General features: G+C 53.3%; 453 protein-coding genes, 4 tRNA genes, 5 pseudogenes and 2 CRISPR repeat arrays (1 of these 464 running past the window's edge). Of the genes and pseudogenes, 263 read left to right on the forward strand and 199 right to left on the reverse strand.

The annotated features are described in order from the left end of the window. On the reverse strand, positions 1-760 hold the 5' portion of the coding sequence (locus tag RHJ31_RS08915) for a circularly permuted type 2 ATP-grasp protein (protein ID WP_399375628.1). The gene continues 677 nt to the left of window position 1, outside the view; 760 of the gene's 1437 nt are visible here — the first part of the coding sequence; its start codon is at positions 758-760; the stop codon falls past the left edge of the window. A 25-nt stretch (positions 761-785) separates the two neighbouring features. Then, positions 786-1013 carry a hypothetical protein gene (locus RHJ31_RS08920; protein ID WP_206199549.1) on the reverse strand — a complete coding sequence of 76 codons (228 nt, stop codon included), beginning with the start codon at positions 1011-1013 and terminating at the stop codon, positions 786-788. A gap of 258 nt (positions 1014-1271) precedes the next feature. On the opposite strand from RHJ31_RS08920, the gene ffh reads away from it, so the two are divergent. After that, a complete protein-coding gene (gene ffh / locus RHJ31_RS08925; RefSeq protein ID WP_302676361.1) occupies positions 1272-2681 on the forward strand; it encodes a signal recognition particle protein in 1410 nt (469 codons plus the stop codon). 12 nt (positions 2682-2693) lie between these two features. Here the strand turns inward: ffh and RHJ31_RS08930 are convergent, their stop codons facing one another. The 3 genes from RHJ31_RS08930 to RHJ31_RS08940 form a co-directional block, all read right to left on the reverse strand. Continuing rightward, positions 2694-4283, reverse strand: coding sequence for a glycoside hydrolase family 57 protein (locus tag RHJ31_RS08930; RefSeq protein WP_149818172.1), 1590 nt, complete (start codon positions 4281-4283; stop codon positions 2694-2696). A gap of 219 nt (positions 4284-4502) precedes the next feature. Then, positions 4503-5441, reverse strand: coding sequence for a cobalamin-binding protein (locus RHJ31_RS08935; RefSeq protein WP_302676362.1), 939 nt, complete (start codon positions 5439-5441; stop codon positions 4503-4505). Between the two features lie 11 nt (positions 5442-5452). Further along, a tRNA-Phe gene (locus tag RHJ31_RS08940) sits at positions 5453-5525 on the reverse strand. Positions 5526-5694: 169 nt separating this feature from the next. Between RHJ31_RS08940 and RHJ31_RS08945 the strand changes: the two genes are divergently transcribed. From RHJ31_RS08945 to RHJ31_RS08955, 3 genes and pseudogenes are all read left to right on the forward strand, one after another. Beyond that, positions 5695-7329, forward strand: coding sequence for an alpha-D-glucose phosphate-specific phosphoglucomutase (locus tag RHJ31_RS08945; RefSeq protein WP_302676363.1), 1635 nt, complete (start codon positions 5695-5697; stop codon positions 7327-7329). 5 nt (positions 7330-7334) lie between these two features. Further along, positions 7335-8648 carry an exonuclease subunit SbcD gene (gene sbcD / locus RHJ31_RS08950; RefSeq protein ID WP_302676364.1) on the forward strand — a complete coding sequence of 438 codons (1314 nt, stop codon included), beginning with the start codon at positions 7335-7337 and terminating at the stop codon, positions 8646-8648. A gap of 85 nt (positions 8649-8733) precedes the next feature. After that, positions 8734-9372: pseudogene (locus RHJ31_RS08955) on the forward strand (Uma2 family endonuclease). Positions 9373-9614: 242 nt separating this feature from the next. Here the strand turns inward: RHJ31_RS08955 and RHJ31_RS08960 are convergent. The 3 genes from RHJ31_RS08960 to RHJ31_RS08970 form a co-directional block, all read right to left on the reverse strand. Beyond that, positions 9615-12035 (reverse strand): CHAT domain-containing protein, encoded by a 2421-nt coding sequence (locus RHJ31_RS08960; protein ID WP_302676365.1) that lies wholly within the window; start codon positions 12033-12035, stop codon positions 9615-9617. A 30-nt stretch (positions 12036-12065) separates the two neighbouring features. Then, a complete protein-coding gene (locus RHJ31_RS08965) occupies positions 12066-13400 on the reverse strand; it encodes a DUF1822 family protein (protein ID WP_302676366.1) in 1335 nt (444 codons plus the stop codon). Positions 13401-13502: 102 nt separating this feature from the next. Continuing rightward, positions 13503-14660 (reverse strand): sigma-70 family RNA polymerase sigma factor, encoded by a 1158-nt coding sequence (locus RHJ31_RS08970; RefSeq protein ID WP_302676367.1) that lies wholly within the window; start codon positions 14658-14660, stop codon positions 13503-13505. 290 nt (positions 14661-14950) lie between these two features. On the opposite strand from RHJ31_RS08970, the gene RHJ31_RS08975 reads away from it, so the two are divergent. Further along, positions 14951-15838, forward strand: coding sequence for an MBL fold metallo-hydrolase (locus RHJ31_RS08975; RefSeq protein WP_206199539.1), 888 nt, complete (start codon positions 14951-14953; stop codon positions 15836-15838). A 4-nt stretch (positions 15839-15842) separates the two neighbouring features. Further along, positions 15843-16547, forward strand: a complete 705-nt coding sequence (locus RHJ31_RS08980; RefSeq protein WP_302676368.1) for a triacylglycerol lipase — start codon at positions 15843-15845, stop codon at positions 16545-16547. On the opposite strand, the gene trmB is transcribed toward RHJ31_RS08980, so the two are convergent. Next, positions 16544-17185 (reverse strand): tRNA (guanosine(46)-N7)-methyltransferase TrmB, encoded by a 642-nt coding sequence (gene trmB, locus RHJ31_RS08985; protein WP_302676369.1) that lies wholly within the window; start codon positions 17183-17185, stop codon positions 16544-16546. The two genes, RHJ31_RS08980 and trmB, sit on opposite strands and share 4 nt — an antisense overlap. 154 nt (positions 17186-17339) lie before the next feature. Further along, positions 17340-18785: an ammonium transporter gene (locus tag RHJ31_RS08990; RefSeq protein WP_302676370.1), complete on the reverse strand. Its 1446-nt coding sequence runs from the start codon at positions 18783-18785 to the stop codon at positions 17340-17342. Between the two features lie 261 nt (positions 18786-19046). Here RHJ31_RS08990 and RHJ31_RS08995 point away from each other — a divergent pair, with 261 nt between their 5' ends. Then, complete coding sequence (locus RHJ31_RS08995) at positions 19047-19910, forward strand: Tab2/Atab2 family RNA-binding protein (RefSeq protein WP_206199536.1); 864 nt, start codon at positions 19047-19049, stop codon at positions 19908-19910. Positions 19911-19923: 13 nt separating this feature from the next. Here the strand turns inward: RHJ31_RS08995 and dapB are convergent, their stop codons facing one another. Further along, positions 19924-20739 (reverse strand): 4-hydroxy-tetrahydrodipicolinate reductase, encoded by an 816-nt coding sequence (gene dapB, locus RHJ31_RS09000; RefSeq protein ID WP_206199535.1) that lies wholly within the window; start codon positions 20737-20739, stop codon positions 19924-19926. Positions 20740-20830: 91 nt separating this feature from the next. Between dapB and RHJ31_RS09005 the strand changes: the two genes are divergently transcribed. After that, positions 20831-21250 (forward strand): cupin domain-containing protein, encoded by a 420-nt coding sequence (locus tag RHJ31_RS09005; protein ID WP_302676371.1) that lies wholly within the window; start codon positions 20831-20833, stop codon positions 21248-21250. Between the two features lie 8 nt (positions 21251-21258). Here the strand turns inward: RHJ31_RS09005 and RHJ31_RS09010 are convergent, their stop codons facing one another. Then, complete coding sequence (locus tag RHJ31_RS09010; RefSeq protein WP_206199533.1) at positions 21259-21552, reverse strand: hypothetical protein; 294 nt, start codon at positions 21550-21552, stop codon at positions 21259-21261. A 643-nt stretch (positions 21553-22195) separates the two neighbouring features. Here RHJ31_RS09010 and RHJ31_RS09015 point away from each other — a divergent pair. The 9 genes from RHJ31_RS09015 to RHJ31_RS09055 all read left to right on the forward strand — a co-directional run bounded on the left by RHJ31_RS09015 (position 22196) and on the right by RHJ31_RS09055 (position 30385). Beyond that, the gene (locus RHJ31_RS09015) at positions 22196-22750 is read left to right on the forward strand and encodes a protoglobin domain-containing protein (RefSeq protein WP_206199532.1); all 555 of its coding nucleotides are present in this window, start codon (positions 22196-22198) and stop codon (positions 22748-22750) included. A gap of 54 nt (positions 22751-22804) precedes the next feature. Then, complete coding sequence (locus RHJ31_RS09020; protein ID WP_206199531.1) at positions 22805-23200, forward strand: roadblock/LC7 domain-containing protein; 396 nt, start codon at positions 22805-22807, stop codon at positions 23198-23200. Between the two features lie 46 nt (positions 23201-23246). Then, positions 23247-23813, forward strand: coding sequence for an ATP/GTP-binding protein (locus tag RHJ31_RS09025; protein WP_302676372.1), 567 nt, complete (start codon positions 23247-23249; stop codon positions 23811-23813). A gap of 37 nt (positions 23814-23850) precedes the next feature. Next, positions 23851-24705, forward strand: coding sequence for a DUF4388 domain-containing protein (locus tag RHJ31_RS09030; RefSeq protein WP_206199529.1), 855 nt, complete (start codon positions 23851-23853; stop codon positions 24703-24705). Between the two features lie 14 nt (positions 24706-24719). Then, a complete protein-coding gene (locus tag RHJ31_RS09035) occupies positions 24720-25133 on the forward strand; it encodes a hemerythrin family protein (RefSeq protein ID WP_310445792.1) in 414 nt (137 codons plus the stop codon). A 6-nt stretch (positions 25134-25139) separates the two neighbouring features. Continuing rightward, entirely contained in the window at positions 25140-25364 is a 225-nt protein-coding gene (locus RHJ31_RS09040) for a DUF167 domain-containing protein (protein ID WP_302676374.1), read from the forward strand. A gap of 40 nt (positions 25365-25404) precedes the next feature. Beyond that, positions 25405-27996, forward strand: coding sequence for a M1 family metallopeptidase (locus tag RHJ31_RS09045; protein WP_302676375.1), 2592 nt, complete (start codon positions 25405-25407; stop codon positions 27994-27996). A gap of 143 nt (positions 27997-28139) precedes the next feature. Further along, entirely contained in the window at positions 28140-29147 is a 1008-nt protein-coding gene (gene trpS, locus RHJ31_RS09050) for a tryptophan--tRNA ligase (protein WP_302676376.1), read from the forward strand. Continuing rightward, positions 29144-30385, forward strand: coding sequence for a zinc ribbon domain-containing protein (locus tag RHJ31_RS09055; RefSeq protein WP_302676377.1), 1242 nt, complete (start codon positions 29144-29146; stop codon positions 30383-30385). The genes trpS and RHJ31_RS09055 overlap by 4 nt, the downstream gene beginning before the upstream one ends. Here RHJ31_RS09055 and RHJ31_RS09060 read toward each other — a convergent pair. Continuing rightward, complete coding sequence (locus RHJ31_RS09060) at positions 30382-30999, reverse strand: hypothetical protein (RefSeq protein WP_302676378.1); 618 nt, start codon at positions 30997-30999, stop codon at positions 30382-30384. The genes RHJ31_RS09055 and RHJ31_RS09060 overlap by 4 nt on opposite strands. Positions 31000-31537: 538 nt before the next feature. Between RHJ31_RS09060 and RHJ31_RS09065 the strand changes: the two genes are divergently transcribed. The 6 genes from RHJ31_RS09065 (at position 31538) to RHJ31_RS09090 (ending at position 36218) form a co-directional block, all read left to right on the forward strand. Beyond that, the gene (locus RHJ31_RS09065) at positions 31538-33661 is read left to right on the forward strand and encodes a bifunctional diguanylate cyclase/phosphodiesterase (protein ID WP_302676379.1); all 2124 of its coding nucleotides are present in this window, start codon (positions 31538-31540) and stop codon (positions 33659-33661) included. A 157-nt stretch (positions 33662-33818) separates the two neighbouring features. Beyond that, positions 33819-34058 (forward strand): hypothetical protein, encoded by a 240-nt coding sequence (locus RHJ31_RS09070; protein ID WP_302676380.1) that lies wholly within the window; start codon positions 33819-33821, stop codon positions 34056-34058. Between the two features lie 3 nt (positions 34059-34061). Next, a complete protein-coding gene (locus tag RHJ31_RS09075) occupies positions 34062-34778 on the forward strand; it encodes an ABC transporter ATP-binding protein (protein WP_302676381.1) in 717 nt (238 codons plus the stop codon). 18 nt (positions 34779-34796) lie between these two features. Then, positions 34797-34869, forward strand: a tRNA-Arg gene (locus tag RHJ31_RS09080). A 19-nt stretch (positions 34870-34888) separates the two neighbouring features. Further along, positions 34889-35464 (forward strand): hypothetical protein, encoded by a 576-nt coding sequence (locus RHJ31_RS09085; RefSeq protein ID WP_302676382.1) that lies wholly within the window; start codon positions 34889-34891, stop codon positions 35462-35464. A gap of 40 nt (positions 35465-35504) precedes the next feature. Continuing rightward, a complete protein-coding gene (locus tag RHJ31_RS09090; RefSeq protein WP_206199519.1) occupies positions 35505-36218 on the forward strand; it encodes a DUF4079 domain-containing protein in 714 nt (237 codons plus the stop codon). On the opposite strand, the gene RHJ31_RS09095 is transcribed toward RHJ31_RS09090, so the two are convergent. The 3 genes from RHJ31_RS09095 to RHJ31_RS09105 are packed head-to-tail and all read right to left on the reverse strand — an operon-like array spanning position 36215 to position 39518. Beyond that, entirely contained in the window at positions 36215-36820 is a 606-nt protein-coding gene (locus RHJ31_RS09095) for a heme-copper oxidase subunit III (RefSeq protein WP_206199518.1), read from the reverse strand. The two genes, RHJ31_RS09090 and RHJ31_RS09095, sit on opposite strands and share 4 nt — an antisense overlap. 19 nt (positions 36821-36839) lie before the next feature. Then, the gene (gene ctaD / locus RHJ31_RS09100) at positions 36840-38498 is read right to left on the reverse strand and encodes a cytochrome c oxidase subunit I (protein ID WP_302676383.1); all 1659 of its coding nucleotides are present in this window, start codon (positions 38496-38498) and stop codon (positions 36840-36842) included. Between the two features lie 33 nt (positions 38499-38531). Further along, on the reverse strand, positions 38532-39518 hold the full coding sequence (locus RHJ31_RS09105) for a cytochrome c oxidase subunit II (protein WP_302676384.1): 987 nt from the start codon (positions 39516-39518) through the stop codon (positions 38532-38534). Positions 39519-39793: 275 nt separating this feature from the next. Here RHJ31_RS09105 and RHJ31_RS09110 point away from each other — a divergent pair, with 275 nt between their 5' ends. The 9 genes from RHJ31_RS09110 to RHJ31_RS09150 all read left to right on the forward strand — a co-directional run bounded on the left by RHJ31_RS09110 (position 39794) and on the right by RHJ31_RS09150 (position 47110). Further along, positions 39794-40708: a phosphodiester glycosidase family protein gene (locus RHJ31_RS09110; protein WP_310445794.1), complete on the forward strand. Its 915-nt coding sequence runs from the start codon at positions 39794-39796 to the stop codon at positions 40706-40708. Between the two features lie 88 nt (positions 40709-40796). Continuing rightward, positions 40797-40922, forward strand: coding sequence for a photosystem II reaction center X protein (locus RHJ31_RS09115; protein ID WP_190278187.1), 126 nt, complete (start codon positions 40797-40799; stop codon positions 40920-40922). A gap of 103 nt (positions 40923-41025) precedes the next feature. Continuing rightward, positions 41026-41868: a Ycf66 family protein gene (locus RHJ31_RS09120; protein ID WP_302676386.1), complete on the forward strand. Its 843-nt coding sequence runs from the start codon at positions 41026-41028 to the stop codon at positions 41866-41868. A gap of 33 nt (positions 41869-41901) precedes the next feature. Further along, positions 41902-42690, forward strand: coding sequence for a nuclear transport factor 2 family protein (locus RHJ31_RS09125; RefSeq protein WP_302676387.1), 789 nt, complete (start codon positions 41902-41904; stop codon positions 42688-42690). Beyond that, a complete protein-coding gene (gene minC / locus RHJ31_RS09130; protein ID WP_302676388.1) occupies positions 42687-43475 on the forward strand; it encodes a septum site-determining protein MinC in 789 nt (262 codons plus the stop codon). Before RHJ31_RS09125 ends, minC begins: the two co-directional genes overlap by 4 nt. A 38-nt stretch (positions 43476-43513) precedes the next feature. Further along, complete coding sequence (gene minD, locus RHJ31_RS09135) at positions 43514-44317, forward strand: septum site-determining protein MinD (protein ID WP_206199512.1); 804 nt, start codon at positions 43514-43516, stop codon at positions 44315-44317. Beyond that, entirely contained in the window at positions 44314-44634 is a 321-nt protein-coding gene (gene minE, locus RHJ31_RS09140; protein WP_206199511.1) for a cell division topological specificity factor MinE, read from the forward strand. Before minD ends, minE begins: the two co-directional genes overlap by 4 nt. After that, complete coding sequence (gene cruG, locus RHJ31_RS09145) at positions 44631-45839, forward strand: 2'-O-glycosyltransferase CruG (RefSeq protein ID WP_302676389.1); 1209 nt, start codon at positions 44631-44633, stop codon at positions 45837-45839. The genes minE and cruG overlap by 4 nt, the downstream gene beginning before the upstream one ends. A gap of 47 nt (positions 45840-45886) precedes the next feature. After that, a complete protein-coding gene (locus RHJ31_RS09150) occupies positions 45887-47110 on the forward strand; it encodes a methionine gamma-lyase family protein (protein ID WP_302676390.1) in 1224 nt (407 codons plus the stop codon). Here RHJ31_RS09150 and RHJ31_RS09155 read toward each other — a convergent pair. Then, complete coding sequence (locus RHJ31_RS09155; protein WP_302676391.1) at positions 47098-48381, reverse strand: glycosyltransferase; 1284 nt, start codon at positions 48379-48381, stop codon at positions 47098-47100. The genes RHJ31_RS09150 and RHJ31_RS09155 overlap by 13 nt on opposite strands. Before the next feature lie 75 nt (positions 48382-48456). Here RHJ31_RS09155 and RHJ31_RS09160 point away from each other — a divergent pair, with 75 nt between their 5' ends. After that, positions 48457-48753 (forward strand): TM2 domain-containing protein, encoded by a 297-nt coding sequence (locus RHJ31_RS09160; RefSeq protein WP_302676392.1) that lies wholly within the window; start codon positions 48457-48459, stop codon positions 48751-48753. On the opposite strand, the gene RHJ31_RS09165 is transcribed toward RHJ31_RS09160, so the two are convergent. Together RHJ31_RS09165 and RHJ31_RS09170 are read right to left on the reverse strand one after the other, a co-directional pair. Beyond that, on the reverse strand, positions 48750-49178 hold the full coding sequence (locus tag RHJ31_RS09165; protein WP_302676393.1) for a hypothetical protein: 429 nt from the start codon (positions 49176-49178) through the stop codon (positions 48750-48752). The genes RHJ31_RS09160 and RHJ31_RS09165 overlap by 4 nt on opposite strands. 33 nt (positions 49179-49211) lie before the next feature. Beyond that, entirely contained in the window at positions 49212-49544 is a 333-nt protein-coding gene (locus RHJ31_RS09170; RefSeq protein WP_206199507.1) for a DUF760 domain-containing protein, read from the reverse strand. Between the two features lie 138 nt (positions 49545-49682). Between RHJ31_RS09170 and ebsA the strand changes: the two genes are divergently transcribed. Further along, positions 49683-50057 (forward strand): type IV pilus biogenesis protein EbsA, encoded by a 375-nt coding sequence (gene ebsA / locus RHJ31_RS09175; RefSeq protein WP_206199506.1) that lies wholly within the window; start codon positions 49683-49685, stop codon positions 50055-50057. A gap of 45 nt (positions 50058-50102) precedes the next feature. Continuing rightward, on the forward strand, positions 50103-51170 hold the full coding sequence (locus RHJ31_RS09180) for a phosphotransacetylase family protein (protein WP_302676394.1): 1068 nt from the start codon (positions 50103-50105) through the stop codon (positions 51168-51170). Here the strand turns inward: RHJ31_RS09180 and RHJ31_RS09185 are convergent. The 3 genes from RHJ31_RS09185 to corA form a co-directional block, all read right to left on the reverse strand. Further along, positions 51167-52234: an esterase-like activity of phytase family protein gene (locus RHJ31_RS09185; protein ID WP_302676395.1), complete on the reverse strand. Its 1068-nt coding sequence runs from the start codon at positions 52232-52234 to the stop codon at positions 51167-51169. The two genes, RHJ31_RS09180 and RHJ31_RS09185, sit on opposite strands and share 4 nt — an antisense overlap. 9 nt (positions 52235-52243) lie before the next feature. Continuing rightward, a complete protein-coding gene (locus RHJ31_RS09190; RefSeq protein WP_302676396.1) occupies positions 52244-53146 on the reverse strand; it encodes a Tic22 family protein in 903 nt (300 codons plus the stop codon). A gap of 220 nt (positions 53147-53366) precedes the next feature. Further along, positions 53367-54557 carry a magnesium/cobalt transporter CorA gene (corA, locus tag RHJ31_RS09195; protein ID WP_302676397.1) on the reverse strand — a complete coding sequence of 397 codons (1191 nt, stop codon included), beginning with the start codon at positions 54555-54557 and terminating at the stop codon, positions 53367-53369. Between the two features lie 156 nt (positions 54558-54713). On the opposite strand from corA, the gene RHJ31_RS09200 reads away from it, so the two are divergent. Beyond that, positions 54714-55592 (forward strand): 4-hydroxybenzoate solanesyltransferase, encoded by an 879-nt coding sequence (locus RHJ31_RS09200; protein ID WP_302676398.1) that lies wholly within the window; start codon positions 54714-54716, stop codon positions 55590-55592. On the opposite strand, the gene RHJ31_RS09205 is transcribed toward RHJ31_RS09200, so the two are convergent. From RHJ31_RS09205 to RHJ31_RS09220, 4 genes are all read right to left on the reverse strand, one after another. Next, on the reverse strand, positions 55582-56316 hold the full coding sequence (locus RHJ31_RS09205; protein ID WP_149818073.1) for a 2-phosphosulfolactate phosphatase family protein: 735 nt from the start codon (positions 56314-56316) through the stop codon (positions 55582-55584). The two genes, RHJ31_RS09200 and RHJ31_RS09205, sit on opposite strands and share 11 nt — an antisense overlap. 19 nt (positions 56317-56335) lie before the next feature. Continuing rightward, on the reverse strand, positions 56336-57022 hold the full coding sequence (gene psb32 / locus RHJ31_RS09210; RefSeq protein ID WP_302676399.1) for a photosystem II repair protein Psb32: 687 nt from the start codon (positions 57020-57022) through the stop codon (positions 56336-56338). A gap of 101 nt (positions 57023-57123) precedes the next feature. Next, positions 57124-58209: a CHAT domain-containing protein gene (locus RHJ31_RS09215; protein ID WP_302676400.1), complete on the reverse strand. Its 1086-nt coding sequence runs from the start codon at positions 58207-58209 to the stop codon at positions 57124-57126. A gap of 252 nt (positions 58210-58461) precedes the next feature. Continuing rightward, positions 58462-60534, reverse strand: a complete 2073-nt coding sequence (locus RHJ31_RS09220) for a glycosyltransferase (RefSeq protein WP_302676401.1) — start codon at positions 60532-60534, stop codon at positions 58462-58464. A gap of 160 nt (positions 60535-60694) precedes the next feature. Here RHJ31_RS09220 and RHJ31_RS09225 point away from each other — a divergent pair, with 160 nt between their 5' ends. Further along, positions 60695-61393, forward strand: coding sequence for a DUF1997 domain-containing protein (locus RHJ31_RS09225; protein WP_302676402.1), 699 nt, complete (start codon positions 60695-60697; stop codon positions 61391-61393). On the opposite strand, the gene RHJ31_RS09230 is transcribed toward RHJ31_RS09225, so the two are convergent. Continuing rightward, on the reverse strand, positions 61338-61964 hold the full coding sequence (locus tag RHJ31_RS09230; protein WP_302676403.1) for a bifunctional 4-hydroxy-2-oxoglutarate aldolase/2-dehydro-3-deoxy-phosphogluconate aldolase: 627 nt from the start codon (positions 61962-61964) through the stop codon (positions 61338-61340). The genes RHJ31_RS09225 and RHJ31_RS09230 overlap by 56 nt on opposite strands. 104 nt (positions 61965-62068) lie before the next feature. On the opposite strand from RHJ31_RS09230, the gene smpB reads away from it, so the two are divergent. Then, on the forward strand, positions 62069-62527 hold the full coding sequence (gene smpB / locus RHJ31_RS09235) for an SsrA-binding protein SmpB (protein WP_302677807.1): 459 nt from the start codon (positions 62069-62071) through the stop codon (positions 62525-62527). A 2-nt stretch (positions 62528-62529) separates the two neighbouring features. Here the strand turns inward: smpB and RHJ31_RS09240 are convergent, their stop codons facing one another. Beyond that, the gene (locus tag RHJ31_RS09240) at positions 62530-63156 is read right to left on the reverse strand and encodes a DUF3747 domain-containing protein (protein ID WP_302676404.1); all 627 of its coding nucleotides are present in this window, start codon (positions 63154-63156) and stop codon (positions 62530-62532) included. A gap of 121 nt (positions 63157-63277) precedes the next feature. Further along, positions 63278-66784, reverse strand: coding sequence for a chromosome segregation protein SMC (smc, locus tag RHJ31_RS09245; protein WP_302676405.1), 3507 nt, complete (start codon positions 66782-66784; stop codon positions 63278-63280). Between the two features lie 113 nt (positions 66785-66897). Here smc and trxB point away from each other — a divergent pair, with 113 nt between their 5' ends. Both trxB and RHJ31_RS09255 read left to right on the forward strand, forming a co-directional pair. Then, positions 66898-68259 (forward strand): thioredoxin-disulfide reductase, encoded by a 1362-nt coding sequence (trxB, locus tag RHJ31_RS09250; protein WP_302676406.1) that lies wholly within the window; start codon positions 66898-66900, stop codon positions 68257-68259. A 19-nt stretch (positions 68260-68278) separates the two neighbouring features. Then, positions 68279-69034 (forward strand): sulfite exporter TauE/SafE family protein, encoded by a 756-nt coding sequence (locus RHJ31_RS09255; RefSeq protein ID WP_302676407.1) that lies wholly within the window; start codon positions 68279-68281, stop codon positions 69032-69034. A gap of 45 nt (positions 69035-69079) precedes the next feature. On the opposite strand, the gene RHJ31_RS09260 is transcribed toward RHJ31_RS09255, so the two are convergent. The 3 genes from RHJ31_RS09260 to RHJ31_RS09270 all read right to left on the reverse strand — a co-directional run bounded on the left by RHJ31_RS09260 (position 69080) and on the right by RHJ31_RS09270 (position 70694). Beyond that, positions 69080-69151, reverse strand: a tRNA-Thr gene (locus tag RHJ31_RS09260). A gap of 66 nt (positions 69152-69217) precedes the next feature. Continuing rightward, positions 69218-70000, reverse strand: coding sequence for an ABC transporter permease (locus RHJ31_RS09265; protein WP_206199492.1), 783 nt, complete (start codon positions 69998-70000; stop codon positions 69218-69220). 94 nt (positions 70001-70094) lie between these two features. After that, positions 70095-70694, reverse strand: coding sequence for a Uma2 family endonuclease (locus tag RHJ31_RS09270; protein WP_302676408.1), 600 nt, complete (start codon positions 70692-70694; stop codon positions 70095-70097). A gap of 138 nt (positions 70695-70832) precedes the next feature. On the opposite strand from RHJ31_RS09270, the gene RHJ31_RS09275 reads away from it, so the two are divergent. Next, positions 70833-73070 (forward strand): cation-translocating P-type ATPase, encoded by a 2238-nt coding sequence (locus RHJ31_RS09275; protein ID WP_302676409.1) that lies wholly within the window; start codon positions 70833-70835, stop codon positions 73068-73070. Here RHJ31_RS09275 and RHJ31_RS09280 read toward each other — a convergent pair. The 5 genes from RHJ31_RS09280 to RHJ31_RS09300 form a co-directional block, all read right to left on the reverse strand. Next, positions 73047-73565, reverse strand: a complete 519-nt coding sequence (locus tag RHJ31_RS09280) for a hypothetical protein (RefSeq protein WP_302676410.1) — start codon at positions 73563-73565, stop codon at positions 73047-73049. The two genes, RHJ31_RS09275 and RHJ31_RS09280, sit on opposite strands and share 24 nt — an antisense overlap. 110 nt (positions 73566-73675) lie before the next feature. After that, positions 73676-74461 carry a hypothetical protein gene (locus tag RHJ31_RS09285; RefSeq protein ID WP_302676411.1) on the reverse strand — a complete coding sequence of 262 codons (786 nt, stop codon included), beginning with the start codon at positions 74459-74461 and terminating at the stop codon, positions 73676-73678. A gap of 71 nt (positions 74462-74532) precedes the next feature. Further along, on the reverse strand, positions 74533-75315 hold the full coding sequence (gene crtG / locus RHJ31_RS09290) for a 2,2'-beta-hydroxylase CrtG (RefSeq protein ID WP_302676412.1): 783 nt from the start codon (positions 75313-75315) through the stop codon (positions 74533-74535). A 24-nt stretch (positions 75316-75339) separates the two neighbouring features. Beyond that, complete coding sequence (locus RHJ31_RS09295) at positions 75340-75513, reverse strand: hypothetical protein (protein ID WP_149818048.1); 174 nt, start codon at positions 75511-75513, stop codon at positions 75340-75342. A 3-nt stretch (positions 75514-75516) separates the two neighbouring features. Beyond that, on the reverse strand, positions 75517-75699 hold the full coding sequence (locus RHJ31_RS09300) for a 50S ribosomal protein L32 (RefSeq protein WP_024124949.1): 183 nt from the start codon (positions 75697-75699) through the stop codon (positions 75517-75519). Between the two features lie 210 nt (positions 75700-75909). Between RHJ31_RS09300 and RHJ31_RS09305 the strand changes: the two genes are divergently transcribed. From RHJ31_RS09305 to RHJ31_RS09360, 12 genes are all read left to right on the forward strand, one after another. Next, entirely contained in the window at positions 75910-76914 is a 1005-nt protein-coding gene (locus tag RHJ31_RS09305; protein ID WP_149818046.1) for a phosphoribulokinase, read from the forward strand. A 26-nt stretch (positions 76915-76940) separates the two neighbouring features. Then, complete coding sequence (locus tag RHJ31_RS09310) at positions 76941-78440, forward strand: DUF3352 domain-containing protein (RefSeq protein ID WP_302676413.1); 1500 nt, start codon at positions 76941-76943, stop codon at positions 78438-78440. A gap of 102 nt (positions 78441-78542) precedes the next feature. Beyond that, on the forward strand, positions 78543-81578 hold the full coding sequence (gene ppc / locus RHJ31_RS09315) for a phosphoenolpyruvate carboxylase (protein ID WP_302676414.1): 3036 nt from the start codon (positions 78543-78545) through the stop codon (positions 81576-81578). A gap of 6 nt (positions 81579-81584) precedes the next feature. Next, positions 81585-82172 (forward strand): Uma2 family endonuclease, encoded by a 588-nt coding sequence (locus RHJ31_RS09320; RefSeq protein WP_206199485.1) that lies wholly within the window; start codon positions 81585-81587, stop codon positions 82170-82172. A gap of 81 nt (positions 82173-82253) precedes the next feature. Beyond that, positions 82254-83513: a bifunctional glutamate N-acetyltransferase/amino-acid acetyltransferase ArgJ gene (gene argJ / locus RHJ31_RS09325; protein WP_302676415.1), complete on the forward strand. Its 1260-nt coding sequence runs from the start codon at positions 82254-82256 to the stop codon at positions 83511-83513. A gap of 50 nt (positions 83514-83563) precedes the next feature. Continuing rightward, the gene (locus tag RHJ31_RS09330) at positions 83564-84253 is read left to right on the forward strand and encodes a response regulator transcription factor (RefSeq protein WP_302676416.1); all 690 of its coding nucleotides are present in this window, start codon (positions 83564-83566) and stop codon (positions 84251-84253) included. Next, positions 84207-85610, forward strand: coding sequence for a cell wall metabolism sensor histidine kinase WalK (locus tag RHJ31_RS09335; protein WP_302676417.1), 1404 nt, complete (start codon positions 84207-84209; stop codon positions 85608-85610). The genes RHJ31_RS09330 and RHJ31_RS09335 overlap by 47 nt, the downstream gene beginning before the upstream one ends. Positions 85611-85748: 138 nt before the next feature. After that, the gene (locus tag RHJ31_RS09340; RefSeq protein ID WP_302676418.1) at positions 85749-85970 is read left to right on the forward strand and encodes a hypothetical protein; all 222 of its coding nucleotides are present in this window, start codon (positions 85749-85751) and stop codon (positions 85968-85970) included. A gap of 128 nt (positions 85971-86098) precedes the next feature. After that, positions 86099-86773, forward strand: coding sequence for a Fe2+-dependent dioxygenase (locus RHJ31_RS09345; RefSeq protein ID WP_302676419.1), 675 nt, complete (start codon positions 86099-86101; stop codon positions 86771-86773). Positions 86774-86824: 51 nt separating this feature from the next. After that, positions 86825-87373 (forward strand): PepSY domain-containing protein, encoded by a 549-nt coding sequence (locus RHJ31_RS09350; protein ID WP_206199480.1) that lies wholly within the window; start codon positions 86825-86827, stop codon positions 87371-87373. 333 nt (positions 87374-87706) lie between these two features. Next, entirely contained in the window at positions 87707-88219 is a 513-nt protein-coding gene (gene fldA / locus RHJ31_RS09355; protein ID WP_206199479.1) for a flavodoxin FldA, read from the forward strand. 87 nt (positions 88220-88306) lie between these two features. Beyond that, positions 88307-88930 carry a Crp/Fnr family transcriptional regulator gene (locus RHJ31_RS09360; protein WP_302676420.1) on the forward strand — a complete coding sequence of 208 codons (624 nt, stop codon included), beginning with the start codon at positions 88307-88309 and terminating at the stop codon, positions 88928-88930. On the opposite strand, the gene sufD is transcribed toward RHJ31_RS09360, so the two are convergent. After that, entirely contained in the window at positions 88927-90213 is a 1287-nt protein-coding gene (gene sufD, locus RHJ31_RS09365) for a Fe-S cluster assembly protein SufD (protein ID WP_302676421.1), read from the reverse strand. The two genes, RHJ31_RS09360 and sufD, sit on opposite strands and share 4 nt — an antisense overlap. Continuing rightward, on the reverse strand, positions 90210-90992 hold the full coding sequence (sufC, locus tag RHJ31_RS09370; RefSeq protein ID WP_286626523.1) for a Fe-S cluster assembly ATPase SufC: 783 nt from the start codon (positions 90990-90992) through the stop codon (positions 90210-90212). Before sufC ends, sufD begins: the two co-directional genes overlap by 4 nt. An 85-nt stretch (positions 90993-91077) precedes the next feature. On the opposite strand from sufC, the gene RHJ31_RS09375 reads away from it, so the two are divergent. Continuing rightward, the gene (locus RHJ31_RS09375; protein ID WP_310445864.1) at positions 91078-92796 is read left to right on the forward strand and encodes an aldehyde dehydrogenase family protein; all 1719 of its coding nucleotides are present in this window, start codon (positions 91078-91080) and stop codon (positions 92794-92796) included. Positions 92797-92798: 2 nt separating this feature from the next. Here the strand turns inward: RHJ31_RS09375 and RHJ31_RS09380 are convergent, their stop codons facing one another. Genes RHJ31_RS09380 through crtR form a run of 3 tightly spaced genes read right to left on the reverse strand, consistent with a single transcriptional unit; the run spans position 92799 to position 95951 of the window. After that, positions 92799-94037 (reverse strand): endo-1,4-beta-xylanase, encoded by a 1239-nt coding sequence (locus RHJ31_RS09380; protein ID WP_302676423.1) that lies wholly within the window; start codon positions 94035-94037, stop codon positions 92799-92801. Between the two features lie 55 nt (positions 94038-94092). Further along, the gene (locus RHJ31_RS09385) at positions 94093-95052 is read right to left on the reverse strand and encodes an ABC transporter ATP-binding protein (protein ID WP_302676424.1); all 960 of its coding nucleotides are present in this window, start codon (positions 95050-95052) and stop codon (positions 94093-94095) included. Positions 95053-95066: 14 nt separating this feature from the next. After that, positions 95067-95951, reverse strand: a complete 885-nt coding sequence (gene crtR / locus RHJ31_RS09390; RefSeq protein ID WP_399375704.1) for a beta-carotene hydroxylase — start codon at positions 95949-95951, stop codon at positions 95067-95069. A gap of 154 nt (positions 95952-96105) precedes the next feature. On the opposite strand from crtR, the gene recN reads away from it, so the two are divergent. The 8 genes from recN to RHJ31_RS09430 all read left to right on the forward strand — a co-directional run bounded on the left by recN (position 96106) and on the right by RHJ31_RS09430 (position 103945). Next, positions 96106-97824, forward strand: a complete 1719-nt coding sequence (gene recN, locus RHJ31_RS09395; protein ID WP_302676426.1) for a DNA repair protein RecN — start codon at positions 96106-96108, stop codon at positions 97822-97824. Positions 97825-97891: 67 nt separating this feature from the next. Then, positions 97892-98257: a resolvase gene (locus RHJ31_RS09400; RefSeq protein ID WP_206199471.1), complete on the forward strand. Its 366-nt coding sequence runs from the start codon at positions 97892-97894 to the stop codon at positions 98255-98257. Positions 98258-98298: 41 nt separating this feature from the next. Further along, on the forward strand, positions 98299-99567 hold the full coding sequence (gene hisS, locus RHJ31_RS09405) for a histidine--tRNA ligase (RefSeq protein WP_302676427.1): 1269 nt from the start codon (positions 98299-98301) through the stop codon (positions 99565-99567). Beyond that, a complete protein-coding gene (locus RHJ31_RS09410) occupies positions 99564-100259 on the forward strand; it encodes a sirohydrochlorin chelatase (RefSeq protein WP_302676428.1) in 696 nt (231 codons plus the stop codon). The genes hisS and RHJ31_RS09410 overlap by 4 nt, the downstream gene beginning before the upstream one ends. Then, a complete protein-coding gene (csaB, locus tag RHJ31_RS09415; RefSeq protein ID WP_302676429.1) occupies positions 100256-101275 on the forward strand; it encodes a polysaccharide pyruvyl transferase CsaB in 1020 nt (339 codons plus the stop codon). Before RHJ31_RS09410 ends, csaB begins: the two co-directional genes overlap by 4 nt. A gap of 63 nt (positions 101276-101338) precedes the next feature. After that, positions 101339-101908, forward strand: coding sequence for a hypothetical protein (locus tag RHJ31_RS09420; RefSeq protein WP_206199467.1), 570 nt, complete (start codon positions 101339-101341; stop codon positions 101906-101908). A gap of 142 nt (positions 101909-102050) precedes the next feature. Then, positions 102051-102974 carry a heme A synthase gene (locus RHJ31_RS09425; RefSeq protein WP_302676430.1) on the forward strand — a complete coding sequence of 308 codons (924 nt, stop codon included), beginning with the start codon at positions 102051-102053 and terminating at the stop codon, positions 102972-102974. Positions 102975-102991: 17 nt separating this feature from the next. Beyond that, positions 102992-103945 carry a heme o synthase gene (locus RHJ31_RS09430; RefSeq protein WP_302677808.1) on the forward strand — a complete coding sequence of 318 codons (954 nt, stop codon included), beginning with the start codon at positions 102992-102994 and terminating at the stop codon, positions 103943-103945. On the opposite strand, the gene RHJ31_RS09435 is transcribed toward RHJ31_RS09430, so the two are convergent. Then, the gene (locus RHJ31_RS09435; protein WP_302676431.1) at positions 103942-104832 is read right to left on the reverse strand and encodes an alpha/beta fold hydrolase; all 891 of its coding nucleotides are present in this window, start codon (positions 104830-104832) and stop codon (positions 103942-103944) included. The two genes, RHJ31_RS09430 and RHJ31_RS09435, sit on opposite strands and share 4 nt — an antisense overlap. A 67-nt stretch (positions 104833-104899) precedes the next feature. Here RHJ31_RS09435 and RHJ31_RS09440 point away from each other — a divergent pair, with 67 nt between their 5' ends. After that, positions 104900-105676 carry an SDR family oxidoreductase gene (locus RHJ31_RS09440; RefSeq protein WP_302676432.1) on the forward strand — a complete coding sequence of 259 codons (777 nt, stop codon included), beginning with the start codon at positions 104900-104902 and terminating at the stop codon, positions 105674-105676. Here the strand turns inward: RHJ31_RS09440 and RHJ31_RS09445 are convergent. Then, positions 105644-107050, reverse strand: coding sequence for a type II CAAX prenyl endopeptidase Rce1 family protein (locus tag RHJ31_RS09445; RefSeq protein WP_302676433.1), 1407 nt, complete (start codon positions 107048-107050; stop codon positions 105644-105646). The two genes, RHJ31_RS09440 and RHJ31_RS09445, sit on opposite strands and share 33 nt — an antisense overlap. Positions 107051-107179: 129 nt before the next feature. On the opposite strand from RHJ31_RS09445, the gene RHJ31_RS09450 reads away from it, so the two are divergent. The 3 genes from RHJ31_RS09450 (at position 107180) to RHJ31_RS09460 (ending at position 112262) form a co-directional block, all read left to right on the forward strand. Continuing rightward, complete coding sequence (locus tag RHJ31_RS09450) at positions 107180-107692, forward strand: inorganic diphosphatase (RefSeq protein ID WP_149821614.1); 513 nt, start codon at positions 107180-107182, stop codon at positions 107690-107692. A 307-nt stretch (positions 107693-107999) separates the two neighbouring features. Next, on the forward strand, positions 108000-110663 hold the full coding sequence (gene topA / locus RHJ31_RS09455; protein WP_302676434.1) for a type I DNA topoisomerase: 2664 nt from the start codon (positions 108000-108002) through the stop codon (positions 110661-110663). After that, positions 110664-112262, forward strand: a complete 1599-nt coding sequence (locus tag RHJ31_RS09460) for a radical SAM protein (protein WP_302676435.1) — start codon at positions 110664-110666, stop codon at positions 112260-112262. 114 nt (positions 112263-112376) lie between these two features. Here the strand turns inward: RHJ31_RS09460 and RHJ31_RS09465 are convergent, their stop codons facing one another. From RHJ31_RS09465 to RHJ31_RS09475, 3 genes are all read right to left on the reverse strand, one after another. Next, positions 112377-112670 (reverse strand): transposase, encoded by a 294-nt coding sequence (locus RHJ31_RS09465; protein ID WP_302676436.1) that lies wholly within the window; start codon positions 112668-112670, stop codon positions 112377-112379. A 244-nt stretch (positions 112671-112914) separates the two neighbouring features. Continuing rightward, the gene (locus RHJ31_RS09470; protein WP_206201544.1) at positions 112915-113409 is read right to left on the reverse strand and encodes a hypothetical protein; all 495 of its coding nucleotides are present in this window, start codon (positions 113407-113409) and stop codon (positions 112915-112917) included. 3 nt (positions 113410-113412) lie between these two features. Beyond that, the gene (locus tag RHJ31_RS09475; protein WP_149817974.1) at positions 113413-113607 is read right to left on the reverse strand and encodes a hypothetical protein; all 195 of its coding nucleotides are present in this window, start codon (positions 113605-113607) and stop codon (positions 113413-113415) included. A gap of 74 nt (positions 113608-113681) precedes the next feature. On the opposite strand from RHJ31_RS09475, the gene RHJ31_RS09480 reads away from it, so the two are divergent. Further along, positions 113682-114833 carry a trypsin-like peptidase domain-containing protein gene (locus tag RHJ31_RS09480; protein ID WP_302676437.1) on the forward strand — a complete coding sequence of 384 codons (1152 nt, stop codon included), beginning with the start codon at positions 113682-113684 and terminating at the stop codon, positions 114831-114833. 1 nt (position 114834) lies between these two features. On the opposite strand, the gene RHJ31_RS09485 is transcribed toward RHJ31_RS09480, so the two are convergent. Together RHJ31_RS09485 and RHJ31_RS09490 are read right to left on the reverse strand one after the other, a co-directional pair. Beyond that, complete coding sequence (locus tag RHJ31_RS09485; protein WP_302676438.1) at positions 114835-115104, reverse strand: hypothetical protein; 270 nt, start codon at positions 115102-115104, stop codon at positions 114835-114837. 14 nt (positions 115105-115118) lie between these two features. After that, the gene (locus tag RHJ31_RS09490; protein WP_302676439.1) at positions 115119-116132 is read right to left on the reverse strand and encodes a zinc-dependent alcohol dehydrogenase family protein; all 1014 of its coding nucleotides are present in this window, start codon (positions 116130-116132) and stop codon (positions 115119-115121) included. A 167-nt stretch (positions 116133-116299) separates the two neighbouring features. Beyond that, a CRISPR array of direct repeats spans positions 116300-118410; the repeat unit is 36 nt; unit sequence GTTTCCATTAATTCGGCTGGGAAAGAATCCCAGCAC. Between the two features lie 114 nt (positions 118411-118524). Between RHJ31_RS09490 and RHJ31_RS09495 the strand changes: the two genes are divergently transcribed. Both RHJ31_RS09495 and RHJ31_RS09500 read left to right on the forward strand, forming a co-directional pair. Then, positions 118525-118749: a hypothetical protein gene (locus RHJ31_RS09495; RefSeq protein ID WP_302676440.1), complete on the forward strand. Its 225-nt coding sequence runs from the start codon at positions 118525-118527 to the stop codon at positions 118747-118749. Positions 118750-118782: 33 nt separating this feature from the next. Continuing rightward, on the forward strand, positions 118783-119505 hold the full coding sequence (locus tag RHJ31_RS09500; protein ID WP_302676441.1) for an ABC transporter ATP-binding protein: 723 nt from the start codon (positions 118783-118785) through the stop codon (positions 119503-119505). On the opposite strand, the gene gmk is transcribed toward RHJ31_RS09500, so the two are convergent. Next, the gene (gene gmk, locus RHJ31_RS09505; protein ID WP_149817966.1) at positions 119502-120077 is read right to left on the reverse strand and encodes a guanylate kinase; all 576 of its coding nucleotides are present in this window, start codon (positions 120075-120077) and stop codon (positions 119502-119504) included. The genes RHJ31_RS09500 and gmk overlap by 4 nt on opposite strands. A 76-nt stretch (positions 120078-120153) precedes the next feature. On the opposite strand from gmk, the gene RHJ31_RS09510 reads away from it, so the two are divergent. The 4 genes and pseudogenes from RHJ31_RS09510 (at position 120154) to RHJ31_RS09525 (ending at position 122589) form a co-directional block, all read left to right on the forward strand. Next, the gene (locus RHJ31_RS09510; protein WP_206201539.1) at positions 120154-120648 is read left to right on the forward strand and encodes a biopolymer transporter ExbD; all 495 of its coding nucleotides are present in this window, start codon (positions 120154-120156) and stop codon (positions 120646-120648) included. Positions 120649-120657: 9 nt separating this feature from the next. Beyond that, positions 120658-121581: a GTPase Era gene (gene era / locus RHJ31_RS09515; RefSeq protein ID WP_302676442.1), complete on the forward strand. Its 924-nt coding sequence runs from the start codon at positions 120658-120660 to the stop codon at positions 121579-121581. 4 nt (positions 121582-121585) lie between these two features. Further along, positions 121586-121699, forward strand: a pseudogene (locus tag RHJ31_RS09520) (GTP-binding protein); the annotation flags it as partial. An 89-nt stretch (positions 121700-121788) separates the two neighbouring features. Then, a complete protein-coding gene (locus tag RHJ31_RS09525) occupies positions 121789-122589 on the forward strand; it encodes a DUF928 domain-containing protein (RefSeq protein ID WP_310445796.1) in 801 nt (266 codons plus the stop codon). On the opposite strand, the gene RHJ31_RS09530 is transcribed toward RHJ31_RS09525, so the two are convergent. From RHJ31_RS09530 to RHJ31_RS09555, 6 genes are read right to left on the reverse strand one after another with little or no spacing between them, the layout of a single operon-like run. Beyond that, entirely contained in the window at positions 122586-123842 is a 1257-nt protein-coding gene (locus tag RHJ31_RS09530) for an exonuclease SbcCD subunit D (RefSeq protein ID WP_399375706.1), read from the reverse strand. The two genes, RHJ31_RS09525 and RHJ31_RS09530, sit on opposite strands and share 4 nt — an antisense overlap. A gap of 13 nt (positions 123843-123855) precedes the next feature. Further along, positions 123856-125310 carry a CIA30 family protein gene (locus RHJ31_RS09535; RefSeq protein WP_302676445.1) on the reverse strand — a complete coding sequence of 485 codons (1455 nt, stop codon included), beginning with the start codon at positions 125308-125310 and terminating at the stop codon, positions 123856-123858. Continuing rightward, positions 125300-125878, reverse strand: coding sequence for a tRNA (adenosine(37)-N6)-threonylcarbamoyltransferase complex dimerization subunit type 1 TsaB (gene tsaB / locus RHJ31_RS09540; protein WP_302676446.1), 579 nt, complete (start codon positions 125876-125878; stop codon positions 125300-125302). The genes RHJ31_RS09535 and tsaB overlap by 11 nt, the downstream gene beginning before the upstream one ends. Positions 125879-125918: 40 nt before the next feature. Then, the gene (gene psb34 / locus RHJ31_RS09545) at positions 125919-126089 is read right to left on the reverse strand and encodes a photosystem II assembly protein Psb34 (RefSeq protein ID WP_206201533.1); all 171 of its coding nucleotides are present in this window, start codon (positions 126087-126089) and stop codon (positions 125919-125921) included. 52 nt (positions 126090-126141) lie between these two features. Continuing rightward, positions 126142-127296 (reverse strand): bacteriohopanetetrol glucosamine biosynthesis glycosyltransferase HpnI, encoded by a 1155-nt coding sequence (gene hpnI / locus RHJ31_RS09550; protein ID WP_206201532.1) that lies wholly within the window; start codon positions 127294-127296, stop codon positions 126142-126144. Further along, positions 127293-128126 carry a thiazole synthase gene (locus tag RHJ31_RS09555; protein WP_206201531.1) on the reverse strand — a complete coding sequence of 278 codons (834 nt, stop codon included), beginning with the start codon at positions 128124-128126 and terminating at the stop codon, positions 127293-127295. The genes hpnI and RHJ31_RS09555 overlap by 4 nt, the downstream gene beginning before the upstream one ends. Positions 128127-128260: 134 nt before the next feature. Between RHJ31_RS09555 and RHJ31_RS09560 the strand changes: the two genes are divergently transcribed. Beyond that, a complete protein-coding gene (locus RHJ31_RS09560; protein WP_302676447.1) occupies positions 128261-128713 on the forward strand; it encodes a hypothetical protein in 453 nt (150 codons plus the stop codon). A 47-nt stretch (positions 128714-128760) separates the two neighbouring features. Further along, a complete protein-coding gene (gene ribH / locus RHJ31_RS09565) occupies positions 128761-129297 on the forward strand; it encodes a 6,7-dimethyl-8-ribityllumazine synthase (RefSeq protein ID WP_149817945.1) in 537 nt (178 codons plus the stop codon). A 33-nt stretch (positions 129298-129330) separates the two neighbouring features. On the opposite strand, the gene RHJ31_RS09570 is transcribed toward ribH, so the two are convergent. Beyond that, positions 129331-134274, reverse strand: coding sequence for a CHAT domain-containing protein (locus tag RHJ31_RS09570; RefSeq protein WP_302676448.1), 4944 nt, complete (start codon positions 134272-134274; stop codon positions 129331-129333). Between the two features lie 189 nt (positions 134275-134463). Between RHJ31_RS09570 and RHJ31_RS09575 the strand changes: the two genes are divergently transcribed. Beyond that, a complete protein-coding gene (locus RHJ31_RS09575; protein WP_302676449.1) occupies positions 134464-135480 on the forward strand; it encodes an aspartate-semialdehyde dehydrogenase in 1017 nt (338 codons plus the stop codon). An 11-nt stretch (positions 135481-135491) separates the two neighbouring features. Here the strand turns inward: RHJ31_RS09575 and RHJ31_RS09580 are convergent, their stop codons facing one another. The 6 genes from RHJ31_RS09580 to RHJ31_RS09605 form a co-directional block, all read right to left on the reverse strand. After that, positions 135492-135644, reverse strand: coding sequence for a hypothetical protein (locus tag RHJ31_RS09580; protein ID WP_206201526.1), 153 nt, complete (start codon positions 135642-135644; stop codon positions 135492-135494). Positions 135645-135947: 303 nt separating this feature from the next. Next, positions 135948-136748 carry a DUF1838 domain-containing protein gene (locus RHJ31_RS09585; protein ID WP_206201525.1) on the reverse strand — a complete coding sequence of 267 codons (801 nt, stop codon included), beginning with the start codon at positions 136746-136748 and terminating at the stop codon, positions 135948-135950. A gap of 2 nt (positions 136749-136750) precedes the next feature. Next, entirely contained in the window at positions 136751-137428 is a 678-nt protein-coding gene (locus tag RHJ31_RS09590) for a hypothetical protein (protein WP_206201524.1), read from the reverse strand. Between the two features lie 4 nt (positions 137429-137432). Next, positions 137433-138605: an AI-2E family transporter gene (locus RHJ31_RS09595; protein ID WP_225901677.1), complete on the reverse strand. Its 1173-nt coding sequence runs from the start codon at positions 138603-138605 to the stop codon at positions 137433-137435. After that, the gene (gene murD / locus RHJ31_RS09600) at positions 138602-139966 is read right to left on the reverse strand and encodes a UDP-N-acetylmuramoyl-L-alanine--D-glutamate ligase (RefSeq protein ID WP_206201522.1); all 1365 of its coding nucleotides are present in this window, start codon (positions 139964-139966) and stop codon (positions 138602-138604) included. Before murD ends, RHJ31_RS09595 begins: the two co-directional genes overlap by 4 nt. 2 nt (positions 139967-139968) lie before the next feature. Then, positions 139969-140094, reverse strand: a complete 126-nt coding sequence (locus RHJ31_RS09605; protein ID WP_302676450.1) for a hypothetical protein — start codon at positions 140092-140094, stop codon at positions 139969-139971. A gap of 15 nt (positions 140095-140109) precedes the next feature. On the opposite strand from RHJ31_RS09605, the gene RHJ31_RS09610 reads away from it, so the two are divergent. Beyond that, positions 140110-140544 (forward strand): hypothetical protein, encoded by a 435-nt coding sequence (locus RHJ31_RS09610; RefSeq protein WP_302676451.1) that lies wholly within the window; start codon positions 140110-140112, stop codon positions 140542-140544. Positions 140545-140547: 3 nt separating this feature from the next. On the opposite strand, the gene RHJ31_RS09615 is transcribed toward RHJ31_RS09610, so the two are convergent. The 7 genes from RHJ31_RS09615 to tgt form a co-directional block, all read right to left on the reverse strand. Beyond that, positions 140548-141015 carry an SH3 domain-containing protein gene (locus RHJ31_RS09615; protein ID WP_302676452.1) on the reverse strand — a complete coding sequence of 156 codons (468 nt, stop codon included), beginning with the start codon at positions 141013-141015 and terminating at the stop codon, positions 140548-140550. Positions 141016-141018: 3 nt separating this feature from the next. Continuing rightward, positions 141019-142518 carry an AAA family ATPase gene (locus RHJ31_RS09620; RefSeq protein WP_302676453.1) on the reverse strand — a complete coding sequence of 500 codons (1500 nt, stop codon included), beginning with the start codon at positions 142516-142518 and terminating at the stop codon, positions 141019-141021. Further along, complete coding sequence (locus RHJ31_RS09625; RefSeq protein WP_302676454.1) at positions 142515-143012, reverse strand: DUF177 domain-containing protein; 498 nt, start codon at positions 143010-143012, stop codon at positions 142515-142517. Before RHJ31_RS09625 ends, RHJ31_RS09620 begins: the two co-directional genes overlap by 4 nt. A gap of 1 nt (position 143013) precedes the next feature. After that, positions 143014-143445, reverse strand: a complete 432-nt coding sequence (locus tag RHJ31_RS09630; RefSeq protein WP_206201518.1) for a BLUF domain-containing protein — start codon at positions 143443-143445, stop codon at positions 143014-143016. Between the two features lie 86 nt (positions 143446-143531). Then, positions 143532-144503, reverse strand: a complete 972-nt coding sequence (locus RHJ31_RS09635; protein ID WP_149817921.1) for a bifunctional 2-polyprenyl-6-hydroxyphenol methylase/3-demethylubiquinol 3-O-methyltransferase UbiG — start codon at positions 144501-144503, stop codon at positions 143532-143534. 3 nt (positions 144504-144506) lie between these two features. Beyond that, entirely contained in the window at positions 144507-144980 is a 474-nt protein-coding gene (locus RHJ31_RS09640; protein ID WP_302676455.1) for a DUF2752 domain-containing protein, read from the reverse strand. After that, positions 144964-146100, reverse strand: coding sequence for a tRNA guanosine(34) transglycosylase Tgt (gene tgt, locus RHJ31_RS09645; RefSeq protein ID WP_302676456.1), 1137 nt, complete (start codon positions 146098-146100; stop codon positions 144964-144966). The genes RHJ31_RS09640 and tgt overlap by 17 nt, the downstream gene beginning before the upstream one ends. 367 nt (positions 146101-146467) lie before the next feature. Between tgt and rplC the strand changes: the two genes are divergently transcribed. The 32 genes from rplC to aguB are packed head-to-tail and all read left to right on the forward strand — an operon-like array spanning position 146468 to position 163466. Continuing rightward, a complete protein-coding gene (gene rplC, locus RHJ31_RS09650; protein WP_206201515.1) occupies positions 146468-147106 on the forward strand; it encodes a 50S ribosomal protein L3 in 639 nt (212 codons plus the stop codon). A 16-nt stretch (positions 147107-147122) separates the two neighbouring features. Further along, positions 147123-147755 (forward strand): 50S ribosomal protein L4, encoded by a 633-nt coding sequence (rplD, locus tag RHJ31_RS09655; protein ID WP_302676457.1) that lies wholly within the window; start codon positions 147123-147125, stop codon positions 147753-147755. Next, positions 147748-148050 (forward strand): 50S ribosomal protein L23, encoded by a 303-nt coding sequence (locus RHJ31_RS09660; RefSeq protein ID WP_206201513.1) that lies wholly within the window; start codon positions 147748-147750, stop codon positions 148048-148050. Before rplD ends, RHJ31_RS09660 begins: the two co-directional genes overlap by 8 nt. 11 nt (positions 148051-148061) lie before the next feature. Continuing rightward, positions 148062-148928, forward strand: coding sequence for a 50S ribosomal protein L2 (rplB, locus tag RHJ31_RS09665; protein ID WP_302676458.1), 867 nt, complete (start codon positions 148062-148064; stop codon positions 148926-148928). A 22-nt stretch (positions 148929-148950) separates the two neighbouring features. Beyond that, on the forward strand, positions 148951-149229 hold the full coding sequence (gene rpsS / locus RHJ31_RS09670) for a 30S ribosomal protein S19 (protein WP_011055940.1): 279 nt from the start codon (positions 148951-148953) through the stop codon (positions 149227-149229). A gap of 30 nt (positions 149230-149259) precedes the next feature. Next, positions 149260-149628 (forward strand): 50S ribosomal protein L22, encoded by a 369-nt coding sequence (rplV, locus tag RHJ31_RS09675; protein ID WP_011055941.1) that lies wholly within the window; start codon positions 149260-149262, stop codon positions 149626-149628. A 12-nt stretch (positions 149629-149640) separates the two neighbouring features. Next, complete coding sequence (gene rpsC / locus RHJ31_RS09680) at positions 149641-150357, forward strand: 30S ribosomal protein S3 (protein ID WP_149817906.1); 717 nt, start codon at positions 149641-149643, stop codon at positions 150355-150357. 14 nt (positions 150358-150371) lie between these two features. Beyond that, positions 150372-150803, forward strand: a complete 432-nt coding sequence (gene rplP / locus RHJ31_RS09685; protein WP_149817904.1) for a 50S ribosomal protein L16 — start codon at positions 150372-150374, stop codon at positions 150801-150803. A gap of 2 nt (positions 150804-150805) precedes the next feature. Then, positions 150806-151018: a 50S ribosomal protein L29 gene (rpmC, locus tag RHJ31_RS09690; RefSeq protein ID WP_206201511.1), complete on the forward strand. Its 213-nt coding sequence runs from the start codon at positions 150806-150808 to the stop codon at positions 151016-151018. Beyond that, entirely contained in the window at positions 151018-151266 is a 249-nt protein-coding gene (gene rpsQ / locus RHJ31_RS09695) for a 30S ribosomal protein S17 (protein ID WP_011055945.1), read from the forward strand. Before rpmC ends, rpsQ begins: the two co-directional genes overlap by 1 nt. 12 nt (positions 151267-151278) lie before the next feature. Further along, entirely contained in the window at positions 151279-151647 is a 369-nt protein-coding gene (gene rplN, locus RHJ31_RS09700; RefSeq protein WP_149817900.1) for a 50S ribosomal protein L14, read from the forward strand. After that, positions 151647-152000, forward strand: a complete 354-nt coding sequence (gene rplX, locus RHJ31_RS09705; RefSeq protein WP_225901675.1) for a 50S ribosomal protein L24 — start codon at positions 151647-151649, stop codon at positions 151998-152000. Before rplN ends, rplX begins: the two co-directional genes overlap by 1 nt. A 57-nt stretch (positions 152001-152057) precedes the next feature. Further along, positions 152058-152603 carry a 50S ribosomal protein L5 gene (gene rplE, locus RHJ31_RS09710; RefSeq protein WP_206201510.1) on the forward strand — a complete coding sequence of 182 codons (546 nt, stop codon included), beginning with the start codon at positions 152058-152060 and terminating at the stop codon, positions 152601-152603. 29 nt (positions 152604-152632) lie between these two features. Beyond that, a complete protein-coding gene (rpsH, locus tag RHJ31_RS09715) occupies positions 152633-153034 on the forward strand; it encodes a 30S ribosomal protein S8 (protein ID WP_149817898.1) in 402 nt (133 codons plus the stop codon). A gap of 18 nt (positions 153035-153052) precedes the next feature. After that, positions 153053-153616 (forward strand): 50S ribosomal protein L6, encoded by a 564-nt coding sequence (gene rplF / locus RHJ31_RS09720; RefSeq protein WP_206201509.1) that lies wholly within the window; start codon positions 153053-153055, stop codon positions 153614-153616. Further along, positions 153617-153979 carry a 50S ribosomal protein L18 gene (gene rplR / locus RHJ31_RS09725; RefSeq protein WP_302676459.1) on the forward strand — a complete coding sequence of 121 codons (363 nt, stop codon included), beginning with the start codon at positions 153617-153619 and terminating at the stop codon, positions 153977-153979. A gap of 11 nt (positions 153980-153990) precedes the next feature. Continuing rightward, a complete protein-coding gene (rpsE, locus tag RHJ31_RS09730) occupies positions 153991-154515 on the forward strand; it encodes a 30S ribosomal protein S5 (RefSeq protein ID WP_011055952.1) in 525 nt (174 codons plus the stop codon). A 13-nt stretch (positions 154516-154528) separates the two neighbouring features. Further along, the gene (rplO, locus tag RHJ31_RS09735) at positions 154529-154993 is read left to right on the forward strand and encodes a 50S ribosomal protein L15 (protein ID WP_206201507.1); all 465 of its coding nucleotides are present in this window, start codon (positions 154529-154531) and stop codon (positions 154991-154993) included. Positions 154994-155005: 12 nt separating this feature from the next. After that, entirely contained in the window at positions 155006-156316 is a 1311-nt protein-coding gene (gene secY, locus RHJ31_RS09740) for a preprotein translocase subunit SecY (protein ID WP_206201506.1), read from the forward strand. Then, positions 156316-156903, forward strand: coding sequence for an adenylate kinase (locus RHJ31_RS09745; protein ID WP_302676460.1), 588 nt, complete (start codon positions 156316-156318; stop codon positions 156901-156903). Before secY ends, RHJ31_RS09745 begins: the two co-directional genes overlap by 1 nt. Continuing rightward, positions 156896-157120, forward strand: coding sequence for a translation initiation factor IF-1 (gene infA / locus RHJ31_RS09750; protein WP_011055956.1), 225 nt, complete (start codon positions 156896-156898; stop codon positions 157118-157120). The genes RHJ31_RS09745 and infA overlap by 8 nt, the downstream gene beginning before the upstream one ends. A 60-nt stretch (positions 157121-157180) precedes the next feature. Further along, positions 157181-157294: a 50S ribosomal protein L36 gene (gene rpmJ, locus RHJ31_RS09755; RefSeq protein WP_011055957.1), complete on the forward strand. Its 114-nt coding sequence runs from the start codon at positions 157181-157183 to the stop codon at positions 157292-157294. A 33-nt stretch (positions 157295-157327) separates the two neighbouring features. Further along, a complete protein-coding gene (gene rpsM / locus RHJ31_RS09760; RefSeq protein ID WP_024125578.1) occupies positions 157328-157708 on the forward strand; it encodes a 30S ribosomal protein S13 in 381 nt (126 codons plus the stop codon). Positions 157709-157750: 42 nt separating this feature from the next. After that, the gene (gene rpsK, locus RHJ31_RS09765) at positions 157751-158143 is read left to right on the forward strand and encodes a 30S ribosomal protein S11 (RefSeq protein ID WP_011055959.1); all 393 of its coding nucleotides are present in this window, start codon (positions 157751-157753) and stop codon (positions 158141-158143) included. A gap of 29 nt (positions 158144-158172) precedes the next feature. Continuing rightward, entirely contained in the window at positions 158173-159138 is a 966-nt protein-coding gene (locus RHJ31_RS09770) for a DNA-directed RNA polymerase subunit alpha (protein WP_302676461.1), read from the forward strand. A 22-nt stretch (positions 159139-159160) separates the two neighbouring features. Beyond that, positions 159161-159511 (forward strand): 50S ribosomal protein L17, encoded by a 351-nt coding sequence (gene rplQ / locus RHJ31_RS09775; protein WP_206201503.1) that lies wholly within the window; start codon positions 159161-159163, stop codon positions 159509-159511. A 6-nt stretch (positions 159512-159517) separates the two neighbouring features. Further along, a complete protein-coding gene (gene truA / locus RHJ31_RS09780) occupies positions 159518-160372 on the forward strand; it encodes a tRNA pseudouridine(38-40) synthase TruA (protein ID WP_302676462.1) in 855 nt (284 codons plus the stop codon). A gap of 16 nt (positions 160373-160388) precedes the next feature. Beyond that, the gene (rplM, locus tag RHJ31_RS09785) at positions 160389-160847 is read left to right on the forward strand and encodes a 50S ribosomal protein L13 (RefSeq protein WP_206201501.1); all 459 of its coding nucleotides are present in this window, start codon (positions 160389-160391) and stop codon (positions 160845-160847) included. 1 nt (position 160848) lies between these two features. Beyond that, positions 160849-161262, forward strand: coding sequence for a 30S ribosomal protein S9 (gene rpsI, locus RHJ31_RS09790; RefSeq protein WP_149817876.1), 414 nt, complete (start codon positions 160849-160851; stop codon positions 161260-161262). Positions 161263-161301: 39 nt separating this feature from the next. Further along, positions 161302-161577 (forward strand): 50S ribosomal protein L31, encoded by a 276-nt coding sequence (gene rpmE / locus RHJ31_RS09795; protein ID WP_149817874.1) that lies wholly within the window; start codon positions 161302-161304, stop codon positions 161575-161577. Between the two features lie 9 nt (positions 161578-161586). Next, the gene (locus RHJ31_RS09800; RefSeq protein ID WP_302676463.1) at positions 161587-162612 is read left to right on the forward strand and encodes an agmatine deiminase family protein; all 1026 of its coding nucleotides are present in this window, start codon (positions 161587-161589) and stop codon (positions 162610-162612) included. Beyond that, a complete protein-coding gene (gene aguB, locus RHJ31_RS09805) occupies positions 162609-163466 on the forward strand; it encodes an N-carbamoylputrescine amidase (protein ID WP_302676464.1) in 858 nt (285 codons plus the stop codon). Before RHJ31_RS09800 ends, aguB begins: the two co-directional genes overlap by 4 nt. Here the strand turns inward: aguB and RHJ31_RS09810 are convergent. Beyond that, positions 163463-164797 (reverse strand): MFS transporter, encoded by a 1335-nt coding sequence (locus tag RHJ31_RS09810; protein WP_302676465.1) that lies wholly within the window; start codon positions 164795-164797, stop codon positions 163463-163465. The two genes, aguB and RHJ31_RS09810, sit on opposite strands and share 4 nt — an antisense overlap. 259 nt (positions 164798-165056) lie before the next feature. On the opposite strand from RHJ31_RS09810, the gene RHJ31_RS09815 reads away from it, so the two are divergent. After that, on the forward strand, positions 165057-165272 hold the full coding sequence (locus tag RHJ31_RS09815) for a spore coat U domain-containing protein (RefSeq protein ID WP_302676466.1): 216 nt from the start codon (positions 165057-165059) through the stop codon (positions 165270-165272). Here RHJ31_RS09815 and RHJ31_RS09820 read toward each other — a convergent pair. Next, positions 165269-165640: a ferredoxin-thioredoxin reductase catalytic domain-containing protein gene (locus RHJ31_RS09820; RefSeq protein ID WP_206201496.1), complete on the reverse strand. Its 372-nt coding sequence runs from the start codon at positions 165638-165640 to the stop codon at positions 165269-165271. The two genes, RHJ31_RS09815 and RHJ31_RS09820, sit on opposite strands and share 4 nt — an antisense overlap. A 77-nt stretch (positions 165641-165717) precedes the next feature. Further along, positions 165718-165790, reverse strand: a tRNA-Ile gene (locus RHJ31_RS09825). A gap of 125 nt (positions 165791-165915) precedes the next feature. Here RHJ31_RS09825 and RHJ31_RS09830 point away from each other — a divergent pair. After that, positions 165916-167067 carry a cysteine desulfurase family protein gene (locus RHJ31_RS09830; protein ID WP_206201495.1) on the forward strand — a complete coding sequence of 384 codons (1152 nt, stop codon included), beginning with the start codon at positions 165916-165918 and terminating at the stop codon, positions 167065-167067. A 3-nt stretch (positions 167068-167070) separates the two neighbouring features. Here the strand turns inward: RHJ31_RS09830 and RHJ31_RS09835 are convergent, their stop codons facing one another. Next, positions 167071-168057, reverse strand: coding sequence for a transposase (locus RHJ31_RS09835; protein ID WP_310445798.1), 987 nt, complete (start codon positions 168055-168057; stop codon positions 167071-167073). A gap of 431 nt (positions 168058-168488) precedes the next feature. Continuing rightward, a complete protein-coding gene (locus RHJ31_RS09840) occupies positions 168489-169013 on the reverse strand; it encodes an alpha/beta hydrolase (RefSeq protein WP_206201492.1) in 525 nt (174 codons plus the stop codon). Positions 169014-169142: 129 nt separating this feature from the next. On the opposite strand from RHJ31_RS09840, the gene rlmD reads away from it, so the two are divergent. After that, the gene (gene rlmD / locus RHJ31_RS09845; protein ID WP_302676467.1) at positions 169143-170492 is read left to right on the forward strand and encodes a 23S rRNA (uracil(1939)-C(5))-methyltransferase RlmD; all 1350 of its coding nucleotides are present in this window, start codon (positions 169143-169145) and stop codon (positions 170490-170492) included. Here the strand turns inward: rlmD and RHJ31_RS09850 are convergent. From RHJ31_RS09850 to RHJ31_RS09875, 6 genes are all read right to left on the reverse strand, one after another. Beyond that, the gene (locus RHJ31_RS09850; RefSeq protein WP_302676468.1) at positions 170475-171137 is read right to left on the reverse strand and encodes a hypothetical protein; all 663 of its coding nucleotides are present in this window, start codon (positions 171135-171137) and stop codon (positions 170475-170477) included. The genes rlmD and RHJ31_RS09850 overlap by 18 nt on opposite strands. Positions 171138-171158: 21 nt before the next feature. Beyond that, positions 171159-173117 (reverse strand): ribulose bisphosphate carboxylase small subunit, encoded by a 1959-nt coding sequence (locus RHJ31_RS09855; RefSeq protein WP_302676469.1) that lies wholly within the window; start codon positions 173115-173117, stop codon positions 171159-171161. An 18-nt stretch (positions 173118-173135) separates the two neighbouring features. Further along, a complete protein-coding gene (locus RHJ31_RS09860) occupies positions 173136-173435 on the reverse strand; it encodes a EutN/CcmL family microcompartment protein (RefSeq protein WP_149817455.1) in 300 nt (99 codons plus the stop codon). Beyond that, a complete protein-coding gene (locus RHJ31_RS09865; protein WP_011056790.1) occupies positions 173435-173776 on the reverse strand; it encodes a carbon dioxide-concentrating mechanism protein CcmK in 342 nt (113 codons plus the stop codon). The genes RHJ31_RS09860 and RHJ31_RS09865 overlap by 1 nt, the downstream gene beginning before the upstream one ends. 87 nt (positions 173777-173863) lie before the next feature. Further along, entirely contained in the window at positions 173864-174172 is a 309-nt protein-coding gene (locus RHJ31_RS09870) for a carbon dioxide-concentrating mechanism protein CcmK (protein WP_011056791.1), read from the reverse strand. Between the two features lie 410 nt (positions 174173-174582). Continuing rightward, complete coding sequence (locus RHJ31_RS09875; RefSeq protein ID WP_302676470.1) at positions 174583-176784, reverse strand: argonaute PAZ domain-containing protein; 2202 nt, start codon at positions 176782-176784, stop codon at positions 174583-174585. Positions 176785-176882: 98 nt separating this feature from the next. Between RHJ31_RS09875 and RHJ31_RS09880 the strand changes: the two genes are divergently transcribed. Further along, positions 176883-178013 (forward strand): hypothetical protein, encoded by a 1131-nt coding sequence (locus RHJ31_RS09880; RefSeq protein ID WP_302676471.1) that lies wholly within the window; start codon positions 176883-176885, stop codon positions 178011-178013. Here RHJ31_RS09880 and RHJ31_RS09885 read toward each other — a convergent pair. Continuing rightward, complete coding sequence (locus RHJ31_RS09885; protein WP_302676472.1) at positions 177949-179883, reverse strand: AarF/ABC1/UbiB kinase family protein; 1935 nt, start codon at positions 179881-179883, stop codon at positions 177949-177951. The two genes, RHJ31_RS09880 and RHJ31_RS09885, sit on opposite strands and share 65 nt — an antisense overlap. A gap of 62 nt (positions 179884-179945) precedes the next feature. Here RHJ31_RS09885 and rfbD point away from each other — a divergent pair, with 62 nt between their 5' ends. Beyond that, positions 179946-180839: a dTDP-4-dehydrorhamnose reductase gene (gene rfbD / locus RHJ31_RS09890; RefSeq protein ID WP_302676473.1), complete on the forward strand. Its 894-nt coding sequence runs from the start codon at positions 179946-179948 to the stop codon at positions 180837-180839. Here the strand turns inward: rfbD and mfd are convergent. Next, positions 180836-184264: a transcription-repair coupling factor gene (mfd, locus tag RHJ31_RS09895; protein WP_302676474.1), complete on the reverse strand. Its 3429-nt coding sequence runs from the start codon at positions 184262-184264 to the stop codon at positions 180836-180838. The two genes, rfbD and mfd, sit on opposite strands and share 4 nt — an antisense overlap. A gap of 311 nt (positions 184265-184575) precedes the next feature. Here mfd and tatC point away from each other — a divergent pair, with 311 nt between their 5' ends. Both tatC and RHJ31_RS09905 read left to right on the forward strand, forming a co-directional pair. Then, positions 184576-185394, forward strand: a complete 819-nt coding sequence (tatC, locus tag RHJ31_RS09900) for a twin-arginine translocase subunit TatC (RefSeq protein WP_302676475.1) — start codon at positions 184576-184578, stop codon at positions 185392-185394. A gap of 195 nt (positions 185395-185589) precedes the next feature. Next, positions 185590-185925, forward strand: a complete 336-nt coding sequence (locus RHJ31_RS09905; protein ID WP_024125880.1) for a carbon dioxide-concentrating mechanism protein CcmK — start codon at positions 185590-185592, stop codon at positions 185923-185925. Between the two features lie 144 nt (positions 185926-186069). On the opposite strand, the gene RHJ31_RS09910 is transcribed toward RHJ31_RS09905, so the two are convergent. The 4 genes from RHJ31_RS09910 to RHJ31_RS09925 all read right to left on the reverse strand — a co-directional run bounded on the left by RHJ31_RS09910 (position 186070) and on the right by RHJ31_RS09925 (position 187996). Next, positions 186070-186273 carry a phycobilisome linker polypeptide gene (locus RHJ31_RS09910; RefSeq protein WP_206201483.1) on the reverse strand — a complete coding sequence of 68 codons (204 nt, stop codon included), beginning with the start codon at positions 186271-186273 and terminating at the stop codon, positions 186070-186072. A 142-nt stretch (positions 186274-186415) separates the two neighbouring features. Then, positions 186416-186901 (reverse strand): allophycocyanin subunit beta, encoded by a 486-nt coding sequence (apcB, locus tag RHJ31_RS09915; RefSeq protein WP_149817471.1) that lies wholly within the window; start codon positions 186899-186901, stop codon positions 186416-186418. Positions 186902-186960: 59 nt separating this feature from the next. After that, the gene (apcA, locus tag RHJ31_RS09920; RefSeq protein ID WP_149817474.1) at positions 186961-187446 is read right to left on the reverse strand and encodes an allophycocyanin subunit alpha; all 486 of its coding nucleotides are present in this window, start codon (positions 187444-187446) and stop codon (positions 186961-186963) included. Between the two features lie 229 nt (positions 187447-187675). Then, positions 187676-187996 carry a DUF3067 family protein gene (locus RHJ31_RS09925; protein ID WP_149817476.1) on the reverse strand — a complete coding sequence of 107 codons (321 nt, stop codon included), beginning with the start codon at positions 187994-187996 and terminating at the stop codon, positions 187676-187678. A 114-nt stretch (positions 187997-188110) separates the two neighbouring features. Between RHJ31_RS09925 and petC the strand changes: the two genes are divergently transcribed. The 10 genes from petC (at position 188111) to RHJ31_RS09975 (ending at position 197274) form a co-directional block, all read left to right on the forward strand. Further along, positions 188111-188653 (forward strand): cytochrome b6-f complex iron-sulfur subunit, encoded by a 543-nt coding sequence (gene petC, locus RHJ31_RS09930; protein ID WP_149817478.1) that lies wholly within the window; start codon positions 188111-188113, stop codon positions 188651-188653. Between the two features lie 19 nt (positions 188654-188672). Continuing rightward, positions 188673-189608, forward strand: a complete 936-nt coding sequence (gene petA, locus RHJ31_RS09935) for a cytochrome f (RefSeq protein ID WP_149817480.1) — start codon at positions 188673-188675, stop codon at positions 189606-189608. Positions 189609-189630: 22 nt separating this feature from the next. After that, positions 189631-191040: a tRNA uridine-5-carboxymethylaminomethyl(34) synthesis GTPase MnmE gene (mnmE, locus tag RHJ31_RS09940; protein ID WP_149817482.1), complete on the forward strand. Its 1410-nt coding sequence runs from the start codon at positions 189631-189633 to the stop codon at positions 191038-191040. Positions 191041-191043: 3 nt separating this feature from the next. Next, on the forward strand, positions 191044-192780 hold the full coding sequence (locus tag RHJ31_RS09945; protein WP_149817484.1) for an ABC transporter ATP-binding protein: 1737 nt from the start codon (positions 191044-191046) through the stop codon (positions 192778-192780). Positions 192781-192899: 119 nt separating this feature from the next. Then, positions 192900-193664: a MinD/ParA family protein gene (locus RHJ31_RS09950; RefSeq protein ID WP_149817487.1), complete on the forward strand. Its 765-nt coding sequence runs from the start codon at positions 192900-192902 to the stop codon at positions 193662-193664. A 93-nt stretch (positions 193665-193757) separates the two neighbouring features. After that, positions 193758-194075 carry a hypothetical protein gene (locus RHJ31_RS09955; RefSeq protein ID WP_302676476.1) on the forward strand — a complete coding sequence of 106 codons (318 nt, stop codon included), beginning with the start codon at positions 193758-193760 and terminating at the stop codon, positions 194073-194075. 129 nt (positions 194076-194204) lie between these two features. After that, positions 194205-194903, forward strand: coding sequence for a triose-phosphate isomerase (gene tpiA, locus RHJ31_RS09960; RefSeq protein ID WP_399375708.1), 699 nt, complete (start codon positions 194205-194207; stop codon positions 194901-194903). Positions 194904-195174: 271 nt separating this feature from the next. Continuing rightward, positions 195175-195771, forward strand: coding sequence for a tetratricopeptide repeat protein (locus RHJ31_RS09965; RefSeq protein ID WP_302676478.1), 597 nt, complete (start codon positions 195175-195177; stop codon positions 195769-195771). Positions 195772-195841: 70 nt separating this feature from the next. Beyond that, positions 195842-196096: a hypothetical protein gene (locus tag RHJ31_RS09970; protein WP_302676479.1), complete on the forward strand. Its 255-nt coding sequence runs from the start codon at positions 195842-195844 to the stop codon at positions 196094-196096. Positions 196097-196101: 5 nt separating this feature from the next. Continuing rightward, positions 196102-197274 carry a murein transglycosylase A gene (locus RHJ31_RS09975; protein ID WP_206201476.1) on the forward strand — a complete coding sequence of 391 codons (1173 nt, stop codon included), beginning with the start codon at positions 196102-196104 and terminating at the stop codon, positions 197272-197274. Here RHJ31_RS09975 and RHJ31_RS09980 read toward each other — a convergent pair whose 3' ends face one another. From RHJ31_RS09980 to RHJ31_RS09990, 3 genes are read right to left on the reverse strand one after another with little or no spacing between them, the layout of a single operon-like run. Next, a complete protein-coding gene (locus RHJ31_RS09980) occupies positions 197275-198324 on the reverse strand; it encodes a zinc-binding dehydrogenase (RefSeq protein WP_302676480.1) in 1050 nt (349 codons plus the stop codon). 13 nt (positions 198325-198337) lie between these two features. Continuing rightward, positions 198338-199456: a phospho-N-acetylmuramoyl-pentapeptide-transferase gene (gene mraY, locus RHJ31_RS09985; RefSeq protein WP_302676481.1), complete on the reverse strand. Its 1119-nt coding sequence runs from the start codon at positions 199454-199456 to the stop codon at positions 198338-198340. 46 nt (positions 199457-199502) lie between these two features. Continuing rightward, positions 199503-199748: a DUF3134 domain-containing protein gene (locus tag RHJ31_RS09990; RefSeq protein WP_149817500.1), complete on the reverse strand. Its 246-nt coding sequence runs from the start codon at positions 199746-199748 to the stop codon at positions 199503-199505. Positions 199749-199926: 178 nt separating this feature from the next. Here RHJ31_RS09990 and RHJ31_RS09995 point away from each other — a divergent pair, with 178 nt between their 5' ends. Further along, entirely contained in the window at positions 199927-200250 is a 324-nt protein-coding gene (locus RHJ31_RS09995) for a hypothetical protein (RefSeq protein ID WP_206201473.1), read from the forward strand. A 32-nt stretch (positions 200251-200282) separates the two neighbouring features. Here the strand turns inward: RHJ31_RS09995 and metK are convergent, their stop codons facing one another. Continuing rightward, entirely contained in the window at positions 200283-201533 is a 1251-nt protein-coding gene (metK, locus tag RHJ31_RS10000) for a methionine adenosyltransferase (RefSeq protein ID WP_206201472.1), read from the reverse strand. Positions 201534-201717: 184 nt separating this feature from the next. Here metK and RHJ31_RS10005 point away from each other — a divergent pair, with 184 nt between their 5' ends. After that, a complete protein-coding gene (locus RHJ31_RS10005; protein ID WP_206201471.1) occupies positions 201718-202617 on the forward strand; it encodes a CoB--CoM heterodisulfide reductase iron-sulfur subunit B family protein in 900 nt (299 codons plus the stop codon). Here the strand turns inward: RHJ31_RS10005 and RHJ31_RS10010 are convergent. Further along, on the reverse strand, positions 202614-203171 hold the full coding sequence (locus tag RHJ31_RS10010) for a 5-formyltetrahydrofolate cyclo-ligase (protein ID WP_206201470.1): 558 nt from the start codon (positions 203169-203171) through the stop codon (positions 202614-202616). The two genes, RHJ31_RS10005 and RHJ31_RS10010, sit on opposite strands and share 4 nt — an antisense overlap. A gap of 67 nt (positions 203172-203238) precedes the next feature. Here RHJ31_RS10010 and ureA point away from each other — a divergent pair. From ureA to RHJ31_RS10030, 4 genes and pseudogenes are all read left to right on the forward strand, one after another. Continuing rightward, positions 203239-203542: pseudogene (gene ureA / locus RHJ31_RS10015) on the forward strand (urease subunit gamma). 174 nt (positions 203543-203716) lie between these two features. Beyond that, positions 203717-205015 carry a threonine synthase gene (gene thrC / locus RHJ31_RS10020; protein WP_302676483.1) on the forward strand — a complete coding sequence of 433 codons (1299 nt, stop codon included), beginning with the start codon at positions 203717-203719 and terminating at the stop codon, positions 205013-205015. Positions 205016-205065: 50 nt separating this feature from the next. Continuing rightward, positions 205066-205341, forward strand: coding sequence for a MoaD/ThiS family protein (locus RHJ31_RS10025; RefSeq protein WP_302676484.1), 276 nt, complete (start codon positions 205066-205068; stop codon positions 205339-205341). A 232-nt stretch (positions 205342-205573) separates the two neighbouring features. After that, on the forward strand, positions 205574-207814 hold the full coding sequence (locus tag RHJ31_RS10030; protein WP_302676485.1) for a DUF3488 and DUF4129 domain-containing transglutaminase family protein: 2241 nt from the start codon (positions 205574-205576) through the stop codon (positions 207812-207814). On the opposite strand, the gene RHJ31_RS10035 is transcribed toward RHJ31_RS10030, so the two are convergent. Next, positions 207811-209148, reverse strand: a complete 1338-nt coding sequence (locus RHJ31_RS10035) for a hemolysin family protein (protein WP_302676486.1) — start codon at positions 209146-209148, stop codon at positions 207811-207813. The genes RHJ31_RS10030 and RHJ31_RS10035 overlap by 4 nt on opposite strands. A 306-nt stretch (positions 209149-209454) precedes the next feature. On the opposite strand from RHJ31_RS10035, the gene RHJ31_RS10040 reads away from it, so the two are divergent. Continuing rightward, the gene (locus tag RHJ31_RS10040) at positions 209455-210507 is read left to right on the forward strand and encodes a TrkA family potassium uptake protein (RefSeq protein ID WP_302676487.1); all 1053 of its coding nucleotides are present in this window, start codon (positions 209455-209457) and stop codon (positions 210505-210507) included. On the opposite strand, the gene RHJ31_RS10045 is transcribed toward RHJ31_RS10040, so the two are convergent. From RHJ31_RS10045 to RHJ31_RS10100, 12 genes are all read right to left on the reverse strand, one after another. Then, entirely contained in the window at positions 210489-211667 is a 1179-nt protein-coding gene (locus RHJ31_RS10045) for a glycosyltransferase (protein ID WP_302676488.1), read from the reverse strand. The two genes, RHJ31_RS10040 and RHJ31_RS10045, sit on opposite strands and share 19 nt — an antisense overlap. Further along, a complete protein-coding gene (gene rsgA / locus RHJ31_RS10050) occupies positions 211667-212713 on the reverse strand; it encodes a small ribosomal subunit biogenesis GTPase RsgA (protein ID WP_302676489.1) in 1047 nt (348 codons plus the stop codon). Before rsgA ends, RHJ31_RS10045 begins: the two co-directional genes overlap by 1 nt. Continuing rightward, complete coding sequence (locus tag RHJ31_RS10055; RefSeq protein WP_149817527.1) at positions 212710-212931, reverse strand: sulfurtransferase TusA family protein; 222 nt, start codon at positions 212929-212931, stop codon at positions 212710-212712. Before RHJ31_RS10055 ends, rsgA begins: the two co-directional genes overlap by 4 nt. A 24-nt stretch (positions 212932-212955) precedes the next feature. Further along, on the reverse strand, positions 212956-213723 hold the full coding sequence (locus RHJ31_RS10060; RefSeq protein WP_302677811.1) for a carboxylesterase: 768 nt from the start codon (positions 213721-213723) through the stop codon (positions 212956-212958). 122 nt (positions 213724-213845) lie between these two features. Beyond that, entirely contained in the window at positions 213846-216101 is a 2256-nt protein-coding gene (pflB, locus tag RHJ31_RS10065; protein ID WP_302676490.1) for a formate C-acetyltransferase, read from the reverse strand. 301 nt (positions 216102-216402) lie between these two features. Next, positions 216403-217440 (reverse strand): tRNA dihydrouridine synthase DusB, encoded by a 1038-nt coding sequence (gene dusB, locus RHJ31_RS10070; RefSeq protein ID WP_302676491.1) that lies wholly within the window; start codon positions 217438-217440, stop codon positions 216403-216405. A gap of 15 nt (positions 217441-217455) precedes the next feature. Then, entirely contained in the window at positions 217456-218418 is a 963-nt protein-coding gene (locus RHJ31_RS10075; RefSeq protein ID WP_302676492.1) for a glycosyltransferase family 2 protein, read from the reverse strand. Next, a complete protein-coding gene (locus RHJ31_RS10080; RefSeq protein WP_302676493.1) occupies positions 218408-219343 on the reverse strand; it encodes a glycosyltransferase in 936 nt (311 codons plus the stop codon). Before RHJ31_RS10080 ends, RHJ31_RS10075 begins: the two co-directional genes overlap by 11 nt. Before the next feature lie 19 nt (positions 219344-219362). Next, entirely contained in the window at positions 219363-220244 is an 882-nt protein-coding gene (locus tag RHJ31_RS10085) for an alpha-1,2-fucosyltransferase (protein WP_302676494.1), read from the reverse strand. Then, complete coding sequence (locus RHJ31_RS10090; RefSeq protein ID WP_302676495.1) at positions 220241-221323, reverse strand: glycosyltransferase family 10 domain-containing protein; 1083 nt, start codon at positions 221321-221323, stop codon at positions 220241-220243. Before RHJ31_RS10090 ends, RHJ31_RS10085 begins: the two co-directional genes overlap by 4 nt. After that, positions 221293-221949, reverse strand: coding sequence for an FkbM family methyltransferase (locus RHJ31_RS10095; protein WP_206201459.1), 657 nt, complete (start codon positions 221947-221949; stop codon positions 221293-221295). Before RHJ31_RS10095 ends, RHJ31_RS10090 begins: the two co-directional genes overlap by 31 nt. A 75-nt stretch (positions 221950-222024) precedes the next feature. Beyond that, the gene (locus tag RHJ31_RS10100; protein WP_315862952.1) at positions 222025-222807 is read right to left on the reverse strand and encodes a TIGR00297 family protein; all 783 of its coding nucleotides are present in this window, start codon (positions 222805-222807) and stop codon (positions 222025-222027) included. A gap of 22 nt (positions 222808-222829) precedes the next feature. On the opposite strand from RHJ31_RS10100, the gene RHJ31_RS10105 reads away from it, so the two are divergent. Together RHJ31_RS10105 and ftsZ are read left to right on the forward strand one after the other, a co-directional pair. Beyond that, entirely contained in the window at positions 222830-223675 is an 846-nt protein-coding gene (locus RHJ31_RS10105; protein ID WP_302676498.1) for a metal ABC transporter permease, read from the forward strand. Between the two features lie 73 nt (positions 223676-223748). Further along, positions 223749-225011 (forward strand): cell division protein FtsZ, encoded by a 1263-nt coding sequence (gene ftsZ, locus RHJ31_RS10110; protein ID WP_302676499.1) that lies wholly within the window; start codon positions 223749-223751, stop codon positions 225009-225011. A gap of 43 nt (positions 225012-225054) precedes the next feature. Here the strand turns inward: ftsZ and RHJ31_RS10115 are convergent, their stop codons facing one another. Continuing rightward, positions 225055-225921: an SDR family oxidoreductase gene (locus tag RHJ31_RS10115; protein WP_302676500.1), complete on the reverse strand. Its 867-nt coding sequence runs from the start codon at positions 225919-225921 to the stop codon at positions 225055-225057. 6 nt (positions 225922-225927) lie between these two features. Then, on the reverse strand, positions 225928-226761 hold the full coding sequence (locus RHJ31_RS10120) for a fatty acid desaturase (RefSeq protein WP_302677812.1): 834 nt from the start codon (positions 226759-226761) through the stop codon (positions 225928-225930). A 318-nt stretch (positions 226762-227079) separates the two neighbouring features. Here RHJ31_RS10120 and RHJ31_RS10125 point away from each other — a divergent pair, with 318 nt between their 5' ends. Next, the gene (locus RHJ31_RS10125) at positions 227080-227277 is read left to right on the forward strand and encodes a DUF2949 domain-containing protein (protein WP_190278154.1); all 198 of its coding nucleotides are present in this window, start codon (positions 227080-227082) and stop codon (positions 227275-227277) included. Between the two features lie 29 nt (positions 227278-227306). Here the strand turns inward: RHJ31_RS10125 and RHJ31_RS10130 are convergent, their stop codons facing one another. Beyond that, complete coding sequence (locus tag RHJ31_RS10130) at positions 227307-227762, reverse strand: hypothetical protein (protein WP_302676501.1); 456 nt, start codon at positions 227760-227762, stop codon at positions 227307-227309. 322 nt (positions 227763-228084) lie between these two features. Here RHJ31_RS10130 and RHJ31_RS10135 point away from each other — a divergent pair, with 322 nt between their 5' ends. Then, entirely contained in the window at positions 228085-228429 is a 345-nt protein-coding gene (locus RHJ31_RS10135; RefSeq protein ID WP_149817557.1) for a carboxymuconolactone decarboxylase family protein, read from the forward strand. A 10-nt stretch (positions 228430-228439) separates the two neighbouring features. Here RHJ31_RS10135 and RHJ31_RS10140 read toward each other — a convergent pair whose 3' ends face one another. After that, entirely contained in the window at positions 228440-229792 is a 1353-nt protein-coding gene (locus RHJ31_RS10140; protein WP_149817559.1) for an AAA-associated domain-containing protein, read from the reverse strand. Positions 229793-229979: 187 nt separating this feature from the next. Here RHJ31_RS10140 and RHJ31_RS10145 point away from each other — a divergent pair, with 187 nt between their 5' ends. From RHJ31_RS10145 to msrA, 5 genes are all read left to right on the forward strand, one after another. Further along, positions 229980-230333 (forward strand): hypothetical protein, encoded by a 354-nt coding sequence (locus tag RHJ31_RS10145; protein ID WP_302676502.1) that lies wholly within the window; start codon positions 229980-229982, stop codon positions 230331-230333. A gap of 106 nt (positions 230334-230439) precedes the next feature. Then, positions 230440-230916: a DUF2214 family protein gene (locus RHJ31_RS10150; RefSeq protein ID WP_190278294.1), complete on the forward strand. Its 477-nt coding sequence runs from the start codon at positions 230440-230442 to the stop codon at positions 230914-230916. Between the two features lie 60 nt (positions 230917-230976). Next, entirely contained in the window at positions 230977-232947 is a 1971-nt protein-coding gene (gene acs / locus RHJ31_RS10155; protein WP_302676504.1) for an acetate--CoA ligase, read from the forward strand. 37 nt (positions 232948-232984) lie between these two features. Continuing rightward, positions 232985-233554, forward strand: coding sequence for a DUF4340 domain-containing protein (locus RHJ31_RS10160; RefSeq protein WP_302676505.1), 570 nt, complete (start codon positions 232985-232987; stop codon positions 233552-233554). Positions 233555-233634: 80 nt separating this feature from the next. Then, positions 233635-234294: a peptide-methionine (S)-S-oxide reductase MsrA gene (gene msrA, locus RHJ31_RS10165; protein ID WP_302676506.1), complete on the forward strand. Its 660-nt coding sequence runs from the start codon at positions 233635-233637 to the stop codon at positions 234292-234294. On the opposite strand, the gene RHJ31_RS10170 is transcribed toward msrA, so the two are convergent. The 3 genes from RHJ31_RS10170 to RHJ31_RS10180 form a co-directional block, all read right to left on the reverse strand. Beyond that, entirely contained in the window at positions 234291-234809 is a 519-nt protein-coding gene (locus tag RHJ31_RS10170) for a pentapeptide repeat-containing protein (protein ID WP_206201450.1), read from the reverse strand. The two genes, msrA and RHJ31_RS10170, sit on opposite strands and share 4 nt — an antisense overlap. Positions 234810-234882: 73 nt before the next feature. Continuing rightward, positions 234883-235440 carry a DUF4126 domain-containing protein gene (locus tag RHJ31_RS10175; protein ID WP_149817571.1) on the reverse strand — a complete coding sequence of 186 codons (558 nt, stop codon included), beginning with the start codon at positions 235438-235440 and terminating at the stop codon, positions 234883-234885. Then, positions 235434-235988, reverse strand: coding sequence for a shikimate kinase (locus RHJ31_RS10180; protein ID WP_302676507.1), 555 nt, complete (start codon positions 235986-235988; stop codon positions 235434-235436). The genes RHJ31_RS10175 and RHJ31_RS10180 overlap by 7 nt, the downstream gene beginning before the upstream one ends. A 69-nt stretch (positions 235989-236057) precedes the next feature. Between RHJ31_RS10180 and RHJ31_RS10185 the strand changes: the two genes are divergently transcribed. The 4 genes from RHJ31_RS10185 to RHJ31_RS10200 all read left to right on the forward strand — a co-directional run bounded on the left by RHJ31_RS10185 (position 236058) and on the right by RHJ31_RS10200 (position 240404). After that, positions 236058-236702, forward strand: coding sequence for a J domain-containing protein (locus RHJ31_RS10185; protein WP_302676508.1), 645 nt, complete (start codon positions 236058-236060; stop codon positions 236700-236702). A 49-nt stretch (positions 236703-236751) separates the two neighbouring features. Continuing rightward, entirely contained in the window at positions 236752-237270 is a 519-nt protein-coding gene (gene ilvN / locus RHJ31_RS10190; protein ID WP_149817577.1) for an acetolactate synthase small subunit, read from the forward strand. After that, positions 237271-238470, forward strand: coding sequence for an ABC transporter substrate-binding protein (locus RHJ31_RS10195; protein WP_302676509.1), 1200 nt, complete (start codon positions 237271-237273; stop codon positions 238468-238470). Positions 238471-238682: 212 nt separating this feature from the next. Continuing rightward, complete coding sequence (locus tag RHJ31_RS10200) at positions 238683-240404, forward strand: hypothetical protein (RefSeq protein WP_302676510.1); 1722 nt, start codon at positions 238683-238685, stop codon at positions 240402-240404. Between the two features lie 21 nt (positions 240405-240425). Here RHJ31_RS10200 and der read toward each other — a convergent pair whose 3' ends face one another. Further along, positions 240426-241775 carry a ribosome biogenesis GTPase Der gene (gene der, locus RHJ31_RS10205; protein ID WP_302676511.1) on the reverse strand — a complete coding sequence of 450 codons (1350 nt, stop codon included), beginning with the start codon at positions 241773-241775 and terminating at the stop codon, positions 240426-240428. A 43-nt stretch (positions 241776-241818) separates the two neighbouring features. Then, positions 241819-241932, reverse strand: coding sequence for a cytochrome b6-f complex subunit V (gene petG / locus RHJ31_RS10210; RefSeq protein WP_302676512.1), 114 nt, complete (start codon positions 241930-241932; stop codon positions 241819-241821). Positions 241933-242051: 119 nt separating this feature from the next. Here petG and RHJ31_RS10215 point away from each other — a divergent pair, with 119 nt between their 5' ends. The 3 genes from RHJ31_RS10215 (at position 242052) to grxD (ending at position 245853) form a co-directional block, all read left to right on the forward strand. Further along, entirely contained in the window at positions 242052-245147 is a 3096-nt protein-coding gene (locus RHJ31_RS10215) for a response regulator (protein ID WP_302676513.1), read from the forward strand. A 69-nt stretch (positions 245148-245216) separates the two neighbouring features. Beyond that, complete coding sequence (locus RHJ31_RS10220; RefSeq protein WP_149817589.1) at positions 245217-245468, forward strand: BolA family protein; 252 nt, start codon at positions 245217-245219, stop codon at positions 245466-245468. Between the two features lie 61 nt (positions 245469-245529). Next, the gene (gene grxD / locus RHJ31_RS10225) at positions 245530-245853 is read left to right on the forward strand and encodes a Grx4 family monothiol glutaredoxin (protein ID WP_181496364.1); all 324 of its coding nucleotides are present in this window, start codon (positions 245530-245532) and stop codon (positions 245851-245853) included. Between the two features lie 102 nt (positions 245854-245955). Here the strand turns inward: grxD and RHJ31_RS10230 are convergent, their stop codons facing one another. Then, positions 245956-246393, reverse strand: a complete 438-nt coding sequence (locus RHJ31_RS10230; RefSeq protein WP_206201444.1) for an Hsp20/alpha crystallin family protein — start codon at positions 246391-246393, stop codon at positions 245956-245958. A 232-nt stretch (positions 246394-246625) separates the two neighbouring features. Next, on the reverse strand, positions 246626-247300 hold the full coding sequence (locus tag RHJ31_RS10235; RefSeq protein ID WP_302676514.1) for an MBL fold metallo-hydrolase: 675 nt from the start codon (positions 247298-247300) through the stop codon (positions 246626-246628). Between RHJ31_RS10235 and RHJ31_RS10240 the strand changes: the two genes are divergently transcribed. Continuing rightward, a complete protein-coding gene (locus RHJ31_RS10240; RefSeq protein WP_302676515.1) occupies positions 247299-248756 on the forward strand; it encodes a site-2 protease family protein in 1458 nt (485 codons plus the stop codon). The two genes, RHJ31_RS10235 and RHJ31_RS10240, sit on opposite strands and share 2 nt — an antisense overlap. On the opposite strand, the gene RHJ31_RS10245 is transcribed toward RHJ31_RS10240, so the two are convergent. Further along, positions 248730-249134: a hypothetical protein gene (locus tag RHJ31_RS10245; RefSeq protein WP_149817595.1), complete on the reverse strand. Its 405-nt coding sequence runs from the start codon at positions 249132-249134 to the stop codon at positions 248730-248732. The genes RHJ31_RS10240 and RHJ31_RS10245 overlap by 27 nt on opposite strands. Before the next feature lie 142 nt (positions 249135-249276). Between RHJ31_RS10245 and RHJ31_RS10250 the strand changes: the two genes are divergently transcribed. The 5 genes from RHJ31_RS10250 to RHJ31_RS10270 are packed head-to-tail and all read left to right on the forward strand — an operon-like array spanning position 249277 to position 252850. After that, positions 249277-250239: a DUF362 domain-containing protein gene (locus tag RHJ31_RS10250; protein ID WP_302676516.1), complete on the forward strand. Its 963-nt coding sequence runs from the start codon at positions 249277-249279 to the stop codon at positions 250237-250239. A gap of 58 nt (positions 250240-250297) precedes the next feature. Then, on the forward strand, positions 250298-251734 hold the full coding sequence (lpdA, locus tag RHJ31_RS10255; protein WP_302676517.1) for a dihydrolipoyl dehydrogenase: 1437 nt from the start codon (positions 250298-250300) through the stop codon (positions 251732-251734). A 40-nt stretch (positions 251735-251774) separates the two neighbouring features. Next, positions 251775-252128 (forward strand): iron-sulfur cluster assembly accessory protein, encoded by a 354-nt coding sequence (locus RHJ31_RS10260; protein WP_206201439.1) that lies wholly within the window; start codon positions 251775-251777, stop codon positions 252126-252128. A gap of 12 nt (positions 252129-252140) precedes the next feature. Further along, entirely contained in the window at positions 252141-252578 is a 438-nt protein-coding gene (locus tag RHJ31_RS10265) for a M48 family metallopeptidase (RefSeq protein ID WP_302676518.1), read from the forward strand. A gap of 2 nt (positions 252579-252580) precedes the next feature. Then, positions 252581-252850 carry a hypothetical protein gene (locus RHJ31_RS10270; protein WP_206201438.1) on the forward strand — a complete coding sequence of 90 codons (270 nt, stop codon included), beginning with the start codon at positions 252581-252583 and terminating at the stop codon, positions 252848-252850. A gap of 3 nt (positions 252851-252853) precedes the next feature. Here RHJ31_RS10270 and RHJ31_RS10275 read toward each other — a convergent pair whose 3' ends face one another. From RHJ31_RS10275 to aat, 4 genes are all read right to left on the reverse strand, one after another. Next, the gene (locus tag RHJ31_RS10275; protein WP_302676519.1) at positions 252854-253114 is read right to left on the reverse strand and encodes a YkvA family protein; all 261 of its coding nucleotides are present in this window, start codon (positions 253112-253114) and stop codon (positions 252854-252856) included. A gap of 77 nt (positions 253115-253191) precedes the next feature. Then, complete coding sequence (locus RHJ31_RS10280) at positions 253192-253710, reverse strand: hypothetical protein (RefSeq protein ID WP_024125793.1); 519 nt, start codon at positions 253708-253710, stop codon at positions 253192-253194. 74 nt (positions 253711-253784) lie between these two features. Beyond that, positions 253785-254501, reverse strand: a complete 717-nt coding sequence (locus RHJ31_RS10285) for a YgcG family protein (protein WP_302676520.1) — start codon at positions 254499-254501, stop codon at positions 253785-253787. Positions 254502-254708: 207 nt separating this feature from the next. Next, the gene (gene aat / locus RHJ31_RS10290; RefSeq protein WP_206201435.1) at positions 254709-255299 is read right to left on the reverse strand and encodes a leucyl/phenylalanyl-tRNA--protein transferase; all 591 of its coding nucleotides are present in this window, start codon (positions 255297-255299) and stop codon (positions 254709-254711) included. 48 nt (positions 255300-255347) lie between these two features. Between aat and RHJ31_RS10295 the strand changes: the two genes are divergently transcribed. The 9 genes from RHJ31_RS10295 to RHJ31_RS10335 all read left to right on the forward strand — a co-directional run bounded on the left by RHJ31_RS10295 (position 255348) and on the right by RHJ31_RS10335 (position 263435). After that, on the forward strand, positions 255348-255875 hold the full coding sequence (locus RHJ31_RS10295) for a pentapeptide repeat-containing protein (RefSeq protein WP_225901668.1): 528 nt from the start codon (positions 255348-255350) through the stop codon (positions 255873-255875). Between the two features lie 120 nt (positions 255876-255995). Then, a complete protein-coding gene (locus RHJ31_RS10300) occupies positions 255996-256988 on the forward strand; it encodes an NAD(P)H-binding protein (protein WP_149817603.1) in 993 nt (330 codons plus the stop codon). Positions 256989-256996: 8 nt separating this feature from the next. Further along, positions 256997-257917 carry an NAD(+) kinase gene (locus RHJ31_RS10305; RefSeq protein WP_206201433.1) on the forward strand — a complete coding sequence of 307 codons (921 nt, stop codon included), beginning with the start codon at positions 256997-256999 and terminating at the stop codon, positions 257915-257917. Positions 257918-257935: 18 nt separating this feature from the next. Then, positions 257936-260008 (forward strand): NAD-dependent DNA ligase LigA, encoded by a 2073-nt coding sequence (ligA, locus tag RHJ31_RS10310; RefSeq protein ID WP_310445867.1) that lies wholly within the window; start codon positions 257936-257938, stop codon positions 260006-260008. A gap of 158 nt (positions 260009-260166) precedes the next feature. Further along, positions 260167-260853: a V4R domain-containing protein gene (locus RHJ31_RS10315; protein WP_302676523.1), complete on the forward strand. Its 687-nt coding sequence runs from the start codon at positions 260167-260169 to the stop codon at positions 260851-260853. A 45-nt stretch (positions 260854-260898) separates the two neighbouring features. After that, a complete protein-coding gene (locus tag RHJ31_RS10320; RefSeq protein ID WP_302676524.1) occupies positions 260899-261372 on the forward strand; it encodes an allophycocyanin in 474 nt (157 codons plus the stop codon). Positions 261373-261393: 21 nt separating this feature from the next. After that, positions 261394-261864, forward strand: a complete 471-nt coding sequence (locus RHJ31_RS10325; protein WP_302676525.1) for an allophycocyanin — start codon at positions 261394-261396, stop codon at positions 261862-261864. A 148-nt stretch (positions 261865-262012) separates the two neighbouring features. Further along, a complete protein-coding gene (locus tag RHJ31_RS10330) occupies positions 262013-262900 on the forward strand; it encodes a PRC-barrel domain-containing protein (RefSeq protein ID WP_297050936.1) in 888 nt (295 codons plus the stop codon). Positions 262901-262916: 16 nt separating this feature from the next. After that, the gene (locus RHJ31_RS10335; protein ID WP_302676526.1) at positions 262917-263435 is read left to right on the forward strand and encodes a DUF721 domain-containing protein; all 519 of its coding nucleotides are present in this window, start codon (positions 262917-262919) and stop codon (positions 263433-263435) included. On the opposite strand, the gene cysE is transcribed toward RHJ31_RS10335, so the two are convergent. From cysE to RHJ31_RS10350, 3 genes are all read right to left on the reverse strand, one after another. Next, a complete protein-coding gene (gene cysE, locus RHJ31_RS10340; RefSeq protein ID WP_149817618.1) occupies positions 263432-264172 on the reverse strand; it encodes a serine O-acetyltransferase in 741 nt (246 codons plus the stop codon). The genes RHJ31_RS10335 and cysE overlap by 4 nt on opposite strands. 75 nt (positions 264173-264247) lie before the next feature. Further along, positions 264248-265858 carry a citramalate synthase gene (gene cimA / locus RHJ31_RS10345; RefSeq protein ID WP_302676527.1) on the reverse strand — a complete coding sequence of 537 codons (1611 nt, stop codon included), beginning with the start codon at positions 265856-265858 and terminating at the stop codon, positions 264248-264250. Continuing rightward, on the reverse strand, positions 265855-266409 hold the full coding sequence (locus RHJ31_RS10350) for a late competence development ComFB family protein (protein WP_302677813.1): 555 nt from the start codon (positions 266407-266409) through the stop codon (positions 265855-265857). Before RHJ31_RS10350 ends, cimA begins: the two co-directional genes overlap by 4 nt. Positions 266410-266696: 287 nt before the next feature. On the opposite strand from RHJ31_RS10350, the gene RHJ31_RS10355 reads away from it, so the two are divergent. Continuing rightward, positions 266697-266954, forward strand: a complete 258-nt coding sequence (locus RHJ31_RS10355; protein ID WP_310828424.1) for a hypothetical protein — start codon at positions 266697-266699, stop codon at positions 266952-266954. A gap of 51 nt (positions 266955-267005) precedes the next feature. Further along, the gene (locus RHJ31_RS10360; RefSeq protein WP_302676529.1) at positions 267006-267884 is read left to right on the forward strand and encodes an FHA domain-containing protein; all 879 of its coding nucleotides are present in this window, start codon (positions 267006-267008) and stop codon (positions 267882-267884) included. On the opposite strand, the gene scpB is transcribed toward RHJ31_RS10360, so the two are convergent. From scpB to RHJ31_RS10390, 6 genes are all read right to left on the reverse strand, one after another. Further along, positions 267856-268365, reverse strand: coding sequence for an SMC-Scp complex subunit ScpB (scpB, locus tag RHJ31_RS10365; protein WP_302676530.1), 510 nt, complete (start codon positions 268363-268365; stop codon positions 267856-267858). The two genes, RHJ31_RS10360 and scpB, sit on opposite strands and share 29 nt — an antisense overlap. 2 nt (positions 268366-268367) lie before the next feature. Then, positions 268368-269357, reverse strand: coding sequence for a beta-ketoacyl-ACP synthase III (locus tag RHJ31_RS10370; protein ID WP_302676531.1), 990 nt, complete (start codon positions 269355-269357; stop codon positions 268368-268370). Continuing rightward, positions 269357-270382 (reverse strand): phosphate acyltransferase PlsX, encoded by a 1026-nt coding sequence (plsX, locus tag RHJ31_RS10375; protein ID WP_206201423.1) that lies wholly within the window; start codon positions 270380-270382, stop codon positions 269357-269359. Before plsX ends, RHJ31_RS10370 begins: the two co-directional genes overlap by 1 nt. 117 nt (positions 270383-270499) lie before the next feature. Then, on the reverse strand, positions 270500-271033 hold the full coding sequence (locus RHJ31_RS10380; RefSeq protein ID WP_302676532.1) for a gamma carbonic anhydrase family protein: 534 nt from the start codon (positions 271031-271033) through the stop codon (positions 270500-270502). A 65-nt stretch (positions 271034-271098) separates the two neighbouring features. Next, positions 271099-271773 (reverse strand): DUF4335 domain-containing protein, encoded by a 675-nt coding sequence (locus tag RHJ31_RS10385; protein ID WP_302676533.1) that lies wholly within the window; start codon positions 271771-271773, stop codon positions 271099-271101. Next, positions 271773-272381: a DUF3038 domain-containing protein gene (locus RHJ31_RS10390; protein WP_302676534.1), complete on the reverse strand. Its 609-nt coding sequence runs from the start codon at positions 272379-272381 to the stop codon at positions 271773-271775. The genes RHJ31_RS10385 and RHJ31_RS10390 overlap by 1 nt, the downstream gene beginning before the upstream one ends. 195 nt (positions 272382-272576) lie before the next feature. Here RHJ31_RS10390 and RHJ31_RS10395 point away from each other — a divergent pair, with 195 nt between their 5' ends. Both RHJ31_RS10395 and RHJ31_RS10400 read left to right on the forward strand, forming a co-directional pair. Beyond that, the gene (locus tag RHJ31_RS10395) at positions 272577-273014 is read left to right on the forward strand and encodes a hypothetical protein (RefSeq protein WP_206201420.1); all 438 of its coding nucleotides are present in this window, start codon (positions 272577-272579) and stop codon (positions 273012-273014) included. Positions 273015-273039: 25 nt separating this feature from the next. Beyond that, positions 273040-273501, forward strand: a complete 462-nt coding sequence (locus tag RHJ31_RS10400) for a YbjN domain-containing protein (protein ID WP_206201419.1) — start codon at positions 273040-273042, stop codon at positions 273499-273501. On the opposite strand, the gene RHJ31_RS10405 is transcribed toward RHJ31_RS10400, so the two are convergent. After that, positions 273491-274207, reverse strand: a complete 717-nt coding sequence (locus tag RHJ31_RS10405) for a pyridoxine 5'-phosphate synthase (protein WP_302676535.1) — start codon at positions 274205-274207, stop codon at positions 273491-273493. The two genes, RHJ31_RS10400 and RHJ31_RS10405, sit on opposite strands and share 11 nt — an antisense overlap. Positions 274208-274353: 146 nt before the next feature. Here RHJ31_RS10405 and rodA point away from each other — a divergent pair, with 146 nt between their 5' ends. Next, positions 274354-275622, forward strand: coding sequence for a rod shape-determining protein RodA (rodA, locus tag RHJ31_RS10410; protein WP_206201417.1), 1269 nt, complete (start codon positions 274354-274356; stop codon positions 275620-275622). 8 nt (positions 275623-275630) lie between these two features. Here rodA and RHJ31_RS10415 read toward each other — a convergent pair whose 3' ends face one another. Continuing rightward, positions 275631-276827: a pentapeptide repeat-containing protein gene (locus tag RHJ31_RS10415; protein WP_302676536.1), complete on the reverse strand. Its 1197-nt coding sequence runs from the start codon at positions 276825-276827 to the stop codon at positions 275631-275633. A gap of 140 nt (positions 276828-276967) precedes the next feature. Between RHJ31_RS10415 and RHJ31_RS10420 the strand changes: the two genes are divergently transcribed. From RHJ31_RS10420 to RHJ31_RS10430, 3 genes are all read left to right on the forward strand, one after another. Beyond that, a complete protein-coding gene (locus RHJ31_RS10420) occupies positions 276968-277099 on the forward strand; it encodes a photosystem II protein Y (RefSeq protein ID WP_149817644.1) in 132 nt (43 codons plus the stop codon). Positions 277100-277251: 152 nt separating this feature from the next. Continuing rightward, positions 277252-277944: a HEAT repeat domain-containing protein gene (locus RHJ31_RS10425; RefSeq protein WP_206201415.1), complete on the forward strand. Its 693-nt coding sequence runs from the start codon at positions 277252-277254 to the stop codon at positions 277942-277944. 85 nt (positions 277945-278029) lie between these two features. Continuing rightward, positions 278030-278536, forward strand: coding sequence for a hypothetical protein (locus RHJ31_RS10430; protein WP_302676537.1), 507 nt, complete (start codon positions 278030-278032; stop codon positions 278534-278536). 58 nt (positions 278537-278594) lie between these two features. On the opposite strand, the gene hpf is transcribed toward RHJ31_RS10430, so the two are convergent. After that, positions 278595-279212 carry a ribosome hibernation-promoting factor, HPF/YfiA family gene (gene hpf / locus RHJ31_RS10435; protein WP_302676538.1) on the reverse strand — a complete coding sequence of 206 codons (618 nt, stop codon included), beginning with the start codon at positions 279210-279212 and terminating at the stop codon, positions 278595-278597. A gap of 160 nt (positions 279213-279372) precedes the next feature. On the opposite strand from hpf, the gene lipB reads away from it, so the two are divergent. The 3 genes from lipB to RHJ31_RS10450 all read left to right on the forward strand — a co-directional run bounded on the left by lipB (position 279373) and on the right by RHJ31_RS10450 (position 281747). Beyond that, complete coding sequence (gene lipB / locus RHJ31_RS10440) at positions 279373-280053, forward strand: lipoyl(octanoyl) transferase LipB (protein ID WP_206201412.1); 681 nt, start codon at positions 279373-279375, stop codon at positions 280051-280053. Between the two features lie 220 nt (positions 280054-280273). Beyond that, positions 280274-281257, forward strand: a complete 984-nt coding sequence (locus RHJ31_RS10445; RefSeq protein WP_315862953.1) for an RNA polymerase sigma factor, RpoD/SigA family — start codon at positions 280274-280276, stop codon at positions 281255-281257. Continuing rightward, the gene (locus RHJ31_RS10450) at positions 281238-281747 is read left to right on the forward strand and encodes a cupin domain-containing protein (protein ID WP_302676539.1); all 510 of its coding nucleotides are present in this window, start codon (positions 281238-281240) and stop codon (positions 281745-281747) included. The genes RHJ31_RS10445 and RHJ31_RS10450 overlap by 20 nt, the downstream gene beginning before the upstream one ends. Here the strand turns inward: RHJ31_RS10450 and RHJ31_RS10455 are convergent. Then, positions 281744-283528 (reverse strand): mechanosensitive ion channel domain-containing protein, encoded by a 1785-nt coding sequence (locus tag RHJ31_RS10455; protein ID WP_302676540.1) that lies wholly within the window; start codon positions 283526-283528, stop codon positions 281744-281746. The genes RHJ31_RS10450 and RHJ31_RS10455 overlap by 4 nt on opposite strands. After that, a complete protein-coding gene (locus RHJ31_RS10460; protein ID WP_302676541.1) occupies positions 283525-283992 on the reverse strand; it encodes an ankyrin repeat domain-containing protein in 468 nt (155 codons plus the stop codon). Before RHJ31_RS10460 ends, RHJ31_RS10455 begins: the two co-directional genes overlap by 4 nt. A gap of 94 nt (positions 283993-284086) precedes the next feature. Here RHJ31_RS10460 and petN point away from each other — a divergent pair, with 94 nt between their 5' ends. From petN to dcd, 5 genes are all read left to right on the forward strand, one after another. Then, positions 284087-284176, forward strand: coding sequence for a cytochrome b6-f complex subunit PetN (gene petN / locus RHJ31_RS10465; protein WP_011056671.1), 90 nt, complete (start codon positions 284087-284089; stop codon positions 284174-284176). Between the two features lie 18 nt (positions 284177-284194). Beyond that, positions 284195-284350, forward strand: coding sequence for a hypothetical protein (locus RHJ31_RS10470; RefSeq protein WP_149817663.1), 156 nt, complete (start codon positions 284195-284197; stop codon positions 284348-284350). After that, positions 284350-286104, forward strand: a complete 1755-nt coding sequence (gene argS, locus RHJ31_RS10475) for an arginine--tRNA ligase (protein ID WP_302676542.1) — start codon at positions 284350-284352, stop codon at positions 286102-286104. Before RHJ31_RS10470 ends, argS begins: the two co-directional genes overlap by 1 nt. Positions 286105-286230: 126 nt before the next feature. Beyond that, positions 286231-286494: a hypothetical protein gene (locus tag RHJ31_RS10480; protein ID WP_302676543.1), complete on the forward strand. Its 264-nt coding sequence runs from the start codon at positions 286231-286233 to the stop codon at positions 286492-286494. An 84-nt stretch (positions 286495-286578) separates the two neighbouring features. Next, positions 286579-287160, forward strand: coding sequence for a dCTP deaminase (dcd, locus tag RHJ31_RS10485; protein WP_181496856.1), 582 nt, complete (start codon positions 286579-286581; stop codon positions 287158-287160). Here the strand turns inward: dcd and RHJ31_RS10490 are convergent. From RHJ31_RS10490 to RHJ31_RS10505, 4 genes are read right to left on the reverse strand one after another with little or no spacing between them, the layout of a single operon-like run. Beyond that, the gene (locus RHJ31_RS10490; protein ID WP_302676544.1) at positions 287127-288203 is read right to left on the reverse strand and encodes an Era-like GTP-binding protein; all 1077 of its coding nucleotides are present in this window, start codon (positions 288201-288203) and stop codon (positions 287127-287129) included. The genes dcd and RHJ31_RS10490 overlap by 34 nt on opposite strands. Then, the gene (locus tag RHJ31_RS10495) at positions 288196-288348 is read right to left on the reverse strand and encodes a hypothetical protein (protein ID WP_190278162.1); all 153 of its coding nucleotides are present in this window, start codon (positions 288346-288348) and stop codon (positions 288196-288198) included. The genes RHJ31_RS10490 and RHJ31_RS10495 overlap by 8 nt, the downstream gene beginning before the upstream one ends. Before the next feature lie 3 nt (positions 288349-288351). Beyond that, positions 288352-288813: a pentapeptide repeat-containing protein gene (locus RHJ31_RS10500; RefSeq protein WP_206201404.1), complete on the reverse strand. Its 462-nt coding sequence runs from the start codon at positions 288811-288813 to the stop codon at positions 288352-288354. A gap of 38 nt (positions 288814-288851) precedes the next feature. After that, positions 288852-290030, reverse strand: coding sequence for a peptidylprolyl isomerase (locus tag RHJ31_RS10505; protein ID WP_302676545.1), 1179 nt, complete (start codon positions 290028-290030; stop codon positions 288852-288854). A 60-nt stretch (positions 290031-290090) separates the two neighbouring features. Here RHJ31_RS10505 and RHJ31_RS10510 point away from each other — a divergent pair, with 60 nt between their 5' ends. Beyond that, complete coding sequence (locus tag RHJ31_RS10510) at positions 290091-291041, forward strand: metal ABC transporter substrate-binding protein (RefSeq protein WP_302676546.1); 951 nt, start codon at positions 290091-290093, stop codon at positions 291039-291041. Beyond that, a complete protein-coding gene (locus RHJ31_RS10515) occupies positions 291038-291784 on the forward strand; it encodes a metal ABC transporter ATP-binding protein (RefSeq protein ID WP_302676547.1) in 747 nt (248 codons plus the stop codon). Before RHJ31_RS10510 ends, RHJ31_RS10515 begins: the two co-directional genes overlap by 4 nt. Here RHJ31_RS10515 and speY read toward each other — a convergent pair. Further along, complete coding sequence (gene speY / locus RHJ31_RS10520; protein WP_286649814.1) at positions 291781-292944, reverse strand: homospermidine biosynthesis protein; 1164 nt, start codon at positions 292942-292944, stop codon at positions 291781-291783. The genes RHJ31_RS10515 and speY overlap by 4 nt on opposite strands. Positions 292945-293147: 203 nt before the next feature. Then, entirely contained in the window at positions 293148-293279 is a 132-nt protein-coding gene (locus RHJ31_RS10525) for a hypothetical protein (RefSeq protein WP_255451698.1), read from the reverse strand. 63 nt (positions 293280-293342) lie between these two features. Here RHJ31_RS10525 and RHJ31_RS10530 point away from each other — a divergent pair, with 63 nt between their 5' ends. Further along, complete coding sequence (locus tag RHJ31_RS10530; protein ID WP_302676548.1) at positions 293343-293519, forward strand: hypothetical protein; 177 nt, start codon at positions 293343-293345, stop codon at positions 293517-293519. An 18-nt stretch (positions 293520-293537) separates the two neighbouring features. Here the strand turns inward: RHJ31_RS10530 and RHJ31_RS10535 are convergent, their stop codons facing one another. The 3 genes from RHJ31_RS10535 to RHJ31_RS10545 form a co-directional block, all read right to left on the reverse strand. Next, complete coding sequence (locus tag RHJ31_RS10535; RefSeq protein ID WP_302676549.1) at positions 293538-295355, reverse strand: HMA2 domain-containing protein; 1818 nt, start codon at positions 295353-295355, stop codon at positions 293538-293540. Between the two features lie 21 nt (positions 295356-295376). Then, the gene (locus RHJ31_RS10540) at positions 295377-295631 is read right to left on the reverse strand and encodes a hypothetical protein (RefSeq protein WP_206201399.1); all 255 of its coding nucleotides are present in this window, start codon (positions 295629-295631) and stop codon (positions 295377-295379) included. A 62-nt stretch (positions 295632-295693) separates the two neighbouring features. Next, on the reverse strand, positions 295694-296395 hold the full coding sequence (locus RHJ31_RS10545; protein WP_302676550.1) for a hypothetical protein: 702 nt from the start codon (positions 296393-296395) through the stop codon (positions 295694-295696). Positions 296396-296567: 172 nt separating this feature from the next. Here RHJ31_RS10545 and RHJ31_RS10550 point away from each other — a divergent pair, with 172 nt between their 5' ends. The 5 genes from RHJ31_RS10550 (at position 296568) to RHJ31_RS10570 (ending at position 300504) form a co-directional block, all read left to right on the forward strand. Further along, the gene (locus RHJ31_RS10550) at positions 296568-297302 is read left to right on the forward strand and encodes a glutathione peroxidase (RefSeq protein WP_206201397.1); all 735 of its coding nucleotides are present in this window, start codon (positions 296568-296570) and stop codon (positions 297300-297302) included. Between the two features lie 76 nt (positions 297303-297378). After that, positions 297379-299052 (forward strand): mechanosensitive ion channel family protein, encoded by a 1674-nt coding sequence (locus tag RHJ31_RS10555; RefSeq protein WP_302676551.1) that lies wholly within the window; start codon positions 297379-297381, stop codon positions 299050-299052. Positions 299053-299101: 49 nt separating this feature from the next. After that, positions 299102-299596, forward strand: coding sequence for a hypothetical protein (locus RHJ31_RS10560; protein WP_302676552.1), 495 nt, complete (start codon positions 299102-299104; stop codon positions 299594-299596). 168 nt (positions 299597-299764) lie between these two features. Continuing rightward, on the forward strand, positions 299765-300139 hold the full coding sequence (locus tag RHJ31_RS10565; protein WP_302676553.1) for a hypothetical protein: 375 nt from the start codon (positions 299765-299767) through the stop codon (positions 300137-300139). Next, complete coding sequence (locus tag RHJ31_RS10570; protein ID WP_302676554.1) at positions 300136-300504, forward strand: YccF domain-containing protein; 369 nt, start codon at positions 300136-300138, stop codon at positions 300502-300504. The genes RHJ31_RS10565 and RHJ31_RS10570 overlap by 4 nt, the downstream gene beginning before the upstream one ends. 51 nt (positions 300505-300555) lie before the next feature. Here RHJ31_RS10570 and psaX read toward each other — a convergent pair whose 3' ends face one another. Next, on the reverse strand, positions 300556-300666 hold the full coding sequence (gene psaX, locus RHJ31_RS10575; protein WP_081711791.1) for a photosystem I protein PsaX: 111 nt from the start codon (positions 300664-300666) through the stop codon (positions 300556-300558). A 207-nt stretch (positions 300667-300873) separates the two neighbouring features. Here psaX and trxA point away from each other — a divergent pair, with 207 nt between their 5' ends. From trxA to RHJ31_RS10590, 3 genes are read left to right on the forward strand one after another with little or no spacing between them, the layout of a single operon-like run. Next, complete coding sequence (gene trxA, locus RHJ31_RS10580) at positions 300874-301197, forward strand: thioredoxin (RefSeq protein WP_149817697.1); 324 nt, start codon at positions 300874-300876, stop codon at positions 301195-301197. Positions 301198-301218: 21 nt separating this feature from the next. Further along, positions 301219-301440, forward strand: coding sequence for a sulfur carrier protein ThiS (gene thiS, locus RHJ31_RS10585; protein ID WP_206201394.1), 222 nt, complete (start codon positions 301219-301221; stop codon positions 301438-301440). Then, positions 301440-303188, forward strand: coding sequence for an ABC transporter substrate-binding protein (locus RHJ31_RS10590; protein ID WP_302676555.1), 1749 nt, complete (start codon positions 301440-301442; stop codon positions 303186-303188). Before thiS ends, RHJ31_RS10590 begins: the two co-directional genes overlap by 1 nt. Here RHJ31_RS10590 and mazG read toward each other — a convergent pair. Beyond that, a complete protein-coding gene (mazG, locus tag RHJ31_RS10595; RefSeq protein ID WP_310445804.1) occupies positions 303185-304306 on the reverse strand; it encodes a nucleoside triphosphate pyrophosphohydrolase in 1122 nt (373 codons plus the stop codon). The genes RHJ31_RS10590 and mazG overlap by 4 nt on opposite strands. A 139-nt stretch (positions 304307-304445) precedes the next feature. On the opposite strand from mazG, the gene hslO reads away from it, so the two are divergent. Then, positions 304446-305345, forward strand: a complete 900-nt coding sequence (gene hslO, locus RHJ31_RS10600) for an Hsp33 family molecular chaperone HslO (protein WP_302676556.1) — start codon at positions 304446-304448, stop codon at positions 305343-305345. 26 nt (positions 305346-305371) lie between these two features. After that, the gene (locus RHJ31_RS10605; RefSeq protein ID WP_206201391.1) at positions 305372-306745 is read left to right on the forward strand and encodes a 1-acyl-sn-glycerol-3-phosphate acyltransferase; all 1374 of its coding nucleotides are present in this window, start codon (positions 305372-305374) and stop codon (positions 306743-306745) included. A 6-nt stretch (positions 306746-306751) separates the two neighbouring features. Here RHJ31_RS10605 and RHJ31_RS10610 read toward each other — a convergent pair whose 3' ends face one another. From RHJ31_RS10610 to RHJ31_RS10635, 6 genes are all read right to left on the reverse strand, one after another. Further along, positions 306752-307438, reverse strand: a complete 687-nt coding sequence (locus RHJ31_RS10610) for a 1-acyl-sn-glycerol-3-phosphate acyltransferase (RefSeq protein ID WP_206201390.1) — start codon at positions 307436-307438, stop codon at positions 306752-306754. A gap of 122 nt (positions 307439-307560) precedes the next feature. Further along, complete coding sequence (locus RHJ31_RS10615; protein ID WP_302676557.1) at positions 307561-308127, reverse strand: DUF2808 domain-containing protein; 567 nt, start codon at positions 308125-308127, stop codon at positions 307561-307563. A gap of 150 nt (positions 308128-308277) precedes the next feature. After that, positions 308278-308559 (reverse strand): hypothetical protein, encoded by a 282-nt coding sequence (locus RHJ31_RS10620; RefSeq protein WP_206201388.1) that lies wholly within the window; start codon positions 308557-308559, stop codon positions 308278-308280. Between the two features lie 65 nt (positions 308560-308624). Beyond that, positions 308625-309410, reverse strand: coding sequence for an HAD family hydrolase (locus RHJ31_RS10625; protein ID WP_206201387.1), 786 nt, complete (start codon positions 309408-309410; stop codon positions 308625-308627). Positions 309411-309445: 35 nt separating this feature from the next. Continuing rightward, positions 309446-310144, reverse strand: coding sequence for an FxLYD domain-containing protein (locus RHJ31_RS10630; RefSeq protein ID WP_302676558.1), 699 nt, complete (start codon positions 310142-310144; stop codon positions 309446-309448). 120 nt (positions 310145-310264) lie between these two features. Continuing rightward, entirely contained in the window at positions 310265-311716 is a 1452-nt protein-coding gene (locus tag RHJ31_RS10635; protein WP_302676559.1) for an ATP-dependent DNA helicase RecQ, read from the reverse strand. 175 nt (positions 311717-311891) lie between these two features. Between RHJ31_RS10635 and RHJ31_RS10640 the strand changes: the two genes are divergently transcribed. Both RHJ31_RS10640 and RHJ31_RS10645 read left to right on the forward strand, forming a co-directional pair. After that, the gene (locus tag RHJ31_RS10640; protein WP_302676560.1) at positions 311892-312365 is read left to right on the forward strand and encodes a hypothetical protein; all 474 of its coding nucleotides are present in this window, start codon (positions 311892-311894) and stop codon (positions 312363-312365) included. A gap of 396 nt (positions 312366-312761) precedes the next feature. Further along, positions 312762-313292 carry an NYN domain-containing protein gene (locus RHJ31_RS10645; RefSeq protein WP_302676561.1) on the forward strand — a complete coding sequence of 177 codons (531 nt, stop codon included), beginning with the start codon at positions 312762-312764 and terminating at the stop codon, positions 313290-313292. A 57-nt stretch (positions 313293-313349) separates the two neighbouring features. On the opposite strand, the gene petD is transcribed toward RHJ31_RS10645, so the two are convergent. Then, positions 313350-313835, reverse strand: a complete 486-nt coding sequence (gene petD, locus RHJ31_RS10650; RefSeq protein ID WP_011056640.1) for a cytochrome b6-f complex subunit IV — start codon at positions 313833-313835, stop codon at positions 313350-313352. 106 nt (positions 313836-313941) lie between these two features. Next, a complete protein-coding gene (gene petB / locus RHJ31_RS10655; protein ID WP_011056639.1) occupies positions 313942-314589 on the reverse strand; it encodes a cytochrome b6 in 648 nt (215 codons plus the stop codon). 207 nt (positions 314590-314796) lie between these two features. Here petB and RHJ31_RS10660 point away from each other — a divergent pair, with 207 nt between their 5' ends. From RHJ31_RS10660 to nusB, 9 genes are all read left to right on the forward strand, one after another. Further along, positions 314797-315153, forward strand: a complete 357-nt coding sequence (locus RHJ31_RS10660) for a hypothetical protein (RefSeq protein WP_302676562.1) — start codon at positions 314797-314799, stop codon at positions 315151-315153. A gap of 142 nt (positions 315154-315295) precedes the next feature. Beyond that, positions 315296-316582, forward strand: a complete 1287-nt coding sequence (locus tag RHJ31_RS10665; protein ID WP_206201382.1) for an ABC transporter substrate-binding protein — start codon at positions 315296-315298, stop codon at positions 316580-316582. A gap of 2 nt (positions 316583-316584) precedes the next feature. Next, a complete protein-coding gene (locus RHJ31_RS10670; protein ID WP_206201381.1) occupies positions 316585-317076 on the forward strand; it encodes a YajQ family cyclic di-GMP-binding protein in 492 nt (163 codons plus the stop codon). A 13-nt stretch (positions 317077-317089) separates the two neighbouring features. Then, positions 317090-317629, forward strand: a complete 540-nt coding sequence (locus RHJ31_RS10675; protein WP_206201380.1) for a DUF2854 domain-containing protein — start codon at positions 317090-317092, stop codon at positions 317627-317629. A gap of 169 nt (positions 317630-317798) precedes the next feature. Further along, complete coding sequence (dnaK, locus tag RHJ31_RS10680; RefSeq protein ID WP_302676563.1) at positions 317799-319754, forward strand: molecular chaperone DnaK; 1956 nt, start codon at positions 317799-317801, stop codon at positions 319752-319754. Between the two features lie 17 nt (positions 319755-319771). Beyond that, on the forward strand, positions 319772-320905 hold the full coding sequence (gene dnaJ, locus RHJ31_RS10685) for a molecular chaperone DnaJ (protein WP_302676564.1): 1134 nt from the start codon (positions 319772-319774) through the stop codon (positions 320903-320905). A gap of 43 nt (positions 320906-320948) precedes the next feature. Next, complete coding sequence (locus RHJ31_RS10690) at positions 320949-322058, forward strand: M48 family metallopeptidase (protein WP_302676565.1); 1110 nt, start codon at positions 320949-320951, stop codon at positions 322056-322058. A 33-nt stretch (positions 322059-322091) separates the two neighbouring features. Further along, positions 322092-322763 carry a DUF502 domain-containing protein gene (locus tag RHJ31_RS10695; RefSeq protein WP_302676566.1) on the forward strand — a complete coding sequence of 224 codons (672 nt, stop codon included), beginning with the start codon at positions 322092-322094 and terminating at the stop codon, positions 322761-322763. A gap of 24 nt (positions 322764-322787) precedes the next feature. Further along, a complete protein-coding gene (nusB, locus tag RHJ31_RS10700; RefSeq protein ID WP_302676567.1) occupies positions 322788-323426 on the forward strand; it encodes a transcription antitermination factor NusB in 639 nt (212 codons plus the stop codon). Here the strand turns inward: nusB and RHJ31_RS10705 are convergent. Further along, a complete protein-coding gene (locus tag RHJ31_RS10705; protein ID WP_302676568.1) occupies positions 323405-323839 on the reverse strand; it encodes a hypothetical protein in 435 nt (144 codons plus the stop codon). The two genes, nusB and RHJ31_RS10705, sit on opposite strands and share 22 nt — an antisense overlap. A gap of 257 nt (positions 323840-324096) precedes the next feature. Here RHJ31_RS10705 and RHJ31_RS10710 point away from each other — a divergent pair, with 257 nt between their 5' ends. Beyond that, positions 324097-324330: a hypothetical protein gene (locus RHJ31_RS10710; protein WP_206201373.1), complete on the forward strand. Its 234-nt coding sequence runs from the start codon at positions 324097-324099 to the stop codon at positions 324328-324330. Here RHJ31_RS10710 and aroB read toward each other — a convergent pair. From aroB to RHJ31_RS10730, 4 genes are all read right to left on the reverse strand, one after another. Beyond that, positions 324327-325433, reverse strand: a complete 1107-nt coding sequence (aroB, locus tag RHJ31_RS10715) for a 3-dehydroquinate synthase (protein WP_302676569.1) — start codon at positions 325431-325433, stop codon at positions 324327-324329. The genes RHJ31_RS10710 and aroB overlap by 4 nt on opposite strands. A gap of 46 nt (positions 325434-325479) precedes the next feature. Continuing rightward, positions 325480-326745, reverse strand: a complete 1266-nt coding sequence (locus tag RHJ31_RS10720) for an AmpG family muropeptide MFS transporter (protein WP_302676570.1) — start codon at positions 326743-326745, stop codon at positions 325480-325482. Between the two features lie 56 nt (positions 326746-326801). Further along, on the reverse strand, positions 326802-329402 hold the full coding sequence (locus RHJ31_RS10725; RefSeq protein ID WP_302676571.1) for a glycogen/starch/alpha-glucan phosphorylase: 2601 nt from the start codon (positions 329400-329402) through the stop codon (positions 326802-326804). 163 nt (positions 329403-329565) lie between these two features. Further along, a complete protein-coding gene (locus RHJ31_RS10730) occupies positions 329566-329997 on the reverse strand; it encodes a hypothetical protein (protein WP_302676572.1) in 432 nt (143 codons plus the stop codon). Between the two features lie 129 nt (positions 329998-330126). On the opposite strand from RHJ31_RS10730, the gene murA reads away from it, so the two are divergent. Continuing rightward, positions 330127-331446, forward strand: coding sequence for a UDP-N-acetylglucosamine 1-carboxyvinyltransferase (gene murA, locus RHJ31_RS10735; RefSeq protein ID WP_302676573.1), 1320 nt, complete (start codon positions 330127-330129; stop codon positions 331444-331446). Here the strand turns inward: murA and RHJ31_RS10740 are convergent. Genes RHJ31_RS10740 through RHJ31_RS10755 form a run of 4 tightly spaced genes read right to left on the reverse strand, consistent with a single transcriptional unit; the run spans position 331402 to position 336372 of the window. Beyond that, on the reverse strand, positions 331402-331977 hold the full coding sequence (locus RHJ31_RS10740; RefSeq protein WP_302676574.1) for a hypothetical protein: 576 nt from the start codon (positions 331975-331977) through the stop codon (positions 331402-331404). The genes murA and RHJ31_RS10740 overlap by 45 nt on opposite strands. Continuing rightward, positions 331974-332603: a methyltransferase domain-containing protein gene (locus RHJ31_RS10745; protein ID WP_302676575.1), complete on the reverse strand. Its 630-nt coding sequence runs from the start codon at positions 332601-332603 to the stop codon at positions 331974-331976. The genes RHJ31_RS10740 and RHJ31_RS10745 overlap by 4 nt, the downstream gene beginning before the upstream one ends. Further along, on the reverse strand, positions 332600-334408 hold the full coding sequence (locus RHJ31_RS10750; RefSeq protein WP_302676576.1) for a proline--tRNA ligase: 1809 nt from the start codon (positions 334406-334408) through the stop codon (positions 332600-332602). Before RHJ31_RS10750 ends, RHJ31_RS10745 begins: the two co-directional genes overlap by 4 nt. A 53-nt stretch (positions 334409-334461) precedes the next feature. Beyond that, positions 334462-336372: a hypothetical protein gene (locus tag RHJ31_RS10755; protein ID WP_302676577.1), complete on the reverse strand. Its 1911-nt coding sequence runs from the start codon at positions 336370-336372 to the stop codon at positions 334462-334464. 245 nt (positions 336373-336617) lie between these two features. Here RHJ31_RS10755 and RHJ31_RS10760 point away from each other — a divergent pair, with 245 nt between their 5' ends. From RHJ31_RS10760 to RHJ31_RS10780, 5 genes are all read left to right on the forward strand, one after another. Further along, a complete protein-coding gene (locus tag RHJ31_RS10760; RefSeq protein WP_399375709.1) occupies positions 336618-337556 on the forward strand; it encodes a DMT family transporter in 939 nt (312 codons plus the stop codon). 62 nt (positions 337557-337618) lie between these two features. After that, positions 337619-338404 (forward strand): 3',5'-cyclic-AMP phosphodiesterase, encoded by a 786-nt coding sequence (gene cpdA / locus RHJ31_RS10765; RefSeq protein ID WP_302676579.1) that lies wholly within the window; start codon positions 337619-337621, stop codon positions 338402-338404. Positions 338405-338473: 69 nt separating this feature from the next. Beyond that, positions 338474-340159 carry a B12-binding domain-containing radical SAM protein gene (locus tag RHJ31_RS10770; RefSeq protein WP_302676580.1) on the forward strand — a complete coding sequence of 562 codons (1686 nt, stop codon included), beginning with the start codon at positions 338474-338476 and terminating at the stop codon, positions 340157-340159. A gap of 117 nt (positions 340160-340276) precedes the next feature. Continuing rightward, the gene (locus RHJ31_RS10775; protein WP_206201360.1) at positions 340277-340621 is read left to right on the forward strand and encodes a helix-turn-helix transcriptional regulator; all 345 of its coding nucleotides are present in this window, start codon (positions 340277-340279) and stop codon (positions 340619-340621) included. Between the two features lie 79 nt (positions 340622-340700). Continuing rightward, complete coding sequence (locus tag RHJ31_RS10780; RefSeq protein WP_302676581.1) at positions 340701-342332, forward strand: CTP synthase; 1632 nt, start codon at positions 340701-340703, stop codon at positions 342330-342332. Here the strand turns inward: RHJ31_RS10780 and RHJ31_RS10785 are convergent. Then, positions 342315-342563: a FeoA family protein gene (locus RHJ31_RS10785; protein WP_310445869.1), complete on the reverse strand. Its 249-nt coding sequence runs from the start codon at positions 342561-342563 to the stop codon at positions 342315-342317. The two genes, RHJ31_RS10780 and RHJ31_RS10785, sit on opposite strands and share 18 nt — an antisense overlap. 8 nt (positions 342564-342571) lie before the next feature. Beyond that, positions 342572-344749 carry a CHASE2 domain-containing serine/threonine-protein kinase gene (locus RHJ31_RS10790; RefSeq protein WP_302676583.1) on the reverse strand — a complete coding sequence of 726 codons (2178 nt, stop codon included), beginning with the start codon at positions 344747-344749 and terminating at the stop codon, positions 342572-342574. 387 nt (positions 344750-345136) lie between these two features. Between RHJ31_RS10790 and RHJ31_RS10795 the strand changes: the two genes are divergently transcribed. The 7 genes from RHJ31_RS10795 to RHJ31_RS10825 all read left to right on the forward strand — a co-directional run bounded on the left by RHJ31_RS10795 (position 345137) and on the right by RHJ31_RS10825 (position 350581). Continuing rightward, positions 345137-346177: a LysR family transcriptional regulator gene (locus RHJ31_RS10795; protein ID WP_302676584.1), complete on the forward strand. Its 1041-nt coding sequence runs from the start codon at positions 345137-345139 to the stop codon at positions 346175-346177. A gap of 106 nt (positions 346178-346283) precedes the next feature. Next, entirely contained in the window at positions 346284-346553 is a 270-nt protein-coding gene (gene rpsO, locus RHJ31_RS10800; RefSeq protein WP_206201355.1) for a 30S ribosomal protein S15, read from the forward strand. A gap of 5 nt (positions 346554-346558) precedes the next feature. After that, positions 346559-347023: a PAM68 family protein gene (locus tag RHJ31_RS10805; protein WP_206201354.1), complete on the forward strand. Its 465-nt coding sequence runs from the start codon at positions 346559-346561 to the stop codon at positions 347021-347023. Between the two features lie 151 nt (positions 347024-347174). Continuing rightward, positions 347175-347732 carry a methanogen output domain 1-containing protein gene (locus tag RHJ31_RS10810; protein WP_302676585.1) on the forward strand — a complete coding sequence of 186 codons (558 nt, stop codon included), beginning with the start codon at positions 347175-347177 and terminating at the stop codon, positions 347730-347732. A 34-nt stretch (positions 347733-347766) separates the two neighbouring features. Next, the gene (locus RHJ31_RS10815; protein WP_302676586.1) at positions 347767-348789 is read left to right on the forward strand and encodes a sensor domain-containing diguanylate cyclase; all 1023 of its coding nucleotides are present in this window, start codon (positions 347767-347769) and stop codon (positions 348787-348789) included. A 147-nt stretch (positions 348790-348936) separates the two neighbouring features. Further along, positions 348937-350097 (forward strand): ferredoxin--NADP reductase, encoded by a 1161-nt coding sequence (gene petH, locus RHJ31_RS10820; protein WP_302676587.1) that lies wholly within the window; start codon positions 348937-348939, stop codon positions 350095-350097. 175 nt (positions 350098-350272) lie between these two features. Beyond that, the gene (locus tag RHJ31_RS10825; protein ID WP_226971987.1) at positions 350273-350581 is read left to right on the forward strand and encodes a hypothetical protein; all 309 of its coding nucleotides are present in this window, start codon (positions 350273-350275) and stop codon (positions 350579-350581) included. On the opposite strand, the gene RHJ31_RS10830 is transcribed toward RHJ31_RS10825, so the two are convergent. Further along, positions 350578-351954, reverse strand: a complete 1377-nt coding sequence (locus RHJ31_RS10830; protein ID WP_302676588.1) for an isochorismate synthase MenF — start codon at positions 351952-351954, stop codon at positions 350578-350580. The two genes, RHJ31_RS10825 and RHJ31_RS10830, sit on opposite strands and share 4 nt — an antisense overlap. Before the next feature lie 128 nt (positions 351955-352082). On the opposite strand from RHJ31_RS10830, the gene msrB reads away from it, so the two are divergent. From msrB to RHJ31_RS10870, 8 genes are all read left to right on the forward strand, one after another. Continuing rightward, positions 352083-352487 carry a peptide-methionine (R)-S-oxide reductase MsrB gene (gene msrB / locus RHJ31_RS10835; RefSeq protein ID WP_206201348.1) on the forward strand — a complete coding sequence of 135 codons (405 nt, stop codon included), beginning with the start codon at positions 352083-352085 and terminating at the stop codon, positions 352485-352487. Then, positions 352487-354667 carry a GAF domain-containing protein gene (locus RHJ31_RS10840; protein ID WP_302676589.1) on the forward strand — a complete coding sequence of 727 codons (2181 nt, stop codon included), beginning with the start codon at positions 352487-352489 and terminating at the stop codon, positions 354665-354667. The genes msrB and RHJ31_RS10840 overlap by 1 nt, the downstream gene beginning before the upstream one ends. A gap of 284 nt (positions 354668-354951) precedes the next feature. Beyond that, positions 354952-355521: a cell division protein SepF gene (locus RHJ31_RS10845; protein ID WP_206201346.1), complete on the forward strand. Its 570-nt coding sequence runs from the start codon at positions 354952-354954 to the stop codon at positions 355519-355521. Next, on the forward strand, positions 355496-356317 hold the full coding sequence (gene proC / locus RHJ31_RS10850) for a pyrroline-5-carboxylate reductase (protein WP_302676590.1): 822 nt from the start codon (positions 355496-355498) through the stop codon (positions 356315-356317). The genes RHJ31_RS10845 and proC overlap by 26 nt, the downstream gene beginning before the upstream one ends. 6 nt (positions 356318-356323) lie before the next feature. Then, entirely contained in the window at positions 356324-356764 is a 441-nt protein-coding gene (locus tag RHJ31_RS10855; protein ID WP_302676591.1) for a hypothetical protein, read from the forward strand. Beyond that, entirely contained in the window at positions 356761-357651 is an 891-nt protein-coding gene (dapA, locus tag RHJ31_RS10860; RefSeq protein ID WP_302676592.1) for a 4-hydroxy-tetrahydrodipicolinate synthase, read from the forward strand. Before RHJ31_RS10855 ends, dapA begins: the two co-directional genes overlap by 4 nt. A gap of 58 nt (positions 357652-357709) precedes the next feature. After that, positions 357710-359455 (forward strand): ribonuclease J, encoded by a 1746-nt coding sequence (locus tag RHJ31_RS10865; RefSeq protein ID WP_302676593.1) that lies wholly within the window; start codon positions 357710-357712, stop codon positions 359453-359455. Positions 359456-359727: 272 nt separating this feature from the next. Beyond that, a complete protein-coding gene (locus RHJ31_RS10870) occupies positions 359728-369318 on the forward strand; it encodes a hypothetical protein (RefSeq protein WP_302676594.1) in 9591 nt (3196 codons plus the stop codon). Positions 369319-369323: 5 nt separating this feature from the next. Here RHJ31_RS10870 and RHJ31_RS10875 read toward each other — a convergent pair whose 3' ends face one another. Next, positions 369324-370610 (reverse strand): AMP-binding protein, encoded by a 1287-nt coding sequence (locus RHJ31_RS10875; RefSeq protein WP_302676595.1) that lies wholly within the window; start codon positions 370608-370610, stop codon positions 369324-369326. Positions 370611-370660: 50 nt separating this feature from the next. Here RHJ31_RS10875 and rsfS point away from each other — a divergent pair, with 50 nt between their 5' ends. The 6 genes from rsfS (at position 370661) to RHJ31_RS10905 (ending at position 386793) form a co-directional block, all read left to right on the forward strand. Further along, positions 370661-371080 carry a ribosome silencing factor gene (gene rsfS, locus RHJ31_RS10880; protein WP_206201339.1) on the forward strand — a complete coding sequence of 140 codons (420 nt, stop codon included), beginning with the start codon at positions 370661-370663 and terminating at the stop codon, positions 371078-371080. Positions 371081-371083: 3 nt separating this feature from the next. After that, positions 371084-372961 (forward strand): GTPase family protein, encoded by a 1878-nt coding sequence (locus RHJ31_RS10885; protein WP_302676596.1) that lies wholly within the window; start codon positions 371084-371086, stop codon positions 372959-372961. A 45-nt stretch (positions 372962-373006) separates the two neighbouring features. Continuing rightward, positions 373007-375832 (forward strand): cation-translocating P-type ATPase, encoded by a 2826-nt coding sequence (locus RHJ31_RS10890; protein WP_310445872.1) that lies wholly within the window; start codon positions 373007-373009, stop codon positions 375830-375832. Positions 375833-375959: 127 nt separating this feature from the next. Further along, positions 375960-377636, forward strand: a complete 1677-nt coding sequence (locus RHJ31_RS10895) for a ShlB/FhaC/HecB family hemolysin secretion/activation protein (protein WP_302676598.1) — start codon at positions 375960-375962, stop codon at positions 377634-377636. A 322-nt stretch (positions 377637-377958) separates the two neighbouring features. Further along, entirely contained in the window at positions 377959-386259 is an 8301-nt protein-coding gene (locus tag RHJ31_RS10900; protein ID WP_310828433.1) for a filamentous hemagglutinin N-terminal domain-containing protein, read from the forward strand. 291 nt (positions 386260-386550) lie between these two features. Further along, positions 386551-386793 (forward strand): hypothetical protein, encoded by a 243-nt coding sequence (locus RHJ31_RS10905; protein WP_302676600.1) that lies wholly within the window; start codon positions 386551-386553, stop codon positions 386791-386793. On the opposite strand, the gene thrC (RHJ31_RS10910) is transcribed toward RHJ31_RS10905, so the two are convergent. Continuing rightward, a complete protein-coding gene (gene thrC / locus RHJ31_RS10910) occupies positions 386790-387878 on the reverse strand; it encodes a threonine synthase (RefSeq protein ID WP_302676601.1) in 1089 nt (362 codons plus the stop codon). The two genes, RHJ31_RS10905 and thrC (RHJ31_RS10910), sit on opposite strands and share 4 nt — an antisense overlap. Before the next feature lie 115 nt (positions 387879-387993). On the opposite strand from thrC (RHJ31_RS10910), the gene RHJ31_RS10915 reads away from it, so the two are divergent. Further along, complete coding sequence (locus tag RHJ31_RS10915; protein WP_302676602.1) at positions 387994-388608, forward strand: histidine phosphatase family protein; 615 nt, start codon at positions 387994-387996, stop codon at positions 388606-388608. 52 nt (positions 388609-388660) lie between these two features. On the opposite strand, the gene cas5 is transcribed toward RHJ31_RS10915, so the two are convergent. From cas5 to RHJ31_RS10965, 10 genes are all read right to left on the reverse strand, one after another. Further along, entirely contained in the window at positions 388661-389326 is a 666-nt protein-coding gene (cas5, locus tag RHJ31_RS10920) for a CRISPR-associated protein Cas5 (protein WP_302676603.1), read from the reverse strand. Further along, entirely contained in the window at positions 389326-390201 is an 876-nt protein-coding gene (gene cas7i, locus RHJ31_RS10925; protein ID WP_302676604.1) for a type I-B CRISPR-associated protein Cas7/Cst2/DevR, read from the reverse strand. Before cas7i ends, cas5 begins: the two co-directional genes overlap by 1 nt. 29 nt (positions 390202-390230) lie before the next feature. After that, the gene (cas8a1, locus tag RHJ31_RS10930; RefSeq protein WP_302676605.1) at positions 390231-391748 is read right to left on the reverse strand and encodes a type I-MYXAN CRISPR-associated Cas8a1/Cmx1; all 1518 of its coding nucleotides are present in this window, start codon (positions 391746-391748) and stop codon (positions 390231-390233) included. Positions 391749-391762: 14 nt separating this feature from the next. Continuing rightward, complete coding sequence (gene cas3 / locus RHJ31_RS10935) at positions 391763-393958, reverse strand: CRISPR-associated helicase Cas3' (RefSeq protein ID WP_302676606.1); 2196 nt, start codon at positions 393956-393958, stop codon at positions 391763-391765. Positions 393959-394046: 88 nt separating this feature from the next. Continuing rightward, entirely contained in the window at positions 394047-394715 is a 669-nt protein-coding gene (gene cas6 / locus RHJ31_RS10940) for a type I-MYXAN CRISPR-associated protein Cas6/Cmx6 (protein ID WP_302676607.1), read from the reverse strand. 221 nt (positions 394716-394936) lie between these two features. Then, positions 394937-396832: direct repeats of the CRISPR family, unit length 36 nt; unit sequence GTGCTCAACGCCTTACGGCATCAAAGGTAGAGGCAC. A gap of 252 nt (positions 396833-397084) precedes the next feature. Then, positions 397085-397378 (reverse strand): CRISPR-associated endonuclease Cas2, encoded by a 294-nt coding sequence (gene cas2 / locus RHJ31_RS10945; RefSeq protein ID WP_149817829.1) that lies wholly within the window; start codon positions 397376-397378, stop codon positions 397085-397087. 3 nt (positions 397379-397381) lie between these two features. Next, positions 397382-399040 carry a type I-MYXAN CRISPR-associated endonuclease Cas4/Cas1 gene (locus RHJ31_RS10950; RefSeq protein WP_302676608.1) on the reverse strand — a complete coding sequence of 553 codons (1659 nt, stop codon included), beginning with the start codon at positions 399038-399040 and terminating at the stop codon, positions 397382-397384. 46 nt (positions 399041-399086) lie between these two features. Next, on the reverse strand, positions 399087-399659 hold the full coding sequence (locus tag RHJ31_RS10955; protein ID WP_149817833.1) for a Uma2 family endonuclease: 573 nt from the start codon (positions 399657-399659) through the stop codon (positions 399087-399089). 20 nt (positions 399660-399679) lie between these two features. After that, entirely contained in the window at positions 399680-400291 is a 612-nt protein-coding gene (locus tag RHJ31_RS10960; protein WP_302676609.1) for a hypothetical protein, read from the reverse strand. A gap of 12 nt (positions 400292-400303) precedes the next feature. Then, on the reverse strand, positions 400304-402058 hold the full coding sequence (locus tag RHJ31_RS10965; RefSeq protein ID WP_302676610.1) for an RDD family protein: 1755 nt from the start codon (positions 402056-402058) through the stop codon (positions 400304-400306). 211 nt (positions 402059-402269) lie between these two features. Here RHJ31_RS10965 and RHJ31_RS10970 point away from each other — a divergent pair, with 211 nt between their 5' ends. Both RHJ31_RS10970 and leuD read left to right on the forward strand, forming a co-directional pair. Continuing rightward, positions 402270-403322, forward strand: a complete 1053-nt coding sequence (locus RHJ31_RS10970) for an adenosine deaminase (protein ID WP_302676611.1) — start codon at positions 402270-402272, stop codon at positions 403320-403322. Between the two features lie 9 nt (positions 403323-403331). Next, the gene (leuD, locus tag RHJ31_RS10975) at positions 403332-403922 is read left to right on the forward strand and encodes a 3-isopropylmalate dehydratase small subunit (protein WP_302676612.1); all 591 of its coding nucleotides are present in this window, start codon (positions 403332-403334) and stop codon (positions 403920-403922) included. Here leuD and RHJ31_RS10980 read toward each other — a convergent pair. Next, positions 403915-404871: a glycosyltransferase family 2 protein gene (locus tag RHJ31_RS10980; RefSeq protein ID WP_302676613.1), complete on the reverse strand. Its 957-nt coding sequence runs from the start codon at positions 404869-404871 to the stop codon at positions 403915-403917. The genes leuD and RHJ31_RS10980 overlap by 8 nt on opposite strands. 90 nt (positions 404872-404961) lie before the next feature. Here RHJ31_RS10980 and RHJ31_RS10985 point away from each other — a divergent pair, with 90 nt between their 5' ends. Further along, positions 404962-405924: an SPOR domain-containing protein gene (locus tag RHJ31_RS10985; protein ID WP_302676614.1), complete on the forward strand. Its 963-nt coding sequence runs from the start codon at positions 404962-404964 to the stop codon at positions 405922-405924. Here the strand turns inward: RHJ31_RS10985 and RHJ31_RS10990 are convergent. Genes RHJ31_RS10990 through RHJ31_RS11000 form a run of 3 tightly spaced genes read right to left on the reverse strand, consistent with a single transcriptional unit; the run spans position 405921 to position 407854 of the window. Continuing rightward, positions 405921-407396 carry a right-handed parallel beta-helix repeat-containing protein gene (locus RHJ31_RS10990; RefSeq protein WP_310445807.1) on the reverse strand — a complete coding sequence of 492 codons (1476 nt, stop codon included), beginning with the start codon at positions 407394-407396 and terminating at the stop codon, positions 405921-405923. The two genes, RHJ31_RS10985 and RHJ31_RS10990, sit on opposite strands and share 4 nt — an antisense overlap. A gap of 47 nt (positions 407397-407443) precedes the next feature. Beyond that, positions 407444-407641: a lipopolysaccharide assembly protein LapA domain-containing protein gene (locus RHJ31_RS10995; protein ID WP_206201320.1), complete on the reverse strand. Its 198-nt coding sequence runs from the start codon at positions 407639-407641 to the stop codon at positions 407444-407446. Then, positions 407642-407854 (reverse strand): hypothetical protein, encoded by a 213-nt coding sequence (locus tag RHJ31_RS11000; RefSeq protein ID WP_206201319.1) that lies wholly within the window; start codon positions 407852-407854, stop codon positions 407642-407644. Positions 407855-408115: 261 nt separating this feature from the next. On the opposite strand from RHJ31_RS11000, the gene RHJ31_RS11005 reads away from it, so the two are divergent. From RHJ31_RS11005 to RHJ31_RS11025, 5 genes are all read left to right on the forward strand, one after another. Next, entirely contained in the window at positions 408116-410140 is a 2025-nt protein-coding gene (locus RHJ31_RS11005) for a GspE/PulE family protein (protein ID WP_302676616.1), read from the forward strand. Between the two features lie 67 nt (positions 410141-410207). After that, complete coding sequence (locus RHJ31_RS11010; RefSeq protein ID WP_206201317.1) at positions 410208-411305, forward strand: type IV pilus twitching motility protein PilT; 1098 nt, start codon at positions 410208-410210, stop codon at positions 411303-411305. A gap of 36 nt (positions 411306-411341) precedes the next feature. Continuing rightward, positions 411342-412562 (forward strand): type II secretion system F family protein, encoded by a 1221-nt coding sequence (locus RHJ31_RS11015; RefSeq protein ID WP_206201316.1) that lies wholly within the window; start codon positions 411342-411344, stop codon positions 412560-412562. Positions 412563-412570: 8 nt separating this feature from the next. Continuing rightward, on the forward strand, positions 412571-413044 hold the full coding sequence (locus RHJ31_RS11020; protein ID WP_206201315.1) for a J domain-containing protein: 474 nt from the start codon (positions 412571-412573) through the stop codon (positions 413042-413044). Next, on the forward strand, positions 413041-413313 hold the full coding sequence (locus tag RHJ31_RS11025) for a DUF3143 domain-containing protein (protein WP_302676617.1): 273 nt from the start codon (positions 413041-413043) through the stop codon (positions 413311-413313). The genes RHJ31_RS11020 and RHJ31_RS11025 overlap by 4 nt, the downstream gene beginning before the upstream one ends. Here RHJ31_RS11025 and RHJ31_RS11030 read toward each other — a convergent pair. Continuing rightward, positions 413310-413663 carry a hypothetical protein gene (locus RHJ31_RS11030; protein ID WP_206201314.1) on the reverse strand — a complete coding sequence of 118 codons (354 nt, stop codon included), beginning with the start codon at positions 413661-413663 and terminating at the stop codon, positions 413310-413312. The genes RHJ31_RS11025 and RHJ31_RS11030 overlap by 4 nt on opposite strands. Before the next feature lie 549 nt (positions 413664-414212). Here RHJ31_RS11030 and RHJ31_RS11035 point away from each other — a divergent pair. Together RHJ31_RS11035 and RHJ31_RS13275 are read left to right on the forward strand one after the other, a co-directional pair. Continuing rightward, positions 414213-415017: pseudogene (locus RHJ31_RS11035) on the forward strand (IS630 family transposase). 280 nt (positions 415018-415297) lie between these two features. Next, positions 415298-415468, forward strand: a pseudogene (locus tag RHJ31_RS13275) (hypothetical protein); the annotation flags it as partial. Positions 415469-415513: 45 nt separating this feature from the next. Here RHJ31_RS13275 and mreD read toward each other — a convergent pair. From mreD to RHJ31_RS11060, 5 genes are all read right to left on the reverse strand, one after another. Next, positions 415514-416041 carry a rod shape-determining protein MreD gene (gene mreD / locus RHJ31_RS11040; RefSeq protein ID WP_302676618.1) on the reverse strand — a complete coding sequence of 176 codons (528 nt, stop codon included), beginning with the start codon at positions 416039-416041 and terminating at the stop codon, positions 415514-415516. Then, complete coding sequence (gene mreC / locus RHJ31_RS11045) at positions 416007-416771, reverse strand: rod shape-determining protein MreC (protein ID WP_302676619.1); 765 nt, start codon at positions 416769-416771, stop codon at positions 416007-416009. The genes mreD and mreC overlap by 35 nt, the downstream gene beginning before the upstream one ends. Positions 416772-416783: 12 nt before the next feature. Beyond that, positions 416784-417824, reverse strand: a complete 1041-nt coding sequence (locus tag RHJ31_RS11050) for a rod shape-determining protein (protein WP_302676620.1) — start codon at positions 417822-417824, stop codon at positions 416784-416786. Between the two features lie 188 nt (positions 417825-418012). After that, on the reverse strand, positions 418013-418372 hold the full coding sequence (locus RHJ31_RS11055; RefSeq protein ID WP_302676621.1) for a YtxH domain-containing protein: 360 nt from the start codon (positions 418370-418372) through the stop codon (positions 418013-418015). Continuing rightward, positions 418369-418683: a hypothetical protein gene (locus RHJ31_RS11060; protein WP_302676622.1), complete on the reverse strand. Its 315-nt coding sequence runs from the start codon at positions 418681-418683 to the stop codon at positions 418369-418371. The genes RHJ31_RS11055 and RHJ31_RS11060 overlap by 4 nt, the downstream gene beginning before the upstream one ends. Before the next feature lie 232 nt (positions 418684-418915). On the opposite strand from RHJ31_RS11060, the gene RHJ31_RS11065 reads away from it, so the two are divergent. From RHJ31_RS11065 to RHJ31_RS11080, 4 genes are read left to right on the forward strand one after another with little or no spacing between them, the layout of a single operon-like run. Next, entirely contained in the window at positions 418916-421024 is a 2109-nt protein-coding gene (locus tag RHJ31_RS11065) for a transglycosylase SLT domain-containing protein (RefSeq protein WP_302676623.1), read from the forward strand. A gap of 41 nt (positions 421025-421065) precedes the next feature. Then, positions 421066-421788: a M15 family metallopeptidase gene (locus RHJ31_RS11070; protein ID WP_302676624.1), complete on the forward strand. Its 723-nt coding sequence runs from the start codon at positions 421066-421068 to the stop codon at positions 421786-421788. After that, positions 421785-422489 (forward strand): 3-oxoacyl-ACP reductase FabG, encoded by a 705-nt coding sequence (fabG, locus tag RHJ31_RS11075; protein ID WP_302676625.1) that lies wholly within the window; start codon positions 421785-421787, stop codon positions 422487-422489. The genes RHJ31_RS11070 and fabG overlap by 4 nt, the downstream gene beginning before the upstream one ends. Positions 422490-422500: 11 nt before the next feature. After that, complete coding sequence (locus RHJ31_RS11080; protein WP_190278145.1) at positions 422501-422662, forward strand: hypothetical protein; 162 nt, start codon at positions 422501-422503, stop codon at positions 422660-422662. Here the strand turns inward: RHJ31_RS11080 and RHJ31_RS11085 are convergent. The 4 genes from RHJ31_RS11085 to RHJ31_RS11100 are packed head-to-tail and all read right to left on the reverse strand — an operon-like array spanning position 422649 to position 427850. Beyond that, positions 422649-423848, reverse strand: coding sequence for an LL-diaminopimelate aminotransferase (locus RHJ31_RS11085; RefSeq protein WP_206201305.1), 1200 nt, complete (start codon positions 423846-423848; stop codon positions 422649-422651). The genes RHJ31_RS11080 and RHJ31_RS11085 overlap by 14 nt on opposite strands. Then, entirely contained in the window at positions 423845-425230 is a 1386-nt protein-coding gene (ftsY, locus tag RHJ31_RS11090) for a signal recognition particle-docking protein FtsY (RefSeq protein ID WP_206201304.1), read from the reverse strand. The genes RHJ31_RS11085 and ftsY overlap by 4 nt, the downstream gene beginning before the upstream one ends. 28 nt (positions 425231-425258) lie before the next feature. Beyond that, positions 425259-426119, reverse strand: coding sequence for a 3'(2'),5'-bisphosphate nucleotidase CysQ (locus RHJ31_RS11095; RefSeq protein ID WP_302676626.1), 861 nt, complete (start codon positions 426117-426119; stop codon positions 425259-425261). Continuing rightward, positions 426120-427850, reverse strand: a complete 1731-nt coding sequence (locus RHJ31_RS11100; protein ID WP_302676627.1) for an ABC transporter ATP-binding protein — start codon at positions 427848-427850, stop codon at positions 426120-426122. It lies immediately after the preceding gene. Positions 427851-427907: 57 nt separating this feature from the next. Here RHJ31_RS11100 and RHJ31_RS11105 point away from each other — a divergent pair, with 57 nt between their 5' ends. After that, positions 427908-429170: a PAS domain-containing sensor histidine kinase gene (locus RHJ31_RS11105; RefSeq protein ID WP_302676628.1), complete on the forward strand. Its 1263-nt coding sequence runs from the start codon at positions 427908-427910 to the stop codon at positions 429168-429170. On the opposite strand, the gene RHJ31_RS11110 is transcribed toward RHJ31_RS11105, so the two are convergent. Further along, on the reverse strand, positions 429165-431483 hold the full coding sequence (locus RHJ31_RS11110; protein WP_302676629.1) for a diguanylate cyclase domain-containing protein: 2319 nt from the start codon (positions 431481-431483) through the stop codon (positions 429165-429167). The genes RHJ31_RS11105 and RHJ31_RS11110 overlap by 6 nt on opposite strands. Positions 431484-431926: 443 nt before the next feature. On the opposite strand from RHJ31_RS11110, the gene RHJ31_RS11115 reads away from it, so the two are divergent. From RHJ31_RS11115 to RHJ31_RS11140, 6 genes are all read left to right on the forward strand, one after another. Beyond that, on the forward strand, positions 431927-433798 hold the full coding sequence (locus RHJ31_RS11115; protein ID WP_302676630.1) for a PP2C family serine/threonine-protein phosphatase: 1872 nt from the start codon (positions 431927-431929) through the stop codon (positions 433796-433798). Further along, positions 433798-434862, forward strand: coding sequence for a tRNA preQ1(34) S-adenosylmethionine ribosyltransferase-isomerase QueA (gene queA, locus RHJ31_RS11120; protein WP_302676631.1), 1065 nt, complete (start codon positions 433798-433800; stop codon positions 434860-434862). The genes RHJ31_RS11115 and queA overlap by 1 nt, the downstream gene beginning before the upstream one ends. 444 nt (positions 434863-435306) lie before the next feature. Then, the gene (locus tag RHJ31_RS11125; RefSeq protein WP_206201297.1) at positions 435307-435504 is read left to right on the forward strand and encodes a hypothetical protein; all 198 of its coding nucleotides are present in this window, start codon (positions 435307-435309) and stop codon (positions 435502-435504) included. Between the two features lie 60 nt (positions 435505-435564). Continuing rightward, the gene (locus tag RHJ31_RS11130) at positions 435565-436377 is read left to right on the forward strand and encodes a carbon-nitrogen hydrolase family protein (RefSeq protein ID WP_302676632.1); all 813 of its coding nucleotides are present in this window, start codon (positions 435565-435567) and stop codon (positions 436375-436377) included. Positions 436378-436497: 120 nt separating this feature from the next. Next, complete coding sequence (locus RHJ31_RS11135; protein ID WP_206201295.1) at positions 436498-436695, forward strand: hypothetical protein; 198 nt, start codon at positions 436498-436500, stop codon at positions 436693-436695. Positions 436696-436868: 173 nt separating this feature from the next. After that, entirely contained in the window at positions 436869-437735 is an 867-nt protein-coding gene (locus RHJ31_RS11140) for an alpha/beta fold hydrolase (RefSeq protein WP_302676633.1), read from the forward strand. Positions 437736-437747: 12 nt separating this feature from the next. On the opposite strand, the gene RHJ31_RS11145 is transcribed toward RHJ31_RS11140, so the two are convergent. Next, positions 437748-438281, reverse strand: a complete 534-nt coding sequence (locus RHJ31_RS11145) for a P-loop NTPase family protein (protein WP_302676634.1) — start codon at positions 438279-438281, stop codon at positions 437748-437750. Positions 438282-438444: 163 nt separating this feature from the next. Here RHJ31_RS11145 and RHJ31_RS11150 point away from each other — a divergent pair, with 163 nt between their 5' ends. From RHJ31_RS11150 to RHJ31_RS11170, 5 genes are all read left to right on the forward strand, one after another. Beyond that, on the forward strand, positions 438445-439092 hold the full coding sequence (locus RHJ31_RS11150; RefSeq protein ID WP_302676635.1) for a DUF3386 domain-containing protein: 648 nt from the start codon (positions 438445-438447) through the stop codon (positions 439090-439092). 2 nt (positions 439093-439094) lie between these two features. Next, positions 439095-440303: a ribonuclease Z gene (locus tag RHJ31_RS11155; RefSeq protein WP_310445808.1), complete on the forward strand. Its 1209-nt coding sequence runs from the start codon at positions 439095-439097 to the stop codon at positions 440301-440303. A 135-nt stretch (positions 440304-440438) separates the two neighbouring features. After that, the gene (locus RHJ31_RS11160; protein ID WP_149817400.1) at positions 440439-440669 is read left to right on the forward strand and encodes a hypothetical protein; all 231 of its coding nucleotides are present in this window, start codon (positions 440439-440441) and stop codon (positions 440667-440669) included. A gap of 54 nt (positions 440670-440723) precedes the next feature. Next, complete coding sequence (locus tag RHJ31_RS11165; protein ID WP_302676636.1) at positions 440724-441893, forward strand: cysteine desulfurase family protein; 1170 nt, start codon at positions 440724-440726, stop codon at positions 441891-441893. A 9-nt stretch (positions 441894-441902) separates the two neighbouring features. Next, complete coding sequence (locus RHJ31_RS11170; protein ID WP_302676637.1) at positions 441903-442352, forward strand: hypothetical protein; 450 nt, start codon at positions 441903-441905, stop codon at positions 442350-442352. Here RHJ31_RS11170 and RHJ31_RS11175 read toward each other — a convergent pair. Continuing rightward, a complete protein-coding gene (locus RHJ31_RS11175; RefSeq protein ID WP_302676638.1) occupies positions 442349-446071 on the reverse strand; it encodes an EAL domain-containing protein in 3723 nt (1240 codons plus the stop codon). The two genes, RHJ31_RS11170 and RHJ31_RS11175, sit on opposite strands and share 4 nt — an antisense overlap. A 712-nt stretch (positions 446072-446783) precedes the next feature. Here RHJ31_RS11175 and RHJ31_RS11180 point away from each other — a divergent pair. From RHJ31_RS11180 to RHJ31_RS11195, 4 genes are read left to right on the forward strand one after another with little or no spacing between them, the layout of a single operon-like run. Then, positions 446784-446939: a hypothetical protein gene (locus RHJ31_RS11180; protein ID WP_206201287.1), complete on the forward strand. Its 156-nt coding sequence runs from the start codon at positions 446784-446786 to the stop codon at positions 446937-446939. A gap of 44 nt (positions 446940-446983) precedes the next feature. Further along, complete coding sequence (locus RHJ31_RS11185; protein ID WP_302676639.1) at positions 446984-447232, forward strand: hypothetical protein; 249 nt, start codon at positions 446984-446986, stop codon at positions 447230-447232. 13 nt (positions 447233-447245) lie between these two features. Further along, the gene (gene mgtE / locus RHJ31_RS11190) at positions 447246-448622 is read left to right on the forward strand and encodes a magnesium transporter (protein ID WP_302676640.1); all 1377 of its coding nucleotides are present in this window, start codon (positions 447246-447248) and stop codon (positions 448620-448622) included. A gap of 3 nt (positions 448623-448625) precedes the next feature. Further along, complete coding sequence (locus RHJ31_RS11195) at positions 448626-449327, forward strand: MgtC/SapB family protein (RefSeq protein WP_206201285.1); 702 nt, start codon at positions 448626-448628, stop codon at positions 449325-449327. Positions 449328-449332: 5 nt separating this feature from the next. Here the strand turns inward: RHJ31_RS11195 and RHJ31_RS11200 are convergent, their stop codons facing one another. The 4 genes from RHJ31_RS11200 to RHJ31_RS11215 form a co-directional block, all read right to left on the reverse strand. Beyond that, positions 449333-449734 carry a hypothetical protein gene (locus RHJ31_RS11200; RefSeq protein WP_206201284.1) on the reverse strand — a complete coding sequence of 134 codons (402 nt, stop codon included), beginning with the start codon at positions 449732-449734 and terminating at the stop codon, positions 449333-449335. A gap of 139 nt (positions 449735-449873) precedes the next feature. Then, the gene (leuC, locus tag RHJ31_RS11205) at positions 449874-451277 is read right to left on the reverse strand and encodes a 3-isopropylmalate dehydratase large subunit (protein WP_302676641.1); all 1404 of its coding nucleotides are present in this window, start codon (positions 451275-451277) and stop codon (positions 449874-449876) included. Between the two features lie 145 nt (positions 451278-451422). Next, complete coding sequence (locus RHJ31_RS11210; RefSeq protein WP_302676642.1) at positions 451423-452088, reverse strand: hypothetical protein; 666 nt, start codon at positions 452086-452088, stop codon at positions 451423-451425. Positions 452089-452105: 17 nt separating this feature from the next. Next, positions 452106-453107 (reverse strand): DNA methyltransferase, encoded by a 1002-nt coding sequence (locus tag RHJ31_RS11215; RefSeq protein ID WP_310454353.1) that lies wholly within the window; start codon positions 453105-453107, stop codon positions 452106-452108. Between the last annotated feature and the right edge of the window lie 29 nt (positions 453108-453136).

Consider the following 453136-nt stretch of genomic DNA (forward strand, 5'->3'; position numbering starts at 1 on the left):
GCCCTTCCACGAGCGTTACCCCCATTTGCTGAGCAAGGAAGGAATGCTCAAAATAGGCGGAATTGTACATCCCCGGCGTCAGTACCACCACGGTCGCATCCGGTAGGCCGGGGGGCGCAAGGTTCAGCAGCGTTTCTAGGAGATGGCTGGGGTACTCGTCCACAGGTTGAATGTGCAGTTCTTTGAAGACAAGGGGAAACGTGCTTTTCATCACGCGGCGGTTTTCCAGCACATAGGAGACCCCCGAAGGGCAGCGCAGGTTATCTTCTAGGACATAGAAGGTGCCATCGCGATCGCGCACTAAGTCGGTACCCGTAATATGGCACCAAATGCCCCCCGGCGGCTTCAGGTCATGGCAGGGACGCAGATAGCCCTTGGCTGACTCAATGAGTTCCCGTGGGATGACACCATCCTTAATAATTTTTTGCTCACCATAGACATCAGCAATAAATGTATTGAGCGCCGCAATCCGTTGCTTGAGACCCCGTTCAAGGGCTTGCCACTCTTGGGCGGGAATGACCCGCGGCAGAATATCAAAGGGCATGATCCGCTCGGTGCCCTCGGCAGCACCATAGACCGTGAATGTGACGCCAATATTAAACATCACCTGTTGGGCGGTTTTTTGGCGCTGTTGCAGTTCTCCCGCTGGCAGCGATCGCACCCGTTGTAACAGCGGTTCAATAAAAGGTCGTGGTTGGCCTTTGGCTAGAAACCACTCGTCGTAAAAGTCTTCCGGATCGTAGTTCTCAAATTCCAGCATTGATATTCCTTGGTGGCGATTTCCCTCAATGGTCTTGCTCGAGAGGAGTCGGCAAATCTGACACCGCCACTAAATGAAACCCCATTTGACAGCGAAAGTGTTGACATCCCGCTTCAGCAGTACTCCCTAGAGGCGCCCCACAACGGAGCTGACCCTCCTGCCAGCGGGGTTTGCCTTGGCGATCAGCAAACAAGCAGGATTGACACACAGACTGTGACGGTAAAATCTGATTTTGGGTGAGGATCACAAGCATTGGACACCTCCCGCCGATCAGAGCCTTTAATAGGCCGTCTTTATAGAACCTGATAAAAATAAAGACTCTAACCCCAATGTTTTTATCTTACCGTGAAAGCCTAGCGGATACGGTTGACGACCACTGCTAACTTTGCTACAAATTGCAACTCGCAGCCCCTTGCTTAAATCGGCAGCCAAGACGGTATGGGGAAGACGGTTTGCTACGATAGATACTCTAAGATCAATGAAATTCTTGTTGCCCCTTGAGCTGTAATCCATGTTTGACGCCCTTGCTGAACGCCTTGAATCTGCTTGGAAAACCCTACGGGGTCAAGACAAAATTACCGAAAACAATATCCAAGAAGCTCTTAGGGAAGTGCGCCGTGCCCTGTTAGAGGCCGATGTCAACCTCCAAGTCGCTAAAGACTTTATTGAAAATGTGCGTCAGCGGGCGATCGGTGCTGAGGTCATTGCCGGGGTTCGTCCCGATCAGCAATTTATCAAAATTGTTTACGATGCCCTTGTTGAGGTCATGGGGGAATCCCACAGTCCCCTTGCTCACGTGGAGCCACCCCCCACGATTATTCTCATGGCCGGTTTACAGGGAACGGGGAAAACCACCGCCACAGCAAAGCTCGCCCTGCACCTGCGCAAAGAACGCCGCAGCACCCTCTTGGTGGCCACCGATGTCTATCGTCCCGCTGCGATTGATCAGTTGATTACCCTTGGCAAACAAATTGACGTGCCCGTGTTTGAGATGGGTACAGAAGTTAGCCCCGTGGAAATTGCTCGCCAAGGGGTGGCCAAAGCCAAGGAACTCGGTGTGGATACCGTGATTATTGACACAGCGGGGCGCCTACAAATTGATGCCGAGATGATGGCAGAACTGGCGGCCATTAAAGATGCGGTACAACCCCACGAAACCCTCTTAGTAGTAGATGCGATGACGGGGCAAGAGGCGGCCAACCTCACCCGTGCCTTCCATGAGCAGGTGGGGATTACGGGAGCCATTCTCACCAAACTGGATGGGGATACACGCGGCGGTGCAGCTCTCTCGGTGCGTCAAGTCTCCGGACAACCGATTAAGTTTATTGGTGTTGGTGAAAAAGTCGAGGCTCTCCAACCTTTCTATCCCGATCGCTTGGCCTCTCGCATCTTGGGGATGGGGGATGTCCTCACCCTTGTCGAAAAAGCCCAAGAGGAAGTGGACTTGGCCGATGCCGAAAAAATGTCCCGCAAAATCCTCGAAGCCCAGTTTGACTTTGATGACTTCCTCAAGCAACTGCGCCTACTAAAAAATATGGGTTCCCTTGCGGGAATTATGAAGCTCATCCCCGGCATGAATAAAATTTCAACGGAGCAACTCCAGCAGGGCGAAGTACAACTCAAACGGGCGGAAGCCATGATTAACTCCATGACCCGCGAAGAGCGTCGCAATCCTGAACTTCTCGCTAGCTCCCCCAGTCGCCGTGAACGGGTTGCCAAAGGTTCTGGTTATCAAGTAGCCGATGTAACAAAGTTGGTCAGCGATTTCCAGCGGATGCGATCCCTGATGCAGCAGATGGGTCAAGGGGGCTTTCCGGGAATGGGTATGCCGGGTATGAACCCAATGGGTCGAGGGGGTCGTGCTCAGGCTCCCAAAAAGCCCAAGAAGCAAAAGAAACGCAAAGGCTTTGGCGTTCTTTAACCACTGCCCCGACTACAAGGGGCGATAGACCCGATAGTTAATGTGGGGAAAGATATTGTCAATGGCTTCCACTTTTTCCAGCCAACCCGCATCAATTTTTTGTGCCTTGATGTCATCATAGAGCTTGTGGAAGCGCATCAAGTGGCTACGGGTGCGGCGAACCGCATAGGGTACCATCGTTCCCGTCCGCATAATAAAAGCCCAGTCTGAGGATTGGGCAAGGAGTAATTCCCGTGCCGCTTGGTTGAGGGCACGCCAACTCAGTTCATCCCACGGCTCCCCCTTGGCCAGTTCAATCATCCGTTCAGCGGCCTTATGGAGGTGGGGGTAAATCCAAGCATTGGTGTCATTCAGCCAGTATTCATGGAACCCCTTGTAGCCCCAACTGGACTGGGACGGACGGCACACCTGCTGGGTGGGATGGGCGCGCAGATAGTCTGCCAAGTGGGTCATGGCAAAGGTGTCTTGGTCAAACCAGACCTTGCGGAAGAGAAAGTCAAGGAACCAAGGCCCTTCATACCACCAGTGACCATAAAGTTCCGCATCGTAGGGAGAGACCACAATTGGCGGACGCTGCATTAGGTGGTGCAGGTAGCGAATTTGATTTTCGCGGTTAAACATGAAATTGGCAGCGTGCTCAGCCGCCTTTTCCCGTGCCCAATAGGGGTCGTAGAGTTGCTTGTCCCCTAAACCAAGACCGCGCCCGGTAATTTTGTGGTACTTAATCCCCGTATTTTTGCGTTGGCCATTGGGCATGATGTAGGGCTTGATGTATTCGTACTCTGCTTCCCACCCCAAGTCCTTGTAGAACTCACGGTATTCAGGCGCCCCCGGATAGCCCACCTCCGATGACCACACCTGCTGTGAGGATTCATGATCACGGCCAAAGGCAGCCACCCCAGTTTCGGTGAAAATAGGCGCATAGGTGCCAAAGCGAGGCCGCGGACGGGCATAGAGAATACCATGGCCATCAGTAATGAAATAGCGCAAACCCGCATCGGCCAGCATTCGCTCTAGGCCTTCGTAATAGGCGCATTCTGGCAGCCAAATGCCCTTGGGCGGGCGGCCAAAGGTTTGTTCATAGTGCTCACAGGCCACTTGCAGTTGTGCCCACACCGCTTGGGGATACATTTTCATGAGGGGTAGGTAGCCGTGGGTGGCACCACAGGTAATGATTTCAAGGTTATTGGTGTCTTGAAACTGCTTAAAGGCCTTGACGAGGTCGCGATCGTAGTTTTCCCATGTCTGCCGTACGCGGTTGAATTCTTGGGCATAGTGCTCGGCAAGGTAGCGGATGTGGCCATTGTAGGTATTGCGCTCTACCTCTAGTTCTGCCAGTTCCTCTAGTTTTGCCAAGTGCTGATCGTAGCGTTCCTGAAGTAGCGGATCCCGCAGCATTGAAATTAATGGCGGCGTCATACTCATTGTGATTTTGAAGTCCACGCCGTCACGCTTTAGCCCCTCAAACATCCAGATCAGGGGCACATAGGTTTCGGTAATTGCCTCAAAGAGCCACTCTTCTTCTAAAACGTAGTCACTCTCGGGGTGGCGGACAAAGGGGAGGTGAGCATGCAAAACCAGCGCTAAATAACCAATTGCCATAGGAAGCTTGCCTATTTATGTATTTGGGACAACGGCAGGGGATCAATGAGATCAGTTGAGTTTCCCTCATCTTAGGCGAAATAGCCAAATCTGCAACGGGTAATTTTTATCTTTTCTTCAGATTTATCGTTGGTGCCATCCTCCTGTGATTGATGGCGCGTACAGCCGCCCTTTGCTGAAATAGGGGATAGGAAATCAAATCCTTGCCGGCACTGGCTTTCACAGCTGTGAGCGTGTGCCATCCTTGGAAAAAGGGCTGTAGGGTTGCCAACCCATGCCTTGAAATTTTGGTTCTTGGGGTGGGTGGAGAATCTCGACAAGAATTTCAAGGGAATCCACTAAGCGGGGGCCGGGGCGGTTGAAATAGGCGTTGCCATCAACAATGTACAGTTGACCTGTTTGCAGGGCACGCAATTGCTGCCACTGGGGATAAGTGTGCAAGGCTTGGTCAAGTTCTTGACGGCTGCGTTCGAGGTCAAAGCCACAGGGCATGACAATGATCACCTCCGGGTCGATCGCCAGAAGTGTTGACCACTCAATGTAGGGGGAATGTTTTCCTGCTGTACCGAGGACATTTTCACCCCCCGCGAGGGCAATCAATTCCGGTACCCAATTGCCACTGGCCATGAGGGGGTCAATCCATTCAATGGTCGCGACTTGCCGCCGCGGGCGATCGCTCACCCCTGCTTGACAGGCATAAATTCTGGTGTGTAGCGAATTCAGTAGGGGGTCGGGAGAGACACCGAGGGCAAGACCCACCCGCCGAATATCCTGCCAGACATCCTCAAGGCAATGGGGTTGGAGGGAAATTAACTGCGGTGGTGGCTCAAAGAGTCTGGCGATCGCCCCCTGCACCTCTGCCAAGGTTACAGCACAAACATCGCATTGATCTTGGGTAATGATGTGGGTCGGTTTTAGCGCTTGCAGGGTCGCCAGTTCCAAGTCATAAATGCCCAGAGCTGATCGCAGGAGGTCTTGAACCGCCCGATCAATTGCTAAACTTGACTGCTGTGCATCTAACCTTGCCCGTGTACAAACAGGCAATGTCTTCACCTCTGGCGGATAGTCACATTCGTGGCTACGCCCCACAAGAAACGGTGTCAATCCTAGGGCAGCAACAATTTCTGTGGCACTCGGTAGGAGCGAAACGAGGCGCATCTTGTCGGCGATGCCAGGAGCCAGAATTGAACTGGCGACACGAGGATTTTCAGTCCTCTGCTCTACCAACTGAGCTATCCCGGCTTGAAAGTGTTTTATGATTTTAGCAAGCGTCTAGGTGCGATGACAAGTCTCTCAGAAAATCAATTAGGGCAAAGGCATACTCTCGCATACTATATGGAAAGGTCTTGACCACGATTCTGGAGCCGACTAAGCTGCCCTTATAGTGACAGTCCCCTTGTGGAGCCTCCTAATGGGTATTCAAGTTGTTGCCACCACTCCCTTCAAGGATCAAAAACCCGGCACCTCTGGGTTGCGTAAGGCGGTACCTGTTTTCCAGCAGCCCCACTATCTAGAAAACTTTATCCAAGCGATTTTTGACACCATTGAGGCACCGCAGGGGCAAACGCTTGTTTTAGGGGGTGATGGCCGTTACTTCAATGCTGAGGCGATCCAAGTCATCCTCAAAATGGCTGCAGCCAATGGCTTTGCACGGGTCAAGGTGGGGCAAAATGGCATTCTCTCAACGCCAGCCGCCTCCTGTGTGATCCGCAAGTATGGGGCGATCGGTGGCATTATTCTCTCAGCCAGTCACAACCCCGCAGGGCCACAGGGAGATTTTGGCGTTAAGTTCAATATTGCCAATGGCGGGCCTGCGCCAGAGAAAGTTACCAACGCGATCTATGAGCGGAGCCTTGCCCTCACCAGCTACAAAATCTACACAGCCCCCGATGTGAATCTGCACACCCTTGGGGAGTTTCCCTTGGGTGAAATGATTGTTGAAGTCATTGACCCCGTCGCCGATTATCAAACATTGCTGGAGACTCTTTTTGACTTTGATCGTATTGCTGAGGTCATTCGCACCGGGAAGCTGCGCCTTGTCTTTGATGCCATGCACGCGGTTACGGGACCTTATGCCCATCGGATCATTGAAAAACGCCTAGGGGCACCCCAAGGCACGGTGCAAAATGGTGTGCCGCTACCGGACTTTGGTGGTGGTCATCCCGACCCCAATTTGGTCTATGCCCATGACTTGGTGCAGCAACTCTTTGGCGAGCAGGCTCCTGATTTTGGTGCGGCCTCCGATGGCGATGGCGATCGCAACATGATTTTAGGGGCTAATTGTTTTGTTACCCCTAGCGACAGCCTTGCGATTTTGGCGGCCAATGCCACCCTGGTGCCCGGCTACAAAGACGGCTTAGCGGGGATTGCCCGTTCCATGCCCACGAGTCAGGCGGCCGATCGCGTGGCAGCCAAGCTGGGGATTGACTGTTATGAAACCCCCACGGGCTGGAAGTTTTTTGGCAACCTCCTCGATGCCGGTAAAGTCACCCTCTGCGGCGAGGAAAGCTTTGGTACCGGATCAAACCATGTACGCGAGAAAGATGGCCTCTGGGCTGTGCTTTTTTGGTTGAATATCTTGGCCGTCCGCCAAACCTCCGTGGCCGAGATTGTCAAAGCCCATTGGCAAACCTATGGCCGCAACTACTACTCCCGCCATGACTACGAAGGCATTGAGAGCGATCGCGCCCACACCCTGATGAGCCAACTGGAGCAAAAACTGCCCAGCTTCGTGGGTCAGACCTTGGGTGCCTACACCGTGGCCACTGCCGATAACTTTAGCTACACCGATCCAGTGGATCACAGCGTCAGCCAAAATCAAGGGATTCGGCTGATTTTTGAGGATGGCAGTCGCATTGTCTATCGCCTATCGGGAACGGGAACCCAAGGGGCAACACTACGGGTCTATTTGGAGCGCTTTGAACCCAATCCTGCCCAGCAGCACCTCGATGCCCAAGTAGCACTCGCCGATTTAATTCAACTGGCCAATGAAGTGGCGAATATCCAAGGCTTAACGGGGCGCGATCGCCCCACGGTCATCACCTGATCGCTATGAAAATTCTCCATGTGTCCGATATTCACCTGGGCAGTGGCCTCAGTCATGGCCACATTAACCCGGCCACCGGCTTGAATACGCGCCTTGAGGATTTTATTGCTGCTCTGGCCACCTGTATTGACCGTGCCCTCAGTGAACCCGTTGATCTGGTGCTCTTTGGCGGTGATGCCTTTCCCGATGCCACGCCACCCCCTCTCGTCCATGAAGCCTTTGCCAGCCAATTTCGCCGCTTGGCCGATGCCCGCATTCCCACGGTTTTGCTGGTGGGCAACCACGATCAGCACGCCCAAGGACAGGGGGGCGCGAGCCTCAGTCTTTATCGCACCCTTGGGGTGCCCGGTTTTATCGTGGGCGATCGCTTGGCTACCCATCGCATTGAAACTCGCCGGGGTAGTGTTCAAGTCATTACCCTCCCTTGGTTAACGCGATCTACGCTCCTCACTCGGCCAGAAACCAGTGGCCTTTCCCTTGCCCAGGTGCATCAACTGCTCCTAGAGCGGCTGCGCCTTGCCCTTGAGGGGGAAATTCGCCAACTTGATCCGGCCTTGCCCACTGTCTTACTGGCTCATGCCATGGTGGACACCGCCCAGTACGGCTCTGAACGCTATTTGAGTGCCGGCAAAGGTTTTACGATTCCCCTGAGTTTTTTGGCGCGCCCCTGTTTTGACTATGTTGCCCTTGGCCATGTGCATCGCCATCAAGTCCTGTGTCACGATCCACCCGTGGTCTATCCCGGCAGCATTGAGCGGGTGGATTTTGGTGAAGAGGGGGAAGAAAAAGGGTACGTACTTGTGAATTTGCAGAAGGGAAAGGCACAATTTCAGTTTTGCCCCCTGCCCACCCGCCCTTTTCGTACCATTCGCGTTGATTTAACCGCAGTGGAAACAGACCCCCAAGCAGTGCTGTTGCAGGCGATCGCCAGCGGGGAGATCAGCGGGGCTGTGGTGCGGGTCATGTATCAACTGCGCCCCGATCAAATTCCCCTGATCAACCTCCATGAACTGCAAAAAGCGCTTGAACGTGCCCACAGCGTCAGCCTTCTGCCTCAACTGGTGAATAGCCAGCCCATTGCCCGCCTGCCAGAAGTTGTCCTCGAACAGTGCCTTGACCCCAGCCATGCCCTGCAACTCTATCTGGATCATCACCCTGACCTTGAACCGCTGCATCAAGATCTGCTAGCGGCACTCCAAACCCTTAATGGCCACTCTGAAGAAGAGAGTCAAGACACTCCAGAGATGCCGCGATCGCCTGAAGGGCGCGCTGCGCAAACGCCCGAACCTGTGATTCAGCAACTGAAATTGCTCTCCTAGCCTGAAGTTAAGCTTTGACTCAAGTCCGGTAGGCTAGGCTGGAGTTAGGCATTAAAAATTGTGTTTGCATTTGCGAGATTCAGCCATGACTCAGACTCCCGTTAGAAAGGTTACCTTTGCGGAGTTCCTTGATTATGATGCGGCAGATCATCGCATTGAATTAGAAAATGGCGAAATTATTACCATGCCAACCGGTAGCCCCCTACATATCGCAATTATCCGATTTTTATTCACCACGCTTGAAAACGAAATTAAGGCGAATCATTTACCCTTCGAAATTTTCCCCGGTGGCATTGGCGTGCGCACTGGCCTGCGAACATCACGGGAACCAGACTGATGCATTTTGCACCGCGAAGACTGGGACGCTCTGCGCAAACAAAATCCGCTTTCGGCGATCGTCGAACCCCCACCGCTTTTAGTGGTAGAAGTGGTTAGTCCGGCCAATGGGAATCGCGATCGCCCAAAGGGCGCGCTTCGCGATCGCGACTATCACACAAAACGTCGAGAGTATGCCGAAATGGGCATTCCTGAATATTGGATCGTTGACCCTGAAGAACAAAAGATGGTGCTTTGCGTTGTAGTCGGTCAATCTTATCAGCTCACCGAATTGCAAGGACAATCCCTAATTCGATCAACGCTACTCCCGCAATTGGTGTTGAGGGCTGAGCAACTCTTCAACCTTGAGCACCCCCCCAAAGCAGTGGTAACTTTTCTCAGAGGTTAGGGCGAAAGCCCATGGCTTGGAATCTGAGGGAGACAGGGCAAGAGGGTGCTCGGCATCTTGGGCAAACTTTTTCTTCTAGCTTGTTGACATTTTTTCTCATCTGCCTTAGGCTAAGTTTTAGTGTTCTCCTCTCTGAGGAATCGGCAGGCGGGGTCAGTCATTGCGACGACCCCATTTTTTCTTTAGTCGCTACGGTTGATCCTCAGAAAGCGCTCGATCTCCCGCCCCTTCGGGGAAGTTAACTATTGCCAAAGATTTGCAAATTCTTGGTAGGGAATATGGCGGCTACAGTACCACAGCACGGTATAGGGAGCCATCAGGTAGGGTTCTTCTTGCGCCTTAAAAACCGCAATTTTCTGGCAAACCCACGGGATGACTGTAGTTGAGATGTAGGGAGTTAGGGGCTGCTGCAATTCATCGAGAGCCGCTAGGCCATAGTAAAAGCCGAGAATATCTTGGGTTTCCTGCGCCTTGACCAAGAGCGATCGCAGGGTCGCCAACACAAGGGGATGCTCAGGGGAAATGCGGTGAAGGGCCCGCACCGCCGCCATCAATGTTTCCAGATCGTAGGCCTGCTGCTCAATGATTAACTCAAGGGTGTCAATGGCTTGGGGATGATTGGGACTAACAATGCCAAGGGCGCCGGCAAGGGCAATCTGATGGGACTGCACCGTGGCCAAGCCCAAATAGCGCTCTAGCCGGTCAACAACCTCCCACTGCCGCACCCCCGCTTGGTGTAAACAGCGACTGGCAAGGATCACATCCTCTAGGTATGAGGAGTTACGAAAAATTTCTAGGGCAACATTGCTAGCTTCAACCGCCCAACGGCCTTTTGCCGTAATCAGAACAGAGGCGATCGCCAGTTTCAGGCGGCTAGACTGTTGGGGATAATGGAGCAGCCGCTGTAAAAACTGCTGTAGGCGCTCTCCCGTGGTGCTGTCCCAAACGCTCCTGACCAGCTTGGCATCTAGCTCCTTGAGAAATTGCTGACACTCCGCTAATAGCTCTTCGCGCACTTGGGGCTTGGTGTCTTGGCGTAAGGTATCCTCTAAAACTTGAAACGCTGTACTGAGGTGGCTGACATTGGGATATTGCTGGACAATCAAAAAAGCGGCACGAACACGGGGGAGTTCCCGCTGCTCAACAACTAGGGACTCAAGATAAGGCAGTAGCTCTTGACTAGAAACCCGTGGCAGACATTGGCGAGCCTCCGCCCCAAGGGCAGGAAAGAAAAAGGCCAGCTCCGGTTGCTGGGGAAAGCCGCCAGTGGTTTGTTGGACACCACAGACCCAGTGGCTCATATTGGCAAGGGCGTGTTGGTAGTTTTGCTGCGGCGTTTGGTGATTCACTCCCTTGGGCATGACCGTTACCCAGCGACCCGGATCATCTTGCAGCGCTTGGGGTCTCAGTTGCGCCAGCTCCAATTGCCAGCGACACCAGTAGAGGAAGTTGGGGAATTCAGACGCTTTTGACCAGGGGCGATCGCCAAGCGGGACAGTCGCAGGACTGGCGTCAGATCGCCGTAGGTGATGCCAGTGGGGGCAGCGCGCTTGGGGATGGCGGCAAATTAAGGGCAGCGCTGATGTGCCCGGCAGATGATCATCGCAGCGACTCAGTTCGCGTAATTGCGATCGCGCTTGAGCTACAGCGGCATAGAGATCTGCACCGCCGTGAAAGTTCTGTAAAAAGTACTTCAAAAACAACTCAGCGGCAATATTCGGAACCGCTTCGCGCATCACGATCGCGTGGGGCAAACCCAACTGAATCAAAAACTGTCCTAGGGGAATACTGTTGCAGGAATTAAAGATCGCCAGTTTTAGCCCCTGCGCCACTGCACGTTCAAGCGTGCGATAAAGTTCGCGAATCTCTAATGGTTTCTCGTGATTGTTGATAATAATGCCATAGCCCTGACTGTGCCCGGCAAAAAAGAGAATGTCCCAGGGCTGGCACCACAGGGAATAGAGTTCACTTAATTGGGGCGATCGCAGGCAGTGGAGTTCGACATTGGGTAACGCCCTGAGAGCCTCAAGATCCCCCTTGAGATCAAGGTCGCCACTCGCGCCAAAAATTGCCAGAATCCGTACTCGCTCATGGTGCGCTGTCGAAGACTTCAGGGACTGATACACCATTGGTGAAAACACCACATCCAGATTGCTGTGTTGGCGAATCGGTGTCCAGTCGTGCCATGGATAGTGCCACAGTTCAACAAAATCTGTCTGCACAGAAATGCGGTGAATCTCGTTCATCGGCGGCGGCAAGATAAAGTTGCCTAGGCCAAAAAATGAAGTCTGCTCCTTAGAAAGTGAAGTTTGCTCATTGATCTGTTCCTCGCAGAGATAACTGATGCGCGTATTGTGCAACCACGTGCCAAGGGTAGTCACAAGGTCAGTGTAGTTTTGCCGTACCTCTTTAAGGAGGGTGGGTTGCTGAGTACCAATGTTCGTAATCTGGTTACCGCTAGCCCCCAGACGAGTATTCTTCGCATAGCCGTGATAGGCGTCGCGCCACTGCCGATACCGGTGCGGAAGGTGAGGCATTGCTGGAAACTCTACAGGATACACCCCATAGGCATCCACTTGGCTTTCTGTCCCCAATAATAGGCGACCCTTGAAGGAATGCTGCTCAAGGCAACCCCCGTAGATTTCGAGACAGACGTGTTTCATCGCAGCGGCAATCAAAAAGAGCCAATGCAGCTAGACAACAAAAGTTTCCGTGATCTTAGCATCTCCATAGGCCAATGTGATGCCAAAAGTTTCGCCAATTTGTCCCCAAAACTTGTACTGCACCGCTTGATCCTGCTGCCGACTAGTGACTTGGGCAAAGGTATTGCCATTGGCCTCAGTAATCATCAAAACCAAGTCTGGGGGCAACGTTTCACCTACCTTGAGGGCAGTGACGCGCACAAGAATATTGGCAGACATCGTATCTCGCGGCAGTACGGCCATGACCAAGCCGAAGGACTGTCCGCCGAGGGCAAGACCCAAGTCCACGGTACGAGTTTTCCACACCCCTGCTTCTGGGGCAGTGGCATCTTTAGCGTGGAGATATTCTGCCGCCATCCAGCGCAATCCTTCATCGGCAGTGGTGGCAATCAGGTCTTTGAGGAGGGCAACCGCTTGGCGACAATCCTCCGTTTCCAAGGCTTGGCGTAATTGAGCTTGAGCTTGCATGGCTTCTAAGGTGTCATTGGAGCGCAATGCCCACTCTGGCGATGTCCAGCCCAGCTTCCAACTGATGTAGGGATTGAGCATCGCGCCCTCCGCCAGCAACTCCTGCGCCTCTTGCCACACTTGACCCAACAGGTTGCTCACGCCCTTGGTCTTGGCATAAAGCCAGAGACTCAGCCGCTGCGGATGACAGGCCAAAAAGAGATCAAGGCGATGGCGAGGTTGCCCAATGATGTGCAGCCATTCCTCTAGGGGCAACACCAAGCGGGGCAAGAGCATCTCACCACTGGCAATTTGCTGAAGCGTGGCTGTGGGAATCGCAGTTGCGGCAGGTGATGGAACAGGGATGTGATGGCAGGCCGGCAAGGCAGCGAGGAGGGGCACATCTTCGATCATGTCCTCGCGATCGAGGGTGTAGGTACGACTGAAGGCGTCAACAGCAGCACGATTCACACTGCTAGTCGGTGCATAGCCCCAGAGTCTGACCTGCGCTTCTTCGGCAAAGACTTGGACGCCTAGGATGTAATCGGGTTTCCAAGCAGCAATGTGCAACCATTCCTGAGGAATGCGGCACTCGTCAAGCTCTATAGAAGTATCAGGCACAATCAACACTTGACCAATGGCGGTCGTCAAGAGGGTGCCGTTGACAAACTCCCAGAAGATGGGCAGTTCGACGGTGGAGAGGAAGGGGTCGGCACTGATGCCCATTGCTGCAAACCAGTTACGCACGGCTACATAGGCCATCGCATTCATTCGCACACTGCCACGACGGTAAGCGCGGGCAGCCGCTGTGATCTGCTCAATCCACTGGCGATCGCCACAATTTGTTAAGTCAATGTGAACGTGTTCTGTGTGCGCCATCGGTGGCGCACCTATAGCAGTGAGAAACGACAGTGATAGCGATGTCATGGTTCCTTACCTAAGTACAACAACTCCCAAAAGTTCATACCGTTTACAAAACAGTCAAAATGCACCCTCATAACGACAGTGTTCTGCCATACCTACCTGATCACACCGCTGACAAGACCCTGCTAACACTTTATAACCCTCCTTCAACCACAGGTTGACAGCCACTGTTGCCTCCTTAAGGCGTTCAGGATGCGTGGGTTGGTTAAGGCCGGCGAGTACCGCTTTCGCCAAATGACCACGAATCCGCTCTAGGGCACGAGACACTTGATATTGTTTTGCAAAGCCTAAGTGCTGGGCAATTTGTTGTTGGCTGACCTGCTCGCAATAGTACAGACAAAACACCTGACGACTAGTGTCATCCAGTGCTGCAATCGCATTTTTCATCATTTCAAAGACCCGTTTAAGGGTTTCCTGTTCTTCCTGTTTCAGGGTTGCTTCCCAAGGCGTATTTCCTCCTTCTAGGGTGTCCCAAAACCTTTGCTCAGCAGGATTCACCACCTGTGGTTGGCGATAAGCTCGCAAGGCAGCGATCGCTGTGCGGAGCAGGGTTTCAACTTCGCTAGGGGTTACAGCGGGAAGATCAGGACAACATTGACGATAGGTTTTAGCCACCTGAGCCAGCAGTGCCTGATCGGGAGCAGTGGTCTGATCCGCCAACTCCTGCCACAATTCGACAAGGGCACAGATTTGACGAACTCGATCTTCTGTGTATCCTTGGTTCCCCAAGGCTGAGGAGAGAGAACGCAGACCACTGTGTTTGAGTAGACCCCAATCTGATTTCCGAACCCCCACCAGCGCAGCATACACACCGTCATAGATACGGCGATAGGCATAGGTGGATAGCCGCGTACCCCGCTCGGGCTTAAATTTGCTCAATAACTTGAGGGGATCATTAGTGAGACAGCAAGCCTGCTGAAAACAGTCACTGACCTGATGCATCCCGCCCAGTTTCTCCCGCAGGGTCATGGCTACAGACCAACTAGTTTCTTGGAGATAGCAAAATAGACCCCGCCGCCAGTACTGGGCATCATCATGGTTCGGCTGACGCTGTAATTGTTGGAGGAGGAAGACAGCCGTCGGCTCTGGCTCCTCGAGGTTGTACCCCGCTGCTGTGAAGTAGGCCTGTAGTTGGCGATCTCGATACCAGCGCGGGCGATCGGAACCGTCAAATCGGAGCAAAGCAATGAGTTTATCGCAGGGTTGGCGTGTCATCAATCGTTCTCACTAGATATCAATCAAAGGACAACCGTACGGAGAAACGTGACTGCCTGCTTTATTCACTCCTCATTATTCATCCATCCTCCTGTTACAACCCTCTATTCATTTATCCAATGGCGTTTTTACAAATATGCACTCGCCTTGCAGATTTTAGAAAAAATTTTTCACCAACCCTGGTGGCGGCTAGCCGCCACTCTATCAACTCCTAGCGTCACAGGGGGAGGATGATCCATATCACAAGTCAAGCGTGTTTTCTGTGGCACACTACGATCAAGATTTGCGATATGCCCATGTTTAACCCACTCACCATTCGGTTTTGGGGCGTGCGCGGCAGTATTCCCTGTCCCGGTTCCCACACTGTCCGCTATGGCGGTAACACTCCCTGCGTGGAAATTCAAGCTAATGGTCAACGCATCATTTTTGACGGCGGTACGGGTTTACGGGTTCTGGGGGAGCACTTAATGAGTCAACATCCGGTGGCGGCACATTTATTCTTTACCCATACCCACTGGGATCATATTCAGGGTTTTCCCTTCTTTCAGCCCGCCTTTGTACCGGGGAATCAGTTCCATATCTACGCAGTGCCGGGGAAAAATGGTCAGGGCATTGAACGACGACTGAATGATCAAATGCTGCACCCCAACTTTCCTGTCCCGTTGCAGATTATGGGGGGAGATTTGCGTTTTTATGACTTGGAGGCGGGCGAACAGGTACACCTAGGCGGCGGTGTGGTGGTGAGTAATGAAGCCCTGAATCATCCGGGTGGGGGGGTGGGCTACCGTGTGAGTTGGCAGGGTATCCATGTGGCCTATATCACAGACACGGAGCATTTGCCTGATCAGTTGCATCCGGGGGCGTTTGCCTTGGCCGATCGCGCCGATGTGATGATCTACGATGCCACCTATACCGATGAAGAATACTATCACCCGCAGCAGAGCAAGGTGGGGTGGGGGCATTCCACATGGCAGGAGGCGGTTAAGCTTGCCCAAGCCGCCCAGGTCAAGCAACTGATTTTGTTTCACCATGACCCTAGCCATGATGATGACTGTCTAGATCGCATTGGTGAGTTGGCACGGGCACGATTTCCGCAGACGCTGCTGGCTCGCGAGGGGCTAATGATTTCCGTCTATCCAAATGTGATACACTTCCCGGCGACGCCTCAAGCAAGTTAGTCCTGTGTTGCCTGTCGTTCTTTTACCAGGGTATTTAGCGGCTGCCCCTGACTATTACCCACTGCGGGATTATCTGCGGCAATTGGGGTTTGTGGCGGAGGTGGTGCCCCTCAGGGTACGCTCGTGGTTTCCCACGTTGGGGGGGCGATCGGTGGCGCCAATTTTACAGGCCTTGGATACCACCATTCAGCATGTTCTGAATGCAACAGGGGCGTCCGCCGTGCATCTCATTGGCCACTCAGCGGGGGGCTGGATTAGCCGCATTTACCTAGGGGATCAACCCTATGATGGCCAAGTTTGGGCGGGTCACAAATGGGTGCACACGCTAATCACGTTGGGTACTCCCCATCGGAGTCAGGAGCGTTGGACGCGCCGCAATCTTGACTTTGTGAACACCACGTACCCCGGTGCCTATTACCCGCAAGTTCGCTATGTGTGTCTGGCGGGCAAGGCTATCTATGGCACACCACGCGGTTCGTTTGCCAATTGGTTTACGTATCAAAGCTATAAACTCACCTGTGGCGAGGGTGCCTGTTGGGGAGATGGGGTGACACCAGTGGCAGCAGCCCACCTTGAGGGGGCAGAGAATCTGGTCTATGAAGATGTGCTCCATGCGCCTCGCAGCCGCTTGCGCGATCGCCCCGATGCCCCTTGGTACGGCTCCCCAGCAATTGTCGCTACTTGGCAGCAGTATTTGAAAGCCAGTTAGAGGGCACACCGCTCAAATTGCCAGCGGTAAACGGGTAATCCTTGACTGAGGACACATTTTTCCCGTTCTGTCGCGACGGGCCAAGGACTCTGGGGTAACCAATCGGTACAGGTTGAGCTAAAGGCGGCATGGGCACGAAACTGTTGCACCATTGATTCAGCCACCTCAAAGACATCTGACTGAAGGACAACACGCCCACCAGCGGGCAGGAGTTCGGCAAGGGTGGCCACCAGTTCAGGGGTGACGACGCGGCGTTTATGGTGACGGCGCTTGAACCACGGATCTGGAAACTGAATCGTGACGGTGTGCAGGGGGAGTCCGCCGAGGATTTTGCCCAAGTGGACATTGGCATTGCCCCAAAGGTAGTGGAGGTTCCGAAGTTGCTGGCGATCGCGCCGTTCATTGGCCGTCACCACCAGCGGGTAGCGAATTTCCAAACCCAGAAAATTTTGCTCTGGATACAGTGCTGCCATTTCTAACAAGAACGTCCCCTTGGCACAGCCAATATCGAGATGCAGGGGCTGCGAGGGCTGCTTGTAAATCGTTGACCAATCGGGAACAGCAATGTCCTGCTGGAACTTTTGACTGAGAGGGTTAACGTGTTGTCGCACCCGTACCGCCATGGCGCGATCGCTCATCCAAAACTCCCTAATGTACTGCCGCTATAGCGTAGCGTATATCACTGCAAAGTTAGAAAAAAACTGCCCTCAAACGCTGAGGACAGCAAAAACCACCTAGGGCAATGGGATCGTTCAGCGGCGTGGTACGACCCCAAACTTATTGGCAGGCGAGTTACTCCTTCAAGAAACCGCTGTAGGCTTCCATGCCATGCTCGCCGATGTCCAAGCCTTTGAGTTCCTCTTCTTCGGAAACACGAATGCCAAGCGTTTGTTTCAGAGCCAGCCAAAAGATACTGGTCAGCAGTACAGTAAAGCCACCGACTGTCAAAATACCGATAATCTGAGCAATCAACTGAGTCACTCCGTGGCCGGTGAGCAAGCCTAACTCTTTGTCAAACAAGCCAACAGCTAAGGTACCCCAAGTGCCGCAGACCAAGTGGACAGAGGTGGCACCAACGGGGTCATCAATTTTGATGCGGTCAAAGAAAAGGACAGAATAGACCACAATCACACCGCCAATGGCACCAATGATCACGGCACTCCAGTAAGACACACCTGCACAGGGTGCTGTAATGGACACTAATCCCGCCAGAATACCGTTGATAATCATGGAGAGGTCAGGTTTACCAATGGCTAGCCAAGCGGTAATTGTTGCCGCAACCCCACTGGCTGCCGCCGCCAAGTTTGTTGTAACTGCGATGTAGGGTACAGCTTCATTTGCGGCCAGTTCAGAACCAGGGTTAAAACCAAACCAGCCGATCCAGAGGATCAAACACCCCAGCATGGCAAAGCCCATGTTGTGGCCGGGCAACGCCCGAGGCGTACCATCTGCGGCATACTTGCCAAGCCGTGGTCCTAGGAACGCAGCGCCCATCAGTGCCGACCAACCGCCTACGGCATGAACCACCGTTGAACCGGCAAAATCCTTAAAGGCAATATCTGGGCCAAGGAAACCAATGTTGCTGAGAAGGCCACCCCCCCAAACCCAGTGACCCGTAATGGGGTAAGAGATACCAGTGAGCAGGAGGCTGAAAATCAAAAAGTCAACAAACTTGATCCGCTCGGCCACTGCCCCAGAAACAATGGTGGCTGCGGTTCCTGCAAAGGCAGCTTGGAACAGAAAGGCCACAGCGATGGGTAAGCCCTCCGGAAAGGGATCAAGACCGTAGGTTTCGGGGTTTTCACTACTGAGGAAAAAGCCCCCCAGGCCAATAAAAGCATTGCCCTCGGTACCAAACATGAAAGAGAATCCGATCGCCCAGTAGGCAAGGGTGGCCAAGGCAAAAACAATGAGGTTCTTAGAAAGAATGTTGACAGCATTTTTCTGGCGGCAGAAGCCAGTTTCCAACATGCCGAAGCCAGCATTCATGAAAATCACCAGAATGGCTGCAATGAGTACCCAAATGGTGTTGAGTACGCCTTGAACGTCTTCAGGAGTGAGGGGTTTATCCTGTGCCTGAGCAGCCACTCCCCAAACAGCCACAATGATTAAAGCTAGGGGAATGCAGGCGACAAGGGCTGGCGATCGCCAGCGGAAATTGGGCTGCCGGTCAAGGTTGCGTAACGGGCGCTTTTGCCGTCTCGCACGTTTCAGTTTTAACTTGGACATCGCTTTCATTCTCAACGATTATGGAGTAGAGTTGCACATGAGTTCAGCGGAGGAGAAATCGCAGTTGCGGCACCATCGCGCCAGAAAGTGATCTGGCTGTTGTTTGGCTGGAGCTGAGCAAAGCATTGACCCGCAATTAACCTTTGATTGCACCAGTTCTCACAGTGGAAAATCTGTATCGGGTTATACATTTACCTTGACGGCCAAAACCGCCTATCCTAGGAAAGGCAAATAGCTTCAAGTTTGCGGGTAACGTTCCTCTAGGTGTGAATGGATACGATCTGGGAGTTGGATTTTTATTCCCGTCCCCTTGTGGATGAAAACAACAAAAAAATCTGGGAATTGCTGATTTGCGATCGCCAGCAACAATTTCAGTTCAGCAAAACTTGTGCCGGAGCTGAAGCCAATGCCCGCTGGTTAGAAGCTGCCCTCAAAGAAGCCATGGATCAATGGCGGCAGCAACTGGGACTGGCAAACAGTGCTCAACCCGATCGGGTACGTTTTTTCCGCCGAGCCATGACCAGCATTATTACGCGGGGGGGAGAAGCGGCAGGATTAGTGATGGTGCCCAGTCGGCGCACGTTTGCCCTCTATGATTGGCTGCGCGATCGCGCCACAAACCTCTATCCAACCCTACCCAACTACCAAGCCGATCTGGCAACGCCACCCCAGTTGATCCTCCCTGCGCCTCAACCTTTACCACCAGCCCTGAGGGGCGATCGCTGGCAATTCAGTGGTCTTCCTCTGGGGGAAATTAAAACGGCTGGTGAATGGGAACTGCCCTTTGGTGAGGTACCCCCACTGCCCTTTTTGACCCTCAGTGACGATACGCTACTGCCGGGGTTAATTATCTATTCGCAGCGCGCACTGCCCTTGGCGGGTTGGCTGTCGGGATTAGAGCCGGCCTATTTGAGTTTTGAGGAAGAACCTCAGCCGTTGCTAGTGTTGGAAACGGGAGCCAGCGATCGCTGGGTACTCATCAGTGGCCGCAATCCCCAGATTCAGAAAGAACTGGCCGCCTTTAGGGACGCCTGTACCCAAAGCCAAGGCTTGCATTTCATTGCCGTGAAGGAAAGACCAGAACAGGAGACCCTGCAAGGCTTTTGGTTGTTGCAGCAAACACCCGAAGTCTAAAGTTAAAGCGAAATTAGAGCAGCTTCTCTAGGCCATAGATCAAGCGCTTGAGCTGCCGCACTTTGCGAATCGCCAGCAATACCCCCGGCATATAGCACTGGCGATCGCTGGTGTCATGGCGCAACGTATAAATTTGCCCCGGTGCGCCAAAAATCACCTCCTGATGGGCAATCAGTCCCGGCAAGCGCACACTGTGGATGCGAATCTCCCCCTCCGTACACGCCCCGCGGGCACCCCTGAGATGTTCCGACTCCTGCACTTGCGGTGGGTTAAAGGTTTTGCCCAATTCTGCTAAACGCTGCGCGGTTTGAATGGCGGTACCACTAGGAGCATCAGCCTTTTGGTTGTGGTGCAGTTCAATGATCTCCACATGGTCAAAATACTGGCTCGCCCGGATGGCCGCCTCCTGCAGTAACACCATACCAATGGAGAAGTTGGGAGCAATCACCCCCCCCATATCGGCTTTGTCAGCAAACTCGGCCAGATCTTCAATTTGTTCTGGACTCAAGCCCGTTGTTCCGACCACAGGATAGATACCGTAGGCGATCGCCATGCGCACATTTTCGTAGACGGCTGTGGGATGGGTAAAATCCACCATCACCACCCCTTGTTTTTCTTGGGCAGCGGCGACACACACCTCTTGCAAGCTGCCACTAATTGGAATGCCCAGCGCCCCTAGCCCCAGGACTTCACCAATATCCTCCCCCACCTGCTTGCGATCAACAGCAGCATAGAGGGCAGTGTCGGCAGCCTGTTGTACGGCTTTAACGACCTCGCGTCCCATTTTGCCGAGAGCACCGACAACAATGACCGGAATGGGTGTACTCATTCAAAACTCCGAACCGCGGCCATTGGCTAGGATAGCGCGATCGCTTGGCGATACAATAAGCCAATGCTGAGTATTTTGTCCTAAAGGTACGATGTTAGTTTTTTCTTTTCCTGAGTTGGTTGAGCGCTGTCAAACGTGGACACCAAAGCGGCCAGGCTACGCCGTTTGTCCTTTGGATCACCACAATCCGGAATTAGCCTCTAGTCTCTATCGCATTGAACCCGGACAAGCCAACTATCCCCACTATCACCATCGAGGCGATGACATCTTTCTGATTGTGTCGGGAGTTGGTGAACTCATTACCTGCCCGATGACGCCTCCTGCGAGTTCTGTGGCAGCAACCGCCTTGATCCGTACCCCCGTGGAAACCGGCTCCTATGTCCATGTGGATGCCCAATGTCTCCATTGGCTGCGGAATCTTTCTGCCGATCAGCCGTTGTATTACCTTAACATTGCGCCCCTATCCCACGAGGGCGATCGCGTCGATGTCACCATTGAGGGCTGGAGCTAAGAAAACAGTTATTCACCCTTAAACTTACTGGCTGCTTCCTCAAAGGCCTTGCTCAACTCATCCCACGCACTCTGGAACCCTGCTTTGAGGGACTCCCAAGCATCATCGCCCGCTTCTTTGAGGGCAGCCAATTGCTGAGTAATCTCATCGCGTTTGGCCTTGAGGGCTTCAATTTTAGCTTCAATATCTGCCTTGACATCTTCACCCGCTTGATCCGCCTTTGCCTTGAGTTGGTCAAGCTGGGCACCGAGTTGTTGCAGCTTCGTTTCCATTTCGCCTTGGTAGGTCAAGCGATCGGACATACAACTATCCTCCCTTGCTCAAGATAAATACCTACGATGACTCAAAGCATCCTAGATGGATAACAATGCAAGGGTGGCATACTCCGTGCCATGGGATCAAGGCATTGGGGATATTTTGTAAAAGTTACTTTCATTTCCACACAAAGCGAATTAAAAAACTAAAGAATAATTAAAAAATGTATCTAATCATTTTATTTTGTGTAGTGTGTCGAGAAATACAGTCAAAGAACTACAGAGAAATCTATACTTTTCATTAGAAAGTCAGGGGAATACTCTGCATTAACCGCAGCCTGTTTCTGCAACGCAGAGTGATAAGTAAGCTAACTTCACACTTTTTAGAATGAGGAGCAACTTTGTATTTCTGTGTTGAGTCCCTGTGAAATCGGCTAAATCTGAGTTGAGGTTGCATGTCGTGGAGTGAGGAAGCGCTTTTCAAGCATCTAATGCAGAGGTCTGTACCAGCAGTGCTTGGATTTTTAAGGGGGAATCTTTAATTGTTTCTAAAATTTTCAGCTTTTCCGAATATTGTTTGTTAGCTTGCAGGAGTAAGTGCCTGACTTGATTCTAATCACTGAATCACGGACGCCCAGTCAATTCACCTGATCTAGTAATTAAAGTTATTCAGTGTTTCGAGGCGAAAGAGATGACAATTGAGCCAGTCAATTTTATGGCAACGATGGTACGGCGAGTCCAGTTGACCGATGCAGACAAATCCCTGTTGGCGGAGGCCGCGCCGTGGGGAAAGGAAATTGCCCCCCAAATGGCCGACATTTTTTATGACTACCTAGGGCGGGATGAAGAGATGAATGCCATTCTCAACGCCACAGAAGGACGCATTCATCGCCTCCATCAAACCTTCATCGACTGGTTCCATGAAATGTTCACAGGGATGGATGGTTGGGGCAAGGCCTACGCTGAGCGACGCTGGAAAATTGGTCTGGTTCACGTGCGCATTGGCATTGGGCCACAGCATGTGGTACCCGCGATGGCAATTGTTGTCAACGCCGTGCGGCAAAAGTTAAGGGAAGCCAACAAATCCGAGGCCCTCAGTGATGCCCTAGGCAAAATTTGCATGATTGATCTTGCCTTTATTGAACAGGCCTACTTCGAGGTGTCTTCCCAAGCGGTTCTTAAGGAAACCGGTTGGACCCAGGCACTGTTTCAACGGCTAATTGCCACAGGGGCTGCTGCCATGTAGGTCACCTAGCAGTCATTGTTCAAAAAGTTCCCATATCTTTACGAGGATTAGATTATGCCAATTAATGCCGCAAAACTTGAAGCTACACTGCAAAACTTTGTTGCCAATGCCAGTAATGTCCAAGGAGCCGCCCTTGTGTCTCCCGATGGTCTGACGCTGGCGGCAACCTTGCCGGGGGGAATGGATGATGAACGGGTGGCAGCGATGTCAGCGGCCATGCTGTCGTTGGGGGAACGTATTGGACGAGAGCTAAGCCGAGGTAAAATCGAGCGCATCCTTGTAGAGGGTGCCAGTGGGTATGGCATTCTCACCAGTTGCACCGAAGATGCGGTTTTCCTTGTGCTGGCGGATGCCTCTGCCAAATTGGGCATTATCAACCTTGAAATTAAAAATGTTCTGGCTGAATTGCAAACCCAACTTATGGGTATGGGGCAAGCCGTGAATGTTTAGACCAGCCTGATTCCTCTGTGTTTTGCCGTAATTGAGGTGCCAACCCATGGAAATTATGCGCATTGTCATCACAGGACCAGTGGGCGCAGGCAAATCCACCTTCATCCGTACCATCAGCGAAATTGAGGTGGTGGATACCGATCGCAAGGCAACGGATGAAATTGCTGCTTTCAAGGAAAAGACAACGGTAGCGATGGATTTTGGGCGGCTGCAGTTTGGTCCTAATGTTGCCCTGCATCTGTATGGCACGCCTGGTCAAGAACGCTTTGACTTTATGTGGGATATTCTTATTCGCAAAGCCCATGCGTTTATCCTGCTGGTCAGTTCTCACCGTCCCCAAGATTTTCGAGCGGCACGGCGGATTTTGGCCTTCATGCGCCATCGCACAAAGATTCCAATGCTAGTGGGTCTGAGCCATGCCGATAATCCCAATGCGTGGCCTGCTGAAGAGATCGCGATCGCCCTTGGCTACTTGAGTCCCCACCGTCGCCCACCCATGGTGCCTGTGAATGCTTTAGATCAGTCCTCTGTTGCCGCTGCCATGATGGCACTCATTCAAGCCTATGCCAGTGCCCAATCCTCGCAATTAAACCGCAGTGCTCTAGCCACGTAACTGAACGCAGAATCACTCAACTTATTAGGGGGAATCTATGAAAATCACCGGTTATCTATCAGAGTTTTCACTGGGGGAAATTTTCCGTTTTCTGGAGCAGGGGCAAAAAACGGGTTGCCTTTCCATTAAGCCCGTGGAAATGGCGGGGATGATGCCGCTGATTCCCCAAATGCAGGAGTACTATATCTTCTTTCGCTTGGGTCAAATTGTAGCCGCAACAACGACCTTGGATCACCAAGGATTGCAACGGCTCATTGAGCAGCGGGGCTGGCTGCGCCCAACTACCATTCAACGCCTCTTACCCTTTTGTTCCCTAACCGGATCCCTTGGACTGTGCTTGAAAACCCAAGGTGCCCTTGAGCCAGAACAGCTGCGGCTATTGTTCAAGCAACAGGTACTGACACCGATTCCTCACCTCTTTAGTCTCAATGAGGGCTGGTTTAAGTTCGATGCCAACCATCCACTGCCTTTTGGCGAAATGACGGGACTGAGTGCCTCACCCATGGAAATTTCCTTGGCGGGTCTACGACTGCTGCGGGATTGGACAGCCCTAATGGACAAGCTGCCCTTGCCGAGTTCAACCATTGCCAGCACGATTGAAGGACAGCCCCCCTACCGCCTCAATCATCATGAGTGGCAAGTGTGGGAGTACGCCAACGGTACCAAAACCCTCCAAGAAATCAGTGAAGCGTTGAACTTACCCATTCTAGAGGTGCAAAAAATTTGTTTTCGCCTAATAGTGGTGGGGATTGCCGAGGAAATTGCTGGCATTGCTGCTCCCGCCGCCAGCCCTAGGGAACCAGAACTCATTGAAACAACAGAAATTAGCTCCTCCTTTCTAGAGGGAATCTTTACGTTTCTGAAAACAAAAACCCACCCGCAATCGGTCTAGGGGGATAAAAAACAATGCAACGCTTCGCGTGGACAGAGCAGCTGCAGACCGGCGTGCCCATGATTGATATACAGCACAAGGAACTCGTCTGTGCTGTCAATGATCTGGCGGATGCCATTGAACAGGGTCGGGGAAGTGCTGCGATTAAACAGCTAATTGCTTTCATGAAGTATTATGCAGAGTGGCACTTCGGGAATGAAGAAAGCTGTGCTGAAAAATACCAGTGCCCCCTAGCAGAAGTTAACCGCTGCGCCCATAAACAGTTCATCGAGATGATTGAAGAGCTGCAGCAGCAGTACCGCGACAGCCAAGCGGATGCGGCGATCGCCACCCGGATCCATGGTAAGTTAGCAGACTGGTTAGTGAATCACATTATGAAAATTGACAAGCAAATTGGGCAGCACATCTGTGCCCATGCTTCAGGCTAGGAGGGCATGAAGAAATACCATCTGGTGGTCAAACCCAATGCAAGAACGTCTTCTGTTTCCGTGAATTCTGACGGCCAGCTAGTGGTGGCGGTGCGTGCCCCAGCTACTGAGGGCAGAGCCAATGAGGAACTCATTGCTGTCTTGGCGGCCTATTTTCAGGTACCCAAGTCCCGTATTCAGCTGACTAAGGGTCATACCAGTCGCTATAAGGTGGTTGAACTCCTCGATTGATGCCCCTTAGACTAAGAGCAAGTGCGGCTCAACATAACCTATGACTCTTGATGTCACTCCAGCCAAATCCTTTGTCCTCAGCGGTGCACGTCCCCACTACAGTCCCGATCGAGTGGGGCAGGTGGAACATATCTGCTTGGACTTGACCCTAGATTTAGAGACCCAGGCATGCTGGGGACAGTGTCATATCCATCTACGACCATTGCACTCCCAAGTGCGCCAGCTGCGCCTCAATGCCGTGGGGCAACAGATCCAGAGTGTGACTGTGCAGCACCAACCCCAAGCCTTCCACTACGATGGTGAATTTCTGGATATTTCTCTTGATGCGAGCTTGGGGATTCACCCAGATCAGGTGCTGGTGATCACCATTGACTACCGTCTGCAGAAACCCCAGCGGGGATTGTACTTTGTTGCCACTGATCCCCCCCAAGCTTGGACTCAAGGGGAAGATGAGGACTCCCGCTATTGGTTTCCCTGCTTTGATTCTCCTGGGCAGCTGGCGACGTCAGAGGTACGAGCGCGGGTGCGCCAACCCTTACAGGCCATTTCCAATGGGGAATTGCGTGCCTGCTACAGCGAGGGAGAGTGGCAAATCTTTCACTGGTATCAACCCCAGGTCCATCCCACTTATCTGATGACCCTAGCGGTGGGGGATTTTGCGGTTTTTGATGACCAGTGGCAGGGCAAGCCCGTCACCTACTACGTTGCTAAGGATCGCGCTGCCGATGCCCGCCGCACCTTGGGCAAAACGCCAAAGATGATGGACTTTTTCAGCCGCATCTACGGCTATCCCTATCCCTACCCCAAATATGCCCAAGTCTGTGTGGCCGATTTTATCTTTGGCGGCATGGAAAATACCTCGACAACCCTATTGACAGACCGCTGTCTGTTGGATGAGCGAGCCGCCGCTGAAGATTTTCGCAGTGAAAGTTTAGTGGCCCATGAGTTGGCACACCAGTGGTTTGGCGATCTGGTGGTGATCAAGCACTGGTCTCACGCTTGGATCAAGGAGGGCATGGCCTCCTATGCCGAGGTGCTCTGGTTTGAGGAGGAATATGGCGCTGATTTTGCCGCCTATTATCGCCTTGGGGAATTGCGTAACTACCTCAGTGAGGATAGCGATCGCTACCGCCGCCCCATTGTCACCCATGTCTATCGCGAAGCCATTGAACTCTACGATCGCCACCTCTACGAAAAAGGCGCCTGTGTCTATCACATGATCCGCCAGGAACTCGGAGAAGAGTTATTCTGGAAAGCCATTCAAACCTTTGTCCGCACCTACGCCCACCAAGCTGTGGAAACGGTGGATCTGCTGCGGGCGATTGAAATGGCCACTGGGCGCAACCTACTTCCCCTCTTTGACCAATACGTTTTTCGTGGGGGACATCCCGACTTCCATGTGAGCTATCGCTGGGAGGTAGCCGATCAACTAGCCGTTCTCACCGTCAAGCAGCAGCAGGTGACCGATGGGGTCACGCCCCTAGAGCGCAACCTTTTTGATCTGCGGATTCCTGTTGGCATCGGTACGGTGGATGATCAGGGGCAGGTGACGGTCAAAACCATTCCCCTGCGCATTCATGAGCCAGAGCACACCTTCTATCTACCCCTACCGCAGCAACCCACCTTTGTGAGTTTTGATGCCGGCAACCATACCCTCAAAACCGTTACCCTAGAGTACCCCCTCCCTGAACTCAAAGCCCAACTGCAGTACGACCCCGATGTTTTGGGGCGGGTTCAAGCTGCCATTGCCCTAGGCAAAAAAGGAAACCTAGAAGTTGTGCAAACCTTGGCGGCGGCGCTGCAACGGGAACCCTTTTGGGGAGTGCGGCGTGAAATTGCCAAAGTGCTGGGCACGATTCAACTGGATCAAAGCTTAGAGGCGCTCAAGCTGGCACTAGCCGATGATCACCCCCATGTTCGTGCCGCCGCAGTGGAGGCCATTGCTGGGTTTAAGTCCGCCAAAGCCTACGAACTTCTCAAGCCCATTGCCAAGCACGGCGACCCCAGCTATAGCGTTGAAGCTGCCGCCCTGAAGGGAATTGGTGTGATTGCCGCTGCCAAACCGCAACCGAAACCCAAGCTCGAAAAAGTGCTGAAACGACTGCGGAAGGCTTTGGAAAAACGACAAGGCTGGAATGAGGTGGTACGCTGTGGGGCGATCGCTGGCTTGGGGCAACTCAAGGAGTCTCCAGAGGCGGTGAATTTGGTTCTTGACTACACCGCTATTGATGTCCCGCAACCCCTACGCTTGGCCGCCATTCGTACCCTTGGCACCATTGGCGATCGCCACCATCCCCAACTGAAGCAAATTCTGGAACGGCTAGAGCAACTCAGCCACGAGACCTTTTTCTTTACCCAGATGGCCGTTGTCCAAGCCCTGAGTCAAGTTGACCATCCCCAAGTTCTAGGCCTGCTGCAGCAGCTGGGCGATCGCACCACCGACGGCCGTATCAAACGATCAGTTGATGAAGGAATCGCCAAAGTTCAGAAAGCCCTTGGCAGCGATGACCGCCTCAAGACCCTTGAGACCACCCTCAACGAGTTACAAAAGGAAAATCAAACCCTAAAAAGCCGCCTTGAAGAGTTAGAAGCACGCACTAAAGCGACCCAGCAGGACTCAGCGCTAAGTTAGGGATAACGACACCCAGACCCCTGCGGGCATTGGGCAAGCCCAGATGACCCTGCCATGGGATAGGGGCTTTCATCGTTTAAGCCGTGTTCCATCCATAGGAAAAGGGCTGTAGCATAGTAGGAACACAATTAGAGGAGGTTGGGGTGACCAAAAAACGGGTGCTTTCGGGAGTCCAGCCCACAGGTAGCTTGCACTTGGGGAATTATCTCGGAGCAATTCGCAACTGGGTGGCGGGGCAAGCCGAGTATGAAAACTACTTTTGTGTGGTGGATTTACATGCCATTACCGTCCCCCACGATCCCGCAGAACTGGCGGCTAATACCTATACTGTTGCTGCTCTGTACTTGGCCTGTGGCATTGACCCAGCCCACGCTACCATCTTTGTCCAATCCCACGTCAGCGCCCATGCCGAACTCACTTGGTTACTGAACTGCATTACCCCCCTCAACTGGCTGGAGGACATGATCCAGTTCAAAGAAAAGGCGATCAAACAGGGGGAAAATGTCGCGGCAGGACTCTTGGACTATCCTGTGTTGATGGCAGCGGATATTTTGCTCTACGATGCCGATCTAGTTCCTGTGGGGGAAGATCAAAAGCAACACTTGGAACTGACCCGCGATATTGCCGCTCGTGTGAACTACCTCTTTGCCCGCAATCAGCCGCCAATTCTCAAGCTACCGGAACCCTTGATTGCCAAGGCGGGAGCACGGGTGATGAGTCTCACTGACGGCACCAAGAAAATGTCGAAGTCGGATCCCTCGGAACTGAGTCGCATTAACCTTTTGGACTCGCCGGATGAGGTTCGCAAGAAGATCAAGCGCTGCAAAACTGACCCGATTCGTGGCTTGACCTTTGACGATCCCGATCGCCCCGAAGCCAATAACCTGCTGAGTCTCTATCAAGTACTCACGGGAAAAACGAAAGAGGCAGTGGCAGCAGAATGTGCCGATATGGGCTGGGGACAGTTTAAGCCCCTACTCACCGATGCGGTGATTGCTACCCTAGAACCGATTCAGCAGCGATACCAAGAGATTATGGCAGACCCCAGCTATCTCAAGGATTTGCTCAAAAAAGGCCAAGAACAGGCCGCCCGTGTGGCCAATGCAACCCTAGAGCGGGTAAAACTTGCCTTTGGGTTTACGCTGCCATGAATATCACAAGCGGGTTGAGGCGACTCTGGCGGGGATTTTGGCGGCGATCGCGCCTTGTCAATGACGAACCCCTGAATTGGGTCAGTCTCATTGTCATTATCTTGGTGGATATTTTTATCCTCATTAATGTCTTTAGTGGCCTCAGCGAAATTAGCAATTGGCCTTTGAGTCCCAGTCAAGCCCAGCCCTGTTATGCTCCTTGGCAAGCCTATCGCCAAGACACCGCTAGGGAGCGCGACATTCGTTTTCTAGAGCAGCAGATTAGCCTTGACCCCCCGCCCCAGACGGCTGTGGAGCGCCTACAACAAAGCAGCAAGGGCAAATTGGGAACCATCTCCGCCATTTGCTTCACCTATGCAGAGTATCAAGATGCCGTCAACCACCCCACCAATCAAGCCCGACTTAAGCAACGACAGCAGAAACAGGCACAAATTCAAACCCTCGAGGCCACCAATGCCCGCATTCGTCAAGAGTATGACTCGACACTATTAGAGCAGCTTGCGGGGCAACCCCCGGATCAATCGATCAACTTGGTGGAAGCCGCCAAGGCCAAAGCCACCCTTGAGGCCAACAACCGCCAAATTGCCGCTCTCAAAAATGAGATGGCGGCCCTTGAACAGGCGATTCTCCAAGAAGCCGATAGCCAAGCCTTCTTGAAATTTTTAGCCGAGGACGCCACCTTTGCCCAGCTTGAGAACCAATATCAGCGCTCTCAGTTTTGGTATCCCAGTCTCCAATTTGTTTTACAAGCCCTCTTTCTATTACCGCTGATTGCGATCGCCCTAGTGGTGCATCGTTTTGCCGATCGCCACCGCCATGGCCTGCTTGCCCTCATGAGTTGGCACCTACTGGTGATCCTCTTGATTCCTTTGGTGCTGAAGATTTTTGAACTATTGCAGGTGGGAGCCCTCTTTGAGTGGCTGGCTAATGTCATTCTTGCTCTCTTTGGCGGTCTGCTTTTTTTGGTCAGCTACCTCTATATCTTGCTGATTCCAGCGGTGGGGTTTGGCATGATTAAAGTGGCGCAAGCTCTTTTCCTCAATCCACAGCGACAGGCGGCAGGGCGAGTCCAAAAACTCCGCTGTGTCCGTTGTGGCAAACGACTGCGGGATCTCGATCAGCACTGTCCCCACTGTGGTTATTTGCAGTGGATGCCCTGTCCCAATTGTCAGCAGCCCACCTATCGCCACTTACCCTATTGTCGGCATTGCGGTGCATCGACCCGTTCTTCTGGCTAGTCCTTGCTGGGGCGGTTGAGCCAGTCGGCACACTCACGCTGTAGCCCCTGCAATGTCATATTGGGTACCCGCTCAGCAGCAAAAGCCTCGGCCTCAATTGGAATGTCTTCGGGGTTATAGCCACTCTTGCGGTAGAGATCCGCAACGATACCGGGGCTGACGCGAATGCCCACGGGCACCAAGGAATCCAAATCTCGTTTGGCGGCAAAGCAGGCTTGAACGACGTGCCAGCCCTCGTGGCGCAGCGTTTCGATAAAAATTGGCCAATGGGCAAGGGCGCGGGGACGCAAGATCAAGCGATCGCGACTAAAACTATAGGAGCCGTAATTATCATCTTGGCGTTGACGGATATAGAGGGTCGTGCCCGTACGCAAAATGGTGCGAATCAACTGATAGGCTTCCACCTCAGCACTGTTTTGCAGCCGAAAACGGGCAGGATCGCGGCGCGGATAATAAACCAGATCAAAGAGAAGCTGAATATCCTCATCGGAACCGTCAATGGGGATCAAATCCCGCTGGGCGAGACCCGGGGATGGGGAAACTACAAGGGCGATCGCCAGCGTCAATGTCGATAAAGAAACCCGCAGCCAGCTTTGAAGTTGTTTTTGCAGCACAATGATCAACCCCCTGCCTTTGGGGAATGCTGCTCCTAACCTAGCAATTTTGATAGCAGTCTAAACGTGTTCTCTATCACGATCTCACAGCGATCCCCACCCCTTTTCACAGTGACGGGATCACGGTCAGAAAAACCTCAAAACCGCTCTTTGAGGGATGAAGCGCCATCGCTGCTCCAATAGTTTAGAAAAGGGCTGTATGATGGACTTAGGAAGAAGCAACAAATAATATTCCTTGATAAGTTTTTGTATAGTTTGTGATTTTAATGTGTTGAATGATGACTTAGCAATGATTGAGAAACTCCTTGTTTTATCCGCTGTTGATGACTGCCCTTTAGAATCACTAGCGACCCTTGAAGTCGTCGCAGAAGACTCTGCGCAAAAATATCCTCAAAAAAAATGCTTATTGCCATCCATCAACATATTACTGATCGAAAACATCCCCCAATCGGGTGAAATTTTATATCCCCATCTCGCCGAGATTGATTACATTTGCTATCAAGTTCACACCTGTCCGTATTCTCATTTAACCCCCGGGGTGGTTGCTCAGGCCAAGCCCAATCTCCTTGTCCTCATTGCTCAAGGGGATCACGTTCTTAAAGCAGTGCAAACACTCCAGCAACGCTATCCACACTTACCCTTAGTTGTGATTGATCCCAGCGATCGTCCGGATCTGGCCACGCAGATCCTCCACAGTGGTGCTCAGGACTACTTGAGCTTTCAGGAACTCAGCCCCAACTTGCTGGCGCGCAGTATCCGCCATGCCATCGATCGCCATCAGGTGGAACAGCAACTCCTACGCCAAGCCCAGTACGATCGCCTGCTGGTACAAATTACCCAGCACATTCACCAATCCCTTGATCTGGCCACGATTCTCGAAGCTGCCGTCAAGGATGTGCGAGAACTCTTGGGCTGCGATCGCGTGCTCATTTATCGCTTCCTCGAGGATTGGCGCGGCATTATGGACGTTGAAGCGGTGATGCCTCCTTGGTTGTCAGCCCTTGGGGATGTCGTGGGGGATTCCTGCTTTACGGAACGCTATGTAGAGGCCTACAAACGCGGTCGCATTCATGTCGTGAACAATTTAGACACCACCCCTCTCGTTCCCTGCTATCGCGATCTGCTGGCACATTATCAGGTCAAGGCCAATCTGGTGGTACCGATTGTTGTCGAAGGGCGGCTGTGGGGGTTGCTCATCTGTCATCAATGCGCCCATCCCCGCGACTGGCAAGACAGTGAGATTGAACTGATTAAGCAAATTTCGACCCAGTTGGCGATCGCCATCCTGCAGGCAGAACTCTATCAAAAGGCGCAAGCGGAAATTCAAGAGCGCAAAGCAATCGAAGCCCAACTCCTCTACCAAGCCCGCCATGACCGCCTCACCCATTTACCCAATCGCTGGTTCTTTGAGGAACAGTTGCGCCTTACCCTCAGCTATGCAGCCGAGCACCCCAAGTACCACTATGCTGTTCTCTGCTTGGATATCGATCGCTTCAAGACCCTCAATGACAGTCTAGGACACGGCACAGGGGATTTATTCCTCCAAGCCTTTGCTCAGCGGCTGACGCGTTGTGTGAGTCCTCAGGACGTAGTGGCACGCCTAGGGGGAGATGAATTTGCGGTCTTGCTCAATGATATTGAGGGGATAGAACATGCCCAAGCCCTTGTCCACCAACTGCAGGATCGCCTCAACCATCCCTTTGAAATCGATCACTACACCCTGTACAGCACGGTGAGTATCGGTCTTGTGATGGGTAACCCCCATTACACCAGTAGCGAGGAACTGCTGCGGGATGCTGACATGGCCATGTACCAAGCTAAAACCAAGGGACACAATCGCATTGATGTCTTTGATCCCGTGATGCTGCAACAGGTGCGCGATCGCTTGTACTTAGAAGTGGAACTGCGGCAAGCGATTGAACGGGGGGACTTTGTCCTCCACTATCAGCCCATCGTCAAGCTCCGGAGCCAATCTCTCAAAGGTTTTGAGGCACTCCTGCGCTGGCAAAAGGGGGATACGCTGATTTCCCCCAAAGTTTTTATTCCTGTCGCTGAAGAAACGGGGCTGATTTTTGAACTCTCCCGCTGGGTCTTGCACAATGCCTGTGAACAGTTGCAGCAGTGGCAACAGCGTTATCCCAAGCTTCAGTCGGTGGGCTTTACGATGAGTATCAATCTGTCCGCCAACCAATTTTCGTTGCCTACCCTTGTAGCTGAGATTCAACAAACCCTTGAGCATTACCATTTAGCAGGGCACTTTCTAAAGATAGAAATTACTGAAAGTACCTTGATGCAGCACTTGGATTCTGCCCGCGAAATTCTTGCCGAGCTGAAGGCGATGGGGGTGCGCATTAACATTGATGACTTTGGCACTGGGTATTCCTCCCTGAGCTATTTACGCAATCTGCCTCTCGATGGCATTAAAATTGACCGCTCCTTCATTTCCCAAATAGATCGCAGCCAAGAAGATCTAGAGGTGGTTCACACGATTTTGGTGCTGGCGCGCAACCTCCACCTCGATTGCATTGCCGAGGGCATTGAAAACACAACTCAACTGCAGCTGTTGCGATCGCTGCGCTGTCCCTCTGGCCAAGGCTATCTTTTTGCCCCACCGCTGACTACGGACAAGGCTGAGGTGTATCTACAGGAACACATCCTTTAACAACACCAGCACCTTCAAGTCAAGTTCAATCGAAAAATGAATAATAAATTGACTTGCCATCATTGCCCAAGGGAAAGAAAACAAAAGTCCGCACCACCACTGGCAATGGGTGTGCCGATAGGATTTAGGATAGTGGCAGTGCTCTTGGATTTCTCAGATGGCCAGCTTATTTGACCAAAACTTTCGCTATACCGATCGCGCCCGCGCCATCTTCAAAGACCTGCAACGCAACCTCCATCCTATCTATATGGAGCTACTGGAAGAAGGGTTCTTTTCTCGGGAAATTAGCGCCCTCGTCACCAGTGCTGCTGCCCAAACCGAAAATGCCGCTATTGCTGAATGGGAAGAGGCGCGGGGTAGCTCCCCCAATACGGAGGAATCACAGACCACGGCCTAGGGGATGACTTCTCAAGCGCGCATCTTGGAAATTGAGTCCCTGAGTGTCCACTACGGTGGCATTTGCGCTCTGCGCGAGGTGAGTCTGGCCATTGCAGCCGGCGAGTGCATTACCCTTGTGGGTGCCAATGGTGCTGGCAAAACCACCCTGCTGCGTGCCATCTCTAGACTCGTTCCCAGTGAAGGTACCATTCGCTTTGCCGGTCAATCGATTGCAGGGCGATCGCCCCATGAATTAGTGAGGCTGGGCATTGCCCATTGTCCAGAGGGGCGTCAGGTTCTCGCCCGCCAAACCGTACGCGACAATCTTCTTCTCGGTGCCTACTGTCGTCGAGATGAGGCGCAGATTGCACAAGACCTCGAAGAACAACTCAAGCGCTTTCCTAGACTACGGGAGCGGCAATACCAACTGGCGGGAACCCTCAGTGGCGGTGAGCAACAAATGCTGGCGATCGCCCGTGCCCTGATGAGTCGTCCTCGCTTACTGCTCCTTGATGAACCCAGTTTAGGCTTAGCGCCCAATTTAGTGCGGGAAATTTTTGCCATCTTGGCACAACTGCGGCAACAGGGGATGACAATGCTACTGGTCGAGCAAAATGCTCACCTAGCCTTACAATTGGGCGATCGCGGTTATGTGCTTGAAGCGGGTCAAGTGACCCTCAGCGGTCGTGCAGCAGATCTCCTGAATGATCCACGGGTTCAGCAAGCCTACCTTGGTTAATGCTATGATGAGAAAGCTGGACGTGTGGCTCAGTGGATAGAGCATCAGATTCCGGTTCTGAGGGTCGGGGGTTCGAATCCCTCCACGTCCGTTAATCAAGCATCAGCATCATGACTGAACCCGTTACCCGTTCCGAATTGAGCCAAGTTTTAGATGCTATCCAAGGGATGCAGGCCGATATGCAGTCAATGCAGGCTGCCATCCAAGCCATGGATAAAAAGCTGGATATTCACATCGCCACGAGTAACGAGAAATTCCAAAGGCTTGAGGACAAAATTGATACTGTCGAGGCCAAACTTGAACAGCGTATCAATGCTGTGGAGGCTAAGCTAGAGCAGCGCATCAACGCCGTCGAAGCCAAACTAGAGCAGCGCATCAATGCTGTCGAAGCTAAGCTGGAACAACAGATGAAGGCTGTGGAGGCCAAACTGGAGCAGCGTATCAATGCTGTCGAAGCTAAGCTGGAGCAACAGATGAAGGCTGTGGAGGCCAAACTGGAGCAGCGTATCAATTCCATAGAAGTACAGTTAGGGCAGCGGATTGATACGGTAGAGTCCACCTTGCAGGATATTTCTAAGCGACAAGCGGGCACAGATGCCCGGCTTTGGGGATTCCTAGTGACCCTTCTGGTGGCCACAGTTGGCTTACTGACAAAAGTGCTGTTCTTTGATTTGCCCCGCCCCTAGATTCGTTACCCTAAAACTGGCCTTATCGTTCTTAGCCAGTATGTTTCTCAACCTCAAAGACATCATTTTGCTGTTGCATCCCATCTTGGCCTGCACATTTGTCTTTCCGGTCATTGGCATCACCACATTCTTTGCTCTGCAAACGCGGCAGCGTCGTCTCAAAGACACCACCATCCCACCCACAGTGGGCACCCTGCATGTCAAATTGGGCAATCTTTTAGCAGCCGGCGTGGTTGGCATCACATTGGTGGCCTTGGCCTATTCAGTGGTGTTTGGATTTCAGGGCTTCTTGATGCAGGCGGAGAATCAGACACTGCAACCGCTCTCTGTTGTCCTCGTGGCACTGATGTTTGTTGTCACCATTGCAGCAACGGCGCTGCTGTATCGTGCTCAATCGAAGCTATGGCGTGCTGTTTTTGCCACCCTCTCAGGGATGGGGGTGACCATTCTAGCTTTTCAACCGGGGGTCTTTCGCCGTGATGACGAGTGGTGGGTTTCCCACTTTTACTTTGGCTTGGCGGCGGTGATGCTGATGATTTTTTCTGTAGCCATTGTGCGGGAGATTTACCAAGATCGATCGCTCAGGTGGCGGCGGATTCACATTGGCTTGAATTCCCTTGCCCTTGTTCTTTTTCTCTTGCAGGGAATTACGGGTACCCGTGACCTCTTGGAAATTCCCTTGAGTTGGCAAGCACCTGTGGTCTATCAGTGCAACTTTGATCCGCGATCGCCCCAATTCAAGACCTGCCCCTAAAAGCGAGTCAGGATATACAGCAGGGTGAAGAGGATAATCCAGATCACATCCACAAAGTGCCAGTAGATCTCTGCCATGGTGACCCCCGTATGCTTGTGGGCACTGTAATGGCCGGGACGGCGCGATCGCCAGATCACCCCCAAAATCAGCAAAATCCCCACAAAGACATGGAGGCCATGGAAGCCCGTCATCACATAAAAGCAGTTGGCAAAGACATTTGTGCGCAGGCCGTAGCCGAGGGTGAGGTACTCATAAACTTGACCGCCCAAGAACACTGCCCCCATGGCCGCCGTGATCCAGTACCATTGGCGCATGCCGCGAACGTCATCCTTTTTGATGGCAACATCGCCGTAGTGGATGACAAAGCTACTGGAAATAAGGATGATGGTGTTGATGGTGGGCACAAGAAGTTCCACCTCAGTGCCTTCGGGCGGCCATTGCTCATTCATGCCCCGCAGAAGTAAATAGGCCGCAAAGAGGCCACCAAACATTAGGGATTCAGAAATCAAAAAGACCAGCAACCCTAAAACCCGAAAATCAGGGTGCTCATGGGCATGATCAACGGCTATGGCCGTCGCTTGAGAGTCAACAGTACCTTGCATGGCTTGCTCCTAAAGCGTCCTACTCTTCCTCGTCCTCATCCTCATCAGTGCTTTCCTTGCGCTGCTCAATGCCGTAGTCGTAGGGACCTTTGGTGACCACAGGCAGCACTTCCCAGTTTTCAATCAGCGGCGGTGAACTGGTCGTCCACTCTAAGCTAAGACCGCCCCAAGGGTTATCGCCGGCAATTTTGCCCTTATTCCAGCTCCAAATGATGTTAATCAGGAAAGGAATAATTGAGAAAGCTAGGACAAAGGCACCAATCGTACAGATGAGATTAATTGGCTCAAACTGGGGATCGTACATGGCCACGCGGCGGGGCATCCCTTTAAGACCCAACTCATGCATCGGCAAAAAGGTCAAGTTCGTGCCAATAAAGGTCAGCACAAAGTGGAGAATCCCTAAGCGCTCATCGAGAAGCCGTCCTGTCATTTTGGGGAACCAGTGGTAAATCCCCGCATAGAGACCAAACACAGAACCACCAAAGAGCACGTAGTGGAAGTGTGCCACCACATAGTAGGTGTCGTGGACGTGAATATCCACGGGGGCAGTCCCCAAGGTCACACCACTGAGGCCACCAAGGACAAACATTGACAGTAGGCCAATGGCAAAGAGCATGGCACTGTTGAGGCGAATCTTGCCCCCCCAGAGGGTGGCGACCCAACTAAAGATTTTTACTCCTGTCGGCACCGCCACAATCAGTGTCGAAATCGTGAAGAACATCCGCATCCAAGGGGGCGTACCACTGGTGAACATATGGTGTACCCAGACAAAGAGACCCACGCAGCAGATGGCCAAACTGGAGTAGGCGATCGCCTGATAGCCAAAGATCGGCTTACGGGCATGAACCGGAATCACCTCAGACATAATGCCAAAGATCGGCAAAATCATCAGGTACACCGCCGGGTGAGAGTAAAACCAGAAAAGGTGCTGGTAAATGACAACGTTCCCACCGGCATCGGGTTTGTAAAACGAGGTGCCAAAGTTAATATCAAACAGCAGCAAAATCAGCCCCGCCGCCAGCACGGGAGTTGACACTAGAGCCAGCAGAGAGGTGGCTAGCATGGCCCAGCAAAAGAGGGGCAATTGATCCCAGCGCATACTAGGCACTTTCATCTTCCAGATGGTGACGATGAAATTCACCGATCCCATGATCGAGGAGGTACCCACAAGGACGATCGCCAGAATCCACATACTCTGGGCAGTAGTGGCCGTGATCGTACTCAAGGGCGGATAGGAGGTCCAACCCGCTTGGGCACCGCCAAACAGGAAACTGGCCAAGAGTAATGCCCCCGCCGGCGGGTTCAGCCAAAAGGCTAAGGCATTCAAGCGGGGAAAGGCCATGTCCCGCGCCCCAATCATCAGGGGCACCAAGTAATTGCCAAAGCCACCAATGGCCGCTGGCACCACCCAAAAGAAAATCATAATGGTGCCGTGGTTGGTCATGAAAGCATTGTAGAGATTGGGATTGAGAAAATCTGAATCTGCCGTTGCCAGCTCCGTGCGCATGGCCACCGCCATCAGTCCGCCAATCAAGTAAAAGATAAAGGCGGTGACCAAATATTGAATGCCAATTACCTTGTGATCAACATTAAAGGTGAAATAGTCGTACCACTTCCACGCCTTGGGATGCTCAGGCAGCGACAAGGGGGTATCTAGCGGCAGTTGTGCTTGCGCCATAACTCTCTCAAGAATGCAACAGTAGGAAGAAAACTAAAGCTTTGACGGAGAATGGTGGTGGGTCATTGCTTCTACTTGCGCCACTAATTGGGGGGTGACGCCCATCTCCTCGACATGGCGATCGCTCAGGGAGGGGATCACGGGAGTCGTTGCGATCGCTTGGTTTTGACTGCGCCACGCTTCAAAATCCTCTGGAGTATGCACGATCACCTGCGTGCGCATGGCACCGTGGTAGCCACCACAGAGTTCAGCACAGACGACGGGGTATGTCCCGACCTTGGTAGCCTTAAAGCGCAGTTCAGTGGGCACACCCGGAATCGCATCCTGCTTCAAGCGAAACTGCGGCACCCAAAAGGAATGGATCACATCCCGTGCGGAGAGGTTCAATTGGACATCCTTGCCCACTGGGATATGCAATTCGCCGGAGACAATGCCACTGTCGGGGTAGGTGAAAATCCATGCATACTGCATACCCGCCACATCCACCACTACGTCTGGGGCTTTGCCTTGAACATCGGGGCTCGCACCAATGCCAATTTCAGGGGTTGGCGCTGCTGCTAAAAGGGCAGTTGCATCGCTGGTGGTTTTTGAGGGGGCTTCGGCAACAACCGCCACTGCTGGTTTAGGGGTGTGCATGGAGTGCATAGCATGATCCCCCGGATTCAGTCCCCCCATGCGCTGGAAAATATCCACGCTGTAGATACCAAGGAAAATCACAATCAGGGCAGGAATAGCCGTCCAGAAGGCCTCTAGGGGTAAGTTGCCCTCTACGGGTAGACCATCCCCTTCCTCACCGGCACGGCGGCGATAGCGAATCACAAAGAGGATGATCGCACCCTGTACCACCAAAAAGAGAGCGGTACCAATTGTGAGCATAATGTCAAAGAAGTTATCCACCAAGGGAGCCTGCTCAGAGGCCTGTTCCGGCAGGAGGCCATGGTGATGACCAACCCAGAAGCTAATCAGGGTAACAACAATGCCAGCGGTCAGTGTCCAAATTGAAGCGGGTATTTGTTCCATGGTGCCAAAGCGTCCAGAAAATCCCACCCTGATCCTAGGCAGATTCCCCAAGGATGTGGGTTAAAAGAACCTAAAGATTTATGTTGATTTATTCACTATCCTTAAAGCAGCTTGGGGACAGAATCATCTGTTTTTGCGTCCTAGGTTAGAGATAGCCCACCGAAACTGAAGGCTGTGCTGGAGGAAAATAGATGCTGAGTGTGTTGCCTTGGGTTGGCCTCTCATTAGCCACTCTTCAGTACTCGACCCATAGAGTGGATCAAACGCAGGTATATATGGTGGCTGCGCCGATGGCAGATTATCGGGTGGTCATGACAGAACCTGCCCCCAATGGCCAAGATACCTATTTAGAAACGACAGCGGCTTTTGCGCGGCGGACGGGAGCTGTGGCAGCGATGAATACGAATTTCTTCCGCTGGTTAAATGCGAATTCCCTGCGTTCCTTTCAGGACTATCAGAAATGGGTTATGGGGGAATTAAAGCCTGAGGGTATTGACTATGGGGCACTACGGCAGACCTGCTTAAGCGGTCGAGGCACGATTCCAGCGGGGGTTCTCGGAGCCTACATCGTGAATGGTCAGGTGGTGCGTCCCTATGAGGGGGGCTATTCAGGGGTGGTGAATTTTCCTGCCCAAGGAGGGATCGAGTTTTATCGCGGTAGGTTGCCAGAGCAACCCTTTAATGTGGTGAGTGGCTCGCAGCAGCTTTTAGAGGGCGGCAGGAAGCTACCTGTGGATGACAGCGATCGCACTTCTCCTAAGGCGATTCTCGGCAGACGGGGCAATGAATATATTTTCGTTGTCAGCGATGGGCGGGGCAATGGTGGTTCGCCGGGGGTCTCCTTTCCACAGCTTCAGGCGTTTTTACTGGAGCAGGGCGTCACTGATGCAACGGCGGTGGATGGTGGCGAATCGACGACGTTGGTGGTGCAGGGACAAGTAAAAAATCATCCCCGCGATCGCTATTGCGAACTGGCGCGTTGGCTACCCGCTCCCACCCTCACGTTTATTCCTCCTAGAGAAGAGGCTCGCGAAGCGGCGATGGCCATGGGGCGATCGCTCAGACCGGTCGGGGCAAATATCGGCTTAGTCCCACGAGAGCAACCCCGAGGCGTCCTTTCCTTTGCGTTTTGGGAACGCCTTCAGCAGCGGCTACTGACGCGACTCCGAGCTTGGCGACACTGGGTCTGATAGCAGCGAAGCCAGATTTTGTTAAAATCCTAGTGTTCACTTTGACCTGCAAGCAACAGCCATGATTCATTCTGCGTACCCTCTACTGTTGACCATTACCCCTTCTCTTAAAGGTTTCTTTATTGGGCTATTGTCCGGCGCGGTGGTGCTGGGTTTAACCTTCGCTGCTTTGATCACCATTAGTCAAATTGATAAAGTGCAGCGTTCTTCATAGGCAGCCAAGCGGCTGGTGGGCTTTGCAATCATCGCTAAAATAGAGTCATGGCCATAGCGCTGTGACTCTGTGTTTTATTTTGCCCCTTCAATCAACCGGTTAAATGACGTATCTTTCCTTTTCCCCCCTCCTTGGTCAAATTGTTAATGTCGGGCTTGGGCCTGCTGGCATTTTGGGCATTGGCCTAGCGGTTGCGGGGGCGCTCCTCTATTTTCTGCGCTCGATTCAGCCAGAGTTAGCGCGAGATCACGATATTTTCTTCGCCGCAGTGGCTCTTCTGTGCGGTGGGATTCTCTTTTTCCAAGGGTGGCGCCTCGATCCAATTCTGCTCTTTGGCCAGTTTCTACTAACAGGCACCGCTGCCTTTTTTGCCTACGAGAGTATTCGGCTACGACGGGTGGCCACCGAGCAGGCGCGGCGAAATACCCCGATTGTGGATGAAGAGCGACCCGTGAGCCGTAGCTACACCTATCGAGCGGAGCTGGAGGAACTCGAACCCTACGAGGATGAAGAGGAAGAGGAGGAGGATTACCCACCCCTGCGGCGAATTCGGGGCAGTCGTGAGGTGTCGCGATCGCGCTATGAAGACGAGGATGTAGAGGATACCCCCCCGGTCGGACGTTTACCCTCACGCCGCAGTAGCCCACCCCCTAGCCGCCCCAGTGTTCGGCGTCCCCCTTCAAGGCGTCCGCGACCGACCCCACCACCGGCAGATGAGATTGTCGATGAACCCTATCGTCCACCAACACCGACAACCCGCCGGCCAACCCGCCGACCGCCGCCGCCGATTACGGAAACTGCGGAAGTGAGCGATCGCCCTGTGCGACGGCGACCCCCCCGCCCCCGTCCGGAAGGCACAACGGATGGCAGTGAATATGTGCCCTATCAACCCTTGGATCGTCCTCCCACTGACGAGCAAGATAACTCCGCCAATTTTGATGAATAGACCTTAATGGCAAACGAGTCGCAAAGGCAGTGAATGATGCGTCGCTCTTTTTTGGTTTCAGTTCTTGGCTTGGCAGTGATCTGTGGGGGGATACAGGAGCAGACTTGGGCGGCTCCCCTTGCGCAAGCCACTCCAGCTGCTCTGCCAGAATCGTTGCAATCCCTCCTTAACGGGTTGGATACAGCAGCCAGTCAAAAGAATCTAGAGGCAGTGCTAGCCTTTTATGACCCTGAGTTCAAAACAGGGGACGGCCTCACCCTTGAAATCTTGCGCAAACAACTGCCGACGTTTTGGCAACCCTACCGTGACATCCGCTACCGCACGACGGTGAACCGTTGGCAACAGCAGGGAAATGAGTGGATTCTAGAGATTAGTACAACCATTGAGGGAACCGGCGGCACGAGCGATCGCCCGCAAAACATTCGTGGCAACCTGCAAGCCACCCAAGTCATCCGCAACGGCAAAATCATCCGCCAAGACATTACCAGCGAAAAAACTACGATCACGATTGGTGCGACACCGCCTACGGTGCAATTCTCCCTCCCCCAAGCCGTGCGTGCGGGTGAAGAATTTAGCCTTGATGCGATTGTGCAAGAACCTATTGGCAATGCCATTCTCCTCGGCGCCGCCAGCGATCAGCCCATCAACGCCCAAACCTACGCCAATCCTAGCCCCGTCAAATTGGAACTCCTCTCTGCGGGCGGGATTTTTAAGGTGGGACGTGCGCCTCAAGAAGCCGGTAATCGCTGGGTCTCTGTGGCCTTAATTCGCGATACGGGCATGGTTCTGATTACACAGCGACTGCGAGTGGAAAAACCATGAGTGAGTCTGAGTCAACCCCCGTAGAGGAACCTGCTGAGAGCCCTGCGGTAACTCTTGAGGTGGAGCAAAGCACACCCATTGTCAGCGGCCTTGCTTTAGAACACTGTGGAGGGCGCTACCGACTCACGTTGCCGGCCGATTTAGACTGGATTGACCTGTGGCCGCAGTTGCAACTTTACCTTGTCGGTCAAGAACACCTCTGGTCAGAGACCTTACCCGTAGATTGTGCCTGCGGACAGCGGCTTTTAGATCAGTCACAGCTTCAACAGTTGGCCGAGGCTCTCAGCGAGCATCAGTTGCAACTGGACAAGATTATTACCGAACGCCGCCAGACGGCGATCGCTGCCGCTACCCTTGGCTACAGTGTCCAGCAGGGGGAACTGCCACCCTTAATTGCAAAAGAGACTGAGGGGGACTCAGACCCCATGGCCAACCCCCTTTACTTGAAAACAACCCTGCGATCAGGCATGGAAATTCACCATGACGCCACTGTGGTGATTGTTGGCGATGTCAATGCAGGAGCCAGTATCATTGCTGCCGGCGATATTATCGTCTGGGGGCGATTACGCGGTATCGCCCACGCCGGTGCCAAGGGCAATCGGGGGGCACGGATTATGACCCTTGAAATGGCAGCCACACAGTTACGGATTGCTGATCTGTTGGCACGTACCCCAGAGCCGCCAAACCCGCCTTATCCAGAGGTGGCCTACGCCACAGACCAAGGGATTCAGATTGCCCCCGCCGATACTTGGGGGCGAGCCTTCGCCGTATCCGAGGCACCTTGAGATAATCTATTCTAGTAAGCCAATTCCTAGGGAGTTCAATGGGGCGCACGATTGTCATTACCTCGGGCAAAGGGGGCGTGGGGAAAACAACCGCCAGTGCCAATATTGGTGTGGCTTTGGCCAAATTGGGGCGATCGGTGGTGCTCATTGACGCCGACTTTGGCTTGCGTAACCTTGACCTACTACTCGGCTTGGAAAATCGCGTGGTTTACACCGCCATTGATGTGCTGACTGGGCAGTGTCGCTTGGATCAAGCCCTTGTGCGCGATAAACGCCTGAATAGGCTGGTGTTGCTGCCCGCAGCCCAAAGCCGCAATAAGGATGCCATTACCCCAGAACAGATGCGACAGTTGGCCTCAGCCCTGAGCAAGCACTATGATTACGTGCTCATTGATTGTCCAGCGGGGATCGAGGCGGGATTTCGCAATGCCATTGCCCCTGCGCAGGAAGCCTTGGTGGTGACCACGCCAGAAATTGCCGCTGTACGGGATGCCGATCGCGTGATTGGCCTGCTGGAGGCCTACCGCATTCGCAATAGCCATCTCATTTTGAATCGCTTACGCCCAGCAATGGTGGCTGCCAACGATATGATGTCCGTCGAAGATGTCCAAGAAATTCTTTCCATTCCCCTGATTGGCATTGTCCCCGAGGATGAGAAGGTGATTGTTTCCACCAACAAAGGGGAACCCTTGGTCTTGGCAGAGTCGCTGTCCCTAGCGGGGCAGGCCTTTATGAATATTGCCCGTCGCTTGGAGGGGGAAAAGGTTGAGTTTCTTGATTTAGAGGCGGCAAGCGGTGGACTCTTTGGTCGCATTCGACGCTTGTTTGGGGCAAAGGGATGATCAGTGAACTTTTAGAGCGGCTGTTTACCCGTACTCCCCCCAGTCGCACCACTGCCAAGGAGCGTTTAAAGTTAGTTCTTGCCCACGATCGCACGGCCCTGACACCGCAAATTTTGGACAATCTGCGGCGCGATATTTTAGAGGTGGTCTCCCGCTATGTGGAGCTAGAAACGGAGGGGCTAGCGGTTTCCCTAGAGTCGGATCAGCGGACAACGGCTTTGATTGCCAATTTACCGATTAAACGGCTGAAACTGTCTCCAGAGGATGTTCCGCCCCCCGAAAATTCGCCAGCAGAGGACGAGGCAGAAGAAAATTGAGTACCGTTGCAGTTGGCATAGCAGCGATCGCCAGCGCCGCGATCCTGGCACAGGCACCTTGGGCGGCTGTTTTAATCGCCCGTTTAGGGCTAGGTTGGCGACGACCGACTCCCTTAACCCCCCAGCCCTCCCACCCAGAGAACTTAGCCAAAGTCTCAATTGTTGTCCCCACCCTCAATGAGGCACAGCGGTTGCAACCCTGTTTAGAGGGCTTAATGCGTCAAGGCTACGAGGTGCGGGAAATTCTGATTGTTGATAGTCATTCCCAAGATGGCACGGCTGAAATCGTGCACGCGGCACAACACCGCGATCCGCGTCTGCGACTGGAGTTTGATCCCCCCTTACCGCCGGGGTGGGTGGGGCGGCCTTGGGCTTTACATACGGGCTTTTGTCGTGCCCATCCCGATAGTGAGTGGATTTTGGGCATTGATGCGGATACCCAACCGCAACCCGGCCTTGTGGCTAGTCTTTTGGCGACAGCAGAGCAGGAGCAACTGGATCTGATTTCTCTCTCGCCTCGCTTTATCCTCAAGACCGGCGGTGAATGGTGGCTGCAACCGGCGTTGCTCTTGACGCTGATCTACCGCTTTGGCGCAGCGCGCGCTGTGGAAACTCAGCCGGAGCGGATTCTGGCCAATGGTCAGTGCCTACTCATTCGGCGATCGCGCCTCGAGGCAATGGGCGGCTACCAAGTTGCCGCTTCCTCCTTTTGTGATGATGTAACGTTAGTGCGGGCGGCAGCAGCTAGGGGAGCACGGGTGGCCTTTCGCGATGGCTCCAAGGTGCTCAAGGTGCGGATGTATGAGGGCATGGCGGAGACATGGCGAGAATGGGGGCGATCGCTGGATCTCAAGGATGCCACCCCCGCCGCCCAGCTCTGGGGCGATGCCTATTTCCTCTGGGCAGTACAGGGATTACCGTTGCCCCTGTTGATTTTGGGCTTGATGGCACTGGCAATGACTACTCCCAGCCTTCCTTTAGAGATGGCGACACTGCTCAATGGCTTGCTGGTGCTGATCCGCTGCGGCATGACACTGGCGATCGCCCCTGTCTATGATTGGCAGACGGGTCAAGGGCACTGGCTCTTTTGGCTGTCTCCCCTTGCGGATCCCCTCGCCGCCCTGCGAATTACCCTCTCCTCTTGGCAACGCCCTAAGCAGTGGCGAGGACGCATTTATCCTGCCAAGACTCAGACTTTGGTTTAAGTCTTTATCTTTATGACACTTGCCGTTGCTCAATGATTAGTCTCGACGTGAAAACTCCACTTGTAACTGCTGCCCAAGAGGCACTTGCCCCAACGTTTAACGAAATTGATGGCCGCGTTAAGGAAAATTTGGATCGGGTTCTAGGGGCGTTTCGGCAGCAGCGGCTGGGGGTGCATCACTTCAGTAGCATGACGGGCTATGGTCATGGCGACCTAGGGCGTGAGGTGCTGGATCGCGTTTTTGCGCAGGTGATGGGGGCTGAGGCGGCCTTGGTGCGGGTGCAATTTGTTTCTGGTACCCACGCGATCGCCACCGCCCTGTTTGGTGTGCTCCGCCCTGGGGATGAACTGATTTCCCTTGCGGGTGCCCCCTACGACACCCTAGAAGAGGTGATTGGCCTGCGGGGTCGCGGCCAAGGTTCCCTCAAGGACTTTGGGATTCACTATCGGGAGATTCCCCTCCTGAGTACGGGCGAACCGGATTGGGGGGCGATCGCCACCTGTGTCCAACCTCAAACCCGCATGGTGCTCATTCAACGCTCCTGTGGCTATACATGGCGGCCGAGCCTCAGCCTTGAGGACATTGGCAAAATGATCCAACTGATCAAGGGGCAAAATCCCAATGTGGTTTGTTTTGTGGATAATTGCTACGGCGAATTTGTCGAGACCCAAGAACCGCCCCATGTTGGCGCCGATTTGATTGCGGGTTCTCTGATTAAAAATCCCGGCGGCACGATCGCCACCGCGGGGGGCTACTTAGCAGGACGCGCTGATCTCATTGAGCAAGCCAGTTATCGCCTTACGGCACCGGGGATTGGCCACGAAGGGGGTGCCACATTTGATCAACATCGTCTGCTCTTTCAAGGGCTGTTCTTAGCACCGCAAATGGTCGGCGAAGCCCTCAAGTGCGCCCATCTCTTGGCCTATGTCTTTGACCAATTGGGTTATCCCGTCAACCCCGCCCCCCTTGCCCCCCGCCGCGATGTCATTCAAGCGATCCAATTGGGCAGTCCTGAAAAGCTGATTGCCTTTTGCCGTACGTTGCAACGTTACTCCCCGGTGGGTTCCTATCTTGATCCTATACCTGCGCCCATGCCCGGCTATGCCGATGATCTAGTGATGGCTGGGGGCACGTTTATTGACGGCAGCACGTCGGAACTGTCTGCCGATGGCCCTTTGCGTCCACCCTATATTGTCTTTTGTCAGGGGGGAACCCACTGGACCCATATGGCCTTGATTTTAGAGGCTCTCCTAGAGGATCAGGCTTTTTGAGGCCAGCCGTAGACTTGAGCAACCGCTTCCCATTGGCACAAAATGCTCTGCTCAAAGGCGTCCTGCCACGTGGGGCACGTTGCTTGGGTGATCTGGTGTGCCTGTGTTCCCATCCGCTGGCGATAGGGGGCATCGTCTAACAGCGGGGTAATGGCGGCTGCCCACTCTTGGGGGTCGCGACTGTAAACCACCACCCCATCCTCCCCTGAGGTTTGGACATATTTGCGCCCGCCATCAAACCCAGAAATGACGACGGGTAATCCTGCCGCCCGTGCTTCCACCACTACATTGGGCCCTGTTTCCGACTCTGAGGGAAAGACGAATAGATCACTGCTGGCATAAATTGCCCCTAATTTTTCTTGGGGTACCTTGCCTGTGAGGGTGACGCGATCGCCCAAAAGGTCTTTGACAAGGGTAGCCTGTGCCCCTTCGCCAACAATCAACACATGGAATGCCTTTCCTTGATTGGTTAACACTTGAGCTGCCTGCGCCAACAGGAGCACATTTTTACTGGCATCTACCCGACCGACAAAAAGCGCGATCGGCACCTCTGGCAGGTGATACTCCTCCCGTAGCCATTGGGGATTGCGAAATCGCGGATGAAAGCGATCGCGATCGATGCCCCGCTGAAACCACGCCACCCGCTCAGGGGGCAAAAACGTGAGCAGCCAATCGGCATCCTGCTGCCGCGAGACCAAGACGCGATCGCTAGCACGCATAAAACCCGCTAATTTACGTTCGGCTCGGTAACCAAACCACTGATCCACTTGTAATTTCTCCAGCCATAGCCACCGCCAAAATTCTCGCCCCCAACTGCGGCCACTCATGCGCCAAATAATTTCCCGCGAATAGGTGCGGGTCAATAAGGGCAAATCCGTGTGAATCGAACTGAGGAGAGGACGATGGTACTGGCGACAAAAGCGGCGCACCGTTTGAGCAAAGCTAAAAGTATCCGTAATGTGAAACACCTGATGTTGGGGTAAATAACGGCGCAATCCCCAATGCAAGGGAGCTACATCGGTCACGCCTGCCCCTTGGCGCATAATTTCCAGTGAGTGCGTGCTGAACTGGGGCGGTAGCAATTGGTAGCGAACATTGGCTGCTACCTCTAGGGTTTGCTGTTTGGCACCAAGGAAGTAAATGGTCAGGTCAACGCGGTCTGGGTAGTGGCTGGCAGCTGCCGCAAAACGTTCCCAACATTTGACGTGTCCCCCGGCATTGGGTTGCCATTCTAGGCAAATAAAGACAGCAACAGATAGTGGTTGTGGCAATCCAGACTCCTCAAGGTTGCGTTTTGCTAAAGATTAACTGAATATCGCATTTAGAGTCATTCACAGTGAGCAATCATGGGCTACCGTAATCGCGCGATCGCCATTCTCTTAGCCTTGGCCGGCATCTTTCTCCCCGGACTCCATAAGTTTTATTTGCGCCAACCCCTGTGGGGTGGTGTTTACCTCATGCTGGGGCTACTCTTTTCGACAGTGCCCTACGGTTCTTTGGGGAGCATTGCTCACATTGCCTGTGTGATTGAGGCCGTGTGGTATTTGTTTCAGGGAGCCGATGCCTTTGATGCCGCCTTCAATCCTGAGATTAGTGCCGTCGTTCCGAAGCTCCCCGCGTCTCGTCTTGAGGAAGCGAATTAATACCGCCAGTAGCGACGACCCTGCCAAAAAATCCCCACGGCTGTGCCAATCAGGAACACCTCTGTGAGTGGAAAAAATAGGGGGCGCAGTCCCAAGGTGCCGCTAAAAAAGCTCAAGAACACACTGGCCATTAGGACACACAGAAATAACGCCCAGAGGGTGCCGCTATAGATCGGCGCTGGGTTAAACCACACCTCCAAAGAGATCACTGCCACCATTCCAAGGCCAATGCTCAGACCAAGGCGGACTAACAGACCCAAAGGAGGCTGAAGTAGGATGATCAACGCCTCGCCGACAGATGCGATGGCACCGGCAATATAGTAAAGCCCCGTATCAAACAGCGCTGCAAGCAGGGCAACAAGAAGACCTGTGGGCACCAGCGATCGCCAAGGCAGTGCCTTAAACTGTTGCCAAGGATCGGACACAAGCAAGACTCACAATAAGTATGTGGGTAGAACCTAGGGCATAGGTAGATCGCCGAGGCTCATTTCCAGTTCCATGCGCTGTTCTATCTGGCGCAGAAAATACCCCGTCATCATGGCTGAGGCCAATAACCCCGCAAGGTTGTCGCGATCGGTGGCAATTTGGACATTAAAATCCTCGGAGGGAAGGCCGCCCACGAGACCTTGGACATTCTGGCTGATAATTTGGCGAATTTCTGGACTGACGGAACGGGCAATACGGGTCAAAACTTCTGGCGATTGGCTTTGCAGGTACTTCAGGAGCAGATTGGGCTGCCCATCATCCGTAGAAGACTGGTAGAAATTAGCGTTTCCGGGATCAAAAACCATAGGCAGTGCTCGTTAGTTATGTTAACTATATGTTACCAAACCAAAATGCGCTACTAGAGCGAAGACTCCCGTGCTACCTGCTCTACCTGTAGAATAGACCTCAGCACTCGGTGAGACTGAATACACAAGGATTCTTGCATGACCGCCCTCGATCAGCTTCAGCCTGCCAACCCCCGGGAAGTCAATATCTTTGCCCCCTATATGCGTGCTGAGAAACGTCCGCTGCTGCCCTTGGGCATCGCCCTCTACCGTTTGGGGAAGTTGGAGGGACAACGGGGGATTGAAGGCGGTAACAATGTTGATTTTATTGCCACATGGACAATCGCCAATTTGCCGGCGGATTTATCCCGTTGTACGGTGACCTTTGATAATTCGCCTGATCTCCAGTACGAAATGTCCATCACCACGTTTGAACTGGTGGATCATCTCATTGATGTAATTATTAACTATAAAAAACATCGTATTGCCGATTTTTCCAAAGCGTTTTATCGTAAGCTGTTACGGCTTGACTAGGGATAGCGTGTTCAGGGTTGGGGTTGTGGGAGGAGTAACTAAACGGTGGCGAAGCATTTATTAATTGGTTCCATTGTGCCCTATAGCGGTAAGTCGGCAACGGTTTTAGGCTTGGCCAAGCTCTGTCGCGATCGCCATCTGCGCATTGCCTATGGTAAGCCCTTGGGCACCTACCAACCCGCTACCGAGAGTGAAGACACTGAAGCCGATGTCAGTTTTTTACAGCAAACCCTTAACCTAGAGAATGTGCGACCCACATTGCTCACGCTGACGCCAGAAGTGATCAAGGCACGGCTCATGGGCACAGATCAGCAGGATTATCGCCAAGCCCTAGCAGCCTATCACACTATCAATAGTGAAGACTTGGTGCTCCTCGAAGGGCCAGCCACCTTAGCCGAGGGGCGGCTGTTTGATTTGGGGTTAGCTCAGATGGCAGCGGTGTTGGATGCACCCATTTTACTGGTGGTGCGCTACGAGTCCCCCTTGGTGGTGGAATCGCTCCTCCTCGCCAAGTCGGAATTGGGCGATCGCCTATTGGGGGTGATCATCAACGATATTCCCCAACCTGAAGCCCAACCCTTGCCTGCCATTCGCCAATATCTCGAGGCACACCAAATTCCAGTTTTTGGTATGTTGCCCCGCAGTCAGTTGCTGCGCAGTGTCAGTGTCAGGGAATTGGTACGCCAGTTAAATGCGGAAGTGTTGTGCCGCCCGGATCGCTTGGATTTGCTGGTAGAAGAACTCACCATTGGGGCAATGAACGTCAGTGCTGCCTTGAAGTATTTCCGTAAAGCAAACAATATGGCGGTGATTACCGGGGGCGATCGCACCGATATTCAATGGGCGGCCTTGGAGACCTCCACCCACTGTCTGATCCTCACGGGGCATTTGCCGCCTTCCCCTGCGATTCTTGCCCGTGCCGAAGAGTTGGAAATTCCCATTCTCTCGGTGGACTTAGACACCCTAACAGCCGTGGAAATTGTGGATCGTGCCTTTGGTCAGGTGCGCCTCCATGAAATCGCTAAAGTCAAATGCGTCGAACAAATGATGCAGGAGCATCTGGAGGGCGATCGCCTGTTAGCACAACTGGGACTCTTGACCGTTGAGGCCTAGCGCTGGAAGGTTAAGGCAAAAATCAGAACTTGGGTCGGCGTCTTGCCATCAAAGTTGTTGTCGCCAATGATGTAGAGCGATCGCGCCCCATCAGCTAAGGGGGGACCCAAGCTCATCCCCTCCAAATTGGTCAAGGGAATCCCCAGCGTCTTGAAATCCAAAATTAGCCGTTTCTGCACAGGGCGGAGAGTGCGCAGATCAACCGGTAACGTAGCCATGCCAAGGGTATCTGTTGCCCCCGCTAGGGATACTTCAAAAAGCTTAATGCCATGCCCCACCCCCGGACTATAGCTGCGCTCCAAGCTCAGAAAATGGCCACCATTGTCAAGGGCGAGTAGCTCCACAAGGCCATTAAACACGGCCTCTGAGGCATCCAAGGGATAGAGATGCTCCGCCACCAACACAGGGGCAACATCCCCCCGCAGGTAATGGAGCAGGCGGCAGTAAATGGGGATATTGGGGCGGACATCTTGGGCAAGGGCCGATTCAACGCCGACAAACAGGCGATCGCCCGCCGGCGAAAGCGTCAGTGCCTCAAAACCAAGATTATTGCGAATGCCCTGCTGACCATTGGGGAGATAGTACTTGGGCATAGGGAGAGCTGCAATGGTTCGTCCATTCGCGCGCTCAAACTCTTTGATCCAAGGGGGGCTAGCCGTGGCCGTTACCCCTTCACTGCTAATTACAAGGTGCCCCTCAGGCGTCAGCGCAATCCCCTCAGTGTCGGCAGTGTTGGGCGGATACACCTCACCATTCGTCTGCTGCAGAAAGGTTACGTCCTTGGGGGTAATGGTTTCGGGAGTGATTTCGAGGGTGTAAAACCGAGGTTGCTGGCGATCGTCACTAATGGCATAGAACTGCTGTTGACGCGGATCGTAGATCAAACCCGACAGCCCCCCCACCTCGGTATTCTGCCACTGGCTGCCAACAGCTAATTGCACTTCGCCACGAAATTCCACCCCGACGTTCAGAAACAGGCGCTCCTCTGCTCGCACTTGAGGGAGGGCACATCCCCACAGGAAGCCAAGGAGCAGAATTGCCGTTAGCAGGTGTCGCCAGGGCATGGGTGTGTCTTAGCGGTTGCGGTTTGTGCCTTGACCGCCCCCCTGTTGATTTGGGCGCTGGGGAGACGCGGGTTGATTCGCTTGATTCGGTCGCTGGGCATTATTGCCACCGCTCTGTTGCACGGCAAACTGAATTGCCTCAGGGGTTTGTACCAGTTGAATTTGACCCGCCACAGGATCGTTGGTGCTCAACATGGTTGCCACCAAATTATCCAGCATGACGACGCGAATCCCGGTATCCTTGGCCAGTTCAGGACGCTGCTGGCGGGCTTGATCCACTTCCCGTTGGAGTTGGGTTTTATCAAAGTAAAAGGGAATAAACCGCTGGGTGCGGGTCTGGCCGTTTTCGCGCATTTGGGCTTCAATGGCAATGGGGTTGCCTGTTTTGCTATCTGCTAGGAAAAAGAGGGGGGTACCGCCCATGAACGGCCTACCATCCTTGGTGAGAATTTTGCCATCGCGTTCCACTAGATCGCCACTTTGTTTGAGCAGATTCACCGCTGCTTCCAGTTGCGGTCTGGAGGGGATAATGTCCACACCAATGGCAGGATTTTTTTGGCTTTCGAGGGCAATTTTCACCGCCCCACTGAGAGCGGCTGCCGAGACCCGCGCCACGCGACCCACCTCCGGCTGCTGGGTTTTAATGGTGTTCAGGGCAGTTTGGGCATCCTGCTGATTGACAAAGAAGGTAAAAACTTGAATTTTCTTGCTTTGATCTTGGGGATTGGGCATCTCAAAGGTCAGCGGTTCCCCCTTATCATTGGTGATCATAAAAATGGGCACATTGTTGAGGATGCGCAACACTTGTTCTTCGGGCAAGGCAGTGGCAATGTCATAGCGGCTGATGGCGGGTGCTAGCCATAGGCTACTCACTAACCCTGCCAAAACACCCAAGTGTGCCAATCTTTTCATACAGTCTCCTAATTCATGCTTGATTGCAGTCGGTTAACTCTCCCAATCCCATTCTTCACGTGTGGAGAGAGGGGCGATCGCCCTGTAGTACCTAACTCACACCAAAACTTATGCACGTAACAAGTGAGTATTTTTACATATGAAGTACTCCCTTTGCTTTCCCACCCTAAGCCAATTTGACGCAAGGGACAAGAGGCAAGTTTCTAAACTCTATGGGGAACTAGCGTTCAGTATCTAGGGAGCCTATACTGGTGCTGCTTTGGAACCAGCCCTTGCGCCAGAAAAAGAAAAATAAACTGCCCGCCACGGTAAGCATGACCGCCCAGCAGGCTGGATAGCCCCAATACCACTCCAGTTCAGGCATATTCCAAGGGGAGGTATCGGGATCAAAGTTCATGCCATAGATACCGACAATAAAGGTCAGCGGTATGAAAATGGTCGAAATGATCGTCAGAATTTTCATAATTTCGTTCATTTTATTGCCAACGGAAGAAAGATACACATCCATCAAACTGGCCGCCAGTTCACGGTAGGTTTCCACCATATCTAGCACTTGAATGGCATGGTCATAGCAATCTCGTAGGTAGATGCGCACTTCCTCGGAGAGAAGGGGGCTGGGATCGCGAATCATGGCATTGATGGCATCCCGTTGTGGCCAAATGGCACGGCGCAGCGCCAGTAATTCGCGGCGCACTTGGTGGACTTCTTCGAGAATGGCGCGACTAGGACGGGTAACTACGGCATCTTCTAATTCCTCAATACGCTCGCCGTAGTCTTCTAGAACCGGGTAGAAGCCATCAATAATGGCATCCAAAAGGGCATAGGCTAAATAATCGGGGCCATAGCGACGAATGATGCCGCGACTGGTGCGAATCCGCTGCCGAACCATGTCAAAACAATCCCGTTCAGGTTCTTCTTGTACTGTGAGCAAGAAATGCGGCCCCAAGACAAAGCTCACTTGTTCAGTATAAAAGCCGTGTTCATTGTCCTTGGGGGTGACCATGCGGGTAATCAGCACAAGGTAATCGTCATGATCCTCAACTTTGGGGCGCTGGGGGACATTGACAATATCTTCAAGGACAATGGGGTGCAGGTGAAAAACTTGGCCAAGTCGCCGCATCACGTCTTCATCGCCAATCCCTTGAACATCTATCCAACTGACGGAGGGACTGCTGAGGTAGGGGCCACATTCTTCCGGCGTTTCTAAAACGCGACGGCTGGCCTGATCCGGCTGATAGTCAATGAGAATAATTGTCGGCGGTGGCGCATCGGCCTCAATACTGAGGGTACCGGGCATGGCGCCGGGTTCATCAAAGAAGTAATCTTCGAGATAGTTATCTTCTTCCTCGGCGGGGGGTGTGGGGTCTGGCGGGGCAGCACTACGGAAAAAGTGAAAGGGTTTTCTGGCCATAAAGGGGGAAATCGACGGAGTGCAAACGGGCTAACTAGAAACCTAGGGCAAATGGGGCGGCAACGTCCCAAAATCGCCTGAAAAGTTAAGATTTTTAAGTGTAGTGGCATTCACGGTGGGAGCGGTGTGGTGAATTCTCAAGTTTCGAGAACCTCAGTGCCAACTTGGGTGGCCATTGCCCAACTGTTGCGGTGGCATAAGCCTGCGGGTCGTTTGATTCTCCTCATTCCGGCGCTTTGGTCGTTAACTTTGGCGAGTGAGGGCTTGCCGTCGTTGCAGTTGCTGCTGATGATCACGGTGGGGGCGATCGCCACCAGTGCGGCGGGCTGCATTGTCAATGACTGCTGGGACCGCAATATTGACCCCCATGTGCAGCGGACTCAAAACCGCCCCCTAGCCAGTCGCCGCCTCTCCCTCAGTGTGGCCTTGGGCTTGATGGTGATTGCCTTCCTCTGTGCTTGGGGATTGACGTTTTACCTCACTCCCTTGGGGTATTGGCTGGCGGTGGCCGCAGTGCCGGTGATTCTGCTCTATCCCTTGGCGAAGCGAGTCTTTCCCATTCCGCAACTCGTTTTGGCAGTGGCTTGGGGGTTTGCTGTCCTCATTCCTTGGGCAGCGGTACAGGGACGCTTAACCTTGACCACCGCGTGGTTGTGGGCGGCAGTGGTGATGTGGACATTGGCCTTTGATACGGTGTATGCTATGCCCGATCGCTCTGACGATCGCCGACTGGGGGTAAATTCCAGTGCCTTATTTTTCGGTGCCTATGCGCCCTTGGCGATCGCGCTATTTTATGGGCTGACGGTGGTGTTCCTGATCATTGTTGGCTGGAGTGCGGGACTCACTTGGCGATTTTGGCTGGCCTTGGCCGTGACCACCTACTTTTGGCTGCGGCAATCTCTACAAATTTATACCCACGAACGCCGTGACACCCAAACCACAACGCTCCCCATTCAGACCTATGGTCGTTACTTCAATGAAAATGTCTGGTTGGGCTTTTTGCTCTGGGTGGGGATGTGGTGCCCTAGGCCTTAGTCAAGAGCTTGGGGGAAACCTGCCACGGCACAATGGCCAGAATATCCACTTGGGCACAATATTTGAGATCGGCTTCATTGCCAAGGTTGAGCAGGCGCTGCCCGTGGCTGGAATGGTGAAAGAGGGTCAATAGATCATCTTGGTAGTAGCGGTACAAAGCAGTGGCAGCAATAGTTTCGTCATTACCCGCAAGGGCTTCGAGGGGGGCATCCTGCTGACCCCAGAGGTGATGAATCAGCGCGCCAGCACAGACGGTATCTTCGAGGGAATAGCTACCTTCCCAGCCCGAACCAACAATCCAGATGGTTTCCGGTTGATGTTTTTGGACAAACTCGGCAACGGCAGCACGGTTGACAAGGGCGGCGGCAAGAACGAGGGGACTGGCTTGAATTCGCTCAAGGGAACGGGTGCCATTGGTGGTGCTCATAAAGAGGCGACATCCTTTTACCCGCTCTGGCAAGCATTCAGCAGGAGAGTTGCCCATGTCAAAGCCAGCAACTTTTTTTCCACCCCGTTCACCAACGCGAATCCGCTTGGCTGCCGGCCACTGCTGACTCACTTGTTCTAGCTCTGCTAGATCACTAAAGACTTGAACGGCTTCTGCACCAGCGGCAAGGGCAGTGGCGATCGTAGTGGTTGCCCGCAGGACATCAACAGCAATGGCACAATCGGGTTGCCAGTCGGCTGGTACACGCTCTGGTGTGTGGTAAGTATAGATTTTCATAAATGGAAGGAGAGCTTGGCTACGATGATCCTTGATACATAAAGTATGTCACCATTGGGATCACTGTAGCGGCGATTAGCAGGGCAACGACGATAATTGTGGCGGAGCGATCGTCGGTTTCCTCTTTGCTCTTGTAGGTTTTCTCGACAACCACTTCGCGTACTACGGGCGGGCCTGGATCCGGTTCGCCTTTGAGGACTTTCGCAAGGCGATCGACGGTGTCAAGGACTGATTGATTGTAGTTGCCATCCCGTAGGGGCACCCGCATCGTTTCTTGGACAATACTTTCGGCAGTTTCAGGATTCAAGCGTTCGGCCACGGCCTCGCCATAGTGAATCGCTGTGCCATTGGTAACGGTATCGAGGGCAATGATCACCTGATTGGCTTGGGACTCAGGATCGGGAAACCACTGGTTAAAGAGGTCATCCACAAAGCTCTGGGGGGTTTCACCATAGTCGAGGCGGTGCAGTGTAACTACATGAACATTGATGCCCGTTGCCTCGGAGAGGTCTTGGAGCGATCGCCCGACACTGCCTTGGGTGACGGCACTAAGCACATTACCTTCGTCAACGACCCCGGCCGCTGTTTCCGGCAAAGGGATATCGATCGCGCTGGTTGCCCAGACGGGGGTGACCCACAACGTACTAGCGAGTAGTGCCAGCAAAAGATAGCGAATGCCGTTTTTCCAAGCCACTTGCCAATCCATCTGTGCTTAATCCTGTATCTCTCAATGCAATTTTCTCAGATGTTGCTTGCAAAAATAAATTTTCTTCTAACAAATCTTAAAACGATGGCCAGAAAATTGCTTTACCAAGGAGCGTCCACGAGTGTAAAGCCTGCCCAAAAATAAGGTGCTTGGAATCTTGAATATCTCAGAAGGTGTAATTGAGCCTTTTGCAGAGCAGCAACTTTACTAGCAGTGTGGTGCAGATGGCTATAGAAGTGTTCCATGAGTTCTAGGGTACCCGCATCACTCACTTGCCAGAGGCTAGCGACGGCACTTTTGGCACCCGATTGAAGGGCAAGACCCGCAGAGCCTAACTCCGCGCGATCGTCTCCCAGAGCGGTTTGACAGGTACTCAAAACCAGCAGTTCGAGAGGGGGTTGCTCTAGATTCAGTTGGGGGAGGTTTTGCAGCGTGACTGTTTCACTGCCCCACAGTTGAATAAAGGACTCTTGGGCTTGACCGGGGCGAAACAAGGCATGGGTAGCCAGATGAACGATGGAATAGTTACCCTGCTGCCGTTGTTGCGTTAGGTTGGCAACAGTAAAGTCACGATTGAGGAAGGTGGATCCGCCCCAGAGTTGTTGGATGGCACTTAATTCTTGGGGGACTGCCGGCAGTGGACTGAGGCGATCGAATTCTGAAGCCCCCATTGCCAAGACCGTGGCATTTTTGAGGGGAGCATAGTCAGTTTTGATCAGGTTAAACGCTGGAATTAAGGCAACACCGTACTTTTCTAAAAGCTGCTCACTACTGCCAAAGGAGGCAGATAAAAACTGTTGGCGTGGATCCGCCACTGAGCGGCGAAAGTCTTGAACCGTAGCCATCAGATCAGCTTGCGACACTGCTGGCACAGTCAGCAACAGTGGCTCTCCCTGTAGAGAGGTAACTAAGAGCTTAATCTCGTTGGCCGTTGGTGCCAAGTGCAAAAGAGCTGTGTGCCAACCCGTACGCTTGGACATTTGCCTGAGAATGCGCTGAATGGCAGAGGGATTGAGTCGCCGACTAGTAAATTGATTTTGAAAATAAACTTCATATTCCCGTTGCCAAGTGGCCTCGCGACCTGTGAGAAATTCCCCTGCACCAGCGGGTAAGGCACTTTGAGCAATGGACTGAAGAGACAGCACCAACACCAGAGCAATACAGATTCGGAGGAGGTATCGGTGCATCTTTAGTGTTCCAAGAAAGTGTTGTCGTTCTAGCCAAGCTATATCTTAGCCAATGCACCATTCAAGTGTTTTTTTCAGAGGAGAGACAGTGACTGCCAATGCAGAATTCAACACTGGACGATAGACATTGAGCCAGCGAGTAATGGTGGACTCGTTGCGATGGAGCAACTAGGCAATTTGTGGACGGCTTTTGGATGGATAGTCCCCTCGTTTAAGACCTATAAGCTTAATGTTACAAAGAGCTAGCAAAAATCATTTTTCCTTGGCATAGCTGTAGGCTCGATGCCACGCTTTTGCCTGACTAGGGCGGGTGATCCGCATCCAGTGACGACTCAGGGGAGGCGAGATGAGAGTGTGCAGAAGCAGCCACAGGGTTTGTAATTCACTGGGGGCTTTTTGCCATTGCCAACGGTTGGGTTCACAAAAAAGTAAGGTGACCAATTGGCGGTATTGAGCCAAGGTCAGGGGGTCAAAGTAAATCTCTAGGGTCGTTGGATTGGGCATATCAACAACTTGGCCGCTGAGGTCAATGCCTGACTCCAAAAGCCGACAGGTGAGGGGTACACCCATTGCGGAGGGGGGGAGGGGTTGATGCAGATGCACGATCGCCCCCCCTTCAGAAAGGCGAATTGTCGTGCCCCACAGGGCAGTGGTTTGATCCCAAGCGAGATGGAGTTCAACGGTTTGCTGGACATTGAGCCAATCATAGGGATCGGGGCGGGGGCGTTCGATGAGGCTGTAGAGGGCAAGGGCGAGAATTACCAGATTGTAGAGGTTCCAGACCCATGCCAGTAGTAGTCCCTTGGTGTGTAATGCCTGCCAATTTAATACAGCGGCCGCCACAGAGAGAAGAAAAAGCACGAGGAGCGGTGCCGCTAGGTGCCACTGAAAATGGTAGCGATCGCGATAACTCCCCTTGGGAGTCACCCAAAAGCCGCGACCAAAGGGACGCAACAACGTGTCAATCACTGTCAATGTCAACGGCACACACTGAAGCACAGCATAAATATCAGATACCAAGGCAGAGCGACTTTGGCCATTGAGCCAGCGGAACGTACTCAACAGCAGCCAGTAGTAGGGCACAAAATAGTAGAGCCACTGCCCCAGGGTGGTTTCAAGGGGGACGACACCCCAAAAGGCGGCAATCAAGGGCAACAGCAGCAATAGCAACCGCATGGGACTATGGAACCATTGCGTGATCCCCTCTAGGTGGGCAAGGCGCTGAAGCCCAGTGAGATTGGGTACCCGCAGTGGACTTGCCGCAATGAATAATCCTTGGAGGGTGCCCCGTGCCCAGCGTTGACGTTGACGAATATGCGCCGTCATTTCCTCTGCACACAAGCCCGCACTGAGACTTTCATTCAGGTAAATCAACCGATGACCTGCTGCCGCCAATTGAATTCCTGTGTAGTAGTCCTCGCTGAGGGATTCAGTAACAAAGCCGCCAATGGCCTCGAGGGCCGATCGCCGCACCACAAAGGAACTGCCGTAGCACAGCGCTGTTTCAATGCCATCCCGCAGGACTTGATAATGACGGGAAAAGATTTCCACCTCTTGGGGTAGGTGATCCTCGAGGCCAAGGTTACGGGCAATGGGATCGGGATTGTAAAAGCTCTGGTAGGTTTGGACAAGGCCGATATCAGGGGTCTGAAAAAAGCCCACAGTGCGGGTGAGAAAATTTCGAGTGGGAACAAAGTCAGCATCAAAGACCGCAATCAGTTCACCCTTGGTCTGCGTAAGGGCATGGTTCAGGTTGCCCGCTTTGGCATGGCGATTGTCTGGACGGCTGAGGTACTCACAACCCAGTTCACAGGCCAATTCCCGTAGGGCAGGGCGACGGGTATCGTCAAGAACATAGATACGTTTGTGGGGATAGTCGAGGGTTTGGCAACTGACAATCGTGCGTCGCAAAATCGTCAGGGGTTCATTGTAGGTCGGAATAAAAATATCCACCCAAGGCTGATAGTGGCCACTTTTGACCGCAAGGGCAGCAGCATCCGCTTCAGGACGACGATTTTTGATGTGCAAGAGGAGGTAGAGTTGCAGGCCATAGCCCGCCATCATAAAACCTTCAATCGCCAGTAGGAGTAGGCTAAAGGTGGCCTCTAGGGGAGTGCGTAGATTGAGGGTAGCCAGCGATCGCCACAGCAGATAATGCAGCATCACGGCCATTAAACTGCCAACGACAATGACCCGCGCCCACTGCTGCTGCACTTTCCCCCAGCGCAAAACAATACTGCTGAGAAGCACCATCAAGCACAATGGCCAAAAAATCCACGGCTTGTCCAAGTGTTCAATGGCGAGCCAAGGAGGGACAGGGGGCATCGCTGGAGCCTCAAGCAACTGAATAGTAATGTAACGAAATGTAAACCAACCATTGGACAGGGACAATATTTCCAAGGTTCCCCGCAGTAGCGATCGATCGCCCCCAGCCGTATGTCAGGATCAAAATCACCAAATGCTGATCTAATGCTGATCTAATACTATGACCGATGCCCAAGAGGGGACAAAGCTACCCCCCTTTATTTTTCACAACCAATTCCAAGGCTGGATGGAAGTCTATGCGCCCGTTCAACGCTACGAGAGCTATTTGAACAATCACCAAGAATGGTTTCACCGCTGCGCCCATCCCATGAAAACAGAACCTGTGGGCAAGCATGGCTACATTCTCACCATTGGCCGCTATGGTTCCCATGGCTATGAAGTGGAACCCAAAATTGGACTGCACCTACTGCCCCAAGAGCAGGGGGTCTATCGCATTGAAACAATTCCTGTGCCCGAACAGCCGTTTTTGAACTATGAGGTGAATTTTCAAGCGGCCATGGCCTTGGTACCGATGCGAGCCACCCCTGAGACGGATAGCGACCTGTTGGCGCTGAATGTCATTGATTACACGCGGGTGAATTGGGAACTGGATTTGCGGGTGGAAATGTACTTTCCGCGGTTTATCTACCGTTTGCCCCATGGCCTGATTCAAGGGACAGGCAATCGCGTCTTGGCTCAAATTGTCCGCCAAGTGTCCTACCGCCTCACGGCAAAGGTGCAGGATGATTTCCACAAAACCATTGGCCTCGATTTGGGCAAACGCTGGCGCCGCAAACGATTCCATGCTGAGCGGGTGCGCACCCTTACCCCTGCGTCAGTGCCTGATACGCCTGACGAGCCTGGTTCACCTGCTGCTTGAGCATTGTGACATCCGTACCCAGTTGACTGCCCATACCAATGGCGATCGCCCCTGCTTTCCAGAGGGGTACCACATCCCCCCAACCAATACCGCCACAGGGAATGAGGGGAATCTCGGCAAACAGGGGTCGCACAGCCTGCAGATAGCTCGCCCCGCCTACGGCCACGATTGGAAAAACCTTCACTGCCGTTGCCCCCGCCCGCCACGCCTGGAGAATTTCTGTGGGCGTTAATGCCCCCAAAATCAGAGGACAATTGGCCGCCTTTGCGAGGGGCACCACCTCTAGGGCTGTATGGGGGGTCACTAAAAATTGTGCGCCAGCAGCGATCGCTCCTTTAACCATTTCTGGGTTTTGCAGGCTCGCAGCGCCAATGGTGCAGTGGGGAGCGTCTTGACGGAGTTGTTGCAAGACGCCAGCAGCATCGGGGGTTGTCCAAGTCACCTCTAGGCAGGTGAAGCCCGCTTGAATACAGACTTGAGCGTGGGCGATCGCTGCAGTAGGATGAGCAGCACGCACCACTGCAATCAAAGGCAGGCCTTGCAAAAACGCTAACTGCTGCGGCTTGGGCATAGCGTCATAACCATTGAGCAGGGGGGTGGGAGGGCAGTGATAAGATGAAAACTCCGCCTACCCCTAAACTACGGTATATTGGCAATACCCTTGCGGAGTTTTTGATGGGCGATAGCATCAAAGTCCTGAGTGAAAATCGCCAAGCGCGCTTCCAATACGAAATTCTGGAAACCTATGAATGTGGTCTCGTGTTACTTGGCACTGAGGTCAAATCCATTCGGGCTGGAAAGGTGAATTTACGGGATGGCTTTGCCCGCATCCGCAATGGTGAAGTTTGGTTGATGAATGTGCACATTTCGCCCCATGAGAGCACTAACCAATCCTACAACCATGACCCCCTGCGCGATCGCAAGCTCCTTCTCCACAAACAGGAAATTCGCAAGCTAGTGGGCAAGGTGGAACAAAAGGGGCTAACCCTTGTGCCCCTGAAGCTTTACCTAAAAAATGGGCGGGTCAAGGTTTCCCTAGGGCTAGCCCGTGGTAAGAAGCTCCACGACAAACGCCAAGACCTCAAGCAGCGCCAAGATAAACGGGAGATGGAGCGGGCAATGAAGCAGCGGTAAACCTAGCTTTGGGGAGTGGGTATGGGATCAATGTTGGTTTCCGTGCCGATGGGCGTTGCAGGGGCAGGGATACTCCCGGTTGCTGCTTCCCAAGAGTCATTGGTGAAATACACATGACCCAGCACTTGCCCCTCATAGGTGCGCCGCGTTAGCCGCCAAGTGGGTTCCAGATGAAACTTGAGAAATTGCCCTTCCTGCATACCGTGGGTGCGGCCAATGACCATACGTGGGCCACCGCGATTGCTGCTGCCAACAAGGAGTAACTCGCCATCCCCCTGTTCAATGCGCAGACCATACTGCAACCCTAAATCCTGTTGCGCCACCCGAATCGAGTAGCCATTGCTATCCGTAGCCCGCCCACAAATGCCCGTAAAGTCAAACGTCGTCAACAGTGGGTCAATCACCACGGGGTTGCTGCCCGACTCACTCCAGCAGGGACGAGTATCCTTAATTTGCTCCACCACTAAGAGGCGATAGCCACCGCGGGCAAGGGGCACGGCCATCACGACATAGCGGCTTTGATCCACTTCCGTTTGTGTAAACATGCTGGCTTGGGCAGGCCGAGGGGCAATTGTTCCCAAACAGGCCACCGTCAATAAGCTCAGGCCAAATTTTTGCCAGTATTTCATAGGGACACTCCTCAGCAGAACTCGGAGGTTTTGACAGTTAAATGGATTCTACTGTTCCTCTACGATCCACGCCGATCAACTATCGAAAATCTAGGAATTATTTTTCAGCCACCGTTAGGCATCAATGGTGAGCGGTCAAATCGAGGCCAATCACTTGGGTATGTTGACCCCGCGCTTGGGTGACGCCAATCGTGCGCTGAGCCGCTTCAATCATTGGTCGCCGCAGACTGACAACAATAAACTGCGCCTCTTGGCTCTGCTGCTGAATCATTTTGGCAAGGCGCTCAACATTGGCACCATCGAGAAACATATCCACCTCATCAAAGGCATAGAAGGGGGAAGGGCGATAGCGTTGTAGGGCAAAGATAAAACTGAGGGCCGTGAGGGATTTTTCACCCCCCGACATTGAGGCCAAGCGTTGTACGGGTTTCCCCTTAGGATGCGCCACCAGATTCAGACCCCCGGCAAAGGGATCCTCAGGACTTTCCAGTTGCAGATAGCCATCGCCATCGGAGAGGGTGGCAAAAATGGTTTGGAAGTTGGCATTGACGGCATCAAAAGCTTCACGGAAGGACTGGTGGCGCAGGGTGGTGAAGTTCTCAATCCGCAGTAGGATCTCCGTGCGCTCCGCTTCTAGAACGGCGAGCTTCTCCTGTAGCTCATTAAGCCGCCCTTGTGTCTCCTCAAATTCCTGAATCGCCAACATATTGACGGGTTCCATGGCACGCAGCCGTTTTTCGAGGGCTTGGCACTGCTGTTGAATGTCGCTGAGGGAGAGATTGGCGGGCACTTCCGGCCATGGCTGGGGTAAAGGGGGTGCCTCGATGGTGCTGAATTCCTGAAGTTGGGCTTGCAGCGTGGTGAGGGTGTCGCTGGCTTTTTGGTATTGCCATTCCAGTTGTTGGTAGTCCTTTTGCTGCTGTCGTAGTTGGTAGTCTTGGCGATCGCGATCGCCCTTGAGGTGGCTAAGGCGGGCGTCCAATTCCCTCAGGGCAGTTTGCGTGCTTTGAATTTGCGTCGCTAAGTCCCCAAGCGTCTGATCGAGGGCTTGCTGCTGATAAAGCGTCTCCTGTTGGGCTTGGCGCAGTCGCTGAATCTCCTGTTCTGTTTGTTTTAGGTCTCGTGCTAGTTGCTCGAGTTGACGGTGGCGATCGCCCAAGACTTGATCCACCGCTTGCAGGGCAGCCACATGATCCGCGTGGATTTTTTCCTGTGCCTGAATTTGTTCCTGAAGCTGCTGCCACTGCTGATGGCTGGGATTGGCTTCAAGGGCATTGAGGGTAAGGCGTTCGGCGGCGAGTTCTGCTTCGAGTTCAGGAAGACGAGCCTCTAGGTGCGCGAGTTCAGTCTCTGCGGCGGTTAACTCTTGGCTAAGGTGCTGCTGTTGGCGCGCTAAGTCTGCTTGCTGGCGGTTGAGGTGCTGCTGTTGTTGCTGAAGTTGCTCCCATTGCCGCTGGCGATCGCGATGGCTTTGGCGGGCGTCACTCAGGGCTTGGCTCAGCTCATTCACTCTCCCCTGTTTTTGCGTGCGCTCTTGAATGAGGCGATCTAACAGGCGTTCCAGTTCCCCAAGGCGATCGCGCACCTGTTGGACTTCTGCCGATTCTTGGGGGGTGGCTCCCTGACCAAAACGGAGGGTATTTGTCCGATTATAGCTACCCCCGGTCATTGCCCCTGAGGGTTCTAGCAAGTCTCCCTCTAGGGTGACCATCCGATATTGCCCTAGGTAGGGTCGCGCCGCCTCAAGGCTCTCAAAGACCAGCGTACTGCCAAACACGTAGGCAAAAATGGGGGCATATTGCGGCTCAAAGGTCACAAGATTCAAGGCATAGTCAATACAGCCTGCCAAGGAGATAAGGGGTAGGGTCTTGGGACGTGCCATCTTGTTCAGGGGCAAAAATGTCGCTCTACCAGCCCGTTCCCGCTTCAGGATGGCGATCGCTGCTGCCGCCACACTGTCATCCGCCACAACGATATTGCCTAGGCGTGCCCCGGCCGCAATTTCCAAGGCCAGTTGATAGCGGGGTTCCACTTGACCGAGCTGTGCCACCAGCCCAAACACGCCGGGGAGATCAGCACTTAAAATGAGCCGCGCCGCAAAACTCCCTTGGCTTTCCTGAACCGCCTGTTGCCGTGCTTCCAGTTGATCCAGTTCTCGCTGCTTTTGGCGCTGTTCTCGCTCAAGGCGTTGATAGGTTTCTTCTGTTAAGCTCAATTGTTGCTGCGCTGTGGCCAGTTGTTGGGCGAGGTTTTGTAGTTGCTGCTCCTCTTGTTGGACTGCTGCTGCAGCTTTTGTGAGCGCGTCTTGCAATTCCAATTGTTGAGCTTCTAAGCTGGTGGCCGCTTGGTGCAATTCCCCCTGCCGTTCCCGCAATTGTTGCGATCGCTCCTGAAGGCGAGAGAGTTCACTGCGACTCGGTTCCAGTTCGTGGATCAGGGCATCAATCCGCTGCCGTCGCTGACTGTGCTCCTGAAACCAAGCTTGGGCTGCCGTATTCAACTCCTGAGCTTGCTGCCGTAGGGCGTCGAGGGTGGCTTGGCTGGTGGCAACCGCTGTCACTAAGGGGGGGCGATCGCCCTGTTGCTGTTCTAACTCTTGAGTAAGTTGCTGTTGCTGCAACCGTTGACTGTGGTACTGGGCTTGCCGTTGCTGGAGTTGTTCTGCCAACTGTACCTGCTGCTGTTGGTAGGCCGTTTGCTGGCGTTGACACTGCCGCTGTTGGGCGTGGAGATCCGCCAACGCTGCTTGCAGGCGGAGGTACGTTTCTTCGCCGAGGGCTTTCACCTGTTGATTGAGTTGTTCTAGGGTAACCGTTGCCGCTGCCATCTCCCGTGCCTTTTGTTGCAGTTGCTCTTGGCGTTGGGCTTGTTCTTTTTGTAGCGTCTGAATCTGTGTTTGTAGTTGCACCTTTTGCGCTTTGTGGGCTTGCCATTGGCGCACCAGCAGCCATTGCTCTCGCTCTTGCAGTTCTAGCCGTAGGGCTTGATATTTTTCCGCTTGCAGGCGATCCCGTTGCAGGCGATCGCGCTGTTGAATCAATTCCTGCTCAACAATGCGAAAGCGTTCTTCGCGCTCCTTGACTGTATCTAATTTTTCGCGAGCTTGGGCAATCTTGCGGTCAAAATCCGCCACCCCCGCCAATTCGTCAATAATTTCCCGCCGTGCCTTGGCATTCATAGAAATGATACTGGTGACATCCCCCTGCAAGACCACGTTATACCCTTGGGGATAGATACAAAATGCCTGCAACTGGTCGTGCAGTTCATTGAGGGTACAGGGTTGATCATTCACCGCGTAGGTCGAGGTATAGGTGCCCTGCTTGGTTACCCGCAGTCGCCGCGTCACCCGCCATTCCGTTTCAGCATCTAGTGCAAAGGTCACCGTGACTCGCGTTTCGACAACACTCTGGCCACGCCGCGTTTGGCTATGGTTCACCAAATCTGGCAATCGTTCTGCCCGCATCCCCTTAGACCCCGCAAGGCCGAGGGCAAAAAGCAACGCATCCAAGAGGTTCGACTTCCCTGAACCATTGGGGCCTGAAATGACCGTAAACCCCGGCAGCAGCGGAATCACGGTTGTGCCGCCAAAGGACTTAAAATTCGTGAGTTCTAACTGCTTGATGTACACAGCCAAGGAGCGTGCCTAACCGTTTCATTATGCCCAAAGATGCTTCCCTTGTTTGCCACGGAAAATCAAGCTAAAATCAAATAACTCATAGTCGTTTCGAGTTTGTTTTAGCCATGACACCGCCACGGATTGAAAACGTTGTCATTATTGGTTCTGGCCCTGCGGGCTACACAGCAGCCATCTATGCCGCTCGCGCCAACCTCAAGCCCTTTATGTTTGAAGGCTATCAAATTGGGGGGCTGCCGGGGGGACAACTCATGACCACCACCGAAGTGGAAAACTTTCCCGGCTTTCCGGAAGGCATTCAAGGGCCGCAACTGATGGCACGGATGAAGGCGCAAGCAGAGCGCTGGGGCACAGAAATGGTCACTGAAGATGTGATTCAGGTGGATTTTAGTCAACGCCCCTTTCTCATTAGCTCAGCCGAGCGGCAGGTCTATGCCCACAGCGTCATTATCTGTACGGGTGCCACGGCCAAACGACTCCATCTCCCCGGCGAAGAGCAGTATTGGACTAAGGGGGTCTCCGCCTGTGCCATTTGTGATGGGGCAACGCCGATTTTCAAGGATGTGGAGTTGGCGGTGATTGGCGGCGGTGATAGTGCAGCGGAGGAAGCAGTGTATCTCACTAAATATGGCTCCCACGTCCATCTTCTTGTGCGTAGTGACAAAATGCGCGCCAGTAAGGCGATGCAGGATCGGGTCTTTGCCAATCCTAAAATTACGGTTCACTGGCAAACTGAAGCACGGGAAATCCTTGGCGATGGCAATTTAATGACGGGTCTGCGGATTATTAACAAAGCCACGGGGGAAGAATCTGTGCTGCCGGTGCGCGGCCTATTCTACGCCATTGGTCACACCCCCAATACGCAACTGTTCAAAGATTTTCTGGAATTGGATAGTGTGGGCTATATCGTCACCCACCATGGGACACAAACGAATGTGGCAGGCGTCTTTGCCGCAGGGGATGTTCAAGACCATGAATACCGCCAAGCAGTAACAGCGGCAGGCAGTGGTTGTATGGCCGCCCTTGATGCCGAACGCTGGCTCTCGGCGCGGGGGCTAATTCAGGAGTTCCACCAAACGGAAACCGAGACCAAACCCGCAGAAACGGCGAAGCCTACGACATCTCCAGAACAGGCGTTTGATCCCAATGCCATTAAGCATCGGGGTAGCTATGCCTTGCGCAAGCTTTTCCACGAGAGCGATCGCCTGCTGCTGGTGAAATATGTCTCGCCCACCTGTGGCCCGTGCCACACCCTCAAGCCCATTTTGGATCGACTGGTCGAGGAGTTTGACGGCAAAGTACAGCTCATTGAAATTGACATTACTGAAGATAGCGCGATCGCCGAGCAAGCAGGGGTTACCAGTACACCCACGATTCAACTCTTCAAGAACAAAGAACTCCTAGAAGTGATCGTGGGGATGAAACCCAAGAGTCAGTACCGCGAGACCATCCAACGCTACCTTGCTTAGGCTCTAGCTAGTCAGGGGCATGATCAGCGGGATCGGACTGCTGACCGTTGCAGGTCTGGCGGCGGGCTTTGTCAATGCCATTGCCGGTGGGGGAACACTGATTAGTTTCCCGGCCTTGGTGGCGATCGGCTTGCCGCCAGTGGTTGCCAATCTCACGAGCACGGTGGCTTTGGTACCCGGTTACTTGGGGGCGACAGTGGCGCAACGGCAGGATCTGAAGGGTCAGCAACGGCGCCTTGGTTGGCTCTTTCCCAGTGCGGTGGCCGGGGGCATCACAGGGGCAATGTTACTGTTGCACACCAACGAGGCACTCTTTAATGCCTTGATTCCCTATTTGCTGCTTTTGGCCGCCGTCCTCTTGGGGATTCAGGGGCAGGTGCGGGCTTGGTTACTGCGGCGAATCAGTGCGCCAGCCGTATCTGAAGTGGGAGCTATTCCCCTTGTGTTTCTAGCGGCGGTCTATGGCGGCTATTTTGGCGCGGGGGTGAGTGTGATTCTACTCGCCGTGCTGGGCATTGTTCTCGGGGAAAGCTTGACGCGCCTCAATGGCTTGAAGCACATTTTGGCCTTTGGAATCAATGTTGCTGCTGCCGCATTTTTTGTTGTATCGGGGGAGGTGGTGTGGCCCGTTGCCTTGGGGATGGCGATCGCTACCATTGTTGGCGGACTTTTGGGGGGTAAATTTGCCCGTGCGGTTAACCCGCTGCTGTTACGCCGTACAGTGGTTCTTTTGGCCGTCGTACTGGCACTCATTTACTGGCAGCGACAGCGATAAATGCCCCCACCGCAGATGGGAAATTCCCTGAGGTTGGTCAAACAAAGCCCGTGACGAGGATTGAACTCGTGGCCTCACCCTTACCAAGGGTGTGCTCTACCACTGAGCTACACGGGCAAAAATTCCCAGAGCTTTATCATAGCCCATTGGGGGAACAATTGCACAGTTGGCTGCGAGTTTTTGCTAAAAATTGCGACGAGAGAAAATCCAAGTGGCGATCGCCAGCAGTGCTACCGTATAAATCACGCCATAGAAGGCATTGGCCACGAGTTCCGGTACAGAGGGCAGCATGCCATAGACCGCTGTATTCTTAAAATCCAAGCGGGATAAATCGGGAAAGATCAGATAGAGAAACTGCATCAGTTGCCGTACGGCATCACTCTCCATCTTTTGGCTGAGGATCACCAAGTTTTGACTAAAGTGCCCCATAAAGTACAGTGCCACCGTTAACAGCGTGGCAATCAGGGAACTGGTGAAACTGCCAAAGAGCAAAGCGGCTGCCGTCAAGAGGGCGAGTTGCAGCGCAATGTAGAAAGAGGTCACCATCAAAGGTCCTGCGGGATAGGCAAACTGATTCAAGCTCATCAGAATAAACAGAATCAGCGTCATCAGTGCTACCAGTACCAGCAGAACCGCCGATAGACCCAAATGTTTGCCAATAATAAATTCCGCGCGACTGATGGGTTTCGCCAACATCACTAAGATCGTGCGCTTTTCTATCTCTTTATTGAGCAGACCACCCCCGACAAAGGCAGCAATCAGCAAGCCAAAGAGGGAAATTCCTGCCATCCCCACATCAAGGCTAATTTTGTCTTGGGTGCCTGCTGACACCTGTCCCAAAATCACAACCGCCAAGGCGAGGCCAATGGCAAAAACAGCAGTGACGTAAAGAACCCGCTCCCGCAGGGTTTCATTGAAAACATTACGGCTAATTGTCCAGAGGCGACTCACCGTTAACGGCAACATGTCTGGTACCCCTTGAATTTACTCTCCTCTCAAAGAATACCCAATTTTGCTTTTTCGATAGCCTCGGCGTTCATAGGGAGAGCCGCTTGCTGTTTCACGGAGCAGTGGTATCTACGGCGGGGGCAGAGAGGTCAACGTCTTCATAAAACTGTTCAATAGGCACTTTGAGGTCAATGCTCCTCAACTCAACGCGATCGCCCGCGCGGTAGCAGCGCAGCAGCCAATCCCCCCCTTCATTTTTCTGGTAAATGTCGATCGCCATTTCCTCTGAGCTAGCGAGCACATAATCCACGAGGTTGGGGTTACGACGGTAGAGATCAAACTTTTTGCCGCGATCGTAGGCTTCGGTGGCGGGTGAGAGCACTTCCACAATCAGACAGGGATAAGTGATGAAAAAGGGACTCTGGCGATCGCGATCGTCACAGGTGACACTCAGATCGGGATAGGTAAAATTCGATGTCTCAAAAATATTCACGCGACAATCAGAAGTATAGGTTTTGCAGCCTTTACCCCGTAAGTGGGATTTAATAATTAACAAAAAGTTACCAGCAATATCGCTGTGGTTTCTTGTACCACCCGCCATCGCATACACGTAACCATCAATCAACTCATGTCTTTCTAACTGCTGCTCTTCCCACGCGAAGTATTCTTCTGGTGTGAAATAGCAATCGCCCGTCTCCTTGGCAGTCACCATTCTCTGTATTTCTCGTGAAAACCTCACTTCTTTAGGATAGCTCGCCCTTTCCCTGACATCGCAAAGCCAACGTGCCACAATAGGCGGTGGGGACGCAGTTAGGAGATTGAACGTAGTTCTTTTTGGAGAGGGTGCGACGTGTCCCTAAGTTCAAGTCTTGATTCCCACACCCCTGAGGTAGCCATCCTGCGGGTGAGCGGCTTGCGTTGTGCTGGCTGCGTGCGATCGCTGGAAAATCAGTTAAAAGAGCAGCCGGGCGTAGATGCTGCGGCAGTCAATCTGGTCACGGGAACCGCCGTTGTCACCTATTCCCCCGCTGAGACGACCCCCAGCGCCATTGTCGAGAGCCTAAACCAAGGTCGCTTTCAAGCCACCCTCGCAGAAGCCAATGCCCTTTTGGAACTGCCCACGGCCTCTGAGGAAACCTCTTTGCCAAGGTTGGCGATCGCCCTTGTGCTCCTTGTTCTCTCCAGTGTCGGCCACGGGATTGATCTGCTGCCGGGGCACTGGCCCATGTTAGAGGCAATGATCTGGCATTGGGGGCTAGCAACCATTGCCCTTGTCCTACCGGGGTGGGAGATTCTGCGGGAAGGAATGATGGGCCTGTTCCAACGTCGCCCGAATATGAATACGCTGGTGGCTCTGGGCGCCTTGGGGGCTTACCTCACGAGTACGGTGGCGTGGCTCTGGCCGGCCTTGGGCTGGGCGTGTTTCTTTGATGAACCGGTGATGATCCTTGGCTTTATTTTGCTGGGGCGATCGCTGGAGCAACGGGTACGTCAACAGGCACAACGGGACTTGCGATCCCTCCTTGCGCTTCAGCCACAACAGGCGCTATGGCAACCCAGTTTGACCGCTAGCGATCGCTGGCCCATTCCCGTCAGTCGTATCCAAGTCGGGGACTGGCTGTGGGTAGATGCTGGAGAACCCTTTCCTGCCGATGGCACGATTGTGACCGGGGAAACCCTGGTGGATGAATCCATGCTCACAGGGGAATCTCTACCGGTGGCCAAGGGGGTGGGGGCATCCGTTCTGGCGGGCAGTCGCAATGTTGGTGCTGCCGTTACCCTACGGGTGGAACGCTGTGGTCGTGCCTCATTTTTGGGGCAGATTCTAGACCTCGTGGTGCAGGCACAAAATCGCAAAGCACCGGTGCAGCAAATGGCGGATGGGGTGGCCGGCTATTTTGGCTATGGGGTGCTAGCCTTGGCGGCAGCAACGGCTCTCTTTTGGAGCGCGATCGCCCCCCATTTCTTCCCAGAAATCACCAATAGCACACCCCTATTGCCCTTAAAGCTAGCCTTGAGTGTTCTGGTGATTGCCTGTCCCTGTGCCCTTGGCCTTGCCACCCCGATCGCGCTGCTTGTGGGCACCAGTCACGCCGCTGCCAAAGGCTTAATTATTCGAGGTGGTGATGTTCTTGAGCGCAGTCAGACGTTGGACACAATTGTGTTTGATAAGACGGGGACACTGACGACGGGTGAACTGGCAGTGGCCGAGATCAAGCTCTATGGCGATCACTCCTCTCAAGAGGTGCTGTATCTGCTAGCCAGTTTAGAGCGCGAGAGTCGCCATCCCCTTGCAGTGGCGATTCAGAAGGCGTGGGTTGCGACCGGCCAGACAACAGAGCTAGCAACGGTGACAGAGGTGGAAACTGCCCTCGGACTGGGGATCAGCGGTTGGATTGAGGGGCATTACTATCAGGCGGGTCGCCTCAGTTGGCTGCGTGATCAGGGGGTTGACTGCCCTTCCCTAGAAGTGGAAACCCATGTGGCCTTGGCCTGCGATCGCCAGTTGATTGCCGTTGTGACCTTTCGCGATCGCCTGCGCCCGGAGGCAGTGAGCACTGTTCAAGCCCTGCAAGCCCAAGGCTATGCGATCCATGTGCTGACGGGAGACACGGCCAAAGCCGCACAGCAACTCCTAGAACCACTAGGCTTACCCGCAACCCATCTTCACACAGACCTCCAACCGCAACAAAAGCTGGCTCTTATTGAAGGTTGGCAAGCCCAAGGCAAAACCGTGGCCATGGTCGGGGATGGCATGAATGATGCGCCAGCTCTAACGGCAGCTCAGGTGGGGATTAGCCTTGGTACGGGTACAGAGGTGGCCATTGAAGCAGCGGATATTATCCTCACCCGCAATCATCTAGAGGATGTGCTCGCTGTGCTAAGCCTTAGCCGCACCACCTTCCGCAAAATTCAGCAGAATCTTCTTTGGGCAGTAGCCTACAATATCGTCGGTTTACCCCTTGCAGCCGGTGTTGGATTACCCCTATGGGGCCTTAGTCTCACCCCCGGAATTGCTGCCGCTTGTATGGCTGTGAGTTCGATTGCCGTTGTCCTGAATTCCCTAAGCCTCAGTCGAGCAAACTAGCTCGCGAATCTGTTGGGCATTGGCGCGGGTCAGCCGTTTCTTGTGGGGCAGGACAACCACCGCAGGTCCCCGTTTGCATTCCCCCATACAGCCCGTCGCCTTCAGGGCAATGGGGAGCTGTTGTGCCTCTAGTTCTTGCCAGAGTTCCTTGGCACCCCGCCGACAGCAGGAGGATTTTTGACAAATGAGCACCTTACAGGGCTGAGAACGCTTTGCCGCTGCGGGTTGAGCCGTTGCTAAAAATTCTAAATGACTGGCCTTGTATTGCTTGACCCAGCCATCGTACTTATCGCTGATCATTCCCTCTAACCGCAGGCGATCGCCCACCTTGGGGGGGTGCGCTAACTCACGGCGCAGGGACTTTTCTAGCTTAATCCAGACCGTTCCTGTGGCGGTTTTTAGAATCACGACTTTGGGTCGCCCCTTCTTATAAAAGACCTCTTCGACAGTGCCCTCAAGGGAAAATGTCGGCAAATCAATAACACCCAGACCCATGAACGTCAAACCTTGTTAGAAATTTTTCTCAACAAATTGAGTCTAGCATACAAGGGACGGTCTTGGGGGCATCCCAGATCGTTGTGAGATTCACCTGTGGAAAAATAATCTTAGCTGGAGAGAATCCGCTCCCACTCTGCCAGTAGGTTATCAATACTAGCGTCCGTCGGGTTACTCTCAAGGTGGGTGCCCACTTCCTCAACGCTATTGGGAAAGAGTTCTTCGAGAGTGGGTTGAACGGTGGGGGGTTCCTCTGAAGCGAGATCGGGCATTAAGTAAATTTGGCGAATATCCGGCGGCAGATACTCCGCGATGCGTACTAGCCCCTCTTCTAAATGCTGGTTGAGTTCCTCAAGGCTGTAGGTTTCCCCTTGAACTTCTAAATAGGCGCGCACGCGCTCAAGGTTCCAGTGAAAGGTTTGGGTGGTCACTAGCACGAGGCGGCTCAGGGGACTCAAGTAGGCAAGGCTGGCTTCTAAGTAGCACCAAAGGGGCGGTGGCGCATCCTGCAGGACATAGGTAATGTGCTCAATGCCGGGGAGTTCCTCTTGAATCAGGGTAGCGGTGCGGTTGACAATCCAATTGCGCAGGGAGCGAGCTTCCTCATCGCCAATTTTCACCCCTTCAGGAGTAAATTCCAAACGGTCAAGGCTAAAAAATAGCCCATGCCACACCTTAGCAAACAGATAGTCCACTTGTACGGGCGATCGCCCGTGGTGTTGCAGCACACTATAGACAAGGGCAGCATAGCGACAATAAAGGGCAACAAAGTAGCAGCCGCGATCGCGCTCCTCCTGAAAGGCCTTGATCAGTGCTTCATCAGACCAAGTGAGTAGCGGCTGAATTAAAGGATGTTGCCGCTCCGCCATCATCGGAAAGGAAAGTGCCTTGACCATCTCACTGCCACTGAACTAGACGAACTGTCCTACGCCTTGGCCAATTGGCCTATGCAGAATTCATTCTTTCTTCAGCCTTGGGTGCGATCGCGAAACAGGGGAAGGTAATCGCGGCTCTCTGTCCCCAGCCAGCGATCCCAAAAGGTGAAATAGAGGCCATAGTTACAGCGAAACTGACTATGGTGCAAACTGTGGTGGGTGGCGCCAATCAACCACTGTCCCAACCAATGCTCGGCAAAGCCACGGGGATAAATCTCTAAATTCAGATGGTTGATCACACTGGAGACCGTCATCAGGCTGAGCTGAATCACGATCGCGTAGGGGTGCAGCGGCACAAGCACAATAATCAGCGGCAGGAAAATGGCCTGTAGGAGCGCTTCCCACGGGTGAAAGGAAAAGGCCGTCCAGGGCGAGGCCACAATGCTATGGTGATGCACCCGATGGACACGGCGATAAATTTTCGGTTGGTGCATCCAGCGATGGAGCCAATAGTAGTAGGTTTCGTGGAGCAGCAGCACAAGGCCAATACTCAAGGGAAAGTAAATGTAGTCCCAAAGGGAATTTAACTCTAGATAAACCGCTGTCCAGCCCCGCTGCCACATCACTGCGGCGATCGCCCCCGCCAACGCAAAAATAGCCGCTGTCACCAACGACCAGCCAAACTCCTGCCAAAACTGTCCCCGCTGGTAGGGGCGCAAATTGACCCGCCGTTTCCTCAGGGGCGTCCAGCGAGCCACCACATATACAAGCGAAAAAAAGCCGGCCACCAGCACGAGGCGGCTGACCACCATCAAAAACATGACCCCAACCATAATGCCAAAGAGGCGGGGGTCACTGAGGTTGTAGGGAATCATGCAAAAAAGTGCTAAATGCGTCCCCTAGACCCAGCCCAACCAGTGGAGCAAGCCCTCTCCTGTCCAATATTCCCATAACAAAAGAGCCACAAGACCAACCATAGCAGCACGACCATTGATCCGCTCAGCAAAAGTATTGAAGCCGTACTTGGGGGTTTCCAGTTTTGGGGTGCGGCTTGGCTCCGTGGGAGTGGCCATGGATTACTCCTGTTCGTCTTCGTTTTCTTCTTCAGCTTCAGGGAAGTAGAAGCCTTGGGCGCGCTCGGTCAAAATAGACTTGCCAATGGAAAGGGCACGTTGCGCTTGAAGGGCAGCTTGGCGCTTCCAGACCGCACGACGCATACTGCGCTTGGACTTCGAGGTTTTCTTCTTGGGGCAGGCCATGATGATCCCTAGGACTAACTTTCGCAATCTACTAGTGTATCCCAAACGCTTCCCTAGGGCAACCACCGCTCCCCCCTATGGAGGGCAATGTTCCTCTTTTTGACCAAAAAACTATCACAGAGGGACACCACCCTTGTAATATCAGTAAGGGAATACTGAACCACCCCATCAGGGGATGTCCACTTCTACGAGCAAAGGGAATCGTCAGCTATGAGCAGTAAGCCAGACCGTGTGGTTCTCATCGGCGTTGCTGGAGACTCCGGCTGTGGTAAATCAACGTTTTTGCGCCGACTGGCCGATCTGTTTGGCGAAGAGTTTATGACTGTGATTTGCTTGGATGACTATCACAGTCTGGATCGCAAGCAGCGGAAAGAAACGGGGATTACGGCTCTTGATCCCCGCGCCAACAACTTTGATCTGATGTATGAGCAGATCAAGGCTCTCAAAAATGGCGAATCAATCATGAAACCCATCTACAACCACGAAACGGGGACGATTGACCCGCCAGAGAGGGTTGATCCCAACCACGTGATTGTGATTGAAGGGCTGCATCCTCTTTACGATGAACGGGTGCGATCGCTGATTGACTTTAGTGTCTATCTCGACATCAGCGACGATGTAAAAATTGCTTGGAAGATCAAGCGCGACATGGCCGAGCGGGGTCATAGCTACGAAGACGTGATTGCCTCCATCAATGCCCGTCGCCCCGACTTCATGGCCTATATCGATCCCCAAAAGCAGTACGCTGACGTGGTCTTGCAAATTCTGCCGACCCAGTTGGTCAAAGAAGAGAAAGTCGGCAATATCCTGCGGGTACGGATGCTGCAACGGGAAGGCATCCCCGGCTTTGAGCCAGTCTATCTTTTTGATGAAGGCTCCACGATTACTTGGATTCCCTGCGGTCGTAAGCTCACCTGCTCTTATCCGGGCATCCGCCTCAGCTACGGGCCTGATGAATACTATGGTCACCCCGTTTCGGTGTTAGAAGTGGACGGTCGCTTTGAAAAACTCGATGAACTGATCTACATCGAAAGCCACCTGAGCAATACCTCCACCAAGCACTATGGTGAAATGACGGAACTGCTGCTAAAGCACCGTGACTATCCGGGTTCCGATAATGGTTCGGGTCTGTTCCAAGTGCTGACGGGGCTGAAAATGCGGGCGACCTATGAGCGCTTGACCTCGCGGGATGTGGCCACTGTCACCAACCGCTAATTTGGCCTGCCACATTGAGGGCACTGATGCAACCGCACCATCGATCGCTATGGTCATCGTTTTTGGTCTTTATCCTCTGCTGGTTGGTTCTCACCTGTGGCCAGCCAGCCTTCGCTGCCGATAGCGATGACCTGATCTTTGTCCCCCGCCAAGCCCAGAGTGTCCTCAAGCTCAATCAACGTCCCAGTAGCGATCCGCTGCGTTTTTTGTGGGAGCGTTTTGGGGTATCCCAACTGGCTGATTGGGGTTGGTCGTGGTCTGAGGTTAGTACTTGGGTGGGAGAGGGGGTGACGGTTGCCCAGTTCCCCTGTTCTGAAGTGTGTCCATCCCCGCGGCAGTTGTGGGTTCTGCCCCTGAAGCGGCCAGATGCAGCAACGGCTTTCTTAGAGACCTACTGGCAGAGCCATCCTTTTGAGGCGCAAGTCTATCAAAATATCCCCCTCCAAGTGGGTAAGGACTTGGTGACGGCACGACTGGGCGATCGCCTGCTCCTCGCTGCCGATGTGGAGACCATGATCGCTAGCTTGGGGTCAGCGGTGACTGGGGATGGTAATCTGGCGGGTTTGAGCTTTTATCAAGCGGCGCGATCTCAATTAGACGCTCAACCTACGGCCCTCTACTATGCCAACCTGCAATCCCTAAGTCGTGAGGATCGTGAACTGGCACCCACCTACGATCGCCTGCTGTTGGCCGTGAAGGCGCAAAACAACGAGCTGCATCTGGAAACGCTGCTGCACCGCACCAGTGATCCGACATTGGCTGCTGATCCCCTTGACCTTGAGTTCCGCCGTGCCCAAGAACCGCTGCCGACGGTGGTGGTTGCGGGTTCCCACTTGCCAGAGGGCTATAGCCAACTCACCAAGGCTTTGGCAGACTACCGCTTTGGCAGAACGCCCCAAGGAGATGAGATTGCCAGCCAACTGCTGCGGGATTTGACGGCAGAGATACCGCTGGACGTGACGAGGCAAATTTTTCCCTTGGCCAGCGATCGCTTTAGCCTTGCCCTTTGGCACCAAGGCGATGAACAGTGGCAATGGTGGTGGCAGACGCGCAATACCCCAGAGGCGGCAACTGTGCTGCAACAATTGGATGATCTTGCCCGCGCCAATGGCTATGAGGTGAATCGCTTGGTCTTGAATAAAGAACCCGTCACTGCTTGGGTGAAATTAATTCTTGACCCGCAGACCAGTGAAGGCTTGGTCTCTGATGTGGCCGCGGCCTATGAGCAACGGGGCGATCGCCTGATCTTGGCCTCCTCCCTATCGGTACTGTTCCCTAGCCAGCATAAGAAGGTGTCTTGGTTGCCAGAGAACCTCCTGCGACAGCGGCAAGGGATTCATGGGTTGGTCTATGCCCGTTGGCCAGAGCTATTTGCCCCCTTGAGCCAGCGTTGGCCGTTACTTCAGTATCTTAATGGCATCAGTGCTGGCTGGCTGGAACGTCTGCAAAGCATGACTTTGGTGAATTATGGCGTGCGCGATCGCTTGCAACACCTAGAACTGATTCTCAGCAGCAAAAAAGATTAGAACTGTTAACAAATCCTTAATACGCCTGTTATCAATTGTTGTACTGCCCTGGCTCAGGATTGGGTAAAGTAGGGAGTATTATGTTTGCAGACTGGGGTAAATATGACATCAGTCCTCGATGCGACCAATCGCGATCGCTTGATTGAAAGTGAAAGTTTAGCAGCCCGCACCCTACAGGCACGTTTGCGACTGGTGGAAGAGGTCTTGGTAGATGTCTTGGCGGCAGAATCCGGTCAAGAATTGGTTGATCTATTGCGGCGCTTGGGTGCTCTCTCTTCGCCAGAAGGCCATGCGCTCCATGCCCCAGAAGGGGAACTGCTGAAGGTCATTGAATCCCTCGAACTCAATCAAGCGATCAGAGCAGCGCGTGCTTTTAACCTCTACTTTCAAATTATCAACATTGTCGAGCAGCACTACGAGCAACAATACAATCGCGAACGAGCTGCCCAAGAGGGACTGTGCCGCCGCAGTGTCATGAGTGAAACGATTTCCGGTGTCAGTGGTGAAGGCTTTCCCTTGCCCCATAATGCTGCCAATGCAACGGATGTGCGCAGTGGACCGAGTGAACGCCTAGAGCATAGTCTCTACGAAGCCATTCCCGCCACTCAGCAGTATGGTTCCTTTGCTTGGCTTTTTCCGCGGCTGCATACACTGAATGTACCGCCGCGCCATATTCAAAAGCTGCTGGATCAACTCGACATTAAGCTGGTTTTCACCGCTCACCCGACGGAAATTGTGCGGCAAACGATTCGCGATAAGCAGCGGCGGGTTGCCCGCTTACTCGAGCAACTGGATGTGCTAGAGGGGGCTTCTCCGCACCTGACAGACTGGAATGCCCAAACCCTGCGAGCGCAACTAATGGAGGAAATTCGCCTCTGGTGGCGCACCGATGAACTGCACCAATTTAAGCCGGAAGTCCTCGATGAGGTGGAATACACGCTCCACTACTTCAAAGAGGTCATTTTTGCCGTTATTCCCAAGCTCTATCGCCGCCTTGAGCAATCGCTCCATGAAACGTTTCCCTATTTGCAGCCCCCGCGGCACAATTTCTGTCGCTTTGGCTCTTGGGTGGGGGGCGATCGCGATGGCAATCCCTACGTGACACCGGAAGTGACGTGGCAAACCGCCTGTTACCAGCGCAACCTAGTTCTTGAGGAATATATTAAGTCCGTTGAGCGGTTGATTAATCTGCTGAGTTTGTCCCTGCACTGGTGTGATGTGCTGCCGGATTTACTGGATTCCCTTGAGCAGGATCAACGGCAACTCCCTAGCGTCTATGACCAGTATGCCGTGCGCTATCGGCAGGAACCCTACCGTCTGAAACTCACCTATGTGCTCAAACGGCTGCAAAATACCCGCGATCGCAACCGAGCGCTGCAAACCTACTGTATTCGCCGCCATGAGGCCGAAGATCTCAACAGCGGTCAATTTTATCGCCATGGTCAAGATTTTTTAGCGGAGCTGCTGCTAATTCAGCGCAACCTCAAGGAAACGGGACTGGCCTGCCGCGAACTGGATGATTTGATTTGCCAAGTCGAGGTTTTTGGCTTTAATTTGGCAGCCTTGGATATTCGCCAAGAAAGCACCTGTCACGCTGAGGCGCTTAATGAAATTACCGCCTATTTGGGCATTCTCCCCTGTCCCTATACGGAATTGTCGGAAACGGAACGCACTCGCTGGCTCCTCAGTGAACTCTCAACCCGTCGCCCCTTGATTCCGGGGGAACTCCCCTTTAGCGATCGCACCAATGAAATCATTGAAACGTTCCGTATGGTGCGACAACTCCAACAAGAGTTTGGCACTGATCTGTGCAATACCTACATCATCAGCATGAGCCACGAGGTCAGCGATCTGTTGGAGGTGCTCCTCTTTGCCAAGGAGGCGGGGCTATTCGACCCAGCCACCGGGACAAGTACCCTTCAGGCCATTCCCTTGTTTGAAACCGTTGAGGATCTCAAGCACGCCCCAGCGGTGTTGACGGAATTATTTTCTCTCCCCTTTTGCCACAGCTATCTAGGCAGTCATAGCACTCCCTTTTTACAGGAAGTGATGCTGGGGTATTCCGACAGCAACAAAGATTCGGGCTTCCTCAGTAGCAACTGGGAAATTTATAAGGCACAGCAACGGCTGCAAAAAATTGCTGAGAATTTTGGCTTCCAACTGCGGATTTTCCACGGCCGGGGTGGCTCAGTGGGGCGAGGGGGTGGGCCTGCCTACGCAGCCATTTTGGCACAGCCAGAGCAAACGATCAAAGGACGAATCAAGATTACGGAGCAGGGCGAGGTGCTGGCCTCTAAATACTCATTGCCGGAATTGGCGCTCTTTAACCTCGAAACAGTGGCGACAGCGGTGATCCAAGCGAGTTTGCTGCGCAGTAGTATTGATGAAATTGAGCCTTGGCACGAGATTATGGAGGAGTTGGCCACGCGATCGCGCCAATGCTATCGCCATCTCATCTATGAGCAGCCAGAATTCATTGAATTCTTTAACGAAGTCACCCCGATTCAGGAAATTAGTCAACTGCAAATTAGCTCCCGACCCACGCGGCGGGGGGGCAAGAAAACCTTTGAGAGCTTGCGGGCTATCCCCTGGGTCTTTAGTTGGACGCAAACCCGTTTCCTGCTGCCGGCTTGGTATGGTGTGGGCACTGCCCTGAAGGAATTCCTTGCGGAAAAACCCGCTGAGCATCTCTCCCTGTTGCGCTACTTCTACTACAAATGGCCCTTTTTCCGCATGGTGATCTCCAAAGTTGAGATGACCCTTGCCAAAGTGGATCTAGAGATTGCCCGCTACTATGTCCAAGAACTCAGCCAACCCCAAAACCGTGAAGCCTTTTTCCGCCTCTACGATCAGATTGCTCAGGAACATCGCCTGACCACGGAACTGGTGCTCACGATTACTGGCCATGAGCGGCTACTCGATGGCGATCCGGCGCTCCAGCGATCGGTGCAACTGCGCAATCGCACCATTGTTCCCTTGGGGTTCCTGCAAGTATCTCTCCTGAAACGGCTACGCCAGCACAACAGCCAAACCACCTCTGGGGCGATTCTCCGCTCCCGCTATGGCCGGGGTGAGTTGCTGCGGGGCGCTCTCTTGACGATCAATGGTGTGGCGGCAGGTATGCGCAATACGGGCTAAACAATCATGAACCCGACGACTCGCACATTAACACCATCCCCGCTGCACTTCCGCATTGAGGACTATCACCGTTTAGCTGAACTCGGCTTTTTGGGCGAGGATGATCCCATCGAATTAGTGCGGGGGGAACTGATTAAGATGGCGGCTAAGGGGACAGCCCACGAAACCTGTATCACCCGACTCCTGCGGGTCTTAATGCCAATGGTGGGTGAGCGGGCAACCCTACGCTGTCAATCGCCGATTGTAATTGCAGATCACAGTGAACCTGAGCCAGACATTACCCTTGTTGACAATCGGGAGGATGATTACGCCACGGCGCATCCGACAGCAGCGGCAGTGCAATTGCTAATTGAGGTGGCGGACTCTTCCCTAGAGTACGATCGCACTGTGAAATTGATGCTCTATGCCGAGGCAGGGATTCCCCACTACTGGCTTTTTAACTTGGTGGATCGCACTCTCGAAGCCTATAGTGAACCAGCGCAAATTACACCGACAACCTTTGGGTATTTGAATCGGCGAATTGTGCCCGCGACGGGAGCGATCGCCCTGCCGATCACTGAACAACGGCTCCCCTTGAGTCGTATTTTCCCCTAGACTTCTGCAAAAACCGTTAATAGTGGCTGTTTTGGGAAAGACCCTTGATATAATCGCAACGATTCTCTTATTGACGACGCTATGAGCCACTGGCAACAGATTACGGGTGGTGTGACTGCCGCCAAAGGCTATCGAGCTGCGGGCATTGCGGCAGGACTCAAAGCTTCAGGGGCACTGGATTTGGCCTTGATTGTTTCCGATGTGCCGGCGATCGCCGCTGGGGTATTTACGACGAACCACATGTGTGCGGCACCTGTCACCTACTGTCGTCAGCGGTTACAAACGAAGGGAACAGCGCAGGCGATTTTGTGTAATTCCGGTCAGGCCAATGCGGCTACGGGAGAACAGGGCTGGCAGGCGGTTTTCGCCCAAGCAGATATGGTGGCAACGGCCTTGGGGGTAAGTCCAGAGATGGTGCTCGTGGCTTCGACGGGGGTCATTGGTCAACCCATTCCTCTTGAGAAAATGCGCCAAGCTCTACCGGCACTGACAGCGAACTTGAGTGATGCAGGTGGAGATGCCGCGGCGCGGGCAATTATGACCACAGATTTGGTGCCCAAGCAAATTGCCCTCGAAGCCGAGTGGGAGGGGCAGCCCATTCGCATTGGCGGCATGGCCAAGGGGTCAGGAATGATTCACCCCAATATGGCGACGATGCTGGCCTTTATTACCTGTGATGCTGCTGTGTCGCCCCCTCTGTGGCAGGAGATGCTGCAACGTGCCTGCGATCGCTCCTTCAATCAAATTACCGTTGATGGCGATACCAGCACCAATGACAGTGTGATTGCTTTGGCCAATGGACAATCGCGCACCCCTGCGATTACGGCGCCGGGCGCAGCAGCCAGCCGCCTTGAGGAAATGTTAACGGCGGTCTGTGTCCATTTAGCCAAGGCGATCGCCCGTGATGGCGAGGGGGCGACCTGTCTCATTGAAGTTCAGGTGAGTGGTGCCAGTGATGATGCCGCTGCCCGTCAAGTGGCCAGAACCATTGCGGGTTCAATGCTCGTCAAATCAGCCATCTATGGACGGGATCCCAACTGGGGACGCATTGCCGCCGCTGCTGGCCGCGCTGGGGTGCCCTTTGATGCCAGTAATCTGGCCATTTCCCTTGGGGGAATTGCCATGATGCGCCAAGGTCAACCCTTACCCTTCGATCGCGCCGCTGCCAATGCCTACTTAGTCAATCAAGCCGCCGCTAGTAGCGATCCCAGTGGCCAGCAGTCCCTCGAACATCCGGTGGTGATTGAAGTCAGTATTGGTCATGGCAGTGGTCGAGGTGTCGCTTGGGGCTGTGATCTCAGCTATGATTACGTTAAAATTAATGCCGAGTACACCACCTAGTCCTACAGCTGGGCAACGAACACAGGGGTGTCCCCACGCCGCCGGCCTTAATGAAAATTTTAATTGTTGAAGACGATCAAACCATCGCCAACTTAATTGCCGAATCCCTAGCCCATCAGCGCTACACCCCTGAAGTGGTACATGATGCCGAATCAGCTCTTGAGTATTTAGAGGCCACTGCCTTTGACCTACTGATTTTAGATCTGGGCTTACCGCGCATGGACGGCCTAAGACTGTGCCAAATCCTTCGCCAGAGAGCCTACCAGCTGCCTATTTTGATCCTAACGGCTCGAGACACCAGTACTGACAAAGTCATGGGTCTTGATGCCGGCGCCGACGATTATCTGGTCAAACCCTTTGATCTGGCCGAACTGTTGGCTAGGGTGCGTGCCCTACTGAGGCGTCAGTCGTTACCATTTTCCTCTGTTCTTAGGTGGGGCGCCCTCACCCTATATCTAGACAAAGCCAAAGTCACCTATAACAACCAAGAGCTCCAGCTGACCCCCAAAGAGTATGCCATTTTGGAGGTGTTGTTGCGTAACGGCAGTCGCATCCTTAGCCGCTCAGCAATTATCGATCATGCGTGGTCATTGGAGGAAGTGCCAGGGGAAGAAGCCGTTAAAGTACACTTAAAGAGACTGCGGCATAAACTGAACGCAGGCGGGGCTCCTCCTAATTTTATTGAAACTGTCTATGGTTTTGGCTATCGGCTTAATCCCAACTTTGAATCGCCGACTTAGCAATCTGCGGCATCGCCTATTTTTTATATACTTTTTGGTGATTACTGGAATTTTATCTATCTCCTCATTCTCAATTTACTCTCTGATTGTTTATCACCGCTACAATCAACTCGACGATCATCTAAAAGAAGTAGGCACCCAGTCTGCAAATATTTTGGAAATCCTGCAGCACGAGTATGAAGAGTTAAAGAAAGAACCAAAATATAAAGGGTATGTTCCTAAAAATGTTTCAGGAGACTTGCAACCAATTACAGTTTCTCAATTAATGGGCAAGTATTATTTTGAGTCTGTCTATGAAGTCATGACAAACTTCCCCAGTCATTTTTCTCAGAGTGTTCAATGGTATGACAAGGATAAGAAATTAATTGTTTATGAAGGCAGAAGGATGGATCAAGTGAGTATACCCAATCATCTTTCTGACGCTGGAACAATTGTCAAAGAAGATCAATATCGCTATTTCTTTCTGCCGGTATATGCCAGAGCAAACAAAATGGAGCCTCATCGCCAAGCCATTGGCTATGTCTGTGTCATAGAATCAACCGCTGAGTTAGATCGGGAGCTAGAATACTTAAAATCTATCTTTCTATTGAATATCCTCGGCATTAGTATGATTACGCTTTTGGCAGCATTTTGGTTAACTAATCAAAGTCTTCAACCGATTCTCATTTCACTCAATCAATTAAAACAATTCACTGCAGATGCCTCCCATCAATTGCGACATCCCCTAACGGCAATTCAATCTTCGATTTCCTTGCTAGAGCAATACTCCAAGAATCTTGAACCATCCCAATCAAATAAATTCAAAGTAATTTTATCCGCCTGTTACCAGATGAATACCTTGATCAATCAGCTATTGCTCCTAGCGCGTATGGATCATCATAAACTTGATCAGAGTCAATGGGTCAATGTTGACTTGGATGAGCTATTGGAGTCACTCGTTGAGCTACAGTACGATCGCGCTAAGAAAAAACAGATTCATCTGACCTATCACTGTGATACCAATGCCTATGTCTATGGCAATCCTGAACAAATTTATGAGATTTTTAGCAATCTTTTGGATAATGCGCTTCACTATACCCCTAGCCATGGGGCTGTAACCATTGACCTCAAAAAAAGGGGGGCGTTTGCGATTGTTGAGGTTCAGGATACTGGCATCGGTATTCCTCCCGAAGACATCTGCCGAGTGTTTAATCGCTTTTGGCGTTCTCAGGAGGCACAGTTGTACCATGCCCAAGGCTCAGGGCTAGGTTTAGCAGTGGTGAAGGCGCTTGTTGAGCACTATGGGGGCACGGTAGACGTCCAGAGTCAGCGGCATCAGGGAACCACCTTTACAGTCAAGCTCCCCGCACGCTCCTAAGTACAGCAACCTTCCCTAGATTGTTACTTTTCTTGAGCACAATCATGGGGTAAAAGCCCATTGAACAAGGAGCAACCTATGAATAGTTACGGTTCAAAAGCCCTCTGCCTATTTGTCTCCCTAGGATTGGCAAGCACAATGGCGAGTTGCAGCAATCCCAGTGCCGGTACTGAAGAGGGAGGGGTGTCCTATGAGTTCCCAGCGCCGGCTGCCAGTGCTTCTGCTGTCGCTGCTACGAAAAACCGAACCATTGGCTCCAGCATTTACCTGATGGCCGAAGGAGGTGAATGGGGCGAAGGCGAGGAAGGTGGAGAGGGTCGTTATCGACGCCGACGCGGGTGGTCCTATTCCCATTCGTAAAGTTAGAGCAGGAAGTCCGAATTCCGAGGTGAGGAATCTACAGCCTTCAGGCCGGGGAGGATGTTAACCTTGTTTTTCCTCCCCCCAAGTTGTTGTCTTTATGGGTCAGCCCCTAGGAAAGCAAGCCAATGCTACTGCAAGTCCATCAAGTCTTAACCTCTGAAGAACTGCATCGCCTAAATGCCATCCTTGAGTCAGGGGTCTTTGTAGATGGCAAATTGACTGCCGGGCTCTATGCAAGAACGGTTAAAGACAATCAACAATTGGCGCAAGACAGTGAGGCGTATGCGCTGGCTTCAGAAATCGTGCTTGCAGCCTTAACAAGAAATCATCTCTTCCAAGCCTATGTACAACCTAAGGTCATCCGTCCCATCCTTTTTAGCCGCTACGAACCCGGCATGGTCTATGGCAGCCATATGGATAATGCCCTAATGGGTAGCGGTGAGCAGTTGAGTCGCTCTGATGTGTCCCTCACCCTCTTTCTGAGTGATCCTTGTACCTATGAAGGGGGAGCCTTGGTTCTCGATACCAGTTTGGGCGAACAGTCCTTTAGGTTGCCTGCGGGCTCAATGATTGCGTATCCAGCCATCTTTTTGCATCGAGTGGAACCGCTGAGTCAGGGTGTTCGCCTTGTAGCAGTCACATGGGTGCAAAGTTTAATTCGCGATCCCTTGGAACGAGAACTGCTGTTTGAACTGGATACTGTTCGCCGCAGCATTTTTGAAAAACAGGGGAAAACCATTGAGTTTGACCTGCTCTGCAAGGTGCACGCCAATTTACTGCGCAAATGGGCAGATGTTTAAGCCAAGGTATTCCTTTCAGGAATCTACTGAGTTGAATGGAGACGGGCGAGAATGAAAATACGTCAACTGCATCGTCAAGTCGCGATCGCGCTGTGGCTGCCCTTGGGGTTAACGATGTGGACAGGCTTGGCCTATCGGTTGGGTCGCAGTTGGCTAGGACTATCCAAAGACTTTGGCAAATTGATGATGACAATCCATACGGGCGCCTTTTTGGGGGAGTCCTTCAGTTTGCTCTATGTGCTCTGCTTGGGCTTAGGGGTGGTCGTACTGACCGTCAGTGGTTTTAGGTTAATCAATCCCAGACGACTCAAGCAGTACCACCGGCTGGCTCAGCCAAGCAGCAGCCTGAGACTCATTCATCAGTATGGAGCTATTGTTGTCTTGCTGCCGCTTTTGGTGAGTGCCATCACAGGAGTTGCTTACCACTTGAGTCAACAGTGGCTGCATTTGCCAAAACAGCAGCTGGCTGTCTTACTCCAGATCCATGAAGGAGCCTATTTGGGTGTTGCCTTCAAGCCTCTCTACATCTTGGCGCTCAGTGGCGTCTTGCTCCTGATGTTTTTAACGGGCTGGAAAATGCGCGGTAAGCGCTTCGGGTGATCTCGCCAGCAGCACCGCCTAGATGGTGGGGATCGCTTACTCAGATTCCTAAGAACCTTCTGCCCTTGGTTGGCCTCTTGACCATAGCTGCTTCAGTACAAGGGAGCTTTGATTGCCAACTACGACGACTCCATTGAGGGCACAATCGGTGCTGAACAGAGGCTCGAAATTTTTGGACGATCAACAGCGAGTCCTCTAAAACAGGTTTCCAGTTGAAATAAATTTGCAATAATAAATAGGGGAGCACGACAGTGTTCACAGGCTCCTCAATCCTGCCGATCGCCCCAGAACATCCTAGGAGAACGCCAGCAAAAATTTACGAGGATGTTATCGATGGCAACAATTGGCTTATTTTATGGAACCCAAACTGGCAACACCCAGATGATTGCAGAGAAAATCCAGTCCGCCTTTGCCAATGCTGCGGTGGTAGAACTGCATGATATAGCATCAGCGAGTCCCTCTGACTTTGAGGCCTACGATCGTCTGATTATCGGCTGTCCAACGTGGAATGTGGGCGAACTACAGGCCGACTGGGAGGGCTTTTACGAGGAGCTAGACAGCATTGATTTCACTGGCAAACAAGTGGCCTACTTTGGCGCAGGAGATCAAGTGGGCTATGCTGACAACTTTGGCGATGCCATTGGTATTCTTGAGGCAAAAATTAGTGAACGGGGTGGTGAGACGGTAGGATACTGGTCGACGGCGGGGTATGAATTCAATGCCTCCCAAGCGCTGCGGGGAGATCGGTTTGTGGGTCTACTCATTGATGAAGACAACCAGTCCGATCTTACGGATCAACGCGTTCAGCAGTGGGTCGCACAACTCAAGCAAGAGTTTGGTCTCTAGACGGTTTTGGGGCAACTCAGTGAATGCAGGGTTGCCTCTCTCTTGAAGAATTTTGATAATGATAATCGTTCGTTTTTGGGTATGGGAATGATGTCCGTCCCCCTCTATACGCCCATTGCTCCAGCCACAACTGCGGCGAAAGCCTACCCAGCTTTTGAGCTAGGCCGCAATGCATCCCTCGTGCTGCGGGAGCGTGTTTGGCTGATTGAAACAGGGATTATTGAGATCAACCTCGTCGACAGCGACGGCAACCTCTGTTTTATTGGGTTAGGGACGGCGGGAATGGCCGTTTGTGGCTCCCCTGATCTTTGCTATGAAATACAGGCGCTGAGCCCAAGTCGCCTCCTCTCATTTACGGCCGCTGAGGTACACGCATCTGCCCACTTGCCACGACTCATCTGCGAGGGGCAACAGTATCGGCAGTACTACAGTGATCTGTTACTGAAGGCCGGTCATTATCCCACTGCTGTGCAGCGATTGTATGAAGTTTTAGTGGTTTTGGGGCAAATGATTGGGGTCAGCACCCCCGCGGGTGTTCGCCTCCCTGTGCGGCTCACCCATGCCCAACTGTCCCGCTACACAGGCATTACTCGGGTAACCGTAACCCGCTTGCTCCACCAACTGCGTCAGCAACAGCAGCTCCGCTGGGGGCGCGATCGCCACCTGATTCTTCTTGGCCAAGATTCATGCTGGCCAAAGAACAGGGGTTAGTGTAGCTTAGCCAAGAGCGCCGCTTCCACTTCCTGCTGCAGGGGCTCGGGTTGAAGATCCGCCAGTTGTTCAAGGGCAAAGGCCTTGACCAGCAAATCATGCGCTTGGCTCACCTCTAGACCCCGACTGCGCAGATAGAACAGATCCTCGCTGGCCAGTTGACTCACCGTGGCACCATGGGAGCACTTGACGTTGTCGGCAACAATCTCCAATTGAGGCTTGGTATCAATACGCGCTTTGTCCGAAAGCAGCAGGGTGCGGTTCAGTTGACTGGCATCGGTTAGTTGGGCAACCTGTGGCACAACAATACGGCCATTAAAAATGCCGTGGGCGCGATCGCCAAGAATGCACTTGTGAATCTGTTCACTGCCGCTATGGGGAGCATTAAAGAACACTGCCGAGTGGGTGTCCATAATTTGGCTATCCATGGCGATCGCCAGTCCCTTCAGGATTGTCTGGCTGCCACTGCCTTGGATCTGCACCTGCCAATTGTGGCGGCTCAAGCATCCCCCCAAATCAACGGCGTGCCCCTCGTAGTCACTGTCTTGGGCTTGGCACACCGCTGTACAGCCAATGTGAATCGCCGTTGGTGATTGGTGTTGAATCCGCACATGGCGCAGGCGGGCACTGGCGCCTAGGGAGAGTTCCGTCACACTGTTGGTGAACTGTTGATCGCCCGTGAGGGACAAAAAGCGTTCAATCAGCGTAGCTTGACCTTGGGCAGCCACTTCAACTGTGAGGCGTGGCGACACCACACTCCGCTGCTGCCGACTACTGACAAAGAACACCTCCACGGGTTCAGGGAGAGCCCCCGATAGACGCAGACAAACCCGATCCGCGAGCATGGCAGCGTTGAGGTCACTGAAGACCTCTGGGGGCGCGATCGCGGGAGCAAGGGGCGGCAACTGCTCCACCCCCACGGCGTTCAATCGCGACAACTCGGCAGAGAAATAGCCATCAATTAGAACAATTTGGGCAACCGTTGCAAAATTACGCTCGCAGAGTAAATGCCGTACCTCAGCCACAATTTCTGGGGAAGGGGGGGCAATAGCCCCTTGGAACGAGCGCGTCCGTAGAATGGATAAATCGGTAAATCGCCAGTCTTCGTCGCGGGGGCTGGGCAAGGTTTGCTCATGGAGGCGATCGCGGGCCGCTTGCCGCAGGGATTCTAACTCAGCATGGCGCGGGGGCGGTGCGCAGTTCAATAGATCATTGAGCTCATTCGTGCGACTGGCCTTGGGCAGATCCGCTTGATCGGAATTGGCGTTGACTGTAATGGTCATGATACAGCCCCCTCCTCTTCGCGAACCCAGTCATAGCCCCGTGCTTCCAGTTCTAGGGCCAATTCCTTCGACCCTGTGAGGATAATCCGACCCCCCTCCATCACATGGACATAATCCGGCACGATGTAGTCCAGCAGCCGTTGATAGTGGGTAATCAGGAGAATGCAGTTATCGGGACGAGTCAGTTGGTTGACCCCATTGGCGACAATGCGCAGGGCATCGATATCAAGCCCAGAGTCGGTTTCATCGAGAATGGCTAGAGTCGGCTCCAGCAGAGCCATTTGCAGAATTTCGTTGCGCTTTTTCTCGCCGCCAGAGAAGCCCTCATTCACCCCGCGATTGAGGAAGCCTTCATCCAACTTCACCAGTTCAATTTTCTGTCGCACGAGATCATCAAAGTCAAAGGCATCCAGTTCCTCGAGACCTTGATGCTTGCGCTTGGCGTTGTAGGCCACCCGCAAAAAGTCGAGATTGCTCACCCCCGGAATTTCAAGGGGGTATTGAAACGCCAAAAAGACGCCTTCACGGGCACGCTCTTCAGGAGGCAAGTCCAAGAGATTCTTGCCTTTGTAGAGCACTTCGCCACCAGTTACGGTGTAGTCGGGATGACCCGCGAGAATTTTGGAGAACGTGCTTTTGCCGGAGCCATTGGGCCCCATGATGGCGTGAATTTCCCCAGCGCGAATCGTCAAGTTCAGGCCTTTGAGAATGGGGGTGTCCTCCACACTGGCCGTTAACTCTCGAACTTCTAAAATGACTTCGCTGTCGGGACGAATCACGCCTTACCTCCCTTGCATCGTTCATAATTTTTTAATGTAGCGCAGCGGGCGGGCGATCGCGATTGAGTTTCTTGGCAGAGGAGTATTGACGACAACAGTACACCGGCACCGCTGTCAAACCATGCCCACAGGAGAAAATCAACCACCTTTTATGACACTCTCAACAACCACCATTCCCGAACTGGAACGCCTCCATCAGCAGGCCAGCCGCTGGCAATGCCTCCCACCGCGAGAGCGCATGGGCTATCTCCAAGCCATGAAAACCCTTGCCCGTCGCCATGCTTCAGAATGGGTGACCTTGGCCTGTCAAATCAAAGGCATTGATCCCCAAGGGGTTTGGGCAGGGGAAGAGTGGACAACAGGTCCTTTGGGACTCATCCTCAAGCTGGATCACTATCTCTATGCCCTGCGTCACGAAGCCGCCCCCCCAGTGCCCCGCTGGCGAACCGCCCCCACCGGTCAGGCGATCGCTGACATTCTGCCGCGCAATTGGCAAGAGCGTTTACTTTGGTTTGGGGTGAAAGCCGAAGTTTGGCTCCAACCCGATCAACCCCCAAGTCAGGGCAGTGCTTACCGTAACCCACCGCCGCCGGGGGTCGCTGTGGTGCTGGGGGCGGGCAATATCACATCATTGTGCTTGGCGGATGTCCTCTATCAACTGGTGGCGGCCAATCGAGTGGCACTACTGAAGATGAATCCCCTCTTGGCGCCCTTGACGGAGTGTTTTCGCAAGATTTGTGCGCCCTTAATTGAGGCGGGTTTCCTTGAGATTGTGGAAGGAGATGCCGCCCTAGGGGAAGCCCTCTGCCATCATCCATTGACGCAGCACATTCACATTACTGGGTCCCACCACACCTACAATCGCCTTGTTTGGGGAGAAACGGCAGCCGAGCAGGCCATTCGCAAAGCTCGCCAACAACGGAAGCTAACCAAACCCGTGACAGCAGAATTGGGAAATGTCACTCCCCTGCTGATCGTTCCCGGCGAATGGACAGCAGCAGAACTGACCTACCAAGCCCGCCAAGTGTCCAGTGCCCTTGTCCATAACGCCAGCTTTAACTGCATTGGGGCGCAAATCCTCGTCACGGCTGCGGGATGGCCGCAGCGAGAGGCATTCCTCAACACCCTGAAGGCACAACTGCAAGCGATTCCGCCTCGCCCTGCCTATTATCCAAGGGCGATCGCCCGCTATGAGTCGTTTCTGGCGGATTATCCCCAAGCCACAGTGCTGAGTCCCGCTGTCGAAGGCACGATTCCCTGGACCCTGATTGAAGGCCTCACCCCCACGGCCAATCCCCGCATTTTCCAAGAGGAGGTCTTCTGTGGTCTGTTGGCAGAGGTGCAATTGCCCGTTAGCGATGCCGCCGCCTACCTCACCACTGCCGTGCCCTTTGTCAATGAGCGGCTCTGGGGTACCCTCGGCTGTAGTCTAATCGTTGATCCGCGTACTGAGGCCAGCTATGCAGACGTGCTGGAACAGGCGATCGCCCAATTGCGCTATGGTTCTATTGCCATCAATGCATGGGTTTCCTTGGCCTATGGGTTGGGCTGTACCCCTTGGGGAGCCTTTCCTGGACATACACCAGCGGCCATTGGTTCTGGGGTGGGCGTGGTTCACAATAGCTTCCTGTTTGACTATCCCGAAAAAGCCGTGGTTCGTGTTCCCTTCCAGTTACCGGTCACGCCCCCTTGGTTCTATGGCCATCGCAGCCTACCCCAACTGGCGCAGGCGGTCATGGACATTTACGCTGGCGGCAATCCCTTGGGTTGGCTGTCCCTCTTGATGGCGGCGATGCGGGGCTAGGCTCATAGCCGAACGGTGACGGTTTTCCCCCCTTGAGGCAGTGTCAACTCCTGTGTGCGGGTTTGGCCTTGGGCTGTCACTGTTAGGCGATAGCGACCAAGATAGCCGCGTCCTTGCCATTGGCCTTGGGCATTGGTTTGACCCGTCACCCTTGTCCACCAGTCCTCAAAAAGGAGTTTGCGGTAGGCGATCGCCGCTGGCTTGGCGGAAAAGTCTTGGCGATAGAGTCCGGCTTGGGGACGCCAATGGTTCCCCGCCCAAAAGCCCCAAAGCAAAATTTCCTTGACTGCGGGGTGGGCAAAACCAATGCGGTAAATTTGGCGCAGGGTCTGGGCCTGCTGTTGTTCGTCCGCCAAACTCACACTCACTTCGGTAATTTTCAAGGGCAGATTGAACTGGGCGAGGGTATCGAGGGCACGCTGCATTTTGGCCTCATCCAAGGGATATTCCAGATGGGCTTGAATACCGATCCCGCCAAGGGGAACCCCTTGCGCCAAGAGACGACGAATCTGCTCAACATAGTCATTCAGGCGATCGCCCTCAATGATGCCGTAGTCGTTGACATAGAGAATCGCCTCAGGATTGCCCTCACGGCACCATGCAAACATCTCTTTGACAATGCCCTCACCCAAGCGACTGCGGAAAAAATTGCCATGGAGCATCTCATTGTTGACATCAAATTCGTTGATCCGACCGCGATAGTGGCGACACACGGCAATGGCATGGTTTTTCACCGCTGCGCGCAATTGCTCTGGTGGCAGTGTTTTCAGCCATGGGGGATTAAACTGCTCTACTTCCCAAAAAAGGGTATGCCCCCGCATTGGCCAGCCTTGGGCCTGCACCCAGCTGAAAATGGTGTCAGCCATGGTAAAGTCCAGCTTGCCCTGCTCTGGCTCCAATTGATACCACTTGAGGGCATTTTCATGAACCGCCGCATTGAAGTTTGCCTGAGCCGTTTGTTTGTACCAAGGCGCAGCCGCGGGTGGCGTGGGGCGAAACATCTCCGTATCGAGGGCAACGCCAAAGGGAAAGGCATGGCTTTGCTGCAGCAGTTGGATGCGGGCATGGGGAATCGGACGGCCTTGGCCATTCTCAACAACGACGGTGAGGGGCGCCTGTCGCAATTGCTCAATTTGCTGGCTGAGGGCATCAGTGGCCACAGAAGAGGCAGAGGTACCACAGGCAACCACCAAAAGAGCGGCCAAGCAACTCAACCAGAGAAAACGGCGCCAGTTCAGCATGAATCAACCCTTAGATCACTAGAGCTTCAGACGGATTGTCGCTATCCTAAGCTCCCTAATGGGTCACTTGAATCCCCTGTTGACGCAGTTGTTCGACAAAAAACTCTTCGAGGGTGGGGCGCGCAAGGCGCAGTTGGAGGATGTTGCCGCCCATCTCTTCAACGAGGGTGAGGAAGCGTTGGAGGGGAATTTTGATCACGCCTTGCCAGCGATCGCCCTGAATTTCTAAGGAATAGAGCCATTCCTGAAGGCCATCCACATGACCGCCTTTGCCCACCACGTGATAGGCTTCGCTACTGCCAAGGAGTTCATCTACACCGCCTGCGCAAATCAGTTCTCCTTGCGCCAAAATGCCAATGCGATCGCAAATGGCCTCGACATCCGCCAGCACATGGCTATTAAAGAAGATCGTCTTGCCCTGCTGTTTTAGGGAAAGAATGATCTCGCGAATTTGGTAGCGGCCAAGGGGGTCGAGACCCGACATGGGTTCGTCCAAAAAGACCACTTCGGGATCGTTAATCAGGGCTTGCGCCAATCCTACCCGCTGCACCATCCCCTTCGAGTAGCGGCGCATTTGCTTTTTGCGGGCATCCTTGAGGTTGAGGCCCACCATTTCCAACAGCAGAGGAATGCGTTCCTTGCGGGTGGCAGCACTGAGGCCAAAGAGTCCCGCCGTAAACTCTAGAAACTCCCAAGCGGTTAAATAGTCGTAAAAGTAGGGATTTTCCGGCAGGTAGCCAATCCGCTGTCGCACAGCGCGATCGCCCAAGGGATGTCCCAAGAGCGTACCCTGCCCTGCACTGGGCTGCACTAGACCCAAGAGAATCTTCAGCAGGGTGGTTTTACCGGCACCATTGGGTCCCAGCAGGCCAAAAGTTTCCCCTTGGTGCACTTGCAGCGAGACAGACTTGAGGGGCGTGAGCACCGTCCGCAGCCAAAATCCGCTACGGTAGGACTTTTGTAAGTTCTCAACCGCCACCACAGGGGGGCGATCGCCCGCAGCGTCAGCCAGCATACCCGAGATTCACCTCAGGAAGAACGAGGGCGATGGAAATGCAAACCCACCAAAGCATCATAGAGAAAGGGCAAGAAATTCCCTGGTTCCAATATACCAAGGGTTTGTTTGCAGCCGTGGGCATCGAGGAGCGGTTTAACGGCGTAGTAGGCCGGCTGCACTTTGTACCAAGGGATATTCGGCCAGAGATGGTGGATGAGGTGATAGTTTTGACCAAAAATGAGGATGTTTAGGAGGCGGCTGGGATAGACGCGGGCATTGTGCCAGCGATCGCGCTCGGTATGGGGACGATGGGGAAAATAGTCAAAAAATAGCCCCAACATCAGACCCACCACCCCAGCGGGCAAAAACCAATAGTTGAGCACGTAGTCTAAATAACCATTAAGCGCCGCAAAGGTGACAATGCCCACCAGCGTCAAGCGGCTGAGAAACCACTCCAGAAGCTCATAGTTGCGCCAAAGCCGCCGCTTAAAAAAGAAAATCTCATGGTAGAAAAAGCGGGGCGCGATTAGCCACAGGGGACCCCCTTTGGAAACATAATGGTCGGGATCGTTTTCGGGATCATTGACATGGGCATGGTGCTGCATGTGCACCCGCGTAAAGACAGGGAAAACAAAGCCTAACATCAGGGCACTGCCATGACCCATAATTGCATTCATGATGCGGTTACTGTGGGCAACATTGTGGGAGGCATCGTGGATTACTGTGCCCATGAGGTGCAAGGCCAGCATATTGGCCACAAATGAGACCCAGCCCGGCCAGTGACCCTGAAAGTAGCCCCAAGTGGATAGAATGGCGATCGCAAATGCGGCAAAAAACATCACTAAAGTGGGATTAAAGCCCACTGGTGGACCTAAAAATTCCTTGGGAACCGTGGCCGGGATCGCTGCCTCCGTGATCATCCGCGCGGTCGCTCCTCACATTGTTGCAAAATGTTACCTTCATACTATGTAGGCTAATCAGCGGTACAAAATCAAGTCGCACGATCCCAAAAGTGGGTCACCGCCCTTTGCTCAAGGATGGCCCTAGAACCGTTGCTCTAGTGGAGCCACAATGCTACAAACGCTGCGGATTCAGAACTTTGCCCTCGTTGCGGAGCTAGAGGTGACCTTTCAGCGGGGGTTGAATGTCCTCACGGGGGAAACGGGGGCAGGCAAGTCGATTCTCCTCGATGCCATTGATGCTCTCCTTGGGGGGAAGCTCTCGGCGCGGCAATTGCGATCGGGGACAGAGCAGGGCTGTATCGAAGCTATTTTCACCCTGACCCCCCCAGTGAGAGACTGGCTGGCCACCCTAGAAATTGATGCTGAAGGGGATGAGGTGATCTGTAGCCGCGAGTTTAGTCTCAAGGGGGAAACCTTTCGCAGTCGCAGCCGGGTCAATGGTGTGCTAGTGAATCGCCAGCAACTTCAGGAATTGCGGCGGCACCTTGTGCGCCTGACAGCTCAAGGACAGGCAGTGCAACTGGCCAGCGCTTCTCAACAGCGGGATTGGCTCGATCGCTATGGGGGCGAGGCCTTAATGAGCCAGCGGCAGCGGGTGGCAGACGCCTACCGAGTATGGCAACAACGGCAACGGGAATTGCAGGATTTTGCCGCTCAGGAACAGCAACGGCTCCAGCGACTCGACTTACTGCACTTTCAACTGCAAGAACTGCTGCCGGCTGCCCTAGACGACCCTGAAGAACTGACCCAATTGCAACAGGATTACCAACGCCTCAGCCATGTGCAGGAACTGCAAAGCCAAAGCCAACAGGCCTATTACCTCCTCTACGAAGGGGAACCCAGTGTGGTGACGTTGCTGGCGCAAGCCCAAGGGGCACTGCAATCCATTGTCGACTGGGATCCAGCGCTTCAGCCGATGAGCGAATTGTTAGAGGGGGCGATCGCCCACACCGAAGAAGCCGCCCGCCAACTGCGCAGTTATGCTGATCGCCTCGATGCGGATCCAGCTACGCTCGATGCCCTAGGTCAGCGCATTCACCAATTACAACGCCTGTGTCGCAAGTATGGCTCTGATTTGGCCAGTGTTATTGCCTATCGCGATCGCATCCAAGCAGAATTAGCAGCCCTGAGTCAACAATCCATCAGCCAAGAGCGCCTAGTGGCAGAAGTTGCCCAACTGCGGCAGGCCCTTGAACAAGCCAGTGCTGAACTTCACGAATTACGACTAAGGGCGGCAGAACGCCTCGAACAAGACCTCCTTACCCACCTTTGCCCCCTTGGACTTCCCCAAGCCCGTTTTACTGTGCAGTTGACGACCACCGAAGCCAGTAGTAGCGGCAGTGATGAGATTACCTTTCTCTGGAGCGCCAACCCCGGTCAACCCCTGCAACCCCTTGGGGAGGTGGCCTCTGGCGGTGAAATGAGCCGATTTTTACTGGCGTTGGAGACCTGCTTGACGACACAGCAAACACCGAAAACGTTGATTTTTGATGAAATTGATGTCGGGGTCTCTGGCCGCGTCGCGGGGGCGATCGCCGAGAGTTTAAGCCGATTGGGGCAAACCCATCAGGTGTTGTGCGTTACCCATCAATCCTTGATTGCGGCAGCGGCTGATCATCACTATTTGGTGCAAAAGGACATTGATCCCAGTACCGCCACAACGGTAATTCGTGTGCAATACTTAACCAGTGAGGCACGTGTCCAAGCCCTTGCGGATTTAGCGGGGGGCGATCGCTCGGCAATGGCACTCTCATTTGCCAGTGGCCTATTGGCACAGCAACAACGCCCCTTTCCGCCTAACGCCAAAGGAATTAGCATGAAAACCTAACGATTTGATGTCCATATCCTTACAGTAAAATAAGTTTGATAGCAACATTACCGTTTGGCCGTTCTCAATGCAGCGTTCTTCCTATCCTGCCGGGGGGGATGAGTTAATGACCATTGATCAAGTGCAGCAAACTCTCCGCCGCTCCCGTGCGTCTATTTATCGTTATGTCAACACCAATCATGAAACCATGAATCCCCCCTTTGATCCCCAACGCCTCAATCCAGAGCATCGCAAAAGCCGTCGTGAACCACTGCTGTTTCACCCCAATGAAGTGGCTCGTTTTGCCCGTGACGTGATGGGCATTACTACCCTCCAAGTGGAATTAAAAACCACGCCCCCCAATCCGACAGATGATCTCCTCAAGGAAATTCTCGGGGAATTAAAGCACATTCGCGAGGTTCTAGAGCGGGTGGAGAAGTTACTAGGAAGCTAGGCAGGTATAATACGTCTGTTTCATTTGCGCATTGACCACACATGGGTTTGCAAGCACCACGGGGAACTCGCGATATTTTGCCCGCTGAGCGGGTCTATTGGCAGTATTTAGAAACCATTGCTCGCCAGATTTTAGATCGCGCTGCCTACCGCGAAATTTGCACTCCCATTTTTGAGCAAACCCCTCTGTTTGAGCGGGGCATTGGCGAAGCCACCGATATTGTCAGTAAGGAAATGTACACCTTTAGCGATCGCGCTCAACGGTCGCTGACGCTGCGGCCAGAGGGCACGGCGGGGGTGGTGCGCGCCTATATTGAACATGGTTTGCACAGCCAAGGGGGCGTCCAACGCCTGTGGTACCTAGGGCCCATGTTTCGCTACGAGCGGCCACAGTCCGGTCGCTATCGCCAGTTTCACCAGTTGGGGGTGGAAGTTTTAGGCAGTGCCGATCCCCGTGCCGATGCCGAAGTCATTGCTGTGGCTTTAGATATTTTGCAGGCCTTGGGACTGAAGGAGTTAACCCTGATGCTCAACTCCGTGGGCGATCGCGAGGATCGCAGTGCCTATCGCCAAGCCTTGGTGGATTACCTCACCCCCTACAAAGCAGAGTTAGACCCCGATTCCCAAGAACGCCTCCACCGCAACCCCCTGCGCATTCTGGATAGCAAAGATCCTCACACCCAAACGATCGTGAAGGAAGCGCCGCGGCTGTTGGATTATCTCAGTCCGCGATCGCGCGACCATTTTGAGCAGGTGCAATCCCTCTTGCAGGATCTGGGCATCCGCTACCAGATAAATCCTGCCCTTGTCCGCGGCCTTGACTACTATACCCATACCGCCTTTGAATTTCAGGATTTGAGTTTGGGCAATGAGGGAACCGTCTGTGGAGGGGGGCGCTACGATCACCTTGTCGAGGAATTAGGGGGACCTGCCACCCCCGCCATTGGTTGGGCGATGGGACTGGAACGGTTGATTTTACTCCTGCGCGATCGCCCCTTACCACCACGGTCTGACCCCTATCTCTACATGGTGACTCGCGGGGAAGCTGCCGAACGCCAAGGCCTGATTTTGGCACAGCAATTGCGGCATCAAGGCTATACCGTAGAAATGGATCTCAGCGGCAGTGCCTTTGGTAAACAGGTGAAACGCGCCGATCGCGTCGGTGCCACCGTTTGTTTGGTGATTGGCGAGAGCGAAGCGGCCGATGGCACAGTACAGGTGAAGTGGCTGGCCTCTGGGGAACAGGTCTTGGTACCGCAACAGGAACTGTTGAGCGAAACTTGGCGATCGCGCTTTTCTGCCCCATCATGATGGCCTATTTTCTCATTAGCCACGGCAGTCCTGCCCCCGAGCCACAGGCGGCAATGGCCTTTTTGTGTCAGCAACTCACCCGCCTAGGAATGGTGGGCTGGGGCACCCTTGAGGAAGAACCACTACCTAACAAGATTCAGGAATTCAGTGGCCAAGCGCAACGTCAAGGCGCTCAGCGGGTAGTCATCCTACCCCTGTTTTTACTACCGGGCAACCATGTGGTGGTGGATCTGCCGCAGGCGATCGCGAGTACTGAGTCGCCTTTACCTTTAGAACTATTGACCTTCTTAGGGGGGCAGCCCCCGTTTCAAGCGTGGTTACGGCAGGCGATCGCCGATGCAGCCGCCGATATTCTCCTTGGCCACGGCAGTCGTCGGCCTGAAGTTCACCCTTGGTTTGAGGAACTGTGTCAGACCTGTGGTGTGCGTCCAGCGCTGCTGACCGAAGTGGGAAGTTTAGACCATGCCCTTGAGACGCGGATGGCTCAGGGGTATACCAGTAGCAAAATTTATGGCTACTTTCTCTTTGGCGGTAAAACCGTTGATCAGGTTCACAGCCAACTGGCGACATTGCAAGTCAGGTATCCCCACCACGCTGTTTCCTTGGTGCCAGCCATTCAACCCACCTCCGCCTTGATCAACGTTCTTCAAGACATTCTTCAGGCAGTGCCGCTAGTGGAGCCTGTCGCATGAGTCAAGTCTTTCTCTGTGGCTACTACGGCTATGGCAATACCGGGGATGAAGCCCTCTTGGCAACGCTCCTCGAACAGTTGCCGCCCCACGTTTCACCGGTTGTCCTCAGCGGCAATCCTACAGCCACAGCAGCCCGCTATGGCGTTGCTACCTGCGATCGCCGCCAGTGGCCAAAGGTGCTGCGCACCCTACAACAGAGCCAAGCCTTCATTTGGGGTGGTGGGAGCCTCATTCAGGATGTCACCAGTTGGCGCAGCCCCCTCTATTACCTTGGTTTGATGACCCTTGCACAGAGCTTTGGCTGTCGCACTATTGCTTGGGCACAGGGGATTGGCCCTCTGCGATCGCCCCTCTATCGTTGGTGGACACGGGCCCTTCTGCGGCGTTGTCTTGCAGTCACGGTGCGCGATTCCGGGTCAGCGGCTCTCTTGCGGCAGTGGGGCATTCCCCATCAACAGGGTGCCGATCCCGTGTGGCTGATGTCAGCCCGTCCTGTTCTACCTCCCAAGGACAAGGCGCCCATTGCTGTGTGTTTACGTCCCCATCGACACCTCACGGGCGATCGCTGGCAGCTTCTGAAAATGGCCTTGCGGCAGTGGCAGGCAGAGACGGGGGTACCGCTTTTGCTGTTGCCCTTTCAGCCCCAACAGGATTTGCCCTTGGCTGAGGATCTCTATGGGGCATTAGTCCCTGAGCAGACGCAACTCGTGTCCTGTGAGGATCCCCGCGAGATGAAGGGACTGTTGGCGACAACGGCGGGGGCGATCGCCATGCGCCTCCATGCCCTGATCATGGCGGCTAGTGTGGGTTGTCGCTGTTTTGCCCTCAGTTATGATCCCAAGGTGAGTTACCTCATGGCCGATACGGGTATGGCGGGGGTTGAACTAGCAGCATTGCCCCCTGACCCCACTGCCTTGATCCACCAATGGCAACACACCTTCACAGCCCCCGTGCCCGACTATCAACCCTACCTGCAATCGGCTGCGGTTCACAAGGCAGTACTGAATCTCCTCTAGGCCAGCCCTTCAGCAAGGATAGGATAAGATCAACTCGATGCGTCGTTTTATTGCGGCAACCCCATGAGCGAATTCCACCGCCGCTATCCCACCGGCAGCATTGTCAGTGATTTATTGCAAATCCATGACGGCCTCTTTATTGTCAAAACCACCCTCCTTGTGGGCGACACGATTCTAGCCACGGGGATGGCTGCTGCCCCCACCCTAGAACAGGCGGAAGATAGTGCTCGCCAGCGTGCCCTGCAACTTCTCGGTATTCACCTCCCTGTGCAAACGGAGGCGGAACTGATTCCCCGCACCCCCGCAGTCCTCGAGGCAGCTCCTTGGTCAGAGGCCAGCAATACTGATCTGCTCTTGGAACCCACCACTCCTGCCAATTCCCGCCGCAGTAAGCCAGCGGTCAAACCGGCTAGCGAGAAGCCCCCCCCTAAGCGCGAACCCGTGGATTTAGCGGATGAAATTGCCCAAACTACCGTGGAAATGAAACGCTTGGGATGGACAGAAGCCCAAGGGCGGGCTTGTTTGCTGCAACGCTATGGCAAGCGATCGCGCCAGCAACTGAGCGATGAAGAACTCTTGGATTTTCTCCACTTTTTGCAGCGTCAACCCAGTGCCGGAGAGCCATCGTTTTAGACCTTCAAACTCGGCAATCAAATGCAAGAAAAATTTATACTCTAGCGAAAACTTAAAGAAAAGCTATAGATTTTCACGCTAGCCCTGATCCCCCCCTTAGCTTCTTTACCATGAAGAAGTTGTTGCTGTCGAGGAAAAATCCGTGCTGGGGCCTTTTCATGTCTCACCCTTGACCCTAGGCAGTGATCCCAGTGCCCGTCGCCAGTGGATTTTTGGCCTCGTGCTGCTGATGACGGTCTTTACCCTCTTTTTGATGGCGGTGGGCAGTGCCACACGGGTGATGGATGCCGGTTTAGCCTGTCCCGATTGGCCGTTGTGCTTTGGCACGCTGGTACCGCAAATGGATTTGCAGATCTTCCTAGAGTGGTTTCATCGCCTGCTGGCCACCAGTTTAGGGCTGATGGCGATCGCCTTTGTAGGATTGAGTGTGGCTTGGCGGCAAGCTCTGCCCCCTTGGGTGCCCTCTGCTGCTGCGGCGGCACTGTGCCTTGTGATTGTGCAGGGGATTCTCGGTGGCCTGACGGTGACTGAGTTGCTGCGCTTTGAAATTGTTACCGCTCACTTGGGCACAGGACTGCTCTTCTTTTGCCTTTTGGCAGCCATCACCGTTGGTTTAGCTCCCTTTCGGGGTACGGGGAGCGCCCGTTGGTTGCGGATTGCCGCAGTGATTGCCGCGCTATGTGTCTATGGCCAAAGTTTGTTAGGGGGCTTGGTGTCTTCGCAGTGGGCAGTGCAGCAGTGCCTCTATGGCGATCGCCTGTGTGTAGTCCTCAATAGCCATCTGATCGGTGTTGTCCCAGCCACCCTGAGCGTTTTAGGGGTGGTGATTGTTGCTTGGCGTAGCCCAGCTTTGGCTCCCCTCTTGCGGCAACTGAGTTTCTCGCTTCTGCCGGTGGTGGTTCTGCAAGTGGCCTTGGGCTGGAGCACCCTACAACTAAAGCTACAGGTGCCGGCACTCACCGTTGCCCATCAAATGATTGGCGCCACCCTCTTGGGGGTGTTGGTTGCCATTTCCACATTGGCATGGCGCGATCGCCAAGCTGGTTCCCTGAAGCATGAATTTTGAACGATCTTGAGGCTCGCATGACATTCCTAGCCAGACTTTCCTCCTCAACGGGGGATCTCTCGACAAAATTAGTGGACTATGTCCAACTCACCAAACCGCGCTTAATTCTGCTCTTTTTGATTACAACTGCGGCAGCAATGGAAGTGGCCAGCCAAGGTCGGGTGGCTCCCCAATTGCTCCTGATAACCCTTGTCAGTGGTGCCTGTGCAGCGGCGGCAGCGAATACGATCAACTGTCTCTATGACCGCGATATTGATGCCATTATGGAGCGGACGTGCCATCGCCCTTTGCCAGCGGGTCGGGTGGCTCCTTGGGAAGCGGTGTTTCTAGCAGTGCTCTTGGCAACAACGGCCTTTAGCCTCTTGGCGGTCTTTGCCAATCTCCTGAGTGCCTGCCTTGCTATGGCCGGAATTGCGGTGTATGTGGGAGTCTATACCCACTGGCTGAAGCGGTCTTCGCCGCAAAATATCGTGATTGGCGGTGCGGCTGGGGCGATTCCCCCCTTGGTGGGTTGGGCAGCGGTGACGGGAGAACTGAGTTGGGCGGCTTGGGTGCTGTTTGCCATTATCTTTATCTGGACGCCGCCCCATTTTTGGCCGTTGGCGATGCTGATTCAAGAGGACTATGCCCGTGTGCGGGTGCCGATGCTGCCGGTGGTTAACGGCGATCGCGTCACGGCACGGCAGATTTTTCTCTACACCTTGGCACTGGTGCCCACCAGTCTGCTGTTAATCTACCCCTGTGGTGTCGTGGGCTGGGGCTATGGTGTGGTGGCGATCGCCCTTGGTAGTTGGTTTATTTACCGCGCGTGGCAGTTGACCCAAGCCCCAGAGGACAAAGAACAGGCACGCAGCCTCTTTAAGTTCTCGATTCTCTATATGATGCTGCTGTGTGCTGCCATGGTCGGCGATCGTATTCTCTTGCCCCAGTTGCCAGAAAGCCTCGATGCCCTTGCTTGCCTCTTGAGTTAGGCGTGTCCCAACTGTTGCAACCACTCAATGAGGATCGGGTTCACCAGCTCCGGGCGATCGTCATGGGGGCAGTGGCCAGTATTGGGCAGTCGCTCAATGCGAATCGGCAAGCGATCTTGGTGGGCTGCAAAGTGCTGAGTCCCCGACACCGGCGTCCAAGGATCCACCTCACCCCAGAGCACCAGAATCGGCACTTGAATTTCTGGCAGCAAATCCACAATTTTCGGTCCCGGCGGTGCTGAAATCACACGGGCAAACACTTCCTTGGCGCCGGCATCCATGGCGGGTCGATGCAGTAGTTCCACCAATTCATCGGTAATGGCGTCGGGATTGGCATAGACTTGGGTCAGGGTTTTGCGGATGCGCTCCGGCTGCCGAATCTGGTTAAAGATCAAATGACCAATGCCGGGAGAGGCAACCAAGGTGCGAAAGATGGCCGTAAAGAGGCTTTGCATCCAATTCAGTTCATTGGGACGGTGGTTGAGTCCCCCGGCACAGTTGAGAACACTCACCGCACGGCAGGTGTGGCCATAGCGAGCCGCCATCATCAGACACAGCAGACCACCAATGGAATTCCCTACCCAAACCACGGGTTCCCCAATGTGGGCTTGCCAAAAGTCTGCCAGTAGCTCGGCCCACAGATCCAAACTGTAGGTTAAATCCGGCTTTGCCGAAGCACCAAAACCCAGTAAATCAAGGGCATAAACACGGTAACCTGCGGCGGTGAGGGCAGGGATATTTTTGCGCCAGTGACCAATAGAGGCACCAAAACCATGAACCAACACCACTGGGGCACCACTGCCATTGACGCTGTAGCGAATGCGATGGCCGCGCCAAGTCCAATCTGCGGTGGGAAAAGCTGCGGTGGCTGAAAGCGTAGAGGTCATTCTGCCCATTCCTGAAATGTATTACTTTTAGAATAGCGATCTTTAAGTTTCGTAACAATTTTATTTTATGGCAACCGCACTGATTACGGGGGCAACGGGGGGATTAGGGCAGGCCTTTGCCCAAGCCTTGGCCGATCGCCAGCACGCTTTGATTCTCACTGGTCGCCACCTCGACACCCTAGAAAAGCTAAAGACGCAGCTCAGCACCCAAGTACCGGTTGTAGGTATTCCCCAAGACCTTAGCGAACCCAATGCGGCGCTCCGCCTCTATGAACAGATTCAATCCCTAGGACTAACGGTGGATGTATTGGTCAATAATGCTGGTTTTGGCGATTATGGGGCCTTTGACGAGCGCGATCGCCAGCAATTGACAGCCATGCTCCAAGTGAACATCACAGCGCTAGTAGAACTCACCCATCTCGTGCTCCAAGAAATGCGCCCCCGTCGTCAAGGCACGATTATCAACGTTAGCTCCATTGCTGCCTTTCAGCCCCTGCCCTATCTCGCCGTCTATGCCGCCAGCAAAGCCTTTGTTCGCCACTTCAGCGAAGCTCTGTGGGCAGAAGTCAAACCCTTGGGTATTCGGGTACTTGCCGTCTGTCCCGGACCCACTGCCACCAACTTCTTTGAGCGTGCCGATATGACCCGCAACTCGGCTCTCATTGCCCGGCAGGACACTCCCGAACAGGTGGTTGCCGAAACCCTTGCGGCGTTGCAAACCGATGTGGCCACGGTCATTCCCGGTCAGCCCGCCAATCGCTTCCTTGCCCTTGCTGGTCGGTTGGTGCCCCGCCAGTGGTTGGTGCAGCAGTTAGAACCCCGCTTCCGTCCCGCCGCTCAATAGGAGCAAGCCCAAAAAGGAGCCACTGTTCCAGATGCTGTGGAGAATCATGGCTGCACCGATATTTTGCGATCGCCAGTAGATGTAGCTGAGCACGGTTCCCAAAACCGTCAAGGGCAATAGATCGGCTAAATTCAGGTGGGCAATGGCAAAGAGGAGTCCCGTTACCCCCATGGCAGTGCCGAGGGGCAAATAGGATTGCACCGAACGAAAGAAGAATCCCCGAAAGAGAATCTCCTCAAAGAAGGGCGCCATCACTGCCACCATGACATAGAGTAGGGCAAAGGTGGTGTAATCGCGGCTTTGTAAAATAATTTCCAGTAGGGGATTGCCGCCCCCTTGATTTTTCAGCAGGGCTTGACTAATCAGGGAACTGACCACGACTAAGGGCAGTGCCGCCAAATAACCGCCGACCCCCCAACGCAAGGCACCCCCTAACCCCCCTTGCCAACATAACCAATCCGCAGGGCGCTTACCAAAGGGACGCAGAAAGTACCACAGCCAGCCCAAGCCAGCAACCATCATCATCCCGTAGCTCATTAAGGCATACAGCGTTTGAGCCATCGCAGAGCGCAGCGGCAGTCCCATGCCAATCAGGGAGCGCACCAAGGGCATGAGTACCAAGCTAATGGCAAAAAAGAGAGTAAACCAGATTACCATGCCTTCCCAGAGGGTTTCCCAGCCCCATGTCACAGGGGTCAGGGGTGGCAGAGTGTTCCCGTGCTGGCGGCGGCGCAGGTGTTGATAGATCCAGACAATCCAAAGAACAATCCCAATCAAACTTCCTAGCAGAGGAGTCGTGCCAATCAGGGCAAGGCGATAGAAGGCTGCTTGGGCGCGATTTTGTTCTGCACGGGTCAAGGTCATCAGGGCGTCGGATCGCTGTTGCAGTTCATAGAGGCGTTCGAGGGCGCGATCGCGAAACCAGCCTTGGAGTGTATTTTTAATCAATGGTTCGGCATCTGGCAGCAATTGCGGGGGATCGGTCCACAATCCCATCAGCACTTCTGCGGTACTGCGGGTTGCCCCTTGAGCCTCATTAATGAGGAGTTGCCATGTGTTGAGGGCGCGATCGCGCTGCCCTGCTTCAGCATAGAGCAGTCCCAACTGCAGACGCAGAGGCTGATTTTGCGGTGTGGGGGTTGCCAGCACCGCTTCGTAGGCTTGGATGGCAGCTTCTAAATTGCCCACTAGGCGATCGCGGGTTGTGGCATCTCCCAGACCCTGCCATTCTCGGGCTTGTAATGACAAATTGGTCTGAAATAGGTTAATTTGCCCTTGGGTTTGGGGTTCTAAATAACTGCCCAGCAACGACACCGTCATGAGGGCAGCGACCACGACACTGAGGGCTGCAAGCACCAACCGCTTTAGAGACATAGGGCAAAGCTGACAAGGGACTCCCCAAAACCTTAGCGGAAAGCGACCCAAGGGATCAATTCAGTGCTTGCTTCAATGTCCCGATCTCGATTAAATGGAGACTTGTTGCGTGGACATGATTCTATGGGTATTGATCTGAGCCGTATTCCTGCCCAACCCAAGCCGGGTGTTGTCAATGTGCTGGTGGAAATTGCGGGGGGCAGTCGGAATAAATATGAGTTTGACAAGGAAATGAACGTCTTTGCCCTCGATCGCGTGCTCTATTCGGCGGTGACCTATCCCTATGATTATGGGTTCATTCCCAATACACTGGCGGATGATGGCGATCCCCTCGATGGTCTAGTGATCATGGATGAGCCGACGTTTCCGGGGTGTGTGATTCCTGCCCGTCCCATTGGCATGCTGGAGATGATTGACAGTGGCGATCGCGACGAGAAAATTCTCTGTGTGCCTGTTGATGATCCTCGCTATGCTGAGGTGACGTCCCTCAAGGACATTGCGCCCCACCGCCTCGAAGAAATCGCTGAGTTCTTCCGTACCTACAAGAATCTGCAAAAGAAAGTGACTGAAATTCTTGGCTGGCAGGATGTGGATGCGGTGCAGCCCCTTGTTGAAAAATGCATCAAGGCCTACAAGGGCTAGTATCTTACCAGCACAGGCTCTAAAAAGAGGCGGGTTCGCTCCTGTTGCGGACGACGAAACAGTTCTTGGGGCGATCCTTCCTCAATAATTTGGCCATCGGCAAGAAAGACAACGCGGCAAGAGACTTCACGGGCAAAAAAACCGTTATGCTGACTAAACAGATTCTCCGCATCGCCTATTGGTTAGGCTAGGGTTATCAATATAAGAAGTGCTTCTCCTTGCTCCCCATGATACGGTGGGAGAACACAATTCTATGATCGATCGCTAAACTTGAGAGTGCCGAAAAACCCATCCCGCAGCATCTGCTATGTCCACCCTTGTCATCGTTGAATCTCCGACAAAAGCCCGTACCATTCGCAAATTTCTGCCCCCGGACTATCGCGTTGAAGCCTCGATGGGTCATGTTCGTGATCTGCCCCGCAGCGCTGCTGATGTGCCCCCTGAACTCAAGGGGGAGGAGTGGGCAACCCTAGGGGTGAATGTCGCTGCTGGCTTTGAACCCCTCTACATTGTCCCCAAAGACAAGCAAAAAGTTGTCAAAGACCTGAAAACGGCCCTGAAAACTGCTGATGAACTCCTGCTCGCGACCGATGAAGACCGCGAAGGGGAAAGTATTAGTTGGCACTTGCTGCAACTGTTGGAGCCGAAGGTGCCCGTGCGGCGCATGGTCTTCCATGAAATTACGGAAGAGGCCATCCAAGAAGCCCTGCGCAATTGCCGCGATGTCAATCAACAACTGGTGCGTGCCCAAGAAACGCGGCGTATCCTCGATCGCCTGGTGGGCTATACCCTGTCGCCCCTGCTGTGGCGGAAAATTGCTCCCCATCTGTCGGCGGGGCGGGTGCAGTCGGTGGCAGTGCGTCTATTGGTGCAACGGGAGCGGGAACGGCTGGCCTTCCGCAAGGGGCAATTTTGGGATCTCAAGGCCACGCTGGATCAACGGGGAACCCTCTTTCCAGCCCGTTTGGTGAGTGTCGGCGGTCAACGCTTGGCCACGGGCAATGATTTTGATCCTGCTACAGGACAGGTGCGCAACCCTGAGGCGGTCTTGCTTTTGGATGAGGCGGCGGCCAATGCCCTGCGCGATCGCCTGCTGACGGAAACATGGACGGTCACTGAACAGGAGGAGCGCCAACAAACCCGCAAACCGGCTCCCCCCTTTACCACCTCGACGCTGCAACAGGAAGCCAACCGCAAACTGCACCTCTCGGCCCAGGAGACGATGCGCATTGCCCAAAAGCTCTATGAAGAGGGCTATATCACCTATATGCGCACGGACTCGGTGCATCTGTCGGAACAGGCGATCGCTGCTGCCCGCAATTGTGTGGAAGCCATGTATGGCAAAGCCTTTTTGTCGCCCCAGCCGCGCCAATACACCACCAAAACCAAGGGCGCCCAAGAAGCCCACGAAGCGATTCGCCCTGCGGGTAGTCAGTTTCGCACCCCCCAAGAAACTGGCCTTAAGGATCGGGAACTGGAACTCTACGAACTGATCTGGAAGCGCACAGTGGCCTCACAAATGGCCGATGCCCGCGTCACCCTGCTAACGGTCTCGATTACGGCAGGGGATGCCCTCTTCCGTGCCCACGGTAAACGCATTGATTTTCCCGGCTTTTTCCGTGCCTATGTGGAAGGGTCGGATGATCCCGATGCCGCCCTTGAAAGCCAAGAGGTGATGCTGCCCCTGATGCAGGTGGGGGATATTCTCCGCTGCCAAGCCCTTGAAAGTGTCGGTCACGAAACCCAGCCGCCGCCACGCTACACCGAAGCCAGCCTGGTCAAAGCTCTCGAGCAAGCCGGCATTGGGCGTCCCAGCACCTACGCCACCATCATCAGCACGATCCAAGACCGCGAGTATGCCATTCGGCGGGGCAATGCCCTTGAACCCACCTTTACTGCCTTTGCGGTTACGGCACTGCTGGAGAAATACTTCCCCGACTTAGTGGACATTAACTTCACGGCGCGGATGGAGCAAACCCTTGATGATATTTCCACGGGGGAGGTGCAGTGGCAGCCCTACCTTGAATCCTTCTACTTGGGTGAAAATGGCCTTGAGCAGCAGGTCAAAGAGCGGGAGCGCACAATTGAGTCCACAGAAGCCCGGGCGATCGCCCTGCCAGAACTGAATGCCGAAGTGGTGGTGGGTCGCTTTGGTCCTTTTGTCGTCTATCAAAATGGTAATGGCAGCGAACCCATTAAAGCCTCCTTGCCCCAAGATGCCACTCCCGGTAGCCTCACCCGCGAACAAGTGGAGCAATTAATTCGCCAAAAACTAGAGGGTCCCGACAAGCTGGGCGTGCATCCTGAGACCGGGGAACCGATCTTCTTACTCACGGGACGCTTTGGCCCCTATGTACAGTTGGGGGAAGCCACAGCGGCCAATCCAAAACCCAAACGAGCTTCTCTACCCAAGGGGGTCAGTCCCGACGAAGTTACCCTAGACTTGGCGATTACGCTGTTGTCGCTGCCCCGCACATTGGGAGTTCATCCCGAAACGGGCAAGCTGATTCAGGCCAATCAAGGTCGCTTTGGCCCCTACATTGTCCATGACCCTGACGGTGAGAAGGACTATCGTTCCCTCAAGGGGGAGGATGATGTCTATACGATTACCCTAGAGCGTGCCCTAGAGCTACTGGCAACCCCAAAATCCAGTCGTGGCCGTGCCAAGAAGCAGGTGCTCGCGGTGTTGGGGACTCACCCAGAGGATGGCGAGCCAGTGCAAGTCTTTGATGGTCCCTATGGTCTTTATGTCAACCACGGTAAGGTGAATGCCTCACTACCGGAGGGGGTGAGTCCAGAGACCATGACCCTTGAGCAAGCCCTGCCCCTCTTGGCGGAGAAAGCACCGAAGAAAACCCGCCGCAGCGCAACAGCCACTGCCCCGAAACCAAAATCAACCACCAAAAAGACCAGTACAAAGACGGCCACCAAGACCGCAAAAACCAGCCGCCGTAAGTCAACGGAAACCTAGGTGAATTCCCCCTTTACTGCTGAAACCCTCCTTTTTGAGCGATCCCGCCCGCGGCCAGAGGCACTGCGGGTCATCTATGGCTTTCCCAATACCTACAGCGTTGGCATTACCAGCTTAGGGTATCAACTAGTGTGGGCACAACTGGCCAGCCGTCCTGATGTGGCCGTGAGTCGCCTCTTTACCGATGTGCAGGAGCCACTGCCTCAGGATCCGCAGTTGGTGGGCTTTTCCTTCTCGTGGGAGTTGGACTACGGCAATCTATTGGCCCTCTTGGAGCAGTTGGGCATTCCCATTTGGCAGCGCGATCGCCACGATCGCCATCCTTTGGTCTTTGGCGGTGGTCCAGTGCTGACGGCCAATCCCGAACCCTTTGCCGACTTTTTCGATGTGATTTTACTGGGGGATGCCGAACCCCTCCTTGAGCCGTTTTTGACGACCATGGCACAGGTGCGCGCTGCCCCGCGATCGCAACAGTTGGAAGCCCTTGCCCAAGTGTCCGGCCTCTATGTCCCCAGTCTTTATGCCGTCAGTTATGCCAGTGCCACAGGCCCGATTCAAGGAATTGAACCCCGAAAGCCCACGGTACCCGCCACAGTGACCAAACAAGTCCATCGCGGCAATACCCTTGCTGCCTCAACGGTGGTCACCCCCCTCGCCGCTTGGGAAAAGATTTACATGGTGGAGGTGGTGCGCAGTTGTCCAGAGCTATGTCGCTTTTGTTTGGCCAGTTATTTGACCTTGCCCTTTCGCACGCCCAGTCTCGAAACACTGATTCCTGCCATTGAGCGGGGGCTAGCGGTCACCGATCGCCTAGGGCTTTTGGGTGCCTCGATTACCCAGCATCCCGAATTTCCCGCCTTGATTGAGCATCTAGGCCAACCACAATTTGACCATGTGCGGGTGAGTTTAGCGTCTGTGCGCACAAATACGGTCACTGCATCCCTTGCCCAACTCTTGAGTCAACGGGGCAGTCAATCCCTGACGATCGCCATCGAAACGGGGTCTGAGCGTCTGCGCCAAGTGATCAACAAAAAGCTTGAGACTGAGGAGATTCTTGCTGCTGCCAGCCATGCCCAAGCCGGTGGCCTCAAGGGGCTAAAGTTTTATGGCATGGTGGGACTGCCCACAGAAACCGATGCCGATGTCGAAGCCACGGTAGAGCTTTTTCGTCAATTGAAAAAAACAGCGCCGCGCCTGCGACTCACCCTTGGCTGTAGTACCTTTGTGCCCAAGGCCCATACTCCTTTTCAGTGGTGGGGCGTGCAACCCGTGGCCGAAAAACGTCTTAAGTTCCTGAAAAAAGAATTGGCCAAATTGGGGATTGAGTTTCGTCCTGAATCCTATAATGACTCGCTGATTCAAGCTTTAATTTCGCGGGGCGATCGCCGGCTTGCTCCCCTGCTTGAGCAGGTACGCCACTATGGCACCTCCTTGGGCAGTTATCGCCGGGCGTTTAAGGAACTGCGCGGACAGTTGCCCGACTTTGAAGCCTACGTCACTGCCCATTGGCCAGAGGAGACGATCTTACCGTGGCAGCATCTCCAGAGTGGCCTGCCCACTCAAACCCTGCAAAAGCATCTGAAGCGCGCGATCGCCTAGGCCGGTCTGCGCTGATACCCCTCTTTAGTGACTTTAGGCGGATGAAAAGACACGTTGTTGGTTCCACTGATGCACAAGTGGGCAAATATAGTTATTCCAATAAAGAATAAGACATTATCCAGCACAACAATTGCGAATCACCTCATCAATCGAACTGTTTGACCCTGCATACATCCGCGCTCGTTTCAGCGCACTAAAGTCGTGCTCAATCACATTCAAATCAGGAGAGTATTTCGGTAAAAATAACACCTCGTGACCCGCCGCTTTCACCACTGCCTGAATCGCCCCTTTCGGATGAATCGGTGCATTATTCATAATCAACAACGAAGGTCTCTTTAATGCCGGCAAACAGTATTGACTCAGCCAGCTCACAAACCCTACCGCATTCAAGTATCCGCAAAACAGCATTGGGGCGATGAAGTCTTTCTGGTGTCTATACCGTCCTGCGACTCAACTCTCTCTTTTCTGACGCTTCCCCGCTCGCTCTCCATCAATTCGTTCGCCTTGCGCTGACCACCCATACTCACACTCCACTCGAAAGTCAAACCCCGTTTCATCGATAGACACCACCGTTTCCTTGCCGTGGCTCTCTACCCATGTGTTCCTAAATTCCGATACTGAAAGCCCCCGACTTTAGTCGGTGGGAAGTTTACTATAGCCAAGCTGCCAAGAGTGTGACCACGCCCAAGCCCGTGAGGGCAAGCCAGATGAAGGCATTCGGTAAAGGCGTAGCAGGGGGCGGTGGTTCTTGGGGTTTTGGGGTGGCAGCCGATGGCTTTTTCGGGGAACGGCTGTAGGGGGACGTGTAGGCGCGATCGCCCACATGGGATAGGTCGGGAATTTCGCTGTACCATTCCGGACGGCGTTTGAGTTGGGGAGCCTCCAAAATCGCCAGCAAGCGACGACTTTCCTGCCGCGTGTGATGATCTGGGTGTCGTTGGAGTTGACGGCAGAGGCTGACGGCAGCCCCTTGATCGCCAGCAGCACTATAGGCCGTGACTAACCAGAGGCTAATTTCCCCCGATCGCACCGCATTTCCCTCCGCCAGCGCCGCCGCCTGTCCTAAAAGGGCAATCGATTGTTGGTAGTTTCCCCGCTCGAAGGCCTGTTGCCCTTGCTGAAAGAGGGCAGCGACTGCATCCGTCATGGCCTATGAGCTGACCCCCACGTCTTCGACCACAATAAGCCCCTTTTTGAGCAGCGCTTGCAGGTCAGCATTGTGGGTTTTGCAGTTGCGCCAGCGCCGCTCATCGACATTTTCATTGCGACCGGGCTGCAGGGTCACAGGTCCAAAGAAACTATCAAAGGTCATGGGCTGTTCGAGGTAGCTAATCACAGTCAGCATGCCAGCAGAGGTTCGACAAACTCACTATTTTCAGGATAAGGCTAGAGTGGATCTGCTGCCGAGTTGAGTTGAGTATGGTTCGCACGCGGTTGAGTCTCGTTGGGATGGCGATCGCCCTTGTGGCACTGACGGGCTGTCCATTGCGTTTGCCCGATCGCAACTCCCCCACCCCTAATACGGAGGCGTCTCTGCCTCCCCTTGCCCCCACGGAGCGACCCAATGCGGGGGAGAATTTCATTGCCAAGGTGGTTGCTGAGGCAGGGCCAGCGGTGGTGAGCATTGATACCCTACGACTGCCCCGCAGTCAAGAGGATAGTTTTCTCAATCCTTTTCCAATACCAGATGTGCCGCTGCGCCAAGGTCAAGGCTCTGGGTTTATATTTACCCCCGATGGCAAGATTATGACCAATGCCCATGTGGTGGAGGGGGCTACTGCCGTGCGAGTCACGCTCCCCGATGGTCGCCAATATGACGGCAAGGTGGTGGGTGCTGATTCCCTGACGGATGTGGCTGTTATTCAAATTGATGCCGAAAATTTACCCACCGTACAGCTGGGGAATTCGGATACCCTTGTCCCGGGCGAGTGGGCGATCGCCATCGGTAACCCCTTGGGGCTAAGTAACACCGTAACCGCCGGCATTATTAGTGCAACGGGGCGTGCCAGTAATGAAATTGGCGCTGCCGATAAGCGGGTGAGCTTCATTCAAACGGATGCGGCGATTAATCCGGGCAATTCCGGCGGCCCCCTTCTGAATGCTGCTGGTCAAGTGGTGGGCGTCAATACCGCCGTGATTTCCCAAGCGCAGGGTCTGGGTTTTGCCATTCCCATCAATACGGCCTATCGCATTGCTGAACAGATTATTACTACGGGGCGCGCCCAGCACCTCTATCTGGGGATTCGCATGGTGCAATTGACGCCAGAAGTGGCTGCCCAAATCCGTCAAGATCAGCCCAACTGGACACTGAATCAAACCCAAGGGACGCTAATCGTTGGTATTGCCCCCAATTCGCCGGCGGCTAAAGCGGGTCTGCAAGTGGGAGATTGGATTGCCAAAATTAACGATCTCAATCAACCCACCCCGCAACAGGTGCAAAGCGTGGTTGAGCAAACAAAGCTAGGGCAGACCATTACCTTAGAGATTCAACGGGGCGATCGCCGGCAAACCGTGAGCCTGCAACCGGAGCCAATGCCACCAGAATTGTATCCCTCTTCGCAGCCAGAATAAGTTAGCGTCGAGGCTCCGACAGTACTGCTTCCCCCGTGAACCACCGGCCACAATAACTGAGGCGCCCATTAAAGATGCGGCAGGTGCGATAGAAGTTGTTCTGCAACAGCACCGTTTCCCCTGTGAACCAACGGCCACAATAGCTAAGGCGTCCGTTAAAAATGCGGCAAACCCGATAAACATCACTGCGGGGCGTTTGGCTGAGCCATGTCGGCACCCCTTGAGCCTGTTCCAGCCCGATGAGAAGGGCGGCAAGAATCTGAGCAACCATCAGAAAATCCCCAATTATGGGACGAGTACCACCTTACCCTGCACCAAGCGTTGGCTGAGATAGCGATGGGCATCCGCCGCTGCACCGAGGGGAAAGGTTTTATCAACAACAACCTCTAGTTCGCCGCGATCCACAAGGGTGGCCACCTGCTCAAGGATTTTGCCCTGATGGGCAAGGGCATCACTCAACCCCATGAGTTGCGGCGTCAGCATCAGGGTAAGTTGAATCAGCAGGTTGCGTTGGCGGGCAATTTTCCACGGCGTATCGGCGGCGGGTTCCAAGAGGGTGGCGAGGGTGCCATAGGGACGCACCGCTTTGAAGGTGTCGCTAAAGGTGGTACCACCAACGGTATCAAGGGCAAAATCAACTCCTTTGCCCTCTGTCCAGTCCAAGACTGCCTGTACCCAATCACTGGTGGTGTAGTTAATGGCAAGGGTGGCTCCGAGACGTTCAGCAAAACGGGCTTTGGCTGCGGAACTAATCGTTGTGGCAACTGTTGCCCCCGATCGCCGCGCCAGTTGAATAGCGAGATGCCCCACCCCGCCCGCCCCGGCATGGATGAGAACGGTTTTTGCGGTGGAGAGGACATTCAAAGGTGGGACTGCCCCGCGATCGCCCAAGGCTTCCCAGGCCGTAATCACTGCTAGGGGCAAGGCAGCGGCCTGAATAAAGGAAAGGGTTTTGGGCTTGTGGGCAACGGCAACTTCAGGAACAACGGTGTATTCGGCATAGCAGCCGCCGCGATCGCCCAAGCCCCCATAGCAAAAATAAACTTCATCCCCTACGCGAAACCGCTGCACCGCTGCACCCACAGCCACGACCACCCCTGCGCCATCACAGCCGAGAATGGCGGGCTGGCGATCGGGAAAAAATGTTCCCCGCTGTCGCAGCTTTGTATCAATGGGGTTCACACTGGCCGCCCGCAGTTGAATTTTCACCTCATTGGCAGCTTGAATCTGCGGCTCAGGCATCTCCCGCAGCGCTAAAACATCGGGGTCACCAAATTCTGTGATGGCAACGGCTTTCATTGTTGCTGCGTTTCCGTTGACTCCGCTGGGTGCACGACTTAACACCAATTTTGACACACTGCCCGCCCTAAAGGTCAGGGATGCTTGTTACTGGTTCCGCGACCTTGCTTGCCACCTCAGGTTCAGGCACTGATCTCCCCCCCTGAAGCCCCCTTTTAGGAGGAAGTGTTTCCATTAATTCAGCTGGGAAAGAATCCCAGCACACAACGGCAGGCTAGCGATCGTGGTGCGCTACAAGTTTCCATTAATTCGGCTGGGAAAGAATCCCAGCACATTCGTGACAAGTTCTTTCCTGAAGAAGACCCCCCTTTCCATTAATTCGGCTGGGAAAGAATCCCAGCACACAGCGGCAAATTTCTACTTTACCCGACTGCTCCCTTTCCATTAATTCGGCTGGGAAAGAATCCCAGCACTTCTAAGTTCGCGGCGGCCTACCCCGAACGCTGGACCTTTCCATTAATTCGGCTGGGAAAGAATCCCAGCACATTATGTCGCGATGACAGATGGTAAGACCATCCGTGTTTCCATTAATTCGGCTGGGAAAGAATCCCAGCACCTCCCACTCGGGAGAAATTAATTTATCTCTCTGAATGTTTCCATTAATTCGGCTGGGAAAGAATCCCAGCACGATCCATTTGTGCTTTAACCATCCGTTGGACAGTACGTTTCCATTAATTCGGCTGGGAAAGAATCCCAGCACCTATTTCACGACTGCGCTTTTGATCGCAGTCACCAAGTTTCCATTAATTCGGCTGGGAAAGAATCCCAGCACAAACTAATGACTGTAACCACTGTGCACCGCTTTGTGGTTGTTTCCATTAATTCGGCTGGGAAAGAATCCCAGCACTGATTGCCCTCCCTTTTTGTGAACACAGATTTTGTTTCCATTAATTCGGCTGGGAAAGAATCCCAGCACGTTATACGACCGACTAAAAGGTCGGCAAATAAGAAGGTTTCCATTAATTCGGCTGGGAAAGAATCCCAGCACTGGCGGAGTTTTTAATAGATTATTCAAACAGTTTATTTGTTTCCATTAATTCGGCTGGGAAAGAATCCCAGCACGGATTTTTTATTGCTGTTGTTTTGTTGTTTTGTTGTTTCCATTAATTCGGCTGGGAAAGAATCCCAGCACTGGCATGCGCTGAGCGAGAGTTTTTAGCGGGGTAGTTTCCATTAATTCGGCTGGGAAAGAATCCCAGCACTTAAGTTAGGAGTTTAGCTATGCCTGAACAACCTAGTTTCCATTAATTCGGCTGGGAAAGAATCCCAGCACACAACCAACTAAAACAAGGAGGATCGTATGCTAGAGTTTCCATTAATTCGGCTGGGAAAGAATCCCAGCACAAAAATATTTGGAATATTCTAGAGTTCGCTCAGTAGTTTCCATTAATTCGGCTGGGAAAGAATCCCAGCACTTGCTGTTTTGGCAATTTTTTCAAATCGCGCGGAGTTTCCATTAATTCGGCTGGGAAAGAATCCCAGCACGTGAACAGCCGTGTTTAATCTTTTTTGATGAACTAAAGTTTCCATTAATTCGGCTGGGAAAGAATCCCAGCACAGACAACCGAACCATGTAATCTATGTAAGGGCGCTCGAGTTTCCATTAATTCGGCTGGGAAAGAATCCCAGCACCAACACTTTGGGTTCGGGCGGGGATTTTCCCCGATTGTTTCCATTAATTCGGCTGGGAAAGAATCCCAGCACGCCTTTGAGTTGGAGGGTTTACTTTTAAGCCCTCTGAGTTTCCATTAATTCGGCTGGGAAAGAATCCCAGCACTTTTAAGTCATAAACGGTGTTAACGGCTGTCCGTTTCCATTAATTCGGCTGGGAAAGAATCCCAGCACGGAGGGAATACGGATGCGCGGAGTGGCAATCGTGTTTCCATTAATTCGGCTGGGAAAGAATCCCAGCACTTCTTCGTATGATCTTTACTTTCTATATCGCTCAGAAGTTTCCATTAATTCGGCTGGGAAAGAATCCCAGCACTCCAACCCTATTGCACCTGCTTGCTTTTTATTGTAATAGTTTCCATTAATTCGGCTGGGAAAGAATCCCAGCACAGCAAGCAAAAGCAATACCTAGAGCACAATCACAGTCGTTTCCATTAATTCGGCTGGGAAAGAATCCCAGCACCCGCCAACGAACTCGATTATTCCGTATTGTGGTTTCGTTTCCATTAATTCGGCTGGGAAAGAATCCCAGCACGCACAAGTTTTGACTCAGCTGATTGGGCGTTGTTAGGTTTCCATTAATTCGGCTGGGAAAGAATCCCAGCACGGCACCCTCCTAGAAGGTGCTCTACGACTACTATAGCACAGGTCATTTTCAAGCACCTAGACGGGATCATTTTTTTGTTTTTGTAAAATTTTTAGATCCGTAGGGTCACAGGACGTGAAAGTCACTCTGGAACTGAATTTCGGGAAAATTCAAGCACCTCCAAATCTGTTAGAAATTGCTCAAAGCATTGTGGAGACTGGGTTTGAGAAAATTGCTGAGCTGAGAGGATATTTTTGTCCAGAGGTGCTTGATCAAACCCTCAAGAATCTCAATTCACAACAGCAATCCCTTGCCTTCAGGAGCAAAATTAGGGACACAGGGCGAAACCTCTATACTTAGGATGTTGAACCTCTGGCGATGTGTTTTTGAATCATGAGCTTGCTCCAAGTGTTTGATGTCTATGCCGGCTATATTCCCGATGTGGATATTTTGCGGGGGGTAAACTTTCGCCTCGAAGCGGGAGAACTGGTAGCGGTGATTGGTCCTAATGGGGCTGGAAAATCAACCTTGGCAAAAACGATCGCTGGGTTACTGACGCCCCGCCTCGGCACAATTACCCTCGCCGGCGAAGATATTACCTACTTACGTCCCAACCAAATTGTCAAAAAGGGAATTGGCTACGTGCCGCAAATTGCCAATGTCTTTCGCACCCTGACGGTTGAAGAAAATCTGGAGATGGGTGCCTTTACGAAAAGCGGCAACCTCAAAGCCCTCAAAGAGCGAGTCTATGACACCTTTCCCCGCTTGGCCGAGCGCCGACAACAACGGGCGGGTACCCTTTCGGGGGGAGAACGGCAAATGCTGGCCATGGGACGCGCCATGATGTTGGATCCGCAAATTATGGTCTTGGATGAACCCTCCGCGGCTCTTTCCCCAGCTCTTGTCAATGATGTCTTTGCCAAAATCAAGGAGATTAATGCCCAAGGGACGGCCATTATTTTGGTGGAGCAAAATGCCCGCAAAGCCCTTGCCATGAGCGATCGCGGGTATGTCTTGGAAATGGGCAAAGATCGCTATGAGGGATTGGGCAGCGAACTACTCAATGACCCTAAAGTGGGGGAACTCTACCTCGGAATTGTGCGGGCAGAGCCTTAGGGCACAGGGCTAAAAATTGCTGTTTCGAGAGCAATCAGGCTTTTTTCCAAATCATCATTGACAATTTGAACATCAAATTCTGGGGCCGCAGCAATTTCGGTTTCCGCTTGAGCTAAACGGCGGGCAATGGCCTCCTCACTATCTTGGCCACGGCTACGCAGACGGTGTTCAAGTTCCGCTAAAGATGGCGGCAGAATAAAAATGTGACGCGCTTGAGGATAGGATTGGCGAACTTGGCGTGCCCCTTGCAGTTCAATTTCAAGGATGACGGTTTTTCCTTGGGCAATGAGTTGCAGCAACGGATCGCGTGGAGTGCCGTAGTAGTGGCCGGCAAACTCTGCCCATTCCAAGAGTTGCCCAGCAGCAATCATTCCCTTAAATTCTTCTACAGAGACAAAATAGTAATCCACCCCTTCAACCTCCGTGGGGCGTGGCGGACGGGTCGTTGCCGAAACCGAAAGTGCCAGTTCGGGATGTCGCTGTCGCAGTTGCCGTAGGAGCGTCCCTTTGCCGACCCCACTAGGGCCAGTAATCACAATGAGTTGTCCGGGCTGGGGCGTTGCACTGGTCATAACTGCACGGGTGGGAAACTTTTTGATCCTACTCTGTTTGCTCAGAGTTTTATCATTAAGGCAGCGTGGTTGAGGAATGGCCGTGAAGATTCATTTGCCCAGTGAGAGTGAAAATGCTCGCATTGAAATGCTGCCGCTGATTGATGTGGTCTTTTGTATCCTCACGTTCTTTATTTTGGCGGCGGTGAGTCTGACGCGGCAGCAGGCGATTACCTTGAATTTGCCCCAAGCCAGCACCAGTCAAGCGCAGTCGCAAAAGATGCTGGTGGTGAGCATTGATCCGGCGGGGCAACTTTTTGTGGATAAAGACCCCGTCAACCGCAGTGAACTCTATGAACGCTTGGCCACCTACTTGAAAACGAATCCCCAAGGAATGGTGATTTTGCGGGCATCACAGGTGGTGAGCTACAACGAAGTCATCCAAGTCTTAGATCTCCTGCGATCGCTCGGGGGCAATCGTGTGGCCTTGGCCACGCAACCCGTCGAACAACCGGTGCTGAGTACGCAGACCCGCCCTAACCCCCTCCCCTCGCCACCAGCCAACGATCAACCCACGCCTTCGAATCCATAGGCAGTTACGGTGGAACCCATTTCCAGTATTCCTGTTGCCCCGGACGGCTTTCGCTCTGGCTTTGTCGCCTTAGTGGGTCGTCCCAACGTGGGCAAGTCCACCCTCTTTAACCATCTGCTGGGGCAAAAGGTGGCCATTACCTCTCCCGTAGCGCAAACCACGCGCAATCGCTTGCGGGGCATCCTGACCACGGCAACGGCGCAATTGATCTTTGTGGATACCCCTGGCATCCATAAGCCCCACCATCGCCTTGGGGAAGTGCTGGTGCATAATGCCAAGGGCGTTCTCAATCGGGTGGATGCCATTGTCTTTGTGGTGGATGCGGCAAGTGCCCCCGGTGGGGGCGATCGCTACGTAGCAGAATTACTGGCTAAAGTAAAATCCCCTGTGCTTTTGGCCATCAATAAAATTGACCTGCTGCCAGAAGGGGAGCGTCCACAGCGGCAACAGGACTATCAAACCCTTGGCCCTTGGCCAGCCTATCCCTGCTCGGCGCTCACGGGAGAGGGAGTTGGTGTATTGCAATCGGCGATTGAAGCGCAGTTGCCCCTTGGCCCCTATTACTATCCGCCAGAGATGGTCACCGATCAGCCGGAGCGCTTCATCATGGCGGAATTGATCCGTGAGCAAATTTTGCACCACACCCGCGAGGAAGTCCCCCATTCGGTGGCCGTGACGATTGAACAGGTGCAGCAAGATCGCAACCTGACTCGTGTCCACGCCGTGATTTATGTGGAGCGTCCAACCCAAAAGGCGATTATTATCGGCCAAGGGGGTCAGTTGCTCAAACAAATGGGCACCGCTGCCCGCCAAGAAATTGAAACCCTCATTGGTGGCAAGATTTACTTAGAACTGTTTGTCAAGGTACGCCCCCGCTGGCGACAGGATCGGTTGCGCTTGGCGGAGTTGGGCTATCGCATTGAGAAGGATTAAGCCGATGAATCCAGCCTTGCGAGTGGGTGTGGCAGGGCCTGTGGGGTCAGGTAAAACCGCCCTTGTGGATGCCCTTTGTCAAGCTTTGGGCGATCGCGATCGCCTAGTAGTCATGACTGAAGCCAAAAGAGAGAGTTGATCAACATCACCGGCACGGCAACAATTTGCCCCTTAGAATCGTCCTATCGGTGTCGTCAGGTAGGAAGTATGATGAGCTACGCAGGGGTGAGGGGTGCGACGCTCGGAGCAACGGGGTTAGTGGCCATGGCTACTCGATTGAGGATCCGCCCCCTTGCCGTTCCCCTCAGTTTGGCAGTGGTCATGATTGGGGCGATCGCCCATGCCTCTTGGGCAAGTTATCGTCCACCCGCTAATATTGGCCGCCCCGGTAACCGTGAGGGAGCTGCAACGCGGATTGCCCGTCCCATGCTACTGCGGGAAAGTACTGGTGGCATCGAAAGCTGTCTAACTGAGCCAAAACAAACTGTGGTTGCCCTCGTGCCCAAGGATAACAATGGCCTTAGCAGCACCCCCACCCCTACCCTCTATAGCTTCATTCCCGCCAACAAGGGGGCAACCCTAACCCTGACGCTGCGGGATCCCCAAGGCACAGAAGTCTATCGCCAAGAGCGTCTTGCCCCCACGGAAGCGGGTATTATTGGTTGGCCTGTGGAGAATGTTGCCCTCAAAAATGGTGTGGATTACCAGTGGCAACTCACCCTCACCTGTACCAATGGCACCACAGCCGTCAAAACCGTCAGTTGGTTTCGACCGATGCCCTTATCGCCAAGCCAACAGCAGCGAATCGTGCAAGCTAAAGATGTGGCGGATGCCTTTGCCATGGCGGGCTACTGGTACGACACCCTCAATCAACTGGCCAAACAACGCCTAGCGCAGCCGGGGAATGCCCAACTTCAGCAAAAATGGCAAGCCCTGTTGCAGTCTGCCGCTGTCCAGTTGGCGAATGTGGCGAATCAACCCCTCATCCCCTTACCACCCCAGCCCTAACTCTCTAGGGAAAGGTCTGCCAGCCACTGGTAAAGGTCAGGAATATTGGCGTTGGGTTGCAGCAGATCTTCTTTGATGTGCATCAGCACCTTGGCCAAGGGTTCGGCGCGATCGCGATACTCAGCAACACTGGCCAGCAGATCCGTAAATACCTGTTCTTCAATCTGGGCGCGGGGGGGTGGTTCAGCCGTCGCATCACGGTAGGTTTGATAGGCCACAGGGGTTGCGGCAAACCCCAATCGAAAAATGAACGCATTGGCTGCCTCCTGCAATTCCCCTTGGAGCGATCGCACAGACAAATCGCCCCGCTCAAACCCCACTTCGCCTTTTAGGGTGACTTCGACAATCGCCTCTGCCATGTCTGCCCGATGCCGCTGCACCAGTTGCTGGAGTTGGCTTTCTACATGGCTCACGGTGTCACTGGGGGTGAGGGTAAGGGTGTAGCGATGGATAGGACGCTGCCAATAGTCCCGCTTGAGTTCCGCTTGGGGTGACCCCTTCTCAAGGGTGACCAACAGCACCCCCCGCGGATTTTGCTGCTGATTTTCCTGAATCGAATTGGCCTCGACGGAGCCGGGATTAAAGATCCAATCCTCAACGGCGTAGTGGCGATGGATATGCCCTAGGGCGAGGTAATCTACACCTGCTTGGCGCAGAGGTAAGAGTTCGTTGTAGCGCAATGCCCCTTGGTAACGGGAGACTTGCCCCTCAAGGCCGTGGTGAAAGAGCAAAATCGTCGCACCAGCAGCGGGCGGTAGTGCCTGAATTTGACTGGCCAGCTGTTGGATGGCACGGGGGGCACTGGCACCATACCACTGGGAACCAATGACGCGCACGCCACAGGGGAGATCCATATAGCCACCCCGCGCTGCCTCGGCGTCCCACGGCTGTAATTGGCCACTTTCGTCAGGTTCTAGGAGATAGAGATAGTCTTTTTCACAAAGGTAGCGGAGCCAGTTGGACTTGACACCGTAGGGGCAGTTATCGTGGTTACCCTCGATCGCCAGCACGGGAATCCCCGCCGATCGCACCTTGTCGAGGACGTATTCCGCTTGATTGAGAATGCCGGGGGTAATCATCCGCTCCTCAAAGAGATCGCCAGCAATCAGGACAAAATCCACCTGTGCCTCGATGGCGTAGGTTTGCAGGGCACTGTCAAAGGCGGTGAAAAAATCAAACGTGCGATTGGGATTCTCTTGGCGGTACTTGTTAAAGCCAAGGTGAACATCGGCAACATGGAGAAAACGCACCATTTCGCACTGTCTCCTAGGGGCGATCGCTAGGGATTTGGGCAAGGCGTGCTGCCCAATTGGGATAGGCCTCGGCGGTTTGATCTGTGGCCACCACTTCTACGGTGCGATAGCAGGCCACGGGCAAATTCAGTAAGCTGACCAGAAACGCCGCTAAATCTTCGCGACTCAGAGAACCCGTCAGGCGATCGCCCTGATCAAGGCGCAGCTCTTTGCCAGCGGGCTGATCCGTCAGACCGCAGGGACGGACAATGGTGTAGGGGAGGCCACTTTGGCGCAGCATATTTTCTGCCGCCAGTTTCCAAGTGAGGATGCCCCCCAATTGGTCGTTGTATTGAACCGCTAGGGGCTGCTCCTTCAGGTCAAGATCGGGTTGTTGCGGACGGGTCACCCCCGCAGAACTCACCTGAATCATGCGGGGCAAGGGCAACCCCCCATAGGCTTGAATCGACTCAATCTCAAGGCTGAGGGTGCCGGGGCGGAAGTGGGGGTTGAGGGCACCGTCATACTCAAATTTGCTGAGCATCAGTTGCAGCGAGTAAATTTGCCCCACATTCAGAGGCGGCGCATTGGTGGCGGTGCGGGCCCGAAACACCGGAATAAAGTGGCTAAAGGGCAATTCAACCGTGATCCACTGATCGGCCACCGTATCAAAGGACATGGCATAGCCGACGCCATCCCAAGCGGGGTCACTGCGTAGGAAAAATTTATAGCGCTGCCCATCGCCGCGAACCCGGAGTTGAATGCCCGTGTAGCCTTGGAGATTGAGGGCTGGGGTGAGGTTGCGGGTGCGAATCGAGACAAACCCCCCAGAATTTTCCGTAGAAACCAGCCCCGTGAAGAGGGCACTGTGATCCTTGAGGTAAAACTGGCTGGCACTGACGCCGCCCATGACCACATCATCGAGGGCACCCCAAACTTCCTTCAGGGGGGGCGTGGGATAGCGATAGTCAAAGAGGGGATAGGTGTTGGGTTGACTTTGAAAATAGGGTTGGGCACGTTCCAACAAATGCCGCATGCCCTCAAATTCAACCGCCTCTGGACTCGCACCGACAATTTCAAGGCCGGGGGGTGGCGCGTTGGGATTGGGCTGTACCTTTGCCCCAACACAGTTGATCACCGCCCGACTGCCCTGCAAGAGATCGGCAGGCAAGGGTTGAGTCACGTCGGCAACAACAATGTCTAAAAAAGGGTCTGAGGGAAGTACACTCTCCGCCTTGGCGCGATCGCGCACCCCTGCCCGCACCGCATAGCCTTGACTCAAGAGGGTTTTCACCACCGCTTGACCGGTTCGACCCGTTGCCCCCATCACCACAACAAGACCACTGCCCCGATAGGCGGGCGGCTTAAAGAGATCCGGTAAAAGGGGTGACAGCACAGGGCGCAGAGGTTCTAGGGTTCCCACAAAGGGAAGGGCTTGAAAAAAGCGCAGTGTATCGAGAAAGCGACTAAGTTCCCAGTTATTTGCCATAGAAGGGCACCACGCTTGACCAATGGGGGAGTTTCTCCCCTGCCCTTAGTGTATCGTGCCACTGTTGGGCTGCCCATGTGAGTAGAGCGCGGCCATAGTCGGTGGGGTTAGGGGGACTCAGGCATTTGTAGGGGTGAGGCCAAGTGGCCAAAAGCGTTTCTGCTTCGTGGTCTGCCAGCAGGCGATCGCCCCAAAGAGAGTTAAGACTGCCCCCCTGATAACGGTAAATGCCAAGGTATTGATGCCCCTGTTGGGCACGACGGGACACCACCCCATCCTGTTCTATGAGTTCATCACGATAGTGCCACGCCATTGTGCCAAGGCTAGACAGACCCAAAAGGGGAACTTCCAGTTGCTGGGCTAGGATGCGGGCAGTCACGACCCCCAAGCGCGTTCCCGTAAAGCTGCCCGGGCCACAGCCAATAGCGATCGCCCCTAGTTCACCCCAAGTGTAGCGACCCATCAGTTCCCCAAGGCAAGGGTGAAGTTGGCTGGCCAGTTCTCGACCCAAGGGCCATGTTTTCACCTCTAGCAGTTGATCTGCCTCTAAATCATAGAGACCGGCCACCAGTGGGGCATCGCTGGTATCAAAACCAAGACAAAGCAGCTTAGCTCACTCCGACGGCGATCGCCACCAAGCCAGCCACTAAGAGCAATCCGCCCGCAACCAACAGGGCTGCCCGTACTTTTTGCTGCGGTGTCCAAGGCTGTGCTTGATAGACCTTAGGCTCAATGGCAAAGTTGTTGAGGCGACCGCCCTCATCGGTGGTATAGCGCATCGAAACAAACCTCAATTCAGCGTTACAGTGCAGCTATTCTAACAAGCGAACTTTACGAGTCTTGAGAATCCTTAACAATTTCTTGCAATTGACCGTGGCGATAGACCCGCAACCAGCGACCGCGCCAGTAGATGCGATTGCCAAAACAGCCCCCCAGCCAAATCAGGAAGCTCATCACATCCCGCAGGGGCAATAGCCAGAGCCACAACAGTAGCCGAGGGGTACCCATCAAGACCATGCTCATGATCGCCTGCAACCAGCGAAGGCCCTGAACCCCCAGAAAGACGCTGAGAGTCCATGGGGTTGGAAATAGTCCCCACAGCAGGGCACTATAGACGGTGCCAAACATAAACACCATGCCAAAATACTGATTGCCGCGATTGGCACGAATGCTGCGACACCAGCGCAGTTCCCGTTGCACCGCCTTCAAAAAGGACTCATCAGCGCAGTCATTGTCAAGAATATAGGACGATAACTCCACGCGATACCCAGCACGCCACGCTGCATACCCCAGTTGGTAGTCCTCACCAATGCGATTGAGTGCAATCTCAAAACCACCAATTTTTTCTAGGACTTCCCGCCGCAGCAGCACGGTTGGCCCAATGGCAAAGCGCAGCCCGCGATCAAGGAAGCGGGCAACAAGCACACTGGGGATAAAGTCAAGGCATCGCCCCATGGCCAGAAACGCAGCTCCTAAGCGGCGCGGATGGTGATCAATGTAACCACAGGTCACGACCCCCACTTGGGGATCCGCCAAGGGTTGCACCAAAGTGGCTAAGTAATGGGGTCTAACGCGCACATCACTATCGGTTTCAACAATTACCCCATAGCGCGCATGGGTAAACAATTGGGCGACATTGCTGGCCTTACGGTTCAGCCCGCAAATCCGCTGACAAAGATACCAGCGAGCCCGGTGGGGATAGGTCTGGCAAATGGCCTTTAACACCGGTATGGCTGGATCACTGGGGTCTTGAACCCCAAAGAGGACTTCGTAGACGGGGTAATCTTGCTCGCACAGTGAAGACCAGTTTTGCCAAGCCCTTGCTTCTAAGCCGCAGACAGGAACCAAGATCGAGACCGCCGGCAAGGACTCTAGGCGAGTCGTCCGCTGGGGGGTGAAAAATTGATAGGTGAGGGCAGCGGCAACAATGTAGAACAGGCTTCCCGTGAGGCTCAGCAGGCTCAGGAGAATGAGGGCAACCATCATGGTGCTGTCGCGATCGTCCCCGTCAGGGGGGAACTGGCACTGGCATAGGCTTTGACGGGAATTCGACCCGCTAAGTAGGCAAGACGACCCGCCGTGGTTGCCAGCGCCATGGCTTTGGCCATTGCCGGCGCATTGCCCGCTTGGGCGATCGCGGTATTAATCAAGAGTGCATCTGCCCCTAACTCCATCGCGGCGGCCGCCTCACTGGGCGTGCCAATGCCCGCATCAACCACAACGGGAACACTGGCTTGATCAATAATGATTTGAATATTGGCGGCATTACGCAGACCTTGCCCCGACCCAATGGGGGAGGCCAACGGCATCACAGTAACACAGCCCACTTCCTCAAGGCGTTTGGCCAGCAGGGGATCTGCATTGATGTAGGGAAGAACCGCAAATCCTTCTTTGACCAGTTGTTCTGCAGCTGCCAGTGTGCCAAAGGGATCGGGCAGCAAGTATTTCGGGTCGGGAATCACCTCTAGCTTGACAAAGTTGTTGTCCTCTTGACCCAAGAGCTTGGCCATTTCGCGGCCTAAACGGGCAACGCGAATCGCCTCTTCAGCGGTTTGACAGCCAGCGGTGTTGGGCAGCAGCCAGATTTTACGCCAGTCAAGGGCATCCACAAGTCCTTCGTGACCAGGGGCATTGGTTTGAACGCGACGTACGGCTACCGTAACAATTTCACAGCCACTCGCGGCAACACTGGCCTGGAGATCCGCAATGGAACGATATTTGCCCGTACCGGTCATCAGGCGTGAACGAAACTGCCGCCCAGCGATTGTTAGCGGGGCATCTTCAATTAGCAGCTCAGGAGGAGGCGCAGTCACCATGATGCACTTGTGAAGTGAACAGCACTAGAGTTTGCCTTTCTACCATATCAGGGTTACGCTCTCTGCTGCTGCGACCTTGGAAAACTTGTGGCATCATAGAGGCACCATAACCTTGGGAGTGCAACAGTTGGTGCATGGCACATATTGGCAACAATGCCGCCATTCAGGCTGCCGATCGCCTGCTACGTCAATATGGGTTTGATTTGGATGGCTCCTCAGTTGAGGTCATCCTAGATCGCTGGTTGCGCCATTTTCCTCCCCGCTGGATTCGTCTTGCCCTCATTGAAGCCCTCTATCTGGGGCGCTATAAAGCTATTTCCGTAGAGCAAATTTTAGAGCTATGGCAACGGCGTGAGCAACCGATTTATCACTTCAACAGTGAGTTTGAAGCCATTATCTGCCAGTCATTGCCCATTAGTGTGCCGGAGCCTGCTTCCTCGCGACCTTCACAGACCCCTAGCAATACAAAAATTAGTGAATTTCACCCTGATTTAGCGTCTGACCCATTTGTTACCAAGTTAACTAGTATTGTGCAGCAGTGGCAGTCCCAAGACTTCCTCGTGGAGCAGGGCGATCGCTCCTCCTAGGCCGTTGCAGGTTATACTCTTTTGGGTAAGATTTGGCACCGCCACCTATGGCTGTTTTTGAAGGCACCTATCACGTTCTGGGAACACCTCGCTTTGGCATTGTGATTTCCCGCTTCAATGACCTGATTACCACCAAGCTGCTAGAGGGTTGCCAAGATTGTCTGCGCCGCCATGGCGTTGATCCCAATCCCCACGGTTCTCAGGTGGACTATGCTTGGGTTCCCGGTAGCTTTGAAATTCCCCTTGTGGCGGCTCAACTGGCGGCCAGTCGTCGCTATGCTGCCATTATTTGTCTAGGGGCAGTCATCCGTGGCCAAACCCCCCACTTTGACTATGTGGCTGCTGAAGTCACCAAAGGGATTGCCACGGCTTCTATGCAAACGGGTGTGCCGATTATCTACGGCATTCTTACCACCGACACGATGCAACAGGCCCTTGAGCGCGCTGGCATTAAAAGCAATAAAGGTTGGGAATATGCCCTCAATGCCCTCGAAATGGCAAACCTGATGCAAACCCTTCCCAGCAGCATCAATCCACCCACAGCCAAACTCAGCCCCAGTACCCCTGTTCTCGCTGATGGGTAATCCAAATGGTGAAGCAGAAATTGCTTCCTAGGGCTACCAAGGGCTGCCAATCATCGTAAATCCTGCCCAAAAATAGGGATGGGAAAGTTGACGCCCACCCCCAGTTTGAACTTCTTGGGGCAAAGGAATTGAAAGCCCTCCCCGCACCCCAGCACTGCGTAGGTGGTTCTCTTCAATCACAACCTGCTGATGGATCAGGGCAAGCTGCGCCTGTCGCAAGGCCTCTGCTTTAATCGGAGCAGTTCTCAACTGTCCATAAAATGCCGTCATCAAAGCCAGTGTCCCTTCATCACTGACATACCAAAGGCTAGCAACCGAACTCTTTACACCCGCTTGGAGTGACAGTCCAGCAAACCCAAGTTCTGCATTGGTATCTCCTACCGCTGTACGACAGGCACTCAGCGTCATTAGCTCTGTGGGTGGCCGGAATAACCGCAACTGCCGCACTTGAGCCATTGAAAGCTGGCTATCCCAAAACTGAATATAGGAATTTTGTGGCTTACCCACATTAAATTCACCATGGGTCGCTAAGTGTAGGATAGGGTAGAGACTGCGCCGCCGCTGGGTTTGCAAGTTTGAGACCGTAAAAGCTTCATTGAGGAATACTTGCCCTCGTCCTACCAGTTGCGTAATGGTTTGCAGCTCGATGGGAACCGCTGGCAAAGGACTTTGCTTTGTGAACTGAGAGGCACCCATTGCCAGTACAGAAGCATTTTGCAACGGCTGGTAGCGGGTATCCACCAAGTTGATACTGGGAATGAGACCCAGATTATAGCGTTCTACTAGAAACTGACCATTACGACCGATTGGACTATCGCTGACCGTCGAGGAAATAAGATTTGACCCCGTGTGCAGAGCAGCGATCGGCACACTCCGCAACCCCTGATCAAGGGCAAAAACCAGTGTATTAATGCCTCGTGCTTGCAATTCAGCATCAACGCCGCCCATGATCCATTGGTAGAGCTGCTGCGCAAAGGGTAGATAGGATTCACTATTGGTTTTCGTTGGGTCTCGCACCTCACGATTAAAAGCAGCAATGACGCGACGCACTGCTTCTTGGGGCACTCGAAGGGGTTGGTAAATGGGTTCCCCTTCCGGTGTGATGATGAGAATATCCAACTGTTCAGGTCGCCAAAAGACATAGCTCAGGGCAGGTTTTTGACCTGTTTCTTCAGCCATACGCCCCAATAATTCCTTGATTTGCTCAATGTCAAGGAACTGTAGTCCCTCTTGACTAGGAGTGCTGAAAAATTCACCAAAGTACTCACTAAACTCAAAGGAATAAAGCTGCTGAAGCAGTTTGATCGCACTGTTGTAGTCTCCCTGATCAAAAGCAGTACTGATTTGCTGACGAATGATCTCAACTCCGGGGAAGTAAATGACTTGAGCGGTATTCTGGGGCAGTTGAGTGCCTTGTATCTCCTCTCCCAATAAAATCCGACCCAGATTCTCTTGAGTTTGGGGTTCTGGAGGTGTTGGCGGTGTGGACGGCTCCGTGGGCGGGGTTGGCGGTGTGGACGGCTCCGTGGGTGGTGTTGGTGGTGCTTGAGAAACCCGATAGAGAAACCCAGAACCAGAAAATAGGGCAAGCTCAGGATAGGTGGTGTTGAATTGCTCTGAACCTGTGAGGCCGCCGTTGATATTGAGATTCGGGTCAGTCGAATAAACTAGCCAGCGACCATTGGGGGTACTAAAGACACTAGAGCCATAGTTGTTAATAAAGTTATTTTCGGCAGCAAGGACAATCGCATCCCCAGTCCCAACGGCAGAAATTGGCGCATTGAGAACAATATCGCCTGTTAGTGTTTGTAGGAAAATGTTGCGCCCTGTAATGCCTGTTGGGTTAACATTGCCAACGGTAAGGGTACTGTTATTGACAAATTGCAAATCACTTGCACTGTTCAACTCAGCAGCTAGGATCCCCACTTGGTTATTGGGGTTGGTTAGGATTGCACTGCCATTTTGTAAAGTTAAACCCAAGTTGCCTGCTCGAATCGGTGCACTTTGCGTTAGGTTCCCACTGTTTAAGCTGAGGATTAGGGTATTGCCGTTGGTATTGATGCCAGTGGTGAGGCCATTGACACCATTGTTGAAACTAACGATACCTAGGGCACCTTGATTACTCAAGTTCACATTTCCACTGACATTGCCTGAGAGTGTCTGAAACCCATTGTTGACATTGTTGAGGGTGAAAGTCCCCTGTCCAAGAAGTTGCAGCGTTCCCGCAGAAATGACATGGCTGCCCTGAGTAACGCCGCCACCGCTATTGAGTGTGAGATTGCGACCATTGAGATTCGTCGTGCCAGAGCCATTGAACTGAATACCTAGGGAACTTACGCCGGGGGTTTGCAGCGCAAGATTGTAGTTGAGGCTGAAGGGACGAACATCAATGAGACCAGTACCATTAGGGTGACCAATGGTCACCAAAGAAAATCCACCCGTGATTTGGTTGAGGAGAAACTGATCAATGATTAAGTTACCCGTTGCACCATCGCCAATGCCGACGGGAGTATGCGCATCAATCGGTTGAAAGACAAGGCGGCCTGCCCCGGCACTATGGATATCTAGCAGAGAGGGAAAATCACCCGAGACTTCAATCCCCCCCTGAGCTGCTAATGTGAGCATGCCATCTTGAACAGCTAATGTCAGGAGGGCGTCAGAGACTTCCATGACCAGACCAAAATTGCCGTCAGTGCCGCGACCTTCGATGAGAATCTTCCCATTTCCAGCCGTTCTGACCTCGGCAGAGTACTCTGTGTCAGTTGCTGCCCTAAAGCCAAGACCAGCACCGAATTCACCCCCTGTACCTCTCAGGATAATGTCACCACTTTGACTGGTAATACTTGTGAAGCTACTCAGAATACCTCCTTGGTTGAAGGCAAAGCCCGTACCACCAGTACCCGTCAGGGTAATATTTCCAGTTGTGGTTCGAATTCCTGACTCTTCAAGATGGATGCCAACGTTGGAAACTCCTTCGGAGACGTTGCCCCCAGTACCCGTTAAGGTCAGATTGCCAGCTTCGGCGCTGATGGAGGAGTTTTGAATCGAGATACCATCCACAGGGCTATAAACACTAGAACTACCTGTCCCTAGAATGGTGATCTCTCCAGACCCTGAGGTGAGGATTGAACTCCCACCGATCAGCACCCCTTCTTGGCCATTAGTTGTTGCACCGCTGCCATGAATCCTAATATGGCCGCCACCTGCATTGAGAGTAGAGTTTCCGATATTAACCCCAGCAGTGCTGACACCGATCGCTGGACTGGTGAAGGGATTAGAGCCACCCCCCAAAATAATATTGCCACCATTGGTAATGAGTGTAACTGAGTCTAATCTAATTGCTCCTGCACCACTGTTATCGGCATCAGCATGGAGAATGATATTCAGTCGGCCTGCTTCTGAGCGAATGTCATCGGCAACAAGAATGTTATTTGCAGCTTGCAAGGTTAGGGAGGCATCGCCGCCGCCTATTTTGGTAATCGAGGCAAGTACAGAAATATCCCCTGCTTGGGTTCCAGTATCACCAGTTGTGATGATGACGCTAGTGCCGAGATTCAGAGCAGCTTCAATGGCAGTATTCACAACAAAAGCATCATCAGTGGTGGGGGTAAAGACATCAGGATTGCTCCCAGAGAAACTCCCGCCACTCGTAGGGGAGTTATCAATGGTGACATTTCGTGGATCAAGGAGCCATGTACCGGGCTGACCCTTGACTGCACTGGCATCTACTGTTCCCCGAACGCTGAGTAATTCTTGCCCAGAGGTTTCCACAAAGCCGCCATTACCGCTAAGTTGCCCGCCGCGTGCGCTGATCGTGCCGGCAAATTGCGTGCTGTTGTCTGCCCATGCAATGACAGTGCCACCATTGCCTTGATTGAAGGCATCCGCTGCAATCACACTGCCGCTGTTGATAAAGAGATTCTGGGCATTGAAACTGCTATGCAAGCGGTTAGTGCCAGTGGTGCCCCCTAGGTAATCGCCCCCCAAGAGAATCGTGCCACCCCCGAGTTGACCAGAGGCGGTTAAGTTGGCATTGATGAGGGCGATATTTTGACCAGTGATCGTGATTTGGCCACCCATACCGATGGGATTGGCGACGGAAAGGCTGCCACTGATGACGGCGGTGTTCGTTGTGGTGGGAATTTTGTTGGGGTCATGGACAAGGCGAATTGTGCCGTCGGGGTTTTGAATGACGCTGTTGACAGGTTGTGAACCATTGCCAGTGAGTAAGCTGGGTAAGTCCACGGCAGCGATCGCTCCCCCAGTCGGTAGTCGCTCTTGAGGAATCTCAAGACTGAGCAGCATTCCCTCTTGGGAGACGCGCACCATTCCTGTTTCAGGTACAGCCGCAATGTAGATATTTCCTGCGGGGGCTGCGAGTGTACCCGTATTGATCACTTGGTGCGCCATCAGGCTCAGGGTTTGACCACGACCCACCCTCAGCTCACCTTCATTGATGATGAGGCCTTTACTCAGAAATTCAAAACCTGTGGGCTGACCATTGAGGGATTGATAGAGATTCTGGCCATTGACATCAAAGATCCCTCCCTCAAACAGCACCCGTTGAGCGGTAGAAGCATGGAAGGCAGCGGGGAGATTCAAACGGGCATTGGGGCCAAAGACAATTCCCGCAGGGTTGAGCAGATAAAGGTTACTGTTGCCACCCGTAATTTGAATCAAGCCATTGATGTAACTGGCGTTGCCACCATTGACGCCCGCGAGAATGTTGCGAATTTGCGGATTAGAGAGAAAGTTGGCAACTTGGCCGTTACCGACATTGAAGTTGTGGAAGAGGTGAAAGAGATTCTGACCATTCCCCGATAGGCGGCCACCACCAATATCAATCTGTTGACCATTTTGGATGACGGTGGTTCCAGTGCCATTGGTGGCTGGGGTAATTTGGCTGTAAACGTTGCCACTCAACAGTCCCCAAAAGACTAAGGTGATGGAAAATAGGTACTGTTGGAGAGTTTTCATGATCCCAGCCTCCAGATGATTTATCGAGTCCTGCCGCTGGCGACTCTTGTGGGGGAGTGCAGAGGCTGTGGTGGAAATTGGCTATAGCCATTATAGATATGGCAGTAAAATTTCCAAAATGCTACGCTTTCTTAATTTCTCAATCCCCGACGATCGTAAAATGAGCTTATCTTCCTAGGAGTAATAACGTTGGCACAGGGATTACGGGTTGGCATTTTAGGAGCGACAGGTGCGGTTGGCACGGAAATTTTGGCCATTTTGGCGGAACGGTCGTTTCCAGTGGCAGAGTTACGTCTGTTGGCTTCGCCCCGCTCCGCCGGTCAAACCCTCTCCTTTGGGGAAACAGTGCTGCCTGTGCAGGCGGTGAGTGAGGAGACCCTCAAGGGACTGGATTTGATTTTGGCTTCGGCGGGGGCAAGTGTGTCACGGCAGTGGCTACCAATTGCGGTTCAGGAAGGAGCGATCGCCATTGATAATTCCAGTGCCTATCGCATGGATCCCAACGTCCCCTTAGTGGTGCCCGAAGTCAACCCTGAAGATCTAAAAACCCACCAAGGCATCATTGCCAATCCCAACTGCACGACGATTTTGATGACGGTTGCGCTATGGCCCTTGCATCAGGTGCGACCGATTCGGCGAATTGTAGCGGCCACCTATCAGTCTGCCAGTGGGGCGGGGGCAAAGGCCATGCAAGAACTCAAGGATCAAGCCCTCGATATTCTCAAGGGGCAACCACCACGCACAGAGGCCTTTCCCTATCCCTTGGCCTTTAACCTCTTTCCCCACAATTCTCCCCTCAATGAGCAGGGCTACTGCCAAGAGGAGATGAAGATGGTCAATGAAACCCGCAAAATTTTCCATGCCCCAGAGTTGCGGCTAACGGCCACCTGTGTTCGTGTTCCTGTGCTGCGTGCCCATTCGGAAGCGTTGAATGTTGAGTTCTTTGAGCCTTTTCCGCTGCAAGAGGCGCGCGATCGCCTGCAACAGGCCGCAGGCGTCCAGTTTGTTGAAGATTGGCAGCGCAATTATTTCCCCATGCCCCTAGAGGCCACAGGTAAAGACCCAGTGGTAGTGGGGCGGCTGCGCCAAGATATTTCTGAACCCAATGCCCTTGAACTGTGGCTGTGTGGCGATCAAATTCGCAAGGGGGCAGCCTTGAATGCAGTGCAAATTGCTGAATCTCTGATTGCCCAAGGACTCCTCTAAGCCCAAAGAGCTTACCACGGTTGACTGAGTACATTGAGAATGTCCTGCCGTGCCAATACCCGCGCACAGTTGCGCCACTGATCGGGATCGTCGCTGACATGGCGTTCATAGCGCAATTCAAAAGCATTGCGGGCTTCTTGGCGTAGGTGGAGGTACTTGTCCATGAGGTCTGCGAGTTCCTCGATGTTGTCAATCCATTCGTCCTCAAGGGTGTCGGGCAGACTACCAAAGAGCTAGAGTTGAATCTCTCCCACGACGACGTGTATCAGTAGCATCCCCAATGAGTAAGCCAGCGAGCAATTTTGGCGCTCCCATTTCTCTGGAGGGAGATCACTTTCGCGTCGAAATTCCCAGTCAACGCATGCTCCGCCAACAACCCCCCGTTCACCCCGTCCTGTAGAACCACAGTTTACCGAGTTGCCGCTTTTTAGCCTGCCCCCACAGGAATAGGGACAGGTTGGTATTCATCAAGTCACTGGAAACAGTGCACCCTCCAAATAGGCTTCAAAGTGCTCCTGAAAATACAGCCAAGAGGTCATATCAGCACCCTCGCGGTATTCAGTGGGGGCTTCACGGTATTGGGGCAGTCGCTCTAATTGGTCTTGTAGGAGGGAGGGCAAGTCTTCGACGGTCAGGGCTTTGCAGCCAGTCGCACTGTAGATGAGATAACCGGGGCGATCGCCCATCTTCATCCAAGGCAACCAAGGCCCAATCCGACTCCAACACAAATGGACATCGGCAATCGTCTCCGTATCTTGTTGTAAATCGGCTGTCGCCACCGTTAGCTTAAAGAGTTCTGCCGCTTGGTAGATCGGCTGGGGGCTGTAGGCCTGAAACCGTTCCTCACCCGCAAGGGGATTGTCATAGTAGGGAAATAGATCAAACTGAAACGTAGTGGTTCGCTCACTGACTTGGGCAGGCACCTCACGGCGAAATAGCCCCTGCACGGGATCATTAGCAACGGGAATCACGGGAACCACGTCCTCTGTCCAAGGATTGTGCCAGCGATCGCACAGGGATTGCTTTTCTGGATCCAGATAAAACGTCAATTCACGGGAGAGAAAATACCACCCGCCCTCGGGATGGGGCAAACAGCGAGCGGCACTCATGCCAACAATGTTGAAGAGGTGACGGCGACGCTCTTGGGGAACAAAACTATACACCGCTCCCTGCCACGCCATAAACGTGGTCTTGCCCGTCAAATCTGCCCGTACCCGCACCCAATCGCGAGCACTCAACCATTTTTGAACAAATTCAGCGGCGGGCATGGCTACTCCACAGGAATATGGGCAGCCTGCAATTGCACATCCTGATTCGGATAGCTGGCAAGGCGCAGGGTCAAGGTTTTTGCATTGTCAAGGAGGCTTTTGGGAATCAAAATTGTGCCTTTGACCAGATCACTACCGGGGGGTAATTCCGTGGGTAGGCCTTCGGTGAGAGCACTCAAAAGGGTACCTTTATCATTTTTGATTTCAAGAAAGGTGTAGATAAACTGCACCCCTTGGCTACTGTCGTTTTTCAAGCTGACGTGCAGGGCTAAATCTTGGCCAATGGTATCCACATGGCTAATTTCTAGGCGCACCCCCTTATCCTCAGCAACAATGGGCAGTGTCCGACTCGTCGCCGGTTCCGCTGCTGGGGGGTCATTGGCAGTGGTGGGGGCAGGCACAATCTCGCGATCGCTGGCACCTTCAGTCATTTCGGCAATGCGGGCTTTGGTTTGGGCAATGATCTGTGCCTCGTCAAGAATGGGCGATCGCTCCCCTTGGGTTTGATCATTGGCATTCACGGCACTGCCCAGAATCGGATTCACGACGGGTTGGGACACACCGCGCAATGACTCTCGCCCCAAATGGTAGCCAATAAAAGCCGTGACTAGGGTAATGGCAGCTGTGGTACTGATCAGCACAAGGGAGGTGAGAACTCCGGGTTGAAGGGCACGTAGCATCGTTCTACTCCACTGAGGATGGTTTCATTGACGAAGAGACAGGGGGCAAGGGGGGTGGATTATTGGGCAACGCGACCGTCTCCTCCACATCCTCGGCATTGAGGCGCGATCGCACACTCACCAAGAACGTTTTAATCACTACCGCGATCGGAACCGCAATGAGAACCCCGACTAACCCCGAAGCCCTAGCCCCAGTCAGGATCGCCAAGAAAACCCAGACTGGATTTAAGCCCGTAAAGCTACCGATGATCCGAGGGGCAACCACATTCTCCAAAAACTGCTGATAGAGAAACGCAAATCCCGCCACCTTGAGGGACAACCACACATCCTGAAGGGCGACGAGCAAACTAATTGAAATAATCCCCACCGTACCGCCAAAGGGCACCAAGGCCATCACGCCAATAATGACACCAAAGAGCAGTCCATAGGGCACCTTGAGGAAAATGAAAATCGTCGTCAAGCCAATCCCCATGCACAGCCCCAGCACCAACTGACCAATGAAATAACTCTCAAAACTGCGGCGTATCGTTTCTGAAACCGTGGGGCGGAGCGTATCTGGCAACCAACTGAGGAGGCCATCCCACAATTCATCCCCATGCTGCAGCAAATAAAACGTGAGCACAACGGTCAAAATCAGATTAATGAGCACATCCACCGCACTGCTGAGGGTGCCCAAGATTAAATTCAAAGCCTCACGGGCCAAGCTTTGGAGTTGATCCTTGAGTTTTTCCAAGAGTTGGTTGGCAAGGGCATCCACATCCACCGTTACCGGCAGGTTGAGGGAGTCCACCCACTGGCCAAATTCCAAGAGTCGCCGTTGGCTGGAGTTAAACCATTCGGGCAAGCGGGCAATGAGCTGTTGTGCCTGATTAAAGACATTGGGTACCACCACCAAGCCAATAATGGCAATCAGTACCAAGGCCAGCAGAAAGACGAAAATGGCTGAGGGGCCTCGCGGATTTCCCTGCTCCTCCATCCAGCGCACCGGATAGTTCAGCAAAAAGGCAAACAGGGAAGCCAGCACCAGAACCGCCACCAGCGGCCCAAAAAACTTGAGAATGGTCGCAAAGGCCCAGAAATTCAGTGTCAGGATCGGCCCTGCCAAGCCAATAATCAGAAACCGACTGGCAATGGAGAGGCGATTCCACCAGTGACCCGAGGCCGCAGATTGGCTCATAGCTCTAAGCACAGTTGACGAAAGTGATCACCACGTTCTTCAAAATTCTGGTACTGGTCAAAGCTGGCACAGGCAGGGGAAAAGAGAACGGTTTTGATCGGGTACTGGGTCACCAGTTCAGCAGCCGCCGCCACTGCCCGATCCAGTGTCTCCATGATCTCATAATTTGTAAAGCCCGTGGCTTCTAAGCGCTGCGCAAACTGCGGTGCTGCTTCACCAATCAAGAGCACCCAAGCGGCTTTCTCCTGAATCAGCTTGAGCCAAGCGCGATCGTCCCCCTTTTTGGCCTGTCCACCGGCAATGAGAATCACTGGCCCTGTCACAGAACGCAGCCCAATTTCGGCGGCGTCATAATTGGTGGCCTTACTGTCGTTGATCCACTCCACCTGTCGCCATTGGCGAATCCGCTCTAGACGATGGGGCACACCGGCAAACCCTGCCACCGCTTTGGCAATTGTTTCGGCAGGAATACCGGCTAAATGAGCCGTTGCCACGGCTAGAAGAAAGTTTTGCTGATTGTGTTGACCCGGCATTTGCAGGACATGGGTGGGCAGCAGGGGTTGATCTTGAAACCACACTTGATCCTTAGCAATATAGATGCCCTGTTCAATCCCCTTGGGTAGGGCTGCCGCCCCTTGGGTACTGATCCACCAAGCTTGCGGCCAACGATTCACCATGTGCTGACGCAGGTAGGGATCATCCCCATTGAGGATCGCCTGTTTCGCACCATTCATGAGGTGAGCTTTGGTTTCGACATAAGCGTCGAGGGTGCCGTGGCGTTCCAAGTGATCTGGTGTGAGGGTTGTCCAAAGGGCAAATTGGGGTTGCAGGGGGGGGCTAGACTCTAATTGATAGCTACTGATCTCAGCAATCACCCAATCAAGGGCGCTAGCGGTCAAAGCCACTTCGCAAATACTATTGCCGATATTGCCACAGGCGGGAGCATTGTACCCCGCTGCTTGAAAAATGGCGGCAGTGAGTGCGGTGGTGGTTGTTTTGCCATTGGTGCCCGTAATACATACCCACGGCAGATGGGCGAGGGTCTGCCAAGCAATTTCCACTTCCCCCCGAACGGGGATGCCCGCTTGGCGAGCGGCAATCAGAGCAGGAGACTGCCAAGGGACACCGGGACTAATGACAATTTCCGCTGGGACACGCAGACCCACACTGGCGAGGGTTTGTAAATCAAAGTCGTAGTTGAGTTGAACAGCAATGCCTTCGGCTTCTAGGAGTTGCTGCTGCGATTGTAGGGCAGGGGTTTGACGACTATCACTCACCTCCACTTGCCAGCCTTGACGTTTCAGTAAACGGGCAGCAGCGATGCCAGAGCGACCAAGACCAATCACATGAACAGTTGGCATAGTTAAGTGGGGTGAATCCAATCCAGCAGGTACAGACTCGGGGCAGCGGTCACTAAGGTGGTATCCTCAAGGCCAATGAGGCCGATCGCTCCCGCTAAATGTTGCGTCTTAGACTCTATTATTGTCACACCGGGTAGAGAACAATGCCTAGCTTACGCACAATTTGGCTCTGCGGTCTGCTGTTGACGACTAGTGTCGGGTTTTTGTCTTTTGAAGGCAAGCCCGCGATCGCCCGCCGTCGCGAAGCACCCAAAGTGGTGCGCGTCACCGATGTCCAATTGCAGAGCGAGAATATTGCGGGTGTCTGGTACCACCGCCTGACGGGGCGCGTGCGCAATGAAACGGCTACACCAGCGCGCAATGTCCAGATTTACTATGAAATCTACGATCCAGTCAGTCAACGGTTGCTCGAAGCTGGCGCCACCCAGTTGCGCAATCGCGTGATTAATAGCGAAGGGGAGGCGGAGTTTCTGGCAACTCCCAATGCGGGGGGGCGGGTGAAAATCACGCTCGTGGAATGGCTGAGTGGCGATCGCGAATACCGTTCGTTTCAGCAAATGCAGGAATTTTCCCAATAGCGCCTACTGGGGTGTCTCACTGGAGGTGGGGGATTGAGCTGTTGTTTCCTGCACACCAAAGGCCAGTACCCAGCCTTCAAGATTGTTGGCGGTGCGAATCTTCAGCCATTCCCCATCCTCACTGCGCTCTAGGATCGTCACCACTTCATCAAAGGCCACACCCCCCAGAGCATTTGCCTCGCGACTGGGGCGATCGCGCAACCGTAAACCATCGCCATAGATCACCCGCCCTTCAGAGTTTGGCTGCGGTGAGGGGGTCGGGGTTGGTTCAGGAGGGGGTGAGGGGGAATTCGGTGACGACTCTGGTGGCGTAGGCGGTGGCGAATTTTGTGCTTCGACCTCGGGGCGGGGGGGTGGCCAGAGCAAGTTAAAGACGAGGGGTGTAATGATAGCAGTGGCCACAAGGGTAATCAGACCTAAACCCAAAAAGGTTCCTAGGAGCCATTGCAGCACACGCACCACTGGTTTCATGATCTAACGCCCTGTGGGGGGAGACAGGATTCGTGAGGCAAACCGTGCCCGCCCGGAGGCCGCCCATTCTTGTAATTGGTGCACTTGCTCACGGGCGGTGCGTGCCAAGGGGATAATCTCACTGGCCGCGTGCAGCAGATCTTCGGTGGTAAAGTCGCGGTCTTGGCTAAAGGCAAGGTGCATTGCCTCAATGATACACTGCTCAATTTCAGCCCCAGAAAAGTCAATGGTTTCGTAGGCCAACCGCTCTAAATCATAGTTTTGCAGGCGATCGCGCCGCACACGACTGAGGTGCACTTCAAAAATCGCTCGCCGCTCATCCACATTGGGTAGTCCGACAAAAAAGATTTCATCAAAGCGACCTTTACGCAGCAGTTCCGGGGGCAAGACCTGCACATTGTTGGCAGTGGCCACAACAAAAACAGCAGAGGTTTTCTCCGCTAGCCAAGTGATAATCGTGCCAAAAACACGGCTACTGGTACCGCCATCCCCTCGGCCATCAATGCCCGCAAAGGCTTTATCCATCTCATCAATCCAGAGGACGCAGGGGGCTAGGGCTTCAGCAATTTGAATCATCTCGCGGGTACGTGCTTCGGATTCCCCCACGAGGCCGCCAAAGAGTCGCCCCACATCCAATCGCAACAGCGGCAAGTGCCATTGGTGGGCGATCGCCTTTGCCACTAGGGATTTACCGGTGCCCTGAATTCCCACTAGCAGCACCCCCCGCGGATAGGGCAGCCCATAGCGCCGTGCCCGCTCGGAAAAAGCACCGCCGCGCCGCAGCAACCACTCCTTGAGGTTATCAAGACCACCAATGTCGGCAATCGTTTCTTGGGTGGGGTAAAATTCGAGAATTTGGGTTTGCCGCAGGATCTGCCGTTTCTCCTCCAAGACCAGATCCACATGGCTGCCGTCCAGCACACCGTGCAAAGCAATGATCCGACCAATGACGCGGCGAATCCGCTCTAGGGTCAAGCCCTGACAGGCGCGGATCAACTCATCGAGAATGGGTTCTGCGGGAATGTTGCCGAGGCTTTGACAGAGCTTCACCAGTTCAAGGCGAATTTCCTCCCGTTGGGGCAAAGGGAACTCCACAACGGTAATCACATCCCGCAGTTCCGGGGGCAACTGCACCGTCGGAGCCAGCAGGATCAGGTTTTTGGGCTGGGACTTGAGTTGCCGCGCGAGGTTACGCAGTTTGCGAGAGACCGCTACATCCTCAATAAAGCGGTGAAAATCCCGCAGCAGAATCATGGCCGCTGCCGGTCGCGGCAGTCTTTCGACGAATTCAAGGGCACTGAGGGGATTGCGCTTGGCGACCCCCAGATCATTGGGATTGCCCTGATACCCCTCCACAAAATCCCAAATGTAGATGGGGCGCTGATTCAGGCGATCGCTAATTGTGTGCAGTGTTGCCTCAAGGCGTTCTTCCTCTGTTGTGGCCACATACAACAGGGGATAGCGTGCCCGCAGCAACAGTTCAAGGTCAGACTGAGCACTCACGGCGATGGTTCCGAACGCTCCAGAACCGATTGTAGTTGCGCAAGCATTGCCCAGCGGTGATCAATGGGGGGTTCCGCAGGGACAGGGGGGTGAATACCGCCACAATTGGGGTCACAGTATTGGGGGTAGGGCAGGGCAAGGCAGAGTTGCTGGTAGAGCCAGTCTGCAAGATCAATGCGACCGTTGGCGGGCAAGGTTTCCACCAGATCATCGTCGGGCTGACTGGCTGGGGTTTCTGCAAGCCAAATGAGTTCCGTAGTGGTACACACCAAGCGATGGTTATAGTACTGCAAACAGCGATCGCAAGAGAGGGTGACAATTGTCTGCACACTGGCGCTGACTTCTAAGTAGGTGTGGCGGTGACTGGCAGTCACCATTCCTTGCACGGGAGTCAACGTTGCCAAGTCTGGAAAATCGGTATCCACCCGCCACTCATAGGTCTGGGCGGGCAGCCGCAGTAGATCGGGAATACTTAGCCAGTGGGCATCGCTCACACTAAGTTCCTTGGCTCATTTCATAGAGTTCTTTGAGGAAGTGAAAACATTGCTCAGCCGTCATTGAGGTGGGCTGAAAGGTTGCTGCTGGTGAGTATTTTAACCGCAGGTACCGAATTTTATCACTGTCCATCTCGCCCAACTGCACCAGACGCATTGACCAATTGATGAAGGTGCGCTCTGCGATCGCTTTGAATTCAATAATCTCAGCGCTGTGGTGGCGGGGATCCTTGAGGATGCGGGCGTAGGTTTCACTCACTTTCTGGCGATCGCCCTCTAGGGTTTGCAGAAACATGCCGTTGCCGTAGCACAGTATTCCCGTAATGCCATCGCGGAGATTGTTCACCTCTGACTTGGCCATAATATCCCGCAGGTCTGGGTAGGACAGGCCATCTGTGGCACAACTGAGATAAAGCAAGCGATGTAATCTCATGGGTCTCCGGTTCTCGATCGCACACAACCGATTTCAATATCCCATGAAAGGGACCCTTGCTAAAGACGACTCCCGTGATCTTTACTTTAAGTTTCGCGAACGCCTCTGACCACTGCGCTAGTGCCAGCGCTTGATTTGACAAATCCGGCAAAAGTAACCTTAGCGCCGTGACGTTCAAACATAGCAGCAACATCTTTTATTCTTTGGGGATTGTCATACTCCGGCGAGAACATATCAAAGGTGTCTAAAATTGCCCATTCACGGCGTTTTTGCTGATCCACAGTACTAGGAATTGTTCGTAGATCAACAATTGGTAAAAATCGAGTCAGTACGCCTAGTTTAACTTTCACTAAAAAATCAAATAACGTAATTAAACCATCAATATTCTTCTCAATTAAATTCAACAGAGCTTGGTGTGACATCTTTTTTGTCAAGGGTCTTAAAAGATATTTTGCGTGTATTTTTGTCCAAAAACCTTTAATCGGATAGAAATCAACCACAATCTCAGCACCGATTTTTGCGTATTTAATCAGATTTTTTACAGATTCTTCAAAGTCAGGTGTATGTTGTAGAACCCCAAAACAAAACACCTTATCAAAAGAGGCTTCAGGCAAAGGGATGTCATAGATGCTCGCCTGAAATAGGTGTAATCTTCCGCCAGCAATATCAGAATTATTTTGCCAATTTGCCTCAACCGCCTCTGAATAATCAAAACTCCAAAGATAAGCAGACGTTTTTTCTAGGATAACCCGTGTAAATCTACCTGCACCAGAACCGGCTTCTAAAATACTTTTGCCAGCAAGCTCCTCAGGCTGCCAGTTTGTTGTTGCAAAGAATCGAGTTTCAGATTGTTTTTGATCTGTATCATCTATTTGTGTTTTTGAGAACTTATTCCATTGCAGACCAAAACTTTGGGTGTAGTTTTGGCTTGAATCTACAAATCTAGGAATCTGATTAACAATTGGATAAACAGAACCCGTCTCACTATAGTACGCAGTATGATCCTTTCTAAGTGGTGCTTTCGTCTTGGGATCAACGTAATGAATGGAGATAGTCATTGATTAACTCCTCAGAAAGATGTTTTTTAGGGGATTGATATAAAATTCCCCGGTGTGAAATAGGCTGTACAGCCGCAAACCATAGTAGCCAAGATAAATCACCCCTAGCCACCACCAGTTTTGAATGCGTTCATTGATGTAGCGAAAGGGGGTGTGCTGCAATCGCCGGCCAGTTTTCAGCTCTAGGCCTATAAAAACCGCCATCACCGTAAATGCGAGAAAGAGCACAGGGCCAAAGAGATGCATTCTCAGGGCATCTTCAACATTGCCGCGAGCGATCGCCATAAAGGAACGGGTCAGACCGCAGCCTGGACAGGGAATACCCGTTGTTGCTCGAAAAAGACAAAGTAAAAAAGGCGGCGTCCCCGTATGGTTAAAGAGTGCCGCTCCCACTAAAGGTGCTGTGGTCAGTCCCAAAAAGCCCCAGCGGCTCAAGCGTTCCTGTTTCGATAAAACGGCATCAGAGAAGCGCAGCATCCGGTTCCTCGGCATTCACCAACAGTCGCTGCTCCCATTCTGCCGCAAACGCCACAAATCGCTCCTCTAAAATGGCTTGGCGTGCTGCTTGGGTGAACCGAATCAGTTCCGTCACATTATGAATCGAGAGTAAGGTGTAGGCCAGTAGCTCCTTGGCACGCACTAAATGACTTAGGTAGGCTCGGCTAAAGGTGGTGCAGGTATAGCAGGGACAGGTGGGATCCAAGGGTTCATAATCGCGGCGAAAGCGAGCATTTTTTAGGTTCCAGCGCTGCCCTTGGACAATGGCACAGCCGTGGCGGGCCAAGCGGGTGGGAATCACACAGTCAAAGAGATCGACCCCGGCAGCGATCGCCCGCAACATTTCTAAGTGAGTTCCCACCCCCATCAAATAACGTGGCTTATGGGCAGGCAAGAGGGGAGCCGTCACCGCCACAATTTCATGCATGGCACTGTTGGGTTCCCCCACACTCACGCCACCAATGGCATAGCCCGGCAGGTCATAGGGCAGCATCGCCGCAGCACATTCTCGCCGCAGATCGGCATACACTCCCCCCTGCACAATGGCAAAGAGGGCTTGATCGGATCGTTGCTTTGCAGCAATGCAGCGCTCTAGCCAATGCAGGGTGCGTTGCGTCGCTTGGATCACTGCCTGCCGGCTTGCAGGATAGGGGGGGCACTCATCAAAGGCCATGATCACATCTGCCCCCAAGGCCTCTTGAATGGCGATCGCCCGCTCGGGTGACAGTTCAATGATTTGACCATCGTGGGGTGAACGAAACACCACCCCCTGATCGGAAATTTGCCGCATTTCGCTGAGGCTAAAGACCTGAAACCCCCCCGAATCCGTGAGAATTGGCCCTGACCAGCCCATAAAACGGTGCAGCCCCCCCGCTGCGGCCACAATGTCTTCCCCCGGTTGCAGGTGCAAATGGTAGGTGTTGGCCAAAACCATTTGAGCGCCCGCCGCCTTGAGGTGTTCTGGGGTGAGGGTTTTCACATTCGCTAAAGTACCCACGGGCATAAAACGCGGCGTTGCCACTGCGCCATGGGGGGTGTGAAACAGGCCTGCCCGCGCTTGGGTATGGGCACAGTCCTGCTGGCAGACAAATTCAAACACGCTGCTGGATCCACAAGAAGGCGTAAAAAATGTTACCAAATGCCTAGACAAACCCACAATCGCTGATCTATGATTAAAACTTGTGACCAAAAACGGATACTGAGTGGGCGCGATCGCCTCAACCCCCTTAAGTCCTTGGTTCCACTGATCCAGGGGTGGCAGCGTGTTCGCAACTTGCAATCATAGCCTTGCCATCTTTACCTGCGCCTGTCCTTGATCAACGATGGATGCGCCTTGAGCGTCATCGTCTTGACCGTGTAACTGCTGGGTCAATCCACCATTCCTAACTGTAGGAATCTGCCGAGGTGTAGCCTACGGGCTGCCTCTCGCTGTTTTGTTGTGATTCGTATTTTTAAGGAACGCGATCGTGACAGTTGGTATTTTAGGGACAAAGTTGGGCATGACCCAAATCTTTGACGAGGCGGGTCGATCTGTCCCCATTACGGTGGTACAAGCGGGGCCGTGTCCGATCACACAAATCAAAACCCCCCAAACCGACGGCTACACGGCCATTCAAGTGGCCTACGGCGAAGTGCGGCAGAAAAACCTGAGTCGCCCCGAGCGCGGCCACCTCAACAAATCGCAAACGCCCCCCATGCGTCATCTGCGGGAATTTCGCCTCGAAGATGCCTCTGCCTATCAATTGGGTCAGGCCATCACCGTTGATATTTTTAGTCCGGGGCAGCTTGTGGATGTCCACGGCACCAGCATTGGCCGAGGCTTTGCGGGCTATCAAAAACGCCACAATTTTAAGCGCGGTCCAATGGCGCATGGCTCGAAAAACCACCGTCTGCCCGGTTCCACTGGGGCAGGAACCACCCCGGGTCGGGTTTTCCCCGGCAAGCGGATGGCCGGTCGCATGGGCAATACGGCAGTCACCATTCGCAAATTGCAGGTGGTGCGCGTTGATCCTGAGCGCAACTTAATCCTGATCAAAGGGGCACTACCGGGTAAACCGGGGGCACTGGTGAGCATTACCCCCGCCAAGGTTGTCGGTCGCAAATAAGGGCTGGAGAGTAGTTATGGTTGCATGTGTGGTTAAAGACTGGCAGGGTGCCGACAGTGGTGAAGCCACCCTTGATCTAACGACGGCAAAACCTGAAACCGCCAGTCATATTGTTCATCGTGCCCTTGTGCGGCAGTTAGCCAATGCTCGGCAGGGAACCGTTTCCACCAAAACCCGTGCCGAAGTGCGCGGCGGCGGTCGCAAACCTTGGCGGCAAAAAGGAACAGGGCGTGCCCGTGCTGGTTCGATTCGTTCTCCCCTCTGGCGGGGGGGCGGTGTGATCTTTGGTCCTAAGCCCCGCGACTACAGCCAAAAAATGAATCGTAAGGAGCGGCGGCTTGCCCTGCGCACAGCCCTGATGAGCCGCGTTGAAGACTTGATTGTGGTTCAAGACTTTGCCGATCACTTGCCCCGTCCCAAAACCAAGGAACTGGTGACGGCGCTGCAACGCTGGGGCATTGAGCCAGAGCAAAAGGTGCTGCTACTGGTGGAAGACATTGCCGAAATGGTGGCACTCTCGGCGCGAAATGTGCCCACCCTGAAACTCCTGCGTGCCGATCAATTGAATGTTTTTGATTTACTCTATGCCGATCGCATTGTTGCCACCACTGGCGCGATCGCCAAAATTCAGGAGGTGTACGGTGACTAAAGTCCAACCCCGCGCTCTTGCGGATCTCATCAAGCGCCCCATCATCACAGAGAAGGCCACGATTTTATTGGAAAACAATCAATACAGCTTCGATGTGGACCGGCGCGCCACCAAACCGCAAATCAAGGCTGCGATTGAAGAACTCTTTAACGTCAAAGTTACAGCAGTGAATACCTATCATCTGCCCCCTAAAGAGCGCCGTGTGGGTCGGTTTGTTGGTCATCGTCCTCGCTACAAGCGGGCGATCGTCACCCTTGCCCCCGACAGCAAGATCGTTCTCTTCCCCGAAGTTTAACGGAGTAGATCATGGGCATTCGCGTTTACCGACCCTACACCCCCGGCGTTCGCCAAAAAACTGTTTCTGACTTTGCTGAAATTACCACCGACAAGCCCGAAAAGTCGCTGACCCGTGGCTTCAAGCGCGACAAAGGCCGCAATAATCGCGGTGTCATTACCAGTCGGCGGCGGGGGGGTGGCCACAAGCGTCGCTATCGTATTGTGGATTTTCGCCGCAGTAGCAAGCTCAATGTCCCCGCCAAAGTGGCAACCGTGGAGTACGATCCCAACCGCAATGCTCGCATTGCCCTGCTCCACTATCGCGATGGCGAGAAACGCTACATCATCCATCCTCGAGATTTGACCCCCGGCACCGAGGTTATTGCCAGTCCCGATGCCCCTATTGAAGTGGGTAACTCCCTTCCTCTGGGCAAAATTCCCTTGGGTACCAGTGTGCACAATGTGGAAATTATCCCCGGTCGCGGTGCGCAAATGGTGCGAGCTGCTGGTGCGATGGCACAAGTAGTGGCCAAAGAAGGGGATATGGTCACCCTCAAGCTTCCCTCGGGTGAAGTGCGGCTCTTCCGCAAGGAGTGCTATGCCACCATTGGCCAAGTGGGGAATGTTGAAGCCAACAACATCAGCTTAGGGAAAGCGGGTCGCAATCGCTGGAAAGGTCGTCGTCCGAAGGTGCGCGGTTCGGTGATGAATCCGGTGGATCACCCCCACGGTGGGGGTGAAGGACGCGCCCCCATTGGTCGTCCTGGGCCTGTCACGCCTTGGGGTAAACCCACCCTTGGCTACAAAACTCGCAAGAAGAAAAAACTCAGCGATGCTCTCATCGTGCGGCGTCGTAAGAAGTCTTCCAAGCGGGGTCGCGGTGGTCGTCAGTCTTAGGTTTTTGCGGAGAAGTTAGGTTATGGGACGTTCATTAAAAAAAGGCCCCTTTGTGGCGGATCATCTCTTACGCAAGATTGAAGCCCTCAATGAGCGCAATGCCAAGGAAGTGATCAAAACGTGGTCGCGTGCCTCAACGATTGTGCCAGAAATGATTGGCCACACGATTGCCGTCCACAACGGCAAGCAGCACGTGCCCGTGTACATCACTGAGCAGATGGTGGGTCACAAACTGGGGGAATTTGCCCCCACCCGCAACTTCCGCAGTCATGTTAAGGGCGATAAAAAAGCCCGCCATTGATTCTCTTGTTCGCGTCTGGGATAGCCGTCTATGGTTTCTACCTCTTCTCCTACTGCCCGTGCCTGCGCCAAGTATGTCCGCATGTCGCCCCACAAGGTGCGGCGGGTACTGGATCAACTGCGGGGTCGCACCTACCGCGATGCCCTGATTATGCTGCGCTTTATGCCCTATCGTGCCTGTGAGCCGATTACAAAGGTCTTGCGATCGGCGGCGGCCAATGCCACCCACAATTTAGGCTTGGATCCCGCCACCTTGGTAATTAGTCAAGCCTATGCCGATCAAGGGCCTTGCCTGAAGCGATTTCGCCCTCGCGCCCAGGGCCGCGCTTACCAAATTCGCAAGCCCACCTGCCACATCACGATTGCTGTGGCGCCCCAAAACACTGCTGACGAATCGTAGAAGGATACCACCGTGGGACAGAAGATTCACCCAATTGGCTTTCGCCTCGGCATTACACAAGAACATCGCTCCCGCTGGTACGCCGATAGCGATCGCTATCCTGAGCTATTACAGGAGGATCACCGCATCCGCACGTTTATTAACAAGCAACTGGCCAACGCTGGCATTGCGGAAGTGCGCATTGAGCGCAAAGCGGATCAAGTGGAGTTGCAAATTCGCACCGCTCGTCCCGGCGTCGTCGTTGGTAAAGGCGGCCAAGGGATTGAGGAACTGCGCAAGCAACTGCGGCAGATGCTCCCTAGCAACCGCACGATCAAAGTGAACGTGGTGGAAGTCAACCGTGTCGATGCTGAGGCCAGCCTCTTGGCGGAATACATCACCCAGCAACTAGAGCGACGGGTGGCCTTCCGACGCGCCGTGCGCCAAGCCATTCAGCGGGCACAGCGAGCAGGCATTGAGGGGATCAAAGTCCAAGTGGCGGGTCGCCTGAATGGGGCGGAAATTGCCCGTACCGAGTGGACACGGGAGGGTCGCGTTCCTCTGCATACCCTACGGGCAGACATTGACTATGCTTACCGCACCGCCCGCACAATCTACGGCATTTTGGGCGTGAAAGTGTGGATCTTTAAAGGTGAGGTACTGCCGGGACAAACCGAAGCCGTAACACGGGAACCCAGTCGCCGCAGTCCCCAACGCCGCCTACCCCAATTTGAAAATCGCTCTAACTAACAGGGAAGCCAGCGATGTTAAGTCCAAAGCGTACAAAATTTCGCAAACAGCAGCGGGGTCGCATGACGGGGGTTGCCAGTCGCGGTAACTCTATCCACTTTGGCGACTATGCCCTTCAAGCCCTTGAACCCGCTTGGATCACCTCACGGCAAATTGAGGCTGGCCGTCGTGCCATGACCCGCTATATCCGCCGCGGTGGCAAAATCTGGATTCGCATTTTCCCCGATAAGCCCGTGACAATGCGGCCTGCCGAAACGCGGATGGGGTCAGGGAAAGGCTCACCGGAATACTGGGTGGCAGTGGTCAAACCCGGTCGCATTATGTATGAAATTGCCGGTGTGCCGGAGGCGGTTGCCCGCGAAGCCATGCGCCTTGCTGCCTACAAAATGCCGATCAAGACCCGTTTTCTGGTGCGCAATCAAGAAGAGGAACAACAGGAGGGTTAAGAATGGCACTGACAAAAATGAAAGACCTGCGGGAACTGAGTGATCAAGAGGTGAGCGATCGCATTGCCGCCATTAAAAAAGAACTCTTTGATCTCCGCTTCAAAAAAGCCACCCGCCAAGAGGTCAAGCCCCATCAATTTAAGCATCTGCGCCACGAGTTGGCACAGCTTTTAACCCTTGAGAATGAACGTCGCCGCAGTGGAGGCCAAGACTAATGGCAGTTAAAGAACGTGTTGGCGTCGTCGTCAGCGACAAAATGCAAAAAACCGTCGTCGTTGCCGTCGAAAACCGCGCCCCCCACCCCAAGTACGGCAAAATTGTCGTCAAAACCCGCCGCTACAAAGCCCATGATGAAAATAACGAAGCCAAAGTGGGCGATCGCGTGCGCATTCGGGAAACCCGTCCCCTGAGTCGCACCAAGCGTTGGGTCATTGCCGAGATTCTCAGTCCTCGCACTGCCTAAGGAGAGCCAGCCATGATTCAACAGGAAACCTATCTCAACGTTGCCGACAATAGCGGCGCCAAAAAGCTCCTCTGCATCCGTGTGCTCGGCGGCGGTAACCGTCGCTACGGCAGTGTCGGCGATGTGATCATTGCCACCGTCAAAGATGCCACCCCCAATATGGCAGTGAAAAAATCCGATGTGGTTCGCGCTGTCATTGTGCGCACCCGCAAAACCATCCGCCGTGAAAGTGGCATGAGCATTCGCTTTGATGACAATGCCGCTGTTTTGATCAACCAAGAGGGTAACCCTCGTGGTACCCGTGTCTTTGGTCCTGTGGCTCGTGAACTGCGGGATAAAAACTTTACGAAAATTGTTTCATTGGCACCGGAGGTACTCTAATGGCGGCCAAGAAAGCAAACAAAAAGCCAGTGCGCTATCGCATGCACGTGAAAAAAGGGGACACGGTTCAAGTCATCGCTGGCAGCGACAAAGCTAAAGTCGGCGAAGTCCTTGCGGTCTTCCCCAAAACCAGTCAGGTGATTGTCAAAGGGGTGAACCTGAAAACCAAACATGTGAAGCCCCGCCAAGAGGGAGAATCCGGCCAAATCATCACCAAGGAGGCTCCCATCTACAGTTGTAAAGTGATGCTCTACTCCACCAAGCACAACGTGGCCAGCCGCATCTGTTACACCTACACCGAAGATGGCCGTAAGGTGCGGATGCTCAAGAAAACTGGCGAAATCATTGATTAGGTCTAACCCGTTTTCCCTCTCTGACCCAGCCCAGAGAATGCCCCTAGGAGAAGCCCCATGTCCCAACGCCTCAAAGATCACTACAACAAAACCGTTGTGCCGCAGCTCATGCAGCAGTTTCAGTACAAAAACATTCACCAAGTCCCCAAGATTGTCAAAATAACCGTCAACCGCGGTCTGGGGGAAGCGGCGCAAAATGCCAAAGCCCTTGAAGCCACCATTGCCGAAATTGCCACGATTACGGGACAAAAGCCCGTGGTCACCCGCGCCAAGAAGGCGATCGCTGGCTTCAAAATTCGCAAAGGCATGCCCGTTGGTGTGGCCGTGACGCTGCGATCCGATCGCATGTATGCCTTTTTGGATCGCTTGATTAACTTGGCACTGCCACGGATCCGTGACTTTCGCGGTGTCAACCCCAAAAGCTTTGATGGCCGGGGCAACTACACCCTAGGTTTGCGCGAGCAACTGATTTTCCCCGAAGTCAACTACGACGACATTGATCAAATTCGCGGCATGGATGTCTCAATCATCACCACTGCCAATACTGATGAAGAAGGACGCGCCCTGCTCAAAGCAATGGGCATGCCGTTCCGTGAGAACTAACGCCGGAGGCAGATTTTTAAGGAGCAACTATGGCAGTAAATGACACGATTGGCGATATGCTAACTCGCATCCGCAACGCAAACCTTGCGCGTCATCAAACCACCACCATTCCGGCCACGCGCATGACCCGCAGTATTGCGCAGGTGCTGAAAGCGGAAGGGTTTATTCGCGATTTTGAAGAGCAAGGGGACGGCATCAAACGGCATCTTGTGGTTTCCCTAAAATATCGCGGCAAGCAGCGCCAGCCGATTATTACTGCGCTCAAGCGGGTGAGCAAACCCGGTCTGCGCGTCTATGCCAATTCCCGTGAGTTGCCCCGGGTGCTCGGTGGCATCGGCATTGCCATCATCTCCACCTCTAGCGGCATCATGACTGATCGCGAGGCACGGAAGCAGGGCATTGGCGGCGAAGTACTCTGTTACGTTTGGTAAGCTCGGAGGAAGTCCCACATGTCTCGTATTGGCAAGCGTCCCATCCCCCTGCCAAAGAATGTCACCCTCACCCTAGACGGGCAGCAGGTCACGGTCAAAGGCCCCAAGGGTCAACTCAGTCGGGTTTTGCCGCCCGAGGTGAATGTTGCCCAAGAGGGCGAAAATATTGTTGTCAAACGCCGCGATGATTCTCGACCTGCTAAAGAACGCCACGGCCTCTGCCGCACGCTATTGGCCAACATGGTGGAAGGCGTCTCCCAAGGGTTTACGAAAAAGCTGGAAATTCAAGGGGTTGGTTACCGCGCCCAACTCCAAGGCAAAACCCTTGTTCTCAGTATGGGCTACAGCCACCCCGTTGAGATTGTGCCACCCGAGGGCATTACCCTAGAAATTGAGGACAACCAAGGTAAAAAAGTGCAGCAGGGCACGATTGTCCTTGTCAGTGGCATTGATAAAGAACTAGTCGGCAACACCTCTGCCCGTATTCGCGCCGTACGTCCCCCTGAACCCTACAAGGGCAAGGGCATTCGCTATATGGGTGAATTTGTGCGTCGTAAAGTTGGTAAGACAGGGAAGAAATAGATGAAACAAACTCGTACTGCGGCTCGCCAAAGTCGGCATCAGCGCATTCGCCGCAAAGTCAAAGGTACCAGCGATCGCCCCCGCCTCGCTGTCTTTCGTTCCCATCAGCATATCTATGCTCAGGTGATTGATGACACCCGGCACCATACCCTTGTGGCCGCTTCCAGTGTTGAGCCAGAACTGCGGCAAAAGCTGGGGGATGGCAGCACCTGTGCCGCCTCTATTGAAGTGGGGCGACTAATTGCAGAGCGTGCCAAAGCCGCTGGCATTGAGCGCGTTGTCTTTGATCGCGGTGGCAATATCTACCATGGTCGTGTCAAGGCCTTGGCGGATGCCGCCCGTGAAGCTGGACTAGACTTTTAGAGGATGACCCGATGGCAAATCGTCGTAAAAACCCCCGCAAAGTTGAAAAAGAAACCGACTGGCAAGAGCGGGTCGTCCAGATCCGCCGCGTCTCCAAAGTAGTCAAAGGCGGTAAGAAACTGAGCTTCCGCGCCATTGTGGTTGTTGGCAACGAGCGTGGCCAAGTGGGTGTGGGCGTCGGTAAAGCTGCCGATGTCATTGGTGCGGTGCGCAAAGGTGTGGCCGATGGCAAAAAGCACCTGATTGATGTCCCGATCACCAAATCCAACTCTATTCCCCACCCCACTTTTGGCGAAGGCGGTGCTGCCCGCGTCATGATTCGCCCCGCTGCACCGGGAACCGGGGTAATTGCTGGTGGCTCTGTGCGCACCGTTCTGGAACTAGCAGGGGTACGCAACGTGCTGGCCAAACAACTAGGCTCCAGCAACCCCCTCAACAATGCCCGCGCCGCCCTCGAAGCCCTTGCGGCCTTGCGCACCTTCCAAGAAGTTGCCGAGGAGCGGGAAATCCCCATTGAAAACCTCTATAGCAAATAGGTAGGAGTTGTCCATGCGGTTTCAAGATCTGCACCCCCAAGCGGGATCGCGACGACGCAAACGGCGGATTGGTCGGGGCATTGCCGCAGGTCAAGGGGCAAGTGGTGGCTTTGGGATGCGCGGGCAAAAATCCCGTTCGGGTCGCCCCACCCGTCCCGGCTTTGAAGGCGGTCAAAACCCCCTCTACCGTCGTCTCCCCAAACTCAAGCACTTTCCCCTCGTCAACCGGAAGGTTTACACTACGATCAACGTGGGTCGTCTCAATACCCTACCCGCCAATAGTGTAGTGACGGTTGAGTCTCTCCTTGAGACTGGCATTCTCACCACCGCCAAATATCCCCTCAAAGTGCTGGGGGATGGTGAGCTAAACGTCAAGCTGGAGGTTCATGCCGCTGCCTTTAGTGGCAGTGCCCGCAGCAAGATTGAAGCCGCTGGTGGGGTATGTGTGGAGACCTCCGTTGCTGCCGACAGTGAATAGAGGAACCCCAATATGATTGTGAATCGCGGCAAGGCACCCACTGCCCAAGAAACCTTTATGCAGATGGCTCAAGCGGCTGGTCTACGGGGGCGACTCCTGATCACCATTGGGCTATTGATCTTGGTACGGCTGGGGATTTATCTACCCATTCCAGGGATCGATCGCGCCGTTTTTGCCCAGAGCGTCCAAGATAATGCCGTGATTCGCTTCCTCGACATCTTTTCAGGCGGTGGCCTCTCTGCCCTTGGGATTTTTGCCCTCGGCATTCTGCCCTATATTAACGCCTCCATCATCATGCAATTGCTGACTGCTGCTCTCCCCTCCTTGGAGCGGCTGCAAAAGGATGAGGGAGAAGCCGGCCGCCGCAAAATTTCCCAAATTACTCGCTACGTGGCTGTGGGCTGGGCAGTTCTGCAAAGTTTTGGCATTGCCATTTTTGTGAGTTCCATTCCCGGTGCGGCTTTGCATCCGGGGGCGTGGTTTGTTGCTGAAATTGTCCTTGGCCTGACCGCTGGCTCAATGGTGGTGATGTGGATTTCGGAATTGATTACTGAGCGGGGCGTGGGTAATGGAGCCTCACTCTTGATCTTTTTGAGCATTGTTGCCTACTTGCCTGCCTCAGTGGGTCAGACGATCGCCCTCGCCGAAAGTGGGGGCAATATTGGCGGCATCGTTATTTTGGTGGCTGTCTTTTTGGCCATGATTGTCGGCATTGTCTTTGTGCAAGAGGGGACTCGCCGCATCCCCATTGTTTCGGCACGTCGCCAAGTGGGGCGCAAACTCTACCGCGAGCAAACCAGTTACCTGCCCCTGCGCTTAAACCAAGGGGGGGTGATGCCAATTATCTTTGCCTCAGCGGTACTCATTCTCCCTTCCACCTTGGCGCAGTTTACCCGCAACGAACTCGTGGCACGACTGGCCAGCTATGTTTCCCCCGCAGGCCCTACCCCATGGGCATATGTGATTTTCTACTTGCTCTTGATTCTTTTCTTTAGCTACTTTTACGCTTCTTTGATTGTCAACCCTGTGGATATGTCCCAAAACCTGAAAAAGATGGGCGCTAGTATTCCGGGAATTCGACCGGGGAAAGCCACCTCTGATTACCTAGAGCGGGTTCTCAACCGCCTGACATTCCTAGGGGCGATCTTTTTGGGTCTGGTGGCGATTATTCCCACGGCAGTCGAAAGTGCAACCAAAGTAACAACATTTCAAGGGCTGGGGGCGACCTCCCTGTTGATCTTGGTGGGGGTGGCCATTGACACCTCAAAACAGATTCAAACCTATGTGATTTCACAACGTTATGAGGGGATGGTGAAGCAGTAATGCGCTTAATTTTGTTTGGCGGCCCTGGTTCGGGCAAAGGGACACAGGCAGCAATTCTGACCACACTTTTGGGGATTCCCCATATTTCTACAGGGGATATTCTGCGGGCAGAGCGAGCTGCGGGCACCCCCCTCGGTCAACAGGCTCAAAGCTACATGGATCGCGGTGAACTGGTACCGGATCAGGTGATTGTGGATATGGTGGCCAATCGCTTGCAACAGCCAGATACGGCTGCGGGTTGGCTTTTGGACGGTTTTCCCCGCAATGTGGTACAAGCAGCAGTCTTTGAGGAGATGCTCAAAAGCATTCACCAAGACTATGATTACTTGCTCTTCTTAGATGTGCCTGCTGCGATTCTCCAGGAACGCGCCCTCAATCGTGCCAAGCAAGCGGCCAATGGTCAGCAGCGCTCCGATGATACCCCTGAAACCATCCTCAAGCGGGTACAGGTCTATGAGCGGGAAACCCTACCGATGATTCAACAGTACATGAGTCATCCCAAGTTTGTGCACATTGATGGAACACGTACGATCGAAGAGGTAACTGCTGCCATTCAAGCACGTATTGGGGAGGTGAACCGTGTCTAAACAGGATGCTATTGAAATTGAAGGGACAGTGACCGAGTCATTGCCCAACGCCATGTTTCGGGTGGATCTGGACAATGGCTTTAATGTCCTTGCCCATATTTCCGGTAAGATTCGCCGCAACTACATCAAAATTTTGCCGGGCGATCGCGTGAAGGTGGAATTGACCCCCTATGACCTGACCAAAGGGCGGATTACCTATCGCCTGCGCAAAAAGTAGTTTGATCTTTGTTGGCCACTCTGCTAAGATATAAAATTTGCGACTACATGAGCAACTGATATGAAAGTAAGAGCATCGGTACGGCGTATTTGTGAAAAATGCCGCGTCATTCGGCGACGTGGTCGGGTCATGGTGATCTGCACCAATCCGAAGCACAAGCAGCGCCAAGGGTAACCCACTGTTGTTGCACACATAGGAACTAGATTCATGGCTCGTATTGCTGGTGTTGATTTACCCCGCGACAAACGCATTGAAATTGCCCTCACCTACATCTATGGCATCGGCTTGACCCGCTCCAAGGAAATTTTGGCAAAAACGGGTGTTAACCCAGATACCCGCACTCGCGATTTGACGGATGCCGATATTGCGGCACTGCGGGCTGCGATTGACGAGTACCAAGTGGAAGGGGATCTGCGCCGTCTCGAGGCCATGAATATCAAGCGGCTCATGGACATTGGCTGCTACCGCGGGCGGCGGCATCGCCTTGGATTGCCGGTTCGGGGTCAGCGCACCCGTACCAATGCTCGCACCCGTCGTGGTGGTCGCCGCACTGTGGCGGGTAAGAAAAAACCCGCTGCTAAGAAATAAATTTTTCCGCTCCTGCTACCTGATTCACGGTTTGGATAGATTATGGCACCCTCTGCAAAACGCTCTGGCCCTCGTAAGCAAAAGCGCAATGTCCCCAGTGGCGTTGCCCACATTCAGTCCACATTTAATAACACGATTGTCTCAATTACCGACCCCAATGGTGAGGTGATTGCTTGGGCCTCTGCTGGCTCCAGTGGTTTCAAAGGTGCCAAAAAAGGCACACCCTTTGCAGCTCAAACTGCTGCTGATAATGCAGCTCGCCGTGCCATTGATCAGGGAATGCGGCAAATTGAGGTCATGGTGAGTGGTCCCGGTTCCGGTCGCGAGACAGCGATTCGGGCATTGCAAGCCGCAGGTCTAGAAATTACCCTCATTCGGGATGTGACCCCCATTCCCCACAATGGTTGCCGTCCTCCCAAACGGCGGCGGGTTTAGGTTGGTTTGGGTCACTTGGGAGCACAGCTATGGCATATCAAATTGAATGTTTGGAAACACGGGTTGAGGAGGATCAAGGGCAGTACGGCCAATTTGCGCTGCACCCCCTCGCCCCCGGTCAAGGGATTACGGTGGGGAATGCCCTGCGGCGGGTTCTTCTTGCCAACTTACCCGGTAGTGCCGTGACAGCGGTGCGCATTGCCGGTGTGAATCATGAGTTTTCAACAATTCCTGGTGTGCGCGAAGATGTCATGGACATTTTGCTGCAAATGAAGCAGTTGGTGATTCGCAGCCACACCTCAGAACCCCAAATGGGTCGCCTTTTTGCCCAAGCCCCTGAGAATGAGCCATTGACGGTTACTGCTGGTATGGTGCAACTTGGCTCTGAAGTGGAGGTGGTCAACCCCAACCACTATATTGCCACGCTGATGCCGGGGGCAACCTTGGAGATGGAATTCAAGATTGAACGGGATCGCGGCTATCGCTCGGTGGAGCGGGTACGGGACGATCGCCTTGCCTTGGACTATCTGCAATTGGATGCGGTCTTTATGCCCGTGCGGCGGGTCAACTATACCGTTGATTCGGTGCGCAGTGCGGGTGCAGAGGGCGATCGCCAGCTCCAAGACTATCTAAAGCTGGAAATCTGGACGAATGGCAGCTTGACCCCCCAAGATGCCCTCAATCAGGCGGCAACGATTCTCGTCGATCTCTTTAGCCCCTTGAAGGAAGTGCCCCTGCACACCTCTGAGGCCACCACCACCGATGAGCATGACGAAACGGGACAAATTCCCATTGAGCAACTCAATTTGTCGGTGCGTGCCTACAACTGTCTCAAGCGTGCCCAAGTCAATACGGTCGCTGACCTCCTTGAGTATTCCCAAGAAGAGCTACTGGAGATCAAAAACTTCGGTCAAAAGTCTGCCGAGGAAGTGATCGAAGCACTGCAAAAACACTTGGGAATTACGCTACCGCCCCAAAAAGCTGCCCGTAACTAGAGAGATTGAATGAGGTTTGTCTATGCGTCACCAACGTCGGGTTCCCCAGCTAGGACTGCCAGCCGATCAACGAAAAGCACTGCTGCGGGCACTGACCACTGAATTGATTCGCCATGGCCGCATTACCACCACCAAAGCGCGGGCAAAGGCGGTACGCGCAGAGGCGGAGCGGATGATCACCTTGGCAAAGGATGGCTCCTTGGCGGCACGGCGGCGTGCTCTTGGCTATCTCTACGATAAGCAACTGGTGCATGCTCTGTTTGCCCAAGCTCCAGAGCGCTATGGCGATCGCAAGGGTGGCTATACCCGCATTATCCGCAGTGTGCGGCGGCGAGGTGATAATGCCGAATTGGCGGTCATTGAACTGGTGTAGCAGGCAATGATGACGGCGATCGCACCTCCTCAGAGCGGCCAACGCTTGGCACTGCTTATTCAGTACCAGGGCACCCATTTCCACGGCTGGCAACGGCAGGTGGGACAGCGCACAGTACAGGAGGTGATTGAGCAGGCGATCGCCAGTGTTGTCAATCATCCCGTCTCTGTTGTCGCAGCGGGTCGCACCGATACAGGGGTTCATGCCGCTGGTCAAGTGGCTCACGTTACGATCAACTCGCCCATTCCCGTTCATCGTTGGCCGGGGATTCTCAATGCTCGCTTGCCCGCCGATGTAGTGATTCGTGCGGCAGCGGTGGTGCCCGATCACTGGCATGCCCGTTTCTCGGCACTGTGGCGTCGCTATCGCTATACCCTCTATACCGATCCTTGCCCCAATATCTTTCTGCGTCCTTGGACATGGCACTACTACTATGCCCCTTTGGATGTGGAAAAAATGGCAGCGGTTCTCCAGCCATTGATCGGGCGGCATCACCTCAGTGCTTTTCACCGTTCTGGCTCGAATCGTGCCCATTCTTGGGTGGAGGTGCAGGCGGTGAGCTGCCAGCGGCGCGGTGCCCTCGTGGAAATTGAGGTGCAAGCTTCGGGGTTTCTCTACGGCATGATGCGCCTGTTGGTGGGACTCTTGGTACAGGTGGGGCAAGGCCAGCGATCGCCCGCCAGTTTTACGGAAATTTGGCAGCAGGAGCAACGCCACCTCGTCAAGTATGCTGCCCCCCCTGTAGGCCTTTGTCTATTGGGGGTGGGTTATCCTGAATCGCCTTTCCCCCTTGCCCTGTGCACCGAGGCGATGCCCCAGTTTCAGTTAGCCTCCATTACCCCTGAATTGTCCATTGCATAGAATCATGGAGTTTGTGATGACCAGTACCGTAAAGACACCACTGCCCGCCGTGGATGACCTTGCTCCCCAGTGGTATGTCATTGATGCCGCTGATCAACGCTTGGGTCGGCTAGCCGCAGCAATTGCCCGTATTCTCAGGGGTAAAAACAAAGCCATTTACACCCCCCACATGGACACGGGTGATTTTGTGATTGTCATCAATGCCGAGAAAGTCACCGTCACCGGCAGAAAACGCTCCCAAAAACTCTACCGTCGTCACTCGGGACGCCCCGGCGGCATGAAAATTGAAACCTTTGATCAACTGCAAGCCCGCATTCCCGAGCGGATTATTGAGCATGCTGTCAAAGGGATGCTGCCGAAAAATTCCCTTGGCCGTAAACTCTTTACCAAGCTGAAAGTTTATGCTGGGCCAGAGCATCCCCACCAAGCGCAAAAACCCCAGCCTTTGACCATTAACACGATTCCGGGAGCCTAACATGCAGATTGCTGATCAGTCTAAGCGGGTAGTTTATTTGGGAACCGGTCGCCGTAAGTCGGCGGTGGCACGGGTGCGCCTGATCCCCGGTAGCGGTCAACTGTTGATCAATGGCCGCAATGGGGCTGACTACCTGCAAAACAACCCCACCTATCTCAACTTGGTGAAAGCCCCCCTTGAAACCCTTGGCCTTGAAAGTAGCTATGATATTTATGTCAATGCCACGGGGGGTGGTTTGACGGGGCAAGCAGATGCCATTCGTTTAGGGATTGCCCGCGCCCTGTGTCAACTGGACATCGAAAACCGCAAGCCGCTGAAAACGGAAGGCTATCTCACCCGCGATCCCCGTGCCAAGGAGCGGCGTAAATACGGTCTGCGCAAAGCCCGCAAAGCCCCCCAATACTCAAAACGCTAAGATTTTTGTTTTTTACTTCTCGTTTGTGGTGAGACGCCTATGCCAAAACCGAACATTCATCCCCAGTGGTATCCCGAAGCCAAAGTCTATTGTGACGGTGAAGTAGTGATGACCGTGGGTTCCACGAAACCCGAACTGCACGTGGATATCTGGTCAGGCAACCATCCCTTCTTCACGGGTACTCAGAAAATCGTTGACGCTGAAGGGCGGGTGGAACGCTTCCGCCGGAAATACAGCGGTGCCAAACCCCAGCAAACTGCTAAAGGGAAAAAAGCTGCCGCTAAACCTGCACCCAAAACCAACAAAAAGGGCTAATCGCTCTTCATGTCCCCCTTTTTTCAGCCGGCTGAGTGGCTGCCCCATCGCGCCTGTTGGTTAGCTTTCCCCAGTCACGAGGATTTGTGGGGAGAACTATTACCGCAGGTGCGTTTAGAATTTACTGCCCTGTGTCGCGCGATCGCTGACCCCGATCCCGTAACAGGTCAGTGCCGCGGGGAGCAACTGAAGATTCTGGTGCTGGATGAGGCGGGAGAAGCCACCGCTCGTTCTTATCTCGGGGATCTGAATCCACAGTTTTATCAACTCCCCTTTGGTGACATTTGGCTGCGGGATACCGCTCCTGTGGGCTTAATCAATGAGGCAGGGGAGCGTCGACTCCTCTGTTTGCCCTTTAATGGTTGGGGCAAGAAGTATCAACTTCCCGGCGATAGTGACTTGGCTGTGCGCCTTGCTCTAGCCATCGGCCTCCCCTATGGGGCGGTGCCGTTATTTTTGGAGGGGGGAGCGATCGAAGTGGATGGCGAAGGAACCTGCCTTACCACCCGCCAGTGTCTCCTCAACCCCAACCGCAATCCCTATTTAGACAGCGCAGAAGTGGAAGCCCGCCTCAAGCCCGCCCTTGGCGTGAGCAAAATCCTCTGGATTGAATCGGGACTGGCCAACGATCACACCGATGGTCACATCGATACGCTGGTGCGTTTTGTGGCTCCGGCAACTGTGGTTTGTATGCTGCCCGACAGCCCTGAGGATCCGAACTACGATGTCCTGCTGACGATTTATGAGCAGTTGCAAACGCTAACGGATGCCAAGGGGCGCTCCCTAGAGGTAATCCCAGTGCCTTCGCCGGGGCGGGTGACGAGTCGCAAGGGGGAGATTTTACCCGCTAGCTACGTGAATTTTTATATCGCCAATACCACCGTTGTCGTCCCCACCTATGGTGTCGAAGCGGATGCCAAAGCGGTTGAGGCGATCGCCAAGCTCTTTCCCAGTCGCAAAACTGTTGGCCTTCCCGCACGGACGATTTTAGAAGGGGGAGGCGCCTTCCATTGCATTACTCAGCAGGAACTATGAGAACACTGACCGTTGCTGCCATCCAAGCTCAACTGACCGATGATGTTGAGACCAATATTCTGCACCTCAGTGATCTAGTGCGGCAGGCGCATCAGCAGGGGGCACAGGTCATTGTCCTGCCAGAGCTATTTGAAGGTCACTATTTTTGTAAGGAAGAGCGGGAGAGTCACTTTCAGCGGGCACACCCCGTGAAAAACCACCCAACAATTGCTCACTTTGAGGCCTTGGCGCGGGAACTGGCGGTGGTGATTCCAGTGTCCTTTTTTGAAAAGGCGGGCACCGTCTATTACAACAGTGTGGCCATGATTGATGCGGGGGGTGTCAACCTCGGTGTCTATCGCAAAAGTCATATTCCCGATGGCCCCGGCTATGAGGAAAAGTTTTACTTCCGCCCCGGCAATACAGGCTTTCGAGTCTGGCGTACCCGCTACGGCAAAATCGGTGTCGGCATCTGCTGGGATCAGTGGTTTCCAGAGGCTGCACGGGTGATGACCCTGATGGGAGCAGAAGTGCTCGTGTATCCCACTGCTATTGGTAGTGAACCCCACGATCCCACACTGGACACCAAAGACCCGTGGCAGCGGGTGATGGTTGGTCATGCAGTGGCAAATGTGATTCCAGTGGTGGCAGCCAACCGTGTGGGTGATGAGGGGGGGCAACTATTCTATGGCAGTTCATTTATTGCTAATCCAAGGGGAGATCTGGTGGCCGAGGCTGATCGCACCCAAGAAGCAGTGCTTGTCCATAAATTTGATTTAGAGGAAATTGAGCACCTACGGGCGGCCTATGGCTTCTTTCGCGATCGCCGACCCGGCCTCTACAAAGCCCTGTTGACTGCGGATGGTGTTAGTTAATTGCCGTGGCTTGGCTGGAGATGAAAGTGTAGGTGCTGATGAGCCTGTAGCCGATGGCAATGATCATGCTCGCTGTCGTGCTCATGGGGATGAGTGTGCCAAAAACCAGCGGGGAGATGCCGCAACTGCCACGGTCGGGTCAACACCACAAAAGCGATGAAAAGCACCATGCTACTGAGGCCAGTATAGAAAAAATGTTGGGCTGGAAACTGACTGCCGAACCATCCCGCTAGGGGATAGGCCAAGACCCACCAAAGATGACTCCAAGCAAACTGAGCGCCATAAACCCGACCCTGCAAGTCCACGGCCACTCTCTCAGCAATTACCGTCTGCATAGGCACATTGACGAGGGTTTTACCGATACCCGCGATCGCCCACAACAGAGCGAGGGTAGGGACATTGGCACCATAGGCAGCCAGCAACGGCAGCACCGTCAGTATCCCCCCTAGGGCCATCACCACCACTGCACTCATCCTGCGACAGGAAGAACCCCAAATCACCGCAGCCAAAGTAGCACCCCCACCAAATGCCGCCATGATTGAGCCGTAGGCCTGACTTCCTGCCTGTAGCGTGCCCTGAACATAGCCGACGGTATTCACCAAAATTTCCGCGCCAGCGATCGCCGCCACCAATTGCAGTAGTAATCCATAGCGAATTGCTGCATCCCACCAAAGGCACTGACTACCAACACTTAGCTCCTCAAGAAATCCGCTACGGGGGGGGACTGATCCTGCTCTAGGTACGATCAAAGCAGTGGGCAGCCCAGCAATCAACACCGCTGCAACCAAAAAGGTCAAAGCATCCAAAAAGAACACTGAACGGGTACTGCATAACGCCGCAATACTACCTGCGAGGGCTGGGCCTAAAACACTCAGGAGTTGGTACGTGGCATTCGAGAGGGCGATCGCCGGTGGGCACTCCTCAGCAGTCGTAATCAAGGGTAATGTGGCCGTGTAGGTTGGGGTAAAAAGGGCGTGAAAGCCACTCAGCAAAGCCACTACGAGATACAGTTGCCAGCCCTCAGTAACAAACGGCAAGAACGACACCAAAACCATCCGCACAAGATGGGTAGTCACCATCAATCCCTTGCGATCCAATCGATCTGCTAAGACACCAGCAATAGGAGCCAATAGCACAAAAATGGTGACCCGCAGAGTTAAGGCAGTTGAGAGCCACAGTCCTGAATTCTCTCCTGCTAACTCAAAAGCAAGGAGTGCTAAGCCGAGCCATGTGAACGCATCCCCAATCAGATTGATCGTTTGCGCCGTATAGAGACCGGCAAAGGCTCGATTCCGTAGGCACTGCAACAGGGGAGGAAGTTGAAAGGTCATGGTGGCCACCTCAAAACCCACACGTTTACTATATCCCCCCTAGGGGGATGTCTGCCAAGGGAAATCACGGATGAACTATGATTGGCGTAGGTTGTTCTTAAATACCTGTGAGTGGTGCAGCCACATCTCAGTATCCTGCTCGCGATCGCCAGCGGCCTAGCTCTACCGACAGTTACTTTTGCAAACTGCACCATTAACAGCGTGACTGGCCTAAACCTTGGCGCCTACTGGCAATGCCGATCCTTTTATCCCTCGACAAATGACCTCTGGCAGGGAGCGCCTTGACTACAACCTTTACATTGATGCCGCTCGCACCCAAATCTGGGGGGATGGTACCGGTGGGAGCAGTTTGCGTACCTTAGTGCCTGTGAATCATGCCCCTACAACCCTTGAAATTTTTGGTCGCATCCCCACCCGGCAGTTTGTGCCTGCGGGCATCTACAGCAATACGATTGTAGTGACACTGGAATACTAAGAGACCGTAAAGCGATTGGTTTCCTCGCGAATTTGTTCAAAGGAAATCTCCTGAGCTGTACCCGCAAAGGGATGATCCGGAGTTAAAAAGAGAAGGCAGTGACACTCCCGCCGTTCGCGCATGGGCACACAGGGGCAGTTCCAGTAGGCCGCTTCTACCTCTGCTTCTTTGTCTTCATAGTGGCGGCAGGGACACAGGGGAGAGCCATAGTCGTCTTTATGCTTGGCCAATCCTTCCAGAACAACCGCCGTTGTCCCCAAATCTGAGCAAAAGTAGGTTCCTGTGCGCTTAGCATAGGTTTCCGCAAACTTGCGCATGGCTTCAAGATTTTTGTCGGAGGCCTGTTGCGGTTTATAGGTGCTACTCATGGCAAAATTTGCGACACGAAACTTCTTTCAGTTTAGCGGAAGGCGATCGCTGGATTGGCGTTGACTGGATTAAAAGATCCAGGGTGCTGGAGTTGAACCAGCCTATGGCGAATTATGAGTTCGCTGCCTCATCCGCTCGGCCAACCCTGGGAAAATGCCTATCACTTTTCAATATAGTCCCACTTGGCGCTTTCTACCGCCAGATGGTCTGAATGGCCATTGAGTGCGGGGTTCCTTGCTAGGCTAAAGGAGAAGGGGTTTCAAGAAGACTGGGGATGAAGCCAATTTACTTAGATGGACTGGCAACCACACCGGTGGATCCCCAAGTACTGGCAGCCATGTTGCCCTATTTTAGCGATCGCCCCGGCAATGCCAGTAATCGTGCCCATGCCTATGGTTGGGAGGCCGCCGCCGCCATTGATCTTGCCCGTGAAACGATTGCCGCAGCTATCCATGCCCATCCCGAAGAAATCATTTTCACCAGTGGTGCCACTGAAGCAGACAACTTGGCAATCAAGGGGGTGGCTGAAGCCTACTACAGTCGCGGTCGCCATATCATTACCGTGCAGACAGAACACAATGCAGTGCTCGCTCCCTGTCGCTATTTGGAGTCCCTTGGCTTTCGGGTGACCTATCTAGGGGTGAATGAGAAAGGGTTCATTGATCTGGCTGAGTTAGAGCAAGCCTTTACCCATGAGACCATCTTGGTATCCGTGATGGCTGCCAATAATGAAATTGGGGTGCTCCAACCCTTGGCCGAGATTGGTCGCCGCTGTCGCGATCGCGGGGTACTCTTCCACACCGATGCCGCTCAAGCCTTGGGCAAAATTCCCTTGGATGTTCAGGCGCTTCAGGTGGATCTCATGTCCCTGACTGCCCATAAACTCTACGGACCAAAGGGCATTGGTGCCCTCTATGTGCGGCGCGATCGCCCCCGCGTCCAACTTGCGCCTCAACTTCATGGTGGCAGTCAAGAACAGGGCTGGCGATCCGGAACCTTGGCCACCCCCCTCATTGTCGGCTTTGGGGTAGCAGTACGACTCGCTCAGGAACGTCAAGCCACGGATATTCCCCATCTGCGGCACCTGAAAGAACGGCTGTGGCAGGGCTTAGCCTCCCTTGGAGACATTTATCTCAATGGTGATTGGCAACAGAGTTTACCCAACTGTCTCAATGTCAGTATTGGTGGGGTTGAGGGCAATGCCCTCCTACAGTCGATTTATCCCCATGTTGCCCTCTCAACGGGGGCAGCCTGTAGTAGCGACAAACCAACACCGTCTCACGTTCTTCTTGCCTTGGGGCGATCGCCCACCCTTGCTCATGCTTCGCTGCGATTTGGTTTATTACGTACCACCACAGAGACCGAGATTGATTTAGCGCTTCAGCAGATTCACCACAGCATTCAACAACTACGCCACCAGAGTTGACGCTCATCCCGGTAACGCTATGCCTAACGGCAGGCTTAGGCCAACGCGTATAGCAGGAGATTCCCCGTTCACAGAGTCTTGACTAGATGACCCGAAAGTCATCCCCGCCAGAACCTCTCCAGGGGCATTTTCAAGACGGTGCGCCCCACCGCCTATCAATCGATTCCGCAACACGAATGCAGCGGCAATATCCCTAGGCATTGAACAGCCACAGGGGCACTCATGCCAACGGATTGATAGCGTTTTGCGGACTGCTTCGCCACAGTTGGGACACTCTTGAGAGGTGCTCGCTGCTTTCTCCTTGACAACCACCTTGCCACGCTTGCAGGTCACCCAAGGCAACACCGAGTTCAGGAATGGCCCATGACCCGCATCCAGCATGTGCTTGCCCAGCGTCCCACGACTGAGGCCAATCAGATTCAAGTCCTCCACCACAATCACGTCAGCCCCGTCGCAAAGTTGGTGAGCGACCTTGAAGTGAAAGTCCCTGCGGGTGCGGGTAATCTGTTCATGCAGCTTCGCCACCTTGCGTTGAATCTTCTTCCAGTTGGCTGATCCAACTTTTTTTCGCTTCAGTCTGCGTTGCAGCAATTGAAGCTTGCGTTGCATCTCTACGAAAAACTTGGGTCGTGCTAGTTGAAGTCCGTCCGAGGTGGAGAGAAAGTCTTCCAAGCCAACATCGAGGCCAACCACATGACCCCCCAATGGCGGCTCTGGGATGGCAATATCAGCCTGAAACGTGAGCAGCAGGTAATAACCAGAGGCGCGTTTGATCACCCTCGCTTGCTTAGCGGTAAACCCCTCTGGGTAAGGGCGAGACTGACGAATAGCCACCCAGCCCAGACTCGGTAACTTGACTCGTCCGGGTGCCAATGGTTGCTTGCCGAGTTGCGGAAAAACGTATGACCGCATCTGGCTAGGTTTCTTGAACCGTGGGAACCCAGCTCCCAACTTCTGCCGCCGCTCAAACGCTTGGTCTAGCCGCTTCAAGACTTGCTGATGCTTGGGCGTTAACCAACGCTAAATCAGGGTTGAGCTGCTTTGCTTGGGTCAACCGTTGACACTGCACGTTGAAGCTGGGGTAAGGGGCATCCGCACTTGGCGACACACTTCTAGATCGTGGTCGATCTGCTTGGCCTGCTGCTGGGTTAGTTTTAGCCTGTACTCGTACGTCAGGGTGAGCATGAGTGGACTATAGCTATTAGTCGCGCCCGATGTTCGGTGCTAGCTCAATATATCCAGCAACAAGCTGAGATTGAGTGACTGCTCCCTATGGTCGCCTATCACCTCACTACCACCTAACCGCTTTGCGGTATAGACGGAGTACTACGGCAAATTTTGGTAGATTGCTAAAAAATGCAGGAGCCTCTTTGCCCCTGCACTGGAATCGTTAATTTTAACTCTTCGTCAATCGTCTAGCGCTATGGGCGCAGTTTCCCGAGCATGCTCATAATGCCATCTTGTTTCTTGAGCATTTGGTTGAGCTTGCGCAAATCAAGGTTGATGGTTTCAGCAGGATAGTTTTTCAAAAACGACATCATGCTCAACCCTTCCGGAGAAGCAGCGGCAGTGAGCATGGCACCACGGAGAGCCACTTCACCGGCTTTATCGCGGCGAATCGTGACCTGAGAAAATTGTTTGAGTAAATCTTTGCCAATGGGACTACTCAAAATTTTATTGGTTTGCACAACATTAAAGGGCAGCCGCATACCCAAGAATTCAAGGAGCTTGGCTTGGTCATCTTTGGAAACCATCCGCATCAATGCTCGCAATTCTCCCGTAGCTTCTTGAGTGGACACAAATTCCTCTAGCTCCGACATCGGGAAGGAGCGCTGAAAAGGACCATAGGTGAGGGAGACAAAGTTAGCTGCTTTGGCAGGGGTGGTGAAAAGGGCACCCACGGGTAGTGCCAGTGCCAGTAACCAAGGCGAAAGACGCTTCAGCATAGGGGATCGACTCCAAAATCACTTCAGTACAAACGTCGGATTGCACCGCTAGCAGTATAGCAGCGAAAATAGAGCTTGCTGGCTCTCCTTAACTTATCCCTAACGTTTAGTAGGCTTAGACGTAAATTGATGAGCGTTTGGCAGCAGGGCGCCACCATTGAGCTAACAATTGACTCCTTGAACCACACGGGGGAGGGGGTAGGACGCTGGCAGGATCGGGTGGTTTTTGTGGCGGATACGGTTCCGGGCGATCGCCTGCGGGTGCGACTGACCCATGTCAAGCGGCAATATGCCCACGGCAAGGTCTTGGAGGTGGTGCAACCCTCAGAGCAGCGGGTGCGGCCAAGCTGTATTGTGGCGGATAAATGTGGCGGCTGTCAGTGGCAGCGGGTGGCCTATGGGGCACAATTGGCGGCCAAAGAACAACTGGTGAAGGACGCGATCGCTCGCATTGCTCATCTGAAACCGCAAATTTTCCTACCGATTTTGGCTGCCCCTAACCCCTTTGGCTATCGCAATAAAGTGACGTACCCCCTCGGTCGCCGCCATGGTACCGTGGTTGCGGGCTATTACCAAAAAGGCTCCCATCACCTAGTAAACCTGAATCAATGTCCCGTGCAAGATCCGCGCTTCAATCCGCTCTTGGCTGCCCTGAAGCAAGCGTTACAACCTTGGCCGATATACAACGAGCAGACCCATGAACCGGGGTTGCGCCACTTGGGCTTGCGCATTGGTCAGCGTACCGGGGAGCAGCTCATTACCCTCGTGCTTGCGGGGGCATTACCCGCTGGCTTGCAGGCAGAGGCAGAAGGTTGGTTACAGCAGTTTCAAGGGGTGGTGGGGGTCTGTGTCAACTTCAATGATCAAGTGGGCAATCGCATCTTTGGTGACGAGACCCAGGTATTGGCGGGGCGATCGTACCTTTGGGAAGAGATGGCAGGGGTGAGGTTTCAGATTGCTTCGACCACCTTTTTTCAAGTCAACACGGCGCAAGCGGAGCAACTGGTTAGCACCCTGCGAGAGTGGATTGCCCCAACAGGTCACGAACGACTGGTCGATCTCTACTGTGGAGTCGGGACACTGAGCCTACCCCTTGCCGGCGCTGTCGCTGAAGTGATTGGTGTGGAAGTGCATCCTGCTTCGGTACAACAGGCGATCGCCAACGCCCAACACAATGGTATTAACAATGCTCGTTTTTTCTGTGCCAGAGCAGAAGAGTGGCTACCCCAGTCCGATCAGGCCGTGGATGTGCTAATTCTTGATCCACCGCGCAAAGGGTGCGATCGCCCCGTTCTTGAGGCGATTCTCCGCCACTGTCCGCCGCGCATTCTCTATGTCAGTTGTCACCCTGCCACCTTGGCACGGGATTTGGCTCACCTCTGCGCTACCGGTGCCTATCAACTAACCAAAATTCAGCCCCTCGATATGTTTCCGCAAACAGCCCATGTTGAAACGGTTGCTTTACTGACTACTTCCTAAGGCATGATTCTCCCCAGTGGGTTGGATTGGCTCTACGCGAAACATTTTGGCAAACATCTTGCTAACGTAGGCTTGGCCATAGACCACGCTGGTCTTAGGTGTTGGCGAAGTGCTTGTCTCTGGTGGCACGGCGGTTGGACTTTCCTGATGGCTAGAGGGAGAGGCTGTAGACTCCTGCTGCTCTGGCGTGGAATTCTCTGCAATATCGGCAGTTGTTGATGGCTCTTGCCAAGGATCCTCAGAGGAAACGGCACTCTCTTGGAGGGGACTCGTTTCTGTGGGGGGCTGCCAACGGCGACTACTATCACCAAGAAGCGAACCAGCGGCCACCACAGCACCAGCCGGAATCGTTGTTTGCATCACGGTGGTACTGGCGCCAATACAGGCATGGGGTTCAACGGTCACTGCCCCAATCAGCAGCACACCCGCGCCAATGTTGACCCCTTCGCCAATCTCAATGGTGCCGCCGTGGGCATGAATGACGCTGCCCATACCAATACAGACACCTGCGGCAATGCGAATTGAAGCCCCTGCTTCTGCCCAAAGCAACACCCCGGGTGCCAAAACGGCTTGGGGATCCACCACCACATCACCAACAATGCGAACCGCAGGTGAAGGGGGCAGGGCTAAAGGCGGCAGGGGCATTGGGGCACCTCACAGGGAGGGCTACTTAGCAGCCTGTTGGAGCAGGATTTCGGCCACCCGCTGCTTACCGGCAGGATTAATGCCAATCAGCCGCACGTACTCGCCACTGTATTCTTGGAGGCAAGCCTGAATCGCAGCAAGGGCTTCATTGAGATTTTTGGCCTCAATGCGGGGGCCACTTTGCCAAGAGTTGGTGCGGTAGCGACGGGCATCCACGTGTTCTAGGCCGAGGGTATAGCCCTGTTGTAGCAGTTGCCGTACTTGTTCAACCACCTCTTGACTGAGGTTGTGGCTGCTAGTGCTCCCTTGACTAGAGGCGGTTGGGCGCGGTGCGAACCCTTGACCACGGGTGCTACTGCCATTGCTGGCGGCTTTACCATTGGGGCGGTGAATAATCGTTTCCAATACCCGCTGTTTGGCTTGGGGATTGACACCTACGAGGCGGACATAGTCCCGCTGGTGCTCGGCAAGGAAGGCACTGAGGTCATTGAGCTGCTGCGCTGAGGTAATTTTGATGCCGCTTTGCCAAGAACTGGTACGGAAGCGACGCTGGTCGGCATACTCGGTGGTGACTTGGCAGCCCTGGCGCAACAGGTCTTGAATTTGGTTCAGGAGATCGGCACTGAGAACAGTTTCATTGCTGGCCGAACTGACGGAGACAGGGCTAGTAGCCGCTGGGGTTGCTGCTTTTGTGGCGATCGCCACCGCGCCATCGGGCCGCTGAATAATTTGCTCAAGGACGCGCCGCTTTTGCTTTTGATCAATACCAATCAAGCGCACATATTCCCCTGCATGTTCTTGGAGGCAGGCTTCAAGGGCGGCGAGCACTTCCCGTTCCTGCTTTGCTTGAATCGGAGCACAACTGGTCCAAGAGCTGGTGCGATAGCGGCGGGCATCGGCGTGCTCTGTGCCAATTTGATAGCCCTGCTGGAGCAACTGCCGCACCTGAGCCACAACAGAAGCATCGAGGGAACCCACTGGGGCTGCACTCACGGTTGCGCTGGGACGATAGCTACTAGAACTAGTCACAGCAGCTTGACCGGGGCGTTGAATAATTTCCTCGAAAACGCGACGCTTGGCTTTGGGATCAACACCGATCAGGCGCACATACTCGCCCTCGTGTTCCTTGAGGAGTTGGGCGATCGCCGCCATCACTTGAGACTCCTGCCGTCCCGTCAACGTCGGGCAACTCTGCCAAGAGCTCGTACGATACCGCCGCGCATCGGCATATTCCAAGCTGATTTGGTATCCCTGCTGCAACAATTGGCGGACATGAGTCCCATAATCTGCGGTCATAGTGTTCTTTTCCCCGGTGAGCGTTTCAACGTGTAGGATGGGTGGGTCTTCTTGACGCTGGAGTTCATTCCGAATCGGGGCAATACAGGCAATATTCTCAGCACACTGGTACCCCGATAGCAGTGCTTCATTAATGCCAACCACGTGCTGGGCAAAGTGAATATCCGACTCTTCCACATTGGGCAGGCGATCGGCTTGCTGCTGCGTCGTGATCACCATTCCTGAAGGCACATATTTTCCCGGTGGAATCTCCACATCCTGAATGAGGACATGCATCATCACCACACAGCCTGCGCCAATCCGAGCATTAAAGACCGTCGAACGAAAGCCAATGAAACAGCCATCGCCAATGTAGGCAGGGCCGTGGATCAGCGCCATGTGGGTAATTGAGGCATTATCACCAATCCAGACAGAATACTCTTGGCCATCATCGCCAATCACCCGTCCCTGCTGGAGGCCGTGGATGACAACGCCATCTTGGATGTTGGTGCGGGAGCCAATGTGGAAGGGCGTTCCTTCATCGGCACGAATGGACGTGCCGGGTGCGATGTGAACATAATCTTTGATGCGGACATCGCCGATGAGGTTACTAAAGGAGTGGACGTAAGCCGTGGGGGCAATCTCTGGCTCCGCTAAATCCCTAGACCACGGCGTCGGAGGTGCCGCATAGCTTTGAACCGCCATAGGGAGAAGTCTCCAATGCTAATACTGGGTACGTTTGCTGTAGAGCAAATAATTATCCCGACTTACGGTGTCAATAATGGCGACAACGGCTGCGTCAATGGGTTTGTCGGTGCCATTGATAATACAGCGGGCGGCACTGCCTCGGCTTACCAATACCCACTCATCCTGTCCTGCACCCACCGTATCTGCAGCCACTTCGTAGTCGGGTAAAAATTCGCCGTCCTCACCCAAATATTGCAAGACGAGAAACTTGACTCCCGTTAAGGTGTCTTCTTTTTGAGTACTGGTAACGGTGCCGCACACTCGCGCGATTTTCACTATGGGCGACCCATCGGGCGAATACCACTAACGCTTTCGCGGAATTGTTCCACCGCTTCAGTGTAGCGAATGGGCAGGACGTATTCGAGGTTTTCGTGGGGACGTGCAATGATGTGGGTGGAGAGCACTTGACCCCCATTCACACGCTTCACGTTTTCGACCCCCGCCGCCACCGAAGCCTGCACTTCAGAGACATCACCACGGACAATCACGGTGACCCGACCACTGCCGATTTTCTCGTAGCCCACAAGGGTAACGCGAGCGGCTTTCACCATTGCGTCTGCGGCTTCCACCACTGCGGGGAAACCAAGGGTTTCAATCATACCGACGGCAATTGCCATTGTAATAACTCCTAAACGTCAGACAAGTTAAGAACTAGAGGATCGATAAGCGATGCAACTGAAAACTCCACCCAACTGCCAAACCCCTTAGTTTCGGAATTGCTCCACTGCCTCGGTATAGCGAATGGGCAATACGTACTCAAGGTTTTCGTGGGGACGAGCAATGATGTGCGTAGACAGTACCTCGCCGCCATTGACACGTTTGGCAGAATCGACCCCGGCAGCCACTGAGGCTTGCACCTCGGAGACATCACCCCGCACAATCACGGTGACCCGACCACTCCCAATTTTCTCGTAGCCCACAAGGGTGACCCGAGCGGCTTTTACCATTGCGTCTGCTGCTTCGACGACGGCGGGGAATCCGCGCGTTTCAATCATTCCCACAGCAATTGGCATGAGTAAGCTCTCCTAATTAGAATAAGGGTAAGCAGTACAAAAGCTAGAGTTGCAATCAGAGCGATCGCTACAGAAAATAATGACGGGATAGCCGATTGTTATCGTAACGTTAATCACCGTCCTCATTATTTCTAAAACAAGCATAGGGTCAGGGGTTTCTTTTGACAATATAATGATTGATAATATTTTCTAGTTTCTCGTATTATCAAACCTAATTTTAAGCCCTTGACCCCTATTTCAGCTCAAGGCAGGTGAGTATGAATCAGTTAATCCATAGAATTTTATCTAAAACTGGTTACCTTCTCATAGATTGATTGCTCGATTAAGAGGGTTCTGCCGCTGTTTGGGCAGACTGCATAAGGTATTTCAATGTTGCCCTGTATTTTGCTAGATTAAAATCTATTGTTCTATCAAACAGCAATTAACTTTTCTCGATCAATATTCTGTAAAACGCTGATTTGACCGATGCGCTGAAACTCTTTGCTACTTTTATCGGCGAGGTGCAGTACCCAAGGCAGTCGACAAGAGCGAAATCCGCTAGCAGGATGCAATTGAGTCAAATGATAGGTCTGTAAAGCTAGTAGCTCTAAAGGGGTCTTGCCATGGGTATGCACAACGCGCAACGGTCTAGCACTGCCAATCGTTCCATCCTTTGTCTTGATTGCCTCGCTGGTTTGTAAAATAAATAATTTACTTTTAGGATCAACAATCATAGTACCCACTTCAGCGTCACTATAGGTTATTTTGCTATTGCCTGAATTGAGTTCACGTCCCATTCTGCCTGAGCCACTTTTACGGACACTGAGAATATCGACAGCAATATTTTTTTTATTTAGTTCTTCGATTGTCTGTTCAAATTCCCCTTTTTGAATAAGGCCATCACGCATCAGTAGTATCTTTTTAGGGTAGGAATCAAAATTGTCTTGGAATTTAAGCACTAGCTTAGACACAACTTGCCAAATTGCTTGGCCAGAGATAGTTTCTCCCCGTTGCACATCTGGTAACTCCCAACCCAAGCTTTGACCATTGGCTAAAACTGCAAAAGCAGAAGTGCCATAGTACAGTCTTCCATTTGTACCTGCATCAAAACCAATAATTAAGTCAGCAGCTTCGGGATGGTCTAATGGTTTTAGGTAGACAGGCTGCCACTTGGCTTTACACAGCAGCCCTAGGCAAACATTGAGAGATTTATAATCATTTACATTAACTGGCACCATAAACTGAGTTGCTATACCTGCTTTTAATGCTTGATTTCGCAATTTCTGTTTTTCTTCATTGGGTGACCAGGGCATCACCACTAGAACAGTTTTAATTCCTCGATCAGCCCATTGCTGCCAGAATCTTTGTTGATCCAGATCATCTTTTGGATATTCGCTTTTGGTAAAAAAGTAGTCTATTTGTATCTGGGTGCCACTACTTTCTGCTATTTGCAGTAAGCATTTGCGTACTTCTTCTGGATATTCAGCTTTATCATCAGAAAGATTAAGGCAGCCAAATTTCGTTTCGCCAATTTTTGCACAGCCAAAGGAGCTAATTTCAGCTGTTTTGTTAATTTCTTTATTATTACGAGCTAATAGTTTTGCGCGAGGCATGACAAACCCGTTAACTTTGAGCAGCTCTGGTTGACGACTAAGATTATAGATGTGTTCGAAAATGCGTTCGGCTGTTTTTTGGGATGCCGACAAACGCAGGTTAATATTTTTCCTAATGCAGTCAAACACACCTTGAATTTCACTTTTTTCTCTTTTTTCTCTGACTTGTTCAGCAATTTGTGCCAAAATTTCTACTGTGAGAATTGGTGATAGTCTTTGAGATAGATGATATACTGGCTTAGCTTTATAGTCACTAGTTTTTCTAACAATTACAACGCGTGACTCATTGATCTCTTGTTCAGATGCGTCTTTTTGACGGTGGTAAGCTGCTAAACTGATTCCGAGTTCTTTTATTTCTACGTCATTTGGACTTTTATTCGAAAAATTTTCAAGAATCCAAACTTTTTTATCTTCGTAAGTATTTCTGACGTACTTGATCTGAATATCGGGATATTTTTTGAGCCACCATTCAAGTGTAAATGGAGTATAAAAGCGATGATGAATATCAATTTCCAAGTATAATTTTCCATCTGGCTCAATTCTAACGTTGATTGATCCACCTTTATGTACTTCCCAGCCATCCCCCCTTTTTTCTATCCCTTCTTCAGCAGTATTCCACCAAATCAATCCGACTTCGTAATCTTTTTCAATTCTGGCTTTCTTAAGTTTTTCTTTTAATTTGCACTCTAGGATTTTGCGTTCAAAGGATTCCAGTGCCTGCCTTTCGTGATCTTTTTGACAACTCAGCTCTCTACATCCTATTTGCTGTAACTGCCAACCCTGAGTTTGCATCTTACTAGTATCAATAGGCTGCCTTGTAATAATGCGGTTCCCTAGTCGAACAGCAGTTACACCTAGTTTGTAGCAAACGCTGGAAAGGGCTTTTTGCTCGCTACCTTCCTCTGGCACTTGAGTAAATTGGCATTGGTATTCATAAAATGTGAGATCCTGTTGAGTCAGATTTTTCACAAAAAAACGATTGAGTATAACTTCAACTTCTCGAAATTGGGCGAACATCATTCACAGAGAATGCAAATGTGGATGATTATAGCAAGTCTTGTTACAAATTTAAGCAGCCGAGATACAATTGTCATGAATATCGGTGTGGAGGATCTGGGGTGCTGCGGCTACCAATGCAACCCATTTGGCAAAGGGTTTCCCAGTGGCCAGTGTGGGAGCCAACACGGGTGGCGATCGCTAGTTCAATTCTGCTGCACGCTGTGATTCTTTCCTTTGTGCGGGTGCCCGAACCCACACCGCCAGAGTTGGCCAGTGATCAACTGGTGCCCTTGGTCAGCCTTTCTCCGGAACTCGAAGCGGATTTACCTTCGATTGAACCGCTCTTGCCCACGGAACTGCCGCCCCTTGCCACGATCACACCACCGCCTCTACCGTTTACAGGCATTGAGCCACCCCCCCTCTCCTTTGCCCCCTTGGCACCCCTGCCGCCTTTGCCGCCACTGACGGAACTGCCGCCCCTGCCCAATCCAGTACCGCTGCAACCTTTGCCGCCGCTATGGCAATTGCCCCCGCCCGCCCGCCCCTTACCCGTTATCCCGACAACCCCGAATGAAGAGGTGGCCGTTGCGCCGGAACTCGTCTCACCGACGCCTACGCCTGAACCCACCCCTGAAGAACCCCTAGCAACCACAGAAGGCGAAGCGGCAGCAGCGTTATCGCGGTGGTTGAATCAAACGCGATTGACCCTCAATACAACGAATCTACAAGTGAATTTAGCCCAGCGGATCACGGACTTTTATCCCCAAGAGGCCTGTGGGGATCGCCTGCAGGGGGAAACAACCGTTGCTGTGGTGGTCACTCCCCAAGGGCAATTGCTGCCTGCCAATGCCGCCCCCGAAACGGGTTTGCTCACCCGCAATCCCCAGATTATTCGCAGCAGTGGTTCTGCACTCCTCGATCAAGCCGCCCTAGAACGGGTACGTCAGCAATCCTTTGAGGCCACAGGGCAGTACCAAGCCCTAGCGCTCACCTTTGCTTTTGAGTATCGCCCCGAAGTGTGCCGAGGTCAGCAACCGGCTGCCACCCCAAGACCACAGCCTGCCATGCCAGCACCGGCAACGCTACCACCAACACCAAAACCAGAGGCTAGACCATCCCCTGCGAGTGAAGCCTCACCAGCACCCACCCCCACTGAAGAAGCACCACCGCCCGTATCCCCAGAACCTAGCGAGACAAACTCGTCGTCTGAAGCGCCGGCTGCGAGTCCGCCAGCAACATCTCCCGAATAAAGCGGGCGATCGCCCGTTGCAGGAGGCCGTTGACAATACGCTGACCCATTTGCTGTACCTCTGGGCGCACAATAATCCGCAGAATTGCAGGGATGACTTTGCCCCAGTCAAAGCCGGGGGTATCCTGCAAAATGCTGAAAATGCGGCGCAAATGCTCTAGGGCATTGGCTTCACTGACGATATTAGAACTTGCCGTTGCTGGTACGGGACGGGTGACGAGGGGTAAGAGTTGCACCAAGTTCCATTGCCCTATGGTTGTCCGTGCCCACGTGTCAAGGCTCTTGACAATTTCATCCGCTAGGCGATCGCGATACTCCACTCCCCGCTCCGAAAAGAGAAAATCTAAAGCCTGCTCCAGCACCACATTAAAGTCATAGTCACGGCTCTCGCGGGCATTGCGCAGCAGATTTTCTAGGCGCGTCCAGCGAAATTGACCATCCTTGAGGAGCAGGTTCGTGAGACTTGTGCGCAGCTCTGGGGCAGGATCCGTGAGCAGTCGTTTGGCAATGTAAGGATAGGCGGCACTGAGTACCTTAAAGTTGGGGTCAACGCCCATGGCAATCCCTTCCATGGTCAGGAGCGATCGCACGATCAAGGCATAATAGGCAGGCACCTGAAAGGGATACTCGTACATCACCTCTGACAGGCGATCGAAAATGCGTTGGATATTTAGTTCCGAGACACTCGCCCCCAAGGCATCCTCAAAGACCAAGGCCAGCGCCGGAATAATTGGTTCCAGATCTGTATCGGGGGTTAGGAACCCTAAATGAACATAGTCGTAGGCAAGGCTTTCGTACTCACGGTTAACAATGTGGACAATGGCATTCAGCAAGCCATAGCGCTGCTCTGGGGCAATCTCACTCATCATGCCAAAGTCGAGATAGGCCAATTTGCCGCTAGGCATGGCCAGCAGATTCCCTGGATGGGGATCAGCATGGAAAAACCCATGTTCGAGCAACTGCCGCAGGGAGCACTGCACCCCCACATACACCATGTAGCGCGGATCAATCCCCAAGGCTTGAATTTGCTGCGGTTGGTTGAGTTTGACCCCCGTCACCCACTCCATGGTGAGCACCCGCCGCCGCGTATAATTCCAGTAAATCTTGGGAATATAGACATCGGTGAGGTGGCCATAGAGACGGGCAAAGCGTTCGGCATTCCGTCCCTCTTGGGTATAATCCATTTCCTCAAAGAGGCGACCAGCAAATTCATCGAGAATGGCCACTAAATCACTGCGAATCTCCTTGATCAGGCGTTTTGCCCAATAGGCCACCCCCCGCAGAATGTAAATGTCCAAGGTGATACTTTCTGCCAAGCCGGGACGCTGGACTTTGACAGCCACCTCTTCGCCACTGTGGAGTTTGCCGCGATACACCTGTCCCAAGGAGGCAGCCGCAATGGGATGATCACTCAGTTCAGCAAAAAGCTCACTGGGGGGGGCGCCCAGTTCCTCCTCAATAAACTGAAAGGCCACTTCATTGGGGAAGGGTGGCAACTGATCTTGGAGTTTTGTTAATTCTTCCAAATAGACCGCTGGCAAGAGATCCGGACGAGTGGAGAGGGCTTGCCCCACTTTGATATAGGCTGGTCCAAGGCGGGTGAGGGTTTCCCGCAGGGCGATCGCTCGCTGGTGTTGATTTTGTTTACTTTGGCCTGTGACCCTGTCCCACCAACGGTTAAAGAGCAGCCAAAACACTGGCCAGAGAATCCGCAACCAGCGACTGAAGACCAGTAAAGGTCGCTGCCGGTAGTAGGCACCAATGGCCACGGGATCATAGGGTTGAAAGGTCTCCGGATCATTGGGAAGGGTTTCAGCCGCGATCGCAATCTCTTGGGGCGCGGAATCACTGGGGACAATTGCCGTATTCATGGGCAGTCGCGCAAACTCTTAAAGTATTTTAACAATCAGTTCATCATCAGGGAGGGCGGAAAATGCGGCTAGTGATTTTGGGGGCAACGGGGCAGGTGGGCTGGCAATTGGTGCAGCAGGCTCCCCAAGGGGTAGAAGTCATTCCCATTGCTCGCCAAGGCACTGCCGTAACACTGGACTTGGAAGATTTAGAGGCCATTCCCAACCTAGTAAAAACCCTTTGCCCCGATGTGGTCATCAATGCGGCGGCCTATACTGCCGTGGATCAGGCGGAACAGGAACCGGAACGGGCACAACGGATTAATGGCACAGCTGTGGGTCTTTTGGCAGAAACGATGGCCTCTTTGGGAGGGCTGTTGATTCACTACTCAACGGATTATGTGTTTGCTGGTACGCAGTCGCGACCCTATCGCGAAACGGATGCCACTGCCCCCCTCAATGCCTATGGCTATAGTAAGTGGCTAGGAGAGCAGGCGATCGCCACCCATCACCCCGCCCACCTGATCTTGCGCACCAGTTGGGTGTATGACCTGCGGGGTAAGAACTTTTTGCGCACCATGGTTCGCCTTGCTCAAACCCGTCCTGTGGTTCGGGTCGTTGCCGATCAAATCGGTACGCCCACGGCTGCCCCCTTCATTGCCCAAGTCACCTATCAACTGCTGGAACGCTGGCAGGCGGATTCCTCCTTGAGCGGTCTCTATCACCTGACGCCCCGCGGCAGTACCAGTTGGTATGGCTTTGCGGTAAAAATTTTTGATCACCTGCGTGCCAAGGGCTATGCAACTGCCACCCTAGAGGCGATTCCCAGCAGTGAGTATCCGACACCGGCCAAGCGACCCGCCTTTTCCACCCTCAACTGCGAGAAGTTGGAGGCGGTTTTGGGGACTCCCCTCCCCCCTTGGGAAGCGGTTCTTCAGCCCCTTTTAGACCAACTAGATCCGCAATCCGTGCTTTAGGGGGTTGTTGCAACGGTTGTTTTCATTTGGCTGAACCAGTCGATGAGTTGCGCCAGTTGTTTCTCCACCGGTTGCGTCCCTAGACCCCGCACGGTAATTTTGCCCTGACTATAGACAAACCGACTTTGGAGATGGGTGGGCAGTTGCTCTAGGAGCAGTTTCCATGCTGGCTCCGCCATCGGGGTTTCAAGGATGACGTGCTGCTTCCCTTCGGGACGAATGCGGCTAATGCCACACTGCCGTGCCAGTTGCTTGAGTTCCACAACCCGCAGCAGTTGCTGAACTGATTTGGGCAATGCCCCATAGCGATCGCTCCACTCTGCCGCCAATTGCATCAAGTCTTCTTTTGTCGTTGCAGCGGACACCGCGCGGTAGGCGGCCATCTTTTGCTCCAAATCGGGCATATAGTCGGCGGGAATAAAGGCAGTGACATTGAGATCCACTTGGGTATCGTCAACGGTGGGAATCTCTTGGCCACGAATTTCAGCGATCGCCTCCTCGAGCAGTTCCACATACAAATCAAAGCCAACACTGTCCAGTTGACCGTGCTGCTCCGCCCCTAGGAGATTGCCCACACCGCGAATTTCCATGTCTCGCATTGCCAGTTGGTAGCCCGATCCCAGTTGGGTAAACTCCTGAATTGCCCGCAGTCGTTGGCGTGCCGCTTCAGTCAGCACCTCTTGGCGGGGGTAAAATAACCACGCATGGGCTTGAATGCCCGCTCGGCCAACCCGACCCCGCAGTTGATAAAGCTGTGCCAAGCCAAACCGCTGCGCATCCTCCACCAAAATCGTATTGACGCGGGGAATATCCAAGCCGGACTCAATGATGGTCGTACAGACAAGGATATCGGCCTCGCCATTGCTAAACCCCAACATCGTCGATTCCAGCTCCCCTTCGGGCATCTGACCATGGGCAATGAGAATGCGGGCACTGGGCACCATCCCTTGCAGCTTTGCCGCCACCTCCTCAATCCCCTCAACCCGCGGCACGACATAGAAAACTTGACCCCCCCGATCCAGTTCTTGGCGAATCGCGCTGCGCACCGTTTCTGGGTCATAGGGGGCAAGGTGGGTTTGAATCGGGCGCCGCGAGGGGGGTGGTGTGGTGATTAGGCTCATCTCCCGAACCCCCGACAGAGCCATATAGAGGGTGCGGGGAATTGGCGTTGCACTGAGGGTGAGCACATCCACTTGGATTTTGAGGGCTTTGATTTTCTCCTTTTGGTTGACGCCAAAGCGTTGTTCCTCATCCACCACCAGTAGCCCCAAGTCCCGAAATTTAACGGTTTTGCTCAGGAGTTGATGGGTGCCCACGACAACATCCATTTCGCCGGTTTTGAGTTTTTGTAGGATGTCTTGGCGCTCCCGCTCACTGCGAAAGCGGTTGAGGAGTCCCACTTGAATGGGATAGGGGGCAAAGCGTTCCTTGAGGGTGTGGTAATGCTGCTGCGTCAGAATCGTTGTGGGTGCAAGAACCACCACCTGTTTGCCTGCCATCACGGCTTTGAAAATAGCGCGAATGGCCACTTCGGTTTTGCCAAAGCCAACATCACCGCAGACCAGCCGATCCATGGGGCGATCGCTCTCCATATCGGCCTTAACCTCTTGGATGGCCTTGAGTTGATCCGGAGTGGGCTGATAGGGAAACGAGTCCTCCATTTCCTGCTGCCACGGTGTATCTGGAGGGAAGGCAAAGCCCTGTTGTTGGGCACGTTGGGCATAGAGTTGCAGCAGATCCACCGCTACTTTTTTAATGGCCTTGCGCACCCGGGCTTTGGTACGTTCCCAAGTGTTGCCCGTTAACTTATTGAGTTGGGGAATGCCATCGCTCTGTTTGCGGTAGCGGGAGAGACTATTCAGTTGATCGGCAGCAACGCGGAGAATGCCATCGGCATATTGCAGGGCGAGATACTCGCGGGTTTCGTTGTTAATCGTTAGCGTTTCTAGGCGCAGGAACTGACCAATGCCGTGTTGGCGATGGACGACGTAGTCCCCCGGCTGAAGCTTGTTGAGATCCACCTGTTTGGCAGCAGCGCGGCGGCGTTTGCGCACATAGCCAAGGTTGACTAGGTTGTGCTGGCCAAAGAACTCGCGATCGCTCACCAGCACCGTGCGGAACGTAGGCAAAATAAAGCCACTAATTTCCGCTAGACCACTGGCCTTGAGGGCAATGGGCAGTCGCTGCTGTTGCAGCTTATCAATGGCCGGAAAGTCCTTGGGATTGGGCACAAACTGGGCGGGGCAATCATGCTCCTGCAACAGGGCTACAGAGCGACTCGGCTGCGCAGAGACCAACCACACGGTGTACCCCTTGTCCCGTTCCTCCCGCAGGGTTGCCGCCAAGCGACCAAATTGGTGGGGAATTGCTGGAACCGCCCGTGCTGATAAATTGAGACCGAGTCCCTCACTGGCCAGTTCGTAGAGGTGCACCCGTTGAAACCGCTCGAGGGCTTGGGCATTGGCTGACCACGGACGATGAATGGGGGGGGGTGGCGTTTCAAGGCTTTGCCAGTAGGCTTGACTGTGCTCATACCAGCGATCGCCATGGGCAGCACAGAGGGGCGGCTCATCCACGGCAATGAGGGTTTGGGCAGGCAAATAATCCAAGAGCGAAGCCGGTTGCGGAAAAGCCACCCCCAGATAGCGCCGCAATCCCTCTTGATCCTCCGAAATGAGATGGGCGTGATCTGCTGCCCGCAGGGCTTGGGCAATCAGGGGAGTAAAACTAATGGGCGTCAGGGTTACCTGCGCAAGGGCATCAAGGCGATCGCCCTCGGTGTGTAGGGAGCGTTGACTGGCCGGATCAAACTCGCGAATGGAGTCAATCTCATCGCCAAACCACTGCAAGCGCACCGGTAGCTCCGCCGAGACGGGGAAAATATCCACAATGTCGCCGCGCCGACTCCACTGGCCTTCCGTTTCCACGAGAGAAACCCGCTCATAACCAAGGGCTGCCAAGGCGGTGGCCACTTCCCCTAGGGAGTGCTCTTGACCCACCTCTAAAGTTAGACAGGCGGCACGAAACTGCTCTGGTGGGGGTAAATGGGGTTGCAGTGCCCGTTCGGTGGTGACAATTGCAATATTGGGGCGATCGCTCTCGACTAGAACTTGCAGTTGCCCCCAGACCATCTCCGCTTCCAAGTCAAAGGGGTCATAGGGAGAGGCCTCCGATGTCGGGTAAAAGAGCACCGCCTCCCAACCCATGAGTTCCAATTGCGCCGCCCAGCGTCCCCCCTCCTCTAAGGTGGAAGTAATCACACACAGCGATTGCTGACTCTGCTGCGCCAATGTGGTGGCCACAAAGCCCTTGACAAGGCGGGGCATCCCCGTGAGGATCAGTTCCCGTTGGTGTTGTAATTTGCTGAGCAGTTCAGCCGTCAGCGGCAGCTTACCCCAACTGCGGGGAATTGCCATTAAGGACATAGACGAGTGTCAGTGCAGGTGATCAAGATTGCAGAATTGAATTGCGACCCCTTGGGGCAGCGCTAACGCATTATAATTCTTACGCTCTCCTATCATTGTAAAAAGCAGGACAAGGATTCAGAAAACTCTAGTTAAAGCGCTTTTCGACAATTAGGGGGTAAAGAAGGGGGATGCTCCTGTTTGGTAGCTGCTTTGGCTGTTTTCAGTGTGTGCCATCCCTGTAAAAAGAGCTACATCACTGCTGAAGAGAGGGTGGAACCCCGTCGGCACTTCCTTCATAATTGTGAAAGAGTAGGAATTGCAGAGATTGAATGACACGATCGCCCAATATTGATAGTCCGGCTCCAGAATCCTCAGCGATTGTTGACAGCACCCTTGAGGCAAGCGACCCCATTGACCCTGAGGATGAACTGCCCAATGAAGTGGAAATGTCCCTCTGGGATCACCTTGAGGAGTTGCGACAGCGGCTCTTTGTTGTCCTCGGCACTGTTGCTGTCACCATTGTTCTCTGCTTTACCCAAGTCCGCTGGATCATTCAGTTCCTTGAAAAACCAGCCCATGGTGCGAAATTCCTGCAACTAAGTCCGGGGGAGTACTTTTTTGTCTCCTGTAAAGCGGCGGCCTACAGTGGCATCCTCCTAGCGACGCCGATGATTCTCTACCAAGCCATCCGTTTTATCCTGCCGGGATTGACACGACGTGAGCAACGCTTGCTGGCACCGGTGGTTTTTGGTTCATCCATTCTCTTTATTGCCGGTTTGGCCTTTGCCTATACCCTCTTGGCACCCGCAGCCCTTGGCTTTTTCATTAACTATGGGGCAGATGTGGTTGAGCAACTGTGGTCGATCGATCGCTATGTGGATTTTATTTTGCTATTGCTCCTTGCTACCGGCCTTGCCTTCCAAGTCCCGATTCTCCAGTTGGTACTCATTGCCCTCGGCATTGTTTCCATCCCGCAAATGCTCAGCCAATGGCGCTACGTGGTGATTATTGCCGTAGCCGTGGCAGCGGTTTTGACCCCCTCCATTGATCCGATTACTCAAGGACTGTTGGCGGGTGCTCTGCTTGCCCTCTACTTTACGGGGGTTGGCTTGGCCAAGCTGATGGGGGTGGGGCGTTCTGAGGCTTAAACTTGCAATACCCTCAAAAAAGACTCAATCAGAAAAGATGATTTTGGCGATAAAAATCAATTATCGCGATCGCCCCTCGAACTTATCAAGGCTCTCAATAGAGATGATATGCTGATGTTGCCAAATTAGTGCATCCCTTCGCGATCGCAAGAATGGCATTACTTTAACAAATTTTTGTGTTTAGGAGCGGTCTTCATGCCCATTGCCCTTGGGATGGTAGAAGTACTGGGTCATCCCCCTGCCTTAGCCGTTGCCGATGTCATGGTGAAAGCGGCGCGTGTTACCCTTGTGGGCTATGAAGTGGTCAGTGGTGCTCGCCTGACGATTATTGTGCGCGGCGACGTTTCTGAAGTGCAAATTGCGGTTGCAGCGGGTGTGGAAGCCGCCAAGAAAATTCCAGCTCAAAGTCCTAAGGAAAAAACGCTCTATCTGTCGTCAACGGTGATCCCGCGCCCCCACGAGAATTTAGAGGCCGTTTTCCCGAAAATGCGGTTCCAATATGGCGATGGCTGGGAGCGTTTTCTCGTTTAGCAGCCTTGGGAAAAGTTCTCTAAAGCTTCTCTAATGAGCAAAGCTCCACCGCCCAGATAATTGCCTCAGAAGGGAGCACCCCCCCAATCAACTATCTCAACAGTGAAGCCTCAAAATCGCTAGGAAACAGTTTTAGAGGGGTACCTAGGCTAGACCAGTGTTGACCCCCGGCTTACCCGTAAACAGTTCCACTTTCACAATTTTGCCACCCATTTTTTGGATGCGTTGTTGCTCGCGGAACCAGTTTTCGTAGGGCACCAGTTTTGTGAAATAGGTGTTTTGCAGTTCGCGCTGGGTGCGAATACGGGTTTGACTCGGCACACAGGCGGTAATTTTGAAGATGCGCATGGGATGGGACTCCAAATCTGTGTAGGGTGATTACACGTCTGGGAGCTAAAGGCCAGACTCAGACTGTTTAAGCACAATTGCCATGACAGGCTGACACTCTAACCCCTAACTCCCAGACAGATGTGCGACTGGAGAGCTGTACTTAGCTTAAGCCAGAGCAGATGTAGTCAAAGTAGATGCCCATTTCTTTGCCGGCATCGGCACCCACCAAGCTGGCGGTGACTTCTTTCATAGCTTGGATGGCTTGCACAGTGGCAGCGATGGGCACGCCCAAGGAGTTGTAGGTTTCTTTCAACCCATTGAGCACCCGCTCATCGAGGATGGAAGGATCCCCAGCCAGCATGGCATAGGTGGCATAGCGCAGGTAGTAGTCGAGGTCGCGGATACAGGCCGCATAGCGACGGGTGGTGTACATGTTGCCACCGGGACGGGTGATGTCAGAGTAGAGCAGAGATTTGGCCACTGCTTCTTTGACGATATTGGCGGCATTGGCGCTGATCACGGTCGCAGCCCGCACCCGCAGTTCGCCAGTTGCGAAGTAAGCTTTCAGCTTCTCCATGGCGGCGGTGTCGAGGTATTTGCCTTGCACGTCAGAGGCGTTGATGACAGCGGTAATCGCGTCTTGCATAGTTCTTTTTCCTCAAAAACTGATTTGGATGATGGATCAATGAAGGATGCTGAGGCGACCTACTGCATGGCGCCAATCACGAAGTCAAAGTAAGAACCGGCTTCAGCGGCATCTTCTGCAGACAGCAGCGAGGAAGCAACGTTCTTCATGGCGCGGATCCCTTCGGCCACGGCAGGAATGGGGGTGCCGAGGGAGTTGTACATTTCACGCACACCCACCAAACCAATTTCTTCGATGGGGGTGACATCACCCGCAACAATACCGTAGGTCACAAGCCGCAGGTAGTAGTCGAGGTCACGCAGGCAGGTGGCGGTCATTTCTTCACCGTAGGCATTGCCACCGGGGGAGACCACATCAGGCCGTTTTTGGAAGAGTTGATCGCCCGCTTGCTTGACAATCCGCTCGCGGTTTTCGGTCAGGGTTTGGGCAATGCGCAGACGGCGCTCGCCGGTGCTGACAAAGCTTTTAATGCGATCCAGTTCACCGGGGCTGAGGTAACGGGCCTCGGCATCTGCATTCACGATCGATTTCGTGACGACGCTCATTGAGTTCCTCCAAAGTTGGAATTGTAAAACAAGGGTCTTGATAATGTGGCATTTGCCATTGGAATGTTACGATTCACCGCACTCCTGTAGGAGAGATAGGTACGGCGATGGACCCGACGGGCTGACGTAACCTTCCGCAAACATTCTCAGGCATAGGGGGGACATCTCCCACATCATCGCAATCCTTTTTAACATTCTTAACATTTTTTCAAAAATCTGCTAAGGGCAGCTATTCCAGCCATTCGATAATGCGGGTGCCAAGGTTGAGGGGAATATTCACCGCTTTGCCGAGGCGGGGTTTCTCACGGGTGGTCTCAATAAAGGTGCAAACTTGCTGGGCACAGCCCCAGTCATTGAGGTGCTGGGCGATCGCCCCAAGGTGGGCGGCATAATCTTCAGGCGTATCGGGATAGGAGGCCTGCTCGAGGTAACGCCACATCACTTGCAAAAAGATGCGATCGCCCACGCGGCGAAACTGAAGGTCAAAGGAGCGCCCCCATTTGCGCAGGAGCAAGGCATGGAGTTCATCACCAGTGAGGGGCGTCAGCATTGGCAAGAATTTCAGCCCTTGCGGCTAGGACGGCTCGGACAGTGTGATAATAGTTAACAAACGTAATTATTTTACGGCTGTTCGTTTCGATTCCTTAGTAAATAAGCGTAAACCATGGCTCAAGTTTCTGGAATGTCTGATGTGCCCGATATGGGGCGGCGACAGTTTATGAACCTGCTGACGTTTGGTACCATTACCGGTACAGCGTTGGGCGCTCTGTACCCTGTCGTCAAGTATTTCATTCCGCCCTCCAGTGGCGGCACGGGTGGTGGTGTGGTTGCCAAGGATGCATTAGGCAACGATATTAAGGTTTCCGACTACCTGACGAAGCACCTGCCGGGCGATCGCTCCCTTGCTCAAGGGATTAAAGGGGATCCCACCTACGTGATTGTTACTGAGGATCACCAAATTGCCAATTACGGCTTGAATGCCGTCTGCACTCACCTTGGCTGCGTGGTGCCTTGGAATGTCAGTGAAAACAAGTTCATTTGCCCCTGCCACGGCTCTCAATACGACAGCACGGGTAAAGTGGTGCGTGGCCCTGCTCCCCTCTCCTTGGCACTGGTGAATGCCACGGTTACCGAAGATGACAAACTGGTGTTTACCCCTTGGACGGAAACCGATTTCCGCACGGGCAAAGAACCTTGGTGGACGTAAAAAGAAATTAGGGAGTGGTATGAAACGCTTTTTCAAATCGTTGACGCTGGCGATCGCCCTTGCCGCCAGTGTGCTTCTTTGGTCACCGCAAGCACAGGCCTATCCATTTTATGCGCAGCAGGGCTATGACAGTCCTCGCGAAGCGACCGGGCGAATTGTCTGTGCCAACTGTCACCTCGCCGCCAAACCCACCCAAGTGGAAGTGCCCCAAGCCGTCACCCCCGATTCCGTTTTTGAAGCCGTGGTGAAAATTCCCTACGACACCCGTGTGCAACAGGTGTTGGGGGATGGCTCTAAGGGCGGTCTGAATGTCGGTGCAGTTCTCATGCTGCCCGAGGGTTTCAAAATTGCTCCTCCCGATCGCATTCCCGAGGAGTTACAAGCCAAAACCAGCGGCATTTACTACCAGCCCTACAGTGAGGACAAGCAAAACATTATTCTGGTGGGGCCCTTACCGGGTGAGCAGTATCAGGAAATTGTTTTCCCCGTCCTCGCCCCCAACCCTGCCACGGATAAATCGATCCACTTCGGTAAATACTCCGTTCACGCCGGGGGCAACCGCGGTCGCGGCCAAGTCTATCCCAATGGTGAAAAGAGCAACAATAACGTCTTTACTGCACCGATCGCGGGCACGATTACCAGTATTACCGCTAACCCCGATGGCAGTACTGCGGTGGTGATCACCCCCGAGAGTGGTGAAGCAGTGACAGAGACCATTCCCGCTGGCCCTGACCTCATTGTCAGTGAAGGCCAAACGGTGGCAGCGGGTGAAGCCCTCACCAACAATCCCAATGTGGGTGGTTTTGGGCAAAAGGATACGGAAATTGTCCTGCAGGATCCCAACCGCATTAAGTGGCTGTTGGTCTTCTTTGCCGCCATTACCCTCTCGCAAATTCTGCTGGTTCTGAAGAAGAAACAAGTGGAGAAAGTGCAAGCCGCCGAGATGAGTCTCTAAAGGAGTCCTATCACCCACGGTAGTGCAATCCCTCCATGACACGATTGTGGCGATCGCCACGGCTATTGTGCCCCAGCAAGGGAGTATTGGCATTGTCCGTCTCTCAGGCGCCAAAGCAGTCGCGATCGCCCAGTCTTTATTTGAAGCCCCCGGCAAGCAGCCTTGGGAATCCCATCGCATTCTCTATGGCTATGTCCGCGACCCCCAAACCAGAGAACGGGTCGATGAAGCCCTCCTGCTGTTAATGCTGGCGCCCCGCTCCTACACCCGCGAAGATGTGGTGGAATTCCACTGTCATGGTGGCCTCATCCCTGTCCAGCGCGTGCTGCAACTGTGTGTCGCCGCAGGGGCACGCCTCGCCGAGCCGGGGGAATTTACGCTGCGCGCCTTCCTCAACGGTCGCCTTGATCTCACCCAAGCCGAGAGTGTGGCCGAACTGGTGGCTGCCCAATCCACAACCGCCGCTCAAATTGCTTTGGCGGGTCTGACAGGAAAATTCGCCCGCCCCCTCAAGCAGATTCGTCAGACCTGTTTATCCCTCTTGGCGGAAATTGAAGCGCGACTCGATTTTACGGACGAGCTACCCCCCCTTGACCCCGCAGCCATTGCTGAGGACATTCGTCAGTTGCAACACCAAGTAGCAGCGTTTTTGGCCACGGCAGAACGGGGAGCACTGATCCGCACTGGGCTAAAAGTGGCCATTGTGGGTCGCCCCAATGTCGGTAAGTCGAGTCTGCTCAATGCTTGGAGCCGTAGCGATCGCGCCATTGTTACAGATTTACCCGGCACCACCCGCGATATTGTCGAGTCCCAATTGGTTGTCGGTGGCATTCCAATCCAAGTCCTTGATACGGCCGGCATTCGCGAGACCGATAACTTGGTGGAACAAATTGGCGTCCAGCGATCGCGCCAAGCCGCAGCCAGTGCTGATCTCATCCTCCTTGTCATTGATGCCAGTCAAGGGTGGACAGCCGCCGATCAGGAGATTTACGACCAACTCGAGCTGCAGCAGCGGCGGCAGCAAGCGCCTCAGTCCGTCTTGGTGGTTTTGAATAAAGCTGATCTCCTCAGCGAAACCGTAGAGGTTCAGGATATTCCATTGCCCATTGCCCCCATTCCCACTGTGCTGCTCTCGGCCCTCAGTCAAAGGGGAATTGAGTCTCTCGAGGACGCCATTTTAGACCTTGTTCAAGGCCAAGGGGTTACCGCCGCCAACCTAGACTTTGCCATCAACCAACGTCAAGCCGCGCTCTTGGAGCAGGTTCACCAATCCCTGAATCATGTGCTTGCGGCCATTGATGCCCAACTCCCCCTTGATTTTTGGACAATTGACCTGCATGCTGCCGCTCGTGCCCTTGGTACCCTAACCGGGGAAGAGGTGACTGAGTCTGTGCTAGAACAAATCTTTAGCCGTTTTTGCATTGGAAAATAGCCCATGCTTTGGAATACCAGCTACCGGCCGTTACTTGCTTATATCCTTCCCTATCGGCGACGGTTGCTGGTCGCTTTTTTGTGTACCCTCGGCTACGTCTCGACCATGCCGGCGATCGCCTACCTGATTGGCCAAGCGGCGAAGCTCATCGGGGCAGGGGATTTGATAGGCCTGATTCAATGGTGTGCAGCCTCCTCGCTGCTGTTTGTCGGTCGTAGTTTTTGCCAATTTGGCCAAGATGTCCTAATGTCCGATATTTCCCTACGGATTGTCTATGACATTCGGGTGCGGCTGTACCGTCATCTGCATCGTTTGGGGGTGGACTATTTTGAAAAGGCAGCGACCGGCGATCTCACCTACCGCCTCACTGAGGATGTGGATCGCATTGGCGTCATGGTCAATAGCAGTTTTCATCGCCTCATCCCCTCAACTTTAACCACAGTTGCGGTCATTGGTTATATGTTCTACCTCAACTGGCAACTGACATTGGGGACGATGATCATTGCGCCGCTGATGACGTTTCTCATCGCTTGGTTTGGCAATCGGTTGTTGCGACAGTCGCGCCTGAGTCAAGCCCGCATTGCCGATTTAGCCTCCCACCTCACGGAGATTTTTTCGGGGATTCGTCTGATTAAGGCGTTTGCGGCTGAGGACTATGCCGTAGAGCAGTTTGAACAGCAGGCTGATATGAACCGTCGTGCTCGCTACCGTGCCGAACGCATTAAGTCAATGCAATACCCGGTGGTGGGGTTTCTTGAGGCCCTGAGCATTATGCTGCTCTTTATCTTGGGGGCGTGGCAAATCAATGCCGGTCATCTCACAGGGCCGCAGTTCCTCAGCTTTGTTGCCGCAGTAGCGCTACTGATGGAACCCATTAATATGATTTCTGCTGATTACAATGAACTCAAAATGGCACAGGCGTCGGTGGAGCGTAGCTTTGGCCTGTTGGCTCTCGAACCCACGATCAAGGAAATGAGCCATGCGCAGCCCCTACCCCCCATTTCTGGCAAAGTGCAATACCTAGATGTGTGCTTTGGCTATGATCCAGAGCGTCCCGTGCTCAAGGACTTTAATCTCTTGGCGGAGCCGGGCGAGGTGATTGCTCTTGTAGGACATTCAGGAGCAGGTAAATCCACCATTGTTAACCTCTTGCCCCGGTTTTATGACCCCCAAGCGGGAAAAGTGTTGATTGACGGCATTGATATTAAAACGGTGACGCTGAAAAGCCTGCGGCGGCAAATCGGTATTGTTCCCCAAGAAACAATTCTTTTTTCAGGGACGATCGCCCACAACATTGCTTTTGGTTATGCTGAACCCGATTGGGAGCGACTGATTGAGGCAGCCAAAATCGCCAATGCCCATGACTTTATTACTCAGTGTCCCGATGGCTATCAGACATGGGTCGGGGAAAGGGGGATTAATCTCTCTGGGGGTCAACGCCAACGACTGGCGATCGCCCGTGCAGTTTATGCCGATCCACGGATCTTAATTTTGGATGAGGCCACCTCTGCTTTGGACTCTGAATCGGAAGCCTTGGTGCAAAGTGCTTTGGAGAAAGCAATGAAGGGGCGCACCGTCTTTATTATTGCCCACCGTTTAGCCACGGTTCGTCGCGCCGATCGCATTCTTGTCTTGGAGCAAGGTCAGATCATTGAAAGTGGCAGCCACGAAGAACTGCTTGCCCGGCCTTCCCGCTATGCCCAGTTCTATACTCAGCAGTACTTCCAAGAGACAGAGTAACCCCTTCTCTAGATGGGGGAGTCCTTTGGCTCTAGCTGTAACTTGAATGGCTATGGGCTGTTTCCTCAACAGCAGGATGTGAAAATAGACGTTGAATTCTTAAATTAGCGAGGACAGCCATGGGTAGCATTATTTCTGTGCATTCTTTTCGTGGTGGCACAGGCAAGTCAAATACAACGGCAAACCTGGGCTGTACCTTGGCAACCTTGGGCTATCGGGTGGCGATCGTGGACACGGATATTCAATCCCCCGGTATCCATGTGCTCTTTGGCCTTGAGTCAGAAGATACGGAACATGCCCTGAATGACTACCTGTGGGGACGCTGTGAAATTACTGATGTGGCGCGGGATGTCAGCCATCTGATTACGGCTCACGGCCAGCAAGCCAAAGGAGCAATCTATCTCATTCCCTCTAGCCTCAAAACCAGTGAAATTACCCGTGTGCTGCGGGAAGGCTACGATGTCGGCTTGCTCAATGATGGTTTTCAGCAGTTGCTCCAAGGGCTGAATCTCGACTTTTTGCTCATTGATACCCACCCAGGGCTGAATGAGGAAACGCTGCTCTCGATTACAGTCTCCGATGCCTTGGTGCTGATTCTGCGACCCGATCGCCAAGACTTTCAAGGAACAGCGGTCACGGTTGATGTGGCGCGGCAGCTGGATGTGCCCAAAATGGTGATGGTGGTGAACAAAGTCCCCAGCGCCTTTAATAAGGACTCCCTCAAGCAGCAGGTGGAAACGACCTATGGTGTGCCCGTTGCGGGTATCTTGCCTGTTTGTGAAGAAATGTTTCAACTGGGGAGCAGCGATATTTTCTGTTTACGCTACCCTGAGCATCCCTACAGTCTCGTTGTCAGGAGTGTTGTGCAGCATCTGTTGGATTAGGGTAGCCTAGGAGTAAGGAGACTGACTGAATTTTGATCCTTTTGATCCTTCTCGAGTGCCACTGCCAGTCACTGCCATTGAGGAACATTGCCAATGATAGACAGTCAAAATGCTAGCAGTGGTTGCGGTGGGGGTCTCAATCCAGCAGATTTGTTGGTTTTGCCCGATCGCCAGCGATCGCTCTTGACACTGATGATGCGCCAGCCAACGCCCTTCACCGTGTCAGAATTGGCTGAGCAGTTGCAGTGGTCTGCGGAAGAGGTCAGTGCCACCCTCGCAGAGGTTTGCCAACTCGGCTATGTGACAGTTGACAACGACACCTACCAAGTCAAACTTGGACGGCGAACCCCGCGCGTGCAACCCAAGCGTCAATCTCCCCGAATTGCGGCGGTTTGGGACAAGCTGGGTTAAGTCTGATCTACTTCCTCAGTTAAACCTCTAATTATATGAGGCAACTCGTGTGGTACGCTTAATTACGCTAAGTTTCGCAGAGGAAAGTCAGGACGAGTGCGCCCAAAAGTTCTTGCTGGCAACTGGAAAATGCACAAAACCCAACAGGAAGCGGTGGCCTTCCTACAGGAGTTCTTAGGGAAATTGGTGGACACCCCCAGCGATCGCGAGGTGGTGCTCTGTGTTCCCTACACCTGTTTAAGTGTATTGTCCAAGAGTCTGCACGGAACGCGGGTGAAGCTGGGTGCCCAAAATGTCCACTGGGCGGATCAAGGGGCGTTTACAGGGGAAATTTCGCCACCGATGCTGGTGGAGTTGGGCGTGCGCTACGTGATTGTTGGCCACAGTGAGCGGCGGCAGTATTTTGGGGAAACGGATACTACGGTCAACCAACGGCTCAAGGCTGCCCAACACTATGGCCTGACCCCCATTCTCTGTGTCGGTGAAACAAAAGCCCAACGGGATGCTGGGGAAACTGAAAACCACATCTTTCAGCAGTTGGCGCTGGACTTGGTGGATGTGGATCAGAGCAATTTGGTGATTGCCTACGAACCCATTTGGGCGATCGGTACGGGCGATACCTGTGAAGAAGCGGAAGCCAACCGTGTCATTGGCCTGATTCGTAGCAAATTGCAGAATCCCGATGTTCCCATTCAGTACGGCGGCTCGGTCAATGCCAACAACATTGATGCGATCATGGCGCAGCCAGAAATTGATGGGGTGCTAGTGGGTGGCGCTAGTTTGCAGCCGGAGAGTTTTGGGCGTATCGTTAATTACAAGCTCCTTTGAACATGGCTTTGAGTTCGGCGCCACTGCCCTAGGTCACATCTGATCCAAGAGCTCGCGCACTGCCCTCTGCGCAGAAAAACCTAAAGATATCAACATACAGCCCTTTCCCAAGCATGGCATGCACTACCACTCCAGAGCGCAATGCTGTGTATGTAGCCAAGAAAAGGGTCGGAGCGAGCGACTTATTACAACTGTTATCGTTTGCTGGGCGATTTCTTCATTTTCTTTTAGGATCGAAGTAAGGCTGAGCGATGCCGAAAGGAGGCCGACGATGCGCCAACAACTCTTCAGTGCTTTGACAGTTTTAGCTGCTTTTGTTGGTCTCAGCAGTGCTGCTGTGGCACAGCCCATGGCGATCGCCACCCTCACACCTCCTGAACTTCAGGAACTGCAACGCCTTGTGCCCCGCAGTGCCGAGGACTACTACAACGTGGGATTAATGCACCAAGGTACGGGTGATCTGGCCGCTGCCATTCATGCCTTTAGCCAAGCAATCAGACTCAACCCCAGTGCTGACTACTACTTTGCGCGCGGCCTAGCCTACTATGACCAAGGGGATATGCAGCGGGCGATCGCGGACTTTAGCACTGCGCTGCGCAACGATCCCCAGTTTATTGCCGCCTACTACAACCGCGGCATGGCCTATCTGGCTCTGCAAAACTACACAGCGGCGATTGCCGACTTTGATGCTGCCCTAGCACGGGATCCGCAATTTGTTGCTGCCTACTATAGTCGGGGCATGGCTCACTTCGATAGTGGCAATGTGGAATTGGCGCAACGGGACTATGAGCGTGCTCGCGCTCTCAACCCAGCGATGACAGCCCAGTACTACGATCGCGCCCCCCGTCCCCTCACTGGCGGTCCCTAGTGCCTGAAGCCACCAATTCCAGTGATAATAGAGAAATAATGTGCAGCAGTAAGGATGAGCGATCGCGCCTATGCCCAGAACCCCTTCTGAATTTGCGGTGCATTTATTTCTGGATGGCGGTCACCGTGAGGAGGTGCGCTTCCCCACCATTCAAGACTTCCAGAAGTGGTACAGCAACGAGTTAGTGGCCAAAGCAGATTCCAACGACTTTATTTCCGTTCCCATTAAAAACATTCAAGGGGAATACATGGTGGTGCGCCCCTCGAAAGTCTTTGCGATTCGGATAGAACCCGTGTTTGCCTCTAGTGTGGATCGCTTTGCCTAACGTCTATGGCAGGTTTATTCGCAGGATGGGTTCAGGGGGTCGTGATCCTCGCAACAAGCGCGATCGCCACAGCACCAACGGTTGCTCCCTTAACGCGCCAAAGCCAACTGCCCCCAAGGGTTGCCCTAGATACGGCCCTCTGGCAATCCCCCAGGGAACGAGCACGACTGCTGCAGGCCATTGATCATAGTTTGCGTTACCTGCGCACCGATAAAGCGCGCCGCGACTACGCCGCCTACACTGCTCCCGGTCAACCCGGCGCCGCCCTTGGCCCCAATCTCCATCAGCGAGTGATCCGCTCCCTCGAACGCTTTCGCCATCTGGTACAAACCCGTCGCTCTGCGGCAGAACTGCAAGCATCTGTCAAGCGAGAATTTGTCTTTTATCAATCCATTGGCACCGATGGCCAAGGGCGAGTGGATTTCACGGGCTATTATGCACCGACGTATCGTGCCAGCTTAGTGCCCACCGCAGAATACCGCTATCCCCTATTTCGTCGCCCCCCCAATTTTGAGCAGTGGCGAGAGCCGCACCCAACCCGCTTGGAACTGGAAGGGGCGGATGGTCAGCAGTGGCGCAATGGGCCTTTGCGGGGTCTGGAACTGGTCTATTTGCGCGATCGCCTAGAGGCCTTTCTGGTTCACGTCCAAGGGTCGGCTGAGCTGCAACTGCCCGATGGTCGCCGCTTTACGGTGGGCTATGCCGGTAAGACCAATCACCCCTACACGAGTATTGGCCAAGAACTCATTCGCGATGGCAAAATTCCCCGTGAGGAACTGACGCTACCGCGCCTCATGGCTTACTTTGAGGCCAACCCCGCTGAGTTAGATCGCTATTTACCTCGCAATGCCAGCTTTGTCTTTTTTGAACATACCCAAGGGCGCCCCCCCACGGGCAGTCTCTCAACGCCGGTGATTCCAGAGCGTTCGATCGCCACTGATAAGTCCCTGATGCCTCCGGGTGCCTTGGCGGTGATCAACACGAAAATTCCCCTCAAAGCCCAAGGCCAATGGCAGCAAACCCCCGTCAGCCGTTTTGTTTTGGATCAGGATACGGGGAGTGCCATTCGCGGGCCGGGTCGTGTCGATATTTTCATGGGCACGGGGGAGGTGGCCAAAGCGCGGGCGGGTCTGATCAATACACCGGGGCAGTTGTACTATTTGCTCCTGCGGGAATAGCTAGGGCTGCAGCGCTACTTTAATCACTTGGCGCGCCTTCATTGCTTGCAAGACGTTTTCAATCTCCGTGAGGGGGGCTTGGCCACTAATCAGTTTCTCAAAGGACAATGTGCCGCTGGCAATCAGTTGCAAGGCTTGGCGGACAAATGTGGGTGTGTTGTGAAAGACCCCCTTGAGGGTGAGTTCTTCGTAGTGCAGGCGTTCGGTATCAACGCGGATCGAAGTTTCGCGGGGGCAGCCACCAAAGAGGTTAATGGTGGCACCGGGGCGACCACAGGCGATCGCCGTTTCCCAGACTTCAGGTACGCCAGTGGCTTCAATGACAATATCGGCACCCCGTCCTTGGGTCCAGTCTTTAACCACAGCAGGAATATCGCTGCACTGGTGATGATTTACTATCTGCTCTGCCCCGAATGTGCGGGCGATCGCCAGCCGCTGATCGGAACCGCCAAAGGCGAGAACCCGTGCTCCCTGCTGTGCCAGAACCCCCATAAACATCAGGCCAATGGCTCCATCCCCCAGCACCACAATTTGCGGCGGACTTGGCCACGTTTCAACCATTGCGGGGTCAAAGCCAGAGCGAGCCACACCGTGGAGAACACAGGCGAGGGGTTCGGTGAGGGCAGCTAAAGCAAAGGAGAGGGACGCCGGAATAGGCAGCAGATTCTGGCGGACAATGCTGGCGGGAATTTTTAGGTACTCGGCAAACGTACCATTGTTAAACTCCAGATGGGGACAGAGAGAAAAGGCTTGGCGTTGGCAGTAAAAACACTGGCCACAGGGGGCAGAATTATTCGCTACCACGCGATCGCCCACCTGCCAGCCGGTCACCCCAGCCCCAAGGGCAACAATTTCCCCGGCCGCTTCATGGCCAAAGAGAATCGGTGGCGTTAGCATCCGTGCATGACCGCCGCGCCGCCATACCTTCAAATCGGTACCACAGGTAGTGGCAGCCTGAACACGAATCACCACTTCTCCGGGACCGGGCGTGGGATCGGCGACGGTTTCAATGCGGACATCTTCTTTGCCGTAGAGTACTGCTGCTTTCATTGCACTTCCCCCATCAAGCCAACCATTGCAGGAGGCCACAGAGCAGTCCCAAGAGGGCAACCACCCCATAAAACGTACTCACCACCCGCAGTTCTGACCAGCCCCCCAATTCAAAGTGATGGTGTAGAGGGGCCATCCGCAGCAGCCGTTTGCCCACGCCATCGGGACCTTTGGTTGCTTTGTAGTAGAGCACTTGGGCAATGACTGAGAGAGACTCCACAAAGAAAAGACCACTGACAATCAACAGTTCCCAGAGGTGATGACTGGCCAAGCCAATGCCCGCAAGGAGTGCCCCAAGGGCTAGGGAACCCGTATCCCCCATAAACACCCGTGCCGGATGGTGATTGTGCCAGAGAAAGCCGAGGCAGGCACCACTCATGACCACTGCCAGAATTTGCAAATCGGGATGGGCGGTCAGAATCATGCCTAAAGCGAGGAGGGCGATCGCCGCCGTGCCCGCGGCAAGACCATCGAGACCATCGGTGAGATTGAGGGCATTCCCTTCCGCCATCGGCACAAAAATCGCCAAGGGAATAAACGCCATCCCTAAAGGCCAAACCCACCCCCAAGGCGCGGTCACCACCGTTGCCGTTGGATCACTGCCCACCAGCCAAGCACAAAAAAGAGCTGCCCCAATCCCCTCAAGGAGGAGCCGCAGCCGCGCCGATAACCCTTTGTTGGATTTGCGCCGCAGAACTTGCCAGTCATCCCACCAGCCAATGGCAGCATACCAGAGAACAAGGAGGGCGATCGCCCCCACCGTTGCGGATACTTTCCCCTGCGCAACTCCAGTCCACAGGAGGGCTAGACCTAACCCCGTCGGCACAAAAAAGATTCCCCCCATTGTCGGTGTGCCCGATTTTTGCAGGTGAGATTGTGGGCCATCTTCGCGAATAATCTGCCCAGTTTTCAACCGCCGCAACAGGGGCACCACCGCCCTCCCTAGCACTGCAACGATGGCAAAGCTCACCAACCAAGGCAGTGTCAAGGTTTTCAACGGCTGTTGCCAGTGGTTTGCTCCGGTATCGTAGGCAATGCTAGCCATGAGCAGGCCAATAGCGAGAAGGCCAAAAAGTCGCTGTCCTGTCAGCCAACGGGGTTCAATGGCAGCCGTGGTTTTGGTGGAGGGCATGGGGATAGCTCTAGCACATCACTCCGATAATAGGGGGATTGGTGCCCTACTCCTCAAGCCCTAGGTCATCTTCTTCGTCGTAATCGCCCAAGGAGTCACCAACAAATTCCTCAATTTCACCCATATCATCGAGGGTGCTATCCACGATCGGGTCTGTCTCATTGGCATCACGGGCAATTAATCGACCCGTTTGCTGTAACCATTCCAAAATGGAGCGATCGGAACGACCCGCAGCGGTTAAGTTCTTTTGGGAAATGGGTTCTTCGTACAAAGAGGGGTTGTATAGGGTCATAGGGCTAAGGTGAACGGTGTTGTAGTAGTCCAATCCTCTACTTTAACGTTTGCCCCTAGGAATGTAAATCTGCGTTTTGTGGCGATCGCCCAAAGTGGCACATTCTCTGGAACCTGCCTAGACTAGAGAAGTCCCTAAAGAATGGGCATGAAACTTTGATACACGAAGGATAGAAACAATGTCTTTACTCAAAAAATCATCCATCTCTTTGACGGTTTTAAGTGCGGTGTCCCTCGGCGGGGGGGCGATCGCTGCTCCCTACCCCCCAGAAGTGGTTTCCCGATTTACCAGTGAATGTACGACTGCCCTGCAACAACAGGTGCCGCAAATGGCGCAATACGGCAATGCCTACTGTACCTGTGTGATCAATGAACTGCAATCCTCGCTCACCTTGGCAGAATTTCAGGCGATCGGTGAAGATGTACAGACCAATGTCAATCCCGAAGTGCGCCAGATGCTCACCAACACGGCACAAACCTGCCTGCAACGAGTCACCCAGTAGTGCAGGGGGGAGAAATCCCCCCCAATATGTTCCTAGACTGCGCTTAGAAATTGAGCGGCAGCGGCTTGCAGATCGGCGACTTTATCGAGTTTTTCCCAAGGTAGGTCGAGGTCATGACGCCCAAAGTGACCGTAGGCAGCCACATCTTGGTAGAAGCGACCACCGCGCTCCTGGGGCAAGTGGCGCAGACCAAAGGTTTGGATAATGGCAGCGGGGCGCAGATCAAAGTGGGTTGTAATTAACTCCAGCAGTTGCTCTGGGGCAAGTTTACCCGTGCCAAAGGTATCCACAAAGAGGCTCATGGGGCGAGCCACACCAATGGCATAGCTAATCTGTAACTCGCATTTGTCGGCTAGGCCTGCGGCCACAATGTTTTTGGCAATGTAACGAGCCATGTAGGCAGCACTGCGATCGACCTTGGTGGGGTCTTTCCCGGAAAAGGCACCGCCCCCGTGACGGGCATAACCACCGTAGGTATCCACCACCAGTTTGCGTCCTGTGAGTCCCGAATCCCCCTGAGGACCACCAATGACAAATTTGCCCGTGGGGTTGACGAGAAAGCGGGTCTTGTCATCGGGTTTAATTGCCAGATCCGCAAAGACAGGGTTGACGACGGCTTCCCATAGATCGGCTTTAATCTTTTCTTGAACGGCGGCTTCGTCGCTGATGTCACCAATGGTGGCCGTGTGTTGGGTGGAAATCAGGATGGTATCAATGCCCACCGGCTGGCCATCTTCGTAGATGACAGTGACTTGAGTTTTGCCATCGGGACGCAGATAAGGAAGTTGACCCGTTTTGCGGACAGCAGCCAAGCGACGCGCCATGCGGTGAGCCAAGCTAATGGGCAGGGGCATATACTCAGGGGTTTCATTGCAGGCATAGCCAAACATAATGCCCTGATCACCGGCGCCAACGCGATCTAATTCGGCATCACTGAGACGTTCCCGTGCTTCTTGAGCCGTGTCCACCCCTCGGGCAATATCGGGGGATTGCTCATCAAGGGCAACGATAACGGCACAGCTATTGGCGGCAAAGCCATTTTCAGCATCAGTGTAGCCAATTTCACGGATTTTCTGCCGTGCTAGGTTGACGTAGTTGACCTGTGCTTTGGTGGTAATTTCCCCAGTAATCAGCACCAGACCCGTATTCACGACGACCTCAGCGGCAACGCGACTTTGGGGGTCTTGGGTGAGCAGCGCATCCAGAATGGCATCGGCAATTTGGTCGCAAATCTTATCGGGGTGGCCTTCGGTGACGGACTCCGAACTAAATAAGTAACGCAAGATAACACTCCTATGGCATGGGTTGTTGAAAGAACTGCAAGAAATTGGTTTATGGTAACACGGACTTTTGACTAAAAAACAAGGATTGGTTTCTAAATCCTAGGATTATACCTGAGCAGTAGGACACACGAGTGATTGTGATGATTGGCTAGACTAGGGGCAGATTTTAGGCGTTTCAAGTTGTATGTCTGCTTTACGCTATGCCTATTATCCCGGTTGTGTGGCTCAAGGGGCCTGTCGGGAATTAGACCTCTCAACGCGGGCGATCGCCCCCCTGTTGAATATCGAGCTCGTGGAACTGAAGGAAGCCAGTTGTTGTGGCTCAGGCACGTTTAAGGAGAATTCGTGGCTGCTAGAAGATACCGTCAATGCCCGCAACATTGCCCTTGCCGAACAGTTGGCTTTGCCCCTGTTGACCCATTGCAGCACCTGTCAGGGGGTGATTGGCCATGTGGATGAACGCCTCAAGACCTTTCAGCGCGATCGCCCGGCGTACGTGGCAGAAATTAACCAAGTGTTGACGCAACAGGGCTGCGCTCCTTACCAAGGCACCACAGAAGTGAAGCATTTGCTCTGGGCGATTATCGGCGATGTGGGCATTGACGAGTTGCGCGATCGCGTCCGTCGTCCCCTCAAGGGACTGCGCTGTGCGGCCTTTTATGGCTGCTATCTGCTGCGTGCCCAAGAGAGGCTGCCCTTTGATCACCCAATTCACCCCACCTCAATGGAACAGGTGTTTGAGGCAGTTGGGGCTACCCCCATCGAGTATGAGGGACGTACCCAGTGCTGTGGTTGGCCCATTTCCAGCTATGCGACGGCGGCCAGTTTTGCCATGGCGGCACAACGACTCCAGAGCGCGATCGCCCATGGCGCGGATTGCATTGTCACCCCCTGTCCCCTCTGTCATTTGAATCTGGATGCTCGCCAACCAGAAATTGCCCAGCAGGTGGGAGTTACCCTCAATTTGCCGATTCTCCATCTGCCGCAACTGGTGGGTCTAGCCCTTGGCCTGCGTCCTGAGGAACTGGGTTTGAGAAAACACGTGGTTTCAATGCAACCGGTGTTGGCAAAACTGGGGCTTTAGCTGATTGCCAAGAGGCCTGATTCAGTGCAGATAGCTTGCAGTGGCTGATCCCACGGGTCACGGGGCAATTCTGCTAGAAGGGCTGACTCAAAGACAATTCCCCAGCGACACACGTGCTGCCAATCGGGGTGGGCAAAGAGGCGATCAAAAAAACCGGCGCCATAGCCGAGACGGTAGCCTTGGCGATCGCAGGCAACGGCAGGCACTAGGCAGAGATCAACACACGCTGGATCAATCGGGGGCGCTTCGGGGGGCGGTTGCCAAAGGCCATAGCGTCCTTGCTGGAGAGTGTCTTGGTTGCCATTAAAACAATGCCACCGCAAATCCTGACCCACGACACGGGGCAAGCCCCACTGTTTCGGGAGTGACCAGAGGAAGCGCAAGTCGGGTTCGCGGCGATGGGGCACATAGGTCAACACTGTGGTTGCCTGTTGAAACTGGGGATGATCAAGCAAGTGCTGACAAATGCGCTGACTGCGATCTTGCCACTCGCGATCGCTCAGGTGCTGCCGCCATTCAAGATAGTGTTGTCGCAGTTTGACTTTATCGCTCATTGATTTTCTGGGCACCAAAGCTACAAGTCAAGATAGAGGCCAAAGTGAGTGTTTAGCCTGAGGAACGATGCAACTGTCCCCCCAAGAATAAAGACAAGCTCCTGATTTTTACCGCCGCTCTTGTGGCCGAACGTCGTAAAGCACGGGGTCTCAAGCTCAATTATCCCGAAGCAGTGGCCTATATTTCTGCTGCCATTTTGGAAGGGGCGCGGGAGGGGCGCACAGTTGCTGATTTGATGAACTATGGCACAACGCTGCTCAGCCGTGACGATGTCATGGAGGGGGTGCCGGAAATGCCCACAGAAGTACAAGTCGAAGCAACATTTCCCGATGGCACGAAGCGGGTGACCGTGCATACACCCATTCGCTGAAGCCTCAAAAAGCCCTAGGATAGCGCCAACCGCTGATTAGCAGCACATCTCCAAGGAAAACGGAGAGAATTTTTATGGCCATTCAAATCCCGATAAAAATAGTCGGATATATTTGACAGGGCGATCGCCCCCTGCTAGGATGGTCAACAACTTGTCTGAGGCAGGCTGAGACCCATGACCGCAACGTTGACCTCTACCACCGAAACCGCCTATTTTACCCACCTCAAATGCAAAGAGTGTGGCGCCGAGTACGAACCCCAAGCCATTCATGTCTGCGAATACTGTTTTGGCCCCCTAGAGGTGAAGTACGATTTAGAGCGCTTGGCAGCAGATGTGACGCGCAGCACGATTGAGGCGGGGCCAAAGTCCATTTGGCGTTACCGTCCCTTTTTGCCTGTGACATCGGCCAACCCCATTGATGTGGGCACAGGGATGACTCCCCTCCTCAAAGCCCAGCGGCTGGCTCGGCGACTCGGACTCAAGCATTTGTACATCAAAAACGATGCCGTGAATATGCCCACCTTGAGCTTCAAGGATCGGGTGGTATCGGTGGCGTTGACGCGGGCGCGGGAATTGGGTTTTACGACCGTCTCCTGTGCCAGTACCGGCAATTTGGCGAATTCAACGGCGGCGATCGCGGCTCATGCAGGGCTAGATTGCTGTGTCTTTATTCCAGCGGATCTGGAAGCGGGTAAGGTCTTGGGGACGCTCATCTATGGGCCAACGGTAATGGCCGTTGAGGGCAACTACGACCAAGTGAATCGCCTGTGCTCGGAAGTGGCGAATACCCACGGGTGGGGGTTTGTCAATATCAATTTGCGCCCCTACTATTCGGAAGGGTCAAAGACGCTCGGTTATGAGGTGATTGAACAGTTGGGCTGGCAGCTTCCTGACCACATTGTGGCTCCCTTGGCTTCTGGCTCTCTGTTCACGAAAATTTACAAGGGCTTCCGCGAATTTGTGGAAGTGGGTCTGGTGGCGGATAAACCCGTGCGCTGTAGTGGTGCCCAAGCAGTGGGCTGCTCCCCCATTGCCCAAGCCTATGCCGAGGGGCGGGATTTTGTGGCACCCGTGAAGCCCAACACCATTGCTAAGTCCATTGCCATTGGTAACCCCGCCGATGGGGTCTATGCCCTAGAGATTGCCCGCAAAACCAATGGGGCGATCGCTGCGGCCACCGATGAAGAAATTGTGGCAGGCATTAAGCTGCTGGCGGAAACGGAAGGTATTTTCACGGAAACCGCTGGCGGTACCACAATTGCCGTTCTTAAAAAATTGGTGGAATCGGGCAAAATTGACCCCGAAGAGGTGACGGTGGTCTATATCACCGGCAACGGCCTGAAAACCCAAGAGGCAGTGCAAAACGACATTGGTCAACCCCTGACGATCCAACCCAAGTTGGCTAGCTTTGAGCGTGCCTTAGAGCGATCGCGCACCCTCGAACGGTTGGATTGGCAACCGGTATTGGTCTAGTCGGTTTTCCCGACGCTGTGTTGAAGTTTATGGATGGTTTGTAGAGGTCTATGGCTATTACTGTTTTGATTCCGACGCCCTTGCAAAAGCTCACCCGCGATCAAGCAACGGTGGAGTGTCAAGCCCAATCGATCGCTGAGCTTCTGGAAAAGCTAGAGCAGGACTGCCCCGGCATTAAAGGGCGCCTCTGCGATGAAAGTGGCCAACTGCGGCGATTCGTCAATTTCTACGTCAACAATGAGGATATTCGCTTCCTCAATGGCATTGAAACGCCCCTCAAGGATGGCGACGAAGTCAGCATCATTCCCGCGATCGCTGGCGGCTAAGCAAGAGGAATTTGCTCCTGTTGAGAGGATTGAACCCTGATTTTAGCCCTGGGGGAAGGGAGAGACCCAAAAGCGATTGGAGTTCCTCTTCGGTGTAGATTTGCGCCGTCAGGGGCTGATTTTTAAGCCATGCTGCAAGCCGCTGATAGAGGACGCGATCGCCGCCAAGGCATCCACCGCTTCTGGGGAAGAGATTTGTTAGGATCAGGGCACTGTTTGCCGCTGCTGTTCGATGGTTCAGTCTTGGTTACAGCCCATTGCCAATTCCCCGATGCTAGCTCCCGCCAAGGATGTTGAGGATTCCCTACTGCTGCGCCTAGGGGTCTTGGGCATGGTGATTGTTGGCCTAGTGGCAACCGATGTGGCGGCGGATACTGCCAATAGTCTCTGGGCAGTTCCCCTCTCCATTGCGGGCTTTAGTTGGAGTTGGTGGGCACGGCGACAAAGAAATGTGGTGGCAAAGCTGGCGATCGCCGTTGGGATGTTGACGGCATTAGCGGTCTTTTTGGCGCGGTTGGCAGCACTGAACCAGGATTCACGGATTTTGCTGACGGAACTCTTGATTCAACTGCAAGTGCTCCATAGCTTTGACCTGCCCCGCCGCAAAGATTTGGGCTACTCAATGGTCATTGCCCTGATTTTAATTAGTGTGGCGGCCACCCTCAGTCAAACCATGACCTTTGGGGTTTTTCTGGTCATCTTTCTGGCGATCGCCCTACCCGTACTCGTCCTTGACTACCGCTCGCGCCTTGGCCTACTCTCCACCACCCTGAAATCGCTACGCTTGCCTTGGCGGCAATGGGTCGGCCTCTTTGCCCTGATTCTTGGCTTGGGGATGGTGGTCTTTGTGCTGCTGCCGCGCTTCCCCGGCTATCAAATTCGCACCTTGCCTGTCAGTGCTGAAATTCAAGTGGCAGGGGAGTTTGACCAAACCCGGGTGATCAATCCGGGCTATGTCAGTGGCCGTGGTGGTGGTGGTGTTGGCGAGGAACTGGCCAATCAAACCTTTGACCCGAACTTTTACTATGGCTTTGGCTCTGAGATTGATCAGACCTTTGGCGGGAGCATGACGCCTAGGGAGTTAATGCGGGTGCGATCGCAAGCCCCCGGCTTTTGGCGCGTCCTTGCCTTTGATGAATATACGGGGCGGGGTTGGCGCATTAGTCGCAACGATAAGGCAGAAGTGCTGCGGCGTTCCCCTTGGAGTTTTCGCTATCTGCTGCCACAGCAACTCTCCCAAATGCCGACGCGGGAAGTGATTCAGACCTATACCATTGTCTCTGAGTTTAGTAACCTGATTCCCCATCTCTACGAACCCCGCGAACTCTATTTTCCCACCCGTGAAATTGCCCGTGACCCCGAGGGTGGCCTGCGGGCGCCGGTGCCCTTGCCCGAGGGGCTGACCTATTCTGTGATTTCCCAAGTGCCCGTGCGCGATCGCTCCCTGTTGCGCAGAGCGCCAAAATTAAATCACACCGTAGGCTATCAGTTTTACCTTGAAGTCCCCCCTGACCTGAAACCACGGCTGCAAGCGCTGGCCAAAGACCTCCTTGCCAAGGCCGATCGCTCGATTCCCGAACCCTACGAGCAAGCTCTCTACCTCACCCAAGCCCTGAAGCAATCCTATGCCCTGAAAACCGACATTCCCGAACTAGGCACAGATCAAGACTTGGTGGCCGCCTTTCTGTTTGAGTGGCAGGGGGGCTATCCCGATCACTTTTCCACGGCGTTGACGCTGTTACTGCGCAGTATTGGCATTCCCACGCGCTTGGTCACCGGTTTAGGAACGGGGGAATTTAACCCCTTCACGGGCTTGTATGTGGTTCGCAATACCGATGCCTATGCCCTGACGGAAGCCTACTTTCCCAATTTGGGCTGGTTTCTCTTTGATCCAATTCCGGGGCACGATCTCTATCCAGCCACCCTAGAGGTAGATCAGACCTTTAGCGTCCTCCAGCAGTTTTGGCAGTGGGTCACGGGATGGTTGCCGACCCCGGTGACGGGATTTTTTGGCATTATCTTTGCTACCCTCGAAACTGCTTTGCAAAAATTCTTTGATCTGTTTAGCCAAGGGCTGGGGGGGATTGTCCAAGGGATTTTGATTCTCTTTGGTGGCGTCATTGTGGTCTGGGGTTTGTGGTACGCTCTCCAGACGTGGCGATATCGTCAACGCCTGCAAAAACTGCCGCCGATCGCCCGCCTCTATGTACAAATGCTCGATGGTCTCGCCCAGCAGGGATTACCGAAGCGACCCAATCAAACTCCGTGGGAATACGCGCGATCGCTGCAAACCGCTGGCCGTCTTGATGCCGTCAGTCAGCGAGCCATTGAAACCCTGACGCAGGCCTATGTGGCTTGGCGCTATGGTGGTGATCAGCCCCCCTTGCCACCCCTGAAACGCGCCCTGAATCAACTGCGACAACAACGCTGGCGATCGCTGCAACGCACGGTAGCGGATCTGCGCCGTCGTTAATCCTTGTCCTTGGGGCTGTCATCGGCGAGGACATCATCGCTCACTAGTTCGGTCACCAGCACCTTATCCACGCGGTTGCCATCCATATCCACCACTTCAAAGCGCAGGCCATCGGTTTCAATGTAATCTCCCGACTGGGGAATACGCCCAAATAGCGTAATGATTAGCCCGCCAAGGGTGTGGTAGTTGGCCGTGTCCTCCTCAGGTAAACTTTCCCGCCGCAGCAATTCCTTGAGTTCATAGGTCGAGAGCAACCCATCCAATAGCCACGAGCCATCCTCCCGCTGAATAATTTGCGGTTCCTCCCCCTCGTCGTGGCGCAGTGTGCCAATAATCGCCTCCGTGAGATCATTGAGCGTCACCAGTCCTTCGATGCCCCCGTATTCATCGGTAATCAGGGCAATGTGTTGACTCGACTGACGAAAGAGTTCAAGGACATCAAGTGCCGGTAGGCCTTCGGGAACAAAGAGCGCTGGTTGCAAAAGCTGGCGCAGGTCAATCTCTTGCTGGGTGAGACGAGCGGCCAAAAAGTCCTTGGCTGAAATAATTCCCAAGCAGTGATCAATGGTCTCTTCGGCCACGGGAAACCGCGAATGGGAACTGGCCAGAATTTCTGTTTCTATTTCTTCAAGCGAGGATTCAATATCCAGCCACACAATATCGGTGCGGGGGGTCATGATCGACTGAATCGGGCGATCGCCCAAGTTAAAAATCCGCGCCACCATGTCCTGCTCTGCCACCTCAAAGAGACCCGCCTGTGCCCCCTGTTCAATCAGGACTTTAATTTCATCCTCTGTAACCGTTTGGTCAGCAATGGTGGTAATGCCCAATACTTGCAGGATGGTGTCTGTGGAGACGCTGAGTAAATGCACAATCGGAGCCGCTAATTTCGTCAGCCATGTCATGGGTTTGGCAATGTTGCAGGCGATCGCCTCGGGGTACGTCATGGCAATGCGCTTGGGCACCAGCTCCCCAATCACTAGGGAGAGATAGGTAATGCCCGTCACCACAAAGGCAATACTCAAAGGCTGGCTGTATTGACCCAACCATGGCACGGGACTGAGGGCAGCCTGTAACCGCTGGGCAAGGGTGGCACCGCCCACGGCACCACTGAGAATCCCAATCAGGGTAATCCCAATTTGTATAGCCGAGAGAAAATTATTCGGGGAGTTGGCAAGTTTCAGAGCCACCTTCGCCTTGCGTTGACCCCGTTTTGCCAGTTGCTCAAGACGAACCTTGCGTGCAGAGACCACTGCGATTTCAGCACCAGCAAAAATGCCATTGGCGATGATGAGCAGCAGCACAAGTAAAATTTCTAAGGCAGCGGCAGACATTGCAGCTATTCTTCTAGGGGGAACCCCAGATATACAGTCTGAGTCGGCATTGTGGGTCGTCAGGCTTATTCAAGAGACTGCTCCTTTACTGCCGATGTTGTTTCTATCATGCTGAATAAATCGCCCCTCTGCCAGTGATATCGACCTGTTGAGGGGATGTGATTGGGTCATTAAGCAGTTTTGGCTGTTTCGAGGGGGTTCCATCCTTAGGGAAAAGAGTTGTATAGCAGTCAGGATACTGGAATCTGGGAGACTCTACAAGGGGGCGGAATCTTAGAATAGACGTGATGTTTCCCTCGCCAACCAATGCACGAGCGACTTCAACGCTTCCTTACCCTAGGGGCGATCGCGATTCTGGTGCTGTTAATTGTGGCTTTCCTCTGGAGCGAAGAGGCACTTCAGTCGCCGAGCCGCGCTTGGGAGACCCTCAGTAATGCAGTGATTACCTTGGTGGGGGAGTATCCCGATCGCCCGCGCACCCTGCTAGGGCAAGTCCTGCAGCTCGTGCTACTGCTTTTTGGCACCTTTGCCTTTGGTGCCCTGATTGGCAAATTTTCCGCCTACTTTGTCACCCAAGCTCTTAGCCAAACCCTACCCATGAAACCCTTTAGCAACCACATTATTATTTGCAACTGGAATGCCAAGGCGCCCCTTGTGCTCCGCCAACTGATTGCCGCCAACGCCTACCATCCCCGTGACATTGTGCTTTTATGTGCTGAACCGATTGCACTGGATCCTGAATTCCAAGGGCGCCCGGATGTCTTTGTAGTGCAAGGGGATCCTACCCACCATGGCACCCTAGAGCGCCTCAATGCCCCCCAAGCCAAAGCCATTATTCTGCTTGCCGATGCCGACATGGAAGCTCCCGATGAAAAAAATGCCCTCATTGCCCTTGCGGTAAAGCATCTAGAGAAAACCCCTGGCCAAGAGCAGGATATTCATGTGGTGGCCGAATTGGTGAATAGCGATCGCCAGCGCCACCTCAAGGAAGCGGGGGTGGATGAAGTGATTTTGAGTCAGGACTATAGTTCTGGGATTCTGGCTCAAAGTGCCCTCTTTCGCCAAATGTCCGAGGTCTATCGGCAACTCCTGACCTATTCTGATCACACCAATGAGTTTTACTTCATTGAGCCAGGGCACTATCCCACTACCCTCTGTGGCCTCTCCTTTGCTGCCCTCAGTGCTTGGATGAGTGAGTACAGTAGCCGCCATCCAGAGAACCCGCTGCTCCTGATCGGGATTCGCCGCCAAAATCAGCAGGTGTTGCTCAACCCTCGTCCCTCAGACTTTCAGAGTCTTGACCCCACTGACACGCTGATTGTCATGGCCTATCGCCCCATCTATGACTTGCGGGGATAAACCCGTCCTTTCCAAGCACCGCCCCGACCTTGCCAGTGGCGCCGCGCCGAATCCAGTGTCATCAGCGTATAGAGGAAGGCAATCACAGGCAGTGTCAACGCCCAAGCCCTATTGAGGCCATAGAAACGCACCGTTGGCCCGTAGGCGATCGCCATGCTCCCCCAAGTGAGTCCCGCCATGACGGCTAAGGGCAGCGACTGACCGATCAGACCGATAGCAAGGGCAAGGGGCGCCCACAAATACACCAGTGTCATGCCAATCACGGTTCCCACCAGCAAGAGCGGTGAATAGGACAACTGCGTATAGGCAGTGCGAGCCACCATCTGCCAAATACTGCTGAGGGTATTGTAGGCCCGCAAACTCACTGTTGTCGGTGTTAATCCCAGCCAAATGCGGTAGCCTGCGCGCTTTACCGCTGCTGCCAAGGAACAATCATCAATTAGGGCATCGCGAATACAGGCAATGCCTCCTATCTTGTCCAGGGCCAGAGGATCAATCAAAATACACCCCCCCGCTGCAGCCGCCGTTGATCGCTGTGGATCGTTGACCCAGCGGAAGGGATAGAGCTTGGCAAAGAAAAAGACAAAGGCGGGAATCAGCAATTTTTCCCAAATACTTTGGCAGCGCAGTTTCACCATCAGCGAGACAAGGGCACAGTTTTGCTGACGGGCGTGGGCGACCAATTGGCGCAAATTTTGGCGATCGTGGGCAATATCGGCATCTGTGAGCAGCAAGTAATCGGGATCAAACGCTCGGGCGGCCTCAATGCCTTGGGACAGCGCCCAGAGCTTACCTGACCAGCCGGGGGGGAGCGGTGTGCCTTCAATCACCGTTAGGCGATCGCCCTTGCCCAGTGCCAAAGCCGTTTGGCGAGCAATGTCCCCTGTGCCATCGTTACTTTGATCGTCCACCAAGATCAGATGTAGGGTTCCAGCATAGTCCTGTTCGAGGAGCGATCGCACACTGGTGCCAATCACCGCCGCCTCATTGCGAGCTGGAATGACAACCACCACCCTTGGCCAAGCCCTGAGGTCTCCCCCCTGTAGCCGCTGGTCCGGGCGCCAAAACTGTCCCCAAAACAGCAGCAAAACCAGCCAGATCACAAGGGAAAGGGCTGTTACACTCAACAGGATGAGAGTTAACACAAGGGGCATCGTCATCACAGTTCGCTATCGAGGACTTCTTCAGCCATAGGATTGAGGTGCTGATGCTGCTGTCGGCGCGATCGGCGGCGATATTTTTTCGGATCCAAGAGGGGTTCAAGGCGCTGCTGCCCTTGGCGGTCACTCTTGGCCTTCACTGGGGGTGCCTTCCCTAAGGATGGCTCTGAACTGGCCATTGTTTCTAGCTCATGCAAATACTCAATGTAGAGGAGGTAGCGCTCCCAATCACCGCGTACACAGCAGCCCGGTTCCTGATCGTGACGACAGTTATCAAAGAGACACCGATCCTTGCTCAGCCGTTGGCGAATCTCCGGAAAAGCCGCCGCCAATTGCTGGGGGTCTTGGGGCAGTTCCGGCTGATTAAAGCCCGGTGTATCGGCAATCCAGCCCCCCGCTGGCAGAGGAAAGAGTTCCACATGGCGAGTGGTGTGCCGCCCCCGGTGCCAGTGATCCGAGACCGCACCGACGCGAATATCTTCCCGAGGTGTCAGATGGCGGATCAAGCTACTTTTGCCTACCCCCGACGGGCCACAGACAACTGTAATCTTATCGGCGAGGTGGGGATGCAGATGTTGCCAGTCGCTTCCTTGGGTGAGACTGAGGACATGGCAGTGATAGCCCCATTGATGCAGGCGATCGCGCCACTGCTGTTGCTCTTGCGCAGAAACTAAATCCGCTTTGGTGAAAAGCACCTGAATCTCGACATTCAATCCCTCGGCGGTCAAGAGAAAGCGGCTAATTTGATGGACATCAGCAGGAGGGTCAGCCAAGGCAAAAAGGAGCAACACTTGATCGACATTGGCGATCGCTGGGCGTGGCAATTGATTGCGGCGGGGCAAAATCTCAGCGATCGCTCCGCGGTGTCCTTGCCAGTCGAGATGGCTCACCACCACCCAATCCCCCACACACACCTGTTGCCCCATCTTCTTGAGGCGGGCGCGGCGTACACACAGTAACTCCTCAATACCATTGGCGGCTTCCCGCAGGCGGACACGGTAGTAATTGGCCTGAACAGCCCGCACCAAGCCCACCAGATCACTCATGCCGGACGCTGCACCTGAAGGGCAAAATAGTCCTGCCGTGGCTCAATCCCAAGGACATCGTAGCCCGCCATGCGCAAACTATCGGGCACCTGCTCAATGGGTTCTCCTGCATCCAACCACACCTCAAGGGGCTGCTGGGGGGGCAACTGTTGCAGTCGCAGTTTTGTGCGCACAAAGTTCAAAGGACAGGGCGTTCCCCGTAGATCCAATGTTTCCATGGCAGGGCAAGTAACCAACTGCAACTATCTTCCCAAAAAGGCGACCACCTTGGCGAATACCTGTTCTCGCTCGACATCAAGGGGGAGCAAGTGATCCGACTCCTTGAACCAGTGCAATTCCTTTTCGGGGCTGCCTAGCTGTTCATAAATCCTCTGTGCCCCTTGGGGGTCAACGACCGTGTCAGCAAGGCTTTGCAGAATCAGTGCTGGCGTTGTGATCAGCGGCAGTTCCCGCTCCACTTGGGCAATCAGCTCAAGGGCACTGCGCACCGCTTGCAGGTTGAAACTTTTGAAAAAGCAGGCGGCTTCTGCTGCTTGGCGTAGGGGGCGATCGCGGATTGGTAGGCTGCGCCGAGGCACAAAGGGAATCCACTGGCCAACGGACTGCACAAGCCTCTCTGGAGCGACGGGACAAAACCAAGGCCGATAGATGCGCAAAAAGGGGGCAAGGAGTACAAGAGAATCAACGGCATACTCATAGGCAAGATGCAGGGCTAGCGTTCCCCCAGTGGAAAAGCCCACCACGGCAACCGTGCGATGGCTGTCTCGTAAGGTCTTAAAGGCTGTCACTACTGCCTCATACCACTGCGGCCATGTCGAGGCGGGCATTTGGGCACTGGGGCGATCGTGCCCCGGATAGAGGATGCCCTGAACCGTCCAGCCTGCTTTGTAGAGAACCTCTCCCAAAAGTTGCAGTTCATAAACCCCACCCCCCAAGCCATGGAGTAACAAGCAGGCGCGACGATCGCCCGCAGCATGGCTATAGAAAAAGGGAAGATTAACGAGATTCACCAATGTACGCAAACACCACACGCTAGCACCATAAAAAATCTACCCCGATCGCCAGAGCAACCGAGGTAGAGGACGCGACGTTCATCTAGGCGGCAGTTCGCCTAAAGAGCCTAAAGATGAGCCTAAAAGCGTTCATGGAAGGTGCGGTTAATCACATCCAACTGTTGTTCGCGGGTGAGTTTGATAAAGTTCACCGCATAGCCCGACACCCGGATGGTGAGTTGGGGGTACAGTTCAGGGTGATCCATGGCATCCAACAACATTTCGCGGTTAAGCACGTTGACGTTGAGGTGGAAGCCTTGGTCGTGGATGTAGCCATCCAGCAGATTCACCAAGTTGCTGATTCGATCCTCCCGTGTCTTGCCAAGGGCACTGGGCACGATGGAGAACGTGTTGGAGATGCCATCTTGGGCATGGACATAGGGCAACTTGGCCACGGATGCCAGTGAGGCGATCGCCCCTTTCGTATCGCGACCGTGCATGGGGTTGGCGCCCGGCGCAAAGGGTTCACCGGCTTTGCGGCCATCGGGAGTATTGCCGGTTTTCTTGCCATAGACGACGTTGGAGGTAATCGTCAGGATTGACTGCGTAGGCACGGCATTGCGGTAGGTTTTGTGTTTGCGGATTTCATTCATGAAGGTTTCCACGACCCACACCGCGAGACTATCCACGCGATCGTCGTTGTTGCCGTACTTCGGAAAATCACCCTTAATCTCGTAGTCCACCGCCAACCCTTCGGCATTGCGGATCACTTTCACCTCGGCGTACTTAATGGCCGAGAGGGCATCCGCCACCACCGATAGACCCGCCACACCACAGGCCATGGTGCGAAAGACATCGCGATCGTGGAGCGCCATCTCCAGCCCCTCGTAGCAGTACTTATCGTGCATGTAGTGGATGACGTTGAGGGTATTGACATACACCTTCGCCAACCAAGCCATCATCTGTTCAAAGCGCGGCAGCACTTCTTCCCACTTCAGGGTGTCGCCTGTAATCGGCGCAAACATCGGTGCCACTTGCTGGCCAGAGACTTCATCCCGACCGCCATTGATTGCGTAGAGGAGGGCTTTGGCTAAATTCACCCGTGCCCCAAAGAATTGCATTTGTTTGCCGACCCGCATCGCCGAGACACAGCAGGCGATCGCGTAGTCATCGCCCCAGTAGGGACGCATCAAGTCATCGTTTTCGTATTGGATCGAACTGGTGTCAATGGAAACTTGGGCGCAGAAGCGTTTGAAGGCCTCTGGCAAGTTTTCCGACCACAGCACCGTCAAGTTGGGTTCGGGGGCAGGCCCAAGGGTATAGAGCGTATTCAGAATACGGAAGCTGGTTTTCGTCACCAATGGGCGACCATCAAGACCCATGCCACCAATGGATTCCGTGACCCATGTGGGATCGCCAGAGAAGAGTTCATTGTATTCCGGCGTCCGCAGGAAGCGCACCATCCGCAGTTTCATCACAAAGTGGTCAATCCATTCTTGGATCTCAGCTTCTGTGGCTGTGCCGTGGCGCAAATCCCGTTCAAAGTAAATGTCGAGGAAGGTGGAGACCCGCCCAAGGGACATGGCGGCGCCGTTTTGTTCTTTGACAGCCGCAAGGTAGCCAAAATAGAGCCACTGAATCGCCTCTTTGCCATTGGCCGCTGGCCGCGAAATATCAAAGCCATAGCTGGCGGCCATTTCCTTGAGTTCATTGAGGGCTTTGATTTGCTCTGAAAGTTCTTCCCGTAGGCGGATGGTTTCTTCGTCCATGACATCCACTTCTAGGGAAGCCTGCTGTGCCTGTTTGTCGGCAATCAAGCGATCTACCCCATAGAGAGCCACGCGGCGATAGTCACCAATAATCCGACCGCGGCCATAGGCATCCGGCAGTCCCGTAATGATCCCCGATTTACGACAGCGGCGCATTTCGGGTGTGTAGGCATCAAAGACGCCATCGTTATGGGTTTTGCGATATTTGGTGAAGATTTCCTTCGTGTGCGGATCCAATTCGTAGCCGTAGGCCTTGAGGGAGGTTTCAACAACGCGAATGCCACCAAAGGGCATAATCGCCCGTTTCAGGGGCTGATCGGTTTGCAGGCCAACGATTTGCTCCAACTCGCGATCAATGTAGCCCGGTGCGTGGGCTGTAATCGAAGAGGGGACACTGGTATCGGCATCGAGCACCCCTTTTTCGCGCTCTAGTGCCATCAGGTCGCGCACTTTTGCCCATAGTTGTTGGGTGCGATCGCTAGCGCCTGTGAGGAAGGAGGCATCCCCAGCGTAGGGGGTATAGTTGCGTTGAATAAAGTCGCGCACATCAATGCGATCGACCCAATCACCACCCGTAAATTCTCGCCATGCCGCTTCGGGCAATTCTGTGTAGCGTGTACAGTTCATAATCAATGTTCCTCATCAAGTGTGCAGCAATTTCTCGCGATCGCCCTTCACCAATAGCGATCGCCCCTTCAAACCAGCAAGAACCTGCTAACTGCAAATGCTAGAAAATACGCAAGAGATTAAGCGATTGCGATCAAACAAGAAATGCAAATGAACTTTTTGTAGGCCAAGCCTCATCACTCTTTTTTGGCCTGCTCACACCTACACTTTCATTATAACCCGTGGGTTCTAGGGACTTTTTTTACGAAATTTTTGCGGAATTGTTGCGCAACACAAATCTTTTTTTCATTTGTTTAGGTATTTAGGCCGCGATCGCCTCGGTGTCTGAACTTACCTGCAAGCGCTCAATTGCTGCATCCAGCAGGGCTAAACCAGCCTCTAGGGTTTCAATGCGACACAATTCACTGCGCAGTTCTGCGGCATCAGCAAAGCCCTTGGCGTACCACGTCAAATGTTTACGCGCTTGGCGAATCCCCCGTTCCCCCTTGTATTCCCAGAGGGCAATGAGATGATCCCGCGCACAGTGCAGACGTTCAACCACCGTTGGCGCAGGCCGCAATTCCCCGCTTTTCAAAAAGTGATCAATTTCCCCCACCAAGAAGGGATAACCCATCGTTCCTCGCGAGCACATCACCCCATCCGCCCCAGTTTGCTCTAGGCAGCGCACCGCCGCTTCCACCGAGAAAATATCGCCATTGGCAATCACGGGAATACTGACGCGCTCCTTCACCCGCGCAATCCACTCCCAGCGAGCTGGGCCATTAAAGCCTTGGGCACGGGTTCGCCCATGAACCGTAATCATTGCCGCGCCAGCATCTTCCATCGCCTTGGCAAAGTCAAGGATATTAATCTCCTGATCGCTCCAACCAATGCGGGTTTTGACCGTAACCGGCACAGGCACCGCCTTGGAGACCGTCCGCACAATTGTTGCTGCCGTTTGCACATCCCGCAGCAGCGAAGAACCACCGCCATTCTTCGTAATTTTATTCACGGGGCAGCCCATATTGATATCTACCGTATCCGCCCCTTCAGCTACCGCCTTTATCGCTGCTTCCGCTAGAAAATCAGGGCGGCAGTCAAAAAGCTGAATACTAATGGGGTGCTCATTGGCATCCACTTCCATGATCCGGGGCAATGTTTTCAGATAGTGCAACCCCGAAGCACTGACCATCTCCGTGTACATCATTGAGTCGGGGGCATAACGGCGCACCAATCGCCGAAACACCAAATCAGTTACCCCGGCCAACGGGGACTGCAAGACCCGACTATTGACCGTAACAGAGCCAATCTGCAATGGCGTTGCCAAACGGGCTTTTAGCTCTGGAGACAGGGTTAACATAACTCCCACGAAAGCTCAATGCTGCTGCTGCGGTGTTTGCTCTTGATAGGCTGAGTAGACTGCCCGCACATTATACCAGTTCAAAAAGATACGAGCCACTTCCAAGGCATCTTGAGGGCGACCGATATTAATCAGCCATTGCAACAGGGGCGCCAGTGTTTTTTCATTGAGAATGCCGCCGAGGGATAGGATGGCCCAAAGGAAATAGTGAAAGGGCGTCATTTGAATCATGAGCTTCACTTCCCAAATGGGATGCTTTTTATAGAACAAGACCCCCATTCGTCCCCTTTCAATCTCTTTCTGAATCAGGGTGGGCACTTGACTGAGGGAAAAGGGGGGATGCCAGTGGTAGCCAACGGCTGCGGGGCACTTCAGCAATCGCAAACCCAATTTCTTGAGGCGCACCCCTAGTTCTAAATCTTCCCAGCCATAGAGTTGAAACTGGGTATCAAAGAGGCCTGCTTTTTCCAACCAATGGCGGGCGATCGCCACATTTCCCGTTGCAAAATAGGCGGCTGAAAAATCAACAATTTTATAGGGTTCTGAGGTTGGCTCTTCAAAATTACAGGTATTAATCACACGACCATAGGAAAAAGCAGGAACCTGAGCAATATCCTCAATGCCAAGACGTTCTTTTTCTTGAGTTAAGCACTTCCCATGGGCTTCTAAAAACGTTTCCGTCACCACCAAGTCACTATCAATAAAGATAATCCAGTCACCCTTGGCCACCTGCAGACCTAAGTTACGAGCCGCTGCTGGACCCAGATGTTCCTGTTGAAACCAGCGGACACAGGGAAACGCTTCACGATGTGCCTCAAGCCACTCAATGGTGTTGTCTGTTGAGCCATCGTCAACAATAATGACCTCATAGCCCTCAATGCCTAAGTCTGGATTCCACGTTTGATGGGCGATCGCGCGAACACACTTTTCTAGAATGGGCAAGCGATTATAGGTAGGAATTACGACACTAAAAAACATGATCACTCCAGAAATGTGGTCTTGAGCTACTCAACCAGCTTGTTCTATCTAAAACCCAACTATGGAGACGGTGGGAACAAAGGCGTGGGAATGCATGGTGGAGAATTTTTTCTGCTTCTGTTCCTTTATAACATTGCTTTAACTGCCGCAGGAGTTGGAATGTTTTCCACAAATCTTTCTCTGCTTCTTGAGCCTCAGTTGCTGAAATTCCTAGCTTGGCACTTAGGAGTTGTTGCCAGTGGCGCGAACGAATCCGTTGACTATTTTGAGCTTGCTGCCGACGATAAAGGCTGGAGGTTTGTTTGCGATGCACTCGGTACTGCAGAAGCACCTCTGGCACATTCCCCATCTTGAACCCTGCCGCCCATGCCCGCTGCCAGAGATCATAATCTTCCACCAGTGACCACTCAAAGGAGTACCTCAGTTCTTTGAAAACACTGGAGTGACCCATTACAGATGGATGGGCAAAAGGTACACCAAATAACAATTCAATTTCGCAACCTTCATGGGAAGGAGGATAGTGCCAAGAACCAATCGCTGCCCCAATGAGCTGAACAGATGAGCCACAAAGATGTAGTTTATTTTTTTCTAAAAATTCAAGTTGACTTTCTAACCTGTTAGGTAAAGTCAAATCATCTGCATCCATTCTAGCGATATACTGACCCTTAGCAAGTTCAATTGCTTGATTCAGTGTATAAATCAAACCTTGATTATCCCGACGAATTAAATGAATACGAGCATCAAGTTTTGCATAATTTGATAAAATTTCAAAGGAATTATCTGAAGAACCATCATCAATAACAATGAGTTCAAAATCATTAAAGGATTGATCAAGAATAGAATTTATAGCTAATTCAATATATTGGTCAGAATTAAAAACTGGTAAAATAACTGAAATAGTCGGACTATTGTGTATATTCATCATTAACAATAACTAAATCATCTCAAATTCTAATCCAAGTCTTTGGAATTAAATCCGAGTCATCTTTATCAGATGTGGCGAACCATTTTTGAGGAGCAATTACAATTTTTTCAGGGCTATTATTTAGCCAAGCTCCCCACCAACTAAATGTACTGTTGGCAATAATATGATGATGACATAGACTCATTAATCGCATATCATTATAGCTCTCCTGACCAGTATTATTTTCCACATAGTAAACAGGGTGCGAGATCTCTAAGTTTGATTTTGCCCATTCAATTTCATCTGAGAAAATGAAAAATACAGGATCAGCGACAAGGGTAGTGATATATTCAACTGCTCTGTGATAGTAATCAAGGCTACAGACACCATGAACTTTGTGTGTTGTTAAATTAGAAATATAATCCCCATGTCGGATGTGAAGACTGACCGAATGACACTGGGTAATTTTTTTCGCCCATCTAGAATTTATTTCTGACAAGGGTTGCCTAAACTTGAAATCTTCCCGTAGAAGGTCAGCAATTTCACTAAAGTATTTTTCTGATTGCCAGTAGCCCTGAAGGTAGGCAATGTCGGGGACAGAATGAATTTTCTCCCAATAGTGATAGTGAGGTTCAAGAATTAGTCGTCCCTTACATAGTGCTGAAAGTCTAAGGTTGGCGATCGCTCTCCTGATTGTTGGCACCCCCCACCAACCCAAAACAGACTTCAAATCTTCAAGAGAAGCAATCGGAGCCTCACAGCAAAATACACGATGTAGCTCAAACCCTTGATGAAGCTGGTAACTTGCAAAATCGGAAATATCTAAACGCAAGGGTACTCCCTTAGTCATAGACAAAGCCCTTCCTACAGCATACTGGAACATCTGATTGCCAAGGCCACCGATAAGATTGACAAAGATCATCGTTCCGAGTGTTTATGACTAGCGTTGACTTGATCCAAAATGCCGTGAACAATCGTCTGCACAAAGTGAGCAATAGAAAACCGCTGTGCTTGAGGAGAGTGCAGAAAATTCCAAATCGCTTGCTGGTAGCCCTTATAGATCTCTTCTGGCATCGTCTTGAGAAAGTTGTATAAAGAGTCGTAGGAAGAAAACTCTCTACGGTCAATAAAACAAGCCTTAGGAATGTAGTCGGTAATGTCTGGTGCCCCCCAGTAGATCGGCACGTTCCCGGCGCAAAAGGCATCAAAAATTTTCTCTGTGATGTAACCACGAAAAATCGCGTTCTCATAGACAATCGAGAAGCGGGACTGTCGTAATACTTCACTCTTTGTGGGCACAATGCCCCGCCAAGACGGAAATGGGGGCAATGGTCTGTGAATCCACCTTTTTTCTAAGGCGTGAATGATATCTCCTACCACGGGCTGTTGGGCTGAATGATTCCAACCGTGACCATAAAGGGCAAAGTCCTGTGGTGCATGACGTTCAAACCAGCGAATAGCTCTGACCCGCTCGCGGTAGAGATCTTGAGAGGGAGCCCACCAAGCCAAAGCCTTATTACTGTTGATTAAAACAACCAACTGAGGACGTTGCCCATAGCCATCTACACCACCTGTTATCTTGAACGGGTGAGGCAGTTGAATTTGCTGAGCCTGCTTGATAGCTAGATCAGGGTTCCAAGTAAACACACTTTGATAGCGACGCAATAAGAACCGCTGCCCATTGGCTGGATAGATCAAGGGATGTTCAGCGAGAATTACAAACTTTGGAGACTTAGAGCGGGGAGCTTGAACATTAAGATGGAGTTCAAAATCGGGGTCATGACAGCATTCATCAAGGCCAACAAGTTCAACGCCTTGAGCACGAAACCCCTCCCGCAGGGCAACCCAAGGCTGTGTTAGCCCGTCTGGAGATCCATTCGGATCAAAAAATACGGCTGTGGGAATATCAGGATAGACAAAAAGACCAGTTAATCTTTGCTTTGTCATTGCATGATTTTCTAGGTTAAAACTCAAATGCTCTTTAAGCGCCAGCTTTCCCAAACAAATTCATAATTCCACATTTCAATATGAGTTCTTGTTAGCTGAGAGCGTAAATTCTGACGCTTTTCCTCTGCGTTCTCAACAAAATTATGAAACTGAATCTGAAGATATTTTATCTTTTCTATTAAATCAGAATCGATGAGCTTTTTCACTAAATTATACTCTCCTCCTTCAATGTTAATTTTCATCAAATCTACTTTTTCGATACCAAGCTCCTTGAAAACAGTAGCACAGTTTCGTAGTTGGGCTATTTCCTCTGATGTTTTTGAATTTCTTTTATAAAAACTTGACGAGTCCTCAGCTATGTGAATTTGAGAAATTTTATCGGCGTCAGACAGTCCATAATTCAGGGCAATAATCTTTGCATTACCAGTAAACCGTTGCTTACAAATATGATAGAAGACTGAAACCGGTTCAAAAACAAATACTCGACAATTGAATTTCTCATGAATGAGAGCAGTAAAGTCTCCTTTATATCCCCCCACATCTAGGACAATGCTCTCTGCATCAAGTGGATAATCAAGCCGCAAGGTACTATCGCCTTTATCTCGAAACCAGCGACGAACCTCTCTTTGAAATGAGTTTTGAATTAGCAATGAGTCAAGCCAGTCTAAAACTTTGTTCATACCTGAAAAATTTGATAAATGTCAATAAATCAAACGAGGTAAATCCCTAGGTCACTAACAGCCCGCTTACAACGCTTACGAAGCGATAAAAACGGCTACCATTGCCACCAAAGCCCCCACCGTTGTGTTGATGCCGTTAACGATTTCATTACTCAGCCAAGTGTAGCGTTCCTGAAGGGTGGCTCCCACGAGACTCTCCACAAGGTTGGCTAGGAAAGCAGCAAGGAGACAAATGGGGAGGGCGATCGCCCCCATCAAGCCCACACTCCAGCCTAGCACAGCAATCACGGTGGCACCAATTAGACCGGCCAGTGTTCCCTCTAAACTCACCGCTCCCTCTGTCCCTCGGGGCACCGGTTGTAATGTGGTGATGAGAAAGGTGCGCTGGCCATAGGCTTTGCCCACTTCACTAGCACAGGTATCTGAGAGCTTGGTGCTAAAACTGGCCACAAACCCCACCAAAAATAACTCCCGCCATTGGGGTAGCAGGAGAGCAAGGAGTGCACAGAGGGTGCCTGTAAAGGCTGATCCCCAGACATTCTCTGGGCCGCGCGCCCCGGCGCGTTTTTCAGCAATGCCTGCGGCCTCTTTTTCGGCCATGCCGATGCGGGTGACGGCTGAACCGACAAGGAAATAAACCATGACAATCAGATAGCCCTGCCAGCCTAAGGTGCCCCAAATCAGCACGCCGAGGAGCCACGCATGGAAGAGACCTGCTAGAGTGAGTAATTTTTGCCGTGCAAGGAGGGCGATCGCCCCAAGGACGGTATTGAGCAAAATACCTATCCACCAAGGGTTCAGCAAAAGGATGCCATCCACGAGAACCGCACTCCGACTGTACTGGCAGCACCTTATCATACTTTTCAGGCATAGAGGACAAATGATGATCACTTGGCTATTGGAGCCACTGCAACATGCATTTATGGTTAAGGCGCTGGGGGTAAGCACCCTTGTGGGTTGTGTGTGTGCGGTATTGTCCTGTTTTTTAACCCTAAAGGGCTGGGCCTTGATGGGGGATGCGGTGTCCCATGCGGTCTTGCCCGGTGTGGTCTTGGCCTACTGGCTGGGGCTGCCCTTTGCTTTGGGGGCTTTTGTCTTTGGTCTGATGGCCGTGACCCTCATTGGCTTTATTCAACAGCAGACACGGGTGAAGGAGGATACAGTCATTGGCTTGGTGTTTACGGGCTTTTTTGCCTTGGGGTTAGTGCTGCTCTCGAAGACCGCCAGTAGTGTTGACCTGATGCATATTCTCTTTGGGAATGTCTTGGGGATTAGCGATCGCGACCTCTGGCAAACAGTGATTGTGAGCCTCATGACACTGATCACGATCGCCCTACTGCATCGGGATTTGATTCTCTTTTGCTTTGACCCGACCCATGCCCGCACCATTGGCTTAAATACAACCCTGCTCTACTATCTCCTGCTGGCGCTGCTGTCCCTCACCACCGTGGCTGCCCTGCAAACCGTGGGCATTATTCTCGTCGTGGCGATGCTAATTACACCGGGGGCAACGGCCTATTTGCTGAGCGATCGCTTTGGCATCATGGTACTCATTGCCTTGGCGGTGGGTGGCCTTGGCAGTTTATTGGGAACCTACATCAGTTACTATCTCGATGCGTCAACAGGTGGCTGTATTGTTGTCCTGCAAACAGTGATTTTTTTGCTGGCGATGATTTTTGCCCCCAAGCACGGTCTGTTGGCCAAAGCCCGCTCTCCCCTGAGTTAGGTTTAAGGATTATTTTGTGGGGTGTTGCCGATGCCTTTGCTAGAGTTCATGATATAGTTGCCCCATATTTATCATGGGTGAAGACAGTTGCGTTATGGAGTCAGATCAACAGTGGCCTACGGAACCTGTTCCCTCTGAAGTCCCCGCCTCCTTTGTTTCGGGAGAGGTAGGCATTGCATCTGGCGACAATGGCCATGGCGCACCAACCGATGTGTTAAGGAGTTATGACAGCTTGGTGGAAACTTCAGCAGCGCGCATCAAAGTGATTGGTGTCGGTGGGGGCGGTGGCAACGCAGTCAACCGCATGATTGCCAGTAATGTGGCGGGTGTTGAATTTTGGTGCGTCAATACTGATGCGCAGGCGATCGCCCAATCCCAGGCCCACCGCTGCCTGCAAATTGGCCAGAAACTCACCCGTGGTCTCGGCGCTGGTGGTAACCCCGCCATTGGTCAAAAAGCGGCTGAAGAATCCCGCGAAGACCTTGCTGCGGCACTCAAGGATGCCGATTTGATTTTCATTACCTGCGGCATGGGGGGTGGTACCGGCACTGGCGCTGCCCCAATTGTGGCTGAAGTGGCCAAGGAACAGGGCGCCCTAACTGTTGCAGTCGTCACCCGTCCCTTTACCTTTGAGGGTCGCCGTCGAGCGAGCCAAGCGGATGAAGGAATCGAAGCCCTGCAAAGTCGTGTTGACACCCTCATCGTGATCCCCAATGACAAGATTCTCTCAGTGATTTCGGAGCAAACATCGGTTCAGGATGCGTTTCGAGTGGCCGATGATGTCCTGCGCCAAGGGGTTCAGGGGATTTCCGACATTATTAACCTGCCGGGGCTGATTAACGTTGATTTCGCCGATATTCGTTCGGTGATGGCTGATGCCGGTTCTGCCATGATGGGTATTGGTATTGCCTCTGGCAAGTCACGAGCTACGGAAGCTGCCGTCAGTGCAATTTCTTCGCCCCTACTGGAGGGGTCGATTGAGGGTGCCAAGGGCGTTGTCTTCAATATTACGGGGGGCACAGATCTCACCCTCCATGAGGTCAATGCCGCTGCCGAGGTGATCTACAATGTGGCCGATGCTAACGCCAATATCATTTTCGGTGCGGTGATTGATCCCCAAATGCAAGGGGAAGTTCAAGTCACCGTTATTGCCACTGGCTTTAGTGGTGAACCCATTAGCCGCACCCGTGCCACAACCAAAACGACACCCCTAACGAACCGCCCCCTAACGACGGCATCGCCTCCCCCGGAAGCCCCCGCAACACAACCAGAGGTTGAAGCCAAGCCGAAGTTAGACATTCCTGAGTTTCTCCAGCGACGGCGACCGAATCCTTAGGTATTATAAGGTGCCTATTTCTCACAGGGGATGGCAGGCCGTCTCAAAGACCTAATTCGCGGGCGATCGCTAGTAACCCCTCGCGGTAGGAAGGATAGCGGAGCTGAACGCCTAAAACCCGCTTGATTTTGTCATTGCGCACGCGGCGGGATTCGCGCCAAAAGGACTGGGCCATTGGACTCAGATTGGCTGCCTCTAACGGGATGGCTGGTGGGGCTGGGCGACCCAAAAGACGATAAGCCTCGAGTAGAACAGGGAGCGACTCTGAGGGTTGATCATCACTGAGGTTATAGATTTCCTGCGGCGTGGGTTGTGCCAGCGATCGCTCAAGGGTTTGGACAATATCCACCACATGAATACGGCAGAAGTAGTGCCCCGGTTTATCAATGAGTTGCACATCCCCCTTGAGAATACGAGCAATGGGATTGCGTCCTTCTCCGGGGCCATAGATGCCGGGGAGTCGAAAGATATGGGTGGGCAGATTGGAGTTGAGAAAGGTTTGCTCAATGCTGACGCGGTGTTGTGAACGCAAATTTTGGGGATTGACGGGTGTGGTTTCATCTACCCAGCCCCCTTGGCGATCGCCATAGACCCCCGTTGTCGAAAGGTAGCCAAACCAGTGCAGATTCAGTTTCTCTAACTGCGGCAACAGTGCCAGCGCAACCGCATCCTCCCCTTGGCGATCGGGAGGAATACTATTGAGGATGTGGGTTACCCCCTCAAGGGCGGCTGGTGCTAAGGGAACTGGCTCCCCCTGCTGCTCCCATGTAAAGGGAAAACAAGGAACAGTGCTGAGTTCTGGCGGCGGCTCTCCCCGACGGTTGGTCATGACCACATCAATGCCTTGGGCTTGGAGCGATCGCGCCAACCACGTTCCCGTATAACCGCAACCGAGAATGAGAACCCGCATTGCGCTCTATTCTTGGGAAGAGGCTGCTGGTGCTTCTACCAAACGCACCTTCGTAGCCAAACCCAGCAATTGCAACAAGCGAATGGTGAGCCACGTCAGATCCAGTTCCCACCACTGCAACCCATGGCGTGCCGAATATTGATAAGCATGGTGATTGTTATGCCAACCCTCGCCAAAGGTTAACAGGGCGACCCACCAGCAATTCGTTGAGTGATCCGTGGTTTCAAACGTGCGATAGCCAAAGGCATGGGTGGCACTATTCACCAGCCAAGTGGTGTGATAGACCGTTACAAGACGCACAAAAATTCCCCAAACCACAAATGGCCAACCGCCCCAGAGGTAAAGAACAATGGCCAAGACCACCTGAATTGGTAGAAAGTACTTGTCAAAAAACTGATACACCGGATCATCCGCAATATCTTTGGTGAAACGGGGAATCTCTGCCTCCGCTGGCACCTCACGAAACATCCATTCAATATGGCTCCACCAAAAGCCCTTACGGGAATCGTGGTGATCATTGGGTTGATCGGAGTACAGATGGTGATGGCGGTGCAGCCCAACCCACCAAATCGGCCCCCCTTGCATTGAGAGTGTGCCGCAAAAGACCAAGAAATACTCTAACCACTTGGGCACTTGGAAGCTGCGATGGGTAACGAGGCGGTGCCAACCAAGGGTAATACCAATGCCAGCAGTCAACCAGTGAAGTACAAGCGCCAGCAGGACTGCCTTCCAACTAAACATGCCGGGTAAAAACGCAAGAAGAGCACCGAGGTGCACAAAAATAATAAAGGTCGCCGTAGGCCAGGCAATGGGGGGTTTGGCAACGGTGGCTTGGGTCATGAACACATCCGTAAAACAACTGATTTGGCTGCTGTTCTCTCTAGGCTGGGCTTGAACAACACCCATCAGACTTTAGTATAACGAGCTACGGTTGAGTATCTTTACTTAGGGTGTTTTTCCCAAGACCAATGATTCGGCAATCCCCCTATAAATTCCCTCTGGTGGGGGAAGTCTCTGGGGAGAGTGTCCCCGAAAATAGCAGGCATCATACCAAATAGCAGGCTGATTATTTCACTTTCTGTGGTTTTGTAACGAAATGTTGCATTTTCTCAGATTAATCCCTAGGATAGAGGGTAAGGTGTGGTAGTTATAGGAATCATGAAAACGCCACGTTGGACACGACTCATTGACTTCCTACAGCGGGAGATGGCACTGCCCACCGCTGCCATTGACTTCGGCCTCAAGCACTGCGATGAGCAGGTGAATCTGTTGCCCGTTGTTCTCTGGCAGTATGGCTTGGTGAGCCTTGAGCAGCTTGACCGCATCTTTGACTGGCTAGAAACCAGTCACTCCTAGTGGCGCTCTCAGAATTCCTTTATTTAGGCTTAATGAATCACGGTTTCCTTAGCAACAAAGTCATAGCTCTGGGAAATCCCTAATTGCTGAGGCAGAGAGATGGGACTTTGCCAGCCCACGGGTTGAATTGACAACAGGGGTGAGGGACTCTTGAACGTTCCCCAGAGATGAACCTTCTTACCGAGTAGCTCGGGCGGAACGGTAATTTTGTAACTGCAACCATGACTACCAGCAGGGGACAAAGTAGCGGTGGCACCCCCCACTGGAAAGCCGCCGGGAGGATGCAGTGTGGCATTAATCACAATCTCATTGCAGGAGATAGAAGGAGATTTATTGATCTTGCCGATAATCGTAGGGCGCACCCGTACATTACTTGGGGGTTGCAATTGCACGGTCTGGGTGGCAGCTAGAGGTACAGCACGGCTCACAGCGGGGCTGAGGGCAACGGCGAGGCAGGCGAGGAGTAAACCTTTTTGATTCAGCATTTGGGTGTCCTTTGTGTGAATGGAGAGAACAGTTTTGTCTAGCCCCTATGGGGTGAATACTCTTATCCTAGGTGGGCTGACTAAGAACATCCGTGGCGTTTCTCACCCGCAACCGATGATGCTCATCACCAAGGGCGGTGACCGTCGAACATGTTTAGCCTGCACTCCCCCATCCTCGCGTCACAGGTGGGGGTTAAGGCGCGGTAATGTAGCGAAGCGGAGTTGCCAATAGACCAATGAAGAAGAAAAAACGTTGAAGTTTCGGGCGGGTAGCCTGCTTCAGCGGCGATGATAGGCGTAACACGATTGTTTGAGAACAGCGATGTACACCGAGCAAATTAACCACATCAAATCCTACACGGCAAAGCTAACGGCAGCGATGCCCGATGCCATGAAGGCCTTTTATAGCTTGAGTCGGGCCTCGTCAACCCCCGGTGCTCTTGATACCAAAACCAAAGAGTTGATTGCCCTAGCCATTGGGGTTGCCAAACACTGTGACGGCTGCATTGCCTTCCACACCCGTGCTGCTTTGCATGCAGGCGCAACCCCTGAAGAAATCATGGAAACCCTCATGGTGACTGTAGCCATGGATGGCGGCCCTGCCTTGATGTATGCCACCCATGTGATGGAGGCGCTAGAGGAGTTTACCCAAGCGCAGACCCATTAGGACATTCCCCTCAGACTGCTGTCGTTTCAAGGGGCAATGGCTCCTCGGGTTCACTGACTTCAAGGAAAATTTCTTTGGCCGGTTCGTCGTAGCTAAAGAGTTCGGCGTAGCGTCCCCAGTCAATGGCGGTATTGAGCTGGCGGTCGGCCTCCTGCGGCGTAAAGTGCCGCTCTAAAATATCCAGCACCAAACTTTCGGGAATGCGGTGGTTTTGCTTGGCCATTAGGAAAGTGTGGATTTGCTGCACAAGGCGAATATGCTTGAGGAGTTGTTGGCGAATAATCAGCTTGCGCTGGTCAATGTCCCCCTGAATAAAGGCATTGCCAATCGGGGTCACGCTGATGTCTCCCTCCTTGAGTTCCACCAGTTCCATCATCTGGGCGGCTTCGACAATGGGCAGAATATCATCTAGCTCCAGTTGCAGCTCTTGGGCAATGCGGTAGAGGTCTTCTTTGCGGTGTTCTAGGAGTTCCAATAGACCGGCGATCGAGCCAATGCGCACATGGGGGAGCAGCGGATAACGCGGTTCTTGACTCGTGGGCAGGGTAGCTGGCTTGGGTTCCAGTTGCTCCAATTCATCCACATGGGGATTGGTGAGAATTTTATAGATGCGATCCACGGTGGCTTGAAACTCAGGGTTCTTGCGATCGCGATAGTGGGGCAATGTCACTGGAAAGTCAGCGCGGACGCGACCGGGGTTGCTCCCCAAAACAATAATGCGATCGGCGAGAATGACCGCCTCTTCAATGTGGTGGGTGACAATCAAAATACTCTGGGTAGGAATTTTATGCTCTAGCCACAGATCGAGAAGTTCAAAGCGCAGGTTCTCTGCTGTCAGCACATCCAAGGCGGAAAATGGCTCATCCATACACAGGAGTTCCGGCTCCACCGCCAAAGCACGGGCAAATCCCACCCGCTGCCGCATTCCCCCCGACAGTTCCTTGGGGTAGGCGTTTTCAAAGCCATCCAAGCCAATAATGTCAATCATCCGCAGTGCCTTGCGGCGGCGCGATCGCGGGCCTTCTCCTAGAGCCTTTAGCCCCAATTCCACATTTTCTAAAACCGTTAGCCACGGATAGAGCGCCGAACTTTGAAAGACAATCGCAGCCCCCGGATTCAGGCCCTGCATTGGCTGCTCGCGGTACAAGACCTGCCCAGACGTAGGCGCAACCAAACCCGTAATAATGCGCATCAGGGTTGACTTACCGGATCCCGATGGCCCTAGGAGCGCAACAATTTCCCCCGTGCGCAATTCAAGGTTAATATTTTCCATAATGCTAATAACCTGACCGTTGGGCTGACGGTAGGCCTTACCCACATCCAGTAAGCGGACGAGCGATTCCCCTTTGGTTTTGGCGTGCATGGTCCTGCATCCTGTGGCATTTCCACCGTTAACCTACCATGAGGATTCAGGTCTTGGAAAACCTCGGGGACAAAAATTGCTACTAGGGTTGGCGATCGCCCCTCATTTGCGGAATTTCTGATAACCCCCCTGGGGATTTTATTGTAAACTGATCAGCGGTTTCTTCACAAAAGGTAACAATTCCGCTATGGGACTCTTTGATGGCCTTTTCCGTCGGGGCAAGCAAGCTGACGCCCAACCCAGCAAAGACTTTTTTCTCGATCCCGATGCAGCCAAGACCTACGGCAACATTGAGTACATGCGTACCGCCAAGGTCGTGAAAAAAACGTTCCCTGCAACCGGCGGTGCCAAAGAAGAGGTAGAAGTGGTGGAGTTGGTCTCCGCCATCGAAAGGGTAAATCCAGAGGCAGAAAACAAAGGTAAACCCGAACCCAGTGTCAGTGATGTGGTAACGCCCCCAGTGGAAGAACAGGAACGCCGTCGCAGTGATCCCAGCTTAGACCGCTTTCGCTCCATGGCCAAAGATCTACGCCGTGGCTAAAGCCTAAAAACTTGTGGGGGTTGGCACTTGCGCATCCCAAGGCTGCCCCCTAGGATGAATACAGCCCTTTTTGCAAAGTCTCTCACTCGCCAAGGAACGCTATCGGATGAACACCCTCTGGAGCAGTGCCGCGATCGCCTATCTGCACTACCTCAGCTTTATGGTGGCTTTTGCTGCCCTTGTGGTGGAGCACCTCACCCTGCGCAAGGATATAGACCTTAAACAGGCTTGGCGATTAGTGATTACGGATGCCCTCTATGGCATTGCTGCGGTGACTGTTCTTGTCACGGGCATTTTACGGGTTCTCTATTTTGGCAAAGGCACTGAATATTATTTGGCCAACCCCATCTTTCACCTCAAGGTGGGCTTATTTATTTTGGTGGGGCTATTGTCGCTGTATCCAACGATCTCTTTTCTACTGTGGATTAAACCGCTGCGGGAAGAGAAGGCTCCCACCCTCGAGTTACCAACGGTGCAGCGTTTGACTTGGGTGATTCGGGCTGAACTGGCCTTTCTCAGTGCCATTCCCTTTTTGGCAGCGATGATGGCGCGGGGGATTGGTTTGGATTGGATTCAACGGTAATACTCTTCAGCAGGGGAGCGATCGCCCCTATGATAGATCTTGCTGCCACGGATAAAACGGATGAGTCATCCCACGATTGAATCCATTCTTCAGGAAAACCGCCTTTTTTATCCCCCCGCTGATTTTGTGGCCAAGGCGCGGATCAATTCCCTTGAGGCCTACAATGCCCTTTACGAAAAGGCCAAAGCCGATCCCGCTGCCTTTTGGGGCGAATTGGCGCAACAGGAATTAGAGTGGTTTCAACCTTGGGATCAGGTGCTGGATTGGCAGCCCCCCAATGCCAAGTGGTTTGTCAATGGCAAAATCAACCTCACCTACAACTGCTTAGATCGCCACCTCAAGACTTGGCGCAAGAATAAAGCAGCCTTGATCTGGGAAGGAGAACCCGGTGATAGCCGCACCCTCACCTATGCCCAACTGCACCGCGAAGTCTGCCAATTTGCCAATGTCCTCAAGCAACTGGGGGTGAAAAAGGGCGATCGCGTCGGTATCTATATGCCGATGATTCCAGAGGCAGCCATTGCCATGTTGGCCTGTGCGCGGATCGGCGCCCCCCACTCAGTGGTCTTTGGGGGGTTTAGTGCCGAAGCTTTGCGCGATCGCCTCATTGATGCCCAAGCCAAGCTGGTGGTTACGGCTGACGGTGGCTGGCGCAAAGATGCCATTGTGCCCCTCAAGGATCAAGTGGATAAAGCCCTAGCCAATCAGGCAGTTCCCACCGTTGAAAATGTCTTAGTGGTGCAGCGCACGCAGCAGCCAGTGACCATGGTGCCCGGTCGCGATCACTGGTGGCATGATCTGCAAAAGGGGGTCAGCGCTGACTGTCCTGCCGAACCCATGGACAGCGAAGATTTACTCTTTATTCTCTACACCTCTGGCTCCACCGGCAAACCCAAAGGCGTTGTCCACACCACAGCGGGTTACAACCTCTACACCCACATCACCACTCAATGGGTCTTTGACCTCCAAGATACCGATGTCTATTGGTGTACCGCTGATGTTGGCTGGATTACGGGTCACAGCTACATTGTCTATGGGCCGCTGTCCAATGGGGCAACCACCCTCATGTATGAAGGGGCACCCCGCGCTTCCAATCCCGGTTGCTTCTGGGATGTGATTGAGAAGTATGGGGTGACTATTTTCTATACCGCTCCCACGGCTATTCGTGCCTTCATTAAAATGGGCGAACACTTGCCCCGCGCACGGAACCTCTCTTCTTTGCGCCTCTTGGGAACCGTGGGTGAACCGATTAACCCCGAAGCATGGATGTGGTACTACCGGGTCATTGGCGGTGAACGCTGCCCCATTGTCGATACATGGTGGCAGACAGAAACTGGGGGGCACATGATTACACCGCTACCGGGGGCAATTCCCATGAAACCCGGTTCTGCCACCAAGCCCTTTCCGGGGATTCTGGCTGATGTCGTCGATCTTGAGGGCAACCCCGTGGGGGTCAATGAGGGTGGGTATCTGGTCATTCGTCACCCTTGGCCAGGAATGATGCGCACGGTGTATGGCGATCCCGATCGCTTCCGCCGCACCTATTGGGAACACATTCCCCCTCGTGATGGCCAATACGTTTACTTTGCTGGCGATGGTGCCCGCAAGGATGAAGATGGCTACTTTTGGGTGATGGGACGGGTTGACGATGTGATCAATGTCTCCGGTCACCGCTTGGGCACGATGGAAATTGAATCGGCATTGGTCTCTCACCCTGCTGTTGCTGAAGCAGCCGTTGTTGGTAAACCCGACGAGGTCAAAGGGGAAGAAATCGTTGCCTTTGTGATTCTTGACGGGTCGGCTACCCCCAGCGATGCCCTCCAACAGGAATTAAAGCAGCACGTTGTCAATGAAATTGGTGCCTTGGCACGGCCGGCGGAGATTCGCTTTACCGATGCCCTGCCCAAAACGCGATCGGGCAAAATCATGCGGCGGCTCCTGCGTTCCCTTGCAGCTGGCCAAGAGGTATCTGGGGATACTTCAACATTGGAAGATCGGTCAGTGCTGGATAAGTTGCGCCAGGGGGCTTGAGAGTCTCCCCTATCAATGAGTCTATAATTGATAGGCTATGGCAAGTGGCATCCGCACAAAAACACTCGTTCTTTTAACAACGGCGGCCATTTTAGGGGGCGGTCTCTTTCTATTTGAGCAACAACTACCCACGCCCAACAGCAGTCATACGCAAACTCCAAAACCCCTCTTTAACTTTCAAGAGGCGGATGTTGTGGCCTTGAAAATTATTGCCCCTGATTACAGCCTAAACCTGAAAAAGTTGGCTACAGGTAACTGGGTGATTGATCGGGCAAAGCAAACCCCCGCAGAAGAGGGCACGGTTGTCTTTTTATTAAACTTATTGGTCATGGGTCAGCGCGATCGCTCTCTCGATGTACCTACTGAACGTGCCGGGGATTATGGCCTTGCTCCCCCCATGGCCACTGTGGATATCACCCTTAAAGATGGCCAGCAGCACCGTTTACACTTGGGAGACACCACCTTTGACGGCCTCAAGCTCTACGCGGAAATTGACCCGCCAGCGGAACCGCGCGAAAAAATGACGGTGACCCTCGTGCCCCTTGATCTTAAAAATGCCCTCCAGCGCCCCCTACAGGAATGGGAGCGTCAGCAAGCAGCAAACTAGAACGCTGTGACTTCTGGCACGACTCCCCAAAAGCTCGTCAGAATATAAAAGCGTAGTGAACTACCGAGTGAACATCAGCCATGGGATTCTTCGGATTCAAAAAGTTGACAATGCCTAGCCCCAGTGCCGCTCTACCCGGCCGAGCAGAACCCATGCCCGTGCCAGAGGCTCATCTTGTGAATGGTCATCCCCTCACCCCTCCCTATCCCGAAGGCATGGAGTTAGCCATGTTTGGTATGGGCTGTTTTTGGGGGGCTGAGCGCAAGTTTTGGCAGGTGCCGGGGGTCTATGTCACCGCTGTGGGCTATGCTGGCGGCTATACCCCCAATCCCACCTATCAAGAGGTGTGTACGGGCATGACAGGTCACAACGAGGTGGTGCGCGTGGTCTTTGACCCCCAGAAGGTGACCTATGAGGAATTGCTCAAGGTCTTTTGGGAAAACCATGACCCCACCCAAGGTATGCGCCAAGGCAACGATGTGGGGACGCAGTATCGCTCCGGTATTTACTACTATTCCCCTGAGCAAAAAGCCCTTGCCGAGGCCAGTCGCGATCGCTACCAAGCAGCCCTAAAAGCCGCCGGTTATGGCACGATCACCACTGAAATTCTACCAGCGCCCGAATTTTACTTTGCCGAACCCTACCACCAGCAATATCTCCATCGCAATGTCAATGGCTACTGCGGCCTTGGGGGCACAAAGGTGCCCTACGAACTGATGAGCGCTACCCCTAGCGCCTAGTGGAGATTGAGGCGATAGGGCATACGGGGACGGTAAGCATCGCTAAAGTTGGTCTGACTAACCGTGGCATTGTTTAACCGTGCCCACTGCATATTGGCTTGCTCAAAAGTGGCACCGTTGAGATTGGCGCGGCGAAAATCCCCATAGCGGACATCGGCTCCCGTTAAGTTGCTGTTGTTGAAATTGGCACGGCGGGCACGACTATGGCGCAAAATCGCACGGCTCAGGTTAGCACCACTGAGATTGGCCTGTTCTAGGTTAGTTCGTTCTAAATAAGCGGCGGTGAGGTTGGCATTACTCAGATTTGCCCCGACCAAATTGGCCACCATGAGGTTAGTATCCTGGAGGTTGGCGCCCTGAAGATTGGCGCCGCGCAAATTTGCCCCTGCTAAGTTATAGCCCCGTAAATCGACATTCCGCAGATCACAGCCGGGACAAGCATTGGTTTGCACCAGTTGCTGCATGGGGGAGGGCATGGCAAAAGCAGCACCGCTGGTAAGCGCTGCACTAATCATTGCTGTTGCGATGAACGCTTGCTGGTTCACATCCACATCCTCCTGCCACGCTAGAGAGACTTTAGCACAAGTCCTAGGAATTTAGCCGTTGGCGGCGGGAGCGCTGATGTCGTTGTTGCCAATCCTTAGCACTGCGAACGGCCAACCACAGCAGGAGTAAGGCAATTAACCCGCCCTGCTTGGGTGCCCTGAGGGCAAATAAAATTAACAGCATACACAGGATATCCTGCCCGACAATCACCCAGCGGGGTAACTTCCCCAGCCGATAAAACCAACCCACCTGCACCAATTGCAACACAAAGGCAAAAAGACCACTCAGGGTACCAATGAGCCACTGGGGTGTCTCTGTTGCTGTTGCCACGGTCATGCCAAGGAGGGCACCCACAAGGGGGCTAAAGCACAGTTGTACAAGGATAATCAGGCGGTAGCCCCAGACATTGCGGGACAGGAAGATCTCCAGAAACGACCAAGCGGCTAACACACCAACCACGCCATAGGGGGAAAAATGGCGCAGTAAAGGCACCTGTGACCACAGTTGTTCCCCCTGCAATAGACCAATCAACAGGAGGGGCAGTGCCAGTCGTAGCCCGCCGGCCGCTGCTGCTGAAAGAATCGCTAGAACTTCTAGCATGATGGCTCTATGGGTTTCAAGATATTGGGGAGGGTTTCCCACAGGCGATCGCACACCGTTTCTGGGGTATCCTCAGCCGTAATCGCCAGTTCTAAATCCGCCTGCGCATAGAGGTATTGACGCGCTTGCAGCAGTTCACTCAAGCGTTCCTCAAGGGGCTGATCCTGCAACAGGGGACGTTGCTGATCTTGGCGCAGGCGCTGACAGAGCACCGCAAGGGGGACATGAAGCCAGACCACAATGCCATGGCGCAAATAACTCCAGTTCATCGGGTTGAGGACAATGCCGCCACCGGTGGCCACGACCAAATGATGGTAACTAGAGACTTGTGCTAAGACCTGTTGTTCCAACTCCCGAAAAGCAGCCTCCCCCTCTTGGGCAAAAATTTCGCGAATGGGTCGTTGGCGAAACTCTGTAATCACCGCATCTGTATCCACAAACCTGTAGCCCAAGCGTTGCGCCAAGATGCGACCCGTGGTGGTTTTACCGGCACCCATCATGCCCACCAGATAGATATTGACTCCTCCAAGGCGTTCTTGCAGTTCCATAGATAACCATTTCTCGACACCGCCAAATCAGCACTTTAACCTAAATATGGAGGTCTTCTCACCATTTCGATGTCCCAGCCCAATCCCTACGTGACACTACAGGTGGCAGTAACGGCTACCCAAGCCGAGATTAAGGCCGCTTATCGCCGCTTAGTCAAGCAGTATCACCCCGACTACCATCCTAGCGATCGCTCCAGCCATGAGCGGATGGCCGCCATTAACGCCGCCTATGAAATCTTGGGGGATGAGCAGTGTCGGCAGGCCTATGATGCCCAGCACCGTATCCAGCAAACAACTGCTCAGCCTGATGTGCAGCGTTCCCAAGCTGCCGATCGCGAGCTAGAGCAATGGCTGACCCTCACCTACAACCCCGTGAGTCGGATTATTGAGGCGGTCTTGCGATCGCTCCCCCACCAGATTGATGCCCTTGCGGCTGATCCCTTTGATGATAACCTCATGGCTCATTTCCTTACCTACTTGCAGGACTGTCGTCGCGCCCTCACCCGCGCCCGCTATACGTTCCAAGCCCAACCCAACCCCGCTGCTGTGGCCAAGGTGGCAGCCCACCTCTATTACTGTTTGAATCAACTGGTGGATGGTCTCGATGAGCTAGAGCAATTTAGCCACAGTTACGACGATCGCTATTTGCACACTGGGCAGGAACTCTTTCGCATTGCCCAGCGCCTCTTCGCAGAGTGTCAGCTTGTCCGCTAAACTAGAGAGAATCAGCATCCCAGCATGGCAGCAAGATTCAATCCCAGTTATGAAACATACCCTATCGGTTTTAGTGGAAGATGAGGCGGGTGTGCTCACTCGCATTGCCGGTTTATTTGCGCGGCGTGGCTTTAACATTGAGAGCTTAGCGGTAGGCCCTGCGGAGCAAATTGGCATCTCCCGCATTACGATGGTGGTGCCCGGCGACGATGCCATCATTGAGCAATTGACCAAGCAACTCTACAAGCTGATCAATGTCCTCAAGGTGCAGGATATTACCACGATTCCCTGTGTGGAACGGGAACTGATGCTTCTGAAGGTGAATGCCACCGCCAGCACCCGCTCTGAAATCTTGGAACTGGTACAGATCTTCCGTGCCAAGGTGGTGGATGTGTCCGATGATTCCCTGACTATTGAGGTGTCTGGTGACCCCGGCAAGATGGTGGCCATTGTCCAAATGCTGAATAAATTTGGCATTCGCGAAATTGCCCGCACCGGTAAAATTGCCCTTGTGCGTGAGTCGGGGGTGAATACGGAATACCTGAAGTCCTTGGAGGCACGGGTCTAATTGGCGGGGAAGTATCGCTGGTTATTACTTGCACTAGGGGCGATCGCCCTCAGTAGCTGTACCGCAACGGAGTCTCCCTCAGTAAGCAACAATGCATTACCCCTTGGGGTTGCCCTCGCTCAAACCGGTAATGCCGCTCTCTACGGCCAAGAGGCTCTACAGGGGGTGCAAGTCGCCGGGGAGTTTTTCAACCAAGCCGGCCAGATCAAGGGGCAGACCCTACGGCTGGTGATTCAGGATACCGGCAGTGATGAAGCGGGGGCAGTGAATGTTTTTCAAACCTTAATCAATCGCGATCGCGTGATTGGCATTGTTGGCCCCACCCTCTCGCAGCAGGCTTTTAGTGCCGATCCTATTGCCGAGCAGGCTGGTGTCCCCGTGGTGGCTCCTTCCAATACCGCCCGTGGCATTCCCGAAATCGGTGCCTTCATTAGTCGCGTCTCCGCAGGGGTGGATGTGGTGGCGCCCACGGCAATTCAAGCAGCCCTTGAGATTAATCCCAACATTCGCCGAGTGGCAGTCTTTTTTGCCCAAGACGATGCCTTTAGTCGCTCAGAAACCGAGATTTTTCAAAAGGCCATTCGCGAGAACCCCAAGCTTGAACTGGTGACTGTCCAGCAGACCCAAACCACGGATACCAATTTCCAAGCCCAAATCAATGCCACCCTCAATCTCAAACCTGATTTAATTGTTATCTCCGGCTTAGCAGCCGACGGCGGCAATTTGATTCGCCAACTACGGGAATTGGGCTACCAAGGCCTAATTTTGGGCGGGAATGGCGTCAACACAGTCAACCTCTTCCCCGTTTGTCGTCGCCTCTGTAATGGCGTTCTGGTGGCGCAGGCCTATAATCCCGAAAACCCCGATCCCATGAATGTCAAGTTTCGCGACGCCTTTGCAGCCAAATATCGTCAAGCCCCCTCTCAATTCAGTGCTCAAGCCTTTACGGCAGTTCAAGTCTTTGCGGACTCCTTGGCACGACTGTCCCAAGAAAAGAACTTGTCGGAATTGCCCCTTGCCGATTTGCGTCAGGCCTTGAATCAAGAGATTCTCAAGGGAGCCTATGAAACCCCCCTTGGGGAAATTCGCTTTACCCCTGAAGGCGAAGTGCTGCAACGCTTCTTTTACGTTGGCCAGATTGAGATGAGTGACGATGGCCAGAGTGGGAAGTTTAGTTTGGTGAAAAAAGTTGAACGCTAAGTATCACAGGAATAATAATTACCTATTTGAGTTCCTCGTTGATAGTTACTTTATCGAGCGCGATCGCAAGCACGATTCTTTTCCCTCGGCAACCGCTTAACTGCTTAGCTGTTTTTATTAGCTTAACCCTGTTTCAAATTACTATTATTACCCTAATTTTAGGAGCTATTAACCTCTTGTATCCTAGCCTTCTATTTGTAGGAAGTCTTGTTTTGGGGTTATTCATTTTAATAACTTTATTTTTTAATTTTAACAAAAATAGACTATTAAGTATCTTTACTACATCTTTTCAAAAGTATGCTGTGCTAAATCAAAAAGGTTGGATACTAGTTATCACTATAACTTCTCTATTTTTATTTTATTTTAGGCAATTAGTCTATGATTTATATCTACAGGTCATATTTGTTCATCCCCTGAGTTGGGATGTTGTTACTTATCACTTACCTAGTGCTGTAACCTATTTGCAAACCATGAGTTTGTGGAAACTTGGAAACACTTTTAGCCAATACCCCGGTGGCAATGAATTAATTAATTTATGGAGTTTAACTCTCTTAAAACAGGACGCTGCTCTAGGCTTAACATCTCTGGTATTAAATCTTAGCACGGTACTCGTAGCGCTGCTGATACTACGCGATTTAAGACGCTGGAGATACGGCTTATCACTGTATTTTACTTTTTTGTTTTTCTTGTTGATTTATCTTTCTATAAATGATACTCAAGTTATTTTCTTTGATATTGGTCGAAATGACATTACCTTAGCTTTTTGGGTTTTGATAGGTTCATGGGCATGGATAAGGTCTATTAAAAATAGGAGAGCTTCCTTCAGATATCCATATTTATTTTGGTCAGGGGTTAGTTTTGGATGTGCTTTGGGTGTTAAACCTAACGCTATCTATTACATTACCGGTATCTTTATAATCACCGTTTATAATTTAATAACTAACTACGCAGTAAGGATAACAAAAAAAGGCTATCTTAAACTCTTCTATCACTCAATATTGACTTGGTTGCTGCCTATAGCTATCATTAGCAGCTTTTGGTATTTCAGGAATTTATATCTTCTGGGCAGTTTATTTGAAGATGATGTTGTTAAGAGTGGCATAAATTTATCAATCTCTAGAAACTTATTTAATTTAGAAATTTATAAGGCACCCAATGGAAGGCTGCTATTATTCTCAGTTCTCATCACTTTATCTTTTATCATCCTATTTTTTAATAATCGATTTAGAAACACAAGCTTAAAGCACTTGGTTCAGATGAACGTTATTGGCTTTATCGCTTGGATACTTACACCCTACAGTGCGGGTTATTATGCTGGGGAGGTCATCTACTTTCATCTACAATTGCGACATGGCCTTGTTTATATTATTACAGTGATTATTTTAATCGCCTACTTTAGTATTACCTTCATGAACATATTATTTAATAAAAGGTTTAGAAGTTTATTGCTCATAATTGACAATTTCTTTAACCACTTTCATATAAACTCTCAATGTACGAATAAAACCAATCATTTATTTATTAGCTCTATTGCAGCTATCTGCATGACTTTATTGCTAATACAGATACTCAACTACAACCCGCCTAGAGGCTTACCTGGGTTTTCAGGGATATTATTTTATCCATCGAATTATCAGAGTCGTATTTATGAATGGGTACAGGAGAATATAGAGAACAAAAAGATTCTCAATGTGGGTCTCCGCAGCTATGGACTTGTCAACTTTCCTTTTAGCAACGAGGTGACTGATGCAGGATCACCTGCAACATGGAAGCCTCAAGAGAGTAATTTACAAAACTATGATTACTTAGCGGTTTCAGTCGATCCCTTCACAGGCAAAATATCTCAGGAACTTGCTGCCTTCCTACAAACGCCAAAAAATTACGAAATTGTTTATAGTGATCAGCTATCCGCTGTTCTGAAGCGCCTCTCATAATCAACGATCACTCTAACAGGGTTAGCGGACTGCTAATTCGGCAGCTTCACGCGGCTTTTTGCTGCGCCAAAGGAGACGAATGGGGGTGCCTCGAAATCCCAGTTGTTGGCGAATTTGCCCTTCAATGTAGCGGCGATAGTTGTCCTTGAAGAGTTTGGCATCGTTGACAAAAATCGCAAATGTTGGCGGCTGGGTGGCCACTTGGGTGGCGTAGTAGATTTTGCCTTGGCGGCCTTGGCGAGTCGCGGGGGGCGTATGCCAGCGTAGGGCTTCTTGAATCACTTCATTGACTACGGCTGTACTGACGCGGCGACGATGTTGTTCAACCGCTGCATCTACTGCTGCAAAAATTTTGTCGAGGCGTTGACCCGTATGGGCACTGACAAAGAGGGCATCTGCCCACTCCAGAAAATTCAATCGCTGATACAGGCGATCGCGATAGGTATTGATCGTATAGGTATCCTTTTCGGGAACGGCATCCCACTTGTTCACAATTAGGACACAGGCACGCCCCTGATCGGCAATATGCCCCGCCAAGCGCTGATCCTGTTCCGTAATTTCTTCGAGGGCATCCAATACCAACAGCACGACATCGGAGCGGTGAATCGCCTTAAAGGCGCGATGCACACTAAACATCTCAGGCCCGTAGGCCACATGACTCCGCTTACGAATGCCGGCGGTATCAATGAAGCGGTACTGGGTGCCATTGTGTTCAATCACGGTATCAATGGCGTCACGGGTGGTACCTGAAATCGGACTGACAATGGCGCGATCGCTCCCAATCAAGGCATTGAGCAAACTGGATTTCCCCACATTGGGACGCCCAGCAATGGCCACCTGAATTTCCGGCGCCTCGGGGAGCGTTGCCGCTGCGGGTAAGTAGGTCATCAACTGATCCAGCAATTCCCCCGTACCGCTGCCATGAATACTGGAAATGGGGTAGGGTTCCCCTAGACCCAGCGCCCAAAATTCTGCCGCCTGCGCCTGACCCATTTGAGGAGATTCGCATTTGTTGACCGCCAGTAAAACGGGGACAGGATGCTGTCGCAACCAAGCCGCAATCTCATAGTCTAGGGCAGTGGGTCCTGCTTGGCCATCTACCACTAAAATTGCAGCTGTTGCCTCCTGCAGAGCCAGTTCCGCCTGTTGGCGAATCAGGGGGAGAAACTCACTGTCATCGTCAAAGACGAGTCCGCCAGTATCCACCACCAAGAACTCCCGATCGCGCCAAAAGGCTGGGCGGTAGGTGCGATCGCGGGTTACACCGGGCTGATCGTGGACAATGGCATCCCGTTCCCCGGCCAAGCGATTGACAAAGGTGGACTTGCCCACATTGGGACGTCCTACAACGGCAACAACAGGCAAAGCCATAGGCGTGTTGTTTGCAGAATCAGGCTTGAGTTTACCCCTCAACCTAGGTCTCAAATTGACTGCCGCGCTTGTACTGCTGGTAGGCAGCAAAGAACAACCCCACCAATGTGACTGGAATTAGCCCCAGCACAATGCCGCACAGTAAAGGTTCAATCATGGCCTTACACCCTTTTTAACCATCAACTCCATTCCCCACGATACACTAATGAATGGGCGCTGTACCGGCATCTCCCTGTTGATCAGGAAAAATCATCCTCACCGCCAGCGAGAACGTCCATGTTTCGCTTTCCTCTTTTCTCTTTTATTAAGTTATTTTTGCCCGCAACAGCAGTCATTGCCGCTCTGTTAACACCCCTGTATTTTAGTCAACGCCACGCCCTTCTGAAGGACTTACAACTGCAGGAGGAGTATAAACTAGAGCGCAGCCGGCTGCTTCTAAGAATGATCTTAGATGACGCGGTTGAAGAGTTGAGAGCTTTGATGGCACTGCAGGTGTTGTCTCATTTAATGGAGGCTTCTGCTGGGGAAGAGGCTCACGAAAAGGCAAAGGCAGGACTGGCAGCATGGCAGCACCTCAAAAAACACTATGATCAATTTTATTTTTTTGATCCAGAGGGCAGGGTGCGTTTTCAGTGGCATGCCACACCCAAAGCAACGGATGCCGCTGCGACCAAGACAATTGACCGCTACTGGCCTATCCTACAGCGATTGACCCCCAACCAGATTTTTATTTCCCCCTTGGATTTAATAGAGGGCACCCGTTTCAGCGTGGCTCAACCTGTTTTGTATATTGGGGTACCCCTGTACCAAAAAGCAGCACCAAGGGGGGTTTTGCTGGTTCGTTACCGCGCCAGCCACCTTCTCAATCAGTTGATCAACACTTGCAATCTAGGGAACAGCAGCTGCCTCCTAGCGGATGACGAAGGCTATTGGTTCATTGCAGAAAATCATCACCAAGAATGGGGATTCTATTATCCTGAGCGACAGCAGTTTACGATCCGCAATCAATATCCGCTGCTGTGGCAACAAATGCAACGACAGCCTCGAGGCAGCCTATTGAGCCCTCAGGGGCTATTTATCTATCAAGCCTTTTTTCCCCTAAAGGCCAACTACCTTTCTGCCGATCGAGCAACCAATTCGGCTCGTGACTGGAGCAGCACCCGTTGGTGGTTGGTTTCGCGGCTCTCTGACACCCGGTTGGTGCAATACAACCGCCGCCTACATCAGGAGTTCCTTGTCCTCTTTGCTGCCCTATCCGTTTTGGTGGCTGGTGCTATCCTGATCATTGCCCGCGATCGCCAGCGCAAAGAGCAATTGCGAGAACTCCTAAAGTCAAGTGAAGCGCGCTTTCGTAGTGTCAGCAAAATGGCGCCGGTGGGCATTTTTACCCTAGATGCCGAGGGACGACCCACCTTTTTGAATCAGGCACTTCTAGACCTGTTGGGTCTCAACAGTCTGGAGGAAGCCGAACAACAGTGGATAGAACGCCTGCACCCTGAAGATCGCGATCGCGTCTTGAAGGCATGGGTCGCCTGCCAGCGAAAGAGGCTACCCCTCAACGAGCGCTTCCGGGTGGTTCAAGAAGACGGCAGCAGTCGCTGGATTAGGGCGCGGATTATTCCTTTGCAGCAAAGCCGTGGCAAAGATCGCTTTGTCGGCACTTGGGAAGACATCTCCCAAATGATCCAGCAGCAGGAATTCCTAGAGCAAGCGCGCAGGGCTGCCGAGGAAGCCAGCCGTGCCAAGAGTGAGTTTTTAGCCACCATGAGCCATGAAATTCGCACCCCAATGAATGCCATCATTGGCCTGACTGGATTACTGCTGGATACCCCCCTCAATCCTCAACAGCGGGAGTTTGTCAACACCATTCGCCTCAGTGGTGACGCTCTACTCGCCATCATCAATGATATTCTCGATTTCTCTAAGATTGAGTCGGGCAAGCTGCAGTTAGAGAGCTATCCCTTCAACCTGTGTGACTGTGTCGAAGAAGTCCTCGACCTTTTGGCCAGTCGAGCTAGCGATCGCCAGGTGGAACTGGCTGCCCATATTGAGCCAAGGATTCCCTATGAGGTCATTGGTGATATGGGGCGGCTGCGGCAAGTCTTGGTGAATCTCATGGGCAATGCCATCAAATTTACCCAAGGTGGCAATGTGACCCTCTACCTTAAGGGCATGCCTGCACCAATGAGCCAGTATGAGTTTATGCCCTCCTATTACTCCTACTGGTTTGCCATTCAGGATACGGGCATCGGCATTTCGCCAACGGGCATGGCTCGCCTCTTTCAGCCTTTTATGCAAGTGGATGCCTCAACCACTCGCCACTATGGCGGCACGGGTTTGGGCTTGGTCATTTGTCAACGCCTTGTGGAGCATATGGGGGGGCAAATTTGGGTAGAAAGTAAAACGGCCACAGATCCTTTGGCCATTGGCGGCACACCCCCAGCCCACTATGACTCGATCCCAATTGAAGAGAGTGGCTCTGTTTTTTACTTTACTGTCAAATTTCTCGTTAATCCGCAGGCCATTTCCAAAGAGAGCAGGGGGGTCGGCCATCTTGAAAATCGGCGTGTGCTCATTGTGGATGACAATGCTACCAACCGTCAAATTCTCGCCCTACAAACCAAAAACTGGAAAATGCACCCCCTTGTGGCTGAGAGTGGCCCCAAGGCCCTTGTGCTGCTTCAACAACAAGCCCTGCCGGATGTGGCCATTTTAGATCTGCAAATGCCGGAGATGGATGGCATTTCCCTTGCTCGTAAAATTCGCACCACCTACACGCAATTGCCCCTGATTCTGCTAACCTCCCTAGGCAATACACTGCCAGAGTCGGAAACTGCTTTATTCTCTGCCCTGATCAGCAAGCCGGTCAAACAGTCCACCCTGTACAATGTTCTTAACCATTTATTTGACAAAGAGCCGACAACGGTATCGCCTAAGCCAGTGGCTGCCCTATCCTTTGAAGACTTAAAAGCCGGTCTGCCGCCGCTGCGGATTCTCATTGCCGAGGATAACAAAGTCAATCAAATGGTGGCACTGCGCATCTTAGAAAAATTGGGCTATCGCGGTGATATTGCTGCCAATGGTTTGGAGGTGCTGGATGCGGTGAAACGGCAGCCCTATGATGTGATTTTGATGGATATGCAGATGCCGGAGATGGATGGCATAATGGCTACCCGTGAAGTGATTAATCTGTTTCAACAGCTCAACCAACCCCGTCCGCGAATTATTGCCATGACGGCCAATGCTATGGAGAGCGATCGCCAGCTTTGCTTGGATGCAGGTATGGACGACTATGTGAGCAAGCCCATTAACCTTGAAGACTTGGTGCGTGCCCTCCGTCAGTGCCATCCCCTCCAGACCCCAACAACTTAACATTTAGCGATAGACTAAAGGAGATAGATTAACTGGTTCTTGATTCCAGCTAGGAATAAATAATTATCTATGGTTACCCCTGAACAACTAACCACCTTAATTCAATCCAGCCTGCCCGATGCCTTTGTTCAAGTGCAAGATTTGACCGGGGGTGGCGATCATTACGAAGCTGTAGTGGTCTCTGCTGCCTTTGAGGGTAAGCGACTGGTGCAGCAGCACCAATTGGTCTATAGCAGCCTTAAGGATCTCATGGCTAGCAATGAACTCCACGCCCTTGCCCTCAAGACCTATACCCCCCAGCAATGGGCACAACGCCAGTGATTTAGAATGCAATCTATTGCTGTTCTTTTGTAACTTGTGAACTCAAGAGGGAAAGCCAACGATGACACCCGAACTCCACGCCAAAATTGATCACCTCGTCAAAAGCAACAAAATCATTGTCTTTATGAAGGGCAGCAAGCTGATGCCCCAATGCGGGTTTTCCAACAATGCGGTGCAAATCCTGAATGCTCTCGGTGTTCCCTATGAAACGGTGGATGTCCTTGAGGATTTTGAGATTCGCCAAGGGATTAAGGAGTATTCCAACTGGCCAACGATTCCCCAAGTGTTTATCAATGGTGAGTTTATTGGTGGCTCGGACATTCTCATTGAGCTATACCAAAGTGGTGAGTTGCAACAACTGGTTGAGGTGGCCTTAGCTTCCTAGTTTTTTCTCACCTTCACTGACGCCCAAAATAAATCCCCCATTGCTGGGGGAGCTTCATCATCTGTTCAACAACCTTGACCGTTTGGCCGAGAAAGTGGCGGATTAGCCAAGGTTTACTTTGACGACGCGGTTTTTCTCTTCTTCCGCTTTCGGCAGGGTCAGGTGCAGGATGCCATCTTTGTATTCGGCTTTGACATCGGTGTTTTGAATCCGCACTGGCAGAGGAATGACCCGTTGGAATTTACCGTAGCGGAATTCGGTGCGTTTGATACCATTGCTTTCGCTTTGGCTTTCAGATTTGCGTTCACCACTGACAGAGACGGCATCCGCCGTAACTTGAATGTCGAGGTCTTTGGCCTCCATGCCGGGCAGTTCAATTTTTAGAAGCAAAGCATCAGGCGTTTCTTCGAGTTCGGCTGCCGGCAAGAAGCTGAGATCGCTGCGACGTTCGGTCAAGGGAATCAATTCATCAAATAGACGGTTCATTTGGCGTTGTAGCGCATCGATTTCGCGGAACGGTTCCCAACGAACGAGTGCCATACGCTGATCCTCCTGTATTTCTTAAGGTTTTAGATTGCCCACGGGATGATTTACAGAGAGAACAGCACCAACAATTAACTTTGTTTTTGTTTGCCTTGGTATTGCTTGGGCTTATTCCCTCTGCCTACCTTCACTATAGAGGATGCAAGTCTTGATCCAAGTGGGGTTTAACGATCTCTCCAAGTTCCTTTTCCCGAACCTGTATTATCCTGATAGGGAAATTAAGGAAACATTAAACCTTGTTAGCCAAAAGGTTATCAACAGGGATTTCTTGCAGAATGGCTTGGGCGTTGGCGATCGCCAGTGTCCCCCGCAGAAAACCAATATTTGCCCCCGGACAGAGATAACTCAGGGACTTCTGCCGACAAAAGGCTTTTAATGTCTCAACACTGCGCAGTTGTCGCGGCCAGTGGAAGGTGGTCGCCGTTTTCATCGGTGCCAGTTCTCCCGTCGGCGTAGGGAGTAGGTGACGACCGCTAAAGAGAACACCCCCTTGGCCAGACCAATAGACACAGGCGCTGCCGGGGGAGTGACCGGGTGTCCAGAGGATTTCGAGGGTTTCACTAATCGCTAGATGGTGGTTAAACGGGGTTACGGTCACTTGGGGTAGAAGATAGGCTTCTTGACCATGGATGATTACTTCACAGTTAAAGGTGCGCTGCAGCTCACGAACGCGGGCGATCGCCCCTCGATGGGTAAGGATGAGGCGCTGAACGCCACCCTGCTCCCTGAGCCAATTTTGGCTGCTCTCTGTCCAAGGGGGGGAATCAATAAGGGTATTGCCATCATTTTCTACAATGAGATAAGCAGTGCCTCCCAGCGTCTCGCGGTTTGGTGGAAACCCGTAAACCATGGGCAATACAAGGCGGGGCGGTTTCTGTTGTTGAGCCACAGGTGTCGAAATCATGACATGGATTTCCCTTATTGTATTGGGTTTGATCTTGGTCTTTATTGTCCGCCAGAGTGCTGCCCGTGTCAGTCAAACCCCTTGGTGGCTCCTATGGCTGGTGCTGATGTTGCCAGCATTTTTTATTGGGGGTTGGATGCTGCTTTTAGGGAATACCCCTGTGCCGTCGGGATGGTTGATCCTTGTTTTTGTCACCAGTTCGGTGCTCTATCTTGTGCTTTTGCGCCGAGGCCAGCCCTCCTTACCAGCGGCACCACCCACACCCCCACCGCCCACACCGACGGAAAATGGCAAGCTCCTCAATCAGGATGAAGAAACGCAATTGCAGAGCTGTTTCCCTTGGGGCATGTACTATCTGCAACAAATTGAGTATCGTCCGCAGGCGGTGATCTGCCGGGGGCAAATGCGCGGGGATGCGAACCAAGTCTATGAAACCGTGGAGCGCAATATTGCCCAACGCTTTGGCGATCGCTTTCTGGTCATGTTTCAAATGGGTTTGAGTAATAAGCCCTTTTTTGCCTTGATTCCTCGCGATCGCTTGCCCCAGCCCCAACAGCTGTTTCGTCCCGGCCTCAGCCTTGGACTATTGGCTTTAACGTTTCTGACGACAACGGTTGCTGGCTTGGCACTCGTGGCGCCTGATCTGACGGCGGCGGAACTGCGACTCAATCCCAGTTTGCTCTGGCAGGGGTTGCCCTACAGTGTCAGTCTGCTGTTGATTTTGGGCATCCATGAACTGGGACACTTTGCCACTGCGTGGTATTACCGCGTCAAAGCAACGCTGCCCTACTTTATTCCTCTACCCTTTGCCATGGGCACACTGGGGGCCTTTATCCAGATGCGATCGCCGGTTCCCCATCGCCGTGCCCTCTTTGACATCAGTATGGCGGGTCCCCTTGCGGGATTGCTCGTGACCCTACCGATTCTAGTTTGGGGACTACAGCAGTCCGAGGTGGTACAACTGCCCGCCAATGCTTCCGAGCAGCCCCTCAATCCCCAAGTGTTTAGTCCCCGCATTTCGATTCTCTTTGCCCTGATTGCCAAAGCCATTTTTGGCGCTGCCCTCAAGAGTGATAGTGCGCTACACCTGCATCCGATCGCAGTGGCGGGAGTGCTGGGCTTGGTGGTGACGGCTTTGAACTTGATGCCGGTGGGTCAATTGGATGGGGGGCACATTGTCCATGCGATGTATGGTCATCGGGCGGGGGCAGTCATTGGCCAAGTCAGCCGTTTACTGGTGCTGATTCTCTCCTTTATTCAACCGTGGCTCTTTGTCTGGGCTTTGATCCTGTTCTTTATGCCCGCCTTTGATGAACCTGCCCTCAATGATGTCAGTGAATTGGATAACTGGCGCGATGCCCTTGGCTTGATGGCACTGGTGTTGCTATTGCTCATTATTTTGCCGGTGCCGGCACCCCTGGGGGATTTGCTACTGCCGACACACCCAATGCCATAGGGGATGGCGTTGCCCCTGTTGACGAATGCGCAGGACTTGTTTTTCTAGGCGTTGCTGCCACTTGGGGGATCTGCCCCAGAAAATGTTGCGGGTCTGCCAGTAGAGAACGCTCAGGGTCATGCCAATGCACAGCGCCAAACCGATCGCCGGCAGCCGATTGAAGAGAATGCCATAACGCAACGCTGCCCACGTAAAATGCTCGCGCATCAGGCTAATTTCATAACGGAAGCCCCAGAGACTCAATGTGCCAACCGTCAGCCAAAGAAAGAGCACCACACTCCAGCGCATGAGAACGGTAAAGCGATGCAGGCGATCCACCTGCTGCCGAAATTCTGACTCAAGGCCTTGGGGCATTCGCGATCGCTCGTTAGCAGACATTTCTCTTCTCTATCGTATCTTTTTGCAGCTTTTTCATCATCTAATGTTGGTTTGAGAGGATCATTGGGCAGGGATTGCAAAGCCTCAATTTTATCTTTGTGGCACACTGTTGAGAAACAATGCCAGTGACAAGGAGCCTCCGATGCCAAGCGTGAGTTTACTGCGGGCAACATCCTATGACCTTGACCGTCTCAGTGTGTCCCTTGAGGAACTCCTAGCGCCCTTGGGGGGAATGGCGGCGATCGTCAAACCGGGCGATCGCGTGCTGCTCAAGCCGAACTTACTCACCGGCGCACGACCAAAACACGAATGCGTCACTCGCCCAGAACTGGTCTATTGCGTTGCCAAAATGGTGCAGGCGGTGGGGGGACAACCCTTCCTAGGGGATGGACCTGCCTTTGGCTCGGCATTGGGGGTCGCCCGCAACAATGGCTATTTGCCCTTTATTCAGGAATTGAATTTACCGGTCATTGAATTCCATGGCGATCGCTATGCTACGGACAATCCTGAATTTGCCCACCTGCGCCTGAGCAAAGAAGCGATGGCCGCCGATGTCGTCATTAACCTACCCAAGGTCAAATCCCATGTGCAACTCACCCTCACCCTTGGGGTCAAGAATCTCTTTGGCTGTGTCCCCGGCAAAATGAAGGCATGGTGGCATATGGAAGCGGGTAAGGATGCTGATCGCTTTGGCCGCATGCTCGTCGAAACTGCACGGGCGATCGCCCCCGACCTCACGATTGTGGATGGCATTATCGGCCATGAAGGCAATGGCCCCAGTGGGGGAACGCCGCGCCCCCTGAATATTTTGGGTGCCAGTCGTGATGTCTTTGCCCTCGATCGCGCCCTCGTGGCTATCCTGAATGTGGATCCTGAGCGCATTCCTACCCAACGTGCCGCCACCGCCCTTGGCTACAACTATGAGCTGAGTGAGATTACATTTCCCTTGGCACAGCCCCACGAATTAGCTGTTCGAGACTGGCAACTACCCCAGCAGATGATGCCCATTGACTTTGGTGCGCCGCGTGTCCTCAAGTCCACCTTCAAACACCTCTATATTCGCTGGATCAAGGAACCCCTAACCGCCTATAGCCAAAAGGTCTAAGTTCTCAGCGGGGACGCCCTTTGATAAGCTAGGAAAATGCTGTTGGGGAGAACCGTCCTTGAGCTTTGACTACGATCTCGTCATTATCGGTGCGGGTGTGGGGGGTCATGGGGCTGCCCTGCATGCCGTCAGCGTCGGTCTGAAAACGGCCATTGTCGAAGCCGCAGAAATGGGGGGCACCTGCGTCAATCGCGGCTGTATTCCCTCAAAAGCACTCCTTGCGGCAGCCGGACGGGTACGAGAACTGCGTCAAGCCAGTCATTGGCAAGCCTTGGGGATTCAACTGGGGCAGGTGAATGTGGATCGCGCGGGTGTGGCTGCCCATGCCGCCAATTTGGTACAAAAAATCCGCAGTGATCTGACAAACAGCCTCAAGCGCCTTGGCGTAGACACCCTTATTGGTCGGGGCAAAGTAGCGGGGTGTCAGAAAGTCAGCATTACCACCCCCACGGGTGAGAAAACGGTTACGGCCAAGGACATCATTATTGCCACCGGCTCAGTCCCTTGGGTTCCCCCCGGCATTGAAGTGGATGGCAAGACCGTTTATACCAGTGATGATGCCATTAAGCTGGATTGGTTGCCGCAGTGGGTAGCCATCATTGGCAGTGGCTATATTGGCCTAGAGTTTGCCGATATTTACACCGCCTTGGGTTGCGAAGTGACCATGATTGAGGCACTGGATCAACTCATGCCCACCTTTGATCCAGATATTGCCAAACAGGCACAGCGGGTCTTGATTGCCCCTCGCGACATTGAAACCTACAGCGGTACCCTAGCCAAGCGGGTGATTCCCGGTAGTCCAGTGGTCATTGAATTGGCGGATGCCAAAACCAAAGAAGTGGTGGATGTCCTAGAGGTGGATGCCTGCCTTGTGGCCACCGGTCGCATTCCCGCCACTCAAGATATTGGCCTAGAGAGTGTGGGCGTCAACACCGATAAGCGTGGCTTTATCCCCGTCAATGAGTATTTGGCAGTAACGAAAAAAGGGAAACCCGTTCCCCACCTGTGGGCGATCGGTGACGCCACGGGGAAAATGATGCTTGCCCATGCCGCTTCGGCGCAGGGGATTGCTGTTGTTGAAACAATTGTCGGGCGGCCGCGCCAAGTGGATTATCGCAGTATTCCTGCGGCGGCCTTTACCCATCCGGAAATGAGCTTTGTCGGCTTGACGGAACCCCAAGCCCGTGAGCTAGGGGAAAAAGAAGGCTTTGAGGTACAAGTGGCACGTACCTACTTTAAGGGCAACTCCAAGGCACTGGCGGAAACGGAAACCGATGGCCTCGCCAAGGTGATCTTCCGTGTGGATACGGGCGAGCTACTGGGGGCGCATATCTTTGGTCTCCATGCTTCGGATTTAATTCAAGAGGCCGCCAATGCCATTCGCGATCGCCAAACCGTGAGCCACTTAGCCTTTAATGTCCACACTCATCCCACCCTCTCGGAGGTGCTTGACGAAGCCTTTAAGCGTGCCCACGAGATGGTGAGCCACCGCTGAACTTGCTACGATAAAGTTTGGAGTCTTTCAGGAGTGGGTGATGACACAGGCCACACAACCCGCCAAGGGAATCATGATGACCGAAGCTGCCCTCAAGCACGTGCTTGAACTCCGCGATAAGCACGGCAAAGACCTATGTTTGCGGGTCGGCGTCAAAGGGGGTGGCTGCTCCGGCATGTCCTACACGATGGACTTTGAAGACCCCGCCAATATCCGTCCCGATGATGAAGTCTTTGACTATGATGGCTTCAAAGTGGTCTCCGATCCCAAGAGTATGCTCTACATCTATGGCTTGGTGCTCGACTACAGCAACGCCCTTATTGGTGGCGGCTTTAAGTTTACGAATCCCAATGCCACCCAAACCTGTGGCTGTGGTACCTCATTTTCTGCCTAAGGAGTCCTGCCCTTGACCACATCTCAACCGGTGAGTGATGTTGAACGTCAATTTGAGGCGGCGATCGCCCGCTACAAAGAAGGGGCGCTGCCTGCAGAACTGATTCCCACCTTCAAAGAGATTTGTCAGCGTGCTCAAAAAAGTAGCGCCGCTTGGACGTGCTTAGCGTGGCTCTATCTCCTCGATGACAAGCCCCAATCTGCCCTGAAGGCCGCCCAAAAAGCGGTCAGGCTAAATCCTGAAGACCCCCAAGCCCGCATTAACCTTGCGGTAGCGATGCTAGAAACAGGTCAAAAGGGGGTTCGTCCCCACATTGAATTGGCGCAAACCGTTGTTGCTGCTGTCGCTGAGCTGCGCCAAGAGGTCATTGATAACTTTGCCGACGGCCTGCAGCGCAAACCCAATTGGGAGAGCCTTGCCCGCGTCAAACAGTGGGTATTGGGGGGATAGCTATGGCACGGCTGCGGGACGTGATCAATTGGCTCTTGGTGGCGGATACCTTCTTTGTCTTGGCTAGCTTTGGCTGGTTTGTGGTTGCCCTTGTGGGGCGTTCCTTGGCGCTACCCCTTGGCTTTGATCTCTGGATCAGCCTCTGGGAACCCCTCTTTATGCCCGCGATTGGCATCTTGATGGCCGCCGCACTCATTAACGGTGCCCTGAGTTATGTGCAGAACCGCTGGCTGCTGCGCTCCGTCGGCAGTGACTTGCGATCGCGGGATTAATCCCTAAACTTGCTCTGCTTCCACATCTACGGTCGTGGTGAGGTTGGGCGATCGCCGGCTTTTAATCCGCTCCACCAGCAATTGCGTTAGCTCACTGGCAAGGATTACCATGACCGTGACATCATCCAATTGACCGATGATCGGCACTAGATCGGGTGAAATATCCAGAGGACTGAGCAAATAGATCAAGCTGGCGGCAATGATAAACCAGCGATATTTAGGATGCCGCAACACATTCCGATACCAGTTGTAGAAGCCGCTCATGGCGTATCAACCTTGAATCCTGCTCCTATTCTGGCATAGGGACTCAAATGGCCCTAGGTGGGGAAAACCGTCCGCGGTTAATCAAAGTAAAAGAGCGTCACCACCTTATGCTGCTCTTCCGCCAGTTCACAGGTTTGCAGCAGTGTGTGGCTATCGTGAAAAGCAAAACAAATCAGTTGCTGGCAGCGGGAAATAATTTCCTGATTGCAGAGGGAACTGGCTTCTGCGAGGGGCAGGTGATCGTTTTCGGGCTTCTCCACCAAGTGCATCACCTTATCCAGTTGTTGGCGGGACTCGCGAGGCTGGCGCTCAAGACTTTGGGGCAAGATCACCGTTAGCAAATTGGGATCTGCCCGCATGGCTCCCCGAATCGCAGCCGCATTGGTTCCAACGGCACCTGAGGTCATCAAGCGGTTACCCGCCAGCACGAGGGCATAGCTCATCATTTCAATGAGGTGCTGATGCGTAATCGGGACGTGACGCGAGCCAAGGAGCGCAATCCGCTTCGGACCAGAGTCTTGGATTGTCGCTAATTCTTGCAAAAACTCATCAATTTGGGGGGAATCAATGCCCGGAAGATTCGTCGCCTGCGTCAAGAGAGTGTCTCATGTGCTACGGAACGACGCTATTTTAGCATTTTGGCCTTCAATTCTAGTAGGGGTGAATCCAGTTACCAACTGCCCGAAGCCCCCCCACCTGAGGAATGCCCACCCTCATCATCACTGCGGCTCGAGTAACTGTCGTCATAGCTGGAGGAACTATTGAAAATAAACTTGACGATCGCAGAAATGATGCTGGAAGGAATAAGAATGATCAGACCAACAATGATGAAGATGCCCGTAATAATGTCCCCGCCGGCAGTGCTGGTGTAAGTTGAGGGGACAGAGCTACTGGAGGTGGTCAACTGATTGGTCCCCAGTTCATTGAGCAGAGCACGCACCCCATTCATGATGCCCTGCGCCATCTGGCCCCGGCGAAAGTCCGGCAGCATATAGCGATCAATCACGGTTTGCATGCGTGGGTTCCAACCACTGCCATAGGCACTGCCCAATTCAATCCGCACCTTGCGATCGCCAGGGGCAACCAACATCATCACGCCATCATTGCGCCAACGGCTACCCACGCCCCGATGGTTAAATAAATCCGTGGCAAAGGCTTCAAAACTTGAGTGTTGGTTGCTGTAATCGCGATAGGAAGGAATCGTTACCAGTAGGACTTGCTGATTCGTGCGTTGATGAAACGCTTGAAGTTCGGAGCGAACCTGTTCCCGCTGAGGATCCTCTAACACCTTCACTAGATCGTTGACGTAGGTATCGGGTAAATCAGGGAAGCGCACATAGGCTTGAATCGGCGACGGCGCCAGCGTCAACATCAAAACGGCCACCACAGAAAGGATCGGCAACAAAGGGCGGTTTCGCCAGCGCAAAGTCATCATTTTTTTGAAGGGAGTGCGTCTTGAATCACAGTATAGCTTTTCTGCTCAAAAACATTCTCAATAATGTGTGTATTGATGACTAATTTATGACTAAGTTTGGTTTAAGAATAGATTAATTGTTTTTGATAGATAATTGACGCAGGCACTGGTCTGAGAGCATTAGAGAAATTGACAGGGTTGACGAATTGCCTGTGCCAATAACTGCCGATACTCGCGATCGCTGACAACATACGCCCCAAAGCGCTCAAGATGGGGATTTTGCAGTTGGGCATCAAACAGCAGAAAGCCGCGACGCCGCAGATGCTCCACCAGTTTCACCATCGCCACTTTCGAGCCGTCGGGGATGCGATAGAACATGGACTCGCCGATAAATGCGCCGCCAATCACAATACCGAGAATGCCCCCTGCCAGTTCATCGCCCTGCCACGTTTCAAAACTTACTGCCCAACCTGTGCCGTAAAGCAGATGGTACACGTCCTTAAGACGGGGTGTTATCCATGTACTCGGGCGATCGGCACACCCCTCAACCACAGCAGCAAAGTCCCGGTTAATGGCCACTTGAAAGCGATTTTGATTGAGCACTCGCTGCAAAGACTTCGGATAGCAAAACCGCTCATCGAGGGGAATCAATGCCCGCTGGCGGCTGGTGTACCACTCTAGGTGATCGCCTTCCCCCATGAGAAAGTAGCCTTCGGCATAGCCATCATCAATAAAGGTATCGCGTACCCACTCGGCCTCAGAAATCTCCATGCTGATAATCTGAACAATAGACACTTCACATTAACTCTAGTGTTGCCTATGCTACTCTCATTCTCGGCTGTCACGACAACCATTAGCCGTTACTGGCGCTGGTGTGTAGCATTGCTATTGGCCATCCTGTGGATTCTGCTCACCCCCACGGGGGCGATCGCCGAAGATTACACGAAAGAAGCCCTGATCAATATGGATTTTTCCGGGCGGGATCTGCGGGGGTCGGAATTCACAAAAGCCAACCTCTTCCACAGTAACCTCAGCCACACCAATCTTCAGGGGGTAAGCTTCTTTGGTGCCAACATGGAAACGGCTAACCTTGAAGGTGCCGATTTACGCTACGCCACATTGGACACCGCACGGCTGACCAAGGCCAATCTCACCAATGCCATCCTTGAAGGTGCCTTTGCCTTTAATACCAACTTTGACGATGCCATTATCACCGGTGCTGACTTTACCGATGTGGAACTGCGGGAAGACGCCCAACGCAAGCTCTGCAAGGTTGCCAGTGGCACTAATCCTGTGACGGGGCGCAAAACATGGGAAACGCTCCACTGTGAAGACTTTGCCACTTAATCCGTCTGCGTTTGCTCAGGATGATCCCCACGATTGTCCGTAGAACACGCTGCGCGATCGCCCGTGTCGGGAATTCTGATAAAGTATTACAAAAGTTAAGATTTATGACTAGAGTTTTTCATGAACGTTTTTATTGTTGGCGGTACGGGTACCCTAGGGCGGCAAATTGTGCGCCGCGCTTTAGATGAAGGACATCAGGTCTATTGTTTTGTCCGCAGTCCAGCCAAAGCCACGTTTCTGCGGGAATGGGGCGCCACCATTCTTCAGGGAAACCTCTGTGCTGCTGACAGTATTCTTGAGGCATTGCAGTACGCCAAGGCCTCAGTGGTCATTGATGCCTCTGCCACTCGCCCCACCGATACCCTAACCATCGAAGCAGTGGATTGGCAAGGCAAAGTCAACTTGATTCAGGCTGCCCAAGCTGCTGATATTGAGCACCTGATCTTTTTCTCGATTATGGGAGCGCAGGACTATCCCCACGTCCCCCTGATGCAAATCAAACACTGTACCGAAGACTTCTTGCGCGAATCAGGGCTAAACTACACGATCCTGCGTCCCTGTGGTTTCTTTCAGGGCTTGATTGGCCAATATGCGATCCCGATTCTGGAAAATCAATCCATTTGGGTTTTGGGAGAGTCCACCGCCATTGCCTACATGGATACTCAGGACGTGGCCAAATTTGCCGTGCGTGCCATTGATCGGCCTGCCACCTATGGCAAAACCTTTGATCTAGCGGGCACCCGCGCTTGGACAGCCGATGAAATTATTAAGCTATGTGAAAATCTCTCAGGGCAGGAGGCAAAAATTACTCGCTTGCCCATTGGGGTTTTGCGAGCCGCACGGCAGGCCACCCAGTGGTTTCAGTGGACATGGAACATTAGCGATCGCCTTGCCTTTACGGAAGTGATTGCCAGTGGTCAAGTCTTCAATGCCCCGATGGAGGAAGTCTATCGCACCTTTGACCTCGATCCCAGCGAAACCCTGACCCTTGAGGCCTATTTACAGGACTATTTCACCCGAATTCTGCGTAAACTCAAAGAATTGGATTACGAAAAAGCCAAACAGAAAAAATCTGGACGCAAAAAACGCAGTCCCTTTAAGTCCACCCCCTAGGAGTTGCTGTGAAGGCGGGGATCATCTACAACGAAGGCAAACCCCTTGCGGTCGAATTGGCTACCCATGTCCGTCAAATCTTAGAGCTTCAGGGCTGGGAAGTGCACATGGCCACGGGGATTGGTGGCATTCTTGGCTATTCCCGTCCCGATAGTCCTGTCTGCCATACCCCCATTGATCAACTGGTGCCCCCCGGCTTTGATGCTTCCATGGCCTTTGCGGTTGTTCTTGGCGGCGATGGCACTGTGCTTTCTGCCTTTCGCCAGTTGGCTCCCTGTGAGATTCCGCTGCTCACCATCAACACCGGCCACTTGGGCTTTCTCACCGAGGGCTATGTCGCCGATTTAGAACCTGCCCTTGATCAAGTGCTGCGCGGCGACTACACGATTGAAGATCGCACGATGCTCACGGTTCAAGTCCTGCGCGATCAAACCGTTATTTGGGAAGCCCTCTCCCTCAATGAAATGGTGATCCACAAAGAACCCCTGACGGGAATGTGCCACTTTGAAGTGGATGTGGGTGCCCATGCCCGCGTGGATATTGCTGCTGATGGCTTGATTCTCTCCACCCCCACCGGTTCTACGGCCTATGCCCTCTCGGCGGGTGGCCCTGTGATTACCCCCGGTGTGGCGGCTTTACAATTGGTGCCCATTTGTCCCCACTCTTTAGCCTCCCGTGCCCTTGTCTTTGCCAACAGCGAACCAGTGTGGATCTATCCGGCGAACCCCTTCAAGCATCTCATTCTGGTGGTGGATGGCAATGCGGGCTGCTACATTCAGCCGGAGGATCAAGTTTTTGTACAACGTGCCCCCTACCGTGCCCGCTTCATTCGCCTGCGTGCGCCAGAATTCTTCCATGTGCTGCGGCAAAAACTGGGCTGGGGACTGCCCCATGTGGCCAAACCACGCCCCAAGAATAGTCAAGAATAGTCCAAATCCCTGGGGCAAATGGTCTCGAAGGAACCCCCGATGACGACAGCAGCCGAACGGATTCAACAACTGCGGCACCTGCTTCAGCGGGCGAGCTACGCCTACTATGCCCTCGATCAGCCGATCATGGAAGATGAAGTCTATGACCAGCTCTATCGCGAACTGCAGGAACTCGAAGCGGCTCATCCTGAGTACATCACCCCCGACAGCCCTACCCAGCGGGTCGGCGAAGCTCCCGTCAGTCAATTTGAGAGTGTCAGCCATCGCATTCCCCTCTATAGCCTCGAAAATGCCTTTACCTTTGCCGATATGGTGGCGTGGCAGGAACGCTGGCAGCGCTATTGGCGTAGCCTACGGCGAGAGGAGCCAATTCCCCCGACGGAATATGTCTGCGAACTCAAAATGGATGGCGTGGCCCTTGCTTTGACCTATGAAAACGGGTTATTGGTGCGGGGGGCAACTCGGGGCGATGGCCAACGCGGTGAGGATATTACCAGCAATGTGCGCACGATTCGCACCATTCCCCTGCGGCTAGCCATCGAGAACCCACCACCAATCGTTGAAGTTCGTGGGGAAGCTTTTTTGCCTTTGGCGCGATTCCATCAACTCAACCAAGAACGCCAAGCCCAAGGAGAAGCTCCCTTTGCTAATCCCCGTAATGCCGCCGCCGGTACTCTCCGTCAACTGGATCCGCGCATTGTTGCCCAACGCCAACTGGACTTCTTTGCCTATGCGCTGCATTTACCTGAAGGGGGTAGCGTTCCTTGGGATGAGAACCAAGCAGGGGAACCCCAATCGCAGCGGCAAGTGCTCAATGCGCTGCAACGCCTTGGCTTTCGGGTCAATCCCCACAATGCCGACTGCCCTGACCTAGAGGCGGTGAAAGCCTACTACGACCACTGGCAAACCGCCCGCCACCAACTGCCTTATCTGACCGATGGCATTGTGGTCAAGCTCAATGATTTAACGCTGCAACAGACCCTTGGGTTTACGCAAAAGTTTCCCCGCGGCTGTGTTGCTTGGAAGTACGAACCAGAGCAGGCCATTACTGATGTGGTGGCCATTACCATTCAAGTGGGACGCACGGGTGCGCTCACCCCAGTCGCTGAACTGGTGCCAGTGCAATTAGCGGGTACCACGGTATCACGGGCAACGCTCCACAATGCAGACTACATTGCCGAATTGGATTTGCACATTGGCGATAAGGTGGTGATCCACAAAGCCGGCGAAATCATTCCAGAGATTGTGCGGGTCTTTCCCGAATTGCGATCGCCAACGGCTCAACCCTTTACGATGCCCACCGTGTGTCCTGAATGTCATCAGCCGGTGGTGCGCCCTGCCAACGAAGCGGTGAGTCGCTGTGTCAATCCGCGGTGTCCGGCGATCGTGCGCGGCCAAATCCTCCACTGGGCAAGTCGGGATGCCTTGGATATTCAAGGGTTAGGGGAAAAGCTAGTACAGCAATTGGTGGCCAAGGAGTTGGTGCACACCCCGGCGGATCTCTATCGCCTGACGGCAGCACAACTGTTGCGCCTCGAGCGCATGGGTCAAAAGTCCGCTGCTAAATTGTTGCAGGCGATCGCCGACTCGAAAGAACAACCGTGGCCACGGGTGCTCTATGGCCTAGGCATCCGCCATGTGGGGAGTGTCAATGCCCAAGTGCTTGCCGATCAATTCAAGTCTGTTGAGGAGCTGGCCGCTGCTACCGTCGCCGAGCTGTGTGGGGTCTATGGCATTGGTCAGGAAATTGCCCAAGCGGTTCACGAGTGGTTCCAAGACCCAGCGCACCAAACCCTCATTGCTGATCTCAAAGCCTTGGGGCTACAACTGGCGGCGGCGATCGCCACTGCACCAACGACTGGACAATCCCTTGCGGGCAAACGTTTTGTGATTACAGGCACCCTGCCCAGCCTCACCCGTGAAGCAGCCAAAACGCTGATCCAGCAACATGGCGGTCAAGTGAGTGAGAGTGTCAGTCGGCAAACGGATTATCTAGTGGTGGGCGAAAAAGCGGGGAGTAAACTGCGACGCGCTCAAGAATTGGGCATCCCCTGCATCAATGAAACAGAACTTATAGAAATGTGTCGTTAGACAAAAAATCAGTGGGAGTGCGGAGCCACGACCCTGAAAAATCTTTTAGCCTAAAAAGTGTGGCTGCTCAGTACCTAACGTTCAAGCACAATAGGGGGCAATTCGCTGATCTTATGGTTTCTGTCACGCCGTCTCGACCTGCTGGGAGTGCCAATGCTATGACCCGTGCTCAGGACTATCAGCATCAGTTACACCAAACTCATCCGATGCGCACCAATCACTATAGCTTGCGGGACTATCTGCAATTTGATCGCCAACGGGGCAGCATTACCGACTGGTATGATCAGCGGATCGCTCTAGCGACAGAAGACTTTGTCATTGGCCTAGTGGAAGGTCTCGAAGAGGAAGTTGGCCCTGCCTCTGCCCTCGTCATGTACAAAATTGGCGAAGAGTGGGGCAAACGCGATGCGGTTGTCTTTAAGCAACACTTTGAGCAGGAGTACCAGCGCGAACTACGCAAGGCCGCCTTGACATTTATCCTCGAGGCTTGGTGGTGGCCCTTTACAACCCTAGGCTGGGGCAACTGGGAAGTGGATCTCACGGAGCAAAAGAATGGTTTTATGTTCATCAATATCTTTGACTCCGTGGTGGCGCGCACCCTTGGGGATGTGGGTAAGCCCGTCTGCTACATCTATGCCGGTCTGTTTGCGGGCTTCTTTACGGGATTGATTCAAAAGCCCCTGAGTTGTATCGAGTTGCAGTGCTATGCCATGGGGGAAACCTACTGTAAGTTTCTCGTTGGTAAACAGGATCGCATTGATGCTGCTGCCTTCTGGCAAAACGAAGGGGCTACGGCACGGGATATTGAAAAACGCCTGCGCCAAGGGGAGTTGGTGAAACGATAAGCCACAAGCGAGTGTGTTCATTTATTTTCTAGCGAGGGTTGCCCTATGTTCCGTCAGTTGAATCACTTAACTGTTGTTGCCGATGGTCGCTATGCCCGGGCCGAGGAATTAGATTTTCTGCGGGAGTACTTGGCCTCGGTGGAGAGTCGCATCAGTGCCTACGAAAAAATCCGCACTGAGGCGGAAATGATGGCGGATAAAATTCAATCCATGCAAAAGGCAGAAAATCCCCGCTGCTTCCATTTCATCAATGGCGATCGCTCAGAAATTTGCCGTCGTGATTTAGTGGATACCATTCGTCTGTGTGCCTCGGCCATGCTTTTTGCGGAGTTGGACTTGCTGCGGGATAATTTCTTACTTTGGTACCGCACCATTGTCAAATCCTTTAACTACGAAGCAACTGCCTCCTCCACCTATGGCAAGTACCTGCCGAATATGATAAAGCAACTGCTCACGCCCGAAGAACAACGGGTAATGCAGCCTGTCCTTGCCCTCGGCAGTTCAATTTTGTCAGAATAGAGTTGTTGTGGGGTGGGACTGATGCTGCGTCAACTAGAAAAACTCAGCCTTGAGGCCGATGGCCGCTATGCCAGTGCTAAAGAGCTGGAATTTCTCAGAAATTATCTAGCAGCAGCGGAGCAGCGCATTCGTGCCTACGAAAAAATCCGCGATGCTGAAGAGAAAATCCTAGATCAAGTGGAGCAGCAACTACGCGCCAAAAGTCCCCATATTTTCCGTAAGGGCAATCACGACTATTCCGCCGTGTGTCGGCGCGATCGCAAGCATGTGCTACGCCTAGCGGCAGCGGCGATGTTATTTGCCGATTTGGATGCCCTGCGGGATGGCTTCTTGCTGTGGTACCGCACGATCATTAAGGCCTTCAAGGATGAGAAGGTGGCACAAGTAACGTACCAAGTCCTGCCCCAAGTGGTCAATCAAGTGCTCTCGGGTGAGGAAACACCGTTAATGCAGCCTGTGATGGCACTGACCCAGTCCATCCTAGGGGAATAGACTCACCCCACTCAGCAGTGTGGCAAAAATGCGCTAGCCTAGAAGCACCGATTGCACGGGGCAATTTATCACTCCTGCGATCGCCTTTGGCGTACCATTGGTATTCGCCGCTATAGTATTACTAAGATTCATTGGGATACACAAAGGCATGACCATATCGGCGCAATTGCTGCAACGGGCAGATTTGATCGGTACACAGGTAATTACCCGTGATACTGGTCGGAAGTTAGGCGTCATTAATCAAGTTTGGGTCGATATTGACCAGCGGCAAGTGGTGGCCTTGGGGGTACGCAATACCCTCTTTACAGGGGAGCAACGCTACATTCTTCTCGACAGTATTCGCCAAATTGGCGATGTCATTCTCGTTGAGCACGATGATGATGTCACCGAAGCTCTCAATACCTACAACTACAGCACCCTGATTGATAGTGAGATTGTCACCGAAACCGGCGAAGTGCTGGGTAAGGTACGGGGCTTTAAGTTTGATCCTGAAACGGGCGACATTACGGATTTGATTTTAGCTTCCATTGGCTTGCCTTGGATTCCGGCGCAACTGATTAGCACCTACGAGTTGCCCATTGAGGAAATTGTCAGCACCGGCCCTGATCGCATTATTGTCTTTGAAGGGGCAGAAACCCGCCTGCGGCAATTAACAGTGGGTCTCTTAGAACGGGTCGGCTTGGGGGCACCCCCTTGGGAAAGCGACGAGGACGAGTACTATCAGCCCGTTACGCCGAGCAGTAATCAATTGCCCTCCGGAGCGCGATCGCCCGTCTATCCCCCCCAACGCAGCCGCAGTGATTACGAAGCCGATTGGGAAACCGCTCCCCGGCGTCGGCGTCGCCAGCCCGAGTATGTGGAGTATGAGGAGGAGTATGAGTATGAAGAGCGTCCCCGCTCGCGTCAAGTTAAACCTCCAGCTCAAGCCATGCCCGTAGAACTGCCGGAATCGGAACCCACTGCCGATCCTTGGGAAGAGCAACAACCGATTCGCCTTGAGCAGCGGCAGAAGCAAGAGGAATACGATCACGAATAGTCGGGAATAGTCCACGATGGCCTATGTCCCACTGGCCACGGTACTTCAGCAATGGCAGCAGGCTCCTGAATGGCAGCAGCCGCAGCGGTTCTTGCGTCTCTTGGAGCAGTGGCCGCAGCTCGTGGGGGCGGTCGTCGCTGAGCACGCTGTTCCTGTGGAACTCACCAGTCAAGGGGTTTTGCATGTGGCCGTTGCCAGTAGTACTTGGGCGCACCATCTGATGTTCTCGCGATCGCCCCTCATGGTCAAAATTCAGCAGACCCTTGGCATTGCCCTCAGCGATATTCGCTTTTCCAATCGGGACTGGCACCCCCAACGCTCGGCGATCGCTAGCCATGAGGCCTTACCGAAAGTCGGGCATCTTCCCAATGTGACACCTGCCGCCACTCCCCAAGAGGCTTTTCAACGATGGCAAGCCCAAGTGCGTCAGCGATCGCGAGACTATCCCCTCTGCCCCCGCTGTCAGTGCCCTACACCCATCAAAGAATTGCAGCGCTGGGGACTCTGTGGCCTGTGTTATATGCGGCCAGCCTAGATGCCAGAGCCGTTGAGAAACTCCTCAATGGGGCGATCGCTGAGGCGGCAGGCTTGACCTTGGGAGGCTTGCAAATGTCCTTGCGCCAGAGCAGGCACCTTTTCCTGCTGTTGCAGTGTTTGCACCTGTTTCTCTAGGAGTTCAATGCGATCCAAGAGATAGCGAATTGCTTCGGCCTCAGAGTCTGGCAGTTGACCGTGTTCCAAGGGGGCAATTTTGGCACCTGCACGATAGACAATTCGCCCGGGAATCCCCACCACGGTACAATCCGAGGGCACATCCCGCAGCACCACAGACCCCGCGCCAATGCGCACATTGTCCCCAATCGTGAGGTTGCCCAACACCTTTGCCCCAGCACCGACAACCACATTTTCACCGAGGGTAGGGTGCCGCTTTCCCGTTTCTTTACCGGTACCGCCGAGGGTCACTCCCTGATAAATCAAACAGTAATTGCCCACAATCGCAGTCTCGCCAATGACGACCCCCATGCCGTGATCAATGAAAACGCCCTTGCCAATCGTGGCGCCGGGGTGAATTTCAATCCCCGTCAGCAGGCGAGCAATGTGAGAAATAAAGCGGGGGATAAAGGGAATACCCCGCCGCCAAAGCCAGTGGCTCAACCGATGGAGAACAATGGCCTGAAGTCCGGGATAGCAAAAAACAACCTCTAACCAATTGCGGGCAGCGGGATCCCGCTCAAAGATAATTTGGAAATCTGCTTTGAGGGTGCTGAGCACACGCGGCTCCTTGGCAGTGATGCAACCTAAACAGCAGTTTTGATCTTAGCGGATTTTGCCAAGGTCTAAGAGGCTTCAGGAGGCCACCAAAGGGGACGGTTGGGATCGCCGAGTGCGCTGTAGGCCATATTCGAGGGCTTCGGCAACCGCTTGGTAGGAGGCTTCAATGATATTGGCAGAGACACCCACTGTTGCCCAGCGATCGCGCCCATTACTGGATTCCACCAGCACCCGTGTTTTGGCTGCCGTGCCGGCATGGCCATCTAAAATCCGCACCTTGTAGTCCGTGAGGTGAAACTCGGCAATCTCTGGATAGAAGGACATCAAGGCCTTGCGCAGCGCCTGATCCAATGCCGAGACAGGACCATTGCCCTCTGCCGCCGTGAGCATCTCCTCCCCATTGACTTCAACTTTGACCGTGGCCAGAGACTGGCTGCGAATCGTGGCCTCCAGTTGACGTGAATCGGTGCGGCAAAAGACATCAAAGCCCTTGAGGGTAAAGGGTCGCTGGCGTTGCCCTAGAACCTCCTGAATCAGGAGTTCAAAACTCGCTTCCGCCGCTTCAAATTGATAGCCTTCGCTTTCGAGATGCTTAATCCGCTCCAAAATTGTCCGACTCAGGGGATGCTGCCGATCCAACTCAAAGCCAAGTTCACTGGTTTTCGCCAAAATATTGCTGATGCCCGCCTGCTCAGAAATAATAATGCGCCGTTGATTGCCCACCCAATGCGGCTCAATATGCTCGTAGGTACGGGGGTTGCGCTGCACGGCACTGACGTGAATTCCCCCCTTATGGGCAAAGGCCGACAGCCCCACGTAGGGCGCGTGATCATCGGGGGCAAGGTTGACAATTTCACTCACGTGGCGGCTCACTTCTGTGAGGGTTGCCAGCTGCTCTGGAGTGACACAGTCATAGCCCAGTTTCAATTGCAGATTGGGAATCAGGGTGCACAGATTGGCATTGCCGCAGCGTTCGCCATAGCCATTGATCGTTCCCTGCACCATTTGCACCCCCGCTTGAACCGCCGCAAGGGCATTGGCTACGGCTGTGCCAGCATCGTTGTGGGTGTGAATGCCCAAGCAGTCCAAGGCACCAAAATGCGCCACCACCTCGGCGACCACTGCCTGAATTTGATGGGGCAGACAACCGCCATTGGTATCGCAGAGAACTAACCAATCGGCACCCGCCGCTAAAGCGGTTTCAAGGGTTTGTAGCGCATAGTCGGGGTTGGCAAAGTAACCGTCAAACCAATGTTCGGCATCGTAGATCACCCGTCGCCCATGGGATTTCAGGAACTGAATGGAATCGGCAATCATGGCGCAGTTTTCGGCCAAGGTGGTCTTGAGGCCGTCGGTGACATGCAGATCCCAAGATTTGCCAAAGAGTGTCACCCAACGGGTACCGGCCGCTAGAATCGGCTCAAACATTGGCTCTTCTGCGGCCTTGCGGCCGGGGCGACGAGTAGCACAAAAAGCAACGATTTCTGCCTGTTGGAGGGGCGTTTCCTGCAACTGCCAAAAAAACTGTACGTCCTTGGGATTGGCGCCCGGCCAGCCCCCCTCAATAAAAGGAATCCCTAGGCGATCCAGTTGACGAGCAATCCGCAGTTTATCTTCGAGGGAGAGGGAAAGACCTTCCCGCTGGGCACCATCACGCAGGGTGGTATCGTACAGCCAAATTTTCACTGTGCTGACTCTCCCTTGGGACGCTCATAGTCATTGGCGTAGGCTTGCAGCAAAGAACTGACTTGGGAAAAGACCTCTTTGCCGGAGGTTTTGCCGATGGCCGATCGCTCCGGATGAAATTGTGGCCGTGCCATGCTGCGGTTAATGGCCTCTTGGACTTGGGCGCGAATCAGATCCATGAGTTCCTCTTCAGCCCGCTGGCGTTGATACTGTGCGCCCTCTTCGGTTGTGGCGTAGAGCGGGGGAAGGCGGTTGAGGGCGTAGGCGGCAATATCTCCCAAATCAAGGGCGCATTCTTGCTCCGCTTCAATGGCGGCAATGCGGGTAATTGCCTCGGTGAGCACCAATTCTTCCATGACGTTGATAAATTGCTTGCGGGGAACCGCCACCACTTGCCCCGTCAAGAGAGCACCCATAAGGCAATCCAACGCCATATAGTCTTCCACGGAGAGTTCGGTGGCTTTGTCGCAAATGCGTCCGACTTCTGCCTCCTGCGTTGGTGTGAGATAACCATTGCGCAGTGCTTGTTCAACAATCTCTTGAATCCCCATACGTGTTTCCGCTGTAATTGCTGTAGGGGCACTCCCCCACTCAAATTTAGTATATGCCGAGGAACTGCCAAGGGCAGGGGCAATTTTGCACTGTAGGTAGTCCATATTTTAGAAAAAGGCGGTAACGCTAAGATAACGATGAGAACTGTTGCAAAGAACTGCCAAATCCTACGAAATCTTCATACCTGTATAGCCAAGTGGTAAAATTGTCGTAGGAAATAATTAAAGGCTAGCAGTCGCCCACATCATTCTCATTTCTTCTTCTGTTGCAGCCTATGGTTGTTTGGTTGTCATCTTTTTTACATACCGTAGAGCCATTACTAGTACCAATTTGTTTTTGTGTTGCTTGGCTGCTGCTGGCAATCATGGCGTGGAATGTGTGGCAATTCACCCAAGAAGGGCTGGCGATCGCCCGCCGCTTACATCAAATTCCCTGTTCTCGCTGTCGTTTCTTTTCAGGAGACTATCGCCTCAAGTGTTCACTACATCCAGATTGGGCAGCAACGGAAGCCGCCATTCAATGTCCCGATTATCATTTTGAATAGAGGACTGAGAGACCGAATTTATTCCTACAGGGAGTTGGAAGAGGGGTCACCTTGTTACCACAGTATCCACAATTGGTCATCTCCACAGAGGCCAGCACCTATATCGTCCCTCTTACCCAAGGTAATTCATGGGTGATTGGTCGAGGTAAAGACTGCACAATTGTTTTAGCGGATCGCTGGTCTTCCCGTCGCCATGCCATGATTCAGCGTCTGGATAATGACGATTATTATCTCATTGATTTGGGGAGTCGTAATGGCTGTGTGCTAAATGGTCAAATGATTCAGGTGCCGACGCTCCTCAAAACGGGCGATCGCTTTATTATCGGCAAAACAACCCTTGAATTTCGTACCGATGAGGCTGTCTCCACCACCCCGCCGGATGCTCCTCTTGCCCTTCAACCCACCATTCTCATCATTCAACCCCCCGGCATTCAAGTACAAATTTGGCAAGAATTGCTGCGTAGTCAGGGGTTAGAAGTTATCGTTGAATCGGGGCAAATCAATAGCCGCCGCATTATTAGTGATTTTGTGACCGTGATGCAGCGCAACCCTGACCTGTTGCTCCTTGATTCGCAACTGGAAACCCCGGATATTGGTAACCTTTTGAATTGGATCAAGGCAACCTATCCCAAGCTGCGCAGTTTCATTATTGACCGCTACGACAACCACATTTCCCCCATGCAGCGACAATGGGCAGTAGAACATGGGGCAATTGATTGGCTGCCCGCACTGCCCGATGAAAATCTCACCATGTTTGGGGCAGAAATTGCGGCTCAATTACGGCGCATTCTCAAGGTCTTGGGACGCAACAAACTAGAGCAAGACAAGCTCGCAGTGGCTCTCTTGAATCTGCAATTGGCGACCAATGATGATTTGCCCTCCCAGTTGCTCAGTGAGTATGTCAATCGTCCGCCCTTTCCCCCTGAATAGTTGGCAGTTGATCCACCTGAAAATACTGGTGAAAGCGCTCAGTGACTTGGAGGATGTAGGAGCGACTTTGGCTATCCCGCCGCCGCTGAATAAACCCAAGGGTGAGGAGTTCTTGAATGTGTTGGTAGGCACTGGATCCCCGCAGTTCAATCACCTCTGCTTGGCGCATGGGGCCACGAAAAGCAATCAGGGCTAAGGTGCGCTGTGCCGCAACCCCCAATTCAACGGGGACAAGGGACTGAACCAATTCTTGAAAGGCGGGCTTGAGTTGCAGGCTGTATCTATCGTCAATTTGGACAATTTCAAGGGCCGTTTGGCGATGGGCATAGTCGTTGAGTAGCTCAATCAGTGCCAGTTCAACGGCCTCAGGAGCAGTGGCGGCGAGGGTTGCTAGTTCAGCAAGGGTGAGGGGCTGCGCCTTCAGGTAGAGAATGGCCTCCACCCGCATCGTTAATGTACGCAGGTCAGTGTCCCTTTGCATAGCTATTGCCAGCGGAACAGGGCAGCTCCCCAAGTTAACCCCGCACCAAAGCCAGCGGTGGCAATTAAGTCTCCGGGTTGAATATGCCCCTGTTGAATCGGAGCCGTCAGGGCAAGGGGAATTGAGGCGGCTGAGGTATTGCCACACTGCCCCACATTGCTAATCACCTTTTCCTGAGGAATGCCCAAACGCTCAGCCACAGCGTCAAGAATGCGTTGGTTTGCCTGATGCAGCACCAGCCAATCAATGTCCTCAGCCGTACAGGCAGCGCGGTGGAGAGCTTTTTCAATCACTTCGGGAACTTGGGTGACGGCAAAGCGATAGACTTCACGGCCATTCATGGCAATGGGGGCAAAGCCCCCTTGGGCGATCGCGAGATGGTTCCCTAGAGATTGAGGGGTTCCGGCAAAGGCAAGGGTGAGGTGCTCATTGAGACGGCCATCACTGCGCAGCTCAAAGCTCAAAAGCTGATCCACGTCACTCGCTTGCAACACCATTGCGCCGGCGCCATCGCCAAAGAGAATGCAGGTGCGGCGATCGCCCCAATTGACCCAGCGCGACAGAATATCACCACCAATGACCAAGGCACTGCGGTAGGCACCGGTGCGCAAATACTGAGCCGCCGTAACCAAGGCAAAAAGGAAGCCAGAACAGGCAGCCGTTAAGTCAAAGGCCACGGCATTTAGCGCACCAATGCGAGTTTGCACCAAGCAGGCGGTGCCAAAGAGATCATCGGGCGTAGAGGTAGCCAAGATGATTAAATCGACTGCTGTGGGTTCTAGGCCGGCCATCTGTAGGGCTGCGCCTGCCGCTTCGCTGGCCAAATCCACAAGGCGCTGGTCAGGAGCTGCCACGTGCCGTTCTTGAATGCCGGTACGGGATTGAATCCACTCATCAGACGTATCCACAAGGGCACTGAGGTGGGCATTGGTCAAGCATTGACGGGGGATTGCCGCGCCCACGCCGCTAAATTTAACGCCCTGCACAGCCACTAAGCCTGATCCTCAACGGCAACGGCATGCTGGTAACAAGCTTGAATCCGCTCTGAAACGCGATGATCCACCGCTTCTTTGGCCAAGCGAATGGCATTAAAAATCGAAGGTGCTTGGGAACTGCCATGGCTAATGATGCAGATGCCATCCACGCCCAAGAGGAGGCCACCGCCATGTTCGGCATGATCAATGCGCTGTTTAATTTTGCGGAGATTGGGACGCAGCAGCGCCGTACCCAGTTGCCCGCGCCAGCCCCGAGGTAGCTCTTCGCGGAGAATTTGGACGAGGACACTACCCAAGGATTCAGCAAATTTAAGCAGAACATTGCCAACAAAGCCATCACAGACCACGACATCAAATTGTCCCGACAGGACATCGCGGCCTTCGGCATTGCCCAAAAAGGAGATTTGGCGATTTTGCCGCAGCAGTTGATGTGCCTTTAGGGCCAGATCATTGCCTTTGCAGTCCTCTTCACCAATATTAAGCAAGCCCACCTTGGGATCTTCGACATCCAAGACGTACTGGCTGTAGATCGAACCCATGACCGCAAATTGCTCAAGGTATTTCGGGCGGCAGTCCACATTGGCACCGACATCGAGGACAAGAACGGATTTGCCGGGGATGAGGGTGGGTAAGACGGCACCAATGGCGGGGCGATCAATGCCAGGGAGTCGACCCAAGCGCAATAGCGCCGCAGCCATCGCTGCCCCTGAGTGACCAGCGGAAACAACCGCATCAGCCGCACCCGCTTTGACCAGATCCATCGCCACGTTAATTGAGGCCTTGGGTTTCTTTTTCAGGGCGGTCAGGGGTTCTTCCCCCATTTCCACAACATCACTCGCTTCGACAATTTGGGTCTTGGCTGTGGGGGCATGTTCATTGAGGTAGCGCTGAATGGGCACCGGATCACCCACAAGGAGGATATCGGCGTCTAATTCTTCACTGGCTCTGAGGGCACCGGCAACAATCTCATCGGGAGCATAGTCACCCCCCATGGCATCCACAGCAATCCGTGCACGAGTCATTGGCTGAACTCTTACGAGAAAATCCTTCAGAATTTTAGCAGATGACAGCCCTTTTCCTAAGAATGGCCAACAGCCAACACCGTCGGAATCAGTGTAGGACAGCCTTGGATGCAACTTCTAGGGATGGAACCCTAGATCAGTGCCTGTGCCGTTGTGGACATGGGCCAGTTGTTCATACTTACGGGCATGCTGACGTAGATCGGCGGCCTCAGTGTCACTCACTTCCCGCACCACCTTAGCGGGAATGCCCACAACCAAAGAGCGGGGGGGGACATCTTTGCTCACCACTGCCCCTGCACCGACAATACTGCCCGCTCCAACTCGAACGCCATTGAGAATCACGGCGCCAATGCCAATTAAGCAGCCATCTTCCACGGTTGCGCCATGAATCACCGCGCGATGCCCAACCGTCACCTCTTCCCCAAGGATCGTGGGTTGTCCCGGATCACCATGGAGGATGACGCCATCTTGAACATTGGTGTGGGCACCAATCTCGATGTACGCCACGTCACCGCGTAAAACAGCGCCATACCAAATGCTACAGCCTTCACCCAAGCGGACATCGCCAACAAGGGTGGCATTGGGGGCAATAAAGGCAGCGCGATCGCTGGCAACGGGGGGCCAAAAAGCACTAGGGGCAGTGATTACCATGGTTGATTCCAAGCATCAAAAAGCTAAACGACAGTTGCCAAATTGCGGGTAGGCCTGAAATGGGCTTACGGATTCGGGGTTGCTGGTGTCGTGGGTGCCGGTGAGGGCGTGACGGCTTCGGGGGTGGGGGGCATGGCTTCCTCGCGGGGGGGACGGCGTTCGGGCACTGGTAGATGGAAAAAGATCGCAGCCATGACGGCTAAGCTAGCAGCGCCAATCCCCAAAGGCATCAGTTGTTTGCGCAAAGGCACAGCAGGGGCGATCGCCTGCCGGGGGAGGGAATGGAATGTTGGTATCAGGGTAGGCAGTGTTTGGCTATCACTACAGAGTTGATCCAATGCCTCCACTAAATCCGCTAGCTGCAACCAAGTGAGCTGCACTTCTAGGGTTTCACCAGCGCCATTCTGGGCAGGGGTATCGGCATTTTCTGTAGGCGAGCCTTGCAATAGCTGGCGGGGAATATGCAGCACTACCTGATTAGAGGCCTGAATCTCGACCTGAATCGGGTACTGGGGCGATCGCCGTAACTTAACACCACTCAACCACGTTTGTGCTGCTGCGGGCACACTATTGAGCAATGCCACAAGGAATTCTTTCCCGCCCTTGACCCGCTGATTCTGGCCAATAATCTCCCACTCGCAGAGGGTGACAATATCCAACTGCTCTGCGCCGGCTTGACCACTCAGCCCTTCAATTCGCAGTGTGCAATTGGGCAATGAATACTGGCGTTGCAGCAGCATTAACTTACTTCCCCATCAAATAAACTAAACCAAAGGCGTTCCATGCCCTTTGTGCCTGCACAGAGCAGAAGTTGTGCCAACAGCTTTAGACCCAACTCATTGAGGGCTTGGTTATTTTTGTAGAGAAAGAGACCCGATCGCTGGAGGTTCATGCGTTTGCGAAAATGGCGGCGAAAGCGGTCTAAATACTCCGCCAAGGGGGCATAGGTTTCCGGGGGCAAATTTTGCGCCTGCAATTGATCCAACACCAAAAGTAAATGCCGCAGGATTGCCGTCTGCCGCCGCGCCACTTGCACAACCACTGCGGTGAGTGCCTTTGTTTCCGCTAAGGGCAAGGGGGTACGCTGGGTAATTTGGCGAAAGGGATTGGTGCAGCGAATTTGCCAAAATACGACCCGATTGGGGATCATTACTTGCAGTTGCAGCTCTCGCAGCACTTGCAACATCAACTCAGAGGCATGCAAATCAACGCACTCTAGGGCAAGCAACAATAAGTCTAATTGCCAACGTGCCCGCCGAGGACACACACTCACCCGTTGGGGGTCGGGCAGTGCTGCCAACATCGGAGGTAATAGCTCAACTTCAGGGGATTCGATTGTTGCTGGCATTGAGTTTGCCGTTTCCATACTCTCTAGAGTGCTCACTATACAGCAATAATGACAGGACTCATGGTGAAATAGGCCTAAACGATCTTAGCCGTTTCTCCACTGACGACTGCCGCCTCTTTTTATATGTTGCCCACTGCGCTGATTTTTCGAAAAGCAGGCTAGACTTGAGGAGAACCACATGATTGTGAGGTTGCAATGAGTCAAGAGATTCCCCCCCCAGAAGCTTATGTGGTGCTTGGACTCGCTCATTGTTTTGTGCAGGTGGAGGGAAAACTCCAGCCCGTAGAGGTGATTGAGCCGATTCCCTCAGCGGCGTTGGAAGCCTTGCTCCATGGCTTGCCCACTTCTTATAGTGAAGCCCATGCCCTCACCTATGGTACAGCCCAAGATCCGCAGCAAGTGCAGCAGCAGTTTCCCCCCAGTGCCCATCTGTGTGATGACTATGGCGATCGCCTTGCAGCAGCCGCACGCACCTACATTGCCCGTCCCCAAAGTACCCGCCATATTCCCCTTGGCGAGACTTACCGCAACTTTAATACCTCCACAGAACGCAAACGGGTGCTCAACTCCGAGCGTATCGTTACCGCTGCCGACAATGTCAAACAACACGCCTACACCCACCAAGTCCTCTAACAAGTTGTCCTGATTCACGAAAGGAATGACCATGGTCAGTGAAGTGCAGCCCATCCCCGCAGCATCCCTTGACACGCCCCTAGAAAATGCGGTTGAGATTATTGAAACGGTGATTTCTAGTCTCCATCAAGGGGGCGCCCCCCTCGTTGGCCAAACGGACAGTGGCAAAATTTGGATGTTTCGCTATGGCAGTGCCGAGGTCTTTGTGCAGTTGAGTGGCCATACGGCGGAAGACTTTCTCACCATTTGGTCACCGGTACTGCCTCTGCCCGTAGCGGATGAATTGGCACTCTATCGTAAGCTCCTGACGTTGAACTGGCTCACCACCCTCGAGGCACACTTTGCCATTGCTGAAGACCAAGTCCAAGTCGTGGCTACCCGCACCCTAGGGGGAATTACTGCGGGTGAAATTTCCCGCCTAATTACGATTGTGGCGACACTCGCTGATGACTATGATGACGCCCTCAGGGCTGAGTTTAAGAGCTAATGAGGGCTTTCATATCCCGTACGGCTTGCACCATGCCCACAAGAACAGCGCGGCTGATAATCGTGTGGCCAATATTGAGTTCTTCAATGCCTTCAAGGCGGGCGATCGCCCCCACATTGGTGTAGGTCAGGCCATGGCCTGCATTCACCCGCAAGCCTAAGGATTTTGCTTGTTGGACACCATGAGTTAAAATTGCTAACTCCTGTTGTTGCGCCGCTTCCTCCTTGGCTTCAGCATAACGACCAGTGTGCAGTTCAATAAATTGAGCCGTGGTTTTGGCGGCGGCTTCCAGTTGGGCCGGATCCGCGTCAATGAATAAACTCACAGGAATCCCTGCGCCTTGCAACGTTTGCACCACTTGGGTCAAGGGTTCCTGCTGACCCACCACATCTAGCCCCCCTTCGGTGGTGACCTCTTCGCGCCGCTCAGGTACCAATGTCACGTAATCTGGCCGAATCTCAAGGGCGATCGCCACCATTTCGGAGGTGGCAGCCATCTCTAGGTTCAAATGGGTGCGTACCGTTTGCCGCAGCAGGCGCACATCCCGCTCTTGAATATGGCGACGATCTTCGCGCAGATGTACGGTAATGCCATCAGCTCCCCCCAGTTCTGCCAAAACGGCTGCGGCTACGGGATCGGGTTCAACTGTGCGCCGCGCTTGGCGAATCGTTGCCACATGATCAATGTTGACCCCTAGGGTTGCCACTGCGATCGCTCCTTGTCGGAATAGAAGCCCAACCTTTCGGATAATACACCAAGGCAAGGTGCCATGTCGGTTGTCCGCGCTGGTCGTTTGCAACCTTTTGAGCCAGCCGATAGACTAACCCCCTAGGAGAGACAGGACAGTGGCTGATGACTTGGCGAGTACCCCGACGGCGGACTTTTGGCTGGTTTTATCCATGGCGAGGCGTGGATTGGCTGCTGTTAGGGGCTGTTTGGGCAACCACGGTCATTGGGGCGGTCTTCATCCACAGTAGTCAACTACACCTAGAGGAAAACGATAGTCTCCAGCATTTATTGGTGGGGGGGATGGGTACGATGCTTGCCCTGATCCTTGCCCGCGTTCCGGAATCGGTCTTTATGGGCAGTCATTGGGTCATCTACGGCCTGAGCTGTGCCCTGCTGCTAGCGGTTGATCTCGTGGGGGTCGAGGCCAAGGGAGCAGAGCGCTGGTTGGCGATTGGCGGCTTTAACCTGCAACCCTCGGAGTTTGCCAAAATCTCCCTCATTCTTACCCAAGCGGCACTGTTGCACCGCATTTCAGGCCACTCTCTGAAGGGCATTCTCAGTGTCTTTGCAGCCACCGCCCCCCCCTTTTTCCTAGTTTTGACGCAGCCGGATTTGGGCACGTCTCTTGTTTTCATTGCCATTACATTGACAATGCTCTACTGGGCGAATACCCCCGGCAGCTGGATTGTCTTGATGCTTTCCCCTTTGGTGGCAGCGATTCTCGTTGCCCTGCCTCTGCCCTACCAACTGAACCTGATTCTCTGGTTGGTGTGGACACTGGCGATGGCCGTCGTTGCATGGCGGAGCCTGCCCTTGGGCTGGGTCGGTGGCTTGGGGGGGCTGGTGCTCAATCTCGGGGGGGCTGGCTTGGGGCAACTGCTTTGGAGCGTGCTCAAGGACTATCAAAAAACCCGTATTCTCATGTTTCTTGACCCCGACAAGGATCCCCTTGGGGCTGGCTACCACTTGATTCAATCGCGGATTGCCATTGGTGCTGGTGGGCTATGGGGGCGGGGCATTTTTCAAGGCACCCAGACCCAGTTGGGATTTATTCCCGAACAGCATACAGACTTTATTTTTTCAGCGATCGCTGAGGAGACGGGCTTCATTGGCAGTTTAGTTCTCCTATGCCTTTTTTGGTTAATCGGTTTGCGCTTATTGCAAATTGCCAATAGTGCCGGTCATGACTTTGGCTCGTTGCTGGCGATCGGTCTATTTGCCATGATCCTGTTTCAAGTGGTGGTGAATATTGGCATGACCATTGGTCTGCTCCCCGTGACAGGAATGCCGTTACCGCTGGTGAGTTATGGCCGCTCAGCCCTGCTGGCGACCTATCTTGGCTTAGGGATGGTGCTCTCCGTGGCGAATCATCGCCCGCGATCGCGCTACTAACCGAGGCGCTAGCGTCCTAGTTTATTCGGAATGCCCTCACAGCCACCGGGAATCGTTTCACGGGAACGGCTACCACTCCAAGCACAGCAATAGTAGCGTTGTTCTTCGGAGAGGTTCTTGACATTGGTAAAGTTGACATCCTCGACCACTGCACCCGTCTGCGCCCCAGTGCGAAAGTTGGGAGGATGCAGGCGATCGCGGGGGCTGGCCTGATCAGCGGTGCCATAAAAGAAGCGAACCCGACTGAGATCGGCATTGGTGAAATCCGCCCCCTGCAAAATTGCCCCTGCTAGGTTGGCTCGTGTCAAATTACAGTTGCGAAAGAGGGTGCCTGTGAGATTGGCATCACTCAATTCGGTCCAGCGCAAATCGGTACCACTGAGATCAGCGCCCGCTAGCATGCTGCCAAGGTTAATCACCCGCACACCATACTCAATGTCTTCCTCATAGCCACCCAGCCCATCAAAAATCGCCCGTCCCAGTCGGCGATCGCGCTTCAGCGGCGAGAGTAACTTTGCGCCTGACAAAAAGCGAATGATTTTGGCCTTGCCTTCGGCATCGAGTCCCCCCAAGATGGCGGCAGTGCGTCCCTCGGCGATCGCCCGCTCCGGCGGCCAATCCTCCAATAACCCCTCATCGTCAAGAATGAGATCGGCAATCCCTTGGAAATAACTGTCAATCGTTTGCTGTTGGGTAATGCGGTTTTGTTGCGTCGTCAAATCCCGCGAGATCACGTATTGTCGCCAAGCCACATAGGCGGCCAAGAGCGCCACCAAAATTTGTCCCAAAGCACCGAAGCCCTCCGCCAGTGCCCCCACCGCATCCCAATTCGTACCTTGAAAGCGTCCTCGAATCCAGTCCATGGCGCCAGTCATGGCAATGAGTGCCACCACCGTCAAACTCAGGCCCAGTGAGGCCAAAATGAACTGCCGTTGCTGTTCCGTGAGATCTTCAGTAAACCAGTGATAGGTCGAAGTCCAGACCAAGGGGAAACTCAGTCCCCCCAGCACCAAAGCAGCCACCACACCCACCGCATCCCAATCGAGTCCCCAAGCCAGCAAGACAGTGACCATGGCGATCGGCATCAACACCGAACGCAGAGACTGCCAACCCGTGCGCCAACGATTACGAGCGGCTAACACTTTACTGAGACGCAAAGCAGCCGCCGTTTGGTTGTCACGGAGGGTCATTTTGTCTTCGCCCATCAGGATTTGGCCTACAATTCAGGAATTAACCCAATCATAATCAGATTTTTCTTCGTTACATCCATAGAAAGTTCCCCTTCTCCCCTTAGAGAAGGCTGTACAATAATTCATAAAGTTTTCAGAAAACGTTTTGGGAGGTTATGGGTATGGATTGGCGTGTCCTGATTGTCCTGTTACCTGTCCTACTGGCTGCGGGTTGGGCAGTTCGTAACATTCTGCCCTATGCTGTCAAGCAGTTTCAAAAGCTCCTGCAAAAAGCCAAAGCAGCCTAGGACATTGATACGGCTGTATCCTCTGTGGAATTGTTGGGCAAGCGCTCCCCAAGGAACCAGACTGAGTGTGATCTTGGTTTTACTTTGGGGAGACTTTTTTATAATAGGAAGTATATTGTTAATTTTTGTAAATTAGTTTTCAGGTTACTGCTATGCCCTCCCTCGAACAGCTTGCCCATCAACTGGAAAGTCCCAATTCCCGCGATCGCCTGCTGGCGCTAGCCGCGCTACGGGATGTCCCCTCTGCGGATGCCGTACCCCTGATTAAAAAAGTCCTTTGGGACGAAAATCTACAGATTCGCTCAATGGCTGTGTTTGCCCTTGGGGTTAAATCCACACCGGAGTGCTTTGACATTCTGGTGCAGTTGCTCGAGAGTGAACCGGATTATGGTATTCGTGCCGATGCTGCGGGTGCCTTGGGCTATCTCGAAGATGGGCGTGCCTTTGAACCGCTAGTGCGCGCCTTTTATGAAGACACCGATTGGTTAGTGCGCTTTAGTGCTGCTGTGGCGCTGGGCAATCTTAAGGATCCCCGCGCGGTGGATGTATTGCGCTCGGCGCTGAAAAGTCAGGAAGTCGTGATGCTCCAAGGGGCGATCGCCGCTCTGGGGGAAATTGGCGATCCCAGTGTTGTCGAAGATATTTTGCCCTTTGTGACCACAGAGGATTGGTTGGTACGGCAACGGCTCGCTGAAGCTCTGGGCAATCTCCCTAGCCCGAAAACCCAAGCCGCTTTGGAATACCTCGCTAAAGATGAGCATCCCCATGTGGCGACGGCAGCACAGATTTCTTTGCAACGCTTGCAAGAGCGACTTTCCTCCGAAGTTCAGGGCCCTGGCAATTGAGATCAAACTTTTTTGCCCACTGCGGTTTCTGCCACAACTCTCTAAACTGGAAAGAAAGGCGCGGCATCCGCAGTAACCTATCTCTATGTCTATCCGAATTAAATTTCTTCCTTACCTCGTGGCAGTGCTGGTCGGGGTGGTGGGTGCGATTATTCTTTCACAACTACATTTTGCGCTCTGGTGGGAGCCAGACCTGCTGACCCAACCGCCCCCCATTGTCGAGGCAGAACCAGAAACCACTACTGTTCAGCCCTTACCCCCTCCCCAAACGCCAGCCAACCCGCAACCGAATGGGCTACGCATCAGTAATCAAACGGCCTTTCCGGTGCGCGTGGTGTTGCTCGCTGCCCGCGATCGCGCCCATCCTGATCAGGGCGCCGTTCACTGGGATTTTGCTCCTATGGAAGGCAATATTAAGGGATTACTGTTAACGCTGCCCGAAGGTAAGCTCACCCTCCAATCGGGGGATATTGTCTTGGCCTTTACCCTTGATGGCTCCAAACGCTACTGGGGGCCCTATGTGATTGGTGAAAATAGCGAACTTCAGCGCGATCGCCAGACCCAAGAGTGGCAACTCACCCTCCGCCCCTAGCAGCAGGAAAACCAGAGGCAGAGGGCATCCCTTTTGTGATTGCTGTTTGAGTGTGGTTCTAGGGTGCTGCCTTAGCTATGGGTTTAGCCGCAGGGTGATGATTTTCTTGGGAGGTGGGGCGGGGTTGAATGACGCCATAGCCCCCATGATTGCGTTCATAGACCACGTTAATTTCTCCCGTATCGCGATTGCGGAAGACATAGAAGTCGTGATCCACCATTTCTAGGTGCTCAAGGGCTTCTTGGATACTCATGGGGGGCATGGCAAAGTATTTCATGCGCACGACTTGTTCGGGCAGTTGGGGGGTGCGATCGCCCACTAAATCGGTCACCACTGCAGGTTCCACCACACTATTGGTGTCTTTAGCGCGGGACTTGTCTTGGCGTTTTTCTTTGAGTTTACGGAGTTTGCGGGCAATTTTGTCGGCAACGAGATCAATACTGGCGTAGAGATTTTCACTGCTTTCTTCGGCGCGAATGATGGAGCCATTGACAAAGAGGGTCACTTCAGCAGTTTGTTTGGGAGCGGTGCTACGGTTACGGGCAACGGAAAGATGCACATCAACTTCATTAATCACATTTTGGAAATGATGGGTGGCTCGCTCAATTTTTTGGTTCACATAGCTGCGAATGCCATCCGTAATATCAATGTTTTTACCATGAATCACTAGCCTCATAGGGTTGCCTCCCCTGAGCAAAACAGATACATCTAAGGCTGATCTACTTCCACCCTAACATCTCCGTATCGGCGATTACAGGGTGTGCTGCCGCTCTTCACCTTTATTCGTGTTCTGTGATAATTCTTATCCTCTAGCTCTTGACAATCTGGCACCCCCTATGAAAACTGCCCTTGGTTGGCATTGTGCCTTGGGGATCATTCCCTACCGCGATGCTTGGCGCTGGCAACAGCAACTGGTGGCTGAGCGCTGCCACAATCCCACTGCCCGAGATGTCCTGCTCACTTTGGAGCATCCCCCCATCTACACCCTTGGTCAAGGGGCAACCACCGCCCACCTTCACTTTGATCCTGTGGCTACGGGCATTGAGGTATTGCGCATTGAGCGCGGAGGCGATGTCACCTACCACTGCCCCGGCCAATTGGTGGCCTACCCGATTTTGAATTTACGCCGCCACCGCTGCGATTTGCATTGGTATCTCCACCAGTTGGAGGAAGTCGTGATTCAAACCCTAGGGCACTATGGCATTAAAGGGGAGCGCGTCGCTGGCCTTACAGGTGTTTGGGTAGAGGGGTACAAGGTGGCCGCAATTGGGATCAAGGTGACCCGCTGGATTACCTTCCACGGCATTGCCCTCAATGTGGTGAACGATCTAAAGGGCTTTGGGCGCATTGTCCCCTGTGGCATTGGCGATCGCCCCGTCGGGAACCTACGGCAGTTTTGTGCCAACATTACCCTAGAGGAGGTGCGCCAGCAGTTTGTGACGGCCTTTGGCCGTGTTTTTGCCCTCGAATTTGCCCCTAAAGCCCTTGCCGATCTCCTGATCCCCATCTCTAGTTGACAAACTTTAATCTTTATTTCAGGAATCGGCTGTTATGAATTGGCAACTTTCGGGGCACAATTTAAGTCTAAGTAGATTAGGATACAGGCCAACTCCCTCTCACCTGCTAGGCTAACGCTATAGGAACCTCAGCTTTATCAGTGCGAGTCGTCATCTTCATCGCGATAAATCTTTTATCTACATTCTTCCTTGCCAAATACTGTTTAGAATCTGTGCTGCTATGATGAACTCCGCTTCCAAAACCCCATCCCCTACACCCACTGTTAGCACCGATATGGTGCGCACCTACCTACAGGAAATTGGACGCGTGCCGCTGCTGACCCATGAGCAGGAAATTATTCTGGGTAAACAAGTGCAGCAAATGATGGCACTGCGGGAAAAACGCGAGGCTCTCACCAAGGAACTGGGACGTGAACCAACCTTTGAAGAATGGGCGGCGGCCTCTCATCTCACGCCGGCGGAATTGCGCAATCTCCTTAAGCGCGGCGAACGCGCCAAGCAAAAAATGATTGAAGCCAACCTACGGCTGGTGGTTTCGGTGGCCAAGAAGTATCAAAAACGCAACCTTGAATTGCTGGACTTGGTGCAAGAGGGCACCCTTGGCCTTGAACGCGGTGTGGAAAAGTTTGATCCCACGCGCGGCTATAAGTTCTCTACCTATGCCTACTGGTGGATTCGTCAGGCCATTACGCGGGCGATCGCCCAACAGGGGCGAACCATTCGGCTGCCCATCCATATCACTGAGAAGCTGAACAAGATCAAACGCACCCAACGCGAATTGGCGCAAAAATTGGGACGCAGTGCCACCCCAGCTGAGGTAGCTGCGGCGTTGGAATTGGAACCAGAGCAAATCCGCGAGTACCTAACCTTAGCGCGCCAACCCGTTTCCCTTGATCTGCGCGTTGGGGACAATCAGGACACTGAACTGGGTGAATTGCTGGAGGATGACAGTCTTTCGCCAGAGCAATTTACCACGGTGGAGTCCCTCCGCGATGATGTCAACCTGTGGCTGGCGGAACTTACCCCGCAACAACGGCAAGTCCTCACCCTGCGCTACGGCTTGGGGGATGGCCAAGAACTGTCCCTTGCCAAGGTGGGTGAGCAACTCAACCTCAGCCGTGAACGGGTGCGGCAACTGGAGCGGCAAGCCCTCGATCACCTGCGGCGGCGGCGCCAGCAAATGTATGAATACTTGGCCAGCTAAGGCGTGGATTGAGGCGCTTGATCTGCAACCCCATCCAGAGGGGGGCTATTTCCGTGAGGTCTATCGCTCAGCAGGGAGTATTCCCGCAGCGGTTTTGCCTTCAGGCTTTCAGGGGGGCGATCGCCCCTACTGTACGAGTATTTACTTTTTGCTCCCCTCCACAGCTTGTTCACGACTGCACCGCATTGCCAGTGATGAACTGTGGCACTTTTACACGGGCAGTAGCCTAACGATTCATGTGATTCTACCAACGGGCAAGTATCAGCCCCTGCGCTTGGGGATGAATATCGATCAGGGGGAGCAATGGCAACAGGTGGTACCAGCGGGAGCATGGTTTGGAGCAACGGTGGATGCGCCAGACAGTTTTAGTCTTGTGGGGTGTACGGTGGCGCCGGGATTTGACTTTCGCGATTTTGAATTGGGCGATCGCCAGCAATTGCAGCAGCAGTTTCCTCAGCACCAGAGATTAATTGAACGCTTGACGCCCTAGACATTAAAGAGCGTTTGCAAGCGGCGACGAATCCACTGCAAGGGGGGCAGGCTTTTGATTTCTTGGGAGTTCACGAGGCCGAGTTCTTGAAGCACCTGTTGTCGCGCGGCAAGTTCATGGGCAATCTCTTCCGCCAATTGGGGCTGGGCTTGCAGCAGTCGTTGTACGGCTGAGCGATGCACCACAAATAGAACTGTTTCTTCTAACGCCCGCACTGTGGCCGATCGCGGCATTCCCGTTAGCACTGAAATTTCGCCAAAGAAATCGCCCTCATAGAGGGTGGCTAAGATTTGATCCAACTGCTCAGAGCGCACTTCCACTGATCCCTCAAGGACAATGTAAAAGGCATCCCCCGGATCGCCCTCAGAGCAGATAATTTCCCCCACACCATAAAATTGACGATTGCCCAACTCAATCAGCATTTGCAATTCCGCATTGGAACAGCAGGAAAAGCAACTGATATTGCGCAGTAGATCAGCAAGGGAGGGTTCGGTTTTGACCATTTCAGGCGCTACTGGCTCACTCACCGCTGCGGTTTCGGGCACACTGGCCACAGAACGGTGGTAGTAATGAGCCAAGGAGCGCAGTTCCCCCAAGTCGCGCAACCGCAAATCCAACTGGGGAAAAGGCACTTCAATCTGCCGCTGCCGTAATTCCTGCTCAATGAGAAAATTGAGGGCGCTTTTAATGGGTTCAGAATCTTGGGGGCGGTTAATCCACACCAGTAGTTCAAAGAGGTAGGCATTCTCGCCAAAACCGCGAAACCAAACGCTGGGGGGTGGGGTGAGCAGGACGCGCGGATCCTGACGGGCGGCACTGAGGAGCGCTTCGGTCACCAGAACCGTATCACTGCCATAGGCGACACTCACAGGGATATGGATACGGCTATCGGGACTACCGTAACTCCAGTTAACGACGTTCTTTTCAATAAAGCGGTTGTTGGGGACAATCACGTACTGGCTATCGTTGGTGCGGATAATCGTAGCGCGAATTGAAATTTTCTCCACCGTGCCCAGCAGGCCATCCACTTCAATAAAATCGCCGACTTTAATCGGATGTTCCAACAAAATCGCTAAACCGCTAATAAAGTTACTGGCGAGGGTTTGCAAACCAAAACCAAAACCGATCCCCAAGACCCCCGCTAACACCGTCAGGGAACTGAGGTCAATGCCCGCGGTTTGTAGAACAACAATAAAGCCAATAAAGCTGAGGCTATAGCTAACCACACGGGTGATGGTTTCTTGGCTACCGCGATCCACCCGTAACTGCATGAGAATCCGACTCTTGAGCCACTCGCTCACCCAGCGGGAGGTAAAAATCACTGCGAGGGAGAGAAAGAGAATTAAAAAGAGAAAGTTTAGGGTAATTTGCGTCCGCCCCAACTCCATAAAGGGGGTGTTAAACACCACGGCCACCCGTTTGAGGAGAAACTGAATCGTGCTATCGATGCGCTCATGCCAAGGGGAAAGACTTTGAACCGATTGCAGAATCCAAGATAAAACGAGTGCCCAGAGTAAAATCCGCAGCGTCAGGCGCAATAGACTAGCGCCAAGGGAGAGCCAAGGCTGGGATTGTTGGCTGGCTTTTTGGTCAAGCCGCTGTTGCAGTTGATGAATCCCCAAGTTCAGCAGCAGCCAGTCCGTGAGCATCGCAATGCCAACAATCCCCACAATTTGAGCCGCTTCAATGAACGCGACCCGCAGCCGTTGAGTTCGCGCCAGTTGAGCAATGAGAATACTTGAAGGGGCTGCTGCTAAAAATAAACTGAGGTACTTCATCATGGTCCTAAAGATTGTGCGCGAGCGGCTTTAATGACTGCCACCACGTCGGCATGTTTTCCATCCAACGCCCACACCAAAGCTGTCCAAGAATTCTGATCCTTGGCGTTGAGATCTGCACCTGCTGCAATCAGTTGTTTGACCGTAGCCGTCTCTCCTTTGGCTGCTGCGGCCATTAAGGGGGTCAAACCAAAGGTCGTTTGAGCGTTGACATTGGCACCGGCGGCTAACAGTTTCTCCACAATGGCGGTATGTCCACCGCCGGCAGCAGCCATCAATGGTGTCCAACCCTCGCTGTCCCCTTGGTTAACATCGACGCCGGCGACAATCAGGGCATTGACAATCTCCGTGTGCCCCAGTTCTGCTGCCAGTGCCAGCGCTTCCGTTTTCAACTCGATACCGTTGGCGATCGCCTCCTGGACAGCGGTCAGGTCTCCTTGCTCAATGGCGGTTTCAATTGCTGTCATCCCCTGCGTCATTGCCTGTAGCCTGCCTCTAATAAAGAAAAGATAATCTATCTGAGTTAAAATGAGGTCTGCATTGAGTTTAGGATCGCATGCAATGGATATTATCACGCTCGGTTGGGTGGGTGTTCTCAGTGTCTTTACGCTCTCGATCGCCTTTGTGGTGTGGGGTCGCCACGGCATGTAGCCACCTAGGACTGGGGCAATGACGGTTTCATTGGCGGATCTTCTGGTTCTGGTGGCCTTGCTGCTGCTGATTGTCGTCACTGGTGGCATTGGCTATCTGACTTTTGCGGAGTGGCGCGATCGCCGGCGGCTGCAAGCAGAGCAAAAAGAACAACGACGGGGGCGCAAGCGTTAATGGTTGCTCCTCTACGGCTTTTGGGCGATCGCCTCCTCAGTGCCCTGCAAACCGCACTTCCTTTAGATACCTATCCCCAGCCGCTCCTGCTGCCGGCCAGTCAAGCCAAGTTTGGCGACTATCAATCCAATGTTTGCCTGAGCCTCGCCAAGCAGGTGGGCAAAGCACCCCGTGAGCTAGCCCAAGAGGTGGTGGCACATCTCAATGTTGAGGATCTCTGTCAACCCGTCGAAATTGCTGGTCCGGGCTTTCTCAATTTTCGTCTCAAGCCAGACTTTCTGGCGCGCAGCCTGCAAGCCGCTATTGGGAGCGATCGCTTGGGCATTCCGCCAGCGCGAGAGCCACGCCGGGTGGTGGTTGATTTTTCTAGCCCCAACATTGCCAAGGAAATGCACGTGGGTCACCTGCGCTCCACGATTATTGGTGACTGCATTGCCCGCATTCTGGAGTTTCAAGGCCACAATGTCCTGCGGCTCAACCATGTGGGGGACTGGGGAACGCAGTTTGGCATGCTCATTGCCTACCTTGAGGAGGTTTATCCCGACGCCCTCACAACCGCCAATGCCCTTGACTTAGGTGACTTGGTGACATTCTACAAAAAGGCCAAGCAACGCTTTGACAGCGATCCAAACTTTCAGCAGAAGGCACGGCAGCAGGTGGTGGCACTCCAGCAGGGAGAAGAACAGAGTCGCCGCGCTTGGCAACTGCTGTGTGAGCAATCCCGCCGCGAGTTTCAAAAGATCTACGATCTGCTGGATATTGAACTCACCGAACGAGGGGAGTCCTTCTACAATCCCTTTTTGCCCGCGGTGATTGAGGACTTAGCCGCTCTTGGCCTCGTGGTGGAGGATCAGGGGGCAAAGGTCGTCTTCTTGGAAGGTTTCACCAATAAAGAGGGGCAGCCCCAACCCTTAATTATTCAGAAGTCCGATGGGGGCTACAACTACGCAACCACGGATTTAGCCGCCCTGCGCTACCGCATTGACAAAGACCGAGCAGATTGGATTATCTATGTTACCGATGTTGGGCAGTCCACCCACTTTGCCCAAGTCTTTCAAGTGGCGCAGCGCGCGGGTTGGGTGCCGCCCCATGTCACGTTAACCCATGTCCCCTTTGGCTTAGTGTTGGGGGAAGATGGCAAACGCTTGAAAACCCGTTCTGGGGAAACGATTCGCCTGATGGATTTGTTGACGGAGGCGATCGCCCGCAGTCGAGCGGATTTAGAACAGCGCCTTGCCACTGAAGGCCGTCGTGAATCTCCAGAATTCATTGACACCGTGGCACGGGCGATCGGTATCGGTGCTGTCAAATACGCAGATCTTAGCCAAAACCGCAACAGTAACTACGTCTTTAGCTACGACAAGATGCTCTCCCTACAGGGGAATACTGCTCCCTATTTGCTCTATGCCTATGTGCGTGTCCAAGGACTGACACGGCGCGGCGACATTGATTGGCGCACCCTCTCACCAGATACCCCCCTTTTCCTAGAGGATGAAACAGAGCAAAACTTGGCCAAGCACCTTGTGCAACTGGAGGAAACCCTCGACCTTGTGAGCGCTGAGCTATTGCCCAACCGCCTCTGCCAATACCTCTTTGAACTGAGCCAGCTTTTCAACCAGTTCTACGATCGCTGTCCCATCCTCTCGGCAACTGAGCCAACGAAGCAATCCCGTCTCACCCTTGCCTATCTTACTGCTCAGACCCTGAAGCTAGGACTATCCCTACTGGGGATTCGGGTTTTGGATCGGATTTAGCGCCTTCTCGCTATACTGGGGCGCAGCACCACTGTTGTTTCTGGAATTTTCTAGAGTGAGGGAAGCCTGTTCTCTAACCTTTTGCTGGCGGTGATTTTCCTGCTGATATGGCCGCACATGTATCTCATGCAGTTTTATTTTCGGCTATTTCGCCGTGAGTTACCCAACAGCCTAGAACTGGGCGCTTTGTTCATCATGTTCGTCATGGCAGGGGGGACAGGTCTCGGTCTGCTAGGGGGTATCGCCGTGGGTTTGGGTCTATTGCCGTGGCTTTGGCCTGAGTTGGGTCAACTATGGCAAGGGTTAACGGTGGTCGCGATCTATTTTGTGAATTCGCTGATCTGGTTTGAACTCGGCTATCGCTGGGGTCAGTGGGAAGCAAAGCGTTAAGTCTCTTCACAGTGTTGAGCCTGTTCTATTCATGGGAAAAGAGCTGTAAGATACATTGGTTGTTTGTGCGATCGCGACAGCACAATGATTAAAAATGATATTTGGATTCGAGCCATGGCGGCTCAGGGCATGATTCAGCCTTTTGAACCGACACTGGTGCGGCGGGTGGCTGAGCAGCCCGTGATTAGTTTTGGCCTTTCTTCCTACGGTTACGATATTCGCCTCAGCCCGAAGGAGTTTCGTATCTTTCGCCATGTGCCGGGGACGGTGGTGGATCCCAAAAACTTTAACCCGGCAAATCTGGAATCTGCGCCCCTCCATGAAGATGCCAATGGTGCCTTCTTTATTTTGCCCGCCCATTCCTACGGTCTTGGGGTGGCGCTAGAACGCCTACAGGTTCCTGAAAATGTCACGGTTCTGTGTATTGGTAAAAGCTCCTATGCCCGTGCGGGGATTATTGCTAACCTGACACCGGCAGAGGCGGGCTGGCGAGGCCATCTGACCTTAGAATTCTCAAATTCTTCCAGTGCAGACTGTCGCATCTACGCCAATGAGGGAGTGGTGCAATTGCTTTTTTTTGAGGGTGAACCCTGCGATGTCAGTTATGAAACGCGGCGGGGCAAATACCAAGATCAGCCGGAGGCCGTCACATTGGCACGGGTTTGAGTGAGTTGCTGCAACAGCCGTTGGGGTCCATGGTGTCCCCATTGATAGCCCTGCTGAAGATAGGGGTCTAGGCGGCGGCGAATCTGTTGGTAGCCCCAGAAGATCACTCCCCCCTGGAGGACAACAGTCGTATTGACTCCCCAGAGTTCACTGCCGAAGGTCAAGCCTTGCCAACTGGAAAGATAAATCGCCGCATACCACAGTAAGACAAACTGACTCAGACTCCCAAAGGCCGGTAGGGGAAAGGGCACGGCATAGGCTTGGCACGCTTTGCGGATATAGGCAAGGGTACTGACTATCGCCAGCACGACATCGAAAAATCCCCCCGGCAGTAGGGCACTACCCACCATCTGTGCGGTTAACCAAGACCATGCCGACGTGTTTTGCGTGCCAAGAGCTGCCCCGAGGTTCTGTTCAACTTGGCTGGCTTGGTGGAGAATTCGCAGGGCACGGGCTTGGGGAGCCTCCTGTTGTAACCACTGCTGAAGAAGCTGTCGCAGTTCTGGAATGCCTTGACCTGTTGTGCTGCTCACGGCAATACCTTCGGCCATTGGCGGGTAGAGATCCGCCTTGGTGAGAATGAGCTTGTGGGGAATCCTAAGGGTGTTTAGGCGATCGCGGGCTTGGCATTCGACGGGGGTAAGGCTGTCTTGGGTCACAAAAAGGACAAGATCGGCAGTCTCAACGGCACTCCATGTCATGCTTTCGCGGTTACTACCCGCGACTTCATCCAGCCCAGGGGTATCCGTGAGATCGACGATTTGATCTTGACAGTGCCAGCGAACCGTTCGCGGCCATCGAGTCGTGCCATGAAGGGCGCCCACGGGAAAAATCGCTTCGCCATAGAGGGCATTCAAAAGGGCGGACTTGCCGCGGCTCACTTGACCCAAGACAACAATGTGCCATGCACTCTGGTGGAGGCGATCGCGCAACTCATAGAGGGGCTGCCATTGGGCACTCAATTGCGGATGGTGCACCTGATGCCACGCGAGAAGTTCCTCTAGACATTTAGCCGTTATGTCTAGGATAGGGAGGCTACTCACGGCGAAGGAGCGACCAATTGGAGGCCACCACTAAACCAACCGCAGCAATTAAGACGACAGGAAAGGGAATTACCCACTGCCGTAGGTGCAATACGGCTTCGCTGAGCAGGAACAAAATAATAAAGCTGGCGATCGCAATCCCCATAGGCTAGCGACGGCGGCTGGGTTCTTCTAAAAAGAAGGCCTTTTCCCCACTGGGCAAGGTGGCATCGCGGAATGTCCGTACCCGTGCTAGGCGATCGCGCCCCCCGAGAATCGCATCCACTAACTTTGCCCCCCCGAGAATGGCTCGATCCAAACGGGTGATGAGTAGGCTTGCCCCGCTGAGGTTGGCATTGGTGAGATTGGCCTTCGTTAAATCAGCGTTATTGAGGACAGCCCCGCTGAGGTTGGCGCTGCTGAGGTTAGCACCACGCAAGTTAGCCGCATTGAGGTTGGCTCCTCGCAGATCCGCTCCCTGAAGATTCCGACCCCGTAAGCGGGCATAGCTGAGATCACAGTTGGGGCAGTTGCCCGTGCGCCGCAGTTGTTCTAAATGGGCTGGATTGGCGGCCCAAGCAGGGGTACTGACTAGGAGCAGGAAAAGGGCAGGCGCAACCTTGGCAATCATCGCACTCTCTCAACGGTGTCTATACTGGACATCCTAACCTACGCCGGTTGTACCAGATTTTCAAGGCCATCCACCACCTTAGCCGAGAGAATTTTATCCCCTTGGCGCAGTTGCCGCAGGGTTTCTTCTCCCTCCACGACATAGCCAAAGACGGCATAGCGACCATCCAAAAGGTTCAGTCCTGCGGGGGTCAACTCCGGTTCAAAGAGCAAAAAGAAAAACTGCGAGGAACCACCATTGGGATCATCACTGGGTCGGGCTAAGGCAACGGTGCCATAGGCAGCAAACGGCAGCACAGGATGTTCGAGGTAACGACCCGCATCCTCAAGGGTGATGCCATAGAGGGGATACTTGTCGCCCTCCACCAGAATTTCAAGGGGAATGGCACGGTATTGGTTCGTTTCTGGATCAATAAAGCCCACCTCTGGCCCTGGGGGATCCCCTGCTTGCAGCACATAGGATTCCTCAGCACGGGTAAAGGGGAGGCCGTCGTAGAAGTGGCGCTGTACTAAATCCACAAAGTTGCCGGCGGTCAGGGGGGCACTGTAACCATCGACAACAATCGTCAGGTTCCCCTTAGTGGTTTCCATTGCCACGGTGGCACGGCCCAGCAATCGCGGCAGGTGTTCGTAGTCCTTGGGAGGCGTATAGCTCACGTTTTGTACCATCATGGCCTCCAAGTCCCCCACTTTGTCGAGGGCAGCGGCTTTAGCGGGCAAGAGTTGGCTGCGATCTTTGGCTTTGGCGGCTTCCTGAAGTGTATCGAGGGAGGTCTCTAACTCCGCCAAGAGGGTTTTGGCCGCCTCCTGTTTCTCGGCAGGGATACTTTTGAGCAGTTCATCGGCGCGATCGCGAACAATGGCTTTCGCCTTGCTGATGTTACTGGCAATTTTTGACCACTGTTTGCCCCGCACCCAAAAAGAGATTTGTTCTAGATCCTTTTGCAGTTCTCGTACCGTTGGATTGTCAATCGGTAAGGCCCAACGGAGCAGCGCTTTGGGATCAGTAATGGCATTCCCTTGGGGCAGGGCAGCAATTAATGGATGGTCAACAGGCAGCGCGATCGCCAGTGGCGGCAGCAGGAAGGTTCCCAACCAGAGGAGTAGTATCACCAAAACAGCAAGCCAGCGTTTGCGTCGTTTCACCGTTTCTTCCCATGACCGTCTCCCCCCAGTGTATCGGACAGGGCGATCGCCCTCCAAGGGGGAGTTTTTCATTTTTATTTCATTTTCTTGAAGCTTCTGTGTTAGGCTGAGAATTATGAAAGGATTATGAAAATGGAAAATGCAATGCGGCAACTGAGTTGGTTATTGGTGGGAGTACTCGTAGTGGGGGGATGTGCCGCTCTTGCGCCTGAGCAGCGGGAAACAACTGGTCAAATGCAAACCGACCGGGATGAACGCCCCTTGGTGCTGACCACGTTTACAGTCCTTGCGGATATGGCACAAGCGGTGGCGGGCGATCGCCTGCGGGTGGAGTCACTCATTAAAGCGGGAGCGGAAGTCCACGGCTATGAATTCACTCCTAGTGACCTTGTGCGGGGACAGGAAGCTGCCCTCATTTTAGAAAATGGCCTTGGCCTCGAACGCTGGGGCGATCGCTTCTACAACAGCCTACCGAATGTGCCCCGCGTCACGCTCACAGAGGGGATTACCCCCATTCCCATTCAAGAGGGGGCCTACCGCGGAGCGCCCAATCCCCATGCTTGGATGTCACCCCAAAATGCCCTGATTTATGTTGAGAACATTCGCAAAGCGCTCACAGACCTCGATCCTGCTGGCGCGGAGATCTATGCCGCCAACGCCGCAGCCTATAAAGCCCAAATTCGCGCCCTTGATCAAGAGCTACGTCAAGCCCTAGCAGCCCTCCCCGCCAACAAACGCTACATCGTCACCTGTGAAGGTGCCTTCTCCTACCTAGCGCGGGACTATGACCTTGAGGAAGTGTATCTCTGGCCTGTGAATGCCGATGAGGAAGGGACGCCGCGACAAATGACACGGGTGATTGACATTGTGCGACGGCAACAGATTCCCGCTGTCTTTTGCGAAAGTACGGTTAATGCCGGTCCGCAACAACAGGTGGCGCGGGAGTCTGGCGCCACATTTGGCGGCATTTTCTATGTGGATTCCCTATCGTCCCCTGAGGGCAATGCCCCCACCTATCTTGAGCTCCTGCGCTACAACATCCACACCCTGATTCGCGGTCTCACCGGGAGGACAGCCTCATGATTTCTAGCCCTGCCATTGATTTACAAGATGTGACGGTGGCCTATCATCGCCATCTTGCCCTCCATGGGGCAACGCTGCAACTGCCCGCCGGTACGATCTGTGGGGTGGTGGGCATGAATGGGGCGGGTAAATCCACCCTTTTCAAGGCCATCATGGGGTTTGTCAAGCCGATCCGAGGTCAGGTGCGCATTCATGGCTTACCCCGACAGCAGGTACAACGGCAGTCCTTGGTGGCCTATGTCCCCCAGAGTGAAGATGTGGACTGGCAGTTTCCGCTGCGGGTTTGGGATGTTGTGATGATGGGGCGCTATGGCAAAATGAACTGGCTGCGCCAACCAACCGCGCGCGATCGCCAGCGGGTACGGGAAAGTCTAGAACAGGTGGAATTGTGGCCCTTGCGGCACCGCCAAATTGGCGAACTCTCCGGCGGACAAAAGAAGCGAATGTTCCTTGCCCGCGCCTTTGCCCAAGAAGCACAGGTGTTGCTCTTGGATGAACCCTTTGCGGGTGTGGATGTAAAAACGGAGAAACTGATTATTGATCTCCTCATGGCGGAGCGGGAGGAGGGGCACACGATTCTCATCTCCACCCACGATCTCTCCTCGATTACCACCTTTTGTGATCAGGTGGTGCTGGTGAACCGCAGCATCCTAGCCTATGGCCGCACCAGTGAGGTCTTTACCCCTGAAAATCTCGCGCGAGCCTTCGAGGGATCCCTGCGGATCCCCCGCCGCTGTGATTAGCCCCGACGAATCGGCGTACCACAGGGATAGGTGGCTACAGGTGCTGCAGGGGGCAGGTCTTTCACCTTGTGCTGAAGTTGCGCTTGCAGGTAGAGCTGCTGCAGGCGTTCGACCATTTCGCCGCGGCGATCGTAGAGGCGTTTGAGGGGACGGGGTTGACAACGATTGAGGCAGTAGGCGGTAAGGATGGGAAGAGCGATCGTGCTATCGGTGTAGCAGACTACGGTATCCCGCAACCCTTGGGGATCCACCTTGCCCCAACTGACGGCTTCACTGGGCACAGCGCCCGAGAGGCCACCCGTATCCGGCCGCGCATCGGTAATCTGAATAAAGTAATCGTGCCCCCGTTCCTCTAATCCCAAAACCTCGTGGATCTGTGGCTGGGTTTGCAGCAGGAAGTTTTTCGGACTCCCGCCACCAATAATGAGAGCGGCGCTCTTACCATTTCCCTCAGCGGCTTCGCGGGCAAAGTAAGCAATCGCAGCGGTTTCATTGACATCAATGGCGGGGTCAATGATCAGTTTCGACCCTTCGAGGGCGATCGCCGCCACATTCATACCAATGGAGCTATCACCGGGGGAGGAGGTGTAAATGGGCACCCCACACTCATAGGCCGTGGCCAAGAGACAGGAATGGGTTTGTCCCCGCTGCACTTCCAGTTCGCGGACATAGCGCCCTAGGTGATAGTGAAACTCGGCGGTGCCCATGCGGCGTTGGAAGGTTTCACTGCGCAGCACTTGCCGCAAAAACGCATCGGTTTCAAGGAGCACATCGTAGTCAAAGATAATGTCATAGATGCGGATTTTGCTTTCCTTGCGCAGTTGCACATCATCGACAAAAGGATGCGCCGCATAGAGATCCATGCCGAGGGCATAGTGAATATCGTGGTAGAGGTTTGCTCCAGTACTGATGATGTAATCAATAAACCCAGCGCGCACCAAAGGCGCCAGAGCCGAGATTCCCAAACCCGCAGGCGTCATCGCCCCTGAGAGGCTCAGACCAACCGTCACTTCTGGCCGAAACACCCGTTGGCTCAACAATTGGCAAATTTCCCGTAGCCGTGCTGAGTTATAGGCGGTGAAGTATTTATCAATGAGTTCTGTCAGGCTGATATTATCGGGAATGGGAGCAGGGGTAATGGGGGTAGCAAATGCAGACATCGGTCGTTCCTCGCAAGCTAATTCCACAGCAGGCGCAGCCGCTCAGGCGGGAACTACCCCAACCATAGCATTGCTTAACCCGCTGAGGGGTGTTTCATGATTTTGAATAGCTAAAAACTTAAAGTGCCGTAACAGGGCGGAACGTGCTCAACACTTCTGATCGACCCAGTTCACAACGGTGTGAACCTCCAGTTGCAGGCCGATCAGCTCATACTCGGTCCTTCGCAATTATCCACAACCGAGAGTGCAGGGATGGCTGCTCGCCGTTGGCGCAACCCCATTTCGAGATACCAAGTGGTGATGTTGGGATAGCCCATCAACGTCAATTGTTTCACTGTTGACAAGTCCCATGCCCTTACATTACGAGATCACTATAACACTTCATTACCTAATTTGCCGTGCGCCGTGCCTATTATGTTTTTGGTACTTGTTTCACCGTCTTCCTCATTCTCTACCTCTTGCGAGGAACCGGTTGGCTGACGATGCTGCCGGGAGGAATTTTCTTAATCCTTGCGATTGCCAGTTGGTTGACGGGACTTTGGTCGCTGCTCACCTTCTTGAAGCAGCGCTATTGACGCTTTGATAGCCTCGCTCTATAAGGCCACCGCTAGTTGCGGGGATTCTAGGGGCAGCGGTTGCAGGGGGACGGTCGTTGGTGTACTTGGCAATAGGGCGGTACGAAACTGGGGTGAGTTTCCATGCCAAAACTCGGCCATAAAAGCAGTGGCGTTGTTGGTGACGACATTGACCACAGGATGCAAGCCCAAAAACATGCCGCCAAAGGTAACGGCTAAATTGGGTAGAGAAATCAAGGCGACATTTTGATAGGTGCGCTCTAGGGCATCGCGGGCAATGGCCATGCCACGGCCAAGGGCAGACCAGTCGCCATCCAAGAGAACGACCACTTTGGCATTGGGGGCAAAGGTAGGGGGCTGCCAGCGAATCGGTAGCCATGTGGCTTCAGGACAGGAGCAGGTGTCACCAAAGCTAATCCAACCCACCCGCCGCCGCTTACCCACGAGGTAGGCCTGTAGATCGGTGAGGCGATCGCTCGTCAGATCTGTGGTGCCCTCAAGGGGCGAGCCTTGATCTTGCAGCAGATAGATATGAAGGCCAAGGTGTCGCAATTGCTGAATCAGGATTTGTGCCCGTTGGGGCTGGGGAAGACCTGCGCGCGCATCAATCACCAAGCTCTCTAGTTGTGCCAGTTGCTCTAAAGTACCAGCGGTGGGTAAATAGATCCCCTGTTGCACAGCAAATACCTGCGCCGAGAGCATTACCGTCCGCAGCGACAGTTGCACACCACTGCCAAAGTCAAATTGTAACGGGGCGATCGCTGGCCCATAGGCTCCCGTAGCCAACCAGAGGGCACCACTGAGGGCAAGGGTTGGCAGCACCGCATGGCGCGCAAATTCCCCCTGTTGGTGGGCAAGGGCACTGTCATAAACCGGTTCAGTGTGTAGCAGATCTGTAATGAGACCAAGGCGCGTTTGCCAACCGGTGCGCATCACCCGCAGCTGGACTTGTCCTGTCAGGATTTGACAGCCGGCATAGAGAGCATCGCCGGGACGACACACCCACACCTGTCGCGAGAATTCAAAATGGGCAGGCTCCACTTCTGCCAATCCAGCAACAACACTGCCATCTACGGGCACAACATCCCCCGGCTGCAGCCACAGGAGATCTCCCACTTGTAACTCCTGACTTTCAATCGTCAGGGAGTGTCCTTGGCGTTCCACCGTCAGGTGTTCGTAGTGAGCCATCAAGACACTGGGATATCGATGCAACTGTTGTCGTCGCTGGCGATCGCGCACATCTGCCCGTACCCCGACCAACGTGGTCTTCAATGCAGGCGCTAAGAACTGGCCATTGACGGTATGCAGTGCCATCCAGAGGCTATCGAGCAAATCCACATTCGGGGGATGCCCCTGACGCATCTGATGCCCCACCCGCTGAAACCACGGCCAAGCACTGGCCAAGACCGTTGCCCCAACCACCGCGAAGGGCAATTCCAAGGGCACACTGAGGAGCGAGACCCCCAAGGCCACCAAGGGCAGACCCAAGCGTTCCCAATCGGTTTCAAGGCGAGCATCGGCCTCGACTTGTGCTTCGTAATCTTCAAGGGCGATCGCATCCGCAGGAGCCGCACTCTCCGGCAAGGGCTGCGGCATGGCCACCATGGCTTGCTGAAAACAGTGATTCAAACTTTCATAGACCGCCGCTTCATGGAGCAAATGGGGTTGATACTCCACCACCACCGTTGCCGCTTGGGGATTGAGCCGTACCCGCTCGACAATGGCCAAAGACTCCAACAACTGCACCAATAACTCTCCGTAGGCCGAATCTCGCTGCACACGCGGCACCCGAAATCGCACCCGTCCTGTTGTGGCATGGACAATTTGCTGCTCCATCAACGCTCCCCTGAAGTTCAATCAAGACAGGTGACGCACCGTTTCTCGTGTGGCGTAATCCATAAAGCCATAGGCTAATGTTTCCAAAATCATTTCCCACCCTTCAGGTCTCGACAAATCAATACCTCTAACATCTACGATATAGATTGGATTTCCCTCTCGATCAAAAGCAATTGTATTTTCTTTTTCTGCGAAAATTATTTTCGGTGTTAGGCATCCTGTTACTTTTAATTTGTAGCCCGCTTTTTCACATATTTCCTCAAGTGTATAAATCATTTCATAGGAGTAACACCTTTTCTCATATTTTGGCGGTGGTATAAAAACGCGATATAGTTTTCTCATACTTCTAAATCGAGCAAAATTTGACTATTTTTCTGTGTTGACTTACGTAATGCACTTGCTTGTTGAGAATTGTTTTTGCACATTTCTAGATACTTTGAATTATCACTAATTGCCAATTTAATGAGTTTTATTTTTTCTTGATCTAAGTAGTTTTTCAAAATATCAATTCTTGGACTTTTCATCATGTTTAAGATGCGAATAATATCTCGCTTATCTTTATCGCCTTTTGATGAATGAAACCTGTCAGAATAAGCATCTAACTTAAGAATTAATAAATGCTCTAAACACGCACAGGGCAAATTATCAATAACTATTTTTTCTGCATTGACCTCACAAAAGGGTATAGCGAGATGATTATTTCTTTCAACATAGACATCAAATTCCCATCCATTCTTAATGAGCTGATACTTATTTAAGCGCCGATTTGGTGTGATCTCTTCCAAATCTCGTAAATCTGCAAAATCAATAAGGGAGATGTAGAAGTCTCCATCATGACTGCTTTCAGCAAGATGCAATAGACCTTGGGATTTGCTATGCAGATAAACTGCGATTCCGCCAATAAAAATCGCACCGTCAGGGAACAGTTCAGCTAATTCTTGGCTGGTTTTAAGCAGTTCTTCCATCAGAAGCTCGCCAAAGGTTGTGGTCGTAATCGTACGCTGAGTAAGTCTACCTGTACGATAGCAAACTTGAGTCAAGCCACAAAGTTTTCCAAATAGCCTGTCAATCAGGAGACCATATCAGAAGGCTGTAGATCACTTCCTAGGTTAGAGGGGAGCACCTGAGATCAAAAACGAGCCATTGTCGCTTGACAAATCAAAGTCATAACGATTACACTTTAGGAAGTAAGGTTATGTAGAGGACTCCACCATGCTACCCAACCGTGAAGGGCAACGTGTTCCCGAAGTCACCTTTCGCACCCGTGAAGGCGATCAATGGGTCAATGTGACTACCAATGATTTGTTCAATGGCAAAACCGTTGTTGTGTTTGCTTTGCCGGGCGCTTTCACCCCTACCTGTTCTTCAACCCATCTCCCCGGCTACAACGAATTAGCACCCCTATTTCGTAACTGTGGCGTGGATGATATCCTCTGCATTTCCGTGAATGATGCCTTTGTCATGAATGAGTGGGGCAAAACCCAGCAAGCCGAGAATGTGCGCCTCATTCCCGATGGTAATGGTGAGTTTACCGCGGGCATGGGAATGCTTGTCGATAAGGAAGACCTTGGCTTTGGCAAGCGCTCTTGGCGTTATTCAATGCTGGTGAAGGATGGCGTCATCGAGAAAATGTTCATTGAACCCGAAGAACCCGGCGACCCCTTTAAGGTCTCGGATGCGGAAACGATGCTCTGCTATCTCAACCCCGGCTACAAGCGGCAATGTGTTTCCCTATTTACGAAGCGGGGCTGTCCCTACTGCGCCAACGCCAAAACCATGCTTGCGCAAAAGGGTATTCACTACGATGAGATTGTCATCGGTGAGGCGGCTAGCCTGCGATCGCTCCAAGCAGTGACAGGGGCAACAACGGTTCCTCAAGTCTTTATTGACGGCCAATACATTGGCGGTTCGGAGGCACTGGCAGAGTACCTAGCGACCAATTGTTAAGGATCTTCGCTAAAGCAGCGGCAGGCAAGGATTTCACCCAAAAATGGAGAATGAACTGCCTGCATCCCCGCCATCTATGACAAAGCCACGCTTTTGGACACGCTTTTTCCTGTGCCTATTGTTCACTTTTTTACTGGTGGTGGGGCAGGCACAGTGGCCTTTAATGGCGCAAGATGCCCAAGTACCCCCAGCGGCGGCTGAGATTCAGGAATACCCAGTGATCCTCGATGGCGAAGTTTTGTTTGAGGTGCGTGAAGGCATTGGCTCCTTTACCCCCGAGGAACGGGCGGCAGCGATTCAACGCCGTATCCTGCAAGTGGCAGAGGATGAAGATATTCCCGTTGAGAGCATTACCATCAAAAGAGTGGGCGATCGCGACAATGTCAGCGTGGTTCAAGACAACCGCCCGCTCGTCACCATTACAAAAGCCGATGTGGGCGATCGCCTAGAAACGCAAGAAGAAATAGCGATTGAACTCGCCCAGCGCATTCGTGAGGCCATTACCCGTTATCGCCAAGATCGCGTTCCCCAAAACCTGCTCAAAAATACTGTTTTTGCAGTTTTAACAACGATTCTCACCCTGATCCTCTGTTCAGTGATTATTCGCATCTCCGGTAAGATTTTCCCGCCGGTAAGCCGCTGGGGTGGCGAGCGGATTCCCCCTTTACGCCTGCAAAATTTTGAGATTATTTCTCAGGAAACGGTTGAGCTTTGGCTATTGCGGATATTGCAGTTTACGCGGTTGGCGCTGCTGCTATTTATCCTCTATCTGTACCTGACGTTTGTTTTCAGTCTCTTTCCTTGGACACGCGCCTTTGGCAAGAATTTTCTCAATCACTTCTTGGGTTCCCTTGAATTTATTCTCACGAGTATTGGCAACTATCTGCCTAATCTGGTGGCGATCGCCGTCATTGTGGCTATCACCTACTACATCTTGAAAGGGGTGCGGGCGATTTTTTATGCCCTTGAAACCGAGCGTTTGGTCATTCCGGGCTTCTACACCGATTGGGCAAAACCCACCTACAACCTGCTGCAAATTTTAATTATTGCTTTGGCGGCAGTCGTTGTCTTTCCCTACTTACCCGGCTTTGACTCCCCAGCCTTCCGAGGTATTTCTGTGTTTTTGGGGATTCTCTTTTCCTTGGGTTCCACCTCGGCGATCGCCAACGTGGTGGGTGGCGTCATTCTCATCTATACTCGCTCCTTTCAGGTGGGCGACCTCATTCAAATCGGCGATGTTAAGGGGATTGTGGTACAAAAAACGCTCCTTGTCACCCGTATTTGTGCCTTCAATAATCAAGTGATTACAGTTCCCAACTCGTCACTGCTCAACAGCACAGTCATCAATTACGCTGTAGCCATTCGGGAAATGGGTCAGCCCTTGATTTTGCAAACCACGATTACCCTTGGCTATGATGTCCCTTGGCGCGACGTTTATGCAGCCATGATTGAGGCGGGTCGCCGCACTACAAACATCCTCAATGATCCTGCCCCCTTTGTGTTGCAAATTGCCCTCAATGACTACCACATCGCCTATGAGCTGAATGTTTACACCCGTAACTGGAAGGGGCTACGCTATACCATTTCTGAATTGCATCAAAACCTCCAAGACGCCTGCAACGAAGCGGGTATCGAAATCATGTCACCAAGCTACTTGGCACTGCGGGATGGCAACACCAGCACGATTCCCAGCAACTACTTAGGGGATGACTATCTCCCCCCCGGCTTCCGCATTACGCTACCGAAATAGCCCAAGTCATTGAATCCGTTAACAAACTCTAAATATGAAGGTTAAGGGTATGAATTTTTTCAGTTTTAGTCTCAATCTTTTAGTGATTAGTGCAGGTGTAGTATTAGTTTTAGTTGCTGGGAGTATTTTATTAGATATCATAAAAAACAACTTGCCTTCTGAAAGAAATCTATTTCTGATTTTAGCAATTCGCGAATCAGATTGTAAATTTATTGAGAATATTAGTAAATCTCTAGATAAGCAAAGTTGCAACCTTCTCCTTCGGAAAGTGAAATATATCTATAGCTGTTCTAACCAAGATTGCGATATAATTTGGACAAATAAAAAAATAATAAATCAAAAAGACTGTAGAGAAACAGATTTCTTTTTAGTCAAAATCAAGCTAGATCCTAGTGTTTCCTCGATTGATTTCAGAAATAAAGCAAAAAGCTTGATTGATTTAGAAGAAGCACTTTCTCAGTTAGTTGGTAATGCAACGGTAGAAGAGATTTCAAAAGCAGTTGATCCTGAAATCATTGATCGGTACTTTACTAAGGTAGGGTAACATCATACAATTTCCGCTCACAGTCACTTTTGACGTTACTCCAGACATTCTGAATGGGCTTTTTAGTGGTGAGTTGCTACGCACAGGAGGAGTGATCTGTGAGGCTGCAATGGGTCAAATTGTCAAACACTTGAGTCACAACTATTACTGAAGCAAGGTTCCCTAGCAGTGGTTCAAGAAGCGCACGCTCTTCTTCAGGAGCAGATACCTCAGTGTCGAGAAATCGTTCAGCAGTGGTGCTTAGCGCTGCTTCCTACAGAGCGACCTCAACTCTATAGTGCCTATGCCTACCAAGCACCACAGTTCCAAAAGGAAATTCCAGCCGAGAGGGTGCAGCGACTCCTGCGCCTTTCCCTCCAAGATAATGCACTTACACCCCAACAGCGCTACAACCGTGAACGGGATGTGAGAGTTGAGTTTGCGATGACCTATTTTGGACAACTGCCACCGTCATGGTTCCAGACTCAGATTGCCTATGCAGAATTCCTCGACTGGCTACTTGCTAGACTAGGCCTAGGTAATGTTTGGAGCAGCGGATCATGAGTCTTCTGGGCAATATCATTTGGCTAATCTTTGGTGGCTTCCTGACGGGTATTGGCTATATGATTGGTGGTCTGACCCTCTGCCTCACGATCATTGGCATTCCTTTTGGGATTAAAGCCATAGAACTCGGCTGGAGTGCTCTGTTTCCTTTTGGCAAGCAAGTTGTTGAAGCGCCCGATGCCAACAGCACCCTAACGATGATCTTTAATATCCTGTGGCTTTTGGTCGTGGGCTGGGGTATTGCCCTCAATCACCTCTTTTGGGGATTGCTCTTGGCGGTGACGATTATTGGCCTGCCCTTTGCGCAGCAGCACTTCAAGCTGATGATTTTAGGATTGCTACCCTTTGGCCGCACGTTGAGGTGATGCTCAATCATTGGGGGCTAAGGCGCCCCCTCAATTCCTTCCTCTGAAGTCCTACTTGAGGATGCCAAAGTAGTAGGCGGCAACCAAGAAGTTAATGGCCAACAGCAGCACAGCCCAGAAGGTACGGAAAGCGTAGGTGGGTTTTGCAGATTTTGTTGCCATAGTTGACATCCTCTGGATAGGAAACGGCAGTCCTATTATACGCCGATAGTCTCCTGTATGCCGAGGGCGACGTGATATACTGCAAATCAAACCTAGCCGCGAGCTAGACTGCCTAGGGTATCAAAAAATAATCTAAAGCCCAAGATTGGTCTAAAGGTTGCTAGAGTATATTTTTAAGGCTACAGATTCGTTATAAGGGTTCTGTTTATGTCCAGTGCATTGTCCGTTACAGATGCCACCTTTGAAGAAGAAGTATTAAATAGTGATATTCCTGTACTGGTGGACTTTTGGGCGCCTTGGTGTGGACCCTGTCGCATGGTGGCTCCCGTTGTTGACGAAATTGCCAATGAGTATCAGGGCAGGGTCAAGGTTGTCAAGGTGAATACTGATGAAAACTCTAAGGTGGCCACCGACTACGGTATTCGCAGTATCCCAACACTGATGATTTTCAAGGGCGGTCAAAAGGTGGATATTTTGGTGGGTGCAGTACCCAAAACCAAAATTGAAGCAACCCTTGCCCAGTTCCTCTAAGCTGGATACGCCCCTACTGCTATGGTTCCTGTTGAGCCAGCGATTGTCATCCATGTCAATGGCACTCCTTGCACCCTGAGGCGATCGCTCTCGATTCCAGAACTCTGTGACCTGCTCAACATTCACCCCCGCCTTGTTGCCATTGAATACAATGGTGAGATTTTACATCGGCAGTTTTGGGAAACCACCTATGTGCAGGCGGGCGATCGCTTGGAAATTGTCACGATTGTCGGTGGCGGCTGATGCGCAGGTGGCGATGGCCTCTAATTGCGCTACTGGTTTGTCTATGCACCCTCAGCCTCGGAAGCTGTGCTGGCCTAATTACGCCGCGTGGCAACCAATTGGTGACCGCCGTCACCTCAGACCCAAAAACCTTTAACTATGCCCTGAGCCAAGAATCCCCCAATGTCTTTAGCTACCTTTATACAGGGTTAATTCAAGAAAATGGCCTCACGGGTGAGCTAGAGCCAGCCCTCGCTGAATCTTGGCAAATTAAGCCTGAAACCCTCGAGATTGTCTTTCAACTCAAGCCGAATCTGAAATGGTCGGATGGGATGCCCCTCACCAGTGAGGATGTGGTCTTCACCTACAATGAGATCTATTTCAATCCTGAGATTCCCACCAGTAGCCGCGATATTCTCCGTATTGGCCAGAAGGGGCTGCTGCCCGAAGTGACCGCCCAAGGCGATCGCCAAGTGACGTTTAAGCTCCCTGAACCCTTTGCGCCGTTTTTACGCAATACTGGCTTGCCGATTTTACCCGCCCATCTGCTGCGGCAAGCGGTACGAGAACGGGATAGCCAAGGGCGGTTGAAGTTTTTGTCCATGTGGGGAACTGATACGGATCCACGGCAAATTGTGGGGAATGGCCCTTTTGTCATGGATCGCTATGTGAATAGCCAGCGGTTGATTTTTCGGCGCAATCCCTTCTACTGGCGATCGCCCCTGCCCCATCTGGAACGCTTTATTTGGCAAATTGTGGAATCCACTGACACCGCCATGCTGCAATTTCGCTCGGGCGGTCTGGATTTATTTGCCGTTACCCCTGAGATGTTTTCCCTCCTCAAGCGGGAAGAAAAGCGCGGCCAGTTTCGCATCTACAACAGTGGGCCGAGTCCCAATACCCTTTTCCTTTCCTTTAATCTCAATCGCGGTCGCCGCAATGGCAAGCCCCTTGTGGATCCCGTGAAGTCCGAGTGGTTTAACGATGTGCGGTTCCGGCAGGCAGTGGCCTATGCCCTCGATCGCCAGCGGATGATTAACAACATCTACCAAGGCCTAGGGGCGCCCCAACACTCAACGATTCCCGTACAAAGCCCCTTTTACTTCTCCCCAGAGCAGGGACTGCCCACCTACCGTTACGATGTGGCCAAAGCCAAGGCATTACTGCAAAAGGCAGGCTTCCGCTACGACAATCAAGGTCGCCTCTTTGACGCTCAAGGGAACCGCGTCCGCTTTTCACTGATTACCAATGCGGGCAACAAAATCCGTGAGGCGATAGCGACACAAATTCAGCAGGACTTGGGGGCGATCGGCATGCAGGTGGATCTGCAATTTTTGGCCTTTAGTACACTAGTGGATCGCCTGTCCAATTCCCTAGAGTGGGAAGCCCATATCCTCGGTTTTACGGGGGGTGGCAATGAACCCAACAGTGGCGCCAATATCTGGCGCGTGGATGGCCTTTTGCATACGTTCAATCAGCAACCGGCACCCAACCAACCGCCGATCACGGGTCGAGTGGTAGCCGACTGGGAGCAGCGCATTAGTGATCTCTATGTGCAGGGAGCACAGGAACTCAATCTAGAACGCCGCAAGCAAATCTACGCCGAAGCCCAGCGGCTGGCTCAGGAATATCTCCCCTTTATCTACTTGGTGAATCCCCTCTCCCTCACGGCTTTTCGCAATCATGTGGTGGGCGCGAATCCCACGGCGCTGGGGGGTGCCCTGTGGAATCTCGATGAACTGAAAGTGGAAATGGCAGCCATGGATTAGGCCTCTTTGGGTTTGGTCTCCGGTGGCACTTCGGTTCGGTTGTCTGCGGCTAACTGTACCTTCGCCTGTTGCCATAGGGCTTCCAGTTCTTCTAGGGTGTAAGTTTCAAGGGGGCGATCGATGGCCGCCTCAATACACTCCAAGCGTTGGATAAAGCGTTGGTAGGTTTGTTGCAGGGCATTCACAGGATCTAGTTGGCACCAGCGGGCAAGGTTAATCACACTAAAGAGCAGGTCTCCCAATTCCGCAGCCTGTTGCTCGGCATTCCCTTGTAGAAGCGCCTCCTGAAACTCCGCCAGCTCCTCGTAAAATTTCTCCCATGCACCGCTAATGGTTGGCCAATCTAGGCCAGCGCGACTGGCTCGCTCACCAATTTTCATACCCGCCATCAGGGGGGGCAGGGTACGGGCATAGCGTTGCAGCTTTTGACTCAGGGGGAGGCGGTCTTCAGTCCCTTTTTCAGCCGCTTTGATTTGCTCCCATTGATCGCGCACCTCTTGCGCAGTGGTGAGTGCCACTTCACCAAAGACATGGGGATGGCGGCGGATCAGCTTATCGGTAATCCCTTGAATAACTTGGGCGAGGGTAAATTGATCGGCTTCTTGAGCCAGTTGACTCTGGAGCACGACTTGCAGCAACAGGTCTCCCAATTCTTCGGCGATCGCCCCGGTGTCTCCCTCTTGAAGGGCATGGACGACTTCATAGGCCTCCTCAAGAACGTAGGGAATGAGGGTGGTGGGTGTTTGCTGCAAATCCCAAGGGCAGCCTCGCTCAGGATGGCGCAGTTCTCGAACCACGTCAATCAAGCGTTGAAATTGAATCAGTGCCTCTGGTAAGGGGGGTGGCACATACAGTTGTAGCGGGCAGGTGGCCTCTGTTAGTTCTGCCAATTCGCCAAGGGTGAGGAGTGTGCTCTGGTGTTGGGCGTCAATGAGTGTCAAGGGTGTCTCTAAAGGCCAGTGGTGGCGGAGGTGGTGTGCTAAGCGGTGGGCGATCGCCAGCGTCGGAATCTCCGTAATCAGACCCCCTTCAGGCAATTCTGTTGCTTCTGCCAAGACAGTTGCCGCCGACAAAACAGTTAAGGACATGGCCATAGGCGCAATCACTGGACGCTGCATCACGATTGTTTGCCTATCATCGCCAATTTCCTGATGTTCTTGCTAGGGGTCTCCCAAATGTTGCCCGTCAGGTGGCTGCCCTTGGGGTCAATTGAAAGGAGATAAACTAAGTGTAACGAAACATTTCTTTAGGCTAATCATGGCAGATTTTCTGTTGCGAGCAACGGCTGCGGCTGAAGGCATCCGTGCCGTGGGCGTCATTACCACTCAACTCACCGATGAAGCCCGCCAACGCCACCAACTCTCCTACGTTGCCACGGCTGCTTTGGGACGAACCATGGCCGCTGGCTTAATTCTCGCCTCTAGTTTCAAACAGCCCCAAGCGCGGGTGAATGTGCGCATTCAAGGCAATGGCCCCCTAGGAACGGTTTTCGCGGATGCGGGTGCCGATGGCACGGTTCGCGGCTATGTGCAGTATCCCAGTGTTGAACTGCCCCCCAATGCCAAGGGCAAACTGGACGTGGGTGCGGCAGTGGGTCATCAGGGGTATCTCTACGTCATCCACGATCTTGGCTACGGCTATCCCTATTCCAGTACGGTGGAGCTTGTCTCCGGGGAAATTGCCGAAGATGTCACCTACTACCTCGCCACTTCAGAGCAAACCCCCTCAGCCCTGATGTTAGGCGTTTTTGTTGAAGAAGCCGGGGTGACTGCCGCCGGTGGGTTGATGTTACAGGTGCTACCCAAAGCTGCCAATAATGAACACCTGATCGCCACCCTTGAACAACGGATGGCCAATCTCAAGGGCTTTACACCCCTGCTACAGGCGGGGCGGACACTGCCAGATATCTTTCAGGAACTCCTTGGGGATATGGACTTGCAACTCTTGCCCCAACGGCAAATGGTGCGCTTCCACTGTGGCTGTTCCCATGAACGGATGCTAGCGGCACTCAAGCTCCTAGGGGAGGCAGAATTAAAGGATATTCTAGCCACAGAGGCGAAGGCGGAAGCCACCTGTCAGTTCTGTAATGCTGTCTATTGGGCGGATCAGCCGATGTTGGAACAGTTGATTGCGGAGTTGGCCACTGCCTCAGTCTAAACCCTTGTTTCTGAGGAGTTTGCGTCATGTCCAGTGTGGTTGCGACTGCCCAACCCCCGTTGCATTTTCTCCCCCAGCGGTTTAGCTATCCAGTTTGGTGGACGGCGGCACGGCTCCTGCCCTTTTACATCCGCTACGGCCTTGGTCTCAATCGGGTGGAAGGGGTGAATGTCGAGACCCTTGCCCGTTATTACGAGCAGTTTCAGCGGGGACAGGTGCGGCTCCTCATTGCCTTTCGCCATCCTTGTACGGATGATCCTTTGGTGATGGGCTATTTGATGTGGCATCTATTGCCGCAAACAGCACGGCGGCTGGGCATTCGCTTGCGTCACCCCACGAATGGTTATTTTCTCTACGATCGCGGGATTCCCCTCTGGGCAGGGGAGCAAATTGGTTGGCTCTTCTCACGGTTGGGGGGGATTTCCATCATGCGCGGCAAGCTCGATAGCCAAGCCCTGCGATCGGCACGGGAGTTACTCTTGGAGGGACGATTTCCCCTAGCAGCAGCGCCGGAGGGGGCAACGAATGAACACAATGAACTGGTCGCACCTTTAGAGCCGGGCGTGGCACAACTGGGATTTTGGTGTCTGGAAGATTTGACGAAGGCGGGGCGATCGCTCCCTGTGGTCATTCTCCCCGTTGGCATTCAGTACAGCCTCAGTCAGCCCTCTTGGGAACGCATGGCCATGCTGATGGCACAACTGGAGAACCGCCTTGGCTGCCCCACCAATTCTCAGAGTACCGAACCGCAGGACCTCTACCGCCGCCTGCTCAATTTAGCGATGCACCTGCTGGATCGCCTAGAGACCTTTTATGCCACGTCCTACCGCCAAGATTTTCCCGAACTGCCCCCCTTTGACTCCCCCAATGCCGAATTGGCAGCACGGATTCAGCGACTCCTCAACAGTGCCCTTGTAGTGGCAGAGTCCTACTTTGGTCTTAAGGCCAGTGAAGATTTTGTGAGTCGCTGCCGACGGATTGAACAGGCCGCTTGGGAACGGATGTTTCGCGGTGATTTGGCACAACTGTCTGCCGTAGAGCGCTGTTTAGCCGATTGGTTGGCCGAGGAAGCCAATGTGCGATTACGTCATATGCGTCTTGCGGAGCGATTTACCTCGATTACGGGTAGCTATATCCGTGAGAAATTCACGATTGATCGCTTTGCCGATGTGGCACTGATCCTCTGGCGGACGTTTGATTGGTTAGAGGGAAAAAGCCCAAATGTGAATCGCTTGGTGGGCTTGCGGCAGGTGCGCCTCAGTGTCGGAGACCCCCTCAATTTAGAGAGCTATTGGCCGCTGTATCGTCGCGATCGCCAAGGGGCACGACAGGCCGTCAAGGAAGTCACTGACCAGATTCGCCAACAATTTGAAGCCTTGATTGTGCCTACGGATTCTTAGAGGGATTCAAGCCAAACACAGGAGCGATCGCCCCTCTTGAAGCTGCTGCAGTGCCCTCAAAAGATCACTCGTCAGTTCTTGGGCAGCACTTTTGGGGTGGGTAACATTGTAATTGCCCGTACTCAAGGGAGCACCAATGATCACCTTGACCTCGCTTCCCCACTGCGGATAGGGCTGAGCATAATCGAGTAAAATCGGCAGAATCTGGATCGCTTCTTGACAGCGCTGAGCTGCCTGAAGGGCTAAACGCGCCAAGCCCGGCTTTAGGGGATGAATCTGGCGATCGCGAAAGATATTGCCCTCAGGAAAGACCACCAAGGCCTGTCCCTGCCGCAGGAGTTCCACACCTGTCCGCAAGGCACTCACCGAAGGCGCTTGGGTATTGACGGGAAAACCACCACACTGACCAATTACCCAGCCTTGCAGTCCCAGCATTTCATCGTGGGAGACCATGTAGTAGAGGTCGCGTCCACTCACCCGCCGTCCCGTCACATAGGGAATAATGAGCGCATCCCAACGGGAACGATGGGTGGGTGCCAAGATCACGGGCCCCCTTTTGGGTATCTGCTCCTGCCCTTGCACCTCAAGGGTACGAAAATAGCGCCGCAGGACAATATCCCCCACCAGACGGTACATCAGGGGAGTGAGGAGAGGCGAAATGTGGGGGAATGAAGACTTGACAGAATCTAGCATCAGGCGTGAAGAGTGAACCGGCTGTGACACACAAAGACTAGCCTCGGGCGATCGCCCCAATCTGGCTAGGGATGGCGAACCAGTTCGCAAATTGGCAAATTGAGTTCCAGTGAGTTATTGGCTTAGTTATTGGCAATACTCAGAATCCAAGTTCCGATATAACGCATCAGGGGAATATCGCCGGGGGAGCCAATGCGCGCATTGAAGTAGAACATCCCGCCATGATTGGGATTGCGGACATTGTTTAAGACAACTTGTACTGGCGTGCCTGCGGGAATGACCTCTGCGGGTACGATGTCAATGACGCGGTTATCGCGGTCAAGGGACACCTCCGCTAGTTCAATTTTTTGGCCAAGATTACGGCGGAATTGAAAAAAGCGATTCCCGCGATCGCCCCCCACCCGTACCTCGATACCCCTAGGATCAATAATGCCGTTGTAGTAATCGGGATAAGTAATGTTAATGCGATTAATCGCGACTTTTTGTTCACCCAAGCGCAGCCAGTAGCGATCGCCCATAAAGCCGGGCGTACCGTTTTCTAAATGGTACTGGAGTTGCTGCCGTCCACTGGGACCATCTCCCCAAGTGAAGGTAAAACCCTGATTGACTTGGGCTCGCACAAGGGCAGGGGTCACAAGACCAAGACTACACCCCAACAGAATCAGAACCGGTAGGAAACGCTTCACCATAGACAACCCTATTACGACACACCACAGATACCTGACTTTCAGACGGGGAGGATTCGCTCAACGTTCCCCTACGGATCAGTCTGCTTAGTATCCTAACGGCAAAGACTCACCATTGCGAAGAAAAACTAAACTTTATTGAGAGATTTTTACTTAATTGCTGGTTTGCTGCACCAACTGAGCAAAGAATCCCCCCCGGCTGGCGACACTGGAGGGGGCATCCTTATCCGCCATCTGTACGGCCACAATTTCTGAGGTGAGGACAGTTAACTTCTTGCCCACTTGGCGATCGCACGTCAGTTCGAGGACAGTCGGGGTGCCACTGGCCATCGCCTGCTGAATTTGCTGATAGACTGCTGTCGCTGCGGCACTTTCCTTGCGTTCAATGCTCACGGGCATGGGGACATGACGCAGAATTAAATCAATCGTGTACATTGCGTTCTTTAATCACTCAGGCTAGGTTCGTATATTCTTCACTGTAAAACGCTGTGGCCAGAAAATCATCGGTGACTCAACGTACTTGTCCACTGTTGGTGGAGCGATCGCAATAGGGGCACATCCACATAGGTGGTCCAGCCCACTTCACCGCGAATCACTTGAAAGGGGTAGTCGGGTTCCCCTAAGCAATCCAAGACAAGCGCTGCATCCCGAAAATCATGATCCTTGGTGTAGTCGGTGATCGTGATAATGGTCGCTAGGCGACTGGCGGTGGCTGCCTGAATCCCATTGGCGGAATCCTCAAAGGCAAGGCACTCTTGGGGCGAGAGGCGCATTCTTTCAAGGGTGTAGAAGTAAATATCGGGCGCAGGTTTCTTGGCGGGCACCACATCCCCAGCGGCAATCACCTCAAACCAACTGACGCCATCAGCAGCAAGGGCATTTTCAAGGAGTGCGGTGACATTGGCAGGGGTGGTTGTGGTGGCGATCGCCAAACGTAATCCTGCTTCACGGGCTTCAGTGAGCAGCCGTTTCACCCCCGGCCGCAGGGGAATCGCCCCTTCTGCCAATAGCTCCGTATAGTAGCGGGTCTTCGCCTTGTGCAGGTCGGCAATCAGGGCATCCAAATTTTGGGGACGTGGCCAATCGGGACGAAAGCAATCAAGGTAATACTTCATGCGCTCCTTACCCCCCGCCACCGCCAGCAGTTGACCATAGAGAGGAATATCCCACTCCCAATCCAGGCCTGCCGCAGCAAAGGCTTTATTGAAGGCAATGCGATGGCCATCCCGCTCAGTGTCCGCCAAGGTGCCATCCACGTCAAAAATCAGGGCGTTGAGGTGAGCCATAGAGGGTTTTTACTCTACCCCTTTTAGGGGAAAACTTAATGGAATGACTGTAATTTTACCAGTCGTGCTCGCACTGCCTGATGATTGCCCACGGGTTCACGGAAGTGCCAAGTTTCCTCAGGGCCAAGGCCATAAACCTGTACCGAAACGGCGCCGACCCGCTGCCCTGCCTTGTCAAAAAGTTCAAAGTCCGCCTGAATCATGCGCAAGTGCTCTTCACTGTAGTTTTTCAGAACGCCCACAATAAACGGTGTACCGCCCTCGATGTGCCACTTAAAATCGGCCATAGTGACGCCTTGTTGCGCAAGGGTACCGCCAATCAAGTGCTGCATGCGTTGCTGTTGCTGCCACTGACCGAGATGATAGCTAAAGATCACTAGTAAACTCACAACCCCAGCGGCGATCGCCACCACCCACGGAGCCGAGGAAGCATACACAGGGGCAGCTAGGGCTGGGTTGGGGGGGCGTAGATCAATGACCTCTTCCCAATCGGGTTTAGGCGAACCTTGAATGCGGCCAATAATTTTAATGCGAGCAATATCGTCGAGGTGAAACTGTCCCAAGCGGGATTTGAGGAGACCCACCAAGGCAGAATAGTGGGCAACGGTGCCGGGGGGTTTGTTCAAAACAATGTTTAATTGGTTGCGAAACTGGTTCACCTGCACAACAACGGCGTGTTCTGAAAGCACATCCTGAAGTGTTTCGCGAATTTGCTCAACTTGTAGTAGCCCCATGCCCACAACCCCTACCCTGTGGCAACAGAATGACTGCTGGGAAACCTGTACCTACCGATGGTAAACCTACCGTTCTATGTGCCAGTGTACATAAAGTCCCAGTGATACAAATCTGTGAATTCACGGTATTTTACAGGTACGGTTCGCAGGCCGACAGCGATCGCAATGGCCACAACGCAATCCCCCTGCCTCAGTGGCAAAACCAAAGGCTTGGAGGAGAAACTGCCAGCGGCAGCCGCGGTGATAGAGAAACTCTTGCATCAACTGTTCTTGAGTGTCTTTGGGCGGCGGTGGCACCTGTGCTAAGGGTTGACGGCAATAGTGAAAAGGGTCTTGCCAGCGGAGTGCCCCCTGTTGATGCAGTAATGCTAGGGTCAGTTCCACCTCAGGAAAGTGTTGTCGCAGTTGCGGAAGATTACCCCTGAGGGGCAGATGCGTCTGAAGTGCCATGGCGCGATTGTAAGTATCTTGACTTTGGCGCTGAAAAAAGTGCCAACGCTGTTGATCTTCGCGATCTAAACCCCAGCGATCGCTCACCAAGGCCAGTGCCTGTGCTGGTTGGCCATCTCGCCCAGCGCGTCCCACCTCTTGGAGGTATTCACTGAGTTGCAGGGGTGGCTGATAGTGGCAAATCCAACGCACATTGGGTTTATTCACCCCCATACCAAAGGCATTGGTACAGACCACAAAGGGTAGCTTATCCTGCAACCAATCGCTCTCAATTTGGCGTCGCTGTGCTGACGGCAGTCCGCCATGGTAAGCGGTGGTGCGGTACCCCTGCTCCTGAAGCCAAGTGGCCAAGGTTTCACAGTCGCGGCGAGTGCGGGCATAGATCAAGCCTGAGGTTCTGCCCTGCTGCTTGAGAAATTGCTGGAGACAATGGCGGCGATACCCCCGACTCCACACAGAGCGTACGGCTAAATGGAGATTGGCACGATAGGGGCTGTGAATGATCTGCACAGGCTGCTCTAGACCTAAAACCTCAATGAGGGTGCGTTGGGCATTGGGATCGGCGGTAGCAGTAAAAGCAGCGATCGCCAGCCGGGGGTGCAGCGGTTTACATTGGCGCAGGGCAGGCCGCACCGTTCCCAAGCGACGATAAACGGGTCGAAAGCGATCGCCCCACTGTACAAGGCAATGGGCTTCATCCACAATCAAGCCATTGAGTTGAATCGGTGCTGCACAGAGGCACTGCCAAAGGGGGTTGGAAAATAGGGACTCCGGCGAAAGATACAGCAGGCGGTAGTGGGTTAGGCGCGAGAGAATCTGGCGGCGTTGGCGGCTGGGCAGTTCACTATGATAGGCTGCTGCCGCAAGACCCCGTTGCCGCAATTCAGTGATCTGATTTTCCATGAGGGCAAGCAGCGGCGAGATCACCAGCGTCAATCCGCCCTGAAGCACTGCTGGCAATTGAAAACAGAGACTTTTGCCCGCTCCGGTAGGGAGGACAATTAAGGCATCCCGCCGTTGTAAGAGTGCCGTCATCACCTCTGCTTGAGGCGATCGCAACTCAGAATAGCCCCAGTATTGTTGTAGGGCGGCCTGTATGAGATCTAAATCGGCATCCGGCATTGCACTGGCTTAAGCCTTGATGAGAAGTCTCAGCGTTGCAAAAAGCGGCACAGTCTTCTGGGAACAGCAAGAGGAGTGAATTTAGAATAATTTTAAGCAAGAAATCCTAGGATGCCTAAGACCCTTTAGGCCTATCACTGTTGCCGAAGTGTAAAACGCTTATGGAGATGAACCTATGGGCATGAAATTTGTGCCGCTGGTATGCGTGGCAATGTTGGCAGCGGTGGTCGCTCCGGCAACTGCCCAAAGCCGCCGCCAACCCGTCAATCCCCAACAATTTCCTGTCAGTCAGCCCACCTTGCCGCAGGCTTTTGATCGTATTGATGGCAGTCAGGGGTACTGGCAAGATGATTCGATCGCTGGCGACGCGGCCTTTACGTTTGGGCTTCCCACCTATCGGGATAATGACATTGTGAATCGGGCACGGCGGATCAACTACGTTTCTACGGATGCGTGGTATCAGCAAAGCAATCAACCCCCTGTGCGCACCCGTGATCTTGATAGTCCCTTCTGTACCTCGATGTACGGTACGCCCTTTCCCTGCAATTTGATGGTGGAGTCGCCACTGCCGCCGCCGCAACAACCCTTCTTTGCCCCCCCACCCCCCCCAGCGGTGATGCCAGCTCCGCCGGTACGTGCCCTCTACTAGATTCAGCCGCAAAGTGAACCCGTGGGGGCACTGCCCCCTTTTTTGGTGTTTAAGGGGCGATCGCCAAAGAAAAAACTATAGCATCCGCTATGCAGTTCCATTAAAATAGATTGCAGTGGTTAAAAAGCATTAATAAATGTTTTCTTTTTCTTAAAAGTGTTCCCACTGAACCATTGGCGAACTTTTACTTTTCTGATTACGAGCGATCGCAAAACTTATCGTATATTTCTTTTTACCTTCTTTTTATCTTGTTACCTGTTGAAGGACTAGCTCTTGCTCCCTTGAATCCTGTCAAATTCTCTCCTATAGAATGTATAAAACCCATCGCCTATTCAAACTTCTATCAACGGTTCTTCTATTACACATACATCACTGATCTATAGGTTCTCCCTAATTATGCTTCCCCATCAAGAACGGCTCTCAATTTTTATCGATGGGAATAATATGTTCTATGCCCAGCAGAAAAATGGCTGGTTTTTCGACCCCCGTCGTGTTCTCGAATTTTTTACCCGTGACCCCAACATTGTATTGGTGAACGCCTTTTGGTACACCGGCCTCAAGGACATACAAGATCAGCGTTCGTTTCGCGATGCCCTCATTAACCTTGGCTATACGGTGCGCACAAAGCTGTTGAAGGAATATTACGACGAGACCCTAGGCAAGTATTACCAAAAGGCCAATTTAGACATTGAAATTGTGATTGATATGTTCAACACCGTCGGTCAGTACGATCGCGTCGTTCTCTTTAGTGGCGATGGCGATTTTGAGCGGGCGATCGAACTCCTGCGCTCCAAAAACACCCACATTACGGTTGTTTCCACCGAAGGGATGATTGCCCGTGAGCTGCGCAATGCCACCGATCGCTACATTGATTTGAACGAAATTCGGCCCTTTATTGAAAAAACTGACTCGCAAAATCCCAACTAAAAAGCGCACCCAGCGATCGCCAGATGCGCAAGCAAATGAGGTGTTTTCTTAAGATGCCTAGAACAGGCCGAGAGTCAGCGACTTATCCAAGGGGAAAGCAGCACCGATCCCCAGCCATAGCGTCACCAATGTGCCAAAGAGGAAGACTGTCATGGCCACAGGACGACGGAAAGGATTCTGGAACTTGTTGACACTTTCAATGAAAGGAATCAGCATCAAGCCCAAGGGAATGGAGGCATTCATGAGCACCCCCAGCAGCTTGTTGGGCACCACCCGGAAAATCTGGAAGGTGGGATAGAGGTACCACTCCGGCAAAATTTCCAAGGGGGTGGCAAAGGGATCCGCTGGCTCACCGACCATGGCAGGATCCATCACCGCTAGACCGATCACAAGGGCGATCGTGCCCATAATCACCACGGGGAAGATATAGAGCAGGTCATTGGGCCAAGCGGGTTCGCCATAGTAGTTGTGGCCCATGCCTTTTTTCAGTTTTGCCCGCAGCGCCGGATTCGTTAAATCAGGCTTTTTCAAAACTTTTGCCATAAATCAATCGTTCTCCTAGAGGGTCAGCAAGGGGGGAGATTACTTGGAGCATAACAAGTGGAACTGCCGAAAAGAGCAGGCTCTGTTACATTTCTTGATGCTTGGCTTACAGGGGACCCGAAATGCCCTGCTTACGAATCATCAGGAAGTGCATCAGCATAAAGACGGCGATCGACCACGGCAGCACAAAGGTGTGCAAGCTATAGAAGCGAGTGAGTGTGGCTTGACCGACACTTTCACCACCGCGCATTAGTTCCACCAGTTGATCGCCCACCACGGGAATCGCCGCAGGGATACCGGAAACGATTTTGACCGCCCAGTAGCCCACTTGATCCCAAGGCAGGGAGTAGCCCGTGACCCCAAAGCTGACGGTAATCACCGCCAAGACCACACCCGTCACCCAAGTAAGTTCGCGGGGTTTCTTGAAGCCACCGGTAAGATAGACGCGGAAGACATGCAGAATCATCATCAAGACCATCATGCTGGCCGACCACTTGTGAATGGAGCGGATCAACCAGCCAAAGTTGACCTCATTCATGATGTACTGCACAGAGGCAAAGGCTTCAGCCACCGTCGGTTTGTAGTAAAACGTCATGGCAAAGCCCGTGGCAAATTGGATTAAAAAACAGGTGAGGGTAATGCCACCCAGACAGTAAAAAATATTTACGTGAGGCGGCACATATTTGCTGGTGATGTCGTCAGCGATCGCCTGAATTTCGAGGCGTTCCTCAAACCAGTCGTAAACTTTGTTCATAACAGTGATTAGTCCTGCGAAACCGCTGCTTTACTTTGAAAAATGTAACATATGCCCTCTCAGACTTTCCATATTGAGTTACCGGCACTCTCAGGTTGATTGGCGCCACCGAGCGTCCGATAATAAAGTCTCAACAGCTTCAGGATGCTAACTTGGGGCTGTCTCCTCTGCTACCTTACTCACAACGACCGCTTGGGAGGCTTTGAGATGAATCTGTTGAAGAAACTCTTTGGTGCGATTTTTGGCCTATTGGGGGCAATCGCGAAACTCTTTGGTTTGGGCAAAAAGGGCGAGTTTTACATTGAATTAGATAAGAGCACGGCTGCCCCTGCTGCACCGCCAACCCCTACTAAAGCGGCAGAACCTGCCTCGACCCCTGAACCTGCTCCTGCTCCTCAACCCGCTCAACCCGTTGCCGCCGCACCCACCCCCGTTGCCACAGCTCCCGCAGAACCCACCCCTGTCACCCCCAGTGTTCCCTACACCCGTTTTGCGCGGCGTCGTCCGGGGGCTAATATGGCTGCCTTCTTGAATATGGCGCGGCAAGTTCGTCCCTCTACCTAGGAAACCTCATCCACAGAGCATTGGATGTAAAGGGGCTGTTGATGTGGGAATGCCCCTTTTTTTGTGCAAGGTATCCTCTCTGCGCATTGCAAGATTCCCGCAGTTGCAGTAGCATGCTGACAAATTGTGAGGGTGTATAGCTATGGGTCAGAAGCCGTCAAGCGGATGGGCAGCTGCCAAGATTTTTGCAGGATTACTCCTCCTCTTTACCATTGGCGCCTGCGAGGCAGACACCACCACCACAACCCCAACGGGTGAGGGGCTGCGGATTGGCTCATTGTTGCCCTCAACCGGCGACTTAGCCTCGGTGGGAACCCCTATAGCTGAAGTTGTCCCCCTGCTGGTGGAAACGGTGAATGCCTGTGGTGGTGTTAATGGCCAGCCCGTCACGCTTATTGCTGCTGATGATCAATCCAATCCTGCCTCTGGGGCAGAAGCGATGACGAAGTTGGTGGAGATTGACCGAGTTGCCGGAGTCGTTGGTTCTTTTGGCAGTAGTGTCTCCAATGCCGCCGCCGATATTGCCACCCGCGGTCAAGTGATGCTAATTTCCCCCGGCAGTACGAGTACACTCCTGACTGAACGCGCCAAGAAAGGAGACTTTAACGGCTATTGGGCACGCACTGCTCCCCCCGACAATTACCAAGCCCAAGCCCTTGCCCAACTGGCCAAAGAACAGGGGTATCAACGAGTCGCCACTGTGGTGATCAACAATGACTATGGCCGCAGCTTTGAGCAGGAATTTACCCGCGCTTTCAAAGCCCTAGGGGGAACCGTGATCAATGAAGACCGCCCCACCCGTTATGATGAGCGGGCAACCACCTTCACAACAGAAGCCGCTGCCGCTTTTAGCGGGAACCCCGATGCGGTGGTGGCTATTTTGTATCCGGAAACGGGTAGCCTGCTCCTGAAATCCGCCTTTGAGCAAGGTCTCACCCAAAACGTGGCCATTCTCCTCACCGATGGCGTCAAGTCCGAAAGTTTCCCTGAGCAAGTGGGCCGTACTCCCGATGGCAAATACATTATTGCCGGTGCCAAGGGAACCGTTCCCGGCGCCGATGGTCAAGCCCTGAGTCGCCTGCGAGAACTGTGGCGTGCTAAAAAAGGGAGCGATCTGCCGGCCTTTGGTGCTCAGACTTGGGATGCCGCCGCGCTCCTTGTACTAGCTGCACAGGCCGCAGGACAAAATACGGGTGAAGGGATTCGCAGCAAATTGCGCGATGTGGCCAACGCACCGGGGGAAGAAGTGGATGATGTGTGCAAGGGACTGGCTTTACTGCGGGAAGGCAAAGAAATCAACTATCAAGGCGCCAGTGGCAATGTCGATATTGATGAAAATGGCGATGTTGTCGGGGTCTATGACATTTGGCAGGTCACTGATGACGGTAAATTAAAGGTAATTGGTCAAGTGAATCCCCAAAAACCCTAGGCATGGCAAGCACATTTTCCTTTGATATTGTGAGTGATTTTGACTGGCAAGAGCTGGTCAATGCAGTGGATCAAACGGAGCGAGAGATCAAAGCCCGCTATGACCTCAAGGATACCCAGACCACCCTTGAACTGACAAAAGAGGGACTGACAATTCACACCGATAGTGAATTTACGCTCAATTCAGTGCAAACGATTCTGCAACAGAAGGCGGCGAAGCGGCAGTTGTCTCTGAAAATTTTTGACTATGGGCCTGTGGAAGCAGCGGGTGGTCAACGGGTCAAACAGTTGATCAAATTGCGGCGCGGGATCAATTCAGAACTAGCCAAAGAGATTAGCAAGCTTATCCGCAATGAATTTAAGAAGGTGCAAGCCGCGATCCAAGGGGATGTGGTACGGGTCAGTGCCAAATCAAAGGATGATCTACAAGCAGTGATCCAGCGCCTGAAAACTGAGGATTACCCCGTGCCATTACAATTTACGAACTACCGCTAGGGGTTAAAGGGTCATGTTGGGGTCTGTATCGCTGGGAACGTTGGGGTTAATTGTCGGTTCACTGCTGACGGTGGTGGGAGTGGTGGCCTATGCCACAGGGAATGCCACCTTGAATCTAGCGGGCTTTTTCTACGGTGTGCCCCTGCTCTTAGGCGGCTTGGCACTCAAAGCGGCAGAACTCAAACCGGTGCCCTATCGTGAAGCCCCAACCCCAGAGGCGATCGCTGGCCGTGCCCAAGCAACCCCCACCCAAACGCAAATCCGTAAGGATGTCACCCGTTATCGTTACGGTCAAGAAGCACACTTAGATAGCACATTGGCCAGTTTAGGCCTGAGCCCCTCTGATGCCGAGCGCCCTGTCTTGGTGGCGATCGCCGAGACCTTAACAGACGGTGCTTATACATTAATTTTAGAATTTGACTCCCCGGCGGTTCCCCTTGAGGTGTGGCAATCGAAGCAAGCCAAGATGCAGACATTCTTTGGCCCCAATATTCGTGTCAGCATGACGGATCAGGGAAACAACCGTGTGGCAGTGGCGCTGATTCGCGAGTAAGCCTGTGGTCAACCCTGTTCCACTTGCCTAAGATGATTGGTAAACCGTTTTGCCCTGAATTCAGGTGTTACGATAGCATCATCATTGCGGCATTCTAGCCTAAAGAGTAAGACTTTTTTGCAAGCAGTCTCCTCCTGACAACGCATTTTTGGAAACGGCGATTACGGCTATGGGTAAAGTCATTGGCATCGACCTTGGAACCACAAATAGTTGTGTGGCAGTCTTAGAAGGGGGGAATCCCGTCGTGATCCCCAGTGCCGAGGGTGGGCGCACCACCCCCAGTATTGTTGCCTTTGGCAAATCGGGCGAACGGTTGGTGGGTCAACTGGCGAAACGGCAAGCTGTCACCAATGCCGAGAACACGATTTTCAGTATCAAGCGGTTTATTGGTCGCCGCTGGGAGGAAACCGCTGAAGAACGGGGGCGCGTGCCCTATACCTGTGTGCCGGGTCGCGATGGCATGGTGGATGTGCAGATTCGCGATCGCACCTATACCCCCCAAGAAATTTCTGCCATGATCCTGCAAAAGCTGAAGCAGGATGCGGAAGCCTATCTGGGGGAACCCGTGACCCAAGCCGTCATTACTGTGCCAGCCTATTTTAGTGATGCGCAACGCCAAGCCACCAAAGATGCGGGGGCGATCGCCGGCCTTGAGGTAATGCGCATTATTAACGAGCCAACGGCGGCCTCCTTAGCCTACGGCATCGACAAGCAGGATCAAGATCAAACCATTTTGGTTTTTGACTTGGGCGGGGGCACCTTTGATGTCTCGATTCTCCAACTGGGGGATGGCGTCTTTGAGGTGCGCTCCACAGCAGGGAATAACCACCTAGGGGGCGATAATTTTGACGAATGTATTCTTGATTGGCTCTTGGCCTGTTTTAAGGAGCAGGAGGGGATCGATCTCTCGAAAGATAAAATGGCACTGCAACGCCTCCGCGAAGCGGCTGAAAAAGCCAAGGTGGAGTTATCGGGCACCCTGAGCACTTCCATTAACCTGCCCTTTATTACGGCTGATGAAACAGGGCCTAAGCACCTTGAAATGGAACTCACCCGCAGTAAGTTTGAGGAACTCTGCGCCCACTTGGTTCAGGCCACCCTCGAACCCATGCAGCAGGCGATCGCCGATGCCGGTTTGACGGTTCAAGAGATTGATCGGGTGTTACTTGTCGGTGGCTCAACCCGTATTCCTGCCATTCAGCAGTTGGTGAAGGAATTCTGTGGCAAAACTCCCGATCGCTCCGTTAATCCTGATGAAGCCGTTGCCGTAGGGGCAGCCATTCAAGGCGGCATTCTGGGCAAGGAAACAACGGTCAAAGATCTCCTGCTCCTAGATGTCACCCCGCTGTCTCTGGGGTTGGAAACCCTTGGCGGTGTCTTTACCAAAATCATCGAACGTAATACCACCCTCCCCACCAGTAAGACGCAGACCTTTTCCACGGCTACCGATGGCCAAACGGTCGTGGAAATTGCTGTCTATCAAGGGGAGCGCCCGATGGCAAAAGACAATAAACAACTGGCCTGCTTTGAGCTCACGGGCATTGCCCCTGCCCCTCGCGGCGTGCCGCAAATTGATGTCACGTTTGATATTGATGCCAACGGTATCCTGAGTGTGTCTGCCGTCGATCGCGCCACCGGTCGCCAACAAAGTGTGCGCATTACCAATCGCGGTGGCCTCAGCAGTATGGAAATCGAGCGCATGCGCCAAGAGGCAACGATTTATGCCCAAGCCGACCAAATCAAGAAAGAGATTGCCGAACTGCGCAACCAAGCCGATGCCCTGCTGTACAGCTATGAATCAACCATCAAAAACCATGGCATCACATTAACTCCCGATCTACGGGCACGGATTGAGCCGGTGGTTCAGAGTATGCAGGCAGCAATGGTGGATGACAATATTACCCCCGATGAAATTCGCAAGCGGATGGAAGCCCTGCAGCAGGCCTTGGTGACCTTGGGAACGGTGGTCTATCAACAAACCGCAGGCGGTTCCATGATGACCTCAACCCCGACAATGGGGGGTGCTACGATTAGTTCCCAAGCCACTCAAGTTTTAGATAGTGATGCCACAATAATCAGCGATAATGAAGAAACAGTTGTTTCAGATTATGAAGCGGTTGATTAATTTAGGTAACGGTGGCTATGGCTCGTGATTTCTATGAGATCTTAGGTGTCTCACGCTCTGCGGATGCTGAAGAATTAAAACGAGCCTATCGGCGCTTGGCTCGCAAGTATCACCCCGATGTCAACAAAGAACCGGGCGCTGAAGAAAAGTTCAAGGAAATCAACCGCGCCTACGAGGTGCTCTCGGATCCCCAAGCGCGAGCCAACTACGATCGCTTTGGTGAAGCCGGGGTCAGTGGCGTCGGGGCTGCTGGCTTCAGTGACTTTGGCATTGGTGACATGGGCGGCTTCGCCGATATTTTTGAAACCTTCTTTGGGGGTGGATTTGGTGGATTTACCAGCAGTGGGCGGCGGTCGCAGGGGCCAACCCGCGGTGAAGATCTGCGCTATGACCTCAAACTAGAATTTCGCGAAGCTGTTTTTGGCGGTGAGAAGGAAATTCGCATTAATCATTTGGAAACCTGTAAAACCTGTCAAGGCACAGGGGCCAAACCCGGCACACGGCCAGTCACTTGTAGTACCTGTGGCGGCATTGGTCAAGTGCGGCGATCGGCACGCACTCCCTTCGGCAGTTTTACCCAATTGACCACCTGTCCAACCTGTGGCGGTTCGGGGGAAGTGATTGAATCTCGCTGTGAGTCCTGTGGTGGCCAAGGCCACATCCAAGTCAGCAAAAAATTGAAAATTACGATTCCTGCGGGGGTGGACAATGGCACGCGGCTGCGGGTCTCAGGGGAAGGAGATGCCGGTCTGCGCGGAGGCCCTCCCGGCGATCTCTATGTGTATCTGTTTGTCGAACCCGATCCTGAGTTTCAGCGCGAAGGCAACAACATCCTATCGCGGATTAAAATTAGCTACCTGCAAGCGATTCTTGGCTGTCGGATTCCCGTGAGTACCGTGGATGGCGAAGCAGAACTGAAGATTCCCGCAGGTACTCAACCCGGTACGGTGTTAATCCTAGAAGGCCGAGGCGTCCCCCGGGTGGGCAATCCTGTGGCGCGGGGCGATCACCTCATTACCGTTGATGTCGAAATTCCCACCCATATCACCCATGAAGAGCGAGAACTGCTGGAGAAATTGGCCAAGATTCGCGGCGAGCGTATGGGCAAAGGCGGTCTAGAGGGCTTCCTCGGCAGCTTATTTGGTGGTTAGGGCGCGTTGCCTAAAATAGAAAAAACCGTTGGGGGTGCTGGCCATGCTGACTGAGGTTTTGACCGCACTGGATCAAGGAAATTTCCAACAGGCAGAAAAATTGCTGGCCACCTTGCCTCCTGAGGATCCCCGTGTCCTCCTGTGCCGAGGTCAACTCTATCTCAAGACAGAGCGGCTAGAGGAGGCAGAGTCAGACTTTCGCCAATTACTGCGGCTGAACTGTGGCCCCAAGCTGACGCAAATGGCTCGGCGCGGCCTTGAAAAAATTGAGCAAATTCGCCAACGGCAGCGGCAACAGGCGATTTTAGCAACCCATGCCGTGGTGGGAGTCGAGCAGCAGGGCGTTCTGGTTTTGGAGGGGGTGGCTGCCTCTGAGCAGCGGACGATCCTTGCCCGTCTTTTGGCCACCATGTTTAAGATTGACCCCTACACGGCGCGACTGTTGATTCCGTCGCGGGGCTGGCGTTTGATCCGCACGGGCAATTTTGCGGAACTCACCGTCTATTGCCAAGAACTGAAACAGCAGGGGTTTACCCTCTTTTGTGTCCCCTTTGAGGCACTGACAGCCACACCCGTCTTGCAGGTGCGTTATTTTGTGGCCTTGGAGCCACAGCCGCGTGTGGTGTGTACCAGTTCGCTCTCGCCAGAGCCAGTGGAGTTAACGTTTACTTGGTCACAGGTCAGCCAGCGGGTAGAGGGGTTGCTGCCGATTTTTGAGCAAGTGTTCGATCGCGATCGCCAAGGAAAAGTTACCCGTAAAGAACAAATTCAGGATCATGCCCAGTGCTGTGATCTTCACCTGTTTCAGCAAAATCAAATCCTGCGCTTTTATCGCGGCGGTTACCAGTTTCACCAAGGGATTCCCCTCAATCACGTGGCAGAGGTGATCCAGAGTGATTTGGATTTGGATCAAAATACCTCATGGGTGAAGTGGCGGCAGTTATCGAGTCTGTGGCAGCAGCACTGTGGCGATCGCCCCGTGTGGCAAGACTTTACCAGTTTTGCTGAAACTGCTTTGGACTTTAGCGAACTCCTGAGTAAAATTCCCCCCCACATTAACCTCTTTCGCCGTGAAGACAGTCCTTGGGATGCCGCCTTCATGCTCTACAGCAGTTTGGCCTTTCACCGTGACCGCAGTGGCAGCAACCGCTAAGCTAGAAACAGAAGTCTGCTCGTGCGAGTATCTGTGTTGCACCGACTCCAACAAGCAATTAAAAATGATCTCATTGCTGGTCTGCTGGTGGTGATCCCGCTGGCAACAACGATTTGGCTATCGATTTCTGTCTCCAGTTGGGTCTTGGATCTCCTCACCCGTATTCCTAAGCAGGTGAACCCCTTCAAAACATGGCACCCCCTGTTGGTGGATCTGCTCAATGTGGCGGTGGGGATTTTGGTGCCCTTAACAGGGATCCTGCTCATTGGCTTGATGGCACGCAATATCTTTGGCCAGTGGCTGTTGAACACAGGTGAGAGCATTCTCAAGCGCATCCCCTTGGCGGGCACCATTTATAAAGTGCTGCAACAACTCCTAGAGACAATTCTGCGGGACTCGCGCGATCGCTTTCGCCGAGTGGTGCTCGTAGAATACCCGCGGTCGGGTCTGTGGGCCGTGGCCTTTGTCACTGGCACGATTAATGGTTCATTGCAAACGGTCTTTTCCGAGCCAATGTTGAGTCTATTTATCCCCTCATCGCCTAACCCCACCACCGGTTGGTATGTGATTGCCAGTGAGCGGGATGTGCGAGATTTGGATATTTCGATCGAGGATGCCTTTAAGTTAATTATTTCCGGGGGGATTGTGACACCGGGATCAGTTCCCCCTTCAAGCTTGTCCCCTGCCCCTGCGTCGTTGCGTTAAGAACTCGTTTTTGAGGATGTACCCATGATTACTGCTCGTCGTGTTGCCCGTGAATTGGCGTTGCTCAGTGCCGCTCAAGTGTTACGCCAACCGAAACTGCTCGATGAAAGTGACTGCCGCAGCTTGATCCTGATGGCGGTACGGACGCTGGCGAGTGATGTGCGCGATACCCTCGAACAGGCCGGCACTGAACTCAGTGAAAGTCAGCGACTGCTCAACCATAGCGAGTTTCAGTTGCCCCACCTCGAAAAGGCACAGATGGTGCTTCAAGATGCCCTCAATCGGGCGGAAAAGGGCTTGAACAAAATAGGTGCTGCCCTCGATTTACCCGAAATTCTCTACTTTGCCCATCAAGAGGAAGTTCAAGCCTACGCGATCGCCCTACTGCGCTGTTTGCAGCGACACCAAACGGAGATTCAAGAACTGGTGAATCGCTCAATGGTGGATTGGCAACTGGAGCGACTGACGCACTTAGATCGCGCCATTATTGAAATGGCCGTCGCAGAGATGCGCTATCTTGACGTGGCCAAGCCAGTGGCCATCAACGAGGCGATCGAACTGGCCAAACGCTACAGCGATGAGGGCAGCTACCGCTTTATCAATGGTGTGCTGCGGCGGATCAGTGAAGCCCTTGACACGGCTCAAGCGGCCACTGGTAACTGAAACGACTGCCACAATTGCTGCCGCCCCAATTCCACATCCTCAGGCCGACATTGCCAGTGGGGATGGGCACTGATCACTAAACTTTCGAGGGTTTCGCGATCAAAGAGATGCCAAACAGGGGCACCGTCAACATGGTGGGCGATCGCCAGCAGATTTTCAGCCACGCAGTGAATTTCTAAACAGGTGGCTGCTCGCTGAATTTGCAACTGCTGCCCCGGTAGGAGTGATCGCACCGCGTCCATAATCTCCCGTAGTTCCGAGATGCTCTGGACACAGACCCCCGGAATGGCCACCCGCTGCTGGGGATCCCCATTGACTTGCAGCCAATAATGACGGCTGGGATCAATTCCCAGAAGCCAAGGATCAACATCATCTAAGCGATAACGGGGAGCCAAGGAGAGTCCGTGCATCATTTATCCATTTCCTAAATCACAGCATTGATATCTAGCGATCGCAAGGGATCACTCTCGTATATGTAGTGTGATAAGTCTCCTTTATTTGATCAATCAAAGTTAATAATGCTTAATCTTTTGCCCATAGTTGTTAACAAAGCGCCGTTTTGCCCCCAGCGAGATCACTGTTTTGTTGCGGCAGCTACAGTTATCCGAGAGAAAATGGTTAAAATGAAGTTAAGAATAGGTTAACCCCTGAGAAAAAGGATAGGTAAGCAATGAATAAATACGAATTTTTACATCCCTACAGCCGTTACCACGGTGAGTTTACACCCGAAAACTTTTTATTTGATGCCAACTTACAGGAGTTTGCGACCCGAGTGAGCTACATTTCCAGTCTCGAAAACAGTGGCAAGCTTTCCCCTCAGGAAGCCTATGAGCAAATTAAACGCCTTTGGCAAGAACTGAAAGCAACCAAAAAAGCGCTGCTAGATACGGCGCCCCCTAGCTAGGCTTGGAGGCGATGAAGCGTCTCCCGAATCAAGTCGGTCGGTACCTGATCAAAAATGTCCACATGGCCAATGGCGGTGGGGAGAATAAACCGCACCTGCTGCGCCTGAACTTTCTTGTCATGCTCTAAGAGTGCCAGCAGTCCCTCCACATCAAAGTGAGCCGGGATCATGGTCGGCAACTTTGCCTTGAGAATCAATGCCCGTTGGGCGGCGGCGGCTTCTACTGACCAATACCCCAAGGCCACCGCCAGTTCTCCAGCGGCAATCATACCAATGGCCACCGCCTCGCCGTGATTCAAAAGGCGATAGTTGCCCATACTTTCAAGGGCATGGCCAATGGTGTGCCCGTAATTCAAAATGGCCCGCAGACCCGCTTCCCGCTCATCCTTGCTGACCACATCCACCTTCGCTTGGCAGGAACGCTGTAGGATTTGAAGCAACTGCTCAGCAGGCACAGCAGCCATGCGATCCAAACGCGGCAGCTGACTCAACAAATCAAACAGCTCAGTATCCCAAATCACACCATACTTAATCACCTCTGCCATACCAGCCCGGAATTCTCTGGGGGGCAGGGTTGCCAAAACATCGGGATCAATGACCACAAGACGAGGTTGATGAAAGGCTCCAATGAGATTTTTGCCTTGGGGATGGTTCACCCCTGTTTTCCCACCAATCGCCGCATCCACCATCGCCAAGAGACTGGTGGGAATCTGAACCACGGCAATCCCCCGCAGCCAAGTCGCCGCCGCAAAGCCAGTCATGTCGCCAATGACGCCACCACCAAGGGCAAAGAGCGTAGAACCCCGCTCTAAACGCTGACTCAGGGCAGCATCATAAATCTTTTCAACGGTTCTGAGGGTTTTGTAGCGTTCCCCTGCTGGGAGAATACAGGGGGTGACTTGCCAGCCCGCTTGCGTTAATGCCTCTTGCACATCCGTGCCGTAGTGCCGCCAAATTTGCGGATTGGAAACGATGAGGGCAGGGGCTTTCGGCGTCAAGGGCGTATATTCGGCCAACAGTGCAGGCAACTGCCGCCGTGTGTTGGCACCAATGGCAATTCGGTAGGCGTGCTCACCAAGGGGAACGGGAATCAGCGTCGTCATTGTCGGATTTGCTGGGGACAACTACATTAAGTATTTTTAAGTATTTTCAGTCATCACTGCCGGGGCGGGGAAAGGCCGGCTTCGCTTGCCAAGGGGCAAAAAACGGCAGGAGGAGAAGTGCGGGTAAGGCAGCGCCAATTGTAAAGAGAAAAAAGAGCGGCCACCCCATGATCTCCGCCGCTTTGCCCGCAGGGGCTGCTAGCACGTCTCGACTAAAGGCAAAAAGGCTAGAGAGCAGGGCATACTGCGTTGCGCTAAATTGAGGGTTGCAGAGGCTCATTAAAAGAGCCGTCAGAGCAGCGATCGCCAGTCCGGCACAGAAGTTATCAATACTAATGGCGGCCACCATCACCGTTGGATTGGCACCGGCATTGGCCAAAACAAAGTAGGAGACATTGCTAGAAGCTTGCAATCCCCCCATGATCCAAAGAGCACGGTGAATACCGATTTGACTGATGGCCGCCCCGCCGGCAAGGGCACCAACAATGGTGGCAATCAGCCCGACACCCCCTTGCACCGCACCAATTTGGGTTTGGCTAAAGCCCTGCTGCAACAGGAAAGGGGTCATCATGTTCCCTGTGAGCGCATCCCCCAAGCGGTAGAGGCAGATAAAGAGCAGAATAATCAGCCCTGTTCCCCAGCCGTAGCGCTGGAAAAAATCAAGGAAGGGGCGAATCACTGCTTGTGCCAATGAAGGAGGAGCCGGGGGATGGACTTCGGGTTCCGGTGCCCAAAGGGTCGTGACCATGCCCACGAGCATCAGCAGCGCCATCAGGACGTAAACCACGGGCCAAGGCAGTTGATCGGCAAGAATCAGGGCTAGGGAACCCGTGACCAAGAGCGCAATGCGATAGCCAAGGACGTAAATACCTGCACCCGCCCCCATTTCAAGGGGTTCTAGGACATCGGCACGATAGGCATCCACCGCAATATCTTGGCTGGCGCTCAAAAAGGCAATGGCGAAGGCATTCACTGCCAATAGCCGTAGGCTCGTACTGGGATCCTGTACCGCCATTAGGGCGATCGCCCCCAAGAGGAGCACCTGAATGAGCAGTAACCAGCCCCGCCGCCGTCCCAAAAAGGGAATCGTATAGCGATCCAGTAAGGGAGACCAGAGAAACTTGAATGAGTAGGGCAACCCCACGAGGCTAAAGAGACCAATAGCGGTCAAGTCAATGCCCTCAACGGTCATCCATGCTTGCAGTGTTCGGCTGGTGAGAAACAGGGGCAACCCTGAGGAAAAGCCCAGCAAGAGCAGTGCTGCCATTTTGCGACTTTGAAACACCCGTAGAGCTGCGCCGATTCCCGCCATTCATGTCGTTCCCCTGCTTGAGACTTGCCCTAGTGTAGAGCAAAAGGGGCAGTCACCTAAAGACTACTGGCTTGACTGATGCGGCTGGGGCGAAAAGCGGGCCGACAGGTATCTAGGGAAACGGGGACGGGTTTGACGTGCCAGATGTCTTTGCAGTACTCGGCAATCGTGCGATCGCTAGAGAATTTGCCCATGCGCGCCACATTGAGAATAGACATCTGTGTCCAGTGGCTCTTCTCGCGGAAGGCTTGGGCAACCCGTTGCTGACAGTCCACATAGGATTGGTAGTCCGCCAACAGCATATAGGGATCTTCGTTGAGCAGGGAACTGACAATCGGTTCAAATAGCCCCGGCTCACGTGGATTGAAGTAGTCGGAAATCAGGCTGTCAATCACTTTCTTGAGCATTGGGTTGCTGTTGTAGTACTCGCAGGGATTGTAGCCCTCAGCTTTCAGGCTCATTACCTCTTGCGCCGTCAGACCAAAGAGGAAGAAGTTCTCTGCCCCCACCTCTTGGCGAATTTCCACATTTGCCCCATCCAGAGTACCAATCGTCAAGGCGCCATTGAGGGCAAATTTCATGTTGCCGGTGCCGGAGGCCTCCTTACCAGCGGTGGAGATCTGCTCTGAAAGATCAGCCGCAGGATAGGTCATTTCCCCAAGGGAAACGGAATAGTTACTGAGGAACACGACCCGCAGACGGCCATTGACATCCCGATCATGGTTGACCATATCCCCCACCGCATTGATCAGCTTGATGATCATCTTGGCCATGAAGTAGCCGGGGGCTGCCTTGCCGCCAAAAATAAATGTGCGCGGCTGAATGTCAATGTTGGGGTTGGCCTTGATTTGTTCGTAGAGGGTAATAATGTGGAGCACCGCCAAGTGCTGCCGCTTGTACTCATGGATCCGCTTCACTTGAATGTCAAACAGGGAATAGGGATCCACCTCAATCTGGTTGTGGCGCCAAATGTACTCCGCTAAGCGTTCTTTGTTGGCTTGCTTGATTTGCTGCCACTTGGCCTGAAAGGCGGGATCCGTGGCGTAGGGTTCTAGGCCGCGCAGGTCTTCAAGGTGGGTAATCCAGCGATCGCTTTTCAGCGTTTCCGTAATCAGGCTGGCCAAGCGGGGATTACTCATCAATAGCCAACGGCGGGGGGTAATGCCATTGGTTTTGTTCTGGAACTTGTTGGGGTACATTTCGTAGAAGTCCCGCATCAGTTCCTGCTTGATCAGTTCCGTGTGCAGTTCGGCGACCCCGTTGACCGTATGGCTGCCAACACAGGCCAAATGCGCCATACGCACTTGCTTGGGATGACCTTCCTCAATGAGGGACATCCGTGCCAACCGGGCAATGTTACCGGGGTAGCGTTGGCGAATCTCGTTGAGAAAGCGGTAGTTAATCTCGTAAATAATTTCAAGGTGGCGCGGCAGTAGTTGCGCAAAAAGTTCCACCGACCAGCGTTCAAGGGCTTCCGCCAGCAGGGTATGGTTGGTGTAAGCAAAAGTGCGCTGGGTAATGTCCCACGCTTTTTCCCACGGGAGTTGGTACTCATCCACCAGCAATCGCATCAGTTCAGCCACACCAATGGCAGGGTGGGTATCGTTAAGCTGAATGGCTACTTTGTCGGGGAAGGCATCAAAGCTGGTGTGCCGCCGCAGGTAAAGGCGAATAATGTCCTGCAACGAACAGGAGACAAAGAAATACTGTTGCCGCAGGCGCAGCTCCTTGCCTTGGGGAGTGTTGTCGTTGGGGTAAAGAACCTTCGAGATATTCTCACTAAAGGTTTTTTCCGAGACCGCTTGGGTGTAGTCGCCGGCGTTGAAGACCTGTAAATTAAAATCCTGAGCAGCGCGGGCACTCCACAGACGGAGCGTATTCACCGTATTTTTGCCATAGCCTGGAATTGGTGTATCGTAGGGGGTGCCCAAGACGGTGGTACTGGGAATCCAGCGCACGCGGTAGTGCCCTTGAACATCGGTGTAGGCTTCGGTGTGGCCGCCAAACTTAACTTCGACATTGTAGTCGGGCCGGGCAATCTCCCAAGGGTTGCCAAAGCGCAGCCAGTTGTCGGGGACTTCGTGCTGCCAGCCATTGGTGATGATTTGCTCGAAAATCCCATACTCGTAGCGAATGCCGTAGCCAACAGCGGGAATTTCGAGGGTGGCTAAGGAGTCGAGGAAACAAGCCGCCAACCGTCCTAGGCCGCCATTTCCTAAGCCTGGTTCAGGTTCGCGATCCATGAGTTCATTGAGATCTAAGCCAAAGTCGGTCATGGCCTGTTTGGTTTGCTCATAGAGGCCGACATTAATCAGGTTATTCAGGAGCAAGCGACCAATGAGAAACTCTGCCGACAGGTAATAGACCACCTTCGCATCCTGCTCAAAATAGGTTTGGGCGGTTTTAATCCGTCGATGCAGCAGGCGATCGCGCACCGTGTAGGCCAGTGCCATGAAGTAATCGTAGGGCGTGGCAAACATGGCATCCTTGCCCTGGATGTAGTGCAGGTTATCAACAAAGGCGCGCTTCAGGGTTTGCACGGTCATCCCTGTGCGATCGCTCTCGATATACAAATCGCAGTGTTCGTCGTTGGCAGTAGGGTTGGTGTGGGAAACTGAATGAACAGGATGACCGTTGGGCGTGGCGGAATTATTCATGCAACCTGTAGCTCTGAAGGAATCGGCAATCACTTAACTTAAGGCTAATACAGATTTGTGAAATGTACATTAGACTACCGCTGCGGGAATTTTAATAATTGATTTATCTGCCTTTACATTTTTTTAATCTTCTCAAAGAGTCTGCCAATCCCTTGGGCAATCCCTAATCAAACCAACCAATTTCCGCATCCCCAAGGGGAGAGGCATTGGGATTGGGGATGGGAACTTCATTAACAAGGGGTTTAAATCCCACATCCTCAAAGCGGTAGGGCTGAGGCGCCGTGAGTTGGCGAATGACTTCTTTGGCCTCTTCAAATTCGGCTTCTAGGGTCTGATGGCGGGTTTGGAGGTTCTGAAGCTCAGTTTCGAGGGCTTGGGCGCGATCGCGCCACGTTTGCACTTCCTGTTGCAGTTGCTCTATCTGGGTGCTGTGAGCGGTTTTCTCAGCTTCTGCCGCTGCTAACGCTGCTTTGAGGGTGGCCAGTTCTTGCTCTAGTTCTGCCTTGGTGGGCTGGTGTCGACTCCGCTTGCTGGGCGCTTGACTTTGTTTGGCTGCCTCTTGCCGCAGTAAATCGCTGAGGTTTTGGTGTTCCATCCAATCCTTAAATTATTTGCAAAACAACAGGCGTGCATTTGTCCCTCTTTTGTTAATACTGATCTTTGCATAAAATTCGCACTGATAGGATATAATCGCTTGGAATTCTTTTGGCTGTGAGAGTGAAATATGCTAACCTCGACCGCAACGCCGCTGACCACAGAGCAGGCACACCTCAAGATTCAGGGGGGCTATCGGTTATCGGGGGAGGTGAGGATTAGCGGAGCCAAGAATTCAGCATTAGTCTTGATGGCGGCGGCACTCTTAGCAGCGGATACAACCATTCTTCGTGCAGTGCCTGACTTAGCGGATATTCGTCGCCTTGGGGAAATTTTACAGGCATTGGGGGTCAAGGTACACCGCCTCGGTAGTGAAGCGATCGCCATTGATGCCACGGAATTAAATACCAATGATCCCCCCTATAGTTTGGTCAGCCAACTGCGGGCGAGTTTCTTTGCCATTGGTCCATTGGTGGCACGGTTGGGGATTGCTCGTGTTCCCTTGCCTGGCGGCTGCGCTATTGGCGCTCGTCCGGTGGAACTGCATGTGCGCGGTCTGCAAGCGATGGGAGCCGAAGTCACGATTGACCACGGTGTTGTTACCGCCAGTGCCCCCAAACTGAAGGGAACCCGCATCTATTTGGACTATCCCAGCGTTGGTGCAACGGAAACCCTGATGATGGCCGCCACCCTTGCCGAGGGGGAAACCACGATTGAAAATGCCGCTCAAGAACCGGAAGTGGTGGATTTGGCCAACTTCTGTATCGCCATGGGGGCAAAAATCTATGGGGCAGGCACCAATTCGATCACCATTGTCGGGGTCGATCGCCTCCACGGCACTGAATACGAAATTATCCCTGATCGCATTGAAGCGGGAACATTTCTCTTGGCGGCTGCCGTCACCCGCTCTGCCATTACATTGGCACCGGTCATTCCCAGTCACCTGACACCTGTGGTTGCCAAACTGGAAGAAATGGGAGCGAGGATTGAATTTCCCGATCCCACCCGTGTCCGCTTTACCCCTGCTCTGCACTACCGTGCCACCGACATTGAAACGCTCCCCTACCCCGGTTTTCCTACGGATATGCAGGCCTTGATGATGACATTGCTGGCCATCAGTGAGGGGAATAGTTTAGTCAGCGAAACGGTGTTTGAAAATCGCTTTGGCCATGTGGCTGAACTGAATCGCATGGGTGCCGATATTCGCGTCAAGGGAAATCACGCCGCCATCCGAGGGGTGCCCCATCTTTCCGGTGCACCGGTAACAGGTACAGATTTACGTGCCACAGCGGCTTTAGTTGTTGCTGGACTGGCTGCCCACGGCGAAACCCACGTCTATGGCTTGCAGCACTTAGATCGGGGCTACTGGCAACTTGAAGCCAAGCTGCGGGGTTTGGGCGCACAGCTAGAGCGCTATATTCCGAATGCAGCCCCTTCTCCAGTTTTTTAGGCTAGACTTGGGGGCAACTGCCATCTCGGTTCCTATCCCCCCTGTCCATTGCGCCATCACATTCGCCAGTACTGCAGCTACGGTGGGCGTCCAATGTTCCCATGCGCTAAGGGGCAAGGCCAATGCCCCCCAATAGGCACCAAAAAGACAGCTTAAGAGAAGACCAGCACTGGGTTGCTGCTTGATAACAATTTCATGGGCTAATTCTAAGTCCCACGGGGCGATCGCCAAGGCATAGCGGATCACCTCTCCTCTCTCTAGAGGTACGGCCAAAGGCTCAGGTGCCCAAGCCGCCGCGAGGTATTCATGGAGTAGGGTCTGAATCTCCTGCAACGCCGCGGGGACTGAGATCAAAGGTTGATCCCATGATGCCAACAACTGCGGCAGCTGAACGGGCCACTCCCCTTGGTTGGGGGTTAACCATTGGTGGGGTAGTGTCTGGGCTAGATAGATATCCTCTTTAGCGATGCCCCACAGAAGTCCAAGGAGGGCACCGCGAAACTGCTCATAGATGCCTCCTCTGACCATCACGCCGACTGCTTTTGACCCACGACAGCATAGAAGGGATCGGTGAATCCCAGCCAAGGCCAGCGACGGGGCAGCTGGGTTTCTACCACCTTGAGGGAGGGAATGCTATCAATGTAGGTTTGCACCAAGCGCACGCGATCGCCCTCGGTACCCTCGCGCCACGCCTGAATCGCCTTCTCAAAAAACATGCGATTCGAGAAGCTGACAATGACCACCCCTTGGGGGTTGAGGATACGGGCAATTTCTGTAAAAGTGGCCTCAGGATACTGGAGGTACTGCACCGACACCGCCATCAAGACGGCATCAAAACTAGCATCCTCTAGGGGCAAGGCCAACTCTTCATTAAGATTCTGAACGAAATAACGATCCAAGCGGGGGTTGCGGGCTAGCTCCGCCGCATTCATCCCATGGCCCACCACTTCCGCAAAGGATAGCTCTGGTGGTAGATGGGATACCCAACTACTCATTAAGTCCAAAACCCGCATTTGTGGCTTTAAGTATTGGCGGTAGAGATCCGTGAGGCGGGCAAGAAAGAAATCATCCACGTGGGTAACAAAGCGCGGTGCCGCGTAAAAGAGATCATCGCTGCGGCTATCCAGTTTCGTGCGCTGGTAGGGATTGAGAATCATCGACCTAGCTGCTGAGCAATCTCCTTTTGAAGATAACGAACAACTTCGCTGATAGGGAGGGTGGATTTGGCACCGCTTGCGCGGATCACGAGTTCCACTTCCCCCTTGGCGATCGCCCGCCCCGTCACTAGGCGATAGGGAATGCCAATGAGATCCGCATCTTTGAATTTCACCCCTGCCCGCTCATCGCGATCGTCGAGGAGCACCTCAATTCCTGCCGCCTGAAGCTGATCGTAGAGGTCAGTGGCCACCTGCATTTGCTGCCCATCCTCGATGTTGGGAACGACAATGATCACTTGATAGGGGGCGATTGCCAGCGGCCAAATAATGCCATGTTGATCGTGGTGCTGCTCCACCGCCGCCTGAGCCAAGCGGGAAACCCCAATGCCATAGCAGCCCATCACCAGCGGCACCTCTTCCCCTTGTTCATTGGTGTAGGTGGCCTTCATTGCCTCAGAGTACTTTGTCCCCAACTGGAAAATATGGCCAATTTCAATGCCACGGGCGGTCTCTAGGTGCTGTGTTGGATCGTGGCAGGCGCGATCGCCGGCTTGGGCTTTGCGAACATCGGCGACAATGGCCGGTAATGGACAGGATTTGCCCCAATTGACACCGACACGGTGCTGTTGATCGCGATTGGCTCCTGTAATAAACCGCTTTAACTCCGTTACGGTGTGATCGGCAATGCGAATCCAGTGGGGAATGATCTGGGGATCGGCTTTAATAACGCCGTCCTCTATGTCAGGGCCAATGTAACCAAAGGGAATGGGGGTGGCTGCCCACTCTTGGGCGGTATTGGCATCCGCCACCCGCAGATCTAGCAATTTCGTTGCCCCGTAGTTGGGCGCAAGGGAAGTGAGGGTGTTGTGCAGCTTGACGCTATTCACCTCTTGATCGCCGCGAATACTCACCAACACCAGACCCACCCGCCCATTATCGAAAACCGTTCGATAGAGGACATTTTTGACAATTTGCGTCGGATGGCACTGCAAGTGCTCAACAAGGGCATCAATGGTTGCTGTATTGGGGGTATCTAGTGTCGCCACCTTTTTGTAGGTTGTGGGCACCGCGTCAGGGGGCAGCGAAACGGCCTTTTCCACATTGGCGGCATATTGGCCGTCAGCCGTATAGAGCACTTCATCTTCGCCAGCGGCAGCCAGCACCATAAACTCATGGGATCCCGATCCGCCAATGGCACCCGAATCCGCCTCCACGGCTCGAAACGTCAGGCCACAGCGCTGAAGAATACGGCTATAGGTGTCGTACATCACCTGATAGGTTTCCTTGAGGCTGGCCACATCGGCATGGAAGGAGTAGCCGTCCTTCATAATGAATTCTCGTCCCCGCATCAGACCAAATCGCGGGCGAATCTCATCGCGGAACTTTGTTTGAATTTGGTACAGGTGAACGGGCAACTGACGATAGGAGCGAATCAAGTCCTTAGCGAGGGTGGTGATGACCTCTTCATGGGTCGGCCCTAGTCCCAACTGCCGCTCAGCGCGATCGGTGAGGGAAAACATGATCCCTTCGGCCTTGGTATAGGTGTCCCAGCGTCCCGACTCTTGCCACAGTTCAGCGGGTTGCAATTGCGGCAGCAAACATTCCAAAGCACCACTGCGGTTCATTTCCTCACGGACAATGGCGCTCACTTTTTGCAGCACTCGCCACATCAAGGGCAGATAGCTATAGATGCCACTGGCAATCCGCCGAATATATCCCGCCCGCAGCAATAATTTGTGGCTGGGAATTTCTGCTTCCGCTGGATCATCGCGAAGCGTGACAAAAAGCATTTGCGAGAGACGCATAGCTGGGCTACCGATACTGCACAGAGCCTCTATTTTACGATGACCAGCGATCGCTAGGGGGTAGCCATTGGTTCGGGATCCGCTGCTGGCGGTTGAACAGGTGTCGGCGTCGGGGCAGCAGTGGCTTCAGGTGTCGGTGCAGGTCTGGCAGGGGTAACCGTGGTTTCAGGGGTGGGAGATGCCTCAGGGGTGGGTGCAGGGGTAGCAGCCTCTGGCGTGGGTGTTGCTGGCGGAGCTGATGTTGGTTCGGTGACTGGTTCAGAAGTCCTTGGTGTTGCTGGCGGAGCTGATTCTGGTTCGGTGACTGGTTCAGAAGTCCTTTCAGGAGTACTGGGGGGGCTTTCCCACCAAGCGGGCGTGGGTGCTGCCTGTTGCCGTTGGCGCACACTGAGTTCATAGTCCCACTGCCAGATGCGATTGAGAGCTTCACGGTAGAGGGCGCGATCGCGACCAATTTGCTCAGCGGTTTGAATGGCTTCCTCTAGTTTGCCTTCCCGTGCCAAGCGAATCGCTCGATCCAGAATCGGACGATCCTCAATTTCTTCCAGTTTTTCCTGCCACTCGTTGCGGTAGTTGGCCACTACAGAAGCAAGCACAGCATTGCTGGGGAAGTATTGCAGAACCCCTAGGGCGGCCTGATACTGTTTCTGTTCTGCGAGGGCGATCGCCGCATGGAGCAAGGGCTGCTCATCAATCGTACGCAGATCCCGCTGCCAAAGGGCAATCAAACCTTGGGCTTGAACCCGTTCCGGCTGACCAAGGGGCACCTGCCGAGCTTGAGCAATGGCCAAGGCATACCCCCAGCGCAGATGAGAATTGGCGAGCCACGATGCCCACTGAAGATGCTGCTGGTTGCGCAACTGCTGCTGCCATGTTTTGAGGTAGGCCTGAGCCGATTCATAGAAGGGATCCGTGGTGGGAATCTGCTGCACGCGGGCGATCGCTTCCCAGTAGCCCAAAACCGTTCCCTTGGCCGCAAGGGCTTTGGCCTGCCCCAAGATGACAATCGGGCGATCGTGGTAGGACACATCGAGAGCGGGGGCAATTTTTTCAATCAGTGCTAGGGCACCCTCGCGATCACCTGCCGTTAAGCGTTCTTCAGCGTACACAAGCACTTCAGGAATCCAACGGCGAATATCCGCTTGGGCTTGGGAATAAACAACCGCCTCGGGGGGAATTTGCAGAGCCAGCATGACCGCCTCGGCCAGTTCATTGGCTGTTAACCAAGCCGCCAAATCCCGTGCCTGCACCAATTGCACCCACGCATCCTGTTCTTGGGAGATACGCACCGAGAGCTTTTGTGCCTGTTCGCGCCAGTAGTCGGTGCCCAACTGGTTCATCAGTTTCACTTGCAGTAATGCCAACCCCCAGTCCTGCTGGCGCAGCGCCGCCTCTGCCGTGGCCAACAAGTTTCCCCCTTCTCCCACATTCGTTGCGGTCAGTAGCTCTTGAGCTTGGGAGTAGCTCGCTGCGGTGGTGGGGATTTTTTTCAGGAGCAGCGTTGCCAGATCAATATTGCCTTGGCTCAACTGTTGGCGAGCAATCACGAGTAGGGCGGCTGACCATTCATCCACACGCCGCTTTGCTTGGGGAAAAAGGGGGTGATCTTCGGGCCACTGACTGACGGTTTCAATGGCTTGAGCCAGAGAGGGTAAGTTGCCGTGGAGGGCGGCTTGATCGGCACAGTAGAGGCGATCGCCATCGCTCATGACGAGGCCGGAGTGACGACAATCGGGCAAGGGGGGTAAAACCAATAGCCAAGCACTGGCGGTCATCAGGGTTACGCCGGAGATTAAAAAGGGGATGAGCCAAGGCCACCCCTCATATGCCATGAGTCGTTGGCGGTAGGTTTGCCAGCAGGAGGGAATAGATTCAACAGCTGTTGTTACCGCAGGGGCGATCGCTAGCTCCGCTGACTTAGGAACCCGCCGGAACCACCGTTGCCAAACCTCTAGTGCTTTCATTTCCTGCTGCGGCTCCTCACCCACTGCCTGCAATTTCCCTAGGATGCTAGGGAGGTCGTTAGAACTTGTTATAGCAAATCAACTTGGCAATTCCCTCCTGAAGTTGCCGTTTCCCACGGCAGGATTATAATTTAAGGATACGAATCGCAATAATCCTTAACATTTCTCCTGATTTTGCAACGCCTGTGACCGCACTCTGGCAACGCTTGATTTTAATTTCCCCCTTTTTCTTTTGGGGAACTGCCATGGTGGCCATGAAAGAGGTGATGCCCCATACCTCGCCGCTGTGGGTTGCCGGTGTGCGCCTTGTGCCCGCAGGCCTGTTGGTTTTAGCGGTGGCGATCGCCCTCGGTAAGCCCCAACCCAATAGCTTACGGGCGTGGGGATGGATTAGTCTTTTTGCCTTTGTGGATGGCTTTTTATTTCAGGGGTTTCTGGCCACTGGCTTAGCAAAAACGGGAGCCGGGCTGGGTTCTGTCATGATTGACTCCCAACCCCTTGCGGTGGCATTGCTGTCCCGCTGGCTATATCAAGAGCGCGTTGGCGGCTGGGGCTGGCTGGGGTTATTTCTTGGCTTAGTGGGCATTAGTGGTATTGGTCTAGGCGATGATCTCTTGACGTTGCTCCATCAACCCAGCGCATGGCAAGGTATTCCTTGGGGACAGTGGTGGCAGCGAGGTGAACTGTGGATGCTGTTGGCTGCTCTCTCAATGGCCGTGGGAACCATTCTCATGCGTCCCTTGGCACGCTATGCGGATCCCGTTGTGGCTACCGGCTGGCACATGGTCTTGGGCGGGTTGCCCCTCTTGCTCTTGCCGAGCCTGAATACCCCAGCACCTTGGGCGGCTCTACAGTGGCCGGATGTCTTTAATTTGGGCTATGCCACCCTCTTCGGTAGTGCCCTGTCCTACGGTGTCTTTTTCTATTTCGCTGCCAAGGGGAATCTGACTAGTCTCAGTGCCCTGACCTTTCTCACCCCAGTATTTGCCCTCACCTTTGGGCATTGGTTCTTAGGGGAAACCCTGAGTCAGGTTCAGTTGGTGGGGGTGGGGCTAACGCTCATGAGCATTTACATCATCAATCAGCGCCAAGTGCTTGGGCGGTGGTGGCAACAACTCCCCTTACCCGCCCGCTTGCGGGAATCGGCAACTTCGGTCAGCGTTAAAGTAGTCGATCAAAAGTAGTCGATTAACCTCAGTCAAATAGGTCAGTTTCCTGCCCAGCGTCCCCACACCCCAGCAAGTCTATGAATGATCCCTTTCACCTGATCCAGTTATCAGATCTGCATCTATTTGCCACAGATGAAGGCAGACTCCTTGGCCTGCCCACGGGTCAATCCCTAGCTGCTGTTTTAGGGGTAATTCACCGTCATGCCCCTGCTGCCCTGCTGTTGACGGGAGACTTGGCACAGGAACCCGTTGCCACCACCTACGACCGGTTGGCCACTGCTTTCAGGGACTTTACCTGTCCCGTATATTGGATTCCCGGTAACCATGATGAACCAAGGGTAATGCTGCCGGCGCTGGAACGTCCGCCGCTGAGGGGCGATCGCCAGATCAATCTTGGGACTTGGCAAGGCCTGCTCCTCAGTTCCCAAGCGGATGGCAAAGTCCATGGTGAATTGCGTCCTGAAACCTTAAGCTGGCTAGAGGCAACCTTGAGTCGCGCGGGCGATCGCCCCACATTCATTGCCCTGCACCATCCCCCCTTTGAGACCGGTGCCCCATGGCTTGATAGTAGCCGCCTACAAAACCCTGAGCACCTTTTTGCTGTGTTGGATCGCCATCCGCAGGTGAAGCTTGTCCTCTTTGGCCATATTCATCAGGAATTTGTCACCGAGCGGCAAGGGGTAATGTATCTCGGCTGCCCCTCCACCTGTATCCAGTTTTTGCCTCGCGCCCCTGAATTTTCCCTTGAACCCATTGGTCCCGGTTTTCGTCATCTGTCGTTATACCCCGATGGCACCTTTAGAACCCACATTGAGCGGGTCGAGATTCCCCTCACATTGGACTTTAGTGCCAAAGGGTACTAAAACCTAGGCGATAGCCACATTTGTAGGCTATACCTATTGAAAAGTGCGTGTAGGTAGGAGTGGTGGGCTATGAACCTCAGTCGGAGCACCGATGAGATTAAACCGGTTCCCGAGATGACCAGTGGTCGAATCCCCTATACCCCCCGCAATCATCGCCGTATTCTCTGCATTTTCCCCCGCTATAGCCGCTCCTTTGGCACCTTTCACCACGCCTACCCCCTCATGGGCACGGTGCGCGCCTTTATGCCACCCCAAGGGATTTTGTTGGTGGCCGCCTATCTTCCAGAATCTTGGGAAGTGCGCCTGATTGATGAAAATGTACGGCCAGCAACCGATGCTGACTATGCTTGGGCTGATATTGTCATTACTAGCGGCATGCACATTCAGCGGCCACAAATTTTAGAAATCAACGACATTGCCCATCGTCACGGTAAACTCACTGCCCTCGGCGGGCCTTCGGTCTCCAGTTGTCCGGAATACTATCCCGATGTGGATATTCTCCACCTAGGGGAACTGGGGGATGCCACCGATAAAATGATTGCTTACTTTGACGAGTACGGCAGCCAGCGCCCGCCCCAACAACTGATCTTTGAAACCACGGCACGGTTACCCTTGAGTGAATTTCCTGTGCCTGCCTACCAGCACGTGCGCATGGAAAATTACTTTCTCGGCAGTGTGCAGTTTTCTAGTGGCTGTCCCTTTCGCTGTGAGTTTTGTGATATTCCCGAACTCTATGGCCGCAATCCGCGCCTGAAAACGCCGCAGCAAATCCTCAAGGAACTGGATACAATGCTGGCTTCTGGGAATCCGGGGGCGGTCTATTTCGTTGACGATAACTTTATTGGCAATCGCCGCGCGGTGACCGAATTACTGCCGCACCTCATTGACTGGCAAAGGGCCAATGGCTACCCGCTGCAATTTGCCTGCGAAGCGACCCTGAACATTGCCCAAAGCCCAAAACTCCTAGAAATGATGCGGGAGGCCTATTTCTGTACCATTTTCTGTGGCATTGAAACCCCGGAACCTGAAGCGCTCCACGCCATCCACAAGGATCAAAATCTAAGTATGCCGATTTTGCAGGCGGTGCAAACCCTCAATCGTTACGGCATGGAAGTGGTTTCTGGGATCATTATTGGCTTTGATACCGATACACCCCAAACGGGCGATCGCATCCTTGAGTTTATTCGCGCCTCCCACATTCCCACTCTGACAATTAACCTGCTACACGCTCTACCGCGTACGCCTCTCTGGCGCCGGCTGGAAGCAGAAGGTCGCCTCAACCATGATGAAAACCGCGAGTCCAATGTTGAGTTCCTCATGCCCTACGAAGAGGTGGTGGAAATGTGGCGCCGCACCATCACAACGGCCTATGAACCCGAATTTCTCTACGAGCGGTTTGCCTATCAAATGGAACACACCTATCCCAACCGCATTGCAGTGCCGAATAGCCCAGCTCGCCTCAGCCGCGAAAATATCCTGCGGGGACTGCGGATCATGAAAAATCTCCTCTGGCACGTGGGGCTTTGGGGCAGCTACCGCAAGACCTTCTGGAAACTGGCAGGGCCGGCCCTGAAAAAAGGCCAAATTGAACAAGTGATCCACGTGGGTGTGGTGGGGCATCATCTGATTAACTTTGCCCAAGAATGTGCCCGTGGGGATGAGGCGGCGTCCTTCTATGCCCAACGGCTACGGCAAAAAAACACAACGGCCACCTCACCCAAATCGGCCATCAAGTTGCCAGTGAAGCTGCGCTAACGCTCCTCGCAGCATTCCCCATCCCTAGGGTGGGCTGCTTTATTTACTGTACAGTCATATAATAGAATCATTAAGCTAAGTTATCTTGATCTGTGTCTCTAGTGTGCGATATCCCCTATGGTTGATCTCCCTTCCCCTGAGTTACTCGTCCACGTTGCCGACTATTTCAAAGTGCTGGCGGAACCGAGTCGGCTGCAAGTGCTCTGTGCCCTGAAACAGGGACGACGCAATGTCTCGGAGATTATTCAGGAAACGGGCTTGGGGCAGGCCAATGTCTCAAAGCACTTGAAAACCCTTGCTCAGGCAGGTCTGGTGCGGCGCCAGCCCCAAGGGGTTACCGTCTATTACGAAATTGCTGACCCGACGATCTTTCCGCTGTGTGATCTGGTGTGTCAGCGGCTGAAGCAGCGGATTGAAGAGCAATCCCAAATGGTCAAGGAATTGGTGCACAATTTCTCCTAGGCGCCATGCCCCAATATGCGAGAATAGTGGCGTACGTGTTACGAGTATGCCCTTTGCGGCTCACCACTAGCATTTAGCAATGACGAAATATGTTTTTGTGACCGGCGGTGTTGTCTCCAGCATTGGTAAGGGAATTGTTGCCGCCAGTCTGGGCCGCCTCTTGAAATCGCGGCAGTATTCCGTGTCAATTCTCAAGCTTGATCCCTACATCAATGTGGATCCAGGCACGATGAGTCCCTTCCAGCACGGGGAAGTGTTTGTCACCGACGATGGTGCCGAAACGGATTTGGACTTGGGGCACTACGAGCGCTTTACGGATACCCCCATGTCCCGCCTCAATAGCGTCACGACGGGATCCATTTACCAAGCGGTGATTAACAAAGAGCGACGCGGCGACTATATGGGGGGAACAGTGCAGGTCATCCCCCACATTACGAATGAGATTAAAGAACGCATTCTGCGGGTGGCGAAGGACAAAAACCCCGATGTGGTGATCATTGAAATTGGGGGAACCGTTGGCGATATTGAGTCGCTGCCCTTTCTAGAGGCCATCCGTCAGTTTCGCACGGAGGTGGGGCGGCACCATGTGCTGTTTATGCATGTAACCTTGGTGCCTTGGATTCCCTCGGCAGGGGAAATGAAAACCAAACCCACCCAGCACTCGGTGAAGGAATTGCGCTCCATTGGGATTCAGCCGGATATTCTGATCTGTCGTTGCGATCGCCCCCTTGTCCCCGGCATTAAAGAAAAGCTCTCCCAATTTTGTGATGTTCCTGTGGAATGTGTCATTCCCTCGCCGGATGCCAAAAGTATTTATGAAGTGCCCCTGCTGCTTGAGCGCGAAGGGTTAGCCACCCAAGTTTTGAGTCTTTTGAACTTGGAGCAACGGCAACCGGATCTCAGTCAGTGGCAGGCTCTGGTGGAGCGGCTCTACCGTTCCCATACCCCCTTAGAGGTGGCGATTGTGGGCAAATATGTCCGCCTCAGTGATGCCTATCTTTCGGTGGTGGAAGCCCTGCGGCACTCGGCGATCGCCCTTGATCAGGAACTGCGTATCCGCTGGGTCAACTCCGAGGAAGTGGTTGAAAACGGGGTGGAAAATGCCCTCAGCAATGTGGCGGCCATCGTTGTGCCGGGGGGCTTTGGCATCCGCGGGGTCGAAGGGAAAATTGCGGCTATTCAGTACGCCCGTGAGCAGGGGATTCCCTTTTTAGGGCTGTGCTTGGGGATGCAGTGTGCCGTCATTGAGTGGGCACGCCATATTGCGGGCTTAGAAAATGCCAACAGTGCTGAGTTTGATGCCAATACCCCCCATCCCGTGATTCACCTGTTGCCCGAACAGCAGGACATTGTAGATTTGGGGGGAACGATGCGCTTGGGCTTGTATGCCTGCCGCCTAGCCCCCAATTCCCTTGCCGAAAAGCTCTATGGGGAGACGGTCATCTACGAGCGGCACCGCCATCGCTACGAGTTTAATAATGCCTATCGCAGCCTTTTTTTGGAAACGGGCTATCAAATTACGGGCACCTCGCCTGATGGCCGCTTAGTAGAAATTATCGAGTATCCGGCTCACCCCTTCTTTATTGCGGTGCAGTTTCACCCCGAGTTTCGTTCCCGTCCCAATGCGCCTCATCCTCTCTTTTACGGTTTGCTGGCAGCAGCAGCCAAGGATTCTAACCGTGAGGATGCCCAGTTAGTCCCAAGCCTCTAGATTTCGCAGCGGTTCCACAAGGATAGTGCTAGCATCTGTTGCCCGTATGGCCACATCGGTCAGGGCACCCACCCGTACGGCCAAGGTTTGACTGAAGGGGGCACGACGCAACAGGGTGACGGTTTGGCCGACCGTCAATCCCACGGCTGCAAGGCGGCGTTGCCAAGCGGGGGTTCCCTCAATGGCAGTGATGCGTGCCGGCGTCCCAAGGGACAGTTCAGACAGCAACACAGGCCGCCTCATGAAACAGATGCAGCAGGGGTTCCCAAGCGCCGCACGTCCTGAAGGGCTTCCTTGGCGGAGGGATAGCGATCGCTAAAGTTAAACTTCACCATTTTATTTAGCACTGCCGCTAGCCGCTCACTGACTGTAACGCACTGTTGCCAATCCACTTCACCCGTGCGGGGGTCTCGGGGAAGGTCGCGGGGTTTAATGCCCGTTAAAGCCTGCAGCACAATCATACCCACAGCGTAAATATCGCTGCTGAGGGTGGGCTGTCCAGAGAGTTGTTCGGGGGGGGCGTAGCCCATTGTGCCAATAATCACGGTGCTCCCTTGGGTTTGCTTCACTTCTTGGGGTTGAATTTGTTTCACCGCTCCAAAGTCAATCAGCACCAGCTTGCGATCGCTGGCACGGCGAATAATATTGTCGGGCTTAATATCGCGGTGAATCACATAGTGACTGTGGACAAAACTCAGCACTTCCAAGATTTCCCGTAGGAGTTGGGTGGCTTCGGCTTCCGTGTGTTTGCGTTTCAGCTCCTCACTTAGGGAAGCACCATCAATAAACTCCTGCACTAGATAGAATTCCTGATTTTCCTCAACATAGGCCAGCAAGAGGGGAATTTGATCGTGGCGTCCTAACTTTTCAAGGATTTCTGCTTCGGTATGAAAGAGCCGTCGCGCCACCTGCATAAAGCGCTCATCGGTGCGTCCCGGTCGCAAATGCTTGACCACACAGAGGGGGTTCCCCGGTCGCTGGGTATCCTGAGCCAAATAGGTGCGGCCAAAGCCCCCTGACCCCAAGACTTTTTGGATTTTGTAGCGACCACTGAGGAGAGAACGGGGTTTGCCGGTAATTTCTGTGGGTTCTCGCAGGGCTGCATTGAGGGCTGCCGTATCCTCGGCCATCAGCGATCGCAACAGCGCCAAGGCTTTTTCCTGTTCCTGTACTTTTTCTTGGAAAGATTTTTGCTCCTGCTGCGCTTGATAACTCACATAGCCAACCATGCCGACACTGCTGAGCACCAGGGCGATCGCCGGCGGCACCACGGGAATCCAGCCACTCCCGATCACAAAAATGCCAAACCCGCCACCAAAAAGGACAATGAGTCCCCCCACTACCGCGCCCCCCAACCACAGCGGTTGCCGCAACCACCAGCCAAGGACACTGCCCACCCCAGCCCACAGCAGAATCCAGCCAAGCACCACCGGCAGCGGCCAATACCAAATGGGACTTTCGCCGTCGAGGGCCGCACTCAGGAATTGACTCACCATCTGGCCATGAACAACCACCCCCGGCATTTGCTGCGTCACGGCATCACTACCGCTATAGGGGGTGAGGAAAATATCCTTGATGCTCGGCGCAGACACCCCAATCAAAACGACGCGATCGCGAATCAGGTCTTCGCTCACTCGTCCAGTCAGTACATCCGTTAGGGAAACCGTTGGCCCCACTGCGGTGCGTGAGCGGTACTTCAGCAGGGTTTGCATGCCGCGATCGTCCACCCCCACATAGCCACCGGCATCGCTGCTGAGGAGGGGAAAATGCACATCATTGAGCGTCAAACCCTTGTCATCGAGTTTGATAGTCTGAGCGGGGTCTTGTTCTAGGTAACGCAGTGCCAGCATCAGGGCAAAGGAAAAGGGCGTTGTACACCGCTGCGCCTTAGGATTGCTGATCACAAATAGATTGCGGCGAATGACACCATCATTATCGAGGGGGATATCGGCAAAGCCCACTCGCTCTGGCACCTGTGCTGCGGGAATACTGGGTGGTGGCGGCACTTCGGGTTGCTCCGCTGTTTCCCCCGTTGATTTGCACACTGGAATAATGCGCGGGTTGATGCGAATCATGTTTTGCAGCTCGTCGTGGGCGGGGGGGTGGGGCAAATCGCGGAAAATATCCAAGCCAATGGCCCGCGGGCTAGCGGCATTGAGGCGGGTGAGGAGATCGGCAACGGTAGCATCCGGCAGGGGCCACGTTTTTTGGGCTTGGATGTCCTGCTCCGTTACCAGCACCGTCAGGATACGCGAATCAGGGTCACGGGCGGGTTGCGATCGCACATAGAAGTCATACAGACTCAGTTCCGACGGCTGAAGCAGTCCCAGTTGGCGCACACCGATCACCACAGCGGCTACTCCCAGTGTGGTGGCAACAACCGGCATCGGCAGCCATTTTGGCCAAGGGTAGGGCACGATTTCAACTCCTCGCGCAATTGTGCAGCGGCGCCCCGAGAGCATCGCTAGACCGATTTTAGCGAACCGCCATCTTCCCTTTCCGCTGCTGCTAGGGGATGAGCAACGGGATAGGGGGTTAACCCGAAGCGGCAAATAGAGGTCACTGTTCTCTTGGTGCTAGATGGCGATCGCTCGCTCCCCAGCGCAATAATGTAACAACATGTAACAAAAGTCAGCGATCGCGCGGGGGAAACTGAACCCTTACAATAGGTTTCAGATGTGCTATTTTGCATCATTGGCACGCCAAACTCAGCCTTCTTGTGCGGGGATAGATATCAATTGGGCATGATTCCTGATAAGTTCAGAAAAACGCCTCTTAGTGGCACGCCTATGGCCTCAATGCCTATGTCCGAACTGCCCTTTTCCCTTGATCAATTGCGCATCCTGAAGGCGATCGCCCTCGAAGGAAGCTTTAAGCGAGCCGCTGACAGCCTTTACGTCTCCCAACCCGCAGTGAGTTTACAGGTGCAAAACCTTGAGCGCCAACTGGATGTTCCCCTATTTGACCGCGGGGGACGCCGTGCCCAACTCACCGAAGCCGGACAACTCCTACTGGCTTACGGCGATCAAATTCTCTCCCTGTGCCATGAAGCCTGCCGTGCCATCGAAGACTTACAAAAATTGCAGGGGGGGACATTGATCATTGGAGCCAGCCAAACCACCGGCACCTACCTGATGCCCCGCATGATTGGCCTGTTTCGCAGCAAATATCCCGAAGTCGCTGTTCAACTGCATGTGCATTCCACCCGCCGCACCTGCTGGAGCTTGGTCAACGGTCAAATTGATCTGGCAATTATTGGTGGTGAAGTTCCCTCAGAACTCAGCGAGCAAATTACCGTCACCCCCTATGCTGAGGATGAACTGGCACTGGTCTTACCCGTGGAGCATCCCTTGGCTAGTGCCGAAACCCTCACCAAAGAAGACTTGTACAAGCTGGGCTTTATTGCTCTCGATGCCCAATCCACCATTCGCAAGGTGATTGATCAGGTACTGCAGCGCGCCAACATTGACCCTCGCCGCCTGAAGGTGGAGATGGAGCTGAATTCCATTGAGGCCATTAAAAACGCCGTGCAGTCGGGCTTGGGGGCTGCCTTTGTCTCCATTTCCGCCATTGAGAAGGAGTTACAACTGGGGAGCCTACGGCGGATGGGTATCGAAAATGTGGTGGTGAAACGCACCCTGTCACTGATTACCAATCCCAATCGCTACCGATCGCGGGCAGCCGAGGTCTTCTGCCGTGAAATTCTCACCCAATTTGCCACCTTTGCCATTGATACAGAACTGACAACGGCCAAGTCCCCCATCTCCGATAGTGAAAAACCCCTTAAGGAACTGCTGACGATCGCCCCCCTTGAGGAAAACAGCACCAATGTCAGTAATTCTTAGGGCGACGCAGTGGCAGCCAACAGGCAGAATAGTCGCGATCAGGAGAGTTTATTATTTCAAAAGATCGGAGTATGATAATAGATCGCGCTGTTCATAACTGATGACCATGGCCCTGCAACACGACATTAAACAAGAAATCATCAACACCTACCAGATCCACGGTACCGATACTGGCTCTGCGGATGTCCAAGTTGCCATCCTCACGGAGCGGATCAAGCAGCTTTCTGAGCATCTCAAGGCGAATAAAAAAGATCACGCCTCTCGCCGAGGACTGCTGAAAATTATTGGCCGTCGCAAGCGGCTACTGGCCTATATCCATCGCCACGATGCCCAGCGCTATCGCCAACTCATTGAACGTCTAGGAATTCGGGGTTAAAGACAATGGCAAAACGGTCGGATCTGCCTTTTGAGCCTAAAAAGAAAAAAGGAGCAACCAAGTCTGCCAAAGCTCCTGCTGCCGCAGCCGTCCGTTCTAATACCCCAAAATCCCCAGCCAAGCCAGCCAAAAAAAGTACAGGTATTCCAGAAATTGTCAGCCAACGCATGGTTACCCGGATGGCAATCTGCTGCGGTACCCCCACGCTTTTGGGATTGATGACGTTTCCCCTGAGCTATTTGGTCGTCCACGAGGGCTGGTTCAAGTTGCCCAATGTGGCAGTGGTTATCGTTAGCTTAGGCCTGTTTGGCCTTGGGGCGCTGGGACTGAGCTATGGCATTCTTTCTGCGTCTTGGGATGAGCACGAGCAGGGAAGTTGGCTCGGCTGGCGAGAGTTTCGCACCAATTTTGGTCGTGTGGTCGAGAGTTGGCAGGCCTATCAGGCTCAGCGATCGCAAAATGCCGAGTGAGCGCACCCCTTGAGACGAGGAGCAGCTTCTGATTAAAAAATCAAAAAAGTATAAAGAATTCTTGATGAATTCCAGTTGCTTTTCTCGATTTATTTACTATACACTCGGGCAGTGAGGGTCGCTTAACCGCCGTTCCCTGAGGGCACTACCCATGACAGCCACTGAACCGTCCCCTGTTGAGACTCCCATAGAGATAGGGAATCTGCAAATCAGCCTACAGTCCTCGAGCTTTCTGCAAAATTTGCTGGGGTTGGTAGCGGAGACGCTAGAAGATGTCGTGGGTCTCGATGATGCCTCTGGGTTTATTGCCCTTGTAGGGCAGCAAATGGGCAATCAAATCAACGCTCTCTACACTCAAGCCCTTGGCGATCGCCCCCTTGATGCCAAGACGGTTGCCCAAATTCTTGTGGATCTCAAAAATCGCATTGAAGGGGGATTTTTCCTGATTGAGCAGGATGAAGAACGTATTATCTTAGGGAATCAGCGTTGCCCCCTTGGCAGTGGCGTGGTGGGTCATCCCTCGTTGTGCATGATGACCTCAAATGTGTTTGGCGTGATTATGGCGCACCATTTGGGCTATGCCAAGGTCTGTATTGAAAAGGCGATCGCCAATGGGGATCAAGGGTGCCACGTGGTGATCTATACCCAACCTACTGCTGCGGCCTCAGCGGCCAAGGGGCGAGAATACTATCGCATTGAGTCAGTCTAAGCCAGTCCAGTCCTTACATTCCGGCGGGGTTAAGATGAGCGACTTTAGACTTGATATTGGCGCATGGATCGATCTGTTGCCAGAGCCAACGCTGGTCATGAATGTCCAAGGCAACATTGTGGCCATTAACCCCAGTGGCCGTGAATTTTTTGGCAGCAGCGTACTTGATCGCAACCTTAGGGAACTGGTCGCCACTCCCCCAGAGAAACTCAATAAATGGCTGCCCCTTTGGCAGCAAGCCACCCAAATGGTACCCGGCAGCCTCCGCAGCCACCAAGGCCAAAAAATCGAAGTGGAAGCCGTGGGTATCCACCGTTGCCAGCCCCCCTTGATTCTCCTGCGCCTGTTTCGCCAGCCCCGTTTTCTGCGACAGTTCATCGTCCAGCGGCAACAGTTTCAGCAGTTGCAACAGCAGATGGCACGGCAAACGGCTTTGATTGTGGAGCTACAGCAGCGGCAAAAACAACTAGAGGCGGAAAATCGCCACCTACAGGGGGTCTCGCAGCAAGATAGCCTGACTAAATTGGCAAATCGCCGTGCCTTTGAAGCCTGTCTGCGGACAGCTTGGCGGGAATCGGCCACCACCCATACCCCCTTTGCCATTGCCCTGCTGGATATTGACCACTTCAAGCGCTATAACGACACCTATGGCCATTTGGCGGGCGATCGCGCCCTGCAACGGGTTGCCCATGCCATTAAGTCCCAAGTGCGGGAAGCTGATCTCGTGGCTCGCTATGGCGGTGAAGAGTTTATTCTCCTGTTGCGCCACACCCACCATGACGTTGCTATTTGCGTTTTAGAGCGGATTTTTAACTACATTCGCAGCCTAGAGATTCCCCATGCCAGTTCACCAGTGCAACCCTACCTCACCGTCAGTGCCGGCATTTGCATCGTGAGCGCCACCCTTAGGGACTGCCCAATGGCGGAGCTGGTAGCGACTGCTGATGCTGCCTTGTACGAGGCCAAACGCTCAGGGCGCGATCGCTATGTGTTACAAACCTATGCTTGGATGAGTGCGCCTGTCTCTTCCAGCCAAGAAATTCAGTCCTACCCCTAGGGAAAGCCCCTGTAGCTGCCCCTGCTAGATATAATGTGGGTGGCCAAAGCACGGCAATCCCCTAGCCAAAACGTGATAGTTGATCGCGGTTGGGACGTTGTGTTGCAGAATGTAAAGCTGAGTTAATTTTTGGAGATCGTGTAGCCCATGTACAATGCGACAAATTCTGGCAGTCGGATGTTTCGCTATGAAGTGGTGGGACTGCGACAAAATGCCGAAACCGATAAAACCGACTATGCCATCCGCAACAGTGGCAGTCAATTTTTCAACGTTCCCTATGACCGCATGAATCAGTTTATGCAGCAGATTACCCGCTGGGGGGGCAAAATTGTGAGCATTCAACCCCTCGATGGTACGGCTGCGCCCTTGGCTGCCACCACGGAACCCGTATCCAATAATGGTGCTGCCCCAGTTAAAGAAAAGAAAGTTGATATTCCCGTCAATATCTATCGTCCCAATAATCCCTGCATTGGTAAGGTCATTTCCAATGAAGAGTTGGTGCGCGAAGGGGGCGAGGGAACCGTCAAGCATATCATCTTTGACATTTCTGGTACTGAGTTGCGCTATCTCGAAGGCCAAAGTATTGGCATTATTCCTGCGGGTACTGACGCCAACGGCAAACCCCACAAGCTGCGCCTCTACTCGATTGCCTCGACCCGCCACGGTGACTTTCAAGATGATAAAACGGTCTCCCTATGTGTGCGGCGTCTAGAGTACAAGGACAAAGAAACCGGCGAAACCATCTATGGCGTTTGCTCCTCCTACCTGAACCAACTGCAACCCGGCGATGAGGTGAAAATCACAGGGCCCGTGGGTAAAGAAATGCTCCTGCCCGATGATCCAGAAGCAACGATCATTATGTTGGCAACAGGAACGGGGATTGCCCCCTTCCGTGCCTTTTTGTGGCGCATGTTCAAAGAAAATAATCCAGACTATCAATTCAAGGGTCTGGCATGGCTCTTCTTTGGCGTTGCCTATACCGCGAATATCCTCTATAAGGATGAGTTAGAAGAACTGCAGGCCAAGTATCCCGATCAGTTCCGCCTCACCTATGCCATTAGTCGTGAGCAGAAAACCCCCGACGGCGGCAAGATGTACATCCAAGGTCGCATTGCTGAGCATGCGGATGAAATCTGGCAACTCCTGCAGAAGAAAAACACCCATGTGTATATTTGTGGTCTGAAGGGGATGGAGCCGGGTATTGATGAAGCAATGGCAGCAGCGGCTGCCAAAAATGGTGCCGACTGGCAAGAGTTCCTCAAGGGCACGCTCAAAAAAGAAGGCCGTTGGCACGTGGAAACCTACTAGGGAGATCAGTTGGGGGGCGATCGCCCCCTTTTTTCCTCAATGCCAAGTGCCCTTTGGATCTGTCAGGATAGAAGTAAGTCGCCTGATGGAGCTGTTCCTGAAAGATCAATGTTTGGCGTACGGTCGCTAAAATGTAACCTATTTAACGCTAAGTCACGAGCATTCTCGTATTCTAATGGTGAGTACCCAGCGATCGCCTATGATTTATCCTCGCTTTCTGCGCAAAGCCTACCGTAAAGAACCCATCTCCGCCTTCCTTCTGCTAATGGGAGGTGTGGATTCAACCATTGGTGGCTTGGGGGGCTACAACGGTCTGCTGCTATTGGGTCTAGGTTTGATGGGCAGCGCGCTGCTCTATCGCCTGCTCCAGCGATCGCCCGAACGTCCTCTCCCTGAGAAAGTGCCCCAGTATGCGCTGCCGCCCCAATCCTCCCAGCCCTTGCCGATGCTGACGATGAGCAAAAAACAGCCCCCCCTGCGCTAAGCCAAAGCCGAGATCATCGTCTGAAATTTCCAGAGGATTTCCTGCCATTCCCGTTCCGGGTGAGAGCCTTTGACAATCCCCGCCCCAGCAAAAAGATGGGCATGGTTGCCCTGAAGGTGGGCAGAGCGAATTCCGACAATGAATTCCCCTTCTCCGCTGGGTGTCACCCAACCAAGGGGAGCAGCATAACCATTGCGATCAAAGGGTTCCAGTTGCCGCAGCCAGTCCTGTGCCCGTGAAGCAGGATACCCCGCCACTGCGGGCGTTGGATGTAAGGCCGCCACCCCTTGGAGAATATGAATGGGTTGCGGCAGCGGAGCCTGAATCAGCGTTTGCAGATGTTGGATATGACTTAACTCAAGGATGTGCGGTTTGGGAGGCACCTCACAGGTCATGCCCAACTGTTGGAGGGTTTGGCAGAGAAATTCAACAATGACCTGATGCTCGTAGCGTTCCTTGGGGCTGTGGTAAAGGCCATTGCGCAGGCTTTGATCCTCCTGTTGGGTTTGCCCGCGGGGACGGGAACCCGCCAAAGCATCGGCACAGAGAACGCCATCGGCAATTTTGACCAAGCGTTCGGGACTCGCCCCCAAAAAGACCTGCTGCCGCTCTTGGCCAACACTAAAGATGTAGCAATTGGCGTACTGCTGACGCAGATTTTGCAACGTTCCCAGCCAGTTGAACCCCTGAGGCTGCTCTAGGGTGAGGGCAGCGGCCAAAACCAATTTTTCGAGGTCTCCCTCCTCAAGGAGCTTGAGAGCCTGCTGGACACTGGTAATAAATTGCCCGTATTGCTCAGTTAGAGGCGGAAGAGCGATCGCCAGCGGCGGTGGGCAGGGGGGCGGATCAGCCAGAATGTGGGTCAGTGCCCGCTGCACTAGTTGCCAGTCTTGCCAGAGGCGATGGGGCGTACTGGTCTCTAAGGCACAACTAAGGGTGAGCCAAACCTGATCCAGACGCTGAATCACCTGCCAGCGGGGTAAGAATCCCCAGTTAGAGCCTAGGTGATCCCAAAAACTAAATTGACAGAACAGGCGCGGTTCGGCTGGAGCGATCGCCCACACGCGGCTGAGGATTTGTTCACTAAAATGCTGGAGTTCCCCAAACCGTTGATGTCCCTGAACACTGCGGGTCGCCACCGCACCACAGGCAGCAACAATCTCTCCCGCTTGCTCAAGGTAAAAATGCTCACTTTCGCCACTGAGCTGCATCAGGCCAGCCAACAGCATCAGGGGATCAACGGTGGGTAAGGAGATGCCTAAACTGAGGAACTGACAATTGGCCTGCTGTGCTGCCTGCATTCCAGCGCTGACCTGAGTATAAAACTCGGACTCAGAGGCCAAATCAAAAGTAAGGGGCAGCGAAACGGGCATAACCAAACAAGGTCAAGATTGCCCTTACATTTTCCCCTTGGCAGGGAACCTTTGGCAAAAAGACTGGAACTTCCCTGTCTGCCTAAGTATGCTGAGGAGTAGGATCACGGTCTATTTCTGAGGCAAACATGGCTAAGGTTGTGAAAACAGATGCGGAATGGCAAGCTCAACTTACCCCTGAGCAGTACTATGTCACCCGCAAGAAGGGAACGGAGCGCGCCTTTACGGGCTGCTACTGGAATAACAAAAAGCCCGGACTCTATCGCTGTGTCTGCTGTGGCACGCCGCTCTTTCGCTCTGAGACCAAGTATGACTCTGGCAGTGGCTGGCCGAGTTTTTGGCAACCCCTTGACCCCAAAAATATCCGCATGGAGCGGGATCTGTCCCATGGCATGGTGCGCACAGAAGTTCTCTGTAATGTCTGTGATGCCCACCTTGGCCATGTCTTTGAGGATGGCCCGCCACCCACGGGACTGCGCTACTGCATTAACTCAGCGGCACTGGAATTTATCCCTGACTCTGCCGCCTCTTGATGACCCCCGTGATTGAACAACTGCAAAGTCTCAACCGCATTTTGGTAGAACTGGCGCGGCGGCAGCCGTTCCACGGAGCAAACTTTGAGGAGATTTTGCAGGACATTCTCTGGACGAGTGCCCGCAGTCTCAATGTGGCACGGGTGAGTCTGTGGTTTTATTCGGGCGATCGCCAGCAAATTCAATGTGTGCAGTTGTTTCAGCAGTCGCCCCAGGCCTTTACGGTGGGGATGACCCTCACCGCTAGTCATTACCCCGACTATTTTGCTGCCCTTGAACAGGAGCGCACCATTACGGCCCATGACGCTTGGCACGATCCCCGCACGCGGGAGTTTCGCAAGACCTATTTAGAACCTCTTGGCATTACCTCGCTGTTGGATGTGCCGATTTGGGTTGAAGGGAGCATGATTGGCATCCTCTGCCACGAACACATTGGTTCACCCCGCCAGTGGACTATTGCCGAAGAGCAGTTTGCCGCTTCCCTCGCGGATCTGGTGTCTTTGGTGGTAGAAAGTCGCGATCGCCACCGTGCCCTCAGAGCACTAGAGGAAAGTGAAGCCCGCTTAGCCACCTTCTTTCAAGCCACCTCTGAGGCAGTAATCATCCATGAGCAGGGGACAATTCTTGATGTCAACGCCGCAACTGAACGGCTGTTTGGCTATACGGCTTCAGAACTAGTGGGGCAGTCGGTGTTGTTGCTGACCCATCCAGAGGCGCGATCGCTGATTTTAGAGCGAATTCAGCAGCCCATTGATGTTCCCTTTGAAGCCCTTGCTCGCACCAAAAGTGGTGAAGCACTGATTGTTGAGGTTCAGGGAAAATCCATTCTCTATCGGGGGCGCTGGGCGAGGGTGGTGGGAATACGGGATATTACCCAACGCAAAACCGCTGAACAGAACGTACAATTGGCTGCCCAACGGCAACAACTGCTGGCGGAAATTGCCCTGCGCATTCGCCAAACGCTGGAATTGCCAGAGATTCTCAATACCACGGTGGTGGAAGTGCGCCGCTATCTCCTCAGCGATCGCGTGTTTATTGTCTCTTTTGATCCGAGGACAGAGGAGATTCAAGTGGTGGCGGCGGCGATGGCGCCCCAGTGGCACACGAATCTTGAGGCTCTCCTGCAAAACGTGCATTACCGTTCACGGCTGCTGACCACACCGGCCACACTCTCCTGCGAGCGGGAAATGCTTGATCCCCATCTGCGACAGGTGTATGCAGCGCACCATATCCAGTCTTGTCTGCTGATTCCGATCCAACATCAGCCCCAAGGCCTGTGCTTTTTACTGGGAGTCCACCAATGTGACCGCCCGCGACAGTGGCAGCCCTACGAGCGCGCTTTTTTGGAGCAGTTGGCGACTCAGGTGGCGATCGCCCTGCAACAAGCAGAACTTTATCAACAACTGGCGGCCTTGAATGCCAATTTGGAACAGCAGGTGGCAGAACGCACCGAGCAGTTGCAGCAAAAAATGCGTGAACTAGAGGAACTCAACCACCTCAAGGATGTCTTTTTGCACGCCGTGTCCCATGATTTGCGCACCCCTGTCCTAGGTACCCTGATGGTCATTAACCATCTCTTGCAGAACAACACCAGCGACACGATTCCTGTGCCCCGCAGCACCTTGACCTGTATTCAGCATAGCCAGCAGCGGCAACTACATCTGATTGAAACACTGCTGCATATTGACGTGGATCAGCAACCTTCCCTCTCTTTGGCGATCGCGCCCACATCCTTAGCCACGCTTGTCAAGGAGATCTTGGTGGAGCTACAACCGCTGCTCCAGAAAAATAAAGCCACCGTGAAACTTGATATCCCCCCCACGTTGCCCCTTGTGCCTGTTGATCCTATGCAACTGCGGCGAGTCTATGAGAATTTGATCACCAACGCCCTCAAACACAATCGTCCTGGGATCACCATCACCCTGACGGCAGAGGAACAGGGAGATAGCCTTTACTGCACCGTCAAGGATAATGGCGTCGGCATCCGCCCTGACCAGCGATCGCACCTTTTTGATCTCTATTATCGTGGCGGTGCAAACCACCATCGCACGGGCATTGGTTTAGGTCTGTATCTCTGCCGAGAAATTATTATCGCTCATGGGGGTGAAATCGGCGTCAAAGAGGGCGATGCGCAGGGAGCGACGTTTTGGTTTCGGATTCCCTTAGCCAACCCAATTTAGAGCATTGTTACCCTTGACAAACCCAAGGAAAAGCGAGAGACTTAAGGCCAACTTCATCTTTGTGTCTTGGTTTCCTGTAAAATGGGCAGTTGAACCTTTCTGTTTTAACTCAACTCTCGTGGGCGTTTGTGCATAGGTTCCCTTTTAGCCACGAAACTAGGATTGTTAAGACATGAAACATATCATCTGGCTTTTATCCCTCTGACCTGTCGCGGTGACTCCGCTACGGCACGTCAGAAAACTCTTACAACTCATACATTTATTAGGAGCAATAGTGAGTCGTTATGTTGGGCAAACTCCGTGACCTCATGGGCCTAACCCCAGAGACTGACATCTACGATGAGGAATACCCTCAAGGAACGGCACGAACGCTAACCACGGAACCGGAGGTGGAACCGCTGCCCGCATCGCGGCCAACCCTGAGTCATGACTTTGACACTAGTCCGTCTCCCTCAGTTGCCACTGGTTCAGTGCCGACGGGATCAGCTCCTTCGAATGTGATTGGGATGCCCAATGCCGGTCGTTGGTGGGGGGCAGTGGCGGAAGTTTTGGTGATGCAGCCCCGCAGTTTTAGTGAAATGCCTGAGGTGATCAAGGCTCTTAAAGAGCGGAAGTCTGTGGTGCTAAATCTGACCTTGATGGAGCCGGAGCAAGCCCAACGCTCAGTGGATTTTGTTGCCGGTGCCACGTTCACGATTGATGGTCACCAAGAGCGTATTGGTGAAAGCATTTTCCTGTTTACACCGAGCTGTGTGCAAGTAAGTACGCAAGTGGGTGGCGTTCGCCCAGCTACCACACCTGTTGCCCCCCCACCCGCTTGGGGGATGAATGCCCAACAACAGCGTAGTGCCTAGGGTGCCGTCTCTTGGGATCATTGGCTGTGGCCGCATGGCGGAGGCAATGCTTTCGCGGTTGCTGGCAGATGGTCTCTTGCCAGAGCAGGTGTGGGTATCGGCGCGATCGCCTCAGCGGCAGCAGTATCTAGCCCATACCTATGGGGTCAGGGTGACAACGAACCTAGAAGTCGCTACAGCCGAAACGCTCCTACTGGCGGTCAAGCCACAGGTCTTTGCCGATATTGAGTCAGAACTGGCGGATACGCCGGTAGCTCAGGGCACTGGCGTTGCCCTTTCCATTATGGCAGGGATCAACAGTGGGCGGCTGCGGCGACTGTTTCCCCAGCGGTTGATCTTTCGGGCGATGCCGAATACACCAGCCCAAGTGGGCGCCGGCGTGATTGCCCTTGCTAGCGATAGTGCCGCCAGTGAACTGGAGATTCGCAAGATTAAGAATTTGTTAGGGGTACTGGGGCAGGTGGTGGCTGTCAGTGAAGGGCAAATGGACGCAGTCACCGCACTTTCTGGCTCAGGGCCTGCCTTTGTTGCCCTGATGGTGGAGGCACTATGCGATGCGGGGGTGGCAGTGGGGCTATCGCGATCGCTGACACAGGAACTCGTTTATGGCACAATAGCAGGCACAGTACAATTACTTAATGAGCGCGGGCTGCATCCGGCGCAACTCAAGGATGCGGTCACCAGTCCTGCGGGGACAACCATTGCGGGTCTCGAAGTACTGGAAGCTGCTGGTGTGCGTGGAACCCTCATGCAAACGGTAAAAGCGGCCTACGAGCGTGCCCAAGCCCTCAACTAAGTGCCTATGCCCAACTCTGCCACAACCGTTGACCCCCCCGCCATTGAAGGCTTAGATGTGAAGGTGGTGTTCATTGACTACTTTGCCTGTGTCACTGCCATCACTGCCTTGAGTTTGAGCCAAATTTGCCACTGGAGTCTGTTGTCTCCCCTGCCCTACCGTTGGGGACTAGTCGTGGGGGTCGTCGTGGGAGCGATCGCGGCCTATTGGCATCACACGAAAGTTCTGGCGGTGTCACTGCCACAAATGCCACAACTGGAGGCATGGCTGAGGAATAACGGCTATGGAAGTGTAGAGACCGACAATAATTTGGCGATTTACCGATCGCCCCAAAGCTGGCGACGCGGAGCCATTATTTTAGAAACCTTGGGCGATCGCCGGCGCGTGTACAGCCGCGCGGTTACCATTGGGCAACTACAACGGGACTTGGCTGAGGGTGGACTGTGACTGACTTTGGACGTGTGATTACCGCCATGATTACGCCATTTACAGAGGATGGCGCGATCGCCTACGATGTGGCGGCAGAACTGGCACAGCACCTTGTGGCCAACGGTTCCGATGGTATTGTTGTTTGCGGCACTACCGGCGAATCCCCCACCCTCACTTGGGAAGAGGAATTTCAACTCTTTCAAACAGTGCAGCAGGCGGTGGCAGGCAAAGCCAAGGTGATTGCAGGTACGGGTTCCAACTCCACTCGTGAAGCCATTCATGCCACGGCAAAGGCCGCAGAACTCGGCCTCGATGGTGCCCTCTTGGTGGTACCCTACTACAACAAACCCCCCCAAGAAGGACTCTATGCCCATTTTCAGGCGATCGCCAAGGCAGTGCCGGACTTTCCCCTCATGCTCTACAATATCCCCGGCCGTACAGGGCAGAACCTGCTACCAGAAACAGTGATCCGCCTTGCTGACCATCCGAACATTGTTGCCATCAAAGAAGCCAGCGGCAGCCTTGATCAAGCCAGCACCCTTCGTGCCCAGCTGCCGCCACATTTTCGCATTTACTCTGGGGATGACTCCCTGACGTTACCACTACTGGCCGTGGGTGGTTATGGTGTTGTCAGTGTAGCCAGTCACCTTGTTGGCCCCCGCATTCAAGAGATGATCCAAGCTTTTATCCAAGGCGACACAGCGACAGCGACTGCTATTCATTGTCAACTATTGTCCCTGTTCAAGGTTTTATTTGTGACGACGAATCCGATTCCGATTAAAGCTGCCCTCAGCCTGCAAGGTTGGGCGGTGGGTGCTCCCCGACTGCCCCTCACATCTGCGAGTGACGCTGTGATTGACCAATTGAAGCCTGTTTTAGATGCTCTTGGCCTACTGAAGTCTTAAGACAACGCTGGGCATTTCCCAAGCTGCACCTTTTTGTTGTTTCATCGTAAGGAGACCTATGAGTCAATCCGCTGCAACTGCTGCCCTGAAAATTATTCCCCTCGGTGGGCTGCACGAAATTGGCAAGAACACCTGTGTTTTTGAATTCCAAGATGAAATTATTTTGCTGGACGCAGGGTTAGCTTTTCCCACTGATGGCATGCATGGGGTCAATATCGTCTTACCCGATATGACGTACCTGCGGCAAAACCGCGAAAAAATCAAGGGAATGATTGTGACCCATGGTCATGAAGATCACATTGGTGGCATCCCCTTTCATCTCAAGCAGTTTGATATTCCCGTCATCTATGGCCCTCGCCTTGCCATGGCGTTGCTGCAAGGGAAACTCGAAGAGGCAGGGGTTGGCGATCGCACCGAACTGCGCACGGTACAGCCGCGGGAGATGGTGCGTTTGGGCAAAAACTTCCTTGTGGAGTATATCCGCAATACCCATTCCATTGCCGATAGCTTCTCCGTGGCGATTCATACCCCCATTGGCGTGATTATCCACACCGGGGATTTCAAGTTTGACTTTACCCCCGTTGATGGCGAGTGCTTTGACATTCAGCGGCTGGCAGAACATGGAGAAAAGGGGGTTCTCTGTCTCATTAGTGACTCCACCAATTCGGAAGTGCCCGGCCACACCCCCTCGGAGCGATCGGTGTTTCCCAACTTGGATCGTGCCTTTAGCCAAGCGGAGGGGCGGATTATTTTTACCACCTTTGCCTCTTCGGTGCATCGCCTCAGTATGGCCTTGGAATTGGCGCAAAAGCATGGCCGCGTGGTTTCGGTCTTGGGGCGATCGATGCTCAATGTCATTGCCCATGCGCGGCAGTTGGGCTACATTCACTGCCCAGACGATCTCTTTGTGCCACTGCACATGATGCACAAGTACCCCGATCATCAGGTGATGTACCTGACCACTGGCTCCCAAGGGGAACCTCTGTCTGCCCTAACGCGGATTTCCAAAGGGGAACACAACAAAATTAAAATTCGCCCCGGCGATACAGTGATTCTCTCGGCTCACCCCATTCCGGGGAACACGATTGCCGTGGTCAACATGATCGATCGCCTGATGATGCAAGGCGCCAAAGTCATCTACGGTCGCGAACAGGGCATCCACGTCTCTGGCCATGCCTGCCAAGAGGATCAAAAGCTAATGCTGGCCTTGACGAAGCCCAAGTTCTTTTTACCCGTACATGGCGAGCACCGCATGTTGGTGAAACATGCCCAAACGGCTCAGAGCATGGGCATTCCCCCGGAGAATATGGTGATTATTGACAACGGCGATGTGGTGGAACTCACCCGTGACTCGATTCGGGTCGTCGATAAGGTGCCTGCTGGTATTGAGTTACTGGATCGCGGTGGCATTGTCAAAGCCCATGTGCTGCAAGAGCGACAACAACTGGCTGAGGAAGGCATTATCACCGTGGCGGTGGCGGTGGGTACTGATGGCAGTCTGAAAGCTACTCCTGAAGTCCACCTGCGGGGCGTGGTCACGGCGATTGAGCCACAGGCTTGGCAGGCTTGGGTACATGCCACGGTCGAAACTGCTTTGAGCGATCGCTGGAGTGAATATGCCCGCAACGGCGATATCGATTGGGTAGGGGTCAAAGCCCACATTGAACGGGAACTGGTGCGACTGGTGCGCCGTGAACTTCAGGGCAATGCCTCAGTCCTATTGCTTCTGCAACCCATCGAAGTCACCCCCACTGTGACGACAGGAATTCGGCGGCGTCGCAGCACCGCTTCTGTGGTTGGCTAGCATCAAGCCCCTTGGGCAGGAGAAGGTGCCTATTTTGTAGGGCATCCCTGCCCGTTTATTTTTGTTGCCGCTGCGCTAGCTAGCGTTGAAACGCTCGGGGGCTTTCAGTTGATTTCTTGCCGAGCAATAACCCCTCAACACGTTCAACTGATTAGGAAGCAACTCGACCATAGTTAACAACTAAAGCTAGAATTACAATAACTGACTAGTACCAATGTCGCAAATAAAAACTGTGGCGCGCAATGGATATTGATGATTTTGATCTTAATTCGATGACTACTGCAGCTCAGCATCCTGACCCTTGTGTGCGTCGGCAGGTAGCGCAGTCTGCTACTACTTCACCAAACATTTTGCGGATGTTGGCCAATGACCCCCATGAAAAAGTGCGCCTTGCGGTTGCTGCCAATGGCAATACCCCTGCTGAAGTCCTAGAGGCTTGGCTATCGGAAGCTCAAAGCAATAAACCGTTAGCAAAAGCTCTTGCCCAGAACCTCAGTGCATCCCATACTCTCCTGACAACTTTAGCACAACATCCAGCGGCCAATGTCCGCCGTAAAGTGGCGATGAATCCCCAGACCCCTCCAGCGACCCTCTATAAACTAGCTGAGGAATTTCCGGCGGCAGTAGCTCGCAATCCTGGGATGAAACTCCTTGTGCTCCAAGACAGTGAACGACAGAGCATTAGTGATGAAACCTTAATACGAATATTAAAGCTTACAGAGCCGCCGACTTGGGCATTGACAGTTGCAGTTCAGCGTCAAAGCGCAAAAGTAAGACAGCAGGCGGCTAGGGCAACAACGATTCTTCCTGAACTCCTCGAAACCCTTGCGAAGGATGAGAATAGGGATGTCCGCCAAGCGGTAGCGGGGAACCCCAATACTCCTGCTTCTGTTTTGGAAACCCTTGCTGAGGATGAGGATAGCGATGTCCGCAGAGCAGTAGCAGAAAGACCTGAAATTGTTTCGTTGATTGAGGAGGCTAAGAGCAACAACACCGCTACCATCCGACTAGCAGAGCTAGCTAGCCACTTTTGTACGGATGTTCGCGCAGCAGTAGCGGGGAACCCCAATACTCCTGTCTCACCCCTCGAAACCCTTGCGAAGGATGAGTATTGGACTGTCCGCGCAGCAGTAGCGGGGAACCCCAATACTCCTGCTTCTGTTTTGGAAACCCTTGCGAAGGATAAGGATAGGGATGTCCGCAGAGCAGTAGTGTGGAACCCCAATACTCCTGCTTCTGTTTTGGAAACCCTTGCGAAGGATGAGGATAGCGATGTTCGCAGAGCAGTAGCGGGGAACCCCAATACTCCTGCCTCTGCCCTCGAAACCCTTGCGAAGGATGAGGATAGCGATGTCCGCAGAGCAGTAGCGGGGAACCCCAATACTCCTAATACTCCTGCTTCTGTTTTGGAAATCCTTGCTGAGGATGAGGATAGCGATGTTCGCAGAGCAGTAGCAGGGAACCCGAATACTCCTGCCTCTGCCCTCGAAACCCTTGCGAAGGATGAGTATTGGACTGTCCGCGCAGCAGTAGCAGAAAGACCTGAAATTGTTTCGTTGATTGAGGAGGCTAAGAGCAACGACACCGATACCATCCAACTAGCAGAGCTAGCTAGCCACTTTTGTACGGATGTTCGCGCAGCGGTAGCGGGGAACCCCAATACTCCTGCTTCTGTTTTGGAAATCCTTGCTGAGGATGAGGATAGCGATGTCCGCAGAGCAGTAGCGGGGAACCCCAATACTCCTGCCTCTGCCCTCGAAACCCTTGCGAAGGATGAGGATAGCGATGTCCGCAGAGCAGTAGCGGGGAACCCCAATACTCCTAATACTCCTGCTTCTGTTTTGGAAATCCTTGTTGAGGATGAGGATAGCGATGTTCGCGCAGCAGTAGCGGGGAACCCCAATACTCCTGCCTCTGTTTTGGAAATCCTTGCTGAGGATGAGGATAGCGATGTTCGCGCAGCAGTAGCGGGGAACCCCAATACTCCTGCTTCTGTTTTGGAAACCCTTGCTGAGGATGAGGATAGCGATGTCCGCAGAGCAGTAGCGGGCAACCCGAAGACGCCTACCTATGTCCTCGAAACCCTTGCGAAGGATGAATATGAGGCTCAGGATGTTCGCGCAGTAGTAGCAAGAAGACCTGAAATTGCTGCTTTAATCACGGAAGCTAACAGTGGCAACACTTCTACAGACCGACTAGCCGAACTAGCTAGCCACTTTTGTACGGATGTTCGCGCAGCAGTAGCGGGCAACCCCAATACTCCTGCTTCTGTTTTGGAAATCCTTGCTGAGGATGAGGATAGCGATGTCCGCAGAGCAGTAGCGGGGAACCCGAATACTCCTGCTTCTGTTTTGGAAACCCTTGCGAAGGATTGGGATGTTCGCGCAGCAGTAGCAAGAAGACCTGAAATTGCTGCTTTAATCACGGAAGCTAACAGTGGCAACACTTCTACAGACCGACTAGCCGAACTAGCTAGCCACTTTTGTACGGATGTTCGCGCAGCAGTAGCGGGCAACCCGAATACTCCTGCTTCTGTTTTGGAAACCCTTGCGAAGGAGAACGATTGGATTGTTCGCATAGCAGTAGCGGGGAACCCCAATACTCCTGCTTCTGTTTTGGAAACCCTTGCGAAGGATAAGGATAGGGATTTTCGCAGAGCAGTAGCGGGGAACCCGAATACTCCTGCTTCTGTTTTGGAAACCCTTGCGAAGGATGAGGATAGGGATGTTCGTAAAGCAGTAGCAAGAAGACCTGAAATTGCTGCTTTAATCACGGAAGCTAACAGTGGCAACACTTCTACAGACCGACTAGCCGAACTAGCTAGCCACTTTTGTACGGATGTTCGCCCAGCAGTAGCGGGGAACCCGAAGACGCCTACCTATGCCCTCGAAACCCTTGCGAAGGATGAGGATAGGGATGTTCGCGCAGCAGTAGCGCGGAACCCGAATACTCCTGCTTCTGTTTTGGAAACCCTTGCGAAGGAGAACGATTGGATTGTTCGCATAGCAGTAGTGTGGAACCCGAATACTCCTGCTTCTGTTTTGGAAACCCTTGCTGAGGATGAGGCTCAGGATGTTCGTAAAGCAGTAGCAAGAAGACCTGAAATTGCTGCTTTAATCACGGAAGCTAACAGTGGCAACACTTCTACAGACCGACTAGCCGAACTAGCTAGCCACTTTTGTACGGATGTTCGCGCAGCAGTAGCGGGCAACCCGAATACTCCTGCTTCTGTTTTGGAAATCCTTGCTGAGGATGAGGATAGCGATGTCCGCAGAGCAGTAGCGCGGAACCCGAATACTCCTGCTTCTGTTTTGGAAACCCTTGCGAAGGAGAACGATTGGTTTGTTCGCAGAGCAGTAGTGTGGAACCCGAATACTCCTGCTTCTGCCCTCGAAACCCTTGCGAAGGATTGGGATAGCGATGTCCGCAGAGCAGTAGCGGGGAACCCCAATACTCCTGCCTCTGCCCTCGAAACCCTTGCGAAGGATGGGGATAGGGATGTTCGCAGAGCAGTAGCGAGCAACCCGAATACTCCTGCTTCTGTTTTGGAAACCCTTGCGAAGGATGGGGATAGGGATGTTCGCAGAGCAGTAGTGTGGAACCCGAATACTCCTGCTTCTGCCCTCGAAACCCTTGCGAAGGATGGGGATAGGGATGTTCGCGCAGCAGTAGCAGAAAGACCTGAAATTGTTTCGTTGATTGAGGAGGCTAAGAGCAACGACACCGCTACCATCCGACTAGCAGAGCTAGCTAGCCACTTTTGTACGGATGTTCGCGCAGCAGTAGCGCGGAACCCGAATACTCCTGCTTCTGTTTTGGAAACCCTTGCGAAGGATGAGGATTGGGATGTTCGTAAAGCAGTAGCAGAAAGACCTGAAATTGTTTCGTTGATTGAGGAGGCTAAGAGCAACAACACCGCTACCATCCGACTAGCAGAGCTAGCTAGCCACTTTTGTACGGATGTTCGCGCAGCAGTAGCGGGGAACCCGAAGACGCCTACCTATGCCCTCGAAATCCTTGCTGAGGATGAGGCTCAGGATGTTCGCGCAGCAGTAGCGGGGAACCCGAAGACGCCTACCTATGCCCTCGAAATCCTTGCGAAGGATGAATATGAGGCTCAGGATGTTCGCGCAGTAGTAGCGGGGAACCCGAAGACTCCTGTCTCTGCCCTCGAAACCCTTGCGAAGGATGAGGATAGGGATGTCCGCAGAGCAGTAGCGGGGAACCCCAATACTCCTGCTTCTGTTTTGGAAACCCTTGCGAAGGATGAGGATAGCGATGTTCGCAGAGCAGTAGCGGGGAACCCGAAGACGCCTACCTATGCCCTCGAAACCCTTGCGAAGGATTGGTATTCGGCTGTTCGCGCAGCAGTAGCACGGAACCCGAATACTCCTGCTTCTGCCCTCGAAACCCTTGCGAAGGATGGGGATAGGGATGTTCGCGCAGCAGTAGCAGAAAGACCTGAAATTGTTTCGTTGATTGAGGAGGCTAAGAGCAACGACACCGATACCATCCAACTAGCAGAGCTAGCTAGCCACTTTTATACGGCTGTTCGCAGAGCAGTAGCGAGGAACCCCAATACTCCTGCTTCTGTTTTGGAAACCCTTGCGAAGGATAAGGATAGGGATGTCCGCAGAGCAGTAGCAGAAAGACCTGAAATTGTTTCGTTGATTGAGGAGGCTAAGAGCAACGACACCGCTACCATCCGACTAGCAGAGCTAGCTAGCCACTTTTATACGGCTGTTCGCAGAGCAGTAGCGCGGAACCCGAATACTCCTGCTTCTGTTTTGGAAACCCTTGCGAAGGATAAGGATAGGGATGTCCGCAGAGCAGTAGCAGAAAGACCTGAAATTGTTTCGTTGATTGAGGAGGCTAAGAGCAACGACACCGCTACCATCCGACTAGCAGAGCTAGCTAGCCACTTTTATACGGCTGTTCGCGCAGCAGTAGCGCGGAACCCGAATACTCCTGCTTCTGTTTTGGAAACCCTTGCGGATGTCCGCATAGCAGTAGCGTTGAACCCGAATACTCCTGCTTCTGTTTTGGAAACCCTTGCGAAGGATGAGGATAGGGATGTTCGCGCAGCAGTAGCACGGAACCCGAATACTCCTGCTTCTGCCCTCGAAACCCTTGCGAAGGAGAGCGATTGGGTTGTTCGCATAGCAGTAGCGGAGAACCCGAATACTCCTGCTTCTGTTTTGGAAACCCTTGCGAAGGATGAGGATAGGGATGTTCGCGCAGTAGTAGTGTGGAACCCCAATACTCCTGCATCTGTTTTGGAAACCCTTGCGAAGGATGAGGATAGGGATGTCCGCAGAGAAGTAGCGGGGAACCCGAATACTCCTGCTTCTGTTTTGGAAACCCTTGCGAAGGATGAGGATAGGGATGTTCGCGCAGCAGTAGCGTTGAACCCCAATACTCCTGCTTCTGTTTTGGAAACCCTTGTGAAGGATGAGGATAGGGATGTTCGCGCAGCAGTAGCGGAGAACCCGAATACTCCTGCTTCTGCCCTCGAAACCCTTGCGAAGGAGAACGATTGGTTTGTTCGCATACCAGTAGCGAGGGACCCCAATACTCCTGCTTCTGTTTTGGAAACCCTTGCGAAGGAGAGCAATTGGGTTGTTCGCATAGCAGTAGCGGAGAACCCCAGTACTCCTGCTTCTGTTTTGGAAACCCTTGCGAAGGAGAGCAATTGGTTTGTTCGCATAGCAGTAGCACGGAACCCGAATACTCCTGCTTCTGCCCTCGAAACCCTTGCGAAGGAGAGCGATTGGTTTGTTCGCAGAGCAGTAGAGGATAACCCGAATACTCCTGCTTCTGTTTTGGAAACCCTTGCGAAGGATTTGTATTCGGGTGTTCGCGCAGTAGTAAGAAGACCTGAAATTGCTGCTTTAATCACGGAAGCTAACAGTGGCAACACTTCTACAGACCGACTAGACGAACTAGTTAGCCACTTTTTGTATACGGCGGCTGTTCGCGCAGCAGTAACGGGGAACCCGAATACTCTTGCTTCTGCCCTCGAAACCCTTGCGAAGGATGAGGATAGGGATGATGTTCGCGCAGCAGTAGCGGGGAACCCGAATACTCCTGCTTCTGCCCTCGAAACCCTTGCGAAGGATGAGGGTAGCGCTGTTCGTAGAGCAGTAGCGGGGAACCCGAAGACGCCTACCTATGCCCTCGAAATCCTTGCTGAGGATGAGGCTCAGGATGTTCGCGCAGTAGTAGCGGAGAACCCGAATACTCCTGCTTCTGTTTTGGAAACCCTTGCGAAGGAGAGCAATTGGATTGTTCGCATAGCAGTAGCACGGAACCCGAATACTCCTGCTTCTGCCCTCGAAACCCTTGCGAAGGAGAACGATTGGTTTGTAGCGAGGGACCCCAATACTCCTGCTTCTGTTTTGGAAACCCTTGCGAAGGAGAGCAATTGGGTTGTTCGCATAGCAGTAGCGGAGAACCCCAGTACTCCTGCTTCTGTTTTGGAAACCCTTGCGAAGGAGAGCAATTGGTTTGTTCGCATAGCAGTAGCGGAGAACCCGAATACTCCTGCTTCTGTTTTGGAAACCCTTGCGAAGGAGAGCGATTGGTTTGTTCGCAGAGCAGTAGCGGAGAACCCGAATACTCCTGCTTCTGTTTTGGAAACCCTTGCGAAGGATTGGTATTCGGCTGTTCGCGCAGTAGTAAGAAGACCTGAAATTGCTGCTTTAATCACGGAAGCTAACAGTGGCAACACTTCTACAGACCGACTAGCCGAACTAGTTAGCCACTTTTTTTGTACGGCGGCTGTTCGCGCAGCAGTAACGGGGAACCCGAATACTCTTGCTTCTGCCCTCGAAACCCTTGCGAAGGATGAGGATAGGGATGATGTTCGCGCAGCAGTAGCGGGGAACCCGAATACTCCTGCTTCTGCCCTCGAAACCCTTGCGAAGGATGAGGGTAGCGCTGTTCGTAGAGCAGTAGCGGGGAACCCGAAGACGCCTACCTATGCCCTCGAAATCCTTGCTGAGGATGAGGCTCAGGATGTTCGCGCAGTAGTAGCGGAGAACCCGAATACTCCTGCTTCTGTTTTGGAAACCCTTGCGAAGGAGAGCAATTGGATTGTTCGCATAGCAGTAGCGCGGAACCCCAATACTCCTGCTTCTGCCCTCGAAACCCTTGCGAAGGATTGGTATTCGGCTGTTCGCGCAGCAGTAGCGCGGAACCCGAATACTCCTGCTTCTGTTTTGGAAACCCTTGCGAAGGATAGGGATAGGGATGTTCGCAGAGCAGTAGCGGAGAACCCGAATACTCCTGCTTCTGTTTTGGAAATCCTTGCGAAGGATTGGGATGTTCGCGCAGCAGTAGCAAGAAGACCTGAAATTGCTGCTTTAATCACGGAAGCTAACAGTGGCAACACTTCTACAGACCGACTAGCCGAACTAGCTAGCCACTTTTGTACGGATGTTCGCGCAGCAGTAGCGGGGAACCCCAATACTCCTGCTTCTGTTTTGGAAACCCTTGCGAAGGATGAGGATTGGGATGTTCGCATAGCAGTAGCGGAGAACCCCAATACTCCTGCTTCTGTTTTGGAAACCCTTGCGAAGGATGGGGATAGGGATGTTCGCAGAGCAGTAGTGTGGAACCCGAATACTCCTGCTTCTGCCCTCGAAACCCTTGCGAAGGATGGGGATAGGGATGTCCGCGCAGCAGTAGCAGAAAGACCTGAAATTGTTTTATTGATTGAGGAGGCTAAGAGCAACAACACCGCTACCATCCGACTAGCAGGGCTGGCTAGCCACTTTTGTACGGCTGTTCGCGCAGCAGTAGCGGGCAACCCGAATACTCCTGCTTCTGCCCTCGAAACCCTTGCGAAGGAGAACGATTGGTTTGTTCGCGCAGCAGTAGCGGGCAACCCGAATACTCCTGCTTCTGCCCTCGAAACCCTTGCGAAGGAGAACGATTGGTTTGTTCGCGCAGCAGTAGCGGGCAACCCGAATACTCCTGCTTCTGTTTTGGAAACCCTTGCGAAGGAGAACGATTGGTTTGTTCGCAGAGCAGTAGTGTGGAACCCGAATACTCCTGCTTCTGCCCTCGAAACCCTTGCGAAGGATTGGGATAGCGATGTCCGCAGAGCAGTAGCGGGGAACCCCAATACTCCTGCCTCTGCCCTCGAAACCCTTGCGAAGGATTGGTATTCGGCTGTTCGCGCAGCAGTAGCGCGGAACCCGAATACTCCTGCTTCTGCCCTCGAAACCCTTGCGAAGGATTGGGATAGGGATGTTCGTAAAGCAGTAGCAAGAAGACCTGAAATTGCTGCTTTAATCACGGAAGCTAACAGTGGCAACACTTCTACAGACCGACTAGCCGAACTAGCTAGCCACTTTTGTACGGATGTTCGCGCAGCAGTAGCGGGCAACCCGAATACTCCTGCTTCTGTTTTGGAAATCCTTGCTGAGGATGAGGATAGGGATGTTCGCGCAGCGGTAGCAGGGAACCCCAATACTCCTGCCTCTGCCCTCGAAACCCTTGCGAAGGATGGGGATAGGGATGTTCGCAGAGCAGTAGCGAGCAACCCGAATACTCCTGCTTCTGTTTTGGAAACCCTTGCGAAGGATAAGGATAGGGATGTCCGCAGAGCAGTAGCAGAAAGACCTGAAATTGTTTCGTTGATTGAGGAGGCTAAGAGCAACGACACCGCTACCATCCGACTAGCAGAGCTAGCTAGCCACTTTTATACGGCTGTTCGCGCAGCAGTAGCGAGGAACCCCAATACTCCTGCTTCTGTTTTGGAAACCCTTGCTGAGGATTGGTATGTTTGCGCAGCAGTAGCGGGGAACCCCAATACTCCTGCTTCTGTTTTGGAAACCCTTGCGAAGGAGAACAAACGGGATGTCCGCATAGCAGTAGCGGGGAACCCGAATACCCCTGTCTCACTCCTCGAAACCCTTGCTGAGGATGAGGATAGGGATGTTCGCAGAGCAGTAGCGGGGAACCCGAATACCCCTGTCTCACTCCTCGAAACCCTTGCTGAGGATGAGGATAGGGATGTTCGCAGAGCAGTAGCGGGGAGCCCCAATACTCCTGTCTCACTCCTCGAAACCCTTGCTGAGGATGAGGATAGGGATGTTCGCAGAGCAGTAGCGGCGAACCCGAATACCCCTGTCTCACTCCTCGAAACCCTTGCGAAGGATCGGTATTGGAAGGTTCGCAGAGGAGTAGCAGAAAGACCTGAAATTGTTTCGTTGATTGAAGAGGCTAAGAGCAACGACACCGCTACCATCCGACTAGCAGAGGTAGCTAGCCACTTTTGTACGGATGTCCGCGCAGCAGTAGCGGGGAGCCCCAATACTCCTGTCTCACTCCTCGAAACCCTTGCTGAGGATGAGGATAGATATGTCCGCGCAGCAGTAGCGGGGAGCCCCAATACTCCTGTCTCACTCCTCGAAACCCTTGCTGAGGATGAGGATAGCGATGTTCGTGAAGCGGTAGCGGGGAACCCGAATACCCCTGTCTCACTCCTCAAAACCCTTGCGAAGGATGGGGATGGGTATTTTGTTCGTAAAGCAGTAGCGGGGAACCCGAATACCCCTGTCTCACTCCTCGAAACCCTTGCTGAGGATGAGGATAGATATGTCCGCGCAGCAGTAGCGGGGAGCCCCAATACTCCTGTCTCACTCCTCGAAACCCTTGCTGAGGATGAGGATAGATATGTCCGCGCAGCAGTAGCACGGAACCCGAATACCCCTGTCTCACTCCTCGAAGCCCTTGCTCAGGATGAGGATAGATATGTTCGCAGAGCAGTAGCGGGCAACCCGAATACCCCCGTCTTACTCCTCGAAACCCTTGCTGAGTATAGGGATAAGTATTGGCTTTTTGGTCATGCTTAGAGTGGCTAGGTCTTAATCGAGGATAGTCGCACTTTTCCTTGGGGCGTGCGGAGAATTTGGGGCACAGAAATCCATTTCTTGGGGCATTTGTAGGCGCTGCACTGCTGTTTGAGCCATTGGCTGAGTTCCTCAGGGGAGGAGTCTCCCACATAGAGGGCAATGACTTGTTCGCCCCAGAGGGGGTCGGGTGCGCCATAGATATGGATGTCTTGGACAAGGCCACTGTTAAGGAGTAAGGTCTCTAACTCTTCGGGGTAGATATTCTCGCCACCACTGATGATTTTGCGGCTGCTGCGTCCCAAAATGTAGAGGCGATCGCCCCGCCATTCGCCGCGATCGTCTGTTTGGAAAATTTTCTCCCGAAATACCTGGGGGTAGTAGCCGAGGGCAAGGGAGGCGGCCTGAATCTGAATCTCGCCCGTAGGGGTTAAAGCAATCTGAGCATGGGGTAAGACCTGACCACAGGAGCGATCGCCCGCCAAAAATTCCCCCTGCCGTTGGGCACAGATCATGCCAGCAGTTTCTGTCATGCCATAACTGAGACATAGAGGCAAGCGCTGGGTTGCTGCTTCCTCTAATAGTTGCGACCAAGTGGGGCCACCGCCCACGAAAATGCCCCTTAAATCCGCTAGCCATGGCAGAGGGTCTGCAAGCACCTGTTGCAGTTGCCGAGGTACCAGAGACAGCCATAGATCAACATTGGCAGGAGGTGCCGTTTGCCGTAGATCCCGTAGATGGGTACCGAGATAGAGTTCTCCACCACTCCAGAGCGATCGCACCACGGGCATGAGACCACTGACATGGTACAAGGGCAAAATACTCAGACAGTAAATCGCCCCTTGTTGCAAATGGCGTTGCAGCCCCATCACTGCCGCCTGAAGGGTCGCCACCGTGTGAATTGCCCAGCGCAACCGCCCTTGAGTGCCGCCAGTGGGAATCAGAATCCAGCCCTGGGGCAATGGTTCTCCAGAACCTTGGGGGTCGAGGGGGGGCACCGTTCCCCAAGCCATGAAATTCTGGGGTAGGATCGCTGCCACCTGCTGCCACTCTTGGGACTGCCAGTGGGGATTGGCCAGTAATAGAGGCGTCCCTGTGGAGAGCGCTGCGAGAAAACCACTGAGAAACGAGAGGGGATCGGGTTCTGCGAGAACGAGGAGAGTGGGTTGTTGCTCTTGGAGTTGCTCTTGATAGTTGGCTAATTGCTCGAGGAGTCTGGCGGTAGCAATGTGCCATTGTCCGTTGTGGGGATACCACAGCCAGTGGGGGGCAATACTCGTAAGGTTTTGTAACAAATTTGTCCTACCCCTCCCTAAACCAATAGGTAAAATCAAAGGATAAAGGAGTGCGTTTAGGAGACAGCAGCCTGACTATTCAACAGATGCAACGGGTAGCCGCAATTGCTGACCCTAGCCTTAAACTAGCATGGACCGCAGCCTATGCCGCCGACGATCGCAAGGGAGTAGATATCTGCCTTCTGGATGTGAGTGGTGTGTCCTACCTCACCGATTACTTTGTGATCATTACGGGACTCTCAAAAACCCAAGTGCGCGCCATTTATCAAGGGATTGAGGAGGCGGCTCTTGAACATTGCCAACGCCAGCCCCAACATATTGAAGGCCAAGCGGAATGTTCATGGGTGCTGATGGACTACGGTGATGTGATTGTCCATGTGCAGTTGCCCAAGGAACGTCAATACTACAACCTTGAGGCCTTTTGGGGCCACGCCCAACGCATTCCCTTTGAGTCACTAGTGACCACCTAGCCGATGCAGCCCTCTTGGTGGCAGTGGATTCTTTTGATCTTGCCACTGGTGGCGATCGCCAGCTTCATCCTCACCGCGGCCTCAATACAAATTCATGCTTGGGGACTGAGTTGGGTCTGGGCAGTAGTCGTGCTGATTCTGCTGCTGTGGCGGTGGGGGGTTGCCCATTGGCTCAAGGGTCAGCCGACAGAGATTGACCCCCGTCCCTTTGATTTGCCAAGAAGCAGTGATTCAGAAACGGATCAACGCGCCCTGAAGATTCTCCAACACACCCTTGAGCAGAGTCGTCAAGACCCACCCCCTTGGGAAAATTGGCCACTCTTTTGGCAGCGGGCACAAACCCTCGTCAGTGAGATTGCCAAGGTCTATTATCCCAATGCTCAGCGTCCCCTGCTGCAAATCTATGTGCCCCAAGCCTACCGCCTCTTGCGGGACACGATTGATGATGTCGATCGCTGGCTGGAAACCCTCAACCCAATTTTGTCGCGGGTAACTCTGGGGCAGGCAGTGCGCGCCTATGAACTTTCACGGCAGGTGGCACCCGTTGCGCGTTGGGGCTTTACGGCTTGGAATTGGGCGCAGTGGCTCCTCAATCCAAGTGTGGCGATTACCAAAACCTTTACCCAAGAGCAGCAGCAAAAGGCCAATCAAGCCCTGATTGCTAACTTGGGGCTCACCCTGCGGGAACAGGTGCTCAAGGCCTTGGGACTGCGGGCGATCGCCCTCTACAGTGGCAGCCTCACCCAACTGGAATTACCCACCCCCACCCCGCGCACAGATACAGGCACATTACAGGACATTTTAGAGCAGAGTCTGCCCCTTGCCCGTGCCGAAACTGAGCCTGTGAACGTCTTTCTCGTGGGTCGCACCGGCGCAGGCAAAAGTAGCCTGATCAATAGTTTATTTGCTGCCCCCACCACCCGTGTTTCCCCCTTGCCCAACACAAACGAGATCCGGCAATACCGTTGGCAGCAGGATTTGACCCTGTGGGATACCCCCGGCTACGAAGATATTCGCGGTGCCGATATCCAAGCTCGCCTGCGGGAATTACTGCCGCGCATGGATGTAGTGCTGCTGCTAACCCCAGTGCTGGATCCTGCCCTTGCCCCGGACATCACCGCCCTGCAATTGATTCGCCAAGAGGTGAGGGACTTGCCGATTGTGGTGGCGGTCACCCAAGTGGATCGGCTACGCCCCCTGCGGGAATGGCATCCCCCCTACGACTGGCAACGGGGTACCCGTCCCAAGGAAGTGAGTATTCGCGAGGCGGTGGCCTATCGCCAAGAACAGTTGGGCACCTATACGCCCCATATTTTGCCGATTGTCAACGGCACTGAAGAACGCATGGCTTGGGGACTCGATGCCCTCAGTGATACCCTTGTGAATTTAATTGCCCCCGCCAAGCAGATCCGCATGGCTCGCTGGCTTAGCGATCGCCAGACACGGCTTCACGCTGCTTCTCGCCTCATTGACACCTATTGCCACCGCATCACCACCAGTCAGGGCATTACCGATTTGCTCAAGCGACCAGTGCTCCAGTTTCTTTCGACCATGCTCACGGGGTCTCCCGCCGCTGCATGGCTCCTCGCCGAACAACTGCCCCTAGAACACCTGCCGGTGATTCTTTGTAAATTGCAACTGGCCTATGAACTCTACACGCTGTTGCAAAATGCCAGCGATCGCATAGAGGTACCAACGCGCCCCTTTGATCTGAAAACCTTGGCTCCCTTGCTGCTACAACGTCGTAGCCCCCTCAATCAAGACACTTGGGCAACGGGACACACCCTCGTAGAGTTTTGGACACAGCCTGAGCCACCTCTGACGCTGATGGCGCGCTATGAGGACTATTGGCAGCGCTTTGGTATGGTTCCAGAAAAATAGACGAAGATAAAGAAAGGATAAAAACTGTTCATCTCCTCACCCGCCATGACCTCCTCCAATGCCTCCTCCCCCATGGATCGTGAATCAGTTTGGCATGCTCTGAGTGCTGATGAAGTCATTAGCCGCTTGGGGAGCGATCGCCAACAGGGACTGAGTTGTGCAGAAGTACAACGGCGACAAGCCCAATATGGCCGCAATGAACTCGTTGACAATGGCCGCCGCCCGCGCTGGCAGATTTTCATTGATCAGTTTCGCAATGTCATGCTGATCATGCTGCTCGTGGTGGCCTTCATCTCTGGCACATTGGAGATTCTCGAATCCCTCGAAGAAAACACCATTCCCTTCCCCAAGGACGCAACTGCAATTCTGGTGGTGGTGATTCTCAATGCCATTCTAGGCTATGTCCAAGAAGCCCGTGCTGAAGAGGCACTCGCTGCCCTGAAAAGTATGGCGGCGCCCAAGGTGCGTGTCCTGCGCGAGGGCAAGGTCATGGAAATTGATTCCCCTGAACTGGTGGTTGGGGACATTTTCTTTTTGGAAGCGGGGGTCAAAGTGGCTGCCGATGGTCGCCTCCTTGAAGCGGTCAACCTGCAAATCCGCGAGGCAGCACTCACTGGTGAAGCAGAAGCCGCCAGTAAAAATGCTGCGCAAATCTTGCCCCTTGATACGGAACTGGGCGATCGCGCCAATCTAGTCTTTGCGGGCACAGAGGTCAACCAAGGGCGAGGAGCCGCCATCGTCACCGCGATCGGCATGGACACCGAACTGGGGAAAATTGCCGCTGCCCTGCAAGGGGTGGAGCCGGAACCCACACCCCTACAAAAACGGATGACCGAGCTGGGCAATCGCCTAGTGGCCGTTGCGTTGGTGCTGGTGAGCATTGTCGTGATTGCTGGGGGTCTCTACGATCCCTCACTGCTGCCGCATCTCATTGAAGTCTCCCTCAGTATGGCGGTGGCCGTGATCCCCGAAGGCTTGCCCGCCGTGATTACCGTCACCCTTGCATTGGGAACACAACGGATGGTGAAACGCCATGCCCTGATTCGGCGGCTGCCGGCCGTGGAGACACTGGGGAGTGTGACAACCATCTGCTCGGATAAAACGGGTACCCTCACCCAAAACAAAATGGTGGTGCAGGCAGTGGCTACTACCTTCTATCGCGCCAAGGTGAGCGGCAATGGCTATGAACCAAGGGGGGAATTTTATGACGCCAATACCGATGACCCCTCAGCCCTATACGAACGCCAACTGCTCCTTCTAGCGGGAGCGCTGTGCAATGATGCCCTTCTCAAACAACACGCAGCCGAATGGGTGATTCTCGGCGACCCGACCGAAGGCTCTCTCCTGCCCTTGGCCGCTAAGGGGGGCATTGATCTGAAAGCATTGCAGGAAACGGCGGAGCGGGTCGCGGAGTTTCCCTTTGATGCCGATCGCAAGCGCATGAGTACGTTCTACCGCAGTGAGTCCGTTCCTGCGATTGCTGCCAAGGAACCCTACTGGATGATTACCAAAGGGTCACCGGAACTGACCTTGGAACGCTGTCAATGGCGGCAGGTGGGGCACGACATTCAACCCCTAACACTGGCCGATCGCCAAGAGATTTTGGTGCAAAACGATCGCTTTGCCGCTCAAGGTCTGCGGGTCTTGGGCATTGCCCATCGCTACTGGTCAGCGCTGCCACCAGCGGAGAGTGTAGACACCAGTGAGCAGGATTTGATCTGGTTGGGGTTAGTGGGCATTCTTGATCCGCCGCGTCCGGAGGTGCTGGCGGCCGTCGCCACCTGTCGCACTGCTGGGATTCGCCCGATTATGATTACGGGGGATCATCAACTGACGGCACAGGCGATCGCCAGTCAAATTGGTATCTGTCAGTGGGGCGATCAGGCGCTAACCGGTCGAGACCTCGAAAAAATGAGTCCCGCAGAACTGGATGCAGCAACCCTGACCGTCAATGTCTATGCGCGGGTGTCTCCAGAACATAAACTGCGGATTGTGAAATCCTTGCAACGTCACGGTGAAATTGTGGCCATGACTGGGGATGGTGTGAATGATGCCCCTGCCCTCAAACAGGCCGACATTGGCGTAGCCATGGGAATTAGCGGTACGGATGTCACCAAGGAAGCCAGCGATATGGTGCTCTTGGATGATAACTTTGCCACCATTGTGGCGGCTACCGAGGAAGGGCGAGTGATCTACAGCAATATTCGTCGCTTTATTAAATACATTCTCGGCTCCAACATTGGTGAGGTGATCACGATTGCCTGCTCACCCCTACTGGGATTAGGAGGTGTGCCTCTAACGCCCTTGCAAATCCTCTGGATGAACTTGGTGACGGATGGCCTGCCTGCCCTTGCCCTTGCTGTTGAGCCGGGGGATCCTGATCTCATGAAGCGTCCTCCGGTTAAACCCAACGAAAGTATTTTTAGCCGTGGCTTGGGTTCCTATATGATTCGTGTCGGTTTGATCTTGGCCATGACTGGCATTGCCCTCATGGTGTGGGCCTATGGCTACACCACCGAGCACCTAGAGGAGGGTCTTGATCCGCGCCGTTGGACAACCATGGTTTTTACCACCCTCTGCTTAGCGCAAATGGGTCATGCCCTTGCCGCTCGCTCTAGCCACCGCCTCACCATTCAACTGCATCCTACTTCGAATCCCTTTATCTGGATCTCCGTAATTTTAACCTCTATTTTACAGTTGCTGCTGATCTATAGCCCGCCCCTACGGCAATTCTTTGGCACTTATCTGCTGTCTGCCACTGAACTAGCAGTGTGCATCGGCTTTAGCACGCTGGTGTTTGTCTGGATTGAATTAGAAAAGCTGGTGCTCCATTGGTTGCACAAAGGGCATGAATTACAACTCCTAGAGTAATTCTGTTAACTAATTTTGTAGCACCCGCTATTGCTTACCCCCTGAGTTAGGGGCTAAAGTTTTGAGAACCTAGACAAAAGAGAGAGGCTCTGATATTTTGCAACTGAAAGTATTTTACAGACAAGCTATGATTTCTGTACTTGGACTCCTAGACACCAATCTTGCCGAACTGCAAGCAAGAGTGCTTCTTGCCCAAGCTTTTTCCCCTGAGCGCCTCATCGAAGAAATTCAACCCCCTCCCCTGCCCCCTCGTGAGCCAAAGATTACAATTCCTGAGGGTCAAGAGATCCGGCCACCGACCGATTCCGATCAAATTCGCTTCCTTCTAAAAGACATCATTATTAGTGGCTCAACTGTCTATTCCCCCGAAGCACTTAAAGCGTTATACGCAGATCAGCTCAATCGCAACGTGACTCTTGCTGACATTTATACCATTGCCCAAAAAATCAGCGAGCACTACCGCCGCTCAGGCTATCTTCTAATCCGTGTCCTTGTACCTGCCCAAGAAGTTACCGAAGGCATTGTTCGTCTCAAAGTTGTCGAAGGCTATGTCGAGGAAGTACGGTTTGAAGGTTCCGCGGGAACGATCAAGCCATTACAGCCCTATGCTGATCGTATTCAATCCTCTCGCCCTCTCAGAACTAAAGTTCTCGAGCGTAATCTACTATTGATGAGCGATTTGGCCGGCTACAAAGTGAGTGGACGCTTTGAAGCTGGTAACCAGCCCGGCGCAACTATTCTGACGATTACTGCCAAGAAGGATTCCTTTCAACCCTTCTTTACACTCAACAATTGGTATGCCGACAGTGTTGGTCCTATTCGTCTTCAGGCAGGGGCTTACTTTAATTCTCTGCTGAACAGAGGTGAGCAATTTATTCTGAGTAGTACAACCGTTCCTTTCGATTTCAACGAACTCAAAAGTGGTCGCTTCGATGTAAACATTCCCTTAGACGCCAATAGTCTCAAATTTGTAGGCAGTTTCAGTTATGCTGAAAGTGAGCCTGGAGATAACCTTGCCCCCTTCAGGATCAAAAGCAACAGTTGGCTGGGCAGCATAGGCTTTTCCTATTACCCCATTCGCTCAAGGAAACTCAACCTGCTCACAAGTGCTTCTTTTGATGCCCTCAATAGCACGGTTAGTACCACATTTTTAGGGCCACAAGTTCTCCTCAGTCAGGATCGAGTTCGTGTTTTCCGTGCATCGAGTCAGGTCACTTATACAAACCGGGTTGGGTTCACTAGTGCCTCTATACAACTCTCTCAAGGCATTGCAGGTTTGGGGGCGCGTCTGAGCGGAACTCCCACTTTACCTCTTTCTCGCTTCAATGCTACCCCTGCAGCCTTCAAAGCAAATTTGGACTTTACACAGATTTTCTTTCTCCCTAAAAATTGGTCAGTCAGCCTAACAGGTGCAGCCCAAACAGCAGCCGCTCCCCTTGTTGCCTCTGAGCAATTTGGAATTGGTGGCTTCAACTCTGGCTCTGCCTATGTTCAATCCGCCATTTTAGGAGATGATGGCTACGCTCTACGTCTTGAGCTACAACATACCCGTTCCTATAAATTTCGTAAAACAAGCTTCACTAGCCAGCCCTATGCCTTTGTAGACTATGGCCAGACCTTTCTTAAAAGACCGACGATTGCTGAGCCTAGCAGTCAGGAGGCCTTGTCAACGGGCTTGGGTTTGCGACAGCTCATCAACCCTAGCCTACAACTTCGCCTAGAGCTAGCCTTTCCCCTAACGAGAATTGAACCCGCCTTTGAACGGAGCCCGCGTCTATTCTTTCAAGTTCAGGGCATATTCTAGCTTTTAGGGGATACTACGGTCTTACATTGTGGGCAAGAGAACTGGGCAGCGCAGGGACTCTGAGGTAGGGAAGCAGCCATCAACTGGTGTTCTTAGGGATTCAGTTGCATGGAGCAGAAAGGAAAACCGAGTCACGAAGCCGAAACATGGTTCTGCTGCTTCCCTAGAATCAATGACTAGGTCAGCCTAAATACTTATTGAGTTTATAGTCAAGGATGTTCTAAAATCTAGAATTGAATTCTGCTACTGTACCTACCTTCTTAAACCATTCTGCAACCCTCCAAAGGCTGTTGAGGTTGAACCTATGAAAAGGATATTCAGTGTGTTCCTAAACGGTATCACCCTTACCCTGTCGAGTATTTTCCTAACAAGTCTCAATCCTCGGATAGCTGAGGCACTGCCACAAAACCCAACAGTGAGTGAGGGGCAAGTCTCTTTTCAGCAGAGTACCCCCCATCAGCTTCATATTCTGCAAAGCAGTCATAAAGCCATCATTAACTGGGAGGGCTTCAGCATTGGAGCCAATGAAGGGGTATTCTTTGTCCAGCCGGGCGCAACAGCAGCCGCACTCAACCGAGTGACAGGGCTAACCCCCTCAAGTATTGCCGGTCAACTAAACGCCAACGGTCGCATCTTTCTAATCAATCCCAACGGCATCGTCTTTTTACCCAGTGCCCAAGTTAATGTGGGCAGCCTTATTGCAAGTACCCTTGACATTAAAGATCAAGACTTTTTACAGGACAATTTCCGCTTTTACAACCTCCCCAATAGGCCGCCGGCTGCTATTACCAACCAAGGGCGCATCACTGCCCAAGAGGGAGGTGTGGTGTCCCTAATTGCGCCAGCAGTTCAAAACACAGGGTTCATTGCAGCACGTTTGGGTCAAGTTGCCCTAGTGAGCGGCACTGGTGTTACCCTAGACTTCACAGGAGATGGGTTGCTCAGCGTCAGGGTAGATAGTGATCTATCTCAGCAAGTAACGGATATCTATGGTCGCCCACTTTCTAGTCTGATTGATCAGCAGGGGCACATTAGCGCGGGGCATGTTATCCTTTCTGCCAGTGCTGCTCAGCGCATCATGGATCGGGTGATGAACGTTGATGGCATCATCGAAGCGCGTGCAGTTGAGAATCGTCAAGGGCGGATTATCTTAGCAGGCGGCCCCACAGGCGAAGTGAATATTAGCGGACGCCTAGATGCAGATGGTATTTACGGCGGTCAAATTACCGTAACAGGTCAAGATATTCATCTTCAGAACACTGCCCATCTATCGGCCAATGGCAACCTAGGCGGTGGGCAGATTTTTATTGGCGGCAGTCCTCAAGGGCAAGGTCCTCTGCCCAATGCCAGAAACACCTTCATTGACGCAGGGGCACGCCTAGAAGCTAATGCGCTAACCCAAGGGAATGGGGGTACTGTCATTGCTTGGGCAGATGAAGCCACCCACTTTCACGGCCACATTAGTGCCCGCGGGGGCAGCCTTAGTGGTAATGGCGGCTTTGCCGAAGTTTCAGCACGCAATAACCTATACGTCACAGGCTTTGCCGATCTCAGGGCGCCCAACGGTTCCTTTGGTACCCTTCTCCTTGATCCCGGCTCGATTACCATTCAAAATGGCCCCGGCTCTAACACTGGCCCTAACACCTTTGATGATGCACATATCGTTGGTCAACTTGGGTCGGCTAACTTGACCATCAGCACGGCAGCTGCAACTAGTGGTGGCCCGGAGACAATTACTGTTCAAAGCGGTACAAACATTACATGGGGTCAGAATACTACTCTAACGCTACAGGCAGGCCGTAACATTGTCATTCAGCCCGGTGTAATAATCCAAAATACGAGCGGGGGTGGCATCACACTAGAAGCCGATGGTAATACTACTGCTCCAGCTAATTTTAGCGGTATCTCCATTCAGGGAACGGCGGCTCAACCCACGCGACTAGAAACAAACTTAGGTAACATTACCCTCACGGGTAAGGGAGGTACCTCAGGTAATAACTACGGTATTCAACTAACAGGTCGTGCCACGCTGCAAAGTAACAGTGGCCAAATTACCCTCGACGGTACTGGCGGTACGGGAGGTGTAGGTAAGGGTATCCTCATTGAAGGAACGGCGACTCAACCCACGCTACTAAAAACAGACTCAGGTAACATTAGCCTCACGGGTAAGGGAGGTACCTCAGGTAGTAATAACTACGGTATTCAATTAACAGGTTATGCCACGCTGCAAAGTAACAGTGGCCAAATTACCCTCGACGGTACTGGCGGTACGGGAGTTGATAATAACTATGGTGTTTATCTCAGCCGGGGTGCTCACATTGAAAATAGCACAGGAAATATCAGCATTAGCGGTACTGCTCTTGGGGGTAGCGGCCAAAACAACGATGGTGTTTTCATTACAACGACTCCACGCAACAATGACAATCCCGGTACTCTGCCTCCACCTTCTCAGAGGCGCCAAACACAAATCACTAACCAAGATGGAAACATAACCATTACAGGTACTGCCAATGGCAGCAGTTCAACGGATGACGGAATTGCTCACTGGAATGCTTTAGTTCGAACCACAGGAAGCGGCAACATCACTTACACGGGTTATTCAGGTACAGGGACAGGTACAGGAAGCAAAGACGGTCTTGAGTTACAGCGTCATTTAACCGGCGGCTTCTCTGCTGAAATCTCGGCAACGGGTTCAGGCCATATTACCCTAAGGGGCGTTTTGCGGGGTGGTAACTCAAGCGATTATGCAATTAAGTTTGGTGAGCCTTCGTCTTCGGGTAACCCTAATAATGCCTTTATAGTGACCAGCAATACGGGCAACATCTGCCTAATCGGTGAACATACCGGTACTGCCAGCACCACCCTCCCAGGTTGGATGAGTATTCGTACAGCAGGTACTACTCCAACGATTCAAAGTACGAATGGTGGCAACATTATTCTTGTGGGTGACAGGCTTGATCTAAGCATTTCCACTACATTAAGTAGCAATCCGAATACAATAACTGGAAATAGGGGTATCTTGGTCGTCCAGCCCTTTACACTGGGTCGTGATATTGATATTGGTGGAACAAATGATACGACTCATCTTGCCCTAAGCAACGCCGAATTTGGTCTAACGACTGGTTTTAGTCATGTCATCTTTGGCCATGAAAATGGCACAGGAACAGTTACCATCAACTCTCCCACTCCCATTACTCGAAATCAACACCTTACCCTTCGAGGGGGCAACATTCAACTGAATTCATCAATTAACTTAGGAGGAAACACGCTAGCACTTTTCAGTAATGGGGGCTCTGTCACTCAAGCATCTCCCTTCATAGCAAGTGGCTTAATTTTGGGTGGCAGCGGCAGTTTTATCCTGAATCAACCTTCAAACAACGTCAATACAATTGCAACCGCGAGTTCAACTGGCGCCATCACATACCAAGATCAGAACGCTCTGACGGTTGGGAATCTGAGCATTCCTTTTGTTACAACGTATCCTAATTGCTGCACTGCCAGCACAATACCCTTAACTGCTAATGGTATTACCACCAACAACGCTGATGTCATCCTCCGTACCGGCAGTTCCCTCACCCTAGACGCCAGCAGCAACCTTGGCAGCGGCAACCTAACCCTGATCAGTAATGGTGGGGTCAGTCAAACGCCAACAGGCAGCATCACCGCCGCCGGACTGGGTCTGCAGGGCAGTGGCACCTTTGACCTGAACAATGCCAACAATGATGTGGACATCTTGGCAGCCGACGTCAATGGTGGCGTCAGCTTCAAAGACAGTGATGACCTGACCATTGGCGGGCCTGTCACCAGCACGGTGGGCAGCGATACAGCAACAACCGCAGCTGGCCTTACCACCAACGGCAACGATGCCATCATCGAGAGCGTCGGTTCCCTCACCCTAGCCGCCAGCAGCGACCTTGGCAGCGGCACCCTAACCCTGATCAGTAATGGTGGGGTCAGTCAAACGCCAACAGGCAGCATCACCGCCGCCGGACTGGGTCTGCAGGGCAGTGGCACCTTTGACCTGAACAATGCCAACAATGATGTGGACATCTTGGCAGCCGACGTCAATGGTGGCGTCAGCTTCAAAGACAGTGATGACCTGACCATTGGCGGGCCTGTCACCAGCACGGTGGGCAGCGATACAGCAACAACCGCAGCTGGCCTTACCACCAACGGCAACGATGCCATCATCGAGAGCGTCGGTTCCCTCACCCTAGCCGCCAGCAGCGACCTTGGCAGCGGCACCCTAACCCTGATCAGCGGTGGGGGGGTCACTCAGACAGCAACAGGCAGCATCACCGCCGCCGGACTGGGTCTGCAGGGCAGTGGCACCTTTGACCTGAACAATGCCAGCAATGATGTGGACACCCTTGCGGCCGACGTCAATGGTGGCGTCAGCTTCAAAGACAGTGATGACCTGACCATTGGCGGACCTGTCACCAGCACGGTGGGCAGCGATACAGCAACAACCGCAGCTGGCCTTACCACCAACGGCAACGATGCCATCATCGAGAGCGTCGGTTCCCTCACCCTAGCCGCCAGCAGCAACCTTGGCAGCGGCAACCTAACCCTGATCAGTAATGGTGGGGTCAGTCAGACAGCAACAGGCAGCATCACCGCCGCCGGACTGGGTCTGCAGGGCAGTGGCACCTTTGACCTGAACAATGCCAACAATGATGTGGACATCTTGGCAGCCGACGTCAATGGTGGCGTCAGCTTCAAAGACAGTGATGACCTGACCATTGGCGGGCCTGTCACCAGCACGGTGGGCAGCGATACAGCAACAACCGCAGCTGGCCTTACCACCAACGGCAACGATGCCATCATCGAGAGCGTCGGTTCCCTCACCCTAGCCGCCAGCAGCGACCTTGGCAGCGGCACCCTAACCCTGATCAGTAATGGTGGGGTCAGTCAAACGCCAACAGGCAGCATCACCGCCGCCGGACTGGGTCTGCAGGGCAGTGGCACCTTTGACCTGAACAATGCCAGCAATGATGTGGACACCCTTGCGGCCAACGTCAATGGTGGCGTCAGCTTCAAAGACAGTGATGACCTGACCATTGGCGGACCTGTCACCAGCACGGTGGGCAGCGATACAGCAACAACCGCAGCTGGCCTTACCACCAACGGCAACGATGCCATCATCGAGAGCGTCGGTTCCCTCACCCTAGCCGCCAGCAGCAACCTTGGCAGCGGCAACCTAACCCTGATCAGTAATGGTGGGGTCACTCAGACAGCAACAGGCAGCATCACCGCCGCCGGACTGGGTCTGCAGGGCAGTGGCACCTTTGACCTGAACAATGCCAACAATGATGTGGACATCTTGGCAGCCGACGTCAATGGTGGCGTCAGCTTCAAAGACAGTGATGACCTGACCATTGGCGGGCCTGTCACCAGCACGGTGGGCAGCGATACAGCAACAACCGCAGCTGGCCTTACCACCAACGGCAACGATGCCATCATCGAGAGCGTCGGTTCCCTCACCCTAGCCGCCAGCAGCAACCTTGGCAGCGGCAACCTAACCCTGATCAGTAATGGTGGGGTCAGTCAAACGCCAACAGGCAGCATCACCGCCGCCGGACTGGGTCTGCAGGGCAGTGGCACCTTTGACCTGAACAATGCCAGCAATGATGTGGACACCCTTGCGGCCAACGTCAATGGTGGCGTCAGCTTCAAAGACAGTGATGACCTGACCATTGGCGGACCTGTCACCAGCACGGTGGGCAGCGATACAGCAACAACCGCAGCTGGCCTTACCACCAACGGCAACGATGCCATCATCGAGAGCGGCAACACCCTCACCCTAGCCGCCAGCAGCAACCTTGGCAGCGGCACCCTAACCCTGATCAGTAATGGTGGGGTCACTCAGACAGCAACAGGCAGCATCACCGCCGCCGGACTGGGTCTGCAGGGCAGTGGCACCTTTGACCTGAACAATGCCAACAATGATGTGGACATCTTGGCAGCCGACGTCAATGGTGGCGTCAGCTTCAAAGACAGTGATGACCTGACCATTGGCGGACCTGTCACCAGCACGGTGGGCAGCGATACAGCAACAACCGCAGCTGGCCTTACCACCAACGGCAACGATGCCATCATCGAGAGCGTCGGTTCCCTCACCCTAGCCGCCAGCAGCAACCTTGGCAGCGGCAACCTAACCCTGATCAGTAATGGTGGGGTCAGTCAGACAGCAACAGGCAGCATCACCGCCGCCGGACTGGGTCTGCAGGGCAGTGGCACCTTTGACCTGAACAATGCCAACAATGATGTGGACATCTTGGCAGCCGACGTCAATGGTGGCGTCAGCTTCAAAGACAGTGATGACCTGACCATTGGCGGGCCTGTCACCAGCACGGTGGGCAGCGATACAGCAACAACCGCAGCTGGCCTTACCACCAACGGCAACGATGCCATCATCGAGAGCGTCGGTTCCCTCACCCTAGCCGCCAGCAGCGACCTTGGCAGCGGCAACCTAACCCTGATCAGTAATGGTGGGGTCACTCAGACAGCAACAGGCAGCATCACCGCCGCCGGACTGGGTCTGCAGGGCAGTGGCACCTTTGACCTGAACAATGCCAACAATGATGTGGACATCTTGGCAGCCGACGTCAATGGTGGCGTCAGCTTCAAAGACAGTGATGACCTGACCATTGGCGGGCCTGTCACCAGCACGGTGGGCAGCGATACAGCAACAACCGCAGCTGGCCTTACCACCACCAACAACGATGCCATCATCGAGAGCGGCAACACCCTCACCCTAGCCGCCAGCAGCGACCTTGGCAGCGGCAACCTAACCCTGATCAGTAATGGTGGGGTCACTCAGACAGCAACAGGCAGCATCACCGCCGCCGGACTGGGTCTGCAGGGCAGTGGCACCTTTGACCTGAACAATGCCAACAATGATGTGGACATCTTGGCAGCCGACGTCAATGGTGGCGTCAGCTTCAAAGACAGTGATGACCTGACCATTGGCGGGCCTGTCACCAGCACGGTGGGCAGCGATACAGCAACAACCGCAGCTGGCCTTACCACCACCAACAACGATGCCATCATCGAGAGCGGCAACACCCTCACCCTAGCCGCCAGCAGCAACCTTGGCAGCGGCACCCTAACCCTGATCAGTAATGGTGGGGTCACTCAGACAGCAACAGGCAGCATCACCGCCGCCGGACTGGGTCTGCAGGGCAGTGGCACCTTTGACCTGAACAATGCCAGCAATGATGTGGACATCTTGGCAGCCGACGTCAATGGTGGCGTCAGCTTCAAAGACAGTGATGACCTGACCATTGGCGGACCTGTCACCAGCACGGTGGGCAGCGATACAGCAACAACCGCAGCTGGCCTTACCACCACCAACAACGATGCCATCATCGAGAGCGGCAACACCCTCACCCTAGCCGCCAGCAGCAACCTTGGCAGCGGCACCCTAACCCTGATCAGTAATGGTGGGGTCACTCAGACAGCAACAGGCAGCATCACCGCCGCCGGACTGGGTCTGCAGGGCAGTGGCACCTTTGACCTGAACAATGCCAGCAATGATGTGGACATCTTGGCAGCCGACGTCAATGGTGGCGTCAGCTTCAAAGACAGTGATGACCTGACCATTGGCGGACCTGTCACCAGCACGGTGGGCAGCGATACAGCAACAACCGCAGCTGGCCTTACCACCAACGGCAACGATGCCATCATCGAGAGCGGCAACACCCTCACCCTAGCCGCCAGCAGCAACCTTGGCAGCGGCACCCTAACCCTGATCAGTAATGGTGGGGTCACTCAGACAGCAACAGGCAGCATCACCGCCGCCGGACTGGGTCTGCAGGGCAGTGGCACCTTTGACCTGAACAATGCCAGCAATGATGTGGACATCTTGGCAGCCGACGTCAATGGTGGCGTCAGCTTCAAAGACAGTGATGACCTGACCATTGGCGGACCTGTCACCAGCACGGTGGGCAGCGATACAGCAACAACCGCAGCTGGCCTTACCACCACCAACAACGATGCCATCATCGAGAGCGGCAACACCCTCACCCTAGCCGCCAGCAGCAACCTTGGCAGCGGCAACCTAACCCTGATCAGTAATGGTGGGGTCAGTCAAACGCCAACAGGCAGCATCACCGCCGCCGGACTGGGTCTGCAGGGCAGTGGCACCTTTGACCTGAACAATGCCCCTGTTGCCGTAACGTTGTTTGCTGCACAGGTAAATGGTAGCCTGCTTTACAATGGTCTAAACTCGGTTAATATTGGTACAGTAACTAGCACTGTTGGTAGTGATATTGTAACAACTACCGGCCTTAGTGCCCCCAATCTACCCGGTGACGGCAATCAGCCTCCTAGTGGTGGGAATCAGCCTCTTAATGGTGACCAAGGTGCTTCTAAAGCAACCTTAGGGGGGCAACGTGGTGGTGTGACCATAGCAGGAACAACCAGTGCAAGCTGTTCTTCTAATAGGGAGGGATTTACAGAAGAGGATCAAAAAGGTAAATCGAAGTCTCGTCTTGTACTCATCAATAGCCAACAAACAGCTGTTGATCCGCTAACGCAGCTGACAGTATATGAAAATGAGGAGTGGACAGACGAGGGTCAATGCGTAAACCTTGAGCTAGAGACTGATTCTTTGCAGTAACTATTACCCTTAGCGCTGTAAGTCCCCCCTCCTTTAGGGGGGATATCTTTTGCAAACACACGGGACATTGGTATGGTATCAACATGGCAACGCTCACTAAGATCCTCAAGCTTCTGTTCCTTGGACTCAACCGGTCAAAGGCGGAGCTGTTTACACGTCTTGAGCGGCTCAACACCCACGTTGCCAATTCGATGTTTCTACCGACGACGATCGCCCCCGCCGCAATAGGGCGTCCTAGATCCGCTGCGCCTCGATCCATTGAGCGGGAGGCAAGGAGTACGTTTCGAAATATTGCCAAAGCCCAATCCGCTGAGTCGTGAGTTGACCCGCACCGAAGCAGAAATGGCCTACTTTCGTGGGGGCAATCCCACCGTGCGCGATCTGTTTAGCCGTGCTCAGCAGTTAGCCCAACCTGCCAGCTTGACAGCAGCTGCACCCACCACCGCCAATGTTGCCAGCTTAGCCACCCATCGAGCCGCAGTACAACTCTTGAAGGCCAGTCGCCACCTGATGCGAGCGGAACGCGGTTTCTAAAAGCCCATGACCTTGGCTACGGTTTGCTCAGTGGGTTCAATGTGGCGGTGGAAGCGATCGCTCTGTTGCTTGAGCGCTGTTTCTGGATCCTTGAGACCATTGCCCGTCAGCACACAGACCACCGTGGCGCCACTGGGCACCTGATCGGCCAATTTCAAGAGACCCGCCACAGAAGCCGCACTAGCAGGTTCACAGAAGATACCTTCCTCAGAAGCCAGCAGGCAATAGGCATTGAGGATTTCCTCATCGGTGACGGCATTAAAGGCACCTTGGCTAGCTTCTTTGACGGCGATCGCCCGTTGCCAGTTGGCAGGATTACCAATACGAATGGCCGTCGCAATCGTTTCCGGATGGGTGACAATCTCACCCTTGACAAGGGGGGCAGATCCCGCCGCTTGAAAGCCCATCATGCGCGGCAGGCGATCGCAACGATTTTGCTCACGATACTGGCAAAAGCCCATCCAATAGGCAGTAATGTTTCCTGCATTACCCATAGGGATACACAGCCAATCGGGGGCATTGCCCAAGCTATCCACCACCTCAAAGGCGGCGGTTTTCTGTCCTTCTAGCCGATAGGGATTGACCGAGTTCACCAAGGTTACGGGATAGGTTTCTGCCATGAGGCGCACAATCTCTAGGGCTTTATCAAAGTTGCCCTCAATGGCAATCACTTCAGCACCATAGAGGAGCGCCTGGGCCAGTTTTCCTTGGGCAACGTAGCCTTCGGGCACCAAGACATAGGCCCGTAAGCCTGCCCGTCTCGCGTAGGCCGCTGCTGAGGCCGAGGTATTTCCTGTGCTGGCACAAATCACAGCTTCGGCTCCCGCTTCCTTAGCCTTGGAAATGGCCATGGTCATGCCACGATCTTTGAAGCTCCCTGTGGGGTTGAGGCCATCGTACTTGACATACACCGCGACGTTGCGGCCAATGCGGGCTGCAATTTGAGGCACGGGAATCAGTGGGGTATTGCCTTCATAGAGGGTGACCACTGGGGTGCGATCGCTCACGGGCAAAAAGTCACGGTAGGCGTGAATCAGGCCATGCCAAGCAGGACGGATGGGGGGAGCAGAGAGTGTTACAGGCACAGGTACGCAGTCAAGAAATATGAATAAATTTGAGGCTGAGGATAGAGCGCAGCCACACAGTAGGATAATTTTAGCGATCAGGGGTTACACTTGCCAATTGCCGGAGAATCACATTATGCGTCTAATTTTGATTCGCCATGGAGAAGCCGTTGGTAATGCTTCAGGCGTCATGCTCGGGCGGCAGGATGTACCCCTCACAGAACGAGGACGGCAGCAAGTCCTTGCCTTACGGGAAAAGCTCCCCTTACCCCATGCCATTTACACCAGTCCGCTGCAACGCTGCCGCGATACGGCGACACTCATGAATCCTTGTCCTGACTTAAAGATTCAAGAGTTGGCGGAGCTGATTGAAATTGATCAGGGAATTTTCACAGGACTGACATGGGCACAGGCGCAGGCGCAGCATCCCGAGCTTTGTGAAGAGCTAGAAGAAAGTGACTACCTGATTCCAGTCCCCGAGGCAGAGTCAATGGCCATGGCCTGGCAGCGGGCAAAACAGGCTTGGAAACAACTCCGACGCCACAGGGATGAGCAGTGTGTTTGGTGTATTAGTCATGGCGGCTTTTTGCAGTGCCTGATTAGTGTTGTGTTGGGGAGCGATCGCCTGTGGGGGATGGAAATTCCCCCCGCTGCTTGGTTTGACTTTTCAGTACGAGTGGATTTAGATGGCCGCTTTGAGGCAGAAAATATCCGCTGGTGGCGCATCAATGCCTTTAATCAGTGCTCCTAGACGGCCAGCTCAGGCTAAGGTTGTTAACAAACCGCAATTTGCTCGATTGGCATCAAGATCTGCGAGCGGCGGAGGGTCGCGATCTTGGGGTTGGCACAGTTAGCTGCGGAATCCTGACCCAGCAATGGTCTTCAAATTCGTTGCCTAAGCGAAAGCGTTGAAAGGTTCCTTGGCTGCTCTGACGATCAATCCAGATGGGCAGGCTAATGAGACCTCGATTGTCTTTAATGAGCCAGCGGATCGAGCCATCGTTGTCCCGATAGGGGCGTACACCATTGACCAGTGCCCACGACTCCCCCAAACTCAGGCCACCAAAGCGGGAAATTTGCTGGGGTGTGGTGAGGGCGATCGCCAGCCGATCAACCAGCTTCAGTGGTGCATTTTCCTCACTCGAATCAACTTTGACAACCACTTGCACATCTGTGAGCAGTTCATGGTGATTCGGCTTGGAGAATTTACTCGTGGAATAGGTGCCGAGGCGATTCTTACTGAACTTGTGATGCCGCTGTTTGCGTAAAATTCGCGAAATGGGCGGGTCAGCACCAACGATACCAATGGCCAGTTTGACACCCCAATGTTGATCCAAATTCTCTTCACCGATCAGGGAAAGGAGCATGCCATAGATCGTGGAGGGGGGTGGATAGCGGTAGGTCTCCTTAAAGTCACGGGCAAAGCTGCGGGGAAAACTGGTACAGGGACAATCAATGTAAAGTTGCATTAGACAGGCACCTCAAGCTTGAGTTGTTGCTTTAATTGTTCTTTGGCGTGGGCGATCGCTTCTTCTTTGACCCCGCGATAGACCTGAACCCCCAATGCCTTTAACTGCTGACCATAGGGAGTATCGGCAATCTCACCGCCAACGATTAGCTCATCAGCCTTCACATCCCCCACTTCCACTAGTCGCACTAGCCGCGGGCAGCCCACCGATTCGCCAATGCGCTTAAACACGTCCATAATCCGAGGACTCGGATCATCGGTTATCCGAAGCACAATGGACTCTGGATGAAAGTCGTACAAAAAGCGGGCATGGTTACCGCCCACATGACGGACAGCGTCAATAGCATCCAAGGCGAGTAGTGCCCGTTCCGGTTTCTTAAGACTTTCTGGCGTGAGGGCGATCGTGTATTGATAAGCAGTGCAGTGTACTTCGGTGCTATGAATCGAAGTTTTTCCCTTTTCGCCGCCTTTAGAACCAAAGGCAATATCGCCCCAATAGGGATCGAGACTCATAGCGCGACTAATTTCTAGGGCACCCCGCCGTTTGGTCGTGGCATCTTCATTATCCTTCCCCTTTTTGGCGTCCATGTAGCCAAACAAGTCATCATCAATATATTTCTCAGCACTGAACTTTTCATCTTTGAAGCTATATCGATCGGTTTCAGGGTTAAATGTACGGTTGGTCTCTTTTTCGTAATGGTTTTGAAAATACTCCCGCAATCCCCAACGGATCGCTTCTGCACTCACAGTAGTGTATTGATGATTGCCACGGGTGATTTTTTGCAAAGTTGAGAGGGTGCTGCCATCCCCTTCCCCGCGGTTGTTGGCTGCGACAGCAGTGGTCGTTACAATTGTTGCAAAAAGATGTTTCGTCATTGTTATTTCTCCTGAATTAGAGACAGAAACTATTCATCGGCGAAGGAAAACATTTCATCTTCTGTGACATCCCCTTCAGCCATTGATTCCAAGGGGATATCGACACCGTTGAGAGAGTCTCCTTTCTTACTGCGGTAGGTAGCGATCGCCAGCAGTACCAGATCTCTTGCTCGCCGCCAGTTTTCCTCACGGTGAATCCAGTGAACAATTTGCGGGCCTTTATCGCGAGCGGCCTTGCTGCGAAACTGGCTTAGGAAATCCACCAATGCAGTAGCAAATTCCTGTTGCGTACTCGGACGTTGGAATCGGTAGATGACCTTATCGGTCACTTGCCCATAGTCTAATTGGCGACCTTGCTTTTGAGCCTGTTTGAATTGCCCAGACAGGTATACGCTAAAGGCACCTTGGACCACCTCAAACAGCACTCGCTCATCAGGATTCAAGTATTCAGTCATTTTTACCAACCCTTCACGTTCATAGGCCTTATTACGTTTGTAAAACTCAAAGAAACCTGCATACCAAGGCTGACCTCCAATTAAATTGTCACAAATCCAAGGCAGTGCTTTAGAAAGAGCTAACCAAGTTTCACCATTCTCCTTTTGTCGCACGTGCGCAGGAAAAACTTGGCGAGCGACTTCATACAATTCGAGGACTTCATCCATAACCTCTACGCGATACACCGCCTGTTTCAGGTAAGCTTGCTGGGCATCCCAGACTTGCTTCCCCAACTGGTAAACCTCGCAGTAGTGCACGCCAAACTGCTGACTCTCTTCTATCGCCTTCTCTTGCAGTAGAAAGTGCAAAGCAGATTCACCAGCGCCACTGCTACGAAAGTCTCGATACGTGCACCCGGACATCGCCCGACGGCGCTTAACCCAGTGCTTTAGATTTTGAACTTCAGGAATCACCAGTGCTGAGCGGGCAGAGAGCTTGCCACCAACAGTTTGGGGAGGAAGTTGGTAGTAGCCACAGGCAAGGGGCAAAAAAAGCAACGCCAGAAAGCCCTGCGGCGATTCTTGATAGGGACCATTGACAAAACATTCCACCAGTCCGGGCAGATGATTTCCCTTCAGGGGAATTTCTTTCTTGAAGGCTCCCTTATTGTTAAAGGCCTCCTTGATGTCGCTGGTGTAATAACAGCTCTCTAGGGGCTTCACCTCAATCGAGATCTCTGGTTGATCCGGCTCAATTAAGAACGTGCGAGTGACAGAAGTGTTGCTGAGTTTGCGCTGCGTATTGTGCTGGAGGAATGTGGTGAGTACCCCTTGGGTAAACGTGTATTGCCCCTGTGCATCAAGCTTGAGGGCAGGAACCTCTAGATAGCCTTGGTGATTAATCTGATAGGTTTGCTTTAGCAGCCATGTCACAACCTTTTGATCACTGTCTTTCCATGTCAACTCAACTGCTTCATCAGTAATGTTCCACGCCAATGGAGCATCATTGCGTTGGTTCTCCAGTTCAGATAAGGCTAGAGCCAATCCTGCAACCCCTGCGCGATGGGGGAGGAGGAAATTAGGGTCAAAAAGGGACAGGGTAAACTGACTCAAAGCTCACTCACCTCCTACTTAGGTTCAACAGCACCCAGTTCTGGGCAATAGCGCCACTGCTCTCTAGGGGCAATGAGATAACCGCTCTTATGGCGCTGCCAACCTTTGATGTTCTTAGTAGGGAGGGGAAGGGTGTAGCGCGGCAATTCACTCGACTTCAGTGGGGCAATTTTTTCCAGATCTTGTTCGAGGAGTGCAGTAATGGTATAGCCTGCTTCACGCAAGGGAGCAGAGTAGGTTTGCCAGCGACCGTCTAGCCAGATGCAGTGCTCCTTTGGCTTGGTGTTAATATTCACTTGCTTGAGCCAGTCTGACAGTTGCCTTTGACTCACATCTTGTTTTTTGAAGGCGCGTGCCAGTGCCCAGCCTGCCTCTAAGTCCCCTTGCTTATAGGGAAAACCAACGTTTTCGTCAGGGTAAAAGAGAGCATCACAGGAATGACCACAGTATTGGCGATTTAGTCGCCCCAATCGCTGAATTAGCCCTGCGGGATCCGCCACTTGAGTCACAAGGAGGGTTGCAGATAGATCCAAAGACATTTCTGCCACTTGGGTCGTAATTGCTAGAACAGCTTGATCTTGCTGGAAAGCCTCCACCACGGCACGATGGTGTTTCACCCGATCTTCATAGCGAAAGCGACTGTGATAAAGGAGAGGCGTCAAGCCCCTCTTTTTTGCCTCTTGGTAGATGGCGATCGCTGTATCGACCTGATTGCAAACCCACAGAACTCTACCGCCCTGGTCAAGTTCTTGCTGAACCCGCTCCCAATCTGGCTGTGCTAGCTCATGGAAACGATAGCGGGGCAGGTCTTCTAGCGTTTGAGGGCCTTGAATTATTGCAATTTCCTCTGCCACTGCCTGCTGAATCGCCGCCACCTGCGCCGGTAGAAATGAGGCAGACATCAGCAAAATCGGCGCTTTAACAACCTTGAGAAATCGCAGTAAGGCACCAAAGAGAGCATCGTCATAGCAATGAACTTCATCAAAGACGAAAGCAGCCTTGGCAAGAGCTGGAAAGCAGTACAGGGGACGGCGATGACATTGCAGGAGTCCCAAAACGGTATCCACAGTGCAAACATTGACCTTTGCCCCCCAAGCCTTGAAGGCTTCTAATTTCTGAGCGGCCTCATTAACAGCTCCATCACCATTGTCTTCTTCTTCTCCTGTGCAAGCCAACTCCAAATCAACAGCCGACCGAGAGTGCAACAGCTCTGACTCTACTTGGTTATGAACATAGCCCAGAAAGCCCTCAGTGCTGGTGCCGGTTGTTGGATAGCAGAAAAATAACTTGCGTCCAATGCCGTGGCGGAGCGCCCAATTATAAGCCCCCAAGGTTTTGCCGGTACCGCAACCTGCCCGTGCCAATGTTACCCGTTTCGACTTGTCTTTAAGATCAATCTGAAATGGGCGCAGTGGATATTCCCCCCGACGCGCATCAATGACCTTTTGTAAATCAGCTTCCGTGAGGGTATTCTCTAGCTCTGATCGAATCCACTCCTGAATATTCGTTGAAACCTGCGCCGAGGCAGAACCAATGGCATCTGCTGCAATCAGTAGCGCTTTAACAACGGCAAGAAACGCTAGATCTGGTTCCCATTCGATGAAAGCATTCAAGACTTTGTCACGCTTATCTTTGATTGTTTTAATATCCCATTTGATTGTTTTAATATCCCATCGCGATGAGAACGCAAAAGAAAGAATGATTTGAGGCAGCCCTAGGGTTCTCACCCCATAGCGAAGCAGCTTGTGGAAGGAAGGATGATGGACATACCAGTACAGGTAAGGGTCGCCACTGCCCTCGCGGATCTCCCCCAGTGCACCGGTGTTTCGCCCCTGCTGACCGCCTAATTTGAGGTGATGTCCTCCTGCTGCGGCGATCGCCGTCATCAAGTCAGCATTGGGGCATTGGCCAAGCCGGTTTCGGAACTCCCACGCCAGCAAGACAGACCCCACTTCATGACGGATTAGTTGTGGGTATTGCAAGGGGTTCTGTTGAGGCTGCACGGATGGATTTGAAGCCCTGAGGGAGTACCTTACCACCCCTTGAAATTGGTGATTGGCCTTGCCCCAGTCGTGTAAATAGGCTGCCAGCCGTGCCGTTGCCCTCAGGGTGTTAAATTCACAGGTTAGCCCAAATTGCTCGATCAGGCGATCGCCCAAGCAATCCACGAGGCTGGTGACTGATTTCACAACAGCGGCAGTATGACCCACAAGATGGTAAGCTCCTTGCCAATCTGCTGCTCCCGGAACCGAAGATTTGGCTAATAAGATATCAGGTTCCAGTTTTGGTGGTGTAGAACTAGGCGGCATCTGGTTCCTCCTTGACCGGGTAAAACCAACCGCAGCCAAAATGTTGTCGTCCACCCAACCCATGCCACTGCAACTTTAGAGAATCTTCAGGAGTTAAATCTTCAACAATCACGCGGTAGCCTACGACTTTTTTGCCTTTCACTTGAATCGTGCGCCGTGCTAAGTCGCCATTGGCGTCAGAGGGAATAAAGGCTCTGCCCTGAATGCCTAAATGAGTTAGGCCTTTTTGACAAGATTCCAAAAAATAGCGGGGCACTTCTAGGTGATCAATTGCTTCTAATTTGAAAGTGACTAGGCGAGCTGCGAGGGTTCCTGAAGGCTCTGGCAATGTAATTCGAGGTTGCACAAGGCGAATCAGATGCCCCTGAATATCCAACACTTGGTTCTGGAAAAAGCGATACCACGTCTGCACTTGATCTGTAGGACAGCGAAGGCGAAAGCGTGAAGCACGATTTAGATAAATCATTCCCTCACCGTTAGGAATTCCAGCAATACTGCTAAGGCGAAGATCACTTGGTATATCTGAAGGTAGATCTGGCCGCCCCGATTGTTGCAACTGTTTTTTAATAGCAGAGTACAATGCATAGCCATGATCTGCTGGCAGTGTTCTTCCACGCAAGCTGTAATGGATTTCAAGAAAGTGATTGTGGCTAGTCATGACGCTATCTTATTATCCCCGCCTAATCTGAATGCTTTCCCTCAATTATGGGTCTCTGGAGCACTGCCAAGGGTAGCCACTGTCTAGTTTCAAGAATCATGCTAATGGATGGCTTATAGTTGTCAACTTACAAAAATTGTAATTTCTACTGTAGGTAACCACAAGGAGCAAAAAAGCTTTTGGATACAAATTTTTATTTTTATTCAAGAAAGTTAACCAACCACTGGGCTAGCCCACAGCACCAGAGGTAGAGGCACTCTGCGGATACTGCTCTATCTGATGGCGCAGATTGACTAGTGCTCAACGCCTTACGGCATCAAAGGTAGAGGCACATCTACCTGTTAACGCTGTTATTAACTCTCCTGTAGTGCTCAACGCCTTACGGCATCAAAGGTAGAGGCACCAAATACAGAGATCCCTGATTGTTCACTCATATGTGCTCAACGCCTTACGGCATCAAAGGTAGAGGCACTAATATCTGGCTCCCACAGTGTTGTAGCTGCTTTTTGTGCTCAACGCCTTACGGCATCAAAGGTAGAGGCACCCGCGGCGCCGTCCTTGCTTGTCCTTCTATTGCCCTTGTGCTCAACGCCTTACGGCATCAAAGGTAGAGGCACGCCTTCATGGTCTAGCCTAATCTACTTGACAGATCTGTGCTCAACGCCTTACGGCATCAAAGGTAGAGGCACAATTAGCTCAGGAAATTGAAGCCGCGTTAAAAAATGTGCTCAACGCCTTACGGCATCAAAGGTAGAGGCACATAATCGATAGTTTGCTTCATTAAACTCTAATTCTTTGTGCTCAACGCCTTACGGCATCAAAGGTAGAGGCACGAAAGGACAAGCAAGGGCAGAGGCGGCCAGAGGGCGTGCTCAACGCCTTACGGCATCAAAGGTAGAGGCACTCAAGTTGAGGTTGCCAATTACTTTTAATTGAGGTAAGTGCTCAACGCCTTACGGCATCAAAGGTAGAGGCACGCGGCGGCAAGGAGTAAAGGAGTAGAGGGCAGAGGCGTGCTCAACGCCTTACGGCATCAAAGGTAGAGGCACATCAACCTCAAAAGGTTTAGAGCGCAACCAATAAGCGTGCTCAACGCCTTACGGCATCAAAGGTAGAGGCACAAAGATCTCAAGACTCACAAGACTCAAGAGTCTAAGTGCTCAACGCCTTACGGCATCAAAGGTAGAGGCACATTAGATGTTACATAATAAGGTTTCTGCATGTTGGGGTGCTCAACGCCTTACGGCATCAAAGGTAGAGGCACACCCGCCTGAGCAGCCACAGAACTTAGTTGACCAAAGTGCTCAACGCCTTACGGCATCAAAGGTAGAGGCACGCCAGTGCAGAAGTCAGAACACTAGTATAAGTTCGTGCTCAACGCCTTACGGCATCAAAGGTAGAGGCACGCGCCACGGGCAGAGGGCAGAGGCACGTATTTATAGGAGTGCTCAACGCCTTACGGCATCAAAGGTAGAGGCACGCGAAGCTGGAAGGCGATTATCTGTGCCTTACGGTGTGCTCAACGCCTTACGGCATCAAAGGTAGAGGCACATTTGGGCGGGAAGTTTATGATATTCGGATTGTGCTCAACGCCTTACGGCATCAAAGGTAGAGGCACTCTCTTTTTTTTAGATTTTTAGACTTTGTCCCATAATGGTGCTCAACGCCTTACGGCATCAAAGGTAGAGGCACGACCAGACCCCACGCCTAGCAAGGCGAGCATCATGTGCTCAACGCCTTACGGCATCAAAGGTAGAGGCACAATCCAACAATCCTATGCAGTACTACAGTTAGCTGTGCTCAACGCCTTACGGCATCAAAGGTAGAGGCACAGATCGGTAGAAAGGCTAATCAACTCGTTAGCGTAGTGCTCAACGCCTTACGGCATCAAAGGTAGAGGCACTGGCGTTGACGTAGCAGTAGGCTTTGCGTCAGTTGCGTGCTCAACGCCTTACGGCATCAAAGGTAGAGGCACGTCTTGCACAAAAATATTCTTAGAGTAGGCAAGTTCGTGCTCAACGCCTTACGGCATCAAAGGTAGAGGCACTTGCGGTCAGATAACAGGCCGACTACAGCGTACTGTGCTCAACGCCTTACGGCATCAAAGGTAGAGGCACAGCGGCGCCCTAGAAATGCCTCTAGGACTAGCTTAGCACAGTCACTTTTCAAGCACCTCAGGCACTTCGTTTTTTTGTGACTGTAAAATTTTTAGCCTCGGTCAGTATTCAGTTGTCGATCCCGCTCTGGGGAATAGGTTCAGAGATTTTCAAGCACCTCTAAATCTAACAAAAACTCTCAAACCTAGTCAAGGGGCTGTATTTGAATATCAGTGCGTTCGGAGAATATTTGAGTCCAGAGGTGCTTGCATGCTAAAAGATTTTGAAGTTCTGCTCCGACATTGGCCATGTCCCCGCTCGGTTGCAAGCGCATACCCGCTCAACGCATTGGCTGCACAATCCTACGATTAGGAGACTGTCTTCCTTGGTGAGGATTTTTTCCAGTTGCCAGCGCAGCTTTTCCCGCTCCCGTGGCGTGAGACGACAGCGAAAAATCGAGAACTGTAATCGTTCACCATAGCCCTCTAACTGCTTATAAGCCTGTCGCCAGCGCTTGGGGTCGCGGATGTCGTAGCAGATGAGGTACCAATTTTTGGATTCACCCATAGGTCAACGCAAAATGAGTTTGCCAAATAGACCTGCTTCCCCACACCATTCCTTTTCAAGCAAACGCACTTCCAGCTCCAAGAGTCGCCGATAAGTGAGCGAGTAGTTGGTTACTGGGTGCTTCCACGTTTCACCTTTGCGGGCTTCATAGAGTTCAATGAACTTGCGGCGCCCATAGTCACTCAGCCATACGTGATCTCGGCGTACCTCAAAGCATTGGTCAAGGTTCCACTGCATACGGTTAATCGAACCAATAACGACCATATCCACAAGGGGGACGCGGAAAATTTCCATCAAGTCCAACGCAAGGGGTGGTGCTTGGGTACGCGGCTGATGATAGAAGCCAAAGGCGGGTTCAAGACCAACCGTAAGAATGGCATTCATTACGTCTTTGAGCAGCATGCCATAGCCAAAACTGAGCAGCGCATTAAAACGATCTTTCGGGGGGCGGCGATTGCGACCGTTGAAGCGCAGCTCCTTCGGGACTTGATCCCCTAAAAGATAGGGCAATCCCGAAAAATACAGGGCAGCGAGATTGCCTTCAATGCCGCGTAGAGCCTCTCGGGAATTGGCGTGGGAGATGCTGCTAATGAGCCGATCCATTTGCGTAGTGGTCTCTTGCAATGCAGGCAGAGCATCTTGGCGATTCCGCTGTCCTCGGAGTAACAGGCGACGCTGACTTTGTCCGCGACAATTCACCAGTAACTGGGCAAGACGTAAACATTGGTCTGGGTTCGTCAGGGCTTGATATTGACGAATACGCCGTTGAATACTGCCCTTGCGGTTGTCAATGCTGCCGATATAGCGCCCACCACTGCTGATGAAGTGAACACCGACATCTTCATAGGCACAGAGATGAATGGCTGGGGTGGTAATTTGGGCAAATTTGTGGATAACAACTTGACCCACCTGCTGAATGGGCAGCTTTTGCTCAGGTTCATCGTCAATGGCAATCCGTAGCTGCTCGCCAGCTCGCCTGATTACCGATTTGCCAGCCGTGACATGGATAATCTCACGCTCGTCATCTCGCGGAAATAACCGCAGGGGTAAATGCTCAGGATCTCGGGCGAGGCGGGCTTCTTCAGGCAGGCAAACAGGTGCCAAGGAGCAGTTGAGACAGAGTTTTTCATTGCTACAGACAGGGGGACGTTCTAGGGAAGCACGCAGTTGACGCGCTTGCTCGATTGTGTCCCGCACCAGTTGGCGGCCTGCCTCATCTACAGGAACCCGTACAGTGATGTTATCGCGGTGATAGTGAATGCGGCCTTCGGGGACAGTGACGCCGAGAACGGTTTCTAGTAAACAGGCATAGGCCAGAATTTGTACCCTGTCGCTGTGCCAAGCTTGGGGCTGCTGCTGGCGATCGCGATAAGAACGGCCAATTTTGTGCTCGTAGGGAATCAAATGCCCCTCTAGGGTACGCAGTGCATCAACCCGCCCTCGTAAGCCAAGGGCTACACTTTCCAGATTAAATTCCTGCCAGTCTTCCCGTTCTAGTTTTTGTAGCTCAGCGTGGAGCCGCCGCCCCGCAAAGACGGATTCATTTTGGGTATAAAGCTCCTCAACTTCTTCGAGATAAAATAGCCGCCGACAGTAGGCAAAAGCACGCAGAGAGCTAACGCGCAGTGTTTCCGTTTCAGCGCAGGCAACGGTCTGTTCCATGATTGATATCTCCAGTGCGAAGATTCCACTGGTTTATCCATTGGCCTTAGGGAGAAAATGCAAGGCAAAAGTCAGGAAGAATTTCCTCTCCTGAAAGCGTTGTTGGCAGAGACACGCTCTCTGGTGTTTGCTGGGGGCGATAAATTTCTGCCATTTGTTGCTGGGGGACAATCAACCAGCCAAGGCGGCAACCATTGTCCATGTATTCCTGCATTTTTGCCCTTAAATGGGACAAGTCATCACTAGCAGATGCGAGTTCAATCACAAAATCGGGGCAAAGAGGCACAAAGCCTTGGCGTTCCTCTGGGGTTAGGCGCTGCCAATGTTCCTTGGTAATCCATGCAACATCGGGTGAGCGAATGGCGCCATTGGGCAGGCGAAATCCCGTTGAGGAGTCAAAGACCTCACCTAGTTGAGTTTGGCGATTCCAAAGACTAATGTCAGCCGTGAGGGCGGCATTGTAGCGACCCGTTTCGCCGCCTGTAGGGGGCATAACAACCAATTCTCCCGCAGCAGTTAATTCAAACCGTAGATTAGGATTGGCTTTGATAATCTCTGCGAATTGCTCTTCAGTGAACTGAAGGGTTTTGGGTAGATACACGGGGGGAGCATGGTGCATAGCTATTGCCCCTCAAAGATCTAACGGTTTTTCCACCATTCAAAACTACGTTTCCATTCTCGCGATCGCGGGGGTAATTCCTGCAATGATGCTGCCACGTGGTTAAAGACCTGCTCCACCACGGGTAAGGGCACCCGATCTTCGGCTTCAAAGAGAATAACCAGCCGCTGCCCCCCTTGGAGATGCATCAAATATAACTCTTGGTGAATCGGTCGGGGGGTTGGATAATAAAACAGTTCACCACGGACTCGCCGTCCCAAAATTCGCCGCTCAATGCGTGCGGGGGCTGCTGAGAGAGGACCCCCCACTTGGGTAAACCGTAGCCAACTGCGCAACTCCTGATCGGAAAGTCCCCCCAGTACCTCGCTTGTTTTGGGTAGGCTAATCAGGCTCACCATTAACTCGTGCTCCCCCGGTACGGCATTGGCGGGATAGACCACAGCAACGCCATTTTCACCAAAAGAAGTGGGTGGCGAAAATTGTAGGGGTGTTTCAAAGGATAACCCCAGGAGTTGATAGCGTTGGGGGACAGGAGCAGCAGCCTGAATCGTCACTTCACTCGCCCGACCCATGAGCAGGGGAAAAGCGCCCAAAAGGGTCAGACTACAACCAAGGGTCAGCAGCAAACGCATAACGGCCTCACACTAGGGGGATGACTGGTATTGTTGACGATAGGCCATGTATAGACCTTCTAGGAAGTCCTCGGCACTGAGGGCAGGCCAGTTGGCGGGATAGGTGGGCAGCAACAGGGGTTCTAATTGCTGGCGCAGCTCTTGAGCCGCTTGATAACGACCGACAGGACTCAGGCGATCGCGATTGTTGAGGTAATTGCGTACTAGGAGATAGTGTTCGGGAGTCATCTGTTCCCAATGGGCGAGCGATCGCAACTCCTGCACCCAAGCCGCCTGTGGTTGCTGAAGGGTTGTAGCTTTAGGTGCCAACCGCGTCGCCTGTTCATCTTGAATCACAAGGGTACCCGCCACCCTATCTCCCAAACGTTTTTCTGATCGACATAACGCTACTAGGAATGCCCCTATACCAAAAAAAGCAAAATCAATGGGTTGCAGCAGACTGCGCAAGGTCGCTTCCCGCAGACCAATGGGGCGGCCATTATCCTGAACAACGCGAATTTCTGCATAGCGCTTGCCGGGGGTTTGTCCCTGCCAGTAGGTTTCAAAGAAAATGTAATAGCCGTTGTAGAGGGCAAACATCACCAATAGATAAATACCCAAACTCCAAGCTTCAATACTCTGACCACTAGCGGGTAGCACCTCAATCAGCCACGGGTAAAGGGCATAGAAGTAGATGTACCCTGCCGTTAGCGAAAAGAGCACAAGCGCTGTGTAGAGAATCACCTGATCAATCAGCCAAGCCAAGACGCGGCTGCCAATTCCCCCAAGGGCAAAGTCCAACTCGATGCTTTCCGGTGTGCGTAGTGTGACCCGTCGCAACCAGCGCAGGGGATTCACTGCTTCAGGGCGGACTTGAAACGCTGCTCCTTCATTGCGGACTCGGAGATCCCAGTAGAGAACTGCCTTGATCCCTTGCCAGAGGGGCAGGAGTAAAACCCCTACAAAGAGGCCAGCAACGGGAAGAATCACCACGCTATTGATAATACTGCCAAGGAGATTGGCGGGAATCGTTGCAAGGGAAGCAACAAAAAACACCATTAGGGTATGCCATGCCTGTCCCTGCGTCAGTTGCCAACTGCGCCGAACGGATTTGAGGGGCGTACAGTCCGGTTCAAGGGCTAAGACCACATCAACAAGGGAGAGCCGCGCCATAAAGTAGCTAATCACCAACAGCGCAAGGAGCACTAGCAACAGGATACTGAGCAGAAAAGTTAAAAAGAAGAGACTTCTTGCGGGTTCCGTTTGGATATTCTGCTCGAGGAATTGCACTAAGGGGAATGCCACCAAATAAATTAAGTAGCCGATCGCCCCCAAGACAACATAGACCAAGAGCAAAATAAAGCCAACAATGAACGTCGCCAGCAAGTAATTGAGCATTTTGGGAAAAATGAGGCTGCGGGCTGCCGATTCTGACTCCTCAAGAGCCGTCAGGACAGCGTAAATACGGCGAGAAAGCAGGGCACCACTGGCCATTAGCCGTGTCCAACCAAAGAGATAAAAGGGCAAAGCCACGAGGACACTAATGCCTGTGAGCCGGAGAAAGGGGGCAACATTATCCATCGCCCCAGCAAGAATCCCCCCAACAATCAGTGCTACGGCCACGATCAGCACGGCGGCAATGGTGAGCAGAAAAAACCACGCATGGGCAAAAAGGCTCAAAAGAAAGTAGCGATTGCCCTGATGACGGTACAGCTGCAAAGCAATCGTGACGACATTGCCGCTAGAGAGAGAATGGGGAAGCCGTCCTCGCCGCCGAAAAGGCCACATTCGCGATACCCAACCAATTGGAGATCGAAATGATCCTAGCGTTTGCGCCCATTGGTTCCTGCGCCACCTTTGTAAAATTTGTTAACATTAGAACAATTTAATCCTTCGTTCATCACTGTTTTCGTTCTGTTTTCGATGGCTGAGGTGCGGGCATTGACCCCTCTGGCCAGCTTAGGTATTGATTGCGTTTTGGCCAGTTCAAGGAGCACGTATGGCACTGTACGCAGAACTACATCGGCATTTGGGTGGCTCAGTTGTACCGCGTATTCTTTGGCGGTATTTTCAGCGGAACGATCGCGCCCTTGCAGATCGCTTTCCTGACTATGAGGAATTTGAAACCTTTTATACTCGCCCCCGCCAATCCCTTGAAGAATACCTCGAACTCCACACCCTAGTGGAGAGTGTGCAAACGCCGCAAACTTTGCCCTATTTCATCTTTCGCTTGATTCGCGGCGCCTATATTTTTGAAAACTTGGCCTATCTAGAGCTGCGCTATACCCCCTATCTGCGCACGGATCCGCAGCGATCCCAGAGCGATCGCATTGAGCAGATGGCCGACATTGTTAAAACGGTGGGTCTGGCTTGCCAAGTACCAGAATACCCGATTGTCACGAGCCAAATTCTCTGTATGCACACGCGGCTACCCTATGCGGTGAACCGTGCCATTGTTGATCTGGCGGCGAGTTTTCCGCAGTTTGTCTGTGGCATTGACTTGGCCGGGGGCGATAGCGTCTATGGCGATCGCATGGCGGAATTTATTGAACTCTATGCCTATGCCCGCGATCGCGGTCTTAAAACCACTGGCCACCTCTACGAAACGGTGAATGGCTGCTATCCCGAATTGCTACCCTACCTGCAACGCATTGGTCATGGCATTCAAATTCCCCTGCGCTATCCAGAGCTGCTCAAGGAAGTGGCGGCAGCCGGTCAATGCCTCGAAGTGTGCCCCACCACCTATTTTCAAACGGGTACCCTTGAGAGCTACGCGCAATTACGCCTCGTCTTTGAACGCTGTTTTGAAGCGGGGGTGGACGTGGCCATCTGTACCGACAACGCGGGTCTGCACAACGTGCGGCTGCCCTTTGAGTACGAAAACTTGCTCACCCACGACATCCTCAACTTCAAGGAGTTACAAGCCTGTCAGGAAGCCGCCTTTCGCCATGCCTTTGCTTGGCCCCATGCGCAACCGCCGACCCTACTGTTGAGTAACCTGCTTCAGGGCAATTTCCCCCAAAATGCACTGGCAGGCTGCGCAATCCAGTAAGATAGACCTATGAGCAAGATTGAACGCATTACCGGTCGTGGCCTTCCTCTGCGGGGCAACGATATCGATACGGATCGCATTATTCCGGCACGGTTTCTCCGCTGTGTTACTTTTGATGGCCTTGGGGAACACGTTTTTGCTGACGATCGCCAGTCGGGGCAACACCCTTTTGACCTGCCTCAGTACCAAGGGGCACGGATTCTGGTGGTGAATGCCAATTTTGGCTGTGGCTCTAGTCGCGAACACGCCCCCCAAGCGATCGCCCGTTGGGGAATTCAAGCAATTGTCAGCGAAAGCTTTGCCGAGATCTTTGCTGGGAACTGCTTGGCAATGGGGGTTCCCTGTCTGACGGCAGCTCCAGAACAGGTACAAGCACTGCAAACTCTCTTAGAAGATCAGCCCACTACGGAACTGACCCTAGACTTACAGGCGCTGACCTTGACAGCAGGCGATCAAGTCATTCCCCTAACCATGGCGGAAAGCACGCGGCAAATGCTCCTTTCGGGTCAGTGGGATGCCTGTGGTCAACTGTTGGCCAATCAGGACAAAATTCACGACGTGGCAGCGCGGCTGCCCTATGTGCGGTGGGCAGTTATTTAACCCGTCGCAGTAGCCAAAGCCAAGCGCCAAAAAGCCAACGCCAGCCTTGCCAGCGGCGCGATCGCCCCAATGCAATCACCTCTGGTAGATCAAACAGCTGGTACACTGCCTCTGCCCGTTGCCACTGCCGTCGCCGCAAAAATCGCCACGTTCCCGCCAAGATAAACTGGTGAAAAAAGTCACACTGGCACTGCCGCAGTTCCGCTGGTGAGAGAATCGATAAATTCGCAGCGGCGGCAAAAATATTCCCTAGGGTAGCCAAGGTCTGGGCTTGAAACATCCCCATTGTCAGGGCTTGATCGTGGATCGTGTAGGCAGCAGTGGCGCGGGGAACCGTGTAAACCCCCTTCTGGGCAAAGAAGCGTAGCCATTGGTAGAGGTCTGTGGTTTCGCCGTAGGCGGGATCAAAATAGCCCACCTTGTCGAGGAGCGATCGCCGCCAGATCAATGCGGGAAATCGCACAAACGAGGAATGACGCAGCAATTGCCTAAGGGCTTGAGCTGGCGAGAGCCATGTCTGCTGCCGGGGTATCTGCCGTCGCAAACAGCGTTGATGCGAATCCACCAAATGCACCCCAAAGAGAAAGACATCAAACTGGCTACCATATTGGATGAGGGTTTCCAGAATCGTTGTGATCCCTTGGGGCAATAGGTAATCATCATCGTGCAACAGCAGGATAAACTCCCCAGCGGCCTGCGCTAAACTGGCATTCCAATTGGCCACCATTCCTAAGCGTTGCCCATTGTGCTGGTAGTGCCAGCGGCCTGACCATCCAGCCAGTAAATCCTCTACTGCTGTGGGGGTGGCAGAATCATCGATAATAATGACTTCCACCGGATCGTGGCTCTCAGGGGGCAAGGCTGCGACAACTGAGCGAACCGCTTGTGCCAATCCTTGGGGACGGTTATAGGCCGGAATGCAAATGCTCAATAGGGGTGCTTGTGCCATTGTTGGGAACCTGCACAGGGTGCTGCATAATCCATCGGGGTGGTGCGTTAAGTGAAGGGACTGTAGGGCACTGTTTTCGGAGCGATTGCTATGACCTCTGCCACCGTCGATCGCCAACGTTTGCAAGCGGCTTTGGCTTCCCTCAACCTTAGTTTAGAGGCAGAACTCACTCAATATCGCTGCCATCGCATGGTACAAGCCCATTCCCCCTTTGCAGCGCCGCCGGTTCCCGAGTCTGCAACTTCCCCAGAACCGAGTGTCACCCCTGCTGCCGCAGAAACAGCTTCCCAAACCGTTCCTCCCGTTGTCAATTCTTTGACCCCCACCCCTGAGACAGCAGCAGCCACCGATGAACGCACCAATGAAGAACTTGCTGATCCATTTTTCGAGTTTGATCCCATAGATTTAGCAGAACTCTTGCCCCAGTCCTATGCCAGCGATCCCCCTGCCCCGCAAACGCCAACCCGAACAAAGCGCCCCTTTGCCTCTACCCGCGAGCTGCTCAAGCAGGCCCGAAAAAACCAACAGCGGCCTTGGTTCCAACGGCGTGAAAGCAATAGTCAACATCTGGTGCAACGCTGGTTAATTGTGGTTGGCATTCTGGCCGGCTTTAGTGGCGCAGCCCTCTGGTGGTTCAACCGCCGACCTGCCCCCGTTGCCACTGAATCACCTGCAACGCCAACAGCAGCATCACCCACGCCCCCCGTCGGCCCTGATATGACTGCGCGGGAATTTCCCGATGTCAATCGCAGCACCCTTGCCCAATTGGAACCTGTGGCGAGTCCATCAACCAGTGCCTCACCCACCCCTACGGCCAGCCCAACCCCGGCTGAACCTGAACATACGACGCAGCTTTTTGTGGAAAAAATGCCCAATGGTCGCTACTATGTGCTGGCTCCCTACAAGAAACCTGCGGACTTAGAAAAAGTCCAAGCTGTGGTGCCTGATGCCTTTTTGGTGGGCAACGGCGACCAAACCAAGATTCAACTGGGGATGTTTGTCGATGAGGCTTCGGCTCAAGCGATGGTCAATCAGTTACGCGATCGCCTCTAGGGGATGAGCCAGCGATCGCTGGCATTGCCGTATTGCTCCTGCCACTGCGACCAAGTGAGATTTTCCCCCTCTAGGCGAAAGGGATAGGCCGCTTCACTCCACCAGTGGTTATCCTGCAATTTCAGCGTTTGCAAGAAGGGTTCCCCCTTGAGGGTGGTCAGGAGTTGCTCTTGGCGGCTACCAATCCAATTCCCCTCTAGGTACCAATCTTGAGAGGTCATCGTGACTTCCTCACCCGTTTCGGGTAGGGTGATGGTTCGAGGCGAAGGATCGCGGACACCAATTTGTGCCCCTTGGTTTTCCCAAATCCAGTTGTGGCGCAGGGTAACATGGGCAGCCGCCCAGCCAAAAATGCCGGGGGTTTGTAGATAGTTCGGGGCAATGCTGTAGTTATAGGCAATTAAGGAATCTTCAATGGTCACTGGACCTGTGCTCGCCTCGAGGAAAAGACCGACAACGGCATTGCCGAGAAATTGCGATCGCCGAATCTCAACGTTTTGATTATCAGTATCAAGCCACAGACCGGCCGCTTGATTCTCAATAGCGCGGTAGCGATCGAAGACGGCGCGGCGCAAATGAAAGTACTTATCCCCCGCATCCCAATCGTAAAAGCCTGCCCATGCCCCCCGCCAATTATTCCCTTGAACGAGCACCTGCTGCACTGTGAAGTCCCGCAAATGAACCCCCGCCATGCCCCGCCAGCCATTTTGCAGAAACTGTGTTCGTTCCACCCGCAGGCGATCGCTCTGATGACTTTCGAGGCCGCCCCAATTATTGCCCCAAAAAGTACAGTCTTTAACCTCAATGTCATGGCTGCGTTCAATGCGCACCGCTTGGCTAAATGTGCCGCCATAGTGCTCAAAGCGTAGCCCCACCAAACTGATAAAACCACTGTCTAAAATGCGCAGAGCCTCACGGTGAACGGCTACTTCTAATTCACTGGGTGAGATACCCGCAGGCAATGCCACATATAGTTGCTGCTCTGCATCATCCACGTAGAAATCATCCCCCTGCAATTCCCTAAATGAAAGTCGCTGCCGCAGGGGAGTATCCCGCCACCACACCAGTTCGCCCCGCTGCGCTACGAGGGGTAACTCAATGCCATAGTTTGTCCACGGGTTACCCGAAAAGCCCCAAGCCAGTGTCCAAGGGTGACGGTAAATGGTGAACCTAGGGGTGCTGGAGACTTCTTGCCAATCTGACCATTGTTGACTGCCCCGCAAAATCACGCGTTCGCCCGCCTGAGCCACCAGTCGCAGGGGCATCTGCCGATGATGAATCGTTCCCAATGCCTCCCGATAAATGCCGCCATGAATGTAAATGTCGGTGGGGCGATCGTGCGCCTGTGCCCACGCCAAAGCAGCAGCAATCGTACGGAAAGGGGTTACGGCATCACTGGCTTGTGGATCGGCTGGATTGACTTCTAGGGTGAGGGGTGAGGCTGGAATGGCCGCAATTCTTGGTTGCCCCATCAAGCACAAAACAATCACAAGTAGAATGAGCAGCGCGTGTGGCCACCTCATCGCCGCAGTGGACGGGCTAAATAGGGCACCCAGAGGGCGATCGCAGCCACAAAGATCAAGAGCAAGCCAAGGGGCATCTCAATGGATTGCCAAAACAAAAATCGCAGCGACACCGCTTTTGCATTCTGTACCGAAAAGAGGGCGATCGCCCCGCTGCTGATCATCCAGAGTAAAAAGAGCAAAAAGCGGCGCATTTACTTCCCTTCCGCTTGGCGGATCATCTCCTCCGTCTTATGGTAGCGGTTATAGACAGAAAACCCCGTAAACATGCCCTTAAGAAAGTCATTCAGTTGCTCGCGGGTACTGGCACTGGCCGTACTCAAAGGTGCCGGCAAAAAGCGATCGCCAAAACCAACAAAGACCAAACCAACCACCAGCACAGGCAAAATCAAGTCTTTGACACGCATAGGGCAAACCTCCACAGGATGATGGCGGAATCAAGAGAACGCGCTAACAGGGAGAACAGATAACTAATAGTTTCTAATGTGCCGCAGGATTGTAAATAATTTTCAGCCTATGCAAAAGAGGGCGATCGCGGTTACGAAGCGTCTATAGCAAGAATTGTCAACAAAAATGTCAATAAACATAAACCGTGAAAATACCCATGAAATCTCTGGGAAGGTTGTTGCTACTATAGTAGGCAAGCCATCCAGACCCTAACGCGCCCTATGGTCAACACATCGTCATCTTCTTCTCGGAAAGCACTTACCGTGCGCGGCAGAGCCGCTAGCCCCACAGAACGAGCCATTGTTGCCTCCGGTTACGCCAGTATCGATCAGGTGCGGGAAGCCATGAACACCGCCCGCAAAACGGGCAAGTCCCTCGTAACCGTGTTGCAGGAGATTACGGGCACCACCATGCCCCCCGATGTGTTACGCCAGTACCACAAGCAACAGCTTTTTGAACTCAAAGTGATCTACGGGGTTGATTGCCTCGATCCCGAACTCAATCGTTTCCCCACCGAGCAAATCGAGGAACTGATCAACACGATTGTACCGATTGACACCTGCCGCACCTACCAAGTCATCCCCATTGCCAAGCACCTCGACACTGATCCCCCCTATCTGCTCGTGGCGATGGTGGATCCAGATAACCTCCAAGCCATTGACAACCTCACCCGCTTACTCCGCGCCCACAACCTCACCCTCAAGCGAATGGTGATCACCCTAGAGGATTACCAACGCCTCATTGACCCGATTCTCAATAAACAGGTAGCTGAAACCACCGCTAGCAAAAATGCCCCGGCTGAGATCGGTGACATCAACATCGAAGAAGACATCGAAGCCATGGGCAGCCTCGAAGAGCTGGAAGGGGAGCAGGAGGTTGACCTTGCTGAGGCGCTGAAAGGTGCAGAAGATGCGCCGATTATTGCCCTTGTCAACAAAATTTTGGCCAAAGCCCTCACCGAAGGCGTTTCCGACATTCACATCGAACCTCAAGAGGAATACCTGCGGATTCGTTTCCGCAAAGATGGGGTGCTTCACCAAGCCTTTGATCCACTGCCGAAGAAAATCGTGCCAGCCGTCGTTTCCCGCTTCAAAATCTTGGCTGACCTTGATATTGCCGAGCGGCGTGCCCCCCAAGATGGTCGTATCCGCAAAATGTTCCAAGGGCGACGGGTGGACTTCCGAGTGAATACCCTCCCCAGCCGCTGGGGCGAAAAAGTCGTACTGCGGATTCTCGATAACTCCGCCACCCAACTCGGTCTCGACAAGCTGATTACTGACCCTGAGAGCCTTGCTATTGTGCGGGAGATGACCAAGCGCCCCTTTGGCCTCATCCTCGTTACAGGTCCCACTGGTTCAGGGAAAACCACCACGCTTTACTCTGCGCTGGCTGAATGTAATAGTCCCGGTGTCAACATCAGTACAGCGGAAGACCCGATTGAATACACGCTCCCCGGCCTAACGCAGGTACAGGTTATTCGCGAAAAAGGCATGGACTTTGCCTCAATTTTGCGAGCCTTTCTCCGCCAAGACCCCGATGTAATTCTGGTGGGCGAAACCCGTGACAAAGAAACCGCAAAAACCGCCATTGAAGCGGCTTTGACGGGGCACTTGGTCTTGACAACCCTGCACACTAACGATGCCCCCAGTGCAATTGCCCGCCTCTCGGAAATGGGCATTGAACCCTTTATGGTTTCCGCCTCCCTCATTGGGGTTGTTGCCCAACGGCTGATGCGGCGGGTATGCAGTGAGTGTCGGATTCCCTATACACCCACCCGTGAGGAACTGGCGCGCTTTGGCTTGTCTGCCTCCAAGGATGTCAACCTCACCCTCTACAAAGCCAATAAACTGACACCCGAGCAGATTCAAGCGGCTAAGGCAACTGGCCAACCCATTTGCAGTAAATGTGGTGGTTTGGGCTACAAAGGACGGGTCGGCGTCTACGAAATTATGCGGATCACCGAGCGACTGCAACGGCTGATTACCGAAGGTGCCCCCACCGAGCAAATCAAGGAGGCGGCCGTCGAAGAGGGCATGAAAACCCTGCTTGCCTATAGCTTGGGGTTAGTCAAGGAAGGACTCACCACCCTCGAAGAAGTGGAGCGCGTCACCTTTACGGACACTGGACTAGAGGCAGAACTCAAGGCCAAACGTAAGAGTTCTTTAACCTGCCGTACCTGCGGTGCCGAGGCGCAGCCCGAATGGTTAGAATGCCCCTATTGCATGACACCCCGCTTTGTGGATTAACAAGATTATTAATGTCAGTGATGAACTGTCGTGTTGTTGACCAAACTGCTTAGACGAGGAACACCCTATGGAGCTAATGATTGAAGACCTAATGGAGCAAGTGGTGGCCAATGGTGGCTCCGATTTGCATATCTCCGCTGGCTTACCCCCCTACATTCGCATTAGCGGCAAATTAACCCCGACGGACTACGAACCCCTCACCCCAGAGCAGTGCCAGCGCCTGATCTTCAGCATGCTCAACAATACCCAACGCAAGCACCTAGAGCAAAACTGGGAGTTGGACTGCTCCTATGGTGTACGTGGCCTCGCCCGGTTCCGCGTCAATGTGTATAAAGACCGGGGAACCTATGCTGCTTGCTTGCGAGCACTCAGTTCCAAAATTCCCACGTTTGAGCAGTTGGGATTGCCCAATGTTGTCCGCGAAATGAGTGAGCGGCCACGGGGCTTGATTCTGGTGACCGGTCCAACAGGATCAGGGAAAACCACAACCTTGGCGGCGATGATTGACTTGATCAACAAAACCCGCGCTGAGCATATCCTGACGATTGAAGACCCCATTGAGTTTGTCTATGAACCCATCAAGAGCCTGATCCACCAACGGCAGGTGGGGGAAGATACCAAGAGCTTTGCCAATGCTCTGCGGGCAGCGCTGCGGGAAGACCCCGATATTATCCTTGTGGGTGAGATGCGGGACTTGGAAACAATTCAGCTTGCCATCTCAGCGGCAGAAACCGGTCACTTGGTCTTTGGTACCTTGCACACCAGTTCAGCTGCCCAAACCGTTGACCGTATGGTGGATGTGTTCCCGCCAGAGCAGCAGCAGCAAATTCGCGTCCAGTTGTCCAACTCGTTAGTGGCGGTCTTTAGCCAAACGCTGGTTCCTAAGAAAAATCCCAAGCCCGGTGAATTTGGGCGGATTATGGCACAAGAGATCATGGTGGTGACCCCTGCTATCTCCAACCTGATTCGCGAAGGCAAGACCTCGCAGATTTATTCGGCAATTCAAACGGGCGGCAAGCTGGGGATGCAGACCCTTGAAAAAGTCTTGGCCGATTATTATCGTGCAGGCATCATCACCTATGAAGCAGCAATGGCCAAGTCCTCGCGTCAGGACGAGTTGCAACGTCTGATTGGTACGGGTACACCTGCGGCAGCAGCACGCTAGTTAGCAATTATTGATAAAAAGAAGGGGTATTGAGTCATGGCAACCTATGAAGTGCGGATCCGGGATGCCCAAGGCAAATACAAGACCGTCCGCGAGCGAGCTTCGACACCACGGGAAGCACGCATGGCTTTGCAATTGCAAGGGGTACAGGTTCTAGAGGTCAAGGAGGCCAAAAAACTCACCCTCAAGTCAGACCTCGACCTCACTTTCCTCTCCAAAATTACGGTGAAAGATCGAGCGATCTTTGCGCGGCAGTTTGCGGCACTGGTGAATGCAGGTGTGGCCTTGGTGCGTGGGATTGGTGTTTTGGCAGATCAATGCACCAACCCGAAATTAAAAAAAATCCTCATGGCCGTCAACAATGACATTCAACAGGGGAGCAGCCTTGCTGATGCCATGCGTCCCCATCCTGAGGCCTTTGATAACCTGTTTGTGGCTATGATCCAAGCGGGGGAAACGGGGGGGGTGCTCGATGAGGTGCTCAACCGTCTCTCGAAGTTACTGGAGGATCAAGCCCGCCTCAATAACCAAATCAAGTCCGCCCTGACCTATCCCGTGGTGGTGGGCCTGCTGGCGGTGGGCATCTTCTTGGGGATGGTGATTTTCCTGATCCCTGTGTTTGAGGGTATTTTCAAACAGTTGGGGGGGGAATTGCCGCCCTTTACCGCCATGATGGTGGCGCTTAGTGAATTCCTGCGCACGCCGCAGTATATGGCATTGTTGATTATCTGTGTGGTGGGCTTGGTATTGGGGATTCGCTTTTATTACAAGACTCCGGCTGGCCGGCTGATGATTGATGGCTTGCTGTTGAAGCTACCCCTCTTTGGTGATTTGGTGGAAAAAACAGCGGTGGCACGGTTCTGCCGCACATTTGGTTCGCTGTCCCGTTCAGGGGTACCGATTTTGCGTTCCCTTGAAATTGTCAGTGCCACAGCGGGGAACCAAGTGATCTCCAATGCCATTGACCGAGCGGCACAGGAAGTGCAGAAGGGAGGAATGCTCAGCCTTGCCCTGCAACAGGAACGGGTCTTTCCAGTGCTGGCGACCCAGATGATTAACGTGGGCGAAGAGACAGGGGAACTGGATAAGATGCTGATGAAGGTGGCCGACTTCTATGAAGATGAAGTGGAACAGGCGGTGAAGTCCCTAACAAGTGTGATGGAACCCTTGATGATTGCGGTGCTAGGGGGTATGGTAGGGTCAATTCTGGTGGCGATGTACCTGCCCATGTTCAAGATCTTCGATCTGGTCAAGTAAGCCTTGCCATGGCACATCTGTCCCCGTCGCGAACCCACTACGACATTCTCGAGGTGGCACCCACGGCCTCGTTGGCGGAGATTCGCCGTGCCTATCGAGAAAAGAGTAAGCTCTACCATCCTGATACGACGACGTTGCCGGTGGCGATCGCTCGCGAGGAGTTTCATCGCCTCAATGAGGCCTATGCAGTGCTGACCAATCCAGAGCAGCGGCAGTGGTATGACTTGCAATTACGCCTGCGGGCACAGTCAAAACAGTCAGGCACGATGGGGATAGGTGCCTCTTCTCGCTCTCAGGGGTCTGTTCGCTCTACTGCCGTGCCACCCGACGATCGCCCCCTCTCGCCGGGGGAGCTATTTGCTCTGTTTATCTTGGGGGTCACGTTTGTCGGCTGTCTGGTTCTGGCGGTAATTGTCGGTTTGTCCCAACAGGGGCAAGAATGGATCTTGCAAATTGTCAGTCGCATCTCAGAACTTGGATGAACACTCTGCCTAATCCCCAAACCCCCCTCTACAACCATGCCCTGCCGCAAATTGAAGCATGGCTACAGCAAAAGGGCTGTGTGCGGGACGAAACGGATATCCACTGTTGGGAGTTAGAGTATCCCCAGTGGTCAGCTCGGATTTGCTTGGATATTGAGGAGCTACAGGTGGTCTATTACGATCGCCTTGAGGGCAGTGTGATTCAGCGCTCTTTTAAGTACTCCTGCCCCCGTGCCGAGGTGGAGGAAGCCATTTTTGCGGGGCCTTAAATGCCCACGGCCATCATAATCGGCATTGCAGGGGCTGCTTCTTGGGTGGCTTGATTCTTGATCCGCTTCAGGCCAAAAATCCAGAGGATTTGATCTTCGATGGCTGCTGCTTGCTCTTTTGCCCCTGCTTTCAACAGGAGTTGATGGGTCATCATCAGCTTCTCAATTTCAGCCACTTGGGTGCAGACTTCTTCCTCATCTAAATAAAGGCTCTCGAGCACCGCATTCAAGTCTGCTTCGGGATCAGCGACTAAGCAAGCCCCTTCCACCACCACGGATTTGAGCTGCCCTTGGTATTGCCGCAACAGACGGCGAATTGTGTAGGCAGTAACGGGCAATAATTTTGTCATGTTGTGTTCCCCCAATTACTTATGTCAGCATCTATTAATTTCCCGCTGTCCACTTCCACCCATGGGCAAATTTTGTGGGGGATCAACAGGGGATATAGCTGCTCGTTAAGGATTGATTTACTGTACGTTATTATTCTATGAACTTCGCAACTTGGGGATCATGCGTAATTCCACGTAAAAGCGCTTTTAGATGTGATTTAGATCACGGAAACCATGACGTTATCGGCACTTGGGAATATTGTAAATTTACGTTAAGAAATTATAAGTATTAAGAAATATAAATCTACCAAAATTCGCCGCAGTGCTCCGTCTATACCGCAAAGCAGTTAGGTGGTGGTGAGGCGGCGGGCGACCGGAGGGAGCAGTCACTCAATCTCAGATTGTTGCTGGATATATTGAGCTAGCACCGAAAATCGGGCGCGACTAATATAGCTATTTCGAAAGGGAGTGAGATATTTTCAAGAGGGATAGGCTATACTCAAAGCGTCATGAATGTTACTCAAGAATATGAGCTATAGCTTGGACTGACGAGAGCGGGTTGTCTCCTACATCCAGCAAGGTGGCAAAATCAGTGAAGCAACTCAAATCTTTCAGGTGAGCCGCGCCACCATCCATCGCTGGCTGAAGCGAGAGGACTTAGCGCCCACGGTTGTCCCCCGTCATCCTTGGAAACTGGATTGGGCGGCCTTAGCAGCGGATGTTGCTGCCCATCCCGATGACCGTTTAATCGACCGTGCCCAGCGATTTGGCGTCCAAGTTTCCACCATTAGTTATGCCCTCAACCGGATGGGCATCACCCGAAAAAAAACAGATACGTTACCAAGAAGGGTGTGAGGCAGAGCGACAAGCGTATCAACAGCAGCTCGACACATGGGTAGAGAGCCATGGGGAGGAAACGGTGGTGTCTATCGATGAGACGGGGTTTGACTCTTGGGTGGAGTGTGAGTATGGGTGGTCAGCGCGAGGCCAACGAATTGATGGAGAGCGAGCGGGGAAGCGTCAGAAAAGAGAGAGTTGAGTCGCAAGACGGTATAGACACCAGAAAGACTTCATCGTCCCAATGCTGTTTTGCGGGTATTTGAATGCGTTAGGGTTTGTGAGCTGGCTGAGTCAGTACTGTTTGCCGGCGTTAAAGAGACCGTCGTTGTTGATGATGGATAATGCACCGATTCATCCGAAAGGGGCGATTCAGGCAGTGGTGAAAGCGGCGGGTCACGAGGTGTTATTTTTACCGAAATACTCTCCTGATTTGAATGTGATTGAGCACGACTTCAGTGCGCTGAAGCGAGCGCGGATGTATGCAGGGTCAAACAGTTCGATTGATGAGGTGATTCGCAAGTATTGTGCTGGATGATGTCTCATTCTTTATTGGAATAGCTATAACCTAAATTTCGATTCCCATCAATAAGCACCTACAACTTCAGTTGAATTTCATCAAAACCACCATTCAGTGACCTTCATAAACGCTCAGAACGCCGACTGTCCGAGTGGGGATACTGCAACAGACGAATGCCAGAGCAGCAGAAAGCGTGAAGCCAACGGTAGAAGCACTCGGAGACTGGGGATTTTGCTGATTCCACGCGGCGGGCAGCCGTCTACGAGCAGAGTTAGAGACCCTATTAGGTGAGGGATTTGCAGGGGTACTCGTCTCGGATGACTTCAGTGTGTACAACGGTGATGAGGTGAAAGGGCAACAGAAATGTCTGGCGCATCTGAGGCGAACTTCAAAAAGGTGGGCAAGCTCAAACAGGGGCATCGAATGGGCATTCGGCTTTATGGGTGAAGTGCAAGCAGCGATTGAGTAGTGGCTGCCGCAAGTTGGGCATGAGGCGGGTTTATTGTTGCGCTCTCTACTCCTGCTGTCGCAACCACGTCCACCAGCGATTCAGGGGGGCATAGAGCAAGGGTGCCCAAAGACTACTCATAATGGCTGAACTAAGCGCGACTTGCCGATGGTGCTGCCAAATCTCCTCGAGGGGAAAGCCACTGCCAAGGCTCATTTGCATTGCCATGACCGTTTGCTGAAGAATGGCCATTGCAAAGGTAATCAAAGCAACCGAAATAAAATCCTCAGAAACAAAGCGCTGCTTTTGCATCAGGGCGGTCAGCCCTCCCACCAAAGCTAAGCTGACTGCGTGGCTAGGATGAGCACTGACCAAGCCATCTTGAATCCAGCCAAGGGCAATACCCGCCAGTACCCCTTGCCACCACGATCGCTTGACACTCCACACCACCACCCAGATTAAAAACCAGTCGGGCACCAATAGATGCAGGTTGGGTAAGTGAATAAAGCTCAGCAGGGCACAGAGTCCCACAGAGCTAATAATAATCAACCAGTTGAGGCTAGTTCGGCGTAAACGTGTCTGTCGGTTCAGCATAGGGAATGACGGTGACCCACTCAAGGCGATCAATCGGTGCGCCCAGAATAACAGTGGCATGGGGGCGGGTGGGATCGCTCAGTTCTACCGATTGCACCTCACCAATGGGAATGCCCGCTGGATAGAGACTACTCAAGGCTGAGGTATAGAGGACATCCTTGGGCTGTACCTTCGGGTCTTTCTCTAAAAACTCGACAATCACCTGCTGGTTGAGTTGTCCCCGCAGAATCCCCATCTGCCGCGTCCGACCCACCACAACCCCCACTCGACTGGCGGGATCCGTGAGCAACATCACCCGACTGGTATTGGGGGTAATGCTGGTAATGCGCCCGACAAGGCCACCGTTGCCCACCACGACTGAACCGATGGTGAGACCCTGACGACTGCCTTCCCCCAAGAGGAGCGATCGCCACCACTGATCGGAACTGCGACCAATCACCGGCACAACGCGGCCATTGAAATTGGCCAGCATCGGTGCATTCAGCATTTGCCGCAACCGCTGGTTTTCCGCTTGGACGGCGGCCAGTTGCTGCTCCAGTTGCCATGTGCGGGCTTGAATCAAGGCTTGCTGATCGTCCACTGTGCCTTGAAAGGGCAAACTAAGAAGGCGGTACAGTTCACGAATCGCTGCCCCATTGGTCTCACGCAAAATCCAAGCACTTGTGAGTACCAAAGCAACAAGGACTAAGCCACCTGCATATCGTCCCCACCAGCGCAGCAGAAAAGCCATAGCTGCTGATCCTTAACCAATCACTGCCGATTGTGTGGAAAAGACACGAGCGAGGTCTTTGAAGTTTTCCAGTACCCGACCGGTACCCATGACCACACACCGCAGGGGATCCGCTGCTACATGAACGACAATGCCCGTTTCATGGCTAATCAGGGTATCGAGACCCCGTAGCAGAGCACCACCGCCAGCCAGCATAATCCCGCGATCCACAATGTCTGCGGCTAGTTCTGGGGGCGTCCGCTCAAGGGTGCGTTTAATGGCTTCAATAATCGCCGAGAGGGGCTCGGCCATGCTTTCGCGAATTTCTTCTGCTTTGACCGTAACTGTGCGTGGTAGGCCAGAGAGTTGGTGCAGTCCGCGCACTTCCATGGCTTCGGAGTCATAGCTGTCATTGGGGTAGGCAGAGCCAATGCGAATCTTGATCTCCTCAGCCGTGCGTTCACCAATAATCAGGTTGTGTACTTTTTTCAAATACTGGACGATCGCCTCAGAAATTTCATCGCCAGCAACGCGGACGGATTCACTCAAAACGGTGCCCTGCAAACTGAGAACCGCCACTTCGGTCGTGCCACCACCAATGTCCACAATCATGTTGCCCGTCGGTTCTTCCACGGGTAAACCCGCACCAAAGGCGGCGGCGACGGGTTCATCAATCAAATGCACTTCCCGCGCCCCAGCACCCCGCGCAGCATCCTCAATGGCACGGCGTTCGACACCGGTCACGCCGCTGGGAATACCAATCACCACACGGGGGGCAAACAAATTCTTACCGCCGTGCACTTGGCGCATAAAGTGCTTCAGCATGAGTTCGGCACGCTCAAAATCGGCAATGACGCCATCCCGCAGGGGACGTACGGCCACCACATTGCCCGGTGTCCGTCCCAGCATTCGCTTTGCTTCAACGCCAACGGCAAGGGGTTGTTTGGTATTTTGGTCAATGGCAACAACGGACGGTTCCTCTAAAACCACCCCCCGCCCAGACACATAAACCAGGGTGTTGGCTGTGCCCAAGTCAATGCCGATGTCTCGTGATAGCCGACTAAATACTCCCACGATGGTGTACCCCTTCTTTGAATCCTGTTGGTTGTAACAGTGCTGTTACCAAAAAACGTGATGGCAAGATTGTATTACGTTTTGTTTGGAAAATCTCGGTGGGTTCTCCCTCGGTCGAGATTGTTTGATAAAGGGATAACTCCTCATTATCTTGGCTCATGATTTCTTGACTCATGACCCACCGCAGGCTATTGATTGACAGCATCCTCTTCGTCAGGGTCACTCAAGGCCATGCCATTGGCTTCGCGCCGCAGGGTTTGCCGCTGCTGCTGCGTGACTTCGATACCGACGGCGATCGCTTCCTTGAGCCGTTCTAAGGTGGCTTGCCAGCGTTCTTGGGTGGTTTCTGAGAGGCGATCGCGATGTTGCTCAAAACTCGCAGTAATGTCTTCGAGCAGTTCGGGCAGGGCATCAGCGGATTTGCGCAGGAGTTGTCGGGTTTCCTTGCCAGAGCGGGGAGCCATCAACAGCCCCACGACTGTCCCGATCGCGCTCCCTAGGAGCAGCCCCCCCAAAAAAGCACCACCGCCACCCTGTTGCTGACTCATCGCTTTCTCCTTTGCAGGCGGATACCATGTCGCCCTATCCAGCTTATCAAGGTTAAAAACAGACGAACATTGCGCTGTTGCCGCCGCCATTTGGGCAATTGCGATCGCAAGCCCGACACCCCCCGCTGGCCAATGATAATCACCTCAGGGGCACCGCCTAAGACCCCGTGGGTACTCCGCTCGGCATCTAGGAGCGCACGGGACACCCCCCGCAGAATCTGGCGCAGCTTGACCAACTGCCATGCCAACCACAGGGCAATTAGCGCAATCAGGCAATTGCAGCCAATCACAATCCAGACCATTCGTGGCATAGAGGGCATCGAAGTTTACGATTGTTGGTTTATCTTTTCATAGATTGCCATAGTGGAGGGCGATGTGCGGGTGAGGTTGTTAATTCGATTTCCTTCAGCGCGATCGCCCCTCGGTAGCACCCAGTTGCCACTGCTGCATCCAAGACCACCACATACTTAATAAGAATGGGGTTGTACTCCCTAGTTTACTGTGGAGATTGGAGAGCGGGGTTGCTGGCTGGAATTGCAAATTATGGTTAAATCACTCCCAAAACGAAAGCAGCGGCGAGGCATACGGCCTTGGCTGGTGTCGCTGTTGTTGGCGGCACTGATGGTTGGCGGTGGGCTGTTCAGTTGGTACCATTGGCGATCGCCTTCGCCCCTTTACACGCTGACTGTTGAAGCGCCGCCCCAAAGTCCGCAAGAGTTAAAGCAATGGGCAGAGTCTGCGGATCCCCTCAAGCGCGATCGCGCCCGCTATCTTCTGGCCGTAGAAAGCCTGAGTCAACAGCAACCCCAAGCTGCCCTGCAGTGGCTCCAAGATCTTGAGCAGACTTACCGTCCCATGGCCGCACCCATTCTCCTGCTGCGAGCGGAGGCCTATCGGCAACGGGGAGATAACCGCAAGGCGAAGGAAACGTGGGAACAGTTGCTACGGGAGTATGGCAGTGAACCTGAAGCGGCAGTGGCACTCTTGAGCCTCAATCAACCGCAAAAGGCGATCGAGCGCTTTCCACAGCATCCTGCCGTCGTCAACTATGTGGCGCAACAGTTAGAGAAAAATCCCGATCAAGTGCCCTACCTGAAGCTGGTGGCACGCCACGGCCTCTTTCTTAAGGCATACGGCACCTACCTTGAAATTTTGCGGCAGCGCTACGCCGATCAACTGACGCCCGCCGATTGGGAAGCGATCGCCTTTGGCTATTGGGAGAAAATGCAGTATGCTCGGGCAGCAGCGGCCTATGCCAAGGCACCACCAACCCCTTTGAATCTCTATCGGGTGGGCCGGGGACGCCAATTGAGTGAGGACACCTCTGGGGCGATCGCCGCCTATCAAGCCCTGATCAACCGCTTTCCCCAAAGTTCCGAAGCAGCCCTTGCCCAACTGCGCCTTGCCCGTTTAGTCAAAACACCGGCGGAGCGTCTCCCTTTGCTGGCCAAGTGTCTTCAGTTAGCGAGGCAAAATCAAGCACCCGCGATCGCTGCCGATGCCCTTCTGGCACAGTACCAAGCTCATCAGGAACTAGGCAACACCAAGGGGGCACAACAAAGCCAACAACAACTCTTCAAGACCTATCCCCAAAGCAGCGCCGCAGCGGAACTGCGCTGGCAACTGGCCCAAGGGGCTGCCCAAAAACGGCAGTGGTCTCAGGCACAACAGTGGGTTAGCGAAATTCTCAAATTGAACCCTGAGAGTGAGCTGGCACCGCGAGCCGCCTTTTGGCAAGGAAAATGGCAAGGGGAAGCAGGACAACCCCAAGGGCAACGCCAAACTTGGCAACTGGTCATAGAGCGCTATCCCCACACCTACTATGCTTGGCGAGCCGCCAGTCTGCTCAAGAAACCCGTGGGCACCTTTACAACCCTGCGACAACAGCGACCCTCAGTGGCGAGCGATCGCAAGCCCCTCCTTCCCTTGGCCACGGGGAGTGCCACCCTACGCGAACTGTACCTGCTGCGGCAGTCTCAGGAGGCTTGGCAGCGCTGGCAGTGGGAGTTCCACAATCGGGTGACACCGACAGCGCCAGAACAACTCACTGATGGCCTGATTCGCCTTGGCGTTGGGGAATACCTCGATGGCATCTTTATGCTGCAAAACTTGTTTACGCGCTCAGCCAGTGAACCGGAGGTGGCAACGTTCTTTGCGCCCATTCGCCGCGATGTCCGCTTCTGGTATGCCCTTTACCCCCTGCCCTACTGGGAATTAGTGGAAAAGTGGTCCCTAGCTCGCAACTTAAATCCTCTATTGGTGATGGCCTTGATTCGCCAAGAATCTCGGTTTGAAAAGCAGATCCGCTCAGTGGTGGGGGCAACGGGGTTGATGCAGTTGATGCCAGAGACGGCTGCTTGGATTGCCGAAAAGTTGAACCTAGAGAGCTATTCCCTTGTGGATCCAGAGGACAATATCCGCTTGGGCACATGGTACGTTGACTACACCCACAATCAGTACAATCAAAACACGCTCTTAGCCTTGGCCAGTTACAATGCCGGGCCGGGAAATGTCAATCAGTGGTTGCAGCGTTTTGATATGACCGATAGCGATCGCTTTGTGGAATCGATTCCCTTTCCTGAGACCTATGGCTATGTCAAGAGTGTCTTGGAGAACTACTGGAACTACTGGCAACTGTATGCCCAGCCCTAGGAAAAATCGTCTATTCTCATAAAAAGGCAGGGGACTGCGTCATGGATCAAGATATTCCTGTTGCGGAGCGGCTACAACCAATCACTCAGGGCAAAGTAGAACCTCGGCGAGGGGGGTGGGCGATCGCCAGCACCCTTGTCCTTGTGGGGCTAATGGGCGTGGGAGCCGTGTGGTTCCTCAATCGTGCCACGGAATCACCAACGGCTACGGAAACGGAGCCAACGCTAACGCCAACAGAAAATCTGCTGGGACATCTGCCCTATGAAGAGGCGCCCCTCTCAGAACTTGAACCGGTGAGTGCCGATGGCCAAATTAAATTACGGCGAGCCGCAGCAGAACGGTTCCGGGCGATGGTCGCCGCCGCACAGCAGGAGGGGGTGGTGTTGATGCCCCTCTCTGGATTTCGCTCCAAACAGGATCAGGACTATCTTTTTTTTGAGGTCAAGGAGCAACGGGCACAACGGGCAAGTGAGCGGGCATTGGTGAGTGCGCCCCCCGGCTATAGCGAACACCATACGGGCTATGCCATTGATATTGGCGATGGCAGTCGGCCAGACACCCATCTCAAGGAGACTTTTGAGGACACCCCCGCCTTTCGCTGGCTGGAAAAAAATGCAGCGCGTTTTAGTTTTGAACTGTCCTTTCCCCGTCATAACCCGCAGGGGGTGAGTTATGAGCCTTGGCACTGGCGATTCGTTGGCGATCGCCACAGTTTGCAAACCTTCTACAGAGCACGACAACTCACACCGAGGGATCAGCCATGAGGGGATTTGCCCATCGCGCGGTTTTAGTGACAGGCGGCACAGGCGGACTCGGTCAAGGGGTAGTGCCAGTTCTTCTCAGTCAAGGCTATACGCTGACGGTGCCCTACATTGATGCGGCTGCCCGAGACGCCCTCGAAAAGCAATTGGCGGCAGCGGAGTTGGCCAACGTGCGGTTTGTGGCAGCGGATTTGAACAATGAAAGTGAAGTGGCCGCTCTCGTGGAGCGCATGCCGCAATTGGATGCCGTGGTTCACCTTGTCGGTGGCTTTAGCATGGGGGCAACAGCACAATTTGCCCTCAGCGATTGGCAGCAGAGTTTTCGTCTCAATGTCGAGACCACCTTCTTGGTTTGTAAGCACGCCCTGAAACGAATGCAGGCACAGCAATATGGGCGCATTGTTACCATTGGCTCACGGGGTGCCGTTGAACCAGCGGCTGAACTGGCTGCCTATTGTGCTGCTAAAGCCGCAGTCGTGGCCTTCACGCGGGCGATCGCTGCCGAAACCAAAGGCAAAAACATTACCGCCAATGTCATCCTTCCCAGCATTATCGATACCCCTGCCAATCGGGCAGCGATGGGCGAAGCGCAAGCGGTCAATTGGGTGAGTCCTCGGGCGATCGGTGACCTGATTGCCTATCTCATTTCCGAGGGAGCGGCTGCGATCAGTGGTGCCGTGATTCCCATCTATGGCAATGCCTAGAGCGAGTTGCCATGTTCTTTATCATTTTGCTCATTCTTCTTTGTACGGTCACCCATCTCTTTACGGAGGTGCTAGTTTTAACTCCCCTAGAGGTGTTGCGCTCCATTCATATTCCTGCAATTGTCCTTTGGGGCGGCCTGATCCTACTCTTGGCATGGATCATGGGCGATTAGCGCCCGACACCTGAACGACCGTTTGGCTAAATTCGGCAATTTGGGCAGCCGCCACTTCTAAACAGGGGCGATCGCGCACGAGGGCAAAGCGCACATACCCCTCTCCCCCTTGACCAAAGCCAGAGCCGGGAGCGGCGGCAATCCCTGTTGCCTTAACAAGGGCTTGGCAAAATCCAAGGGAATCCCGCTGCCAAGGGTCAGGGAGTTTTGCCCACACGTACATTGTCGCTGGCGGGAGGGGCACCGGCCAGCCATGGTCGCAAAGCGCTTGGACAAAGGTATCGCGCCGCTGGCGAAAGATCTGCCGCGTTTGCTGGACACAGGTTTGATCTCCCGTGAGGGCGGCAATCGCACCCCGCAGGATGCCAGCGTATTGGTTAAAATCAATCACCGATTTAATTTGGCGCAGGGCAGCAATAATGTCGGCACGGCCAATGGCAAAGCCAATGCGAAACCCACCCATGTTGTAGGACTTAGACAGGCTATAGAATTCAATGCCCACTTGGCGATCGCGATCCACTTCAAAGATCGAGGGTGCCCGCTCCGCATCAAAGACGAGATCAATGTAGGGAAAATCATGCACCAGTAAAATCCCGTGGCGATCGCAAAACTCAACTGCTGTCTTGAAAAAGTCCAAGGGCGCAACCGCCGTGGTGGGATTGTGGGGATAGCTGAGAATGAGAAGTTTGGCCTGCTCTCGCACCGGCAACGGAATGGCCTCTAAATCCGGCAAAAAGTGATTTTCTGCCCGCAAGCGCAAGGGATACAGTTGTCCCCCCGCAAGATACACCCCCCCCGCATGGGAGGGATACCCCGGATCAAGCACTAGCGCATACTCTTGGGGATTCATCACTGCAAGGGGCAAGTGCGCCGTCCCCTCCTGTGAACCAATCAGCGTCAGCACTTCCCGCTCGGGATCTACCCTGAGGCCAAAGCGGCGTTCAAACCAAGTGGCCACTGCCTGTCGAAAGGCCGCTGTACTGGCAAAGAGTTGATAGCCGTAGGTACTGGCATCACGCACGGAAGCTTCAATGGCTGCAAGAATATGATCCGCTACCGGTAGATCTGCAGACCCCAAGGAGAGATCAACAATTGGCTGTCCCGTGGCCGCCACCGCCGCCTTAGCCCGATCCATGGCGTCAAAGACATTGCCTTGGAAATACCGCAGGCGATCGGCCAGCTTCATGCTGCCACCTCCACCTCACTGGAGAGCAAGGCCTCGACAAATTCAAAACTGGAAAAGGGGCGCAGATCCTTAATGCCCTCGCCCGCACCAATGAAGCGAATCGGTAGTCCCAATTCCTGCACTACCGCCAAGGCCACTCCCCCTTTGGCCGTCCCGTCCAGCTTGGTTAAGATCACGCCAGTGAGTTGCGCCGCTTCTGCAAACACCTGTGCTTGGCGCAAGCCATTTTGGCCGAGGGTGGCATCGAGAACCAGTAGCGATTCAATTTGAGCATCACCCGCTTTTTTATCAATGATGCGACGGATTTTCTTGAGTTCCTCCATCAGGTTGGCCTTGTTTTGCAAGCGGCCAGCGGTATCCACTAGCAGCAATTCTGTGCCTCGGGCTTGGGCAGCGCCAATGGCATCAAAGACCACAGCAGCAGGATCGGTATTTTTGCCGGGGTTGGCAATCACCTCGACATCGGAGCGCTGTCCCCAAATTTTCACCTGCTCCGTGGCAGCTGCCCGAAAGGTATCTGCCGCTGCAATCAGACAGCGATAGCCTGACTGGGTGGCAATGTGGGCCAGTTTACCAATGGTGGTGGTTTTACCAACGCCGTTGACACCGGCAATCAACCAGATATTCAGCGTGCCTTTTTTCGGAGCAAAGTCGCGGCGGTAGCCGGCTTCAAAGGGGCGATCGAGAATGTCCCGCAGAATTTCCTTCAGGTAGGCGATCGCCTGATCGGCAGGGAGTGTTTCTTGGCGAATTTTTGTTTGCAGCGCCGCAATAATCTGATCCGTGGCCTTGACCCCCACATCCGACTGCAACAGCAGCATCTCAATTTCTTCGACGGCATCCCGACTTAAGGGGCCTTGGCCGACGATCGCCCGCAGTTGATGCACTAGGCCACGACGGGTTTTGCCCAGACCTTGGCGCAGACGTTGCAACCAAGTAATTTCCTCAATATCCACCTCCTCTGGGCGCCGGCCTTGGGCGGCAAGCACCTCCGCCGACCACAAAAAGCCCTCATCAAGGACAAGGGAGGAGTCTGGTTCTACCGACTCAGCTTCCACAACGGGCTGGACAGGGGCAGGTTCAGCAACAGCGGTCTCTTCAGACTCGATAGAGACGGGAACGGGGGCATCATCGGCAGGCGGTGTTTCTTGAGTTTCTTCAGCGGTTTCAATGGTTTCAATCGTCGCGGCACTCTCCGATTGCTGTCGCGCTTGAATCGACTGGAGTGCCGTTTTTGCCCAGTTGAGGATGCCGGGGGAAGCAGTGGATTCAGTTGTAGATTGCGGGGATTCTGCGGATGGCGCTGCCGTTGGGGTTTCTGCAGGGGGCGATGGCTCCTCACCACTGCCACCAAACTTGCGTCGAAACCAATTAAAAACCATGGCCTATCCTCTGTGCGACTGAACTTGCCTATTTTCCAGAATAGCCTTGATTTTCGTGTAAAAAGGCTTGCAGGCGATCGCCCACCGTGCGACTCAAAGCTGGATGACACACCACTAGGGGCGGCCAATGCTGCACATCGGCGCGATTGTAGCGGGGCAACTCACCATTGGCATAGGTAAAGGCTCCCCCCGCCTCCTGCATGATCAAATCCGGTGCCGCTAAATCCCAGTCCTTCGGGGCACTGCGCCCTGTGAGGTTGACGTACAGATCTGCATCCCCTTGGCAAATACTCGCCGTTTTACAGCCCATACTCCCCATCGGAATTTGCTGTACGCATCCTAGGGTTCTTAAAAAGGCCTGTAGGCGCTCTCCGCCGTGGCTCCGACTCATCACCACCCGCAACGACTGCCCCTCAGTGGGGGGTTGTACCCGCAGTCGCGTCGCACCTTGGCGCGTCTCTCGATAGGCACCTGCACCGGCAATGGCAGTGTAGATCACCTCCTGCTCTGGCCAGACGACAGCGGCTAAACAAGGGCGATGTTCATGGACAAGGGCAACGTGAATCGCATACTCCCCCGTTTGCTGCAAAAAGTCGTAGGTGCCATCGAGGGGGTCAATGATCCACTGGTAGGGCTGGGGCAAGGGCTGCCCTGGGGTGTAGGTCTCTTCGGTTAAATAACCAAACTGCGTCGGCGGAAAATGAGCTTGGAGGGCGTGGCGCAAAAAGCAATCAACCGTTTCATCGGCAAGGGTGACGGGATCACCGCCTTTGTCCTGCACCGTTAGATCCTGCACCTGACGGTAAAACTGGCGCAGTTGCTCAAGGGCTTGCCAAAGAAGCGGGCGCAGGGTGGCAAGGGTATTCTCAAGATCAAGGGCGGGGGACATCTAGGCTGCCTCAAGGGAAAGACCACGGGGAATCGCGGCAATTAGCGTGCGAGTATAGTCGTGCTGTGGCTGTTGGTAAACGGTTTCCGCGTCACCCATTTCCACAATTTCGCCACTGTACATAACCATGAGGCGATCGCTCATGAATTTCACCACACTGAGATCGTGGGAAATGAAGAGGTAGGTCAGTTGAAACTCCCGTTGGAGTTCTTTGAGCAAATTCAGGACTTGCGCCTGCACCGACACATCCAAGGCCGACACTGACTCATCACAAACGACAAACTCAGGATTCAAGGCCAAGGCACGGGCAATACAAATTCGCTGCCGCTGCCCCCCGGAAAATTCATGGGGATAGCGATTCTGGGCTTGGGGGTCAATGCCCACCCGTTCAAGGAGATAGGCCACCCGCTCTTGGTGTTGCCGTTGCGACTGATGACGGCGGTGAATGCGCAGGGGTTCTGCCACCAACTCGCCAATGGTCATGCGGGGATCTAGGGAACTATAGGGGTCTTGGAAAATGAGTTGCATCCGTTGCCGCAGGGGACGCAATTGGCGAGGCGATAAATGGCTGATGTCGCGATCGCCAAAGATAATTTTTCCCTGTGCGGGTTCTAGGAGGCGCAAGAGGGTCCGTCCCAGTGTTGTTTTGCCACAGCCCGATTCCCCCACCAAGCCAAGGGTCTCCCCAGCGCGAATCGTAAACGAGACATCCCTGACGGCAGTGACAAAGCGCTGCTTGCCCGCCACGGGATACTTGACCCAGAGATGTTCAACCCGCACCAAGGGGGGTTGGCTCGCCAAATGCGCCAAGCGTTCCTGCTGCTGCGCTGCGGAAATCACTTCTAATCGCGGGGGCGTGGCCGCTAGAAAATCCGCCACTGTTGGCAGAATCGCCAGACGCTGATCCAAGCGAGGACGACAGGCCAGTAGCCCCTTGGTATAGGGATGTTGGGGGTGACGAAAGACCTGCTGAACTGTCCCCGATTCAACAATTTGCCCTTGGTACATGACAACGACCTGATCCGCCAATTCCGCAATCAGATTCAAATCATGGCTGACAAAAATCAATGAGAGAGGGTACTGCTGCTGCAACTCCCGCAACAGCCGTAGGATCGCCGCCTGGACAGTGACATCGAGGGCAGTGGTGGGTTCATCGGCAATTAAAAGCGCTGGCGAAGCGGCCATGGCCATGGCAATCATGACCCGCTGAATCTGTCCCCCAGAGAGTTGGTGCGGATAGCGACGGAGAAACCGCTTTTTCTCCTCCAGGGGGGCTGCCGCTTTGAGAAGATGCACCTGCTCAAGGAGAGCGATCGCCCGCTGTTGACATTGCCCTTGGGGCAGTCGTTGCTGCGGATCAATGGCCTCTGCCAGTTGAAAGCCAATGGAATAGACCGGATTGAGAGAACTCATCGGTTCTTGGAAGACCATACTGATTTGGCGACCCCGAATCTGTTGCATTTGGCGGGGGGTGCAGCGCAGCAAGTCAATGGCCTCCCCCTCTGGCTCTGGCTGAAACCACGCTTCGCCGTGGCTGATCTGTCCCGGCGGCAGGAGTAACTGCAAAAGTGCCAAACAGGTCACCGACTTCCCTGACCCCGACTCACCGACAATGCCAAGGGTCTGACCCCGCTCCAAGCGAAAGGAAATGCCATCCACTGCCCGTAGGGTTTGATCGGCTTGGCGAAAGTCAACGGTAAGTGCTTCCACACGCAAAAGGGGTGATGACATCACAGGGCAAACCAACTCGGAATAATCCTAGAATAGAGGCGATTCTGACACTTAGGCATGGAGTTGATCTTTTTTGGGGTTGGCCTGCTGTTGGGGCTAATGGTCTGGTTCTGGCAGTGGCAGCAAGTGCGACACGCTTTGGAGACGCTCCTTGAGCAGTACGCGGCTCGCCCCTTCAAATCCTCACCGTGGCAACGCTTGCGAACCCTACTCAGCCAACAGCTTCAGGAACAAGAACGCTGCCGTCGGAAAATGCTGCGCTGTCAAACGCTCCTTGAATATGCCCCCATTGCCTATTTGGAGGTGGATGAGGCCAATTGCGTGGTCTGCTGTAACGAGGCGGCGCGATCGCTCCTTGGTTTGGTGCATCCCGAAGGCCGCCTTGTTTTGGAACTGGTGCGCTCCTATGAATTGGACTGTCTCATCCAAGAGGTGCGCCAAGAGGAAACGATGCGGGAGCAGGAATGGCTCTATGCCTACCTCACACCGACGGGGCAAACCAAGCGCAAACCCCTGCGGGCACGGGGACTCTGCCTTGGCGAGGGGCATGTGGGTGTATTTATTGAGGACTGCGAAGAGGTGGTGCGGCTGCGGGATGAGCGCGATCGCTGGGCAGCGGATGTCGCCCATGAACTGAAAACCCCCTTGACCTCCCTGCGCTTGGTGACTGAAACCCTACAACAACGGGTGCCGGAGTCCTTACGGGATTGGGTCGATCGCCTCCTTGAGGAAATTATTCGCCTCAGCCTCCTTGTTCAAGAACTCCTAGAGTTAAACCGCCTGAGTCATACTCCCGCCGATAGCCTTGAGCGGCATCCCCTTGACCTTGTCCAACTCATTGATACTGCGTGGCAATCCCTCGCCCCCCTCGCTGCGGCTAAAAACATTCACCACGAGTACACAGGCCCAGAGCAATTTTCCTACTGCGGCAATGAATCGCAACTGTTTCGGCTCCTGGTCAATCTTTACGACAACGCCATTAAATACGGCCCTGTGGGTGGTCAAGTGCTGACGCGGCTGCTGAGCGATCGCGAGGGGGGCTATCTGTGTCTCGAAGTCATTGATACGGGCAGTGGCTTTCCCCCCAAGGACTTACCCTATGTGTTTGAACGCTTTTATCGGGCACAGGCACGGCGGCATCGCTTTGTGATTCCTACGGATAGTGAAGGGCGGATGCCCCCCGTCGGTAGTGGTAGTGGCCTAGGATTAGCCATTGCTCGCCAAATTGTTGAATGCCATGGCGGCTATATGCAGGCGGCGAATCATCCCGACTATGGCGGCGCATGGTTGCGTATTTATCTGCCTCTGACTTCGCTATAGTTCCTTGGCGACCCAGCGATCGCGCCCAAGGGTCTTCGCCTCGTAGAGACACTGATCCGCCAGATGCAACAACATGGCTGGCTCATGCTCTGGAGTGGGCAGCGTCGTTGCAATCCCAAAGCTGGCCGTCAATTGCGGGCCGACTGTACTTTTTGCGTGGGTGATATTAGCCTCCGCCAGCGCAGCCTGAATTTTCTCAACAATATGGATAGCTCCCCCTTGGTCGGTACTGGGTAGCAGCAGGGCAAACTCTTCCCCACCAAAGCGCGTGGCCAAATCCCCCGCCCGCTGTAGATGGCTTTCTAAAATTTCCGCTACCCGCTTGAGAATTTGATCGCCCTGCAAATGGCCGTAGTGATCGTTGTAGGCTTTGAAGCAATCAATATCCAGCATCACTAAACTTAACGGTTGTTGCTCCCGTTGACAGCGCCGCCACTCCTTCGCAAAGAGTTCATCAAAGCAGCGGCGATTGCCAATATCCGTTAGACTGTCAATGTACACCATCTGCTGCAGATTGGCATTGGCGGCTTCCAACGCGGCATACATCTCCGCCTGCTGCAGTGCCACTGTTAGGGGTTCAGCAATCCGTTGCAGTAGGAACAACTCCTCCCGCTGCCAGAGGCGAGGGCCACGACACTGGTGGGCAATTAGGAGTCCCCACAGGTTATGCCCTTGCAGCAGGGGCACTACTAGATTCGCCTGAACTTGCAAGCTACTTAGGAGCTCACGATAGCAATCCTGTAATTGCGCTTGATTGACATCGCTAATGGTCACAGTGCGCCCTTCCAGAAACCGCTGCGCTGTCTCTTTACTAAAACAGGGATCGTGAATCACTTGACCTAGGATTGAATACTGCGGCGAGGTGGTGGCTTCCACTTCCACAACGCCACTGCCATCGGCTAAAAAGCGGTAAATCAGCACGCGATCGCTCAGAAGCAGTTGTTGAATACTGGTGACTGCCCGCTGCAAAATGTCCTCTAAGCGAATCGACTGGCGAATGTCCTGAATGATTGTGCTGACAATCATTTCCCGCTCTAGGGCAGTTTTTAGCCGCTCTTCTGTGCGCTGTTGCTCCGACACATCTAACAGCACCCCATGGAGCATGTGACTCTGGGGATCTAGCTGCCCGCGATCGCTCAACCAGCGGAAACAACCATCGCGGTGTTGAATGCGATAGGTGGTACTGTAGGCACGCTGCTGCCGAATTGCCTGTTCAATATCCCGTTCCGCCAAGGCCAAATCCGGCGCTGGGATAATCTGGCGCAGATCCGGTAAATCTTGGGGAAAGTAACCCGTGAGGTGATAAATCTGATCGCTAACATAGCTAAACCGCCACAGGCGATCGCGATCGCGCCGATAGATCGCAACGGGCAAATGACTAATCAGAGTGTTATAGCGCTGTTCGCTCTCCGTAATCGCCACCGTAATCGCCTGTTGCCGTGACAGTTGCCAGCGCAGTTCCGCCGTGGCCTTATTGAGCTCTTGGGTTAGCACCTGAATCACCCCTTGAGCTTCCGTAATGTCAATGGCCGCCAAAAGATTACTTTGGGTCACAATCCCCACCATTTGACCATCATCGTCCACGACCACCACCCGCCGCACTTGGTGCTCCTTGAGGAAATGATTCACCTGCCACAAACTTTGATTGGGCTTCACGGTCAGCACGGGCTGAGACATAATACTGCCAACGGTTCCTGTGAGCACTCCCCCTTGGCCCTGCAGTGCCTCAAAAATATCCTTTTCCGTAATAATGCCGCGCGGCAGCACACCCGAGGCGGATGCCTCAGGAACCACTAAACTGGTGACCCCCCGTTCGGTCATCAGGACAGCGGCCTCCTGTAGCGAAGCTTCCGCTGCAATGGTGGCCACATCGGGTACCATCACCTCCGCCACCCGTTTAATTCGCAGGAGATCCACAGGGCGCAGGCTCTCCCGAAAGGCTTGGCGGGTCAGCAGTCCTTCAACCCGTCCCGATTCATTGACCACGGCAAGGGCATCCACGCCCAAGTAGCGAAAACGCCCTAAAATCGCCAGCGGATCATCCAGATCACTGAGGCGCAGGCAATAATCCGATGGCAGCATGATCTGGGCAGCCGTGATCGCCTGTGGCGAGTAACCCTTACCAAGGGCACGGATCACTTCCCGTTGGGTGATCAAGCCCCGAAACTGTCCCTGCTCTTCGACGACTAAACCCAATCCTTGGTTGCTTTGTAATCCTTGGAGAATCTCATTGAAGGAGCCCCTTGGAGCGATCGTCACTAACTGAGCCTGTACCAAGGCTTGCAAATTTAAGCCTGAATTCAATTGCTCCATAGTGCCCCTCTTTCGCCAAGATATACTGTTAAAGTGATGTCTAAAGTTGCGTCTACCGTTTTTAATTGTTCTGATAAATAAAAATAAGACTTACAAAAGCTTGTATCACTAATTGTGATCCTTTTTACCGCGGATTAATTATTCTAATTCTATCTTGATAGTTCGTGGCAACATCAGGGATGTTGACAGGGCTGAATAAGCCCTTGTCTAAAATATGGGATGTGAGTCTCTTCTGTAGGGGCTTTCACCGTTTTGAGTGTGTTCGCTCCATCGCCAAAGAGCTGTCACTGGGATATTCCGCTGTTGCCTGAGAAAAGCTAGGATAGGGAATTGAATGTATTCTATTCGCTGCTGCTATGGACTAGCGAATTACTGGATCAGAGACGTTGTGCGTACCTGCTGCGGGTGATTGTGACTGCGGCAGCCCCCTCAGGATTGAAGCGATGAATCCACCTGCACCTAATCTCATTTGCCCAGAGTGTGGCACTGCAAATTCCATTCACCAAGTTGAGTGTTGCCACTGTCAGGTGCCACTCCTGAAACGCTACTTGTGGGCGATCGGTTCTGGTTTGGATCCCTACAGGGTGGGTGAACTGTTGGGCGATCGCTATCTAGTGCAAGGTAAACACTTGCTCTTAGACCTATTGCCGGGGGAGCCAGCGCCCAGTGTGGACAACACCTCCCAGCTCTACCGTCCCTATCTGCGCCTCTTTCCCAAGCGTCCCCATGTCCCGGAATTATTTGGCGCCCTTTCCCTCCCTGAAGGTGAACTGTTGCTCCTTGAGCATGCCCCCGTCAGTTGCATTGACATTGCCGATGCCCAAATTGCCCCCGGTCTCACCCATGCCGCTCCCCTCACCACCATCTGGGAGAAAGCCAATTTAGTGCGCCGCCTCAACTGGTTATGGCAAATCATCTCCCTTTGGCCAGCCTTGGTGGCAGAAAATGTGGCTCTCACACTGCTGAATCCCCAGCTTTTGCGAGCCGAGGGATCCCTTGTGCGGCTGCTGCAACTGCAAGCAGGCCATAATCCCACCTTGGCTGACCTTGGCAAATTCTGGCAAACCCATTTCAGCTTTGCTGATCAAGGGGAAAACTTTCAGCAGGCCTTCACGATCCTGTGTCAACACATGCAGGATCCTCAGCAAACCACCCCTGAATCTATTCGCGCAACCCTAGAGACGCTGTTTCAACAGGCCCTCGACAGCCTTGGCTATGAGTACCACTACGATATTGCTAGCCGCTCCGACCAAGGGCCTAGTCGGACACGCAATGAGGACAAGTGTTTTCCAGAGTGCGATCTCACGAGCCAATCACAGGTGTTCGCCCTCGTGTGTGATGGCGTCGGGGGGCATGAAGGGGGCGATGTCGCTTCCGGTTTGGCCATTGACATTCTTGAGGAGACGCTAACCCCCCTCAAGCTGCTGGAGATGTCCCCTGCTACAGTTGAACAGGCGATTCAAACCGCTATTCGCCGCACCAATGATGCAATCAATCAACGCAATGATACGGAGCAGCGCCACGAACGCCAGCGCATGGGAACCACAGTTGTCGGTGCCCTGATTGAACACGCCCATCTTTACCTTGCCCACATTGGCGATAGCCGCGCCTACTGGATCAACCGCTGGGGCTGCTACCAGCTCACCCTCGATGACGATGTGGCCAGCCGTGATGTGCGCTTGGGGATGAGTACCTACCATCAAGCCCTTGAGCTGCCCTATGGTGGTTCCTTGGTGCAAGCTTTGGGGATGGCACCCTCCCAGCATCTGCACCCCACAGTAGAACGCTTTTTACTGGATGAAGAGGGAATTCTTTTGCTGTGTTCCGACGGCCTCAGTGATTTTAATCGTGTCGAAACCTACTGGCCACAGTACCTCCTGCCTGTGCTCCAAGGTCAGCTTGCCCTCACTGCTGCGGCCGAACAACTCATTGATCTTGCCAATCGCCTCAATGGCCATGACAATGTGACGGTGGTGCTCATTCACTGTCGGGTGAAGAATGCAGCGGGTGTCATTGACTTGGACTACAGCGATATTGTTTGCCAAGGGGAGTTGCCAGAGGTGACAGACATTACAATGGGCTACGTCCCCCCACCCGATCCAGCGGATCTCGACCTGACGGTTTCCCAGATTGTGGAACCCCCTCAACCCCAACCCAAACCGCCGCCAGCCCAAAGGTCTCGTTTCCAAGCGTGGCTGCTACTGCTGGTGGCTGTGGGCGTTGCCACCGCTGCCCTTGGCTTTCTGGCTGTGATGACTTCTATGAATCGCTCTGTGGTAGAGCCATCCCCCTCACCGTTGACCCCACCCCAATAATGCCGAGTTCTGACGATTTTTCCCTCGACGCCTACGACTATCACCTGCCGCCGGAACGGATTGCCCAACATCCCGTTTCTCCCCGCGATCATTCCCGCCTGATGGTGGTGGCACAGGAGACTGCTACCGATCACCACTTCTATGAGCTACCGCAACTGTTGCAACCGGGGGATTTGCTAATACTCAATGATACACGGGTGATTCCGGCACGGCTGAGGGGTCAAAAAGTGGGCGGCTCTGGCCGTACCGTTGAGGTGTTTCTTCTCGAAGAATTGAGCGATCGCCAGTGGTTGGCCTTGGTCAAGCCCGGTCGAAAATTGCGCCCTGGGACGGTGATTCAAATCGGTTCCCTGCAAGCAACGGTACAGGCCATTGATGAGGAGACCCGAGGCCGGGTGATTGAATTCGATTTACCCGCGGGCGATCGCCTGTGGTCCTATCTTGATCACCTAGGGGAAGTGCCCTTACCTCCCTACATTGACAACCCCATTGAAGATACTGAACAATACCAAACCGTCTATGCTCGCCGTCCCGGTGCTGTGGCTGCGCCAACCGCTGGCTTGCACTTTACCCCCGAACTCTTGAGTAAGTTGGCCTATCACGGCATTGATCATTGTTTTTTGACGCTCCACGTGGGCATTGGCACCTTTCGTCCTGTGGAGGCCAGCGATATTCGCCATCACCATCTCCACGAAGAATGGATTGAGGTACCAGCTGCTACCGTCGAGCGGATTCAGGCCGCCAAAGCTGACGGAGGACGGATTATTGCCGTCGGCACCACTGTTATTCGCTCCCTAGAAACGGCAGCCCAATCCGGCACCCTTCAGCCCTTTTGTGGCAAGAGTGATCTCTATATCTATCCGGGGTATCAGCCCAAGATAGTCGAGGGCTTCATTACCAACTTTCATCTGCCCCGCTCTAGTTTGATGATGCTCGTCAGTGCCTTTATTGGCCGCGAACGGTTGCTTCAGTTGTACCAACAGGCCATCGATCGCCAGTACCGCTTCTATTCCTTTGGCGATGCCATGCTCATTTTGCCCAGCGCTTGCCACAATACCGTTTGAGTGTGCTATCTTAAAGCCAGTTGTTTTGCAAACTACCGTTCAGGGAGAGGGAGGTGATGCCCATGGCAGATAGTAGTAAACGCTTGGGTCGTCGTTTTGGAGTAGCTCAGCTCTAGGGAAGAGTTGTTCTCCATCTGTTGATTTGAAATCACACCTAGGAGGCCACTTCTCCTAGCAGTTGATACCCACGATAACCACCAGACCGCTCCTAAGGCCCTCCTTGGGGGCGGATGGCTTTTTAGGGGCATGTTGGGGGCGTCTGAGCGATAGTGTAGTTTTGTGACTAGGCATTAAAAAACATTTCAGATGCTGGGTGGCGAATGGGGTAGCGATCTATAGTAGGGGCAACCGGAACATCGCCATTATTGGCCAGAGAAGACAAATTGAGAGTGGACAACGACTAATGATGGTGGACTCTGGAACTGTTGCGTTCTGAGAGCAGCCATGGCCGTTCAATTCCTACCCCAAAAAACACGGCAAAAAACGCCGCGCTTGCATCCCATTAGTGGTCCCAAGCTACTGCTAGTCGTGCTGTTGAACCTCTTTATTGCCGGCTATGTCTTTTGGGCATACCGCACTGCCCATGAGCATCAGCTCCCGACCCAACGCAATCCGATCTTCCGGAACCTGCGTTCTCGCTAGACTTGCCCTAGGCAGATTGTGACGATAGAATGAGGGATTGCTGTCTTTTTTTCAATGGGCATGAAATCCTATCTCGCTGCCGCAGTACAAATGACGAGCCAACCGAATCTTGAGGCAAATCTGGCGCAGGCAGAAGAATTGATTGAATTGGCGGTGAGACGGGGAGCAGAACTCATTGGGTTGCCAGAAAACTTTTCTTTTCTCGGTGACGATCGCGAGAAGGTCGCCCAAGCGGCAACAATCGCTGAGCGGACTGAGGCTTTTTTGAAACGCATGGCGCAGCGATTTCAGATTACCTTAGTGGGGGGTGGCTACCCAGTACCAGCAACTGCAGGCAAAGTCTATAACACAGCAGTCCTCATTGGTCCTAACGGAGAAGAATTGAGCCGTTACCAAAAGGTGCATTTATTTGATGTCGATTTGCCCGATGGCAATATCTACCACGAATCGGGCACAGTGCTAGCGGGACGGCAGTTGCCCTCTGTCTATCCCAGTAAGGAACTGGGGAATATCGGCTTGTCGGTGTGCTACGACGTTCGCTTTCCAGAACTTTACCGCGCGCTCTCCCAAGCGGGGGCAACAGTGCTGTTTGTGCCGGCGGCCTTTACCGCCTTCACGGGTAAGGATCACTGGCAAGTTCTCCTGCAAGCGCGGGCGATTGAAAATACCTGCTACGTGATTGCACCGGCTCAGACGGGAATTCACTATGCGCGGCGGCAAACCCATGGCCATGCCATGATTGTGGATCCTTGGGGAACCATTTTGGCGGATGCCGGCGATCGCCCCGGACTGGCAATTGCGGCCATTGAACCCAGCCGCCTCGAACAGGTGCGCCAGCAAATGCCCTGCCTGCAACATCGCGTCTTTTTCTAGGTTTTGGGCAAATTCTGCAATAAATCGTAACATGGCATACAGCCGGGGGAAGAGTCCTGCGCTATCGTAGAACCATAGGTGAATCCTTGCCCTCACTCCAAACCCACTAGGAGAGTATCTATGGATAGCGTTACGGTTCCCAATCCGCAAGCCTCCGCCGAGGTTTGGAACTCCCTGAAGCGGGCGATCGCCCACAGTTCGGGTTTTCAGCGTTGGCTCAGTGAAAAGCAGGCCAGTGTTGTCGTTGAGCAGCCCACGGATCTCGATGCTTGCGTTACCGCTTACCTGCGTCAGGCTCTCGAAACCCTTGCCTATTAAAAATTGGTAAGAATTGTAAGCCTTGCCCTTCTACGAGCAGCATTCTGACTCCTGAGGTCACAGATTACCCTCACGGTGCATTCCTTGGGGGGGTTGATATTCGAGGTTGGGGCAACCCTATCCTTTGGCGTTCCCTTGGTTATAGTGGTAAAGTGCCAGCCCCCAAGGTGCATATGATTGAAGGCCCGTGGATCCATAAGTTTATTGTCTCCAATGGGATTCGCCTCCACTATGTCACCCAAGGAGAAGGGGAGTTAGTGCTGCTGCTCCATGGCTTTCCCGAGTTTTGGTACTCTTGGCGACATCAAATTCCTGTCTTGGCGGAAAAGCACAAAGTCGTTGCCCTAGATTTGCGCGGCTATAATCTCAGCGATAAACCCCAAGATACCGCTAGCTATGTTCTTGACGAGTTAATTCTCGACATTGTCGGTGTCATTGACGGCCTTGGCTATCGGCGCTGTCATTTGGTGGGGCATGATTGGGGAGGGATGGTGGCTTGGGGCGTGGCCTATGCGGTGCCGCAGCGGATTCAAACCTTGAGTGTCCTAGCCTGTCCGCATCCAGCAATGTTCCACCAGTTGAGTTTGGAGCAATGGTTGCGCAGTAGCTATATGCTGCTGTTTCAACTGCCTTGGCTACCAGAGATCCTCTTGGAGTGGGGGGGCTATGGAGCAGTTGCCCAAATCTTTCGCTGGGCAGCGGTGAACCAACAGGCAATTCGGGCGGCGGACATTGCCCGCTATCAGGATGCGGCCGCCCAACGGGGTGCCCTATCGGGAATGCTCAACTACTACCGCGCCGGGTTGCAAAGTCTCTGGAGTCGGGAGTGGGGGGTTCTCGAGGTACCGACGCTGATGCTCTGGGGGCGGCAAGACCCCACCTTGGGCATTGAACTCACCTACGGCACGGAAGCCTACGTCAAGGAACTGAAAATTCAATACTTGGACTACTGTGGCCACTTTGTGCAGCAGGAGCAACCCGATTTGGTCAATGAGTATTTGCTAGAGTGGCTAGAGACCGTTTCTGCTGCCCTAAATTAGACCTAAACCAACCTAAATTAAACGCCGCAACTGTGTAATTTGGTCAGCGATCGCCAGCAGCGATTCCGGCATTTCAGGCCCCGTCAAGATCACATCCAGCGTCCGCGGGCGATTCTCTAAAAAGTTCAATACCTCCGCTTCACTCAGCACCCCCAGTTGAATGGCCACACTCACCTCATCTAAGACCACCAGACGATACTCCCCCCTTTGCACCGTCGTTTGCAGATGCTGCCATAGCTCACGTACTGCCGCCTTTTCTTGAGGAGTTAGGGTGTCCGTTTCTCCTAAACAGCGTTGCAGCGCCGGTCGCCACCACGTGAGATGCTGTCCCAACTGAATCGGGTGTTCAATCCCCGTTTGAATTCCCCCCTTGAGCAATTGAACAATGATGACGCTGCTGCCTTGAGCAGCTACCCGCAACGCTTGCGCCATGACCGTGGTGAAAAAGTGCCGCTGCGGACAGGTAAACACCTGCACCACTCCCTCAATACCATAGGTTAGGGGCAAGCCTGCCTCAGAAACGGAAACCGCGAGTTGTGCCACCATCGTGTTCCTGTCCAGTTAAAAAGGAGAACGACCCCCTAGGGGTTATACATCTAGTGTAGTGCGCAATGATTTAACCCTAGTGAACACTAGATATACGTGGTCGTCAAGGGGTCAGAAAATTGAGTTATCTTAAAACAATGTGACTGTTACTGAGGATGCCCCCATGCCAGCGACACAGGCTCTTGATGCTGAGGCGCTCTTTCGCGCTGCCTACGAAAATCGTTACACATGGGATGAGAATTTTCCCGGCTTTACGGCCAAGGTCACGCTCATTGAGGGCGATCGCACGTACCACGGGCAGGTGAAAGTGAGCCGCGACTACAGCGTTGAGGTGAGTGGCATAGAAGACGAACAAGTTCGCGAATCCCTCTACAACCAATTGCGGGATGTGATTGTCCACCGCAAGCGCAACCGTTTTGAAGAGGCCCACGGCAAAAACACGTTCCAAGTTGGGGAAACAGACGCCAGCGGTGCGGTCGAGATCCGCGTCAGCGGCGACGCCATGGGGTCGAACTACAAAGTGCGGGACAATCAAATTGTCTATGTCAGCCGTGTCATGGGGCGGGTTGCCTTTGCCATTACCCACCGTGAAGCCCTTGATACCGGTGCAGGCTACATTTCCACCAACTATGTGGCTGTCTTCCGCAACCCGCAAACCAACGAAGTGCTGCGGCAAATGGAGTTTGAGGATACCTATGTGCCCGTCGGCAATTACTACCTGATGAGCCGGCAGGTGGTGCGCACCCATGAAAATGGCCAAACCAGCACCGTGGAAATTCGTTTTGATGACCTGCAACTCCTAGACGACTAAGCGTGGAAATTACATTTCTAGGCACCAGTTCGGGGGTACCCACCCGCACACGCAATGTTTCCAGTGTGGCTCTGCGGCTGCCCCAGCGCAAGGAAATTTGGCTTTTTGACTGTGGTGAGGCCACCCAGCACCAATTGCTGCGCAGCGATTTGCGAACCAGTCAGATTCGCCGCATTTTCATTACCCACATGCACGGCGATCACATCTTTGGCCTGATGGGCTTGCTGGCTAGCTGTGGCCTTGCAGGAACCGTGACTCAGATTGATATCTATGGCCCGCCAACACTGGATCGCTATATTGCCAGTTGTTTGCGCTGGTCGGTGATGCGGCTTCCCTACAAGTTGCAGGTGCATACGGTGGAGCCGGGGGAAGTCTTTAGTGATGGCGAGTTTACCGTGACCTGTCGGCTGCTGCATCATCGTGTTCCCGCCTTTGGCTACCGCGTCACCGAGAGCGATCGCCCCGGTCGCTTTCATGTGGAAAAAGCCCAAGCCTTGGGAATTCCCTTTGGGCCACTGTATGGTCAACTCAAGCAGGGCAAAACGATCACCCTCGCAGATGGCCGCACCTTTGATGGCCGCGACTTCTGTGATCCACCGCAGCGGGGGCGCAGTATGGTTTATTGCACCGATACAGTCTTTTGTGAAAGCGCGGTTGAATTAGCCCAGCAGGCGGATGTCCTCATCCACGAGGCGACATTTTCCCATCAGGAGGCGGATCTGGCTTTTGCACGGCTGCATTCTACATCCACGATGGCGGCTCAGGTGGCGACCTTTGCCCAAGTGAAATTGCTCTTCCTCACCCACTTTAGTGCCCGCTACGCCCCCGGCAATCCCGTGCAGGTGGAGGATCTGCTTGCGGAAGCACAAGCCATTTTCCCCAATACTCGTCTGGCGCGTGATTTCCTGCGCTATGAGATTCCCCGCAATGGCGTGATGTCCGAGGAAGTCTCCTGCAGCAATCCAGAAGTACTGGCAACGCCCAGTGTAGACAAAGGGGAGCCAACAGCAGATCAGGTGGCGCAGAAAAATACCCCCGCGATCGCCATCAATCGCGCCACCCGCCAGCAAATGCAGCAGAAACTGGGAATTGACGCTGCTACAGCCAATGCGATTTTGGAGCGGCGGCGGCAGCAAAAGTTTACCTGCCTAGAGGAACTCGAACGCCTGTATCCGCAGGTGGCATGGGACACCCTCAACGTGGAGTTCTAAAGAGCAATTATTTTCAGTCTCAAATAGGAACTTGTGATTGAGATCAACGTCTTTGTGTGCTGTTGATCACAGTTAAGCTTTGTGAAGCACTGGCATAGTTGAGACCATACACGCAAATTGCAAGGGGATTGGTGTATGACGCTGCTGGAGCTAATCCGCCGTATTCAGGCGACTCGGATCGTAACCCCTGCTCAAGAGCGGCAGATCAATGAATTGTTGTGGCAGCGTTCCCTGAGCGCCACGGAATATCAAGCAATGCAGGAGCTGGTTACGGGGATTATTGCGGGGGAAATTCAAGTCATCTCTCAGATTCAGCGGTTTGGCAGCAAAAAGGAGCTAGGGAATAATCGGTTACAATTGGCTTAAGGGACTGGGTTTGATGACAGTTCCGCCATTGGTTTTTGGGAGCTGCTCCTGCCCATGCAACTGTATTTCGACTATGGTGCAACAACCCCCTGTCGAGCAGAGGCTATTGCAGCGATGGTGGCGGCCTATGAACAGCAGTGGGGCAATCCATCGAGTATTCACGAGTGGGGGCAACGTGCAGCGATCGCCCTTGAACAGGCACGGCTGCAGGTGGCAGGGCTGATTCATGCCCAAGCGGATGAAATCATTTTTACCTCTGGGGGCACAGAAGCGGATAATCTTGCCCTGTGGGGAATTTGCCAACGCTATCGCCAACCTCAGCATTTAATTATTTCGGCAGTCGAGCATTCAGCGGTGGCCAAACCGGCGGCTGCCCTTGAAGCTCAAGGCTGGCAAGTGACCCGCTTAGCGGTGAATCGGTGGGGAGAGGTGGAACCCGCCCAACTACGGCAGGCTCTGCAACCGAACACGGTCTTGGTCTCGATCATCTACGGCCAAAGTGAGGTGGGCACGCTGCAACCCATTGCTGAACTCGCAGCCATTTGCCAAGAGGCGGGGGTGCTTTTCCATACGGATGCGGTTCAAGTGGCCGGACGAGTTCCCTTGGATGTGCAACGGCTAGGGGTGGATTTACTCTCGCTGTCCAGTCATAAAATTTATGGCCCTCAGGGAGCGGGGGCGCTCTATGTGCGATCGGGGGTACCCCTAGAGCCGCTCTTGCGTGGCGGGGGACAAGAACTGGATCTCAGGGCGGGAACCCAAGCAGTGCCAACCTTGGTGGGTTTTGGGGTGGCAGCGGAATGGGCCGCCACTGAACTAGCGACAGAACCGATGCGCCTTGCTCAACTGCGCGATCGCCTGTGGCAGCAGTTGCAGGATCATCCCCAAGTGGAACGAACAGGGCATCCATGGCAGCGATTGCCCCATCACTTGAGTTTGATTGTGCGCGATCGCCACGGCCAGCCCTTGAATGGCAAAACCTTTGTACGGCAACTCAACCTTGCGGGCATTGGCATTAGTGCGGGATCCGCCTGTCAAAGTGGTCAAACCCAATCCAGTCCCACCCTCTTGGCCATGGGCTACGATCCTGAAACCGCCAAAGCGGGAATACGCATTACCTTGGGGCGAGAGACCACCGCTGCCGATGTCGATTGGCTGGCCATGGTGCTGCGGCAATATCTTGCAGAGGCGATCGCTCCCCCCTTAGCAGTATCTCTTTCCTAGGGTGTATTCATGGTGTGGGCGGCATTATCTGCACAGGGGACTTGGGCACTGGCCAGCTATGGCGTGGTTGCCACCCTGATTCTGCTGTGGACAATTCTGCGATCGCTACAACACCCCTCGCAAAAAGCCGCCCTCGAAGCCGAAGTCGTGCGACTGCAAGATCACTGCAATCAACTCCAGCACCAACTTCAGGCAATAGCCGCCGAAAATCAACAATTACGAGCAGACAGCGATTACTGGCAACAGCAACACCAAGTCCTCAATGCTCAACTCACCACCCTAGAAACCACCTATCACCAACTGGAGATGAACCTTCAACGTCTCGAACAGGAGCGCGATCGCCTGCAACAGGCACTGCAACAGCCCGCCGACTGGTGGCAGGAAATGACGAAAAACTATCAAAGTTGGTGGGAAAGCCTGCCCTTTCTTCCCCATGAGGATACCAGCAGCAAATCCTAGGGCAAGCGATCAATCGGCAATGGTGGATAGAAGAGGTAGCCTTGGCCATAGCGACAACCGAGGTCGATTAATTGGGCGGCTTGGGTTGCTGTCTCCACCCCCTCTGCCACCACATCTAAGCGCAGGCTTTTACCGAGGGCAATCACGGCACCAATAATTTCCCGTGCCGCTTGGCTTTTCTCTAAGTTCTGGACAAAGGAGCGATCAATTTTCAGGGCGTGGATCGGCAACTGATGCAACCGACTCAGGGAGGAATAGCCCGTGCCAAAGTCATCAATGTTGAGGGCAACCCCCAGTTGTTGCAGTTCCTCGGCCACCTGCAATGTGGCTTCAAGGTTGCGGATCATGGTCGTTTCCGTAATCTCCAGATGAAGGAGATGGGGGGGCAATTGGGCACGGCGCAGCGCTGCCAAAATATCACTGACAAAGTTGGCATCCACCAGTTGTTGAGGCGAGATATTAATGCCCAAGGTCATGGTCTGGCGACGGCTGTCCTGTTGCCGCCACTGGCTGAATTCCTGCATCGCCCGTTCAAAGACCTGTCGGCCAAGGCTAACAATGAGACCGGCTTGCTCCGCAAGGCCAATAAATTCGGCGGCAGGAATTTCACCCTTTTCAGGATCAAACCAACGGCTCAGGGCTTCAAGACCCACGATCGCCTCCGTCTCCAGTTGAACAATGGGCTGAAAATAGACCTGTAGCTCACTGTTGGCGATCGCCTGATGCAGTTGACTCTCCAGCGTAAAGCAACTCTGGGCTTGGGTGTGCATTTGCGGGTCAAAAATCCGATACTGCCCTAATCCCTGTTTTTTTGCTTGGTACATAGCAATGTCAGCATCCCGCAGGAGGGTAGCGGCAGAGGCAGCGTCGCGATCGCTAAAAGTGACGCCAATGCTGGCACTGAGACTTAACAGATGGCCATCAATGACCAAGGGCTCCTGAATCACCCGCTCTAGATCGGCAACCCGTGCTTCTACCTGAGCCACCATTTGCTCAGGATCCAGATCTTCACACAGCACCACAAACTCATCGCCACTCAGGTGAGCCAAGGTATCCCCCTCCGGCACCACACTTTGCATCCGCTGGGCAAGGGTAATCAGCACCTGATCTCCTGCTTGGTGACCCAAGCTATCGTTAACCCGCTTAAAGCGATCAATATCAATAAAAACAACCGCAAAGGGGCGATCGCGATGGCGTTGATACTGCCGCCAGCAATGCTGCAATCGGTCTTGGAGCAGGGTGCGGTTCGGCAGTCCCGTTAGGGCATCGTGGAGGGCATCGTGAATTAAGCGATCCTCCATTTGCTTGCGGCGGGTAATGTCGCGTCCCACACATTGATACTCCACACAGCGGCCATGGTGATCAAAAAAAGCGCGGGTTGTCCATTCAAACCAAAGAATCTGGTCTTGGGGCAATGTCACGCCACACTCAATTGTGCTGAGGGGCTGCGTGGGGGTGAGGGCTTGCAGATGCTGTTGGAAGCGTTGCTGGGTCACCGCATCAAAGGGATGCTGGAGCACATCCCCCAGATCACAATTGATGCCCGCAGCAGCAAGATAGCGAAAGAAGGCGGGATTGCCAAAGGTGAGGTGTCCTTCAGGGGTACAGCGGTAGAGCAGTTCTGTTTGAGCCTCCAGCACCCGCCGATAGCGTTCTTTTTCCTGATGCAGCCCAGTCACCAGTTCAGCACGGTTGATGCCAAAGCCCAGTTGTTCGCCCAGTTGGCGGATCAATTCGACCTCGTCACTTGCCCAAGGTCGAGGAGAAGAGCAGTGGTGGCACAGGAGTAATCCCCAGAGACGTTCCTCCTCAATAATCGGTACCACTAAGAGGGCACGCACCTGCAATTGGTTGAGAAAGTCGCGATGACACTGGGTTATTTCAGCGGTGTTAATATCAGCAACCGCCAGTACCCGTCCCTGAAGGTAGGCTTCGGCAGACTCACGGTGGAAACAGGGGTCATAGAAGGTGCGGTGCATGAGAGAAAACTGCGGTGCCGCCACCGATTCAGCCACCACCTCACCCCGGCCATCGGCATAGAACTGGAAAAGCAGCGTGCGATCGACCCCCAGCAGTTGACGCACTTCCTCAAGGGCGGTTTTAAGAACCGTTTCCAGATCAAGGGAACGGCGAATTTTCAAGGTTAGCCGATGCAGGAGTTCCGCTTGGGTTTGCCGTCGCTGTAACGAAGTAGTGGAGTCCACCTGAAGCGTAATATTCCGGAAGAAAACGGCAAGGCCTCGGCCAGTGGGAAAAGCCCGTACCGCAAACCATTGGTTCAGCCCCTCATAGAAGGCTTCAAATTGGACGGGAGTTTGCTCTGCCATTGCCCGCCGACTTTGGCTTTCAAAAATTGAGTTGCGCTCATCGGGAAAGAGATCCCAGAGGTTTTGCCCCAGCATCTCTGAGGCAGATTTCCCCACTAGACGGCAAAAATTTCCGTTGACATAGATAACTGTGAAGTCGCGATCCACTTCAAAAAAGTGATCCGACATGCTCTCCAAAATATCAGTCACTTGGTTGTAGGCCGCTTGCAGGCGATCGCTAAATTGGCGCTGTTCCGTGACATCCCGTGCAGCACCATAGATGCGCCCTTGACTGAGCAGGCCTTGCCATTCGTACCAGCGATAGTCTCCCCCTTGGGTGCGCAGGCGAATTGTGTGGTTACTGATTTGCTCCCCAGCAAGGAGACGTTGCTGCATCTCCCGATGGCGGGGGCGATCGCCGGGGTGGAGAAATTCCTCAAACTTTGCCCCTGCCAACCGATTCAGGTCATAGCCCAGGCAGGTATGCCAGTGTTGATTCACCCGCCGCAGCCGTCCCTCACTATCGGCAATCATAAATAGCTCTAGGGAGGAGCCAAAGAAATACTCTAGTTCAGCCGTTTTTTGGGCAATTTCTGCTTGCAGACGCATGCGATCGCTAATGTCCCGCTGCACACCAAAGTGGCCAATGATTTCCTTATTTTGGTTGTAGAGACACACATAATTCCCCTCAACCCAAAAGGAACTACCATCGCGGCGGTGGAGTTCAATTTCAATGTGAAAATAGCCCAGATCAAAGAGTGCTCGCCACAGCCGTTTGGCGAGTTCCAGATCATCCTTAAAGCAAATGCGCGGCGTCAGGCCAATCAGCTCCTGCGGCGGTAATTGATACTGCTGGGCAAAGGCACTGTTGACACGCGTAATCCGCTGATGATCAAGGACATACTCCAAGATTTCCTCTTTGTTGACCGTGTCATCCCAGCGAATGGGCTGATCCAACATCATGAAGAAGCAGGCCTCAAGGGATTGTTGAAAAAAGGCTTCCAGTAGTTCTTGCTTGGCTTGTAGCTCTAGCTCGAGTTGACGGCGACGGGTAATATCCCGCGATGTGGAGACTAAAAATAAAACATTTCCCCCTGCATCACAAATGGGGTGCGTGAGGGTTTCCAACCAAACATATCCGCCATGCTTTTTGCGGATGCGATAGGTTTCTATCACATTCACACTGCCTTGCAGGGCGAGGGCATGGGCACCACTGCGAATGCGCTCTGCATCCTCAGGATGAAATAATGTGTAGGGACTCTTACCAATCAGTTCTTCAGGAGAATAGCCTAAAAGGGTTTTGCTGGAGGGAGTCACATATAGATAGTTGCCATCCGGTTCGTGCAGGCAAATGAGATCATCGGTGTAGTTGACCAATAATTCAGTAAAGTGCTCAAATTCATCTATAATCATTCGCTAGAATCCACAATTTTTATCACGCATTAAGATACTTCTGGACGTTTTACACTATGAAACTTTAAGTAATGATTAACAATTTTAGCGAATGACAGCCCTTTCCTGAAATATCAGCGACATAACGGGAGTGCGGTGCTCTGCCATCGGGGCTTTTACCGGGGTGAGGGTATTTGATCGCTGTGAAAAGGGCGATACGACCAGAAATGCCCCACTGCAATGCCCTAGCTGTTCATATGATCCTTGACAAAGACTTGCTCACCCCCTAAAATGCCAGTTGGCAGTCGAAAGATTTCCTAGGCTGCTGGCATTTGTCTATTTTTGGAGATTTTCTTAATGGAGTCTAGTAGGAGTCACTGTAGTGCTGCTTCTGGTGACCCCATCTCCGCTAATGAAGATCCCTGCCATAGGTGGAGCCTCTCTCCCCTAAGGATCGCCGAGGTGAATTCAGACTTGTCTGCTGCCTAATGGCTTGAACTTCTGGTTCATCTCCGCGCGTTCCAAGGCAGTTGATCTGCAAATGGAGATGGATCACGAAGCAAATTGGTCAATAGGTCTCAGTCTCGTATCTACCTGAGTCTGCCTAAGGTTGGCTGGCTCAAATCTGTTTGTTGTTGAGAGCGATCGCCCGTAGTCAAGCGTTTTTATTGAACGACTACTTTTCATCGCTCAAGTTGTTGCGTGGCAAAACCATTAGCAACGGAGAGTTTCTATGTTTGAAGTTTGTTTGTTCAGCATGATGGCCGAAATGCTGGGAATTACCCTTTCGGAAGTGCTGGGTGTTGCCCTTGGCCACCTGATGATTACGGTCATGAGCCAAGCGATCGCCCACTTGGGAGAGTTCTCACCCTTTGAGTTGTCTCGTTAAACCCTAAAACATCCTATTGTCGTTTCTCAATGGAGCTTAGAACCATGATAACCAACGATGTAAAGCAGGCATTTCTGTGCCCCTATACCCTTTACCGTGGGCACGTCACCCTAGACGCGCTGACCTTTGATGCCTACCTGCAGAAATTTGCTCAACGGGCAGGGTTTATTGCTGCTCTCCATACGAGTGGGAAACTTTCTACATCCGAAGCCTACAACCAGTTGGCTGATCTCTGGCATCAATTGAGCGAAGCCTATGCCCCTGTCTCACCCACCCTAAATTGTCAACCATAGAAGGAGCAATGCGATGGTAATCAATCCCCTCGATGATCTGCTGACCTATCCGCAGGGTCTCGGTGCTGCCAAGCGGACAGCCAACCAACTGACGATTCCTGAGCTAGTGCGTGCCCTGCGCCAAATTGACCCCCATAAGCGGGTATTGGCCTTTCGCCTCCTCGAAAAAGACAAGGCGATCGCAGTCTTTGAAGCCCTGACTCCCGATGAGCAGGCAACCCTCATTGAAGGGATGACGGATCCTGAGATTCTGCATTTTCTAGAAGCCCTTGAGGCCGATCAACGGGTGCGTCTCTTTGAGGAATTACCTGCCAAGGTCACCAAACGGTTGCTCAGCCAGTTAAGCTCAGAATCCCGCGACGCCGTGAACCTGCTGTTGGGCTATCCTGAGGGCACAATTGGTCGGCGCATGAATCTGCGCTACTTGGCGCTGCGGCAAGACTTGACCGTGGAGCAGGCGATCGCCGCTATCCGTGAGAGTTCCTTGGATATTAATGACCTGAGCATTATTTTTGTCATTGATGAACAGCGCTTTTATCGTGGCTTTGTGCAGCCGATCCAGTTGATGAAAGCAAATCCCCACCAGCCGCTTCAAGATTTGGTGCAAGGACAGGAACTGGCGATCGCTGTGACCGCGCCGGAACTATCCGCAGCCAAACTCCTCAAGGAATACGATGTCCCTGCTATTCCTGTGGTGGATCAAGAGGGGCGACTGGTGGGCGATATCACCTTTGATGATGTGATTGACCTGATTGAGGAGGAGGCAACGAGCACCATTTTGGCGCAAGCAGGTGTGGGCAACTTGCTCAACCGCGATCAAGCTTGGAGTGAACGACTGGTGCGCGGTCCCATTCGCTATGCAGTGCAACTGCGGATTATCTGCCTGATCATTACCCTCATTGGCGGTATGATTGTTGGCGGCGTGATTCAGTACTTTGAGGAAGTTCTGGAAGCCGTCGTTGCCGTAGCCATTTTCATTCCTGTGGTCATGGACATGGGAGGCAATGTCGGTACCCAATCCACCACTGTCTTTGCCCGTGGTCTTGCTTGGCAGCACATTGATATTCGTCGCTATGGCGGTTATCTCTTTCGCGAGTTTCGCATTGGTGCGATCATGGGTCTTATCTTGGGAACTGCTGGCGGCTTGATTGCCTTCTTCTGGCAAGGGCTACCCAACGACATTCCCCAACTGGGACTGGCTGTAGGGATTTCACTTTTTGTTGTAATTACCTTCGCGGCGATCTTAGGGGCATTGCTTCCTTGGGTGTTGCTGAAGTTGGGTTTTGACCACGGGCCAGCGGCGGATCCCTTTATCACAACCATCAAGGACTTTACAGGGCTGTTGCTCTACTTCTATCTGGTGAGTGTCTTCCTAGGGCTGTCGTTTTAACCGATGTCAACAAGTGATTTTATTGTCCGTTTGGTAGCAGCCTTTTGTCTTGGGGCAGCCCTCGGCTTGGAGCGACAATGGCGGCAACGCATGGCCGGTCTGCGCACAAATACCCTCGTGGCAACGGGGGCAGCACTATTTGTCATGCTCTCGGCTTTGACGCCGGGGGAAGCGAGTCCAACGCGGATTGCCGCCCAAATTGTCTCTGGTATTGGGTTTCTCGGCGGGGGCGTGATCCTGCGGGAAGGCCTCTCAGTACGGGGTTTGAATACGGCCGCTACTCTCTGGTGTGCAGCGGCGGTGGGGGCACTGTGTGGTTCGGGATTACTCTATCAGGCAACCTTAGGAGCAGTGGCAGTGCTCATGGCCAATCTGCTCTTGCGTCCCCTCGGCTATCGCATCAATCAGCAGCCCCTCAAGGGCACCGAAGTGGAGTTGTGCTATCGCTGTGATATTGTCTGCCGTGCTGAGGCAGAGGCTCATTTGCGGGCACTGCTGTTGCAGTCATTAGCGGGCAGTCGGCTGAAGTTGCGATCGCTCCTCAGCGAGGATATTGAAGACACCCCCGATCGCGTCCATATTGAAGCAGAACTCCTCAGTCAAGAGCGCAATGATGACTTTGTAGAAGGGCTGGTGAGCCGCTTGAGTTTAGAACCCAGTGTTCTTTCGGCGCGCTGGCGCATTACAGAGCAGGAGTATGGTTGATTTCTCTAGGGATAGAGGCGCATATTCAGACGAGCGGTGGTGCCCGCTTGCGGACATTGCAGACGCGGCGTATAAGTACCGCCAACTCGCCACACGGAAATATAGCGATTATCCCGTACCCATTGAATGGTTACTTCGCCACTACAGCCAAAATTACCGCCAAGATCGCGATCGCTAAAAAAGCCGCGCACGAAGCCATTGCCGCTTGCCGTGACGTTAATGGTGCCCTCATAAACTCGTCCATTGACTTTGGTGGTGTAGGGCAAGATATCTCCGGGCAAGGGGCTAAGCTGGTAGCCGTAAATTTCAGTCAGCCCGCTATCAGAAACTAGCGTCTCAGCAGCAGCAGGCAAAATAGAGGCCATACCCAGAACCACTGCCCCCAGCAAGCCCTGTAACATTTTCATAGGCAGCCTCCTTTTGGAAAGATTGGAAACATAAACCGCTCCTCCCCTTGTCTCTATTGTCATTGTCTAGGAGGATAATTTCATACTTTAGGGAATGTGACAGGGCTGATAAAGAACTTGATATCTATTAAGCAGGACATCAAAGAAATGCCCGCACATCTGTAACTTCACCCGTAATAGCTGCGGCGGCCACCATCGCTGGACTCATGAGGAGTGTCCGTCCCGCTGCTGATCCTTGGCGTCCTTTGAAGTTGCGATTGGAAGATGAGGCACTGATCTGACGCCCTTGCAGCTTGTCGGGATTCATGGCGAGGCACATCGAGCAACCAGGATTGCGCCATTCAAACCCTGCGGCTTGGAAAATGACATCGAGACCCTCCGCTTCGGCTTGCGCTTTCACCCGTTCTGAACCGGGGACAACGAAGGCTTTGACACCGGGTTTGACTTTGCGCCCTTCGACAACTTTGGCAGCCTGCCGCAGATCACTAATGCGACCATTGGTGCAACTGCCAATAAAGCAGACATCAATCTTGGTGCCTTGAATGGGCTGCCCCGGTTGCAGATCCATGTAAGCATAGGCTTCAGCGGCGATCGCCCGTTCTGCCTCGGGCAAACTCTCTAGGGTGGGCAAGGTCTCATCCACCGCAATGCTTTGGCCGGGGGTAATGCCCCAAGTGACCGTCGGTGCAATATCTGCAGCTGCAAATGTGACAACATCATCGTATTCAGCATCGGCATCACTGACGAGCGATCGCCACCACACCAGCGCCTCATCCCAAGCCTTGCCTTGGGGAGCAAAGGGGCGGCCTCGTAAATAGGCAAAGGTGGTTTCATCGGGGTTGACATAACCGCAGCGGGCTCCCCCTTCAATGGCCATATTGCAGACGGTCATCCGCTCTTCCATTGAGAGCTGGGCAAAGGTACTGCCAGCAAACTCATAGGCATAGCCAACACCGCCTTTAACACCAAGGTGGCGAATAATGTGGAGGATGAGATCCTTGGCATAGACCCCAGAGCCAAGGGAGCCATTCACTTCTACTTTGCGAACCTTCAGCTTATTGAGGGCGAGGGTCTGAGTCGCCAACACATCCCGCACTTGACTGGTGCCAATCCCAAAGGCGATCGCCCCAAAGGCACCGTGGGTAGAGGTGTGGCTATCCCCGCAGGCGATCGTCATCCCCGGTTGCGTTAACCCCTGCTCAGGGGCAATCACATGGACAATGCCCTGACGACCGGAGCCAATCCCAAAGAAAGGAATATTGTGAGCACGGCAATTCGCCTCAAGGGCTTGCAGCATCTCTTCGGCAAGGGCATCTTGGAGAGGACGCGCCACCGTATCTGTCGGCACAATATGATCCACCGTCGCCACAGTTCGCTGCGGATACAACACCGCCAATCCCCGCTCCCGCAGCATGGCGAAGGCTTGGGGACTCGTGACTTCGTGAATCAGGTGCAGGCCAATAAAGAGCTGCGTTTGCCCTGAGGGCAGTGTAGCCACCGTGTGCTGTTCCCAAACCTTATCAAAAAGTGTGCCGCGACTCATAGACTCGTGAAAAAATCTAGTTTATCAATTATAGGCAAAAGGAAGAGATTCAGTACAGTGATTATACAAGGCAACTATCCGTTTTCAGTCGCATCACAGCCATGTTGCAGCTTGGTTTATGATGCTTAACTTTATGAAAAAAGCTTTAATCGCTATGATTAAGCCAAAACTCGCGAACTTTTGTAAAGTGTTTCAACCGCTCTTCAATTTTGCTAATTTCACGGGGATAGAATTCAGCTAATGCATCACACAACTCAAGCATCCACTGCTTGCGGGAGTAGCCACGGTTAATCGTTAAAACATTAGAGTTCGCAATCTGGATTTGCCCCCAACCCAAAGCGCCAATTGTTAAGCAGTCCCACCCCAAAAACTCGATTGGCAGAAATTGAACATTTTCAATACCGATACGCGTTCTTTGAGCCTCATAGGCAATCAGCAAAATTGCAAAAACATTTTCATCTGATTGATAGAAACGAGTGAGGCGTTCTACAGAAATTAAATTGGGCATATTAAACTGTGTACTCAATCTGTGGGTTTTCACGTCAATGACATAGTAAAATCCTTGATCATCCTTGAAAGCGAGATCAGCCATGGCTCTACGGGCAAAATGTGCTGAATAGTTTTTACAAATCTCTTCACCAAGAACTGCCTGTAGATGATTGGCAAGAATTTGCTGAACAGCATCGCCAACAGCTCTTGGGCTATTGATTGTCACAGCAGACAAGAAATCTTCCTGTGAGTTTAAGAGTTCTTTGATGTTTTCTTCGATTTGACCAATCTGATCACCATAGAAAATATGTCTTTTTTCCATTGATTCTTATGTTTCTCCTAGGGAAAAAGCTCTGGTTGGTGAAATAGTTTTTCGCACTGATACTGCTTTTGCGTAAAACGTCCTTGCTCACTTAATGTGTTTCTTTCCCAAAACACGCCATCAGCATAGCCCTGAATCGAAGCATCTACTTCAGCCATTTCAAGGCGCTTCTCCGCTAGGCAAGCATAAGTCTCATCCAGTTCAACCCCCAAAAAACGCCTACCGAGCTTCTTGGCAACGACAGAGCTTGTTCCGGAGCCGAGGAATGGATCAAAAATAATGTCATCTGGATTGGAGCTAGCTAAAATGACCTTAGCCAGTAGTTTCTCGGGCTTTTGGGTGGGATGATCTGTATTTTCTGGCATTGACCAAAAGGGCACAGTTAAGTCTGTCCACAGGTTAGAAGGATGCGTTAGGCGGTAATTTCCTTCTTCCGTGGCTTCCCAATCTTTGGGATGTCCATTGACTCTATAGGGAGCGATGACTTTACGCTTGAGCTTAACAGCCTCAACATTAAAGGTGTACTCATTAGAAACAGTGCAGAACCATATATCCTCAGAGGCATTTTTCCAATTCTTGCTTGCTCCTCGTCCTTTCTCGCGCTCCCATGTAATTCGGTTGCGGATTTGAAAACGGTCTTTAATGACTTCAAATACAGCAGTTGAGGATTCCCAATCAGAGCAAATATAAATAGATGCAGTTGGTTTTAGAATTTTTTCAAGACTCGACAAGCAAGACTCTAGCCAGTTGATGTAATCCTCTAAACTTTTTTTCTTGAAGCTAATTGAGTTAAATACTTTGTTCAGGTTGTAAGGTGGATCAATAAACAGCAAATCAACAAATTGACTTGGGAGAAACTTGATGACCTCAAAGATATCTTGATGGATGGTGCGGTTAATGATTTCTGATAGGCTCACAGGATGACTCAACCGTAGGAGTCGCTGTCGATACTTCGCTTGTTCTTGCTCGGTCAACGTAATTGTTCTATTTCTGGGGGCGCGTTCTTTGCTGTGAACCATATCGCTTTATCAAAACTTGATTACTGGTT

Origin of the sequence: Thermosynechococcus sp. JY1331 (genome assembly GCF_031583475.1) — a bacterium.
Taxonomy (GTDB): Bacteria; Cyanobacteriota; Cyanobacteriia; order Thermosynechococcales; family Thermosynechococcaceae; genus Thermosynechococcus.

What these genes read in the sequence shown, in the direction of transcription:
- RHJ31_RS08920 (WP_206199549.1), bottom strand. Translation starts at nt 1,013, where the DNA reads ATGCTTGTGATCCTCACCCAAAATCAGATTTTACCGTCACAGTCTGTG.
- ffh (WP_302676361.1), top strand. Translation starts at nt 1,272, where the DNA reads ATGTTTGACGCCCTTGCTGAACGCCTTGAATCTGCTTGGAAAACCCTA.
- RHJ31_RS08930 (WP_149818172.1), bottom strand. Translation starts at nt 4,283, where the DNA reads ATGGCAATTGGTTATTTAGCGCTGGTTTTGCATGCTCACCTCCCCTTT.
- RHJ31_RS08935 (WP_302676362.1), bottom strand. Translation starts at nt 5,441, where the DNA reads ATGCGCCTCGTTTCGCTCCTACCGAGTGCCACAGAAATTGTTGCTGCC.
- RHJ31_RS08945 (WP_302676363.1), top strand. Translation starts at nt 5,695, where the DNA reads ATGGGTATTCAAGTTGTTGCCACCACTCCCTTCAAGGATCAAAAACCC.
- sbcD (WP_302676364.1), top strand. Translation starts at nt 7,335, where the DNA reads ATGAAAATTCTCCATGTGTCCGATATTCACCTGGGCAGTGGCCTCAGT.
- RHJ31_RS08960 (WP_302676365.1), bottom strand. Translation starts at nt 12,035, where the DNA reads ATGAAACACGTCTGTCTCGAAATCTACGGGGGTTGCCTTGAGCAGCAT.
- RHJ31_RS08965 (WP_302676366.1), bottom strand. Translation starts at nt 13,400, where the DNA reads ATGGCGCACACAGAACACGTTCACATTGACTTAACAAATTGTGGCGAT.
- RHJ31_RS08970 (WP_302676367.1), bottom strand. Translation starts at nt 14,660, where the DNA reads ATGACACGCCAACCCTGCGATAAACTCATTGCTTTGCTCCGATTTGAC.
- RHJ31_RS08975 (WP_206199539.1), top strand. Translation starts at nt 14,951, where the DNA reads ATGCCCATGTTTAACCCACTCACCATTCGGTTTTGGGGCGTGCGCGGC.
- trmB (WP_302676369.1), bottom strand. Translation starts at nt 17,185, where the DNA reads ATGAGCGATCGCGCCATGGCGGTACGGGTGCGACAACACGTTAACCCT.
- RHJ31_RS08990 (WP_302676370.1), bottom strand. Translation starts at nt 18,785, where the DNA reads ATGAAAGCGATGTCCAAGTTAAAACTGAAACGTGCGAGACGGCAAAAG.
- RHJ31_RS08995 (WP_206199536.1), top strand. Translation starts at nt 19,047, where the DNA reads ATGGATACGATCTGGGAGTTGGATTTTTATTCCCGTCCCCTTGTGGAT.
- dapB (WP_206199535.1), bottom strand. Translation starts at nt 20,739, where the DNA reads ATGAGTACACCCATTCCGGTCATTGTTGTCGGTGCTCTCGGCAAAATG.
- RHJ31_RS09005 (WP_302676371.1), top strand. Translation starts at nt 20,831, where the DNA reads ATGTTAGTTTTTTCTTTTCCTGAGTTGGTTGAGCGCTGTCAAACGTGG.
- RHJ31_RS09010 (WP_206199533.1), bottom strand. Translation starts at nt 21,552, where the DNA reads ATGTCCGATCGCTTGACCTACCAAGGCGAAATGGAAACGAAGCTGCAA.
- RHJ31_RS09015 (WP_206199532.1), top strand. Translation starts at nt 22,196, where the DNA reads ATGACAATTGAGCCAGTCAATTTTATGGCAACGATGGTACGGCGAGTC.
- RHJ31_RS09020 (WP_206199531.1), top strand. Translation starts at nt 22,805, where the DNA reads ATGCCAATTAATGCCGCAAAACTTGAAGCTACACTGCAAAACTTTGTT.
- RHJ31_RS09025 (WP_302676372.1), top strand. Translation starts at nt 23,247, where the DNA reads ATGGAAATTATGCGCATTGTCATCACAGGACCAGTGGGCGCAGGCAAA.
- RHJ31_RS09030 (WP_206199529.1), top strand. Translation starts at nt 23,851, where the DNA reads ATGAAAATCACCGGTTATCTATCAGAGTTTTCACTGGGGGAAATTTTC.
- RHJ31_RS09035 (WP_310445792.1), top strand. Translation starts at nt 24,720, where the DNA reads ATGCAACGCTTCGCGTGGACAGAGCAGCTGCAGACCGGCGTGCCCATG.
- RHJ31_RS09040 (WP_302676374.1), top strand. Translation starts at nt 25,140, where the DNA reads ATGAAGAAATACCATCTGGTGGTCAAACCCAATGCAAGAACGTCTTCT.
- RHJ31_RS09045 (WP_302676375.1), top strand. Translation starts at nt 25,405, where the DNA reads ATGACTCTTGATGTCACTCCAGCCAAATCCTTTGTCCTCAGCGGTGCA.
- RHJ31_RS09055 (WP_302676377.1), top strand. Translation starts at nt 29,144, where the DNA reads ATGAATATCACAAGCGGGTTGAGGCGACTCTGGCGGGGATTTTGGCGG.
- RHJ31_RS09070 (WP_302676380.1), top strand. Translation starts at nt 33,819, where the DNA reads ATGGCCAGCTTATTTGACCAAAACTTTCGCTATACCGATCGCGCCCGC.
- RHJ31_RS09075 (WP_302676381.1), top strand. Translation starts at nt 34,062, where the DNA reads ATGACTTCTCAAGCGCGCATCTTGGAAATTGAGTCCCTGAGTGTCCAC.
- RHJ31_RS09085 (WP_302676382.1), top strand. Translation starts at nt 34,889, where the DNA reads ATGACTGAACCCGTTACCCGTTCCGAATTGAGCCAAGTTTTAGATGCT.
- RHJ31_RS09090 (WP_206199519.1), top strand. Translation starts at nt 35,505, where the DNA reads ATGTTTCTCAACCTCAAAGACATCATTTTGCTGTTGCATCCCATCTTG.
- RHJ31_RS09095 (WP_206199518.1), bottom strand. Translation starts at nt 36,820, where the DNA reads ATGCAAGGTACTGTTGACTCTCAAGCGACGGCCATAGCCGTTGATCAT.
- ctaD (WP_302676383.1), bottom strand. Translation starts at nt 38,498, where the DNA reads ATGGCGCAAGCACAACTGCCGCTAGATACCCCCTTGTCGCTGCCTGAG.
- RHJ31_RS09105 (WP_302676384.1), bottom strand. Translation starts at nt 39,518, where the DNA reads ATGGAACAAATACCCGCTTCAATTTGGACACTGACCGCTGGCATTGTT.
- RHJ31_RS09110 (WP_310445794.1), top strand. Translation starts at nt 39,794, where the DNA reads ATGGTGGCTGCGCCGATGGCAGATTATCGGGTGGTCATGACAGAACCT.
- RHJ31_RS09120 (WP_302676386.1), top strand. Translation starts at nt 41,026, where the DNA reads ATGACGTATCTTTCCTTTTCCCCCCTCCTTGGTCAAATTGTTAATGTC.
- RHJ31_RS09125 (WP_302676387.1), top strand. Translation starts at nt 41,902, where the DNA reads ATGATGCGTCGCTCTTTTTTGGTTTCAGTTCTTGGCTTGGCAGTGATC.
- minC (WP_302676388.1), top strand. Translation starts at nt 42,687, where the DNA reads ATGAGTGAGTCTGAGTCAACCCCCGTAGAGGAACCTGCTGAGAGCCCT.
- minD (WP_206199512.1), top strand. Translation starts at nt 43,514, where the DNA reads ATGGGGCGCACGATTGTCATTACCTCGGGCAAAGGGGGCGTGGGGAAA.
- minE (WP_206199511.1), top strand. Translation starts at nt 44,314, where the DNA reads ATGATCAGTGAACTTTTAGAGCGGCTGTTTACCCGTACTCCCCCCAGT.
- RHJ31_RS09160 (WP_302676392.1), top strand. Translation starts at nt 48,457, where the DNA reads ATGGGCTACCGTAATCGCGCGATCGCCATTCTCTTAGCCTTGGCCGGC.
- RHJ31_RS09170 (WP_206199507.1), bottom strand. Translation starts at nt 49,544, where the DNA reads ATGGTTTTTGATCCCGGAAACGCTAATTTCTACCAGTCTTCTACGGAT.
- ebsA (WP_206199506.1), top strand. Translation starts at nt 49,683, where the DNA reads ATGACCGCCCTCGATCAGCTTCAGCCTGCCAACCCCCGGGAAGTCAAT.
- RHJ31_RS09185 (WP_302676395.1), bottom strand. Translation starts at nt 52,234, where the DNA reads ATGCCCTGGCGACACCTGCTAACGGCAATTCTGCTCCTTGGCTTCCTG.
- RHJ31_RS09190 (WP_302676396.1), bottom strand. Translation starts at nt 53,146, where the DNA reads ATGAAAAGATTGGCACACTTGGGTGTTTTGGCAGGGTTAGTGAGTAGC.
- corA (WP_302676397.1), bottom strand. Translation starts at nt 54,557, where the DNA reads ATGGCCAGAAAACCCTTTCACTTTTTCCGTAGTGCTGCCCCGCCAGAC.
- RHJ31_RS09205 (WP_149818073.1), bottom strand. Translation starts at nt 56,316, where the DNA reads ATGAAAATCTATACTTACCACACACCAGAGCGTGTACCAGCCGACTGG.
- psb32 (WP_302676399.1), bottom strand. Translation starts at nt 57,022, where the DNA reads ATGGATTGGCAAGTGGCTTGGAAAAACGGCATTCGCTATCTTTTGCTG.
- RHJ31_RS09215 (WP_302676400.1), bottom strand. Translation starts at nt 58,209, where the DNA reads ATGCACCGATACCTCCTCCGAATCTGTATTGCTCTGGTGTTGGTGCTG.
- RHJ31_RS09220 (WP_302676401.1), bottom strand. Translation starts at nt 60,534, where the DNA reads ATGCCCCCTGTCCCTCCTTGGCTCGCCATTGAACACTTGGACAAGCCG.
- RHJ31_RS09225 (WP_302676402.1), top strand. Translation starts at nt 60,695, where the DNA reads ATGACCGATGCCCAAGAGGGGACAAAGCTACCCCCCTTTATTTTTCAC.
- RHJ31_RS09230 (WP_302676403.1), bottom strand. Translation starts at nt 61,964, where the DNA reads ATGCCCAAGCCGCAGCAGTTAGCGTTTTTGCAAGGCCTGCCTTTGATT.
- smpB (WP_302677807.1), top strand. Translation starts at nt 62,069, where the DNA reads ATGGGCGATAGCATCAAAGTCCTGAGTGAAAATCGCCAAGCGCGCTTC.
- RHJ31_RS09240 (WP_302676404.1), bottom strand. Translation starts at nt 63,156, where the DNA reads ATGAAATACTGGCAAAAATTTGGCCTGAGCTTATTGACGGTGGCCTGT.
- trxB (WP_302676406.1), top strand. Translation starts at nt 66,898, where the DNA reads ATGACACCGCCACGGATTGAAAACGTTGTCATTATTGGTTCTGGCCCT.
- RHJ31_RS09255 (WP_302676407.1), top strand. Translation starts at nt 68,279, where the DNA reads ATGATCAGCGGGATCGGACTGCTGACCGTTGCAGGTCTGGCGGCGGGC.
- RHJ31_RS09265 (WP_206199492.1), bottom strand. Translation starts at nt 70,000, where the DNA reads ATGTTGCCGTTAACGGTGAGTCGCCTCTGGACAATTAGCCGTAATGTT.
- RHJ31_RS09270 (WP_302676408.1), bottom strand. Translation starts at nt 70,694, where the DNA reads ATGGTGACTGCCAAGGAGACGGGCGATTGCTATTTCACACCAGAAGAA.
- RHJ31_RS09280 (WP_302676410.1), bottom strand. Translation starts at nt 73,565, where the DNA reads ATGGGTCTGGGTGTTATTGATTTGCCGACATTTTCCCTTGAGGGCACT.
- RHJ31_RS09285 (WP_302676411.1), bottom strand. Translation starts at nt 74,461, where the DNA reads ATGGTCAAGGCACTTTCCTTTCCGATGATGGCGGAGCGGCAACATCCT.
- crtG (WP_302676412.1), bottom strand. Translation starts at nt 75,315, where the DNA reads ATGATTCCCTACAACCTCAGTGACCCCCGCCTCTTTGGCATTATGGTT.
- RHJ31_RS09295 (WP_149818048.1), bottom strand. Translation starts at nt 75,513, where the DNA reads ATGGCCACTCCCACGGAGCCAAGCCGCACCCCAAAACTGGAAACCCCC.
- RHJ31_RS09300 (WP_024124949.1), bottom strand. Translation starts at nt 75,699, where the DNA reads ATGGCCTGCCCCAAGAAGAAAACCTCGAAGTCCAAGCGCAGTATGCGT.
- RHJ31_RS09305 (WP_149818046.1), top strand. Translation starts at nt 75,910, where the DNA reads ATGAGCAGTAAGCCAGACCGTGTGGTTCTCATCGGCGTTGCTGGAGAC.
- RHJ31_RS09310 (WP_302676413.1), top strand. Translation starts at nt 76,941, where the DNA reads ATGCAACCGCACCATCGATCGCTATGGTCATCGTTTTTGGTCTTTATC.
- ppc (WP_302676414.1), top strand. Translation starts at nt 78,543, where the DNA reads ATGACATCAGTCCTCGATGCGACCAATCGCGATCGCTTGATTGAAAGT.
- RHJ31_RS09320 (WP_206199485.1), top strand. Translation starts at nt 81,585, where the DNA reads ATGAACCCGACGACTCGCACATTAACACCATCCCCGCTGCACTTCCGC.
- argJ (WP_302676415.1), top strand. Translation starts at nt 82,254, where the DNA reads ATGAGCCACTGGCAACAGATTACGGGTGGTGTGACTGCCGCCAAAGGC.
- RHJ31_RS09330 (WP_302676416.1), top strand. Translation starts at nt 83,564, where the DNA reads ATGAAAATTTTAATTGTTGAAGACGATCAAACCATCGCCAACTTAATT.
- RHJ31_RS09335 (WP_302676417.1), top strand. Translation starts at nt 84,207, where the DNA reads ATGGTTTTGGCTATCGGCTTAATCCCAACTTTGAATCGCCGACTTAGC.
- RHJ31_RS09340 (WP_302676418.1), top strand. Translation starts at nt 85,749, where the DNA reads ATGGCGAGTTGCAGCAATCCCAGTGCCGGTACTGAAGAGGGAGGGGTG.
- RHJ31_RS09345 (WP_302676419.1), top strand. Translation starts at nt 86,099, where the DNA reads ATGCTACTGCAAGTCCATCAAGTCTTAACCTCTGAAGAACTGCATCGC.
- RHJ31_RS09350 (WP_206199480.1), top strand. Translation starts at nt 86,825, where the DNA reads ATGAAAATACGTCAACTGCATCGTCAAGTCGCGATCGCGCTGTGGCTG.
- fldA (WP_206199479.1), top strand. Translation starts at nt 87,707, where the DNA reads ATGGCAACAATTGGCTTATTTTATGGAACCCAAACTGGCAACACCCAG.
- RHJ31_RS09360 (WP_302676420.1), top strand. Translation starts at nt 88,307, where the DNA reads ATGATGTCCGTCCCCCTCTATACGCCCATTGCTCCAGCCACAACTGCG.
- sufD (WP_302676421.1), bottom strand. Translation starts at nt 90,213, where the DNA reads ATGACCATTACAGTCAACGCCAATTCCGATCAAGCGGATCTGCCCAAG.
- RHJ31_RS09380 (WP_302676423.1), bottom strand. Translation starts at nt 94,037, where the DNA reads ATGCTGAACTGGCGCCGTTTTCTCTGGTTGAGTTGCTTGGCCGCTCTT.
- RHJ31_RS09385 (WP_302676424.1), bottom strand. Translation starts at nt 95,052, where the DNA reads ATGCTGGCTGACGCTGCGGGCGATCGCCCCCCTGTGGTGGCGGTTGAG.
- recN (WP_302676426.1), top strand. Translation starts at nt 96,106, where the DNA reads ATGCTACAAACGCTGCGGATTCAGAACTTTGCCCTCGTTGCGGAGCTA.
- RHJ31_RS09400 (WP_206199471.1), top strand. Translation starts at nt 97,892, where the DNA reads ATGCAGCGTTCTTCCTATCCTGCCGGGGGGGATGAGTTAATGACCATT.
- hisS (WP_302676427.1), top strand. Translation starts at nt 98,299, where the DNA reads ATGGGTTTGCAAGCACCACGGGGAACTCGCGATATTTTGCCCGCTGAG.
- RHJ31_RS09410 (WP_302676428.1), top strand. Translation starts at nt 99,564, where the DNA reads ATGATGGCCTATTTTCTCATTAGCCACGGCAGTCCTGCCCCCGAGCCA.
- csaB (WP_302676429.1), top strand. Translation starts at nt 100,256, where the DNA reads ATGAGTCAAGTCTTTCTCTGTGGCTACTACGGCTATGGCAATACCGGG.
- RHJ31_RS09420 (WP_206199467.1), top strand. Translation starts at nt 101,339, where the DNA reads ATGAGCGAATTCCACCGCCGCTATCCCACCGGCAGCATTGTCAGTGAT.
- RHJ31_RS09430 (WP_302677808.1), top strand. Translation starts at nt 102,992, where the DNA reads ATGACATTCCTAGCCAGACTTTCCTCCTCAACGGGGGATCTCTCGACA.
- RHJ31_RS09435 (WP_302676431.1), bottom strand. Translation starts at nt 104,832, where the DNA reads ATGACCTCTACGCTTTCAGCCACCGCAGCTTTTCCCACCGCAGATTGG.
- RHJ31_RS09440 (WP_302676432.1), top strand. Translation starts at nt 104,900, where the DNA reads ATGGCAACCGCACTGATTACGGGGGCAACGGGGGGATTAGGGCAGGCC.
- RHJ31_RS09445 (WP_302676433.1), bottom strand. Translation starts at nt 107,050, where the DNA reads ATGTCTCTAAAGCGGTTGGTGCTTGCAGCCCTCAGTGTCGTGGTCGCT.
- topA (WP_302676434.1), top strand. Translation starts at nt 108,000, where the DNA reads ATGTCCACCCTTGTCATCGTTGAATCTCCGACAAAAGCCCGTACCATT.
- RHJ31_RS09465 (WP_302676436.1), bottom strand. Translation starts at nt 112,670, where the DNA reads ATGCTGTTTTGCGGATACTTGAATGCGGTAGGGTTTGTGAGCTGGCTG.
- RHJ31_RS09470 (WP_206201544.1), bottom strand. Translation starts at nt 113,409, where the DNA reads ATGACGGATGCAGTCGCTGCCCTCTTTCAGCAAGGGCAACAGGCCTTC.
- RHJ31_RS09475 (WP_149817974.1), bottom strand. Translation starts at nt 113,607, where the DNA reads ATGCTGACTGTGATTAGCTACCTCGAACAGCCCATGACCTTTGATAGT.
- RHJ31_RS09480 (WP_302676437.1), top strand. Translation starts at nt 113,682, where the DNA reads ATGGTTCGCACGCGGTTGAGTCTCGTTGGGATGGCGATCGCCCTTGTG.
- RHJ31_RS09485 (WP_302676438.1), bottom strand. Translation starts at nt 115,104, where the DNA reads ATGGTTGCTCAGATTCTTGCCGCCCTTCTCATCGGGCTGGAACAGGCT.
- RHJ31_RS09490 (WP_302676439.1), bottom strand. Translation starts at nt 116,132, where the DNA reads ATGAAAGCCGTTGCCATCACAGAATTTGGTGACCCCGATGTTTTAGCG.
- RHJ31_RS09500 (WP_302676441.1), top strand. Translation starts at nt 118,783, where the DNA reads ATGAGCTTGCTCCAAGTGTTTGATGTCTATGCCGGCTATATTCCCGAT.
- gmk (WP_149817966.1), bottom strand. Translation starts at nt 120,077, where the DNA reads ATGACCAGTGCAACGCCCCAGCCCGGACAACTCATTGTGATTACTGGC.
- RHJ31_RS09510 (WP_206201539.1), top strand. Translation starts at nt 120,154, where the DNA reads ATGGCCGTGAAGATTCATTTGCCCAGTGAGAGTGAAAATGCTCGCATT.
- RHJ31_RS09525 (WP_310445796.1), top strand. Translation starts at nt 121,789, where the DNA reads ATGATGAGCTACGCAGGGGTGAGGGGTGCGACGCTCGGAGCAACGGGG.
- RHJ31_RS09530 (WP_399375706.1), bottom strand. Translation starts at nt 123,842, where the DNA reads ATGGTGCGTTTTCTCCATGTTGCCGATGTTCACCTTGGCTTTAACAAG.
- RHJ31_RS09535 (WP_302676445.1), bottom strand. Translation starts at nt 125,310, where the DNA reads ATGGCAAATAACTGGGAACTTAGTCGCTTTCTCGATACACTGCGCTTT.
- psb34 (WP_206201533.1), bottom strand. Translation starts at nt 126,089, where the DNA reads ATGCGCTATACCACCGATGAGGGCGGTCGCCTCAACAACTTTGCCATT.
- hpnI (WP_206201532.1), bottom strand. Translation starts at nt 127,296, where the DNA reads ATGATGGTTGCCCTCATTCTCCTGAGCCTGCTGAGCCTCACGGGAAGC.
- RHJ31_RS09555 (WP_206201531.1), bottom strand. Translation starts at nt 128,126, where the DNA reads ATGGTGACTGCGCCTCCTCCTGAGCTGCTAATTGAAGATGCCCCGCTA.
- RHJ31_RS09560 (WP_302676447.1), top strand. Translation starts at nt 128,261, where the DNA reads ATGGCACATATTGGCAACAATGCCGCCATTCAGGCTGCCGATCGCCTG.
- ribH (WP_149817945.1), top strand. Translation starts at nt 128,761, where the DNA reads ATGGCTGTTTTTGAAGGCACCTATCACGTTCTGGGAACACCTCGCTTT.
- RHJ31_RS09570 (WP_302676448.1), bottom strand. Translation starts at nt 134,274, where the DNA reads ATGAAAACTCTCCAACAGTACCTATTTTCCATCACCTTAGTCTTTTGG.
- RHJ31_RS09580 (WP_206201526.1), bottom strand. Translation starts at nt 135,644, where the DNA reads ATGGACAAGTACCTCCACCTACGCCAAGAAGCCCGCAATGCTTTTGAA.
- RHJ31_RS09585 (WP_206201525.1), bottom strand. Translation starts at nt 136,748, where the DNA reads ATGCCCGCCGCTGAATTTGTTCAAAAATGGTTGAGTGCTCGCGATTGG.
- RHJ31_RS09590 (WP_206201524.1), bottom strand. Translation starts at nt 137,428, where the DNA reads ATGCTACGTGCCCTTCAACCCGGAGTTCTCACCTCCCTTGTGCTGATC.
- RHJ31_RS09595 (WP_225901677.1), bottom strand. Translation starts at nt 138,605, where the DNA reads ATGAGCCAATCTGCGGCCTCGGGTCACTGGTGGAATCGCCTCTCCATT.
- murD (WP_206201522.1), bottom strand. Translation starts at nt 139,966, where the DNA reads ATGCCAACTGTTCATGTGATTGGTCTTGGTCGCTCTGGCATCGCTGCT.
- RHJ31_RS09610 (WP_302676451.1), top strand. Translation starts at nt 140,110, where the DNA reads ATGCCTAGCTTACGCACAATTTGGCTCTGCGGTCTGCTGTTGACGACT.
- RHJ31_RS09615 (WP_302676452.1), bottom strand. Translation starts at nt 141,015, where the DNA reads ATGAAACCAGTGGTGCGTGTGCTGCAATGGCTCCTAGGAACCTTTTTG.
- RHJ31_RS09630 (WP_206201518.1), bottom strand. Translation starts at nt 143,445, where the DNA reads ATGAGATTACATCGCTTGCTTTATCTCAGTTGTGCCACAGATGGCCTG.
- RHJ31_RS09635 (WP_149817921.1), bottom strand. Translation starts at nt 144,503, where the DNA reads ATGACTATCTCCATTCATTACGTTGATCCCAAGACGAAAGCACCACTT.
- RHJ31_RS09640 (WP_302676455.1), bottom strand. Translation starts at nt 144,980, where the DNA reads ATGCTGCGCTTCTCTGATGCCGTTTTATCGAAACAGGAACGCTTGAGC.
- rplD (WP_302676457.1), top strand. Translation starts at nt 147,123, where the DNA reads ATGGTTGCATGTGTGGTTAAAGACTGGCAGGGTGCCGACAGTGGTGAA.
- rplB (WP_302676458.1), top strand. Translation starts at nt 148,062, where the DNA reads ATGGGCATTCGCGTTTACCGACCCTACACCCCCGGCGTTCGCCAAAAA.
- rpsS (WP_011055940.1), top strand. Translation starts at nt 148,951, where the DNA reads ATGGGACGTTCATTAAAAAAAGGCCCCTTTGTGGCGGATCATCTCTTA.
- rplV (WP_011055941.1), top strand. Translation starts at nt 149,260, where the DNA reads ATGGTTTCTACCTCTTCTCCTACTGCCCGTGCCTGCGCCAAGTATGTC.
- rplP (WP_149817904.1), top strand. Translation starts at nt 150,372, where the DNA reads ATGTTAAGTCCAAAGCGTACAAAATTTCGCAAACAGCAGCGGGGTCGC.
- rpmC (WP_206201511.1), top strand. Translation starts at nt 150,806, where the DNA reads ATGGCACTGACAAAAATGAAAGACCTGCGGGAACTGAGTGATCAAGAG.
- rpsQ (WP_011055945.1), top strand. Translation starts at nt 151,018, where the DNA reads ATGGCAGTTAAAGAACGTGTTGGCGTCGTCGTCAGCGACAAAATGCAA.
- rplN (WP_149817900.1), top strand. Translation starts at nt 151,279, where the DNA reads ATGATTCAACAGGAAACCTATCTCAACGTTGCCGACAATAGCGGCGCC.
- rplX (WP_225901675.1), top strand. Translation starts at nt 151,647, where the DNA reads ATGGCGGCCAAGAAAGCAAACAAAAAGCCAGTGCGCTATCGCATGCAC.
- rplE (WP_206201510.1), top strand. Translation starts at nt 152,058, where the DNA reads ATGTCCCAACGCCTCAAAGATCACTACAACAAAACCGTTGTGCCGCAG.
- rpsH (WP_149817898.1), top strand. Translation starts at nt 152,633, where the DNA reads ATGGCAGTAAATGACACGATTGGCGATATGCTAACTCGCATCCGCAAC.
- rplF (WP_206201509.1), top strand. Translation starts at nt 153,053, where the DNA reads ATGTCTCGTATTGGCAAGCGTCCCATCCCCCTGCCAAAGAATGTCACC.
- rplR (WP_302676459.1), top strand. Translation starts at nt 153,617, where the DNA reads ATGAAACAAACTCGTACTGCGGCTCGCCAAAGTCGGCATCAGCGCATT.
- rpsE (WP_011055952.1), top strand. Translation starts at nt 153,991, where the DNA reads ATGGCAAATCGTCGTAAAAACCCCCGCAAAGTTGAAAAAGAAACCGAC.
- rplO (WP_206201507.1), top strand. Translation starts at nt 154,529, where the DNA reads ATGCGGTTTCAAGATCTGCACCCCCAAGCGGGATCGCGACGACGCAAA.
- secY (WP_206201506.1), top strand. Translation starts at nt 155,006, where the DNA reads ATGATTGTGAATCGCGGCAAGGCACCCACTGCCCAAGAAACCTTTATG.
- RHJ31_RS09745 (WP_302676460.1), top strand. Translation starts at nt 156,316, where the DNA reads ATGCGCTTAATTTTGTTTGGCGGCCCTGGTTCGGGCAAAGGGACACAG.
- rpmJ (WP_011055957.1), top strand. Translation starts at nt 157,181, where the DNA reads ATGAAAGTAAGAGCATCGGTACGGCGTATTTGTGAAAAATGCCGCGTC.
- rpsM (WP_024125578.1), top strand. Translation starts at nt 157,328, where the DNA reads ATGGCTCGTATTGCTGGTGTTGATTTACCCCGCGACAAACGCATTGAA.
- rpsK (WP_011055959.1), top strand. Translation starts at nt 157,751, where the DNA reads ATGGCACCCTCTGCAAAACGCTCTGGCCCTCGTAAGCAAAAGCGCAAT.
- RHJ31_RS09770 (WP_302676461.1), top strand. Translation starts at nt 158,173, where the DNA reads ATGGCATATCAAATTGAATGTTTGGAAACACGGGTTGAGGAGGATCAA.
- rplQ (WP_206201503.1), top strand. Translation starts at nt 159,161, where the DNA reads ATGCGTCACCAACGTCGGGTTCCCCAGCTAGGACTGCCAGCCGATCAA.
- truA (WP_302676462.1), top strand. Translation starts at nt 159,518, where the DNA reads ATGATGACGGCGATCGCACCTCCTCAGAGCGGCCAACGCTTGGCACTG.
- rplM (WP_206201501.1), top strand. Translation starts at nt 160,389, where the DNA reads ATGACCAGTACCGTAAAGACACCACTGCCCGCCGTGGATGACCTTGCT.
- rpsI (WP_149817876.1), top strand. Translation starts at nt 160,849, where the DNA reads ATGCAGATTGCTGATCAGTCTAAGCGGGTAGTTTATTTGGGAACCGGT.
- rpmE (WP_149817874.1), top strand. Translation starts at nt 161,302, where the DNA reads ATGCCAAAACCGAACATTCATCCCCAGTGGTATCCCGAAGCCAAAGTC.
- RHJ31_RS09800 (WP_302676463.1), top strand. Translation starts at nt 161,587, where the DNA reads ATGTCCCCCTTTTTTCAGCCGGCTGAGTGGCTGCCCCATCGCGCCTGT.
- aguB (WP_302676464.1), top strand. Translation starts at nt 162,609, where the DNA reads ATGAGAACACTGACCGTTGCTGCCATCCAAGCTCAACTGACCGATGAT.
- RHJ31_RS09810 (WP_302676465.1), bottom strand. Translation starts at nt 164,797, where the DNA reads ATGACCTTTCAACTTCCTCCCCTGTTGCAGTGCCTACGGAATCGAGCC.
- RHJ31_RS09815 (WP_302676466.1), top strand. Translation starts at nt 165,057, where the DNA reads ATGACCTCTGGCAGGGAGCGCCTTGACTACAACCTTTACATTGATGCC.
- RHJ31_RS09820 (WP_206201496.1), bottom strand. Translation starts at nt 165,640, where the DNA reads ATGAGTAGCACCTATAAACCGCAACAGGCCTCCGACAAAAATCTTGAA.
- RHJ31_RS09830 (WP_206201495.1), top strand. Translation starts at nt 165,916, where the DNA reads ATGAAGCCAATTTACTTAGATGGACTGGCAACCACACCGGTGGATCCC.
- RHJ31_RS09840 (WP_206201492.1), bottom strand. Translation starts at nt 169,013, where the DNA reads ATGCTGAAGCGTCTTTCGCCTTGGTTACTGGCACTGGCACTACCCGTG.
- rlmD (WP_302676467.1), top strand. Translation starts at nt 169,143, where the DNA reads ATGAGCGTTTGGCAGCAGGGCGCCACCATTGAGCTAACAATTGACTCC.
- RHJ31_RS09850 (WP_302676468.1), bottom strand. Translation starts at nt 171,137, where the DNA reads ATGCCCCTGCCGCCTTTAGCCCTGCCCCCTTCACCTGCGGTTCGCATT.
- RHJ31_RS09855 (WP_302676469.1), bottom strand. Translation starts at nt 173,117, where the DNA reads ATGGCGGTTCAAAGCTATGCGGCACCTCCGACGCCGTGGTCTAGGGAT.
- RHJ31_RS09865 (WP_011056790.1), bottom strand. Translation starts at nt 173,776, where the DNA reads ATGGCAATTGCCGTCGGTATGATTGAAACCCTTGGTTTCCCCGCAGTG.
- RHJ31_RS09870 (WP_011056791.1), bottom strand. Translation starts at nt 174,172, where the DNA reads ATGCCAATTGCTGTGGGAATGATTGAAACGCGCGGATTCCCCGCCGTC.
- RHJ31_RS09875 (WP_302676470.1), bottom strand. Translation starts at nt 176,784, where the DNA reads ATGATGTTCGCCCAATTTCGAGAAGTTGAAGTTATACTCAATCGTTTT.
- RHJ31_RS09885 (WP_302676472.1), bottom strand. Translation starts at nt 179,883, where the DNA reads ATGAATACGGCAATTGTCCCCAGTGATTCCGCGCCCCAAGAGATTGCG.
- rfbD (WP_302676473.1), top strand. Translation starts at nt 179,946, where the DNA reads ATGCGGCTAGTGATTTTGGGGGCAACGGGGCAGGTGGGCTGGCAATTG.
- mfd (WP_302676474.1), bottom strand. Translation starts at nt 184,264, where the DNA reads ATGTCCTTAATGGCAATTCCCCGCAGTTGGGGTAAGCTGCCGCTGACG.
- tatC (WP_302676475.1), top strand. Translation starts at nt 184,576, where the DNA reads ATGACACGATCGCCCAATATTGATAGTCCGGCTCCAGAATCCTCAGCG.
- RHJ31_RS09905 (WP_024125880.1), top strand. Translation starts at nt 185,590, where the DNA reads ATGCCCATTGCCCTTGGGATGGTAGAAGTACTGGGTCATCCCCCTGCC.
- RHJ31_RS09910 (WP_206201483.1), bottom strand. Translation starts at nt 186,273, where the DNA reads ATGCGCATCTTCAAAATTACCGCCTGTGTGCCGAGTCAAACCCGTATT.
- apcB (WP_149817471.1), bottom strand. Translation starts at nt 186,901, where the DNA reads ATGCAAGACGCGATTACCGCTGTCATCAACGCCTCTGACGTGCAAGGC.
- apcA (WP_149817474.1), bottom strand. Translation starts at nt 187,446, where the DNA reads ATGAGCGTCGTCACGAAATCGATCGTGAATGCAGATGCCGAGGCCCGT.
- RHJ31_RS09925 (WP_149817476.1), bottom strand. Translation starts at nt 187,996, where the DNA reads ATGCTGACGCCCCTCACTGGTGATGAACTCCATGCCTTGCTCCTGCGC.
- petC (WP_149817478.1), top strand. Translation starts at nt 188,111, where the DNA reads ATGGCTCAAGTTTCTGGAATGTCTGATGTGCCCGATATGGGGCGGCGA.
- petA (WP_149817480.1), top strand. Translation starts at nt 188,673, where the DNA reads ATGAAACGCTTTTTCAAATCGTTGACGCTGGCGATCGCCCTTGCCGCC.
- RHJ31_RS09945 (WP_149817484.1), top strand. Translation starts at nt 191,044, where the DNA reads ATGCTTTGGAATACCAGCTACCGGCCGTTACTTGCTTATATCCTTCCC.
- RHJ31_RS09950 (WP_149817487.1), top strand. Translation starts at nt 192,900, where the DNA reads ATGGGTAGCATTATTTCTGTGCATTCTTTTCGTGGTGGCACAGGCAAG.
- RHJ31_RS09955 (WP_302676476.1), top strand. Translation starts at nt 193,758, where the DNA reads ATGATAGACAGTCAAAATGCTAGCAGTGGTTGCGGTGGGGGTCTCAAT.
- tpiA (WP_399375708.1), top strand. Translation starts at nt 194,205, where the DNA reads ATGCACAAAACCCAACAGGAAGCGGTGGCCTTCCTACAGGAGTTCTTA.
- RHJ31_RS09965 (WP_302676478.1), top strand. Translation starts at nt 195,175, where the DNA reads ATGCGCCAACAACTCTTCAGTGCTTTGACAGTTTTAGCTGCTTTTGTT.
- RHJ31_RS09970 (WP_302676479.1), top strand. Translation starts at nt 195,842, where the DNA reads ATGCCCAGAACCCCTTCTGAATTTGCGGTGCATTTATTTCTGGATGGC.
- RHJ31_RS09975 (WP_206201476.1), top strand. Translation starts at nt 196,102, where the DNA reads ATGGCAGGTTTATTCGCAGGATGGGTTCAGGGGGTCGTGATCCTCGCA.
- RHJ31_RS09980 (WP_302676480.1), bottom strand. Translation starts at nt 198,324, where the DNA reads ATGAAAGCAGCAGTACTCTACGGCAAAGAAGATGTCCGCATTGAAACC.
- mraY (WP_302676481.1), bottom strand. Translation starts at nt 199,456, where the DNA reads ATGCCCTCCACCAAAACCACGGCTGCCATTGAACCCCGTTGGCTGACA.
- RHJ31_RS09990 (WP_149817500.1), bottom strand. Translation starts at nt 199,748, where the DNA reads ATGACCCTATACAACCCCTCTTTGTACGAAGAACCCATTTCCCAAAAG.
- RHJ31_RS09995 (WP_206201473.1), top strand. Translation starts at nt 199,927, where the DNA reads ATGTCTTTACTCAAAAAATCATCCATCTCTTTGACGGTTTTAAGTGCG.
- RHJ31_RS10005 (WP_206201471.1), top strand. Translation starts at nt 201,718, where the DNA reads ATGTCTGCTTTACGCTATGCCTATTATCCCGGTTGTGTGGCTCAAGGG.
- RHJ31_RS10010 (WP_206201470.1), bottom strand. Translation starts at nt 203,171, where the DNA reads ATGAGCGATAAAGTCAAACTGCGACAACACTATCTTGAATGGCGGCAG.
- thrC (WP_302676483.1), top strand. Translation starts at nt 203,717, where the DNA reads ATGACCGCAACGTTGACCTCTACCACCGAAACCGCCTATTTTACCCAC.
- RHJ31_RS10025 (WP_302676484.1), top strand. Translation starts at nt 205,066, where the DNA reads ATGGCTATTACTGTTTTGATTCCGACGCCCTTGCAAAAGCTCACCCGC.
- RHJ31_RS10030 (WP_302676485.1), top strand. Translation starts at nt 205,574, where the DNA reads ATGGTTCAGTCTTGGTTACAGCCCATTGCCAATTCCCCGATGCTAGCT.
- RHJ31_RS10035 (WP_302676486.1), bottom strand. Translation starts at nt 209,148, where the DNA reads ATGTCTGCCGCTGCCTTAGAAATTTTACTTGTGCTGCTGCTCATCATC.
- RHJ31_RS10040 (WP_302676487.1), top strand. Translation starts at nt 209,455, where the DNA reads ATGCACGAGCGACTTCAACGCTTCCTTACCCTAGGGGCGATCGCGATT.
- RHJ31_RS10045 (WP_302676488.1), bottom strand. Translation starts at nt 211,667, where the DNA reads ATGACGATGCCCCTTGTGTTAACTCTCATCCTGTTGAGTGTAACAGCC.
- rsgA (WP_302676489.1), bottom strand. Translation starts at nt 212,713, where the DNA reads ATGAGTGATCTGGTGGGCTTGGTGCGGGCTGTTCAGGCCAATTACTAC.
- RHJ31_RS10055 (WP_149817527.1), bottom strand. Translation starts at nt 212,931, where the DNA reads ATGGAAACATTGGATCTACGGGGAACGCCCTGTCCTTTGAACTTTGTG.
- pflB (WP_302676490.1), bottom strand. Translation starts at nt 216,101, where the DNA reads ATGAACTGTACACGCTACACAGAATTGCCCGAAGCGGCATGGCGAGAA.
- dusB (WP_302676491.1), bottom strand. Translation starts at nt 217,440, where the DNA reads ATGTTAACCCTGTCTCCAGAGCTAAAAGCCCGTTTGGCAACGCCATTG.
- RHJ31_RS10075 (WP_302676492.1), bottom strand. Translation starts at nt 218,418, where the DNA reads ATGTTTTTTAGTGTCGTAATTCCTACCTATAATCGCTTGCCCATTCTA.
- RHJ31_RS10080 (WP_302676493.1), bottom strand. Translation starts at nt 219,343, where the DNA reads ATGATGAATATACACAATAGTCCGACTATTTCAGTTATTTTACCAGTT.
- RHJ31_RS10085 (WP_302676494.1), bottom strand. Translation starts at nt 220,244, where the DNA reads ATGATCTTTGTCAATCTTATCGGTGGCCTTGGCAATCAGATGTTCCAG.
- RHJ31_RS10095 (WP_206201459.1), bottom strand. Translation starts at nt 221,949, where the DNA reads ATGAACAAAGTTTTAGACTGGCTTGACTCATTGCTAATTCAAAACTCA.
- RHJ31_RS10100 (WP_315862952.1), bottom strand. Translation starts at nt 222,807, where the DNA reads ATGATAAGGTGCTGCCAGTACAGTCGGAGTGCGGTTCTCGTGGATGGC.
- RHJ31_RS10105 (WP_302676498.1), top strand. Translation starts at nt 222,830, where the DNA reads ATGATGATCACTTGGCTATTGGAGCCACTGCAACATGCATTTATGGTT.
- ftsZ (WP_302676499.1), top strand. Translation starts at nt 223,749, where the DNA reads ATGGGTGAAGACAGTTGCGTTATGGAGTCAGATCAACAGTGGCCTACG.
- RHJ31_RS10115 (WP_302676500.1), bottom strand. Translation starts at nt 225,921, where the DNA reads ATGCGGGTTCTCATTCTCGGTTGCGGTTATACGGGAACGTGGTTGGCG.
- RHJ31_RS10120 (WP_302677812.1), bottom strand. Translation starts at nt 226,761, where the DNA reads ATGACCCAAGCCACCGTTGCCAAACCCCCCATTGCCTGGCCTACGGCG.
- RHJ31_RS10125 (WP_190278154.1), top strand. Translation starts at nt 227,080, where the DNA reads ATGAAAACGCCACGTTGGACACGACTCATTGACTTCCTACAGCGGGAG.
- RHJ31_RS10130 (WP_302676501.1), bottom strand. Translation starts at nt 227,762, where the DNA reads ATGCTGAATCAAAAAGGTTTACTCCTCGCCTGCCTCGCCGTTGCCCTC.
- RHJ31_RS10135 (WP_149817557.1), top strand. Translation starts at nt 228,085, where the DNA reads ATGTACACCGAGCAAATTAACCACATCAAATCCTACACGGCAAAGCTA.
- RHJ31_RS10140 (WP_149817559.1), bottom strand. Translation starts at nt 229,792, where the DNA reads ATGCACGCCAAAACCAAAGGGGAATCGCTCGTCCGCTTACTGGATGTG.
- RHJ31_RS10145 (WP_302676502.1), top strand. Translation starts at nt 229,980, where the DNA reads ATGGGACTCTTTGATGGCCTTTTCCGTCGGGGCAAGCAAGCTGACGCC.
- RHJ31_RS10150 (WP_190278294.1), top strand. Translation starts at nt 230,440, where the DNA reads ATGAACACCCTCTGGAGCAGTGCCGCGATCGCCTATCTGCACTACCTC.
- acs (WP_302676504.1), top strand. Translation starts at nt 230,977, where the DNA reads ATGAGTCATCCCACGATTGAATCCATTCTTCAGGAAAACCGCCTTTTT.
- RHJ31_RS10160 (WP_302676505.1), top strand. Translation starts at nt 232,985, where the DNA reads ATGGCAAGTGGCATCCGCACAAAAACACTCGTTCTTTTAACAACGGCG.
- msrA (WP_302676506.1), top strand. Translation starts at nt 233,635, where the DNA reads ATGGGATTCTTCGGATTCAAAAAGTTGACAATGCCTAGCCCCAGTGCC.
- RHJ31_RS10170 (WP_206201450.1), bottom strand. Translation starts at nt 234,809, where the DNA reads ATGATTAGTGCAGCGCTTACCAGCGGTGCTGCTTTTGCCATGCCCTCC.
- RHJ31_RS10175 (WP_149817571.1), bottom strand. Translation starts at nt 235,440, where the DNA reads ATGCTAGAAGTTCTAGCGATTCTTTCAGCAGCAGCGGCCGGCGGGCTA.
- RHJ31_RS10180 (WP_302676507.1), bottom strand. Translation starts at nt 235,988, where the DNA reads ATGGAACTGCAAGAACGCCTTGGAGGAGTCAATATCTATCTGGTGGGC.
- RHJ31_RS10185 (WP_302676508.1), top strand. Translation starts at nt 236,058, where the DNA reads ATGTCCCAGCCCAATCCCTACGTGACACTACAGGTGGCAGTAACGGCT.
- ilvN (WP_149817577.1), top strand. Translation starts at nt 236,752, where the DNA reads ATGAAACATACCCTATCGGTTTTAGTGGAAGATGAGGCGGGTGTGCTC.
- der (WP_302676511.1), bottom strand. Translation starts at nt 241,775, where the DNA reads ATGGCTTTGCCTGTTGTTGCCGTTGTAGGACGTCCCAATGTGGGCAAG.
- petG (WP_302676512.1), bottom strand. Translation starts at nt 241,932, where the DNA reads ATGATTGAACCTTTACTGTGCGGCATTGTGCTGGGGCTAATTCCAGTC.
- RHJ31_RS10215 (WP_302676513.1), top strand. Translation starts at nt 242,052, where the DNA reads ATGTTTCGCTTTCCTCTTTTCTCTTTTATTAAGTTATTTTTGCCCGCA.
- RHJ31_RS10220 (WP_149817589.1), top strand. Translation starts at nt 245,217, where the DNA reads ATGGTTACCCCTGAACAACTAACCACCTTAATTCAATCCAGCCTGCCC.
- grxD (WP_181496364.1), top strand. Translation starts at nt 245,530, where the DNA reads ATGACACCCGAACTCCACGCCAAAATTGATCACCTCGTCAAAAGCAAC.
- RHJ31_RS10230 (WP_206201444.1), bottom strand. Translation starts at nt 246,393, where the DNA reads ATGGCACTCGTTCGTTGGGAACCGTTCCGCGAAATCGATGCGCTACAA.
- RHJ31_RS10240 (WP_302676515.1), top strand. Translation starts at nt 247,299, where the DNA reads ATGACATGGATTTCCCTTATTGTATTGGGTTTGATCTTGGTCTTTATT.
- RHJ31_RS10235 (WP_302676514.1), bottom strand. Translation starts at nt 247,300, where the DNA reads ATGATTTCGACACCTGTGGCTCAACAACAGAAACCGCCCCGCCTTGTA.
- RHJ31_RS10245 (WP_149817595.1), bottom strand. Translation starts at nt 249,134, where the DNA reads ATGTCTGCTAACGAGCGATCGCGAATGCCCCAAGGCCTTGAGTCAGAA.
- RHJ31_RS10250 (WP_302676516.1), top strand. Translation starts at nt 249,277, where the DNA reads ATGCCAAGCGTGAGTTTACTGCGGGCAACATCCTATGACCTTGACCGT.
- RHJ31_RS10260 (WP_206201439.1), top strand. Translation starts at nt 251,775, where the DNA reads ATGACACAGGCCACACAACCCGCCAAGGGAATCATGATGACCGAAGCT.
- RHJ31_RS10270 (WP_206201438.1), top strand. Translation starts at nt 252,581, where the DNA reads ATGGCACGGCTGCGGGACGTGATCAATTGGCTCTTGGTGGCGGATACC.
- RHJ31_RS10275 (WP_302676519.1), bottom strand. Translation starts at nt 253,114, where the DNA reads ATGAGCGGCTTCTACAACTGGTATCGGAATGTGTTGCGGCATCCTAAA.
- aat (WP_206201435.1), bottom strand. Translation starts at nt 255,299, where the DNA reads ATGGAGATTTCTGAGGCCGAGTGGGTACGCGATACCTTTATTGATGAT.
- RHJ31_RS10295 (WP_225901668.1), top strand. Translation starts at nt 255,348, where the DNA reads ATGCTACTCTCATTCTCGGCTGTCACGACAACCATTAGCCGTTACTGG.
- RHJ31_RS10300 (WP_149817603.1), top strand. Translation starts at nt 255,996, where the DNA reads ATGAACGTTTTTATTGTTGGCGGTACGGGTACCCTAGGGCGGCAAATT.
- ligA (WP_310445867.1), top strand. Translation starts at nt 257,936, where the DNA reads ATGGTCTCGAAGGAACCCCCGATGACGACAGCAGCCGAACGGATTCAA.
- RHJ31_RS10315 (WP_302676523.1), top strand. Translation starts at nt 260,167, where the DNA reads ATGACCCGTGCTCAGGACTATCAGCATCAGTTACACCAAACTCATCCG.
- RHJ31_RS10320 (WP_302676524.1), top strand. Translation starts at nt 260,899, where the DNA reads ATGTTCCGTCAGTTGAATCACTTAACTGTTGTTGCCGATGGTCGCTAT.
- RHJ31_RS10325 (WP_302676525.1), top strand. Translation starts at nt 261,394, where the DNA reads ATGCTGCGTCAACTAGAAAAACTCAGCCTTGAGGCCGATGGCCGCTAT.
- RHJ31_RS10330 (WP_297050936.1), top strand. Translation starts at nt 262,013, where the DNA reads ATGACCATATCGGCGCAATTGCTGCAACGGGCAGATTTGATCGGTACA.
- RHJ31_RS10335 (WP_302676526.1), top strand. Translation starts at nt 262,917, where the DNA reads ATGGCCTATGTCCCACTGGCCACGGTACTTCAGCAATGGCAGCAGGCT.
- RHJ31_RS10350 (WP_302677813.1), bottom strand. Translation starts at nt 266,409, where the DNA reads ATGGGGATTCAAGAGATTGTTGAACAAGCACTGCGCAATGGTTATCTC.
- scpB (WP_302676530.1), bottom strand. Translation starts at nt 268,365, where the DNA reads ATGCAAAGGGACACTGACCTGCGTACATTAACGATGCGGGTGGAGGCC.
- plsX (WP_206201423.1), bottom strand. Translation starts at nt 270,382, where the DNA reads ATGACTCGTGCACGGATTGCTGTGGATGCCATGGGGGGTGACTATGCT.
- RHJ31_RS10380 (WP_302676532.1), bottom strand. Translation starts at nt 271,033, where the DNA reads ATGGTAATCACTGCCCCTAGTGCTTTTTGGCCCCCCGTTGCCAGCGAT.
- RHJ31_RS10385 (WP_302676533.1), bottom strand. Translation starts at nt 271,773, where the DNA reads ATGCTGCTGCAACGCCAGTATTCATTGCCCAATTGCACACTGCGAATT.
- RHJ31_RS10390 (WP_302676534.1), bottom strand. Translation starts at nt 272,381, where the DNA reads ATGCCAGCAACAATCGAATCCCCTGAAGTTGAGCTATTACCTCCGATG.
- RHJ31_RS10395 (WP_206201420.1), top strand. Translation starts at nt 272,577, where the DNA reads ATGAGTCAAGAGATTCCCCCCCCAGAAGCTTATGTGGTGCTTGGACTC.
- RHJ31_RS10400 (WP_206201419.1), top strand. Translation starts at nt 273,040, where the DNA reads ATGACCATGGTCAGTGAAGTGCAGCCCATCCCCGCAGCATCCCTTGAC.
- rodA (WP_206201417.1), top strand. Translation starts at nt 274,354, where the DNA reads ATGACTTGGCGAGTACCCCGACGGCGGACTTTTGGCTGGTTTTATCCA.
- RHJ31_RS10415 (WP_302676536.1), bottom strand. Translation starts at nt 276,827, where the DNA reads ATGGGCGAAGACAAAATGACCCTCCGTGACAACCAAACGGCGGCTGCT.
- RHJ31_RS10420 (WP_149817644.1), top strand. Translation starts at nt 276,968, where the DNA reads ATGGGTATGGATTGGCGTGTCCTGATTGTCCTGTTACCTGTCCTACTG.
- RHJ31_RS10425 (WP_206201415.1), top strand. Translation starts at nt 277,252, where the DNA reads ATGCCCTCCCTCGAACAGCTTGCCCATCAACTGGAAAGTCCCAATTCC.
- RHJ31_RS10430 (WP_302676537.1), top strand. Translation starts at nt 278,030, where the DNA reads ATGTCTATCCGAATTAAATTTCTTCCTTACCTCGTGGCAGTGCTGGTC.
- hpf (WP_302676538.1), bottom strand. Translation starts at nt 279,212, where the DNA reads ATGAGGCTAGTGATTCATGGTAAAAACATTGATATTACGGATGGCATT.
- lipB (WP_206201412.1), top strand. Translation starts at nt 279,373, where the DNA reads ATGAAAACTGCCCTTGGTTGGCATTGTGCCTTGGGGATCATTCCCTAC.
- RHJ31_RS10445 (WP_315862953.1), top strand. Translation starts at nt 280,274, where the DNA reads ATGATGAACTCCGCTTCCAAAACCCCATCCCCTACACCCACTGTTAGC.
- RHJ31_RS10450 (WP_302676539.1), top strand. Translation starts at nt 281,238, where the DNA reads ATGAATACTTGGCCAGCTAAGGCGTGGATTGAGGCGCTTGATCTGCAA.
- RHJ31_RS10455 (WP_302676540.1), bottom strand. Translation starts at nt 283,528, where the DNA reads ATGATGAAGTACCTCAGTTTATTTTTAGCAGCAGCCCCTTCAAGTATT.
- RHJ31_RS10460 (WP_302676541.1), bottom strand. Translation starts at nt 283,992, where the DNA reads ATGACAGCAATTGAAACCGCCATTGAGCAAGGAGACCTGACCGCTGTC.
- petN (WP_011056671.1), top strand. Translation starts at nt 284,087, where the DNA reads ATGGATATTATCACGCTCGGTTGGGTGGGTGTTCTCAGTGTCTTTACG.
- RHJ31_RS10470 (WP_149817663.1), top strand. Translation starts at nt 284,195, where the DNA reads ATGACGGTTTCATTGGCGGATCTTCTGGTTCTGGTGGCCTTGCTGCTG.
- argS (WP_302676542.1), top strand. Translation starts at nt 284,350, where the DNA reads ATGGTTGCTCCTCTACGGCTTTTGGGCGATCGCCTCCTCAGTGCCCTG.
- RHJ31_RS10480 (WP_302676543.1), top strand. Translation starts at nt 286,231, where the DNA reads ATGCAGTTTTATTTTCGGCTATTTCGCCGTGAGTTACCCAACAGCCTA.
- dcd (WP_181496856.1), top strand. Translation starts at nt 286,579, where the DNA reads ATGATTAAAAATGATATTTGGATTCGAGCCATGGCGGCTCAGGGCATG.
- RHJ31_RS10495 (WP_190278162.1), bottom strand. Translation starts at nt 288,348, where the DNA reads ATGGGGATTGCGATCGCCAGCTTTATTATTTTGTTCCTGCTCAGCGAA.
- RHJ31_RS10500 (WP_206201404.1), bottom strand. Translation starts at nt 288,813, where the DNA reads ATGATTGCCAAGGTTGCGCCTGCCCTTTTCCTGCTCCTAGTCAGTACC.
- RHJ31_RS10505 (WP_302676545.1), bottom strand. Translation starts at nt 290,030, where the DNA reads ATGAAAAACTCCCCCTTGGAGGGCGATCGCCCTGTCCGATACACTGGG.
- RHJ31_RS10510 (WP_302676546.1), top strand. Translation starts at nt 290,091, where the DNA reads ATGGAAAATGCAATGCGGCAACTGAGTTGGTTATTGGTGGGAGTACTC.
- RHJ31_RS10515 (WP_302676547.1), top strand. Translation starts at nt 291,038, where the DNA reads ATGATTTCTAGCCCTGCCATTGATTTACAAGATGTGACGGTGGCCTAT.
- speY (WP_286649814.1), bottom strand. Translation starts at nt 292,944, where the DNA reads ATGTCTGCATTTGCTACCCCCATTACCCCTGCTCCCATTCCCGATAAT.
- RHJ31_RS10535 (WP_302676549.1), bottom strand. Translation starts at nt 295,355, where the DNA reads ATGGAGCAGCAAATTGTCCATGCCACAACAGGACGGGTGCGATTTCGG.
- RHJ31_RS10540 (WP_206201399.1), bottom strand. Translation starts at nt 295,631, where the DNA reads ATGATTTATACACTTGAGGAAATATGTGAAAAAGCGGGCTACAAATTA.
- RHJ31_RS10550 (WP_206201397.1), top strand. Translation starts at nt 296,568, where the DNA reads ATGCTACCCAACCGTGAAGGGCAACGTGTTCCCGAAGTCACCTTTCGC.
- RHJ31_RS10555 (WP_302676551.1), top strand. Translation starts at nt 297,379, where the DNA reads ATGACAAAGCCACGCTTTTGGACACGCTTTTTCCTGTGCCTATTGTTC.
- RHJ31_RS10560 (WP_302676552.1), top strand. Translation starts at nt 299,102, where the DNA reads ATGAATTTTTTCAGTTTTAGTCTCAATCTTTTAGTGATTAGTGCAGGT.
- RHJ31_RS10570 (WP_302676554.1), top strand. Translation starts at nt 300,136, where the DNA reads ATGAGTCTTCTGGGCAATATCATTTGGCTAATCTTTGGTGGCTTCCTG.
- psaX (WP_081711791.1), bottom strand. Translation starts at nt 300,666, where the DNA reads ATGGCAACAAAATCTGCAAAACCCACCTACGCTTTCCGTACCTTCTGG.
- trxA (WP_149817697.1), top strand. Translation starts at nt 300,874, where the DNA reads ATGTCCAGTGCATTGTCCGTTACAGATGCCACCTTTGAAGAAGAAGTA.
- thiS (WP_206201394.1), top strand. Translation starts at nt 301,219, where the DNA reads ATGGTTCCTGTTGAGCCAGCGATTGTCATCCATGTCAATGGCACTCCT.
- RHJ31_RS10590 (WP_302676555.1), top strand. Translation starts at nt 301,440, where the DNA reads ATGCGCAGGTGGCGATGGCCTCTAATTGCGCTACTGGTTTGTCTATGC.
- mazG (WP_310445804.1), bottom strand. Translation starts at nt 304,306, where the DNA reads ATGCAGCGTCCAGTGATTGCGCCTATGGCCATGTCCTTAACTGTTTTG.
- hslO (WP_302676556.1), top strand. Translation starts at nt 304,446, where the DNA reads ATGGCAGATTTTCTGTTGCGAGCAACGGCTGCGGCTGAAGGCATCCGT.
- RHJ31_RS10605 (WP_206201391.1), top strand. Translation starts at nt 305,372, where the DNA reads ATGTCCAGTGTGGTTGCGACTGCCCAACCCCCGTTGCATTTTCTCCCC.
- RHJ31_RS10610 (WP_206201390.1), bottom strand. Translation starts at nt 307,438, where the DNA reads ATGCTAGATTCTGTCAAGTCTTCATTCCCCCACATTTCGCCTCTCCTC.
- RHJ31_RS10615 (WP_302676557.1), bottom strand. Translation starts at nt 308,127, where the DNA reads ATGGTGAAGCGTTTCCTACCGGTTCTGATTCTGTTGGGGTGTAGTCTT.
- RHJ31_RS10620 (WP_206201388.1), bottom strand. Translation starts at nt 308,559, where the DNA reads ATGTACACGATTGATTTAATTCTGCGTCATGTCCCCATGCCCGTGAGC.
- RHJ31_RS10625 (WP_206201387.1), bottom strand. Translation starts at nt 309,410, where the DNA reads ATGGCTCACCTCAACGCCCTGATTTTTGACGTGGATGGCACCTTGGCG.
- RHJ31_RS10630 (WP_302676558.1), bottom strand. Translation starts at nt 310,144, where the DNA reads ATGGGGCTACTACAAGTTGAGCAAATTCGCGAAACACTTCAGGATGTG.
- RHJ31_RS10635 (WP_302676559.1), bottom strand. Translation starts at nt 311,716, where the DNA reads ATGCCGGATGCCGATTTAGATCTCATACAGGCCGCCCTACAACAATAC.
- RHJ31_RS10640 (WP_302676560.1), top strand. Translation starts at nt 311,892, where the DNA reads ATGGGCATGAAATTTGTGCCGCTGGTATGCGTGGCAATGTTGGCAGCG.
- RHJ31_RS10645 (WP_302676561.1), top strand. Translation starts at nt 312,762, where the DNA reads ATGCTTCCCCATCAAGAACGGCTCTCAATTTTTATCGATGGGAATAAT.
- petD (WP_011056640.1), bottom strand. Translation starts at nt 313,835, where the DNA reads ATGGCAAAAGTTTTGAAAAAGCCTGATTTAACGAATCCGGCGCTGCGG.
- petB (WP_011056639.1), bottom strand. Translation starts at nt 314,589, where the DNA reads ATGAACAAAGTTTACGACTGGTTTGAGGAACGCCTCGAAATTCAGGCG.
- RHJ31_RS10660 (WP_302676562.1), top strand. Translation starts at nt 314,797, where the DNA reads ATGAATCTGTTGAAGAAACTCTTTGGTGCGATTTTTGGCCTATTGGGG.
- RHJ31_RS10665 (WP_206201382.1), top strand. Translation starts at nt 315,296, where the DNA reads ATGGGTCAGAAGCCGTCAAGCGGATGGGCAGCTGCCAAGATTTTTGCA.
- RHJ31_RS10670 (WP_206201381.1), top strand. Translation starts at nt 316,585, where the DNA reads ATGGCAAGCACATTTTCCTTTGATATTGTGAGTGATTTTGACTGGCAA.
- RHJ31_RS10675 (WP_206201380.1), top strand. Translation starts at nt 317,090, where the DNA reads ATGTTGGGGTCTGTATCGCTGGGAACGTTGGGGTTAATTGTCGGTTCA.
- dnaK (WP_302676563.1), top strand. Translation starts at nt 317,799, where the DNA reads ATGGGTAAAGTCATTGGCATCGACCTTGGAACCACAAATAGTTGTGTG.
- dnaJ (WP_302676564.1), top strand. Translation starts at nt 319,772, where the DNA reads ATGGCTCGTGATTTCTATGAGATCTTAGGTGTCTCACGCTCTGCGGAT.
- RHJ31_RS10690 (WP_302676565.1), top strand. Translation starts at nt 320,949, where the DNA reads ATGCTGACTGAGGTTTTGACCGCACTGGATCAAGGAAATTTCCAACAG.
- nusB (WP_302676567.1), top strand. Translation starts at nt 322,788, where the DNA reads ATGATTACTGCTCGTCGTGTTGCCCGTGAATTGGCGTTGCTCAGTGCC.
- RHJ31_RS10705 (WP_302676568.1), bottom strand. Translation starts at nt 323,839, where the DNA reads ATGATGCACGGACTCTCCTTGGCTCCCCGTTATCGCTTAGATGATGTT.
- RHJ31_RS10710 (WP_206201373.1), top strand. Translation starts at nt 324,097, where the DNA reads ATGAATAAATACGAATTTTTACATCCCTACAGCCGTTACCACGGTGAG.
- aroB (WP_302676569.1), bottom strand. Translation starts at nt 325,433, where the DNA reads ATGACGACGCTGATTCCCGTTCCCCTTGGTGAGCACGCCTACCGAATT.
- RHJ31_RS10720 (WP_302676570.1), bottom strand. Translation starts at nt 326,745, where the DNA reads ATGGCGGGAATCGGCGCAGCTCTACGGGTGTTTCAAAGTCGCAAAATG.
- RHJ31_RS10725 (WP_302676571.1), bottom strand. Translation starts at nt 329,402, where the DNA reads ATGAATAATTCCGCCACGCCCAACGGTCATCCTGTTCATTCAGTTTCC.
- RHJ31_RS10730 (WP_302676572.1), bottom strand. Translation starts at nt 329,997, where the DNA reads ATGGAACACCAAAACCTCAGCGATTTACTGCGGCAAGAGGCAGCCAAA.
- murA (WP_302676573.1), top strand. Translation starts at nt 330,127, where the DNA reads ATGCTAACCTCGACCGCAACGCCGCTGACCACAGAGCAGGCACACCTC.
- RHJ31_RS10745 (WP_302676575.1), bottom strand. Translation starts at nt 332,603, where the DNA reads ATGATTCTCAATCCCTACCAGCGCACGAAACTGGATAGCCGCAGCGAT.
- RHJ31_RS10750 (WP_302676576.1), bottom strand. Translation starts at nt 334,408, where the DNA reads ATGCGTCTCTCGCAAATGCTTTTTGTCACGCTTCGCGATGATCCAGCG.
- RHJ31_RS10755 (WP_302676577.1), bottom strand. Translation starts at nt 336,372, where the DNA reads ATGAAAGCACTAGAGGTTTGGCAACGGTGGTTCCGGCGGGTTCCTAAG.
- RHJ31_RS10760 (WP_399375709.1), top strand. Translation starts at nt 336,618, where the DNA reads ATGGTGGCCATGAAAGAGGTGATGCCCCATACCTCGCCGCTGTGGGTT.
- cpdA (WP_302676579.1), top strand. Translation starts at nt 337,619, where the DNA reads ATGAATGATCCCTTTCACCTGATCCAGTTATCAGATCTGCATCTATTT.
- RHJ31_RS10770 (WP_302676580.1), top strand. Translation starts at nt 338,474, where the DNA reads ATGAACCTCAGTCGGAGCACCGATGAGATTAAACCGGTTCCCGAGATG.
- RHJ31_RS10775 (WP_206201360.1), top strand. Translation starts at nt 340,277, where the DNA reads ATGGTTGATCTCCCTTCCCCTGAGTTACTCGTCCACGTTGCCGACTAT.
- RHJ31_RS10780 (WP_302676581.1), top strand. Translation starts at nt 340,701, where the DNA reads ATGACGAAATATGTTTTTGTGACCGGCGGTGTTGTCTCCAGCATTGGT.
- RHJ31_RS10795 (WP_302676584.1), top strand. Translation starts at nt 345,137, where the DNA reads ATGTCCGAACTGCCCTTTTCCCTTGATCAATTGCGCATCCTGAAGGCG.
- rpsO (WP_206201355.1), top strand. Translation starts at nt 346,284, where the DNA reads ATGGCCCTGCAACACGACATTAAACAAGAAATCATCAACACCTACCAG.
- RHJ31_RS10805 (WP_206201354.1), top strand. Translation starts at nt 346,559, where the DNA reads ATGGCAAAACGGTCGGATCTGCCTTTTGAGCCTAAAAAGAAAAAAGGA.
- RHJ31_RS10810 (WP_302676585.1), top strand. Translation starts at nt 347,175, where the DNA reads ATGACAGCCACTGAACCGTCCCCTGTTGAGACTCCCATAGAGATAGGG.
- RHJ31_RS10815 (WP_302676586.1), top strand. Translation starts at nt 347,767, where the DNA reads ATGAGCGACTTTAGACTTGATATTGGCGCATGGATCGATCTGTTGCCA.
- petH (WP_302676587.1), top strand. Translation starts at nt 348,937, where the DNA reads ATGTACAATGCGACAAATTCTGGCAGTCGGATGTTTCGCTATGAAGTG.
- RHJ31_RS10825 (WP_226971987.1), top strand. Translation starts at nt 350,273, where the DNA reads ATGGTGAGTACCCAGCGATCGCCTATGATTTATCCTCGCTTTCTGCGC.
- RHJ31_RS10830 (WP_302676588.1), bottom strand. Translation starts at nt 351,954, where the DNA reads ATGCCCGTTTCGCTGCCCCTTACTTTTGATTTGGCCTCTGAGTCCGAG.
- msrB (WP_206201348.1), top strand. Translation starts at nt 352,083, where the DNA reads ATGGCTAAGGTTGTGAAAACAGATGCGGAATGGCAAGCTCAACTTACC.
- RHJ31_RS10840 (WP_302676589.1), top strand. Translation starts at nt 352,487, where the DNA reads ATGACCCCCGTGATTGAACAACTGCAAAGTCTCAACCGCATTTTGGTA.
- RHJ31_RS10845 (WP_206201346.1), top strand. Translation starts at nt 354,952, where the DNA reads ATGTTGGGCAAACTCCGTGACCTCATGGGCCTAACCCCAGAGACTGAC.
- proC (WP_302676590.1), top strand. Translation starts at nt 355,496, where the DNA reads ATGCCCAACAACAGCGTAGTGCCTAGGGTGCCGTCTCTTGGGATCATT.
- RHJ31_RS10855 (WP_302676591.1), top strand. Translation starts at nt 356,324, where the DNA reads ATGCCCAACTCTGCCACAACCGTTGACCCCCCCGCCATTGAAGGCTTA.
- RHJ31_RS10865 (WP_302676593.1), top strand. Translation starts at nt 357,710, where the DNA reads ATGAGTCAATCCGCTGCAACTGCTGCCCTGAAAATTATTCCCCTCGGT.
- RHJ31_RS10870 (WP_302676594.1), top strand. Translation starts at nt 359,728, where the DNA reads ATGACTACTGCAGCTCAGCATCCTGACCCTTGTGTGCGTCGGCAGGTA.
- RHJ31_RS10885 (WP_302676596.1), top strand. Translation starts at nt 371,084, where the DNA reads ATGCAGCCCTCTTGGTGGCAGTGGATTCTTTTGATCTTGCCACTGGTG.
- RHJ31_RS10890 (WP_310445872.1), top strand. Translation starts at nt 373,007, where the DNA reads ATGACCTCCTCCAATGCCTCCTCCCCCATGGATCGTGAATCAGTTTGG.
- RHJ31_RS10895 (WP_302676598.1), top strand. Translation starts at nt 375,960, where the DNA reads ATGATTTCTGTACTTGGACTCCTAGACACCAATCTTGCCGAACTGCAA.
- RHJ31_RS10915 (WP_302676602.1), top strand. Translation starts at nt 387,994, where the DNA reads ATGCGTCTAATTTTGATTCGCCATGGAGAAGCCGTTGGTAATGCTTCA.
- cas5 (WP_302676603.1), bottom strand. Translation starts at nt 389,326, where the DNA reads ATGCAACTTTACATTGATTGTCCCTGTACCAGTTTTCCCCGCAGCTTT.
- cas7i (WP_302676604.1), bottom strand. Translation starts at nt 390,201, where the DNA reads ATGACGAAACATCTTTTTGCAACAATTGTAACGACCACTGCTGTCGCA.
- cas6 (WP_302676607.1), bottom strand. Translation starts at nt 394,715, where the DNA reads ATGACTAGCCACAATCACTTTCTTGAAATCCATTACAGCTTGCGTGGA.
- cas2 (WP_149817829.1), bottom strand. Translation starts at nt 397,378, where the DNA reads ATGGGTGAATCCAAAAATTGGTACCTCATCTGCTACGACATCCGCGAC.
- RHJ31_RS10950 (WP_302676608.1), bottom strand. Translation starts at nt 399,040, where the DNA reads ATGGAACAGACCGTTGCCTGCGCTGAAACGGAAACACTGCGCGTTAGC.
- RHJ31_RS10955 (WP_149817833.1), bottom strand. Translation starts at nt 399,659, where the DNA reads ATGCACCATGCTCCCCCCGTGTATCTACCCAAAACCCTTCAGTTCACT.
- RHJ31_RS10960 (WP_302676609.1), bottom strand. Translation starts at nt 400,291, where the DNA reads ATGCGTTTGCTGCTGACCCTTGGTTGTAGTCTGACCCTTTTGGGCGCT.
- RHJ31_RS10965 (WP_302676610.1), bottom strand. Translation starts at nt 402,058, where the DNA reads ATGTGGCCTTTTCGGCGGCGAGGACGGCTTCCCCATTCTCTCTCTAGC.
- RHJ31_RS10970 (WP_302676611.1), top strand. Translation starts at nt 402,270, where the DNA reads ATGGCACTGTACGCAGAACTACATCGGCATTTGGGTGGCTCAGTTGTA.
- leuD (WP_302676612.1), top strand. Translation starts at nt 403,332, where the DNA reads ATGAGCAAGATTGAACGCATTACCGGTCGTGGCCTTCCTCTGCGGGGC.
- RHJ31_RS10980 (WP_302676613.1), bottom strand. Translation starts at nt 404,871, where the DNA reads ATGGCACAAGCACCCCTATTGAGCATTTGCATTCCGGCCTATAACCGT.
- RHJ31_RS10985 (WP_302676614.1), top strand. Translation starts at nt 404,962, where the DNA reads ATGACCTCTGCCACCGTCGATCGCCAACGTTTGCAAGCGGCTTTGGCT.
- RHJ31_RS10990 (WP_310445807.1), bottom strand. Translation starts at nt 407,396, where the DNA reads ATGGGGCAACCAAGAATTGCGGCCATTCCAGCCTCACCCCTCACCCTA.
- RHJ31_RS10995 (WP_206201320.1), bottom strand. Translation starts at nt 407,641, where the DNA reads ATGCGCCGCTTTTTGCTCTTTTTACTCTGGATGATCAGCAGCGGGGCG.
- RHJ31_RS11000 (WP_206201319.1), bottom strand. Translation starts at nt 407,854, where the DNA reads ATGCGTGTCAAAGACTTGATTTTGCCTGTGCTGGTGGTTGGTTTGGTC.
- RHJ31_RS11005 (WP_302676616.1), top strand. Translation starts at nt 408,116, where the DNA reads ATGGTCAACACATCGTCATCTTCTTCTCGGAAAGCACTTACCGTGCGC.
- RHJ31_RS11010 (WP_206201317.1), top strand. Translation starts at nt 410,208, where the DNA reads ATGGAGCTAATGATTGAAGACCTAATGGAGCAAGTGGTGGCCAATGGT.
- RHJ31_RS11015 (WP_206201316.1), top strand. Translation starts at nt 411,342, where the DNA reads ATGGCAACCTATGAAGTGCGGATCCGGGATGCCCAAGGCAAATACAAG.
- RHJ31_RS11020 (WP_206201315.1), top strand. Translation starts at nt 412,571, where the DNA reads ATGGCACATCTGTCCCCGTCGCGAACCCACTACGACATTCTCGAGGTG.
- RHJ31_RS11025 (WP_302676617.1), top strand. Translation starts at nt 413,041, where the DNA reads ATGAACACTCTGCCTAATCCCCAAACCCCCCTCTACAACCATGCCCTG.
- RHJ31_RS11030 (WP_206201314.1), bottom strand. Translation starts at nt 413,663, where the DNA reads ATGACAAAATTATTGCCCGTTACTGCCTACACAATTCGCCGTCTGTTG.
- mreD (WP_302676618.1), bottom strand. Translation starts at nt 416,041, where the DNA reads ATGCTGAACCGACAGACACGTTTACGCCGAACTAGCCTCAACTGGTTG.
- mreC (WP_302676619.1), bottom strand. Translation starts at nt 416,771, where the DNA reads ATGGCTTTTCTGCTGCGCTGGTGGGGACGATATGCAGGTGGCTTAGTC.
- RHJ31_RS11055 (WP_302676621.1), bottom strand. Translation starts at nt 418,372, where the DNA reads ATGAGTCAGCAACAGGGTGGCGGTGGTGCTTTTTTGGGGGGGCTGCTC.
- RHJ31_RS11060 (WP_302676622.1), bottom strand. Translation starts at nt 418,683, where the DNA reads ATGCCACGAATGGTCTGGATTGTGATTGGCTGCAATTGCCTGATTGCG.
- RHJ31_RS11065 (WP_302676623.1), top strand. Translation starts at nt 418,916, where the DNA reads ATGGTTAAATCACTCCCAAAACGAAAGCAGCGGCGAGGCATACGGCCT.
- RHJ31_RS11070 (WP_302676624.1), top strand. Translation starts at nt 421,066, where the DNA reads ATGGATCAAGATATTCCTGTTGCGGAGCGGCTACAACCAATCACTCAG.
- fabG (WP_302676625.1), top strand. Translation starts at nt 421,785, where the DNA reads ATGAGGGGATTTGCCCATCGCGCGGTTTTAGTGACAGGCGGCACAGGC.
- RHJ31_RS11080 (WP_190278145.1), top strand. Translation starts at nt 422,501, where the DNA reads ATGTTCTTTATCATTTTGCTCATTCTTCTTTGTACGGTCACCCATCTC.
- RHJ31_RS11085 (WP_206201305.1), bottom strand. Translation starts at nt 423,848, where the DNA reads ATGAAGCTGGCCGATCGCCTGCGGTATTTCCAAGGCAATGTCTTTGAC.
- ftsY (WP_206201304.1), bottom strand. Translation starts at nt 425,230, where the DNA reads ATGGTTTTTAATTGGTTTCGACGCAAGTTTGGTGGCAGTGGTGAGGAG.
- RHJ31_RS11095 (WP_302676626.1), bottom strand. Translation starts at nt 426,119, where the DNA reads ATGTCCCCCGCCCTTGATCTTGAGAATACCCTTGCCACCCTGCGCCCG.
- RHJ31_RS11100 (WP_302676627.1), bottom strand. Translation starts at nt 427,850, where the DNA reads ATGTCATCACCCCTTTTGCGTGTGGAAGCACTTACCGTTGACTTTCGC.
- RHJ31_RS11105 (WP_302676628.1), top strand. Translation starts at nt 427,908, where the DNA reads ATGGAGTTGATCTTTTTTGGGGTTGGCCTGCTGTTGGGGCTAATGGTC.
- RHJ31_RS11110 (WP_302676629.1), bottom strand. Translation starts at nt 431,483, where the DNA reads ATGGAGCAATTGAATTCAGGCTTAAATTTGCAAGCCTTGGTACAGGCT.
- RHJ31_RS11115 (WP_302676630.1), top strand. Translation starts at nt 431,927, where the DNA reads ATGAATCCACCTGCACCTAATCTCATTTGCCCAGAGTGTGGCACTGCA.
- queA (WP_302676631.1), top strand. Translation starts at nt 433,798, where the DNA reads ATGCCGAGTTCTGACGATTTTTCCCTCGACGCCTACGACTATCACCTG.
- RHJ31_RS11125 (WP_206201297.1), top strand. Translation starts at nt 435,307, where the DNA reads ATGGCCGTTCAATTCCTACCCCAAAAAACACGGCAAAAAACGCCGCGC.
- RHJ31_RS11130 (WP_302676632.1), top strand. Translation starts at nt 435,565, where the DNA reads ATGAAATCCTATCTCGCTGCCGCAGTACAAATGACGAGCCAACCGAAT.
- RHJ31_RS11135 (WP_206201295.1), top strand. Translation starts at nt 436,498, where the DNA reads ATGGATAGCGTTACGGTTCCCAATCCGCAAGCCTCCGCCGAGGTTTGG.
- RHJ31_RS11140 (WP_302676633.1), top strand. Translation starts at nt 436,869, where the DNA reads ATGATTGAAGGCCCGTGGATCCATAAGTTTATTGTCTCCAATGGGATT.
- RHJ31_RS11145 (WP_302676634.1), bottom strand. Translation starts at nt 438,281, where the DNA reads ATGGTGGCACAACTCGCGGTTTCCGTTTCTGAGGCAGGCTTGCCCCTA.
- RHJ31_RS11150 (WP_302676635.1), top strand. Translation starts at nt 438,445, where the DNA reads ATGCCAGCGACACAGGCTCTTGATGCTGAGGCGCTCTTTCGCGCTGCC.
- RHJ31_RS11160 (WP_149817400.1), top strand. Translation starts at nt 440,439, where the DNA reads ATGACGCTGCTGGAGCTAATCCGCCGTATTCAGGCGACTCGGATCGTA.
- RHJ31_RS11165 (WP_302676636.1), top strand. Translation starts at nt 440,724, where the DNA reads ATGCAACTGTATTTCGACTATGGTGCAACAACCCCCTGTCGAGCAGAG.
- RHJ31_RS11170 (WP_302676637.1), top strand. Translation starts at nt 441,903, where the DNA reads ATGGTGTGGGCGGCATTATCTGCACAGGGGACTTGGGCACTGGCCAGC.
- RHJ31_RS11175 (WP_302676638.1), bottom strand. Translation starts at nt 446,071, where the DNA reads ATGATTATAGATGAATTTGAGCACTTTACTGAATTATTGGTCAACTAC.
- RHJ31_RS11180 (WP_206201287.1), top strand. Translation starts at nt 446,784, where the DNA reads ATGTTTGAAGTTTGTTTGTTCAGCATGATGGCCGAAATGCTGGGAATT.
- RHJ31_RS11185 (WP_302676639.1), top strand. Translation starts at nt 446,984, where the DNA reads ATGATAACCAACGATGTAAAGCAGGCATTTCTGTGCCCCTATACCCTT.
- mgtE (WP_302676640.1), top strand. Translation starts at nt 447,246, where the DNA reads ATGGTAATCAATCCCCTCGATGATCTGCTGACCTATCCGCAGGGTCTC.
- RHJ31_RS11195 (WP_206201285.1), top strand. Translation starts at nt 448,626, where the DNA reads ATGTCAACAAGTGATTTTATTGTCCGTTTGGTAGCAGCCTTTTGTCTT.
- RHJ31_RS11200 (WP_206201284.1), bottom strand. Translation starts at nt 449,734, where the DNA reads ATGAAAATGTTACAGGGCTTGCTGGGGGCAGTGGTTCTGGGTATGGCC.
- leuC (WP_302676641.1), bottom strand. Translation starts at nt 451,277, where the DNA reads ATGAGTCGCGGCACACTTTTTGATAAGGTTTGGGAACAGCACACGGTG.
- RHJ31_RS11210 (WP_302676642.1), bottom strand. Translation starts at nt 452,088, where the DNA reads ATGGAAAAAAGACATATTTTCTATGGTGATCAGATTGGTCAAATCGAA.
- RHJ31_RS11215 (WP_310454353.1), bottom strand. Translation starts at nt 453,107, where the DNA reads ATGGTTCACAGCAAAGAACGCGCCCCCAGAAATAGAACAATTACGTTG.